A 461,373-nucleotide genomic window follows, 5' to 3' on the forward strand; every position below is an offset into this window, starting at 1 on the left:
AGTAGTTATGAAGGAAACTTAAACAGGAGAATTATATGGTAAAATTCGGATCAACAGAAAACAAGCAAAGAATAGTGCTCTTATTAAGTCTTGCCACTTCGATATTGCTTGTTGTACTTTTTCTTTTAGGGTCTCTTTTAACCAATATATCAAGAGGAGAAATAGCCTACACCCAGGTAGACATGGCTGCGGGCTCTATTTTTGTTTTTGTTATTTCCATGATAATTTCGCTGTCTCTATGGCCCAGAGTAGCGGATAGGCTTGAAGACAGGGAAGATAGCAATAAAGCCCCAGCATGATTTCTTCGGGCAGGACAGTTTTAGAGAGGGTATATATTCCTGAACCTATAAAATCCAGTAAAAAATAAATAGGGAGTTTCACTCCGGAAAGAGTGCTGTTAGGAAAACAACGCAGAAAATGACCTCTTCAGAGAATGACCTCTTACGAAGTCGTACCTTTCCTGCGGCAGAACTATTTGCCTGTCAGAGTGAATCGATGCAAATAAAGCACTTATTAAGCAATTATTCAAACGCAGTAAATTTGTCCTTAAGCGCTCCACATACTGGGCACACGTCCGGGGCTTCTCCCTCAAGAGTGTATCCGCATACTTCACAGATCTGGACAGGACCGAGCTCCATGTCCTTTCCAGAGTTCACCCGTTCAAGTGCTCTTTCGAAAAGCTGTTTATGCAATTTTTCACTGGCATATGACCATTCGAAACTTCGCTGTGCACCTTTCTCTCCCTGGAATTTTGCAACTTCTATATATACAGGATACATTTCTTCAATCTCAAATGTCTCACCAGCAATGGCCAGTTTAAGGTTTTTTACTGTATCCCCAGGACCAAAGGCTCCCATGCTGTTTGCGACAAATCCCCCATCGAGATGTCTTAGTTCCCTGTAATGGTCTCCTGCATGTACATATTCAGCATGGGCAATTGCGCGGAATAAACGGGCCACGTTACTGAATTTCTCTTTTTCCGCCTGATTTCCAAAATGTAAGTATCTCATATGTGCCTGGCTTTCTCCTCCGAATGCATTGATAAGATGCTGCTCTGTCATTTTTTTCATTTGAAAACCTCTTCTTTAAAAATCCAATTATACATATACTCAGGACTTAAGCAGTTGAGAAACAACGTTAAGATGAGAAAGTCTGTAACGGATATTCTTATTTAAGTGACAGATATCCTTGTTTAGACCTCTTTAAGTTTAATTCCCGGGATTCAATATTACTGATTTCCCGACTCAACTGCATCAGTCCCCAATTACCTTACTCAATTTTTACATCAATAGCGTTTTCAAAAGGCTGCTGGTAAGGTACTGTAACTTTAAGTACACCATTAGAATACCTAGCTGTAGCTTTGTCCGGGACAACAGGGCAGCAGATTGCATAGCTGTCCACATATTCGACTCCTTCCTTGGTAGCTCTCACATAAAAGCCGTCTTCTGTGAGCTTAAAAGAAATATCCTTCTTTTCCACCCCCGGAAGGATGACCTCAATTTCAAGATTCTCATACTTTTCGTCAGGATATGCGCATATGGATGGTGAAACTTTTGTCATATCTGCCATTAAATTACCCCCAAATAACATCATCAATTAATGTATTTATATATTTTCTTTCGGTTAAGTAATCTGTTAACGTTAAAATGACTGCAAATTGATTCATTTTAATCCTCTTAAATAATCTTTTTAAATTATAGGCTTATGGAAAAGTAGGGGAAGGCAAAAATTGATTTTTATAAGAAAGAAGTAAAAGCCGATGAGTCACACCAAAAATTAGTGAAATAAAATTAAAAGAAAACGAACTGCAGAATCAGAAGATAGGCGAGTTAAATAGGACTGGAAGATTAATGAGTTATATAAGATTAGAAAATAGATGAGTTATACAAAATTGGAAGATAAATATGTTTACATAGATCAGCAGATGTATTAGATAGAAACAAATTATGCCTTTATTCTTCAATGTGGGGGAACCTTAATACATCTTTAGAGATTATATCAATTAATTATTTTTACATAAAATATTTTTATGCAAGGTTTTTTAATATTCTTTTCAGATTGATATTAACAGCGAGTGTTTGTACATGAGAGAATCCGTAAGAAAACTGGGGCTTATAGGAGCCGGTCTCTGGGCAATAACCGAAGACAGGATAAATGAACTTGTAAAGGAACTTGTTGATAAAGGAGACATCAATAAAGAAGAAGGTAAAAAAGTTGTCCAGGATATGCTGGAAGAAAGAAAAAAACAGAAGCTCGATCTTGAGAAGAAAATCTCAGAGAAAGTTCAGGAGTCAATCTCGAAAATCGATGTATTTACTAAAAAAGATATGAGTGAGCTTGAATCCAGGATACAGACACTGGAAGAAGAAATTCAGAAAATTAAAAACAAAGAAAAGATGTTTTTTAAGTGAAAACGATTACTCCATGGTTTTCACTTCTTTCCTTTACATCTCACAATTCTTCAATTACTATCTCTTCTTCAGGGCTTGCATTCTCAAGCAAACCTTCAAGTTCTGCCATATCAGAATCAAGACTCTGGATTTCGGCTTGCGTAAGTCCTATTTCCAGATCCTCAGCTGGTATCCCGTTTCCTGCTTCAACGGCGTTTGGGTCTGCCTCTGACTTTTCCATTTCAGATGTACCGTTTCCTAGACAACCGGATCCTGCAAGCCAGATAATTAAAGCTGACAGTACGAGCAGGTGAGTGAATTTAACCATTTTCTGTCTCCTCTATCATGTAATTTTTCTTTCAGTAGGTTTTTCCAATCTCATCCCCTGAGCAAATTTTTTCTATCTACAGTTTTCAGGCTGTTCTCAAGTTAATTCAATGCCTTTTTCTAATTTAAATTCTTTATATTTTTAATTTGGGTTCTGTTAAGTTCCCGGGCTAAATTACGTTATGTTAACTTCAAATCCTTTGTCTCTCTCGATTTCATAATTCTTCAGTTCGCCGAACATTTTCCTGAGTATCTTATTCGCCTTGCTAATATCATTGAGGGATTGACGAAGGTAATTATTTGCCTTTTGCAGATCCTCCCGGGTGACATTCTCACTATTATAGATAGAATCCGCCGCTTCTTTCTTTTCCTGTGCGGATTTTATATATAATATATAGCTGGCAAGTTCAGTTTCAAGTTCAGCGGTGTTAACGCCCGTTTTTTTCATGTCCTCTACTTTTATACTAAGATTTTCAGAGAGGTTTTCGGACTTCTTAAGAAATTCTCCTATTTTCTCACTGACAGTCTTTCCTGCGCCTTCAAGGCTGGTTTTCTCAGCATTATTCCATACTCCGCGTACGGAACTGACCACGGAAACAAGTTCTTCCTGGCTTGATGCTTTTGCAATGTTTGTCTTCTCGATCTCAAGCAGTTTTATATCTTCATCTATGTCAATAACTTTTTCTTCCGTTCCGTTCCCGTTTGAATATGCCATGTTGCTCTTTACGTATGAGAGGTGAGCTACCATATATTCAATACTTGAGTTAAGATAGAGCTTTGTGGCATTTATAGCCTCTTCGGAATCAAGGTCAAGTTTTTCTCTCTGAATACTATTTCTGGTCTTGAGAAAATCTTCTTTTGCTTTACGGTACTCTTGCTTATGAAACTGGAGTTCTTCCTGTAATTGTTTTCTTTCCTGTTTGTGTTCGGAAATTTCATTTCTATTTTTTGAGCTGAGATTCTTCTGTTCCTGATTCGCATTAGATTCAGTACTGCTTGCCTCATCCATGCTGTCAGTCCCATTCATATATGAACCGCGGGAATCATCACGCATGTACTGATTTGGATTGTCGTTTCCATGTTCTGAGGAATCTCTGACAGCGAGGGAGCCTCCTGACAGCAAACTGAGTGATGTTAATACTATCGTAAAACAAGCCAGATAATGTATTATTCTTGATTTTTTCATCTGACTGCCTCCGTTTACAAGTTATTATGCTGTTATATAGATCAAGGTAAATATAAGCACTCTTTTTCAAATGGATCATATTAACAGGAAGATATGGGCTTTTAAGCTTGATAAGCTGCTTATTCCCTTGATAAAGCTTTAATATGCATTTGTTTTTTTTACACCCCCCTGTCAGGAAAAGTAAAAGATTTATGTTAAAAAACCGATTAACCTTGTGTGAATTTTAGAAAGCTCTGCAGGTTCGCACTTGTTTTCTTTCTGATTATAGCCCTTCAGGGAGATGCAACTGCGGCCAAGATTCATGGAACAGTTTACGAGTGGTACACTTTCAAGCCTCTTAACAACTCAGTTGTAGAAATTAATTCCACCCCAGAACAGAACTTTATTGCAACGGATTCACAATATTCTTTCAACCTTACTCCCGGCACCTATACAATAACTGCAAACTATCTTGAAGGAAACAGGATTGTTTATACAGCTACGGAAGAGGTTGTAATTACAGATGAAGGAGAGTATGTGCATGATCTTCTCCTGTTCCCACCCTCTAATGAGGAGCTTCTGAATCAAGATGAATTTGAAGCGCCTGTTCTGGATTATGAGGAGACGAGGACTGTATCCCGACCAGGCTCTCAGTATACCTTTTTAGTCTCAGCTCTCCTCGCTCTCATAGTCCTTATGCTGGCTGGCTACTTTTTAAAGAAGAGTCTTGATAAACCGGCAGATATTCATTTTCCAGAGGAAAACAGGCAGCCATACCTGCTGGAGCCTGAAAAACCCGTAAAGGATGCAATATTCTCTCAAGAAGCTAAGATCGATACAGCAGAAAACGTCATAAAAAATTTAAAAACTAACTCTGCTCAACCTAATCTGGAGTCCGAAGAGATACCTAAAACTGGTGGAGTTTTACAGCAGAGGAACGGGTCTGCAGAAGAGGCTCAGGACTCTTTTCTTAACGAAGAGGAGCCTGGTAAATCGAGTTCGAGATCCTCAAAACATTCAAAAATTAATCTTCCAGATGATCTGAAAGAACTTTTGGAGCTAGTTTACGCTAGCGGAAACCGGATCAGCCAGAGAGAACTGAGGAAAAAATCTCCCTATTCGGAGTCCAAAGTCAGCCTTATGCTCTCGGACCTTGAAGAGCGTGGACTAATTGAGAAATTCAAAAGAGGAAGGGGAAATATAATCCGCATTCCTGATGTTCACATCTCCAGACAAGCAGAACTTAGAAAAAAGAAGGAGTAAGCGAATATTGTACCCTTTGAAGTCTTTTTTGAAGGGACATAAACAGTAAACTATATAACTTAATTCATCTACTAAGCAGCAGAAAGGGTTAACAATGTTTGGAATACACGGTATGTTTGAATATCCTTTTTAATTTCTTATGCTCGGAAACTGCTTGCTTGATATAACTGCGTTAATAATAAATCAGAGTAACAGGGCCCTGCTTCGCGGGAACAGATCTGGAAACCAGGTTAACAGAATATCAGATTATAAAAATCAGGTTTAAGGGGCTAGATGGCTGGATCGGACCAGATACTCTGATATATCACTTCAACCCTGACAGTAAGCTGCTGATACAATATTTGACAGATTGATAGATTACTATTTAAATTGCACAAGGGATTATTAAAAAAATCTACGAGGGACAACATGCGAGTTTCCATGGACATTGAGTTAAAAGATGTACCCGGGCAGATGCTTTTAGCCCTCCAGCCTCTTTCGGAATGTAAGGCTAACCTGATAACAGTAGTACATCACCACCAGAGGAGAACCCCCAGAAAAACAGTGCCTGTAAAGCTTGTACTTGAAACAAGGCCCGAAAACGTTGAGACAATAAAGGCAAAGCTGGAAGAGAACGGAATTCGAGTGGTAAGAGTCGGAGAACACCGTTTCAGGGAGAGCATAAACGTAGTGCTCATCGGTCATGTGGTTCATACAGGGATCCAGGATACGATTGACGAGATTGACAAAACCGGCTTTGCTGAAGTTGTGGATCTTTCCCTTTCCATGCCCGGTATCAATATGCTTTCTTCAGCTCTAATGAAAATTAATGCTGTTAGTAAAGAGGATATGCAAAAGGCACTTTTCATCCTCAAAGAAGTCTCGGCAAAGAAAGATCTGCTTATGATTCTTCCAATAGATATTCAGGCCTGAAAAAAATTGTAGGAGATATGAAAACATGAAAACTGTGTACTGTTCCATTCTCGGGTTCGGAGCAATCGGACAGGGTGTGGCTGAAGTACTCCTTATGAAGAAAGAGTATCTTGAGAGTATTGGGCTGGAAGTAAAGGTTGTTGCTGTTGTGGACTCAAAGGGTGCAACCGTTAATCCTGAGGGCGTGGATCTTGCCGACTGCCTTGCCAGGAAGATGACAGATGGAACGGTAGCTCTTGAAAACATCTCCGGAGTTGAGGTCATCCGGTCCATACCGCATGAGCTGGTGATTGAGACTACTCCTACGAATATACGAACCGGTGGAGTAGGCCTGCAGAATATGCTTGCAGCCTTCCAGACCGGAAAAGACGTTATTACCTCTAATAAGGGACCCCTTACCCTCAAGTACAGGGAACTTATGGAAACCGCAAAGGCAGCAGGCTTGCATTTCAGGTTTGAAGCGACTGTCGGCGGTTCAATGCCCATTATCAACCTGGCAAATGAGGTGCTTGCAGGCAACAAAGTTAAAAGCATCAAAGGAATTCTGAATGGGACCTGTAATTATATCCTGACAAGAATGCTTGAGGAGAGGGCAAGCTATAATGACATTCTTGCCGAATCCATGCAACTTGGCATTGCCGAAACCGATCCCACGTATGATGTGGAAGGAATCGATACAGCCTGCAAACTTGTTATCCTTGCCAATTCGATTTTCGGGCTTGATGTAACTTATAGCGACGTTGAAGTTACAGGGATTACAAAAGTCACGCCTGAAGCCCTCGAAATGGCTTATGAAAGAGGGCATGTGATCAAACTCATAGGTGAAGTCAGCAGGGAAAGAATTCATGTAGCTCCAAGGCTTGTACCTATCAACCATCCCCTTGCAGTAGGAGGAACCCTGAACGTGGCATCGATAGATACCGAGCTTGCAGGAGAAATTACGGTTACGGGTAAGGGTGCAGGTCCGATCGAGACTGCAAGTGCAATTCTCAGCGACCTGGTCGCAATTTATGGAAATTGATAAAAAAAGTTCGGATCTATCTGTATTTAGATAAAATAAAAATAAAAATCTGCGTGGATCATGACAAGCTTCAGGGAGTTTTCAGAAACCTGCCAGGCGATTGAAAAAATCTCAAGTACTATTGATACTACAAATAGGGTTGCCGATTTTCTTAAAAAGGTCGATGTAGAAGAGCTGCCCATTGCAACTCATTTTATTATGAGTGAGGTTTTTCCTGCCTGGAGTGGAGAGCAATTGGGAATCGGGACAAGCCTGCTGTATGCCGCTCTTTCCAGAGCTTCGGGAATGTCTGTGAAAAGCATAGAATCTCTTCTACGGACTACCGGAGATATCGGGGACACAGCCCTGCTTATCCTTAAGGAAAAAAGGAAAAATCAGGTTACTTTCTCTTCTTTCTTCGAAGAACAACCCGAACTCTCAATAACAGAGGTCTATAACCGTTTCAAAATCGCCTCAGAAGCTTCGGGGAAAGGCTCACAGGATATCAAGATAAAAAATCTTCAGTTTCTCTTCAACTCCTCAACCCCCAGGGAAGCGAAATATATCTCCAGGCTTGCCCTTGAGGAACTCAGGATCGGCGTCGGTGAAGGCGTTGTAAGGGATGCGATTTCAAAAGCTTTCTCCGTGCCTGTGGATGTGGTCGAGCACGCCTTTATGGTCACAAACGACCTCGGGATAGTTGCTGCAACTGCAAAGGAAGGCGGAATAGAAGCCCTTAAACGCCTGGGAGTTGAAATCAATCGCCCGATTAAGATGATGCTTTCCCAGATCAGTCCTGATATAGTTGCCGACATCAGGGAAATGGGGGAGGCTGCAATTGAATGGAAGTTCGACGGGGCAAGAATCCAGATCCATAAGGCTGGAAATTCGGTTATGCTTTTTTCACGCAAACTCGAAAATGTTACGAATTCCCTTCCCGACCTTGTGGAAATAATCCGCAAGCACGTAAAAGCTGAGTCGGCAATCCTTGACGGGGAAGCCGTGGCCGTGGACGAAAACGGCAAGCCCAGGGCATTTCAAGAAATTCTCAAGCGTTTCAGGCGCAAGTACAATGTGGAGGAAAAAGCCCTCGGCATCCCCATTCAACTCAACCTTTTTGACATCATGTACTTAAACGGAAAAACCCTGATAGACCTGCCTCTCATTGAAAGGAGAAAAGCGCTTGAGTCCTGTGTTGAAAGCTCAACTGAGGACTCAAAATCAATCTGCGTGAGCAAACAGGTGATAACCGGAGACCTCAAACTTATAGAACAGATCTACAAGGAGGCTTTAAAAGCCGGACACGAAGGTCTTATGGTCAAAAACCCGCATTCGGTCTATTCGCCTGGCAAACGCGGCAAAAACTGGATTAAGAAAAAACCTCTTATGGAAACCCTCGACCTTGTGGTTGTGGGAGCAGAATGGGGCTTTGGCAGGCGTGCAAACCTTATAGGCTCTTATACTGTTGCCTGTTATGATCCAGAAACCGATCGTTTTCTCCAGGTTGGCAAAGTGGGCACGGGTCTGACTGACGATCAGCTAAAGGAGCTCACAGAGATGCTCTCTGACCTCATGGAAGGCGTTGAGGCAGGCGGAGTATTTGCAGTACGCCCAAAAATAGTCCTTGAAATCGCATTTGAGGAAATCCAGAAAAGCCCCAATTATAACTCAGGCTTTGCACTGCGTTTCCCGCGCTTTATCCGCATACGGGACGATAAAGACCCGGAAGAAGCCGATACAATACAGAGGATAGAAAAGGTATACAGCCAGCAGTTGAAAAGGCTGTAAAAAGGGGGAGTGGCTGCCGTTTTCTTTTTGCGGCAATCACATGACCTTTTGATTACTCTTTTTTGAAACAGTTTAAAGCCTTTGTCTTTTTCGGCTGGAAATAAATATTTTCTTAGTCAACGACAGGACATTTTTCGGAGATTAATTTTACATATAAACAGAAGTTTTGGAACGTAAGTAAGCCTTCCGTTAGTAGGATGGGCTCAATATCAAAATTCCATATGTATATCATCGATTAGTCAGCAGATTCATAATGCATGTCATAATACTCATTATTAACTTTTATATAATTAGTTCCATTATTGGATGAGATTTTCCCAAACTCCGATATATTTTCATGGTAGTTGGAAGGTACTATTATATTTTTTCCTGGATTCATCACCGCTTCTTTAACACAGGGATATTTCTCAAGATCTTCTAAACTGAACTCTATGTATCTCTCTGGTGGATCCTGAAATTTATCTGCCCTAATATACATACCTGCACCAGGCTGATAAATCATTAAAAAGAAGACTAGAAATATTGCTAAAACCGCAAGAAAAGCTGCGATTAAGGGTTTTGTTTTCGTTTCCATACTCTCTCTCCAAATACATAACAAAATAAGTGTAGGATTAAATCCTACGCAAAACAATTTAAAAATGATTTCTGTTGGTTTCGATGGTTTGGTCGCAGTCCACACACCAGTTATCTGTTATCATCATATGCGCGTAAGTCATTATGCAAACCGGACCAGTGTATCCATGATCTGGACAATCATAGTTATGTGATGCTTCATGCTGCGCTAGATGCCAATCCCAATCTGCACTTATCTGATGTTTCATTATCCATGCATCTCCTCCATTGTAATTCATCAATTCACTCCTACCTCTATTATCCATTCCTTGATCGGTGAAAATGGCCAACATATCCATACCCTGCTGATTGGAATTCCATCCAGTCTCACTTTGTGCCTCAGAGAGAAGAAAACTCAATAAGAAAGTAAGAAAAAATCTGTGAATGCGTCGACTGGAAATGAATAGCTTTTTAAGCTTAAAATTGAGTGTTGTAAAATTCATTTCTGAGCGAGTTTACATATAATCTAAGGATGAAAATTTCTCAAAAATTAAAAATACTTGAACAGGTCATCCCTTTTCATTTCGTGCAGCCTGTCCCGAAGCAAGCCCTTTAAGGCTTTCAGGTCTCCTTTTTTCGCGCTGATAGGGGCTATTATATGCTTCCAGTTCTGCCAGGGCGGCTCAAGCCCGAGCCGAACTGCAATCTTGTCAAGGAGGGAATCGTACTCGCTTTCTTTTACCTTATCCATCTTGTTTGCGGCGATAATGGTGTCAATCCCGACTTCCCTCAGGAAATCGAACATCTCGACGTCTATCGGAATCTGGTTCCTTGAATCCCAGCGATCCACAATCTGCGGGAGAGCAGGACCGTCTATTACAAGCACTCCGAGTTTTATTCTTTCGGCGTTGTCTTCGATATAATGCACAGTTTTATCTTTTATGATGTCCTGTTTTCGGTCTTTTACTCCGCTCATGAAGCCGAAGCCCGGCATATCCGTGATAAGCAGGTCCGAAATCTGGATATATGTAGGGCGAAGGGTAACCCCCGGGCGTTTTCCAACCCTTACCTTCGCCCCGAAGAGTTCCCTAAGCAGGGAGGATTTGCCCACGTTTGAGCGTCCCACAAATATTATCTCAAAGCTTATTTCGCTTTCAGCTGCGATTTTACTTATTTCCATTGTCTTCTGCTTCATTTGCCTCTCCGAGTTCCTTATCAAAAGCCCTGAGGAATATGTAAAGGGAATTTTCCGGAATTCGAGCGCCTGCCGCAAGAGGGTGACCTCCACCGCTTCCCCCGAACTTGGGAGCGACTGAGCGGAGAATACGGTTTACATCGACCTCTCCCCGCGAGCGGATGCTCAGGTCGTAAGCTTCCTTTTTCTCACGGTATTCAGCAGCAATCCCAACGTCACGCCTGCCGTAGGAGGCTGCGTAAATTGCTGCTTTTGAAATGGAGTTATTGCTATTTACAATATACGCGCAGTTTCTCAGGGTCCTCACGTTTTCCTTAACAAAAAGCCTTATCTTCTCCTCATTGATAGCAGCCTCCCTGGCGAGCTCAAGCAACTCAGGGACACTTGAGGGAATAATATCCTTTGAGAGGGGCTCGATCAGGCTTCTCTTGAATTCGTACTCTTTTCCTTTATAAAGGATAGCCTGGGTCAGAGTTCCGGCCTGGAAGTAAAGGTTTCTTTTATCCCAGTCTTTAATCCAGCTTTTTACATGCTTAGTGTTGTCGCAAAAGTCCCCTATAGCTCCATATATGGCTACTCTCCGCATATCCCTGTTCAGACGCTTTTCAAAAAGCCTGTAGGTTAGTTCTGAGGAACAGGCTTCAGGCTCATGGTAAAACCAGCTTTCTTTTATACAGCTTTCCGGGAGAGGGTGATGGTCAATATAGTAAAGGTTGCATTTTTTCGCAAACTTGCTAAGTATTGTTTGCAGCTCAGAACAGTTTCTCTCATCGATTGCGATATCGCAGATTATAAGATTTTTCACGCCCTCTATAAGCCTTAATTTGTTGAGAAGGCTAACTGGACTTGTGAAATATACGTACGCTTCCGGATATGCGGTTTTTGCAATGGCACCCGAGCAGATCCCATCCGAGTCCCCGTGGGTAAGCACTAGAGTTTTCGCTTTAAGCCAATTTTGAAGTTCTCTCATCCTTAATTCCTTTTTTTCACTTTTGGAAGATCATTAAGGTATTAGTTTTGTTCTACTAAAGGCTCTGTAGAAATCCTCTAAATTCTGTTTTTACCCAAAAATTATAAAAATAAAATTGTAAAAATGCTCCTTAATTTTTTTGTCCACACAAAAAACAAAGGAGCAATTGCTATTGTCATCAAATAAGTATATTAAATTTATTGATCTCAGTCTTAAAACGGTTCAGTCTTCCAGACTGAACCTTTACTCCTGCAAATATTCCAAACGTGTTTATACTCAACATCAGCTTCTTGTTCTTGTTTTATTGAAGGAGTATATAAGTACAGACTACCGTGACTTTGTAGAACTTGTTGACCTCATGAACAATATAAAGGAAAAACTTGACCTTGATAAGGTTCCTCATTACACTACTCTTCAAAAGTTTGTGTCCAGAATTCCCTCTTCATTGTTTAACCTAATTTTGTCAAAAACTCTAAAACTATTTTACTCACATGGAGAAAAAGTTCTCATTACGGCAATTGATGCAACAGGATTTACGAGTTCTTATGCAAGTCATTATTATTCTAAGAGAACAGGGAAGCTCCGAAGGAGCTTCCTTAAAACTTCAATATCAGTAGACACTATTAAAAAAGTAATATTAGGATGGAAAATTAGCCAAAAAACAGATCATGATGTCAAGCATGCAAAGACTCTGATAAGACAATCAAACAAGTCAAGAAAGTCTCAATGTTATGTGATGGATAAAGGATATGATTCCGAAGAAATTCATACTCTAATAAGAGAAGAGATAAAAGCAGATTCAATAGTACCTTTGAGAGAAAGAAAAAGAAAGAGAATAAACGGAAAATATAGAAAACAATTAAACAAAGACTTTGATAAGATCAAATACAATAGAAGGAATATAGTAGAGACAATAATATCTGTTGTAAAAAGAAAATTTGGAGAAACATTAAGAGCAAGAAAGGTTAGAAATCAAGTAAAAGAAGTAAAAGTTAAACTAATAGTCTATAATATAAACAAAAAAGTAATACAATTATTATGGATTAAATTAAGGATTTCTACAGAGCCCTACTAAATTTATTTTATATTTTACCCAGATGTATCCTAAGGTAAATAGAGGTTCGTTTTAATCTCCAATTTTCAGGAGTGATAGGAAAGACCAGAGCAGATTATAAAAAAAGGAATGAGATCAAAAAAGAGTAACCAAAAAAAGATTAAAACATAACATCACACGCTGATTGTAAATATTTACGCTGATTTTTTCAGGAACTTGCTCTATTACATTGCAGGGAAATACTCAACCAGGACTTTAATTATGGAATAAGGTAAACATAAAAAATATGAAAGAAATTGTACCTATGTATACCTTATTCTGTTATCTCCGGTTTAGATCTTTAATTTCCTTCACTATCGCTTTTTCCCAGTAAACCTGTAACAGCTAGAAGTCCTGCTGCAGCAAGGATAACACTGAATCCGGGAGCTTCTCCGTTATCCTGCTCTGTAAGGCTGCTTAAAGAGTCATCTTTTTCCTGGCTGGATCCTGTTACTCCTTCGGGCTGCGTGCTGCTTCCTTCAAGAGGAAGGGATACTCCTACATAAACAACAGGTGCATTTGAGACGACTTCACCCGAATAGTCATTAAGATCTAGAAAAGTTGCTTTGCATGCAGGAAGGTGGATTTCTCCTTCTTTATTCATTTGCAGGATGTACGTTATTTTTCTTGAATCCCCATCACTTTCAAGCACATGTTTGAATCTGGTTTCCCCGCTTATAAATTTAGCTTCAGGAGGTATTGTATCGGTTAACGTTACACTTGCATCAACATTCCCCGTATTTTTTGCAGTGACAGTAACAGTCAGCTCATCTCCCAGATTAAGCTGTTGCCTGTCTATGTTTTTCGTAACTGTTATTTCAGGCCCATAAATTTTTACTTTCTCCGAGTTATTAGAAGCAGCCTCTCTGTTCTGCCCATTGGGAAGAGTAAAAGTAGCTATAGCTTGCGGGAAAGTAAATTCTCCTGGCTTGTCAGGAATCAGGTTATACTCAAAAACTTTTTCACTTGTTTCTCCAGATTTAAGCGAAAAGGTCTTCTCAAGAGTTACAGGGTTCTGGAGGTGAGTTTCAGGAGCAATTGAATCCTTGAGCACTATATTATTCAGATCACAGAGCCCTTCATTTCGGACGTTGACTGAGACATGCACAGGCTTTCCCATATAATTCTTTTTCGTAACAATCTTTGAGATAACAAGACCCCACTTTTTCTCGACTTTTATAATTTTCGAACCCACATTTTCATACTTATCGCCCCTCACATCCACACATGTAGTTTTTGCGGTTATGTTAAGGTCAGTATCGACCCAGGGAGTTGGAGTTTTTAACGTAATATTTACAGGCTCAAGAGTCTCGCCTTTAAGAACTTCCCCAAATTTGTATGTTGTTTTTCCTTTAAGAACCTCCATTCCGGCCGTATCAATGGTTAGAACGGTATCCTTAGCTTTTGCTTTTCCGTCATTTTTAATCTTTATCGATACATAGATTGCGCTGTCTCCAGTAGATTTGGAATCATATGTATCCTTTTTAGTTTCAACGTCTATGTCAAAATTCGGCTCTCCTCTTATAAATATATCCAGTTTAGCATAAGGATTCCAGTTTCCTGTCCTGAACTCCTTTCCATCCCTCTTTATAATCTCATAATTTGGATTTACTTCCCGGGCATAAACTTTTATTTTGTCATCATATACTGCTTCCAGGCCTGCGGAAAGAGGAGCAATCTTTAATTTCTCCCCATCCTTTGAAATTGAGACGAATACTTGCTTGTTTTCATTAAAATCTTCTGCTTTTATAACATAGCCATCGACTGTCGCCGTTTCCCCCCAGTGTAGTGTAGCCCCATCACGTTTTCCTACCCACTCGATATCCTCTGCCGCCAGGGTGGTCATTGAGACAGCCAAAAAGAAGAAAACAGCAAATAATGCAATCAGTGCAAGCTTCTTAGCCATAGTTACCTTCCTTGAATTTCACACCATTATAACAATCTGCGCACTGGAAGCATGCATTCTGGATTTTTGCAACGGTTACGGCTACCTAAACATCTTTGCTTTCAGAATATAAACAAACATTAAATGTTTATTTACAGTAATACGGCCGTATTATAATCTAATGCATTGTTTTTTGCCCAGCACTCCCCTATGATTTATAATTTTTAAATCGCCTTTATTTTGTGATTCTAATTCTGTAGTTTTATTGAAGTCCAGGTTCATTTTATAGTTTGTAATTTACTGATAGTTTGTAACTTATTGATAGTTTGTAATTTGCTGATAGTTCGCAATTTACTGATCTATGTTGTTAGATTTACATTGTTAAATTCTAAAGCAGTTTTTTAACAGATTTTGTCTTAACTTTGTAAATTGTGACTCTATAAACTATCTTAATATCAGGTATTTTAATTTTTTGTAGAGTTTAGAATCTTAATAAACTTCTAATATAAGAGATGTTATCATTTCAAAGCTACATACCCTGGCAAGATAGAATTGGAAATTTTCAAATGCTATCAAGAGGTAACAGCTTCAGACTTATATCGGAGGTGTTTTATGAAACTTGTAAAAGTCGTGGAGATTCTCGAAAAAATTGCACCACCCGAACTTGCCGATGAATTTGATGAAGGCAGGATCGGGCTAATTCTCAATCTGGATAATGACATAAAAAGGGTTGCGGTCTCCCTTGATGCCACCTTTCATGTACTTGAGAAAGCTGCAGAAATGAAAGCAGATCTGCTGGTTACCCACCATACTCTTATCTTCCATCCTGTAAACAAAATTTCAAATCCTCTGGCGAAATGCCTGAAGCTTGCTCTTGAGAATGAAATATCCCTTTACAGCATGCACACAAATTACGATAGGGCTGAAGGAGGCATCAACGATGTGCTTGCCTCAAAGCTCGGACTCAGGAATATCAAAACTGTGGAGATAGGCAGGATAGGGGAGATCGAACCATGCTCCCAGGCCGAACTTGCATCCCGTGTCTCTGAAGTCCTTAAAACTCCTGTAATGTATGCCGGAGAAAAAGAAAAGATAAAACGGGTTATGGTCGTTGGAGGCAGCGGGTTCTCAACCGAATTCCTTGAAATTGCCAGGGTAAGTGGAGTTGATGCTTTCATATCTTCCGAACTTAAGCATAATATTCTCCGTACTTATGGAGATCTCTGCCTGATTGACGCCACTCACTATGCTACGGAGAATCCAGGCATGGAGGCCCTGTGTTCCCGGCTGAGTGAAGTTCCCGGTCTCGAGGTGAAATTTATTGAACAGCCGTCGGGACTCAAGGTTATTGATAAATCTTGAAGCACCTTCCGGGGATCCAATCCTGAGAAGACGCATCTGAGAAACTGGAATTAAAGCAAAACCCTAGTTAAAATAAACCCTATTAAAAATAAACTCTAATTAAAATTAGTTCTATTAAACTCTATTAAAATAAACTCTAATTAAAATAAGTTCCGTTTAGAATAGGCTTCCGTTTAAAACGAGTTTAGTTTGAGATCATCTAACAGTAAGTTATGTAAAAGTATATGTGAGATAAAACATGTTTTTACCCTGGGTCAACGCACGGGTGATTTGATATGACAGAGAAAAAAAATTGCAGCAGGCTGGAAACAGAAGAAGGGGATCAGAATGGACAGGAAATAGAGGAAATGGATAGAAGTAAACACAAAATTGAGGAAAAGGATCAAAACAAACTCGAAGAATATACAGAGGATTCCCTGGAATTAATGCTTGAAGAACAGTTAAGAAGCCAGGTTCGTTCGGATTATCGCCGCAGCCTGGGCAATGAAAATCGTAGAAGGTATATGGAATGATCTCCTGGTGGGTCTTATCCTGTCATTGAGGAAATCTGCAACTGCGTCTTCCGAAAATCAGTGCGTCAAGCATATCGAATTCAAGAACCGATTCCTTAATTTTTCTTCTTTCTCATAATCTTCACTTACAGGCTTCAGGATATCCAGCTTATCCGCATCCCGAATCTGTTTTGAATAAAAAAGAAGTTCTCTAGAATTTCTTCACATTCGGGAATTTTCATGAGGTTGTGACACTCCACAGTTTTCAGAATTAAAGTTTTCTCTCCAAGGGGAAGACGGGAAAGAACATCTGTATTTGGGAGAATTTTTACTCCAAGTAGAGCGTGGTTTTCAGATTCAGAGTCCTTAAACGTCCTGTATTTTTTAAATGCTCAATGCGGCCCAAATCATGAAACTGGGCTACTGCTTTGGCGAACCTGCAACCATCTTCTCCAGTTTTTTTAGCTCTAACCAGTAAAAGAATATTTTCGCAGATTCTACCAGCCATATGTTTAATTTTCAAATTTACATTTTCCTTTACAAAAGTCTCAGGGGAAGAAAATTGGTCTATATAATCCAAAAACCACTTTCTCAGGATTCCAGGTCTTCTTTCTATGTATGCTGCAATAGGAGTCTCAATGCATAAGATTTCCACATGTTTTCGAAGGTCTAGAGGCTATACTTATACTAATAATTTTATTTCCCTTATTGTACGTTTTTATTTTACTATTTATTATTTCTATAACAATAATATATTGTTGGGTTAAATATAGAAGAGGCCTGAAAATTCTTTTTAAACTGCAAAAATTTTATATGGAGGTACTCCTAAAACTAAGTAACATTACAAGGGAATGGTCATAAACTGGGTAAACTATCTGCGGGAGGGGCAAAAGGAATTTATTTAGTTACTATTATTCTTTGATTGTTCTCGCTTACGCAGTTATTGAACAGTACAGAATAGTAAATAAAATGATAGTGGAAGACTCTTTATGAAAAGTTTCCTTAAGAACTCATTAGAATAAATCGGGGTATTTAATGAGCTCAGTGAAAAAAAATAAATTAATTATTAATTTATTTATTCTCCTTGCTTTGACATTATATTGTTTTTCAGGTTTTTTACCTGTAGCAGGAGCTATTACAAACCAAGGACTGGTTGTAGAAGGGAATGAAAATAAAGGAGCTAAAATTACTCCTGACCTTGATGAGATAATCTCTCAGCGCCCAGCTTCCATAGAGGGCCTTATTGATAAGGGGCATGCATTACATTCTCTTCGAGAATATGATCTCTCTATAGACTGCTATAACGATGCGCTGGATATAGACCCCAATTCATCACTTGCCTGGTATGGAAAAGGGCGTTCTCTGGCTGAACTGGGAGAATATGAAGAAGCAATTAACTGTTATGAGAAGGCTCTTTCGACCTTTCCGGTTTCTTCAGGGAGCTGGTCTGACAAAGGGGATGAACTCTTTAAACTAAAAAAATATGTTGAGGCAATTAACTGTTATGATAAAAGCTTTGCCGCTGACACCTATGTTTCCACTGTCTGGTACCAAAAAGCCCTTGCTTCTGAGAAGATGGGGCTTGATGAGGAAACTCTGGCTTCTTATAATAAATCCATTGAATTGAATTCCAATTCTTCCAGGTCGCTGCAGATGCAGGGAACGGCTTACATCGGACTTGAGCAATATAAAGAAGCAATGGAAGCTTTTGATAGGGCTCTTAATATTACTCCTGACAATTCTGAACTGTGGTACCAGAAAGGAGCAATTCTTGACAAGTTCGGGGATTATGAAGCTGCAGTAGACTGTTATGACAAAGCAATTTCTTTTAATCCTGATATGGTAAACGCCTGGCACAAAAAAGGTATTAACCTTGAAAGGGTGGGAGCATACGAAGAGGCTCTTGCCTGCTATGATTTTGTTCTCCTTTCTGAGCCTGAAAACCTTGATGCCTTGCAGGGAAAGGGTTTATGCCTTGAGAATCTCGGGAGAATTGATGAGGCTTTGAAGTGCTATGATGAGATTTTGACCTATAATCCTGGCAATTCCGAGGCATGGTACAGTAAAGGTTCTTTGCTTAATAAAGCCGGCAAATACGATGCTGCAATAGCCTGTTTTGATAAGGCGCTTAATCCGGATACAGGGATTCAGGTTGAGGAAATCGGAGGTGAACTGCTCGAAAAGCTGAGCGTTTACGAAGCTTCCCTCTCATGTTATTCCGAAACTCCTGAGTTTGAGTCTCCTGTGGTCAAGATCTGGTACGAGAAAGCCCTTTCTCTTGATAAGCTTGGGAAATACGAAACTGCAATTGAATGCTATGATGAGGTCCTTGAGACCGAGCCAGGACATGCTGTCGTCTGGTACATGAAGGGCCTTGACCTTGACAAACTTGGCAGGTATAAAGAGGCCATTGAGTGCTATGACCGGGCCCTAAAACTGGATTCCAGGCATGCTAAAGTATGGTACAAAAAAGGTCTCGATTCTTCAAAGATAAAAGACTATGACAGCGCGGTAAAAAGCTACGATAAAGCTCTTAAAATCGACAAAAACTATACGCTTGCATGGTATGGTAAGGCTTTTGCTCTTGCAAAGCTTGGAGAATACGAAAGCTCGCTCAAGTGCTACAATAAAGTCCTTGATGCCGTTCCAGACAGTGCCGATGTCTGGTACAATAAAGGCCTTGTTCTCGATGAACTCGGAAAACATGCCGAAGCTTCAGATTGTTATAACCAGACACTCCAGATAGACCCCGATTATTCTGCTGCCCGTTTTAAACTGAGTGAAAATCTGGGACAGAGTTCAACAGAAGCTTCAGTGTCTGAATCTGTTAAATATATTAGTATGGATGCGAATCCTGTCCAGGCGCTTTCTGGAGGTTTCTGGTCTTATCTTCTGAATCATAAATATGCAAATTCAAATGATGAATCCGAACTCTCGGAAGATCTTAATTTCTTCAGCCCGGAGTTCGGTTATGACGCGCCATGGTCCGGGAAGGCCGCTATCTACAGTAAACTTGGAATGTATGAAGATGCCCTTACCTGCTACGATATGGTACTGGAAATCAGTCCCTCAAGTTCTGATGCCTGGTATCAAAAGGGTTTGATATTTGAAAGGCTTGATAGAAACGAGAAAGCTGTGGAATGCTACCAGAAAGCCCTGGACCTTGATCCTCAGTCAAGTACGGCCTGGTACGGAATAGCCTCTACTGTAAGTGATCTTGGAAGGCTAGAGGAAGCAATCAGTTACTATGACCAGGTGCTCGCTCTGAACTCCAGCAATTCCGAGGCTCTTCTTGGGAAAGGTATTGCCCTCGCTAACCTGGGCCGGTATGAGGAGGCAGTCTCCTGTTATACCACTCTCTTGGATTCTGAGCCTGAAAATCATGAGGCTCTCAGGAATCGTGCTGTAGCTCTGTCAAAATCTAATAAGTCCGAGGACGCACTGGCGGATTACGATAGAATAATTGAGCTTGAGCCTGATAATACCCAGATCCTGGCTGAGAAAGCTTCTTTATTTGAGGAACTTGGAAGGTATGAGGAAGCTGCTGCATGTTATGAGAGAATGCTTGAAATCTCGCCAGATAACACGGAAATAATTTACAGGCAGGGAAAAGCCCTGGAGAGGAACGGAGACTTTGAGGGAGCAATAGGCTGTTACGACAGGATTCTTGAGCTGAATCCGGGGGATGTGGATGCTTACAACAACAAAGGTTTTGCACTCTACAAATTGGAGAAGTACCAGCTGGCAATTGACTGCTACAACAAAGCACTCGAATACGATCCGGATAATGCTGCAACCCTGTATTTGCAGGGATGTGCTTATCTCACGATAAGCAGCAATAAGGCTGCACTGAATTGTTTTGACAGGGTAGTCCAGCTTAAACCTGACTGTATCACAGCATGGTATAACAAGGGGTTCATCAACAACATGATGGGAAACACTGAGGAGGCAATTTTATGTTACGACAGTGCTCTTGCAATTGACCCGAACTCGCCTTCGACCCTTTACAATAAAAGGTTCGCTCTTTACAACCTTAAGAAGCTAGATGAGGCTGAAGTGTGCAAGGCAAAACTTGATGAGATCGACCCCGGTTTTGTAGATGCCCTGCAAAATAAAGGAACTCGATTCTTCCTTCCTGAAGCTTACGATAGCACTTTGAATTACACGCTGCCCTCAAGATGGTACGGAGGAGAGGAAAACGTATCAGGAAACGTAAGTACGAATATGACCGCAACTCCCCTGTCAGGAGATATCCAGAAATCCTCTGACAATTTGGAAAACAACACCAGCAACTTTACCCAGGAACCTTATGACAATCTGGAAAATAATACCAATAACTATACTCCGGAGCTCAATGAAGATAAGGAAAACCAGAATTCAGGTTACTGGTATGTGCCAGAACCTGATGGGTGAAAAGCAAATACTGACGAAGAATGGCGTATTCCGGAAGCCGGTTGAAGCTTGAACTCCAGAATATTGAAATTCAGAAGCTCAGTGTGCATTACTGCACACTGGCATAATTTTTTCAAACTTTTTCTGCTGCTGTCTGTATTATCATTTCTTTGCTTCTAATTCACTTACTTTTTATTTCCTGCTCATTGACTTTTTTTGCTTCGGGCTCATTTATTTTTATTATTTCTACAAACAAAATTCTTTTTCCTGAAAACTTTAAACTTCATGCCATCCTTATCGTAGGTATCCATGACAGACAATTCCAGTAAATCAGAAGCAAAGACCGAGGCTGATATCTTTACCTCGAGAAAAAGAAAAATCAAGAATATTTCGGAAAGTTATACTGAAAAAATGAAAAAATATAGCCCCAACCCTTCTTCTTCTGGGCATGAAACTCAATCTGACGTAGTCATAATACGCTATGGGGAACTCGCCCTTAAAAGCGCCGGAGTCCGGAACTGGTATGAGAAAATCCTTATGAATAATATTGCGGCAATGCTTGACTCGAGAGGTATTCCATATTCTCAGATACGGCGGGAGTGGGGAAGGATATTTATCGAGACTAAGGACGCCCGCGCGGCTGAAGCTGCTGCTGATGTTTTTGGAGTTGTCTCAACTTCCCCTGCATTGTCAGTAGAGCCTACTCTTGAGAGTGCAGCCGCTGTATGTGCTGCCCTGGCAAAGGACCTGGTTTTAGAAGGGGAGTCTTTTGCCATCAGGGCAAGAAGAAGCGGAACACATTCCTTTTCTTCAACGGACATCGGCAGGACCTGCGGGGATGCTGTCTGGAGCATACTGGAAAAAGAAGGGAAACATCCAAGGGTTAACCTGAGTTCTCCTGATAAGGAAATCTTTGTTGAGATGCGGCAAAATCTGGCTTATGTTTACCTGAGAACGTTTAAAGGAGTCGGTGGGCTTCCTCTTGGCACGCAGGGCAGTATGGTAGTTTTGATGTCAGGTGGGCTTGACTCTCCGGTTGCAGCCTGGCTTATGATGAGGCGCGGAGTTGTGATTATACCTGTCTATTGCAATAATTCTCCTTATGCCGAGAATGCGGCAAGAGAACGTGCTTTTGATTGTATTCGCCAGCTCCAGAAATGGGCTCCCGGACATCAGTTTAAGACTTATGAGATCCCTCATGGTCCGAACCTCCAGGCCTTTATTGACCTCTGCAGCCGGAAAAATACCTGTCTTTTATGCAAACGCATGATGTATCGGGAAGCCTACGAGGTTATGAAAAGAGAGGGTGCAAGCGGAATTATTACCGGCTCTTCCCTTGGACAGGTAGCTTCCCAGACCGCTGCCAACATGTATGCCGAAATCTATCAGCTCGCTATTCCTATTTATCATCCTTTAATTGCCTTTGATAAGACCGAGATTATAGATATTGCCCGCAAAATCGGAACATATGATATCTCCAGTCGGCCCGCAGGCAGTTGCACTGCCGTGCCGGAGCGGCCTGAAATAGAGGCAAACTATGACCTTATTGTGCATGAAGAAAGAAAAATGGACATCGAGACTATGGTTTCCAATGCTATGAAAGCCGCAAAAATCATTAAGTTATAAAATAGGCTCAGATTCTTTTAATTTGATTCTTTTAATTTAATTTTATAATAATATTTAACTTTTTAATAAATGCTAATATCAAGGTATTTCAGGCTTTTTAATCACACTATCAGTTTAAGAGATTTCGAGCTTTGAGAATACCGACGCATGGCATGGAGCTCAAAAGCCTTCTCACTTTCTCTTCATTGACCGGCTTTTAAGAAGAGCAGTTTCTATAATCTCATAGAGATCCTCCTCTTTAAAAGGCTTCGAAATATAACCCTCTGGTTCTGTTGCCTCAGCTCGCTCAAGTGTCTCACAATCCGTGCAGGCAGTAAGGTAGATTACAGGTATTCCGAAGCGTGATTTAATAATCCGGGCAGCTTCAATCCCATCCATGTTTCCTTTTAGCATAATATCCATTAACACGAGGTCAACCTTCTTAAGTTCGGCTTCTTTTATAGCCTCTTCCCCTGAAACTGCAGTACATGGTACGTCATAACCCAGATTTTTCAACTTATTTTTAATATTAAGAGCCACAATAGTCTGGTCTTCAACAACCAGAATTTTTATTCGATCCATTCCTTCACCCGTTTTCATCATTGATCAATTCTTCCATTTTTTCATAAACATAGTCTCTCATAATCCCCTCTAAAATCACGTCTACATGGTTTGATTTTCCCCTCAGTGAATTAACTCAGGACACAAGTCCGGATAAAATCCACCAATAGTATTATAAATCCCCTCTTCTCAGGCTTATGAGTTTGACCACCAAAAATTACACAGTTATTATAGGTTCTTTTTTTATTAATTTTACTGTTGCCCGAATTCTTTCTCGGAAGAACGGTCCGAATTATGTTTTGGGACCAGGAGAATCTTTGATTTTTCTTTTAGTTACGATGTAATCGCAATTTTATGTATTTTTGCCCAGTCCAGTAATTTGTTTTTAACTGGTGCTGTGAAGTATCTTTGAGCCGACTGACATCATGTATCTCTGGATGCAACAGTAATAGCCAGCTGAGTTTAACACCTAAACGCTTCACATGAAATGGTTTCTGTCTCTGCGGTGTTGTGTGCATCAAATAATATTACAAAGGTTTTTTAAAAATGTTAAGGACTCAGGACTCTTTACCTGTCCGGTTTTGCGGCAATCATTGAAAAAAATTATAGAATAAAAACATTATTATGACGAAATAAATCAGTTTTTGTTAGTATTCATACAAATAAAAGTGACTCATCAAAGGACTTAAATAGGATAGCACTGTATTGATTGTTTGAAAGATTTACTAAAGGTCAGGTTGGGGAAAAAACTCAAAAGCTTAACTCTAACAGGCTTAACTCTAAAAAGGAGAAAAATTTGATTATTCATACAATTTACCTGAGTCAATAAGTTATGCTAAAATTTTATATGTATATCGAAGTTAATAAGCGATGCTTGATTTCGCAAGCATGTTTAAGCTGCATAAATAACGTTAAAAGTTATAAGTTATGCTAAACGTCGAATTAAAAAGAGTATTCAGTCAAAAGTTAAAGATTGGTAATTGATTGAGAGTCCCTGTTTGATGACCCCGGACTCTCAATCGATGAAGCCCCCCTTGGAGACTAATCCCATATTTTCCCCACAGTTGCAAGAGAAACAGTGCAGAAATCAATTATTTGAAATTGGTTGTGGTGATTGATTGAGAGCTCCTTCTAGATCCCTGAGCTCTCAATCGATGAAACCCCTGCAAAAAACTCCCCATATGCTATACACAAAAGTACACTATCACGCTTCTCTTACAACTACATCCTTCTAATGCTGAAATTGTATATATAATAAATTACGGCAAATATTCAATTGCCTGCCGTTTTTGAATTACTATGAAGTTTTGGATATAGGAATAATTTACGATATGTTTCGAAAATATAATTAATCCTTAAAATATGCTGGCATCTAATTTTTTAACGGCTTTAAATTTTAAAGCAAAAAAAAATCAATGAATTAAAATTTAGCAAAAAAGTAAACCGGCCTGAAAGGCCGATATGCTGCCTAATGGCTAATTATACTGGTTAGCTGACGTTTTTGATCAATTGTTGCCTTAGCCAGCTGCTTTTTAGTAAGTGGTGTTTTCACTCTGCTTTTTAAGAAGTTCTACAGCCAGCTCCCTGAGTTTGTATTTTTGAATCTTCCCGCTTGCAGTCAGGGGATATTCATCCACGATGAAGACATGCTTGGGAACCTTATAACGGGCGATCTTGCCTATAGCATAATCCCTTATGTCAGCTTCGGTAAGGTCTGCGTCCTTTTCGAGAATTACAAAAGCTCCTACAATTTCTCCGTATTTCTCGTCAGGAATTCCCACAACCTGGACGTCTTTTACTCCGGGTAAGGCGTGAAGGAATTCTTCAATTTCCCTGGGGTAAATGTTTTCACCTCCCCGGATGATCATGTCTTTAATCCTGCCTGTGATCCTGTAATAGCCGTTCTCGTCACAGGTCCCAAGATCCCCGCTGTGCAGCCAGCCATCCTCGTCAATCACTTTTCTCGTTTCTTCAGGCATTTTATAGTAGCCTTTCATTACATTATATCCGCGACAGCAAATTTCTCCAACTGTATTCGGAGGCACAGGTTCATTTGTACTTGGGTCTACTACCCTGACCTCAACTCCAGGGAAATGCTTCCCTACAGTCTCTACTCTGAGTTCGAGAGGATCATCAACTGCGGTCTGAGTGATACCAGGTGAAGCTTCAGTCAGCCCGTACACACTCGTAATCTGATAACAATGCATGTCGTTTACAACCTTTTTCATGGCTTCTATGGGGCAGGTAGAACCAGCCATAATCCCGGTTCTCAGGGAGGAAAGGTCAAACATATCGAACATCGGGTGCGTATACTCTGCAATAAACATTGTAGGCACGCCATTAATAGCGGTACATTTTTCCTTCTGGATTGCCGCAAGCACAAGCAGGGGATCAAAAACTTCGAGCATAACAAGCGTTGCCCTGTGTGTCAGAATCGCCATGACTCCAAGTACGATCCCGAAGCAGTGGAAAAGAGGTACAGGCAGACAGAGACGATCTTCATGAGTGAATTTCTGGCGGTCGCCTATGGAGAGCCCATTATTTAGAATGTTTTTACTGGTAAGCATAACTCCTTTCGGGAAACCCGTAGTTCCTGAGGTGTACTGCATATTTACGACATCATCCGCGGTTACACTTGCTAGGATTTCCCTGAGCTCATCGTCGGGATAGTGACTGCCAAGCAGCATGAGTTCATTGGTATTATACATGCCTCTATGCTTTTCCTGCCCTATGTAAATTACGCTCTTGAGATGCGGGAAATTTTTGCTTTTCAGTCGTCCTCTCTCAGAACTCTTTAGCTCGGGAACCAGTCCATTGATTATTTCAAGATAATCAACATCCCTGAAACCATCGATAAGAGCCAGGGCTTTCATATCGGACTGCTTTAATACGTACTCAACTTCATGGCTTTTGTAGGCAGTATTTACAGTAACAAGTACTGCCCCGATCTTAGCTGTTGCAAACATGAATGTAAGCCAGTCAGGAACGTTTTTTGCCCAGATTCCTACATGATCCCCTTTTTTTATTCCTATAGCTAGCAGCCCTTTTGCAAGGTTATTGACCCTTTCGTTGAACTGCCCATAAGTAAAACGGAGATTCCTATCAGGGTAAATAATAAATTCATGGTCAGGATCTACAGCCACCTGTTTTTCAAAGTACTGACCGAGGGAGTCTTCTATAAGATCCATAATTTCAGCCTCTAACTTGCATTATCTATTTTTTAGAAACCATTAGCTTACGAGCCGAGATATTAAACCTCAAAGCTCGTTTACTGGAGGCAAGTATATTCATATCGAGCAGGGAGAATCCGTATCCATTTCAGTGGTGTCCATTGCAGGGAGCATATGTGCTTTTAGGGTATCTCGGATCGAATCAGGAAGAGGGATTGCTTTCTGGAGCTTGAAGTCATAATAGACCAGCACTGCCTGACCTCTGACCTTAAGCTCTCCATCCTGCCAGGCCTCATGCCCGACAGTAAAGGAGCTGTTTCCGATCTTTGTAATAAAAGTTCTTATTTCCACATCAGACCTGAAATACATCTGGCGTAGAAAATCAAATTCTGTTCTGACAAGAATCAAATGCCACACATCAGGACTGAGATCAAGATCCGGGGAAAAAAGCCGGAATATCGGGTTTCTTCCAATTTCGAACCAGACAGGGAGGACAGTGTTATTTACATGCCCAAGCCCGTCTATGTCCCCAAATCGTGGACTAACAATTGTACTGAACATTTTGGATTACCTTGACTCTGAGATACTTGTACTTAGTTTTTAAATCTATTTTTTAAATCCAGAACTTCTCGCCAGTTAAGCTAAGTTCTTACTTTTTTTCTCTACCTGACTGTAACTTTACAGGGGAGCGTACACTACAGCCAGAATTTTTGCATCCTCTTCTCCTGCTGCGTGAACATCGTGCGGGACAATGGAGTCATAATAGATGCTGTCCCCTGCGTTCAGCCTCTGAACGTCCTTTCCGTAAAAAATCTCGATCTCTCCTGACAGGACATAGATGAATTCCTCTCCTTCGTGAGAAGAGAGCTGGTGGCTCTCGTCGGGGGAAGGGTGGATGTCAATAATAAAAGGTTCCATGTGGCGGTCTGCTTTATCCGAGGCAAGAGAGTAGAATTCAAGAGCACTCTTTTTGGGTTTCTCAGTTTTTCCCGAAAAACGGACTACGTTCTCGGATCGTCCTGCTCTGATAATTACAGGCCCGCTCTGGGGCATATCGTCCAGAAAAGTACCGAGGCGGACGCCTAAAGCCCGGGCAATCTTTAAAAGAGGCGTTAAGGACGGAACCAGGGCTCCATTTTCTAGCTGCTGGATTAATTCCTCGCTGCTCTGACTGGCTTCAGCCAGTTCTTCAACGGTCATTTCCTTGGCTTCTCTAAGCTGGCGTATCTTACTACCGACACGGTTCTCTTCTATCATTATTCGATTTCCTCACAAATTCTCTGGGATAACGGACCCGGCAGAAAAATAAATACCCGAATCCTGTAGATAGCCTTGAAGGCTTATCTCTTTTGCACTACTCTATTATAAAAAATGTACGTTAAAGTACGCTTTTAAATATCTCATGTAATACAAACAACCAGAATAAGAATTATAAAACAGGTAGAAAAGAGATAAATGACGGATAAAAAAGAGATGAAAACAGGTAGAAGAAAGATAATATAATATGAATGGTAAAGGAAGAAGGAATTCAGGAGTTTACTCAAATCGAGGGCTGAACTTAATCCTTTACTCAAAGTGGGATTCTAATGCCATCTTCTGGAATGCAGGAAACAAAATGCAATCCCTTACTCAAATTGAAAGTTGCAGCTTATGCCTTCTGGATCAAAACAAAGATTACAGGAAACGCATCTTGCTTTTTTAACCTGCCCTGATTTGAATTTCAGAACAATATCAGGTTCGCTTATAAACACCCTGCTCATTGAAACAAGGTCTGCAAACCCGTTTTCAAGAAGGTAATTAATAATCTGAAGCGACCTGATCCCACCTACAAGAATGATCGGGATATTCACAGCATCTTTTATTTTTTTAGAGCAGTCCCTGAAATACGCTTCTTTGGCAGGAGCATTGATTGCGGTTCTTATAGTTACCCCACCTGCCTCACCTATTCCTCCGCTGACCTCAATCGCACAGACTCCGGCTTTCTCAAGCAACTTTGCGATTTCTACCGCCTGCGTAATATCGAGTCCGATTTCAGCCTTCTTTGAGCAGCCAGGCTGGAAACCATCGGTTGCATTCAGTTTGACCAGAATGGGAAAAGAATTTCCTGTCTCTTCTTTTATGCGCCTGACAATTTTCGTGATTATCCTTGTCCGGTTTTCCACCGAGCCTCCCCAGCTGTCAGTCCGCCTGTTGGTGTAGGGGGAGATAAAGTTACTCAAGAGGAAGCCGTGGGCACAGTGGAGCTGCACTCCGTCAAAACCTGCCTTTTTTGCCCTGACAGCCGCTTTTGTAAAAGCTTCGATTATCTCCAGGATTTCCTCTTCGGTCATTTCTCTCGGTACAACCGCTGAGTGCCCGTCTTTTACTGCCGAAGGAGCGATAGGAACAGGATATTCGTCCGAAACATTTGCCTGCCGCCCTCCATGCACGATCTGGAGAACGATTTTGCTTCTGTACCTGTGAACCCTTTCTGTTATCTTCCTATAAGGTTCAATAAAACGGTCATCATAGATCCCTTGCTGTAAAATATCACTCTGCCCGCCAGGAAGAACATAGGAATAGCCGGTTATTATAAGCCCGACTTCGTTTTTGGCAAGCTCTTCATAAACATCTCCAAGCCTTGAGGTTGGCGTCCCGTCTTCCTCAGCCAGATATTCGTGTGTTGCAGACCTTACAAAACGGTTCTGGAGCTCCAGGTTACAGACAGTGATAGGGTCAAAAATCATGAGAAAAAATAGGATATGGGAAGGTAAATAATTATCCTGAACCCCTGGATACAGGAAATCTTACGTTAGATATAAGTTCTTTTTAATTGCGGCAAGAAATGAAAAAATTTACTCAGGCAACTGTAATTCCAAACGTAACAGGGTTTTCTGGATCGTCAGAAATGTAGATGTATAGTGCTTCTGAAGAACTAACATCTGTAGCGTAATATGCCTGTATTTTCTGTTCAAAAGAAAATTTGTTGTCCAGAATAATTTCATACCTGTATTGTCCCAACTCGGCATTTATTTTCGGTGAGGAAATCTCTTCTTCAGGGTCTATTGTGTAGCTTTCTTTGAACACAGACTTATTATTAAAATCAAAAATCTCAATAGACATTACATGCTTTTTGGAATTGCTGTTTATGAGGAAAAATTGTAAAGGATCGATTTCCATCTTTTCTAGCCTTTCCTCTTCTTTTTTCCAATCTTGCATAAATACAATGTAAACTGTTTTGCCATTATATCTTTCATTAGTGGGTCTAATGTTATATATCACATTCCTGGGTTTACCCAGCCCAACAGATCCATAAAAACTGTTTTCTTGTAAATATAAGTCAGCTCTACTCTCATTACTCCCTACAACGGGTCCTGATCGCTAGAAAAATCTTTTAAAGATTATTTTTTCAATTCGGATTATTAAAAGTCCTTTTTCTTTTTGGGAATCATTTCTTCAAGCTTCTGAGTACATCTTGCAGAAAACCCTTTTTCTCATAGTACTGCTGATGATATTCCTCAGCCATATAGAACTCCGAAACCGGTACAATCTCGGTCACTATGGGATTTTTGAAAGCCCCTGATTTTTCAAGCTTTTCTTTTGAAGCCAGAGCAGCAGCCTTTTGCTCCTCGTTATGGTAAAAGATGACTGAGCGATATTGTTTACCTACATCGAGACCCTGCCTATCCTTTGTAGTAGGGTCATGGATTTTCCAGAAGACGTCAAGCAGAGTCTCGTAAGACACCACTTTCGGGTCGAAAATGACCCGAACTGCTTCGGCGTGCCCGGTGTCAAAGGTACAAACCTGTTCATAGGTCGGGTGTTCAAAGTGCCCGCCGCTGAAACCAACCGCGGTTGCAACCACCCCTTTAACCTGCCGGAAAGCCATTTCAATGCCCCAGAAGCAGCCGGCAGCAAAGGTTGCTTTTTCCAGGCCGCCCCCGGGATTCTCGAGGAAATCCGGATTCGTTTCAGCGGTTCGATTTTCTTCCACTCTCTTCCCCCCTTAAGAAAGATCATTTTTTGCTGTATTTTCCGATTAATTCCCCTTCGGCAATAATATGTCCTATCATTTCATTCTCAAGGTCTTTTCTCCCTGCGCCTGCTTTAAGCTCGAGCTGCTTGTCCAGAGCATAAACCCGGAAGAAAAACCTGTGTGTGCCCGAGGGTGGACATGGCCCGCCATATCCTATTTTCTTGAAATCATTTATTCCTTCAACCCCGGGTATGCTGTCTTCCTCTATTTTTGCTATAGGTTCAATATTCCAGACAATCCAGTGCGTAAAAGTTTTCATGGGAGCGTCAGGGTCGTCTACTATAAGCACCAAACTTTCGGCTTCTTCAGGAATGCCTTCAAATTCCAGAGGCGGATTTACATTTATTCCGTCGCAAGTATACTTTCCTGGAATACTACCATTAGCTGCAAATGCGCTGCTAAAAACTTTTATACTTTTAATATTCATGTTTTCGTCCCCTTTGCCGGCTTCGGCAGACTCATTATTTACAGGTGTCTCTGCCTTTACAGGTGTCTCTGCCTTTACAGGTGTCTCTGCCTTCTCATTTTGAACACATCCCGATGTAAAGAGCATTCCCGCAAGCAAGAATACCAGAATAACTGTACCGGCTTTTCTGTTCATATATGGCATCAGCTCCTGACAGCAGGAAGACTGCTCAACAATGTAATATTAAAGCTAAAGAGATATAATCTTGAGGCTAGGTCACATAGCATGCACTAAGATTTAATCTCAAAAGATTGAGCCTTAAAGTCAATTTTGAGGTTTGATTTAAGGTTTAACTGAGGCATGCTTGTACCCCCAGCTGCAATCCAGCAGGCACCAGTCAAGCTCCCTCAGCTAACATGATGCCTGCTGGAAGGCAAATTTAAAAAACCCAACAGCTGTCTCAAGAAGCCGTAGCTGACTCCATGAAAACTGGAATCAGTCTTCTCTTTCAAGAGCCTGAATTATATCATTGACTGTAGCCTCTCCTCTAGCTACACGCTGGACAAGCGGATAGATATACGAACAATCATCTATTGCAGCCCAGCGGGCTTCTCCTACCCGTCTTACAACTTCGTTCATAACTTTACCACATTCTATGCAGTACTTATCCTCACTTTCTACTCCACAAGCTTCACATTTCATTGAAAATTCCCCAATAATCTATGGGGAAGTCGAAAATAAATAAATTATGGTGATATGTAAGCATATTTCCACAGTCTTGAAAAAAGAGAAGTAAAAGCAAAGAGATTCGAAAATTGAACATGATAAAGTTACTCTAAACCCCTGTAAAATTGTTAAGAAATTGCTAGGATCTGTTAACTTTATATACGAGGACTTTTATTCTGTAAACACTTACCTGAATATTCTTTTTTAAGAATTGTTAAAATTTCTGTTTCGAAAAGCAAAAATTTTAAATTGGAGAAAAAACGGAAGTCAGGCTTCTTGTGACCTGTTAATCCATAATCTCTTCCTTAAAAGCCTTCCAGAACGCGCTGTCAGGTAAGATTAGCAAGAATTTCTTCAATCTCCTCAACTCCTGAGCCTTTTACTGTTATTTCTTCCCTGCTGCGTATCCCCAGTCCAAGTTCTACTGCTCTTCTGATCTGGGGTTGAACCCATACCGAGTGTTCCTGAATTTTCGGAACAGTCCCAAGGGTTTTCAGCAGAGCAAGCCCCACAGCATCATTTGCAATTACATCAGAGCATGCCATTACAATGCCAGGCTCTTTAAGGGTTCCCAGGTCAGGGCCGCCAGTCACAAAACATTTTGTGGCGTCTGAGATGTAAAAGTTAGGTTTGTAAACAAGATTTGATTCGGCAATCATACTCCCGAAAAGCACGTCCTTGTGCTGACCATGAGGAAGCTGCCTCCTATCACGGTCTGCGGTTATGCTGATCTGGGATTTCAAGCCCATGGTAAATGTTGCAGTCCAGTGGGTCTTGATAACCGGAAGCGCAATCACGTAATCCACAGAAGCCAGAAACTCAGGAACGTAAAATCCCTCGGGCCAGGAAAAAGCGCCTTCAGGTTTCACATGTGAGCGTTTCATGTGGTCAAAGGTAAGGATCTCATCCGCTCTTTCGGCTTCAGCCGCCTGCCAGAGCCCAAGCTTCCTGAGTACCATCTCAGTATCCAGCGTGGTCATCGACTTTTCGGCAACAATAATTTTTCCCGGATTGCATCTCCTTGCTTCCCGTATAGCGCCCTTCAGTATTTCTGGGTTTGTAGAGCCAGGAGGCAGGTCTGCGGTGTTTGCGTTAGGACGGATCAGTACAGTGGATCCTTCTTCTATTCCAAGCCCTCCTGCGAGCTCAACTGCCGCTCTTACTGACTCCAGTGTGTCTTTGTTTCTTGAAAGACCAACAACTACCATACTCAAAACTCCCACATAGTAATATGCAATCAGTAGTATAAAAATCAAGAATATTGCAAGCTTTCAAAAAAGTTAGAGAATGGTTCGAAGCCTGCCTTTCTGGAGTACCTTCCAGAGACAAGCCCACAACAACCCGATGGAATGTGTTATTGTGAGATTACAGGAAGTTATAAGACAGCGCAGAAGCTATACCTTAGAATCATACCTCCTGTAAACAGTCCCTAATTAACATGTATGAGAGGGTTTGCTACGCGAATTTTGGGGGTTGGGGGTTGAAGCTACTGGTCCAGTTTGCATTCACACATTTCTATAAGTGCCCCTTCGCCAATTCTTGAGCCTCGTGCAATGAGCATATCTCCTGCCTGGATAACAGTATTCCCTTTTGGAGTATAGACCCAGCGGTCAGCTCTCTTGATTGCCATTACATGAAGTCCGGTTTCCGTCTCAAGCTTCAGCTCAAAGAAAGTCTTTCCGACTATGGGAGAACATTTCTCAACCTGGAGCCTGGTTATAACCTCTTCGGAATTCCTGACTGCGAGAGTAATAATTGGGTGGAGTTCAATATCCCTGAGTACGGTATCCGCAATTCCATAGGCAGCGTCGGAAATCGCTTCTGAAGCACTTGCAAGGTGCAGAATTCCCCTGAGCATGTTTACATCCTCAACATGCTTTGCGGTCTCAAGTACCCAGTGCTGAAGTTCGTATTTCATGGAATCCATTTCGGATTCCAGGGCGCTGACCTCATATGCTATGTCTTCATTGTCAAAGAGAATAGCTGAGTATGCAAGCCCTACAGACAGTTCGGACATATTCTTCATATCCACGATAATATCCACGGCATGCTCAAGATCTTTTAAAATTTTATTATGCTCGATTTCTTTCGGGATAAATTTCCTTGTCGTGGCCATTTCGAAGAAAAGAGGGACTCCTTCATCATGCCCTCTGGCAATCAGAACATCACCCTGGCGCAGGCGGGTTTCCTTGTCAGGATCATAAATCCAGTCTTCATTTCTCCGAATAGCAATAACCCACATGCCTGTCTCAAGATCAAGTTCGAGATCGCCAAGCGTACGTCCTGCCATTACAGATTCCGCAGCGATTGTTGCCCTGACTACGGTTTCTTCTGCTTCCCTGAGAGCAACTTTCAGCTCCATCGGAATGCCCATATTCATGAGCACAATTTTCGCAATATCCCCAGCGGCATTTGCGATATTCTCTGAACACGCAGCAACCTGTAAAACACCAAGGAGCCCTTCGGCTTCGTCAACCCTGCGTGTGCTTAACATCGCAGCCATTTTTATATGGTAGTCGAGGGTATCCATCTTGTCTTCAAGATTGAGTACTTCTTGTGCAATATCCTCGTCATCATAGATCATTGCAGTGTATGCAAGATCTACCATGAGTTCGGAAGTATCCTTCATCTCAGTCAAAAGATCTTTGATATTCTTTGGACTGTATCTGAATTCTTTAGGGAACATGGTCTCTATATCAACTCTACCTTATGTTGGTATCTATGAGTATATACTTCATAGTAATTATTAATTTTTGAATTATTCAGGCGCTCAAGAGCCTGGCTGGAATATAATAAAATTGAATAATGGTATAACGGATTTTTAATTAAAACATTGTTTATAAAATGTTTAACAGATGCAGGGCTGTTAAAATTCCTGCAACGCCGACTAAGTCTCCAAGGCTTGCTATGAAAGGTATAACTGTATCATCCGGATCGATCCCAAATCGGTGGGAGGCAAAGGCGATGGCTACCGTTGCGGAATACACAACTGTAAGCTCTATGGCAACAGCTATCAGGCTGATTTGCAGGAGGGTGAGAAGAGGCATTCCGAAGCCAAACAAGTTGCTTGCCAGAAAGACCAGTATGCTGACAGAAATCGATGAAATAAACCCTACAATTGAAGCAGCAATTACGCTGTTACGTACAACTGGGTTACTTCTAAGATTATCCCCAAGCCCCATATGGAGCGCCGATGAGAGCCTTGCCCCAAGCATGCTGCCGGTATCCCCCCCGATCTTGATAAGGGATGGAATAAGAATCAGTATCGCTGGCATGGATATAAGGTGTTCTTCTCTTGAGTTCAGAATCTGCCCTACGAGAATTGACATTATACATGTGACGACAAGTACAGGAAGCCCGCGCTGAATGATGCCTTCGATAGTATAATAGGGAGTCTGATGTTCTTCTTTCGTCAAAGCATCACCACCAGTTTTGCCGAGATGAAAAGCATGAGCATGGAGACAATATCTCCCAGGGTTGCAATCGAAGGCGTTACAACGTTGTCAGGATCAAAGCCGAACCTGAACATTCCTATAGCCAGCAGAGCCGCAACAATCGAGAGAATTATCCCGGATGTAAAGGCTGAAATCACACAGATAAGGGTAAGTTTAAGGACACCGGCACTTTCGAAGCCCAGGGCAAGGGTCACAAAGTGCCCCAGAACCCCGAGAACTACGGCAATAATAACACTCAGGATAAGGGAACCATAGATATTATTCATGAGTTCGGGATTACTCCTGTCAAGGTCTGTAATCAACCCAAGGTGAATTGCACTGCCAAGCCTTGAGCCAAGAGTAGATGAAATATTTCCTCGAAGCCCCAGCACACCAGGATAGATCACAAGCAGTCCAGGAATCATCTCAAGTTCGGCTGTCATCCCCGAGAAGATTATTCCTGCAATAACTCCCCCCACAGTAGCAATAAGTTCAAAGGGTAGCGCCTCACGTACTATTGACGAAACACTAGCGTACTCGCTGAGGTATTTATCAATATACTGGGACTCAAAAATATCTTCGTCCCTTTGAGACTCTGGGGGCATGCGCTTGTATTATACACTGATAATATTAAAATAATCCCCAACCTTAGAAAAAGGATTCTTTATAAAAATTATTGATTAGAAAAACTGTGGACTGTATTGATAAATTAAAGATCAAAGAAACTCAATCAGTTCGATCGGTTCTTCGGATTCCCGGAAAAAAGATAGATAACTTGCAGCTGTTACCTGATATAGGCATTATGGTAATAGGAGTCACAATGATAATTGTGAATATTTACAAGGAAGGTACAACCAAACAGATTTTGTTAAGCGATAATAGGTAATTAAAAGATAAAAATGTGGTATTGGTAATTAAATAGAGTTATATATGATATGGTGGTAAAGTACTCGTATCTTCTCTTAATGAAATATAGAAATAAAGAGTTAACTATATTTAGATAACAATACCAAAAATATAACTCACAAAATTGGTTTATAGGGACTGAGAGTCACTCTTCCAAGAAATATAAAGTTCTTACATGTATTGTTTTCCTTGCTTCTAGTGTTAATGTTGCCCTAACAACTGATGGCATCTAGATCAATTCAAAGACAATGTTTAAAAAGTAAAGCCTGTTCTAGTTTTTTAACCACAACAGACACAAAATATTTTTAATTGTTGTTTTTAATGTAATAGGACTTATGCGGTTGAATTGAAAAAACAACGGCGTTAAACCTTCAACTGTCTAAATCACAGCTTCAACAGCAATGTCTATTGCTCTTGATTTTGAGCCTCAAGTGCGTAAGCCCTAATGTAACTTACGGTTAAATTTACATCTGCATTTCCTGAGTTAAAAAATGTAGTTGCTTTTTCGAAATTTGTTGAAGCTGAAGCATCATCACCATCTAGATATGCGTTAGCCCCTATTACCGTGAACTGTCCAGCCATGTTATAATTCCGTAATGCAAATCCCCAATGTTCCTTTGCTTCTTCGAGTGCAGGAGAAACAGTATAATTATCATTTTCATCTATAGCCTTTTGTGTGTCATCTACAATAGTCTGACCTGACTTAGCTAGACCTTCTGCATCAAATGTATCTTGATTACTACTTATTCCTGCCAAATCTGTTTGAATCATATCCGATTGAGCCTGCATAACAGATATCCATTCAGCATCTTGATTAGTTGATGTGTCTGTAGTCGTTAAATTATTTTCATGAACCTGTGATGAATTTTCTATAGTTTGAGCAGAATTCCCTACACTCTGAGAATTAGTCTTCTCATTGCTAGATTCTGTACAACCAACTGCCATCACTACTGCAAGTAAAATAAGCAGAATTAAATGTTTATTTTTCAAGCAACCACCTCAAAATATCCAGTTAAACAATACAAATCAAAAGAAGTTATATTATAACCTTCTTATTTAGTATAATATGGAAACTGGAATTATGAAAGATGAATCGCCAGCATAGATCAAGAGGTTTAACTTTGAAACGTTCAGGTCTTGTTTTGTTCACAATTGGATTAATTCTTATCACATTCAGTAAATTTGATAAAAGAACAATTGAAAAGGGTACGCTAAACCTAAGTGATGACCTAGAAAAAAATGAGTTAATAACACCTGTTAGATCTGAATTGAGAATAAAGTTAAATGGAAAAAGGGAACAAAATGGTCGTCTTCTACTTTACAAAAACCTTATCGTTCAGACTGCATTCGGTCAAAGACTAAATGCTGTACCACCACAAGAGAGTTATAAAAAAGGGTAATGATAAGTTTGCATTTGACTTAGAAAGAGACACTCGTTATTATCTTGCTGTACGGATGGCTCTGTAGAAATCCTTAATTTAATCCATAATAATTGTATTACTTTTTTTATATTATAGACTATTAGTTTAACTTTTACTTCTTTTACTTGATTTCTAACCTTTCTTGCTCTTAATGTTTCTCCAAATTTTCTTTTTACAACAGATATTATTGTCTCTACTATATTCCTTCTATTGTATTTGATCTTATCAAAGTCTTTGTTTAATTGTTTTCTATATTTTCCGTTTATTCTCTTTCTTTTTCTTTCTCTCAAAGGTACTATTGAATCTGCTTTTATCTCTTCTCTTATTAGAGTATGAATTTCTTCGGAATCATATCCTTTATCCATCACATAACATTGAGACTTTCTTGACTTGTTTGATTGTCTTATCAGAGTCTTTGCATGCTTGACATCATGATCTGTTTTTTGGCTAATTTTCCATCCTAATATTACTTTTTTAATAGTGTCTACTGATATTGAAGTTTTAAGGAAGCTCCTTCGGAGCTTCCCTGTTCTCTTAGAATAATAATGACTTGCATAAGAACTCGTAAATCCTGTTGCATCAATTGCCGTAATGAGAACTTTTTCTCCATGTGAGTAAAATAGTTTTAGAGTTTTTGACAAAATTAGGTTAAACAATGAAGAGGGAATTCTGGACACAAACTTTTGAAGAGTAGTGTAATGAGGAACCTTATCAAGGTCAAGTTTTTCCTTTATACTGTTCATGAGGTCAACAAGTTCTACAAAGTCACGGTAGTCTGTACTTATATACTCCTTCAATAAAACAAGAACAAGAAGCTGATGTTGAGTATAAACACGTTTGGAATATTTGCAGGAGTAAAGGTTCAGTCTGGAAGACTGAACCGTTTTAAGACTGAGATCAATAAATTTAATATACTTATTTGATGACAATAGCAATTGCTCCTTTGTTTTTTGTGAGGACAAAAAATTAAGGAGCATTTTTACAATTTTATTTTTATAATTTTTGGGTAAAAACAGAATTTAGAGGATTTCTACAGAGCCGTACGGATTGAACCTTTTATACCTTTCACTATTGACTATAAGATTGTTGAATATAATTCTCATCAGGATCAGCTTTTTAACTTAGGGGTAGCTTTAACCGCTACAGGTTTAGGAATTGCTTTTTCATAATTAATAGGACTTACGCGGTTGAGATGAGAAATCAATTGCATTAAACTCCTAACTATATAAAACACTATATAAGTAACAACGCCGCATGTGCTTGATTTTTTACTTCAAGTGCGTAAGTCCTAATTAAAAATAGCTATTTAGACTATATAAAAAACCATCACAACAAATTTTATTCTCTTTCATATAATATTTGATGTTTAAGATATTCTTAAAATTTTATAGTCTTATTACTAACTTTCAATCCTTCGATATCAACATCTTCATAATTCTCTGAAATCCTTTTGTAAATTCTTCCAATTGATTTTTTGATCATCTGATAGTCTTTGTCATTGGGGAATATCCGGTGCATGAACTCATCAATCTTCTGAGCATCCACCTTGATTCCCTACATTCATAGATTGCCGCTATAGTTAGGTTTTCAACATCAATTTCAACAATTTATCATTCCTAAAAGAATTATACTCGCTCCTAACAATTCTTTCAATTTCTGTAATAATATTTGCAGGAAGCTCAAAACATTTTCAATCTATCGCAATAGAAATGTACGCCTTACTGTTTTAATTTTAGTTTTAGCTTTAGTTATAAGTTAATCTGAATTTTTATGCAGAAACGCACAATAAGCATTTATAGCATGCGAGTAATTTCTTCTTTTATTATCTAAGCTTCAATGCCTAAAAGCCAATTATCAATTAATGTCAAGAACGATCACTTCTGGTTATGTATACTTTCCATATTATTCTTATTTTTATTAAAATATAATAGGGGTGTGATGCCATTTACGGTATAACTATGATAAACGTGCTGCCAGGTTATGAAAAAGCGGCATACAGGGAACTGAAGAACATAGAAGGGATTAAGGACGTTTACCATGTCTTTGGTGAGTATGACTTTGTAGTAATTATAGATGTTGAAGATCTGTACACCCTTAACGATGTGGTAGATGTAATCAGGCAGAGTGAAATCGTAAAAGCCACCAAGACAATTATCGGGGCAGAACTTTAAACTTCCAGGATCGAAATCAACAGGATTCTATCACGAGACAAAATGAATGATTTATATTTTCTAGCAGGTGTGGACTACCCTGACTTTTTATGAAACATGGAAATCGTTAGAATTAGCTGCTTAAAGGTTTTAATTAAACCTGTTGAAATAAAAACGTAAATGAAAATTTTTCTGATTTTAAGCTCCTTTGTTGTATTATAAAGATATTTTTTTATATTGTGAAACTATTTTCCTGTGTTGTAATAATATTTTTCAGGCTGCGAACTATTTCTCATGTGTTGAAGGATGTTCTAAGAAAATAAGGCTAAAAATTGCTGCTGAAAGAAGCATAAATTCTTACTTTAATTCTTACTTCAGTTATTCGTAAAATAATATAAAGTTACATTAATTTCTCACCCAGAGGTAAAATTTCATGGAAGTCACCGTTGCAGAAGAACTTGCAAAGTATCAAAAGTCAATAAGTGTCGCAGAGTTTTTTGAGAAGAACAGGCAGATCCTGGGTTTTGACTCGGCGCCTCGAAGCCTTATAACGACCGTAAAAGAAGCTGTTGATAATGCCCTTGATGCCTGCGAAGAAGCAGGTATTTTGCCTGACATTCTTGTCCAGATCGAAAGAACCGGACAGGACTACGTAACTGTTATTGTAGAAGACAACGGACCCGGAATTGTAAAAGAACAAATTCCAAAAGTTTTCGCAAAGCTTCTCTACGGTTCCAGGTTCCATGCCCTCAAGCAGAGCCGGGGACAGCAGGGAATAGGGATTTCTGCAGCCGTACTTTATGCCCAGATGACTGCGGGCAGGCATACGAAAATCCTGTCCAAAACCGGCCCCAGTACCCCTGCCCATTATTACGAGCTTATGATCAATACCAGCACGAATGAGCCTGACATTCTGAAAGACGAGATCAGGGACTGGTTCCGCCCTCATGGGACCCAAATCGAGCTGGAAATGAAGGCCGCCTATGTAAAAGGAAGGAGGCAGTCAATTTACGAGTACCTCAAAGCTACTGCAATTGTGAATCCACATGCAAGAATTACCCTCATAGAGCCTGACGGTAACGAGGTGGTCTTTGAAAGAGCCACGGATAAGATGCCTGAGCCAGCCCAGGAAATCCTGCCCCATCCTGAAGGTATAGAGCTTGGCACTCTTATGAAAATGCTCCATTACACCGAGCGCCAGAAACTCGCCCCATTCCTCCGATACTCATTCTGTAAAATAGGCCTGTTGACTGCCGAAGAGATTTGCAAAGCTGCTGGGCTTGATCCCGAAGTCGACCCAAAAACCCTAGGACGCCATGAAGCAAGAAAGTTAATCGAAGCTTTTGAAAAGGTAAAGATCATGGCTCCTCCGACAGACTGCCTATCCCCGATCGGGGAAGATCTGATCTACAGAGGGCTTGAGAAAGAAACGAACGTGGATTTCATTGCCACAAGCACGCGGAAACCTGCAGTATATTCCGGAAACCCTTTTGTAGTTGAAGTCGGGCTTGCCTATGGGGGGAACCTTCCGAAAGAAGACAAGATCAGCATAATGCGTTTTGCTAACCGTGTGCCTCTGCTTTACCAGCAGGGAGGCTGCGTGATCACACATGCAGTAGAAGACATCAAATGGAAGCAGTACGGCTTAAACCAGCCGGGAGGGGGAATTCCTGTAGGTCCGGCTATCCTGCTTATTCATGTAGCATCTATTAACGTGCCTTTTACCTCAGAATCAAAGGATGCAATTGCCGATATCCCTGTAATTAAAGATGAGATTGACCTTGCAATCAAGGAGGTTGCACGAAAACTCAAGCATTATCTTAGTAAACAGAGCAACCTTAAGAAGCGCCGGGAGAAAGAGATTATCATTACAAAGGTACTCCCACAGATGGCTTCAAAGGTAGCAAATATCCTGGAAAAAGATGTCCCTGACATCAACCCTGTTGTTGCAAAGATTATGGGAAACCTGCTCGTACACAGAAAAGTTAAAATGAATGGGGATGGGTCCGCAGATGTCGTAATTAAGGTTAAGAATTTCGGAACTTCTTCATACGCGTTCAGAGTCCATGAGATGCTGCCATGGACAATCAGCAGGGCAAAGCCTGAGCCAAAGGTTGTGACCCTGGGCAACGATTATGATTACGTATGGGATATCTCGGCAGCAGCTGGATCTTCAAAGGTACTCAGCTACAGGATAGAAAGTACTACTGATAAAGAACTCGAAAAACTTCCCGACCTGATTGTGGAAGGGCTCGATGAAGAACTTGTAACCGGGGCAAAAGCCTTCAAGGGGGCATAAAATGGCTAGAGAAACAAATAACAAAATATCTCAGGGAGATGCCCTGGCGAGGAAAAAGCTGTTTGAGCTTGCAGAGAAGATTTACAACCAGTTTGAAAATGAGGTTGTCCCAAGCGTCAGCCTTCCAAGCCGGACAAAAACGAATATAGAATATTCCGATGAGAGTGATGTCTGGGTCTACGGGGACAGGGAAAGCGAAAGGAGCGCAAAAACCGTAAAAGGAGCATTCCAGCTCCTGAAAACCATTTACGCGACAGACTTCCTTATAAACGAACATCTCGCCCATAATCGCGGATCAACGCTTCGAGAACTCTACTATATTTCAGAGGGCTGGGGTGCTGCGAAGTTCAAAGAACAGGCTGAGAGCGACCGCCTGATCGAAGATCTTGAACTCCTTACCACTCTCCAGAGGGAATTTTTCCATATGCGCCCTGAGGAGGACGGGGCTACAATGTTCGGACCCATTGAAATTACCGAGCAGACAAAAAGGGGAGAACGGAATATTCACTGCCAGAAGGACGTGGGCGAAGGCGGATACCAGATTCCTTTCAATGTGGAAAACATTGAATTCAAAGACCACAATGCAAGCATGATTATTGCCATAGAAACCGGTGGTATGTACGCGCGTCTTATGGAAAACGGCTTTGATGAAGCTTACAATGCGATCCTTGTCCATTTAAAAGGGCAGCCTGCAAGGTCAACCCGCAGGATTATCAAACGTATGAACGAGGAGCTAGACCTCCCTGTAGCCGTTTTTACGGACGGCGACCCCTGGTCTTACAGGATCTATGCCTCGGTTGCCTACGGGGCTATAAAAAGTGCCCATCTCTCGGAATATATGGCAACCCCATCAGCCAAGTTCCTTGGTCTCCAGCCCTCGGATATAGTCGAATATGAACTCTCGACCGACAAGCTTACAGAACAGGACATAAGCGCACTGCGGAGTGAGCTCTCCGATCCCCGTTTCGAATCCGATTACTGGAAAGAACAGATTCAGCTCCAGCTCGATATAGGTAAAAAAGCTGAACAACAGGCTTTCGCAGGTAAAGGCCTCGATTTCGTAACCGAGGTTTATCTTCCGAACCGGTTAAAAGAACTGGGTATGCTTTAAAACCCGCACCCTACAAACCTTTTCACAAACACAAACTTTTTAAGAAAAGTTTGATCACAAGCCTTTTTAAAAAAGTCTTGAGCGAAAACCTTTTGAGAGAAGGTTCTATCGCAAACCTTTTCAGAAAAAGTTTGATCAAAAACCATGCTTTAACTAAAACAGCATGGTCGGCGTGGTCAAGCGGCTCAACGGTTTCAGCTCAACGGTCTCGAGTCAACGGCCCTGGTTAAATTTATATAGTTACATTCAAAATTATCGTCGGGGGTTTTGACTTAATGTAAACTGCGGGCGAATCCTTCTGGCTGACATAACTGAATATTAATAGCGCATCATGATGAACAGGATGTATTCCGAGCTGGTTTTTATTCGGGAATTACTTTTTAGGCTGTTAGAAAATATAGTGAAATCAAACGTGTAAAGCTTTGCTGAAGGATCGTATAAGTGCCGCGACTCCTGCCATGACTTGTTGTTAGAGAGATACTTTTGTGAGCGAAACAGAAAATATTTATTTAAACTAAAGACTTGCTAAAAAATTAGTATGAAAAGCACATATTCGGCTGCAAAATTATGCTAAAAATCACTTGTTTTAAAAGGATTGATACCAAGAAATCTTGTGCAATTTTCAGGGAATCTAAAGGCTTAAAATGTATGAGCGCATATTGAATCTGGTTCGTGGTAGAAAAGATAAGGATTAAATATAAAAATTGTTCAATAAAAATTGAAGACTTACAGACTTGGCACGATTCCTAAAGTCCTATTTTGATAAAAGTTTTCCCGCGAATTTTTAAAAAAATATTGAAATGATACATAGTTCAGATAACTTATCAGATTTTTATGGAGAATAAACCAAGATGAGTGATAAACAGGTTTACGATGCCTCGCGCATCCAGGTGCTGGAAGGCCTGGAAGCTGTCCGGAAACGGCCCAGCATGTACATAGGAAGCACGGATAGCCGCGGGCTCCACCACCTAGTCTATGAGGTAGTAGACAACAGTATTGATGAAGCTCTTGCAGGCTTCTGTACCAGGATAGATGTCACAATCAATCAGGACGGAAGTGTGACAGTCCTGGACGATGGGAGAGGTATCCCTATCGATCCCCATCCATTTTACAAGAAATCCGCACTTGAAGTCGTAATGACGATTCTGCATGCAGGAGGTAAATTCGACAAGAACACCTATAAAGTCTCAGGGGGACTGCATGGAGTAGGGGTTTCTGTTGTAAATGCACTTTCGGAATGGCTTGAAGTAGAGGTATCAAGAGAGGGCAAGAAGTATTTCCAGCGCTATTCCCGTGGAAAGCCCGAGACTGGCGTCCAGGAAATCGGAGCGTCCGAGACTACAGGCACAAAAACCACTTTTAAGCCGGATACAAAAATTTTCGAAACAACGGATTTCAATTACGATATACTCTCAAGCAGATTAAGGGAACTTGCTTTCCTGAATAGGGGCCTTACTATCAGCCTCACGGATTTAAGAACCCCCGATGGGCAGGCTGATACTTTCACTTATAACGGCGGAATAGTAGAATTCGTTGAGTACCTGAACAAGAAAAAACAGCCTCTCCATGACAAACCAATCTATTTCGAACGGCAGAGAGACGATATGGTAGTCGAAATTGCAATGCAGTACACAAACAGCTATGCTGAGAATGTGTACTCCTTTGCAAACAACATCAATACTCATGAAGGCGGAACCCACATTATTGGTTTCAAGACCGCCCTGACACGGGTTGCAAACGATTACGTCAAAGCCAACAAGCTCTCAAAAGAGGATATAAAACTTACAGGCGACGATGTGAGGGAAGGACTGACTGCAATCATCAGTGTCAAACTCCTGGAACCCCAGTTCGATGGGCAGACCAAGACAAAGCTAGGAAATAGCGATGTCAAAGGCATAGTAGACTCCCTTGTAACTGATGGGCTTGCCGAGTACTTTGAGGAGAATCCAAAGGTTGCAAATGTTATCCTTGAGAAAGCACTCCTTGCTCAGAAAGCCAGGGAAGCTGCAAAAAAAGCAAGAGAACTGACCCGAAGAAAGAGTGCTCTTGAAGTCAGTACCCTTCCGGGAAAACTTGCGGACTGTTCGGATAAAAATCCCGCAGTCTGTGAAATCTATATTGTGGAAGGAGATTCAGCAGGCGGCTCGGCAAAGCAGGGCAGAGACAGGAGTTTCCAGGCAATTCTTCCTCTGCGGGGAAAGATCCTGAATGTGGAAAAAGCCAGGCTTGCAAAGATCCTGAAAAACAACGAGGTTGTTTCCCTGATTACAGCCATAGGCACAGGCGTCAGTGAGGACTTTGATCTTGATAGTGCACGTTACCACAAGATAATCATCATGACCGATGCCGATGTTGACGGAGCGCATATAAGGACCCTTCTCTTGACACTGTTCTTCCGGTACATGCGGCCTTTAATCGATGCCGGATACGTGTACATAGCCCAGCCTCCTCTTTACCGCATAAAGAAGGGAAAGGCAGAATACTACGTGTACTCAGACCGGGAACTGGATGAAAAGAAGAAAGAACTTGGGGAAAAAGGACTTACTATCCAGCGCTACAAGGGTCTTGGAGAAATGAACCCTGAACAGCTCTGGGAAACCACAATGAATCCTGAAAGCCGAACCCTTTTACAGGTAACCCTGGATGATGCAATCCGGGCTGATGAGATCTTCCGGATCCTTATGGGAGATGAAGTGGAGCCACGTCGGAACTTCATAGAAACGCATGCAAAAGAAGTTGTGGATCTGGATATCTGAGGTGGCTAAAAATGGCAAATGACCAAAAAGAGAACAAATCGGAATCTAAATCGGAATCTGAAATGAAAAAGTTTTATCAATCTACGCTTATCCCTGATGAGCAGGACGAAGAGCCGGAAGCAGAAGAACAGGAAACTGCACCCTACTCCATACCAGAGGAGCTGGATGAGAACGCTGAAATAACTCTACCAGACCCTGTACCTGAGGAGCCGAAAAACGGAGAGCCTGAGGACGAGGAGCCTGAACCCGAAAGGGTGGGAGTTACTTCCATCCTTATTGATGACGAGATGAAGCGCTCTTATATTAATTATGCGATGAGTGTCATTGTCGGAAGAGCTCTTCCCGATGCCCGCGACGGTTTAAAACCTGTCCATCGCAGGATTCTTTTTGCCATGAAGGAAGCAGGAATCACATACGACAAGCCATATAAAAAATCTGCCCGTGTGGTGGGAGACGTGCTTGGTAAATACCACCCGCACGGAGATTCTGCGGTTTATGACAGCATCGTGCGTATGGTTCAGGATTTCTCCCTCCGCTATCCTTTAATTGATGGGCAGGGAAACTTCGGGTCAATAGATGGTGATTCCGCTGCTGCCATGCGTTACACCGAAATCCGTATGGACAAGATAGCAGAGGAAATGCTGGCTGACATCGACAAAAAGACCGTACCTTTCAGACCCAATTATGATGGGTCACTGGAAGAGCCCGAAGTCCTTCCTGCAAAGCTTCCGAATCTCCTTATTAATGGATCCACGGGTATCGCAGTCGGGATGGCGACGAATATGGCTCCCCACAATTTAGGAGAGGTAATTGACGGAGCCCTGATGCTTATCGAAAACCCAGCCGCCACTGTTCCTGAACTCATGACTGTGGTCAAAGGGCCGGATTTCCCAACAGGGGCTAATATTATCGGGACCGCAGGCATAAAATCGGCATATATGACAGGGCGTGGCACTGTAAAGGTTCGGGCAGTTGCCGATATTCAGGAGTTAAAGAAAGACAGGCAGCAGATTATCGTAACCGAAATTCCCTACCAGGTAAACAAAGCCAAGATGATTGAAAACATTGCCCAGTTAGTTCGGGAAAAAACAATCGTTGGAATTTCAGACCTTCGGGACGAGTCTGATAGGGAAGGAATCAGGGTTGTTATCGAACTTTCCCGGGGCACGAATCCTAAAGTCGTTTTAAACCAGCTCTATAAACACACACAAATGGAAACCACTTTTGGGATAATTAACCTGGCTCTTGTTGATGGAAAGCCAAAGGAGTTGAACCTGAAAGAACTTCTTGAAATCTACCTGGAATACAGGATGGAGATTATCCAGAAGCGGACGCTTTATGACCTCAGAAAGAGCGAGGAGCGAGCCCATATCCTTGAAGGGCTGAAAATTGCCCTGGATAACATAGACGCCGTTGTTGCTCTTATAAAGGGCTCGGCAAACGCGGATGAAGCAAAGCGAGGTTTGATGGAGAATTTCGCCCTTGATGAGATACAGTCAAAAGCTATCCTTGATATGCGGTTACAGCGCCTGACAGGGCTTGAGACTCAAAAGGTCATTGAGGAACTTGAGAGCCTTAAGAAGCTGATTGGTGAACTGGAGAAAATTATTGAAAGAGATGAACTCAAGTACGAGATAATCAGGAATGAACTCCTGGAGCTAAGGGAAAAATATAGCGACGCCCGCAGGACAAAAATCGTACCTGCAACTGCTGAGGTCAGGGAAGAGGATCTCATTCATGAAGAAGAAGTTGTGGTCACGATTACGAACGGAGGCTATATAAAACGCCTGCCTCTCAGCACTTATACGATGCAGCGCCGTGGAGGGCGGGGTATAATCGGCATGGAGATGAAGGAAGAAGATTTTGTGGAAAATCTTTTCATTGCTTCAACCCACGATTATATCCTGTTCTTTACAAACCTGGGAAGGATCTACTGGCAGAAAGTCTATGAGATCCCGGAAGGTTCCCGCCAGTCCAGAGGCAAAGCCATAGTAAACCTCCTTGAACTCCAGGAAGGCGAAATGATCAATGCCATGATCCCGGTTAAGGAGTTTGACGAAAACCATTTCCTGCTTATGGCAACACGGGCAGGCATTATTAAAAAGACGTCTCTCTCCGAGTTCAGGAACCCGAGAAAAGCAGGCATAATCGCAGTCACCCTTGATGAAGGCGATGAGCTTGTGAAGGTTCTGCTGACCGACGGGAAAAAGGAAGTGGTCATGGTATCCAGAAAAGGCAAAGCCATCCGCTTCTCGGAAGAAGATGTCCGCCCTATGGGCAGAACTGCAAGAGGTGTCCGCGGTATGACCCTTGACGGCCCTGACGACGAAGTTGTCAGCGTGGATCTTGTTGACGAGAACGCAACTCTCCTGACCGTTACTGAAAATGGCTTTGGCAAAAGAACTGAGTACTCCCAGTATCCTCTGCACCGCCGCGGCGGAAAAGGTGTGAAAACGATAGTCACCAGCGCGAGAAATGGCCCGGTTTCGAGAGTTCGGTCCGTAGCTCAGGATGACGAGCTTATCTTCACCAGCGCAGATGGCATAATAATCCGCATCCCGGTCAAAGATATCTCAATCCAGGGTAGAAACACTCAGGGTGTAAGGCTCATTAACCTCAAATCCGGCGACACAGTCGCAGGCGTGGCAAGAATCCAGAATGGAAAAGCCGAAGAGGAACTGAAACTCAAAGCCACCAGAGCCCGGCAAGCCGCAGAAGCAGCCTCAGCCGGCAATGAAACCGATCCTCAGGAAGACGAAGACGAAGAAGACTTTGAAGAGCCTGAAGAGTTTGAAGACCTCGAAGCCGCCGACGAAGAAGCCGAAGAAACCGAAAACGTTGATGAAGACGAGACCGAAGAAGTTGAAGAAGACTGAATAACGCAAGCGGGTGAAGAGAAATAACTTTTCACTCAAACTGCTGCCGGAATAAAGATTTTTTTGGGGATTGATTTCCGGCGGCGGTGTTTTTGTCCGGAGGGGAGCCGGGCGGAGATTTATTTCTCGAGGTGGGCTTTTTAAAATTGATTTTTCTGAGACTGAGTACCGGAAGGTTTAGTTTTTAGAATTTTAGATTTATGAGTCGGTTTTAAAGGAAATGTGACTTAGAAAACAGGGTTGGTACCGCCTGCGGAGCAGGCGGCGGAGACCGAAAAGAAACAAAAACAAAAGATTCCAAAACAAAAAAGGGATCAAACATTAAACAATCATCGTTTCTTATCGTTGCTAGCAACATTGTCACGACTAAAAGCTAAGAGAAAATCAATGATTCTAAAATTTAAGCTAATTTCTCAAGTATATTCTCCTTTCCATGCCGGAGCAAATATGCCTTAATTGTATTGGCTAACTTTGGCGGAATGTCAGAGAGTCTGTTGATTCTATTTCCTGCTATCTTTTCTAGATCTTCTTTTAGTTCTGAGTAGGAGATATCTTGTAAGGAAATTGTAATTATATGTTTTGCACCAGTACCTAAATATTCAGCTCCTACAGAAATTTCAACTTCTTCTTTTATTCCGGGTTTCAGAGAAATGGTCACATAATCTATTTTGTCCTTGATGTCCTCTAGATCGCTCTTGATTTCATCCACTTTGCTCTCGGTACGCGTTGAAATATCTTTTACCTGCTCTATGTCCTTACTGACAGCGCCCAGCATTTCGTGTACTTGGTCAAACCTATAAAATCCAAGGTTTGCTCTTTTACGGTCTGAGTATTCGCAGAGCAAACTGTAAAAGTTAGATGAGAACTCCCTGTTTCGAATTATCTCTTGCCATGCATCGGGATCTCTTTCTCTCACAACTGCGTTGTGGAAAATCTCACACATTTGTTGCCCCTGTTTATCTCCATATTCACGGAAGATTTTACAGCCTTCTTTAACATTCTCTGCTGCTTCCCTGTAGGAGTCCTTATTAAAGCAATCAATAAGAGCCTGCAAGAGATGGATGTAAGCCGAGACTCTATCTTTAATAATCTTAATTTGTGTTCTGTCTCTGATTTCTCTAAGCTTTTCTACTGCAAGTTTCAACTCATCTTCTTCATTAATTGTGCTTTTTAAGGCGTTTTCCAGATGACACTCAAAGACAGCATAGTCATAATAGTCAAGAAATATACCTTCTTTTTCTATTTCTTTCCAATCAGATACAAGCTTACAAAAAATTGAAGGTTTAACTATTCTTGCTTGACAGAAATCTTTCATAAATTTATAAAAAACATTGTGTGAGATTTCATAGGCTTTATAGTATTCAAGAGCTGCATTAGATACCCCAATATCTTCCTCGAACTCAAACAAGCTAGCACGTATTTCATAAATTCGTGCCAGTAAAAGTTCTTTATACCTGATATCTCGATCTTTTATTTTTTCTTCAATATCGCCGAGACTTTTCTCCCACTCTTCGAGATACTTCTTTTCTCCGGTCTTGTAGAAGTTCTCTTTCAGTAGATTATTAAAGTTCAATAGTGAAATAGAATATGCCCATCCGTCTCCTAACTCTTCAAGAATTGAGATACTTTGCAAATACAATTCCTTTGATTTTTCAAAATTATCCTTGCTATTTATCCCCATCTCTGAAAGTGTTTTTCTTGCATTACCCTCGTTCATCAACGCACGAGCGTAATCTGCGCTTGTTTTGGTAAAAATTTCTCTAGCATTGCCGTAAAGATTGACAGAAGTTTCAAGATTTTCCCTGTTATCAATACCCATATCTGCAAGTCTTTGTCTTGCAGCACCCTCGTTCATCAATGCAAGAGCGTAAGATGCGCTTGTTTTGGTAAAAATTTCTCTAGCATCACCGTAAAGACTGATAGCAGTTTCAAGATTTTCTTTACTGTCAATTCCCATTAAAGCAAGTGTTTGTCTTGCAGAACCCTCGTTAGTAAGTGCATGCGCATAATCTATGCTTATTGGGGAAAGAATATTCCTAGAATCACAGCAAAGAGTGATAACAGTCTCAAGATTTTCTTTGATATTAGTTCCCGTCAATGCGAGTGTTTGTCTTGCAGATCCCTCAGCCACCAACGAACGAGCGTAATCTATACTTGTCTTGGGAAATGTTTCCCTAGCTTCCTTGTAGAAACGGATAGAGGTTTCAAGATTTTTCCTGCTATCAATGCCCATTTCAGCAAGTATTTGCCTCGCATTGCCCTCATTCATCAACGCACCAGCATAGGATGCACTTGTTTTGGGAAATATCCTCCTAGCATCGCAAGAAAGACGGACAGAAGCTTCGAGATTCTCCCTACTATCAATACCCATATCTGCAAGTTTTAGTCTTGCATTGCCTTCGTTCGTCAAAGAGGAAGCATACTCTGAACTTGTTTTGGGAAAAATCTCCCGACTATCTATGTAAAAACGGATAGCAGTTTCAAGATTTTCCTTGCTATCAATACCCATATCTGCAAGTCTTTGTCTTGCAGAGCCCTCGCTCATCAACGAGTGAGCATACTCTGTGCTTGTTTTGGTAACTATTTTCCTCGCTTCCCCATATAAATGTACAGCAGTTTCAAGATTTTCTCTATTGTCAATGCCCATTTCAGCAAGTATTTGTCTCGCATTACCCTCGTTAATTAATGAAAAAGCATAATCAACACTTGTTTTTGGGAAGTATTCCCTAGCATCACCAAAGATACGGACAGCAGTTTCAAGATTTTCCTTGCTGTCAATACCATTTTCAGCAAGTGCGTGTCTTGCAGTACCCTCGTTAAACAATAAACGCACATATTCAGTGCTTGTTTTGGGGAATATTTCCCTACCTTCCATGTAAAGACGGATAGCAGTTTCAAGGTTATTTATACTGTCAATACCCATTTCGGCGAGTTTTATCCTCGTGTTACCCTCTTTCATCAGTGTATCCGCGTAATTTATGCTTTTTTCGGGGAAATTTTTTCTAGCATTGTCATAAAGATGAATAGATGTTTCAAGATTTTCCTTACTGTCAATGCCCATTTCGGCAAGTTTTATTCGTGCATCACCCTCTTTTATCAGGACATCCGCATAACTCGTGCTTTTTTTGGGGAAATTTCCCTTAACATTCATATAAAAACGGATAGTAGTTTCAAGATTTTCCCTGCTATCAATGCCCATCTTAGAAAGTATTTGTATTGCAGTATATCCATTAACCAACGCAGCAGTATAATATCCACTCGTTATGGGAAATATTTCCATTGCGTCTCCACAAAGACGGATAGCAGTTTCAAGGTTTTCCCTGCTATCAATACCCATTTCTGCAAGCATAAGACAGACACCAGCATTATTCCCTAATGCACTTTTTAATCTTTCTTTATTATTTCCACAGAGAGAAATAAATAAACTATAATAAAATTTACTTAGAAGACAACTATTTATCTTATCGATTTCGTTTGAAGCCCTTTTCAAGAAAAATTGCCCTTTGTTTCCAAGAGTATTAACTAATCTGTCCATTTTTTGTGAACTAAATTGATGCGATATGTAAACAATTCGCGAAAATTCTTCTTTAGTAAAGCCAACTATTACATCAGCAGGAAGATCATAAATGGTTTTAGCAAACAATCTTTTGTCATTATTTGCTAAAGATGACTCAAACTGATGCAGGAAGGCTTCTTTCTCCATGTAAAATGATATATACTGATTATTTTTAAGTTTTGTCAAATAATTTGACAGAAAAATCTGGAAAATGTTAATTTTTTAAAATAAAATTTAAACTATTTTAAATCTTTATCAAACCAGTTCTCTTCCAACCTTTCCTCCCTCTCCCCCTGCCTATCGCTCGCATAAGCCTCATACTCTCCGCTTTCCCTATCAAAAACGAACCTGTAAACCTTCTTGAAATAAGCCCAGTACTTAACATACGGATTTCTGGCATCGCTCAGCGTGACAGTTACCGAGCCGTTTTCTTCCGAAACGCTGTAGACAGGATAATCGATTTCCTGGGGAAGGGCTGTGCTGTAGAGTTTTCCGGCTCTTTCGGCATAGGCAACGGCATCGGGAACGTCGCCGGTCACGTTAATTTTTTCGATATAATCACTTCTTTCGATGCCTGACCAGTAGCTCACTTCCATGATTTTGTAATGAGTGGCGTTATAAGGGTATGCGGTAATGAACTTCCCAAAGGATGAGGGGTAGGTATTCTGATAACTGATTTTTGCGCCTTCCGCGCTAGAAATATAATTCACAAGAAATAGTTTTGCCGCAGGCAGGACTGCAACAAGCCAGATTACAAGCACGACTGCGAGGGTTGTATAGAATTTGCTACGGTTGTTCGTGACAAAGGCACAGAAATTCTCGAATTTCCCGTTCCATTTTCCCCGGTTTTTCAGGTAGCTCACGAGTACTATAAAAACGGGCAGCAGGGGAATGAGGTTTGCCAACGGGTCGAAAAAGTGAACGGCTCCGAGGGTGGATGTTTCAGTGCTGAACGGATAAAAGGGGCGCATTTTCCAGCTTGTCGCGTAATCGAGATAAACGTGGGAAAGGATGGCTGCAAGCCCGGCAACTGTGAACAGGTGGTCTTTTGTTTTGAGCCAGATCAGAAGCGTTACAAGCAGGATGAAAAGGATGGAGTGCATGAATTCTCTGTGCCCGAAAAGGTAGAAAAGCTGGTTTCTAGCCTCGTGGCTTATACTGCCGGCGATGAGGGCAAATACCGCATATGGTATAAAATCCAGGTCCGGAAGAATTGACATGAAAGCTACTTCATTTCGCTTTTTTCCTTTGAAGCCGAGGGCAAGAGCGATCAGGAAGCCAATTCCCAGGTGGGAGAGTGTGTTTACCATTTTCTTTATCCCTTAGTTAAAGAAGATAACTGTGAAAATATATATTTTTAATTGAAAGGTTTGTAGAGGCAGAAGAAACCAAAAAGAAAAAAGATAGCATGAGCAGAAGATAGAATAAACAGAAGATAAAATAGCTAGTGTTCTTATAATATCCAGAGAGTTAATACTAATCCAGATAGGTTTCTACAAGAATCTTTCATAGTTTGTATCTTTTACCTTTAAATAGATGAGGCGTATAACTATATTCTGCATTGGAATTGCCATCTGGCGATTTAATATGTATTTGATCAGGAATAGGGGATAACAACATGGCTAAAGGGTTATACAAGTTACCAGATTTGAAATATGGCTATTCAGACCTTGAACCTTACATTTCCGAAGAACAGCTGCGCATTCACCACGACAAGCATCATCAGGCTTATGTGACCAATGCAAACTCACTTATAGAGATGATGGACAAGGCAAGGAAAGAGGGAACGGATTTTGATTATAAAGCCGCCGCAAAAGCTCTGACTTTCAATCTCAGCGGGCATGTCCTTCATGACTTTTTCTGGTGGGAGATGACCCCTGAGAGCAACTCAAGCAAAGAGCCGGTCGGCGAACTGTCTGAGATGATCAAGGACAACTTCGGAAGCTTTGACAGGTTTAAAAAGGAGTTTTCCCAGGTCGCATCAAGTGTTGAAGGTTCCGGATGGGCAGCCTTGACCTACTGTAAGGACACAGAAAGGCTCATGATTATGCAGATAGAGAAGCACAATGTAAATCTGGTGCCTGATTATCCGATTATCATGGACCTTGATGTATGGGAACATGCTTACTATATTGATTACAAGAACGATAGGGGCAAGTTCATAGAAGGATTCTGGAATATAATCAACTGGGAAGAAATAGACAAATACTTCATGAAAATAAGAAAATAATCGGAAAATCTAATCGAAAAATCTAATCGAAAAATCGTCTTTAAAATGTCTGTTCTATTCTGATTAAATTTTTTCCAATTACCTTTTTATTTTAAGGGTAATCGGAAATAAGGACTTTTTCTATCAAAAGCACGTTTATATTTATTTGAGCACTCAAAGAGCAGTTTCACTCAAAGAGCAGTTCCACTCAAAGCAGCTTCACTCGAAGCAGTTTATATTTATTTATTTGAGTTATTCAAAGTAGTTTTTATCGAGCTTCTTTTCCGGTCTTCCATAATGGCTCTCATATACCTCGTATTCTCCGCTCTCCCTATCAAAAACGAACCTGTAGACTGTATCGAAGTAAGGCCATTTGTCAACATACGGATTTCTGGCATCGCTCAAAACCACGGTTACTAGTCCGTTTTCTTCGGAGACTGAATACACGGGATAATCAATTGCCTGGGGTACTGAGGCACTGTAAAGTTTTCCTGCCCTTTCGACATACGTCTGGGCGTCAGGGACGCTGCCTGTTACAGAGACTTTTTCGACATAAAAGCTCTTCTCAATTCCTGACCAGTAGCTGACTTTTATCAGCTTGTAATGGGTATCACTGTACGGGTAGGCTGCAAGGAATTTGCCGATGGATATCGGATAAGTGTTCCTGTAGCTTATCTCGGTCCCTTCAGTATCGGAAACATGCCTGATCAGGAAGATTTTTGCAACCGGAAAAACCGCAGTCCAGAGCAGGAGAACCAGGATTACGGAGGCATAGAATTTCCTCTCGTTCCTGTTCACAAGACCATGGAACCTGTTTAACCCATTAAGCTTCCTGCTCCAGGTATCCCTGTCTTTAGTACTCCAAATGTTCCTGTTTTTAGTGCTCAGTCTATCCCCGTTTTTAATAATCCAGTTATTGCTGCTTATAATGTTCAGCCCGCCCCAGTTTCTAATACCTTGCCTGTTTCTATTTTTAACAAATTCTGAAGCCACTATAAACAGAGGCAGCAGCGGGAGAAGGTTTAGAATTGGGTCGAAGGGATAAATGGCTCTGAGGGCTGATTCCTCGGCACTGAACGGATAGAAGGGGCGCATTTTTGCACTTGTTGTATAATCGAGCAAAATATGAAGGAAAACAGCCTGCAACCCTCCGAAAGTATAGCGTCTGTCCTTAGTACTGAACCAGATCAGAAGTGCGACAAGGAAAGCAAAAAAAATCGAGTGTGTAAACTCCCTGTGGCCAAGCAGGTAGAATAGCTGGTTACGAGCCTCATGGCTTACACTGCCGCTGATAAGCGTAAATATCGAATATGTAAAGTAGTCAAGGTCTGGAAGTAAAGAAAGAAACAGTAAAACCAGTCTCTTCCTTCCTTTAAGGCCCAGAGCATAGGAAAGTAGCAGACCAACTCCAAGATGGGAAAGTGTATTTACCATAAATTTACCGTCTGTGTAAAGTTTTTAACCGAATTTTGATGTTTTGGATAGTATCTATATAATTTTTAATAATTCTTAACAGATCTTTACAGCCCTCTAACTGCGTATCTAAATCATGGATTTTAATGTTGTACTCCAAGCACTCTTTCTGATTTAGTCTGAGTAGTCTCTTTTTGATAGTCTGCTGAGAAGGCATCTATAATATTCGACTGATATTATATAAAAGAATTGATAAATAGTAATTCGATCAGGTGTAAAGGGAATGATAATACTGAGAAGTTCATCCATACCAGTTCCTGCCCAGCCTCTCCTCCCGGCCCCCATGCATACCTGCGTAGACTTCATACTCTGTATTGTTCCTGTCAAAAACAAACCTGTAAAACGACTTAAAATAAGCCAGTTCTTCAAGATACGGATTTCTTGCATCACTGAGGGTAACCGTTACCGTATCATTATCTTCCGAAACGCTGTAGACAGGATAATCGATTTCCTCAGTTACACCTCCCCTGTAAAGATTCTCCGCTCTTTTTATATAATCCTCAGAATCCGAGATGTTCCCCTCTACGGAAACCTTTTCAACATAGAAGCTTTCCTCGACCCCTGAGAGATAACCTACTTTGAGGACTTTATAATGTGTAGAGTTATATGAGTACGCTGTCAGGAACCTGTCCACGGATTCAGGATAGGTACTCTGGTAGCTTATCTCGGCTTCTTCGGTCCAGGAAATATGGTTGATCAGGAGAGCTTTTGAAATCGGCATGAAGGTTAGCCAGAAGAGTAACAGAAGAATTAGAGAGGCATAGAGCTTATCATCGATATTTGATATTAACGTGCAGAGACCTTTTATTTTCCCGTTGATTTTTTTCCCGTGGCTCAAACTTCCCATAATCACAATGAAGGGAGGCAGGAGAGGGAGCAAATTTAACAGAGGGTCAAAGAAATAAACGGCTCCCATAATAGACGTATCCGTACTGAACGGATAGAGAGGACGCATTTTCCAGCTTGTAACGTAGTCCAGGTAGGAATGGAAGAAAAGGGACTGGAGTCCTCCGACCGTAAAAAGCCAGTCTTTTGTCTTAAACCAGATAAAAAGTGTAACAAGGACAATGAAGAGTACGGAATGCATGAATTCCCTGTGACCAATCAGGTAGAAAAGCTGGTTTCTGGTCTCAGGACTCAGACTGATTTCGGTAAAGACAAATGTAGAGTACAGGATGTAATCCAGGTCAGGAAGCACGGATAATAAGACTACGGCTCTCAACTTGTCTCCTTTCAGGCCTAAAGCCAGACCTATGAGTAGACCCACTCCCATATGGGAAATTACGTTCACCATGATCTTATTCCTGCACGGATTTTTATAATAATAATATGTAAAATTAAAGATATATTATTTCTTTTTGAAAAAACGTGTGCGAGAGTTGTAAAGTCGTCTTTACTTTTGAGAATAATGGGAAGCAAAAGTTAGGTGTTAAAAGCAATTCCTCAGGGTTGCAGGTAGAACGAGAATCTGTTTTTATAAAAAAGGAGATGTTTGCCTCTCATTAAAAATAGAATTTGGTAACGAGAGGATAGTCCCTCTCAAATTACCATGTCGAATTATTGGTGTTTTTACAGCGTTGAATTGTTTGACGTTCTTACGGGCTCGAATTATTCAATGTTCTGTCAAAGAAGGTTATCATCTCCTCATATGCGTCCTGTGCAACAAAGCTTTCGGAAAGTTCTCCATCTTCTGTAATCATAAAACCGTGAGGTTCGCCCTGGTAAACCTTCAGCTCAAAATACTTATCAACTGCGTCCAGTTCACTGGCGTACCTGTAAATATCAGTAACATTGCTATACTGGTCCCTGGTGCCGTGTATTATAAGCATAGGCGCATCAAGCTGGTCTATCAGATCTGCCGGTATGTCGGGCTGGGTCTCAGTTCCGCCCATGTAAGGGAAACCATACCAGGCTACCCCTGATTCGAACTCTTCAATCTGGGGCAGGAAAAGCATGGTATACCTGCCGCCAGCACAGAAGCCCGTAAGACCCAATCTCTCGGTATCTACATCATCCCTTGTCTCAATGTAAGCTGTGCTGTTCCTGATAAGGGCTTCCACCTCTGCATCCGAAGGAGCTTCGGAGTGTGTCTGCCAGAAAGGAGCAATCACAAAATATCCGTCTTCAGCCATTCTGTCCACCATAGTCTGATAGCCGGGCTCGAACCCTCTGAATGAGTGAATCAGCACTATAGCCGGGTAATTCCCTTCTTCAGCCGGAACTGCTGTATAAGCCGGATAAACCTTAGACAAGCTTGTAATATTTACAATTTCAGTCTCTATCAGGGATGAATTATTTCTGGTCTCATTACAGTTATCCTGCGGTGAAGCCAGGTGCTTGCTCTCGGTATCATTGCAGACCTTTCCGGAAAAATCCGAAACCTCAGAATTGCAATAAGAGGCAGCCGCACCACCTGAAGCGCTAAGCAGGCTCGTTATGAGCAAGAATAAAACTAATTTGTTCATGGAATTTATTACCCCCAAAATTATATACACTGGGAAATATCCTGCAATTTGGATGTCCTTTCCCGGAATACTAGAGATTCCGGGAGGCTCTGGAAATCTGGTTTATGTATGAGCCTGACATACCTCATATAACAGGATAATTCCCAGATATATTAATAGAAAATTATATGCTAAGGGATATAAACATACAGATTATTATTTCCTTAAAAGAAAAACCCTGATGTTTCTTTTGTGTATTTCTGACATTTTTTAACATAGAATTTTGATTTATACTTCCGGAGATCTCCAGCGTATATTTCTGACATAACTTTGACTTCTGTATATGTATTATGCAAATCTTTTGTTCTCTTAATGGAATCCCGGAGTCCAGGCAAAATTAGTATACATATGAAAATAAATAGTAAAGTGTGGATTTGAGAAATATAAGTTTTTCCTTTGTGCTAACTGTATTCTTTAAATATCCTGATAAAGCGCTATGAAGCACGCTTCCTATTACCCCGATATTTACATCTCTTTTTATGGTAGCATTCCACATCGCAGGTGTTGAAAACATTGCAAGATGGGCAAAGACAGTCCCGGAAAAAGCCCGCTATACAGTATTGTGCCTGCAATGTTGAAACGGATTATCCAGTGCGGAAATAAATCAGTAAAATTAAAATAATTAACTGCCCTGAATCGATAAGAAATTTTATAGATTCCCTGATATCCGGCTTTACCCTGTCTTTTTGAGGAAAGCTGATACCACAGGCAATTACCTATCAGGAGACAGAACCTTTGTTCCAGACCGAGCCTATAATTTATCTGCAATCCCTAGGAAATGTGTGGTTTACCTGCCTGATGATCCTGATAACTAAAATGGGGTCGTCAGCCTTCTTAGCTGCCGTAATAATTTGCATCACTTTCGGGATTAGTTTCAGGAAAGGTTTTCTTCTGTTTCAGCTCTTAATCTGGACAGGGCTGATTACCGAGATTATTAAGGCAATAGTCGCTTTTCCAAGGCCGGATTTTGTAGATAATAGAGTGCTTAACCTTGAATCAGGAGTAAAGAGTACCTCGCCTTTTAGTGGGGATGGACCTGATGGTGTGTTCGTACTTCCAGATAAGGAAGTTCTTGAAGCGTTCCGTCATGATGAAGCACTTACACACTCGTGTTTTGGTTTTCCTTCAGGGCATGCTTCACTTACAACTGCACTCTGGGGAGGAAGCTATGCAATTTTCTGCAGCAGAATAATTAAAATCATGACTCCAATAATGGTATTGCTTGTAGCGTTTTCGAGGATGTACCTGGGAAGGCATTTCCTGGGAGATGTGCTGGGAGGAACGACATTAGGCTTAATTTTACTGACCGCTTTTATCCTATTTCTTAAAAGCCCTCTGAAAGATGAGTTTTTCAGGAAAGAGAACTTCGAACTTGCATTCAGGTGGCAGAATATCATTTTTTACTTCGTTATTTTAGTTCTCCTTCCTGCGCTTGCAGCTCTATCTCTGGTAAGTGCTAAAGCAGCAGGATTTTTCCTTGGCACAAATGTAGCATACATTCTGATTATACGAAAAGGGCTCCCTGATGATACTGGAAGTGCGGAACAGAGAGTTTTGAGGGTATTTATTGCCCTTCTGCTGTTCGGAGTCTCCTGCTTTGTTCTTGCTGTCGGATTTGATGCCATCGAAGCTGCAAGCTTTCTCAGCTTTAAACTCATAGAATTCCTGGAAGCTTTCGTCCCTGCATCTACAATATGGATATCTACAGTCGCCTGCATAAAACTCAACCTCTATAGAAGGGAGATTGCAGGCGCCCAGGAGAGTGAGTTGGACAGAAAATCACTGGAAAAGTCCGGCTGAAGTCTATAGAATTGAATAGGAAATATTGAATTATTCAGGGGTTACCGAGAAATTCTTCGAATCCTGTTTGCCCTATGTCCTGAGAAAACTTTATATCTTAGAATCAGTAGGAGATCATATATAGTATATGAAGACTGAAATCGTGTTAATAACCTTAAACTATAAACAAAAAACAGATTAAAAGGTTGCAGTAAGGCTCTGTAATGCACTTGCTAAAGAGGGGGGAACGAACCGTACAGGATTAAGAGAATTTTACTCTCGTGGAAAAAAGGGAAAGGTCGTATATCATTATAATTTAATTTGTTCTGTAGTTATTCACAAGGAATAACTTAAATAATGCTTTTAACTATTGAGCGTATTCACAATTCACCTGAGAAATAACTAACCGAAAATCGCAACCTGTTGGTTGCAACAATGGAAAAAAACCCGAGAGTCATTTCACCGTGGAAAGGGTTTCCCACGGCATAAGACTTATAATTATACCAAAACAGAGAGGAAGACATTCATGGACTTTGAAAAATTAAGACACGGAACCGAGCTTATTAAGCGGGGCTTTGCAAGAATGCAGAAAGGGGGTGTGATTATGGATGTTACAACTCCAGAGCAGGCCAGGGTCGCAGAAGAAGCCGGAGCAGTTGCTGTTATGGCTCTCCAGTCTGTTCCTGCCGACATCAGGAAAGCAGGCGGAGTTGCGCGTATGGCCGATCCTGAAGTAATCCAGCAGATAATTGATACGGTTACAATCCCTGTAATGGCAAAAGCCAGGATAGGTCACTTCGTAGAAGCAGAAATCCTGGAAGCTCTTGGTGTTGACATGGTGGACGAATCCGAGGTTCTGACCCCAGCCGACCCTTATTACCACATAGACAAAACGCAGTTTACCGTGCCTTTTGTCTGCGGAGCTCGAAACCTCGGAGAAGCCCTCCGGAGGATTAACGAAGGGGCAGCCATGATCCGGACGAAAGGGGAAGCCGGAACCGGAGATGTCAGCCAGGCAGTTAAACACATGAAGCAGATTCAGGGCGAGATCCGTGCACTTGCCGGGAAGACTAAAGAAGAACTGATTATGGTTGCAAGGGATATCGAAGCTCCTATCGAACTTGTAATCGAAACCGCAAAAATGCAGCGTCTGCCAGTTGTAAACTTTGCAGCCGGTGGAATTGCAACCCCTGCGGATGCGGCCCTTATGATGCGGCTTGGAGTAGACGGGGTCTTTGTTGGCTCAGGAATTTTCAAAGCTGAAAACCCTGAGAAAATGGCAAAAGCCGTTGTTGAAGCTGTAAATTACTTTGATAACCCTGCAAAACTTGCAGAAATCTCAAAAGGCGTGGGCGCTGGCATGAAAGGCATCAGCGCAAGCATGATTCCTGTTGAAGAAGCTCTTCAGGAACGTGGTTGGTAACGCAAACTTTTCGCAAACCTTTCAAAAAAACGCTTGCCCACAAACTTTTTCAAAAAAAGTTTGATCACAAGCCTTTTCAGAAAAGGCTTGACCGAAAACGTCTCGGAGGCGTGGTCAGCCGGCGCAACGGTTGTGTTTGAAAGCCTTATCCCCAAACCCTATCGGCGTGATCAACCGGCGCAACGGTTGCGCTTATGCAGACAATTTTAGAAGAATTCGCGTTTAGCTTCTTTCAAGAGGCTAAAATTTTATTTTTATATAAATTTATTCTTACAAGTTTGTAAGAATAAAACCAATATTATTTTTTACATTTTTGATTCAATAAATAGGATTAATTCTGAAAATGGTGTTTTTAATGAAAATTGGTGTAATCGCTATTCAGGGAGCGGTTTCTGAACACATTGATGCTTTAAGGAGAGCCCTTACAGAAAGAGGGGTTGAGGCTGAGGTAGTCGCTATTAAGCAAAAAGGAGTTGTTCCAGAATGCGGCGGAATTGTTATTCCTGGCGGGGAAAGTACCACGCTTTGCAGGATGCTTGCCCGTGAGGGAATTGCAGAGGAGATTAAGGACGCGGTTACAAGAGAAGTTCCGATTCTTGGGACCTGTGCAGGCTTGATTGTGCTTGCAAAGGAAGGTGACGAACAGGTTGAGAAAACCAGCCAGGAACTGCTCGGGATTATGGATACGAAGGTCAACAGGAATGCTTTTGGGCGTCAGAGAGATTCCTTCGAGGCCGAGTTTGAGGTGGAGATTCTTGATTCTCCTTTTACCGGCGTGTTTATAAGGGCTCCGAGAATCGTGAGCTGTGGGCCAGAAGTTCGTGTGCTTTCAAGGCTTGATGATCTGATTATTGCCGCAGAGCAGGAAAATGTGTTAGCTCTTGCTTTCCATCCTGAATTGACAGAAGATTTGCGGATTCACCAATACTTTCTGGATAAAGTGTTCGATTGTTAAAATCAGAAGGATTTCGAATTTTATTTCCGGCTCATTTTTTGTTCATTTTTATCATACTTTTATCTCATACTTGTTATCTAAATCCTCTATTCATTTTCTGTCTTTCTGAGTGCCTTTTTTCTTCCAGCTTTTTTCTTCCATTTTGCATCTATTTTATCATCTGTCTGGCATTCTCTTTATCTTCCATCCATCATCTTCTTTTTTCTTTGGTCTATATTCTTGCTGTATTTTTCCTTATAAGAAAAAAAGATAGAACACAACTTCTTGACCGCTTTATATTTGTTTCCTTCAAAGTTATATACGGTTTGAAGCCATATCATTAAAAACTGATTCAATGAAGGGTGAATAAATGGTAAAGTTAACTGATGAAATGAAGCAAGATTTTGCAAAGATGAAAATCTTTCCGTTTGCAACCGCATCTAAGGGTGGAGAACCGAACGTAATACCTATAGGAATGTGCAAATTGCAGGAAGATGGAGAAACAATCTGGATTACAGACAATTATTTCTTAAAAACCCGCAAGAACCTTGACGAAAATCCTAGAGGAGCAATTTATGTCTGGGGCCCGGAAATAGAGGGCTGTTACCAGATAAAAGGGGACATTGAGATCAAGACCGAGGGTGAAGATTACGAGAAAATGTACAAAATGGTCAAAGGCATAGGAGAGAGATTTCCTGCAAAAGCCCTTGCCGTTATGAAAATTACTGAAGTTTATGAGTGCAAAGCCTTCACAGAGCCAGGAAAGAGGCTTCTCTAAAAGCTTTTACAAGTCACATAAAAACTCACAATTTTTTTCTGACGCAGGGATGGAAAACGTCCTTGTAACTTTTCCTTTTTAAAAAATATTCTCAGTAAAGGGCATATTTATGTCTTTTTTCAGGCAATTCTTTTAGTTTCGTAGCAATATTTCATAAATATGTACATTGATTGTTTGAGAGTTTGCACAGAAACTATATATGTCTGGGTTTCTAATTAATTTTTGGGTGATAGTATGAAAACCTGGAAAATGTTGATTTTATGCATTATTATAGGATTGATGGCTGTTCCTGCGGCTTCAGCAGAGGAAGCATATGCGGAAAACTCTGATACTAAAGTTACTTTAGATTCTGCTGGATACGATTATGTTGTTAGTCCCTCAACAGAAAATTCTTCTGATACAGAGAATTCTATTTCTCTTCTACGGTCAACCCAATATATAACTCAGGGACAGACCATAACTCACAATGTAAACGTAGGTTCAGGAGTGAATTACCTTGAAGTGGATTTAAACTGGGGAGACACAAGCGATTCACTTACTCTTACCATTTACACCCCCTCTGGAAGCAAACTCGGAACTTACCGTGATAGTTCTGACGGAAGTACAAATGGCAGGATACATCTCAACATAGATCCCTCTCAGGGATACGTGCAACAGGGAACCTGGAAGTTCAATGTCTACGGAGAATCGGTTAGTGGAACCGAAGACTACACATTTAATGTTTACCAACATTAAGCTTGAAAAAAAGGTTATCTTCTTTTTACTATTTTTTCTTTTAACAACAACAGCTGAGGCTACAGAATATGTTGTAAGCTCAGCTCCAGGTGACCAAGCCGGAGCTTCAATTAAAGGAGAAAAGGTAGTAAAACTTGAGGATACCTTAATACCCTACTGGCAGTTTTTGCTCTGGCTGACTGCAATGCAAATTTTATCAATAATAGACGTCGTTCTGTACTTTACAAAGCTCATTTTTGTAATACTGGGATTTAAAATTGTAAATAAAGAAAACGTACTAGATAATCCTGATCGGTCTAGTATTTATACATATATTAAAACTAAACCGGGAGCATGCATCGGTGAAATTGTAGAAAAAACAGGCTTCGGCAGAGGAAGAGTAAGGCATCATATAACTATTCTAGAAGTTCAGAACAAAATTGAAGTCCATAAAGACAGTGGAAAGATTAGGTATTTCAAAAATAATTCCACTTATCATGAAGAGAGAAAAATTATTTCTGCCCTTCAAAACGTAACAAGTCAAAGAATAATTTCAGAAATACAAAATGGGAATTGTAATACGAACTCAGCTCTTGCACATGAAATCGGAGTTTCCAGAGCTACAATTAGCTGGTATATGAGAACTCTTAAAGAAGTGGAGCTCATAAATGAAGAAAGAGAAGGAAAAAACATTATTTATAGAGTAAACCCTACTTATGAAAACTTGATTGAAAAATATGGATAAAATAACCTTGAATCCAGTTTTAAAATAACGGCTATCAAAAAATTTCTGAAAAGTCTGCTTCAATCTCGCTACATCTTTTTTCTCTAGTCTACTTATTCTTAAACCCTGAGTCTATATAGTCTCAAGAATAAAAGCTGACTTTACCCATCTTGAGGTAAAAAGACATCAATAACAAAATTATAAAAATCAGAAGATCTCGTAAAGTCCAATTTTGCCGCAAAGAGATGTTATATCCTAAAGGGTATATAGATTATTCTTTTTAGTGAAAACCTGGTTACTAGCTGTAGACTTTAAACAATTGGCGTTAAACTGTTCTATATAGAACTTCCGGCCAAGCTCTCTAACTGTTTTTTGTAGCTCATTTTAGATCTGTAAAGATTCTCTTATCTCTGATAGTTAGAGAAATTGGCCGGAAAACTTATAAAGGATTATTTAATAACTGAGTAAGTGGGAATGTTGCAGGATTCAGTAGAGTTTGAGGGCAATGCTGAACCCTGCATACCCGAAGGCATGAAGTATATAACTTTCTAACTATTTTAAAGTTTGCTTCTTGCCTGCATACCCGAAGGCATGAAGTATATAACTTTCTAACTATTTTAAAGTTTGCTTCTTGCCTCTTGAATTAAAGTAAAGAGGTGAAATAAATTGAGATTAAATGACGAAGTTAGAAAAATTAGCGGGCTTTTCATGATAATGCTCGTTGTAGGTATGATACTGGTTACGCCTGCATTGGCATGCCCTCCTAATGTACAGACTGAGCAAGACAGTTCTAACACATTAACAGATTGTCCAGCTTGTTCGTTAAGTTCTGAGTATGCTAATTATTCAGATGCTAAAGTGGAAACCATAGAACTATCCGAAAAAGAACAGAAAAAAGCCACAGCAGAAGCATTATCAGATGAAAGTGTCTCAAAGTTGAGAGATGAATTGATAAAATTAGGGTATGTTTCCTCTATTGAAGAAATCTATACAATGAAGTCAACTACAACAACAGAAAATGAAACAGTAACAACTACAATTGTAACGATGCCATTTAATGGTACAAATAATGATTCAGCTGTTATCGTATTTGCTTCCAATGAACTTGGAAATGCTGCAATGGCAGGTGTAGCAAATAACGGTGAGCTAACAGTATTGCAGTACGATTCTGTCACGGATCAAGTACAAATAACGGGACTATCTTGTGATTTCTGCATGTGGGCTGTCGGTGAAATATGTGATCTCATTTCAGCTTACGGATGCAAACAAGTATGTACCATAATAGCTACAAGAATTCCACATCCAGCTTGGATAGCTTTCACAGGGGTTACTTGTTGGGCGCTATGTAGCTTTATTGTAAGTTATAAGGCATGCAATTGGGCAACTAGCGAAGTATGTGAAGGAGCGGGGCTATGTTAATGTTAAACCCTCTTTTTACTTTTTTTATTTTTTATGTGGCCTCATTAGCTACTCGCGTAATAATAATGACTTATTACCCACAATATACTTATTTTGCGCATGTGCTTTCTTCGCTTTTGATTTCCATTGGCATGGCTTTTTCGATTCCATTTATGAAACCAATTATTTCGCGTCTTCCAAAACTCAGTCCAAAAATGAATCGGTGGTTTAAAATGGGATTTGTTATTCTGGTTTTTATAACAACTTTTTTGATATCTTATTATAAATATATGCCTCAAAGTCAATAACGAAGGCATATAACCGATTATAATCGTTTAAATACTCATTAAAACTTAGCGAATAAAATTGAGCAAGAGAGGCCCTAAGATGTTAAAAGAACTCATAATTATGATTTTTCTCCTCAATATAATGGCAGGTGGATGCTTGGAAGATACAAACGATAAACCAACCGTTGAAGAAATAATGTATCATACACAGGATAAATATGAGTCTATTGACGTATTCAAGGCGACAATGATTTCTACAACAAATTTTCAAGGAGAAGAAGTAGCTCAAGAAATGGATTTTTTGTTTGAGAAACCAAACAAATATAAATGTGTTAATAAAGTCGAAAATTTCACAACAATCTCTAACGGTGAAGTTGTCTGGATGTACCATTCGGACAAGGATGAAGTAACAGTAGAAGATCTAGAAGATTCTAAAAGAATGCCAAGTTTCGATTATGGCATGATTTTTAAAGACTTAACCATAATCAATGATATGAGCTTGATTGGGGATGAAAAATTATCTGGTAAGTCTTGTTATGTAATTGAGGCTATACCAAAAAATAAGACTGCCATAATATCCCAGAATATATGGATAGATAAGGAAAGCTGGATTCCAATTAGAATCGATAGAGATTTTGGAGGTTATAAATCGAGGGTAGAATACATAAACATATCTGTAAACACCGATGTCAGTGATAATGAGTTTGAATTTATTCTACCAGCAGATGCGAAAATTGTAAAGCCAAATACATCGCTCCCAAACCAAATTAGCATGGAAGAAGCTCAGGAAAGTGCAAATTTTACAATATTGAAACCTTCTTATTCTGCTGGTTATCAATTCAATGGTGCTACAATTGGCGAATATGCGGATAGCGTCTCTTTATCTTATGCTAAAGGAAGAAGTCTTTTAACTATTGTTCAAACTCGGTCCAAGTATCCTGTACCAAATGCCGAAAATGTTACAATTGGAGAATTAAAAGGAGAAATTACAGAGACTTTTGGTAATAAAATGTTAAGGTATAACGATGGCAATATTTACGTCATAATTGCAGGCACAGTAAGTGAAGAAGAACTTGTAAAAATAGCCGAGTCCATGACGTGACCACTCATGGCAATTATTTCTACCATTTGATTGGAATATAAAAATATCAATGTATTAAAGTTGTATTTTTTAGTTCGAAACGAAAAAATATACACTTGTTAGGAATCTTTATGAAAAGCAGTTCTCACACAATAACTGTGCTAACCATTATTCATTTATCTCTTATTTTTATACCAGTAGTTGGTGCAGATCCGGTTACAATCCAGTATTTCCATCAAAAAGGTTGTCATGATTGTGAAATAACTGATCCTATTGTCAATCGAATAGAAGCTCAATATGAGAACATGGTTATAACAAGAATTGAAACCAGTACTGTTGATGGTTTCAACCGATGGAATAAATATGGTTTTCTTGAAGTCCCGGCTATTGTGATAAACAATGAAACAAAACTTCCCAAAGAAGAAATTACTGAAGAAAAGCTAAAAACTTTAATCGATGAATATCTTGCGGCAGAGGAAAATATTACTGAATATACTACAGAAGAGGCAACGAGAAAAGAACAGGAAAACGAGTATATAAACACAAACCTGAATTTGCCATTTGCTTATTCACTAGGTCTTTTTGCAGGTTTTTCACCCTGCCTGATGGCCATACTGGGATTTCTTTTAAGTTTTACTGCAGGGACGAGCAATAGTGCGAAAAGCGGTATGATACGTGCAACGGTGTTTGGATTGGGACTGGTAGGTTCTTACTTAGTATTGGGCCTGTGTTTGCTCTCATTCCAAAAATCAATTCCCGATTTGGAAAGCTTTTCTTTTGTTACAGGCATTGTTGTAATTCTTATCGGGTTAAACCTTCTGGGGATCTTAAAATCACCTGTCGTTCTGGATAATTATTTTCGAAGTTCTGCCAGGAAATATGCAGGTACTCTGGGTGGAGTTTTCTTTCTTGGGATACTGTTTTCGTTTGTAAAAGTTCCCTGCACTGCTCCAATGCTCCTTGTACTTCTCAACAAGACTATTACAAACGGGACTGTTAATGATCTGGCTCTATTGCTTGCTTTCAGCGCCGGAGTATTGACACCTTTTATTGGAGTTGGCATGATAGGAGGCTATACTCTATCTAAACAAATTCGTTCATACAGAATATACCTGAAAAAAATCAGTGGATTTGTGCTTATATTACTTGGTTTATGGATAATGTTTTAAATTATCCAGCAAAACACAAAATCATAAAGTTCGATCTATATAACTGAGTGATAATATAAAATTTATATAAATTGCATGACTTCAATTAAATAAAATTTGCAATGGTGTAAGAGATATGGATAATCTGAACTTAAATACTCTATTATTTGACCCAAATTCATTTTTCAGAGAAAAACTAGGAAATGAAGTTAGTCTTAAGTATCCTCTATTGATAATACTTGTGATGGCTGTATTAACAGTAAGTTCAAGTATTGTGGTTATGAATAACCTTCAAGATTCGTTTTCTTCTGGCATGGATTCATCTATGTCTTCTTCAGTAATGTCAAGTATCATTGGAGGCGTTGCCATCGGGGGTTTTATTGGAACATTTTTATATTGGGTTATACTGGCTGGAATCTTATATTCAATATCTTATGTGTTTAAATCGAAGGGTTCTTTCAAGAGAACGTTAGAATTTACAGGTTATGGTTTTGTGCCACAAGTATTCAGCAGTTTAGTAGGTTTAATTGTAATGTATATCATGTTATCTTCAACCGATTTATCATCACAGGACTCAATATTTATGGGCCAGGGTGTAGAGCAGATGTTCTCAAATAATCCTCTGTTTTATACATCACAAATAATTGGAATTTTATGTCTCTTACTGTCTGGCTATATATGGATATTTGCAATCTTGCATGCACGAAATATGTCATACAAAAACGCCGCTATTACTGTTGGTATTCCCATAGGTCTGGCCATTGTTATCCAGATATATTCTTTCCTGTTTACTTCCGGGAGCTTGTAATTCTGTAAAAAAAAGATCAGGAATGTTATATCAAATCTGAGAGGGCATACATCTCGAGCTGATTGAAATGCACACATAGTGGCAGATTCCTTGTAAAACCCCTCTCTATTATAGTGATCACTAATATATAAATGAAAATCCAAAGAAAAACCGAAATTAAATCCCTCTTATATTTTTTTTCAGAGGTTATATAATATTTTCGATTTTATCCTGATGATGAGAATGAAAAACCTTTACAATCTTTTTTTGAAAAACTTATCTTTTTTCTCCAATCTACTTATTTTTAAAACCCGAATCTATATAGTCCCAAGAATAAAAACTGACTTTACCCACCTTGCGGTAAAAAGATATAATGACAAAATTATAAAAATCAAAAGATCTCGTAAAGTCCGACATTGCCATAGAAAACTACAAACTCTCAAAAAACATACTAAACATTCTTTTTTAGCAAAAAGCCTGGTTACTGATTGTAGACATTTAAATAATTGACATCGAACTGCTCTATATATAACTTCCGGCCAATTTCTCTAACTGTTTTTGTAGCTCATTTTAGAGCTGTAAAGATTCTCTGATCTCTGATAGTTAGAGAGCTTGGCCGGAAAACTTATAAAGAATTCTCTAAAACTGAATAAGTGGGAATGTTGTGCAAGGTCCAGCAGAGTTTGAGAGCAATTCTGAACCCTGCACGCCCGAAGGCGAGAAATAGATCACTTTAAAGCTATTTTAAAGTTTGTTTCTTGCCTCTTGAATGAAAGTAAAGAGGTGAAATAAATTGGAATTAAATAACAAAATTAGAAAAATCAGCGGGCTTTTCATGATGATGCTCGTTGTAAGTATGGTACTGGTTACGCCTACGTTGGCATGTCCAGCTGGAACAAATTGCGGGAGTGATTCGGTTCCCGCAAACCCGATACAGCTAACAGGAGCGGATAAAGACAAAATGCTGAGTACGGCTTTAAGCGATAGTAATGTCAAAAAATATCAAGAGCAATTGATAAATGAAGGATATACACAAAATGGCAGTACAGCACTTGTTATACCAGTGGAAAATAAAAACGATAGCTCAATAACTGAGATCAAATTTGCTGCAATAAGTTTCAAAAATGACAAGTCTCAAGAACCCAACAAAACTATACTATATAGCTACAATCCACAAACCAAAACAAGCACAACTGTAGTGATAAATAGTTTACTAAGCGATTGTGTTTTCAACTTATCGATTTGTTTGGGGAGTGCTGCTACTTGCGTAATAATTTGTGGTCCGCTTTTGGCACCAAATCCAGCCACGCCATTAGAGGTAAAACTTTGTTTGGCATGCATACCAATTGGTGTCGGAGCCTGCGGACTTGCTTATACAGCATGCCACAAATACTATTATGGAGAGTAACGACGGACCTGAGAAAAGTTACAGTTATGAGGAGCTGGCCAAATGAGAGTGATCATAAAAAGGAATTCAAAAAAATTCCTTTTTTTGCTTTTTTTATCAATTTTTGCCATCATAGGAGGTACTATAACAACATTAATGTCCCCAACAAAAATATCCTTAAATGGATTGTACCTTATATTGGCTGGGATTGGACTTTTTTTCCTTACGCTTTCAGCCTCTACAAAAGATCAAAAATCATTTGAACGATGGTCAATTTTTAGTGGTATTTTTTACGGTATTGCACTTCTTTGTGGTAGTTTAATTTCATTTAGATATGGCCAAACCGTAACTGCAAAGATAATTTTGCTATGTGGGGTAATTGTTATTTCATTGACGATATCTTCGATCGTTTCGGTCTTAAGGAGGGGAAAACAGCATGTATAACAATGCAAGAAAGAGGTTTGGGGTTATACTCATACTTATACTATTTGTGATCATGGCATTTGAACTTGGTTGTATTGGAAAAGCACAAACTGATTATAATCTAAAATATAATTTTCATGTAGGTGATAGACTTGTTTACAATTGCACATACCTCACAAGTGATACATATTATACAGGATATATCACAAATAATACAAATTATACAGGACCAATTCGTATTGAAATGTTAGTTACAGATTTTGATGGAAAGAATATAACCTCAAAAATGACATCAACGAAAACAACAAATGAAAACACTACTGAATCTTCATATGTCACAATTATGGACGTTTATGGAAACCTGATAAGATCAGATCCCAAAGATAAAATTATACCTGAGGTACAACCGGAACTGCCAAATCTGCTAAAGTATCCAGAAAAAGAAACTCAAGAAGGTAAACCATGGACAATTGTATTCAAAAATAACATAAATGAAAACCCTTTATTAAAAGATGAATTCGAAGGTACAGGAAACTACACTTTTTTAGGTACAAAAACAATATCGACAAAAGCCGGTAAATTTGAATGTATTGGTATCAAATCAGAAACAAATTTTGTTTCAAACGCAAAAAGAGACTATAGTAATACAACCATTCATTATACAACAGTAGGCAATATCTCTGGAGTAAATTGGATAGATTTAAATGGTGGATTCTCAGTTAAATCCAATTACATTATGGATAAAACTTTGACAATTGATTTATCTGGACTGGCCAATAATTCTGAATATCAGAAAGTCGGAATTGAAAATGTTAGTATCAATAGCCCGACAATTGAAACGCATATAATTAATGAACTTGAAAGCGTCCAGAAAGGATGATATAAGAACATCCAAATCAATGTGATTTTTACAAGGTTGTCCATACTTTTGTGTACGGACAATTTAATTGTTTTTTTATTGTTTGATTATAGTTCTTGACGTAACCTATTACACATATTAACTCTTATGATCTCTTATGGGTGGGGAAAGAACAAATTGTTATTGATCGGAAGTTGAGTCTTGATAAGGTAAACTCTCTAATTAAACATGAAAACAACTCTAGAGTTCTAAAAAGGCTTTATTTTATCAAATTTAGGTATTTAGGAGATTCTGTTGAAGAAGCTTCTATCAAGGTTGGAGTAACTAAGAAATGTGGTTATTATTGGCAGGATTATTGGAATAAAGGCGGCTATGCCGCCTTGATACCACAATTTGGTGGGGGAAGAAGGTCTAAGCTTACTGATGAACAAATGATAGAACTAAGGAATCTATTGAAAAAGAAGGATTACTGGACTACCAGAGAAGTTTTAGAATTAATAAAAGAAAAGTATGGCGTAGAATACTCGTTGAAAAGAATAGGAGTTATTCTGAAAAATTTTGGAATGCATCACTCAAAACCATATACTCTTGACTACAGAAGACCTAAAGATGCAGAAGAAATTTTAAAAAAAACTAAGTGAAGCAATTCCAAAGTATGTTTGTCCAGATTAGAAATATGTGATAGGCTTCCTTGATGAATCTTCGCCACAAACAAAAGCAAACACACAGCGTTTATGGGCATTTAAAAAGTCTTTAAGGCTCAAAAACACAGATTACATAAAGGCAAATGCATTTGCTTTTTACTCAATTAATGGAAGTAATCTCATTGATTTTAAAGAAAGTTCAAAAGCAGAAAGTATATATGAGTTTCTTGAAGAAATAGTGGAAGAAAACAGAGGAAAAATAATAGTCCTTATACTCGATAATTCAAAAGTACATAAGGCAGACAAAACAAAAACAAAAGCTAGAAAACTGGGAATTATACTGGTGTTTCTTCCGCCTTACTCACCAGATCTAAACCCTGTAGAATTTATATGGAAAACAATTAAAAGAGAAGTATCAGTCAGATTTGTTCAATCAAAAGAACATTTGAGAAATATAATCAAAAATGAATTCATCAGGGTAGAGGGGTCAATATCATTTGCAAAAAAGTGGATAGAAAAATTTCATCCACAAATAAAAAGTGTAATTAGTTGAGAGAGAAACTATAAATTGATTACGAAAAATAGATTTATTAAAGGTGGATATTTGGTTGTGTGATGTAATAATAGTTTCCAGACTAATAAATAACACTTCAGCCAAAAACAGCTACCTTTTAATATTTTTTAGCTTTGATCCTCCTTATGGAAAATGGATTAATTACCGAATCTGAAATTAAGATTCTACCGTAGGAGAATAGAATAAGTTTAGAAGTATAATTCCTGAATCAATCTACTTCAGATGTAGCTTGGACTAAAATAAGTAGTAAAAGGGTTGATTAATTATGGGAAAATTAGTTAAAACTGTTATAGGTCTTATAATTTTGTGTCTTATAATTTATGCATTTTTTTTGGTACTTAGCTATAGGTAGTGTTTTGGGATATTTGGCTCTGTAGAAATCCTCAAAATAATAAATCTTAACTAGTTTGAACTGAATAGCCGGATATGTTTTTACTTATTTAATTTTATCCTCTTGTAAATGATTTAGATAGGTTTTCTACAGAGCCGGATATTTTATAATCTAATTGCATCGATCAATTTATAGCCCTAATGTTAACCTGTTACACACATTAGCTCTTAATATCCATTTATGATGAGGAAAGAACAAATTACTCTTGACCAAAAGGTAACCCTTGATTAGCTTAATTCCTTGATCACACACGAAAATAATTCTAGAGCACTTAAAAGGCTTCATTTTATCAAATTTACATATTTAGGAGATTCTGTTAAAGAAGCTACTATTAAACTTGAAGTAACTGAGAAAACATTACATTATTGGCAGGACTATTGGAATAAAGGCGGAATAGACGCCTTAATGCTACAGTTTAGTAGGGGAAGAATATTTAAGCGGCTCTTCGCTATTTTGTATGGGTTGAAAATAATTACTTAGTTAGAAAGTAGCCAGATCAAATGGACAAATATCAAGCTTGAATGCGATTTACAACAACTACTATTTCTAAATTTTAGAGGCGCAGCTTTAACATTCAGAAGCTGAATGAAAGTTACCCACTCGAAACAGCGAAGAGCCAATAATTTCTGAAAAGTCTGCTTCAATCTCGCTACATCTTTTTTCTCTAGTCTACTTATTCTTAAACCCTGAGTCTATATAGTCTCAAGAATAAAAGCTGACTTTACCCATCTTGAGGTAAAGACATCAATAACAAAATTATAAAAATCAGAAGATCTCGTAAAGTCCAATTTTGCCGCAAAGAGATGTTATATCCTAAAGGGTATATAGATTATTCTTTTTAGTGAAAACCTGGTTACTAGCTGTAGACTTTAAACAATTGGCGTTAAACTGTTCTATATAGAACTTCCGGCCAAGCTCTCTGACTGTTTTTTGTAGCTCATTTTAGATCTGTAAAGATTCTCTTATCTCTGATAGTTAGAGAAATTGGCCGGAAAACTTATAAAGGATTATTTAAAACTGAGTAAGTGGGAATATTGCAGGATTCAGTAGAGTTTGAGGGCAATGCTGAACCCTGCATACCCGAAGGCATGAAGTATATAACTTTCTAACTATTTTAAAGTTTGCTTCTTGCCTGCATACCCGAAGGCATGAAGTATATAACTTTCTAACTATTTTAAAGTTTGCTTCTTGCCTCTTGAATTAAAGTAAAGAGGTGAAATAAATTGAGATTAAATGACGAAGTTAGAAAAATTAGCGGGCTTTTCATGATAATGCTCGTTGTAGGTATGATACTGGTTACGCCTGCGATGGCGTGTCCGGCTGGGAAAGATTGCCCTAATGTATCTCAAAACTGCCCAGCGTGCGGATATTTAAGTGCTCCAAAATCAGATGCTGAAGTGAACATGATAGAGATATCAAAAGAAAAAGAAAAAAAAATTATAGCAGAAGCATTATCTGATGAAAGAATCTCAAAGTTAAACAGTGAGCTTAAAAAACTAGGCTACACTCCTTCTACTAGTGAATTCAATGCATCGATGCTAACTACAACAACGACAAACGAAACAGTCACAAGTTCGATTGTAATAATGCCATTTGACAACGGGCGTAAAAATGAATCTGCTGTCGCAGTATTTACTTCCAATGAACATGGAAGTGCTGCCATAGCAGCTATGCGAAATAACAGTGAGGTCACATTACTAGAGTACGATTCTGTTAAGGGTACCTTCCAAGTAAGTTCGGTGGATTGTGACTTCTGTATGTGGGCTGTTGATAAAATATGTGGTTACCTCGCAGAGGGAGGATGCGCTTATGCATGTGCGCAACTAGCTACAAAGATTCCGCATCCAGCTTGGATGGCTGTTTCAGCGGCTTTTTGCTGGGTAATATGTGACTTCGTTCTAGAAAATTATGCATGCAGTTGGAGCGCAACTACAGTTTGTCAAGAAGTGGGGTTGTGCTAGTGAAGCCTATTATTACTTCTATTATTACTTTTTTTCTTTTTTTAATAATGTCATCAGTTATTCGTATCACAATAATGTCTTATTATCCACAATATACCTATTTTGCGCACGTACTTTCTTCGTTTTTGATTGCTATAGGTTTTGCATTTTCAATCCCTTTCATATTTATGAAATATCTCTCACTTCCCCCTAATTATAGCCCAAAGACGAAGAAAAGGATCCAAATTGGGTTTACTATTTTGGTTTTTGTATCATCATTTTTAGGATCCTATTTTGGAAATATGCCAAAAATATAATCAATTACGTAGGAGATTCTAAAATGTTAAAAAGAATCATAATTATTCTTTTCTTCTTTATAGTTGTAGGCGGATGTTTAGAAGAGACAAACAATTTATTAAACGCTGAAAAAATAATAAATAATTCTCAGGAAAGATACGGATCTATTGACGTATTTAAGTATACAGTAATTTCCACAACAGAGTTTCAAGGAGAAGAAGTAACTCAAAAAATAGATTTTTTGTTTAAGAAGCCAAACAAGTATAAGTGCATTTATCAATCAAAGAACTTAACTACAGTTTCTAATGGAACAGTTACCTGGATATACGATTTAACTAAAGGTGAAGTAACAGTAAAACATTTAGAAGGCTATAAAGGAACACCAGATTTTGATTATGGCACTCTTCTTAAAGACTTACTTAAAACTAATAATGTGAAATTAATTGGAGAAAAGGAACTATTTGGAAAATCATGTTATATAATTGAAGCTATACCAAAAAATAAAACTTCTATAATATCTCAAGACATGTGGGTAGATAAAGAAAGCTTGATTCCAGTTAGAATCGATACAAATTATGGAGATTATAAATCAAGGGTAGAATACACAAATATATTCGTAAGCACTGATGTTAACGACAATGAATTTGAGTTTACTCTACCAGAAGGCGCAAAAATTATAGAACCGAGCACAACACTTCCCAACCAAGTCAATATAGAAGAAGCTCAGAAGAGCGTAAATTTTACAATATTGAAACCTTCTTATTGTGCTGGGTACCAATTCGCAGGGGTGACAGTACTTGAATATGGAAATAGTGCTTATTTAACCTATTCTAAAGAAGGAAACGTGTTAACTATTTTTCAAACTCCATCCAAGAGTTCAGTATCAAATGTAGGAAATATTACAATCGAAAATTTAAAAGGGAAAACAATCGAAATATTTGACAATACAATTATCAAATATAACTATGGGAATACATATATTATAATTTCAGGTCCAGTAAGTGAACAAGAGCTTATAAAAATAGCAGAGTCTTTGGGATAATATCGCATTTCGAACAATAAAGTTCGAACTTACAAACATGAAGTCATTTCTAATAAATAAAATGAAACATATAGTCATCATATTCTATGGATTGATCCCAAAATCTGGATGCCGTTAAAGATCCAAAGTTATAACGGTGACAAACTTCTGATGACACTAGAATATGAGAATTATTCTATAAATTCAGGCATAAAAGATACTGAATTTGAATTTAAACCTCCAGAAGGTACTGAGGTGATTAATATATGAATATAGACCATATCGTTAAAGAAGAATTATTACGTTCACTTCCAGTACTATTTGTTAGTTTTTTAATAATCGGGCTACTGATTAGGGAAGGATATATTCCGTTAGAGATGTCAAGGGTATTTATTCTTGCCCTCTTTGTTACAGCTGTCCATTTCTTTTTTATGGTCTGGTATAGAAAAAAGGAACAGATTGATAAGAATTCTATCTTTTATATAATTGACCATATTTTGAGCTCAAGGTTTTATGAAGAAAAAACTGCAAAATCCCATGATAAAGAAATCAGCATCTTTTCCTCGCTTCGAAAAAATGTGGGTCTTCTAATTATTACGCTGTTCCTGTATATTGCTTACCTCTACGCATCTCTAACTTATCACATAGATCAGATCTTCTGGATCTTAGTTCTATTATTTGTTGGGGGCACGCTATCAAAAATCATATATGGTGAAAGGAAAGAAGATCAAAACAATCCTGTGAGATTGCTGTTTTTCTATGTAATCGCATGCGTTTTTATTTTTGTACGTTACCTTGTACTTGATTATCCTATTCTTCCTGTTTTAAAAGGAAGTATAATTCTTGGAATATTACTGATATTTTTGGTTTTAGGAATAAAATGGTCGCAGCGTAAACAAAACTCGATTTAATCACATTGAACAAAGTGCATTATTTTGTTAATTAAACATTTGAGGTGAGAGAGACGCTAACGAAGAAAATTGCATTTGCACTCTTTTTGATAAGTTGTGCCATTTTTACATCGGGCTGCGTGAATGAACTAGAGGCAGAAGATACTGAACTGATTGCAGAAAATACTGAACTAATTGCAGAAGAAATTGCAGCAAAGATGCAGGAAAAAGAAAACAATATCGAGGATTCTTCGTATACCCTTTGTATAACAACGTTTCTTGAAGGAGAGAAAGTTCAGGAAAGTGAGTTTGATATCGTCTGGAAAAAACCGAATATGAAGAAAACAATTACAAAAGGAACAGAGAATGAGACTGTAATGATTTACGATGGGAAAATTGAATGGTTTTACGATCCCGGGACAAATGCTGTCCAGAAAATAATAGTTCCTGAAGAATATCAAGAATCGGATCTCGACTACTTCAAGCTCTTTAACGATATTTTAGATGAATACGATGTTTCTGTGCTTGGAAATGATACTATTGACGGGAGAACTGCATATCTGCTTGAAGCAAAACCGAAAGAAGGAAGGGAAGAAAGCAATTTACTCGACGAGATAAAAATCTGGGTTGATAAGGAAACCTGGACACCCTTAAAGTATGAGATCTACAAGGGCACACAGAGAATGGAAATCGAAATTCAAGGTTTAAAATTCAATACTGGCATTTCGGATACTGAATTCGTATTTGATGTACCTAAAGGAGCAGAAGTAGTTACAATGAATTTTGAAGATTTAATTCACAAAAACATGTCCGAAGGAGGAATAAAGGTGCCTGCCCAAGGAGGGAAAGAAGCAACTATGGTTGCTGTTGTTTGAACAGATGTCGTATATGCAGTCGAAAATCTAATACAATCAGATAAAAGGGAACCTAAAGGTCAAGCACAAAGGGGAAGATTACGGGAAAAGGTATAAGGCGGTCAAGAACATGGGAGGCTGGTTCCCTGCAAAAGCCCTTGTAGTTATGAAAATTACTGAAATTTATGGGTGCAAGCCCGGGGACGGAACAGAGCCCGGAGAGAAACTGCTTTGATCCCGTTCAAAGCTTAATTCATAAGTTAGCTAATAAATAAGTTTAGTATAAATTTATAATTTTTTCTTCCCTGAAAATGAAAAATCTTTACGCTCTTTCTCGGACGAGAAGACTGCCAGGACACATGCTACTGGAAGAGAAATTGTATGACAGAATTGGTGGGCGGCTCTGTCATAAAAACTTTGATAAGTAAAAAAACTTTGAGAAACTAAAACATAGAGGAAGTTGCAGATGACCATGAAGGAAGAAAAGGAAAGAAAATCAATGTGTCGGATGGCTCCATGAAGATCACTGTGCTTACGAATAGTTCATATAGTGATCGGTAAAGTTCCCCTTATAGCCTGGGAGATTTGCAAAGATAAAGGGGCTGACCGTCTGATATGGTAGCGTGAGATTGAGAAATATCCCATAAAAAAGCGGTATGCCCTATGCCTATGTGGTCACTCAGAGAACAAAACCATTCTGTGACGGGACATATTAAAAGGTTCACTTTGATGGAACCGAATCAGGAGACTTTAAACCCTTTTGGGCAGTTCAAACGCTTATCCTTGGCGCTTTTTTGACTCTTATTGACAACAACACTATGTGTCCACGCAGGATTCTGCACACAGGCAGGGAGAATATGAAACCTTGTCGAACAATCCGAAAATCCGGAAGCTTGAGACATTGCTATTGAGGAAGCCTGCAACTGCCCTTAGGTAGGTTGATAATTATTGATAATGTTACAGGAAAGACAATTGAGCCTGAACTTGAAAAGTCGATTGTCATCGAGGAAGGCCTCATCGTGGCGAGCATGGTCCTCTCTGAGTACGCGGCGAGATCCCGATAAATCCGCAGATGGCAAACAGTATGAGATCAGGAATAGGGTCATTCTCTGCAGGCGTGGAGAATCCAAAAATAAACCATTCTGTGATGGAAGTCATGCAAAGACTGGGAAAGATTGAGAAAATTGATACAGTGTATGTGGGTGAATTCAATATAATGCTTAATTATGACAGCACAGCCCTATTCTTGAATCCACAAGCCTCTTTGTATACTCATCAGAAGGTGAAAGCATCACATCGTGGGAATTACCCATCTCTACAATTTTTCCGGAATTCATAACGGCTATTCTGTCAGCAATCTTCAGGGTCAGGGAGAGATCGTGTGAAATATATATCATTGCAAACCCTCTCCTGTTCTGAAGGCCCTTTAAAAGACGCAATACATTCGCGGAGGTTGAAACATCCAGAGCCGAAGTTATCTCATCGGCAATAAGGAGTTTTGGCTGCATAACCATTGCTCTGGCAAGTGCGACCCTCTGTCTCTGTCCGCCGCTGAGTTCCCCGCAATATTTTCTGAGGAAATTATCAGTACTGGGAAGATGAACAAGTTCAAGGGCATTTTTAACCATTTGCAGTCTATCCCCATTGGACCCGATTTTATTGATATAAAGAGGCTCTTTGACTGCGTCAAGCACGGTAAACCTGTTGCTGGTCGAACTGAACGGGTCCTGGAATACTATCTGAATGCCATTGAACCTGTTTCCATAGTTACCCCTGCTGACATTACCGTCCATAAACAATACCTCTCCGGATTCGGGTCTTATTACGTTTGCAAGGATGTGTGCAAGGGTTGACTTGCCCGAACCGGTCTGACCGACAATTGCAAGGACCTCTCCTTCAGTCACTTCCAGACTGACATTATCAACTGCCTGAATATATTCTCCATCTGGAAGACGATAGCTGAAATTCAGGTTCTTTGCTTCCAGAAGGTTTGCTATGCCCCCTCTATGGCATGCAATTTCCCGTCGGCCTCCTACAGGCATCAGGACCGGAGAAGCTTTACTGCAAATATCGATTTTTTGCGTACATCTCGGGCTGAAAGGACATCCCTTAAACTCATCCCCTGCCGGCACGTCCCCGGGAATCCCCCATAAATCTTTATAAACGAAAATATCCGGAGTCGAATGGACAAGCCCCCTCGTATAAGGGTGCCGGGGAGATACAAGAATCTCCCTTACAGGGCCGGATTCCACAACCCTTCCCGAATACATAACTGCAATCCTGGACGCCACAGAAGAAACAAAAGTGATATCATGAGAGATCATTAACATCGTATACCCGTTCTTCTTCTGAAGGTCAACCAGAAGGTCCCTGATCTCCTTTCGGGTAAATGCGTCAAGTGCAGAAGTAACTTCATCAAGAATCAGTAGTTTCGGATCGCATGAAAGAGCCATTGCCAGAAGAACTCTCTGCCTCATACCCCCTGAGAGCTGATGCGGATATGAATCCATCCATTTCGGATCAAGGCCGACAGTCCGGAATAGATCGGCACATTTACTCCGGGCCATTTCAGAGCTGATATCAAGATGTCTTATCATTGGTTCTGTTACCTGAACGCCTACTCTCATAACAGGATTCATAACCTCCAGGCTGTTCTGGAAAACTATTGCAATATCTTTCCATCTTAATTTATCCATTTCGGGTTCAGGCAAAGAAGAGAGAACCTCCTCCCTGTAAAGAATTTCACCAAAAATGGCTGTATTTTCCGGCAAAAGCCCCATGATTCCAAGTGCAACAGTAGTCTTGCCACTTCCGGATTCTCCAACAATGCCCAGTATTTCTCCTTCTTCGATTTCAAAAGAAATGCCGTCAACAGCCTTAACAGTATTACTGTCTGTTAGATAGTGGCATTTAAGATTATTGACTTTAAGCAGACTCATAATCAGAAACCTTTCTTTATCTTTAATTTTGGATCAAGTATCCTTTCCATATCCCTGCTTATGAACGCAAGACAGAGCAGGAGAAAAATAAGCATAAATAATGGAGGCAATAGCCACCATTGCCAGTAAGGCGTAAAATATATGGAACGGAAGCCGGTTGCATGATTAAGCATCATCCCCCAGCTTTTGGAAGTTGGGTCTCCAAGGCCCAGAAAAGCAAGTCCTGCTTCGGCTATGATTGCATGGGAGGATATGCCGATAACAAGCACAAGCAGAACAGGCATAACTTCAGGAAAGATATGCCTCCAGAGCAAGTAAAATGGTTTTGCACCGTAATTCCGGGCTGCAATAATATAGTCGTTCTTCTTCAAAAACAGCGTCTGGGAACGTGCAATACGTGCAGGTTTAGCCCAGCTGAATATTACAAGGATAAGAATTACGTTAAGAATACTTGGGCCAAGAAAAGCAGAGATTACGATCAGAAGAGGAAAACTTGGAAGAGCCATTGTTACATCAATTACTCTCATCAGGCCCTGGTCAATGTGTCCTCCCATGTATCCGGCCAGGATCCCAAGAGCTCCTCCCCCAAACCCTGCCGCAAAGGCTACTGCGAGCCCTATTGTAAGGCTCATTCTTGCACCATAACAGATCTGTGACCAGATATCCATACCAAGTTCATCGGTTCCAAGTATATGTTCGGAACCTGGAGGTTCAAGGGAATCCCCTGTGATCTTCTGAGGGGGATACATTGTTATCACAGGAGCAAAAACTGCCATTAAAATGATACAGATAATGCCAAGAATACCAAATTTTCCTTCAGTACTGAACTTAGAGAATGTCTTAGCTATAATCTTAGCTATAATACTAAACTTAGAGAATGTCTCAGCTATAGTACTTTTAGAAAATTTCCTAGCTATACTGCTGACAATTCCGTTAATATTTAATGCCTGAATAAAAGAGAGTATTCCGGCATTTCCAAAGGCAGCAATATCTTTTATCATATCCCAACTCTCGGATCAAGTTTTTCGTATATTTTGTCAACCAGCAGATTGCAGATAAGTATGGAGACTGCAATTACCAGGAGAATCCCCTGAATAAGAGGATAATCCCGGCCGACTACAGCACTTCTGAGAGTCATCCCTATGCCAGGATAGGAAAAAACACTCTCAACAAGTACAACACCCCCCATCATTGTACCGACCATAAAACCTGTTCTTGTCACTACCGGAAGCAGGGCATTTCGAAGTGCATGCCGGTTCCATACAGTTTTTTCACCCAGGCCTTTGGCCCGGGCAGTCCTGATATAATCCTTTGTGGTCACTGTAATCAGTGTATTTCTGGTGAGCAGGTACACCCCGGTCAGCTGTGAAAGTGACAGAGTCACAACAGGCAGAAAGGCATGGTACAATATATCCCATGCCTGTTCTACCGGACCATTATAGTTTGCAAAGGGAGTAACAGCTCCTGCAAGCGGGAAAAACCTGAGATATACACTAAAAAACAGGAGAAGGATCAGGCCAAGCAGAAATGAAGGAATTTCTGCAAAGGTGATCATACCCATCATTATAATTCTATCACTCCCATTTTTCCGGTTTTTTGCCGATATTGTTCCGAGCACCACACCTGAGATTGTACTGACTACTGTAGCACACACGACAATCAACATAGTCCAGGGAAGATGAAGTAGAATTACATCACTGACCGGCATTTTGTAATAAATACTCCTGCCCAGATTTCCAGTCATTAGATTTTTCATATAGACTAAAAACTGTTCATGCAATGGCCTGTCAAGTCCGTAATAGTTTATGTAATAAAGGCGCTGCTCCTCCGTCATTTCAATAATTTCTTCCCCGACCTCGTCTGCGGAAGTTGTGGAGAATGGATCTCCGGGCATCATCCTTGGAAGAAAAAAATTAATGGCAAGAATTACAAAAAGGGTCAATAACAACCTGAAAATGAACGAATTCCTGTCCTTTTCCATCCAATCATCTGCCGTTAAATTACTATCCGATCATCTGCCGTTAAATTACTATCCGATCATTTGCCGTTAACTTTCCAGGTCATCATACCGGTATATACATCCGACTCAGAACGGTACATTCCATCCACAGAGGCATTTTTATAATAATTCCTTATTTTTTCCTTTGTTTCTTCATCAAAATCACGGCCCCGTCCAATAAACTCAATTGCCTGGTCTGCCGCTTCTTTCCAGTCCGTTTCTTCATTCCATTCGGAATGGTTGATCCTGACCGAGGGCCTGTAGCCTGAGAGGTAAAGATACATGAATGGATAGATTATGCCGTTCATATTATTCGCAGAGTTTTCACCGAGTATTGAACTCCGGATATCACGATACGCCTTATCCTCACCTCTCCTCAGAAAGTTACTGTAATAACAAAGGTTTTTTGAGCAGGCTATCATCATATCAAAGTTTTCAACATCCCTTATTCCGGGAGTCATGGAGGCAATTACAAGGTCAAACTCGTTCCTGAAACCAAGCTCATCTATATCTGCCGTCCACCAGGAGCATTCAATGACATCTACCGGCAGGGACTCCTTTTTTACCGCATCTCTTAATCTGTTGAGCATTCCGGACGATATGTCAAGTGAAGTCACCTCTGCTCCAAGCCTTGCAAGCGGAAGGGACAGGGTTCCAGGTCCGCATCCGATATCCAGAACTCTGGAACCTTCCGGATTAAAACCGGCTTCTTCAAGAAATTCGAGAATATCATCGGTTTTCTTCTTTCGTTTACCTTTGTCAATATTATTGGCATAGTTCTCCGAGCGTTTGTTCCAGAATTCTGCCATCCTGCCCTCATCCAGGATACTCAGACCATTACCTGTAGCTTTTTTCCAGCATTCGACCAAGTTATTAATATCATCTTTTTTATCATCTTTTTTCTGCAATTCCATCCCTCTCAAGATACGAAAGAATACTGTGTGTTCTTGCATGGTGGTCATACATGTTCATCCAGCCGTCATATTTCGAAATCCGCCATGCATCATACGAGGTAGTATAATAGAGTGGTATTGCGGGTATATCCTCCGCAAGCACGGTTTGCATATCGTATACTATTTCCTTCCGTTTACCATCGTCAGGTTCCTGCAATTCCTGGGCGCCAAGCGTATTCAGGGTATCATTGTGGTAACCATATACTGCTGCGCCAGATGCTACACTTTCAGACTGTAAACCTGTATCACAGTATCTCGTACGCAGATAATCCGCATCTGCTCCCCAGCCGCCAAACCCACCGATCAGAAGTTCAAAGTTTCCTTTATTTAGATTGGCATCCCTGGATTTGCTCTCAAGGGCCTTTACCTGAACATCAATTCCAACTTCACTCAGTCTCTCTTTTATAAGTTCGCCAATACGGACTTCGCCGCTGCTAAGAGACAATACATATGACAATTTTTTCCCGTTTTTATCACGGATTCCGTCCCCATCGGTATCAATCCATCCAGCTTCATCAAGCAATGTTCTGGCCTTATCTGGATTGTAATCATATTCCGGCTGGTCAGGATTATACCAGATATGGTCTTCAGAGAGTATGCCCATTTTACCGGGTTTCCCTGCACTTCTTGCAATCTTTTCTACCAGTTCATCTCGATCAATGGCATAAGCAAAGGCCTGCCTTATTTTCCTGTCATTAAGCTCCGGGAATTTTTTCATATTGAAATAAAACTGGTAACCCCAGAAAGCCGGCTGCTGGACTATTCTTACATCAGGATCTGATTTGAACCGGGCAAGAGTATCAGGAGATACCCCTGTGAAATCTATTTTCCCCTGTTCAAAAGCTATTAATGAGTCGCTGACCGGAATGAATTCAACGGCTTTAACAGCAGTCTCCGGCCCCCAGAATTTCTCGTTTGTTACAAACCGGTATGATCCATGCTCTTTATTGTACTCTTCAAGGAGGAACGGACCAGTCCCGATGACTGTCTGTGGATCAAGGAAACTTACAGGGTCTGAGATATCTTTGTAAATATGCTCAGGTATGATCTTAAAACCCGTGAGCTTGTAAAGGAAGGTTGAAACCGGCTGGCTCAGTACAAATTTAACTGTACTGGTATCCACGACCTGGACATTATCTACAACTCCAGCCTCAATTCCCCCTGACACAGGTACATTTTCCTGCTCATAATCAAAAGTAAATTTAACATCGCTTGCTGTAAAAGGTGCTCCATCGCTCCATATTACACCTTCACGGAGATGAAATGTATATTCTGTTCCATCCAGACTGACATCCCAGCTTTCAGCCAGCCAGGGAATTATACCTATTTCATCTCTTTCTACCAGGCTGTCAAAAATCATTCTAACCTTTGATGATCCAGGACCTCTCGGATATATCGTAAACGGTTGTGGATATCCATAATCTCCGCCGCTCAGATAAACAACATCCGCGTGCTGAGATCCTTCAGCAGTATTCTCAGCCAATGCCTCCTCAGCCAATTGCTCGGTCTGAGTTCTGTCCGGACCAATGCAGCCTGATATCATCAGAATCAGGGCTGCCAGGAAAGCAGAAAATAGCATTAATAACTTTTTTCTCTCCATTACAGAACACCTTATTTTTGCAATTATTCTGTTAATCACTCGGTAATATGAATAAAAATATTAACGACATGTAAGTGTTATTATCTAAATCTATAAGAGTGTTACTAAATGCTTCAAAAACAAAGGAATTTTCTTAATAAAACTTCGAAAATCAAGACCCTAATTTGATAAGCATTTTCCAAGTAATATTTTCGAAGGATAAGCTCTTGTTAAAAACTAATATTTTTCACTAAATTCCATTGCAAAACTACAAGTTCATCTGTCTGACCAAAAACGCTTTCCTTTTAGGCTCTGTAGAAAACCTGTCTACATCAGATGAAAGAGGCTGAAAAAAGATAAGTATATTCAGATCTTGCTACTCATTTCAAATTTATGGAAATTCATTACTTCAGAGGATTTCTACAGAGCCTAAAATTCATTACATAATATAATTGAAAAAGAGAAATCAAAATTAATCCTTCATTTTGATTATTAGATACTATGTGGATAAATTTATAATCAATCAAATACAAGTAGTTTATAGGGTTTAAGGTAGTTTATAGACTTTAAGTTGCTTTCCCAAAACTCATTTAAACTATGTTCTGTTGAGAAATGAGAAAGCATTAACATTTAAAGTATCGGGGAGTTGCTTTGCTTTCCCAGTTAATTGATTAAGGAGTAGTTATGGTTCTAAATAGAAACTTTAGAACCAATTTAATAGTTGCGTTACTCTATCTTTCGGATTATTGGGCAGTTTGACCTGTCTTATAGAGGATGGAAGCTCAGGAAAAGTAATGCAAGGTTTGAATTTTTAGACTAAATTTGAACCCTGTGGTGCTCTGAAATTTTTGCAAACTTTAGGAAGACTAGGGAGATGAAGAGATTGCAAAGAAATATAATTTGAAATAAAAATTATAATTTTTTTAAAGCAATTTACTTTGATCTTATATTGAAAAATTGAGAGCTTATCTTCAAAATTAATAATAAAGTGATTTTACGATGTATAAATTGGAGATAAATACCATTGAAAAAATAGCGAAAACAGTTATTTTAATCCCGGCAATACTGGGGCTGATTTTCATTATATTTATCTACTATTCTGAATTAAGTGGAAAGAGCATATCTGTTGGAGGTAATTATCTTATTTTTGGCCTTTTAATTAATATCGGACTTTTAATATTAATTTATATGTCTGTACGTGGATTTATTAAGGCTTATAACGAAGCTGAAAGAAAATAAAAAATGTTGTAAATTAACAATAAAATGTTATAAAATAACAATAACGCACAGAAGTTCTGTAAACTAAAAGTAAAATTTTTGAATATTATGTTATATTATATTCGGTTTAATAACTTTTGAGGTTTAAGGTTTTATAGAATTTTCAATCTTTACCATTTGAATTAATTCAAAATCGAAATATCACATTTTATAAAAACAAAGTCATGAGTTGGTAAACATGGAAATATCTCTAGTGAAAGAGAACGATTTTTGTATTTCATTATCACATTTATTGTAGGCACATTATATGGATACTTGTCTCATGATTTAATGAATGGAATACGCACTGGGATATTCATTGGAATTGGGTTCGTTATAGGGAATATACTCGTAGGAAAAAGACTAAGAGAAGAAAACAAGAAGTAGAAAAACACTAAAATCAATAGCAAATGAAATAAGTCAAAGCAAAACGCAAGAAATTTTAATTTCTTTTTTCAATCAAATGCAATAGCAAATGAAATAAGTTAAAGCAAAACCAAATAAGTAAAAACAGTATCAAAATAAGTCAAATCAAAACGAATCAAAATTAAAAATAGAGTGAATATTATTTAAGCCCGCCCGTAGGCGGAACTTGAAAAATCACTCTGCTGGAGCTTCTGCTGCGGCTTCGAGGCCGAGAAGAGCTTTTATGGATTTGCTTCCATATTCAACGATTTTTGCATTGACCTGGACAATGTCGTGGGCAATTTCCTTGCCGCGCATCATCTTTCTCCTACGCTGCCCTGGCTGCTTGGGGACATAGCCTACACCTACTGCAAGTAGAATCCTCTGCCTTCTGGAGCCTGGGAGGTCGGGTTTCATAACAAAACCGCTGCCGTCACTACCGCCAGTTATCTGGACTTTGTATCCGGTCAGGCCAAAAATCGCACCATCAACAACATCGCCTATTGCTTTCCCGATTAATGCGTTTGCTTCAGCATCTTTTACATCGATCTGGTAAGCACGCCCTTCCTTTGGGTCAGAAACTACAACTTTGAAACTAGCCATGTGAAATCCTCCAATATCTGATTTATTTTTAATAATTCCTTTGCCTTTTCATCCGAAACTTTAACCGGATTTTCCTGAATTTTTACCTGAACCTTATGTGCAGCCTGATATAATTTCTGAACGTAATTTGCACTTATAAGCGTTATTTTGCCCAGAAAGGATTGTCTTTCCGTTTCAGGGAAAGGAAAATATCAAGAGTTTCCTTTTCATCGGTTGAAAGGGAATCATAAATCTCGTGCTCAAGAATCTTAGCGTGCCTCTCAGGCACATTGATGTAGAGCACATCCTCTTCTTTGATCTGCCTGCCTACGGTTGCGCCTTCAATTGCCATTGCAACCTCTTTGCCTGCCCCTGCCGATGGAATATTCTCGCCTTCGGACTGCAGTCCCTTAATCTTGCCTACAACATTTCCGTTTTCAAGCATAACATCGACATTTGTCCGCACGACCCCACCGAGCACCCTTACGCCGACAACTGCGGGCTTGCTCTGGCGGAATACACAGCCCGGAAGAATTTTGAATTTTCCGGGACGGATTATCGTTTCGAAAATCTTTTTTTCAGCCTGTTCCTGCTGCTCTTTCACATATTTCTGGTAATCTTCAACCAGGCGGTAGATCACATCACTTGTGAATACCTTCACATTGCTTTCCTGCAGAAAATCTCTGGCATCAGGATGAACCTTGACATTGAAACCGACAATCACAGAATAAATCGGGTCTTCGACAGTCGACACCTCAACCGCATCCCGGTGTGAGATGTCTCCTACTTCGGCTTTCCTGATAGGAACCTCATCTTTCTGAAACTCATGGACAAGAGCCTCAAGGGAGCCAAGAGTATCGGCTTTGATCATGATACCTACCGAATCAGTATCAATCCTTACCTCATCGATCTCGGATTTTACCTGGGCTACAATCTCATCAAGGGTTTCTTCGGTAGCAACCCTTATCGGAGAACCTGCAAGGGCACCCTCGAGCCCGGGAGCTGAAATCTTTACACCAGCAGCAGCAGTAACCTTTTTCACCTGCTTGAACTTGCTCTCGTAATGAATTTCAGAAAGTTCCCTGGGTTTTAAAAGCGCACGGACTTTTGTCTGGATGGGTTCTCCCAGACTTCCGATAACAACAGTATCGCCCTTTTTCAGAGTGCCATCATAAAGGATGACATCAAGGGTTGCACCCAGTCCTTTCTCTTCCTTGACCTCTAGCACAGTGCCGACTCCAGGGCCTGTAGCGCTGTACTGCAGGTTTGCTTCAAGGAATTTCTGAGCCAGGCCCAGAAGCACCATAAGGACATCAGGAATTCCTTCACCTGTAACAGCACTTACAGGCACAACACCCAGGGTTTTCTGGAAGTTTGTAACCCGGTCATATCGATCTGCTGCAAAACCCTGATTGTACAGTTCGCCTATTACCTCATAGAGTTTTGTCTCAAGCCGAGCCTGGACATCCTCGGACTGTTTTTTGAAAGTGGCTGCAAAAGGCAGGTTTTTTTGTGAGATCCAGCCGCCAATTTTGTCGATCTTATTGGCAACAACAACAAAAGGAGTTTTAAAACGCTTTAAGATCTGCAGACTCTCGTAGGTCTGGGGCTTGAAACCTTCGTTTATGTCTACAACTACAATTGCAAGATCGGCAAGAGCGCCTCCCCTGCTCCTTAAAGTTGTAAAGGCATGGTGCCCAGGGGTATCAATAAAGAGCAGTCCTGGCACTATGAACCTGTCTCGAAGCTTCGGATCTCCGAGCTTGTTGACAATCACGTCTATTGGGACTTCAGTTGCCCCTATATGCTGTGTGATGGCGCCGGCTTCTCCACTAACAATCGCAGTGCCCCTGATCTTGTCCAGCAGAGTTGTTTTCCCGTGGTCGACGTGCCCCATCACGCAGACTATAGGAGTCCTTAAATTTTTCTTGTCGGCCATATGCAAAACCTCTCTCATTCCCGCGTCTTATTTGCTGCAGGTCCAGAAGGGTCTGGGTTTTCCCCTACAGACCCATATTGCAGGTACCGGATAAACAAAAGCCTGGAGTCGTGTCCTGGAGTCTCAGGAGCACGGAAAAAGGCTTTGAGTACCTGCTTATTCGTACAGACAGACCTCGTCGATCCTGGAATATTTCCCTATCTCGGAGTCCTTAAAGTGGATTGCGATTTCCCTTGCTGCAGCTTCCGGGGAATCGGATGCGTGAACTACATTTCTGCCCACATCCAGAGCGAAGTCACCACGGATTGTTCCGGGAGCCGCATCCACAGGGTTTGTAGCCCCGTTTATAGCCCTCATGACCCGGATTGCATCTTTTCCTTCAACTACCATTGAAACTGAAGGGCCCGACGTGATGAATTCGACAAGACCGGAGAAGAAAGGTTTTGCTGCATGTTCAGCATAGTGTTCTTTTGCAGCGGCTTCACTGATAACGTTCATTCTGAGAGCGACGATTTTTAGGCCCCGCTTCTCGATTCTGGAAATTACCTCTCCGACCAGCCCGCGCTGGACTCCGTCAGGCTTTACCATAACGTATGTCTGTTCCATGTACACACCTTAATAGTTCGAATAAACTGCCAACTCTATTCTTATGCTTTCTTCAACTGGATTCTGCCTTTCTCGGTCCACTTGGTACGCCTTGGCAGCCTACCCAGGTTGAAGTTGCTCATGCACTTGGAAGAGTGCATATAGTAGGTAGAGCCGTCTTTCTTGACGTAGAGCTTACCAGTCCCGGGCTCCAGCATCTTTCCACAAAAATAGCATTTCCTCTGTTCCATCCATCTCACCGCTTTCTCATCTGGTGGTCAGTTTCTTCGCTTCTCTTGAAGTTTCAAGAAGCATCAGGATGTCGCCAATGCGGACAGGGCCTACGCAGTTTCTTGTAATAACACGACCCTTGTCCCTGCCTTCCAGAACCCTGCACTGGATCTGGCTGGCTTCGCCATGCATACCCGTATTCCCGATAATGTCAATAACCTCAGCAGCAAAGCCGCCGGTTGTGCTTTCGTCAGCCATAATCAGCACCTCTTATTATCAGGATTATTTAAGAGCTTCAAGCTTCTGGGTAATGTCCTGAACCATTTCAGCTGCTTTTCCTGCATCCACGATTGCGACAGTTGCACAGGACACACCAAGCCCGCTGGCTGCACCCAGTTCCTTCTGGTTTTTGACGAAGATGTAAGGCGCTTTCTTCTCTTCGGAAAGGGGAGCGATGTGGGCAACGATCTCGGCAGGCTCTATGTCTTCTGCAATGAGAACGAGCTTTGCATTGCCTCTCTCTATTGCTTTTGTGGCTTCATTGGTGCCTTTTTTAATCTTTCCAGTGTCTCTGGCAAGCTCCAGAGCTTCAAGTGCTTTGTTTGTAAGTTCTTCTGGAACATCGAATTTAGCTAATTGTGCCATTTAAATTTCTCCTTCGAAATTGCGGTACTCGCAATTTTTCATCAATCATAGGTTTTTAACACACATCTATCAACATTGAGATTCAGATTCTTAAATTAAAGCCTGAGATACTTCAATGTGGAAAGTAAATGAGTTGAAACAAGATACTGCTAGCTAAATGCCGCAGATCGAACCTTAGAAGTACATGATCACCTATAAACTTTCTGCTTGAAAACGTTAGTCATAAACGAAAAGCAGAAGTAGAGTAATAAGAAATTCTTATATATAAGGTTATTTTCAATTCCCGGATGAAAACCGAGTTAATACGTCATGGTTATAAGGAATGTAAGAAATTTTGGTCACATGGACACAATTTACTATGAAGCTCACAAAAATCTCTATCTTAACCTTACAAACCGCTGCAGTGCGGATTGTATCTTCTGCATCCGCAATTTTGCAGACGGGGTTTACGGATATAACCTGAGGCTCTCGAAAGAACCGGCAGCTGAAGAAGTCATCGAAGCCCTGAAAGGATTGGATCTTTCAAAATATCGGGAAATTGTATTCACAGGACTTGGAGAACCTACTCTCAGGTTTGACACAGTGCTTGCAATAACCCGCTGGCTAAAAAGTCGGAATGTCCGGGTCAGGCTTGATACCAACGGACAGGCAGCCCTGATAAATCCGGGAAGAGATGTGATCTCGGAATTGAAATCCGCAGGCATAGACTCCGTTTCCGTAAGTTTGAACGCTGAGTCCGAAGAAAAGTATAACAAACTCTGCAGGCCGATTCACAAAAACGCTTATGGTGCAGTGCTCGATTTTATAAGAGGAGCAAAACAGGCAGGAATCTATACAAGAGTTACAGTAGTTGAAGTGTCCGAAATAGACATAGAAGAGTGTAGAAAGCTTACCGAGGAGCTCGATTCGGATTTCCATATAAGGGCTTTATCCGAAGCTGCAAGCAAAGATATTTGAAAACCGCTAAAGGTCCATATATTTAAAAAATTAAGCTGTTTAAGACTCTATAGATGTAAATCAGCTTTATAATTAAAAGCTACATAGCTGAGAAATACATTCTTCCAGGTTATAAATAAGATCTCATAACTATTAATGACTATTATTTATGGGATGAGATTTACAGTACTGAGATTAATAGTATCGAAATTTGCAGCACTGAAATTTAAAGAATTAAGATTTACATAACTGAGATTTAAAGAATTAAGATTTACATAACTGAGATTTACGGGATTGAGATTTACGGGACTGAGATTTACAGGACTGAGATTTACAGGACTGAGATTTACAATATTGAGGTTTATAGAAAGGAAATTTCCAGAACTGGAGATTTATACCTTCAGTTCTGAAAATTTCAGATTTCCAGATTTTCTTCTTAATTTTCAGGAATGTGTTTTTCATCATCAAGGTTTTCAAAGTCGTCAGAGTCCTCCTCTTGGGCCCGTTTGAAGGTTTTGTTTTTCAGGAAGATGGCTACTATCATGACTGCCAGTAAAAGAGCTATAGGAAACTTAAAGAAATTAAGCAATCCGGAAAGCCCTGAGGAGTCCCCCAAAGAGCCGTAGTTCTCTGTACCCAAATTAGCTTTATTATTTATATCAGCCGAGTTTTCACCTGAAGAAGCCGATGCAATCTCAACTATGTTTTCAATACCTTCAGTCGTTGAAGTGCCCTCATTTAGTGGTATTCCGGTTTCCCTTTCCTTATCAATATCGGATTCCCTGATCTCTTTATTGGAGAGGAAACTATCTCCAAAGAGCCGTGCAAAAACCATGGGGTTTCGCTCAAAAAGATACGCTGATCCGTCGTCACTTGCCGCGGCAAGGGTTGAGCTATCAAGGGAAATAGACACGCAGTTAATATTTCCTCCACAACTGGCGTTCCAGAACTCTTTTCCCTCCATATCGAGGACGTAAAGCGTATCATCCCAGCTTCCGGCTGCAATAAATGATGTATCTGGGGAAATTGCAACGCTGTAAATATCATCCTTTGCCTGATAGTCCCAGAGTTTTGTGCCTGTATTGTTAAATAGGTAGACCCTATCATCAAAACTTCCTGCTGCCAGGTGTGAGCCGTTGCTTGTTAGTGAAACGCTGCTGATCCAGTAAGCAGGATTGTGCATCCAGGAAAACTCCCCTTTCTGGTTAAGAAGATACACATTGTAATTGGATCCACCGGCAGCCACATAGTAAGCTTGTGGAGTCATGCATACGCTATTGATTACACTGCCTGTCTTTCTTTCCCAGACTTTATTTCCTTTGCTGTCAAAAAGGTAAATATACTGATTGGAACTTCCGGCTGCAACATAGGAACCATCTCTTGAGATAGCTACACTCCGGATGGAATCCCTTGAATCGAAATTCCATAAAAGCCTGCCTTCTCTGTTAAAGAAGTAAAGCTTGCCGTCCTCACTGCCTGCTGCCACATAGGAACCGTCATAAGAGATCGCCACACTATTCAGACTGCCCCCAGTTTCATAATTCCAGAGCAGATTACCATTCCGTGTAAAACAGTATACCTTTTTATCGTTGCTACCTGCAGCTACACGGGTCCCATCCGAAGAAATCGATACTGTATAAACAACATCTCCTGTAGTATAGTTCCAGAGTTTTTTTCCCTCAGAATTGAAAAGAGAAACACTATGATCAAAACCCCCTGTTGCAAGAAAATTCCCCCCGGAAGAGAGAGAAACCGCATTGACTATGCGTCCGGTTTCACACTTGCAAAGCAGATTAAAAGCCCTGAATTCCGAAAGATTGACGTCCCCACTATCCGGGATAACAGGGTCCGCAGCTCCCAAATCTGCAAACAGGCCGAAGGACAAACCCAATGCTATAAACAACCATATTCCCACCAACTGTCTCATATTAATTGTAATGTAGGAGTTTAACCCAAATGAATTTTTTGCTAGTGTTTGCAGTGGAAAAAAGGAATTTAGTCCTGGCTAATCGAAAAACCAGAACAGATCAAGTTATATTCAATATCCTTTAAGAGACAGAACAAAGTGGCAGGTGATCAAATTCACTGTCATTAACCTCATAAGGGGAATCACAGATTCCGTCTTTATCCAGGTCCGTACATTTCTGGCTAAAACCGGTTTCGTTTGGGGTTGCCCAGAAATTTCCTCAACAGAAACCATATACAGGAAGACTTCGTTTAAGAAAATAAAAAATAAAAAACAAAAATAATTAAATCCGATCTCTCAGATCTGCTTGGCCAGGAAAATAAGAGACCCTTTTTCAGTGCCGTCCCCAGAGTAGTTCGCCGGAGCTCGGAGTATAATTTCAAAATCTTTACTTGTATTGCTTGGAATTACTTCAGAAAAGTCTGACCAGGGAGTGGAAGAGATATAGATTCCTTCTGAAAATAACGTACCTGAAAAATCTCTGACCTCAGCGGAAAGACTGACATTGCTTTTTCCTGTGTTGCTCACCTTCAAAACCTGAGGTTTGACTGACTGCTCTGCTGACTGCCCTGAGAGCAGGGTTCCGAAATCGATGGCACGCCGATCAAGCTCAATGGGAACTTCAGATGTATTATTTGTCTCAGGTATTCCGATTATGACCGTAAGATCCACCGCAGTCACGGGAGGAGGTCTTGCAAGTGGAAGATAGTCGAAATCACTTCCGTTAACGTTGTACGGAAGGTCGCAGATCCCGTCCGAGTTTGAATCGTTCGAGACCTGGGAAAAACCGGTTCCTTCCAGATTTGCCCAGAAATTTCCTCCCAGGTTTGGCCCCCCGATTATATTTGTCCCGTCAGATTGCGTAGTATTCCAGACATTTCCTTCAGCATTTTCTGCTTTCACATTTATGCTATTATTGAAACAATTATTGTAAATTCGGTTATCTGCACTGTAGTCCAGCAGGTAGATGCCCGATTCGTTATTCGCTGCTATTATGTTGTTAGACAGCTCGTTGTCGTGGCAGTCTTCTTTCAGAAGGATGCCTGTGTTGCCATTTGAAATCGTGTTGTTATAGATCCTGGAATCGAAGACGAAAGTCAAATAAATTCCTTCCCTGCAACCTGTAATCAGATTGTCACGAAGCACAGTTCTTGCCTGAACGTCATAAATATCGATGCCGGTACTGCAGTTTACGATTTCATTCCTTGAGACTAGATTGTTTCCACCGCAGCAGGCAATGCTTATCCCATTGCCATTCGAGACATGGTTCTGGAACATTATATTGTCCCAGCAATGGGCTCCAATAATGAGATTACTCCCCTCAATGATATTATTTATCAGCAAGTTCTTCCCACATCCTTCGTCGAGCCAGATACCGTTTTGGAAAAAAGTATTTTTCAGGAGTGTACAGTTCCTGGAGTTTTGGAGGTAAACTCCGTACTGATTTTCGAAAAATGTATTATTCTCGATTGTGCAGTTATTAACCTGCTCAAGGCAGATCCCTGCCGGAGGGCAGCCTATCTCGTCCCATAAATAGACAGGCGCATTCGATTCGGGATCAGGAGCCTGATCTGTAACCGGATTTTCTCCTGTATCGCCGGGATTACTAGAATTACTGCCCTGGTCAGAGGTATTTATGGAATTTGAAGCTTCAGGAGCGGCAGTAATTTCCCCTGTTCCGGTTATATTGAAACCGCTGATAGTTACGTTATCAGCTTTAACTCGGAATACGCTTGAATTTCCGTCCCTGGCTTTTAAAAGCACAGCTCCAGAGCTATCAGATTCCGAACTGATCTTTATGCCAGAAACATTGACAAAGATGTTCTCCTGATACTCCCCTGCTTTCACAATTACAATATCCCCGGATGTAGAATTATTTACTGCAGCCTGGATTGAGTTTCCGGGTTCTACATAAATAACCTCTGCACTTCCTACATATGATGAAAATAGAAATAAGACGACAAAAAATGCGGCACTAAACCTCTTCCGGTTACGGCAGTCTCCGATAAGCATAATTTTCAAAACTAACCCTCCAGAATTACATTAACCCCTCCGGTTCAAGACAAGATAAGTTTGAACCGATAGTCATTGTTATAACGACCGTAATTTGTTAATATACAGATTAAATTAATAATTTATATATTAACTGTCCCATTAATTTAATAACCTCTATTAATTATCTTTTACATTCTTTTACAATGTACAACACAAAACAAAACCGAAAATAGAGAACTAACCTACAACAAAGCGTCGCCTCAGTGGGACTATGGGCGGGTTTGTGAGATAGGCAAGGTAGGCATTTGTATGGATACATTTCTTTTGGCAGCACAGTTATATGCTCTTGCAAAAATAGCACAAGAAAGAGTAAGGTAACCATATCTCCTGATCATCTCTGAGTCTCTTGCAAAAATAGCACAAGCAAAGGTAGGGTAACCGTAAATGCGCCGAAATCTCCTGATCATCCCTGAGTTTAGAGAAGAGAGATTGAGCAAGAGAATGTGCCCGACTTTAACTATTCCTCCAGATCTTAATCAATATCTGGAGCTTATCCCATGCCTGTTATGAAATTTTCGGATTGTATATCCACAATGTAAGCTATAGAATAAGGTTTCTGGGATTTTTTGTTTTTTCAGAAATATTAACAGATGTAACCTATAATAAAAAGAATATTAAATAATTGAAATTCTTATTTTAGGCTTTTAACTCATAATTTAATTACATAGGAGTTTATCTGTAATATTTTACAATTTTGAATTTTTTTCATCTTTCATAAAGGGAAATAAAGTATTATCAAGCTTTAAAAGCTCTCAACCAGAGAGATTATTGGACTATTGAAAAAAGTATACTTATATTTTAATTTTACAATTTTAGATTTAGTCCCAACTTGCCTCCCGAGAAGTAAAGTCAAAAGTTGGGATGTAACAAATCAAGAGTTTAAAGATCTTTAGAATTGAAAGAATAAAGATCTTAAAAATAAGAAAGAAAATTCAAAAATGGATAAATACTTGAAAAACTGAAAAAAATGAACTTTAGGGAGTTCGAACGGAAAATGCGACCTCTGCTCTTTTGTAATATCGTCGCGCACTTTGATTCCTTCCGGAGCAATTGCAGCAGAGGTCGCTTATGAATCCCATACAGGCAACCTGTCCTGTAACTGATTTTCAGGAAGGGAGGTTGTGAGTGGCAGCAGAAATGGCCATATTTCTCTGTAGGGATTCAGACTTGCAGGCAGACCTGCAATTCTCGGCTTGTGGGATGAGAACCTAACTACATCGGTAACAAGACGGTGTCGGATACCGTATGCATTAGGATTAAATCCTTACACGAAGAGTCTTTCAGACAGTTCCTGAGAGGGCGGATCTCAGGGGCTGCCTGAAATATCTTTCTTATTTTTAGCCGTTGTCTCAGGAGATGAATATGTTCAAGAAAGAACTATGTGTCTGCTGGTAGACTCCATATTTGAGACTATTGTTTCAGGGTTATTCAGGTTTTTTCAGGCTATTCTGTCACTGAGGTTAAGCCCGATTATTCCTGCCACGACTATGAAAAGAGAAATTATTTTCACAGAATTGACAGGTTCCCTAAACCAGAAAATCCCGACAACAGTAATCAGAGCTGTACCTAATCCTGCCCATACTGCATATGCAATGCTGACATCCATACCCTTAAGGGCCAGGGTAAATAAGAAAAAGCTGACCGAGTAAAAAACAAAAATTAGTATAGAAGGAAGAAGTTTTGAGAAACCCTGGGAAAGTTTCATGCATGTAGTTCCGCAGACTTCAAATAGAATTGCCAGTAAGAGCAGATAATGAGAGTTCATTAATTTATTATTTTTCGTCTCTTTATTTTTATCTTCTCTTTCATTTATTTTTTATTTAATGTTTATTCTCACTTCTAAGTCTACCTTATTTGTTTTCTTCAATTAAAACCGCGATTGATAATCCGAAAAGCTTTCTTTTATTATCAGGTTTTTATTGTTGTAATCGAGGTATTTTGCAGATATATTTATATAGTATAAAAGCCACGGACATAATTGCAGTAAAAATAAAGAGTCATATAATCTGTTATTAAAAACTCATTTTTGTTTTTAATAAAAGAATGTATAGATCTTATTTTTATAGCAACTTAGACTGTATCCGCTATAAGCGGAGGTGAAACGAAAATGAGTTTTAATAACAGAGGGAGCTCTTTCAGGGGAAGAGACAGCAACCGGGGAAATAGAGATAGTAACCGCGGAGGTTTCAGAGGCGGCAACAGCGGTCCCAGGGAAATGTATCCCGCAGTTTGTTCTGACTGTGGTGTAGAGACCCAGGTCCCATTCAAGCCAGCTGAAGGAAGACCAGTTTACTGTAGAGATTGTCTGCCTAACCACAGGAAGTTCTAAATTAAAAGCTTTTAAATTAAGGTGAGTGCTGATTTTAAAATTATCAACACCTGCTTCCTTTTTGTTCTAAATTTTTACCTTATAGCTGGTTAGGGATCTTATAATCCCGAAATTTTATTAATGCTTTAATTTACTTACTCATGGATATAGAACCGTTTGCAGCATTTTTATAGCTTGGCGATATATATAAATGCTTAAAAGGGTTTTGAAGCAAACACTCAGGTTCTGGGCTGGGGAACAGTGAAGGGTCTTTAAGGATCTTTGATATGTAGAAATCCCTGAGGTTCAGGCGCCTTCAGAGATTCAGGTTTTTAGAGGTTCTTTAATTCCTATCCATTTATGAACCTTCACGTCAAAGTACCTGAAGCATCGATTAGTGTAGAATGTTCGATAACTTGACAAGAAAGTAACAAATCATAATAAAATAAACCAAACTGATAAACAAAGAGGAGTTAACCTGGCGAACTATAGAAGCAATATAAGAAAAAGAAAAGCAAGGGCCGGGGGCGCCACACCCGCCACGCAGGAAGTAACAAGGGTACGCACTCCGCGCAAAGAAAACCACGAAGTTCTGGCAACCGTAGGAAGCCTTTTAGGTTCAAAAAGAGTAACATTGCAGTGTATGGACGGTATAGTCCGGATGGGGCGGATTCCAGGATCCAAGAACAAGAAAATGTGGATCCGCGAGGGAGATGTAGTAATCGTCGCTCCCTGGGATATTCAGGATTCTAAAGCCGATGTTATCTGGAAATATACAAGGCCTCAGGTCGAATGGCTTGAAAGGAAAGGGTACCTCAAGTAAGCACCCGAAATAATGAGGTAAACTCGATAAGACTGTATTCTCCCTATTCACTCCGGTTTTAACCAGCTCTCGGTTAAACCCTTCTCTTCTTTCCCATGCTTCTTCCTCAAACACTTACCTGTAATTTCTGAGGTTATTCCATTAGCTTACTTTAATTTTCTGACGCAAAAAGCATTTTTCTGCATGAGTATGATTTTTATAGGTAAGATTTATATAATTTGATTGTATATTAAGAGTATTAAAAATAAAGAGATGTATAATCTGTTATTAAAAACTATTTCTGTTTTTAATCAAAGAGCAATATACAATCTTATTTTTAAACTAATGACTATCCGCTGTAAGCGGAGGTGAGAATAAAATGGTTTTTAATGACAGAAATTCCTTCAGGGGAAGGGACAGCAACCGCAGAGGCTTCGGAGGTCCCAGGGAAATGCACAACGCAATCTGTTCGGATTGTGGCGCTGAAACTCAGGTACCATTCAGACCTGACCCTGACAGACCAGTCTATTGTAGAGAATGTCTTCCTAACCACAGGAGATTCTAAAAACAATCAGCGTTGAGTATTAATTTTAAAGATTTAGCCAGCTTTAAGGCTTAGCCTGGATTAATGCTCAATTCATTTTCATTATTTATTTTGATTCGCTTTGCTTTTTACCTTTTGTTCAGGGGGTTTTGGGAACCAGGAAACAATCGTTCTATCAGGTCTCTCTGAGAAAGTTAATAGCATCAGACAGTGAAGACCTGTATAGATATTCGGAAAGAAGCAAAAACAGGCGAATTAAGGGTAAAAGCAAGAAAAACTATTCGAAATTAAAACTATTGAATAAGAAACAAAAATCGGAGGAATAATTTGGCTAATTATAGAAGCACTATGAGAAAGAAAAGAGTAGGATCAAATAAATCTGTAGGTGCAGGAGACGCTCCGGAAGTAACAAGGGTACGTACTCCCCGTAAGGACAGAAATGAAGTTCTTGCAACTGTATCAGGTTTACTTGGTTCAAAAAGGGTCACATTACAATGTATGGACGGAGTCGTCCGAATGGGCCGGATTCCCGGGTCCAAGAAAAAGAGAATGTGGATTCGCGAAGGCGATATAGTAATAGCGAACCCCTGGGAAATTCAGGATTCCAAAGCCGATGTTATCTGGAAATATACAAGGCCCCAGGTCGAATGGCTTGAAAGAAAAGGGTACCTTAAATGAGGATGCCTTAAAACCTTCATTCATTTTATACAGATTGCCTTAGTCTGCGCTTAATTAACCTGTGGTTAACCCATGTTTTTGAAAACTAATAAAAAATCAGGCACTGAACGGCTCTGTAGAAATCCTTAATTTAATCCATAATAATTGTATTACTTTTTTGTTTATATTATAGACTATTAGTTTAACTTTTACTTCTTTTACTTGATTTCTAACCTTTCTTGCTCTTAATGTTTCTCCAAATTTTCTTTTTACAACAGATATTATTGTCTCTACTATATTCCTTCTATTGTATTTGATCTTATCAAAGTCTTTGTTTAATTGTTTTCTATATTTTCCGTTTATTCTCTTTCTTTTTCTTTCTCTCAAAGGTACTATTGAATCTGCTTTTATCTCTTCTCTTATTAGAGTATGAATTTCTTCGGAATCATATCCTTTATCCATCACATAACATTGAGACTTTCTTGACTTGTTTGATTGTCTTATCAGAGTCTTTGCATGCTTGACATCATGATCTGTTTTTTGGCTAATTTTCCATCCTAATATTACTTTTTTAATAGTGTCTACTGATATTGAAGTTTTAAGGAAGCTCCTTCGGAGCTTCCCTGTTCTCTTAGAATAATAATGACTTGCATAAGAACTCGTAAATCCTGTTGCATCAATTGCCGTAATGAGAACTTTTTCTCCATGTGAGTAAAATAGTTTTAGAGTTTTTGACAAAATTAGGTTAAACAATGAAGAGGGAATTCTGGACACAAACTTTTGAAGAGTAGTGTAATGAGGAACCTTATCAAGGTCAAGTTTTTCCTTTATACTGTTCATGAGGTCAACAAGTTCTACAAAGTCACGGTAGTCTGTACTTATATACTCCTTCAATAAAACAAGAACAAGAAGCTGATGTTGAGTATAAACACGTTTGGAATATTTGCAGGAGTAAAGGTTCAGTCTGGAAGACTGAACCGTTTTAAGACTGAGATCAATAAATTTAATATACTTATTTGATGACAATAGCAATTGCTCCTTTGTTTTTTGTGTGGACAAAAAAATTAAGGAGCATTTTTACAATTTTATTTTTATAATTTTTGGGTAAAAACAGAATTTAGAGGATTTCTACAGAGCCCACTGAACCACAACTTAAGAATTGTTTAAATTCTCTAAATTTGAAAGCCTGAAACACAAATTGAAAAGTGCCGTCACGGTATAACTGAGATTTCTTTTAAGATCCCGCATCTAGCCCGTAGTTAATGTGGAAAAAATATCTCATATCAACTTTCGAATTATAACAGGTTTTCAATTTTAAGTAGTTCATCGGCTTCCTCTTTGCTCAAAAGCCCCCTCATTACCAGGACTTCCTTTACAGGTATTCTCTTATCCAGCACCTCTTTTGCAATCTCGGCAGCTTTAAGATACCCTAACTTTGGGGTAAGGAAGGTTACCAGGATAGGATTCAACTCAAGGTAGGCTCTGCACTTATCTTCATTCGCTTTTATCCCTTCCACGCAGCGATTCTGAAAAATCGGCAGATAGTTTGTGAGAAGGGAAATTGACATAAGAATATTGGAGGTTATAACAGGGGTCATAACATTGAGCTCGAGCTGCCCGGCCTGAGCTGCAAAAGCCACTGCAGTGTCATTGCCTACAACCTGGAACCCTATCATATCCAGGCATTCAGCCATTACAGGGTTATATTTTCCCGGCATCATGGACGAGCCAGGCTGCACAGCGGGAAGCTCGATTTCGGAAATTCCAGTAGTTGGACCGGCGTTAAGGAGCCTCAAATCATTGGCTATTCTTATAAGTTCAAGTGCTAATTCTCGAAGGGCTCCTGAAAAGGCAGCAAGCTGGGAACGGCTCTGCAGAGCTTCAAAACTATTGCTTGCCTTTCGAAAAGGTAATTTACAAAGTTCGGAGAGTTTCGAAATCACAAGCTCGCGATATTCCGGATCGGTGTTAGCCCCTGTCCCGGTTGCAGTCCCTCCTAAAGGAAGTTCAAGAAGATCATTTCTTCGCTCTTCTATCCTGCCTGAAGCCCTCAGCAGCGCAGCAGTATAAGCCCCGAATTCATCGCCAAGAGTCACAGGCAAGGCGTCCATAAGGTGTGTCCTGCCAGATTTAGGGATTCTAGAAAATTCCAGGGCTTTTGCCTGAAAAGCTTCCGAAAGAGAGGCAAGCACATCAATAAGCCTGTCAGCCGCAAAAATTACAGCTATACAGGAGGCGGTCGGAAAGGTATCATTGGTTGATTGAGACATATTTACATGGTCGTTAGGGCTCAAAAAGCTATAATCTCCCCGGCTCCGGCCCAGGATTTCCAGAGCCCGGTTCGCAAGTACCTCGTTAACGTTCATATTAAAAGAAGTACCTGCCCCTGCTTGGAAGATGTCAACAGGAAACTGGTCCGAATACTGTCCTGATAGCCCAGAAAGCACCTCATCGGCTGCAGATACAATGGCATTTCCTCTCACCCTGTCAAGCACTCCAAGCTCCTGATTGGTAAGTGCTGCTGCCTTTTTTACCAGAATATACGACCTGATAAACTCCGGTCTCGCCCTGTACCCGCTTACAGGGAAATTACAGATAGCACGCTGGGTCTGGATGCCATAATAAGCATCAGCTGGAACTTCCATTTCCCCAAGAGAATCTTTCTCAATCCGACTATTCAAAGTAATAGATTCACCCCAGAAGATCTCCTTTGAAAGTTTCAGAATTTTTGTTCAGGTTCCATTCCAGATTTTTTGATTTGCCTCCTGGCCTTTCCGATGCCCTCAATAGGTGGAACACCTTTCGGGCAGACAGCCCTGCAGTTGGCATGGAATTCACAGCCCCACCAGCCTGATTTGCTGTTGGCGAGCATAAGCCGTAATTCGTTATTGGCTTCGCGGGGATCTATATGGAATCTGTACAGTTTTGCGAGAGCTGCAGGACCCAGAAAATCTTTTTCCCTTCCCGAGACAGGGCAGGCACTCACGCAGGCTGCGCAGAGTATGCAGTTTGTGTATTTCTCAAGCTCTTTTACGGCATCAGGCTGCATGAGATATTCCCTCTCGGGTGGTTTTGAAGCCGGTTTAAAGGTCGGCTCGATTGCTCTGTAAAATTCGAAGAATTTATCCATATCTACTATAAGGTCCTTAATTTTCGGCAGGGAAGGAAGGGGCTCTACAAGTACCTCATTTTTGGGATCCCAGGAAATATTCTCTTCCATTCCAGGAAAGGGGCTCAATTTTACTCTTCTTTCCCCTTTAAGCAGGGATTCTATCCGAGTCTGGCAGGCAAGCGAGGGTATTTTATTAATCAGCATTGCACAGCTTCCGCAAACTGCGCCTCTGCAGGAGTAGCGGAAAGCAAGGGAATCATCAAACTCTTCCTGGATTTTGAATAAAGCGGAAAGGACTGTCATTCCTGCAGAGGGTTCGATTTCAAAAGTATCATAACGTAACCTCCCTTCTTTCCTGTCAAATCGAAATACTTTCAATTTCATCAATATACACGCTCCTTAACAGGAAACTTCCTAATCCTTACAGGCAGGGATTCAAGCACAGGTTTTCCTTCTTTTAGCCTGTACAGAGTGTGATGAAGGAAGTTATTGTCGTCCCTCTGCGGGTAATCAACCCTTGAATGGGAACCCCTGCTTTCCTTCCTGGCAATAGCTCCTCTTGCAACGGTTTCTCCAATATCAAACAATCCCTCAAGTTCGAGGGCATAGATAAGTGCATAATTGAATTCTTTGGACTTATTATTGATATAAACATCATGAAAGCGATTTTTAAGCTGGAAGAGTTTTTCCATACCTTTTTCCATCTTTTTCCCTTCCCGAAAAACCCCAAAATGTTCAAATATTGTTTTTCTCAGTTCATCCCTGAGGCTGTGCATTTTTATTCCGGATTTTCTGGCAAGTAAGGCTTTTATACGTGCATTTTCCCTATGCAGGTTTTCAAGGACAGCCTTTTCAGCCTCCTTTCTGTCATATCCAGAAGCCGGGAAAGCCTTTCCTATCTCCTGCCCTGCAAGCTTTCCGAAAACCACAGTTTCAAGCAGGGAATTGCCTCCTAGCCGATTTGCCCCATGCACGCTTATGCAGGCGCATTCTCCTGCAGCATACAGCCCAGGGAGTTCAGTTTCCAGGAAGTTGCCTACCGAAACTCCTCCCATTGAATAGTGCTGGCCTGGCTGTACTGGAATTGGAGATTTAACAGGATCAACGCCTGCAAAGTTCAGGCAGATGAGCCTTATCCCGGGCAGGCGTTCTGTAATTCTCTCCTCTTTCAGGTGCCTCAGGTCAAGGAGGACGTAACCACCCTCAAATCCCCTGCCTTCTTCAATCTCCTGCTGGATGGCTCTTGCAACAATATCTCTTGGGGCAAGCTCCATGGAGGCAGGAGCATATCTCTTCATAAAACGCTCGTTCCTGTTACTCAGGAGATACCCACCTTCTCCCCTTGCACCTTCTGTGATCAGGATGTTTGTGCCATAAAGGGTAGTCGGATGGAACTGCACGAATTCCATGTCCTCTAAAGGCACACCTGCCCGAAGCGCCAGGGATGCACCGTCCCCAGTATTAATCAGGGCGTTTGTGGAACGGTCAAAAAGTCGCCCAAAACCGCCGGTTGCAAGTAGCAGGGAATGGCAGGTAAAACCATGCAAGTTTCCATCAGCGATATTCAGAGCAGTACAGCCTGCACACCTTTCTTCTTTCTTCGAGCCTTTCTCAAACAGGGTTTCTCCTGACTTTACAAGGGAGGTTACAAAAAATTCTTCGTAAAAGCTAAGTTTGCCCGGCTCCCGGTTTTCACAGTTTTCACTTTCTTTTCTCTGCCTGCCAACAAGCTGTTCATAGAGTGAATGCAGAATATTATGCCCTGTCCGGTCTGCAGCGTAACAGGTTCTTGGGAACATACCTCCCCCAAAGGGTCTCTGAGCAATCCTGCCGTCAGGGAGCCTGGAAAAAACGGCTCCGAAATGTTCAAGCTCTATCACCGCTGCTGGTGCGTTTTTACACAGGATTTCCACGGCGTCCTGGTCAGCCAGATAATCCGACCCCCTTACTGTATCAAAGGCATGTGCTTCCCAGGAATCACTGGCTACGGCATTTCCTAAAGCTGCGTTTATCCCTCCCTGGGCCGCTACGGAGTGGGAGCGGAGAGGGTGCACCTTAGAAATGACGGCTGTATCAAGTCCCTGATCTACAGTTTCAATCGCCGCCCGAAGCCCTGTAAGTCCGGCACCGACTATAACTACATCATGTGAGTGTACAGGATATCCAGTTTCATTTTCTTTGCCTTCCAATTAGTCCCCCCTCTGGGCTTAATTTTAAAATCTGAGGCTTGCATGGATTTAATCCGCAAACCCGATTTGCAATCAAAATTTTTATTTTCGGGTCAGAACTTACATGCGAGCTTTCCCAGTTCTATCGAGAAAATCTCATAGTTTACGGAATAGTCAATAGGGCATTCAATAACTGCCACCTTATTCAGGGCAAAAGCTCGCTCGAGAACCTCTTCAAGGTCATCATCTTTCCTAACCCTGAAACCTTCAGCTCCAAAGCTCCTGGCAAAGCTAGAGAAATCAGGATTTCCATAGTCTAGCCCGTAATCCATAAAATTCAATTTTTTCTGTTTCCATTTAATGAAGCCGAGACCATTGTCATTGAGGATAAGGACGACAACAGGGATTCCATACCTGACTGCCGTTTCAAGTTCCTGGCAGTTCATCATAAACCCCCCATCCCCACAGATTGCAAGTACTCGGCGCTCTGGATTAAGAAGTTTTGCGGCAATTCCTGACGGAAGCCCTGCGCCCATAGTTGCAAGCGCATTGTCAAGGAGCACGGTATTTGGGGCATATGTCTTATAAAGGCGAGCAAACCAGAGTTTATAAATCCCGTTGTCAAGCGTGATTATGTCTTTTCTCCCGAGCACCTTCCTGACACTCTGGACTACCGCCTGTGGGAGAGGAGGGTAACTTTTCCCGGCGACAGTGTTTATCTTCTCTTCAATGAAACTTCTGGTGTGCTCAAAGACCGGAAACTCTCGTCTTCCCGGTATACATGAGGCAAGTTCTCTGATTGAAGAGGCGATATCCCCGATTATTTCTACTGTCGGATTAAAATATCTGTCAGGTACGGACTCCACAAAATCAATATTTATAATCTGCTTGTCCAGTGCCCTGTTCCACAGATAGGGAGGATATTCAACTATATCGTACCCAATGGTAATAATAAGGTCAGCTACGTCAATTCCGCAGTTAACATAGTCTCGGGTATGAATCCCTGTGGCAAAGAGGCTGTGAGTGCAGTCATCCGGAACGACACCTTTTCCCATCTGGGTATGCACAAGGTAGATGCCTGTCTGTCGGACAAAGTCCTCAAGCTCTTCAGTGACCGCTTTCCTGTTTGCGCCTGAAGAAACTATGATCAGCGGATTTTTAGCCTCACAGATCATGGCTGCGGCTTTTTTTACAGCTTCGGGATCAGGGTAAGGGATTTTAATCTCGCTTCGCTTCTGCACCACAGCTTCAGTTTCTTCTTCAGCCACGTCTTCAGGAAGCTCGATATGTACAGCTCCTGGTCTTTCAGCTTCCGCATGTTTGAAGGCATTGCGAATAACTGTGGGAATCATTCCCGGATCCGTAATGGACACAGCGTTTTTGCAGAGAGGTTCCATCATCCTGATAACATTTACAAGCTGGAAGCGGGCTTGCCAGTTATCGGCCAGAGCCTTCTGTCCGGATATGGAGATAAGAGGAGCTCCTATGAGCTGTGCCTGGGCAACACCTGTAACAAGATTGGTGGCTCCTGGCCCAAGTGTTGAAAAACAGACTCCTGTTTTCCCTGTCAGCCTCCCATATGTTGCAGCCATAAATGCTGCAGCCTGTTCATGCCTTGTTACGATAAGTTTGATTCCGGAAGTCCTAAGGGACTCAAGCAGGTCAAGATTTTCTTCGCCTGGCAGCCCGAAGATATATTCTACACCTTCCTCTTTGAGCTGGGCAACGAAAAGATCTGAAGCTTTCATGAAAAACCTCAAATAAGTTATCTGGCTTTTATCCGAACTGGGTATAACTAACTCATGTTTGCTTATTAAGTCCTGACTAAGTTATTTGTCAAGCTTAAATTAAGTTTGCCGTTCAGACCTGAGCAGGTTCTCAAGCTTAAACAGGCAAACTTCTAGGCTTAAACAGATTCTCTTACGAATTCCGGTTCTGGTTTTCCAGTACAAGTTTTGATCTGCCTCATGCCCGTAAATTTTACCTGTTGACAACAACTGTTTTTATATTCACAAATTCTTTAAGCCCATAATGGGAAAGTTCTCTCCCGACTCCAGACTTCTTTACCCCGCCAAAAGGCAGCCTCGGGTCGGATTTGACCATTCCATTAATTGCTACAAATCCGGAATTTATTCTTTTTGCCAGCCTCTGGGCTCTTTCAAGGTCTCTTGACCAGATCTCGGCTCCGAGCCCGAATTCCGTTGAGTTTGCAATTTTTACGGCTTCATCCTCGTCCTTTGCCGTGATCACAGGGGCAATGGGTCCGAAAACCTCGACATTGCAGACCTTCATATCTGTACTTGCTGCAGGGATAAGGGTAGGTCTAAAGAAGAAACCCTTATTATGCTCTTCTCCATAGGTGTGAGGCTCCGCACCTTTCTTTTTCGCATCTCTCAAAACTCTCTCAAGGCTATCGATAAATTCTTTCTTTGCAATCGGCCCTATATCGGTTTCTTCATCCATAGGGTCCCCGATCTTCAGTTCTTGCATTTCAAGTTCAAATGCCTCGATGAAGTCCACCACAACGTCTTCAGTAACAATAAAGCGCTTGGCAGCAATACAGCTCTGTCCGGTATTAAGAAATCGGGACTTTACAGCTACCTGCGCAGCCCTTTCGATGTCAGCATCCTCAAGCACTATAAAGGGGTCCGAACCTCCCAGTTCCAGCACTACAGGTTTGATCAACCCCCCGGCAAGTCCCCCTATCTCCGAGCCTGCGCCTATACTGCCGGTGAGCGAAACTCCATCTACCAGTTCTTCCTTAATAATCTGCATGGCAGTTTTAGAGTCAATTAACAGGGAACTAAAAACGTTTTCCGGAAACCCGGCTTCAATAAAAACTTTCTCAATCTCCAGTGCCGACTTCGGCACATTTGATGCATGCTTTATAACGCATACATTCCCTGCGCACATTGCGGGCACTGCAAACCTGAAGACCTGCCAGAACGGAAAATTCCAGGGCATGATCCCGAAAATTATCCCCAGTGGCTCAAAAGTTACATAGCTTTTCTCAGCTCCGGTATCCACAATCTCGTCTTTCAGAGATTCTGCTGCATTTTCCGCGTAATAATCGCAAAGCCAGGCGCATTTTTCAATCTCGCCCCTTGACTGCCTGATAGGTTTTCCCATTTCCTTGGTAATAATTTCGGCATAGATCTCAGTATTTTGCCGAAGTACTTCCCCGGCCCTTGAAAAATACTTTGTCCTTTCTTCAACAGGCAATGAACTCCATCCGGAAAAAGCAGCCCTGGATTTTCCAATTTTGGACTCGCACTCCGCGAAAGAAAACGAGTCATATACCCAGTTTACTTCTTCTGTATAAGGATTAATGGATTTGATTTTCATGACTTCCCCCCGAAAAGTCATTTAAAAGCATTACAATATTAGAATTCCAGGTATTATAATTTAGGGAAATCGGCGAGAAAATAAAGATTTCAGTTTAAATCTATTTGGAATGAGACTGCATAGAAGCTCCGATAGAGAGAAATATCCTTAAATGACCGGATTTTCTTGATTTGAGAAGAACTTATGTTCAGAATCTAGCAGTAATCATTATAATACCTCAATATCAATTATAGTGCATCTGTTATAAAGACACGAACTAAGTGGGGGAAAATATGAGAAAAGCACTTATCATGTTGATAGTATTGTTAGGCGTTTTCCTCGCAATAGGATGCGCCGGTGAGGAGGGAGATGCTCCGGAAGCAGGAACTCCAGCTGAAGAAGTGGAGGATGTAACTCCAGCTGAAGAAGGCACTCCAGCGCAGGTTGTAACTGAGGTTGAGGCTGTAACTGAAGTTGAGGTTGTAACTCCAGTTGAAGAAGTAGTAGCAGAAACTCCAGTTGTAGCAGAAACTCCAGTTGTAGCAGTAACTCCGGCTGAAGAAGGAGCTACGGTTGAAGAAGGCACTCCGGCAGTAGAAGCGGAAGATGTAACTCCAGCTGAAGAAGTGGAAGGTGTAACTCCAGAGGGAGGTGCACAGGAAGAAGAGCAAATAGCTGAGGAGGAAGAGACCGCCGCTGAAAATCAGACTGGAGGTAGAGTAATCAGAGTAACTCCCAGTACAGGTGAATAAATTTATCCATAACGATTAGTAAGCAGATGAGTCCGGTCCTACTGGTAAGTTTAAAATAAATAAAAATTCTGGATAAAGCTGATCTGTAAAAACAATCACCTGAAACTCAGACTTTTTACTGTACTTTGTATTTTGCTATAAATTTGCAATTAATAGTAGATCTCTGAGTTTAATCCAAAGAGCAGATGAGAGTCAGATAAAACAATGAAATTGCAGTTTACCGGGAAAGAAATACAGTTAGCCGGATAATCCTCTTTTCCGGTAAAATGTATTAGTTTAGAGTTGACATAATAATAAAATGATGATCAACTAAAGTGATGATCAGCTGCCAGGTATTTTTAATGGCCAGCATTTGAATATATTAGCTTTTTTTTTAATTCTTTTTCTTTCTAATGAACCAGGATTTTTCGGATTCTAATAGAGATCCAATTCTTTCTATAAACATATTTTTTGTAACCATTTAGGAATTAGCATAAACATGATTTAAAAAATAATGGATTGATTAATCGAACATAATTTCTCTATGAATCCTACGAGTCAAATTTAGAGTCTAATTAGAATCTTAAAAAGAATAATGTTCAGAATCTAGCAGTAATTATTATAAAACCTCAATATCAATTATAAAGCATCTATTATAAAACACATGAATTAAGTGGAGGGAAAGTATGAGAAAAGTACTCGTTATGTTGATAGTGCTGCTGGGCGTTTTCCTCGCAATAGGATGCGCCGGTGAGGAGGGGGAGGCTCCGGAAGCAGGAACTCCAGCTGAAGAAGTGGAGGATGTAACTCCAGCTGAAGAAGGCACTCCAGCGCAGGCTGTAACTGAGGTTGAGGCTGTAACTGAAGTTGAGGTTGTAACTCCAGTTGAAGAAGTAGTGGCAGAAACTCCAGTTGTAGCAGAAACTCCAGTTGTAGCAGTAACTCCGGCTGAAGAAGGCACTCCAGCTGTAACTGAAATGGAGACTGTAACTGAAGAAGAAGCTGCACAGGAAGAAGAGACTCCAGCCAGAAACGTTACAGGCACTGCAGACGAGAATGGTGGAGTGATCAGAGTAACTCCCAGCACAGGTGGTAGCTGAATAAACTTAAATTAATACCAATATGGGCAGGCAATCCAGTAACTGTTAGTAAGGCTGAATTATTATGATAATCAGCCGTGATCAGGGTTCTGCCCATAATGCAAAACTGTTATTAAGTACAGTTCTAACATAAACTTTAGATATAGCCAGCCTAGCTGCAGCACTTTACGCGCATCAGGAAGATAAGTTACTTGAGTCAAAGCACTTGGATTAAATATCCAGATCTGCTCCTTCTCTAGAAGGCATATCAGGATTGCCTGAAAATTTAGCTTAGAAGAAAGAACTTTTTAAATATTTTAACTTATTCAAAATATAATGCTCTTAACCCATTGAGTCACTTTTTACTGACGGCAGTACTTTTTGTGTTAAAGGCACTGTATATACCTTTAACCGTATGAAAGATACTGTGTATACCTTAAACCCATTTTAAAGTACCTTATTTTGTACATTTAAAACATTTTACTCTGAATAAGAGAAAAAGATGAATTAAAAATGAGGAATTCGAGGATCTATTTCAGTTTCCTTCCTTAAAGCACAATAATATCAGTTTAATTTATGGAAGAAACTATGTTTAGAATCTGGTAGGAACTATTATAAAATCAGGATATTAATTATAAAGCACCTTATTTTTGGGGGGAAAGAATGAGAAAAGAACTTGCAGTTTTTATAATTTTACTCAGCATATTCCTCGCAATAGGATGTGCTGATACTGGTGACGAAGGTGGGACCGAGGAAGGAGTAACTCCGGCTGAGGGAGGTGAAGGAGCACCGGAAGCAGGTGAAGGCGGAGCAAGCGAAGAACGGATAACACCAGCTGAAACACCTGCAGTTCCAGCAGAAGAAGAACCGGCGGCTCCGGTAGAGGGAGAAACGTCTGAGCTTCCGATAGGTGACGGCGAGACTGTAGAAGTAGCAATCGAAGATAACGCCTTTAACCCAGCTACAGTCAATATCTCCACAGGTGACACTGTTAGATGGACTAATCTTGACACAGCTTCTCATACCGTGACAGGTACAGGGACCAATTTTAGATCTGAGGTTCTGAACCAGGGAGATTCATACGAGTTCCTGTTTACTGAAGCAGGCAACTACGATTATTACTGCTCAATCCATCCAGAGATGAGAGGAACTGTGGTAGTTCAGGAAGAGGCGGAGTGAAGACTTTGCTTAGGGAGGAGGAATAAAAACAAAGATAAAGATTGTTGAAAATATGTATTTTTACAGAATTTTTTAAAAACAATTTTCTACTTTTTAAAGTTGCATTAAACTGAATATTTTACCAATTTGCTTAATTGTCTTATTTACTTCGTAAGTCCTTCTCCACTACCTGGTGGAAATACTTAAAAGAAGTCTCAAGATTTACAAAAAATCAGTACTTATCCTAAAAATTATCCAGTGTATAGAATTACACTTTCATCTGCCTATTTTTATTTTGAGCTTTTCTTTTTCCTGCCTCCACAAGACGGCATATGGAATACAATTTTTTCCTACGATAGGATTTTTTTATGCTAAATACTTTCCTTCAGACCGCTATATCCGAGAAAAAATAAAAGATATAGTACAGTAAATGAAAAAATAAAGACCTGGATAAGAACAGGCTCTTTGATTTAAAAGCTCGGTTACTGTATGTCTCCCCCTACCTCAGCATATCTGGGATCGATTTCTACAGCTTTTCTGTATGCTTCTTCAGCCTCTTCTTCCCGTCCGAGGAAACTCAGGCAGACAGCCTTCCCAAACCAGGAGTCTGCAGCCTCAGGATTAAGCTGGAGCGCCTTTTCGTATATCTCCAGAGCTTCCTCAAAACGCTTGAGTTGGGCGAGCACGAAACCCAGACTGGAATAAGCTTCGAAATACTCAGGGTCAAGCTCTATGGCTTTCCTGTATGTATCTACGGCTTCTTCAAATTTCTGCATCTGGCTCAGGGTAAAACCTTTGTTGTACCAGACATCGGCATTTTCGGCGTTAATTTCAATTGCTCTGTCAAAAGCTTTAATTGCCTCATCATATTTCTCGAGATTCTCGAGGTCTATTCCCATATTGTTCCAGGCATCATCGTTCTCAGGATCCAGTTCCACAGCTTTTTCATAGGCTTTCAGTGCCTGCCTGTAACTTCCAAGACTGTCCAGGTCCACACCTTTATAGTACCAGGCTTCAAGGAAATCAGGATCAAGTTCTAATGCCTTGTCGTAAGCGATAATTGCCTCATCATAGTTGCCCATTTGTCCGAGAGCTACTCCTTTTCCTACCCAGGCTTCTTTATAATCGGGATTTTCCTCAAGTACCTTTTCATAGGCTTCGATAGCCGCCTCGTATTCTCCAACCTGGCTCAGGTTCAGGGCCTTTCCGTACCATGCGTTGGGATAGTCAGGTCTTATCTCAAGAGCTTTTTCATAGGCTTTGATAGCCTCTTTGTGCTTTCCAGCCTGGGAAAAGGAAAAAGCTATATTGTTCCAGAGATCAGGATCCTCAGGATTGATTTTTATAGCTTTGTTATAGAGCTCAATGGCTTCTTCATATCTTCCAAGGGTCTCAAGGACTGCAGCCTTATTGTTTAAAAGGTATATGTTATTCGGGTCCTTGCTGATTGCCTTGTCAAAAGATACAATTGCCTCATTAAGCTTCCCAAGCCTGAGAAAGTCAAGTCCACATTCGTTAAGTTCGGCTGCAAGGATCTCGTCGGTGACTTCCTGCTTACCCACATTCCCCGTATCACTCAGAACATACATATCTTCGGAAACTGGTTTTTCTTCAGATTTTTCTTTCCCACCTTCTTTTGTGAAGGTTTTGTCATTTGGTTCATCGGAGTTCATATCAAAATATCCCGTTCTGCCTTTTATAGTAGATCCTACGGACTCTTAAGTGCCGCGTTAGGTATTTACTTAAATCTGTTGTCCTTATGATCTATACATCTGTCCTTTATGGCTTTTATAGCCTCTCCCCTAAAAACCCTGGAAAAAGTACAGGAAAGGTGAATAGGGAGAAATAAAAGCAATATACCCAAAATTCAGAAAAAGGCAGGCAGAAAATGGAAGAAGATGAGAAGAACTGGAGCAGAGTTCAGAAAAACACAGAAGAGGTTTATCGAGGGACTCTGAAAGCCATTCTTTTTGATATGGACAATACCCTTTTTGACTTCATAGCCGCAAAACTCGGAGCCTGCAGGGAGATACTCTCATATATTGGGAAGGAAAATGGAGACACTGCCGGGGAACCTTCGGAACTTTTCAGGTATTTTCTGAGGGGAATTTATGGTTTTGAAGACTACGAAAACATTCGTGACTACATGCAGGAAAGAAATCTTTTTACAGCTCAGGGTTACAGGGAGTGTTGTGAGATATATGAGAGGGAAAAACTGCAAAATCTTGAACTCTATCCAGCTGTAATGGACACTCTTGATAAGCTTAGGGAGCTAGGTTTAAAACTTGTAATCATAACGGATGCCGATAGACATCATGCCCTGGCAAGGCTTACAAAAGTTGGGCTCCTGAAATACTTCGATCTCCTCGTGACTGCAGATATGACTGGAACAAAAAAGCCAGATCCTGCGCATTTTCTTTTTGCACTTGAGGCTCTTGGGACAAAACCTGGTGAAGCTCTGGTAGTAGGAGACAGCATTAAAAGGGATATTGTACCTGCCCGTAAACTGGGATTAAGAACTGCATACGCCTCTTATGGAGATTGGAGGCCCGGAGAAGAAACGGATCAATTTTTTGATTTTAGGCTCAGTACCTTTTCGGACTTGCTCGAGATATCCGAGTCTGAACAAAAATAAAGCTAAATGTAAATTCACAAAAATATTTTTAATTGAATAAATCAACTACTTTTTATTTTGATAGTTTATAAACACTCCAGATATTAACGTTTGAGCTTTTTTATAGGATTAAAAAGTAGTTGATTTATTCAATCTGCATTACACATTTTAGTAATGGATTTTCCCAGGTTTTTGATTATTCTGCTCAATACAGCACTCAATCTCATTTTCAATCACAGGATTGAATTTTAAAATTAGGAATAGAAATGCTAATAAATAAAAAATTAGTTTGAAAACAAGGCTTCTTAAGCTTTATAAAGTATATTACCCTCTATAGATTATATATATTGGGATACATATTATTATCCAAATTAATCACCAGAATCTACCGGTTAAATACCTTATGGAATATTGGCAATTTCCGGGGCGCGAGAAAAAGTTAATAAATTATTGGAAAATTCAAAAAAGTCTAATTCTAAAGCATTAAAGGTATTTTATAAGTTAGATTTAGGGGGGGGGAATTTCATTGGCAGACGAAAAAGTAAGCGAGAAACCGAGTATAGAGACGATTAATCCAGGTAAGGAACAGCAGAAATCTATAGCTGATATGTTCAAAGTGGACCTATGTGGTCCTATAAAAGATCAAATTGGCAAAGAGATAGATATCTGCGGTCCCAATATAGAGATTACACCATGCAGCCCTTTAATGGAGTCAAAATGGTGCTTGCCTACTCTCATAGAAAATTGTATACCAGCACATTGTATACCAACAATTCCAACATATCGCTCTGCAGCTATGAGATTTACAATATGCGACCCAATATTCTGCAATCCTTTAGTAGGGCCGTGCCCGCCCACATGGTGCGAGCCCAAATGTGGACCAGCACTACCAAGACTTCAACGTGAAGCTACAATATGCTATCCTAGTTGCATTCCTGTGTTTTATGAGCCGTTAAGCGAATGTCGTCCAAAATTCACAATAGAGTGCATTCCCGATAGAATCTGTGATCCATTGAAGTGGTGGATTGAGTATCCATTTGCTGGTCCAGTCCCTGACCCGTGGATAGAAATTATCAAAAATATTAAATCGATTAAAGATGAGATTGAGAATCTTAAGAAGAGAATTGAGAATGTTTGATTCCTGAGAGTCCAGAATGAGGGGATTGCCATTCTTAATCAATATTTTTTCTTACTTCCAGAAAAGGAGTTGGTCAATGGAGCCAAATACTCACTAATATTAGATTTTTGTAACGGTGGGATCTATCGACTCAATAAATCTGCCACCCGCATTATAGAATCTGGAGGAAAAGGTCTCAGAATCTCAGAGGTTGCTGAAGAACTTAATCTTGAGCTCTCAGATATATCAGCGTTTGTCACAAGTTTATCACGTCAGGGGTTAATTCAATTATCTTCATTGCCGCCTAAACCTGAAACTCAGAAAACTGATGAGAAGGAGGCATCTCCCCAACTTGACTTCCTATGGGTCGAGATGACTTCTAGGTGTAACTTGCGCTGTTTACACTGCTATGCTGATGCTAAGCCGAAGCAAGATCCTGATCTTACAACGGACGAAATCAAAAGGGTTATCGGTCAGGCAGCTGATTTAGGCTGCAAGAAGATTCAGTTTACTGGAGGGGAATGCACACTCAGAGAGGATCTGAGGGATCTAATTGATCATGCAAGGTTAAAGGGATTCAGTTTCATAGAAGTATTTACTAATGGCACGCTATTGACTGAACCATTGATCAGATACTTCGCTTCTGTAGGGGTTAACGTGGCCATATCTATTTACTCTTACAGGCAAGAGACTCATGATACCATAACAGGTACTAAGGGCAGCTTTGAGAAGACACTGAATAGCCTTAAGCTTCTATTGGCTTATGGTGTTCCAACACGGTGTGCAACTATAGCGATGAAGCAGAACGAAGTTGATCTCGATGGGACAAGTTACTATCTTCAACAGCTTGGTGTCCAGAACAGACCTCCAGATCCTATCAGACCAAGTGGGAGAGGTTGTAATATGGAAAATTGGCCCCAGCAGTATGTGCTCAAAACTGTCAAAACCGAACCCAATTTCGTTGCTAACAGGGAAATTTATGACTATAATAGATCGCGGAACAGTTGCTGGTTCGGTAAAATAGCGATTACAAATGAAGGAGACATTCTTCCCTGTGTTTTCGCCAGAGATCAGGTTGCTGGCAACATCAAAGATCAAAGTCTGAAGGAGATAATTGAGAATAGAATGCTCAAGTTCTGGAATTTAACCATAGATCAAATTGATGTTTGTAAAGACTGTGAATATCGATACCTATGTCATGACTGCAGACCCTGGGCTTATGGATTTACTGGGAACCTCTATGCAAAGTCTCCACGATGTACCTATAATCCATACACCGGTGAATGGGGTAGTGCTGAGAGCGCATTTCTCGATATCCAACAAAAGAGTGCAGATTTAAGTATAATTTGGGCTGGCTTAATTAATGTGTGATTATTACCTGACAAAATAACAAATAAGGTTATTATTAAATAACAATTCTATTTTAGTATTTTATACCTAGACTTGAGCAGGTTGAAGTTAAACACGAGATCTGTAAGTCAGGTATGTCAGGGTATAGAATAATTTCAGAGAAAAGTAAACATTTAGCCGCCAGTCAGGAAATCCGAAAAGGATTTTCAGCTAACGGCTTTTTTTTAGCTCTGGGCTTTGACATTATGTAAAAACCTGAAGCCGGGCTACTCAAAGGAGATCGGAATAAATCGGGTTTATATCGACTGCCCTCTCATAGGCTTCCATTGCTTTCTGGTGTTTCTTAATCCTGTCGTATACAATACCTTTACCAATCCAGGCTTTTGTAAAACTTGGATTGATATCGATAGCCCTCTCAAAAGCCTGAAGTGCCTCTTCATACCTCTCCAGGTCCCTTAGGGCAATTCCCTTATTATACCAGAACCGGGCATTCTCAGGATTTATTTTTATCTTGCTATCAAAAACCTCCACAGCCTTTTCCGTATAAAGTCTTGCTTCTTCATGCTTTCCAAGCCAGCGGAGAGCTACACCTTTGTTATAAAGAGCCTTTCCGTTAGCAGGGTTTAATTCAAGTGCCTTGTCAAACGCGCTAACAGCTTCTTCAAAACTCTTTATCTTGCAGAGCCCCATGCCTTTCTTGCACCATTCGCTTGCACTCATGGAACTCATGTCGTATTTCTTTTCATAAAGACGGATAGCCTTCTCAAAATCATCCATAGCGTCTTCGTATGCCTTCATTTCCCTCAGAGCCATTCCTCGCCTGTACCAGACATCTGGGTCTTCAGGAGCGAGATATATAGCCCGGTAGTAAGCATCCAGAGCCTCTCTATACTGCATCAGATCCATAAGCAGTTCAGCTTTGGAGTACCAGGTTTTCGCATCCGCAGGATTGATCTCAAGGGACCTGTTAAGGGCATCGAGAGCCTCTTCATATCTGAAAAGACTTCTCAGAACTATCCCTTTGCAAAGCAGGATTTTTGCATTGTCAGGGCTTGCTTCCAGAGCTTTATTGTATGCATCCAGAGCTTCCTGTAATCGTCCAAGCTCATGGAGTGCAGCACCTTTATTGTACCACTCGTTCGAAGTCATCACTCAACCACACCTTTTTTCGATTACGTTTTTCCACATTTATCACATAAACTCCAGCAATAATAATATATGCCTTCAGAGCGTTAAATCAATTTTGTACTTTAGTTCCGTATCAAAAATAAGGAGATATTCACTCCTCACACCATGATTTACGCCCTGACGACATATTTACAGTTGCATATGATCCTATGTTCTGCTCTTTTTTAAGGATTTTGAAATATTCCAGAACTTTATTATTTTAAAAATATAGTTTTAAAGTTGCGGGTAAGAATTAGGTAAGGTTAAACAATTTTATACCGGGCTCTTTCAAATTATTACTAAAGTTAATAAAAATATATTAATCTTATTCTCAGGTTTTTCCGACTTTTTTCTATTTACTCCATATTTTTGCCCTGACATGAAAAAGGTAGACCTATAAAATAAAAACGGAAAAATGAGATAAGTTCAATTCTGATAAAAGTTGGGATTCCCTTCTTTCACGGCATGTTAACAGTTTGATTATTAGCTTTTCTATTGGGAATATGAGAATCTCTCTAAGTTCAGGAGACTGAACTTGATACCTGAGCTTCAAATTAGGGAGGGGAATCTTCCTTTCACAGCTTTTAATCTTCTGAAAGTGTATTCCAAAGATATTTACACAAATATTGGATATGATTATGCCGGGAATTACGGCAGATATCATAAATTAATCAATTAAGTTCAGGAAGCTATTATAGACGTGACATATATTTTTAACAGGATGTTTAATAAAAGCGTTTAGTACAGACAATTAATAAAAGCGCCTTAGAACGTTTTGGATATGCCTGAAAAGATACAAATTTTCAAGGGAGTGCCCTAAAAGATCTGTTTTTTCAGAACCATTTTTCCGCTTGCAATGCCCTTGCGAAAGAAAGAGTTCTTTCCTGCTATAAGCTGGCTTTCGAGTTAGACCTGAGCACGCCTTAATACCATTCCCACTCTGGCTCTAAGTTCCACAGGGTTGAAAGGCGTAGTAACATAGTCATCTACACCCGATTCAAAAGCTTTAACCCAATTTTTCACTCCGCCTCTCTCACTGAGCACCATTACCGGGACCCACCAGTACCTTGAACTGCTTCTAAGTTGCTTGCATATTTTAAAGCTATCAATGTCGGCAAGTCCGGTATCCAGCAATACAAGGTCAGGTCTCTCAGTTTTCACGGCTTCAAGTGCTGAAAAGCCACCAGAAAACTTGACAACGTTATAGTTTTCAGCTTCAAGCGCAGTCTTAATATTGGGAGTACTGCTCCCCTCACCCATAATCAGGATTTTCTGCCTTGTATCTTTAAAACTCTCAATGCGAGTTTTTACCAATTCTTCCGAGACTGAAAGAGAAGAGGCAATATCCCTTTCAGTTATTTCGGGCTGCGCTTCAATCAATTTTAAAATTTCATGATCAAGATTTTTATAATTCATCACCCTCCATCACCATACATTATACATTTTCTTAGGTATTAAACATTTCTCAAATTCTTTGGAATAGATATTAATACAAACTTAATACAGTTTAAAGGAAGCAGAGTTACCCAAATATTCAGAAGAATTTTTATGTATCGCCGGCTTAACCAATAAGCAGATAAGTTTATAACTGTAAATAGCAAGTTAATATTGGAAATAAGAATCGCTTACTGAGAACAGCCACCTCTGAGATGATAACAATGGACCCAATGGAAAAAATCTTCGGAAAAACCGCACAAATGACAGTTCTCAAAAACTTGATCGAGCACCAGAATGAATCAACTTACCTCTCGGGAATAGCTGAAGAAACTGGTCTGTCTCACTCCAGCGTATCAAGGGTTATTACTCCTTTGATTGAATCAGGCATTGTTATAGAAAAACCACTTGGGAAGCAAATCCGGACTTTTCAGCTCAATATGGACAGCGAAGCAACACGACTGATAATAGATTTCTATAATAAAATCAATCAGATACTGGAATAAGCCCGGAAAAAACAGTAGCGCGAAAAATGGAAAATAAGGGGCAGAACAGGTTTACTGTTCCGTCTTTTAAAATTTACTAAGAATAAACTTTAAGACAGTTCCGGTCGGAAGATCCTTATTCGGATAATTCTTTATGTAACCTCTTTTTTGAAGCTCTCTATGTACGCACTTGCAGCAGTGGCTGCGAGTGCCCCATCTCTAACAGCTGCCACAAGCTGCCAGATAGGTGTGTCTCGGCAGTCCCCCGCAGCATAAATTCCCTTCTGTGAAGTCTCAAGGGAACGGTCCGTCTTGATAAAGCCTTTCTCATCCTTATCCACATCAATGATATCAGTGTTAGGGTGAATGCCTACGTAAATAAAAACACCGTCTGTAGCCAGCTCACGCTGCTCTCCACTTTTGATATTCTTAATTATTATTTTTTCGACTCTTCGAATTTCTCCGCTGCTACCTATTATCTCAAGGATATGACTATTGAAAATGAACTCAATATTCGGAGTTGCAAAAGCCCTGTCCTGAAGGACTTTTGCAGCTCTCAACCGGTCTCTTCTGTGAATAAGATAAACTTTCAGGGCAATCTTTGAAAGGAAAAGGGCATCCGTAACTGCTGAATTGCCACCTCCGACTACTACAACCGTTTTATTCTTGAAAAAAGGCCCGTCACATATGGCGCAATAGGATACTCCTTTACTAATAAATTCTTTTTCCCCGGGCACATTCAGATGCTTGGGATTTGCGCCTGTGGCAATTATAACAGCCCTTGATTCGAGGTCTCCGCTGTCTGTGGAGACTATTTTCTTATCCCCCTCTGTGCGAACAGAAAGGACTTCAGTTATTTTTGTTTCTACCCCTGCTTCCTGAGCATGGTTTTTATATTTTTCCATCAGTTCAAGCCCTGAAATCGACGGAAAGCCAGGGTAATTTTCCACTATATCTGCAAGCGCGATCTGACCGCTGATCTCGCTTCTTTCAAGAATCACAGTGTTAAGTCCGGAACGTGTGGCATAAATGCCGGCTGTGAGCCCTGCAGGACCCCCTCCTACAATTATTAGGTCGTACATACTTCCTCCAAATTAAGAAGAATGTCTCAAAAAATGTGCATTTTAAGGATAAAATTCAGCTAATACGAGCAATCGCTTCGGCTTTTTTCGGAAGGCCCGTAAAAGCTACCTCCCCATCAATAATAGTCGTAGGAACCCCAATTATACCATATTTATCAATCAATGCCTGGCCCTTCGGAGTTTCCACATCTATTTCCTCGTATTCAAAGTTGTATTCGGATTCCAAATCTTTCCAGAATCTACGAGTTGCCGGGCAGGCAGTACACCAGCTAGCATGAATAAGTGTAACTTTAACCATGATAAAACCCCTTTAAAAACTGCAGTTATAAACCCATTGTAGTATTAATTTCCAAATATAAATAAGTTAACCGTACCCGTAAACATAGGAAATAAAGACTTTTTATCGCCGATCACTCCGAACAAAAAGCTTTAAACAAAGAGGACTCCTAAAGTGGGCTATGCTTACATTTATAGGTCTGGGCCTTTTTGACGAATATGACATTTCTTTAAAGGGACTTGAGGCTATCAGGGAAGCTGACCTCGTTTATGCAGAGTTTTACACATCCTGTCTTATGGGTACAAGCCTTGAAAGAATGGAGAAGCTCTATGGAAAAAAAGTTTTTCTGCTTTCAAGAGAGGATGTAGAACAGCATCCTGATTGGCTCAACGAGGCAAGAGACAGGAAGCTTTGTTTCCTGACAGGCGGAGATACAATGGTTTCTACAACCCATGTAGATTTACGCCTGAGAGCTGAAAAGCTGGGAATAGAAACCCGCCTGATTCACGGGGCTTCAATTGCCTCGGCTGTCTCAGGGCTCACGGGGTTGCAGAACTATCGCTTTGGGAAATCCGCAAGCATTCCTCATCCCTATGAGAGCAGGAGAGGCACAAGAGTAATCTCGGAAACTCCTTATGACATTATAAAGCAAAACTCAGAACTTGGCCTGCACACCTTAGTCTTTCTGGATATAGACCAGGAGAAAGGTTATATGACTGTAAACACCGCACTTGAGCTTCTCCTGGAGGTTGAGGAAAAAAGAGGAGAAGGGGTTATGCACAGAGCTGCAGCAGTAGGAATAGCCAGGGCGGGCTCGGAAAAACCTATCGTAAAAGCGGACTATGCGGAAAACTTAAAAGATTTCGATTTTGGAAAACCCCTTCACATTCTTGTAATTCCTGGAAAGCTGCACTTTCTTGAGGCTGAAGCACTTGTTAAACTTGCAGGAGGCCCTATTGGATTCATGAAAGAAGCGGAGTAAGGAGGACAACACTACGCAAATAATAATATTGCGTAAATTAATATTCTAGCAAATCTCGCGGTGATCAGAATGCCTGCCGATCTGGATGAAAAAGTCAAAAGGTACGAAGATATGTTAAAAAGGGCACTTCAGAAAGCAAAATATTCCCCAATACCGGCCTCCCATATGTATGCTGTTGCAAAGGATTATTATACGATGGCGGAAGCCTATTATAAAGATGGGGTGTATTTTCTGGAGAATAAAGACCCTGTAAACGCCCTCGCTTCTTTCAGTTATGGTCATGCCTGGCTTGATGCGGGAGCAAAACTCGGGGTTTTTGCAGTCGACGATGAAACACTCTTTACTATATAAATGGTTAAATGAGCATAAAAAGGAGAAAGAAGTCAAAAAATAACTGAACCCTGATACCAGGGAGAAAGTATAGTATATTATATTTGAAGCAGAAACAATTTATATACTTTATTCTATTTCCTTAAATTCTGTAAGAATCTTTAACTTATCTGGAAATCTTCCCGAAAAATTTGTATAAATAAGTATGGTGGACGAGAATGAAGAACTTTCATGTGGTACTTGAAGCAGCTTGGTTGGTTAGAGATGTAAAGACGGCTGATGATGCTATAGGGGTTGCGATTTCTGAGGCTGGAAAACGCCTGAACCCTAAACTGGATTTTGTAGAGGTTGACGTAGGAACTACATCCTGCCCGGTGTGCGGCGAGCCTTTCAGCAGTGTTTTCATAGCAGCGAACACAGCTCTTGTAGGTCTTATTTTTGAGATGAAGGTTTTTGATGCCGAGTCTGCCGAACATGCGGAAAGGATTGCAAAATCTGTTATAGGGAAATCCCTCAGGGACATTCCGTTGACAGTTGTTGAAGTGACTGAATTTGAAAGATCAACCGAGAAGGGTGAACAGCAGCAGAAGAGCAAAACAGGCAAATAAACAGTTTTTCCGGAACCTGTCAGGAGATGAGAAATATTATGCTGCGGTTAGTTATGCCCCTGGTTTTTCCATTACTGGCTTGAATAGATTTACGGTTGAGAAGAGACTTCTGGTAAGAAATGAGTACAAATGAGTACTTATCATTTAATTGAAGCCAGCAAAATTAAGTTTTATCATTCCGGCAGGCTTGATTTTTTAAATCATATCCAGCACAAAGACTCTGGGTATTTTCACAGCCCATAAGAAAAGAGGACACTACATGGACAGAGTAATTTCTATTGTAGGGCATACTGCCCTTGATTACATAGTAAATGTTGAAAAAATCGCAGGAAAAAATGAGTCGTCCCCTGTTACTGACTACGAAGAGTATCCTGGAGGAGGAGCTGCCAATATTGCAGTTGCCATTGCAAGGCTTGGGGGAAAAAGCCAGCTAATTTCTCCTGTAGGGATGGATTTTGAAAGCTCAGGATATGAAAAACTCCTTACAGAGGCTCGTGTTGACCTCTCCAGGCTTTACAGACTTGAGGATCAGAAAATCTCCAAGGCATTTATTTTCACGGACAGGGAAGACAACCAGGCAACCTATTTTTACTGGGGAGCCTCCTCAAAATTCAAAGATTTGGAGCCCGAACCTGTAGATTTTGTCCACCTTGCAACCGCAGACTCCGTCTACAATGCGAAAATCGCACAGATTGCCGGCTTCGTCTCCTTTGATCCTGGGCAGGATCTTGTTACTTATTCGAAAGAAAATCTTGAGCTTATACTTGCCCATACTGATATCCTTTTTGCTAACCGGCACGAAATCAAGCGGGTCTCAGAGATAACTGGAAAAAGTTTCTCTGAGCTTAAGTCCACTATTAATATTATCGTGGTGACATATGATGCCGAAGGCAGCAGGATCTATACAGGTGAAGAAGAACTTGTAATACCTGTGATTCCTGTCAGAGCTGTGGATCCCACAGGTGCGGGAGATGCCTACAGGGCCGGTTTCCTACTGGCTCTCACCAGGGGATACTCACTTTCCACATGTGGAAAAATTGGGTCGACTGTAGCCTCCTTTGCTGTACAGACCCGGGGCTGCCAGACAGGTCTCCCCACATGGGAAGAAATGGAGACCCGTTATGAAGCTAATTTCGGAAAACTTGAGAAAGAATGCTGAAATTGTGAGTATCAAAGACAGAATGATGAAAATTCAAAAAGTATATAAAATATTATAATTATCACGCATTATAACTTCCCGAAATAAGGAAAAAAAAGTAAAACAAAAAAGGGATGCAGATGAAACTCGCAGCACTGGTTTCCGGTGGCAAGGACTCAATTTTTGCCATATATAAAGCCCTCCAGGAAGGGCATGAAGTCACCCACCTGATAAATATAATTCCCGCAAGGGACGATTCCTACATGTACCACTCAATAAACCTCCATATGGTAGAATTAATCTCTGCCGCCTGTGGGATCCCACTGGTTCAGCAAGAGTCAAGTGGAATAAAGGAGCTCGAGCTTGATGACCTGACCCTTGCCCTCAAGAAAGTGGATGTAGATGGTGTATCCGTAGGCGCGATTGAATCCCAGTACCAGGCAGGCAGAGTGCAGAAAATCTGCGACTCCCTGGGACTTAAGGTCTATGCCCCTCTCTGGCACAGGGACCCTGAAGAATTGCTCACCGAAATGTCTAAAGTGCTTGATATTCGAATTGTCAGGGTTGCAGCTGACGGTCTTGATAAATCCTGGCTGGGTCGCCCTATAAACGTAAACTCTATTGAACATCTGAAAGCCCTGAACAAAAGGTACATGGTTCACATGGCCGGTGAAGGTGGAGAGTACGAGACTGTTGTACTTGATGCTCCCTTCTTTAAAAAACGCATTGAGATTGTGAAAAGTGAGGTTGAATGGCAAGGCGACACTGGTTCCTTAAAGATCCTGGAAGCAAAACTTGTTGACAAAAATTGAGTAAAATTTTCCCTCTTTTTATTCTTAATGTCTGATATTTGCATGTGCTTTTAAGTTTATTATTTGGGCTTGTAGAAATCCTCTAAATTCTGTTTTTACCCAAAAATTATAAAAATAAAATTGTAAAAATGCTCCTTAATTTTTTTGTCCACACAAAAAACAAAGGAGCAATTGCTATTGTCATCAAATAAGTATATTAAATTTATTGATCTCAGTCTTAAAACGGTTCAGTCTTCCAGACTGAACCTTTACTCCTGCAAATATTCCAAACGTGTTTATACTCAACATCAGCTTCTTGTTCTTGTTTTATTGAAGGAGTATATAAGTACAGACTACCGTGACTTTGTAGAACTTGTTGACCTCATGAACAGTATAAAGAAAAAACTTGACCTTGATAAGGTTCCTCATTACACTACTCTTCAAAAGTTTGTGTCCAGAATTCCCTCTTCATTGTTTAACCTAATTTTGTCAAAAACTCTAAAACTATTTTACTCACATGGAGAAAAAGTTCTCATTACGGCAATTGATGCAACAGGATTTACGAGTTCTTATGCAAGTCATTATTATTCTAAGAGAACAGGGAAGCTCCGAAGGAGCTTCCTTAAAACTTCAATATCAGTAGACACTATTAAAAAAGTAATATTAGGATGGAAAATTAGCCAAAAAACAGATCATGATGTCAAGCATGCAAAGACTCTGATAAGACAATCAAACAAGTCAAGAAAGTCTCAATGTTATGTGATGGATAAAGGATATGATTCCGAAGAAATTCATACTCTAATAAGAGAAGAGATAAAAGCAGATTCAATAGTACCTTTGAGAGAAAGAAAAAGAAAGAGAATAAACGGAAAATATAGAAAACAATTAAACAAAGACTTTGATAAGATCAAATACAATAGAAGGAATATAGTAGAGACAATAATATCTGTTGTAAAAAGAAAATTTGGAGAAACATTAAGAGCAAGAAAGGTTAGAAATCAAGTAAAAGAAGTAAAAGTTAAACTAATAGTCTATAATATAAACAAAAAAGTAATACAATTATTATGGATTAAATTAAGGATTTCTACAGAGCCATTATTTGTACTATTTTTAAAGCCTCTGCCCAATGGCTTCTCGAGACTTAATCTAAACTGTCAATATAAATTTCCGTTTAAAGGAATCTTTAAAAAATTGGGATACTGCAAAAAACTTGATATAAATAGCAGTATATCCCTATTTTTATATAATATAATACATATTTATATGTGAGGCATCTGAGAAAAATCTTATTCTGTTTTAAACCTCAGCCAATATTTTTTTCCCCCAACTCCCCACACTCCCAATACTCAGATGCCTATCCCCAATATAATTCACCAGTTTTTTGTTTTCTAATACTTGTTTTCTAATACTTGTTTTCTAATTATCCTTTTTTAATTCCTAATACGGAATTTAGACTACTGTTTTTTAATATGAGGTTTTGATTATGAACTATTGTTTTTCAGGATTTGTTTTTACTTTAAATTTATCAATGCCTTTCGCAAATAATAATACAGTTTAAAAAAGAGATTTTCGGGGCAAAATCCACATAGCAAGTAGACTATGTGTTTTTAAACTTGGAGTGAAGGCTTTTAACAGGATTCTTAGTTAACAGGATTCTTAGGGCTTTACGGTATCTATCAAGTCTAGAATTCTCAGGGCAAGATGTGCGCCGTTTGCCCCGTTATCGATTCCTACACTTCCGACAGGCACACCTGGAGGCATCTGGGCAATGGAAAGCAGGGCATCAAGCCCTCCAAGTTTCGCACTTACAGGAACTCCTACTACAGGTTTTTTCGTTTTGGAAGCCACGACTCCTGGAAGGGCTGCCGATAAACCTGCAATTGTAATAAAGACCTTTGCATCTGTGCTTGAGATGTAGCTGTCAAGTTCGTCAGGGTTCCTGTGAGCGGAAATAACCATTACTTCATATGTGTATTTGCTTTTTTCCAGTACGGCTACCGCACGATTGGCGACAGACCTGTCGGATTCGGAACCCATGATTATTGAGATATCAACCATTTTTCTTTCTCCTTGGCAGTCAGGGCAGGCTTCCCTTGCCACTCAACTCGTTCTGGCGTTCAATACTCATCCTGATAAGGATTTCAAAAATAGCCTTTATGGATCCCAGATCAAGATTGAGTTCGGTTGCGGTATTTAAAGCTCTGTTGATTACAACCTCATTTTGTCTGTGGTCATTTATCGAAGTCCCATTTATTCTTTTTGATTCAAGTACCTTCTCAGCCAGGTTTACTCTTCTATTAATAAGGGCAAGAATTTCCCTATCAATTTCTTCAATTTCTTTGCGGACAGCCTCAAGTTCGCTCAAGTGAACCCCTCGCTTTATAAAGACATTGCATCCCTGTTATTTATAGAGGTTTCTATAACCTTACCTTCTACCCCACAGCTTTCCCAGGCTGATCTCAGTTCTTTTACCTGTTCGGCTCGGACAAGTGCCGCATATGAGGGGCCTGTTCCGGATAGGCTTACTCCTTTTACCCCGAGCTCAAGCGCTCGAAGCATATGTTCCGTGCCAAAACCAAGAGCCCCGCAATAGAGGAAACCATTGAGCGTCATGGCTCGTTCATAGTCACCTTTTAGAGCAAGTTCGTAAGCAATTTCCACGCACGGGGCTATAAGTCTTGAGCGATTTACATCCGTATCCGCACTGAAAGCTTTCCTGGCAGGCGCAAATATCATGACTTTTGAATTAAACTCCTCACGCCTGAGAAGTTCCATTTTACGGTTATCGGTAACCACAATCCCTCCAAAAAAAGAAGCACACGCATCATCAAAGGCGCCTGTTATAGTAACCCCTACTTTTTTTGCAGCCTCCACCCCCAGTTTTACTATCTCAAGAGGCGGTAAAGTCTCCCCCACTGCACGAAGGGTTGCAAGGACTGAGGCATTTGCTGCGGCACTGCTGCTCTTGAGCCCGCCCGCCAGGGGAATCTCACTTCTTGTCTTTACTGTACCTCCCAGCTCAAGCCCAAACCGCTCCAGGGTCATTTCGACACACTGCTCAATAAGGCGGGTATCTCCTTCAGGCATCTCCTCGATAAAACCTGAGATTCCGCTCTCACCTTCTGAAAGTTCGACTTCTGCAAAGGTCATTAAGTCAATTCCGAATGCAGCGCCCTTCCAGGTTGCTATGGCATTTATTATGGTTCCTGCCCCTGATGCGCAGGCGTTCCCTTGAAGTGTCATCAAGCCCAGAATGCGTTGTTCTTTAATATTTTTTGCTGTATTTCTTCATAGAACCTGATATGCTGCCCAAACGCAGGATTCAACAGTGATTCATCGAGAAAGCGGGAATCCACAAATATAAATAATTAAGTTGAACGGCGTATATAGAAAAAGTGCTTCTAATTTTTACCTGGAAGTGCTATAAAATTATGAATAAATATTCCATTATGAATAAATATTCCTGATTTCTAATTTAGCAGATTTAACCAGAAAGGTCGCCGTAAGGGCGCTTAAAAATTATTGATTACTACCTTGCACTGATGAAAGCCAAATCTTGAACAGATGAGCAAAACCCTACCTGAGTAATCAGAAATGCTCCGCACCTGAAAGGTAAAGGTATTGCTGCTTTTTAAGTAAAATATGCCTGAAGTAATAAAAAAATTAGATATATAGCTAAGATCTTAAACTCGAGAAATAGGTTTACCTTTCAATGCCCTGAGATATACAAAAGATATACTGCAATTTATAAAAATAATCTTAATTTTTAAAAGATATCTTGAAATATCTAGAAGAAAACTGAGCTGTAAAAGCTGTATTCAATATTAAATCAGATGGATACCAGAATATATCCTGATAAAATGATTTATATTTTTAAGGTTGAATGAATAAAAATAGGAAAAAATATAAAGGAATGTGCAGAACATCAGTGCACATATAAAAATTTAATACAAATAAAAGAATTTCGGGAGAAATAATGTCTTCTGAATAAAAAGCTTTTTATCCAGAATAAAAAGCTTTTATCATCGTGGTGAGGGAATCAGGCAATAAAAGCAATTTATTTATATTCTGGTGTTATTTCCACGGAGGCACTTTCTATTTTACCGTAGAAAGGATCCGAAACTTCCTGTTTATACCCGGATGTGCCGGAAAGGGAAAGGAATATCTTCAATTCCTCTGATCCCCTCACTACAAACAAATGGAAATTACTTATATGCATGGATCAATAAATCAAAAATTTACTATAATTACCAACCCATACAGGAAAGCAATCCGAGAAATCCTTAGGTGCTGTGCTTTTCCCAAAGGAGGGAAGCTATGAATATGATAAAACGATTTAAGGTAAGCTTTTCAAAAATATTCAGTAAGCTCTTCAAGAAAAAAGGAGCATGTATAGGAATCTACGGTCCCCCCAATGCCGGCAAGACAACCCTTAGCAACCGGATCCTCAAGGACTGGGTAGGAGGCGAAGAAACAATGGGTTCTGTTTCTCATATCGCCCATGAGACCAGGCATGCCAAACGAAGAAATGGAGTAAGTATCGAGGCCAACGGGCATACCATCAACCTTGATATCGTAGATACGCCCGGGCTTGCTACAAAAATCGATTTCCACGACTTCATGGAGCAGGGAATGAGTGATTCCGAGTCCAAGAAGCGATCCAAAGAAGCAACAGAAGGGGTAATCGAAGCTGTCAAATGGCTGGATGACCTCGATGGTGTCATACTGGTCATGGATTCCACCGAAAATCCCTATACCCAGGTAAACGTAACGGTAATAGGAAATATGGAAGCCAGGAACCTTCCACTTCTTATTGTGGCAAACAAAGTAGACCTTCCTGAAGCCGACCCGGCCGTCATAAAGGAAGCCTTTCCCCAGCACCCCATGGTGCCAGTCTCAGCACTTGAAGGAATTGGAATGGATTCGTTTTATGAAGCTCTGGCAAAACAGTTCGGGTGATCTATATGCAGGGAATTCAGCTTGATTTAATATCCGAAGCCCGAATTTCTCAGATGGCTTCAATGGAAAAAGTTCGATATATAATCGATGAGGTAAGGAAAGGTAAAATACTGGTGCTTGAGAAGGGTCTGAACCCTATGGAGGAAGCAAAGCTTATAGAAGTGACAATGTCAGCAATCCAGCCTGATGTGTTTTCAGGTATTGAAATGCAAAGTTATCCTGCAAACTCTGAGGGTTCGCTGCTGGGAAAAATTTTCAAAAAACAGAGCAATAAACGACTTACAGTAATAGGACCTGCAAACCAGCTAAAGACCCTTAAGAAAGATCGGAACCTCATCAGTGCACTTGTCTCTGCAAGTAAATAAACGAAGTGGAAGCAATGTGTGCCCAGAAGACCCAAGACGTGGAAGCTATAATCTTCCCTCCCCAGTCCCTCGGCTCCTTTGAGATGGGCAGGAATGACGTCAATGTAACCTGTACTTATGGGAAAATCGCAGTATGGTTTGGACGGAAGGTTCCTGATTACATTATAGCGCAGATACTCATAGGAATCTCAAAAATCGATCAGTCTACGGTTCATGAGTTTGAGATAATCTGCAACTTTGATGAGATCACGGAATATGAGAGTAAAGGGTACACACTCGTGTCCTATGGAAAAACAGCCGGCGGTTATCGCGTAAACTATAGTATTCCTTTCTCCAATAAGAAAGCTCTTTTCCACTTATCAAAATTTATACTTGAAGAACTCCAGAAAGGAGATGCACGTAAGGACTTTTACTGGAATGGGAATGACTGCGATATACAGAGACTTTATCATGAATTTAAAAACAATATTGAAAATTGGGAGCTGAAAGCTATTAATTACAAGACCGAACCACAAACAAGCAGATAAAAACCTGCGCTGGTGCTGCGGCAGGGTAAAAGGAAAGTTTCCAAAAACCTGCCCTGAAATCTTCATCATAAACTTAAAGGGAGTGGAGCAGGCTTTTGAGAAAGCGTTACAGAATAAATGTAATTTTTGACGCAGGCTTTCAATTATTGATGCAGTCAGGTAGATAAAACTTTAATCAATTGATTATTATAGTGAATTAGGTATTTAACCCAATGTTTTTTGGAGAACTCATATGGAAAAAGTAACTCATATGGAAAAAGCTCAGGTAAACGACTGCGAAGATGTATTATTATCAATGAGAATGATTGCAGAAACCCTCAATGAGGTAATTAATGTACTTGATAGAGAAGCCATAAAGGCGATGATCCAGAAAATTCTAGAAGGCGAAAAAATCTTTTTGATGGGAGCCGGAAGGTCAGGGCTTGTTGCCAAGGCTTTTGCAATGAGGCTTATGCACCTTGGATTCAGCGTGTATGTAGTCGGTGAAACCACAACTCCTGCTGTTAAGCCACAGGATGTTGTAATTGCTATCTCAGGGTCAGGGGAGACCCGCTCTATAGCAGACCTCGGAAAAATAGTAAAAGATATTGGTTCGACCCTTATAACGGTAACTTCTAAAAAGGAATCTACACTTGGTAGAATCTCGGATATTGCTATGATCCTTCCGAGCAAAACCAAAAACGACCTTGATGCAGGCGGCTACCTTGAAAGAAATATACGTGGGGACTACAAAAACATGCCTCCTCTGGGCACATCTTTCGAGATTACCTCGCTAATTTTCCTTGATTCTATAATCGCGCAGCTGATAACGCTTACAGGTGCATCGGAAGCCGAACTTAAGTCAAGGCACACAAACATCGAATAAAGAAGGTCCATAAATTGCCGGAAGACAGTGGGTATATTCAGAACAGTTATTTGCAGGGATTCAGGAGGGCTCAATTTGAAGGAAATAAAATTTTCTGAAAACGTCACCAGGATTGACACGTCTGGGATTAGAAAGATTTTCGAAGCTGCAGGGTCGGATGCAATTAACCTTGGGCTTGGACAGCCGGATTTTGATACTCCGGGGCATATCAAAGCTGCCGCAATAAAAGCCATAAACGAGGGCTTTACGGGTTATACTGCAGGCACTGGAATCCCGGAGTTAAGAGAAGCCCTGAGTTCCAAGTTCAGGGAGGAAAACGGGTTTTCTGTTTCCCCGGAAGAAATTATTGTAACTTCGGGAGCATCCGAGGCGCTTACAATTGCCCTTGCAGCTCTTCTAAATCCCGGGGATGAGGTCCTCATTTCAAATCCCGGCTTTGTTTCTTATAATGCACTGACCGAGATCCTTAACGGCAAAGCTGTAAGTGTACCGCTTGCCGAAGACCTCACTATGAAGCCTGAGACTGTGCTTGAGAAAATTACCCCGAAAACGAGAGCCATTGTCCTGAATTCCCCTTCAAATCCTACAGGCGCAGTTGCAAGCAGGGCAGATATAAGAGCCCTTGCTGAAATTGCTAATGACCACAATATAACCATTATTTCTGACGAGGTTTATGAGTACTTTATTTATGAAGGAGAGCACGTAAGCCCTGCCAGCTACTCGGATAATGTGATTACGGTAAACGCTACCTCAAAGAGCTATGCCATGACTGGCTGGAGACTCGGGTATGTGGCAGCCAGAAAAGATTACATTGGCCAGATGCTGAAGGTGCACCAGTACATACAGGCCTGCGCTAACTCAATTTCTCAGAAAGCCGCTTACGCCGCCGTGACAGGGCCCAAAGATTCTGTCAATGCCATGCGTGAGGAGTTCAGAAAGCGCAGGGACGTGCTTGTAAAAGGCCTGAACGAGCTCGGGATGGAATGTGCCCTTCCAAGAGGTGCTTTCTATGCCTTCCCGAAAGTTTCGAATTCCACAGAGGTTGCTTCGAAAATGATATCAAACGGCATTATTATTGTGCCCGGTACAGCCTTCGGAAGCGAAGGAGATGGGTACATAAGAATTTCTTATGCGGCATCGATGAAAGATATCGAAAGGGCGCTGAGCATCATGGAAAAAGTACTCTGAGAAAATTATCTAAAGAATAACACTCTGAGAAAATATTCTGAGAAATATATTTCTCAGATTAGGATTTTTTGTCAAATATTCTTCTGCTATCTATTTTTTTTAAGCATCTGTTAGCACATTAATTTATTAATTTCTATGGAAACAAGGATTATCTCAGGGGATTCATAGCTCTTATGAGGAATGATTATGGGAAGAGATATATAAATAAGTAAAACGGTTATATAAATAAGTAAGACAGTTATCAGGAGAAATCCTATCACGATGAATTTTTTTGCTTGCGTTACTAATCACTTAAGCCATCTCTGCAAGCTTTCTTTGCCTATATCCCGACTACTGTTTTACCTAAATAGAATTACTTTATCCAGACTGTACTGTTTTTCATAGCGATACTTCAGTCAATTTAGCTTGAAGTTACTAGATTACTAAGTTTATTGGAAAAGTATAAATTTATGCTTATTCTCAACCAGCTCAGGTGGTTCTCTACAAAATTTATGAGACCTATATAAAACTTATATACAGATACATAACTGAAGCTAAATCCATTACATTAATTAACAAAATAGAAAGAGATAATTGTTATCAATACATAACTTTTTTTCATTATAAAAAACAGGAAAGTTAAAAATGGATAAATGATCCGAACACGAATTTTTTCTGCTCACAAGAAAGAACCTGTCAACAGGCAGAAATCGGGATCTCAGAAAAGATCATTTATCCGTTGATCTCGGAAATTTAGAATATCTTCATAGAATAATCCTGGAAAAACATATGAAAAAGAAACCCATGCGTCTGCTACCTTTAAATAAAGGAATTTTTGCTCTTACCTGTATTCTTTTATTGCTGAGCCCTGCTTCCGGCTCAGCCCTCATGTCTGAGAGCTGGCTAACGGGCTCCTTTTACGGAACATACCAAAGCCAGACAGGAGTTTTTCTGACCGAAGCCCAGGTATTTCCTTTACTTATTCCCCAGGACCTTATGCTTCTCCTTACAGGAAGTCGGGAAGGGAAAAGTAATAATATAGAGAGGATCAGCCCTTTCTTGCTCCTGACAGCAGGCGTTCTGGCAGGCTTTAACCCCTGTCTACTCGCGGTAATGGCTTTTCTTGCCTCAGTCACCCTTGCCCAGCATGGAAGAAGAAGAGAAATGCTCGAAATCACACTGGGGTTTTCGGTAGGGATCTTTACAATGTATATGCTCGCAGGATTGGGCATACTCAGTATTGTTAATTTCCTGCCTGAAATCCAGGGAAGTTTTATAGAAGCTTCAATTCTGCTCATTGCCCTGCTCGGCTTCTGGCATATTTTTGATGCCTACTGGCTGAAAAAGCATGCAAAATCTACTTTCAGGACTCCCGAACCACTGAAAAAGTTCATGGCAAAAATGGACAAAAACAATCTTCTGCTACTGTCCTTCCTCTCCGGAAGCATGTTTTCTTTGGTTAAAGCCCCCTGCGTAGGAGCTATTTTCCTCTCACTCCTGAGTATCCTGGCAACAAAAACCGACATTGTAAGGGGAACATTATACATGGGTATTTATAATCTGGGGCTTCTGCTTCCTGTAATTGCCCTGGGCCTCCTCCTTGCCTTCGGACTCAGCCCGAACAAAGTAACAGAATTCAGGGAAAGATGGAGAGTAGAAATCAGACTGACAACCGGTTTTATACTTATTTCCGTCGCCCTCCTCATGCAATTTGGAATAATTTAAGATGAAAAATCACGCAAAAAGTTTAAAAGATCCGACCGTCTCTCGAGATGGGACTCGGGCATCAGACTGCAGGCTCAGTATCAGGCTCTTTGGAAGGAGAGGATAGGCGCTTTTCTTCAATCATCTCCAGAAGTCTGTCCATGACTTCTCCGATCCCTTCCCCGGTAACCGTGGAAATATTAAATTCTACTTCATCAAGTTTCTGGAACTCAGGTCTGTCGGCCTTATTTGCAACCACAAGCATGGGAAGCTTGAAGTTCTTTCGAATTTCGGCAAGCAGGCGTTTCTGTTCCTCGATTTCGTATCCGCAGCTTTCACTGGGGTCAATCATGAACAGTACTACCGCATCAAGGTAATGAATTGCGGTAATTGCCTGCCTTTCAATATCGTTTCTTTCGGACATCGGGCGGTCAAGCAGACCCGGAGTATCCATAACCTGGTAACGCACTCCATCGCGCGTAAAGTGCCCAATTGTTACTCCTTTTGTTGTGAAAGGATAGGGAGCTACTTCTGGGCTTGCACCTGTAATTTTCGAAACGAAACTTGACTTCCCAACATTCGGATAGCCAGCAATTACGATTGTGGGTTCGTCCTGGACGTCAGGAAGCTTCCTCAAAATATTTCTGGCTTCGTTGAGGAAAAGAAGATCCTTGTTGATGGACTTGATAATTGAGGCAAGCCTTCCGAAAGCCTCTTTCCGGACAGGCTCAGGAACCTCCGAAGTCCGAATTTTCCCAACATAACTCCTTGCAACCTCATGGATCTTCCTGCTTGCCCAGTCCACAGATGCGAGAGACATCTTGAGCTTTTCCACACCTACCAGTATGTCCGTAAGCTCATAATAGAATCTGGGTAAGCGTTCAAAACTTGGGAACCTCCTGACTATATTCGCAAGGTTATCCGTGAGAATGTTTGCAGCGGTTAGCAGCATGGATTCATTTGCCCTGAACCGGCTCTCCCTGCTATCAATAGTTTTCCCGGACATAGCTCGTGCTGACCGCTTGAAGGCTTTATTAATTAACTCACCGGAAGTGGGAACTGTATGTATTTTCTCAAAGATCATCATGTTCTAACCCTCTGGGGGCTCTCCTAAGCATATAAACATTATTATGGATGAAAAGTTTTAACAAAATAAACGCGCAAGTAAAAGTCTCGCAGAGATTCCTGAAGGCGATCTCCTGAGAGGGGATTTATTTTCAGATTTTATATTTGTAATTACAAATCCTGGTGATAACTTCTATATAAAGCGTAGAACCAGGTGGATATTCAAAGCAGAACCGGACTCTTTTTATATTTGTAATAGTAATGTGTAATTGATTTATAATCATTAATTATGTAAATATCTGCGTTAACTTACATTATTGATGTATAGATTTTATACATCATCCTTATAAAAGTATATGAAATTAATGGTGGTAGTATGGAACTGACTCCGATTCAAAAAGATATTATTATATCATTAATCAACCTTCAGCGGCAAAAGGACCGGGCAATCAAAGGGGAAGAAATAGCCGAGGTCATCCAGCGTAATCCTGGAACTATCCGCAATCAGATGCAGTTATTAAAAGCTCTGGGGCTTGTGGAAGGAGTGCCCGGACCAAAGGGAGGATACAAACCCACAGGAGCAGCGTACGACGCATTACGGATACAGCAATTGAAAAACGAATCAATAGTTCCCATCTATAGAAACAATGTGTTAGTTAATGGGGCTACGGCTGCAGAGATTAGTTTTACGACTGTCAGGAACCCTGATGCATGCAATGGAGTCATCCGCGTAATAGGAAACACAAAAGACTTCGTTATGGACGATAAAATTCAGGTGGGTCCCACGCCTGTAAACCGTCTGATAATTCGTGGAGAAGTCATAGGAAGGGATGATACTAACAATTCTATTCTTTTCAATATTACTGAAATGGTCTCTCTCCCTAAAAAACATGTCAAACACTATATGAAATATCCTCCTTTGCTTGTGAACCTGAATGCAAGTATCCAGGAAGCAACCCGGCTTTTCATCAGGAACAACGTTCACGGCGCTCCTGTAGAAGACAAAGGAAAGATAGTGGGAATTGTTACTTATACTGACATTGCCCATGCTATTTCCCAGGGAAAACCGAACGCAAAAGTCAAAGATATTATGACAAAGGAACTCATCACAGTTGATGGAGATATGCAACTCTACGATGTGGTAAAACTCTTCCATAAGTATAATGTTGGAAGGCTTATCGTAACCATTAACGGCGTACCCAAAGGCACGCTGTCGAAAACCGATGTTCTGAACGAGCTGGCAGTGTATTGAGAAGCAGAATTTTTTGCGGCTTCCTGAAAGCTTTCATAAGAGCTCTCTGAAGCAGCCGAAAAACCTGGAATTCCTAAATTATTTTTAGGTTATGGATTATCCTGCTGCTCAAACAGGATTATCTGCATGCTCAAACCGGGAGGTAAAAACCTCCAAATCTTCAATCCCTTTTCATGCTTTCATGCCTGGCACTAAGTTCGGCTGCAATTTCATCTAGGGTAATGTTATTTGCAGCAAGCAGTATAAGAAGATGAAAGATCAGGTCCGAACTTTCTGAAACAATCTCGTCATGGTCTTCGTTCCTGACTGCAAGAATAGTTTCAATTGATTCTTCTCCTACTTTCTCAAGAATCTTATTCATTCCTTTACGGTGATTCAGGAGCTTGCAGACATATGAGCGCTCGTCATAATTCTGTTTTCGATCCAGGATGATTTCATATACTCTGTTCAAGATTGATAAATCGGTATCCGTCATTCTAACACCTGTTTAATTAAACATAGACAAATATTCAAAAAATCAGAAGCCAGAAAATATCAAAAAAGTAAAAACAGGAGATTTTTCAAACCTTCCTTGGATCAGTAATTTCTCCGGTAAGGGCTGACGCTCCTGCAGTTGCAGGGGAAGATAAATACACAAAAGATTCGGGACTTCCTTCTCTGCCTTTGAAGTTGCGATTCGAGGTTGCAAGACCAACTTCTCCAGCCCCAAGCAAGCCAAAAGAGCCACCCATACAGGGTCCGCAGCAGGGGGATTCTACGATTGCACCTGCATTCATAAGTTTTTCTATATACCCGGCTTTCAGGAGTTTTATATACTCGGTCCGTGATGCGGGGACAACAAGCAGGCGAACACCCTTTGCCACTGGCTCATCGCCCATAATATCAGCCATGATTTTGATATCCTCGAACCTGCCATTCGTGCAGGAACCTACAAAGATCTGGTCAAGTTTTGTACCTTCAACTTCGGTTACGGGTTTCACGTTATCCACATTGTGAGGGCAGGCAACCTGGGGCTCAAGGTCCGATATATCATAGTGTCTAACTCCTACATATTCTGCGCCCTCATCGGATTTCCAGTATGGGTCAAATTCATAGTACAGGATTCTCTCTTTGAGGTAGTCTGCAGTCACTTCATCTGCTTCGATAATTCCTGCCTTTCCTCCCATCTCGATTGCCATATTGGACATGGTCATGCGTTCAGGAATGGAAAGAGAACGAATTGTTGAGCCTCCAAACTCAGCAGCCATATACCTGACTCCTTCTACTCCTACATCACCTATTAGGTGAAGAATAAGGTCTTTTGAGTATACCCTTTCTGGCAGGCTGCCTTCAACTTCAAAGCGGAAAGTTTCAGGTACCTTAAACCAGAGCTTGCCAGTAGCAAAGACCGCTGCCATATCAGTAGATCCTATACCTGTAGAAAACGCCCCTAGTGCGCCATACGCACACGTATGCGAGTCCGAGCCAACTATTAGATCTCCTGGCAGCACATGCCCTTTCTCAGGAAGAACCTGATGGCAAACTCCTTCGTATACATCATAATTTAAAATGCCCTGTTCCTCAGCAAATTCCCGAAGCATAATATGGTTTGCTGTGGCGTTGATAGAATCCGCAGGAACCTGGTGGTCAAATACGATCACTATTCTCGTCGGGTCCCAGACTTTTTTCTCTTCTCTGTCCTTCATTATCTCGTAAAAGCCTTTGACTGCCAGCGGACCTGTAATGTCGTGCGTCATTGCCAGGTCTATATTTGCCAGCACGAAATCTCCGGCCTTTACGGGACTTCCGGAGGCCTTCGAAAAGATCTTTTCTGAAACGGTCATCGGACGATTTTCATTATCAGATATCCCGGCCATGGGGAATAACTGGCTCTTTCTAATAAATAAATTTAATTGATGGTGTACGCTAGTAAAAATCAAAAGTCTTTCAAGCTCATAAAAAGGCGAAGTTCTTTAAAAATAGATATGCTTAGCCTACGAATCCTGAGTTTCTATTAGTCCCAGTGTTAACAAATAATTTCAGTGCTTCCCAGGCTGTCGTGAACTATACAGGTACATGTGCGGTTCTCCAGGCTCGTTTTTGCAATCTCAAGCCCCTTTTTATCCCTCCTGAAATCCACAAACTTTTCATACATGGCAAGGGTGTCCCTAAGTTCCGAAATATACCTCATGAGGAGATCTTCTGCCAGTTTTCGGCTGTCCTCGATCGAGATCGGATACCCGAGCCCCTCACATTCGCAAGTATGCAATCTCAATCCTTCAATATAAAAGGGGTAAGTGCTGCAGAGCATGGGGCGCACCGGATATATCCGGCACCTGTGTGTATCTTTCTCGAGAAAAATACAATCCCCATTTTTCTTTCGCCTGAGTATCCATCCAAAAGCATGAATTCTGCCCTCAGAATCAATACACTCCTGAAGAGACTCGAGGGATTCAGGAGAGAGTTGCTCTTCATTTTCCTCTAACTGCCTGAAAGAAGGCTCGGGGTGGTTTTCTTCATCTTCCTGGTTTTCATTCCGGATAGGAGCTTCAGGCATAAATGGTCCCGCAACCTCCAATTTTGACAGACCTGTATACTCCCGAATTCTCTCGATCTCGGAAGGAATTACCGCTACCCTGTTATCCCCGAAAGCTCGTCGACAGCATTTTCCACAAAGCTGGCAATAGAAACCGATTCTCCTGATTTCAGCTGCAAGCTGCTCAGGGTCAAGTTTATGAGCCATTTCTATTTCTTTCTTGAGACCAGCAATAAGAAGGAGCTGATAGTCAGTTTTTCCGGACTCCTGCTTACTGCCTGCGCTGGATGCTTCCATATAGAGAGTCGTGTCCTGCTGGTACATCAAATTAACGCAAGCGGTAGTTAACGTCAAAATATTCGAATTATCACAAGCCTTTTTAAAAAAGGCTTGAGCGAAAACCCTTGAGAAAAGGTATTATCACAAACTTTTTGGAAAAAAGTTTGATCGAAAACCGGCGTGGCGGCGTGATAAACTGGCGCAACGGTTTCGGTCAAGCCTTTTCGTAAAAGGGTTGCGGCGCAATGCTTGCAGTACAGCGGTTTTGATAATTGAATGCAATAAGAAACTATATATCAGGGAACCAGGTTTAAACTTTGTCTGTATGTGGCAGACATTACTCAAAAAATTTGAAAAATATCCTGCGCAGGCAAAAGTGCTTAAATTGCTTTTTGAACGAGGATTTCAGGTAAACGAAGAAGGAAAGGTCACTTCCGGAAGCATTGAGATAGCACATACCCAGCTTGCAAAGGAGGCAGGTGTTGACCGGCGGGTGGTTGACGCAACTACAAAGACCATTATTTCAGACGAACTTCTAAGCACGATTTTTAAAAATGTACATTCCATCCCTTTCCTCAGAGACGTAGCCCCTTCTCTTGGTCTGGGAGTGATCATTATTATTCCCGAAGATGCATCTCACGTTGGTATCCTTGCAGAAGTTGCAGGTCTGATTTCAAGGAGCAATGTAAGCATCCGACAGGCGGTCTCGGATGATCCCTACCTAACTGATAACCCAAGACTTACAATAATTACCGACAAGAAAGTACCTGGAGAACTCGTGGACAAAATCCTTGAGTTACCCTCGGTCAAAGGCGTAAGCATTTATTGAAGTTTTCTCGTGCTTCAGATTAAAATTCCGGAGATAAGATGATATTTGATAGGGAAACCTGCTTAAAAGCTGTCTATTCAGTTGAAAAAAAGAGTTTTTGTAGTTATTGATTATTTTCTGTTTCTTCTAAAAACGGAGAGTACCAGAGCTATTCCCAGAAAACCCAAAAACAAATCACGCATGGAAATATCTCTTAACTCAATTTCGGGTACCGAATCCGCTGTCAGATCTTTAATGAGATCCGCGACTCTGAAGATTTCTTGCTCTACTAACAGCACAAGTTCCGCAGCCGATCGGGTTCCGGTAAAGGATAAGATAAAGTTACCTGCAGAATCAAGTTTTTCCCTGTTCAGAACTCCCTCAATCCCTTTACCTATGTTTCTGCGACCTGAGCCCTGATCTTCAATGCCCTCCGGGTCATTATCTTCAGTGATGGATTGGTTTATTGGCTCCAGGACCGTAATAACGACACCAGTTGAAGAACTGCCATTATCATTCCTTGCCGTAAGCCAGACTGTGTAATTTCCAGGGCAGCAAAAAGTATGTATGGGATCTGGGCAGCAGGAACTCTTCCCGTCTCCAAAGCTCCAGCATAGTGAGGCTGCGTTTTCGGAAGCATCAAAAAACTGTACCGTAAGAGGAACACACCCTTCTGTAACATTGGTAATAAATTTAGCCTCGGGGGTTATCGGAACCGAAGGATCCGGAGTTTTCAAAACATTTATGTTTATATAGGTTGAGTCGCTGCCGTTCCCGTTAGTAACGGTCAGGGTAACCGTATAATTGCCTTCATCGGTAAAAGTATGCAAAAAATCCGATGTGTTTGAGAAGCCCAGGTCTCCAAGACTCCACAAAAGTGAGCTGGCATTCTCAGAGAATTCCGTGAATTCGACTGTGAGAGGGGCATATCCAATTGTCACATTGGAAGTGAAGATTGCTTCCGGCAGTATAGGAGATTGTGGAACGAAAGCAATCAACGGCCTGTAATCCATGCTCTTTGTCCGACGGTTGATGGCATAAGCCATGTCGCCGATACCGTCTCCATCCTCGTCCTTGCCTGTATAATCACTCCAACAGTTGCCTGAGGTCCGGTTCCAGACATTGAGTTTATCATCCCTGGCATTATTCGTATTATTGAAGTAATTGCTGTATATCATATTGCCTGAGGAAATAAGCGACCTGATGCCGCAGTTAGTGTTTGAATATACGAGATTATTGCACAAAGTATTATTTTCAGATTTAAACAGGCAGATTCCAATCTTATTTCCCGAGATGTTGTTGTTATTTATGATACAGTTTTGAACACTACTCAGGTAAATCCCGCATTTGCTGTCAACTATTGAGAAGCCGCTGATTGTTACGTTGCTGGCAACTACCTTGAATACATTGCTGTCTGCGTTCTCTGCGGTTATAACCGTATCAGAGGGAACTTTTGAATCTGAGATTATTGTCAGATTATCCTGGTCGATTTGAATGCTTTCATTATATTTTCCGGGCTCTACGATAATAATATCGCCCTGGGAGGCGTTATCTACTGCAGCCTGGATTGACTCTCCCGGGGATACATAAACATTTTCCACTGCTCCGGTTTCTGAAATTGGGATCAGCACTAGAGATACTGCAAGCAAGAAGACCCATCTGAAAGTTAGATATTTTGACATTTTAACCAGCATATTAACCAAGAAATTTATAGAATTATTTTTTAAAAGGATGACATATAAAATTATTGATTTAAAAAGAATATTAGAAAACAGAATTTAGAATTGAAGTCTATTTAAAGACTTTGTTAGAAAAGAACATCTTTTTCAGGCTTATTTGCCTTCAAAAATACCTGAATATGGAAATTCGGAGCATAAATATAAAATAGTGTCTTATCATTAACCTCCTCCAAATCTCAATCATCGGATTAAATTGATATCCTGCAGCAAACTCTGAGAAATAAAGACTGACTTAGTTAAGTTTAAAAAATCTACTCTCAGAAATGTAATTAGATATCCGGGTTGTCTTCTAAGTCCGAGAAATTGTTTATTTTAAAGCGCAGACTTAGTTCTACTATGTTTGTTTCTAATAGCCTCCTACAATTCCCTGTTAATAGTAAGACCTGATAGAACATTAATGATAACGTATATTAATTATAATTATTATTGATTCTGAAAGGAAAATTAACAACGATTCTAAAAAAATAATTACAATAATTCTAAAAAAATAATTACAATAATTCTGAAAAAATAATTACAATAATTCTGAAAAAATAATTCACAATAATTCTGAAAGAAAAGTTTCCCTTTCAAGCATACATTCAAATCTGCAAAGCCAAAGGTTTTTAAGCAGATCTTAAGTTATTCTTGAAAAATCCAGCTGGAGAAGACATATCATGCAGGAAAAAATAAAAGAGATTGCAGATCGAGTACATGAACTGCGTGAACTATCGGATTTCACGGTCAGAGATATGGCAGAATATCTGCAGGTATCCGATGAGACTTATGAGAAATATGAAAACGGAAGCGAGGATATTCCGGCAAGCATACTTTTTGAAATTGCACAGAAGTTACGCGTGGATATGGCTACCCTCCTGACGGGAGAAGAGCCGCGCATGAATATCTTTACAGTTACACGGGATGGAAAAGGAGTTAGCGTTGAGAGAAGGAAGCAGTACAAGTACCAGAACTTGGCTGAAAAATTCATTCACAAGAAAGCTGAATTTTTTATAGTGTCAGTCGAGCCCAAACCATCCGGGGCAAAACCTGAAACCAATTCCCACCCTGGGCAGGAATTTAACTATGTACTGGAAGGAAGCCTGAAGGTCTATATTCACAATAATGAGATTATCCTGAATAAAGGAGATTCTATTTATTTTGATTCCTCTTATAAGCACGCCATGGAAGCTCTGAATGGAGAAACAGCCAGATTCCTGGCAGTTATAATGTAATTATACAATACAGTTCGGTTTGATATAATACGATTCAATGATAATTTGCTTGAGGATATTCGGTTTGATATATCTGATTTAACGCAGTCAACTTGACTTGCACTTAACCTGATCTGATTTATATTGTTTGGTCTCAAACTCGGCAGAAAAATCGAGAAGCAGGACAAAACCGGGATTAGAATCAGGCACTGAAGCCCTCAAAACATACAAGCTATAGAAAAAAGTAAATAAAACGGGTGTCCAGAATGACTTCCTTGCTCAAGAAATTTGTTTCCAAAACCGATTTTGATTCCTATGAGGATTTCGAGAAAAATTTTAAAATCCTCGTTCCTGAAAACTTCAACTTTGCCTATGACATAGTCGATGCCTATGCAAGAGATTCCCCTGAAAAACTTGCTATGGTCTGGTGTAATGATGACGGGGAGGAGAGGAGCTTTACTTTCAAAGATATGAAGTACTACAGCGACAAAGCCGCGAATTTCTTTGCAAAGCATGGAATAGGGAAAGGCGACTATGTAATGCTCACCTTAAAGAGCCGATATGAGTTCTGGTATTGTATCCTTGCACTGCATAAACTGGGAGCCATTGCCGTGCCTGCAACACATATGCTCAAGACGAGGGATATCGTATACCGGATCGAAAAAGCCGGACTGAAAATGATTGTTTGCATATCGGAAGATGGAGTCCCCGAGCAGGTGGATGAAGCACATTCCCAGTGTGGGAATATCCCACTCAAAAAAGCAGTAGTTGGAGGGAAAACTCGAGAAGGCTGGATTGATTTCAGGAAAGAACTTGAAGAGGCTTCTGCGGATTTTGAACGTCCCTCAGGCGAGGCTGCTACAAAAAACAGCGATATTTCTCTCGTTTATTTCTCCTCAGGGACTGCTGGTTTCCCGAAAATGGTAGAACATGACTTTACCTATCCTCTAGGACACATTCTCACTGCAAAATACTGGCAGAACGTGGAGGATAACGGGCTGCACTACACAGTTGCAGACAGCGGCTGGGGAAAATGCGTATGGGGAAAACTCTATGGACAATGGATCTCAGGTTGTGCGGTTTTTGTCTATGACTATAATCGTTTTGAGGCCAGAAACATGCTTGAAAAAGCCTCAAGATACGGGGTTACAACTTTCTGTGCCCCGCCTACAATCTATCGCTTCTTGATTAAGGAAGATCTCTCAAGATATAATTTCAGTACCCTGAAATACGCGGTTGTTGCAGGCGAACCTCTTAACCCTGAGGTATACAACAGATTTCTGGAATTCACCGGAATAAAGCTTATGGAAGGCTTCGGGCAAACTGAAACCGTTGTGACCATCGCAACTTATCCCTGGATGGAACCTAAGCCCGGATCAATAGGAAAGCCATCTCCTGGTTATAAAATCGAATTGATGGACAGGGACGGCAGAATCTGTGAAGTCGGGGAAGAGGGAGAAATCGTCATCAATACAATGGAAGAAAAGCCTGTAGGGCTCTTTGTTCACTACGGAAAAGATCCTGAAAAAACCGAGGAAACCTGGCACGATGGCTATTACCACACAGGAGATATGGCCTGGAAGGACGAAGACGGCTACCTGTGGTTTGTGGGAAGGGCTGACGATATTATAAAGACCTCAGGATACAAAGTCGGGCCCTTCGAAGTAGAAAGTGCCCTTATCCAGCATCCTGCGGTGCTTGAATGCGCAATTACAGGTGCTCCTGACCCTGTAAGAGGCCAGGTTATCAAGGCAACTGTTGTGCTCACAAAAGGATACACGCCTGGAGACGCGCTTAAAAAGGAACTTCAGGAGCACGTAAAAAGAGTCACTGCCCCTTACAAGTATCCGCGCATCATAGATTTTGTTGAGGAACTTCCAAAGACCATCAGCGGAAAAATCCGCAGGGTTGAGATCCGGCATAAAGACCAGGGTTTAGAATAAAAGCCAGAGATGATCCTGAAAATAGCCTGAAGAAGAGACTGGAAAATCCAGCTACGGCAGGATTGGGATCCAATTAGTATATAACAGGACTCGGTTTAATCCTGTCCAGTTTGACCCTGGAGTCAATAAGTCTCGGGTCAGATCAAAAAAAGGAAAAGAAAGGAAAGAAATAAGTATCTTAAACCTTGTGAAAAGTTTACTCTGAGAAATCTGGTTTCGGATTTATTATAATTATATTATTCCCGTTAATTTAAGAAATGTTAATTTACGGAATATTATGACTATTCATTCTAACATACGGGATTAGTAGACTATATAGTTTAGACTGTAAAAAATAAATTGATAATTCAAGGCTTTCATTCTGTCACAGAAACCGGATAAAAAAAGCACGGACTTAAAAAGTTCGGGAAGGAAAAATAAAAATTCCGGATGGTCCCAGATCCGAAAATGGGCCTGAAAGCTGAGAAGAGCCCAGAGGGCAACTGAAAAAGGAATAAATTGAGGATTCATATGCCAAAGGATGATAAAAAAGAAGCATACCCTGTTATTAATACCCTGGAGTGTAAGGCCTGTGGGCGCTGCCTTCTAGCCTGCCCGAAAGGTGTGCTTTTCATGAGTGAAAACCTGAACTCACGGGGCTACCATTATGTGGAATACAAAGGAGAGGGCTGCTCAGGCTGCGCGAATTGTTATTATACCTGTCCAGAACCGCTTGCAATCGAGATTCATATTCCCCTGAAAACTGAGGAAGCAGAATAAGGCAGAAAAGGAGGAAAAATATGGCAACACGACTAATAAAAGGTAACTCCGCAATAATCGTCGGGGCACTCTATGCAGGATGTGACTGTTTCTTCGGATATCCGATAACTCCGGCAAGTGAAATTCTGCATGATGCATCCAAATATTTCCCGAAAATAGGCAGGAAATTTGTCCAGGCCGAATCCGAAGAGTCGGCGATTAACATGGTCTACGGAGGGGCGTCAGCAGGGCACAGGGTTATGACATCTTCTTCAGGCCCTGGAATTAGCCTGATGCAGGAAGGGCTTTCCTACCTTGCCGGTGCCGAGCTTCCCTGCGTACTTGTAGATATTATGAGGGCAGGTCCAGGCCTAGGGAACATAGGACCGGAACAGGCGGACTATAATCAGGTGGTAAAAGGTGGAGGGCACGGAAACTACAAAAATATAGTGCTTGCCCCGAATTCAGTGCAGGAGATGTGCGACTTTACTATGAAAGCTTTTGAGCTTGCCTTCAAGTACAGGAACCCCGCTGTGGTACTTGCAGATGGTGTGCTCGGGCAGATGATTGAGTCCCTTGAGTTCCCAAAGCAGGCTATTGTTCCTGAAATCGATACCACCTGGGCTGTCAATGGTACAGCCGAAACAAGATCTAACCTTATAACCTCGATCTTCCTGGATTTTAATGAGCTTGGAAGGTTCAATGAAAAACTACAGGCAAAGTACGAGCTCATAAAGCAGAATGAAGTCGATTATGAGGAATACCTGACCGAAGATGCTTCTATTGTCCTTGTCTCTTATGGAATCAGCAGCAGGATCTGCAGATCAGCTGTGGATCTTGCAAGACAGGAGGGCATCAAAGTGGGGCTTTTCAGGCCAAAAACGCTTTTCCCATTCCCTGAAGCACCATTGAAAGCTCTGGCAGACAGAGGTTGCTCCTTTATTTCCGTGGAAATGAGCAACGGACAGATGAAAGACGACATCAGACTTGCAATTAGCTGCTCACAGCCTGTGGAACTCGTAAATCGTATGGGAGGAAACCTGATTACCCTTGACCAGATTATGGATAAAATCAGGAAAATTGCAGGGGAGGCATGAAAATGGCAGCAGAAATCATTAATGGAGAAAAAGTTATCGGAAGGCCAAAAGCCCTGTATGCGGACTACCCTCGCAAAGGAGGAACAGCTTCGACAGCCACTCACTACTGCCCTGGCTGTGGGCATGGGGTTTTGCACAAGCTTATTGCCGAGGCAATCGACGATCTCGGGATTCAGGATAGGACCGTTATGATCAGCCCTGTGGGCTGTGCGGTCTTTGCTTACTATTATTTCGATACAGGCAATATTCAGGTTGCCCATGGACGGGCGCCTGCGGTAGGAACAGGAGTTTCCAGGGCCGAAGAAAATGCTGTGGTTATTTCTTACCAGGGTGATGGAGACCTTGCTTCCATAGGCCTGAATGAGACTCTCCAGGCTGCAAACCGGGGTGAAAAGCTTGCAGTCTTTTTCGTAAATAATACCGTTTACGGAATGACAGGCGGGCAGATGGCACCTACAACTCTTGTGGGTGAAAAAACCACAACATGTCCTGAGGGCAGAGATCCCCGGTTTGCAGGCTATCCCCTCCATATGTGCGAGCTACTGGACAACCTTAAAGCTCCGGTTTTTATTGAGAGGGTTTCGGTCTCGGATATTTCCCGCATAAGGAAAGCCAGAAAAGCCATAAGGAAGGCGCTTGAGATCCAGCGTGATGGCAAAGGATATGCTTTTGTTGAGGTCCTTGCCGCCTGTCCGACTAACCTCAGAATGGATGCGGAACAGGCTATCAGTTTCATAAATGAGGAAATGGAAAAAGAATTCCCACTCAAGAACTTCAGGGACAAATCCGAAGAAGTCGAACCTCTCCACCGCGGAGTCAGTGACTTTACAACTGAAACCCTTGAGAGACTGTACGGCATTGAGGCGGCTGCTGAAGAGAAACCTGCCAGAATGGATTTCGCTCCTATCCAGACCAAGATTGCAGGTTTCGGAGGGCAGGGTGTCCTCAGCATGGGAATTATCCTTGCTCAGGCCGGAGTAAAGGCAAACCTCAATGCATCATGGTTCCCATCCTATGGCCCGGAGCAGAGAGGGGGTACATCAAACTGTTCGGTTGTTATTTCAGGACAGTCTATAGGCTCTCCTACGGTTTATACCCCTGACATCCTGGTAGCTATGAACCGTCCTTCCCTTGAAAGGTTCAAAGGGGCAGTCCGTGAAGGAGGGCTTATCCTCTATGATTCCTCTGTCGGCGAGGTCGAAACGCCTGCACATGCCAGAGCCGTTGCAGTCCCTGCAACCGAAAAAGCCAAGGAAGCCGGTTCAGAAAAGGCTGCCAACTCATTCATGCTTGGAGTCCTCGTCGGCCTTAATGCAACAGGTCTGGAAGAAGAAGTTTTCAAGGAAGCTCTTGCTGAAAACTTCGCAGGGAAGCCTAAAGTTATTGAGTTCAACCAGATGGTTCTTGAAGCCGGAGCGCAGTGGGCAAGAGAAAACGTTAAGATCTGAAGATTTTAAGGCCTGAGAAAAAGTTGAGTTTTGAAAAACTGTGTTGTGGAAAAGACAGGTGGAGAAGAGTCTTCTCTGCCTGTGGTGTTTTTCACCTCTCTCAAAAGATTCTCAAATAATTTTGTAGCGGCTTTCAGGTGGTTTTCAGTAATTTTTAAGCAGTCAGTAATTTTCGACTTCTCAGCGTTTTTCTGTTAATCAGGTTGCTCTTTAATCTCTTGAATGTCCTGCTAATTTTCAGACTGGTCTGCATAGATAATCGCTATAGAGAGGCATGATCTCGAGAATTTAATAGGCAGGTACTACAATTGATTGATAAAAGAGGTATATTTAAAAGGTGTGAATCTGGGGTCAATCATAAGCTTTATTAACGCCGAATACATTGTAAGAAAAAGAGAGGCTTTTACAAATTGCTTTTAAAAGTGCTTGCTAAAAGGCAGTATTATTTTAAAAGCAGTTTATTGATCTAGGAGTAGATGGTAGGGTTCGAGTCTCTATTCTCGTCCCTACCTGCGATCCAACCCGGAGATTAAGAGGAAACCCCATTACTCTTAATCTCATTCTAGAAGTAGATGGTAGGGTTCGAGTCCCTATTCTCGTCCCTACCTGCGATCCAACCCAGAGATTGAGAGAAAACCCTATAACTCTCAATCTACAAGTCTTTTATAAGGATATGGGGATATATATCATAACCGACCTAAAAAACAATTCATGACATAAGTTTTGTTTAAGGCATTTATTTTTGATATTGGCGAAATATTTAATGACGTTGAAAATTTCAAAAACATAAAATGAACCTGCTTTCCTCAGAAGTCCGTGAGCATTCTTTAGACTATTTTCGGAACAGTTTACTGAAAGGCTATTTTCGGAATACTCTACAGTCTCACGTTAAGCTTTACCGCACTGATTTTTAAACATAACAGGTTCAGCTTGAGCAGCTCATATAAAAATATTAGAGCATATAGAAACCATGTTGAACAGGTTCTATGCAAAAAGTACGCTGTGAATAAAAGCGATTTTTCAGATCAATTTAGAAGTAAATGAAAGGAATCTGAATTTCTATTCTCAGGTTTCTCTGATGCCTGATTTGAGCTGAAACCGAATATAATAAGAACAATATTGATAAGCGTAAGACCCTGGCGACAAACCAAGAATTTAAAGCAAAAGAAATAAAAATGTGCTTTTTATTTTCTAAGACCCATAAGATTAAATAGCTTTTGTCCTTATTTCCCTTGAAATCAGCGCTGGCAAGGCAAGTTAAAAACAAGCCAGTATTGAAAAGTGAATAAGAAACATCGCTAGGATATAAAATGTCTTTTAATTATTTGGTGCAAAACCATAATTGTTTACTTTCAAATTACATTTGACCCTACACTTGATCCCTCACTTTTAATCCACTATCGGACTCCTAAAAGCGGGATTTTCATCTAATTCCAAAATTTAAAATGAGGCTTATAAAGATGCAGTACCAGGCAACAGTTAGAATTGAACAGAAAGCAGGTATGCTCGATCCTGAAGGCACAACCACAAAAAGGGCTCTCGGACAACTTGGCTACCAGGTTGACAGCGTAAAAACCGCAAAGCTTTACGAAATCGTCCTTGAGGCTGAATCTGCAGAGCTTGCAGAGCAGAAAGTTGACGAGATGTGCCAGAAACTTATTGCAAACCCAATAGTCCACAATTATACAATCGAGCTCAAGGAACTTAAATAAACTATTGTGGAAAGACGATTGAGTCAGAAAAGCTAAAACTTTGAAACTTGAGGGGAAAAAATGAAAATTGCCATTCTTCAGTTCGGAGGCACAAACTGCGACCTGGACGTCCTGCATGTCCTTAAAGATGTCGTGGGTGTGGACGCCGAGACTGTCTGGTACAAACAGGAGGATCTTACAGGTTTTGATGGAGTAGTTGTGCCTGGTGGTTTCTCCTACGGAGATTATCTCAGGGCAGGAGCAATTGCAGCTCGCACTCCAATTATGAACTCAGTGAAAAAACTTGCAGCAGTCGGCAAGCCTATTCTGGGAATCTGCAACGGCTTCCAGATTCTCACCGAAGCCCGCCTACTGGAGGGAGCCCTGACAACTAACCAGTATCCTAAATTCAGGTGCCACTGGACAAACCTCAAGGTAGAGACTGTTGATACTCCTTTTACCTCGAAGTTCAGGAAAGGCGAGATTATCAGGATGCCCATAGCCCATATGGAAGGGCAGTTCTATGCCGAGGAGAAAAGTCTGGCAGAGCTTGATGAGAACGAGCAGGTTGTCTTCCGGTATGTTGATGAAAACGGAAAAGTAACGGAAGCATCTAACCCTAACGGGTCTCTTGAGAACATTGCAGGAATAGTAAACTCTTCAAGAAACATTTTAGGTCTCATGCCTCATCCGGAAAGAGCCTCCGAGGCAATTCTGGGCTCAGACGATGGTCTGCGGGTATTCGAGTCAATGGCGGATTATATCGCTCAAAATTTCTGATTAGCCCGCTTTTACTCTTTAATTTATGTTGTAACTTTAATTATTTTGCCACTTTAATTTATTTACTATTTTAATTTATCTGCTAAGTTATATAGTTACAAATTTTATTTATTATTTAATATTTTCTTTGTTTTGTCGTTTTTATTTTTGAGAATCATGTTATTACCATATCTGGTAATTTAATCTGGCAGTTTAATCTGGCAATTAGTGCCTGTTAATTATATTAAACGCTTTTATCTATCTCGGTATTCTTCCGACAAATTTCTCACTTTGCTGGTGATCTTTTACTGGACTATACAACTCAAGTTTCCTGCACTGACCGAGATTTTCGGCTGCAAGTAATTATTGAAAGCACTTATAAATATAAGTTCAGGTTTATTTTTCAGAATATATATTTCAAAATCTTTTTATTAACTCAGATAATTATTCTTATGAATTATTATAAAGACAGGAATTGTCTTTCTAACTATATAATTTAAAATTAAGGGGAGTATCAGCTTATGAAAGGAAAACCGATCCAGAGTATTTGCATAGCCCTTCTTCTTGTGCTCGGGGTAGCATCTACTCAGGCAGGTGCTGCTGTTTTCACCGTAGGCAGTAATGGGGAAGGAAACTATACTTCGATCCAGGAAGCTATCAATAATGCGCAGAACGGAGATACAATTCTCGTAAGCCCTGGTGTATACAGAGAAAATGTAAACGTAAATAAGGAACTTTCAATTATCTCGGGCACCGACCCCTCGGGTGGCATGATAAATCGTACCTACGTAATTGGTGCAATTCCGGTAAATGATGTATTCACCATAAGGTCAAATAACGTGACAATAAGTGGCTTCTATATTGCAGGAGGCCCTTCAGGAATAGATATGGACAGAGAGGTCGGGATTTCCCTTGAAGGCGTGCAGAACTGCTTAATAAGTAACAATACGCTGATATTGAATGATATTGGCATTGGTCTCAACAATTCCCATTTTAACCTCCTTGACAACAACATTATAGGTTTTGGAACCAGCGGAATTTACCTGACCCAATCTAACGAAAATGAGCTGTCAAATAATGTGGCTACAATTAACAGCCATGGAATTCACATAGACAATTCTACTAACAATACCCTTATGGGCAACACTGTAGAATCAAATGAAGTAGGATTCTTACTGTCCGCATCAAGAATGAACACACTTGAAAATAACTTCGTTTTAAGAAACGATAATGGAGTTGGTCTTGACAATATGGCTGGATCCAATACCCTGACTAATAACAGCTTGTACATGAATGGGATTGGGATGTATTTCAACGGATCATCCGGTAACACGATTTACCTGAATGACTTCTTCAACTTCTTTAATGCTGAAGATGAAGGAACGAACACATGGAACAGCAGTACAGCAGGCAATATGTGGAACGATTATAACGGAACAGATGCTGATGGAAACGGTATAGGAGACACGCCTTATGTTGTCAACCAGACAACCGGAAGTATAGATTACATGCCTCTTGTCGAGAATGTTTCCTCAGAAGAAACCCTGGAAAATATGGATGGCAATAGCATAGGTATGTCAATGTAATGATTAATTGCTAACGTAAAACCTACTAAAATTTCGAGTGAAAAGAGTTTTTTATATTTCTAAATTCTTTTCATTTTTTATGAACTTTCTCTTTTTTACAATTTTTCGATTTTTCATTCAAGTTCGCCCTTTCTCAGTTCTTCCCTGATATTTACTACAGTCTGCCAGGACTGCCTGACTATACTGGGAAACTCTCCGGAGTGCTCTTTTCCCCACTTCAGCAGGAATTCTTTTGTCTTGGGGTCTGAGGGGTAACCACTGCCAAAGTCGCCCCATTCCTGCTTGAGCTCCTCTATAAGCTCGTCCCTGCGCACCTTTGCAATAATTGAAGCTGCCGAAACAACGGGATAGACCGTGTCTGCCTGATGCTCGCAGATTATTTCGATTTTTTCTGCATGGGCAGGGCTGGTTTTTGCATATTGTCTGCGGAGGTTATATGCAAAACGCTCGGCTTTAACATCAGCTGCATCGACAAAAACCACATCTGGTTTCAGATGTTCGAGCACCTTCGAAAAACAGACAACCATAATCTCGTTCATGCTCATGATCTTCCTGAGTTCGTCAATCTGAGAAGGGCTGACCTCAAGAATAAAGAAGCCGTCCGCATATTTTTTTATCTGGGCTGCAAGCTGCTCCCGTTTCTTCGGCGTCAGTTTCTTGGAATCTGCAACCCCCAGCACCTTGAGAATATGGGCTCTCGACTCCTCTATTTTTACGCCTCCTATGCACATGGGTCCGATTACAGGACCTTTCCCGGCTTCATCAATTCCTGCGATCATCATTCTTCGGCTGCCTCCTTATTAAGGGAAGAGAGCTTTTTCATTATTTATAAAAGTAGGGTAAGGCATAGTTTATTAGCAAAGTCTTAAACAGGGTTCTACAGAAGCTTTAAGACACAGAATTCTTTAAGGTAACGAAACCGTTTACGAGGGTATCGATGACGTTCGGATGTCAAGTTTTAAATATGTTTAAGTTCGTGGTAGTTTTTCTAGGTTTCCTGATTGAACCCTATCTGAAGCTTCAACTCTTCACTGAAATCCTTCAAATCCATCCTCAAACAAAAACGTTAAATCTAAAGTAGAGTATTTAGGGAGTTAAGTTATAGTTACTCACACAAGAATTATACCTAAAAGAGAGGATCTCTTAGCATTTTATAAGACATTATCTTATTCTTTCTAGAAATTAGGTGTATATTTACGATCAAAACTATGTTTTCCACACCATGCACGAGATGAATTCCCAATGCCAGTAATTACCTTGCAATATGACGACCTCGAGAAACTCACAGGAACCGATAAGGAAACCATAATAAACAGGGTGCCCATGATAGGAGCCGACATCGAAAGGATTGAAGACGAGTCTATCGATATCGAGTTCTTCCCTGACAGGCCTGATCTGTATAGTGTGGAAGGGGCAGCCAGGGCAATGCGAGGTTTCTTGGACCTTGAGACCGGGCTGCCCGAGTATGAGGTAAATCCGTCAAACATTTCGATTTCGGTCAGCGAGGATATCCTGAGAATCAGGCCTTTTCTCGGGAGTGCAGTTGTAAGAGGCGTAAAGTTCACATCCTCTTCCATAAAATCCCTTATGGATCTTCAGGAAGATCTACACTGGGGGCTTGGAAGAAACAGGAAAAAAGTGTCAATAGGCGTGCACGACCTCTCAAACGTAAAGCCGCCTTTCAGGTATATGGCTGTTGACCCGAGTTTCGAGTTCGTGCCTCTGGATTACACTGAAAAAATGAGCATGACCGAAATTCTGGAAAAGCATCCCAAAGGTACAAGGTTTGCCCATCTTGTCAGGGACTTTGATAAATATCCTATCATCCTAGATGCTGACGACAATGTACTGTCCTTCCCGCCTATTATTAACGGGACACTTACAAGCGTGACCGAGAAAACTACCGACCTTTTCATCGATGTCACAGGGCTAGGAGAAGCCGTATACACTGCCCTGAATATTGTAGTTACCGCGCTTGCGGAAAGGGGCGGGCAGATAGAATATGTAAAGGTTATCAGGCCCGACTGTGCAGAATTAATCCTGCCTGACCTTGAGCCGAAGAACAGGCTCCTTACAAAGTCTGAGGTAAAAACCCTTCTCGGCATGGAACTTTCGCTGGAAGAAATCGTTAAACAGCTTGAAAGGATGCGTTTTGGAGCAGAAGCTCTTGACGAAGAAACCATTGAGGTAAAAATTCCGGCTTACAGGGCTGACATTCTTCATAACTACGACCTTATCGAGGATATCGGCAAAGGTTATGGGTATGAGAATATCAAAGTAAGGATTCCCGAGACCTATACTGCAGGAAAGTCCCACCCGATTTCCCTGCTTCGCTCTCCTATAAATGAAATAATGGTTGGTCTTGGCTACTATGAGGTCATGCCCTTTACGCTCACCAGCGAAAAAATCAATTTTGAGAATATGCGCAGGCAAAAGACGGATGATGTCACGTATGTCCTTCACCCAATTAGCGAAGACCAGACAATGCTCAGGACAACCCTGCTTCCTAACCTCCTTGAGATCCTTGCATTAAACCAGCACAGGGAACTTCCTCAAAGAATCTTCGAGTTCGGGGAGGTTGTACGCAACGAGATAGCAAGCCAGCATGTAGCTGCAGTTTCAATTCACCCGCAGGCAAATTTCACCGAGGTTTATGAGGTCGTGGATGCCTTCATGAGGGAAATGATGCTCTCCTATGAGGCAAAAGAATCCGAAGACCCTGCTTTTCTTGAAGGCAGGCGGGCTGATATTTATCTCAGAGACAAAAAAATCGGGGTTTTTGGAGAGTTCCACCCCGAGGTTATAAGCAATTTTACCCTGGGGTATGCAGTTGTCGGGTTTGAGCTTGACCTGACAGATCTGATTGATTGAAACTAAACTGATAGGCTAAAACTAAAATTAGAAGGTTAATTTTCTCCTGTTTTTCAATTAATCTTCTTTAACCTTTTTTAACTAACCTTTTTAGCCTCTTTTCAACTAACCTTTTTAACCTCTTTTCAACTAACCTTTTTAACCTCTTTTCAACTAACCTTTTTAGCCTCTTTTCAACTAACCTTTTTAACCTCTTTTCAACTAATCTTTTTAATTACTTTTTTCATAAGGTTGATAGATGAAGATTTTACTTCCTTTTAATGAAAATACAGCAAATATACTTTTATTCTCACCAGGTTGGTAACAAACAACTGACACTTTTATTATAGGAAAGTTTGGAAAAACGCTTAGAGCTTGTCTTAAAAACTAAATCCGAACCGGAATAGGGATAAAATTTGCACACCTGAAATAAGAAAATTTCAGTTGCTGAAAGGTTTTTAGTTTTAAGGGAATCTCTCAGGGCAGGAAAGTTTAGCGATTAAGTAAATAATAAGCCTAAACTCATAGTGAACCTATAATCAAAAAGACTGCGGAAACAATTTACATTGAGTTAAAAGTTTTAGAGAATTGGGCTCCGTAGAAATCCTCTGAAATAGCCAATCTTAACAAATTAAAACTAAATTGCCCGATTCATTTTGCTGAAGAACTTTAAGTCTATTGATAACGATTAAGTAGGTTTTCTACAGAGCCGAGAATTGACATATTTAAACAGCTCACTACATTACCCAGTTAGTTCATGAGGAATAGTATAAAAATTCTATAACTGCACAGGTTCTTCCGTTTTTCGATCATGATAGAACTCGTAGCTATGGATACAGCAGGTCAGAAATAACTTATAAATGCTGTTCTCTTTTTGATTACGGAAAAAAATTGTATTTGATTTATCTTCACTGTGTAAGAGCTCAATTCACATGAAGTATCTGGAACGGCAGGTTTCCCGCATTTTAACCTGAGCTCAACAGAACTGTGCCCAGTATCGGTATGCTTTGACGTAACCTCCCCATAGTACGAGATCATTCCACTCCTCAAGATCTATCTCGGCTGCTCTCAAATAAACCCTGTTTTGAAAAGCTTGGTAATCCATGCCGTATTTCTGATTCATTTCAGTTATTCTGTTGCTATAATATTCAATTTTCTGTTCAGCTTTACTGCGCACAAATCCGTGTAAAATTTCTTGTTCGTCTCTATATAGGTCAACTTTGACTATACCGCTTATAGGTTCAGAGTGTCTTCCAGAAATTGTTACGTATTGACTATACTCGAAGGGGTTTCCCACTATTACCACCCATTATTATTATAATTCTGTTCCTTCCATTTTAAAGGTATTTGCCTACTTAAAAAATTTTTAATAAGGATTGCCCAGAGCTTAACAAAAATAAGTTTAGAAATTTGAAAGCTCCCCTTATCTTCGTCCAACTTATTAATATTTTAAACAAAGTGATATATTAAACTTTTGACACAAAATTTTACACAGTTCTGGAAAAATCGCAGAGATCTACAAAGGGATGACAGAAACCTGGCAGCTTGCTAATATTGAAAAAAGGTAGCGTAGGGGCATGCCGAGGATATAACTTCGCTAAAGACTCTTATATGTTAAGTTACAAGTTAAGCTATAATCTTAAAAAAAGTGAAAAATATTTAATTTTATACAAATAACATTATAAAATTGAACAATAGTTTTATGGCTACGGACTTAGAAAATTGGCTTGTGCTGTAAAAAAATATTGTTGATTGAAGAATAAGCCAAGATTTTAATAAGTAGAAAAGCATACACAGAATAATCAAAAACCATAAAAACACTATTTTTCTTGTATTTATAAAGGGTTTGATAATATCCCAACAAGAAATTTAGTTTTAATATAGGACTAATCTCAGGCTTTTTCTAGCCAAATAAAGGAAAATTTTCCCCTATTCGAATGCAAGATCCACTAAAACAAGGATTGAAACATAGATTTACATTCGGTATTATCTGTTATGTTCATATTCGAATGCAAGATCCACTAAAACAAGGATTGAAACTACGTGGTTCAAATATTTCAGAAATGACGATCTCGTATTCGAATGCAAGATCCACTAAAACAAGGATTGAAACCACTTTCCATAGCGATACCAACAACTATACCGCCTTCATTCGAATGCAAGATCCACTAAAACAAGGATTGAAACCTGTGATGGCTGCCGATGGAATCGGGGAAAATGGATTCGAATGCAAGATCCACTAAAACAAGGATTGAAACTATACTGTATATCTGTATCCAACGTATATAAAGTATTCGAATGCAAGATCCACTAAAACAAGGATTGAAACCCGCCTAAATGACAGATAGCAGTACCTCGAATTTCCGATTCGAATGCAAGATCCACTAAAACAAGGATTGAAACAAAATTATAGCACCATCACCCACATTATTCGCAAACATTCGAATGCAAGATCCACTAAAACAAGGATTGAAACTTCAAAGAATATAAAGTTATTCTTAGAGTCTATATGATTCGAATGCAAGATCCACTAAAACAAGGATTGAAACGTTTTTGATCCTGTAAATCTCTTCGCCGCTCAATCTGATTCGAATGCAAGATCCACTAAAACAAGGATTGAAACAGTCTGGAAGTTATCCAGCTTCAAAAAACGATTTTACATTCGAATGCAAGATCCACTAAAACAAGGATTGAAACACATCTTTGATACTGGGCTCGACTTCCTGGACTGCTGATTCGAATGCAAGATCCACTAAAACAAGGATTGAAACTTCGATTGAATATACGGTGGGCACTTGGTTAGTAGATTCGAATGCAAGATCCACTAAAACAAGGATTGAAACATCCGGGGATCCTCTACTTTCGGACCAGGGCATCTGGATTCGAATGCAAGATCCACTAAAACAAGGATTGAAACATAAACCCAAAGTCTATCTCTCCAACGTCAATGCTCATTCGAATGCAAGATCCACTAAAACAAGGATTGAAACTTCAGATGAAGAAATTGAAATTAATACTAAGTACCAGATTCGAATGCAAGATCCACTAAAACAAGGATTGAAACATTCTGCAATGTATTTTGATACAGCCGGTCTTATGATTCGAATGCAAGATCCACTAAAACAAGGATTGAAACTTGACATGCAGAAAGCATGCCCTCTGATTTTCGTAAAATTCGAATGCAAGATCCACTAAAACAAGGATTGAAACAATATGTAAAATATTAAATAGTCCAATGTGCTAAATATTCGAATGCAAGATCCACTAAAACAAGGATTGAAACCTAATCGCCCTACAAACCTGCAATGTATAGTTAATATTCGAATGCAAGATCCACTAAAACAAGGATTGAAACTATCCCATCCGTTCCCAGCCATCAGCCTATAGAGCTATTCGAATGCAAGATCCACTAAAACAAGGATTGAAACTTCCAATAAGGGCTTTTACAGTTCGGACAAACTCTCATTCGAATGCAAGATCCACTAAAACAAGGATTGAAACTCTTTTCCAAATGGGGCACACGACGACCAGACCGACGTATTCGAATGCAAGATCCACTAAAACAAGGATTGAAACTATACGATTAGTACGTATATACTGTAAAGGAGATGTATTCGAATGCAAGATCCACTAAAACAAGGATTGAAACTAGAAGCTTGCGAACTGTGCGAAATCTGTATCTTCGGATTCGAATGCAAGATCCACTAAAACAAGGATTGAAACCCCATTTTGAGTGCTTCCGTGCTTGATACTAAAACATATTCGAATGCAAGATCCACTAAAACAAGGATTGTGGTAATTTTGCGCAGGAGTCTTTAGTCTGTACTTATCCACATTCGCAGTAAAACAGTTCCATGAATTGTACTATCAAACTTAACATACCTGCTGCTATTTTTATATAAACAGAATTATTTTAAATAGTAATTATCCGATTATTGTAAGAAAGGATCGCACAATTTTATTTTTATCATAACTTTTATATAATAATACTATGATTATGTGTTCCTAGAGGCTCACATAATAAAAACGGATAGGAAAAATGATAGAGACTATTTGGATAATCGTACCGAACTTAATAGCATCATACATGGTTATGGTCAATAAAGCGTTTTATGCCAATATGATTTATTGCTTCTGTTATCTTTTACTTATCTGGCATAACTATAATTCGGGTGACAGTTCGCAAATGATTTATTTCACAATTTTAGAGATAATGTCGATTGTCGGAGTCTTTTTGTATATATACCAAACTGGAAGAACTGTTGGAATTAATGTAAAGAAGAAAGAGCAACAGCAAGTGGCCAAGATTAGATAAGAGCACCACAGCAACACATCTTTACTATCCTGTAAACAAAAACATATCCTATAACAAAAACTCACTAAGGCAACAATAGAATTTCCGGCGCGAATTTCTGTTTGAGCAACCCGAGTAAAAATGAGATTTTAAAGAGACAAAACTTATATTATTATGATTTAATGCTGTTATAGATGCTGTTGAAAATCCTAAAAAAATGATAAATAAAAGCAATTATATATAATTATGTAAAACTGTATATGAAACCGAACAGCATCAAAAATAAAACCCTATAGATCAAACTGAAAAATAAATTCTATATCTTAACTTATTAAAACCAGTGTGATCCTATGCCCAGAAAATACACTAACAGAACAACCCACTTTATTCTCCACGATGATGGCACATTTGACGTCTACATAAATAAAAAGTTCAAAGAATGTGGACTCTATGAGGAAACCCCGGATACTATACGATTAAACTACTATAAGCACTCCTCACTATTCCAAAAGGAAGAAGGGTGTTTAATCTCTGAGAATTGTAGAATTTGGATAGAAGACAGAATCATTAATGTTCCTGGTGGCATCCTTAACAACGGGGTGTTCATAGCTAATTGTGAGGATGGAGGCACCATCCTGAAAGACTGAAGTTCAATTAACAGTAAAAATCAATGGAGATTAACTGGATTCGGGAGAATCCATTCTTTGGAATTTTTTAAGTGGATTAAAAGATGAAAATTCTATGATATAATAATACTTTTTATGTAAATATATAAAATCCATTAATAGAATTTTTATAATCAAAGCTAATTTAGAGCCTTTTACCTTATTACAAACAATTTTTTTTCTAATATAATTCTGCTTAGAGAGCAATATAAGTAAAACATAATTGGAACAAATGGAAAGACTTATTTTATCTGTAACTATCGTTATTCAGGATCAATACCCACTAAAGCCAGGACTGAGACAGAACTGAGACAGAATAAGGGCGGTGGTGGTAGGATAACTCATTAAATTCCAGCAGGACTGCTGTATAAACCACTGAATGAAATCCTCTTAGAGCAATAAGTATGACCGAGAAGATTAGCTATCTTGATGGGCTACGCGGTGTAGCTGCGATTAATGTTATGTTAATGCACTTCTTTATAGTATTACTCCCGGCAATGATCTATAGTGATCGGATGCCGTCGCATCTCGGAAATCTTGAAAAGATATTTACAAGTACACCACTGGGATTAATTGGCGCAGGGAACTTTTCGGTCTGTATCTTCTTCGTTCTTAGCGGCTACGTATTAACTCAAAAATATTTTAAAACAAAAGACCGGAGCATAATAATAAGCGGTGCAGTACGCCGATATATAAGATTATTTGTTCCAGTATTTGCAGCTACAATGTTATCATTCTTATTGGCATCAACCGGAATGTTCCATTACTTTATTGAAGCTGTGATGATTTCGGGAAATAATAATTATGCCAATTACTGGACTTTTACACCAGATCTTGCCGAAGCAATTAAACAGGCGGCTTGGGGGACTTTTTTCGCAGGTGATGATACCTATAACCCTGTTTTGTGGACCATGTCAGTAGAATTTTATGGATCGATGCTTGTTTTTGCAATGGCTCTATTTTTCGGGTCCCTGCGTGCCCGCTGGACATTTTACCTTGCCGCAGTCGTGCTCTTCCTCAACACTTACTATCTGGCTTTCATTATAGGAATGGGGCTCGCCGACGTATTCAACGGTAAGACATCAATATTTAAAACAAGCAATAAAGTAATATTGTCTATTGTACTGGCTTCGGGACTTTTTTTAGGTTCATACCCTGTAGGCACCGTGACAGCTGATTCGTTATACGCGTTTCTCGATAACGGTTTCTTCCAGACACCAAAGTATGCTTACCATATTCTTGGTGCAGGCATGTTAATGTATGTCTTACTTAACAGTCAACGGATGCAAAAAATATTTTCTTCTCCGGTACTGGTCTTTCTCGGAAAAATATCCTATTCTCTGTACCTGGTACATTTCCTGGTAATAAGCACTCTCACCTGTGCACTATTCCTCGTCCTGCATCCGGTATTACCCTATGGTGCAGCTGTCCTGATTTCCTGTGTCCTGTCTGTGTTAGTAATAATACCCCTGAGCTATCTGTTTTACAGGTATGTTGATATGAGGGGTATAAAATTATCCAAGGTTTTCTATAACCAATTAGCCAGCATCTTCAGACCTATCAGTGCAGGAAATATAACACAAAACTATCTATCAAATGTGATTTTTACAATATATAATAAATTATTCAAATGACTTATACTAAATTACTTAAACAAACTCGGCAAAATCACTGCACATATATCTGGAAGTATAACTCTTCCGATCTGTAGATTCTTTCTTGATAAACTCCTAACTGTGAATATGTCGGACTTTTAGCACTGTCTTAATTGGCAAGAGATATAAATTTGCTGTCAACATCAACCATATAAGCCCAACCTTCGTGAGGATTTATAGTTGTCTTCGCTGCGCTTGCTGTCGTACCCATTAAACTGAATGCAAAAGCCAGGGTTAATATTGTTCTGGATTCCATATAGTATAAGATCATTAAAAATAATTTAAAATCATATTCACTTATAATATTTTATCCATCCTTTAAAGTTTATTAAAGCCCTAACATGAGATTTTAATGCTTTTCAATGTCAAAAATATTTATAATTTCAAGCAAAATCTGTTTTTCTTTTAGAAGTAAAGTATTTATCCGTGAACACTCAATTAATTTTTTAATTTAGTTATGCCTATGTTCTATTTTGGGGAAGGGTTTGATGGCCAGGAAACCTGACAATTTTTCATTCTTCATTGAGGATACCTGTGCCTACATTCCCTATGCCGTAATCGGGATTTTCATCCTGCTTGTATCAACCTTCACCTCAGTTTACCTTCTAAAGATCGACAGTGAGGTCGCAGAAACCATTTACACCACCGAGAATGTTAACCCTGAGAAAAGTGCCATCAATCTTGCCTCATTCGACCTTGCCCGCTGCCTGAACTATGCAGGAATGGAAGCTCTAGAATGGCAGGGCGAACATCCTGTAATCCTGCCTGAAGGCAGTGCAGTTGACAGGTTTTCCGAAGACGGTTTTATGGTGATCCCGAAAAACCAGAACTTTGAGAAAGGAGACCCACTCCAGCTTTCCATAAACCTGCCTTCGGATATCTGGGGTAAAATAGAATCTCTCTGGAAAAATCGCGACATCAAACTGATTGTCAACGACTCTTCAGGCAACGAAATAAAGAACATAAACTACGGCCAGGCAACCGGTTTTTTCCAGAAAGTCTCATTCCAGGAAACCGTGGAAATTCCGGACACTGCAGCCTCAGGATATGACAGAAGAGAATCCTGACCTTATTCATGCGGTTACAGATAGTGTTTACACAGCATCAGTCCAAGGGCAGATCTTAAGAGATGGCTTCGATTCTCCTGATCCGATTGCTTCTCAAATCACTGCAAATTTTGATCGTGATTCGGTTTCGTTTACCGGTCAAACTATTACCTGGGACTCGAACTATCTAGCATCAGGAACACACAAAGGTTCTCTTGTAACCTCGTACTCCTGGATAGTAAAGAAGTAAGAGTATGGGTGATTACAGCAAGCTACTTTAACAGCCTCTCTGATGACCAACTAATCCAAAAATCTACTACAGATGATCTTGTTTTTGAACTCTCTACTATAGTAAAGTCAGAAATTCGAAATACAAACCTAGTGATTGGATCTGATGAACTTGAGGCTATTCTGAATAGAGTGGACACCGACATCAGAATTGGGGTTGCAAACGGAATCTGTGAAGTTACAATAAGCAGAGGTGAGATTATTGATGCTAGTTTCGAGAGAATCGATAGCGAGCTTAAAAGTTCGGCAAATGAAGCTGTTGACAAATACTCTGGAGATATAGGAAATAAAGTCTTAAAAAGATTAGACAGGATGATGGCAACTATTCCCTGTGGATTACCTGTGATGCCTCCACACTGGACTTTTACGGTGAATATGTGGACATATGAGGTTATTGGTAGATATGAAGAATTTACTGTTGTTGATAATGATAATGAGGTTATTCCTAAACCTTATTTTGGGCATAAAGGCCAGAAATATGTGAGGAATGAAGACCATATACGCCATCCGTGTAAAGTAGGTAACGATGGAAGTAGTATATGGTTAGGGAATAATAAACGAATTACATTTCATTTAATAGGATGTTCTGCTACTGTTGTTGGGTCGGGACCAAAAGGAGTTGGAGACAAAACGGGAGACCGGACTGAAAAATCGATAGGTTATGATGATCTTTTGATAGAGTTTAGAGGGTGACTATGAGAAGAACAGTATCAATAATGGGGACAATCCTGATTTTGCTCACAAATATATCATCTGCATACAATCCTTATGGAGATATTTACGAGTATGATCTGTATTTCAATGGCAAACTATTAAATACTACAGAGGTTCCAAAGCCAATTTTGAAGATTGGCGAGCCTTTTAATGTCAAAATTGATTTTGTAGTATATAGGAAATGTGAGATGTCCATAAAATTAAGTGAGATAGAAAATGGCTATTTCGTAATATTAAATGGTTCAACTCCAAAAATGGACGTATACAGAGCTGATGTAATGGAAAAAGACTCTACCAGAACTTATGAATGGACAGTCCAGCCTACTGAAAAATGGGCTGGAGGCTCTTTACCAATTGACTTGGTTTACCAGATAGACGATTTTGAGACAAAGAAATCACTTGTTCATGGATCATTTACTATAGCGTATCCTTACATCTCTAACGAATACTACAAAGGCGAAACTCCTATCTCTGAGCAGCCTGAATCCAAAACCCAACCAACCCAAGAACAACAAGCTTCAGAAAATTCGTCTGCTCCAACAGCATCCTCACCAGCTTTCAGTTTATTAACTGCTATCACGGCAATTGCACTTGTATTCTTCAAGTTATCTAGCCGTCAAGCACGATAAGAGGAGATTAGATTTAATTTTTCAGCTCTGACTTTAACCTGATTAACGTGCAGCCTCTAGAAAAAAGCGATATTGACACCCTGATAACCCAAAAATAATCAAAACTCAGGGAAAAGGAAAATTATTTCTTTTTCTCTTTTCCTTTCGCCGGGTTTTTTCTAGTTCCAACTGTTTTCTGCTCTTTTCTCGCCCATTCACTTTTTTTAACTCTTTCTCCTTTTTTCTCCCTTCCCTGTCCAGGATATTTCTTCATTATCTTACTTGTCGGTTTTCTCTTTGTCCAGATACTTTTCTTAACTTTCGGTTTCTCTTCTTCCGCTTTTTCCTCTTCGTCCAGGTCAATTCCGAGTTTTGAATTTACGGAAGCTCTGGCTCTCCTAGCATCGGCATAGTCAGGTTTGATCCGGAGAGCTCTCTCAAGGGCTCCTAAGGCTTCTTCATTTTTATCTAGAGCGGACAGAGCCATACCTTTGCAATACCAGGCATCGGCAAAATTAGGTTTTATTGAAATCGCATTGCTGCAAGCTTCAAGGGCTCTTTTAAATTTGCCGAGCTTGAGGTGGACGAAGCCTTTCCCGACCCAGGTTTTTGCATTATCAGGGTTTATTTTGAGGGCTGAATCGTACGCGATCATGGCCTCCACAGGCCGGTTCAGATTATAGAGAGCAAAGGCTTTACCTTCAAGGGCTCTTGCAAAATCAGGGTTAAGCTTAAGTGCAGCATCATAGGCTTTTATTGCAGCTTCGTATCTGCCCAGATCAGCTAGCACAGAACCTTTTGCGTGCCATGCGCCTGCAAGCTTCGGATTGCCGGCAAGGGCTTTCTCAGAGGCTTCGAGAGCTTTTTCATGCTGGTTGAGTCTGCAAAGCACTGAGGTTCTGAGGTTCCAGGCTTTATCACTGTCAGGTTTTATTTCCAGCAATTTGTCAAAAACCTTCAGCGCGTCTTCGTCCCTATTAAGCTGCAGGAGCACAAAACCTTTTTCATAAAGGTAGCCAGTGTTTTCAGGCTCGATTTTGAGAGCTTTCTCAATTGCCTTAAGGGAATCCCTGTGCATCCTGTGCCTTAGAAACACTGCCGCTTTACCTGCCCAAGCAGCAGCATCTTCCGGATTTTTCTCAAGGGCTCTCTCATGGACTGCAAGGGCTTTATTGAGACGGTCATATGCAGTGCCACGAGCTTTATTTACATCTTTTCCGGTTGTTCTGCCTTCCTTGCTTTCTTTTCCTGCTTTCTCTTGATGATCTGTATGTCCTGTCCTGCTCGTCTTTTTGTTAGGATTCTTTTTCATAGTATCGATCCAGTATTATTTTTCAGAGGCGAAGTTTTTTGAAATACTGAGTCCATCCCCCCTTCTGGCGGCAAATTCCAGGAGAAGTCTTGTTTCAGACTCTGTTCTCCTATTTTAAACTGATCGTGCTGACTTATTTTAAGCAACAGGATAATCACGGAATTTGGGAAGGCAGTCCTGACACAGTACCATAATAGGCAGGATTTCTTGGTATACTTAGAAGTTACCGGCATAGTCCGAAGCATCCAGTAAATTTAGAAACTCCAGTGCAGTTAGGGAAGTTTCCAGACTCAGGGTTATAGGCTTCAGACCATGGCTAACTGTTAGCTTTATTTTGATTCGGCTAAGATAGGATAAATATTCAATGCACCTATATTTTTCATGCTTCTTGCTCAGGCGCTTATTCCCAACGGGGAGAGAATGCAATACTTGAAGTACTGGATGCCGAACAAATAAATTATGCGGTATGGGATGGAACCGGGCATGGAAACTTCGAGGCTCTTGTACAGTTTCCACTGCCTCCGATTGGAGTAGAACCTTTACTCGACTAACTGCGCCAGGCAGGGATTGGCAAAGATACATATACAATTATCCTCCCACCAGAGACAGTAATTTCTGAAAATATCGAGACCCTGAATAAGCGGTATCCTGGCAAATGGATTTCAAGGGAGGAGCTTATTGCGTAAGCTAAACACGGGACCAGCAATTTCAGCAAGCTTTAGAACGGTCATATATGATAGGAAACTTGCCTAGCGGGATAACTCTTCAGGTTGGAGGCTCTTACTTGCAATAGCAGTTTCTTGGGTTGTAGGTGATCTGGTTGAGGATCTGTGCCTGCTGCCGCCAGGATCTGATATTCGCCAGGTACCTCAGATAGCTGAGCGTACCAGCCTAACTTTCTCTCGCTTTATTGATTACGACGCTTGTATGATATTACATAGGCTGGACTGCGATAGAGCATCGGATCGGCTGGCTCGATTCCTGCTGGTAATTGGGATGGCAGAAAGAGCAGATCACGCTCCACTGCAGCACTATCATGGACTGCTTCCATGATTTCAATGACACCGATCTCGATAGTTTTGCGTGTATCCGGCCATGCAATTGAAGGGTTATCTATTTTATCTTCTGGCTCCGGAAGCTGGACGCGGAAATTAAACCTTATGGGAGAGTCAGCTACTCGCTGACGGATTTCATCAGCAAGGTAATTGGGGGATGCTCTCGCAATTTCCTCCTCAGATAGAAACTGATTGCCTGTCTGAGGCACTATTTGGTAGCGCCCAATACTGGTCTCACCCTGTGCATTGGTGAATTTGAAACTATTGACACCGAAATAAGAGAGTGTTGCATAGCTTACTGGAGGTGGCTGTTGTGACTCAAGAAATGACTTCGCAATCGGATGTGCAACCAGATAAATATCAGCTGGTGTAGGCGTAGCAACACCGGGTCCACTTGAGCCAAGCGCGATCAAGAGTTGCCGGAACTCATCAATTGTTGCGGCGGGAAAGCCATTAAACGAATGCGTCACCAGATCCGTTTCCGTCCCGTCCGGCAGGTGGAATTTCAATGCAAGACCACGTGGGCTTGCAAGAGGATCGGTATCCGAGATCTTGAGTATGCCGGCAAAGTCGGAAAACCTGACGGTTATGGGAACTGCGACATTCTGAAAGTGTGGTGCCTTGCTCAAAGTTGATGCCAGCTAGCTGGGGAGAAACCTTCCCCTCATCACTATACCTTTCGCATGGACTGCGCGGCCATAGGTTTGCTTGCCGAAAACCAGATTGAGCGCATCGACCAGCTCAGCAGGTGTTGAATTTTGCTGAATGGGAAAGGATTCCAGATCTTCCTCTGAATAATTTTTCCCAATTTTGTCATCTGAAAATGCACGATACTTATTTTCCTGTGACATAAATATCTCCTTTCAATTTGTTGTCGGAAATGACCTTCTGCATGTCATCGTCCAATTCTGTACCATATAAGACCAGCCTTCGATATTATGACCTTCACACGCCTCTTTCTTTCTGTTTACTGCTGAAAATCACTTTTTAACCTGTTTGCTAACCTGAATGGGTTCCATAGGTCGGCAAGGTTGATTGTCAAAGCACACAGCTAACTTTGCGAAACATTCATTTTTATGGTCGTGTACTAAGAATAAGTACTGTTATACGGTTTACCATCTTTGGCTGTAGCCGTTCTGTCCCATAAGGCTATTATCATATAACCGTTGGCATAAATGCCCTACATCTAAGTACTGTTTTCACGCCCAATCGTTCATTGAGTGGCGCTATGACTTACATAAGAACTGCTTGCGGCTGATGCAGATTTTGGGAACTCAGTGAAAGATTGAACCAAGTTGCTATCGGTGGTTCTCCATTCCACATCGTCAGCCTGTAGATTGAAAAGATTACCAGTGTCATTCATTCGTTTGACATAAGCTATTTGTATCAGCTCTTTATTTGTGGCTTCATTGGATTGTGTTTGATCTGTTTTTGCATTGGTCAAAAACACTGTAATGAGATGATATGCATCATTAAATAATATAAAATCAACAGAATAACTTATTCTTAATATTAATAGTCTTTAAAAAAATGAATAAGTCCTGCACTAAAAATAAGTTTGCTCTTAAATACGAATTCACAATTTTAGTTTTCCTTGAGATTCATAAGGAATAAAAGATACTTTTAGAGTGTTTGCAGGAATCGACCATTGGCCCGTTTTAGCAGGTCAGTGTTAAATCTTCTTCATAAAAGTAGAGTATACTCTTAAATAAATATATGAGTATAAGGTGAGGTAATAAAAAAGGAGGGTGTTTAAAAAGGAGAGTGTTTACGCCTCTCCCATTTCTTTTCTAAATTCGATGTAATCTCTTTCGACTTCCTCAAGTTCGTATTCCATATTTTCCCCCCTCATCTTATGATTTTTTATGTAGATTTCTTATCCATAAATCATTATTGAATCGAGCCTTGCAGTACCGGTTTTTGTCCAGTAACTGCAAATATTACAATACTGGGTCTCACCATCTGAATGTAATTCCAGGTTACCCTGGCATTTTGGACATGTTTTTAGATATTTCATGAATAAAACTCCTTAAAATTCTAGGTAGTATTCTACGGGAAATTTTTTTGCTTTATCCCAACTCCAACACATAGGATATCATAAAAATATATTAAATAAATGATATCAAAAATTCTATCAAAGCAAAAAATTGTTTAACGCAAAATATTTCAGGTTCATTATAGAGCAGGACTTACTTGAACTTAAGATCTATTTTGCAGGACTACATAATATTAATAAAACAGCGCAATTGTAAGAGTTACATAAAAAATATTTTTTTAAAGGATACCCTTAGTCAAAAGATAATCTCTTAGTCAATAGATGATTAAGAATACAATTTATTATACTTTTACAAAAATATTGGCTTTGTAGAATACCTGAATATACTCAGATACTTTTGCAAATGACTATAATATTGCATAGCACAACAGATCTCGGTTTAATATCAGCCCGTTCGGGCGCTAAACTGATATACATTACATAGTAAATAAGATGAGAAAAGATCTTAATTAATGAGGAAAGATATGTATGAGTTCTAAAGATAATCTTAAAGCTGCATTTACCGGCGAATCAATGGCAAACAGAACATACCTTGCCTTTGCGAAAAAAGCCGATGAAGAAGGCTATCATCAGATAGCTAAACTCTTCAGAGCCGCTGCTTTTGCTGAAACAGTCCATGCTTTCAATCATTTTCAGCGGATGGGAGGGGTTGGAACCACAATGAACAATCTCAAAGATGCTATTAGCGGCGAAACATACGAATTTACGAAGATGTACCCAGAATTTATAGAGGATGCGAAGAAGGAAGGGGACAAAAGAGCCCTCTGGAGCTTTGAAGTGGCAAACAAAGTGGAAAGGATTCATGCCGCACTATTTGAGAAAGCCCTGAACGAAATCGGGCAGAATGAAGAGGTTGATTACCACGTCTGCAGCGTCTGTGGATATACTTTAGAAGGCGAACCTCAGGGGAACTGTCCAATTTGCGGAGCACCTCCATCCAAATTCGATAAAATCTACTGAAAAAATAGAATAGCTTTTCTGACATACGGCGTATCATATGAGAGCTAACAAATCTGAAAAGGCTCTCCGTTTACTTTTTTGCTATTAAGCTTCTCATTTAATATCTCTTTTTGTATTTCTTATCTCATTTCCTATTTCTTAAATAGGATGATAATCAGGAAATGTGTCTTTATTGTCAGGAATTGAATTTTCTGCGCATCACAAAGTCTTTGAGAGAAATCACTAATAAAAATAAATTCGATTTATCAAGTAAAGCTCTGGATCTTTAAATATTTTATATGAATATTGGTCTCAACATACCCAGGTTAGAACAGAAAACTAAAAGATAGAAAATAGATCTAAAAGAAGAAAACAGAGAAAAACAGTCATTAAGAAGTAGCCTGGAGGCACTTCGTTCTTTCACTGTATTCCCCCAATACAGTTTCTCCGAGATTATGTTCCCCTGCCGCTTTTTCGGAGAAGGATCAGTAACCTCCAGGCAATCTTTTTATATTGATGATATCCCCACTTTATTCCCTTAGTCCTCACTCCGGAATCTACTAAGTATTATATCTTATTTTAAATTTATTATGTAAAAAATAGTTTCATATAAAAAGATATTTTACGATTGAATTTTTTTATCGGATCAAAAATAATATATATAATTGTGTTATTATATATTTCCAGATTAAGAGTAATAGGGTTTCCTCTTAATCTTTGGGTTGGATTGCAGGTAGGGACGAGAATAGGGACTCGACCCTACCATCTACTTCTCAGCTAATTTTAAGGAACAACATAGCTCTATAATTACTAAAAATCTCATCTGATACATTGATTTTGAAAATCCAGATACACTTGGTCTGCATCTTGTATCCATTCTTGTGGATCAACTGGACGGCGAAATCGAGATAAAAAAGATAAAGAACAAAATTTATCATAAAACTCGGTGCGGCAGAAAAAATACTAAACAATATCTAGTTTTTTGCTTTTCTCTTTAAATACTGAGCAGTTTTTTGGTTATTTCTTTCTCGATAAATTTTAGAATTTATTTTCAGGAGTCATAAAGCAGTCATCCAGACAAGATGCGATACCTCCGAAAATAAATACTCAGGAAATACGCAGGACTTCATGTCTTATTTTTGAGAATGCAAGCTTCTAGAGCTCCTTAAACGTAAATAGAGCGTAATTTAACATAAATATGATAAACGCCATATAATAAGTCTAATCAAAATCAGTAGATTGATGAGAGATCTATGATAAAAGCAGGCAGTTTTTTTTTCTATAAGGGAAAACGCTGTGTTGTTGGCGCCGTTATTTTAATCAAAGGACTGCCTTATATGGTTACAGTTTCTTATATTTTTCGAGGGGAAGGAGACAATTTGATAGTGAACGGGATGGAAGTTGCTGTTACGAATATTCTGAAAGCTTATGATCTGGCCCTGATAGAGCTTCCTTATGGACATCCTGTTAAAATTACCGAGTTTGGCAGTGCAGCTGAACTGGAGGAAGCTTTTCTTGTCAATGATATTCATATTGTCCGGTGCAGGGTGGTCAATGTCGGAGCTTCACTGCTTTATCTAGGTTTTCGGTGCCTTGATATGCCGGAACCTGGAGATAGCGGCTCCCCTATCCTGCAGGCAGGGAAGGTAATAGGGCTTATATCCTCGGTGATGCTTGACAATTGCATGGGAATTGCGATTTCCTCTAAAATTCTCCGCAGCCTGGGAAACTTATGAAAACTTAGAATCAGATCGGCTCTAAATATTGCTCTCTTAAGGAAATAAAGATTTTCGAAAATTTTAATAAAAAATCCCTTAAAAAGTCTCTTTTTTAGAAACAAAAAACTTTTAGAATTCCCCTATAATTTGCAGCACAATTTTTCTTACCTTCTCAATCCTATCAAAATTAATATATACGATCTGCTGCCAGGTTCCGAGGGTCAGATTTTTTTCAATGAAAGGAACCGTAAGGTCTGGGCCTACAAGCAGGGCTCTTAAGTGAGATCCTCCATTATAATCTCCCCAGGTTTTGTGGTGATGGTAATCCTCATCCAGAGGGATTAGCTTATCAAGGATTTCAGAAACGTCTTTTGAGAGATTGGGCTCAAACTCCATTGTAGTTATTGCTCCTGTTGACCCGATGCAAAAGAGCGTAACTATCCCGCTGTTTATTTTTGATTTCCTGACCTCTTCTGAGACCATTTTGGTAATATCAACAATCCCGCAATCCTCTTTTCCAGTAACTGTAATTTCCCTTGTTTCTATAGGCATGGAAACAATATTAGTAAGTGAGATTAATAAATCCTTTCAGTCTTAGACAAACATCCCGGGCTATAGCTGTCTCAGTGGTTGCGAGTTTTTAAAGGGTATAAATTAAGCGAAATACGAGAAAAGGATATAGGCACTTCTTTTCTGAGTTATAATGTTATTAACCTTAATCATCGCTTAGGTATTTGATTTCACGGGGTTTGTTGGTTCTGCCGTTTCGGCTGGTCTCGTTGCCCTGAATGGTTTCATGATCGTTGTCAGTCTCGTGACTCAGACTGGTTTCATTATTCTGGTTGGTTTTTGAGTACTGGCTAACTTCGTATTTCTGAGCGGCTGCACGTTCCAGGTAGATTACCCGGTCTATTTGCCCTTCAGGATAGCCCTCATCATAGCCGTCTCGATAGCCATCGTTGTAGAAGCCGCGGCTTTCATTCAGGAGGCCATCTTTGACATTGTAATATTCACCTTCGAAAGCAGCCTGGTAGCTGTCCCGATAACCGTCTTTGTAGCCCTGCTGGTATCCTGGAGTTTTTACACCACAAAATCCTGCTATTACTACTGTAAGGCCTACTATGAAAAAGACAGCCAGTAAAATGATTAACACCTTTTTTAATCTGTCAAATGGTCGTCTATTCTCTAAGCTTTCAAACAATCTGAGTAAGTTTTTGTATGCTTGGCTTCCCAATTAACTTCCCTCGGCAGATTTTTAATGGTTAAATATTCACATTTATTTTCTTAAATAGCGTAAATATTCTAATTATCGTTACCATTTCAGTTATCGGTGTTGTTTTAATTCTGATATTTGCGGCTACTGTTTAATTTTTTCCATACCATCTGCAGATTATTTACGCATCATTTAAGGGGATTTCATCTGTCCTGTGTTAACTACTTAAAGCGTATATTTCTTTTGATTTAATCCTCTCAGCAGATGCAATGCCCGGTAAACATTCAATTTAAGGTACAGGTTCTAGTGCCAAAGTTTGACTGGATTTTTTACCGTAAGTGACCCTGTAGCCCAGATTGAGGCATTAAGGTCTCGGCTGTAGATAGGCTGATACCCGGAGAGAAGAGGATCCAGGAGATGGTATCCGCGTACAAAACCTGACTGAACGCACAGGGGTTCCCTATTAACATTACAAGAAGTGATCTTATAGCTACGATCCAGATGATGAAGGCTATGAGCCCAGCAATTGTGCAGTCATCCCTGCCGGGCTAGGAAAAAATGAAAGGTATCATGCCAAGCATAGATGCGGTCGGCTACTAGGCAAGAGACCGGGAAGATCCTCAAAAGAGAACTCGACTCAGGTGATAAATGACCTCGTAAGGTTGGTCAACCCAACAGGCAATCTCGGGATTATAGGGGTTTATGCGGCGGATGATCCCAGAGGAGTCGATGAACATGCAAAAAAAAGAGAATACCTCCTGCCATTTGGACAGTTGTGGGGAAAAGGCTTGATCGTTGGAAAAAGTCAGACTCCGGTCAAGAAAGTTATCTTGATGCTTAGGAACATAATAATTGCAGGAGCGACAAGTCCAGGCTTTATAGTTAGTCACAGGATCTCCATTGAAGATGTACCTGACGCCTATTAAGAATTTTCTCAACACGTTGATGGCTATACAAAGGTAATAATCAAGTTTGATCAGTGAATTTATCAAACTTACATTTCCCTTTTCCTCCAATTCTCATAAATAATAAATATGATAATATTGGTGTATTATATAGTTACTCGATCATGATTTTTTTGAATAACGATTGTCTTTGTGCTTAATAATCTGTGTGGAATATAGCATCTGAGATCAAGCGAGCAAAATAAATATATTATTGAAGTTACAACTTATTGATTATATTATGCCAGTTGAAAACTTAAATGAGGTTCTATGCCCAAATCCCGAATGTGAGTATTACCTAAGAGCGGAAGGGAAAGCTGTTATAAAGCGGGGAAAGTATAAGACCGGACACCAGAGATACTACTGTAAACATTGTGGAAGATTTTTTATGGATACCGTAGGTACCCCCGTTTACCGTAAACATCTGCCCGGAGATAAAATAAGGTTGATATATCGGCTTTTTCTGGAAAAAAATAGTATAAGAAGTATTGAACGGATAACAGGGCACCACAGGGATACGATAAGCCATTTGATAAAAGACACGGTAAGGAATGAGAAAACGGAAGAATATCTTATCAAGCAAATCGGGCTTACAGCAGGTGAATGTGAAAAATTATGGGCGCTTCTGGAGAAAAAGCGAGGGACTTCCCGGGAGTAACCCTGAAAAATGCAGGTTGAGGCTTATTTCCCTTAGTCTGAGCAAATCAATTCACAGCAGCCTGGAGTAATAACCTTACAAAAACATATGCCCGGTAAGATTATAATTCCTTACCAGAAGAAAGGAGTCAGACACATGAGCAAAATAACTGCATTGAAGGCAGTTACCCAGTTCTTCCCAGCTCCTTAATCTCAGGCATGCATTTTAAAGGCTTGCCTGTAACCATTGTGGTCATAGCGCTTGCAACCTTTGCAACGAGAGCCCTTCCATTCCTGTTTTTCAGCTCAAGAGAGCCACCAGAAATGCTCTCGGTCATTGAGGAAAACCTCCTCCTATTATTCTCCTGTTGCTTGTAATCTACTGCCTGAAAGATATGCAATGGCTCTCAGCTCCGTATGGGATTCCTGAATTGTTTACTATAGGTATTGTTGCCGGGCTGCACTTCTGGAGAAGAAATGCCATATTAAGTATCTTTACAGGGACTGGACTTTATATGGTACTCTTGCAGTTCAATGTTTTTTCTTTCCTCTGAATTTACCTCTTTTATTAGTGATCAAGTTATCTTGACTTACCCGATCCAAATAATTTGTTTTCCTGGATTAGATGTGCTTCCAAATTTCCCAGATTACGAAATCGGGTAAAAGCTGCAATCTATTAAAAAACAGATGACAAAATACTTATATATATCAAGAAGAGTTGCTTTTGTAATAAGTGATTTTATATGAGTGGAAAAAAGATAGACGTGTCCTTACTTAAAAGTAAGGGATTTCTACCTCAGAGGCAGGAAAATATGTTTTCAATGCGGCTGAAGGTAGTGAGTGGGAATCTGGACGCCAAAAAACTACGGGCAATTGCAGATGCAGCCGAAAAATATGGTTCTGGCTATATTCACATAACATCAAGACAACAGATTGAGGTTCCTTTTGTTAAACTCGAAGATACTGAAGCAGCAAGAAATGAACTTGAGAAACAGGGCATTTCAGCAGGCTCTGCCGGAAAAAAGGTAAGAGCAGTTGTCGCCTGTCAGGGGGATAAGGTCTGCAGAAACGGCTTGATCGACTGCGAAAACCTAGCATGCAAGATAGATGAAAAATACTTTGGAGAAGCTGTCCCTAAAAAGTTAAAGATCGCAGTAACAGGCTGCCCTTCAGCCTGTGTAAGGCCTCAGGAAAACGATTTTGGAATCATGGGCAATGTGAAGCCCGAAATTCTTGGAGAGAATTGTGTCGGTTGTAAGCTCTGCGAGAAAGCGTGTAAGGTTGGAGCAATAAAAGTCCTGGAAGATAAAGCCTTTATAAATACTAAAAAATGTATTCTCTGCGGAGCTTGTATTGCTGCCTGCCGGAAAGATGCCCTGAGGGCAGGAAAAATCGGATGCACGATTTTCGTTGGAGGAAAGGCAGGACGCCAGCCCATGCAAGGGATTAAACTTCTTGAGCTTGCAGATGAGGAGCAGCTTTTTTCAGTCCTTGAGAAAACCTTTGAGTATTACAGGAGAGAAGGGCTTGACGGTGAAAGGTTCGGAGATCTTCTTGAAAGGGTGGGAATGGAAAAGTACAGGGAGGAAGTCCTTTCCTGAAAATTCCTTCCCATTTTTAATTTTCTCCTGAATTCCAGTTTTCTTAATTTTCCAGATCTCCAATTTTTCGCCTACTTAGAAAGTCCGCCGGTTTAACCTTTTAGCGCATTTAACCTGTCGCCCTGGCGCGAATCGCAAGCCAGGCTATTATCGCCCCCAATCCGATAATGAGTGCAATAAAACCTATTAGCCATCCCACAATGGGAATTTCATATAAAATTGCAAATATGACTGCACCGACAAGATAATACGCTATTTCTCCAGTTTCCTTTTTTAAGATTTTATTATAGACGAGCTCACCTGCAAGCAATTTGACAGGTATTGTCGCAATGAGAACCGCAAGTGCCAGAAGCAGGATTATCAGAACCGAGAGGCTCCACCCGAATATGGTAATAAGCAGGATTACCGCAAGTACAGGAAGGAAAATCAAAGCCAGAAAGCCCAGTAGTGCAGTTTTCAAAGGTGAATCTTTTACAAGATCTGCAACCCCTCTTACAAAACCCGGGAAAAAGTATATAAGAACCAGACCCAGGACCAGGGCTGCAAGCAACCCTATAATAAACGATAAAACGCTGCTAAACCCTCCGGCGGCTCCTGCATATTGCTCTTCGGTTGCATTTACCTGAGTAATGTTGAGGTTTCCGCCTACTTTATCATCCAGATTGGAGGGATAATTCTGAGCTTGCAGTCTTAGATCTCCTCCAAGCTCGAAGTCATCCCCGGCTCTTAAAGTACCTGCTGAGATATCCCCGTTTCCGTTAACGGTTCCATCAAGCGTTATTTCCCCTCCGCCAAGCAGAAGATCCCCCTCGACAACGCTATCCCGGGAAAGAAAAATCTGACCACCTGCCGCTGCTACATCTCCTCCTACATTCCCGTTAATCCGGATCGAACCTCCGGCTGCGATAATATTTCCAGAAACGTTACCGTTAACAATTAGCTGCCCGCCCGCACCTATGAAATCGTCTCCGGTATTCCCGTTTATTTCAAGCCGGGAGCCTGCAAGCACCAGATCTCCCTGGATGTCCTCGTCAATCTGAAGGTTCTCTCCACCCCCGAAAGCGTTTCCTGAGCTCGTATATTTAAGAAGATCTTCATCGGCAGCTCCTGCTGAGTAAGGCAGTGCAGCAAAAAGAATTATAAATAAAATAAGACCTGGTACCAGTGCCTTTTTCATAGATCATCCCTCTTTACTAAAGTACTTCTTAATTTTCCATTTAATTGTCCTGTTTCATCAAAGAAGATTCCTAGAAATATAAGAGGTTTAACATAAAATTTCAACTTTGAAATATAAAAGTTAAGAAAGCTCCCATAAAAATTAACAAGGATATAGATTAAACAGCTTCTCAGTATTTTATATTCGTTCCAGTAATATAGATAACCTTTCCAACTTGAGGCTGGATGGGGCACTAATCTTCTCAGTCACTTCAATAAATCCCAGATAATTACCACGAATTAGTGTGGATTCTAGAAGTATCGTACCTCAGCCTGCCTGATTTCTTCTCTGCTGGATAACCCATTGCAATAATAGAAAACCTTGTCTCCGTGAAATCCCCCGACTGCTAATGCCTTTATAGCAACTTAACTTCCCGGTTAATAATTGTTGATTAAATGGATATATAATTTTCAATGCATATAATTTAGTCAGATTCGCCTTATAAATCTACAGGCTTACAGAAATTTTTTAAAATCAAAAGATAAACGCGCTCATCAACCGGGAAAATTGTACATTCTGAGAAAATTTGCGGTAAGAGATCGGATCGTTCGTAAAACACCGAACAATAACAAATAAAAATAGAACCTGTGGAAGACGAGCCTGACGCCTGGACATATACTACCGCAGTTCCGGTTGATCGCTGCCCGCAACTGTAGAGTTAATGATACATAACACAAATCAGAGTGGCGAGTTACATCCATGTTCCACGAAGCTGAGAACCGTATATGCAAATGATAATAAATTTAAATCTGCAAACTTATCCGGCTGCTTCCTAGCAGGGCGTTCAGCCACTATAAGATTGCAGAATAATGAATTGACCAGTGTTGATATTACGAACGATCCCGGCATTTATTCACTGAATCTGTATAATAATTCATTGAATCAAACCGCAGTAGATAATGTATTGCAGGCTCTGGAGTCATATGGTACAGGATAGTATTCCTCTATACTTTCACTTTTATTCTTATTAGGTATCACTTGATTAGTTTTTCCAAAAATTATGTTTGAACCTGACTTGTTAGTTTTATATGCCTTCGTTTAATTCTTCGATTTCTTTAAGTATGAACTCAATTTATCAAACAGAATTAAAATTAGAGTGAAAAAGATATAAAAGTGGAAATAGAAAAAGAAAAATTTACTGAACCTTACATAAACCGCTCAAATCTTTCCTTTCTGGCTTTACAAATCGGACAGACTCCAGGTGGTTCGTCCATGGCAGAGAGGTATCCGCAGACCTTGCATCTCCATACTGGCTTTGAAAGTTTTCCTGTGAATTCCATATTTTCCATCATCTCGGCTCTTTTCTTTTCTTCTTCTCTTTCAATATCTCTCTGCTCTTTGGGAGGGCGCCTTTCTGGAACCGGTTCCATGCTTCTTTCTCCCCGGATGACCTCGTCCGAAACATAGAGCGCACAGTAACAGGCTCCATAGTCGTTCAGATCGGGATCTCGATAGTAGCATGGACAGACAATATCCAAGTCTTCTTCCAGATTATTGGCAGAAAGCCGGCACGGGCAGGACCAGTAGCCGTATCGCCGCTCGTTGAGGAGCAGCCCCCATACAAGATCTTTTGTAAACTCGACATCAGGATTGAGGTGATATCCTGACGCCTCTACCTGGTTATTCAAACGCCTGTAGACTTTATCCACAAGTTCATCTGTTATACCTTCTTCGGCAGCTTCTTCCTTTTTCAGCCCAACATCCCCTTATAATTAGAATTTTTTGGAAAACAATAGATTTTAATGAAGTTTTTCTAAAAAAGTTTTACCAAAGACTTTTTTAGCTCTGTTTCAGCTTAACTTCCTCCTTAAAAGCCAAGGGCTTCGCGAATTTCCTTTTCTTTAAAACCCACGATAGCTTTCTTCCCGTTTATAACAGTTGTTGGGAAGGAAGCTGAAGGATTGAAGCGTTTTACTTCCTCGACAGCCTGGTCTTCCTGCTCTCCCTCAAGCTTATCCACGTATATAAAATCAAATTCCACACCAAGATCGGTAAGCAGTTTCTTTGTTCTCTTGCACCATACACAGGTACTGAGACCGTACATTACAACCTTACCCCTGTCGATTCCAGGAATGTGATCTCCTTGATCCTTACTTAGATTAGATACATCCATTAAATAACCCCCGGCACAATAAAGTTATGGCAGTACGCCTATGAGTACTTTGCCTCGAAGCGAATCTCTTCCTCCGCCTGCTAGCAGTTGGAGCCATAACAGACTGCAGGTTTTTGTAAATACTGCAGGTTTTGTAAATTGCTTATGAGAAAATACAGATTAAAGTATATAAAATTTGGACATACTATAAGAGTACAGGCAAATTGCCGGACAGAAAGTTAGCAATAGGACCTTATATTTTGAATTTCAAAAATAACAGGAAAGCAGGTAAATTTCCTACCTGCTTTCCAATTTAGAGCTGATTTAATACTAGCTTTCCGTGTTTCGCACTCAACTTAAACACCGATTTCCAGTAAGATTCAGGTATGAGGTACGCAGTCATCCTGCTGGTTCTTACTTAATCAAGCCCATTCGTACGTACCAGTCATAATCGTGGGCAAAACGTTCTTTGTCGGATTGGGCAAGCCGGCAGAAATATTCTACATTCTGACGATGCTGTTCATCCTGCTCCGGATATTTTATTTCTCCGCGGATTGATTTTACCAACTTCTTACCAAGCTCCTCAGCAGATCCCGCAGCCTGCTGGGGTGCAGCCGGGTCTCCTGCCATTACAACGCCAAGACCTCCGACAACAGTAACTCCAAGAGTCATGAGCACACTATTCATATATTCTACGACCACATCAGCAGTACCTCCTCCCGTGGATACGGAGCAACCGAACTTTCCGGATAGCATCTGACAGTGGATAACGTCCGAAAGTCGATCGAAGAAGGCTTTCATAGGCGCCGGAACCGAGTTAATATAATTCGGAGCTCCAAAAACAATTCCATCGGAATTCATGATTCTGTCATAAAGCTCCTCAAAATCATCGATCAGGGGGCACTCTCCTGTCGCATAACAGGCTCCGCACCCTGTGCAGTATTCTATCTTAAGTGTGTAGAGGTCTATCAGTTCGACTTCCGCACCTTCGGATTCGGCACCTTTGATCACAGACTTTACCAGTTGAAGGGTGTTGCTCTCATTCCCTCTCGGACTTGCACTAATTCCAAGGACTTTCATGATTATCACCTTAATTAAGTGAATTAGAAGGGATTACCTATTATCTTTTGCCCTTTTCAGGCATTCCTGCATGAGTTACATGCTTCCTCTTTCCTCTCACAAGGGATGTGAATATGCCAATAATGCAGAAAGCCGTAAACAGGATAAACGCATAGTGCAGGCTTAAAATGAACTGGGGGTAATATTCGGGCGTAATCTCTACAGGACCGATAACAATCGCAAAGATCATCATTGCAATACCCATTGAGAGCATCTGGCCAAGGAGCCGCATAGTTCCGTTCATCCCTGATGCGACGCCATAGTATCTTTTATCTACTGAGCTCATGATCGCATTCGTATTTGGGGACGAAAAGAGCCCGAAACCTACACCAAGGACAATCAGAATGACAATCAGGTACCAGATAGGAATCGTATCCGTAAGGAAAATTAGAAGGAAGAGGCCAATTGCAGTAAACGTCATTCCTGCCGATGCAACAATTCGAGGCTCAATCCTGTCCGAGAGCCGACCGGCAATTGGTGAAACCATAGCCATGACAACTGGCTGCACTATCAGGATAGTCCCGGCATGGGTAGGAGTAAAACCTTTAGTGTATTGCAGGTCGAGGCTCAGGAGAAAGGTTACTGCGAAGGTCGCACTATAATTGATGAGCGCAGATAGGTTCGAAAAGGCAAAGATTCGATTTTTTGTCAGGAGAGAAATATCAAGGACGGGATAAGGTATTCTCATCTCGTATAAGGCAAAAATTATAATTCCAAGAATTCCTGCGGCTATCAGGGCAGCTCCTTGAAAGTCAGGGAGAACAGAGAAACCGTACATGACTGCAACTATCGCTGCACCATATATGACTGATCCTATGAGGTCGAACTTTTCTCCTTTACACTCAGCCCATTCGCCTTTAATCTTCCAAAGGATCAGCAGAATTACTATAATGCCTATAGGGACATTTACGAAAAAGATGCTCCTCCAGCCAAGATACTGCGTCATCGCTCCTCCTAGTAAGGGACCTATAGAAAGCCCGACGTAAACTGCAGTAACATAGATACCAATAGCTTTTCCGCGCTCACCTGGCGGAAAGACCGAGGTAACTATAGCGACGCTCGTCCCGAAAATCATGGCACTTCCTATACCCTGGAAGACCCGCACTCCTATCAGCATTTCAGTTGAGGAGACCATGGTCATAATTAAAGATGAAAGGCTGAAAACCGCGATACCATAGAGAAAAATTTTTTTCCTTCCGTAAATGTCTGCGATTTTTCCGAATGGGACAAGAAACAGTGCTGAAGAAAGGAGATATGCTGTCGCAACCCAGGAGAGAGCAATAGCATCCATGTGAAATTCGGCTCCCAGTACAGGCAGGGCAATATTTACTGCCGAGCCGTCAAAAGGAGTGATAAATCCTGCAAGTATCGCAATAAGGAGTACAATTCGCTTTTCCGTGCCGACAACAGGAACATCAGGGGTGTGGCAGATCTCGGTGACTTCAGGAAGTGATCTGGCATTACTTGTTTCTTTTTCCATGTATATCACTGATCAGAAGAGTAATTATTGCAGCCTGCAGGGTCAGGAATATCACAATCTATTCTGTAAAGGATAAGGTTCTCAGGTTAATACTCCTTATAATACTTTTCCTCAGCATGATTGGCCGATCGACGATTTAGTATAACTTACTATTAAACGCTATACCACTTAGCAGTAAGCGCAGCCGCCGACCTGATACCGTTGATCTGCGGCCGTTGCGCCGCAACCCTTTTATGAAAAGGCTTGACCGCAAACTTTTTAGAAAAAAGTTTGATCAAAAGCCGGCATGATGGCGTGATATACCGGCGCAACGGTTTCACTCAAGCCTTTTTTTTCAAAAGGCTTGCTAGAGAACACAAATTAAACTATGATAATGCGATAATAATTAGATAGGAAATATCAGAGTCAGGTTAATATATTCAAAAGCTTTCTCGGCAGTCTGTCAAAATGCATCAAGTTTACAGGAATTTAATGGATCAGACCAGGTAAGAAAGTAAGACTAAACTTACAAAATGTAAAGTAATGCAAAACCGTAGATCAAAATTAGAAGATAACGGCGATCAGGTTAAATATATAAAATTAGGAATTAATCCGTTAAAACTGTATATAATGGAATGAATGGGGGACTGGTTATTAAATTATGTCCCTATTAAAGTTATTAATAGATTAAATAATTAACCACTGACAGATTAACCCATTGAATAATTCAATTAAATCGTTAAACAGCAACAGATTAATTTTCTGAATTACTTCTGTATGAAACTTATAGAGGTTATAGACTCACAATGAATGAAATATTTATCTGGATATTGATTTTAATCTTCCTTTCTCAATCCGCTATTTTCTCCGGTATGACAATTGGAGCTTTTGGACTTGGAAGACTCAGGCTTGAGATAGAGGCCGAAGCTGGCAATGAGGATGCTATCAAAATTCTGCAGATCCGAAGAGATTCAAATTTCCTGCTAACGACATTGCTTTGGGGCAACGTAGGTGTAAATGTAATGATTGCTCTGCTTACAGATTCCGTGCTGACAGGAGCTTCAGCTTTCCTCTTCTCTACTTTCGTAATTACCAGTTTCGGAGAGATTGCACCTCAGGCTTACTTTTCCCGAAATGCTCTATCATTGGGAGCAAAGTTGACCCCTCTAATCCGCTTCTACCAGATGCTGCTCTATCCGGTAGCCAAGCCTACAGCGCTTATTCTTGACTGGTGGTTGGGCAGGGAAAAGCTTGAACTCTTCAAGGAGCAAGCTATGCGGATTATGCTCGAGAAACATATCGAGTCAGGAAGGACAGATATAGGCAAATTTGAAGGAATAGGAGCCCTGAACTTCCTTTCCATAGACGACGTCAGCATTTCCGATGAGGGTTCAATAATAGATGAGAGAAGCATAATTTCTCTCCCGGTCGAAAACAACCGCCCGGTGTTCCCTGCTTTCAAAAGGGAACCGAATGACCCTTTCCTGCAAAAAATCGAAGCATCCGGGAAGAAATGGGTAATAATTACCAACCCGCAGGACGAGCCTGTCATGGTGCTTGATGCGGATGGTTTCCTGAGGGATGCGGTCTACAAGAAAGGTCCGTTCATCCCACTTTCTTATTGCCATTTCCCGGTTGTGGTAAAATCCCCGAAGACCAAACTTGAAAAAGTGATCCGCCAGTTTAAGGTATATCCGCAGCATCCTGAGGATGATATAATCGATCAGGATCTTATTCTTTACTGGGGCAAGGAAAAAAGGATTATAACTGGTTCGGATATTCTGGGTCGGCTGCTGCGCGGAATTGTAATAAAATGTGATTTGTCATCAAGATGTGAGATACCTGCTCTGCCTTCCCAGCCAGGGATTGTAAGAAGGAGAAGCTTGAGAAGAAAAAGCAAAGAAGGCAAAGAACAGAGAAAAGAATGACGAGGGTAGAGAGAGCTAAAAAAGTTAAAAAATCGTGAATAAAGTAAGGAAAAAGAGAATAAAAAACAGCGAAATCGGAATAAAAAGAACAGAAAGAGGAATAAAAAAGCAGAAAAGAGAAAAGAGTTACTCTTCATATGCTGGAAGGGTTATAACGCCGATTTCCTGAAGCGGATAACCTATGGCGAAGTGATAAAGGTCCTGATATTCAAGCCCTTTAAGCCCTATGGTTTCATGTAAAGGATCATCAAAGAAACACCCTATCCCGCAGCCCCTCAGACCATTTGCCTCGGCTTCGAGGTAAAGGAGCTGCCCCAGAACTCCGCATTCCCAGAAAAGGTATGAATATATCCAGGCACCAAACCTGTTCAGAGGCTTTTCGAATTCCGAAAGCATGCAGGCAGTGAAACAGGCATCTGCGGCTTTTCGCTGGGCGCAGGAAAGCTGGGCTGCAAAATGATGCAGGTTTTCTTCCATAAGCATATAGAGTTCAAGATCAGATGGGCAATCTTTCGGTTTTATCCATAAAAAATCCGGCATGATAGCAGCTTTAAGTCTCTCTTTTTCCTCAGGATTGCGAAGGAAAATGTAAAGTCCAGGAAGAAGATCTTTTACTCGGTTTACGAAAAGTAGAAGGTGAGTGAAAAAACCAAAGGCGAGGGGATTGAAAATCGGGTTATTCTGAGGAAGAGTTTTTTGCAGCATTGCATAAAATGTCTCTTTTTCCATGTATGCGCTGTTATCCATTTCGATAGCGCTTCTCCTTCCACGAATAATGCTGCGCAGGGGAACGGTCTCAAAATCAGAATGAGGCTCAAAATTGCTGGGTTTAAGGGATGAAACGATCTGTGTACTGGATTCCATTTCCCCTTTTTTCTCCAGGTAATCGGTTCCATTCTTTTGAGCTGCCAGAGCCGCTTTTTCAATACCCATCCATTCAACATGCTTCGGGCTTAAACTGTTAGGAACACCTTCCCAGGAAAGGTTTTTAAAAGCTGAAATAACCTCGGAAGAAAGCCTGCCTCTGGTGCAGGTTTCTCCTGCCGGATAGACCGCAAGCATACAGGCAGGTTCCTGCTTTTCGTGACCTTTGTCCCTGGATATACCGAGAAGTGCTGCTATCTCCTTCGAACCCATGTCTGCGAGAATGCTTGTTTTCCAGCCAAGGCCGGCAGCAGCAAATGTCAGGGCAGCAATCGCGTGCCCTATATCATGCTGTGCATATCTGAAGGCTCTGAGCCCATATTTCCAGGAAACCCGCCAGTAAATTGAAGTCAGACCCACGAAAATAGTATCTTCAGGAAAGCCTGACCTTAACATTTCCCAGGTTTCCTGGGAGAATTCGGCTCTGAGTTCAAGGGCATGAGGCAGAGGAGCATAATGGCAGACCGAAGGGTTTTTAAGAAACCCCTTTACAGGACCGGAAATCAGGTATATCTCGGTAGGATGTAGGTTTCCGCTTGAAGGATTGACGCGGAGAGGCCATTTCATGCTTCCTGCGGCCTTCCAGGCTGAAATAGCAAAGCTGTCAAAAAAAAGCTGGGAAATCGATTTTTTACTCAGTTCTGATGCCCTGAGTTTCTCGGGTGAGAAAGCCTGTTCATAAGCGGGAAAAATCTCAGTTTTTATCTGCTCGTCACTCCACAGATCCAGATTTAAAAGTCGAGTTCCATAATAGTTAAGGAAGGGATCTGGCTTGATCTGTATATCAAGGCGGAGAGGCCCAGGCGCATAAGCTTTGAAGTTATGTTTACTGGCCTGGTGATAAGCCAGTATAGCTTCAAGTTCCTCTGTCATAGCAAGCACACCCGCTAACTGTATAAATTAAATTCTCAAATTGCTTTTTCGATAAAGGAGATCTGTGCATAAATTTTTTAACTCAATATTGATTTGCCCTCGGGACCTCGGAAGAAAATCAGACTTTTCTCAGGGCTTCAAGTATGGCTTTACCAAATGCATCAGCACTTGCTGGATCTCGCCCTGTAACCACGCGCCCTGAAACCACTACATCACGGTCCTGATAGACAGCCCCATGTTCCTCAAGTTCGCGTACCGTATCCGGGCTTTTGAAAACCGTGCTCTCTTTACCCTTCAGGACACCTGTTCTTGCCAGCACAACAGGGGAGATGCAAATCGCAGAAATTACCTTTTTAAGGGCGTCTGCTTCTTTTACGAGGGTCTGCAGCGCTTTGTTGTCCCACAGGTATTTTCTTGAGCCGGACCCTCCTGAGATTACTATTGCATCATATTCGTCAATTCTGGCTTCCGAGATTTTTATATCGGGCTTGATTGTGCCTCCCAGCATCCCTTTAGCTGTTTCCATAGATTCGGCTGCAACAGTAACTTTTACCCCCGCTGCCTCAAAAAGCTGCTTCGGAACAAAACATTCCTCATCCCTGAACTGTTCCTGAGCGATTACAAGCAGGACTTTCTTGTCCTTATATTCTGTTTCAGTCATCTGGTTACCTCCCTGTACGCTTAAAAATAAAATTAGAATAAATGAGAAATGAAATACCTCATGACCCTTTCTTAAGGATATATGCCTGCAAATATAAATGAATACTTCATGCTATGAGATAGTACAGTGCTGCGGAAATTCCTGCCCCTGTAAATGTTGCTGCGAAGTTTACTCCGCTATTTGAGAGTACCCCTCTTTTCTGAAGAGTAGCTCCAAGGAGACTGTCAATATTTGTCCCGAAAAAGCCTCCTGCTGTTGTTACAAGAACCGTTAATATAAAATTGTCCGAGACTCCCAGTAAGTATGCAAGAATCCCTATAACTGCAGAACCCAGGATTGCAGCAAATTCACCGAGTAGTGACACTGCCCCATCAGCTCCGGGCTCAGAAGGCTTCAAGGTCGTTATCATTCTTGGTCTTCCTTTTGCAGTTGTGCCTATTTCACTTGCAAGGGTATCTCCGGTAGCCGTTGCAACCGTGCCCATATAAGCATAGGTAATAGGGAGGCTGTGCTCAGGAAAAACCCCATATGCTACCGCCAGGACAAGGGCTGCCGTACTGTTTGAAAATACGTTTTCGTAACTCCGTATTCCGTTTTTAGCCTGGGCAATCCCTATGGACTCTTTGTAAGCATATTTGTATCTCGTAAACCCACCTCCGAGAATAAAGAACGTGAGCAGGAGCAGGAACCAGGAAAGATCGCTAAAAACGATTATCAGGACTCCCAGAAGTGCGGCACTCAGAAGGGCAGAAACATCAGCAATTTTCGCCCTGTAAGCCAGCACGCCCAGGAAAAATGAGAAGGCAAGTGCTACAACCATTTCTTCAGGAGGCACCCAGTATCTGAACTCCTCAAAAATCCACATTGTCATTCCTGAGCCCAGGGGTACCGAAATATTCTTATCGATCTTAGAGGGGATTGACTCGAAAAGTGAACCTGTAACTGCCCCGATTACAGCTATGAAAAATACCAGGTTGTATGAGACTTGAAGCCCCTGCCAGTAGATGATCCAGCTTGCGGCAAGGAATGCGGCAGCAATCCGAAGTGCCAGGAAAGCCGAACTCCAGAGTGTTGAAAAGCTCCTCTTTTTTATCCTGCTCCGCCTTGTAGTAAAATCAGGCACATGATCGGTTTCGGAAAAATAAATCCCGTGGTTTCCTACAGCTGCAACCGCAAAAGCGGCAAGTACTATGTAGAAAGGATAGGTAAAAGAGGAGCCTCCCGAAATTACGGAAACAAAAAGCATTAGAACCAGGGAAAATATAAGGCTGATAACGCTTCTGCTACAAGAAAAGATACTTCCAGAAAGCCGGATTCCCACAAAAAGTGCGATAGACAGGAGAAAAAGGACATTCACCCCTGCAAAAGGAGCTATAAGGATAAGCAGGAGATAAAGAATATGCATTACAGGAATTCCCTGGAAGGAATCCCCGCTTTTAAAAGATGGGGCAGCTCTGTTCATTATAGTACATCTTCTGTTTTTTCTCTTTGTGGGAAGTTACATAGAATAGGCTTATCTTTATAAATAGATAGTTGTTTTTCTCCTTCAGAGATAATTTAAAAATACGGATTAAAATTTAAAAATATCTGTTTTAGATATTATGGTCGGAGAAATTTACGCAAATTCTCGGCAAATCTTTAAGCCTTTTAGAGATAATCCAATTGATAAAATAACTTTTGCCTCACATTTGTTTTTCAGAATCCTCAAAATAACACTGATTCATCTTCAGGCATATACACGAAATCTAATAAGAATTCTGATCCATAAGTATAACCAGAGATAAAATATAGTATAATCGACAAAGATGCAAGCCATATTCGGCTGTGAGGGGAGGAGTATGGAGAATTATGACCTTATCATTATAGGTACAGGCTCTGCAATGAATTATATAAATCAAATTATTGATTCGAACCCTGAAATGAAAATTGCCGTTATCGACAAAGACGAACCTGGCGGGATCTGTCTTACAAGAGGATGTATCCCTTCAAAAACCCTGCTCTATCCTGCCGAGCTTATCAGGGAAGTGGAAACAGCGACCCATTTCGGAATTAAGATAAAAATAGAGAATATCGATTTTCTTGGGATTATGGAAAGGATGCGCAGGAAAGTAGGAGAGGATATAGAGACAATAAGGAAGAGTCTGACCGGAAACACGTATTTTGACTACTATCATGAAAGCGCGGAGTTCATTTCTCCTTATACCCTTAAAGTCGGTGAAAAAACCCTGCACTCCGAAATGATCTTCCTTTGTACCGGTTCAAGACCTGCAATCCCGCCTGTTAAAGGCTTGGAAGAAATAGGATACCTCACAAGCGACACAGTGCTTGGACTCGTGGAATGCCCAAAAAAGCTTGCGATTCTCGGAGGAGGTTACATTGCAGCCGAGTACGGGCACTTTTTCTCAGCTATGGGAGCCGAAGTCACGGTTATAGGGAGAAACGCTCAATTTCTTCCGCAGGAAGAGCCCGAGATCTCCAGGCTTGCCTTGATAAAGATGTCAGAATATATGCAGATTATTACGAACCATGAAGCTGTAGAGGTCAGGAAAGAAGAAAACGGACAGAAAACTGTTATTGCGAAGGAGAGAAATTCAGGACAGGAAGTAAGAATCACTGTAGATGAGATCCTCGTGGCAACAGGAAGGGTACCGAATACCGATATCCTCCACCCCGAACGGTCCGGAATCAAAACTGATAAAAAGGGATGGATTCTGGTGAACGAGTATCTTGAGACCTCACAGCCGAATATCTGGGCGTTAGGAGACGCAAATGGAAAATATCTGCTAAAGCATGTGGGAAACTATGAATCCGGGATAGTTTATCTCAATGCCATCATGAAAGAAAAAGTAAAGGCAGACTACCACGCCGTGCCTCATGCTGTTTTTTCCTATCCCGAGATTGCCGGAGTAGGCATGGGAGAGCAGAAAGCCGTGGAAAGGTACGGAGAGGTAAGAATCGTCATAGGTCTCAAGTTTTTTGAAGATACCGCTAAAGGAGCGGCTATGGAAGCCAGGGACTATTTCGTAAAGGTGATTCTGGATGCGGAGGAAGATAAAATCCTGGGAGCCCATATAATAGGCCCACATGCCTCAGTCCTGATCCACCAGATAATTCCTCTTATGTATACTGAATTGAGAAGCCCTGCGCCGATCATGCGGGCTATGGATATTCACCCCTCCCTTAGCGAAGTTGTAACAGGGGCATTTTATTCGCGGCTGCCGCCTGAACACTATCACCATTTCCTGAAGCATATAGGGCTTGAGGACTGAAGATCTCTATCGCTGATGAATAAAAAATCTCTATACCTTTTTCACACCTATTTTTTAATAAGATCAAAAACCCACCTGCTGATGCTAGGAGCAACGTTTCCGGTGCGCCTGTAAAATTCTACCTCAAGACCCATTTCTTTATAATCTTCAATTAGTTCCGAAATCTGTGATTCGGCTTTAAAGGTGTAAAAATGGATGTATCCGCCTGTTCTTACAAACTTTAAGATCCTTTCAAGAAAGAGATCCATGCCGTAAGGGATCGGTACGATAGCCCTGTCAAAAGTGCAATTTTCGTTATTTTCGTCATTTTTACCAGTTTCTGGTTTTTCACTGGCTTTCGAAGGGTTAAAAATCTGAAAAACTTTCTCAGGCTGGAAAAGTTTCCTAAAATCCTCCTGAATAACGGTTACCTGTCCTTCTAGCCTGTTAATCCGAATATTTTCCTTGAGGCAGGCACAGGCATCTGGGTTTATCTCAACAGCATATACTTTCGCCCCTTTCCCTGCGGCAGGAAGCACAAAAGGCCCTACTCCTGCGAAAGGAATTATAATATGTTCTCCAGGCGTAATTTTCGAGGCTATCCTCCCTCTTTCCGAGTACAGGCGGGGATTAAAAAAGACTCTTTTGACATCCAGTTTATATATATAGCCATTTTCCCTGTGAATAGTTTCCGTTGATTCCCCGAATAGAAGCTCAAAGTCCGCTACCCTGTGCTCACCTTCGAGTTTGCTCACCTTATTAAGCACAGCCCGCGTATTGCCCCGCATGGAGAGCAGCTTTGAAGCAATAGTATCTTTATAAGCCTCAAGTTCCGGAGGGATCGAGATTATAGCCACATCACCTATATAATCAAAACTTTTTGGAACCATCTGAAGCAGGGGTTCTTCAATTATACCTCTCATTGCATCTCGCAAACTCACTCTATTTCGAAAACTCATCTTGTGTGCCTCTGCTGTCAGATATTGTCAGGATACAGATTTTTCATTCTTTCAGATTCATTCGCCTTTGAAGAACTATTTTAATATATGCTTTTTGGCTTGCAGGAAAGGCTAAAAGCATGGAAAAACATAGGCTGAGAAATTGAAATCACGTAATAAAGGCACGTAAGGCTAAAGAGTTAAAAAACGCACAATTGACAAATGGAAAACATGAGGCTAAGGAAACTCTTAAAAGTTACTCCCCGACTACAACAGGACTATTTCCCATGAAAATTATTATAGAGACTCCAAAATACAGTTTCTGGAAATATAATAAGACAGAAAAAGGCTATGAAAAGGTTTTCTTCTCCCCGCTGCCAACAATTTTCAACTACGGTTTTGTAGAAGGAACGAAAAGTGCTGACGGTATGGAGGAAGACGTGATAGTGATTGGACCTCGCCTGCCGAAAGGAAGCACACTTGAAAGAGAAACCTTTGATGGGGTAGTAAAATTCCTGGACAATTCTATGAGGGATGATAAGAGAATTATATATATCAGCGGGTTTCGTTCTTCTGTCCTGCTCGCTTATTATTTCAGGCTTTATGCCCTTTTCAAAGTTTTCCTGTATATTTTTCGCGAGGGAAAACTTACAAAATGCAGGTTTGAAGGAATTGAGTTTAAGGAATTCAATTAATATTACTTGATTTCAGAATGATACCTTTGAGGTAGCCTTCTTTGCTATTATATCTCTGGCTTATTTAGCCAGTTTTTACTTAGCTGGTTTTTTTAGTTGCTCTTTACCTTCTTTTCCTTCTGAGAACAACTTAGAAAAGTACTAATAATTTAAGGAAGCTTAAAAAAAGGGTGCTTAAAATATGCCTTTTCATGTCATGCTGATCCCTACCCTTGGTTGTCCTGCTAACTGCAGTTATTGCTGGAGTTCCGAAGAGAAATCCCCGATAATGAAAATTGAAACCATAAAAGAAGTGGTTGAGTGGCTTAAGGTTTTCAGGGGAGATTCAGTTACTTTTACTTTTCATGGCGGGGAACCGCTCCTGGCAGGCGCGGAATTCTACAGGGAAGCACTTCCGCTTCTAGCTGAGGGTTTAAGCACCAGGCATATAGCTTTTGCAATACAGACAAACCTCTGGAAAATGACCCATGAGATCGCCGAGATTTTTGCCGAATACAATGTTCCAATAGGTTCAAGCCTTGACGGCCCGAAGGAACTTAATGATTCGCAGAGGGGAAAAGGATACTTCGATAAAACCATGAAAGGTTATGAAATTGCAAGAGCTCATGGGCTTGAAGTTAGATTCATTACTACTTTTACTTCGCATTCTGTAAAGTCAAGGGAAGAAATTTTCAACTTTTATCTTGAGAATGGACTGACACTTAAATTCCATCCTTGCTTGCCTTCTTTAAAAGGCGATAACCCCAACCAGTGGACCCTTGAACCTGAAGAGTATGGAGAACTCCTTATTTATCTTCTTGACAAATACCTTGAAAATCTGGGCAGAATAGAAGTTATGAATATTGACCATCTGTGTAAAGGCGTATTTACAGGAAAAGGTGTTGTCTGTACTTATGTTGACTGTATGGGAGATACCTTTGCGGTTGGTCCTGAGGGAAGCATATACCCCTGCTATCGCTTTGTAGGCATGCCCGAATATGTAATGGGTAATGTTTATGACCGCCCGACAATGGCAGACCTTGCTCAATCCGAAGCCTGGAAGCAAATGTTTCAGTTTAAAGAATATGTGGACACGGCATGCGGCAAATGTTCTCATATAAAGTATTGCAGAGGCGGATGCCCATACAATGCGCTGGTGCCCACGGATGGGAAAATAGAAGGCGTTGATCCCCACTGCCCAGCCTACAAAATGATTTTCGACGAAATAAACGACCGCGTCAATGAGGAAATGTTCGGATCCTCTGAAATGATGGAAAATATGATGTTCCAGCCTCAGTCGACAAAGCCTTCCAGATCGGGCATAATGTCAATTATGCTTAAAAAACTCTGAAAACAGGAACGATGATAAATATAACATTATGTAAAATATATATTAGGTAAATATAATATTAGGTAAATATATCATTAGATAAAATGTAATATTAGGTAAATATAATATAGGTAAATATATCGTTAGATAAAATGTAACATTAAATAAAATGTAACATCAGATAAAATGTTACATCGAATAAAAATATGATGACAGATAAAAGAGAAGATCCCGGGGAAATTAATGAAGGAGTAAACAAAAAGGAATGGAATAGTAATCCGAAGAACGAATTTTCTCTTCCTCGGTGCTTTTATTATTTTTATCTCGATCTATTTTGCAGGCAACTATTATGTTGGCTTATGCTTTTTCCAATCAATTCAAAATTTTATTGAGCCTTACTCTTCTCTCTACTGGATAGGCTACTTGTTTCTTGCAATCTCGCTTTTTGCAGTCAAGTTAGGAAAGAGAATTTATCCCGGATCTGTCAATTACCTCGCCGCAATAACTGGAGATTACTGGCTGGCTGCTATCTATTATTCGCTTCTTATATGGGTAGATGCGGATATTTTTCGCTTCCTGATCAATTTCGCCTTCCCTGAGGATCAGATAACTAATTATCCGTCATTATACTGGGGATTTGCAGTTTTATCCATGGTATCTCTTCTCTTAATATATGGAACCTGGAACGCAAATCATCCACGTGTAATACATTACGACATTGCTATTAAAAAGACAGTGCCCGAATTACCAGAACTCCATGCTGTCATGGTATCCGATATTCACCTTGGACCGGTGATTGATAATAAACACCTTGAATCAATGGTTAAGAAAATCAATGAACTTGACCCGGATATTGTATTCCTTGTTGGAGACACCATTGATGAAGACGTGAGATTCTTTATCAGCAACAAAATGCCGGAAATATTGAAAAAATTACAGCCCAGGTGCGGAGTATATGCGGTCCTCGGGAACCATGAATATATTGGAGGCAGGAGTAAGCAGGCAATTGAGTACCTCAGACAGGCTGGAGTTAATGTCCTGGTTGATGAATGTGTGAAAGTAAACAACCAGTTTTACATAGTTGGTCGGGATGACCGCATGGCAGCCCATATGGCAGGAAAAACCCGCATCGAGCTTTCCGAGCTTTTAAAGGATATCGACCGTAACTTACCGATTATTCTTCTGGATCACCAGCCAGTAAGCCTTGGAGAAGGACAGCAAAATGGGGTTGATTTGCAGTTATCCGGACATACGCACGCTGGACAGTTTTTCCCCAACACTTTAATTTCCAAGCATGTGTTTGAAAATAGCTGGGGCTATTCAAAGAAAGGAGACTTCCAGATAATTGTCACCTCCGGTTTCGGTACATGGGGTCCTCCTATCCGGATTGGCAGCTATTCTGAAAATCGTGGATATAAATATCTCTTTCCAAAATAAAATCCGTTTCAATGAACCTTAGAGGGTACTTTAAAGTTCATTCTCTTATGAAGATCCTCATAAGTTAAAGTTCTCATCGAGTGAAGCTTCTGAGAATCAGATGTTTTAAAAAATCGATACCCTTAAGAATCTGTTTTATTTTGAGATAGTTTATATACATCCACTTCCTAAAACAAGCACATGGAAGAGGGTAAAATCAAGAATACAATCACAAGAAGCTTCGAGCTTCAGGATTACAGGATAGAAGGAACTGAATTTTCAGGTTTCTGGGCAGATCTGTTGAGTAAGGAAGAACTTGTAGTTGAGGTAAATTACATCCCTGAAAATAAAAAAGTCTTCAGTTCTGAAGAAATAGAAAAGCTTATCCTGAAAATCCGTAACAAATGCGAAAGCTTTGAAGCTCAACTCCCTGAAAATATTAGATGCGAGGTTACCTTCAAAAATCTAGGGGAAAAAATCTACAAAGCCGGTCAGCCTGATTTTGAACTGGAACCCAAGGAACTGGAAGAACTTCAGGTTGCTTACCGTTTCTACGTTGAGTATTACATTTAATTCTGGAGCTTAATACGGTTTAATCAAGTTCAAATTTACAGTTTAAAAGAATTATAGATAAAGAAACTGACGTGAGAGAAAATATACGGTCGGAGAAGGAGACCTTGTAGAAATAAAGTAAAAAGGAAAGATGGTAAAAAGGTAAAAAATGTAAAAAAAGCAAAAGAAGGTAAAAAGGTAAGAAAGAAAATGTAGACTTTCTAACCCTCTCAGGCTACTTTTATCTCTTTCTCCAGTTTCTTTATCATTTCCCTTAGCTGGATTGCCCGCTCGAAATCCAGCCTGTCGGCTGCTTCTTTCATTTCGGCTTCCAGTTCGATGATCATTTTGGCGATATCGGTTTTCGGGATGTGTTTTGTGTCGGTGATATCCACAACCTTCTCCCTTATGGGTTTCCTGATGGTTGTCGGGACTATGCCGTGTTCTTTATTGTAGGCAATCTGCATGGAGCGGCGGCGTTCTGTCTCGTTAACGGCTGTTTTGATGGAATCGGTCATATTGTCGGCATACAGGACAACCTTTGAATTGGCGTTCCGGGCTGCTCTACCGATTATCTGGATCAAACTTTTCGAGTTTCTTAGGAAACCTTCTTTATCAGCATCGAGAATGCCTATGAAACCCACTTCCGGAATATCGAGCCCTTCCCTTAGCAAATTGATTCCGACAAGAACATCGAATTTGCCAAGCCGGAGCTCGCGGATGATCTCAGTCCTTTCAATGGTTTTGATATCCGAGTGCAGATAGCGAGCTTTGATTTCGTTCCTTGCAAGATATTCGGTAAGTTCTTCAGCAAGCTTCTTTGTCAGTGTGGTCACAAGGGCACGATCTCCCCTTTCCACAACCTTCCTGACTTCCTGCATAACGTCCCTGACCTGTCCTTCGAGAGGGCGAATTTCCACTTCAGGATCAACAAGGCCTGTTGGGCGGATAATCTGTTCCACGATCCGGGCTGAGTGCTCTCTTTCGTAATCTGCAGGGGTTGCCGAGACAAAGATCACATTTCTCATGTACTTCTCGAATTCATCGAACTTCAGGGGTCTGTTATCGTAGGCACTGGGCAGCCTGAACCCGTAATCAACAAGGCTCTTCTTTCTTGAACGGTCCCCGTTATACATCCCATGAAGCTGCGGGATGGTCTGGTGGCTTTCATCAATGACCATCAGGAAGTCCTCAGGAAAATAGTCAAGCAGGCAGAAAGGTTTCTCTCCGGGCTTGCGGTGGTCAAAGTGCCTCGAATAATTTTCAATGCCTTTACAACTTCCGGTTTCCTGAATCATTTCTATATCATAAATCGTGCGCTGTTTCAGTCTGTGGGACTCAAGTAGCCCGAGTTCAGGAAGACGATCTTCAAGCTCTTCAAGAATGGACTGAATCGCACTTTTCTGCTCTTCTTCAGGGATGACATAGTGCCTGGCAGGATAGACAAAGAAATAATCCATGTCCTCTGTCCTCTGTCCGGTCTGCTTGTCCACCTCGGAAATCCGATCAATCTCGTTCCCGAAAAGCTCGATCCGGATAATGTTGTCAAAATAACCAGGAATAATGTCAATGGTATCCCCTTTTACCCTGAAGCGCCCGGGCATAAGCTCAAGGTCGTTTCGCTCGAACTGGATTTCAATGAGCTTTTGCAGGATTTCTTTTCTCTGAACCCTATCCCCGACCTTTAATTCAAATCCCATATTCTGGAAGTTCTCAGGATTGCCAAGCCCGTAGATACAGGATACGGACGCCACGACAATAACGTCCTGGCGCGACATCAGGGAAGCAGTTGCAGCAAGCCTCATCTGCTCAATTTTCGGGTTAATCATGGCGTCTTTTTCAATATACTGGTCTTTGGCAGGAAGATAGGACTCAGGCTGGTAATAATCATAATAGGAGACGAAATACTCCACCCGGTTTTCAGGGAAAAACTCTCTGAATTCGTTATAAAGCTGAGCGGCAAGAGTTTTATTATGGGCAATAACAAGGGTCGGTTTCCTTATCTGGTTTATTACATTTGCAATGGTATAGGTTTTCCCTGATCCGGTTACCCCTAGAAGGGTCTGGAAACGCTCTCCTTTTTTCAACCCCTCCACAAGACTTTCAATTGCCTGCGGCTGGGAACCCTTAGGCTCAAAATCGGAAACCAGCTTGAACTGCGGGCTGTCCTGATATTGGGCATTCTGTATTATCTCGGAAAATTTTCGAGATACTGTCTGGGATGTTTGATCTGAAGAATTCATAAAATCAAGACCCTATAACGAGATTCTAAATATATAAATTATATAATAATAACGCAGTTTTAAGAATCAGAAATTTTTAGGAATAAAGGACTTCTGCCTTAGCAAGCGGTTGTAGTTAATTGCAAACCTGTGGGCTTCATCCCGGATTTCCTGGATAAATAGCGAGGCTTTCTCGTCTTTTTTGATTGGAAGTGAAGACTTAAGTCCAGGCACATAGATTTCTTCTTCCCGCTTGGCTATGGAAATAACAGGAATCCGGAGCTTCAATTTCCGGAGCTCCTCAAAAGCTGAGGAAAGCTGACCTTTTCCTCCATCTATGATGATCAGGTCAGGCAGATCGTGTTTGTCCTCAAGCAGGCGGGAGTAACGCCTCCGAACAACCTCGGCAATGGAAGCGAAATCGTCAATTCCCTCAACACTCTCGATCCGGAAACGGCGGTAATTGTGTTTATCGGGTCTGCCTCCACGAAACTGCACCATGGAGCCAACCGTAGCCGTACCTGAGAGATGCGATATATCGAAACATTCTATAACATTCGGAAGTTTTGGAAGGGAGAGTTTACTTTGCAGGGCTTCGAGCTTTTTCCGGTCTCCGAAGAAACCGATCTCAACATTTTTCAGGGCAAGATCGAGAAGTTCCTTTTTCTCTCCCTGCTTTGGAACCGTAACTTTCACCTTAATTCCCTTTACGTGTGAAAGAAAATCTGCAAGCGAGTCATCAAGAGGTTCAGGCAGGATGAGTTCTTCAGGCGGTTCGTTCTCGGAGTAATACTGTACCAGGAATTCTTCCAGGAAATTCTCCCCGAAAGCAAAAACATAGTCCTGTTTGTCCTCAAGAGTGCCTTTGTAAACCTTGAAGAGCATAAGATAAACGGTGTCGTCCCTAACAATATAGCTCAGAATATCCTCGTTATGCTTTTTCTGCCTCTCAACATTCTGTTTTTCCTGGAGATATTCAAGAGCTGCAATTTCGTCCCTGAGAGCCATAGCCTGCTCGAACTGCTGCCTTGATGCCAGTTCTCTCATCTCCTTCTCCATCGACTCTATGAGTTCTCTGATATTGCCTTTCAGGACATAGCTGGCTTTTTTCACTTTTTCGGCATAGTCTTCAGGAGAAATTGCACCTATGCAGGGCCCGCTACATGCTGCCATGTGGTATCTCAGGCAGGCACGCTTTGGCATCTGCTTGCAGGTTCTGAGCTGGAAGGTCTTTCTTACAACCTCAAAAATGTAATCTCTTTCCTTTGCCGATATAAAGGGCCCGAAAGAGATCCCGCTTTCAGTTCTCTTCCTGGAAAGCCTGATCCTTGGAAACTTCTCTTCGGTTAAGTGAATGCAGGCATATCGCTTTGAGTCCTTGAGAGCAATATTGTACCGTGGCCAGTGTTTTTTGATCAGAGTGTTCTCCAGGAGTAAAGCCTCTACTTCCGTATTCGTGACAATGAAATCAAGGCCTCGAGCAGCTTGTACAAGGCTCTCGGTTTTCGGGTCATGGTCTCGTTTCTGGAAGTAGCTGCTCACCCGCTTTTTAAGGTCCTTTGCCTTGCCCACATACAGCACAGTCCCTTCTTCGTTTTTGAAGAGGTAACAGCCAGGCAGGTGAGGAAGAGCTTCCAGGTCAATCATTTTTAAACCTCATATCCAATTTTCTAGCCTTTACACAGAGTTTAAAGTTAATTTAAATTAGTTTTCTTTTAATTGGCTTTAAATCAGCTTTAAATCAGCTTTAAATCGGCCTAATGTCAACTTTAAATTAGCTGTTCTTCAAGCGCTTTTTCGGTTCTGTGTTTGCAGCGCCTGAAACCTCTGGAATTGTCTTCAAGGTCTTCTTCAGAATTTTCTTCAAATCCTTCGGACTCATCATTCAGATCATCTTCAAACTCTTCAAAATCAACCTCAAATGTTTCTCCTTCTTCGAAAATTGCCTCAACAGGCTCTGCTTCTGACATGCTCAGGTATGAGTCTGAGAGCCTGGGTGCAAGGAAGCGTGCAGTATGGCTTCCCTGAACCAGAGCCACTTCCTCTGGGGTTCCTTCGGCAATGATCTCTCCGCCTGCATTCCCGCCTTCGGGGCCAAGGTCGATGATATAGTCTGCGGATTTGATTACGTCTAGGTTGTGCTCGATTACAACCACGGTATTTCCTTTTGCTACAAGCCCATTAAGGACTGCAATTAGTTTCTTGACATCATGGAAGTGGAGCCCTGTTGTGGGTTCGTCAAGGAGGTAAATTGTCCTTCCGGTGCCCTTTTTAGAGAGCTCTCTTGTCAGTTTAATTCTTTGGGCCTCCCCGCCTGAAAGCGTTGTTGAGCTCTGCCCAAGTTTGATGTAACCAAGCCCTACCCTTTTCAGGGTATCGAGTTTGCCTTTGATTGCAGGTATATTCTCGAAATGTTCGGCAGCTTCTTCTACAGTCATATTTAGGACTTCAGCAATCGATTTGCTCTTGTATTTTACTTCGAGGGTTTCCCGGTTGTAGCGCGTACCCTTGCACTCCTCACATTCAATGTATACATCAGGCAGGAAGTTCATCTCTATTTTTATCATCCCGTCTCCCTGGCAGGCTTCGCAGCGCCCTCCTTTTACATTGAAAGAGAAGCGTCCGTTCTTATAGCCCCGGATTTTGGCTTCCTTTGTCTCGGCAAAAGCCTGCCTGATAGCATCAAAGACTTTGGTATAGGTTGCAGGGTTCGAACGGGGAGTCCTGCCTATAGGGCTCTGGTCAATAACGATTACCTTGTCGACCTCAGAATCAAAAATCAGCTCGTCATACTCCCCTGGAGTTACATTTGATTTGTTTATTTTCTTTGCCAGGGCTTTGTACAGTGTATCGTAAATAAGTGTGGATTTTCCAGATCCCGAAACCCCTGTAACCACGGTCAGGACTCCTATCGGGATATTCACATCTATGTCCTTAAGGTTGTTTGCCCTGCACCCTTTAAGCCTGATGAACGAATCACTTTGCCTTCGAAGAGCAGGCGGCTTTATCTGTTTTTCTCCCGAGAGGTACTGGCCTGTCAGGGATTCCTTGTTCAGTTCAATTTCTTCAGGCGTACCTTCGGCTACCACGTAACCTCCGTGAATGCCTGCCCCTGGTCCTATATCGAGTACATAATCCGCAGCCCGGATGGTATCTTCATCGTGTTCTACGACTATAAGGGTATTTCCAAGGTCCCGCAGGGTCTGGAGAGTTTGGATAAGCCTTTCATTGTCCCTCTGATGCAGCCCTATTGAGGGTTCGTCTAGCACATAGAGCACGCCCATGAGGTTTGAACCTATCTGGGTAGCCAGTCGGATTCGCTGTGCTTCTCCGCCTGAGAGAGTGCCTGAGCTACGGGAAAGCGTGAGATAGCCGAGTCCCACGTGCTCAAGGAAGCCAAGCCTGGATCGAATTTCCTTTAAAATCTGCTTTGCTATCTCCCTTTCCTTTTCCGAGAGATCAAGGTTTTCGAAAAATCGGATGCAGTCCAGAATTGAAAGATCGGTTACGTCCACAATGGATTTTCCACCCAGCTTTACTGCAAGCACTTTTTCCTTCAGGCGCCTGCCTTCACATTTCGGGCAGGGCTTGACCTGCATGAATTTCTCAAGTTCCTTGCGCCTGTATTCGGATTTTGTCTGGCTGTACAGCCTCTCAGACTGAGGAATCAGTCCTTCCCATGTTCCTTTATGAGACCAGTGGGCATCTCCGTTCTTCATGCTCATTTCGAACTGCATTCGTTCGTCCGAACCGTACATAAGCACATTGTACTGCTCATCTGTGAGAGCCTCAATTGGGGTAAAAATGTCGAACCCAAAGTGCTTTGCCACAGCTCCCAGATGCTGACTCCGGTAACTGTCCAGGTAATTCCTGTAAAGAGCAACAGCCCCATCCGCAAGACAAAGTTTTTTATTCGGAATAATAAGGTCCGGGTCAAATTCCATCTTGAAGCCGAGCCCGTTACAGGCTTCACAGGCTCCAAAAGGACCGTTGAAGGAGAACATCCTGGGCTGGAGTTCTTCGAAAGCCATTCCGCAGATCGGACATGCCATATTTGAGGAATAAAGGTGGTCTTTTCCTTCCGAATCAACCGCGATTAAAAGCCCGTCTGCCTTCTTGAGGGCGTTTTCACAGGCTTCTACTAGCCTTGAGCGGTCTTCAGAAGGATCTAGCCGATCAATCACAACTTCAATATCATGTTTTTTGTAACGGTCGAGGGTGATCTCATCGTCAGTCCTGTGGATCTCACCGTTTACCCTAATCCGGGAGAATCCTTCGCTATTCAGTTCCCTGAAGAGATGCTGGTAAGTCCCTTTCTTTTGCCGGACCACAGGCGCGAGAATAGTAATCATGCCCTCGCATTCCCTGCTCAGGCTGTCCGCAATCTTTTCGGGGGACTGGGACTCGATTTTTATATTGTGGGTCGGGCAGTAAGGCGTGCCTATCCTTGCGAAAAGCAACCTCAGATAGTCATAAATTTCCGTAACGGTCCCGACCGTACTTCGAGGGTTTTTTGATGTAGTTTTTTGTTCAATGGAAATCGCAGGAGATAATCCCTCTATGCTGTCTACATCCGGCTTGTTCATGAGCCCGAGGAACTGCCGCGCATAAGCCGAGAGTGACTCCACATAGCGCCGCTGCCCTTCGGCATAAATCGTATCAAAAGCAAGAGTAGATTTCCCTGAACCTGAAACTCCTGTAATAACAATGAATTTGTCCCGCGGGAGTTCAACAGTGATATCTTTCAGGTTGTGTTCCCGTGCCCCTTTAATAATAATATTTTTCATTTTTCTTCTCCCGGGTTTTATCCAGTAGAATTGGTTAGATGAGAATTTTAGTGTATGAGAATTTAATGTATGACAGTTTTAAGGTAAGAGTAAAGTCTGAATCAAGTCTGGATTTTACATTGAACTCTAAAAAACCCAGAAATAATATGAATTAATATGAACTTATGATTCTCAGGAACTTTTTGAAAATCTTAAAATTTACGTTTTCTTATCAAGTTATTCATTCAGACAGATAATTCTATGTGTTATTATAAATAATTAGTTATAATTGACTGACATTGATTTTATCCAGATTACACATGACAATTTTCTGATTCATATTCCCATTTTTTTCGATATACACAGCAGAATGAAGACTTGCTATTAATAGAGCAATATAGCAATGTGAATTTTAATAGAGCAATATAGCAATGTGAATATTAATAGAGTAATATAGCAAAGTGAAAGTATTAAGCAATTAACAATCGTTCTTTGAATATATGTTCAGCAAATCGGGATTACCGATAGTGAATTGTATGGTTTCTTATTCTCAATCTTATATCTGTTTGCGTTCAATACTTTCAGTTTTGAATAATGATTTTTTTCTACAAACCAACGTGAATAACCCTGTTAAGCCAGGAACTCATTCTCTAAAAATAACGAGGAAAAACATAGGAAAAAAGCAGGAAGAGCGGGATTCAAGCTTTTACATATAACGGATGGCTAGATTATATCTATTATATAAATAATTATCTGCATTAGAATATTTTAATAGATTTGAGTAAAATTAGTTAAGTGTCTTAATATCAGTATTTACTTATTTCATTAAAAGTATTCTCTTTGAGTACAAACGAGACCCACATGTAAATTGTGAAATAGATTTCTTAGAAAAATATACAAATCTATCCCTTTATCTTTTACGTGGGAAATAGCACTCCGATTGTAGACAAGATTTTTTAACAGAGGCTTTCAATGAAAAAAGTAGGCTTAATAAGTTTATTATTAATCATGCTGCTGATCAGCAGTGGATTTAGCGGCTGTATCGGACAGCAAAAATCAGCAGAAGATAATAATACATCAACCCCTTCTTACAGCGATACCCAGAGCGGTTGCCCCAGTTTATTGTCAATGATGTTCTGGTCGAGTCTCTGGCATAGACACGTAGTACCGAATATCCATGCTGCAAAATCTTACTTAAACCCCGATTCTTCAAAAAGAACAGATATATCTAACCTCAATAAAAATATTGACGCAAAAAATCCGACAGAAACAGCAGAAAAAATAGGTAAGAATTCATTAATTTATGATACCGGAAGCAAATCAAAACCAAAAGTAAAAACAACCACCCCACGGATCAGGCGAGGCGGAAGACGTTAACCATTATCTTAATCTTTTTGTGAGGTCCATAGCTTTTTACCTCAATTCTTTTACTTAAATCTTCTTTTCCCAGCGCTTCTCATTTATTATCAGCAGCCTGTGCACTTTGTTTTGACCAGTGTCCAGCCAGGAGAGCACCTGACAGGTTGTGCCAGATGCTAAAAATCGCGCCTGGAAGTGCGGCTGCTGCCGTGAAATGCTTTATAGCAAGTGCGACACTCAGGCCGGAGTTCTGCATCCCTACCTCGATTGCAATAGTCCGGGCTTCGATCTCACTTAATTTCAGGGCTTTTGAAATCCAGTAGCCACCAGCAAGGCCAAGCCCATTGTGCAGGATCACCGCGAGCAGGACCAAGGGGCCGCTCTGCTCTAGGTTTGCACTATTTGTCCCTATGATTATGGCGACAATGATTACTATAGCTGCGGCTGAAATTGCCGGAAAAACTTCCCTGACCATGCTTATTCGTTTCTCAAAGAAATAGTTGATTGCAAGCCCTAGCACTACAGGCACGATTACCATATTTACAACACTGACCAGCATGCCTGTGACATCGACCTCTACAGTCTGACCTATAAAAATCCAGGTAAGGAAAGGAGTTGCAAGAAAAGCAAGCAACGTGGAGACCGACGTAAGGACTATTGAAAGAGCCACATCAGCCTTTGCTAAATAAGAAATCAAATTCGAAGCCGTGCCGCCTGGGCAGCACCCAAGCACAATCACACCAATCGCCAGGTCGGGAGGCAACTTCAAAACCGTGCAGACTATCCAGGCTGCAAAAGGCATAACAGTGTACTGCATTAAAGTGCCCAGGAGAACTACTGACGGCTTCTTCAATACTGCAAGGAAACTGTTCACCGAGAGGGTAACTCCCATCCCTAGCATAATAAGGCTCAGAATAGGCACAATAAGCCCCTGGTGGGGAGCAAAGTATTCAGGATAAGCGTATGCAACAGCAGACAAAAGTACTGCCCATAGGGGGAACAATGAGGTAAATTTTTTAAGGATCTCTTGATACACTATCTCACCAGGTTTGCAGGATAAAACGGCTTGCCCGAAGTATCTGGCAGAAAGTAAATCAATAAATTTCAGTAAATGAATACACAAAGGTTTGCACATTATAAACATGACTTTATTCTTTTGAAATGCCAGAAGAACTCAGAATAAATACTAGAATAAAGAATTCAATATGAGTGTTATTATATAAATAATAAGATTATTCAAAAATATATTCTTTTTTCTACGATAAATAATAAAATTGTAATTAATTTTGAAATACAGTTTTTATATTTTTATAAAAATGGGATTTTTAGAGAAACTTTTAAATTTTTTGTGAACTGATATTTATTAAAATTTTTGTTTTCATTATTGATATTGAGAAAAGAAGAAGGTGAGACATTAAAAGCCAAGACAAGATGTTCGATATTCTTTGGTTTAGCAGCTCATTTTTTATTGCTGGTTTTGATTTTATCTACAACATCAGTTGCTTCAGCAAATAATTCTTCGACTATATGGCAGTGTGAGTATCAAAATTCTTCAATCATAGGACCGGATGCATATCAGAATTCCTCGGCTACAGGACCATATGCATATATTACTAATTCCGACACCGCTACTGTTCATATAATTGACACAGCAACAGATACTGTTATAGATACTGTGGATATAGAAACATCTCCCATCACATATGAACGGCATGTAGAAGAACCTTTTGGAGTTGCTATTACGCCTGATGGAACAAAGGTGTATGTGACACATTCAGGCAGTATGGCACATATGAATAGCAATGTTTCTGTAATTGACACGGCGACAAATAATCTTACAGCAATAGTTAGTGTAAGAGGCAATCCGAAGGGGTTGCAGTCAGTCCAGATGGAACAAAGGCATATGTAGCGAGCAGTTATGGAACTCGTGGATTTGTCTCTGTAATTGATACAGCCACAGATATCGTTAAAACCACGGTAAAAGTAGGTAAGGATCCTCAGGGAGTTACAGTTACTCCGGATGGAAAAGAGGTATACGTGGCGAATAGTGGAAGCGATACTGTCTCTGTAATTGACACCTCCAGAGATAAGCTTAAAAAACAGTATCTGTAAAAGAGAGATGCAAGTGTACATACGCTCCTAATGGAGTTACAGTCACCCCAGATGGATCGAAAGTGTATGTGACAAACTATCAGAGCAACACAGTGTCTGTAATCGATACAGCCAAAAAAACCGTTATAGCTACCGTACCTGTTGGGGCCGATCCTTTTGGAGTTACAGTTGCGAGAGCAAAGGTATATGTGGCAAACTCCCAGAGTGACACTATCTCTGTAATTGATATATCCTCAAATAAGGTTATAGCCACTGTGAATGTAGGATGTAGCCCTAAGGAAATTGCAGCTACCCCGGATGGATCGAAAGTGTATGTGACAAACTATCAGGGCAACACAGTGTCTGTAATTGATACAACCACAGACACTGTTATAGCCAATGTCAATGCGGGAAGTTACCCATGTTCCTTCGGGCAGTTTATAGGTCCTGTCCTAGTAGAGCAAGTGCTGCCTGTAGCAAACTTCAGCAGCAATGTCACAGAGGGTTATGCTCCTCTATCGGTACAGTTTATAGATCTGTCAGAAAATGCGACTTCTGTAAATTGGGACTTTGGAGATGGAGTTAATTCTACCGAGCAAAATCCAGTGCATACTTATTCTGCAGCAGGAAACTATACTGTTAATCTAACTGCAGTTAATGAGAACGGCACAGATTCAATGGTTGCAACCATAACAGTTCTGGAAAAACCTGTTAGCCATTGGGATTTTTCCCCTAAGAAGCCTGTTTCCGGGGATGTACTCAATATAAAAGGGAGTGCTTTTCCGGGAGAGAAGGTCGATGTATTTGTAAATTTCGAGACGACTGTTCCTGTCTCAAAAGGAAAATTTGAATATACTATTGATGAAATAAAAATCCCTGAGGGCCTTAACAACTTCTTTACGGTGGAAGCCGAAGGAGCCAAAAACCTCAATGTGAGGGTAAAAAAGGTTATCTGGGTAACAAAAAGCTCAGAGGCTTCAGGGGATACTGCAATAGTATCTCAGTCAAACGTTCCTCCTGGAACCTATAAAATAAAAATCGATGGAAATGCTGAGAAAAGGGTCCCAAAGGTTAATTTGAATATTACGGCTTCTCAGTAGGTAAAAGTTGATTCGAATGGGGACTTCAATTACTTCTATGATACAACAGCTGTCCCCCCTGGGAATTTTAAGATAGATGTGGGAGGCATCAAGAAAGAAATAACCATTAAACCTAAGAAAGTAATATAATCTGCACAGGAGTTTCCGGTGGCGAATTTTAGCAGCACCGTTGGGGATCTTGTTTCCCTGATGTTTAGTTTACAAGCAAGCATGGGCAGTTCCACCAACTGCCCATCTCCTTTTTTTACTAAACTCAATGTACACGCCCTGCTTTGTGACCTCGTTTATGACTGAACTCATGATGTCAGGTCTATTCCAGTTTTCAGGAAGGGCTATTTTTGAGAAATTCGAGCTTAAATTGGCTCAGCAGATGAACTATGATAAGATTCTGAAATTTAATATGCTTTTGAATCAACCAACAATAAGAAATGCTTTCTCTAGTTTGCTATACACCGACTTGCTATATATACAGGCTCTGCCGATACAATGCCCCATGAGACTGGATGCATACCTTGTGGATATGGGCCATTTCAAATCAAGGGGGAGAGCCAAAGCTGCTATCGTTGCCGGAAATGTTAAGGTTAACGGAACGGTGGTAACAAAGGTCTCCAGAGACGTTTCTACCGAGGATGTTATTGAGGTTGCCGAGGGGCTGGATCAGCCTCAGGGGTATTTCAAGCTCAAATTTATTCAGGAGGAAAGCGGGATTCTTAAACCCGGGGACAGGGTGCTTGATCTTGGGTCCAGTGCAGGTGGATTTCTCCTTTTTGCTTCGGAAATTGCAGGCAATGTGAAAGGCATTGAGTTCAGCAGGGATTTCAGGAGTGAGCTTGGGAAAATCGCACACGAGAGGGAAAATGTCGAGGTGACATTCGGAGATGTTTTCACTATACCGCTGAACTTACTCTCAGAAGAACCTGTAGATGTTATCCTCTCAGATATGACCCTTGAACCTGAAGATTCAGTCAAGGCTCTTTCGAGAGTGCTGCCTCTGCTGAGACCCGGAGGAAAGCTGCTCCAGGTTATCAAAATCCCAAGGCGAAAAAATCCAAAACCCATCCTCAGTAAAATAGAGAATCTCGGGCTTGAAATTCAGCAGGTCATCAATTCCGAAAAACAGGAGATCTATGTAGTCGCAAGAAAGCCTCTACTCGAAGAAGAAAAGCTGTCTGAAGAAAAAAAGCTGTCTGAAGAAGGAGAAAACAAGCTTTCCGAATAAAAGGAATACAGAGGTACTAGAACTAATGGCTGCTAATGGAATAGAGGGTTCAGAAGATCCCTTTCCTGCAAAGCGAGAATACACAAAAATGCCAAACTCGCACCCGGATGCCGGAATTAGAATTTACGGCAGCGGAAAGCCAGTCCGGCTCTTTGTCGCGGGTCTGCACGGGAACGAGTGGAAAGATACAACTGAACTCTTGGAGAATATAAAGCCTCCAAAGACCGGTACTCTTGCCTTAATTCCAGTTGTAAACTGTGGAAAGTACGTCTCAACCCTGACCTCGGGTTATTATACAGGACCCGGAAAGAAAATCCTCAAGGCTATTGAAGAACTGAAACCCGAGATCTATCTTGAACTTCACTCATATTCCAGCCAGAACCTTGAAAAGCTTGCTGGAAAAAACAGGCTTGAACTTATAGGGGTGCCTGCCTACAGCATTCTGAAAGACGGCGTGCTTCTTGGCTCGGTTTCTCCATGGATCAGGAGGAAGTACTTCCCAAAAGAAGCCCTCTGTCTCTCTCTTGAATTACAGAAAGGAAGTATTGAGTCGAAAAAATTTACAGCACGTATGCTTGAAATCCTGAAGGAAATTCAATCAAGAGATGAGTTTATAGAATTTATGAAAAAAGAATTTCCTGCACAGGCTAAAAAGGCAATTGAGGATTACAGGCAGTTTTACGGGGAAATTTGAGCTGGCTTTGAAAATACTTAAACAAAGGTGAATTAGCTCCTTAAAAAGATATACAAGCTATTATCAACTATTTATCAATCCATTTTATCTTTTTTTTACATTCAGTAATACTAATTAATTATTGTTACTTACTAGTTTTTTGAACTCTTCATCTGTCCATAATTCTTCAAAATCACTATCGTTTCTTGCGATTTCTTTGTACGATGAGTTAAGCTCAATTGCGTACTTTAAATCAGACATTGCTTGCTCCTTGTCATTGATAAGTGAAAAAACACATGCACTATCCTACGTTATTCCAAGCAAGTGAATAATTGCAATCAATTTCAATAGTTTTATAATAGTATACTAAGCTCTCATTTAGCAGACTTTCATTAATCAGGAATTTATTAGGTACGCTTCCATCAAATTTACTCATCTCAAAATAACAGCTCCCAATATAAAATAAAATAGTTTTTTCATTTTCATGATTTACAATGTGTTTAAACATTTTAATTGCAGATGCATATTGAGATTTTCTATAGTATTCGAATGCAAGAGCTGTATATACGGCAGAGGATACGTTTTCCTCTACTGATTCAAGCCGAATTGATTTGTCAGAATATAAGATTGGAATTGCTTTTTTACTACTATTAACATCCAGGAATAAAGGTGTTGTAGAAGATGTATTTGTGGATATTATATAAAATTCTGTAATGGTTTCACCTGTTACAACCCTATGATCCCCTCCATAAATAACAAGATGGGCTCCAGTTTTTTTCCCTTTCTGTACTGCGTCTTTATCATCAGTTATTGGAGGTGAATCCAGAATTATAGCGTTTATTGTGTTCCCCTCAACTTTTTCAATCTCGTCCTTAATTTTACCTGGAGTATACATATCTACTGAGTAACCTTGGGGACTAACTGCATAAAAAGGTGAGATTGCAACTATAAATCGGTCTTCTGGAGGCTCAGGAAAGAAAAAGCTTTCGTGTACAAAAAAAATGGCAGCTAAAAAGGCGGTCGATATTATAATTAAGATCAGACCAACAGTGATTTGTTTAAAATGTAAATCTAAAAAATTATTGACCTTATTTTTATTCTGCGTATAATAAAACTTGGCTAAAAAAATATATATCATTATAATAAAAATTGCAAGTAAGTTATATGGAAAGGGAAGTGAATTAACTAACTGTATAAAGAAGTCCTCAGGAGTCACACTAACTTCTCCATTAATAAGCTTATACCCCTCTGTTTTTCCTGAAGTCCAATGGATATATTAATTTAGCACTATATTTATTTATGCAAATATATAATAATCATTCAGAAAGTAAAAAGGGGTTTAAGGATAAGCTCGAACAAAGTAGAACAATAAGAGACATGTAAAAGAACAAAAGAGAATTAAAATAAGAAGGCTGCTGAATGGGATCTGCAGCTTTCCTTCTTGAAATTTTCTGAGTACTTCCAGTATTTATCTAACTTGTCTTTACCTGCGCATGTTAAGCTGCGGGGCTGCCATACCGTCGTAGGTACTTGCCCTGTGTTCGGGTTTGACTTCAGGCATGTCAGAGCGCTGGGCTCGGAGCATATCATCAACACGCAGTACCATTTCTGCGGCTTCTGAACCAGCTTTGACAGCGTTGACCTTAACCCTTAGAGGATCAATTATGCCTTTTTCGAGCATATCCTCGGCAACGCCTGTATTGACGTTCAGGCCTGCGTTTTTGTTTTCGGCGTGCTTTGCCCTGAGGTTTACTATTGTGTTGATAGTATCCAGGCCTGCGTTTCTGGCAATTGTCCTGGGGATTTCTTCAAGAGCGTCGGCAAAAGCCTTTATTGCCATCTGTTCCCGCCCACCAATGCTGGGGGCATATGCGCGAATCCCGAGTGCAACTTCGACCTCAGATGCACCGCCGCCTGCAACGACCTTGCCATCTTCTACCGCACATTTCACTACCCAGAGGGCGTCATCAATTGCGCGTTCAAGGTTATCAACTACATGCTCGGTAGCACCCCTGATGACAATCGATACAGATTTTGCACCCTTGCAGTCCCTGAGGTAGGTTTTACCCTGGTCGCCATCCCTGACCTGTTCAAGAAGCCCTGCGTGACCAAGTTCTTTTTCGGTCAGTTCCTTGATGTTGCGGACAGGTCTTCCGCCTGTAGCATCTACAAGGTGCTGCATATCCTCATTCTTAACCCTGCGGGTTGCATAAATCCCCCGGTTTTGTAGATAGGCTGCGATCTTGTCATCCATGCCCTTGGAACAGAAAACCGCATTTGCGCCTGCCCGAATAATGTAGTCTGCCATTTCGAATAGAGATGCTTCTTCCTGCTTTACGAAATTCTCAATATCGCTATACGCGCCGATCTGAAGTTTTGCTTTGTTTGCGGTCTTGGCAATTTCCATTGGTGCATCGATGAGGGCAATCCTTGGATTCTCTATTTTCAGAGGGAATTCCCTGTCCAGAGCAACCTTATCTATTACAATGCCTTCGACGAACTCGGTTTCTTCAATTTTGCCGCCGACATCTTTTGTAATAATGATGTCTTTAAGGTCGATTATTCCTCTCTCGCGAATAGCGAGTGCGGCATCCACACAGAGTTCCGCAATCATACTTTTATATTTTTCAGATGCTTTCCCCGTAATAGAGGTTCTGGCAACCTCTACAAGCAAGTCCTTTTCGTTCTCATCAACTGAGATCGCCAGGTTCTCAAAAAGCTCGATAGCTTTCTCGGCTGCAAGCCTGTACCCCTTGATAACAACTGTCGGGTGGACCCCACTCTCAATAAGGTTTTCTGCCTTTTCCAGCAGACTGCCTGTGAGCACGACAGCACTTGTAGTCCCATCACCGGCCGAGCTTTCAAGTGATTCGGCAACTTCCACCACCATTTTGGCTGCCGGATGCTCAATGGACATATCATGTAAAATAGTTGCACCATCGTTTGTAATTGTTATATCCCCGATGGGATTGATAAGCATCTTGTCCATTCCTCTCGGTCCGAGTGTACTCCTGACTATACTGGCCACTGCCTTTGCAGCCGCAATATTCGTGCTGAGCGCTTCTTTTCCCTTTGTTCGCTCTTTTCTAGGATCTACTATTATGATTGGCTGGCCACTTTTTTCCATCTGAACCAAAACCTCCTTAAAATGAATGAAATATAAGTGTCGAAGATATTTACCCAATATCTTGATATTGTCCTGGCTTACAGTCACTATTAGCCCAATATCAGTCTGAAAATGTAATTTAATCAGTTGCCTTATCTGAAGTAGTATTATTTGATCACAAAATTACTGATAATACTTCTATAAAAACATACCGGGTGTGTGTCAATTCTTGAGGGTAAAACTTTATTTTCGCATAAGATTCCGGAGATGAAGCCCTAAAGGCAGTCATCTGCTGTTCTTATTCTTCGAGGGATTTTTATTGAAGCTAAAGAAAGCTTACTCCTGGGCTATATTTAACTGAATCTTATCTTGCTCGTGACAATTTTGAACTACTTCCAGACTATTATTTCCTGAATCCCAGATCACTATTATCTCCTGACTATCTCCACTGATTCATCTTTTCTTCCGATATAGAGTTCATCCACATTGGAAAATATCCCATGCTCAACAACTCCAGGAATTGAAGATAGCTGGAGGGCAAGGTTTTCAGGATCGTTTATTACACCGAAATCAGCATCAAGTACAAAGTTTCCATTATCGGTTATCACGGGTCCGTCTTTTCTTAAAGCAGACCTCAGCTTGGGTTTTCCTCCCAGTTCCTTTATCTTCTTAACCACAAGGGTCTTTGCAAAAGGTAAAACCTCTATAGGTACGGCTTTATCAAGCTGCGTACTTATTTTTGACTCATCGGCTACGACCACGAAACGTTTTGAAGAAGATGATACTATTTTTTCCCGGGTGTGAGCAGCTCCCCCACCCTTGATTGCGTAAAGCCTGGAATCGATCTGATCTACCCCGTCAATAGCAATATCCAGTTCCGGATGCTGGGCAAGGGTTGCTAGAGGGATGCCAGCTTCTATAGCAAGCATTTCAGACTGATATGAGGTGACAACACCCAGAATTTCAAGCTCCTCTTCCCTGATCCTCCTGCCAAGTTCTTTTATAGTATACGCAACTGTCGAGCCTGTTCCAAGCCCCACTACCATTCCCGATTCTACCATCCAGGAAGCAGCAACACCGGCTGCACGTTTTTCCGGGGAATCGGTGGACATGTTTCTTTCTGTCATATATATTTCCTTCCGGCTCAAGTCTTGAAAAAAGATAATAAGATTATTAAACTGGAGATTAACTGGAGACTAAACTGAAATTGTTTAAACACCAAAAATAAGGGAATTTCAGGGAGAAAGTCTTCTTCTATCCCTGGGGAAGAGTACGGTATCCCTGATATTGTCTGTCCCGAGCATGGTCATGATAAACCTTTCACAGCCCATACCCCAGCCTGCATGTGGAGGCATTCCGTATTCGAAAGCCTTCAGGTAGAATTCGAAACCGTCAGGATTCAGGCCCTGTGATTCTATCCGGCTCTTAAGCAGGTCAGGGATATGGATACGCTGGGCTCCCGAAGACAGTTCCATTGTTCGGTGCATCATGTCAAAAGACTTGCTGTACTCCGACCTGTCTTCATAAGGCATGGCATAGAATGGTTTAATCTCAGTTGGCCAGTCAATAATGAAATAGTGTGATTCCTCTGTGGTTTCGTAGACATAATCACCCACAACATGCTCTCCGAGCGTGCTGAGATCATCTCCCCACTGCATTTTCTCTTCCGAGCGGGCATTTATAATCTCGATTACTTCATCATAGGTAAGCTTGAGGAAAGGAGTTTTCGGAACTTTCAGTTCAACCTCAAGTGTCTCAAGGGAGGACTTGCACTTCTCAATGACCTGAGTGTAAACATAAGTTACGAGGTTCTCGAGAATTTCCATTACATCGAAATGATCTGCGAAACTGACCTCGATATCGATAGAAGTAGCCTCGTTCAGGTGCCTGCGAGTATCATGTTCTTCTGCCCTGAAAATGGGGCCGATCTCAAAGACCCTATCAAGACCGCCGCTCATAAGAATTTGCTTGAAGAGCTGGGGACTTTGATTCAAAAAAGCTTCCCTGTCAAAGTAGGTAATAGGGAAAAGTGCTGTACCACCCTCAGTTGCAGTCGCTACGACCTTGGGAGTTGCGGTCTCTATAAATCCGTTTTCTACAAAGTATTTCCTGATTGCCTGGAGAGCCAGGTGCCTTATCTTGAAGATTGCAGCTGTTTCGGCCCTTCTTAGGTCGATAAATCTTGAATCCAGCCTGGTATCAAGTTCAGCCTCCACCTTGCCTGTAGTGTCCATCGGCAGGGGAGAATCTGCAACATTCAGGACAGTGATCTCATCAGGAAGCAGCTCATATCCATTTGGAGCCTTCTCTTCAAATTTAACGGAGCCAGTTACTGAAATCACTGATTCGCGGACAAGCCTTCTTGCAGCGGCAAACAGTTCTTTATCAACTTTCTTCTTTACAAGGGTGACCTGAGCCTTTCCTTCCCGGTCTCGAAGCACTACAAAACAGATCCCTCCGAGGTCTCTAACCTCGTGGACCCATCCTGCCAGGGTGATTTTTTGACCGTTATCAACCTTTTCAGGCTTGATATCGGCTGTATAATGTGTTCTGAGTTTTGCTAATGACATAAATTCACCTTAATTGGGGGTAAATTAAATGAAAAAGTAAGGATAACGCTGAAACGTAGGTGAATAGTCCTAACTCATTATTAATTTATTTGTTGCCCGAACCCCGTCTCGCCCGAGTCCCGTCTGGGGAGGACGGTCAAAGCTCTGCTCTAAAACTATACACTGGGCTGTCTGTTTCACTTGCTTCGCTCGTTCAAGCGAAAACCTTTTCAAAAAAGGTTTTATCGAAAACGAAGTAACAGGACAGACTCGCCGCGCGTCGGAAGGGAAAAAATAGGCTGAGGTTTGCTATATAAAGATTTGGCTTGCAATGCTATACAATTTATAAATATTCTCTACTAATAAATGTGAAGTACATATTTATAGCATCTTCACAAGTTTTGTAATATAAGTCTTCTTTTTTAACGAATTATAATTAGATATTTGTAAATATGTAAATTTGACAGATAACTATATATAATGCTACAGAATTCCAGTGCTCGAATGTAATTAATTTGATATATTTGAAATTAATAAAAAGAGGAAGTAAAAATTATACAGATTGTACACCTTTCGGATATTCACTATTCAGATGCGTATTTTGTCCCAGAAATTGCAGATTCTATGGTTGACAGTATAAACCGGCTGGGACCTGATTTCATTGTAATTACAGGCGACCTGACTGAAAATGGATTTTCTGCGGAATATAATGGAGTAAAGCAATTCATTGACAGGATTGAATGCGAAAATAAAATCCTTGTCCCTGGTAACCATGATTCGAAGAACGCAGGGTACCTTCACTTTGAGGATCTTTTTAAGGATCGGTTCTTTTCACGGAGCTTCAGAAACGTTACTGTCGTAGGAGCGGACTCTTCACAGCCTGACCTTGACGAAGGGCACATCGGTAGGGAAAACTACGGCTGGATCAAGGAGGCTTTTACAGGCAAAGACTTCAAGGTTTTTGCCCTGCACCATCATCTCGTGCCCATACCTCTTGCAGGCAGGGAAAATACCGTCCTTGTAGATGCAGGAGACATTCTCGAACTTCTGAATCGGTGCAAGGTTAATCTTGTCCTCTGCGGGCACTGCCACATACCCTGGGTCTGGAATCTCAATAACATGCTCGTGGTAAACGCAGGCACGTTCTGTTCTTCCAAAACAAGGGGAAAGACCACTCAGTGTTATAACCTGATCCAAGCTGACAGCGAGAGTTCAGACGAAGACTGGAAAGTCAGGGTATCCAGAGTTTTCTCAAAGGGAGATCTGGAACTGGTCACTGAAACGGTAATGTAACTGTACATCTGCCGCTTACAGGTATAATCAATCTCTTGAGACCCGCCATGCAGGGGGTTCTCCTCTAATTTTTTTGATTTCCCTCCTCTCGGTTAGATCATCCAGAATTTCAATGAGTTCTGTTTTTTTGATTTCCAGACTGTACCTGCGCCTAAACTCATTAATGATTTGAGAGAGGTCAAGGGCTCTGTCTTGGATGATTTTTTCTGCAAACCCTGCAAAGTCCTCATATCTTGCCCAGGGGTAAATGATCCAGCGCCATTTAATGATTTTTTTGAGCGTAAAAATCAGGTGTGAAAGCTGAGCAGGTTTTATGCTGGAGAACTGCAGTCATGACATTTGTAGGCTTCAGGCTCAGAGCGTAACTTACTGCAAGGTTGAGAGTCTCGCCAGTATCGGTTACATCATCGACAATCAAGATTTTTTTCCGGTTATATCCACAGGAATAGGGAATTTTATCCTTACCTCTTCCAGCATGTTTGCAGCTCGTGTGTAATGCTCGATCTTCATTGAGGTTAGATCATCAAAAAGCAAAAAATCGGAAATCAGCCTTCCGGGAACATAACCTCCTCTCCCTATGGCTACAATCAGGTCAGGCTTATAACCTGAAGCTTTGATTTTTCGCGCAAGAATTTTTGAGAGCCGCAGGACTTCATTAAAGCTTATAAGCTCACACCTGAATGAATCATTTTCTGCCTGGCATCGGGATTGCTGAGCCTGCATTTTCTTTTCCTGCATCGGATAAATCGCCTTCTGCTACCTGTCTCTTAGCCTGCAAGTATACCATATGGCGTATACTTGATAAAAGAAGATAACATCTTTTCCTAATGAATTTATCGGCTTAATCTAATAATTTATCAGTTTAATCTAGTAATTTATCAGTTTAATCTAATGAATTTATTAATTTTATCTAACGAATTATCGATTCAATGGCTTATTAATCCGTCTGAAAGCTTACGTTGTTACCTGAAAATATTTGAGTCAAGGGAGACATAAATTAAGAGTGCATGAAATAATTGTAAAAAAATAGATGGTGTGGGCATTGAAGAGGCTAAAGAATTTTGATGACTACATATTGTGCTTTTTTAGCAGTCTCATATAGTGAAAAGTAGCCCCCGAAAAGGAGTCCTATGCGATGTTCTCAAAAGATGAAGACAGGATGGTAAGTTTAGGGTTTAGTTCGGTTAATGAAGGGTTTGAAGAAGGTGTGAGCCAAGCTCTTAATGTTCTGACCGAAATCGGCACAGGTTATTTGAATGAAGGAAAGGAGCAGGAAGCTGAAAAAACGGTAGCTTCCATAAAGGAGATAGGAAAAGCTGCCGCCCTTAAGGGAATGGAAGAAGCTGCAATCAGCGCTATCCGCAGCCTCGAGAGGCTGCTACAATGCTCCATGGAGCAGAATATGCACGGCACAACGGTTCGGGTGCTGCTTTCATTTGGAGCTATAGGAAAAATAGCTGCCGAACAGCAGATGGAAATGGTAGCCAGGCTCGCAGCCTCAGTGCTGGGGAAGAGCGGGAATACAGCAGCTCTTCTTAACCGGGAACGAGAAACCATAGCAGTAGCGATAGGTCTTGGAGAAATCGGAAAAGCGGTTGCCAAGATAGAGTTTCCTGATATTTCTGAAAATACTGCAATATGCATCTCATGCCTTGGGGATATTGGAAAACTTACGGCTCAAAAGCGCCTTGAAGAAGCTGCTGTGGGAGTAGAGCTTATGCTTCAGGAAATGGCTGCTGCAGCCATGCAAGAAAATCTTCAGAATACAGTAAGAAGGATAGCAAGCTCTATTGAAGATATTGGAAAAAATGCTGAAGAGGAAAATATGGAAAGTGCGGTTCTCCAGGCAGCTTCAGCCCTCCAGACCATTGTGAGCAATACGGAAAGCAAGTATCTGAACGACACATCAATTGCAGCCAAGCTTGCCCTTGAATCTTTCAATGAGCTTAATATAATAAACGGTGAAGCAAACATAAAAAAGATAGAAGCAATAAGGGAAATGATGAGGACGCTCTGGATGGATTTGAAATAAAAAAATCCTTATACCTGTAAATAAATGCCTGTAATAAATGCCTGTAAATAAAAAATTTCGGATATGAAACCTGTTTAAAACGCCTGCAGGCTTGAAGAACCTGAGAGTGGGAAAGTAAAAACCTTCAATTAAAACCCCTGTTTTCACTGAAGCCCGAAATGCTTTATGTTCCAGTCTGCCATCGCCTGAATCTTCCTGATCTCCTCTTCTCCACCTTCCATGGTGAAGAGGTGCTTGAACCTTTTCTGGGTCTTGAGGTACTCCTCAACCGGTCTCGGATCCTTGATTTTTCTGACCTGTGTAATTTCCCCATTTTCCATCTCATAGAGGGGCCAGAGGCAGGTTTCGACTGCTAGTTTGGCGACCTGTAGGGTCTTTGAGGTGTCAAAGCCCCAGCCTGTTGTACAGGGGGCGTGCGCATGGATGTAGGTCGGGCCAACGATTTCGGTAGCTTTCTTGACCTTGCGCATCATGTCCCTAGGGAAGCCTATCGTGGTTGTGGCTACATACGGAGAACCGTGAGCTGCCATAATGGCAGGCATATTCTTTTTGGGGAATGGGTTTCCGAAGGAAATTTTCCCGGCTGGAGTGGTCGGTGTGCTGGCATCATAGGGAGTCCCACTGCTGCGCTGGGCTCCCGTGTTCATATAGGCTTCGTTGTCCATACAGATATAGGTGAAGTCGTGCCCTCGCTCAAATGCACCAGAGACTGCCCCGAAGCCTATATCCATTGTAGCACCGTCACCTGCAATGGCTATAATTTTAATATCTTTCTTTTTACCGAGAGCTTTTAAGCCAGCTTCGATACCTGAGGCCACTGCACCTGCATTCTCAAAAAGCGAATGGATCCAGGGAACCTGCCATGATGTCAATGGGAAAGGAGTAGTTGTAACCTCCAGGCAGCCTGTCGGGTTAACAATAATGGTGTTGGGACCTGCTCCCATGAGTGTGAATTTTGCAGCAAAAATGTCACAACAGCCCGGACAGGCACTGTGTCCCGAAGTAATATAACTTTTCGGTGCAGTTCTGCTCATTACTGTATCTCCATATGGTTAAAGAAACCGGCTTTCGATCGCGATCAGGAATATTCATCAAATGAAAACTAAAGACTTTATTAAGAAGAACAACGAGTCAGAATGAACAGCAGAAAGAAGTCCAGAGGCGCTGGATCCGTTAACTGCATCCCCCAATGCAGCCTCTTCGAAGATATCATGCTCCCCCAAACACATTTATTCGAAGAGATGGATCAGCGCCCTCAGGAGGTTCATTTGCCCAGTTCGTTTACTTGATGATACCCCACTTGTTCCCCTACTCTAGAATATACGAGTAACATAAAATTATTTTAAATTAATTATATAAAAAATTGTTTCCAGACAAATATTATTTTTAAACGCAAAATTTTAAGCCTAAATTGTTTTTGCAAATTTTTATATTGAAGAGCCCAGCAATTTCAGTAACTGAAGAACTCTTCCGGGAGCGAATTGACCCTTCTTCACAAAAAATTAATTGCCAGATTCGCGGACTTGATCTATATTCTTGAGGAAGTATCAGTGTCCTTGAATACCTTTCAGTCCATTGTTTCAGTTTGTAAGTGACTGGATTGGAGCCGGAATTCTTCCTCCCCGTTTTACGAAAACCTCAGAACTGAAAGTGCTTACCGGCATAATAGGAGCATTCCCAAGCAGGCCGCCGAACTCAACTGAATCGCCGACTCCTTTTCCGGGTGCAGGGATAATCCTGACTGCGGTGGTCTTTCTATTTATTACTCCTATTGCCATCTCATCGGCAATAATAGCCGATAGGGTGGAAGCAGGAGTGTCACCTGGGACTGCGATCATATCAAGACCGACTGAGCAGATACTGGTCATGGCTTCAAGCTTCTCCAGGCTGAGGGCTCCGACCCGGACGGCTTCAATCATACCTGCGTCTTCACTGACAGGAATAAAAGCCCCGCTCAGGCCACCTACCGAAGAAGAAGCCATTGCCCCGCCTTTTTTCACGGCATCGTTCAGGAGGGCAAGGGCTGCAGTCGTTCCGTGGGCTCCGCATCGCTCAAGCCCCATTGCCTCAAGAATTGCAGCAACACTGTCCCCTATTTCGGGTGTCGGGGCAAGGGAAAGGTCAAGAATCCCGAATTCGATTCCAAGCCTCCGTGAAACTTCCCTGCCTACCATTTCGCCCATACGGGTTATTTTAAAGGCTGTCTTTTTGATGGTCTCGGAAATCTCAGTAAGATTCGGGTTTTCAAGCTCGTTAATTGCAGCATTCACAACGCCAGGCCCACTGACCCCAACATTGATGACGCACTCGGGTTCACCTATTCCATGAAAAGCTCCTGCCATAAAGGGATTATCTTCCGGGGCATTTGCAAAAGTTACAAGTTTAGCACAGCCTATCCCATCTCTATCCACAGTCAGATCCGCAGTCTCTTTTATTATGCCGCCCATCAGGCCGACTGCATCCATATTAATGCCGGTGCGTGTAGTAGCAACGTTTACAGACGAGCAAACCTTTTCCGTGTCTGCAAGGGCTTCCGGAATGGAATTGATAAGCTTCAGGTCTCCAGCAGTTACGCCTTTATGGACAAGGGCACTGAAACCTCCTATAAAATCTACCTGTGCTTCTTTTGCAGCCTCATCCATAGTCTTTGCAATGGATACGAAATCGTTAGACCTGCAACTTTCGGCTGCTATGGCTATAGGGGTTACTGAGATTCGTTTATTGATTATCGGAATTCCATAGAGGCACTGGATCTCGTTTGTTGTGCGCACAAGATCTTTTGCACGCGTGGTTATTTTTTCGTAAATATTCTCATTGAAAACTTCAATATCAGGATGGCTGCAGTCCCTGAGGTTGATACCCATTGTTACGGTTCTTATGTCTAGATGTTCCATCCTGACCATCTGGATTGTCTCCAGAATTTCGTTGTTGGAAGGCGAATAAAACCCACTATGTTTAAATGACATGAATGTTATCTCCCTATTAAGAAAACGATGAGTTTATTACAAGATATTTAAGGAAATGTCGGGCTGAATTCATAGTCCGAAGTCACTATTTCTAACTATCATACTATTAAACACTTTGTTGAATGGTGTGACACGAATAATAAAAAATTGACATCTTTTCCGAAGACGATGTTTATGATTATCTGATTCCCTGGATAATTATACCTTTGTGCAAAAGGGAGTTGTTAAACAATATTCGGAAATCACCAGGAAGAGAAATAAAATACCGGTCAGGAAATTTCTAAAATAATATATTAGAACTTGATCTTTTGAGTGAACTTTATCTGGAAACTTCAGACTTGATTTTTTGAGTGTACCTTATCTGGAGAATTCAGTCCAGCCTATATCTTTATTCTTAAGCCGCTCAAGCAAACTGGATATTCTTTCTTTTGCAGTTTCTGTCTCCTTTACATGTCTGAAAGTGATAATATTTAGAATGTTTTCTTCTCTGCTCTCAGGAGGTAATAAAAAGAGAGGGATATTAATTTTAATTGTTTCTTTATCCCTCACAATCAAAACCGCAATTTTTATCCTCAATCCTGTCAAGAGTAACTTTAAAATTCGTTTTAAAACGAGTTTTAAACTCGTTATCGTCTACTTTTGCACAAGGACAGTCCAATAAGCCCGATTATTCCGTAAATTATTTTGAAGCCAGGGATACTTGCACTTTCTTTTTGTTTAGAAGTTTGCTCGACACTTACTGTTACATTTTCATTATCTCTGAGACTTTCAATATCAGACTCATGTTTTGTCTCAGCAACGTCTTCTTTCTCTATGGTTTTCCCTGTTACTGCAAAGTGGGTGAAGCCTGGCGTGTCTGCCGTGAAGTACAGATATTTGCTATCTTCTTTCAACAGCTTTACGGGCAGCTCGGACCATTTTTTGTCACTGTACCTGTTGAGAGTGATTGAATTCAGGTCAATGTTCTTATCCTCAAGCCAGGATTTTTCAACCTTGAAGCACACTACAGGGTTTTCAATATTCTTTTCCGTTACAAACCCTGCATTCCCGACCCAGAGGTTAAAGTACTTGTAGACCTCATCTGAGGACAGATTTGAAGTCAGGGTTGATTTTGCTTTGAGCTGCTCGGCAATAGTTGTGGTCTTGCCTGCGGTCTTCTTTGCATCAAAACTCACATACGCAACGCAGGTGGCATTCTTCGGGAAATCAAATTTCACGGGATTTCCGCTTACAACGCGTACCTGTGAAAGTTCTTTTACTTCAACATTTCTTGCAGGTTCAGGGGAACCGCCGCCTCCACCGCCGCCACGGCTGCTGCCTCCGCTCTTTTTGCTTCCTCCACTATTTCCATCACTGTTTGAGTTGCTATCACTGCTGGAACTGCCTTCCAGTACAGTTATTGTAGTACCCTTTGAGGAAACTCCGTTTGCATTGTATATTGTCAGGTTTACAAGGTACGTTCCCGGGGCTGTATACACATAAACGGGATTAGGATCACTGGAGTCAGGTATTCCATCGTTATTGAAGTCCCACACCCTTGAAACTGCATTCCGGGAGAGATCATAAAACTGCACTGTCAGGGGAGCATAACCCTTTGTGACATTGCTACTGAAATTTGCAATTGGAACGTTTAAATCAGTGAAATCAGTGACAACTATGTAATTAGGCTTTGTTGCTGTACTATTCCCGGCGGCGTTTTCTACAGTTAGGCTGACTGTATAATTTCCTGGTTTTGTAAACGTGTGGGTTGCATTCATGGCATGTTTTGAATAGATACCGTCTCCAAAATCCCATAGCCATGAAGTTGGAGATCCACCAGTGCTGGTGTCTGTGAATAACACAACTAAAGGTGCAACTCCAGAAGTTACATTGGCTGTGAAGTTGGAAGCAGGTGGTACTGAGTTATACTTAGCTGTGAGGGGTAGATAGTCAATATTATTTTCGTCAATAACATAGGCTGAGTCTGCAATTCCGTCTCCGTTTGCATCAACAGTGGTTTGGGAAAAACCAGTCCCATCAGGCTTTGCCCAATAGTTACCTCCTATATATGGTCCACCAATAATGTTTGTACCACTGGTGAGTGTAGTATTCCAGGCTGTTATATTACTGTACTCTCCAATTTTTACATTCACGGTGTTATTGAAGTAGTTATTATAGTTAATACCCAGATATCCAGTCGCTTCAACTCCACAATCGGTACAGTACGTTATTTTGTTTCCAATTAACGTAGCTCCACCAGTTTCTCCTGCAACTATACCTGTTCCACAATTTGTTATCTCGTTGTTTATGATATCATAAGTTACCCCTGAAACATGTATTCCTATGCTACAGTTACTTATTTTATTACCACTAATTGGTGGTACATATCTCTCGTCAAATACGTATATACCTGTTTTACTGTTCGAAATTTCATTATTCACTATTGTGTTATATGAACCACAACAAGAGACATCTATACCATTACCTGAAACTCGATTCCCAGATATGGTAACAGCAGTACTCTCTGATCCTACTCTAATACCGCCATTCTCGATAACGTTGTTTGTTATATAGGTAGGGTTATTAGTGTGATATTCAGAGCCTCTATCAGGAGCCCATAAACTTACAATCACATCTCCGTGTATATTAAGACCAGTTAATATTACACCTGCATCGCTTATAGTGACAGTTTCAATTGAATCATCCGCTGGTTGTATGACTACACCGCTTGTTTCTGGTTTAATAGTTAATCCTGTTTTTGAAACATTTACATTTTCAAAATAAACTCCAGGTTTTATTAATATTACATCTCCAGCTTCTGCATTGTCTACAGCTTCCTGTATTGTATAATCTGATCCACTTCCATTGCCCACTATAATATCTTTTGCCGATACTGTAGGCGTTACTCCTATCAGGAAAATCAAAGTGAAAACTGCAAATAGGATCTTACTCTTCAATTTACTCCCCCGCTGATTTTATCTTCAAAAATAGTATCCATTTAGAATAATTTTATTATTCAGGTAATAAAATGTTGAGAATTATTTTTATTAATTTGATTATGCTTATTATCATATTTTCATTATTAGAGTGGATTTAAAATTGATATATGGAAATGCCAATATTTAATTAAATAAGTAAGATAGTCTCTAATTTTTGATACATATTGGATTTATTAAGAATATAAAGATTGAACCTACATTTACTAAGATGCGCAAAAATGAGATCTGCTGATTCACCCAGTATTATTGAGTTCATTCCAAAACCTGATTTAGCCTTATTATTGCTGCTAGCATTACAACTTCCAAATATGATATCTTTGATTTCATACCTTGGAAATATCTTTTAAGTTTTAAAATCTATGTCTTTGAAAAAAGAGTATCACATAATTCAAGTAGTATTGCAGGTTCAGGGGCTCAAATCGTTGCCACAATCCTTTGGCAGAAATCTGTTATCCAGAATTACCATTGGATCTGGAGAATTTTCTTACCATTTCTGAAGAGAGTCTTCCCGAACAGGTCACAATTGTTCTGGAAAAATCCACATTATGTTTTAATCCATAACCTATTACCTTGTCAAGAGCATTGTGTCTGCCTATGTCCTCTATTATGCAGATTTTCCCATGAGGTCCAAAAAATCCTACAATATGGATTCCTCCTGTTCTAATGTGAAGATCTGAAACCAGAGTTTCCTTCATTATTTTGCTTATTGTAGAAGGCTCTATGAGCATATCAGACTGGACTTTTGGAAGCCTGTCAGGATCAAGGTATGATGTATCGCCGCCGCATCCAGAAAGAACAGTTTTACTTGAAACCATTATCGAAAAAGGATTTTTTTGTCAGAACACCTGCACTAGTGGCAGCAGTATCCTTTTTTCTATACGCAAGGAGTCGATATCTTCCAGTTTGCGGATTATCCTTTCTGTGTATAGAAAACCTGTTATAAATTCTTCAAGCATTACCGGGCTTATTATTGCAGTTAGAGCATGGCGGCCATTGACAAATACAGAAAGGGGTACTTCAATCACAACATCATGTGATGAAGAAATCATTGATCGATTATCACTACGCCTTTTTGACGTAATCTAAACCAGGGAAGCAGGTTAGAATGATGTTCGGCAACTGTTGTCACAACTTGGTCCCCAGGCTCCCAGTCCAATCCTGTTACAACAATATTAATGGCTTCTGTCGTATTTTTAGTAAATACATTTATCCCTTCTTTCCCACGAATGAAATCACTAACTGTATCATGTGCATCCTGGTACCGCTGGGTTGCAATCCTTGTAAGCCTATGCATCCCCCCTACCAACATTAGCACGATATTGTTGGTCATACTCATTCATCGAAGCTACAACTTATTGAGGAATAAGACTGGTTGTAACACTATCCATAGATAGACTCCTAAAGATCGCCCCTGAGTTCAGAGCATTTCTGCATACCAGGGCAACTTTCCGAAATAAGAATTTTATCTCAGACAGGTAGGTAGTATACTTCTCGGTCAGCTGCGGAAAAGAATTAATACTGCTTCACCTGCAGGAAGGCTAGAAAGTAATATTCTAGGAATAACAGGTAAAAATCTATATCAAAAATATGTAGCCATCAACTCAGGACAGGATGATTAATCAGAAGCAATCTCCCGCTTTGAGATGATGGCTGCTGTAGTTTCATCCATGTTCAATAGTTCCAGAGTTCAGTAGTAACTTTTAGCACCAACCACAGCGGCGCCATTTGCGCCAGAACCACCAGTTACGGCAGCCCCAGCCACAATGTCCAAACCACATTATATTTACCTCCACGATTTTGCAGTTTTATTTGTTATTTTATGCTTTTCAGATGCTTAGAGGTGGACTTTCGGATCAGAGAGTTACACTGGAAAATTACACTCTCTAACCAAAGTCCTCAATATCCCCACTTATACTTTCACGGCATCTTTTAGAAGTCATTAGAGTTACTTGCTTCCGTTGGAGAGGAATAATTCTGCCATGAAAGTACGATTAAACATATAATTATGAATTATATAAAAAATCTAGAATAACTGTTTCTTAATATTAATAGTCTTAAGAAAATTGGATAAACCCTCTGTCAGTAAAACAAGCTCACTTTTGCATTTATTCCTCAATATCTAATTCTATTAAAACTCTCAATAAATCAGGAGTAATGATCTGTAGACAATCTGTGATTACTATTCAATCAAAAAAAGTAATCTCAAGAATAGCCGGGGCTCTATTTCCTGGCTAATTTCAATTTGAAGCCTTAAGAGATTTGCATCTGGTTGGAAAGATTGCACGACTCTTTTTATTTTTAAACTTTATAACTTCAATCATTCCTGTTTTAAGTAAAATTTGTATATAAATGGCGGCTGTTCAATAAGATAAGTTTTTTGATTTAACTTATAGATGAAAATAGACGCAGTAGTAAGCTTATGACATATTATTATCTTTAAATGGACTACTTTCTTTTTAAAAATCTCCGATTCCTATTAATTTTTTTGCCCACTTTAACTTCTTTTTCTTAATTGTGTTAACTCTTGGATCTTCAAAATCAAACCCTGCAAGCTTAATATTTTTTGCTCCGAACTCCCTTGCTAAGAAAAAGCATCGGTCTCCGTCGCTAAACCCCCCAAAATTATACACCTTGTCAAAAGGTTTTGCCTGAGTAGTCGCAATAAATCTCTTAAAGCGAGGTACATATTTCTCGAGTTTATCAATATTGTCTCCGTGTGCATGGATAAGGACTATAGAACCCTTTTCACAGGCAAGAATCTCTTTCTCAATATCAGCTTCTGAGTTGCCGTCAAGGTCGGTGCAGATAACCTCAGGTACAATGCCCATGTCCATAAGAACTGCGGCTGCCCCATCGGCTGCAATTACTGTAAAATCCGAAAAATTGATTTCCGAAAGCTCTCTCCTGAGTTTGGGAGCATTTCCGCATACCAGGACAGGCTTTCCAGAGATCAGGGCTTTAAGCTCGGATAGGCTGACAGTGTTTTCCTCTGTCAGCTTGCGGGAAAGAAATTGAGCTGCTTCTTCATCACCGGCACGGTCGAATCCGAAATCCTCAAGTATTTGTTCGTAAATCGGCTCCCAGGCAGCAAAATTCATTTCAGTCAGTCCTTTCCCATTTTGTAGTTTGGCTTCTAACCTCTCTTTGATCTCCAAACCTCTTCAGGGTTTACTTTTTGCAATACCCATCTTCATGGCAATGCCCTCGACATCCCAGTCTTTCACAAGGGCTCCGGAAACATCGATATCGCTGCCAAGCTCAAGGATATCGGCTCTTACCTCTTCTGCAATCAGATCCTTGAGGGTTTCAACGAGCTTCAATACTCTTTCATCTCCAATCCGGACCGAGACGCGGATATTTTCATCCACGACAAGGTCAAGTTCTTTCCTCATATCCTGAAGCCTGCGAATTACTTCTCTTGCATATCCTTCAGCTTCCAGTTCGGGAGTCAGGTTCGCATCTACATAGACAAGGCCAGCATCGAATTCTGCACTTGCTGTACCTTCGGGCAGGGTCTCTTTGAAATTTGCCATGTTCGAAGTTACTGTAACCGTTGTTCCGTCTGCAAGGGAGAGTTCAAACTCGCCAGCCTCAGAGAAAGCTTTCTTCAGGGCAAAGCCGTCAACTTTCTGCAGGGCAGGAATGACTTTTCCTGCATCTTTCTTGAAAACAGGGCCTATTTTGCCCGGGTCTGGAATCACTTCAAGCCCGAGTTCATCCCAGCTCTTGCCTACAGGCGTCAGCACAATTGCCTTGGAATTAGTCTGATCCATAAGGACTGAGCGCAAGCTCTCGACAGCCTTTGCTGCATCCTCACTTTCAGGGGAAACAATTATTCGGGATACAGGCCATCTGAGCTTTCTTCCTGCTTTCTGGCGGGCATTTGAGGTGGCTTCCACAATAGAACGCACAGTGTCCATTGCTGACTCAAGTTCAGGATCGAGATAAGCTTCATTGACTGTCGGCCAATCGCACATATGAACCGATTCCAGTGCGCTCGAGTCTGCGTTTCGGATCAGGTTCTGGTACATCTCTTCAGCCAGGTAAGGCATGAAAGGCGAGATCAACTTCGTAAGGGTTACATAGACTTCATAAAGCACGCAATAAGCTGCAAGCTTATCGGGATCCTCAGCCTCGGTCCAGGTTCTTGGGCGGATAAGCTGGATATACCAGCGGGAGAGGTCTTCCAGAATAAACTCCATGATTTCGCGCACGGCTTTATGCAGCAGATACCCGCTCATCGCTTCGTCCACGGTTTTGACAACGGATTGGACTCTTGAGAGAATCCATCTGTCCTCCACCCTGAGCGCGTCTTTTACGGAATCCAGGCTAATTTTTAAAGGATTAAAATTGTCAAGCGCCATGTATGGCAGAGGGAACCTGAAAACATTCCAGAGAATATTAATTGAACGGTGGATAGTTTCCACTTCTTCAAGGTTGAATTTCAGGTCGTCCCAGGGCGCACTTGAAGAAAGCACATAGGCACGCAGGGTATCAGCCCCGAACCTGCCAACGATATCCATCGGTGAAATCACGTTTCCAAGGCTCTTGGACATTTTCTTTCCGCCCGCATCAAGCGTAAAACCGTGCATGAGCACACTCTTATATGGCGCCTGTCCGAAGCCTACCATGCTTGCTCCCAGTTGAGAATAGAACCAGCCACGGGTTTGGTCATGTCCCTCAGTGATAAAGTCAGCAGGCCACCATTCATCGAACTGCTCCCGTGTCTGCGGGAACTTCAGGGTAGCCCATGAAGCGACAGCCGAATCAAACCAGACATCAAAAACGTCTTCCACGCGCTTCTTCTCTCCGCCGCACTCACAGGGGATAGTGACTTTATCCACATAGGGTCGGTGAAGTTCGATGTCCCCGGCTGTTCCTGATTTTTCCAGCAGTTCGGCTTTGGTCCCTATTACCTCAAGCTTTCCGCACTTTTTACACTTCCAGACCGGTATGGGAATTCCCCAGTAACGCTGCCTGGAGATACACCAATCCCGGGCGCCTTCCACCCAGGTTCTGAAACGGGCTGAACCTGCCCAATCAGGGTACCAGTCTACAGCATCGATTTCCTCAAGCATCTTATCTTTTATCTCGGTAACTTTGAGGAACCACTGTTCGGTTGCCAGATAGATAATGGGCGTTTTGCAGCGCCAGCAGTGCCCGTACCTGTGCGTGATTGTCCCTTCCGCAAGCAACCTGTTGCGTTCCCTGAGATCTTCAACTATAATCGGGTTTGCTTCCCTTACATTCTTGCCTGCATATTCCCCGGCTTCCTCGGTATAGGAACCATTCGGGCCCACCGGGCAGAGAATCGGAAGGTTATACTTCACACCAAGGTTAAAGTCATCCAGACCGTGTCCAGGGGCGATATGTACACAGCCTGTGTTTTCTACAGCTACGAAATCGGCAAGATAAACTCCGTGCTTTATCTCATTCTGGATGGGCACAAGATCCCAGACAGGGCTTTCGTACTCAAGTTTTGTAAGCTTGTCACCGCGCATCGTTTCAAGTACTTCGTAGTCAACATACCTTCCCTGTTTAAGGACATTTTTGATAAGGTCTGTAGCCGTAATCAAAATTTCTTCGGAACCGTCCTGCCTGATAGCTCTGAATTTCGAGTATTCAAAGTCTGGATGTACGGCTACAGCTACGTTTGCAGGAATTGTCCAGGGGGTTGTTGTCCAGATGACTATGAAGGTGTTTTCCTCACCTTTGACCTTGAATTTCACATAAATGGAAGGGTCGGTTCTTTCGGAATATTCAACCTCTGAATCCGCAATTGCCGTCTCACAGCGTGGGCACCAGTTGACCGAGCGCTTGCCAACTTCAAGCAGGGCTTTTTCGTTTGCCTGCTTAAGGGTCCACCAGGCAGCCTCGATGTAGTTGTCTTTTAAGGTCATGTAGGGGTCTTCCCAGTTCATCCAGACCCCAAGCCTCTGGAATTGTTCGGTCATTGCCTGTTTCTGGGTGAGAGCGAATTCCTTGCATTTTTCAATGAAATTCTCTACCCCAAAGCTCTCTATGTCCTTTTTCGATTTGAAGCCTAGCACACCTTCGACTTTGACCTCGATTGGCAGGCCGTGCATATCCCAGCCCGGGCGCTCGAGGATATTATGGTTATTCATGGAATAATAGCGAAGAATGGAGTCTTTAATGATCTTGTTCCAGGCAGTCCCAAGGTGGATATGTCCGGTCGTATATGGGGGTCCATCAACAAAAAAAAGCTTTTTTCCGGTCTTGCGGTGCTCTCGGGTTTTTCGATAAGCTTCGCTATCTTCCCAGAGCTGCGTTACCTTCTTTTCGATTTGCTCTGCATTATATTTGGCAGTGATTTCTTTTATCATATAGGGGTCTCCCTGAAGAAAGATTAGGTAAAGTGAAAGTGCGGTCAGTGCAGTTCTTATTCTGCAGCCGCTCGATATGTATTACTAATAAATTTTAACCGGTGGACTGTTGGAAAACTTTACTACCGGTCGCTTATATATTATACTTCAAATAAGTATTTAACGAACACAATATCCGTTTTCGGGAAAGAAAACCTTTGCCTATCCTGAAAGAAACGGATCTTCCACACGCCAATCAATTTATTCAGTAATTGCTGAACTTGATTTAAGCTTTGTTATAACCAAGCCTTTTTTTAATAAAGCTTGATCGCAAGCCTTTTTAAAAAAGGCTTGAGCGCAAACTTTTTAGAAAAAAGTTTGATCAAAAACCTTTTGAGAAAAGGTTTTATCGAAAACGGCATGCCTTTTGGATTTGGTAACCTTATCCCCAAACCCTATCCGGTGTGATAAACCGGCGCAATGGTTTCAGTCAAGCCTTTTCTTAAAAGGGTTGCAGCGCAATGGTTTCAGAGCAGCGGTTTGTGGACTAAAACCAATAAGAAAGACTCAAGGGATAAAAGAAACGGGCAATTGTGAGAAAAAGGGGAGAAAATTCTCCCATATTAAAAATTTGTTTGAAAAAATAGTTATAAGAGAATTTTTATTTGCAAGTCTATTCTTCTTATCTTCTACCCCTGAGGGTTTTCCATATTACAGCAATTCTCTCTATATCAATATGAGTGTAGCCTTCTTCTTTTGTAGTCCATTTAAGGCTGAGAACCCCATCATTGACTTCAGCAGCAATTCCTCTGTATGTGGTATTCCCCCCAATGTCGATCTCAACTTCTTTGCCCAGATAATACTTCTCAATGAACTCCTGTTTCATTATCCTCAACTCTCGGAATTTAATTTCCGGATGACAGTCCGGTGATACAATTACTAGGATATAGTTAGTTTCATGCAGTATATTATATTTAAAAAAACAGGGATTCTGAACATAGCTTCTTTATCCGCGAGTTAAAGAACCCCTGATATCGAATTTGCCTTAAAGCTGACCTGAATACCTGAAAATAAATTTGTATAATGGTTCAGAATCCTAAGCTTTTCCCATACACGGTAGGGAAGATCAGGACCCTGAACTTTCCTAACCAAGATCAAAAACCTGGCTCAGGCTTATTAAACCCGTTTTCAGGTTCTACGACAGGAGCATCAAAGAAAGGAATTTCTGCATCTGCAAACCAGGCTTCGAGGAAGCTCAGCAGATGATATTTCATGAAAACCACAAAGGGAACACTAAGGAAAAACAGGGTCCCCAGGATTAAAAACAGTTCTATAATGATAAAGGGGGTCAGGAGTATCCAGATAAAAGATTCCGATACAAGCAGAGAAAATAAGAAGTACAGAACCCCGTCAAAAATAAGGAAACCAAGCACCAGAACCAGCATCATCAGCACGAAGAGAAAAATTACAATAATGCCCGTCCCTATCCCGAGTGCAAACCTGACAAGCCAGTAAACTACAACCTCCTTCCAGCTTTTTCTGAAATTTCCATAAATCATGCGGAAAGCTGGAAGGATGCCTTTATCCCGGTAAATGGAAACTGGGATTGCAAGACTGATAAAGGATTCTATTGCAATCGCAAGCAGAGCTAATAAGATAAATAATCCCACAAGCCAGAAAATCTCTCCAAGCAATTTAGGCCAGGCAAAATCAGAAGGACTTTCGAGGATAATGGGGAGAATGGGGAGAAAGGCTATTCCAAGGAGCACCAGAAATACAAGCCCTATGGCTAAGCGCACCAGCAGTAGATAGAATCCCTTTCCAAGGAACCTTCGTGAATAAGCCCAGAACTTTACTTCGTTTCTAACAAGGGATTCCACAAAAACAAACTCCATGACACTGGAAATATACGAAAGAATCAAAACTAGAATAAGAAAGAATAATACTGCTATTAAAATTGCGGGGATTGACAAAGTTGCTGGGAGTTCAATAATCGGAAAATTGTTTCCTAAGTCTTGCATCTCCGTACTGTAATTGGTCGAACTCCCATAACCCGATCCAGCCCCGCCTAACAGAATGATAATTGCGAGTTTTGCCCATTTCCAGAAGTCAAAAGGTTCAAAAAGAACTTTTCTTGTTCTTGAGATAGCTCTATATACTGCTTCTATTCCGTACCAGCTCATGATATAGAATTTTGTTCAGATGATAAATAATTATCTAGAAAGTCAGATTTGAGAATTCTCAAATAAATGTAAATGTATCCATACATTAAAATTTATTTCTGAGCAAATCATTTTCAGAATTCAGCGATCTTTTCAGAAATTCAGTAATCTTCTCAGAAATTCAGTGACCTTCTCAGGTCTAGATAGTGGACTTATTTATCAGCTTCTCGTTTTATCCAGAGTTTGTGCTCAGTCATATTGCCTTTGCGGTGATCAGAACTGCGAGACCTGGATAGCGCTTCGAAGCCTGAGACAACCTCAAACAGCTCCTCGTCGATGCCACTCTGCCGCACACGGTAAAATTCTCCATTAAGGTTCTCAAGCAATTCCTCAATATTTTTGTCGGCACGCTGCATTGCTGCCAGCCTGCTCGAATTTTCACTTGCCAGGGATTCGGCACAAGCCCGAAAAAGTGAGACGAAAAGGTATTCACTTATTATCGCTCGTGTGGTTTCTTCGCTGTCCCCTATGACTTCAGGCAGGTTCTTAGTTGGCCAGGAGAGTTTAGCCAGATCACTTTGCCAGGTCTCGTCCAGTGGCAGCAATCGCTGACTGACTGGCTCATAAGTAATCCTGGTTTTGTGGCGGTTATAAAAAAGATAGAGTTCAGTATTCTCGTCCTGGCTGCGAAGCTTTTCGCTCTCCAAAAGAATCTGTCCTATAAGCGGAGTAATAGCCTTGACAGAGTTTGGTACCGCAAACAGCCCGACAAGTGGCAAACCCGCTTCTGCCAAACGTGAATAAACACGTTCACCTACACCCCAAACCTGAACTTTGCCTGGCAAAGCTGCCAGCTTCTTGACGGCATAATCCTTTATAATATCATTAAACTGACCTACCAGCCCCTGATCTGAACCAAATACAACAGCACCCACCGTGCCAGTACTCATCTGCTTTTTTCGTTTTGAAGGAGTAACTGAGGTTCCGATTTCCCGGAAACATGTGCTCAATCCTAACTCAACTGTACGATAGTAGTCAGACAATGCACTGACTGATTTTTCATATTGTCCTACATTTGAGGCTGCCAGAGCTTTCATTGTTCGAACGACAGATTGAAGATCATTTGCTCTATCGATTTTTAGGCGCAGACTTGCCAGAGTTTCGCTCATTGTTTCTCTTCAGCCTCCGGTTCGGGTTTTCCTTCAGTTTGAACTTCCTGCCCTGTTTTATCGCCAGTCTGGGATTCAGGCACGGATTTTTCCCCAGCTTTAGCTTCTGACTCATTCTCTGTTTCGGCTCTGGGCTGAAAATGTTCCAGTGCTTTACGCGCGATCCCAAGGATTGTTTTTCGGTCATTGTCGGTCAATTCTGCATCAGCTTTGAGATGTTCGCGCACCTCTGCAGGGATATCAGCTACTGCCCTGCGTAGGGACGCTTCAGCCTCCTCCATCCGATCAAGTGGCACGCTGTCGAAAAGTTTAGCATTTAAAGCAAGCAGAAGAACAATTTGATCGGGTACGGGCAATGGAGAGGATTCCGGCTGCTTGAGAAGGGCACGGATACGCCTGCCATGCTCTATTATCCTGCGTGTGTTCTCATCCAGCCTGGCACCAAACCGGGTAAAAGCTTCGAGTTCTTCAAACTGCGAGTAGGCTAGCTTTAGATCTCCAGCCACTTCGCGGTAGGCAGCAAGCTGTGCTTTACCGCCTACGCGGGAAACAGATTTGCCGACATCAACTGCAGGCAGTACTCCCAGCTCAAACAATGAAGGTGAGAGGTAAATCTGCCCGTCAGTAATTGAAATCAAATTGGTTGGAATATAGGCTGAAATATTCTGTGCTTCGGTTTCAATAATGGGAAGAGCAGTAAGTGAGCCCCCACCTAGCTTTTCGAACAGGTGGGTAGCTCGCTCCAATAACCGTGAGTGGATATAAAAAATATCGCCAGGATACGCTTCACGCCCCGGAGGGCGGCGAAGCAAGAGGGAAAGTTCGCGATAAGCACGCGCATGATTGGTCAGGTCGTCATAAACAATTAGCACATCCCGGCCAGCTTCCATAAAATACTCTGCAATGCTAGTAGCAGCATAAGGAGCAATATAGGTTAGTCCTGATGGGTCGTTGCCCTCAGTCACCACAACGACAGTATAATCCATTGCACCTTTTTCGCGCAAGGTTGCTACTGCCCTGGCAACTGCTGAGGCACGCTGACCAATTGCACAATAAACACATAGGACATCATAATCGCGCTGATTGAGGATTGTATCAATTGCAATTGCAGTTTTTCCAGTCTGACGATCTCCTAAAATTAACTCTCTCTGGCCACGTCCTACTGGAATTAACGCATCAATAACTTTGATACCTGTTTGAAGGGGCACGCTGACAGGAGAACGGTTCATAATTGCTGCACTGGGGCGCTCAATAGGCAAGCGCTTACTGGAGATTACAGGTCCTTTGCCGTCCAATGGGCGGCCCAGAGGATCGATCACTCGCCCTAACAAACCCTCGCCTACAGCTACATCCATAACCCTACCAGTACGTTCAACCTGGTCCCCTGCATTCAGATGATAGTATTCGCCGAGCAGGACAACCCCGATTTCCTCTTCGTCCACGTTAAAAGCAATCCCATACACATCGCCGGGAAACTTTATCAGTTCCTCAAAACCCACACCAGGAAGGCTGAAGACATTGGCAATACCTGTAGAGACCGTCTTTATAGTGCCAACCTCCCTTAGAGTAAGCCTTGGAGTGGATGACTCACGTACCTCGCTGATCTCATTGAAAACCCTATCTAAAATATCCTTCAGGCTTGTAGCTTCCATGTCCATCGACTCTTTATGTGGATTTTGGCTAGGATTGACGCTTTGTTCAGTTAAAAATTAGGGTTCATTCTCAGACTCCTGCTCATTCCCGGATTCCTATTCAGGTTTAGATATATCAGATGTGGTTTCATGCCTGGTTACGCTCCAGATTCGGTTTTTGACCTTGATTCATCCGATTCAGGCTCAGGCTCTGGTTTGGCCTCACCTCTGGGCTGTTCTTTCAGAAGCTCGTCAATACTTGTTTCCAGAGATGTGAGATAATCTTTAATACTCCACGCCACTTTTTGTCCGTTTGTTGTTAACTCAATACCGTTGACCAGATCCGGAGTAGTTTCGAACTTTGGTTGAATTTCTACATTAAGTGCTTCCTTAATTGTCTTTTTTATCAGATCGCGCTGTGTTTGAGGAAGATCGAATGCGGTGCGTACATTCACGGAACCAGGTGACGCACTAATCTCTGAGGTCAGTTGCTCCTTCTCTTCACCTTTTAACTCGTGCAGTCTTCGAGCAAACACGTCAACAGCACTTTCTTCGAGGCTTGCTCCAGCCAGATCTCTCAGGACTTTTCTAGCTATGGCAAAAACTTCCTTTTGAGTCCGGCGGCTTATCTCCCGATTTAAGTTCTCTCTGTCAGTCCTTAATGCTTCCAGCTGTTTTGCCTTCAAATCCAAAGCTTCTCTCCGTGCTTCCTCTAGGAGCCGCTGGCGTTCTGCTCTTGCTTCATCCTGTGCCCTTTTGAGGAGTTCGGCGCGCTGTTGGTCAAATTCCTCGTTCTTACGCTTGAACTCTTCTTTCTCTCTTTGTGCTTCTGCCTCTTTTGCATCGGCATTCGCAAGTTCATCTGCCACCTTTTTCTCACGCGTATCAATAGCGTTGAGAATGGGTTTATAAAGAAAGCGCTTCAGCAACCACACAAGTATGAGGAAGTTGAATATCTGTGCAATGACAGTGAACCAATCGATCAGCATAAGCTATTTTCCTCTGCAACTCAGGTAATTGCTCTATTCCAGAACGGGTTGGCAAAGATCAGAATAATCGAGATAACGAAACAATAGATAGAAAGAGACTCGATCATAGCCAGTCCAACGAACAGGGTCCGGGTAATGGTTGCCGAAGCGTCGGGTTGCTGTGCCAGTGAACTCAGAGCTGTCGCAACAGCTCGCCCTTCACCGATTGCAGGTCCTAGAACCCCAATACCTATAGTGATACCGGAGGTGGCAATTGATGCCACCGCGATTATAGTTGTATAATTATCTAAAGCCATAATATCCCCTTCTGTTCTTAGTTGTTATTTCTATTCTTATTCTCCAGTTTCACGCCTGGATTTGCTGGTTCGGGTGGCGGCAGTAATATAAACTGTAGCCAGGATACTGAAAATATAGGCCTGCACCATTCCAATGAGCAGACCTAGAGCAATCATGAGCTCCGGGAAGATGAACGGCGCAATGGTCAGCAAAATGGCAACGATCATCGTGCCACTCATAATATTACCGAACAGACGAATTGCCAGAGACATGGTGCGGGATAGCTCACTGATTATATTAAACGGCAACATAATAATCGTAGGTTCTGTATACGACCTCAGGTAGTAACCAACTCCTTGCTCTTCGATCCCGAAAAGCGGCACAGCTACAAACACGCATAATGCAAGCGCAGCAGTGGTTGAAAGAGAGCCAGTAGGCGGTTCATAGCCTGGAATAATAATACAAAGGTTAGCTACGGCAATGAACAGAAAAAGAGTGCCCAGAAAACCCAGATACTTTCGTGGCTTATCCAGGCCGACGTCATCAATCTGCTTCAAAATACTCGTGACAATAATTTCCAGAATATTCTGCCAGCGAGAACGTTTTAGACCTGTGGAAAGTTTGTCTGTAACGATTTTTGAGCCGACTGCCATTACAAGCATTAGTCCCCAGGTGTACACAATGGTAGCGTTGAACTTGATAAATCCGTACTGCCAGAAAATCAGCTCATCAGGGCTAATTCGCATGACTGGCCTCCTTTGTTAACTGATTCGATTCTTCCTCCGGGAGTCTGGTGAATCTGAGCACAACACTGCGCATAACGAAAAACCCGAATAAGCATATTAACAGCCTCTCCTAGTGGCCTCCTGAAGCGAAGCAAAATCCAGCAACAGAGGTGCCAGTACGCAGCAGCAGGCTGCCGAGGAACCACAATGCGGGTCGCCTGGATGAAAGCCCCCTCTGAACCGTCCACCAGAGACCTCCGAAGAAAAAAGCTCCTAGCAAAAAACCAGCTGCCAGCGCCGAGGTGAGATTTAAAGCATCATTCATTGTTATCCTCCTCATTCTGTTGCATTTCCCTATGCTCCCTGCTTACCCAGTACCATGCATTCAGGCAGCCGATAAATAAGCCAATAATCAGCATTGTGAGTGTCCAGGAATAGCTCACTGGATAATGCTCATCCAGCCAGAGCCCAAGTGCAGCACCAAGCAGGGTTGGAACTGCCACTGACCAGCCTACAAGCCCCATCATGCCTAAACCAAGCCAGACAGTCCGGTTCACCTGGCGCTGTGCTCTGAGCTTGCGTTCAGCTTTTGCCCCAACCTGGCGGGCCAGGCGGGGTTCGTCTTTTGAAGGTTTTTCTGCCATTCTGTCAGCCACTTCGAAACTCTGCTAAGCGACGTATAAGCCCGATTTCCAGCTTTGCCATTACTGAGCGGACTTTTTGTTCGGTCTCATCTACAGCCAAAAACTCGTTCTCTACTGTTTCCTTCAACTGGCTCAGGTCCGTTCCGGCAATAGCATTGCGCACAGAAACCAGCACATTCGGACCGGTTTTTACCAGTACGCCTTCATCGACTGCAACATAAATCTCGCCCTCTGCCTCGGTTTCGTAGGTAAGGATCCCGGGTTCCAGAGCTGCAACAAAATCAAGTCGATGTGGCAGAAGTCCAAGTGAACCTGCGCGAGTTTCGGCAATTATGCGTGATACGCCTTTCTTATCTGCGAAGACCTTGAAAGGCAGGAGAATTTTAAGATCCATGAGTGCTGAGTTCATGATCTTTCCCTGCTTGATTTTTTGGCTACCGCTTCGTCAATTGTTCCAATCATGTAAAGATCGCCTTCAGCATATTCTTTGAATTCGTCGCGCAAAATACGCTCACAGCCATCGAGCGCATCTGAAAGGGCGACAAATTTGCCTTTATAGCCTGTGAATTGTTCTGTAGTGAAAAACGGTTGTGTAAGGAAGCGTTCCAGTCGGCGGGCACGGGCTACCACGTTGCGGTCTTCCTGCGACAGCTGCTCCAAGCCAAGCATAGATATAATATCTTTGAGTTCGGCGTATTGTGCAAGTGTCTGCCGAATTTCCTGAGCCAGACGATAATGCCTTTCACCTATAACGCCAGGTGTAGATATTTTGGAATTTGACTGCAAGGGATCAATAGCTGGATAAAGCCCCTCACTTGCTCTTTTACGTGAGAGAACTATAGAGGCAGACAGATGCGAGAATGTGTGCACAGCCGCAGGGTCCGTAAAGTCATCAGCCGGCACATACACGGCCTGGATTGACATAATGGCTCCGGCGTCTGTATTGGAAATGCGTTCTTCCAGTTCCGACAGCTCAGTGCCCAGTGTCGGCTGGTAACCAAGGCGCGAAGGCATCTGTCCCATCAGGCCGGATACCTCAGAACCAGCTTGGATAAACCGGAAAATGTTATCTATTAGCAGCAGCACATCGCGATGTTCATCGTCCCGGAAATATTCTGCCATTGTCAGAGCCGTATGACCTACCCGGAAACGAGCGCCTGGAGGTTCGTTCATCTGCCCGAAAACCATGACCATATTGGGGAGCACCCCCGCAGCTTTCATGTCACGATAAAGCTCTTCCCCTTCACGACTGCGTTCGCCTATGCCGCAAAATATACTTACTCCCTGATGATGCTTGACCATATTGTGAATCATTTCTGTTAGCAGAACAGTTTTGCCAACCCCTGCTCCCCCGAAGAGCCCAGTCTTGCTACCGCGTTCAAGAGGCACCAGCACATCGATAACCTTGATGCCAGTCTCGAAGACCTCAGAAATTGTAGACCGACGCAACAGTGGCGGTGGAGCCTGATGTATAGAACGCCATCGAATATCGGATGGCTGCTCCTTGCCGTCTATGGCATTTCCAAATACATCGAACATTCGTGAGAGGATTCCCCTACCAACAGGCGCCTTCAAAGGTCCACCTGTGTCTCTCACTTCCATGCCTCGAGCAAGACCTTCGGTAGGATTCAGAGCGATTCCGCGGAGATGGTGTGCATCAAGCTGGGTCAAAACCTCAATAGCAATCTGGTTTTCCTTTCCTGCACGCAGCAACGTGTATACAGACGGCAAATGCCTCTCGAAAAATACATCTACGATGCTGCCACGGACTGAAATAACCGTGCCGAGGTTCTGGGTACTATCTTTACTTTCCATATTTACCTTTAACAGCTCCTTCTTAGCTGCATCGTACCGTTTTTATTACTGAGCACTTTTTCCTGGGACGACTGGTAAGAATCAAGGGTAATAATGAAAGTTCAAACCAACCTGATACTATAAAGCTCTCAGTGACAAGAGACGTCAAAGAAAACATAGAAATGCATCAACTTTCAGGTAATGTCTTTCTCGTCAGGTTGTTATTCTTGTCAAGTTGTTATATTGACTTATAAGCCCCATTCTGCCAGCAAATTGTTTCCTCTTTATTCCCCTTTCCCATAAAGAAGTATATCAATTTAATATATTAAATTGATTTTTATATTTTTATGCCCTGTGGAATTTTCAGGTTTAATGCAGTTTTTATAAGAGATTCCATTGCTTAATTTTAAGAACTTCAGATTAGTGTGCCAGAGCCCTTTTTGTGATCATTTGGCCTGATATCTGCATAAGAGTGCCAATTACCTGTTTTTCAGCTCTAAAAGAAATAGTCCAGAAAAGAATAAGCTATTTTCACAACGTCAGGAAAGACGGAAAAAAATAAGTTAGCGGGCCCGCCGCGATTCGAACACGAGTCAATGGGTATCTTCGTAAAAATCTTACTTCGAAGCCCATTAGGATATCCTGGCTACCCCACGAGCCCGCAGTGCAGCACTATTGATAGAAGCTATCCATATTAAACTTTTCTCTCAAAATTAAGACGGCAGGAATATTGGGGCAAATAGAAATCTGACAGAAGAAAATTGGGGCTAAAAAAGAGCAGAAAAAGGACAAAAGGGTACAATAAAAGAGATAAAAGGATGAAGAAAAAATCCCAGAACTTGTAAGGCAAAATTCAGAATAATTAAGTTAAAAAAGCGCTAATTGGGAAAAGATCAGCCTGAAATCTTGGTATAAAATGCCCAACTGGATAAGGATAACCAGTGAGAGAATAAAAATATATAGTAAGTGTAACAAAATTAAGAGTACACAGTAAGAAAAAGAGTGGAACTGGTAATATCGATGCAAGCTAATGATTTAATATAATTTCATAGTGCAGGAAGCGATAAAGATAGGATACAGAAAGTACGAGGGTCTATAAAAATGGATAGGGTTTCAACAGGGATAGAGGAGCTTGACAGGAAGCTAAGTGGGGGTTATCCTGTAAACAAAGTAACCCTTATAACAGGCATAGCAGGGAGTGGGAAAACAATCTTCGGAATCCACTTTATTTATAAAAACTGTCTTGAAGGCAGAAAATGCATGGTAATTGCTACCGAAGAAACCCCTGAGGATGTTCTCTACCAGGCAAGTCTTTTAGGGCGCGACCTTACCCCGTACTATGAGAGCGGACAGCTTATTATAGAAAATATCTTCGAGAACCGTTCCGAAATGATAGGACAGACCAGGTATGGGTTCAAGCCTGAAAGTCTGGATATTGAAATTCCCAATCTTGTAGAATTAATACACGAAGGAACGGAATGTCTTGTTATAGACAATATAGGCACCTTTGCTCTCAGGGTGTCCATAAAAAGGCTCAGGGACCAGTTTGATGCGCTGAATTACCTGGTAAGGAAAAAAGGCTGTACTGCGCTTTTAATCATGGATGAGTCAGCACACAACATAACCCACCAGCTTGCTGAATATTCGGTTTACGGGTCTATTCGCCTGCTGGTAAGAGAAAATTGTTACCTTGGAAAAATGGAGCGCTACCTGAGTATACCCAAGATGCGCAGCACTCCTGTTTCTCCTGAGATGTCTGTTTTTGAAATCACATCCGAAGGGATAAAGATTCGTGAGTCCGGGGGAGGAAACCTTGTGGAATAAAAAAAGCAAACCGAAAATTCTTATTGTAGATGACATGCCTGAAAACCTAGAGCTTATTGAAGCTTATCTTTCAGTAGAACCCTATGATGTCATTACTGCCAGTAGCGGGAAAGAAGCTATTCAGAAATTAGAGGAAGAGGAACTTGATATGATTCTCCTGGACGTCATGATGCCCGAGATGAGCGGTTATGATGTCTGTAAAATCGTCAAAGGCTATCCTAAAACTCAATTTATCCCGGTTTTGATGCTTACTGCGCTTTCCCAGATTGAAGATAGGATCAAAGGAATTGAAGCCGGAGCTGATGATTTTCTTACAAAACCCATAAACAGGCTTGAGCTCAAAACCAGAGTAAAATCTCTACTCAGGGTAAAATACCTCCATGATACGCTGGTGGCTGAACGCGACATCCTTGAGATAAAAAACCGGGTACAGGGTATCCTGACCGCAGTCATTCCTACTCTGCTCCAGGTTGTCTCAAATGACGAAAAGAAGATCATAATTAACCAGATGACAGGCATGGTCGAGAATACCCTGCTTGAAATGTACCATCTTGAAAACAGGAAGATGGATTTCGCTTACGCAGGCGAGGTTTGCGCCGAGATTATGAACCAGCTGGGTGGAAACTTCTGTTCTGAAATGGGTGAAAAAGATAGCTTGTGCATAGTAAAGGGAACAAAATGCCCCTGGAAGGGGGAAGAAGCCCGAAGAAACCCTATTCTATGCACTTTGACCAGGAAAATATTCTCAATCATAACTTTGAAAGTAGACCCTGATTTCCATCTTGAAGCACTTAAGACTATAGGGAACAGGAATGATTGCTGTGAATTCCTTATAAGAGGAAGACAAAGCTCTGTTTTTAGTTAAGCCTGTAAAAGTTCATCTCATGCCTGTGATTATTTGTACTCCTTCAGAGGTAATATCAAATAGGGAATATTTGACAGGCACGGCTTTATCCCTCATCTTTTCAATGTAAAGATATTTTTTTGTTTTTCCAGATTTAAAATTCTCCTGTGAAGTTAACCGTATCAGCCCGAAGACCATATAGCCGGTAAGCCTGTGGGTAAGATCGTAAGAGTCCTCATCCATTATAAAAAGGGTCGTGCATCCATTTTTTAGAAGAATAATACTGATTGAACTGAACTCATCGGCAAACTCTCTTATATCTTGATTTATAGCCATTACCCCTATATTGTCAATAACCACGACATCAACTTCCGAAGATATGGAACTGAGGTACTCGATTATATCGGTGTCTACAGCACAGAGCCCTTTCCCGAATTTGGAAGCGCTCTTGATTTTATTCATTTTGTCCTCAAAGATATTCCTGATAGTAAGCCCCCCACTCTCCAGAAAAGGCTTGAGATCAAGGTTGAGGCTTCGGGACTGGTTGAGGATATCTTCTGTAAGTTCCCTTGTAAGGATCAATGTGCATTTCTTGCCTTCCTTGCAGTTCCTGTGAAGGAAGTGAATCCCAAGAATAGTCTTCCCCGAACCCGGAGGACCTGTAACCAGAATACTTTTTCCTTTAGGATAGCCTCCATCTATCAGTATATCCAGCCCCTCTATCCCTGTAGATAAACTTTCCATATAATCACATCTCAGTAGCAGATAATTTTCATAGTTATTATAACATGTCTTAAGTGATATAATCTTTACCAAGTAATTAATTAAGTCCTAAAATAGAATTATAATAAATGACCAAAACTTCTTGACCAATCTCAGGAAGGTTAACCACGGAAAGCATAGAAAACACGGAACAAAAGAAGTAAGAGGTACAGTTAATCTGTGCTTTCCGTATCTTTCGTGATTAAGTAAATGCAAATATTTACGTCATGAACTATAAATAAGCTCCAGTACTGAGAGCTAAACAACATTAAATAAAAGAGTAATATGAACTTTAAATCTCTGACTTTAAATAAAAGAGTGATATAATGGCTCTGTAGAAATCCTTAATTTAATCCATAATAATTGTATTACTTTTTTGTTTATATTATAGACTATTAGTTTAACTTTTACTTCTTTTACTTGATTTCTAACCTTTCTTGCTCTTAATGTTTCTCCAAATTTTCTTTTTACAACAGATATTATTGTCTCTACTATATTCCTTCTATTGTATTTGATCTTATCAAAGTCTTTGTTTAATTGTTTTCTATATTTTCCGTTTATTCTCTTTCTTTTTCTTTCTCTCAAAGGTACTATTGAATCTGCTTTTATCTCTTCTCTTATTAGAGTATGAATTTCTTCGGAATCATATCCTTTATCCATCACATAACATTGAGACTTTCTTGACTTGTTTGATTGTCTTATCAGAGTCTTTGCATGCTTGACATCATGATCTGTTTTTTGGCTAATTTTCCATCCTAATATTACTTTTTTAATAGTGTCTACTGATATTGAAGTTTTAAGGAAGCTCCTTCGGAGCTTCCCTGTTCTCTTAGAATAATAATGACTTGCATAAGAACTCGTAAATCCTGTTGCATCAATTGCCGTAATGAGAACTTTTTCTCCATGTGAGTAAAATAGTTTTAGAGTTTTTGACAAAATTAGGTTAAACAATGAAGAGGGAATTCTGGACACAAACTTTTGAAGAGTAGTGTAATGAGGAACCTTATCAAGGTCAAGTTTTTCCTTTATATTGTTCATGAGGTCAACAAGTTCTACAAAGTCACGGTAGTCTGTACTTATATACTCCTTCAATAAAACAAGAACAAGAAGCTGATGTTGAGTATAAACACGTTTGGAATATTTGCAGGAGTAAAGGTTCAGTCTGGAAGACTGAACCGTTTTAAGACTGAGATCAATAAATTTAATATACTTATTTGATGACAATAGCAATTGCTCCTTTGTTTTTTGTGTGGACAAAAAAATTAAGGAGCATTTTTACAATTTTATTTTTATAATTTTTGGGTAAAAACAGAATTTAGAGGATTTCTACAGAGCCGATATAATCTTTAAATTTCTGCTTTGAAGAATAAATTTTCTTAGGATTAAAACGGAGAATTAAAGATTTAAAAATGGAAAGGAAAGAAATTAAGGAGAATCGGCTTGAATAAAGCACAGATAAAGTAGTAAACCCGAAGACTTATGATTTTTTTAAAGGTAAGGGATCAATCTGAAATTTTGAGGCCAATCAGACCCATTGCCCGATGAAAGGTCCCAATATCATGAAGATAAACGAGAACAGGATCAACATCGAAAAGCTTGCTGTGATCGAGTTCGAGACCTTTTCCGAGACCGAATTGTTCCTTGTAAGCCGGTATACAAAAGAATAAATATAATCCTTAAACACATGGCCTCCGTCCAGAGGCACGGCAGGCAAACAGTTGAACAGCCCAACATAAAAGTTCAGCCAGCCAACCCAGAGCAGGGTATTTGCAATCCAGAAAATTCCTATTCCCAGAGGCTCTGCCCAGCCCACTGGCTGATAAAACTGCATTATTGTACCTGAGAAGCCACGGAATCCCTCACCTGCAAATCCATAAATAGGAAGTCCGAAGAGAATAATCCAGCCTGCAGGTACGGCTAGCAGGGATGGAATTTGCTTAAGGGCATCAAGATATACTTTTGCCTGCGGCATCCATACAGAAATCCCCAGCATAGGGAATGCAACAACTCCGCTATTTCCATAGATAATTCCAAGGAAACCGCGATCATTCTCAGAACTGGAAGACAGCTTCACATCGAAAACTACAGTGCCATTTTCTGTAAGGTTGCCTGTATAATCTTCAGGGGGAAGTAACTCTACTTCTACGGTCTGGTTTGCCCGTGTGGTTCCCATAAAGTTTACGAAAGTTGCAATGTTCTGCATTTCTGTATTGTTGATCCTGATCATTGTCATTCCGGTTTCAATCCCTGCTTCTGCTGCAGGACTTCCCGAAACTACCCCACCCACGAGCACTCCACCAACGTAGTCCGAAGGGACTGGAGCAATCTGTAAATCGTGTGTGGAAACAGTATCATTTTTCTCGGCATAGATGCGGACGGTGTCCCCAGGGCTCGTTGTCTCGAGATAGGTTTGCAGATCTATGGCTGTTGTGATATCTGTATCATTAATTTGTGTTATTATCATACCTTCCTCAAGCCCTGCAAGGTCAGCCGGCGAACTTTCGTTTACGGTTAGAACCATGGCATCACTTAAGGGAGCAATTGCTCCCAGTACAGGCCCGAAGAAAAGCAATAAAGCTATAAAGGCGACGCTGAAATTGGCCATAACGCCTGATGCAAGAATCCGGGCTCTCTGAGTCCTTGTGGCGCCTACTACAGGGCCGGAACCTGACTTTTCATGCTTCAATTCCTCAGGCCCTGATCCCTCAGTTTCTTGCCTTACTTTCCTTCCCTTTTCCCATTCCTCGATTTCTTCGATCGTGGCTGTGAGAGGAGGTTCCTCTTCTGTATTCTCCTTTGGCCCGAAAAGCTGTTCATCATCAGGCTCAGCAAAACCTCCTATAGGAACCAGAGCATACAGGATGCCCATTGATTTGACTCTGATGCCTTCAACCCTGCAGAGGATTGCATGCGAAAATTCGTGCACGACAAGCGTGACTATGAGTGCAATAACTCCCCAGGTAAAAGGGATAAACTCGTTTACGCCCGGAATAAGCAGGATATTTCTTGGAGCATTGTATTTTCCCGGTTCCGGTACATTTCCGTTAAGGAATGAAGTATACAGCGCAAGGTCCGAGAGAGCTATGACCAGGAACATTGCAATCATGCCTGCAAACATCAGCAGTATCCCGAGATTCGCAAAACTCCTCCAGTAAAGCTTCGGGCGGGCCAGTATATCCAGAAGTTTAAGCCCCCTGGTTGTCCTTATCATGAGGATGGGAAGCGGCCCGAATGTGCTTATGTTATATTTCTCCAGAATCCCCTTTCTATCGAGAACGGAAATGAGGAACCAGTACAATAAAAAAATACCTAGTACAATGCTTGTGCCACTCAAGGAAATTCTCCGGAACTATTAAGCTAACCGATTGTGAATTGAGCTTAATCAGTTATGAATTACGCTAGCCTGTTATAAATCAGACTGGCTTAAAGTGAATTTTTAATAAGGCTGTAAATATATAGCTGTTGAGAGCATATATACATAAAATTTAATACCGTTGATATATAACTCTGCGTATGGCATTCTATGCCAATTAGTTCATCATATTGAGAGTTTTAGTACTCAATATGATATAAAAATGTTATAGTATGCCCTACTATTTTAAATCAATATATACTGCCACCCTTTTTCAAGAAGACTCATATCCTGAAAAAGGTACATAATAATACACCATAATTATATAAAAACATATATGGAAATTATGTGACTACGTATGGAAGATATAATATCCAGATCATGTTTAGCATGTTAAATCCATAGCCACGGCATATCCTGGGATAATTAATTTCCATGGAGATGCGATAGATACTAGTCACATAGGAGTAATGTCCCTTGTATCAATTGTGACAATATCAGGTTTACGTGAGGTGTCTGCCCATGCTTGGAATTGTATATATTACTGCCGGAAATATGGAGAATGCGTCGCAGATTGCAAGAGAGCTTGTCTCAAGGAGGCTTGCAGCCTGCGTAAATATGTTTCCAGTATCTTCGGTTTACCGATGGAAGGAAAAGCTTGAAGAAGACAACGAGATTGCCATGTTCGTAAAAACCGATTCTTCACGTTTTGAAGAGATCACAAGGCTTGTAAGGTCGCTACACACATATGAGCTACCTGCAATTGAATTCTGGGGAATTGAAGGAGAACAGGAGTATCTTGATTGGGTCCATGTTAATAGCTCAGGAGAAGGAACCTGAGAAATAGGCAATACTAAACATCAAAAATATAAGGTTAGAAAAGCTGGGCTAGAAAAAGAGATTCAAATCAATAGTATCTCAATATTCTTAATTTTAAATTAATTTTAAGTTAATTTTAAGTTAATCCAAAATTAATTTAAAAATAGTTTTAAATTAATTTTAAGCTTTTCAAATAGTTTACTTACAGGATTAGCTTTATATGCTAGTTCTATCGTTACCTTATTGGATTCCTGAAAAAGCGGAGTAATATAGCGGTTAACGGAAGTAGACTTAAGATATAATCAGGAAAACCATATAAATATAGACCAAGAAACCATAATATAGAAAATAACTCAGCAACAAGCGGGAGTAACCAAGCGGTCAACGGTGAACGACTCAAGATCGTTTCGCGCAGGCGTTCAGGGGTTCGAATCCCTTCTCCCGCACTAAAATATAAATTTTTTTATAAACATCATCTCTATTTTGCAATTTGTTATTTATCTAGCCCGTTTCAAAACTATCTCCAATCCGTCTGAGTTAATGCTAAAGCACTAGGTTATTCTCTTAATGAAATATAGAAATAAAGAGTTAATTATATTTAGTTAACAGTTCCCAAAATTTTAACTTTATCCTTTAAGAATAATCCCTGTTTTTCATATTCACATAATAATTTTTGTAGTAATGCATTACTAGAATTAGCTGAAAGTTCATAATTGATATAGTTAAGTGAACATATCGTACTAAATATCGATAGAATATTTTAATTAATCGGGGAATAAAATGAATCGCAGAATCCTTGTTATTATCGGTATACTGGCTATATTGATTGTGGGCGCCGGTATATATGCATATAGTTCGCCTACACAACCGGACACAAAACGATTGATCGTTTCTACCACAACCAGTTTAGAGGACACCGGGCTTTTAAAAGAGATAGAAACGGCATTTGAAGATAAATATCCTGGAGTAGATGTATCCGTTATATCTGGAGGTACAGGTATAGCCTTACAGTATGGTGAGAGAGGAGACGCTGACGTTCTTCTTACTCATGATAAAAATCGAGAAGAGGAATTTATTGAAAGTGGATTTGGCACAAATCGTACAGAGATAGCATATAATTATTTTTGGATTGTGGGACCTGAAAATGACCCGGCAGGAATAAGAGGTCTTAATGCTACAGAAGCCTTTAGCAAAATAATGGAAGAAGGTCAAAACAATCCTGATAAGGTTAAATTTGCATCGCGTGGAGACGATTCAGGCACACATGCAAGAGAGAAACAAATCTGGGGAAGAACTGGAGTAAGCTATGAGGAAGTTAGTGGCTCGGGTGCATGGTACATTGAAAGTGGTAGAGGTATGGGGGAAACTCTTTTGCTTGCCAGTGAGCAGAATGCTTATACTTTGACTGATTCTGGAACATTTCTTGCATATACAAACGAGGGAAGAATCCGGATTGTACCATTAGTAACAACAGGAGATGAACTGCTTAATGTTTATGCAGCTATGCCTGTAAATCCAGAAAGACATCCGAATATTAATTATGAAGGAGCTCAAAACTTTGTGAACTTCCTTGTTTCTCCGGATGGACAGGAAATAATCCAAAATTTTGGTAGAGAAGAATATGGGCAGCCTCTTTTCATTCCAATATCTCAGGGTTTACCATCATGAAGATGGTTTAAACCACCTTTTTTAGCCAGTGTAACTTAAAAAACTGAGATACTCATATAAACTATAAAATTCCTAAATCTCAGGGCGTACCAGATTCAGGTGGTTTTTTGAATGAAATTATCAGCGCTATTCTACAGGCAGTAGAATTAATAATGGAACGTGATCCAGAATTAATCGGAATAACCAGATTAAGCCTTTATATCTCATTAACCGCAACATTCATAGCTTCTTTAATATCAATTCCTATCGGTGGAATAATTTACTTCTATGAATTTCGAGGAAAACGAACCCTGATAAATCTTATTCAAACCCTTTACAGCGTTCCCACAGTTTTAGTGGGGCTTTTTCTTTTCCTCCTGATATCTAAACAGGGCCCTTTCGGATTTTTAAATCTTCTTTTTACTCCCACTGGAATGATAATAGGGCAGACGCTACTCATACTGCCTATTCTCATCGGATTTACTATCACTGCTCTTGTTGGAGTCAGCATCCAAATAAGAGAATTAGCAATCTCTTTGGGAGCCAGTACTTATCAAACAATAATTACCATCATAAAGGAAGCTCGTTATGCTATAATGAGTGCTGTAATACTTGGGTTTGGAAGGGCTATATCAGAGGTAGGAGTCGCCATACTCATAGGGGGTAATATCAGAGGTTTTACAAGGAATTTTACCACTGCCATATCTCTTGAAACATCCAGAGGTAATCTGGTACTTTCAATAGCTTTGGGATTCATACTTCTCTCCCTGGCTCTACTAATCAATTTAGTATTGAATTATCTGCAGGGTAAAGATTAATTCAATAGAGCTGGTCAGGTGTAAGGATGAACATAGTAGAGTTGGAAGAGGTTTACAAAAACTATGGAGACCTCCAGGTTCTCAAGAATATTAACTTACGAATTAAAAGAGGGACCAGTACTGCGCTTGTTGGTCCAACTGGATCTGGAAAAACTGTTCTTCTCAGATTAATTGATTTACTGGAAAAACCGTCATCTGGAAATATATATTTTGAAGGTACGAACGCTAATGAATCGAATGATGTTCGGCTGGATATAAGAAGGAAAATTGGAATGGTTTTTCAAAAGCCGCTTGCTTTTAAGGCCAGCGTTTATGATAATATCGCTTATGGCTTGAGAGTCAGGGGTAGAAAAGAGAATATGGATAAGAAGATCAAAGAAATCCTTGAGTTGATTGGTCTTCCAGGTTACGAGAATAGAAATGCGCTTAAATTATCAGGTGGTGAGACTCAAAGGCTTGCACTTGCACGGGCGATGATTACAGATCCCAGGTTACTGTTACTTGATGAACCGACTGCAAATCTTGATCCTATATCTAAAAAGAAAATGGAAGAACTAATTCTGAAAATTAACCGTGAATCTGAAACAACCATTATAATGACTACTCATGACCTTTCACAGGGTCAAAAGCTTGCAGATAGAATGATTATACTCTGTAATGGTCAGATCCTGCAATCTGGAACACCCGATAGAATATTTAGAAAACCTAAAAATAGATTTGTGGCTGACTTTGTTGGTATTGAAAATGTAATGAGTGGTCAAATTGAGGATAGTTCAGATGGTCTTGTAAAAATCAAAACAGATTTCATAACAGTATTTGCTTTATCAGAAAAAAAAGGTAAAGTTCATTTTACTATACGACCTGATGAGATAACAGTATCCAGGGAAAAGGTGCAAACAAGTGCCAGAAATACAATTCAAGGTAAAGTTTATCAGATAATTGACACAGGATCACTTATAAAATTGCTAGTAGACACTGGAGAGTTGTTTACTGTGTTTATAACACGCGAATCTCTCAATGAGCTTAATATTTCTGTAGGAATCAATATCTGGTTGTATTTTAAGGCATCTGCTGTACATGTATTTTAATCAAGGATGAAACAGAAAATGGAGCCTTTTGAACTTTAGAATATTAAGCCTGCCAGCTGTATCGAATTCAGGGAATTTTGAAGCAATAAGGTTAATAAAACAGGATAGCAAGATATAAAATAAATTAAAAAGAAATTAATTAGAAACACTGTGAGCTACTGGAAAAGCGTAAAAGGAAGATGAAATGTTAGATCCACTGTATAATAAAAAAGCTTATGTATTATAAGTTCAACCATAACTTTATGGATAAGTTAGCCGAAGCAATCACTTATATCGTAGTTCTGGTTTTTGCATTCTGGTTCGTTAAAATATCTGTCACTTTAATTCCTGAAATGTTAAAGTTTCCATAAACCAGCGTGCAAGTTCAGAACTTTTATTATTCAAGGATGCCGTCTTTCAGGAACATTGCTTCTCAAGAATATTTTTTCAGAATATCGTACTTCTTTAATCTGTTTTCATACTTCACAGGCATTTTCTCTGAATTTTATCCTGAATTCGGTCCCTGCTCCTCTTATAAGCTCAATGCTGCCTTCGATCTGTTCCACGAGGATATTTACAAGTTGAAGCCCGAGAGAAGTGATATGCCTGAAATCGATTTCTTCCGAAAGCCCTATTCCGTTATCCGAGACAATCAGTAAATATTCAGAGGTTTCACGCCTGCCGGTGCCTCTATCTTCACCCTCGATTTTGTCGCTGCCTAACCTGTGCAATTTTATCTGGATTTCTCCTTTTCCTTTGGGAAAAGCATGTTTTAGTGAGTTGGATACAAGTTCGTTAATAATAATCCCGAGAGGAATTCCGGTGTCCATTCCGAGAAAAACACTTTCGAGGTCAAGTTTTAAGTGAATATCCTGATTGCCAACCACGTATGAACTGAAAAGCTCATTTGCAAGTTTCTGGAGGTATGTTTTAAAATCAAAGGTCTCAAAGTTTCCGGTTTCTCCTGTTTTATAGAGCTCTTCATGAATTAGAGACATCGACATAACCCGGTTCTGGCTGTCATGGAAGGACTCCCTTACCTCCCTGTCGCTGAAATGTTCAGCCTGGAGGCTTAATAAGGATGAGATCACCTGCAGGTTGTTCTTGATTCTATGGTGAATTTCTTTTTTCCGGATTTCTTCGGTTTTCAGAAGGGCTTGCTCGGCTTTTTTAAGTTCAGTAATATCAAGCATCACACCTACGATTCCGATTATGTCACCAGATACACTGCTGTAAGTAGCCTTATGGGCAAGAAAATTTCTTTCCTTTCCATTTACGGCGCACGGTATTTTCAGTTCATGAGGTATGCTTTTACCTTCCTCAAGAAGAATCCTGTCATAATAGGTAGAGACTTCGATGGTTTTATCCGAAAACTGCTTCCTGAACTCAAACATTGAATGCCCTATTACCTTTTCTTTTGGAAGGCCAAGCATTTCTCTGGCAAATCTTTCGTTGCATCCCTGGTAGATTCCCTCCAGATTCCTGTAAAAGACCGGGGAGGGGATGGCATCCAGGAAGGTTTCCAGAAAATACACATTATTCTGAAGGGCTTTCTCAACCTGCTTGCGTCCTGCAATCTCCTCGGTAAGCCTCTCGTTTATTCTTATAAGTTCTGAGGTTCTCTGTTTAACCAGTTCCTCAAGCTGTTCCTTGTACTGGCGGAGTTCTTCTTCAGCATGCCTGCGTTCGATTACTTCAGAGATTAGAAAAGCGACCGAGTTGAGGAAATACGTGTCATCCGCAGTAAATCTTTTTGGTCTCCTTGAGTGGGCACTCAATACTCCAAAAGGCTTCTCTATCTTTCCTATAGTGACACTTATCCCGCTGGCTATATCATGCTCTTTCAGAAAAGGTGAAGCGCTAAAACGTTTTTCCTTTTTAAAATCCCTTACAATTACCGCAACTTTCGAGTATATAGTGTACCCTGCCTGGTATTCTTTACTCCCACTGACGATAACCTTTCCTACAAATCCTGGCTTCCAGCCTTCACTTGCCCTGAGCAGAAAATTTCCATCAGGACAAAGTTCCATAATTTTACTGTACTCGACACCAAGAGTTCTTGCAACCAGTTTTACACTTTCGTCCATAAAAGCCTGCAGGCTTTCGCACCTGAGAGCCATCCTTCCTATGTTATGGAGTGCATCACTCTGCCGCTCTTTGATCCGAAGTTTTTCTTTCAGTTTTTTATGGTTGGTTACATCAAATCCGTAAACATTAACCTGATCCTCCCCTTCAAGCGGGTGAAATGAGACAAGATAAACCTTTTTTCTAAACTTCATTTCTGTTTTTTCAGGATTTACTCGGGAAATTACTCTTTTTACGGTATTTTCAATAGATGAGGGGACTTTCTCTCCTATTTTTATGCCCCATTCATGAAGGATGAGCTCTGCTGCCCGATTCGAATAGATAACCCTTCCATCCCTTCCTATCCTCAGTACAGGATAAGGGCTCTGAGAAACAAAATTTTCCACTTCCATTCCTCTATGTTTTCTCTTCAAACTGCTTCCTTTTAAAACCTGCACATTCCGCAGATAAGAATTAAAAATTAGAGCTGTAGGGTTTTAAAACCCTGAGTTCCAGAACCAGATATAATCTTATCACCAATGGAGTAAATTAAACCTGTAATTTTTTTTCTTTGCCCCCTTTCTTTACTCCAAAGACATGTCTCTTGTTTATACTAGCTTTTTATAATATATTATCTTGATTTTTTACTTTATATTGTTTTATTTTCATTTTTATTGGTTATTTTTATTTTTATTGGTTTTGATTCTATTCTTATTGGTTTTGTTTTCATCCATTTTTATTCTACCCTGATTTTACTTTTATCTTGATTTTTGTACCCCCTTAAATCCACACTCTTCAAATATACTCATAGAACATATTCTTATAATACACTCTTCAAATATTTAGTTTTGAGGGAATTAAGTTTAGGAACTGCAGCCAGCTAGCGTTAAGTATATTAATAGTTAAGCGCCCGAAAACTTTTAGACTATATAGGATATTAGGAAAATCTATATATGCCTGCACTACAAATATAGTATGTTGAGGAGAGAAATCGAACCTAAGATTACAAAGGTAAATACATTTAAAAAGAGGTGATAAAAATGGAGAAACTCAGAAATCTGATTATCAAGAACGTGGCAATATTCAATGAAGCGTTCCCGGACAGATTCTGCCACAGCCCCGATGTCATCTCCGCAATCTCGCATGACTATAAGTTCACTTACGGACAGGTTGAAAACGAGATCGAGAAGATGGTCCATGAAGGGATTCTTGATGCAGAACTCTCGGACTGGTACGAAATAAAGCTCGTATAGGAAGCCTGCTGCATTTCGAACCAAAATTTAAGAAGTGGAATCACAAATCAATGCAAGACGACATAAAAGGCTAACTGAAAAATAATTAATGGATTGAATATCCCGGGATTACCGGGTGCATAGCCGCTTGGTTAAGTATTTGCACGCCGATACAGGTGTTCAAATCGGATAAAGAAATATATGAAAATCACGGCGAAAACTCCGGCAGGCGATGAATTCGCTCGAAGTTTCGCAGATAACTAAATTCTTTTTCCCTAAACCTTTTAATTTTGAATAATTTCCAGTAATGGCATAATGACAAGCACTGTCTTCAACCTTTTTCTGAGAGGCATTTTCCACATTTTCTGCAACCTTTTTTCCTTTCCGTTTTCTGAAGCAACAATCATGTCTTAATAACTTTGATCCAGGGATAGTCTTGAACCGAATTTTGGTTCATAACTTTTAAGCGCTGTTACCCAGTTCTCTCCATCCCATTTTTTCCCGTAAATCATTATCATAGCGCGATTTAACAAAAGTTCTTCTCCCGAGTCAATGAAACCGTTTCCATTCTTGAGTCCGTGTTCAAAAGCATATCTAAGGCGCCAAGAATACCACTCTAAAAATCGCAGGTTTGCTTCGAATTTCGATATCTCTAAATTCTTCATAAAGAACTCGATACAGATTTCCTGAAGTTGATCCTGTCTCGGTAGCCAGATATAATTAATAGAATTATTTCCGGGATATAATAAAACCTCAACTTCTTCAAAAACAGGATTGTAAACAAAATCTCCGGATTGGAACATCCATTTCCTCTGAATTTCCTTCGCTAATGAGCACATTTTGATATATTTTTCTGATGTATCCATTTTAACCAACCTCAAAATAAATTATGAGTTATAGGTTAAAAGGAGCACCCGAGCTGTGTGAAAGTATTCACCTGAGATGGTTCTTATAGTGAGCCACGGTTTTGAACCCTTCTCAATAATTTCAATCGCGTTTCTATTCAGGGATGTGCTATAAGCGGGTCAGCGCTAATATCCCGAAACTTTATTGATTATCATTGTGCTGAATTCGGTACATTGGGACAAATTGTCTCATCGAAATATGCTGCAAATCCTGAAACCTGCTCCCAAATAATTTTTCGATATTTATTATATATTCAGATCGTTATTTTTTGCGGTATGTCAGAGAGTTACTCTGGTATCGACTGACGAGCCCTAAAGGGTTAAACTTCATAGTTCGCTCCGGTTTTTTTGTACAAAATCTCAAAAGGAGGCAAAAAACTGGAAATAGTATTTAAGGTAACGACCCAAGAGATAAAGGATCTCTTTTATCCCTTGATGTTCGGTTGCTCTGTCCTGATCAGCATGTTCGCCGTGCGGTAAGGCAGAGTACTATAAGGGGCTCTCGGCATACCACTTCTTGATTCCGCTTAGATACACTAAATTCTTTAAAAAAGCTCAAGAATGGATCATTTGATGTCATTCACTAAAATAAGTAATAAATTACTCATCAAAAGATATACATTTCAGCAAAATATCATTACCCCAATTGCCTTTTTTCTGATAATATCTTTTGGCATGCTAAACAAGCAGAGCATGATATTCCTGGTACACAGCCAGGTCTTGAGGCAAATTTTCTTCAAACAGGGCTTTGATTTCGTTATATTCTGCTTTTTCATCAACAAGACCAAGGTTTGTTACTATTCTTTTTGTGTAGGTATCAACGACAAAGGAAAGCTGTTTAAAGGCATACAGCAGGATAGAATCCGCAGTTTCGGGACCCACGCCTTTTAACGAAAGAAGCTCTTCCCGTGCAGGAACTCGGTCTCCAAGCTCCGAAAACCAGTCTGCAAGGGTTTTCAGGCGCATTGCTTTCTGGTTGTAGTAGCCTGCCGGTCTGATAGCTTCTTTCAGGGCTTCCGGATCAAGGGAAAGAATTGCTTCTGGGCAAAGAGCATTTATCTGTTTAAGGTTGGAGAGAGCTTTTTCAACCTGTATCCAGCTCGTATTCTGGGTTAGCAGGGCTCCGCAGATAATTTCAAACTGCTGGTTCCGGGTTTGAGGATAGGTATAGTCGGCAGGATGGTATCCCTGGACAGAACCGGTTTTTGAGGGGACTGCAAAGCCAGTTTTTTGAAGATCGGTCAAAGGCCACCAGCCCTGGGGGCCGTATAAGGCAAAAAGACAGTCATAGATCTTTCCGATAGCAGGTTCAGAACCTGTTGGTCCTGTTATTTTGCTTATCCTTATATCCGTTCTTCCGATGCCGGAATTTTGAACACGATTTTTCATTTCAGTACTTTTAGGGTAAGGAATTATTTAAAGTCGTCCTTTTCTTCACCTTTTTTTCACCCGTTCCTGTGTTTTTTCATTAACCTGATTCAATCCCTGGAAAAGCTGCTTTTATCGATTTATTCATATCTCAATGCATCCACAGGCTTCAATTCCGAGGCGTTCTTTGCAGGCACTAACCCTGCAATCAAACCCACGAGTATGGAAACAAAGGTTGCAACAAAGGCAGCTTTAAGGCTGAGGGCGAACTCGAAGGGAACATTCATTCTAATTGAGAGGAAGAGAAGGACTGCCTGCACTGCAGCTGTGCCGAGGAGAATGCCTATAATCCCGCCTACAAGGCTGATCATCGCGGAGTTGCAAAGAAAGATCAGCATTATATCCCTGTTTTTTGCCCCTATGGCTTTCATTATCCCGATCTCTTTAGTTTTTTCGAGTACAGATGTAAACATGGTATTGGCAATCCCTGTAGAACCTACAAGAAGAGAAATCCCTGCAATAAATGCCAGGAAAGCTGTAAGCCCGTTAATCAATTTTCTGACGCCTTCTATTGCTTCTCTGTTGGAATTAACATAGAAATCCTGGGTATCCTCATTAACTCTTCTTGAAATTCTTAGTTTATTCTCAATTTCCTGAATCGAGGAGCTATAGTCAGCTCCTTTGTAAAGTTTTAATTCTATTGAGCTGTAGGTTTCCCTCTCAGGAAGATCCTCATCACTGGCAAGAGAATATACATCCTGGTAAGGCATATAAACGCTGCTCCCGAAAAGCCCGGTAAAGCCTCCCAGGAGCCCGCCACTCTCTTCCAGAATTCCGATCACCCGGTATGACTTTCCATTTAACAGGATCATCTGGTTGAGCCTAATTTCCTTCCCAAAGCTCTCCTTTGCAAGCTCGTTTGAAAGAACCACGACGTTCCTATCCCCGGCTTTCAGCATCCTTCCCTGCTCCAGTTCTTTCTTTGAGATTCTGGGCCATACTCCAGGGTCCACACCTTTGACCCAGACCCAGGTACTCTCACCCCCAAATTTCAGTTCCGCATCCTTTTCAACATTAACATTAATATATTCAATAGCCGGAATACTGCGCAGAGCAAACACATCCATTTTTGTGAGCTCAGCTTCTTCTATGGAATCAGATTCGAGATAATCGGACATATCGGTCTCGGTTTCCTTTTTTCCCCTGTCGGTTTCTATATTTATTTCCGAACTTACTCCCGAATACTCTGAACTTTCTTCAGGATCTTCCAGGTTTTCTATTACGAATTCTTCATCGGTTATGTGGAAAGGAGTCGAAGCTACTATTGTGATAGTATCGCCCCCGAAACCCTCCAGAGTCTCAGTCACTTCTTTCTCGAAATACTCCCCTGTAGTGACGATTGCCATTACCGAGGCAATGCCTATTATCACTCCTATAATTGTCAGCCAGCTTCTCAGCTTATTGGCTTTAACCATACTCAGGGCAATTTTTAAAATTTTCCCGGTTTTCATGGAACACAGACTCCATTTTCCGCGTTCTTTCGATTTACCTGTCCGGGTCCTCGGATTTCATTTCATTGAACTCTTTTTCCTGCGCATTCCTCATTTCCATTTTTTTCTGGTGTTTTTTGTAACCCACAACGCATATTGCACAGGCAAGCATAGCGAATCCGGCCTTGTATTTAAATGAGCTTGAACCGCTCTCTTTTGGCACACCAGACTCAACTGACGGGGAAAAAGGTGCGGAGTAAAGGGTTAATTGCTTTTCCTCGACCTGCCTGATCCCATCATTTGAGGTATAGCTGATCTCAAATTTTATAGGCAGGTCTGCCCCTACCTCTTTTGGCTTAAGATTGAAATCGGCAATTGTCATGTCGCCTTTTGGCAGGTTCCCAAGCATTACGGAGTTACTTCCGTCCGTAACAGTCCAGTTTGCCTGCAGGGGAACAGAAATCTTAACTGAGTTTGCCCCGTTGTTCCCTATATTCGAAACCGAAAAAGTGTAAGACCCTGTTGGTCCTCTTTCCATGAACGCAATATCAAACTCAGTTGTGCCTCCGATATAGATTCCAGCCTTGCTTTTTATCTCTTTTCGCTTCTGGTTTTCTACAGTGCCCGCTTCCGTGATAGTCTTGAGTTCTTCAATATCGTCATATGTGAGCACCATATCCAGCTTATACATGCCTGGCTTCGTATTGACGTTCGTCAGGACCTCGAAACTGACATTTGCAGTATCTCCTATGTCAATAAGGTTAATGTGCTTGACATTGCTGGAACCCACAGGCAGGATCACATCACCTGTACATTCCCAGGAAAACATTGCATTTTTCAAAGGAGAGTTCCCCACATTCTTTATGCCGAAGACGAGATTGGTCTTCGTTCCGGGCACCATTTTTTCAACACTGATATATTCGATTTCAGCGTTTGATTCGCTATCAACTTCTATATTGAGTTCTTTAGTAAGAGCAAGCCGGTTTCCGTCTCCTTTCGTATAAGCGTACACTTTCAGGGGATACTTGCCTGCATTGACGCTGTTCTCAAGCCCGAGCTTGAATTTCACGACTTTTCTGCGGTTGTCTTCAGAGCGTTTTCCCAGAGTGCCGATGTTCTGTACAAGTTTCTCGCCGGCAAGAGCTTTGAAAGGATAACTGGGCTTGATTTCCAGCACACAGTCCTCTAGATCCTTATATCCCATGTTCTGGACTGAAAGCCTGACTTCAAGGATATCCCCGGGTTTTACGGGGTCAGGGACCTGGTTGAGCAGGTCGATAGTTAAGCCTTTGTCAAGGCCCACACTTACATAAGAAGTTCTTTTATCCTCAGAGTTGCTGTCATCTTCAAGGTTGCTCTTATCCTCAGATGTGTCTTCTGCCAAGACAGGTTGAGCGAGTGAGAAGAGCAGTAAAAGAAAGCAAACAAAACCTGTAAATTTAAAATCCATCTATATCCCTCAGTTTACCAATTTTATATATCTAAAGAAGTACCGGAAAGGTTTTATCGAGCGCATACTTCGAAATACATTCGAATATTTCTGAGATGATCTGAGTACTATCTGAATACAACATTATGAGTTTGAAAGTCCTGATAATTTTGAAAATTTCTAAATGATCCAGAAAATCTTCTAATAATTTCCCGAGTGTCATCTTAAAGCCTGGAAACGTTGATAGCCTTCCTCTCAGGCTTCAGTCTACTGCTCTTCGAAATGGGTTTCAGGATTAAGCTTTTCTTCGTTTATCCCATCTCTGATAATTTTTCCATCTTTTAGCTCGATGTGCCTGCTTGCGTACTTTGCAAGGTGCAGGTCATGAGTAACCATGACTATTGTTTTGCCTTCTTCTTTCCAGAGCCTGTAAAGCATTGCCAGCAATTCCCTTCCTGTTACACTGTCAAGGGCACCTGTTGGCTCATCTGCGAGGATGATTTCTGGATTGCAGGCAAGAGCCCTTGCGATCGAGACCCTTTGTTGCTGACCGCCTGAAAGTTGAGAAGGTTTATGCTGGATTTTATCTGAAAGCCCTACGAGTGAAAGCAGTTTCTTTGCCCTTTTTTCTGCTATCCGATCATCAATTTCCTGAATTTCAAGTGGCAGAAGTACGTTTTCAAGGGCAGTCATGCCAGGAATCAGGTTGTACTGCTGGAAAACAAATCCTATTGTCCTGCCTCTCAGGGCTGCAAGTTCCGATTCTTCAAGCCAGGCTATGTTCCGGCCTTTCAGAAAGATCTCGCCTTTTGTGGGAATATCCAGGCAGCCCACAAGATTCATCATTGTGGATTTTCCGCTTCCGGAGGGCCCGATTATTGCGGCGAACTCTCCTTTCCTGAATTTCACGCTTACAGCTCTCAGGGCATTGACCTGGACTTCCCCCATCTGATAGGTTTTCCAGACATTCCGAAAGGCAATCAGTGTATTGTCCATATTTCTCTCCTGAAGGCTTACTTATGTAAATATATCTAATTGTTTAAAAGTTTATTTTCTCTATTCTTTAAATCGGAAGAAATATCCGATTAATAAACACAAATATTAAGAAAATATATAATGTCGATAGTAAAAGATAAAAGTTGTTAAGGAAAAAGATAAAAAACATTAAAAAACGGCATATTTCTTTAAAAAAGTGAAGATTTATTAAGAACTAATTAAGATGCTGAGATGAAAAGTGCTTCAGGGAATTCATTCAAGGTCCGAATCTTCAAAGATAAATAATTCATCGATTGTGGTCCCCAGGCACTTTGAGATCTTGTACGCAAGCTTGAGCGAGGGGTTGTATTTTCCTTTTTCAAGGAAGACTATTGTTTCTCTCCGTACTCCTACCATTTTTGCAAGGGCTTCCTGAGTAAGGTCATACCTCGCCCGGAACTCCTTTATCCTTGTTTTCACGGCTTTCCCTCCAGCCTTATTCGATGTCACCCTTCCGCATGAAGTACCACCTGAAAACGTTCGCAGAAATAATCATAAAGAAAAGAAGTATGCCAAGCACGCCGTCTGCAGTCAGTTCAGCCAGCCCGAAGTACTGAACCCAGGAAAGCACCACAATGATAACAAGAGTCAGCAGCCAGGAATAAGTAATTCCATACGCTGCCAGCTTTTTTGTCCTTTCGTCCCTATCAGGAAGGTCTCCACGCCTGAAGAGTCTGAAAACCGTGACAACGAAAATAATCAGTCCAATATTGACTAGAATGATAGGGATCAGCATATCAATATCGAGAACTTCCAATAAGACTACAGATAAGATTCCGGCGGCTATTAGGATTATTCCGAGAATAAGCTTGTACAGGTCTGTCTTTTCCATACTTCCATATCACATTTAATTTCAAAAGTCTTTCTCAGGGGATTGTTGCTTATTTACAACAAATCGTTTGATATTTCAAACATTTAGTTAGATATAGATAACATCTATGAATATTTAAGGTTTCCTATCGAAAGAAATCTCCAGTTAAAAATGATTTTTGGAAATATTTACAATGTCTGTTCCCTGAAGCAAAAGGAGAATGGAAAATCCAGTTTACTTGATACAGTGCTTTACACCTATATACCTAATTTGAGGGATACAATACAGACCTTGAAGCGTGTTTAAATGGTTTAAAGGATGTTAAATAATTCCCAAACATCCTTATTTTAAGCTTTTCTGCAACCTCAATTTATATTTTCTATTCCTTTTTTATATATTGTGTCTATAAGTGTTTTCAAGAATAAGCTCTTTCAAATCCGTAAGATGGTTGTGATTTGTTTTATGAAAACCTGGATGGGTCATTTTATGAAAAACCTGGAGAAATTAATCACATGACCCTAGTTATCGCTTTTATCGGGAAAAACGGTGCAGTAATGACCGGAGACCTGCGGGAAATAACCTTCGAAGGAGATAAGCAGGATCGGGAAAAGCTCGAAAAGGAGCTTTACAGCGGGGCAATAGTCACGGACGACGAACTCGCAGAAAAAGCCAGAAAATTCGGGGTCGGCATAACGGTCACGGACTGCAAAAGCAAAATCTCTGAGAAAAACGGGGTTCTTGTAGGGGAAGTATCATCAATTGAAGGTGGAGTCATCAAAAAAAGGAAACTTTATGCCTCAGCTGGAAATTACGCGATTGCCGAGCTAAGGGACTCCGAATTAACCTTAACCTCACACGCAAAGGGAAGCACCTTAATAGTCCTCGGAAACGAATTCACAAAGCAGATAGCCAATAAATGCTTCAAGGACAACTGGACAAAGAAAAGCACTTTTCAAGATGCTGTAAAAATCCTCATGCTCTGTATGGAAACCGCAGCGAGGAAGACTGCATCTGTGAGCCAGCAGTTCTATTTAATTCAGACAACTTCGAATGTTGATGTTTTGAAAGCTGTGGAAATGGATAAAACACAGAAAGCTTGAAAGTTAGCCTGGCAGAATCGAAAATCTTAGCCCGTGTTTCAAAGTGTACACAAAACGTGCGCCGTCTCTTTTGTTTTCTCTTTTTATCATAATAAGTAATCTGGAGATTTTTCTCAATTTTATAATTAGATTTATATAAAATAAGATAATTATAAAGTAGTAATAACAACTAAAAATAAAATTAAAGAGATGATTATGGGACTATCAAAATCTCCATGGATTATACACGTAAATTGTAATAGTTGTAATGGCTGCGATATTGAAGTATTAGCCTGTCTTACCCCTCTATATGACGCTGAAAGGTTTGGTATTTTAAACATAGGCACCCCCAAGCAGGCGGACATAATGGTGGTTACAGGCGCGGTAAATTACAAAAATGTAAACGTACTTAAAAACATCTACAACCAGATCCCTGATCCAAAAGTTGTTCTGGCAGTCGGAGCCTGTGCATCCACTGGTGGGATTTTCCACGGGTGCTATAACGTAATAGGCGGAGTGGATCAGGTAATACCAGTAGATGTATATGTTCCAGGATGTACTCCAAGACCTGAAGCCATAATTGACGGAATAGTGGCATGCCTCCCAATACTTGAAGAAAAGAAGAAAAAGAATATCAAAGGACAAGAGGTAAAACTCAAAGGAAGCGAAGCGCTATCAACCGATAATTTGGCGAGCACGACAGCCTGAAGCAAACTTGAGTGAATTTAAATAGCTGTTTGGCGAGGCAGATAGCTAGCTAGTAAATGCTTTAAGGACAACTGGGTTAGGAAAACTAGCCTGTCAGAAGTACAGGAAAAAATGAAAAAAATAGAAAATTAGTTTTTCTAAATTTTCTCGCTTTTATTATTTCTACCAAATAATTTTGTTTTCTAATTATTAAGTTTTTGAGTCGGTTTTCTAATTATAAAAATTATTTTAAAATCCTTATTTATGAGTTGACTTTAAAACTCAAAATTAGATCCCTTGATTTCAAATTCTCAATAACCAATCGAGTCTCCGGTCATAAATTTATTCTAAAAATTCTTATTGATGTGAGATATATTTTTGGTTTTATGATGGGATCTATTAGATGAAGACTAATTTTTGGATGAGCTAGTATAGAGCTGAGAATTACTTATTTGTTTCAACATTTGAAAATATTCAAACATCAAAGAGCCAAGGATAATATACAAAATTATGACAAGACATACATAAAACAGTAAATATATCTGTAAAGATGTTATGATACTTTTAGATCTTGTTATTCTTTTATAAAGGAGTAGAAATATAATGGATTTCATAGACCAAATAAAAGTATTGTCCGCAAAGATTCCAAAGCTATCTGAAAGTATAAAAACTGAAGAAGCTACAAAAAATGCTCTTGTAATGCCTCTTTTAAATATATTGGGATACAATGTTTTTGATCCAACTGAAGTTGTTCCCGAATTTACGACCGATTATGGAACAAAAAAAGGAGAGAAGGTTGATTATGCTATTATTCAGGATGGTAAACCAATAATACTGATAGAATGCAAAAATATTGATGCTGACTTAGATAAAGAACATGCTTCTCAACTGTTCAGGTATTTTAGTGTAAGTGAAGCAAAAATTGGAATCCTAACAAATGGAGTCATATATCGTTTTTATACAGATATCGATGCTCCAAATAAAATGGATGATAAACCATTTTTGGAGATTAACTTATTAGACATTAAAGAACCTTTAATAAATGAATTGAAGCGGTTCAAAAAAGAATCCTTTAATATTGATGATTTGGCAAATGTTGCCTGTGAATTGAGATATACAAAGGAAATCAAACAGATACTTGCTAACGAAATTAATTCTCCATCTGAAGAGTTTGTTAAATATTTTACTAAGAAGGTAACCAGCTCTCCTTTTACTCAAAGTGTCCGTGAAAGATTTACTGTTCTTACTAAAAATGCTCTCAATCAGTTTATCAATGACAAGATAAATGAAAGATTAAAATTTGCTATGACTGAGGATTCGCTTTCTCCTAATTCAACAGAACATGTGCAAACCTCAATTTTTAATGAAGGCAAAGAGCAACCATCATCCGATATTTTAGATGCTAAACCAGAGAGAATTGAAACAACTGAAGAAGAGTTAGAAGGGTATTATATAATAAAGGCAATTCTTCGTGAAAGCTTAGATCCAAAAAGAATTGCTCTTAGAGATAAGAAATCTTACTGTGGTGTGTTACTAGATGACAATAACAGAAAACCTATTTGTCGCATGTATTTCAATACTAAGCAAAAATATCTAGGCTTATTCACTGAAAACAAAGATGAAGAAAAAGTTCCCATAGATGATTTGAACTGCATATATGACTATGCAGATACGTTGAAAAATACAGTTAGGAATTACGATAAATAAAAAAAGCAGCAATATAAGGAAAGAATAAACTAATTTTTCAAATAATCTCCTCTTTTAATGTGAATTCTGGAGCAAGAAAGATAAGTTAAAGGAAGCTTCCACTGATTCTAGAAGATACTTATTTCTGAGACAGGATATGCCTGAATGCTTGTATGATGAGAAACAGATATTGATACATGTACTGTCCCTAAATAGCCTTTAGTTATACTTTCATTTATCGAGAAAGTAGGAAACTTAATATAAAAATTAAAATTTTTGATTTCCCGATTAATAATTAATACAACTTATACAATTATTCCCTTTCATGTCCCCCAAAGCCGGATGGCAGTTCTGGATTGATCGTGGAGGCACGTTTACTGATATCGTTGCTCGCAGTCCTGATGGAAAAATAATCACTCACAAGCTTCTTTCAGACGATCCGTGCCACTATAAGGATGCAGCCATGAATGGGATTCGGCAGATTCTCGGGCTGCCAGGAGATGCACCGCTGCCCGCTGAAATTATAGAATCCGTTAAGATGGGAACAACGGTCGGCACAAATGCTCTGCTTGAACGGAAAGGGGAAAGGACTGTTCTTGTTATAAACCGGGGGTTCAGGGATGTCCTGAGAATCGGGTATCAAAACCGTCCGGATATTTTTGCTCAGAAGATCGAACTTCCTGACCAGCTTTATGAGAGAGTTATCGAGGTGTCCGGCAGGGTCGGAGCCGGCGGGGAGGAGCTTGCAGCCCTGGATCTTGAAAATGCAAGAAAAGAGCTTGAAGCGGCTTTTGAAGCCGGAATTCGCTCGGCTGCAATTGTACTCATGCATGCGTACAGGTTTCCTGAGCATGAGCTTAAACTCGGCAGGCTTGCCAGGGAAATCGGGTTTACGCAGGTGTCACTCTCCCATCAGACAAGCCCGTTAATTAAACTCGTAAGTAGGGGGGAAACGACCGTGGTGGATGCTTATCTCTCTCCTGTGCTCCGCAGGTATGTTGATATGGTTCAGAAATCCCTTGAAGACGGCAGGGAAGAGAAAAAAAGTGAAGGTGGAATAGAAAAAAGAAGAGGGGAGACAAGAGATAGTGAAAATGAAGAGAGGAATGGAAAAGAGAAGGAATCTGAAAAAACTCCCAGGTTAATGTTCATGCAGTCCAGCGGAGGGCTTACGGACGCCGACACTTTTCAGGGCAAGGACTGCATCCTATCTGGTCCGGCTGGGGGAATCGTTGGGGCTGTTGCTACCTCGGAAATGGCAGGGGCAAAGAAAATAATTACTTTCGATATGGGAGGCACTTCCACGGATGTAGCCCAGTACAGCGGGGAGTACGAGCGCAGTCTTGAAACTGAGATTGCAGGGGTGCGCCTGCATACTCCCATGATGCGCATCCATACGGTTGCAGCAGGCGGAGGCTCCATACTTCATTATGAGGGGGGCAGGTTCAGGGTAGGCCTGGATTCGGCAGGTTCGGACCCTGGGCCGGCGTGTTACAGAAAAGGTGGACCACTTACGGTTACTGACTGCAATGTCATGCTTGGAAAACTGCAGCCTGCATTTTTTCCGGCTATTTTTGGACTCAATGCCGATCAGCCGCTTGACTCTGAGCTTGTGCGCAGGAAGTTCACAGAGCTTGCTGAAAGGGTTTCAGGAGAAGGCAAAAGTGAAGGCAGAAGCGAAAGCGAAAATGACGGTAATATCTGGACACCTGAGCAGGTAGCCGAGGGTTTCCTTTCGGTTGCGGTTGAGAATATGGCAAACGCCATCAAAAAAATCTCGGTCCAGCGGGGCTACAATATAAAGGAATATACCCTCTGCTGTTTCGGAGGAGCTGCTGCCCAGCACGCCTGCAGGGTTGCAGATAGCCTCGGGATCAAGAGCATTTTCATTCATCCTTATGCAGGCGTGCTCTCGGCATACGGCATGGGACTTGCAGACCAGAGGCTGATAAAAGAGCACTATGTGGGCAGCGAACTCTCAGATACGCTGGTAGAAGATTTGGAAACGGTGTTTTTTGGGCTTGAAAATGAGGGCTGTCGGCTCATGCGCGAACAGGGAGTGCAGGAAGATAAAATTACGTCACTCTATAAAGCGCATATGCGTTATGCAGGCTCGGATACGCAGCTGGTTGTCGATTTTGGGGATAAGGATGCTCTAAGGAAAGGCTTCGAGGAAGCCCACAGGAAACACTTCGGATTTATAATGGAGGGAAAGCCCATAATTATTGAAGCTGTTTCCGTAGAAACTATCGGGATTAATGAGAGGGTTACTGACTCTGTGCTGGAAAAGGAAGAAAATCCGGTTATCTCTCCTGTTGCTAAAGTCAGGATGTATAGCAATGGAGAATTTCACGAGACACCAGTTCTCAATAGGGACGAGCTTAAACCCGGAACCTGCATAAGCGGGCCCGCGATGCTTATAGAGAAAAACACGACAATTATTCTCGAACCCGGTTGGGAAGGGAGGGTTACTGAACGCAACCATCTTCTCCTTAAAAGAAAAACTCCGCTTCCAGCTCAGATAGCTATAGGAACTGATGTCGATCCTGTAATGCTTGAGATATTTAATAACAGGTTCATGTCGGTTGCCGAGCAGATGGGGTTCACCCTGCAGAATACTGCCCACTCGGTAAACATAAAGGAAAGGCTGGATTTTTCCTGTGCCGTTTTCGATGGGCAGGGGAACCTCATAGCAAATGCTCCTCATATCCCTGTGCACCTGGGCTCAATGGGAGAATGCGTAAAGTCCCTTATCCGGAAGCAATTAAAGGGAATGCGACCAGGGGATGTGTATCTTATCAATTCCCCATACAACGGGGGAACCCATCTCCCTGATATCACGGTTGTTACCCCAATGTTTGGAGATTCCGGGAAAATCCTGTTTTACCTGGCTTCGAGAGGTCATCATGCCGATGTAGGAGGAATCAGTCCCGGTTCCGTGCCTCCTGGCAGCAGGACAATCTCGGAAGAAGGAGTTTTGAGCGAGGGCATGAAAATTATTAAACAGGGTCGTTTCTGTGAAGAAAGACTGAAAGCCTGGCTAGGCTCAGGAAAATATCCTGCAAGAAATCCTGCTCAGAATATTGCTGATATTCGCGCACAGATTGCTGCAAACGAAAAAGGACTTTCCGAACTGCGCAGGATGATTGAGGAGTTTTCCCTTGAGACGGTTGAAGCGTATATGGGTCATGTGCAGGATAACGCCGAGGAAGCGGTCAGAAGAGTTATTGACAGGCTTGCTGATGGGGAATTCACATATAAACTCGATGACGGAAATGCCATCCGGGTAAAAGTTACAATTGATCGCGAAAACCGGGGTGCAAGAATTGATTTTACAGGTACCTCCCCCCAGCTTCCGAATAACTTCAATGCTCCAGCTTCAGTTTGCATTGCTGCTATACTCTACGCTTTCAGGACGCTTGTAAAAAGTGACATTCCCCTTAATGCAGGCTGCCTGAGGCCGCTTGAGATTATTATCCCTGAAGGCTCACTGCTGAGACCTGAGCCGCCTGCTGCTGTTGTTGCAGGCAATGTTGAAACATCGCAGTATATTGTTGATGCCCTTTTTGGAGCCCTGGGCAAGCTTGCAGCTTCCCAGGGTACGATGAACAATTTTACCTTCGGAGATGCAGATTTCCAGTATTATGAGACCATTTGTGGAGGTGCAGGGGCAGGTCCGGGTTTTTCAGGAGCGGATGCCGTCCACACTCATATGACCAACTCAAGGATTACCGACCCTGAAATCCTTGAGACAAGGTTTCCGGTTTTACTTGAGGAGTTTTCCATACGGGAAGGAAGCGGTGGAGAAGGCAAGTTCAGGGGTGGAAACGGGGTTATCCGAAAGTTCAGGTTCCTGAAAGATATGAACGTCGCCATTCTCTCAAGCCACAGGAAATTCCCGCCTTTTGGGCTCAAAGGCGGAAGACCCGGAAAGTGCGGAAGGAACCTGCTTATCCGCACGGATGGCAGTGTTCTTGAAGTTGGAGGTCAGGCTGAGATTGCGCTGAAGACAGGCGAGCTTTTTGTAATTGAAACTCCGGGCGGTGGGGGTTATGGCGAACTGTCAGAACCTGAGAAAGTAAACAGGAAACAGAATAAAACAAAAGTCAAGCAGGAGTCAACCAGATAAAGCTCACAAAAAAGGAGGAGTAAATCAAAATAGAGGTGTTAAAAAGGATTATTTTGGAAGGTAGGGCCTTCTTAATTCATATTTCGATTCTATCTTATAATCCTGTAAGTGTATTCAAAGTCTCCACCAGGCTTTCCGTCTCCATCCCCATCAAGGGCAATACCACGCTCATCCATTATGAATCCAGACCCTGTTCCGCTTCCACGTAAAGTAACTGTTATTTCAGCGCCTGACTCATCCATAGGATATTCATCATAAGGACGGAACATTAGCATTCTGGAACCTATATCTAGCAGACCATCGACAGGCTTTTTTGATGCAGAACTTCTAATTATTACGGTTTCTTTCGTAATGGTTGCGTTATTCATAGGCATGTCGAATTCGATCCAGATAGGGGAATCATGCCTGAAAGCAAACGTCTGCCTGTCAGGATAGATGGACTTAACCCTCGGAGGAGACTGTCCAAGCTTGAAAGGATTGGAAAAAGATTTTAAAGCTTCTGGAAGGAACTTATCATAGCATATGCGTTTTTTAACGGTATATATGATGGCAGCTCCTGCAAATGCCCCCAGCAGGAGTTTACGCCATTTATTCACTTTGTACAGGTTATACCCTCTCCAGCTCATTCCATTTCGATCCTGTACCCGCTCTTTTTAGCAGCCTGTTTCTTAAGAGCGTATATGATTGCAGCACCAGCAAGCACACCAAGAGTTATTTTACCGATTCTCATTAAAGACTTCCTACCTTTCTCAATCTCAATTGGTCCACTTGGCATGATCTCTTCTTCAGGTTCTATTTCAATTTCTATTTCTTTTTCAGGTTTCTCTGATTTCAGTTTATTAAGAAGATATGCCCCCAGAGCCAGCTTAGCATACTTACGCAAGATACCCTTACTCCCTGGAGATCTCCCTGATTTCATTTTCTTCATTATATATGCACTCAGCGCTAGCTTACCGTACTTTCTCATGTTTAGCAATCATGCACCCCCTCAGTTTTTCCCTTGTCGGACAGTTCCATTATTTTATAGTTCTCGCCCGGAAAGGGAAGTAATGAATTTAGTACTCCTGTATCTATCCTATAGCTCACATATTATATAACGACAACCATATAAGATATTAAATAACTTTAGACTATCTTCAAGCCTCTTGTATAGTTATAGTGACGCAGCAGATGGGAAGTGCACCCACAGGGAAAATTGAAAAAAGAAATTGATTCGAAAATTAACACTGAGTTAGAGAGTAAATTTTAACGCAAACAGGAGACAGTTCTTCTGGTTTAAGAGGTCTGTTCCCGTTATCAGACCACCAAGTATATGCTTCTTTGTCAGTTTTATACCTACAACAAGTCAGTTTTATACCTCTACAACATATTAAAGACCCAGTCTTAATTTTACAGGCATTAGAAGCATAGTTATGACTGTATATCCTGTTGGAGGATTGATACTCGTTGAATATAAACACTAGCCAATCCTGAGCAGGAAAAGAAATTAAACGTTAGTTTTAATTTAACAGCACGTTTAACTCATCAAATTTTCTTTAAATTTATATTTCTTATTGTAATATGATGCATTTATGTGGTTTAAGGAACCCCTTAGAAGCAGATATGACTTTTTTGTGTACTTCTCTCTCGTGAATAAATCTGTCGTAAATAAACATCATAACAAGTCCACCAATCAGTCCCGCAGCAATCCCGGCGGCAGTTCCTGTTAACAGACCACCCAATACATGTATTTTCTTAATTTTTATTTCTCTTATTTCTATACCCCCTATATTCTGCTAACCCCTTACTTCAAATACAATTACAGCAACTTTAAGTTTTTATAACTGGTTTTTACGGCTCTCCGGGCTTCTCCTGGTTGAAGAACCAATGCTTGCCCGGATAATGGATATTCATTAATCCTGAACAGGAAAAGAAATCACCTGTTATTTTTAAATTAAAGGTGATGTTTTAACCGCGTACCTCTATTATATTAACCATAATATATATAATAGCCGCCAGATAAACCATCTAAACAAACAATTTATCACTTTGCCTGCTATCAGTTATATAAAGTATCTGAAGAATGCCTGGAATACCAGCAGACAGGATACGTATAGTCTCGGCTCGAAAAAACCTTTTTGTATTATCGAAAAGAAACTAAAAGCATGAAGCAATCAATAGGAGCAAAACCACTCGTGTTTCCGGCGCCGACCTGGGTAGTAGGCACTTACGATATGAACGGGATACCCAATGCCATGACTGTGGCCTGGGGAGGGATCTGCTGTTCTAACCCTCCATGTATCAGCGTATCCTTAAGAAAAGCAACTTACAGCTATGCCGGCATTATAGAAAATAAGGCATTTACTGTAAGTATCCCATCAGAAAAGTATGTAAAAGAAACCGATTACCTCGGCATTGCAAGCGGCCGGGATGAAAACAAGTTTGAGGGAGCCTGTCTCACCCCTGTTAGGAGTGAAGTTGTGCCTGCCCCATACGTCGAAGAATTTCCGGTTGTCCTTGAGTGTAAACTTCTGCATACCCTTGAAATCGGGCTTCACACCCTTTTTGTAGGAGAAATTATTGATATTAAAGCCGAAGAGTCCGTGCTTGACGAAAATAAGAACCCGGACATTGAGAAAATCCAGCCAATTATATACGGCACAGGAAACCGGAGCTACTACAGCATCGGATGTAATATTGGAAAGGCTTTTTCGATAGGGAGAGAATGCTGAACGAAAAGGCAATAAAAAGACAGGACAGTTACATTCAGGGTTAGTATATTAACAGGCTAAATAAAGGGCCAAAAGGAGCTGTGCTCCATAGTATAGCCCAGTTATTTTTTCCCTGCCGCATCTACACGTTTCCTGACACGTTTTACTCTTTCCCGAAAGACTTTTTCGCGATCAGTCTCCATCCCCTGTGGTCTTTTCCCTCAAATTTTTCTACCACAGCTTCAAGCAGGGAGGGAATGTCAAGATGCTGCGGGCATTTTTCAACACACTCCCCGCACTGTACACACTGGGAAGCATACCCGGGCACATCGCCTCTTATTATTCCGCCTGGCTTTGCCGCATACATCAACTTTGCTTCTTTCTCATTGCCTGAAAGGGAAAAATTATCATAAATCTCAAAACAGCCAGGAATGTCCACTCCAGAAGGGCAGGGTAAACAATACCTACAGCCTGTGCAGCCTATTTTCATAAGTTCACGGTATTTTTGCTCAACTCGCTTTACAAGCTGCAGTTCAGCTTCAGTCAGGGAGTTTGGATAAGCTTCGTCTGCAATCCTCAAGTTTTCTTCAATATGGGATTCCTCATTCATGCCTGAAAGCACAACCGTAACTTCGGGACGGTTCCACACCCAGCGAAGTCCCCATTCTGCAGGTGTACGTTTTATTTCAGCTTCGTTCCAGATCTCCTGTACCTCAGGAGGCACAGGTTTTGCCAGTTTGCCCCCACGCAGAGGCTCCATGACAATAATTCCCAGGCCCTTTGAGGCTGCATACTCAAGTCCTTCCGTTCCTGCCTGGCTCTTTTCATCCAGATAATTATACTGGATCTGGCAGAAAATCCATGGATAGGCATCCACAATCCGCTTAAAATCCTCAATTGATCCGTGGAAAGAAAATCCCGCATTTATTATTCTGCCATCAGCCTTAGCCCTATCAAGGAAGTCTAGGACCTCAAGCTTTTCCATTTTATCCCATAAAGTCCCCACGAGCCCATGAATAAGATAATAATCAATATGATCTGTCATGAGTCTTTCAAGCTGGGAGTTCAGGATCCTGTCCATATCATCGGTATTTTTTATTGCCCAGGATGGTAGTTTTGTAGCAAGCTTAATCTTTTCCCGATATCCGCCTGCAAGCGCCCTGCCCAGGAAAGGCTCGCTTTCCCCCATGTGATACGGCCAGGCAGTGTCGATATAGTTTATTCCGTGGTCAATTGCATACCGCACCTGCCGGGTAGTCCTTTCCTCATCTATCTTTCCATCCTCTTTCACAGGAAGGCGCATGCATCCGAACCCAAGTATAGAGAGTTCATCTCCGTTCACTGGCACTTTTCTGTACAGCATTTCAATTACCCTTGCTTTTTAAGTTGTCTCCTTGACTTTTAATTTTTTCCACAAGCCTTTTGAAAAAAGGCTTGAGCGAAACCGTTGCGCCGGTTTCACGCCATCATGCCGGTTTTTGATCAAACTTTTTCCTAAAAAGTTTGCGGCGCAGCGTTTGCTCTTGGGACGGCTAATATGGGAATAAGTAAAACCGCTTTTTAATTTACTCTCTGGGTAAGTTTATAGGTAATGCTGTAATTGTTTTCCTGCTGAAAAATGTTGGGTAAAAATAAAGGACTATTTTTTCGTGCTTTCATGATTATTAACTTTGAAATGGCTTTTTCCCGACTTTTTCCGGGGATTTTGATGTAATCAAAACAGAGTGGGATTTGTTTCCGTAGATTACAGATTTAAATGGCTTTTAGCTTCCTGTTCCTTACTGAACTTTTCTCTTGCAGCATCTTTCCAGGTTTCCAGGTCGGCGCCTTCGAATTTTTGTGCAATGGTCTTCAGTAAAGCAGGTATATCCAGATGTTGAGGGCATTTTTCAAGGCATTGTTCGCACTGTACACACTGGGAGGCATAGCCAAGGACACCGTCTCTTATTATTCCACCTGGTTTTGCTGCGTACATAAGCTTGCCTTCATCTTCATCGCCCGAGAGGTATACGTTGTCATATATCTCAAAACAGCCAGGAATGTCCACGCCTGAAGGACAGGGTAAACAGTACCTGCAACCTGTACAGCCTGTGTTCATAAGCTTGCGGTATTTTTGCTCAACTCGCTTTACAAGCTGCAGTTCAGCTTCAGTCAGGGAGTTCGGATAGGCTTCAGCTGCGATTCTCAGGTTTTCTTTAATATGGGATTCCTCATTCATGCCCGAAAGCACAACCGTAACTTCGGGATGGTTCCACACCCAGCGAAGTCCCCATTCTGCAGGTGTACGTTTTATTTCAGCTTCGTTCCAGATTTCTTTGATCTCAGGCGGTATAAACCTTGTAAGTTTACCTCCGCGCAGGGGCTCCATGACAATAACACCCAAGTTTTTTGAGGCGGCATACTTAAGCCCTTCAATCCCTGCCTGATTCTTTCGGTCAAGGAAATTATACTGGATCTGGCAAAAACCCCAGGGATATGCATCCACAATTCGCTTGAAATCCCCAACTGACCCATGAAAAGAAAAACCAGCATTTTTAATTCGACCGTCAGCTTTCGCCCTGTCAAGGAAATCGGTTACTCCGAGGCTTTCCAGCCTGTCCCATAAAGTTCCGATAAGTGAGTGAACAAGATAATAATCGATATGGTCCGTCCTGAGTCTATCAAGCTGGGCATTCAGTATCCTGTCCATATCCTTCCTGCTCTTTATTATCCATGAGGGGAGTTTTGTAGCAAGCTTGACCTTCTCCCGATATCCGCCAGCCAGGATCCTGCCCAGGAAGGGCTCATTCTCTCCAAGATGATATGTCCACGCTGTATCGATGTAGTTCACTCCATGATCGATTGCATAATGTACCTGGCGCTTTGCCTTATCCCTGTCAATCTTCCCATCTTTAACAGAAAACCGCATGCATCCGAAACCCAGTATTGAAATCTTGTCTCCAGTCTTTGGTATCCTTCGGTAAAGTATCCACTTCCCCCCTTGCTTCTCTTTCTCCCATTATTCTCTCTACCTTTAAGATGACGTCATTAACGTAATTATACGTTATCATATCTTTATTAATGGAATAAAGTATCCAGACCGTATGAAAATAGAAAAAACTGATCTAAAATCTTTATTGGTCCTGGGCAAAAAACATCTTGACTTTATGTAAAAAATAAATTTTTATCCGCGTGGATAAGGCTATTTCCGGACATATCAGCATTTTTTTCTCTGGGAATTTTCCTGCATTCATGATATCTGAAGAACAGGGAATAATGTGATGCGTAGCATACTAATGGCAAGGCTCGTGAGAGCTGCAAGACAGCCTCAATAGCTGAGTTTAAGCGTCCCATCGCCAAAGATAACATTCCGATAGTGCGGCAAATTCGCGGCGTTCTACGCTCTCATAAGCGCGAGTAACGCTTCACCGAATGGCTTATTTTGCTGCAGGCTCTGGAAAAGTACTGTGTAGTCCCCGGGCGGGTTGGTGACATTATGAGTGAGTACTGCCAGCCCTCTGGCATGCGCTAGATAAGCTGTGCCGAGCATGTGCGCACCATACTGTCGGTTAAGTGGTGTCGCGTGGGAGGTTTGCTCACCGTCTCGGCCTACAAGGTACTGTGGTCTGGAGAGGATCTTCCCTACATCACAGCCCCCAAGAAGATAAAAGCGCGGGAGTGCATTTAAAATTCAGGTCCGTATGTGCCTGGAGAGCGCCCAACCATTATTTTCCCCTGTGTTCCCTTTGTCTCTCTATCTCCATGTTCTTCTAATAGCGACAGCTATGGTTATTACTCGTCACGCAGCTCGTTGAACTCGAACTGCTGGTTGCCCAGGTCAAAAATATTGATGACCTTCTTGACCGTTGAGCCGTCCCGCATGCTGAATTCTACTATAAACTCACGCTGCGGGGGATTTGATTTCATCAGGTAATCTGTCAGTTGCACAGACTTTACGCCAGGCTGCGATCTAAGAAATGTTTCAATCTCCTCAAGAGACTCGGCGCTGTCAATAGCTGAAGCTACCTTTTTTTCGAAGGCCTTAAAATCAACAGTTGAGAAAGACATAGTGCACGCTTCTGCTCATTTATTATTATAGCCAGCTACTGAATTCCTCAGGCTTATAGATCGACACCGCATCAGTGTAACCCCCATAGGAAAAGAAATACAGCGTCGATCTGATTGAAGAATCAATAAAACGATAGGCTTTACCGTTTGCCTGACCTTAAGATACTCTTATTGACTTGCTATCAGAGTCGCTTTTTCAGCGAGGGATTGGCTGTTCCTGGAGGGACGACGGCTCAGGGACAAGGTGCTGAAACTCGGTAGTCCGGGTGCAATCCTCTCCTCTGCATCCTGAACTCGGGCAAATAAGAGAAACATTACAGGTACCCTGTCTGACAAAGTCGGTTTCACCCCGAACAAGAATACCTTCAACTTCATGAGTCTCACTGTTAAAGACTGGAGATCCCGAGTTACCCCCGTAAGTATCAAGATTTGCTGTAAAAAATGCATTCTTCTGATTATCACGAATTGACGCTCCACCCGCGAATTTTGTGGGCAAACCGGCAGGATGCCCTATAACATGTAGCGTTTGGGTGTCACTTACTTTACCATCTCTTCTGATCCGGGCAATACGATGGTTGGTTACCGGACGGTCAATCCGTACAAGTGCCCAATCCGGCCCATTTCCTACTTCTTCTCGCCCTAGAAGTTCTACGCCGCGGTAGATTTCCGTATTGTTAATGATAGTTTCTGCAGTGCTTGAATCACGCATACGGAATCCGAATACAAAGCAAACATTTGTTACATTGCCGGCATTGACACAGTGTCCAGCCGTGGCGATGATATCAGGCGCAACTAGAAAACCAGAACAGAAGGCTCCTGTCGGCTGGTCTCTGAAGCGTTCCTCAGGGCACAGGTTTTGAGATGCGCCGAAGTTATTGATTTGCAACGTAGAGGTACTATCTCCATTATCAATTACTTTTGAGGCTCTGAAAAGAGCGACTACGCTGTCCACATCATCCCTGTTTGGCCCACTGGGAAGATCACACACATCTATACGGTCGTCAGTTTCGTAAATTACTTTCTGTCTCTCTTTAAGAACCCTGACAATTGTTGCATCGTTGAACTCCCTGAGACTTTCACTTGGCTCTGCAGGTACCGCCATAGCAGTTTCCCCGGTTTTTGCTTCACGGGCTCTTAATTCCTGCAACAGTTCATTAACAGGCATTCCTCTAAGTTTTTGAATATCCTCCATATTAAACCCCCTCCCGGTTTCTAAGTGATCCATTCTAGCTTCAAATTCCTCGCCAAATAATTCAAAGTATATTTCGGCGATGATTACTGCACGACTGGCTTTTTGAATTCCTGAACATATTAATATCTTATTTCGGCAGGTACCATTCCTGTTCCTGGCAGACAATTTCCATTTTTAGTTTCTTTATTGAGTTTATCCCATCTATCTGCGAAATAAGATATTAATATAAATGAAATAATATTATAAATTAACAAAGAAAATGTGTTCAGAATTTACGATCACAATTGTATTGCTTGTCTAAGGCAGGTACTCAATATGGTAGGGTTAAAATGTCGAACCTGTTAAAGCTGCTGGTTTTTCTTAATTTATAAAATATCCTTAAGTGCCTCTGAAGCTGTATAAACGGCTCCAGCCCCGAAAATGTACTGGATTATCCTTACTGCCTGCATTATTTCTTTTTTTGTCGCTCCGGCCTGCATTGCCTGGAGTGCGAGGGATTTTACTCCACCTGCCGAGCCACCGGCTGCATCCAGAGCCATTGCGAGCAGGAACTTGTATTTGAGGGGAATCCCGCCTTCCGCAAATGCAAGTTCACGTGTATTTTCAAGCAGGTTAAATAATTCAGGGTCCTGATCCACAATAACCTGTAATGGGTTTTCTGTCAATGCATCATCTCCATTTCTCTTTACGTGATTTTGTTTTATTCCCTAACATGTTTCTTACATTAATATGCCTATTAACCAATTTTAAAGTCTCCCCTGTAAAATTAAAAGACTCAAAAAATCAAGAGAAAATAGGAGAAAACAAGAGAAAATAGGAGAAAACAAAAGAGAGGAGGAAGCAAAAAAGCGGATTCGTTTATAATATTTCCATTTCCAGCAAAGGCTCTACAGGTTCCTGGGAAAAAATAAGTTTTTAGAAGAAAAAGGGCATCCGTTTTTATTAAGGAGGAACAGGGATAAAGAGGGGGGTGTTTAAAAGGAGAGTTCACAGATGCCCAGTAGTATAATAATACCCATAAATATATAAAATTGATTTTATACTGCTATTTTATGGGAATTTTTCGAAGTACTCAAATTATTTTCTGTAAAAACTTTTTTTCCTGAAATTCCTCAGAAACCGAGTACAGAACCTGCGCTCCTTTTTAAAAACTCATAGGCTATTGTTCCTTCTTCCGGACCTTTTCCTTTTAAATGGAAGCCTTTCTTTTCCAGAACCCGAATTGAGGCTTTCAGATGGGATATGTATAAGCAATAATGCTGCCCCTTTTGAGGCTGGAAGATGCCCACTGTACCATTGATCGAACGGCCTCGGTTGCGTATCCTCTGCCGTGATAACTGGCAGGCAAGGAATACCCGATCTCAAGAGTTCTGTTCTTATGGGCAAGGAATTCTCTGTTTCCTATCAAAATCGATTGTTCGGGATCTTTCTGGCATAGAATTCATTAAAAGTTACAGATTTTTCGTTCCCTTGCCTGAATTCGCATGATAAAATCCTCAATTGTCCCATGTAATTCCAGAAAATACAGCTTCGTAGCGGCAGGAAAAAGGTATAAATGTTCGGTATTGGTGGAAAATAGAAGACATGTATTAGATTTGGGACTACTTTTAAATAATCTTTCTTATTAAATAATATTAAGATACCTTCAGGACTGTGAGTTATAAGGGAAATAAACGAGATGCAGTTGAAATTGGTGAGTCTCTAAGATATATAGGCTAAGATATATAGGCGACGAAAAGAAAACTAAAAACTATGAAAAAAGTTATAAAGATGGGAAGGCTAAAGAAATGAATATGTAAAAATTTCGAGAAATTGAAAATTAAAGGGAGAAGGCATCTGATATTGGGGATGTTTGGGAGTTTGGGGGGTAAAAATGATTTGGGTATAAGAAAAGCGTTTATCAGATGCCTTACACTATAATATGTGTCACTAATATATAAAATTATTGTTATAATTTTACCTTGTCGATTTTATGAGATTCAAGCAAAGAAAAATCAGGAATGTTATAATTTCCCGATTTTTCTCTTAAACCCTGGGCCAAACATCGAATTGCAGACTAAACCTTAAATTTACAAGCTTATGACAAATCCAAATGGCAGAAAAAATATATAAAGTTGAGTTCTTTCTGGATTTATTATGTTTTTATGTTTAGCTTTATAGATCTGGTTGTAACAGGAGATTTGAGGTTATCATGTTTTACAAAAATGAGGCAAATAGTTACAGGGAAATTCTTCCCGGAGTTAATATGAAAACAATGGTATATGGAGAAAAGACTTTGATGAGCGAATTTTTTCTGAAAGGTGGCAGTGTCCTTCCGACCCATGACCATATTCATGAACAGACCGGTTACCTGATTTCAGGTAAAATTATTCTGACCATCGGGGAAGAGACTTTTGATGTGGAGCCTGGGGATTCCTGGACAATTCCGGGCGGTGTAACTCATGCCGTTGAAACTCTGGAGGATTCCATAGCTATCGAGGTATTTTCACCCCGAAGAGACGAGTACATAAGATAACTTTGCTTAAGTCAGACGGTAAGGTCCTGTTTAGCTGAATTTTCCGATTGGGCAAAGGCATTCGGTTAAATTTAGATAGGTGCCTTATATGTAGCCATCTTTGAAACAGTCACTGGGCAAAAGCCTTATAGATACTTTTATAGAATCTCTATAATGGGGAGTTTGGCATGGATAGAGAAGACCTTTCACCTGGTTTTAAGGATGTTCTTGACTTCAAGTTTGTAGACGCACTTTTTGGCAGAAGGGCACGCCGTTTCTTTATGGGGGCTTCAATTCCAGATGGCTATTTCAAGTACAAATCAAAGCATAATCTTCTGCCTCTGACCGAAGAGGAGCAGATGCTGGTGCTTTCGGCAGTAGCAGGCAATACCGGCTGGCACAATCTGATTATGTGCGGGGAGAGATATGCACCTGACCTTTCCAACTATGCCTGCAGTGCAGGAGGACGTACTTTTCCATCGGCTGCCGGTTTCCACACAAGTGAACTTTTTTTCACAGACGATACCGGCGTTTATTTCTTCGAGACTCGTGATGCTCCCGAACTTGCCAGGCGCTCGGAAAACGGGACTTTCGAGACGGAAGAATTGCTCAGGGCACACAGAGCGAGAGTTAGAAAAATTGCAGACGGCAGGCTGAAGATTCCTCCTGAGACTCCATATGTCGAGGCCCACAATATCTGGGTCGTCAACCATCCGGGCACAACATTTATTATTCCAGTTGCCGACCTTGCCCAGCACGTGCTTGCTGGGCTCTGTTACTACACGCAGAACGGGGTGTGTTTTTTTGATGACGTGCATGGGCAAAGGATAGAAAGGCTTGAGGAATTTAGCAAGCTTGTTGACACCGAGAATCCCTTACCTTTAAGTTTTCTTGAGTTGTGGTCGTTCTCGGAAGCCACTGCAGAATTTTCAATTGCCTGTTACGCGGGAATGCTTATGCTGCAGGCAATGGGATTGGGCGGCTGGATGTTCAACGGCATGGACCCTTTTTCAGTTCTCGGAGCGAGTGGGAACCCCAACGTACCCGGACTTGGTTTCAGGCATGATACGGATGAGCGCTGGTCCCTTTCCAATCCTACCGGGCTTCCGGGTGTGTTTGAGGGTTATACGCCTCCTCACTACAAGAATATGAACCAGGTCGTAGATGCCCTGACTGCAAGAATATTCGGTTCCGGAGGCCCTTTCAATCCGGAAACCCCGGGTTATTACAAAGATACAAAGGCAGTCCGAAGCAGGGCAAAGCGACACGATGAAGAGTTCAAGGCATGTGTTGCTTTACAGGCCCAGTACATTTACAACCGTTTCGGGAAATTTCCTGGCACGGTTCCGAGCATTCTTGTCATGCCCTATCTTCAGGCACAGCACCTTGATCTCGAATTCTATGACCATTTTTATGAGAAAGGAGCCTATCTTGAAACCCATTCCAGGCACATGAAACGCTGGCACTAACTCGTGCCTTTGAGCTTTAGGACTGAACTATTTTTTCTAACAGTTTCTTAAGCAACTCTTTATATATTTACTCTATTTATAATTCTGAATAATGTTTCCTATTTTATTAAGAACTTAATTTACAATTTAGATATATCTGTTAATTTTATTGCCAATTGTTTCAGTTATCTATTTACAGGAGGATCAAATGGGGCTTTTAAGTGAATTTAAAGATTTTCTCTACGAATATAAGGTAATCCCACTTGCAGTTGCCTTTATCATGGGTATCGCATCTACAGCTCTTGTAAAATCCCTTGTGGATAATATAATCATGCCGCTAATCACGCCTTTTATTCCTGGAGGTGCCTGGAGGGAGGCTACTCTTGAACTGGGGTCTGTAGTAATAAGCTGGGGGGCTTTTCTGGCAGAGTTGATAAACTTTATTATTATTGCATTTGCAGTTTTTCTCATTGCAAAAAAGGTTCTCAAAGAGGAAAAAGTGGAGAAAAAGTGAAAAATGGAATACTTATAACCGGCAAAGTCTGAGCTTTAAGTTAAGAATTCAATTTTTACTTTTTTTATTTAGGTTTCGAATTCAGAAGGTTTCTGGTTTGAGACTTCAATCTGACATTTTTCACTTTCATGCCAGAATCTTGATTTGTGTAGACAGATTTTTCCTACAGAAGCAGGGATCTTTAGTATACTTTTAGATTTCAGAGTAAACTTTTGTAAATACTGCGCCGATCGTAATCATAATCGAAGAGTAATAGATCAAAAGAAATAACCATATAATCGACCCTATAGCTCCATATACACTTGCAGGATTGGCGTACAGAAAATAAAGTCCCATAACATATTTACCTATCGTTATCATAATTACCGTTATCAGGGATCCGACAAGAACAGATTTCAAATTAAAACTTTTATCCGGGAGAAGTTTATACACAAGGATAAAGAATAGTACAAGCATTAGGAAACTGGCTATGGAACCTGCATAATCTGCAATGGAAGGTGAGAAAGGTAAATAATTCTGGAAGAATCTTGAGATCGTATAAACGAACCCTTCAACAAGTATGCTCAGTACGAGCAGCCCTCCAAAGAGAATAACAATAGCAAAAGATACAACAGCATCCTTTACAAAGTCCTTGATATTATTGGGTTCAGAGGGTTTTATATTCCAAGCTCGTTCAAGGAAGTTCTTCAACTGCCTGAAAATATTGCTTGCACTCCAGAGTAGAATTGCAAACCCTATTAATGCGTTTATAGAGAGAGAATTAATGTCCGGAATACGCTCGAAAAGTAAGGTTATCATGCTGATTATGCTCTCATCAACTACCCCTTTTAGATAATCGAGTATGTTTTCCTGAATGCTTTTTGACATCAAAAAAATACTACCTATTGATACCGAAAATAATAGAAGTGCAGGAAGACTCAGTACAAAATAAAAAGCTAGTGCAGCACTGTATGTCATAGAATCATCTTCCATCCATTCTCTCATTGTTCTGGTAACAAGATTTTTTACATATCCTTGGCTCATGCTTCCCCCTGATAGTTATTAATGTACTAGACTCTATTAAATAGCTCTTATTAAATTTTTAGAAAACTTTATACTCTTCTGCGCAGATAGCAAATTTACTTATAATTGGGTGCCGTGATATAAAAAGCCCAGTCGAGAATAAAAGGAAAACTGTTACAAGTAAAATAGAAGGTTATGCTAGGAAGGAAAAGTAAACCAGAGCCGAACAGGCAGGAGTAAGAATTGAATCAAAAATGGATATAAAAAGCAGATATAAAAGATGGGTATAAAAAACAGATATAAAGTATGAATGTACATAAACATAAATTAACTTGTTTAGATGGAGTAACTGATTAAAAGAGTTAAATTGGTTAAGAGGGAATACCCATTGATCCGAGTTAAAAGAGTCTACGAGCAGCCGTCCGATCAAGATGGATTCAGGGTACTTGTGGATAGGCTCTGGCCAAGAGGTCTCAGGAAGAACGAAGCAAGATTTGATCTCTGGATAAAAGAAATAGCTCCTGAGAACAGGCTTAGAAAATGGTTTTCGCATGATCCCGAAAAATGGGAGGAATTCAGGAAATGCTACCTTAAAGAGCTTGAGCATAAGGAAGAGTATGTGCAGCAACTTCTCGTAAAAGCTAGAGAAACCGATCTGACCCTGCTCTATGCTGCAAAAGATGAGAACTTAAACAACGCTGTAGTTCTGAAGGAATACCTGGAATCTCGACTAGAGATAGAGAACCAGTGACTTACTCATATAGAGCCAAGAACAAAAATTCCAAACCAAAAATACTGGAAACCAGCATTATGACCAGGATCGAGAAGACCAGTTATATACAAAACTGCAGCATAACTGAAAACAAGAGAAGCAGTCACCCCGCACACATATAGTGCTGCTAAAATGTGTTTACCCGTTACTAGCCGATCTTTAAGGTCGTTGTCCTTAATAAATAACCGTTCTTTTGGCTCTGTAGAAATCCTTAATTTAATCCATAATAATTGTATTACTTTTTTGTTTATATTATAGACTATTAGTTTAACTTTTACTTCTTTTACTTGATTTCTAACCTTTCTTGCTCTTAATGTTTCTCCAAATTTTCTTTTTACAACAGATATTATTGTCTCTACTATATTCCTTCTATTGTATTTGATCTTATCAAAGTCTTTGTTTAATTGTTTTCTATATTTTCCGTTTATTCTCTTTCTTTTTCTTTCTCTCAAAGGTACTATTGAATCTGCTTTTATCTCTTCTCTTATTAGAGTATGAATTTCTTCGGAATCATATCCTTTATCCATCACATAACATTGAGACTTTCTTGACTTGTTTGATTGTCTTATCAGAGTCTTTGCATGCTTGACATCATGATCTGTTTTTTGGCTAATTTTCCATCCTAATATTACTTTTTTAATAGTGTCTACTGATATTGAAGTTTTAAGGAAGCTCCTTCGGAGCTTCCCTGTTCTCTTAGAATAATAATGACTTGCATAAGAACTCGTAAATCCTGTTGCATCAATTGCCGTAATGAGAACTTTTTCTCCATGTGAGTAAAATAGTTTTAGAGTTTTTGACAAAATTAGGTTAAACAATGAAGAGGGAATTCTGGACACAAACTTTTGAAGAGTAGTGTAATGAGGAACCTTATCAAGGTCAAGTTTTTTCTTTATACTGTTCATGAGGTCAACAAGTTCTACAAAGTCACGGTAGTCTGTACTTATATACTCCTTCAATAAAACAAGAACAAGAAGCTGATGTTGAGTATAAACACGTTTGGAATATTTGCAGGAGTAAAGGTTCAGTCTGGAAGACTGAACCGTTTTAAGACTGAGATCAATAAATTTAATATACTTATTTGATGACAATAGCAATTGCTCCTTTGTTTTTTGTGTGGACAAAAAAATTAAGGAGCATTTTTACAATTTTATTTTTATAATTTTTGGGTAAAAACAGAATTTAGAGGATTTCTACAGAGCCTAAATATATTTTATTTATATTGTTTGATTCTATTTTTTACGTTGTTTATTGTATTTTATATTGTATGCAGGGTTTAACCTATCTGGTTTTTTAAAAATGAGCAAATCAAAGACGAGGAATTACAGGCTGTTCTGAATGTCGGAATTTATGCACCAAGTCCGAATGACCAGGCCTGGCATTTTAAGGTAATACAGAACAGGGAACTGCTCGCCTGGCTGAACTGTGAAGCAAAGGAGATAGTGAAGCAATACAAGCCCCTCAAGGAGCTAGCAAATAACGAAGGCTTTAATATTTTCTATGAGGTTCCAACCGTGATTCTTGTTTCTGGTGAAGAAGCTATAGCAATTGAATCTGACTGTGCCGCTGCAACGCAGAACATGTTACTTGCTGCAGAACCCATAGGTCTCGGTTATGCTGGATTGGTTTTGTGCTGGTGGCTTTTAGTAGCTCGAGGGCTAAAGAATATTTAAAAGAATTAGGTATTCCGAAGGGTTATAAACCATATGCCTCTGTTGCCTTGGGCTATAAAAATATCAAATCGATTAAAGCATCCCCAAGAAAACCTAATGTCATAAATTATATAAAATTGAAATTTAAATCCACTCTTAATTAAATCCACTTTTAATTATATTTTTTATTTATCTAAAGCCTTGACCCGGTCAGTCTTCTGACCAAATGACTCAACAATATATAGATTGGTAGTTCAATGAATAACTCAGTTGATAATTCAATAAAAAATCCATCCACCGGCTTAACAATCAATTCCATAGGAATGGAGTTTGTCCTGATTTCTGCCGGAGAATTTTATATGGGTTCTCCAACACGCGAAAAACGTAGAAAACTCTGGGAAAGCCCTGTACATAGAGTAGCAATTAAAAAACCTTTCTACCTGAGCAGATATCCGGTGACGCAGGAGCAGTGGCAGGAGGTAATGGGAGACAATCCTTCGTATTTCAGGGGTGAAAAGCACCCGGTTGAAAATGTTTCCTGGAATGAGGTTCAGGTTTTTTTCAGTAAACTCAATGCTCTTGAAAATGCCCGGGAAAATAACCAGATTTTTCGCCTCCCAACAGAAGCCGAATGGGAATATGCAGTAAGGGCTGGAACTGAAACCGCTTATTTTTTCGGAAATGATGAATCAAAACTTAAGGAGTACGCCTGGTTTCTGAAAAACTCCGGGTTTGAAACCCATCCAGTGGGCTTGAAAAAGCCAAATCCCTGGGGGCTTTACGACATCTATGGGAATGTATGGGAATGGGTGCAGGACGAGTATCACATCAGCTATAAAGGCGCCCCTGCAGACGGAAGAGCCTGGGAAAATCTTTTCCCGAGCATATCCATACCAGTACGGGTAAGAAGAGGCGGAGGCTGGAACGGAAACGCAGGAAGCTGCCGGTCGGCTGAAAGGCTTTTTGCGGCTCAGGATAAAAGGTTAAACAGTCTTGGGTTCGGGGCGGTCTGGGAAATCTGAACCGCAAGCCTTTTGAAAAAACTGCTTGACCGCAAACTTTTTAGAAAAAAAGTTTGATCAAAAACCGGCGTGACGGCGTGGTCGGCGTGATAAACCGGCGCATGGTTTCAGGACAGCGATTGTGCTGCACCTTGACCCCTGTCTGTTTTTCTTTGCAGGTGCAGGCAGGGGCTATGAAATTTCAGGTGCTTATGACGATTTAGGAGGCGACTGACTTCTGTGCCTGTTTGGTAGAGACACTAAACTATATTCACTAATAATATTTAACAATTTTGTTAGCTTTTTTGTTACTTAATATTACATAATTTAGATATTATCTTACATAACCTGGAAAGTAATCATTAAAGAGTTTCATATAAAATCTGGGCTGTACTCTTAAGTACATCCTGTAAAATTAAGCTCATTAATGGAGTGTCGAGGACAACTAGTAGAAAATTTATAAAAGAGAAGTGCTGAGGTAAGGTCTGACTCATTCTAATGAAACAGGGTATAGCGACCCAGATATTAACAGAAAACTGGCAAATATGCATAAAGCAGGGTTGATTTTAATTTCGTAAGGCGGGAAAATCGCAGCATCAAGTAAACTTCGGCATCAAATCTTTTTTCTTCTTCCGTCGGTTATTCTTTTCATTCCTTTTTTAAAAGCACAATACTTCAGGTATTTAGAGAAGTTTTTATGGACATGATCCGGCATTTTTCTGAATAGTTCTTCTGATACTCTTTCCCATTCTTTTGCTCTCTCAAAACTTTTCATGGCAAGTGCTTCAGCCGATTCTGGGTTTGTCAGATGGGTTGACTTTGCCCCGGCTGCATTAACTACATCAATAATTGCTTGCGGATTATCTATCAACGGGCAGGGTCTTAATGGGTTTTTCGAAAAGGGCTGGGCATTTCTAAAAGTCGTGAAGAATTTGGACCTGAGAGCTTCAACAAGCGACACTTCATATATATTTGAATCGGAATAGTGGCAAAATGCACAGGGTTCAATGTCGCCCTTAGCATTGATATGGGTAAAGCCAACACCTGCACCAATGCACCCGAAAGACAGATGTCCATTGTTCCAGAAATCTATAACCACATAATCGTGTTTTATAGAGTAATCCCTGATTCTTTCATATACGTATGCTCTTTGCTCGGCAGTACATACTAAAGAAGTATCCGCACCGCTTCCTATCGGCATAAACTGAAATAACCAGCCGAACCAGGCACCTTTCAGGCGCATGAAATCAAGAAATTCATCGCTGGCTATGGTTTTATAGTTCTTTGAATGGTAGCATGATGAAAAGGCAAATGCAATGCCTCTGGACTTTAAGATATTCATAGCCCTGATCGCTTTATCGTAAGTACCCGTCCCTCTTCTGAAATCGGTTTCTTCTTTTGTCCCTTCAATGCTTATAAAGACATTCAGATTACCCAGTTTAGCCATTTCATCTGCAAATTCTTCATCGATCAAAGTGGCATTTGTAAATGCCCCGAATGTCATTTTGTTATGTTTCTTGCATAATTTCAGAATGTCATCTTTCCGGAGTAAAGGTTCGCCGCCGGACATCAGACAATCCATAATTCCCAGTTCTTCAGCCTGATTTAATATATCATCAAGCTTTTCATACGAAATATTGTGACCACTCTCATAATCCTGAGACCAGCATCCTTTACACTTCAAATTACAATTACTGGTCGGATCTACCAGAAGAGCCCTTGGAATGGAACATTTATTTTTAAATCCCCTGTACTGCTCTTTCAAAGTAATGAAGTTGCCCATTGTTAAACGAGTTGACATTCCTTTAGCAAAAAAGAATTGCTTAGTCCTGTAGATGAAAGCCTTATGATGCGGAAAAGGAGGGATCTCTTCTTTTTTTCCATTGATCATCAAATATTTCACTTGCAAAACCTCAGACCTTATTTTTCAGTTCCTGATACTATCTGGGGATTTATTCAATCAAACTCTGAATTTGATGTCAAAAATTATCTCATTCCCAGGACAACTGTAATTATATGTGAAAATTATTCTTTCATTACACTTACATTTTTCTTTTCGTATTTATCTGAAGGTGGGACGGATACAGGATTGAGTATTCCCAGATTTCCGTTAATTGATTATTTGTGATACTGACCTGTCCTCTGCCATTTCTTAAGATATTTTGTATTTCTTAAGATATTTTGTAAGATTTGTGCTTGATCATCTGGTATCTTCGTTTATTATCTTTACTCAGCCCTGATTTTTCGGAATGCTTTCTTTTAATGAATGATCTTAGATTCTTTTGTGTTCATATATTCTGAATTTAAAATTAATGATTAAATATTGAATTCGTGACTTGCAAATTAATGTTTTTAAGTGAATATAAGGGGAAGGGGATAGTGAAAATTAACAGAAAATTATTTTCTATTGGTTTAGCTTCAACAACCTTATTTTTTGTGTTTTCTATTTTAATTTCATCTATAGCATTAGGTGCTCAGGAGATCAGGCTCTCAGAGGATACTGGAGAGATCGGAGGACCTTCTATTTATGGTGATAAAGTGGTGTGGACATATTGGGGTGAAATTCATCTTTATGACTTACAAACCGGAAATGATACCATTATTACTATTCCTGAATATTATCATGCATCAAATCCTGTCATTTATGATAATAAAATTGTATGGTATCAATCTAATTATAATGATGTTGAACATAGCAGCAAACTTTGCGTGCACGATATACTAACTTCTACAAGTTCACTAATTACAGAGAATGTATCTTACGCCAGACCTGACATCTATGGTGATATAATTGTATGGGAAGAAACGGGTCATATTTATATGTACAATATTTCTACTCAGATTCAAACTCAGATTCCCACAAGCGGATTTGCATACAGTCCTGCCATTTATGATAACAAAATAGTGTGGGCAGGTTCTGGGAACGGAACTATTATAGATAAAAATAAAAATTTAATCGGTGAATCAAACATTTACATGTATGATCTCTCCACATCCAGAGAAACTCGGATTACAACCAGCGGACTTGCATCAAATCCAGCTATTTATGGCGACAGGATAGTGTGGCTGGATCAGCGCAATTTAGACATCCTTACTGGTGGAAGAGGTGATATCTACATGTACGATCTTTCCACTCAGAAGGAAAGCCGAATTTCATACAGTGAACAGTCTTCTCCATCACTGGCTATCTATGGTGATAGGATAGTATGGCAAGATGGTCGTAATTTAAAAGAAGATATCTATATGTACAATCTCTCAACTCAGAAAGAGACCCGAATTACCACCAGTGGAAGTGCAATGGGACCTGATATCTACGGAGACAGGATAGTGTATTCGGATAATCGTCAAAGATTGCCACCTGGGGATGGTTATTTTTGTGATGTCTATATGTATGATCTCACTGCTAAACCCATAGAACCACAAGCCGGGTTTACATCCAATGTGACTTCTGGAACAGCACCCCTTACAGTGTTATTTACTGATTCCAGTACTGGTGGAGTACCAACTTCCTGGCTATGGGATTTTGGAGACGGTATTTACTCAAAACATGCCATGAATGCAACCCATACGTTTACAAGCCCAGGGGTGTATAACGTTACTTTAACAGTTGCAAATGAAGCAGGCAATAATACGATAACAAAACCCAATTATATTATTGTAACTTCCCCAGAAACACTAGTTGCAGACTTCTCTGCTAGTGTAAATTTCGGACCTGCACCCTTAGATGTGGAATTCTATGATGTCGGTACTCGTGGAGTACCAACTTACTGGTATTGGGATTTTGGAGACGGTGCTTACTCGGAACGTGCCATGAATACAACCCATACATTTACAAATCCAGGATTGTATGATATTACTTTAACAGTTACAAATGAAGCAGGCAATAGTACGGTAACAAAAAGGGGTTATATTAATGTAACTTCCCCAATTAATGTAACTTCCCCACAAAAACCAGTTGCAGACTTTTTTGCTGATGTAATCTCTGGAGCAGCACCTCTTACAGTGTTATTCACTGATACCAGCACTGGTGGAGTACCAACTTACTGGTATTGGGATTTTGGAGACGGTACCAATTCAAAACGCGCCACGAATGCAACACACACGTTTACGAATCCAGGATTGTATGATATTACTTTAACAGTTGCAAATGAAGCAGGCAGTAGTACGATAACAAAAAAAGTTTACATTAAAGTAATTTCTCCAAAAATACCAGTTGCATACTTCTCTGCTAATGTAACTTCTGGAACAGCACCTTTTACGGTGTTATTCGCTGCTGCAAGTAAAGACGAAGCACCTGTTTCTTGGTACTGGGATTTTGGCGATGGTACCAGTTCAAAACATGCCATAAATGCGACCCACACGTTTACAAAACCAGGAAATTATACAGTCAGTCTGACTGTAGAAAATGCAGCGGGGAACAGTACAGCGACAAAAACAGGTTACATAGCTGTTGCCGATCCAAACAGTCCGGTTGCAGATTTCAATAGTAAGATTAAATAAGGTTAAATTCCGAACAGTACAGTTTTATGATAATTCCCGGAAAGCAACCTGTATAGAATATATCCCTGCTAGCCGTCAAGGTTTCTACAGTTATTCATCCAGATTAGGGAAGCACTATCGGAAAAAGTGTTGCTGCTTGAGCACGCTGGTTCCACATCAGTCCCTTGATTATGTGCACAACCAGTAATCGACATGGTGCTCGCAGTATCTGATTCTGCCGATGAGCCATCCTATATCCGCCGCTGGAAGAGAAAGGATTTGTGCTGAGTATTCGCTAACCGAAGTGGTTTGAGCATCGCATGTTGAAAACACCCAAATTTGAAGGTAATCTCCATGTCTTTTCAGTAGGATGCGAAGAAATCGACCGAATTATTGCGTTCCGGAACTGGCTATGATCTCATGAAGAAGACCATCGATTATATGAAGATACCAAGCGTAAATTGGCTGCTCACACATGGAAACATGTTCAAATTACGCTGATGCAAAATCAGAGGTAATAAGGGAAATTTTCGATCGTGCACAGTCTATCATCAATGATAACCTGCCGTAATGGTTATAAAATTTAAAACAATTGTTTCGGAAACCCTTACTGATTACTGTATAGCTTCCTTAGATCTGACCACACTTTTGCTTATTGGTCTTGCTATACGTATCAGCAGTTTTATCAGTCCATTGAAACTGATCACACTAAATGTGTGTACCAGTAAGTGTGCCAGTTTTAAGTTTGAGTGGTTGAGTCTTAAATACCACACTGCCAAACTGAATGATTAATATCTGTACTCCAAGCGTTACTATGATTATACACATCAATCTATTGTTATGATCTTGAAAAGTATGTACAGGTGATTATTGATGCGACATTTAAATCCAGCCTCTCAAAGACCAAGTTTATGATTTAAACTACTTATCTAAAACAAATAATCAAATATAATGAAATTAATATTAATTTTTATTATTTTAAACATAGATAGATATTATTTACTTAGCTTTGGGGATTGGGGAAAATAAATGAAAAGTAAGCTTTTTACTATCTCGTTAGCGTTTGCTTTTTTGATTCTGCTCACAACAATCGCATCAGCCGGACAGGAAATTCGAATTACACCAGATGGCGAGAGGGGGCTTAACCCTGTTATCCATGACAATAAAATTATATGGCTGGATGATCTCTTCAATGGGAGTCTCCACGTGCTGGATTTGTCTACAGGCAAAGAGATACAGATCACTGAAGATCCGTGGTATTCATATCTTGCAATATATAATGATAAAATAATCTGGATTTCTGGAGAGAAAAATATCTTCTTGTATAATATATCTACAGACAATAAAACTCTACTTCCAATTTCCAATCTAGAAAACCAAGAGCTAAAGGACTCTTTGAATATATATGGTGACAATATCGTATGGAGAAGTCGGAGTGGTGGATATCAGGATCTCTACATGTATGATCTCTCGACTTATAATAAAACTCGAATAACTGCTAATCAATTAACCAAAAACCCTGCTATCTATGGTGACAAAATAGTATGGCAGGACGAGCCTAGCCTTCCTAGCTTTGGCTTTGAAAGTTCATACTATGGCATCCACATGTATAATCTATCTACTTCCAACGAGACTCGGATTACAACCGATAGATCAGCATCAAATCCTAAAATCTACGATGATAGGATTGTATACATGGGAAATAACAATATCTACTTGTATAATATCTCAACTTCTGTAGAGACTCAGCTCACCTTCAATGGATCACGAAAGGATAGGCTTGCTATTTACGGCGACAAGATAGTTTGGCAGGATGACCGTAACGGGAACTGGGATATATACATGTACAACCTCTCTGAACAAGAAGAAACTCAAATTACCAATGATGAATCGGATCAAATCAACCCTGCTATTTATGGTGATAGAATAGTGTGGGAAGATTATCGAAATGATAAAGAAAACAAGTATTATTGCAGTATATACATGTACGATTTTTCAGCTAGACCTACAATGCCCTTTGCTTCTTTTTCTACCAATATAACATCTAAATCCGGGAACGTGCCGTTAACTGCATTATTTACTTATAATAGCACGGGAGGAACTCCCACATCCTGGTACTGGGATTTTGGAGATGGTATAAGCTCAAAACATGCTCAAACAGCCACACACACATTTACAAAACCTGGGACATATGATGTTAGCCTTACAATAACAAACTCGGTAGGTAGTAGTACGCTGAAGAGATCAAATTATATTATTGTCACTCCTCCACAAGCCCCTGTCGCAGATTTCTTTTCTCCAGAAGTATATCATGCTAACACTTATGGAGGGTCAGTTCCCACAAAAACCGTATCATTTGTCGACAATAGCACAGGTTCCCCTACTTCCTGGCTCTGGGACTTTGGGGACGGTAATACTTCAACAGAGCAAAATCCAACTCATGTGTATGATTTAGGAGGAGGATATACCGTTAATCTAACTGTTAAGAATGCTGTGGGCAGTAATACAACAAGTAAGTATGGATATGTACTTGTTGGGTTGGGTGATGGATCTGTTGCTCCAGCATTTTTTTCCTCAAATGCAACATCCGGAAATGCACCGTTTACAGTAACGTTCCATGGAGGAAATGGATATGCAAATAATTGGGATTTTGGAGACGGTTCTCAACTAGGTGTAGGTGAGAACCAAACAGTAGAGCATACATACCTTGAGCCTGGACAGTATACCGTGAGCTTAGATGAGTACAATGTCGGTGGCAGAGCTGCAATAACAAAATATCATTATATTACTGTAACCGGACTTACTAGACCATTTGCTTCTTTTACTTCAGAAAAGGTGTCTGTTCCAGAGTCATTGACAATATCATTCACGGACACAAGTATTGGAAAGCCTACATCATGGTGTTGGGATTTTGGAGATGGAGCTTCTTCAACTGAACAGAATCCAACTCACACATATTCTGCAGCAGGAAACTATACGGTTTTCCTTACAGCAAGTAATGAGAACAGTACTAATTCAACGTTTAGAGTAATCGATGTATTCAAAACTACGGGACCATTTGCATATGTTATCAGTGGCAACAATATCTCTGTAATTGATACAGCAACAGACAAAGTGGTAGACACAATGGAGATAGAAAGTGGTTTGGGGGTTGCAGTCAGCCCGGATGGAACAAAGGTATACGTGACAAACAATCGCGATAACACTGTTTCCGTAATTGATACAAGTATTAGCAAGGTTATAGCCACCATTAATGGATTAAGTTCACCTTATGCAATTGCGTTTACTCCTGATGGGAAAAAGATATATATTACGAATAACGACGGCGCTGTCTTTAGAAATGTCACTGTCTCTGTTATTGACACAGGCACTAATACTGTTATGGATACAATTAAGGTAGGCAGCGTCCCTCATAGAGTTGCAGTCACACCTGATGGATCAAAGGTATATGTGGCTAATTATTACAATATTTCTGTAATTGATGCAACAACAAATAAGGTTACATCTACTATCAATGTAGGACTGTATCCTGATGGAATTGCATTTAGTCCTGATGGAAAAAAAGTATATGTGACTAGTGGTGGCAGCGACAACGTCTCTATAATCGATACAAAAACAAATAATGTTATAGCTACGGTACCTGTAGGAGATGATCCTGTTGGAGTTGCGATCACTCCAGATGGAACAAAGTTATATGTGACGAATTATGAGGGAAACACCATATCTGTAATTAATACAACAACAAATACCGTAACAGCCACGGTACCAGGGGATGGTCCTTATGGAGTTTCAATCACCCCAGATGGGAAAAAAGTGTATGTCACAAACCTGGGTAGCGATCTCTCCGGCGAAACTGTTTCTGTAATTGACACAGCAACAAATGCTGTTACAGCTACAGTTAAAATAGGAAGCTATCCTAGAGAAATTGCAATTGCCTCAAATTGGAAAAATGCACTATCTGCCTCATAAAGCTGAAGTTCTAACTTAACCAGTTACAATTCTTCTCTTTTAGAAATGAAAAAGTTAAGTTGTGAAGATTGAAAATTTACATGTTTCCATATAATAGAAGCAAAGAACAGTAGGTTTTAGATGAAAAAATTGAATCTAGTGCGAGGGGTGGGATTCGAACCCACGAAATCCTTCGATACCAGATCTTAAGTCTGGCGCCTTTGACCTGGCTGGGCAACCCTCGCGCTTTGAGAAAAAAGCAGGGTTTTTAACCACAAAAATCCGTTATGCGGACATGCTCTAAATAAAGTTAAATTATTTAAAGTTTATTCTTTAACCCATGGAAATTACATTTCTTGGCACTGGAGTTGCGATCCCTCAAAGGAATCGGGTACAGTCAGGAGTGCTTTTGAGGCTTGAGGAAAAGCCGCTGCTGATCGACTGCGGAAGCGGCGTATTGAGCAGGTTCCCTGAGGCTGGGGTTTCCCATACCGAGGTAGATACGGTATTGCTTTCGCACCTTCATCTTGACCACGTGGCTGACCTGCATCCTCTTATCAAGGCAAACTGGCTCCGCGGAAGCACCAGTATGAAGGTTTACGGACCTGAAGGAACCGAAGAATGGTTTTCGAAAGTGCTCGACGCTTATGAGTATCTTCAGGAAGAAGTGGATGTGGATGTTATCGAGCTCTTCCCGGGAAAAGAGTTCACTCCTGACGGTTTCGACTGTGAGATCAGCTGCACGGCAGCCTCGCACAGCGTTCCGACTCTGGCTTACCGCGTGACAGGAGAGGATGGAGAGTTTGTCTATTCCGGAGACACCGGGCCCTCAAGGGAGATAATAGAGCTCTCAGCCGATGCTGATCTCCTGATCCACGAATGCTCGTTTCCCCAGGGAATGAAAGTCACAAACCACACCACTCCTAGCACACTTGCTGACCTTCTGGAAGAATCCGATCTAGAAATCGGAACTATTTGCCTCACACACTTCTACCCCGACATGCAGGGGCATGAGAAGGAAACTATAAACCGCCTGAAAGGGTACTTTGAAGGAGATGTGATTCTTGCTGAAGACCTTATGAAACTTGAATTATAATGCACAAGCCAGGCCGCATCCTTCAGGTAGTGAAGCCTTATCGTTAAATAGCAGAAAAGCAGAATTATTTTCATACAGGATAAGCCTAAGACCTACTTTCTGTATGCGTTTAATCCATGTATTTAATCTGTACTTAATCTGTACTTAATCTGTACTTAATCTGTACTTAATCTGGATATGTTTATCTGTGTACCTTAACTTGCATACATTTATTATTTCTGAAATACAGTGCCTATAACTACTATCTTGAAAGATTTAGAAAGTACAAGCTCTATACCTTTATCACTGGTGATTAACATGGCAAGAATACTCTCAGAAACAGATATCGGTATTCTGAAAACCGTTGCCCCGGAATGTGAAGGGTATCTCTGTTCGGGCTCGGGAATGGCTTATCGTTCCATACTCCCTCCCTTGGCAAATCACTATGCGAAAGATGCCCAGGACTTCTTGAGGAGAATAAAGCTACTATCCAGATATGACCTGGAATACCTTGTCAGGCTCATCCTATCAGGAGAAGAAAGCCTTGGCTGCGTACCATTCGAGTATATCGAACTTTTCATCCAGAATGTCTCTGAAAGGCTGGGTGAGGAAATAGCAGCACAGGTCAGAAGCTCCTACAATAATTCAGAATGCCCTGATTAAATAATTAAAGGATAATTTAAAAATTTAAAAATGCAGTAAAGAAAAGATTAGAGAGCAATAAAGAAGCAGTATGGGAAAGATAAAGCAGTAAAAGAAGCAGCAAAGAAAAGATTAGATAAAGAGCGATAAAAAAGCAGTAAAGGGAAAGATAAAGAGAAGAGTCCGTACACGATTTTGTACGCAGATTTTGAATCCATGAAACCTGTTCACGTCCTCCCATATTTATCTTCTAGCCTTTCAATATCGTCCTCACCAAGGTAGTCTCCACGTGAGATCTCAATGAAAATAAGGTTTTGACCACCGATGTTTGTAACTCGATGAATCTCATTCACCGGAATATCGACCGAATCTCCGGGAAGAACCCTTACTCTACTCTCGTTTTTAGTTACAAGCCCCTCTCCGCTGACTATGTACCAGTGCTCGTTCCTATGAGCATGACGCTGGAGTGAAATTTCACCCTGAGGAAAAACAGTAAGGCTTTTGACTTTATATCCGGGCTTCTCCATAAGCACTTCATAAAAGCCCCAGGGTCTCTTCTCTTCCCGTTTGCGCTTCTCTAGGATGGTTTCATATACTTTTATGTAATCATCCACCATCCTGTCAACAGAAAAGTGCTTTTCTACACTTTCCCTGCAGGCTTTGCGGGATATCGAATCAAGATTTTGCACAGCCTCTGCAGCTTCGTCAACGCTGCTGACCAGGAAACCGGTTTCTCCATTTCGGATGAGCTCAGGCATTGAGCCCCTGTTCATTGCAATCACCGGCGTCCCGCTTGCCATAGCCTCAACAACGCCAATCCCGAAAGCTTCATCATAATTTATCATGTGCAGCAAAGCATATGCATTCGACAGAAGTTCCTTTTTATATTCAGGGTCAACATGCCCTTCAAAAATGATCTGTTCATTGTCTATGTAGGGCTGAACCTCTTTCTCAAAATAAGCCTGATCAGCAATGAAACCGGCTATTCTGAGTTTTCTACCGGTCTTTTTTGCAACTTCTATTGCTTCCCTTACGCCCTTGTCCCTATGCAGGCGTGATAAAAAAAGAAGATAATCCTGCGGTTTTTCGTTGAAATGGAAGCTCTCTATATCGATCCCATGCCGAACCGTTGCTATATAGTCCAGATCACGACACCTGTAGGCATCACTTATTGACACATAGAAAGTACTGTTATTGTACTTTTTATAGACAGGCAGAATTTTCCGTGAAGAAATGCCGTGGATGGTTGTTACGACAGGTGTATCAACAAGTGCACTGTAGGTCAATGGAAGATAATCAAAATGGTTGTGGATTATATCGAATTCTTTTGCTCTTTCGAAAACTTCTGATATGTGCAGGCATTCATACACTTTCACGAGCATATCCTTATCTTCTTCATAGGGTCTCGGAGCTACAGCATGAAGTTTTGCTTTGGTGTGAGAATCTGCTGTTGCAAATAATGTAACATCAATCCCCCGTTTTACCAGGCCTTCAGTTAATAAAGATACTATATACTCCCAGGGGCCATACTTTTTTGGTGGCGTGCTCCAGGCAATCGGAGATAACATCGCAATTCTTATACTAACACCCCCCAAATTCACTGATATCCCAGACTTAATTTTTATCTTTTGAATTTCAACTTTTGATTTTTATTTACCTTTTTAGTCTTCAACTTTATTTCAATTTCAAGTATCCTCTTTTCGGATCGGTAGAGACCTCTACATCCTCTTCAAACCACCTGCAATACTCGTCAGGACACTGTTTCTCAGGGCACTGATGTATATATCTCAGGACATCGTTGATATTTGCAGTAGCTAGGGATACGGATGTATCGGCACTTCCGTAATAAATGCGGAGCTCATCATCTACAAGAACCCATCCACAGGGAAAAACAACGTCGTTGACATCCCCGCTGCGTTCATACATTTCACGCGGTCCGAAAATCCAGCCGTCTGATCTGTGGAGCACTTTTCTGGGATCATCGGGATCAAGGAGGGCGAGTCCAAGCCGGTAACTTGCTTTAGCCGTTGTCTGGCGCACTCCATGATACATAATTAGCCATCCGTCAGATACACGGATAGGTTGCGGAGATAATCCTATCTTATTGGCGTCCCACCATCCGCCTTCTCGAGCATATAGCAGAACTTCGTGTTCTCCCCAGTATTTCATATCTGGAGAAAAGGATATCCAGATATTTGCCTTTGCACCGCTTATTAAAGATACGGGCCTGTGCAGCATTGCCCACTTGCCATTAATTCTTGTAGGAAAAAGAGCAGAATCCTTATTTTCAGGCGGCAGGGTAGCTCCTATTCGTTCAAAATTACGGAAGTCCTCGGTAAGGGCAAGCGAAGTTAATGGACCGGAATCAGAAAAAGCCGTATATGCCACAGCCCACTTTCCCAGCTCATCAATGTAAGTTATGCGCGGGTCTTCGATACCGTATATTTCTTCAGGATAGTTTACAGGGTCCGGAAAAAAAGTTGGTTCTGGGTCAATTTCCCAGTCATCAATCCCGTTCTCACTTCTTGCGATTGTAAAGTGAGAAAATCCCCTGTGGTCCTCAACACGCACCAGTAACAGGGTTATACCATCAACTATCGCAGCTGCAGGGTTGAATACTGAGTGCGCCCTGTAAGGCCAATCATCAACAGTCAATATAGGATTTCTGTTGTATCTTACAAATAGCTCCCCATGGTCTTTCCAGATCATATTCCTTCTCACTCCGCCTGATTTGCTGACAAAAGGCTCTTTCTTTTCTGCAGAGCTCCATCATCCAATTCGCCACTTGCTCTGGATTGCAGTAATGTTGTACTGAAAGCTTTTTTCATGCGTTTGTTTAAAGAACTTAAAGCCATAAGGAAGCAAATTACGGATTCTGCGCCCTGGTTACAGTTCATACCATCGCGGTTGAGCCCGTCACAGACCGCGCCTGTGGAATAATCATACATGACAGCTCGCAAACGATTTCTTCCGAGGAAATATTCAAAAGAGTATTTTGCAAGCTCAAGATATTTCCTTTCACGCACAATTTCATAAGCCGAAACATAAGCCTGAGTTAGATAACCTGCTTCGATGGGCTGCTGGTCAAAGATCGGTTTTTCTCCGTTATAGTAGTACCAGCCATCGTTTCCAACCATATCAAAAAAATCGCCTTTCCACTGGATCTCAGTAAGAAAATCCAGGGTAGCGAGCCCAACCTTCCTGTAAGTCCTGTCTTTTGTGTAATTATAAGCCAGTAAAAGGGCTTCACTTAATTTTGCATTGCTATAAGTTACTATAGGTTCAAACCAGTTCCAATCTTCTTTATGGTTAGCCTCGTACAACTCGACGAGAGAATCAGCGTGGCTGATAAAAATTGATTCAAAGGCATCTTTACTTACAAGGGAGTCTATGGGCTTCACGGCATCCCTGAGCGAATTAAATACCGGTTCGAATTCATCGGCATCTACACCTGTTCTGAGCATTTCATATAAACCGCATATAGTATACGCTTTTGCTCTGGGATAGTTAAGTTTCTCCATCTCAGGCATGGCCCTGCTTATAAGGGTATGAGCAAGGGTGCGCATATTTCTCGAGAGGTAAGGACAGCTTATCACATGCCCAAGCCCATAAATGGCACGTCCGAGAGTATCTTCGCTGCCCTTTTCATCCAGAAATTCCCTTTTATAACTCATGAAATTATGGAAATGACCTGTATCTGTCTGGGCATGTTCAAGGAAGCTCATGTATGTGGTAATCAACTTCCATAGTTCCTCGGCTTTCTTTTGATTGTCTATCAATTGTGTCAGTGCAACAAGAGCCCGGCCTACGTCATCAGTACTGTACCCGTGATGGCGAGCCGGTACACCAAGATTGGAATGCTGTATAATGCCCACGTCATCAGTCAACAGCTTAAGGTAATCAAGTTTTACTTCAGGCAACTGGTTTGGAAGGAAATTAAATCTGTTTGAGGTGCTGGAATAGGCACTGTAGCTCTTTAAGGCTTTGGTGAAAACTGTATTATATTGCTTACCTACGTTTTTCCATGTCATCTTTCTGCCAAAATCATATGCTTTTTTGCGCATACTATCACACTCTTCTGGGCTTTCTATCAAGTGCAAAAGAGAATCTCTAAAGCCATTCGTATCCCCAAAATCTACAAGCAAACCTCGATTATCGGAAAGCATTTCCTGGGCATACCAGTAAGGAGTGGAAATGATTGCTTTTCCCATGCCAATTGCGTAGGTCAGAGCTCCGCTTACTATTTGTTCTCTGGAGAGGTAAGGAGATACGTAAATATCACTGGCAAGGATATATTTACAGAGTTCTTCTTTTTCGACAAATTTGTCATGGAACACTACATTCTTCTCAAGCCCGAGTTCTGAGACCTTGTTCTTGAGGTATTGCCTGTATGCTTCTCCAAAGTTCTTTTTAATCATCGGATGCGTGGCACCCAGTATTAGGTAAACAAGGTCAGGATACTGGCTTACGACTTCGGGAAGAGAGTCAAGCATACTCTCGATGCCTTTATTCTGGCTTAGCAGGCCGAAAGTAAGGACAAGCGGAGCTCCTTTCAGGTTCAACATTTTTTTATATTTATCGCAGTTGTTGAACGGATAGTCAGGCACTCCATGGAAGATCAATTCGATCTTGTCAGCAGGAGCCTTGTAAACGTCTTTTAACATATCGACTGCAGTCTGGCTCATTACAATTAGTTTTTCGGAATACCTTATGAGCTTTTCAGTGGATACCCTATACTCAGGTTCAGGTTCCCGGATTACAGTATGCATCGTGCTTATTACAGGTTTGTTGATTCCTGAAAGCAGAGCAAAAATGTAGTCTCCCGCGTCTCCCCAGAAAAGCCCGAATTCGTGCTGAAGACATACAATATCAATATCGGACTGATTTATGTAATCTGCAGCCCGGTAATAATCCTCGATTCTGTCCCTCTGGATTTGAAAAACGACTTCTTCAGGATAATTATAGGTTTCAGAGGGATCGTTCAAAGCGATTACCTCACAATGAACATCATTGTATCCCATGGATACTGAATTTAAAAGATCGGCTGTGAATGTGGCAATCCCACATTCTTTTGGAACATAGGTTCCTATAAATAATACTTTCAGTTGTTTATTCAATTAATACCCCCAAAATCAAAGTAACTAAGTCTAATTAATTCTGTATTTTATTTCCAGTGTATATTTCCTGTATATTTCCACAATTACATGCTATTATTCCCCATAACAATATATTAGTGAAATACTTATAGAATATATAGATAAATTTTATCAGGGCTTTAAATTAAAGCTATATATATTTACCCAAAAAAGCGGGTATTGTGGAAAGTATATAGCTAAGAATTTGTAAAATATGGTTTACTGGTCAGCTCCTGCTAATTACTGACAATCAGCTGATTACTAAATAGCTATAAGTTTATGTTACTCACCCAATTATTCACTTTGCTAAGCTTCAACAAAGTGTGTAATAAAATACTGATTAGATCTAATGTATTCAATGCTATTTAAAATTATTTATAAATATAATTGTATGAGTTATCGAAAAAAACTGGGAAAAAATTAAGGAAAGTTGGTGCCAAAAAGCTATTGTAGGGTTTCAATCGTTGCCAGTTTGTTTCCGAATCATGTACCAGCATCAACCTTTAATTGTACCCTTTATTTACCCAGATCGGGATATATTTTACTATTAATAGTAAAATATAAATAAAAAGCTATGGTACAGGCTCAATTTTCAATAAGAAAAATTAAGATTCTTAGGTTGTAAGCTCTGATAGCTAAGTTGCTAAGACCTTCCAGTCACTTAACCTGTGTGCATAACAAGCTCAAAAATGTTTTTGTAATAAATAAAATACTTAATTCATTCGTAAAAATATACTAAGAAGATTAAAATGTTTTTAAAGCTCGGAATTATAAGATTTATAAGATATATTTCAGTGTAGCGTAATATAAGGAACAAAGAGTACAAATAGCCCAAAAAATAATTTGTGGATAGAGTAAGTGTTTGAAAGCTGTAAAAAACTTGCTCTAGCAGATAGAAGGGATTCTACGATTGATACAACGGGGATTGTTATTCTTTGCTATATATGTCGGCCGTATTATTGCAAAAATTCTTGATTTTTATGCCTTTCCTGAGATTATGGACCGCTTATGGCAAATTGTCAAGCTTAATACCCGGAACCTAACAGCAATAGAGGAGCAGGAAGCTCGAAGCATATTTGGAAACAAAATCGATTACCAGAGGGTGCGTATTGACGAAGCTTCATTCATTGCGTGGATGAGAGCGAAGTTAAAAAGATGTTCGGGTATGGGGGTCTCAACCTTCCACACAATTAACTTCTCTAGAAAGCTTAATACTGCTCCAGGCAACGCAGATATGAAATGGCTTATACATGAATTAACCCATGTCGCACAGATGGAACATACAGGTTCGCAATACCTTGTTGAAGCATTTCTTGCTCAGATAGGCGAGGGGTACACATACAGGCTTGGTGCAAAAAAACATTTCCGTGAGTATAACCGCGAGCAGCAAGCCAGTATTGTTGCAGACTATTACATTGCACGCTTTTCAGGCGGCTCAACTGCAGTATATGATCAATATATCGCAGAATTGAGAGGTGGAGAATTATAAGCCATAGAGAGGATGCCAATTCTTGAAGAAAACCCCCTCTCCTGAAGAAAAGACCTCACAGCTCTTAAAGAAAAGCAATTATTGTATTAATTTTACTGATCGAATTCTCTCAAACTAATACGTAATTATATATGCAATCGTCAATGAGAATAGTTTAAACAAAATAAAAGATTAATTATTATCAAGTCTTAACTTTATACTAATTACTAGAATATACGAATTACCGTAATATCAGATATCATTCCCAACAGCTCGACAGTTCCAGAATTAAAACTGAAAAAACTGTAGATTTAATTGTACGATTATACCCGGATGAAATTCAGGTTAGATTCGGGTTAAACTCAATAAATCTGGGCTATATTCTGGTTTGAATCATACTCGGGTTAAATTTGAATAATGCTTTGGTAAACTTAAAATTTAAATTTAGGGGATAATAGTGGCTAAAATCTCATACCAGACGATATTTGGGGCTATCGTACTGATTATCGGGGTTCTACTTCTGTTCAGAACTACCGGGATATATGATACAGTCCAACTGCTCAAATACATTCCTTCTTTATTTATCTTACTCGGGCTATATGCACTCTGGAAAAGCAAACTTTCCAGTTTATCTGGCCCTATCATTCTAATAGTAGTCTTCACGACCCTTCAGCTACTTGTGCTTAACTTGATTTCTTGGAATATCATTGCCAGTTGGTGGCCGTTATCGATTATCTTTATGGGAATCGGGATTCTTGCCGATAGGAGGGGGCGCTCGTTCGTTTCCAGAAAGAGTACCGAAACTATAGATTTATTTGTAGTCTTTGGAGGTGTGGAAAGTACTAATGTTTCCAAAAATTTCCAGGGCGGGGATATAACTGCGATTTTCGGAGGAGTAGATCTTGACCTTCGGGACTCCATTATTGAGAGTCCACCTGCAAGAATGAATGTGATCTCCATGTTTGGCGGCGTCGATATAAAGATCCCTGAAAAATGGCTGGTCGAAATGGATTTGCTGCCTATACTGGGCGGTGCCGAGGATGAAAGACCAAGGAGTTCAGCACGCAGGGAAAGCAACACTGAGAAACCTGACCTTATAGTCACTGGATTCGTTGCTTTTGGCGGTTTTTCCATTAAAGATTAACAGAAATATCTATGCATTAGCTCGTCCCAACCCGTTGAAAGCAATCCAGCTCAAAGTTTTGATGAACCTGATAATGTTTGCATGGAGTAATTGAGATAAGAGGTAGGCAGGGGGAATTTTGTCTACTTATTTTTACTTTATAGTACGCTCTCGTACTGTCCTGAGTTGATACCTGAGCTCAAGAATAAACTGTTTACACTTAGGAGGCGTATTTTGGAAGAGAATTCGGGGATATTAGATAGGGGGGAAATTACAGATAACCCAACAAAAGATCAATCACCTAAACCAGTTACACGGCGAAATTCCTGGCTAAATGTTTTAACATCCGCAACAGTTTTTTACATTCTCTTACTGGTGGCGTTGTTGCTGACAGGCAACCCCAACCTGTTCCCCAGCCTGGTGATGGTCGGCAGCTTTACAGTCCCGGTTGCCTATGTCGCATTTTTATACGAACGCAGGCAATTTAGCCGCCTTAAGATGCCGACCGTCTCCCTGGCTTTCCTGTACGGTGGGCTGGTGGCTATTATCGCCACTTCTTTTTTAGGTCCATTATTTATTATCCGGTATAATCCTGGAGAGACTCTGGCAGTAGGGCTCGTTGAGGAATTTGCTAAAATCCTTGGGGTAGTGATGATTGCACGCCACAAGCGACATGACCAAGAAATGGATGGGTTGATCCTGGGGGCGGCAGTAGGGATGGGGTTTGCAGCCCTTGAAAGTACAGGTTATGCCTTTACGAGCTTCCTGATGAGTTCGGGGAGCATTTCGGCAACAGTGGAAGTGACTTTATTCCGCGGTCTGCTTTCCCCACTGGGACACGGGACATGGACAGCAATTTTAGCCAGTGTACTCTTCCGTGAGAGCAAAGACTGTTGCTTCCGGGTTAACCTGCAGGTGATTGGGGCATACCTGTTTGTCTCCGTTCTGCACGCAATGTGGAATGGGTTGTCCCTGGTTCTCACTCCAGTTATGGGTCTTGGGCTAGGTGCGATCACCACCTGGGTTGTAGTAGGCTTTATTGGATTGTATGTGCTAGGGGCGCGCTGGCGAGAAGCGATCAGGTCACAAATAACTGCTTTACCAACAGAAACCGAGGCCAGATAAGTCTGAAAGAGGGAATTTAATTACCCGGACAGACCTCGTTTGGCAAGCGTTATATTACTGGTCCGTGCTGTGCAGAAACGATGGCAGGTAATGAGACATTAGAGAAAAATGCTTGATATAAAAGTAAAGTATAAAAATAGGAGAAAGATTTTTCTACCTTAGAATAGAAAAAAGTTTACTTAGATAATGTGTATAGCCCGGCACGGATTCGAACCGAGGTTGCAGGATCCAGAGTCCCGCATGATTGACCACTACACTACCGGGCTTCGATTATTTTTCGCTGTGGAGCGCATTTCTTTTGCCCTCAAGCGTATCTTCTAAAGGAAGATTTCGTATATATATCTTTCGGCTGAAGGGGCTAAACTTTTAAAATTTAATAATAAGAGGGGAATCCCTTCTTACAGGTTTTCTTCGGGCTGATTTAGAACTGCAGTCCACCACCAGCGAGCCATATCTATAAGATCTTTTGAAAATTGACCTGAGAGCCTGTACTCCTTATTCTTTATAGAGATAAGCCCGGCTCCAAGCAGTTTATTGCGCATCGCATAAAATGAGGCACGCCCTATCTGGAGTTCTTCCAGAAGGAGCTTCCATTCGTCAGTCCGGACGGCTTTTCCTGCAGCCTGACGTTCTTCAATTATTGTTAGAAACTTTTGACCTCTGATAGCCGTAGCATCTTCTTGAAAAATACGCCGCATAAGGGTATAATAAGGGTCTCTTGAATTACTTATGCGGGTGTTGGCATCCGATCTTACCACAATAGTCGTCGCTGTTCTGGGTGCGTTTTTAACGATTGACATTGTCCATCAAGCAGTTGGGGGTAAAATAGTAAACTTCTCAAGCCGTAGATTCGGCTGACGTCTTAGATGAGGTTACAATCTTCATGAGCAGATCTATATACTCCTCTCTCAGAAGGTAAACCATTGGGGTTTTATAGGATTCTTTATGCGCCCTTAGAATTCCAAGTTTCGAATGGATATACCCTACCATGGATGCGACCGTATTCCTTGTTACATTATACTTACTCGTAAGCATTTCATGCAGCTCGTCAATAGTCGCTTTTTTTACCTTGATGAAGATGCACAGGATTGCCCTTCGATATCCATTGGAATCAACTTCAAGAAATTTCTCTAACCTGGATTTAATTTTAGCTCGGATGGATACCATTGATTGCCACCTCTACTGATGTAGTAAACTATGTAAGTTATAGCTCTATATATAGATTTGTAAATTTATTCGTCCTGACGGAGATGGATATAAAAAATTGATATCCAATGAACAATTTTACTTTACTTCAAACCCAGTTTTTGTATATCTATATATTCTTTCTCTAATATATCGTTTTTTATGTCCCTTCTGCATAGGATTTAATCCCAAATCTTTTTAAGAGCTATTCATTATTAAGTACTGCACTTTTATATTTTTGTTTTTAACTTTATTTATTAATAAAAATTTTATATCTATAATAAAGAAGAAGCTTCTAGTTTCCGGGAAGGAAATTTAAAAACTTGCGTGATATATTTACCTAAACACACTATTCACACTATTATTTTTACTATGAAAATAGATTAAGTTTGCGTTTAACCTGTTAAAACCGTCCGTTTTTTACTTATTATAATGTAAAAACTACAGATTCTCTGATTTTCTGGGATTTGGAAAGTTAAAATATTAGCTTGAACATAAAACTCTTTAATAGATTTATTCTGCCTGAGATTTCTTCTCATTCTTAAATTTTTCAGTTAAGTGTTTGTGCAATCTTGCTCTTAAAGTCATACTCCTCATGATCCTGCGACATTTTTTGCACATCCTGAATTTTAATGATGGAATAATAAAATTTCATGATCAGGAAGGCAAAACAGGGGCGTCTCAGATCAAAATGGAAAAGTGAAAGGAAGATAAAAGGGATATAAACTAAGGTATCCTTAAAGCCAGGTGCTTTCTATAAAAAGGGGATTAGTATTAATAGGGTATAGATACTCTTCGTTTTTGGGGGGTTTTATAAGATTCAATTGAATAAAAACATACTTTTCTTTTACTTCGTAATATTCTATCGTTTTTAACACAAATTTTCAAACGAGTAATACTAAAATAATGAAAACCACAATCTGGAAATAGGTAATCAAAAAGAGTTACATAAGTTTTTAAGGTAACTAGCTTTTTAATCAATCTAAATTCTACCTTTTTATTAGATTGTTTGGTTGTTTGGTGATATTCAAATAAATATCTTTTTAATACTAGTATCTTTTCTAAAATAGTTAGGCATTACCTAACTATTATAATTAATCCACTTTTTGTCAACTTGCGCTTAAATTATTTTCAAGTTAACAAATTTAAGTATGTAGGCATATGTAGTTTTCGCAAATTTTCTTAATAATTTATAATATATTCTCACATCAAAAAATCTGAATTTATATGAAATGTTTAAAATTTGCATTAATGATTAGAAATCTAACTAATAATCGAATACTTTCACCCCGCTTCTAAGAGCTTTATATTCTCTGCGGGAATAGTAGGAGTAATGAAAGAAAGTATAGGAGATTGATAGAATGGTATTAAAAATATGTTTTACAGTGAAACCAAAAAGCTGTAAATTTTGTGGATCAAGCGATCTTGTGAAGAGAGGGTATGATATTACAATACATGGGAAGAAACAAAAGTTTGCATGTAAGGAATGTGGAAAAATTTTCTATGGTTTAAACCCTCAGGGAGTGGAATAAAATGGATAAAGTTCTTATCAGAGTATTTGTAGCATGGATTCTTTTTGTTGTGTTATTTTTTGTGACAAATATAATTTGAAAAAAGTAGTCTGACTTAATTTTTCGTTGATTGAAAAATTGGCTAGCGGAAGCTTTGGTTAAATTTCAGAAAGGAGGAAAAGAAAATGGAAGAAACAAAAGTTAAAATCAGATATTATAAACAAATATCCCCAGTTATCGGTAGGGGCTGTTAATAATGCCCAGACCAATTTTTTCAGCCCAATTTAGAACATATGGGGAATGGCTAAAAGCAGGCGATAGGACTTCAAAGTATGCTCAGGAAATTATCAGAAAACACAAAGTTTTTCCAGATAGGAATTTAAAATTTTTAAATTCCTTAAAAATTTCTGATATTGATTTAAGTCTTAAACCAGTTTCAGCACTAACAGAAAAGGAATTTACAGAAAGAGGTGAAAGCCTTAAGGTGTTAAAAATAATGAGAAACGAGGGCTTAACCCTTTCAAAAAGTATTGAAAAGGCTAAAGAGTATGGCTATAACCCCTCGGAAAAGAGTGTAAGAAAAAGTTTAGGAAATGTTCTCTATAAAACCGGAAAAGGATGGAAAGCCAGAAAAACAGATCGAATTGAGGTTAGAATGAACATTTATTCTAACGGTACAGAAGAAACAATAACATTAACAAACAGTAAAGATAGGACTTTAATTGGAAAATATTTTAATGACGTTAAGAAACTTTTGCATGGTCAACTAGACGAAAAAGCGTTTAAAAAACTCTATAGAAGGAAAGTAATCGTTGACGCAAAAGGAAATAAATGGAGTCTGGAAACAAGTAGAAAAGACATAGAGATAATTGAAACAGCTAATCCAAACGATGTCTACAGGGTTATATATGGCACAAGATAAAAAATGTGAACTCTGCGGAGAAACCGATAGCAGAATAATAGAATTGTATCGTATCTTTAGTAAAAACTCTCCACCTGCAATAAGGTTACTCTGCAAAAATTGTCTTTATATAACTAATCATGGACAGGACAACATTCCACGTAAAACAATAGTTGAAATCTCTGCCCCTAACAGCTTGGAAAAACTCATATTATTTATGATGGGTGGGTTTTCTCAGGTCATTGGAGAAATTGCAGAGGCATTTGGTAACATATTGCTTGAAATGACTAAGCAACAGGAGCTAAACATAGTTCCCGAAGGGATAAACCTTGCTAAGGAACCTTATAATGTATCTCAATATACTGAAGAAGATAAAAAATGCGTCCTCTGCGGAGTAAATGACAATAGATTATTAGAAAAGCATCACACTGATGGTAAAAATTTTTCACCTAATACAGTATTACTTTGCAAAAACTGTCACTATAAAATTACTTATGAACAAAACAAAATTACACCTAAAAGAAGATCGAAAAATGCAACGATTAACGATTTAGTAAATTTTATGTTAATAAGTGAAGGAGTTCTATTTAACGAGATGGGAAGAGTACTAAAGGATACTGGAGAAGAATTTAACAAAATTAGTAAACAAGGGGAATGATGAGGCATGGAAGACAAAACAGCTTACTGTAGGGGATATATAGAAACTAAAAGAAAAAATGAGGGTAATAAAGGAAAACCATTTATCCCAAATAAGAAAACTAAACCCCGTCATTCCAGAGTTTTAACTTTTGATACTGAAACAACTAGCGACACTTTCCAGAATTTAAAAGTAGGATATTTCGAAATTCACGAAAAAGGCATTTTGCAGGAAAGCGGATTCTTTTATAATCCTATGCCTGAGAACAATTTGGATGTAAATACCCGCTTTACCATTCCGCAAAATACCCTTTCACAAAATCCATTATCTTATGAAGAAGTTCAGATACTTAAAGAGTATGCAAAAAAGGAAAATATTCCCTTATACACCACAAAACAGTTTATAGAAAATATATTCTTTTATGAAGTATATGAAAAAGAAACCCTATGCAATGGGTTTAATCTTCCTTTTGACGTTTCCCGAATAGCCAGAAAAGCGGGAAATACTGTAAAGGGAAACCCCACAAAAGGAGATATTTTATTATTATTCCCCCATATCCCAAACTCTCTAAATATAAAAATTGGTAGAATGGGTTTAGCGGAGACTATTTCCTTTGTAAATCCTGAAACCGAAAAAGGAGAAGAAGCCCCTAGACTGAAAACTAAAGGTTACTTTTTAGACTCATCTCATTTATATAGCGTGCTCTTTGGGTCTGGCACTCAGCACTTTTCACTAAAGCAGGTATGTAAGAACCTAAAAACAGAACATCAAAAAGAAGAAGTCGAAGAACATGGAACGATAACTAATGAATATCTCCATTATCTTCAGTGGGATGTAAAAGCAACATATGATGTTTATTGCATACTGGAAGAAACATTCAATAAATATGGTTTAACTAAAAAGGAAATTACTAAAATTTATAGTGCAGCTTCAATAGGAAAAGCAGCTTTAAAACACTTAGGAATAAAGCCCTTTTTAGATTTAAATCCTGAATACCCTTCCATTAACTTAGGTAGAATAATGGAAACTTATTTCGGTGGAAGGGTAGAATGTAAACTAAGGCATGAAATTAAACCAGTGGAAGTCTTAGATTTTACATCTATGTATCCCTCTACTATCGTTTTACTTGGATTATGGGAATACATGATATCAGAAGGATATAAAGAAATAAAAGCAACAGAAGAAATTAAAAAATTTGTAGATTCAATAACTTTAGAAGATATGGTTAATCCTGAGACATGGAAGCAATTAGTAGGTATTGTTAAGGTAAGACCAGATAAGGATATTTTACCCCTTAGAGCGGGTTATAATGAAAATGGGGAAAAAACAGTAGGTCTTCAATACTTGACCTCAAACCATGAAATGTGGTTTGCATTGCCTGATATTGTTTCTAGTAAACTCCTTACTGGCAAAACTCCCGAAATAATAGAGGCTTATAAATACGAAGCAGGAAGACCACAAAAAACCCTGAAATCTCAGAAAATTCTAGGGTATCAGATAAACCCGAAAAAAGATAACCTGATTAAATTCTTCGTTGAGGAAAGACAGAAAATTAAAAACGAAATGGAGAAGCTGGAAAACGAAGGAAAGCAGACTTCTCCAGAGTATTCAGAAAAAGATGGTCTACAGTTAGCGTTAAAAATCTTATCTAATGCTCTCGGTTATGGAATATTCATAGAATTAATAACTCAAAAGACAGAAAAAACTTTAGTAGTATGTAGGGGGGATAAAAAATTTTCTTCTATTGGCAGATCAGAGGAAGAAGGAGTATATTTTAACCCCCTGATAGGAAGCACAATAACAGCAGCTTCAAGACTTATGCTAGCAATAGCGGAGACCAAAGTGAAAGAATTGGGGAATTCTCACTATTACATGGATACGGATAGCATTTTTGTCCCGCCGGAAATAGTGGAAGAGGTTTCAGATTTCTTTAATCCATTAAATCCTTATGAGAACGTTTCTCAACTTCTAAAAGTTGAGGATAAATTCAAAAGGGTAAAAGATGAAAAAACCGGAGAGAAAACACCTGTTCAGTATTTCTTTGGTATTTCATCTAAAAGGTATGTAGTGTTTGCACTTGATGAAAAAAACATCCCTGATATATCAAGAATGGAAGGGAAACTTCACGGAATGGGACATATAACAAACATATTCAAAGAAGAGATTACGGAAGAGGATAAGCATTGGCATCCCCTGTTATGGAAAGATCTTATTCTTTATCATATGGGGAAACTTGACCATGAGGATATTGTCTTAAAATATGGTAACAAATTTGAAATTGCTAAAGTAGCCATCAGAACACCTACTACACATAACAGATTTAAAACATTTAATGAAGGAAAAGAATGGGAAAAACAAATAAAGCCGTTTAATTTCTTCAATCAAGGAAACAGGAAGGATAAAGATGTTTTTCCTATTGCACCAATGAGGAAAAACCCTCAAGAGATGGTAAAGTATCCGTTTATTGATTACATAAGCGGAGAAATAAAAGAAGGTAAAGAATACTTTAAACCAATGGATAAAACCTTCTTTGATTATTACAGGCACCCTGAAATAAAATTCGAAGGAAAAAGAGGGTTGCTTAAGCGTAGAGATATCTTTATAACAGATATTAAAACGATAGGAAAAGAGATACCTTCAGTAGATGAGACAGGAATAGAAGCAGAGGAAGAAGAAGATATACAGGTATTTGAAGAGAAAGAGAATCTGTTATATATTATAGAAAAAGAGTGCGAGAAAGCAGATAGAGAGGGAAAAACAAGAAAAGGGGATATTGCAAGGATTAAGAACCAAATAGAGATTTATAAAGAATATAATCCCAACGAGGAAGAATTGGCGGAATATACAGTAAGATGCTTAAGAACTTTGAAAAGGACAGGCAAAGACGTAAAAAGAAAACCTATCTTACTAACTGACGAAAAGAGAGAAAAAGTATTGAATATGCCGGAAAAAGAGGGAAAAGAAAAAGGAATTCCTGAAAAAACTTTGCAGAAAATAAAAGCAAAAATCAGAGAAGGAAAAGCCCTTAATGGTAATCTAGAAAGTACAAAGAAAATAATGGAATACATAGACAGCCAGAAAGGGGAGATAAAAATATGTTGAACATGAATAAAAAGCCTGAACAGGAAGAAATAATCTTAATTCCCTTCTTTTTATTTCAAAGATGGTTTTATGAATTAACTTCTGAAGATTTAAAAAGATTTGATGTTAGTTTAGTTGAATATTTAAAAGTAAGAAAACTAATTTCTACTGGGAGAATTACAAGAGTAAACGACAAAACAGTTTTCAAGTTTTTAAAAATATGTGAAAACGATCTTAAAGAAAGGGAAATTCTTAAAATATAAATCTCTGTTTCCTTTTATTTTTCCTGATACCTTTTTTATTTCTATACTTCCTTTTATTATGTATGGGGAATCCGCTTATTTTGAATGGTTACGGCATTAAAATTACTGTTGATAATGGAAGACTTGTTATTAAAAATGGAAACAGAAGTTCAGAAGAGAAACCAGAAAGTTATTATTTACAGCCCAATCAGAAGAAGATAACATCTATCTTAATTTATGGTCAAACTGGTTATATTTCCCTTGAAGCTTTTAAATGGATAAGTTTACAGAATATCCAGCTTAATATTTTTAATTGGGATGGAAGTTTATTATCTTCAGTCAATCAGGAAAAAGAGAATAATGGAAAAAGGAAAATTGCACAATACGAAACCTATCTTGATGAAGATAAAAGATTAGGTATTGCAAAAAATTTGATTAAAGCAAAAATAACTAATTCTATTAAGATTTTAGATTCTTTACCGTTTCCAGTTATTGAAACTCATCTTATCGTTCCATATCTTAACGAAGTAGATAACGCAAAAGATATACCGGAATTGATGGGGTATGAAGCTACCGCCGCAAAAATCTATTGGAAGGAATTTATGAAAGCTATTCCTGAAAAATGGGGGTTTGTAGAAAGATCAGGAAGAGAATCTTCTGATTATACAAATACGATGTTAAATTATGGGTATGCCTTACTGGAAGCTGAATGTTTAAGAATCATTAATACTGTAGGGCTTGATCCATGTATCGGCTTTTTGCATGAAATGAGAAACGAAAAGCGGAGCTTAGCATATGACCTACAGGAGATTTTTAGAGGAGAAATAGACGTAGTAGTCTATAAACTACTTTCGAAGGGCTATAGAGTTCCTAAAACAGACTTTTTGAGAATGAATAATTATTCCCTTAGATTAAGAGAGGGAGGGACAGATAAGCTAAGTAAGGCTTATGAAACCCGAATGAGTGAGAGAATAGAGTATGAAGGGAAACTCATTCCGAGAAGGAAAGTAATAGAAAGGAAAGGGTTTGAGTTAGCGGAATATGTAGAGGGAAGAAGAGAGAATATTAATTTTTTGTATTAAAAAAGTGTAAAATATGTATGTTTTTACATTTAAATTGTAAATTTAGTAAATTTACAGTAAATTGTGTAAACCGTTATTGGACGAACGTGTAAATATTTACAATAAAAAAGTAAAACAGTATCGGTTGAATTTTACAGGTAATGACACAAGGGAAAATGTAAAAAGTATTTAAGAATATTATTCCATGTTTTTATCTCTTTATATGTCTGTATTTGAAGAGAGCTTAAGCTTAGGAAAAATTGGCTTTGAGAATTTAAGTTTACTAGGCATTTATTGATTCAATTAGAAATGAATTAATATTCCCTAGTGAATTACTATTTAAATGAGTTCAAAGAGACACATTAGTAAGTTCTTAGAATTTAATAGGATATTTTTACCAAAAAATTACGAATCAATTACTAAGAACACACTTAATATACTATTATATATTTTTTTCATTATATGTTTTACGATTTTAGCTCAAATATATAAAATAGGACTTCTTATAAATGAAGAATTCTATATTTTGTCCATTATAATAAAGATATCTGTTTATATATTTGAATTTATAATATTCATAAAAATTTTATCTTTAAGAACTAATTGGGATGCATATTTTTTAAAATGCTTACAGGTTTTATCTTGGAAACAAACGTTAGAACAACGCTGGTATTTTGCGATATCAGTCACTTATTATAGCATCTTCGGTGTAAATACAATAATTTCTGATATTTTACAAATATTCAGTAGCCGCTATGATGTCCAGCTTTTGTTTACTCCTCAATATGGATACTTCATATCGGCTTATATAATGTTTATGCTTCTATTCTTTTTTGAAATGTTTTTTTTGTTTATAATTTTGTTTGAGGGAACTATTTCTTTATTATTTAAAAGAATAAAAAGAGCTAACAGTAGTCTTGAGAAATCAACGAAGAGTCAATTGAAATCTACAAATCTAATCTCATTTGATTACACAGATTCAAAATTATTCTTATTCGAATTTTTAATTATTTCTATTGTCTTTGCAATGATTGTGTCAGATCAAGTGAATTATTATTTTTTAGACCCATCTTTGTTTAACTATAAGCTTTTTTTAATAAGTTATTCGATTGTTTTACTCTTGTTTAGTTACATTACAATTTCTATAAACAAAATCGTATTTAATCGTTTGAATGTAAAATATTGCATGGATTTTAAAAACAATAAACAAGATATCCTTTGTTTATTTATTGGTAATTTTATTTTTGTTAATGCAATTTATTTTGCAAAGTATCTTAAAATAGCCTTAGTATATTATCCAATAGATACCAATAATTTCAATATAATCAATATGATGTCGGAATTAATGATGCAAGCTGGAGGAATTCCATATCAAGATCCAATTAATTTGAAATTGTTAGCTCTTATAGATTATTTCATAATTTCTATTATTTCTGCGATAGTATCATATCTTTTATATATATACCTAAATTCAACGCCCTGCTTTTTAGAACTTAAGCAAGCTGTACTAAACCGCTTTAAAAAAAGATATAGTTCTAAAGTTTCTGAAAACCCCCAATCGAAAATAATTAAAAAATCATTCTTAAAGCAGCTAAGACATCAGTTTAGAAATCCGAAAAAAGTAAAGAGCTTCAACTATTTCTTTTATATTTGTGCGTTTGGAGTTCCTTCTGTTGTCTCTGTGATCGATCTGTACTTATTAATAAATGACTCTACTTTTGGTACTAATTTTTATAGTGACCATGTGTTTAGATATCAATATGTCTTTGCTGCTTATACTGCTTTTGTCCTTTTCTTGGGTTATATTTTTACAGAAATTCGAAAAATATATAATAGTTCTTTAAGTTCTGCTTTAGACAAGAGCATGCTCAATGAATATCTAAAATTTTTTTCGATAACATTCTCTATAGCTATTTCATGTAGAATTACAATTTTTTTAAGTTGGGTTTACAGTTTATCTGAAAAATATGATGGCATTGTTGCCCCTGAAAAAATTCAAACATTTCAACTTCTTTTTTTATTTTTGGGAACAGAATATGTCTTATCAGATATATGGCCAAAGGTTGAAGATATGTTAAACAAAGTAATAGAACGAGAGAAAACATAATATTCCAGCTGTGTGAGGAATCATTCTCTATAAAGTTAACGAAAGTTATTATAAATTTCTGAGATGAGTAATAACGCAACAAAATCAAAAAGAATATTTACATTATTTTCTTAATTAACCGCGTGAGAAAAATTGGAAATTGTCACTAAAGAACCATTACAGATTCTATCGCAGCTTTTGATTCCTATTATTGTTGTTATTGTAACAGGTTTTATACAAGTAATTTTCAAAACTTATTTAAGTCTACGTGAAAAAAACAAGTACATCAAATTATTGAAAGTTAATTTTCCTTCTGTAGAAAAATATCTAGACACAGTAAAAATTTACAAAATTATTACTGTATATTGCTCATCATACGTGTACTTTATTGTTGGCATTTTAGCAGGCTTTTTGATTGAGCTAATTTTAGTACAAGTAATTGCAAAAATATTTGACTATATTCTTGATATAAACTATATTGGAAATTTGTTAGATTTAAGTTCAGACGTGGTCATATTAAATGTTGTTGCGTTTTTTCACTCATGTTCTAACATGGGAATACTTATCGTTTTATTAATTTTTATTTCGTGGTGTAGATATCTTGGATCAAAGAAACTTTTTATTCCTAAAATTGGTGAAGATGGCGAAGTAAAATCGTCTTTTGTATATGTATCGTTTTGGGTCTTTATTGGTGTTGTTCTTGGATTGTATATAGCTATGTTTCTTTATTTTACCGCGACTCTCTATAATCTCTCAATAATTGACAATAATCTTTCATTTAATAGAGAACGATTTGATCTTGTATATAAGCATTTAATGTATTTAGGAGTTCACGTAATTGCATATATAATGGGGTTTTCTATAAGCCTTGCTTTAATAGTCGTATCATATTTTTTTGCTAAATGGTTTAATGAGAGCGTCATTAGGTCAATAACAAATTTTTATAAGCATGACCTCCCTTATGTTAAAATAAAAACCGAAACTGGAGAAATTAAAGGTCAATTTAGAGGCATTTTAGATAAATATTTAGTCACTTTAAGTGAAAATAATATATTAAAAATAGTACAATGGGATAAAATAGAAACGATGGAAATCAGCCCTAAAAATAAAAAAGAAAATTATATTTTTAATGAGGGTTTTAAAAAATAATAGATTTTATTTATTATTTTTAAGAAAGCATTATAATTGTATAAATCTAAATTAAGAAATATAAAAGTATTGAAGATATTGCTCGAGAATATCTTCATCGAAACAATCTAATAAAAAGACAGGATTTAGATTGATTAAAAAGCTAGTTACTTTAAAAAACTTATGTAACTCTTTTTGATTACATAGCTCTAGATTGTGGTTTTCGCTATTTTGGTGTTATCCACTTGAAAATTTGTGTTAGGGCAGGTAAAGTGTTACTAATAAAATAAAAAGTATGTTTTTATTTATTTTAATCTTATATTACCCCTCAAAAATGAAGAGTATCTATACCCGATTAGTATTAATAGGTTTATAACCCTTATAAAGAAAGAGAGTAAAAATAAGAAAAAAGCCTGAAAACTGATAGCTTCAATCCTCTTAATCTCATCCAGGAGCGCATAAAATGGAGTACAGCTATGACCTTACAGGAAACTATCTATGCATTGGAGAAAACCGAATACCTGCTTACAGCCTGGAAGAAAATGAGATCGGTAATTGCACCAGTTGCGATTCCATACTTATGAGCCTCAGCTACCACGCAGCAGGTGAAAAAACCGTAATTGTAACAAAATGCACTTCTTGTGGGACTTTTTATGCAAATGTCTATGATTCCGCATGGAACTGGATAGATGAGGTGCAAGTATCCCTGCTTCCAATCCCTATTCCTATAAGTAACCAGATCGTTGACGACTGGGAAGGGCTTGAGGCAATTTCTATGAAAAAGCTTGAAGCCGTCTTTTCCAGAGGAGAAATCGAAGCCCTTTTTGCCAGGGCAAATGAAGAAACCCCTGTCCGTCAATACCTGTACAGAGCCCGCAAAAAATATAAACTTTTCGAAGAAATCTTTGATATTGAACTCGCATTTTAATTTAGTTACAACTTTTTCCATATTTTAAAATTTTTACGATCCCTTAGATATTTTAATTCAGGATTTATTATTGTGTAATATTATAATATTACATGTGAATAAAATATTATTTGTAAAAATAAATAATATCTATTTAATATAATTAAAATATTTATAATTGAATTTATTAGTAATCATTAATAAATTTAGTTTTATTAAATAATAATTATTTAAAAAGTATATTTATTATTTTACAATAATATATAATTCATAATATACAATATATTTATTAGTCAACCTTATGCATTCTTCTTACATTTTCCGGAATATGAATATAAATTGTCCTTAGTAATAATATGAATTAACCATTTAACTTTTAACTCCTTACCAGATTAAATTTCTTAAGCTTCAGAACTATGTGTTTATGGTGGTTTCAAAGTTAGTTTGTCTATACTATTCAGACTAAAAAATATTATATAAATATATTAGCATAAAATCCGGAGTTAAATAATTTTTCAAGTTTATTATATAATTTAAGTGAATAAGACTGAGATATTCAAGAAAAAAGTAGGGAAAATAGAAAAGAAAGCGGAAAAATAGATCCCCCTCTAATCAAATTTTGATGAGAATGTTTTTTCTAACAGGTTGCTGTCTATTAGATTTTCTATTTTTAAAAAAAATCTACTCAAAACTTTGATTTGAGTGAGCAAAACTCCTGAATTGTAATAATTAATATTATATTATATAACCCTAATGCATATTAAAGATAACTTATCCTCTCACTTTTTTAGACCTCCTTTTTAGACCTTCTTTTTTCATTTATCAAAATCAGTTCACAACTAAAAAGTGCATTAAACGCTATCATTCCTATATAATATATGTATCGATTATATGATACCTACAAAATGATATTTAGACCCCAATTTTGTGAAGTCGTTCATTCCATAGACTATAGGAATTTACATGTTTCTGCCGATAACTGGGGGCCTTAATGCAAAAAGAAATAAAAGAAAAGTAACCGAGAAAGTAAGCGTAGCTATTCATATATACTTTAAGAATAGATTTAATTGTTTATTTCTGATGCATAGATCTAGTAATCTTCAGATATGTTCTAGTAAGTATATTAATCTTAATAATTTACTATTTATCTTATTAGTTGTCTAAATTCTACCTATACGTTTTTATCAAACTTTGAGCTAAGTAGTCTATCCGATTCACTTGAAAAAGAATATTATAAATATAGACATATTTTAATAGACTGTATAAGAAAATTAGATAAATATATAAAAAATTTAATTATTAATTTTACAGATTGAACTAAATCATCTTATCAGTATACATAACTCAATCCAAAAACATAAAAATAATATACTATGCAAAATATGCATTAGTTTTATTGCAAATAAAAAAGACAGTGAGAGTGATAATAAAATATAATAATTAGATAATACACAATAAAGGAGGAATTTATAAAGCAAAACTTCTATTTAATACATATATTAATTAGTAATAATATATGTATTATAATATATGTTAGAAAATCTGAGTTTAGAAATGCTTAACAAATAGATAGTTAATTACATTAATTTATATATATTTAATTGAGTGATTAGCAAATTATTCCTTTGAACATATATCATGATATATATATATATATATATATATATATTGTGATATATCATTACAATAATAACTATTTTTATAGCGGTTTATAAGAATAATTGTGCAATTATTTTCAACACATCAAATAAAAGTATATATTAAATAATATATCTTAACTATTAAGATACTGTAACCATAATAAATTAATTATGAAATTTTAAATTAGTTTTTCTGAGATATTTTTAATCAATTAGATATTTGTAGAGTAAATAAGCTGGTAAGAGGTATTTATTCAAGCTTAATTTATTCAGCTTAAAATAATTTATTACATTTATTACACATCCTATATAAAAATGTATAATATACATACTGTATAATATATGTACTTAAAAATATAGTATTGATTAAAACCCTATATAATTATAGTTGGGGCATAAATATCAGTGTATATTTATAAAATATTCTTTCTGCTGTGTTGTATAGGCTCTCTGGAACAAAAATTCCTTGAAACGATTACTTGATTTAAAAAGTGAGAATATGTTATTTTTTCATGCGTTTTTCTAAATAGAGCCGCATTGTATGAAAACAAAATAATAAATTATATATTAATTAGTAAAAATGAGTCTTCGTTTAATTGAAATAAAAACAAATAGTAAAGTTTAAAAGTAAAGTTTAAAAGTAAAGATTCTCAATCGAGGCTTTTGAACTTAATATTGCATGCACTTAACAGTTGCCAAGGCACAAAATCAAAAAAACTAAAGTAGCTTATCAGACGCATATACAGTATATCATTATTTTTAAGATAAAATTATACCAGCCATACACTTCAAATTAATGTTCTATTAATAATGGGATAGTCTCTGTTTTAAAATTCAAGGGGGGCTCCATATGCTTGAGAAAATCGATCTTTCAAAGGCAATAACAAATGCTGAGTACAAAAAAAGCAAAAAATTGCTTAAACCCAAGCTCGGAGAACTGCAGCGGAAAGCCTGGGACTTAAAAATACCGGTTATTCTCGTTTTCGAAGGCTGGCATGTTCCCGGTATGGGAGAGGATGTCAACCGTTTTATTCTTTCACTGGATCCCAGAGGGTACAGCTTCAATACCATGACCAGGCCCTGCTATGAAGAGCTTCTCAAACCCTTCATTGTACGTTTCTGGTCCAGGATTCCTGCAAAAGGAAAAATTGCAATTTTTGACAGAAGTTGGTACAGCAGGGCAGTGATAGAATGCCTGGGAAAAGAAAAAACCGGACAGGAAATGAAAAAATACTTGGAAAAAATAAATTATTTTGAGCGGCAGCTTGCCGATGATGGGTATCTTATCATAAAACTTTTCCTTCATATAAGTGAAAAAGAGCATAAAGAGCGTTTTAAAGAACTTAAAAAAGTTAATATTCCACTCATATTTGAGGAATATGAAAAAGAACTTAGCCAGGATCTTGATCTTATCCATAATTATAATGAGTACCTCCCTTTTGTAGAGAATATGCTGGAGAAGACCGATATGCCTTATGCTCCGTGGACAGTCGTGGAAGCTAATGATAGGAACTTCGCAACTCTTAAAATTATGATGACTGTTATTCATGCGATGGAAGCTTCCATTAAACAGGCAACCCGAACTCCAGCCGTACAGACCCTTAAATACCTGGATCTGGAGACCAGGAGAGTTCCTCAACTTAACGATTTAATACTTGAGAAAGTTGACCTTTCCAGAAGAATGGATGCAGATGAGTACAGGACATCAAAAAAGTTTTACCAGCAAAAGCTTGCAACTCTCCAGTACGAACTATTCAGGAAAAAGCGTCCAGTGGTTGTGGTCTTTGAAGGTTGGGATGCAGCAGGCAAAGGAGGAGATATCCACCGCCTTGTAGAAAATCTCAATCCCAGGCTTTACAGAGTAGTCCCAGTGGGCTCGCCCAATGACATCGAAAAAGCTCATCATTACCTATGGCGTTTCTGTGAAGCTATCCCTAGAGCTGGACATATAACAATTTTCGACCGGAGCTGGTACGGCCGCGTCCTGGTAGAAAGAGTCGAAGGCTTCTGCAGAGAGGAAGAATGGAAAAGAGCTTACAGAGAGATTAACGAATTTGAGGAAATTCTGACACAGGCTGGAACGATTGTGCTCAAGTTCTGGCTTCACATTGATAAGGAAACCCAGCTTGAACGTTTCAACAGCCGGCAGGTTGATCCAAAAAAAAAGTGGAAAATCACAGCCGAGGATTGGCGAAACCGGGGCAGATGGGACGATTATAAGATTGCAGCCAACGAGATGCTCCAGAAAACAAGCACAACAAATTCCCGGTGGATTATTGTAGAATCAAACGATAAACGATATTCCAGAATCAAAGTTCTGAAAACCGCTGTTGAAATCATAGAAAAAGAGCTGAAAAGGTAACACCGAATTCTTAAAGTTTACTTTGGCCCTTTATAGCTGGAAAGGAAACTTGAGGGAGTACTGAGCTCTCCTGAATCTTCCAGAAACTTCTCCGGACTTCTTTTAACATTCTTCTTCTCCAGTCTATACTGCATAAGAACAGAATCAATACCATTTTTCAGATCCTTTTCGTCAAATGGCTTCATAATATACCCGGATCCGGTATTCCAGATTTTTTCGAGAATTTTACGGTCGGAACAGGCTGTAAGGTAAACGACCGGAATGCCAGAGCGTTTTTTTATTTCCTTCGAAGCTTCTATACCGTCAAGGTCACCTTTAAGCATAATATCCATAAGCACAAGGTCAGGTCTGGTGCTTTCAGCTTTACTAATGGCTTCCTCTCCTGAAGAAGCCACACCTGTAACCGTATATCCCAGGTTTCTCAGCATTGCCCTTAGTCCCATTGCAACAATGTGTTCATCCTCAACAACCAGAATTTTTCCTTCTACCATTACTCTTACACCTTATCTCAACTTCCGAGAGCCGGTTTTATCAGGTTTCCTGACCATCTCAGGCTTAAACCATGTTACTGTCAATCTTTTTCTATACCTGCAGACGCCCCTATATAAATCAAGGTATATAACCCGCACCATATGGCATATACCGAAGGAAAGGAAATCTATGCTGCCTCTATCCCAGACAAAAGTGAAGGGGTTTTTCAAGGGCTAAAAGATATTTTTATCCATTTAAAAATTTTAATCGCACTGTCGGGAAAAAATGAATTCAATAAATGGCTCAAAATATTCTGAAAACCCGGATTAAATCAATAGTTATGAGTGCTCTTCATTTTTGAGGGGTTTTCTACAGTTATAAGAATAAAATATACTTTCTTTATGACTCATGCTACCTAGTTGATTTTAATATAAATATCTAAACGGTAACGTAGAAGATAGGAAATCACAATCAGATAGATGTAATAAAAATATATTATAACTTTTCAGTGTAATCGGCTTTTTAATCCGTCTAAAATCTTTTCATTAATGTTTAACGAAGATATTCAGACCAACACTTTTGATATGGCATTTTTAGCATTAAGCATACTTCTTTTACAATTTGAAATACTATTTATGAATATATAATATTATTTAACTATATAAGTTTCGGAATAATAAATATTTTTTAACAAAAAGATTATCTTATTCTGAGATGTATTTAGATTAATTTGAGAAAAAGAGTTAATAATTGGGAACTGGCATGATACTTTGGAAAAAGATTTCACATATATAAAATTTCCAGAAGGCACAAACAAAGTATATCTTGATGATTTTTGTTATGAACTGGATAGAAATACTGATAGTTTGACAATAAGTTTTGAAGGTTATTTTTCCAGCTTTCCTGAAAGACTAGCTCCTTGTACGATCTACATATTTGGCTTAGGAGGGGTTAGCATTTTAAAAATGGTAGCAATGCTTAAATCCATTTTACTGCTCTTCCTATTAATTTTAGAAATTATATTAGGAAGAAATAGCTCGCTTTCGTCAACCCTACTATTCTTTATGAGCTTGGCATTCGGTATCATCTCTTCATACATCTCTGAAATCAAGAATTACTACAACATTTCAAAGTGTGATAAGTGTGGCAGAGATTTTGCTTTCAAAGAAATTAAAGAGCCTCTTATCAAAATGGTAAGTACTTATGATAAATTCGAAAAAACAATAACAAGATACATGAAGTGTATATATTGCAATAATGAAGAAATCAAGACAGAAATCGAATACGAGCTTTCCAAATCCAAATCAAAAAAGATTAGCAAAAATAGAAGAAATTGTAAAGAATGTGGAAAAAAGCTTGCTTTAGCAGAATACAGGCACCCTGATGTGAATATGGAATATAGGACTGTTAGAACTATCAAACACTATAAATGTATAAGTTGTGGATACATGGAAATTAGCATAAAGTACAATTACATCCCTAATTCAGCTGATTAAAAATCAGTGCATAAATTATTTAGTACGCATACTAGAATAATATTCCTCGATTTTCATTTCTTTCTCACACAAAGAAGCCCCTAAACGAAGTCTGAAAAAAGATCAAAAGAGAAATTTATAAAAAGGCACAGGAATAAAAGGCGCCGGAATAACAGAAAAAGTTCCCGCGCCTCTAAAGAAGAAGTAGACCTGGCTACGGAGAATATCAGGATTTCTTAAAAATCTCACAGGAATAAATATTCTATCGAATCTCTCCCTGGATTATTCTATTTTTCCTCCTGCTTAGATATTCCAAGCTTTCTTCTTGCTGGTTTATTCTGATTTTCTTTTTATCTGAATTGTTCGGGTTATTTTTCCCTGATTCATTCAGATTTTTCTTTTTCTTTCCTGTACCTGTGCAGAGCTACTTCGAGGCTGCTGTGCAGGTCTTTCTCGTCAAAGGGTTTTATGATATAACCAAAAGGCTCGGTTTTCTTAGCCCGCTCAAGAATATTATTATCGGAATAAGCAGTCAGGTAGACAACAGGAACATTAAACCTTTCCCTGATTTCCTTTGCAGCATCCACGCCGTCCATGTCGCCTTTTAACATGATATCCATAAGTACGACATCAGGGAAAGTGCTCTCTGCCTTGCTTATGGCATCCTTTCCAGACGAAGCTACGCCTGTAACCGTATATCCCAGGCTCTTTAACATTTTCTTTATACCCATTGCGACGATATGCTCGTCCTCAACAACGAGAATTCTACCTTCTGCCATTTTTCTTCCTTCTGCCATTTTCATTTATTTCAGGGCTTCATCTTCTGGAAAAACTAATTTTGAACCCGGTTCCCATGCTTCTGTCAAGTTCGATTTCCCCATCAATCTGATCCACGAGTGTTGTTACCAGTTGAAGTCCCAGGGAAGTCGTGTCCCTAAAGTCAAGTTCCTCAGGAAAGCCCCTACCATTATCTCTTACTATAAGAGTTAACCTTTCTTCTTTGCTCCCTTTTGTACCTTTAAGATCATTAATCTCGTTATTAGGGCAACTGGATTCTCTATCTCCTGAGTTCCCAGGGTCTTCTTTCTGCCAGGAGAGACATTCTTCTTTACTTTTGCGTAGCTCAATATAAATCTCTCCTTCTTTTTTCCCAGCAAAAGCATGTTTGAGGGAGTTTGAGACCAGCTCATTGACAATTATCCCGAGAGGAACCGCCGTATCCATGCCCAGAAAAACCTTTTCAATATCCAGTTTCAAGCTTACTTTCCCGCTGTCAAGGGAATAGGACTGGAAAAGATAATCTGCAAGATTCTTAATATAATCTGCAAGGTCTACGCTTACCATATCTTCGGATTGGTAAAGTTTTTCGTGAACAAGCGCCATTGACTTGACCCTGTGCTGGCTGTCTCTGAAGGCTTCAATTACATCTTTATCCGTAAAGTTTCCGGATTCAAGGTACAGGAGCGTTGAGATAACCTGTAAATTATTCTTGATGCGGTGATGGATTTCTTTTTTACGGATCTCCTCCATCTTGAGAAGGGCATCCTCAGCTTTCTTATGCTCGGTTATATCAAGGATAACACCCTGAAGATGGATTTCTCCGTCCTCGCTGCGCTGGACAAACGTCCTTTCGTCAACCCAGCGGACCTCACCTGATTTTGTGAGAACCCGGTATTCCGAGGTGTAGTCCGTACAGCCGGTCTCAACACGCATTTTAACCTCGGCACTCATTTTCTCAATATCCTCGGGATGCACAATATCACCATAACGAAGCCTTTTCGAGGTGAAGTCCTCCACGTCATAACCCAGCCTGGTAATGTTTTCCGAGACAAATTCCGCAGGCCACATGGGTTCATACTTCCACAGAAACACAATTACAGGACTTGTATTTATTACTTTTTCCATTTCTTCCTTAAGCTGGTTAGAACGCTCAAGTTCTTTTGCATAATCCAGAAGAGCTTTTTCTGCCTCTATACGCTGAGTAGTAGCCAGATCAAGAGCCTGACGCGTCTTTTCGATTCCATCCGTAAGTAGCTTGAAATCGCCCTGCCCATGCACAAGAATCTGCCGCTTAAAATCATTCTGCTGAAAGGCTGTAAAGACTGCATTTGAGTCGTCAATTATCTGGTTCAAGGTTTCGGAGAATTTATCAAGTGTGTTTCCGAGTTCTCTGAACTCTCCCTGTACATCGGCGTTTACCCTCTCTTTTAACTCTCCTCTTGCGAGCGCATTGGTCACCCGTATAGTCTCCCTGACAGGAACAATTACAGCCTTAAGGATCTCGTTAAGGCCTGTAGGGATTTCCCTAAAATCAATTTCCACATCTGTATCCGCCCTGACATCAAGCCTTCCTTTAACGGCATCCTGGGCAATACTCTTGAAATCCTGAACGATTTTATCTATCGGCCTTGTGATGGAGAGGGCGATCATATATGCAAGGCCTGCCATAAACAAGATAGAGATTGCAGAAATGACAAGTAGCCTGTTCCGAAGATCAACAATGCCTGCAAGCATTTCCTCTTTCGGAATTACAAGCACGAAGGCGAGATTCCCGGTTTTCACAGGTTCATAAAACATTACAACATTTTTACCTGTGGTAGGGTCTATAATCTCGATATATCCCCCTGTTCCGTTTTTTATTTCACCTGCGGCTCTGTCTATTTCTTCTAAATTAAAATCGTAGAGACTCTTTTTCCCAATCCAATCCTTGCGTACAGGATGGGAGAGCAAAACGCCGGTATTACTTACCATGAAGGCATATCCCGTGTCAAAAGCTCGGACCTCGCTCACTTCCTCATCTACATATTCCAGAGGGACATCTATTCCTCCTATCCCGACAAATTTTCCATCCTTGAAAATCGGGGATACATGGCTTACCATAAAAACTCCTTCATAAAAGTACGGCTCGGTCAGGATATATTCTCCTTTTGCTTTGGGCAGCTGGTAGTAATCCGATGAACTGTAATGCACAAGTGGCTCGACAATGACGCTGCCTTCTATATTATTGCAGTAAGGAACAAACATACCTGTTGCGTCATGCCCTGGGGCATTAACGTATTCCTCATCCTTGCCGTCAAAAGCGTTTGGCTCATATCCCACATAAACACCAGTGAGATTCGGGTTTTTTTCAAGGATGTTCTCAAGAATGCTGATTACCTCACTCCTGTTAGAAGCTTCGTAATTCTCCATAGTAAGGGCAAGCGTCTTTACAACTGCGCTGTTAGCTTTCATATCTGCATCAAACTGGTTTGCATAATTGCTTGCCATTTCAATTGATTTCTGGTAAGCCAGCTTTTCTTCTTGGGAAGTGACCGTACTTATAATTACAGCCGTAGAGACCGCAAGCACAAGAAAAACCCCTACAACGATATAAATAACCAGCTTTGATTTCAGGGGGAAGTTTTTAAATTTCATAGCTTAAACTCCAGCCAGATATAAATGGAAGCGGGAGAATTGTCTCTGTTTTGCCTGCAGAAACCAGGCAACCTTCAGATTTCGATCACTTCTCGAGACAATTGTTTATAATGCGTGAAAAGTTCCTTACCCCAGCGAAGGGCGCTGGCATCGAAACTCATTACTTTCCTGTGATCGTATTTCCCCTGCCTGTTGAAAAGGCAGAGATACATAAACCTTTCAGTAACAGCAATCGTCGGAAGCTGCAGACTTTCCTCGTAGACCATAAAAACTGTATTTTCGGAGTTGAGCAGGGCTTCAAGTTCATCCGCGCAATCATTTTTGAGCCTCTCGAATACAGGTCTTGTAAGCACGACTTCCATTTCAGCCCCATTTTTTGCGAGCCTGGAATAAAGTGAAGGATAGAGAGGATGATAGTAGGAGAGCGAGCTCATGATGCATCTTGATTTTATGAGATTTTCGGTAAACTCCCTGGGAAGGTCGAACAGATGGTTCAGGTCGGGTTCTATCACCATGCATTCTCCAAGCTCTCCAAGCCGCATAAACTGTTCATTGGGTATGACACTCGTATCCCGGCTTGCCCAGTAATCTTTATTCTCCTCGATGACCTCAAGTGTGTTCAGAAGAGGAAGCATGTTTCCCACAATAAGTTTCCCGATCTCCGAGAGCATATAAGTATCCTCTTTCTGGAAGATCAGACCCTGTTTTTTAAGGATTTTAATCTGAGGCATCATTGCCTTTGAGGTTACATTGAGAGAAGTTTTTATTTGCTCAATGTCCCTTGGTCCTTCCATCAGCAGAAGGAGGAGATTTTTCCTTTTTTCAGAAAGCCAGATAGTATCGCATAAAGATGAACTCATTGCTATTCTATATTTATTGGAAGCACTTTTATTAAAAGATTATGTTAGACAAGAAAATATATTTAGAGAATGTTTGAAATCCTGATTTTGAGAAGAGCTCCAGATTTGATTTTGTCCCCATTGGAAATTTTAATAGCATTAAAAAATCTCTTTGCTTTAGAACCTGCATATGCCTCTTTCCTTTTCCTGAAACTTTTGCAACAACTAGGTAGATCGGGCTATATATTATCAAAGCTATATACAAATCACTTGCCACCTGACAGAAACAAGTCCAACATAAGAAAATTGCCTAAAGAGATAATTAACACTCCAGAAAGGGCAAACAAAGCTTAAAAAAAATGGCACTAAAAAACGACTAAAAAATGGCAAAAAATTAAGTTGGTCACTGAAAACTGGTTAAAATGGCAATAAAAACGAGTTAAAGTGACCACTTAAACAACTAAAAACGGTAGCAAAAAAATAAATAATTGCATAAAAAACGAGATAAAATGGCGCACTAAAAACAGTTAAAAACCAAAAATTTTAAAGACACAAAAGACTCTGCATCATTTAAAAAATTGCAGAATACTTGCGAGTTATGGGCTGTATACTGGAGTTCGGCTTTAACTCGAAAGATCTCTGAAAAGCTAAAGAAGAAAATTTCAGGCTTAATAAGCGGGAATTTTCTCTGCTCAGAACCCCTGCAAATGCATTAAAAATGTACCTGAAAGCCGTGGCAAGTGGGAATGTCATAGCTTTCAGGTGCCTCCGAAACCGGATGTATTTTACAAGACAAAAAACATTTTTAATCTTATGGACTTTTATTCCTTTTTTCCTTTTTTGTTTTGAATTTTCTGGTCATTGTATTACACAAAATCTTGCTTCTCACTGCGCTCCGAGACTTTTGTGCTGTTTTTTAGAGAAGATTCAGGCTTTCTTCAGAAGCCTCAGGTTTTTCGGATTGGATACAGAAGTACTTTCCCTCGAGCCGGAATTTCCTGAAAAGTTCGCAGGTTTCACAGAGACAGCCCAGTTTTTTATCCTGTCCTGGGCATTTGCCTCTCGAGCAAAACATTCCTGCGCCGCCAGAATAGGAAGGACAGCTTTTGCAGATGCAGGCTTTAAGGTGATGGTACGAGCCGCAGATCCCGAAATATCTCCCGTATTCTTCCCTGGCCTGCTGTATAATGTCGAGTGTTCCCTTTCCTGATTTTCCACTTTTTCCGACATTCTCTTTATTTTCTGCTGTAAGCTTGGAATCCATGATATTTCTCCCGTGAACAAAAAGCTATAATTTATAAGATGTCAAAATATATTATATATTACTTGAGGATTTGAGAAGTGCATTTTGCCTGAGACGGTTAAAGGATTTTGGATCCGAAGGGTTTGTGGAGGTAATAGCTATGGGATTCAATCAACTAGCTGAAAGCGACGAACTGATTCTTGATGAAGCACTTGAAAGGCAGCGAATTCTGGAAACTGTAATTAATAACAGTCCTATTATGGCCTTTCTCTGGACCCCGGACGAGGACTGGCCTGCAAAATATGTTTCCGAAAACGTAACCCAGCTTGGGTACAGCGCAGAAGATTTCCTGACTGGCAGGATAATGTATGCAGATATTGTCCATTCCGAGGATATAGACCGGGTTAGAAAGGAACTTACACGATGTTGCGAAACTGGGCAGGAGAGTTTTGTACAGCGGTACAGGGTTCTTACAGGGAAGGGAAAAGTCCGGTGGGTAGAAGAAAAAACCTTTATTCATCGTGATGAAAACGGGAATGTAAAAAGTTTCCAGGGAATAGTCAGAGATATTACTCAGGAAATAAAAAATGAGAAAGCGCTGAGGGACGCGCTTGAAAGCCAGAAAGCCCTGATGGAAAAGCAAAAGGTCCTGCTTGAACGGCAAAAAGCCCTTGAAACCGTAATTAACAACAGTCCTACGGTAGTATTTCTCTGGAAAGCTGAAAAATACTGGCCTACCGTATATGTATCCGAAAATGTCAGGCAATTTGGGTATGCCCCCGAGGACTTCATTTCCGGAAGAGTCCTTTATGGGAAAATTATTCATCCCGAAGACCTGCTTCTTGTGGAACTCGAACTTGAGGAGAACTGCGAAGAAGGGGGAAAGGAATTCAATCGCCAGTACCGGATCCTTACGCAGAGCTCTGAAGTCCGCTGGGTTGACGAAAAAACTTTTATTCAGCGCAATGAGGAAGGGGAAATTACTCATTTCCAGGGCATTATAGAGGACATAACCCAACAGGTTAAAAGATCTGATGCCCGCGGGTAGGGTTAAACAAGCTCAATTGTTTCCTGAATATACTTTATTCATCCGTCAAGGTTGAGAATATTAAAGTACTATGCTTCAACCTTTATACCTTCTGCTAGCTTTATTACTTCCTTAACAAATAATTATTTATGTTTGAGAGGATTTAGAAGTACTTGCAAATTTTATTATAACTGTTGGATCTGCAATTCTATGAAATGCCTTGAGTGTGAAGTCGGAAGCAAAGAATGCTGGGTAATAAGAAAAGATATGTAAATGGTATGAAAAATTATATAAAAGAATGAATTGTTCCCCACAAAACTGAAAAGGATTACATCCCGAAAAAGGTTCGCTTATAAGGAGTTTGAAAGAACAGGCGGACCTTTTTTGGGAAAAATGTTATTTAACAGGCGTTAAGAAGCGGACTTATGCACACTGAACCAAAAAAAAGTAAAAATTCAGGTTCTTGAGAACAGAAAGCATTGCAACCTTCAGTAAAATTATTATTTTTATCAGATTGCTGGCATACTCTTTTTATTGCTCATTTTCATGAGAGTAATCTGGAAAAAACTGTATATTTATGATATAAACCTGTAATACCAGTAGAGTTCTTTATAAAAATATCACAGAAAGCAGTCCATGTAAATTAGTTAAATATTAAGGTATTGGCAGGTAGATAATCCATTAAACGAAATATGCATTTTGAAATTGAATTTCTAAATTGAATTTTCTGGGAAAAAAGGTGCTTAAAAAGAAAAAAAATTCACAAAAATGCACAATGTTCACGAAATGGAGAGAAAAATATATTAACTATTAATTTTCAAGTTTTTATAAATACAAGGGTCATACTCAGTTTCTGGTATGAATCTTCCTTTATTGCTAAGCTTTCCTAGATTTCTAGAAGTTCTAGATTTCTAGAACTTCTAGATTTCTAGAACTCCTATATATTACAAGCCTGCAGGCAGCAGGTCAAGGTGCATAATATGGAGAATACTCTACTCGACCTGATCCTTCTATCTGAGAAAAGAAAGAATGTGTTGCTTCTTCTGCTTGAGGGACCAAAGGATATTGAAACAATAAAAAAAGCCCTCAGTGCCAGTGCAACCGCAGTCCAGCCGCAGGTAAAAAAGCTCAAAGAACAGCACCTGGTAGTTCAGGAAAAAAACCTCTACAGGTTAAGCGAGATAGGCAGAGTTGTAGCTGAAAAGATGAAGCCGCTTGTAGATACGCTTGCCGTTCTCGAAGAAAATGTAGATTACTGGGCAGACCGGGAAATGAACGAGATTCCAGACTTTCTCCTTCGAAGAATTTACGAGCTTGGGCACTGCACCATAATTGAACCTCAGATAGACCACATGTTTGAGATGATCCCGGAATATGTCAAAAATGTTCGGCTGGCAAAAAAGCTTGATGCTGTACTTCCTTACTTCCATCCTCTTTTTCCTTCTTTTTACATGGAAATTGCCGAGAAAGGAATACCAATATCACTTGTTTTACCCAAATCCGTCCTGAAAAGGTGGGTTGAGGATTATAGGGAACAGACCGAGCAATATCTTAAAAAAGAAAATGCAAAACTTTTTACCTGTACAGATTGTGAGAGGATTCCTGCGATCACAGCAACTGATAGCTTTATGGCAATGGCACTTTTCCCGAAAAGTACGGTATTTGACAGGAAGTATGTGATTTGCTTTGAGCCAGGATCTCTGGTGTGGGGAAAAGAACTCTACAACTATTACGAACAGCGCTCTGAACAGATTAATAACATAGACAATTACACTGAGACCCCCTAACAGAACAGGATGCCAGAAACCTGACTGTCAGAGATATTCCTCAAAACCTGCCTTACCACAGGCATAGGCTTCATGCCAGCCTGAGAGTACAGGCTTTTTTTCATAAAGGGCTTTTCTCTGGGCTTCAAGAAGCTCAGGGGCTTTTCCCATAAACTCTGCAGCGCATAGGACTTGGTTTTCAACTTTTCCATCAAGCTCTTTTAGCCAGCTATACCCTTCAAAAGATCTGAGCAGATGATGGTCCAGAATCAGGGTATCTACGTGCTTTGCCAGAAGGAGAGCATTTTCAGAGGCTTCTTTTCCGGCTTCAGGCACGCGATGTGAAAGATAAATAGGAGGGCCTGAGGCAAAAACAATTGTGGGTTCCCAGGCGAGTACTTTAAGTACCGCTTCCCTATGCAGAAGCTGGATATCGGAACTATGGACAAAAACCTCATCTCCCTCGCAGATCCGGGTCATCATTACAGTTCCAAAGCCCTTTTCCCTTGCCCCGTGTGGAGCAGGAGGAGAGAACTCCATACTGCCAGACTTTTTGCCTTCCGAAGCAGGAAGAGGAAAACCCAGAAAATCCGAAAGTTCACGTCTCCGCTTTGAAGAGAGAGCTGAGATTTTTGTCGGGCCTTTACACCAGAAATGTATCCCGTCAAGGGAAGGGAGGGCTTCCATTGGCAGCTGATACGGGTCTTCAGCCCTCATTGGCATATGGTCCCCGTGAAAGTGGCTGATAACAACGTCCGTAGCCTCTCCAAATGCAGAGAGAATCTTTTCCCTTATCCTGAAAGCCGCAGCAACCTCTACCGGGTGGGGAACAGTCCTGAACGCAGGCGTGCGAGCGCAACTCCAGGATCGATCAGAACCGTTCTCTCACCCGTTTTTACAAGACAGGCAAGTGACCTTGCTCCAAAAGATTCACATCCCAGTATGTCAATCTGCATATGTTTCTCTATGCTTGAAGGAATAAAAGTTCTTCTTATAGGAGCATTTACTGAAGAAAGGAGCTTTGTTGATCTTTTTCTCCGGCACATCAACCTGCACATTTTTACCCTTTTCAGGAAAGATACTCTCTGGAAAACATCTGTACGGTCAGAATAAAGTAGGAGAGCAGGAGGGGACCTATAACGATTCCTATCAGCCCGAAGAGTGACACCCCTATTACAATTCCGAGCAGGGACAGAAGAGGATGGATTTTTCCAACAGTCTTCTGGACGATGGGTCTCAGGAAGTTATCAAGTACACTTATAAAGAGTCCTGCTGCAAGTATACCGATCGCCGCCGTATAGTCGGCCTGGAATAGCTGGACAATAACTGCAGGAATCCAGACAAAAGCTGCTCCGACAAGAGGTAGAAAGGACAGAATAGCTGCAATCGCGCCCCAGAGAAAAGCTCCCTGGATATTGAAGATGAGAAATGCGATTGTCAGCACTCCACCCTGGGCAAGGGCAACTGCCCCGCTAGCTGTAAGAGTTGTCCGGACCATTCTCCTGAACTCGTTCAGCAGAGTGGCTGTGTTTTCTTCATTGAAAGGGACTGCAACTGTGACTTGGCGCATAAAGTCCGAATCTTCCCCGGTAAAAAGATAGTAAAGTAGAAAGTACATTATCAATAACCCAATGGACTGGTGGCTCAGGCTCTGGATTGAGCCCAGAATAAACAGGCTCGTGTAATTGACAGCCTGTGAGGCAAGCTCCATTGCTTTTTCTTCTATTTTGGTCTGGAATATATCAAAAGGAATATTCAGCCCTGATAGAAAATTAGTTGCAAAGACAGCTCCAGATTCAATAGACGCAATAATGGATTCCTGATTAAGTATAAGCTGCTGGATTTCGCTGACAATCATACTCAGAAGGAAGTAAAAAGGAATCAGTACAACAAAGATGGAAACTATTATCACCAGTACGGCTGCAATTTGCTTCCGAATCCTGGCTTTTTTTACGAGAAACTGATAAAGAGGTCGGAATATTGTGAAAAGGATGAGGGCTCCGAAAATATAGTTTAGATACGGGAATGTAGCGTAAATAATGATCACAGTCAGAACAACAATTATGAGAAGAGCCAGAGCCATCTTTAGATTCTCTTTCATTGGATCTAGATTGGATCTTCTATTATAAAATGTATATGCCGATCCATAACCTGCGCAATGCCTGACCAAAATCGTTGTGCTGCGACCGTTGCGCCAGTCGATCACGCCGCCATACCGGTTTTCGATAAAACCTTTTGAGAAAAGGTTTTCGCTCAAGCCTTTTTTGAAAAGGCTTGCGCTCAAGCAGTTTTTTGAATAAGCTTGTGAGAAGGCTTGCCTTTAGAAATCTGTAATCAGGGTTTGCTTTTCGTCTCTTTCGCGGAGCTTTGCAACGCCTATGCCTACAAGCCTGAGTTTTCGGTTTCCTATGAATTCTGAGAGAAGCTGCATGGCGATTCTTTTCATCACAAAAAGGTCTGAGGTCCAGATTGGGATGGTTTTTGAGCGGGTGTAGGTGGAGAAGTCTTCAAAGCGTACGGTAAGGGTTACGGTTCTGAAAAGGAAACGGTGTTTCAGGAGGGATCTGTGCACGCTTTCTATAAGGAGGTCCAGAGACCCGGTGATTTTTACAGGGTCATTTGTATCCTCGGCAAAGGTTCCGTGCCTGCTTATGGATTTTATACTTTTGTTTTCCCGGACCTCCTCAAAATCTAGTCCGTTTGCAAGTTGCTTCATGCGAAGTCCCATTTTCCCGAATTTCTCCAATAGGAACTGCACGTCACAGCTTGCAAGTTCTTCTACTCTGGTAATTCCCATTATTTTCAAGGTCTCAGCGGTTTTTTTCCCTATTCCGGGAATTTTTGAGACAGGCAGTGGGAAAAGAAATTCCCTTACATCTCCGGACCTGACAACGGTAAGCCCGTCAGGCTTCTGGAAACCGGACGCAATTTTAGCTATAAGCTTGTTCGGCCCGATCCCTACTGAGCAGGTAATTCCTTCTTGCTTCTGGACTTCATCCTTTATCCTTAGGGCATACATAGCAGCTTCTTCAAAATTCCTGATCTCGGGGCCCGGCACAAGATAGGCTTCATCCACACTGACCTGCTGGAGCCTGTCTGCAAACCCCTTTAAAAGCTCCATCACCTTTGCAGAAACACCTGCGTACAGTTTCATGTTCACAGGCAAAAAGACCGCATCCGGACAGAGCCTGTAAGCCTGTGAGATCGGCATTGCAGAATGAATCCCGTATTTTCGCGCCTCATACGAGCATGTGCTTACAACACCTCTTCCAGAACCCCCTTTCGGGTCAGAGCCCACAACTACAGGCAGCCCTTTGAGTTCCGGCCTTTCCCTGACCTCTACTGATGCAAAAAAGCTATCCATATCCACGTGGAAGGTTATTCGCCTTTCCGGAACATTTATTTTCGAACTGGAGGCAGGCATTACCCTGAGATAAGATAAAACATATAAAAAAGGATTAAGAAAGTTGGGTGAAAGTATTAACGTGATATAAAATATGGTTAAAAAAACATTTCTAGAAAGGCGATAATATATAATTTGGATAATCTTTTCAATCCGTATTTCTCTGGTTTCAGATGGGGGAGTTTTATTAAAGCAGAGCAGGAGAATTTAAAGCAGCTCACTTTCAAAGAGACAGAGTATTCAGAGAAAAAGGGCTATTAGCTAACTTGAAAGAGATGCTGAGAAAACCGAAAAAATATCACAGGGCAACTTTTCCTGAGATCACAACAAAATTAACTGGGTAACGTTGTGAGACAGTAGAGACTTTTGTACAATAGCTCGTACAATAGTTAATTTCAAGATGGTGGGGGAAATGAAAGGATCAAAGATAATATTTGGGGTTTTTGCTGCGATTGTACTTATTTTCGCAGCTTACGCCGCCCTCAGAACCGTACCTATTGGGGAATGTCGTGAGAACGGAGAATGGCTGAAATGCATAGAGCTTCCGCCTGGTTTTTCTATTGATTATTACGCACAGGATGTAGAGAATGCAAGACAAATGGCTGTGAGCCCGAACGGTACGCTTTTTGTCGGAAGTCGGGATGCGGGAAAAGTTTACGCAATCCCTGACCGGAACAATGATAGCAAAGCCGATAATGTAATTGTGCTTGCTGAGGGTCTGGATTCGCCAAATGGAGTGGCATTCAGGAACGGCTCGTTATATGTCGCTGAGATATCCCGGATAACCAGGTATGATAATATCGAAGCAAGGCTTGAAAATCCGCCCGAACCCGTTGTAGTTAATGATAGTTTTCCGTCCGACCGCCGTCACGGCGTGAGATATATCGAATTTGGACCTGATGGAAAGTTATATGTGCCTGTAGGAGTGCCATGCAACATTTGTAATAAGGAAAGGGAAGACGAGCGGTACGGAACAATCACAAGAATGGAACCCGATGGAAGCCAGTTTGAGATCTTTGCAAAAGGTATAAGGAATACCGTCGGTTATGACTGGAACCCCGATACTGAAGAATTATGGTTCACTGATAATGGAAGGGACGGTCTTGGGGATAACATACCTCCGGATGAACTCAACCTGGCACCTGAGAAGGGAATGAATTTTGGTTACCCCTATTGTCACGGGGGAGATATTCCTGATCCGGAATTTGGGAAACTCAGGAACTGTTCGGAGTTCACACCACCCGAGATTAAACTGGGCCCACATGTGGCTGCGCTTGGTATGACCTTTTACACAGGTACAATGTTTCCTGAAGAGTACAGGAACCAGATATTTATTGCCGAACATGGTTCATGGGATAGAACAGTTCCAATAGGATATAGGGTTACTCTTGTCAGGTTGGAGAATAGTACGCCTGTCAGTTACGAGCCCTTTGCTGATGGATGGCTCCAGGGGCTTGCAGCCTGGGGAAGACCTGTGGACGTCCTTGTAATGCCTGATGGAGCCTTGCTTGTCTCGGATGATAAGAATAACGCAATTTACAGGATCAGCTATGGCTGATCCGGAAACTTTGCAATATCTGATTTGGATACTTGTGTGAGTATACTGCAACACCTGATCCGGATACCTTTAAAATGTCCCGCGGGAGCCAGTTGGGCTGAGAAAGTAATTATCCAAGCTGAAACAGTGAAAAAGCTGGATCAGGTAAAAACATTTATTTTATATCCTCATATACGTAAGCAGGGGGAATGAGTTGTTATCCAAAATACCTGTCGATATTAAAAGCATATCTGAAGGAGATATCGATAAAGAGATCATCAGAGCCGCGATTGTCGCCGAAATTGATGCTATAAACCTTTATGAACAGATGGCAAACTTAACAAAAAATACGTATGTAAAAGCTGTCCTCATGGATGTAGCAAAAGAGGAAAAAACACACATCGGAGAGTTTCAGGCCCTTTTACTCCAGTTTGATCCTCAACACAAGAAGGAAGTTGAAGCCGGAGCCAGAGATGCTGAAGAAGTACTGTCTAAATAATTTCTCTAGCTCAAGCCTTTTTATGGATATCGGTTAATTTCTTTCTCTCAGAAGTTTCCGGCAATGAACTCTTCAGTCATGCGACATGCTTCAGTATCGGGATACTGTTCAGGCGGATGTTTCATAAAGTACGCCGAAGGCGGATAGAGGACTCCTCCTATTCCGCGGTTAAGAGCAAGCTTGCAGCATCGAATGGCGTCTATCACCACGCCTGCCGAGTTAGGGGAGTCCTCAACCGAAAGCCTGAGCTCAAGGTTCATGGGCACATCACCGAAGAGTTTTCCTTCCATTCTCAGGAAACATACCTTATTGTCTTTCTGCCACGAAATGTAATCGCTGGGGCCTACGTGGATATTTCCGTTCTCAAGCCTGGTTTCGAGTACGGACTGGACGGCTTCAGTCTTCGATTCTCTCTTGGAGGCAAGCCTATCCCTGTTAAGCATGTTAAGAAAATCGGTATTTCCTCCGGTATTAAGCTGGTAAGTTCTCTCCAGTTTTACTCCCCGTTTCTTGAAGAGGTCAGCAAGTGTCCTGTGAACAATGGTCGCTCCCAACTGGGATTTAATATCATCCCCTATGATAGGAAGCTTCCTCTCTTCGAAACGTCTTGCCCACTCAGGATCACTTGCAATAAACACAGGCATGTTGTTGATAAAAGCGCAGCCTGCCTCAAGCGCACATTCGGCATAGAATCGGGCGGCCTGTTCAGAACCTACAGGCATATAATTCAGGAGAATCTCAGCTCCCGCGTCTTTCAGGGCAGATACGATTTCCTCTTTTGTCGCACCTTCGCCCTCTACCGGCAAAAATCTGCATTCTTCAGGATAATCTGCAAGGTGTTCGGAACAGCCATCCAGAACCCTTCCGGCTTTCACCTTCGTCCCTGCCTGCGGAATATTCGGACAGAAAACTTTTGTGCAGTTAGGAAGCGAAAATATAGCTTCTGATACATCTTTTCCGACCTTTCTCCGGTCGATATCAAAAGCTGCTGCCACCTCGATCTCATACGGCAAGTAGCCACCAAGATTCCAATGCATCAGGCCTAAAGAACCCTTGTCCTTTTTTTTCCGGTAGTATTCGATACCCTGCAGAAGTGAACTTGCACAGTTCCCCACTCCCGCAATGGCAATTCTTATCCTGTCTTTACCTGCCGCTGGTACTCCCCCAATAAGCTCAAAATAGAATAATATAGATCTTGCTTTAAAATACACCTTCGAAATATAGTTTGAACATTACTATGAAATACTGGTTTCGAATATTGATCTCAAACTTGGTTTCAAATCTCAGTTTCCAGTCTTGATTTCCCATTTCCCCTGATATATTGCAGGTCTCAAAACCAGTTTCCAGAATGTGGTTTCATAAAGGATAACGAATGGAAACTGTTATGCCTGTTATTGTATGCAAAAAATACTATAAAAAATGTTTTATAAAAAATAAAGATAAGTTAGCCTGTTCACGCTTTTTGAGGCTTATTATTTCGCTTTATCAGGGATATTCAATCTCTTTCCCATATTCGTTTTATGGCGAGTTGAGCCTGAAATCAAATTATAGAGGTTTAGTAGAGTGAAGGAAAATTCCCGCCTTCTCAAAGGTGGGGCGGACCGTCATCTATCTCATAACACATCCTCTGATTATGTTTTTAGGCTTATAAACCTGTAATCTATTGTCTGATCTTTGCTTTGGAAATCAGTTTTACATATTTTTAACTTCCGGCTTGCTTATACCTGTACGCTTCTCAGGATACGCTATCTTGCTCCGCTTGCAGATAAAGGACTCTTCCAGGTCGGCTCCCATCTGCTGTGCCAGCCCCGAAGGAATGCCCATTATCATCAATTCCGGAGGCAGCCAGGAATTCCCGGTTGGGTCGACAGGCCCGACAAAAACTGAGTCTTTCGGCGCATTTTCAGCCATGCCAGCCGGGAAAGTAATCATGGTAGCACAGGTTGGCCCACCTGGGATTATGGTTTTAAAGAAGGGATCAGAACTGCTGAATTGAGCCAGCCCGCAAAGGTTCCTTATCTGCTCTGCGCCTGCAAAGACAATATATGATCTGACAATGTCAGGTTCGATCTCGCCAGTACACGGAGCAATGACCGTGTATTTGCCGTGCGGAAGAATTTTTCCTGCTCGCTCCATCAGTTCATCGAACAGCTCAGGAGTTGCCTTTAAATGTTCAGCAACGCCTCCATGGAAATCTGGCGTGCCCACAGTCACGAAGTACTTAAGTTTTGGATGCGGTTCTGCGAGTCCAGTCCATACCAGTCCACCAGCGCAGCACTGCTCGTGACCTGCCTCAATATAGAGGGGAGGCGTCTCTTTAAAGAAAGCGGAAATATAAACCGCCTTTGCTACACATCGGTCTACAGTGTATGATGGGACAGCTCCTTCGGGGATCTCATCCGTCCCGTAAACACATAATGGGCGTAATTTCAACCTGCCGGCTTCTGTAAGCTTTTTTCCCAGTTCTTCAGGCCTTAACATAATTAACCACCGGTAAACCAATTGATAACTTCCACGCGAAATTTTATTCTTTTAACCAGCCTTTCTCCATCCAGTAGTCACAATTATGTGTCCAGTCCTCTTTGTTGGCAAGAATGACGTATTTGAACCGCTCCCTCCAGGCTTGCTGTCTTGCTTCCTGTTCAGGATATTGCCACTTTTCCTTTATCGCTTTAACAAGATCTTTACCCATTTCACGCGATTTTATAATAGCTTCCTCCATTTCCGAAGGACCTTCTGACATTGCACAGCCCACTCCCCCTATGGCTTTGCCTCCGCACTGCACTATATAATTATCCATTATACCAAGCACAAAATCGATTTCACCGCTGCCTGCGGTTGTTAAGGAAAGGCCGTATTTTCCGTCAAAGAGTTGTTCGTGGACAACAAGCGGGCTTCTATCAAACAGGGTCTTTAGCTGGGCTGTCACATTCGTTATGTAATTGGGGCTGCTCAAAACTATGCCGTCGGCAGCCAGTAACTTTTCCAGTACAGGCTCGAAGTCGTCTTTTATTGTGCATACTCCAGTCTTATGGCAGGAATTGCATGCAGTGCAGTAATTAATCTCCATTTTCGCAATATCAATTGATTCGACCTCTGCTCCTGCTTCTGCGGCTCCATCAAGAGCGGCGTTTACAAGTTTCAAAGTGTTGCTCTGCTCGCCTCTTGGGCTTGACTGTATCCCAACTATCTTCATAAACTTCCTCCCAGTTTATTTTACAAAAGTTACAGTACTATATTTAACTGAAGCTTTATTACCCCTTTTATAACTTTTAAAAAGCGCTGGATGGTATGGATAACTGTAGTATTGAAGTTTCACCATTGTATAATATTCTCTCAGTAATCTGGAATGTCTTAGTAATTCGAGATGTTTTTAGAGTTATACAAAATATCAAGTTTCCAGCTAAATTTTTAGCAGGAAAACTTGAATATATGTAGATCGTATTGACTATGTAAGAAATGGGGGTATGTAACCATGGCAAGAATGAAAAAGTTTATAAAATATTTAATTTTAGGTGGTTTTGTTGGAATATTACTGGTTTACCTCAAGTTTAAAAGAGTAAACATAAAGGAATAAACGTTAAATAATTCTAAAAAAGCTCTGAAAAACGTTATTTCCAAATCTTTTATATATAAAGTATTTTTTTAATTTACATCCAGTTAAGGGAGTTTTTCCGGTCTAATATCAAAAAGGGATTCTAAAAAATAATCCTTCAAGAAATAAGGAATCACGGTTTAGGATTACTCTGGAATACCTTTAGAATTCTAGAATACCATGAAAATAGGTGACAATTTCTCAAGCTTTTATGATATCATGTTAAAATACCTTTAATTTATAGAGAATGATACAAATAAAATAATATATATGCCACATTTTCAATATTCTTTATCATTAACGACTGTTAATTATAAATACTATTTTTTTCTCTATTGTACTCTACAATAATAAGCCTGCGAAAGAGTCTAAAACTAATAAATGATAAGCAATGTAATACTATTCCAAGAAATCCCGGATTTGGAGTGATTTTTTATAGTCTCACATATTTTAATTAACCATTCCACTAATGTGAGGCTCTGTTGTGAGTTGAGAAAAATGGAGTGCATAACTGCATTAAATTATAACTTAATTCACTGGAAAAAGTTGAGGTAGTTAGCGGCATGAAAAAATACGATGTAATTATTGTCGGGGCGGGGATAAGCGGGCTTCTGGCGGCGCTGACGCTTTCAAAGCATGGGAAAAAGGTCCTTGTTCTTGAAAAAAGACAGCATCTGGGTGGAAACTGCAACAGCTACATGGTAGACGGCTATCAGGTGGACACTGGAGCACACGCGATAACTCATCTGACTGAAGGACCTCTTAAAAGGCTGATGGATAACTACTTTGATTTTTTGCCTGTATTCGAGGACTACGGAAATTACTATGTCAGGACTGAAAACGCACTTGTTAAGGTTCCTTCTAACCTTAAAGATTTCGTAACTTTTGATGTGCTTCCGAGAAAGGATAGAGTCCTGCTTTCACAAACCCTGACAAAAGCTCTTACCCTTTCTTCATTCGGGATAGACCTTTCTGACAAGTCAGTGTATGATTTCCTGCCTAAAGGCCTTTCAAAGGAAACTTATGATTTCGTGGATACGATATCGGCTTTCCTATCAGGCCGGTCAATGAAAGAAACCTCTGCCCAGCGAGTTCTGTCAGGAAGCAGCTTTGTCAGGGACAGCATTACCCAGGAACAATTTGATGCGATGATCGGCAGACTGGAACCAAAAAAACGGCAATCAACGGAGTCCATCCTTGCCTCGATCCTTCCATCTCATCTTCACGCTTCCCTGCAGGCCAGAATGACCAAGGTTACCCAGCCTTTTACTTCCCTGGAGAGACTTGCAACGAATGAGGTGAACTACTCTCAGGGCTACCCAAGAAAAGGCTTAAAAGCCTTGCTCAACGCCATTCTTTATTCTCTGCCCGAGACCGTAGAGATCAAAAAAGAATGTGAGGTCAAATCCATCCTTATACAGGACGAAAAAGTTTCAGGCGTGGAAGCCGACGAAATTTATGTATCTGACCTTGTTATTTATACAGGCTTTGCAACCGAGCTTCCCAGACTTATAAAAGATCTCCCCCGAGAGTATATTGAAAATCTGGAAGGTATAGTCCACAGCAAAAGCCTGACCATCTGGTTGGGACTGGAAAGAGAGCTTCCCGAGTTCAATTACACAGGTTCAGAAATCTGGTTCAAAGATTTTGCTTACTGGGCAATGCCTATCAGTAACTATGACCCTTCGCTTGCCCCCAAGGATAAACAGCTTATAGGCTTTTCTTTCGTTATCGATGAGAATAAAAGCGAGGAGAAGGAGCTTAAGAAGGCTTACGAAATGATTTTCCGTGCCCATCCTGATCTGGAGAAGCATATAGAGATGCAGCACGAACAGATAATGATCCCGGAGAAAGCCGCAGTCACAATTAATGGGAAATTCGCAGATATTCGGACTCCGGTTAAAAATCTCTATATTGCAGGCACAGATACTGATAAGCGCAGCATGGGGATTACCCGGGCCTCGTACTCGATCATCGAGCTTTTAAAGATCCTTAATGAGGACGGAAACCTTCATTAAACTCCTTGCTCCATGTTAGAGCGGGAAAGGGATATGTTTTCGGGTTAAATTGAAGGGTAAATGGCAATTTCTCACATTTCAAGCAGGAGGGAATAAAATTAGCAGCTTTTCAGGGTCCAAAGGAATCCTAAGCCTTATTTCAGGGATAATAAGTGTACTTATTTCCCTTTCTTTCTGGATCAGCGCAGGGAGCTTATTTTTAACCTCTTTCTCAATACCTTTTTCTATTCTTGGGATCCTGCTGGCCAGATCCCGGCTTAAAGAATTCGAAGACGCAATTGCAAAAGCAGGACTTACAGCAAGCGTTTTTGGTTTTCTGCTCAATATTGCGTCCTTTATCTTCTTCCTGGTTTTTTTTAGGTGAGAGAGGCTTCAACCAAATTTTTTTCTTTTTTAATATTGTGCACTTTTATAATATTTCTTTATATTTTTAATTTATGATTCGCATGGATAATATAAATTTCAAAAACTTATTATTTTGATAATCTCTATAGACCTTTTTAATGTCAGATATTTTCAGTCTAATACTTTTCAGGATTTTATTATTATTTCAAGGATTAAAAATCCTTAAACAGTGCTTTTTTCTCATGATAAAGCTAATATCCTCACATATCTATACTTACTTGAGAGAGAACCTGGGGGCATGAAGTGATTCTACCGCTCGATGAAAATGAGGCTCTGGAACTGGGACTTAATCTGGTTGATGAGAAGAATGAAGCCGAGATTAATGAAGTCCTTGACTATCTCTTCGAGCTTGTGTTGAAGTATGTAAAAGAAGGACAGGAAGATGACACAAAACGACTGATCGAATATATTAAAAAGATAGGACAAGCGGCAGCTATTGCCGGGCTTGAGTCGATCGTTGTTAATACACTTCTACTTTTTCCTCAAGTTGCCAGAAAAGCATGCAAGCAGCATATGGAAAATGCACTTGTGAACATAGTACTCGCGTTTGGAGAAATTGGAAAGATCGCAGCGGGGAAAAAAATGGAAACTCCCGCAAAGATTGCAGCCTCCTGCCTTGGTGAGATGGGAAACACCGCGGCTTCCAGAAGAGCCAGAAAGGAAACAGTTGCAGTTATTTTTGCTCTTGGGGAAATTGGAAAAAGCGTTACATGGCAGAGATTGGGGGATGTCGCAAGCAGTACAGTAGCCCTTCTCGGGGAAACCGGAAAAGTTGCGGCAAGCCAGAAATTTGAGGATGCAGCATTGAATGCTGAGCTGTTGCTTCAGGAAATTGGAACAGGGGCTATTGAAAAAAACCTGAAAGAAACTGCGGATATAAGTGTTCGTTCTATCCGTGACATAGGAAAAACTGCAGACAGGCAGGGACTTAATAGGGCTTTACTCCAGGCAGCTTATTCACTTGAAACAATTAAATTTAATGCCGAGGATCGCTATCTGATGAGCGCATCTATAATTGCCGAAGTGGCTCTCCTGCACTTTGAAAGATTGGAAATTCAAAGACTGGAAGACAAGCTGAATAAAATTTCCAGAGGGAGAAGGAAATATCCAGGTATGGGATTATGAACTTTTACGTTCAGGTTAATGAGTACTCTTATCAAGTCAAATTAAAGCAATCAGCTCAGTGTCAGTTAATCCAGGTGTAGAATAGCAATATCTGCCTTCCTCCAGGGAAAGAAGTGAAGGAAAAATTATTTGGCTTTAAGATGCCTTTTCCCGAAATAAGAATTTAAGTGGGGTGTTCTGAACGTCTATTTTAAACGAAGCTGGGGCAACAGACCTCGGGCTAACTTCAGTTAAGGATAATGATGAGCTTGGTGTGCTACGATCCATAGATTTCCTTACGGAACGGGGGACCGAGTACATAAATAAGAAACTTGAGCCCGATGCAAAAAAGGCCATTATCAGTATAAGATATATAGGCAGCGCGGCTGTTTTCCAGAAAATGGAAACAGGGGTGTTTTTATCGCTTTTTTCACTTGGAAAGATGGCCAAAATTGCAAGAGAACAGGAGATGACCGATACCGGTTTAAGCATCCTTTATTCTCTATGCGCGATCGGGAAAGCGGCAGTTGGACAGAATATGGAGTCTGCTGTCAGGATTGCAGTCGCATACCTTGGGGAAATTGCAAATTCCGCATCGCTTCAGAAAACCGAGAGAGAGGCTCTGGTTGCGGCTCTGGCTATAGGGTCTATAGGAAAAGAAACTTTTGGACACCAGAGTATCAGAGTTCCGGGCAATGGAGGATTTTTCCCTCCAAAATCATGTGTTATCTTATCCCAACCTCAAGGAAAAGATGTAATTGTCTTCTCAGGAGAATTTCCGGGCATTTTCAGCCTGTTTATTCAACAGGGAGCAGATACCGATATCCCTCTCAACACTCTTGCCCTCTCAGAAGATGAAATTTCTTACACGGACCTCAACGACTTCGAAAATATAATCATGAGAACTACCAATTCTCTGGATACGATGATTTTTGAGGTTAAAGAAAGGTTTTTAATAAGTCACATGCTTACGGCAAAACTTGCTCTGGACACTCTCAATGGTTCTGAATATATACATGAGGCTGAATCTCTGGATTAAAAGTCTCGATAAAGCTTAATTGCAAGTTGCGCCAATAGCCTTGTCTGAGTTTCAGTCCAGGAACTCCCTGGATTTCTGGTAAACTGTTAAACTCAACACAGCTGAAAAGGGTTTGAGTTACTGACCGGTTTTAAAAGCCAGGGTATCATCTTTTTTATAGACTATATCGCCGAATAAAGAAAAAGCTATATACTAGCTATCTAGGATTACTTCACCGGCGGTTCTGCATGTCTCAATTATGATTTAACAATGAAATGCGAGTGCAAGCCATAACTTACAGAGTTGGAAAATGATTGAATAATGAATTTTCTACGCTTTTGAATTCTCAACTGATTACATTAAGTATTTACATTCGCAGACTACTGGAAGTAATGCTAGTTCTGATTATTCTTTAAAAATACTAAGAATTTTAGAATTTAAGGCTCATTTTTCAGAATATATATTTCCAAATGATTTTATTATTCCAATTTATTATTCTTACATGTTGTAATAAGATCGGGATTTATTTTTTACCGGGGTAACTTTACCAATCAGGGGGTTATTGGTTCATGAAAGGCGAGTTAGTTCAGATTATTCTCATAATTTTTCTTATTATGCTTGGGACAGCCGTAACCCAGGGTGATGCTTCTGTTATTATAGTAAATAACAGTGGGGAAGGAAACTATACTTCGATCCAGGAAGCTGTCAGGAATGCACAGCACGGAGATACAATTCTTGTAAGCCCTGGAGTATACAGGGAAAATATAAAAGTAGATAAGGAGCTCACAATTCTCTCATATTCTACTCTTTCAGGCAGCCAGACTAACCGTACCTATGTTATAGGCGCAATGCCTGGCAATGCTGTCTTCAATATCAGCACAGACAACGTGACAATAGAAGGTTTTCATATTGCAGGAGATCCTTCTGGTACGGATAAGTACGGAAATGCAGGGTTTTACCTTGAAAGTGTGCGGAACTGTTCATTACGCAATAACACGCTGATGCTTAATGATCTGGGCATTGTTCTCAAGAATTCTCAGGGCAACTATCTTGAAGGAAACCTTGTAAGTCTTGGAAGTAAGGGAATTACACTTGACAATTCTGAGGATAATGTACTGTCAGATAATCTGGTATTGAGAAACGACCAGGGAGTTTCGTTGAACAATTCCTTTAACAATACTCTTATTAACAATACTGCAGATTCAAACGAAATAGGTATCTTCCTGAAAATGTCACAGGGGAATGAACTTGCTTACAATCTCGTTTTGAAAAATAAATACGGAATTCGGGGTCATTCGGCAGGGACAAATATTCTGACCAGTAATAATCTGTACCTCAACGACGTTGGAGTACATCTTAGCGATTCATCTAACAATTCACTCTATGGGAATGAATTTATTAATGTGGCCAATGCCATAGATGAAGGAAGGAATATCTGGAACAGCAGTTCGGCAGGTAATTTCTGGGATAATCATGAGAGGACAGAAGCTGATGAAAACGGCATAATAGGCACTCCCTATGTTATTAACAGGACTAGAGGGACTGCAGACTATATGCCTCTGGTAAACAGGCTTTCATCAGATGACAGCTCACAGAATCGGAACATCAAAGATAATACATTATCTATCCTGTTTAATAAGAAATACCCTCCGATTTTCCCGCGTACCCGGGAAAAAGGAATTGTTATCGAGACGATTGAACTTGAGCAGATAAACAAATCCCTTGATGAAGGACCGGTTTTTTTGAGACTCGGAGCTGAATGGTGCAGCGCCTGCCAGTCCATGAGACCTATCCTTGATGAGCTGGCAGCCGAGTACGGAGAAAATGCAACGATTATGTCTATAAACATAAACCAGAACATCCAGCTTGCGACCTATTTTGATGTCGGCTATATCCCTGACTCTACCGTAATTATGGGCATTGAGAATGGAAAGTACATTTATATGCAGCCAGATGGGAATATAACCACAGACAGAGTCAGCGCAAGAATTGTAGGATTACAGAATAAGGATGAATATGAAAAAGTTCTGAAACACGCCCTTGCCTATGAAGAAAAAAGAAAAACCGTATAAATGGAATCTCTGGCAAAGTAGACTTAATCTAAACTCGACTTCAAAACCTGAGATTCCATAAAAACGGAAAATACTCTTTTAAATGAACTGCCTCGATTACAAAATAGTAACACTAATAATCTCGTAACTTCATAGAGTAAGCCGGTCTTTATTACCTGTACGGGCTATAGGCTCTACGCAAAATTTACAACCGATAGGATGCGAAGAATGCGAAGCAGCAATTGAAAAATTACAGGGAAAGACCTAGACTTAAAGTGTTATGACTTAAAGTGTTATATCATAAATAAAGAGGGGCAAAAAGGATGATTACATTAAATGAGGCAGAGGCAGTTGAAGTAAGTTTATCTGCAGTTGACGAAGGAGATGAGACCAGAGCTTTCCAGGCTCTGGACTCCCTTACAGGGATTGCGGCAGATTTCCTTTCTGAAAATGAAGAGGCAGATGCCGAGAGAGTTATTCTATCAATTGAGAATGCTGCACAGGCAGCTGCAGAAAGAGATATGGAACTTGTTACCATTAATTCTATTCTGTCCCTCGGGAAACTGGCAAGGGCAGCAGCAGATAAAGGATTAGAGTCCGCCCTGGGCAGAGCCTTTATAGCAATAGGAAAATTGGGAGAAGCTGCTGCTGCACATTCGCTTGAAGCAGGCTCTAAGGTCGCTGCTTCAACCCTTCTGGAGATCTGGAAGTTTTCCTCCGAATCGTGGGATCAGGAAAAAGTAATTACCTTCTCTTTGCTTTTTAAAGAGATAGGAGCCTCTGCTGCCAGAAGTGGTGTGGAGGAAGTCGTGCTCAGTGCAGTTACAGGTCTAGGTGAACTCGGAAAAAAGACTGCAGCAGATAGCCTTGAACTTGAGACTGTCAGTACTCTGCTTTTGCTTGAGGAAATAGGCAAGCTTGCCGCAGAGAGTTACTTTGACGAAGCCCTTAGTTCAACAGCGCTTTCCATAGAAGAAATTGGAAAAATATGTAAAAAGAAGGGGCTCAGTGACGCGGTCTTGCAGTGCCAGTGGGCACTTGAGACATTGCGCATTCAGGCTGAGGAAAAACTGCTAAATAACTCTTCAGTAGTGGCGGAAATGGCTCTGGATAATTTCACAGACATAGGCTATAATGAATCTGAGGAAAAGTTGGAGAAGTTTCAGGAAATAAAAGCCCTTCAGAAAAAAATTCAATCTAACCTGTAAATACAGGGCAGAATGGCTATGTGATCAGGTTATTACAGTAACTTTTTACATAGCCAAATCTCTACATAACCAAAATCTTAATATAACAGAGTTTTGGTTCTAATTAACAGTCTGATTTACCCCAGCTTTACACTTTCTTATAACTTTCTATTTTAGATATAACTGCCTTGTTCTCGATTTTTCTTTCAGTTTTCGAATCATATCCGGGAACTTGAAAGATGCTCTAAAGAAGCACGGCTTGTCAAAGCTGAGAGAAGTGCCCGACAACTATTTGAAGATTTCTTACTTACTTGAAACCATAAGATTTAAATAAATTATTGAAGTATTTCTCTAAAACAAAATATCGCTTTGTTGATAAATGTTTGAGATTTCGAAGTGTAGTAACCGTATTCATCTTCCATATCTTGCTGTGCACTCAGTACTCAACACAGTTGGTCAGGTAGGAGGAAGGTAAGGAGTTGAACCCTTCCTCCTACCATGGAGGTTGGTCTTACTCATGCAGGAGAATATGCCAGAAAACCTGCATGAGTTTTCTGTTCATATGATATATATTATGTATGAAATGCATATAACTTTTTCTATTTTATCAATATGTAAATTACACGGATAGTTCATCCATACCATTTTTGAAAAGAATATAAGATAATCTTAAAGAGATAATATATAGTAACTATTTACTATTGATAAGCGATTTATCTAACCGGCTTATCTGTTTCATCAACTTTTAAAATCTCTATTTTTCAAACTTTTACATGTTCTAATCAGTTTTTACAGGTAATTTGCTAATTAAGCAGAACCCTAAAAGTTTTCTATTCATTTTCCGGCTTTTTAAAAGACTTTTTTAAAATAATTCCTCTGAAATTTCCAATATACTTTTAAAATTATAGGAAGCCTAATATCCAAGTAAACCTATATAAATAATTAAACTCTTAAAATGCGAAAACTTTTTAAAGGATTTTACTGGAAAGGGGTTTTAATATGTTCTCAATGAACGAACAAAAGGCTATTGAACTTGGAGAATCTGGAGAGCGAGCGATAAGAGAACAGAATGAATATGATGCGCTCCAATTTGTTGACTATCTCCGGGAATTCGGGGAAGAGCTACTTGAGGCAGATCTAGAGAAGGATTTAAAAAGAGTCATTATCTCAATCCGGAACATTGGCAATAAAGCTATCCAGAAAAAGATCGATAACGTTGCGTCCACCGCTCTTAGTGACCTTAAATCTCTTTCTGAAACTGCACTTGACAAGAACTTCTCAAACGCAATGTGGTCTTTTTCAAAAGCTATACAGGAGATTGGAAAAGGAGCAGTACAGTTTCAGATGCTTGAACCTGCCCAAATTGCTCTCGATGCGCTTAAGATGATAGGTCTGGGCGCAGTTGAAAAGAAAATGGAGGTCGTAACCTTGTGGACGACCCTGGCTCTTGAGGAAATGGCTTACCTTGCAAACCGGCAACAGCTTGAAGATTTCAACAAGGCAGCAATAGACGCCAGAGAAGAGATTATAGAAGCCTCAGAATTATCTAATTTCAAGACAAGAGAGGAAATAGAAAAATATCCCCAGCTCATTGCCCAGACTGTAAGTCAATATTCAGAACTCCAGAACCTCCAGCCTGCAGGCTATGCAGCCAGGCCCAATGAAGAGTTCACAGAAGAGGAGTTCTTTGAGGACGAAGGAGATACTGGGGAGTAGGAACCCGAAACGGAGGCTGCCAAAAAGGAAAAGTGAGCCCCTGATAATCAGGGAAATGAACCTGAGCTCATAAAAAATTTCTGACTGTTTAGACAGCCATCTGTCTTTTTTTATAATTTCTGGAAATTTCCAGAAAACTCTCGATTATTTTCAGCCCATTGGGAGTAAGTACGGATTCGGGATGGAACTGCAGGCCATAGATCGGATACTGTACATGCTCCACCGCCATTATGCTCCCATCCTCTGCCCTGGCAGTTATTTTTATCCCCGGCGCAGGCTTGCCAATCTCAAGGGAATGATAGCGGCCTGCCTCGAACGGACCTTCAAAGGCTGAGAAAAGTGCAGATTCCTCATGCATGATGATCCTTGAACTTTTTCCATGCACTGGCCCGGCTTTGCTTCTTCTAACCAATCCACCGAAAGCCACATTGATCGCCTGGTGCCCAAGACAGACTCCAAGAAGAGGGATTTCCCTGCCCAGCTCTCTGATTATTTCCAGGCAGTTTCCTATATCCCTGGGATCCAAAGGGCTCCCCGGGCCCGGTGAAATAACAAGGGCATCAGGCTTTATTCTCCTTAGTTCTTCCAGAGAAATAGTATTAGGAAGTACGAGAGTATCTTTTTCGAAATAAGAAATGTAGTCTACAAGATTCCACACAAAGGAATCTTTATTGTTTATAAAAACAACCTTCACCTTAAAATTCCCCCGAGTTTACAGCTTCTGATATCTTTTCTCTTCGCTTTTCCTTTCAGGATCTTTTGTACTGAAAAGCCTGTAATCTGGCTTTTTTTGTTGTAATAAGCCCTTTAATAAGCTTTTTCTCATGTGTTTCGTCACGGAATTGCTATATAAAGTTCTCTCCACCTATCGCTGCAAGCATTGCTGCCATTTTACGCTCGGTCTCCCGAAATTCATATCCCGGATCGGAGTCCGCCACAATTCCTGCCCCAGCCTGCACTGAGGCTCTTTTACCTTGCACAAGCACGGTACGGATCACGATTGCAAAATCGGCATCCCCGTTCCAGCTGTAATAGCCTACTCCGCCGCCGTAAATTCCTCTGGGGGAAGCTTCAAGCTCGGAGATAATTTCCATTGCCCGGATTTTTGGGGCTCCTGAGAGCGTCCCTGCCGGGAATATAGCCCTAAAAGCATCGAATTGATCGCATTCCGGCCTCAGTTTTCCTGAAACCGTACTTTCTATGTGCTGGACATGGGAATATTTCAGAACCTTCATAAATTCGGAAACCTTTACTGAACCGCTTTCCGCAACCATCCGAACATCGTTTCTCCCAAGGTCGACAAGCATTACATGTTCAGCCCTTTCTTTCTCATCATTCAACATGCGTAAAGCAAAAGCTTCATCCTCGGCTTCGGTTTTTCCACTTGGGCAGGTACCTGCAATCGGGTTTATAATCACGGTCCTTTTATGGACAGTTAACAGAGTCTCTGGGCTTGCCCCCACAATTGCCAGATCCCTAAACTCAAAAATATACATGTAAGGGCTCGGATTGATTGATCGAAGTTGCATATAAATTTCGAAAGGAGTCTGTTCAAGCCTGAACTCAAGTTTTCTGGAAAGGACTGCCTGAAAGATGTCTCCTGCAAAAATATGCTCTTTTACCTGGAGTACGGATTTCTTAAACTCCTGTTTCCCTGTATTGCACTCAAAAGCAGATAAACCTGAAGATTTTGGTGCATCCAATACTGTAGATTTGCCTGACATTTCTGTTTTTATCGAATCTCGATAAAGGCTAGTTTCCTTGAGTATAGAATAGAGCTTCTCGGCATCCTGCAGGGCTTTTTCATAGACTTCTCCAGCATCAGAATCCGGGTTTACAAAGGGAGTAAGCACAATAAATGCCTCTTCAGCTACATGGTCAAATATAAAAGTTTTTGAAACGAGCAGGTATTGAAGTTCGGGAATCTCGGATTCGAAGCCTTTTTCAACTCCAAGCCAGCTGTCATAGATAGCGTCATAAGCCGTATAGCCTATGGCGCCGCCCAGAAACGTCTGCCTGTCAAAACGCTGTGCATTCAGGATCTCCAACCCGTTTGCAGGAGGAAAACCCAGGCGTAGGGCATCGAAAGCATCCTTTCCATGAGGTATTGGAGCTGTTAATTTTATATTTTTCAGTCCGGAGTTATCTTTCTCCTGTTTCTCCTCCTTCATGGCTTCAGGTCCGCAGGCTTCCTTGATTTTTGACCTGACTTCTTCAAAAAAAGGCAAAGCATCCGAGTTCAGAAGCTCAAGGGAAATTCTCCTATCACTTATTTCAATTACAGCATCAGGGTCACTTCCAACAAAGGAGTACCTTGCCCGGCTTGCCTGTTTTTCCACGGATTCCAGCAAGTAGGAATAGTCAGATGTTCCTGAGGCCCGCAGGGTGTGGTAAAGTTCAAGGGGAGAACAGGTGATTGTATCTATTCTTGCAAGAAGCTGGATAAAGACTGGCTGGCTTATGCCTGAAGCAAGCGCTTTGAATTCTTCTTCTCCAAGGTCAAAGGAAAGCATCGGCGCACCTCACTTTTTCAATAAAGCTTTTGATTTTAATAGCATCTTTTTTTCCTCTGGTCTCAACCCCGGATGCTGTATCAACTGCATAAGGGGAAACAGCCCTGATCGCTTCCTGCACATTTTCGGGCTTGAGCCCGCCTGCAAGGATAAGAGGAAGCCTTGTTTGCTCTGAGATTCGCCTGCTCAGAGCCCAATCGTGCACACAGCCTGTGCCTCCGGGCTTTCCGGATTTCGCCGTATCGAGCAGAATGGAGTCTACAACTTCGGTTTCCTCCAGAAGGTTGACCTTCTCAAGCAAGCTTGAAACCGAATTCATGTTAAGGGCTTTTCCACCTGAATCTTCCCCATGTAAGGGTATGAATAGAGTTTTTATAATAGGGATGTTCGTTTTTTCTTTTATTATCTCAAGTTCTGAAAGGGGCAACCTGGAATGGATCTGTACGATATCGGGATTTACTTTTTCAATCAGCTTTACAGCTGTATCCGAATTCTCAGGCATAATAACCAGTACAGTACTCAGTGTTTGAGGAACACTGGAAACCAGGTAAGCAGCAGTATCGGAATCAAGCTTCCTTGGGCTCTCGACAGGGACCTCTGTGATAAATCCCACTGCATCGGCTCCATATAGAGCTGCGAGTTCTATTTCTTCAGGGGTGCGGATTCCGCAGATTTTCGTTCTTGTTTTTAATTTCAAGCCCTCTCCCCCGAAGCCGGGCTTAATATGGAAGTTCTGGAACAAACTTTGATGTCTCTTCCCGAAAGACTTACCTTACTGCTCTGCCTGTAAAACCCTGAGGTAAAAGTCCTGAACTGGTTGAATTTAACCATAACTTTTCCACTATCAATAGCATCCTCAGCGATAGGAATAGCCTGCCGTATAGAGCTCACAATCCCGCTAACGTAGAGGGCTGCGGCAGCATTTATAATTACCAGGTCCCTTTTCGGGCCTTTCTGGCCCTTGAAAATCTGCAGCAAATCCCTGGCATTTTCCTTCGGAGAGCCGCCTACAACATCATCCAGGCTTGCCCTCAGCATACCCAGGGATTCAGGGGTCAGGGTATAGGTCGAAACCTTTCCCTGTTTTAGCTCTGCAACATAGGTCTCACCTGTATTTGAAATTTCATCCATCCCATCTCCATGCACTACAAGGGCATGTTCGGTTCCAAGTTCAGCAAGGGCAAAAGCTATTGGCTCGCAGAGTTTCTTATCAAAAACCCCTATAACCTGTCCTTTCGCGCCTGCCGGATTTGTCAGAGGTCCTAAAATATTGAAAATCGTGCGGACTCCGAGCTTCTTCCTGACCCCCGCAACCCTCTTCATAGCAGGGTGGAAAACCGGAGCAAACATGAACCCTATTCCTATTTCTTCAATTGTCTGCCTGACGGGTTCAGGTGCCAGGTCAATTTTAATTCCCAGGGCTTCGAGCACATCCGAACTTCCTGACATTGAAGTAGCAGCCCGGTTTCCGTGCTTGGCTACAGGTACGCCTGCAGCTGCTGTTACTATTGCTGCTGCTGTCGAGACATTAATTGTATTAAGCCCATCCCCTCCTGTTCCGCAGGTATCTACAAGCCTGAAAGGCGTCCTGGGTTTGATCGTGTTTGCGGCTTTCTTCATTCCTCTTACAAAACCTGCAATTTCACCGGGTTTCTCCCCTTTTGCCCTTAGGGCAAGCAGAAACATCTCGATCTCCTTATCATGTGCAGTGCTGAGGATTTTGTCTATTGCTGCTTCGGCTTCGTCTGGGCTCAGATCACAGCCTTCTTCCAGCTTTTTAATATACCTCTGCATATCTCCTGCCTCCTTTTAATTCCTGATTTTTCCCTTTCCAATCTGTTCTAGAATCTTCTCAACTTTTCACGCCGTTGATTTTCCTGGTTTTTTCCGGAATCTCTTTTAACTGGCTCTCCTCATTCCGGATTTGAGTTCTTTTGCAAGAGCTTCCAGCCTTTCATTTACGTCTTTTCCTTCTTCTATAATCCTGACAAAAGCCGAGCCGACTATGACCGCATCCGCTCCTGCTGCTCTAACTTCCTCTGCCTGTTTTCCCGTAGAGATCCCGAATCCTACAGCCTTCGGGAGCGTTGTTTCTATTCTGGAAAGCAACTCTCTTGTTGAGGACGAGACATCTTTCCTGGCACCGGTGACCCCTAGCCTTGAGACAAGGTAAAGGAAACCTGAACCCCTTTCCAGGATCTTTCTAACTCTTGCTTCGGTTGTTGTGGGAGCAACCAGAAAGATAAGATCAAGCCCATGCTTCTCACAGCTATATTTCAGGTCAGCCACCTCCTCAACAGGAATATCGGGCACTATCAATCCGCCTATTCCGGCGTCGGCAGCCTGCTCTACAAATTTTTCCACTCCGTACCTGAACACAGGATTGTAGTAGGTCATGCAAACAAGCGGAATCCGGACCTCTAGAGCTTTAACAAGCTCAAAATAACGCCCTGTATCCATGCCGGCTGCAAGTGCCCGCTGGCCTGCTACCTGGATGGTTGGGCCGTCCGCTACAGGATCTGAAAAGGGGAAACCCAGTTCTATAATGTCCGCTCCTCCGTTTACAAGAGCCTTAACGATCTCCCCAGTTTGCTCTGCGGTTGGATCTCCTGCCATTATGTAGCATATAAGGGCTCCTTCACCCTTCTTTCTGAGTTCGGAGAATTTATCGGAGATTTTTTGCCTTCTCATCTCAGACTCCCCCCCTCAGGCTCAGGACAGTTTCCAGATCCTTATCTCCTCTTCCGGAAAGGTTTACGACCACTACCTCTCCCAGTTCCCCGGCTTCTGACGCTTTTTTCAGGTAAGCAAGGGCGTGAGAGGATTCAAGGGCAGGAATTATTCCTTCAAGCCTGCTCAGTTCATGAAAAGCTTCAAGGGCTTCACTGTCGGTTGCATACCGGGCTGTAACCCTGCCGTTTTCGGACAAGTAAGCCAGCTCAGGCCCGACTCCTGAGTAATCAAGACCTGCTGAAACGGATTCGGATTCAAGGATCTGCCCGTTTTTATCCTGCAGCACCTTCGTTCTTGCTCCGTGCAGGATCCCTTCTTCACCTGCACAAAGGGAGGCTGAGTGGAAGGCTGCTTTTTCCGTGCACTTCAGGGCTTTTCCACCGGCTTCGGCAGCAATCAGCTTGACTTCAGTATTCTCTACAAAGGGATGGAAAATCCCCATTGCATTGCTTCCACCGCCTGCACACGCAATTATAGAATCGGGCATGCGCCCCTCTTTTTGCAAAATCTGTACTTTTACCTCGCGTCCTATAACGCTCTGGAAATCCCTTACAATTAAAGGATAAGGATGGGGCCCTACAACCGAGCCTATGAGATAGTGCGTGTTTTCTATGTTCGTGACCCAGTCCCTGAAAGCCTCGTTAATGGCATCCTTAAGGGTTTTTGAGCCAGTTTCCACTGGCTTTACTTCCGTACCCATGAGTTCCATGCGATAGACATTCATCTGCTGGCGTTTGACATCCTTGGCACCCATGTACACAACGGTTTCAAATCCGAGATTCGCCCCTGCCATAGTTGTTGCAGTTCCGTGCTGTCCTGCCCCGGTTTCGGCAATTAGCCTAGTTTTTCCCATATATTTTGCAAGCAGTGCCTGTCCAATGGCATTATTTAACTTGTGGGCTCCTCCGTGCACAAGGTCTTCCCTTTTGAGATAGATTTTTGATCCGTATTTTTTGCTCAGATTCCGGGCAAAATAAAGCGGGGTCTTCCTGCCTGCAAATTCCCGCAGGTAATAGTCAAGCTCGGCAAGGAATTTAAGGTCGTTTTTATACCGCTCGTAACCTTCTTCCAGCTCTTCTAAGGCTGGCATGAGGATTTCAGGTACATACTGTCCCCCATACTTCCCGTATTTTCCTTTTACCTGGGCGGTCTCACCAGTTCTGGAATATTCCTTCGAACCTGCAAGCTCATTTAAACATGAATCTTCTGTCGGAAATTTTGAAATTTTAACTCCTGTCAACTCAATTACTCCCTTATTTATTTGTGTAATTCTGTAACATGGCTTTTGATATCGCATCTGGCAGCATGGTTTTTGGTATAATGATTAAAGCAAAACCCAAGCAAAGTTCAGTTTGAATCTATCCTGAAAGAGTCCTGAACAAATCTCAATGAACCTTGAGCGGGTTTTGAGCGGATTTTTCAGCCCTGTCCAGCAGGCTGAAAGCTCCGAAAAGCCTGAAAAACAGTTATTAACGCCAGCAAATGCCCTGGACAAATTCTTTCGTTTTATCAAAAACAGAATCACTTTCCATAAGTGCAGATCCTATGAGCACGGCATCCGTGCCTGCCTGGACTGCCCTCCTAACATCCTCTACACTGTTCATCCCGCTTTCGCTTATTATAAGATGCCTGGTTCCATGGTCAAGGTCGTATTCCCGGATAAGAGGAGCCAGTTCTTCCGTGGTAGCGATGTTAGTTTTAAGTGTCTCAAAGTCCCGGTTGTTTATTCCTATAATTCTTGTATCAGTTTTCAGGGCGGATTCAAGTTCTTTTCTGTTATGGACCTCAACCAACGGGTCAAATCCATTTTCGAGGGCAAGCTCAACAAAAAACTCAAGTTCTTCCCCAACAATGCCTGCGATAAGAAGTACAAGATCACTTTCGGCTTCTTCAAGCTGTACTCTGTCAATAATAAAGTCTTTTCTCAGAACAGGCAAGCATACGGCTTTTCGGACTGCATCCAGGTTTTCAAGCGAACCCCGGAATACTCCGGGTTCGGTCAGGACAGATACTGCAACAGCACCTGCTTCTTCCATCTCCCAGGCAAGCTTTGCCGCCATTGCAGGCGAGATATCCCTGAAAGTTCTCCCTGGCGATGCGGGCTTGATCTCTGCAATTACAGGCACCCGCCCGTCATTCTTTGCATCTGCCACAGCAGAGAAAAAATCCCTTTTCTCAAAGCCCGTACTCAGGTCTTCACGGCAGGCTTGTGACCCGAAAGCCTGTACGCGGGTCTTTGTTGTGTTGAGGATATGGAGAATTGAAGCGTGCATTATTTATCACCAATGTACATTTATGATCTTCAATGTCTAATGATGGGCTTAGTATAAATAGATTTTGGGTAAGGTTGTGTAGTTTATGGAGTTAAAATATGTCTACTCTCATTACGAAAAATCAGGAGCTAAAATTGATGCATATCAATAAATAGGTCCCATTATTGCTTTGAATTGCAGCAATCTGATAATACTATATTTCCACATTGCTTTCCACAGAAACAGATACCTCTCCGTGTACTCGTGATAAGAAGAGGTTGTAAGCTGGCTGCTTGTTAGAAAGAGAAGCCCAAGAATATAGTTTCTAATTATACCTTCTCAGGTAATTTTATACTATTATTCCAATTAAAGTAAGTATCTTATATTATGCCAATTGACAAAACGCAATTATTAGAAATCATTGAAAATCAGGTGATAGATATGGCAGTTTCTGGGCAGTGGAATCTTCATTATAGTTGGGGTTGCAGTGGAAGCTACGTTCAGGTTGGGATAACTTTCAACAGTAATGGAACTTTCAGTATTCCGTCACAAAACCTTTCTGGAAGATGGATTCAAAGCGATGGAATGATACTCTGGCAGTTTAATACCAGCAAGACAAGTTACGGAGGAAATCTTGCTGGAAACGCAATGGTTGGTATAATGTCTACCTTTACCGGATCAAATGGTTGCTGGTATGCAATAAGGGCAGGAAGTACAATAATGCTGGCCGAAGAGAGAAAAGCAAAATTTGACGCAGCCGGCGAAGAGGTGAAATAATAAAAACAAGTGGAAAACCAGTAAATCAGGAATGCAAGGGGAGTCATTCCCCTTGCAAATTCCCGAGGAAATAGAAAACCGACTGGGGGAATATAATTCACCCCCGAAATAGTACACATCAGCTTCCTGCGGACAGCCAATGAAAGGAATCTTAAAAAGAATCTAAAAATCGTCTGCCGATAATAAGATCGGCTTAAAATAACTAAAGTATTATTTGAAAAATCGTCAAACTGAGTATTTACCAGACATTTGCTCACAAAGCCTGTACATCCAATAGCATCCTTCTTGATTTCAATATTAACATTAACTCTCTCGATTTACTATCAACCTCAGCCCAGCACCTCTTCTATTTTTTCCAGGCATTTGAACATATTTGCAGTTGTGGATATGCTGCTATCAGGCTCTCCGAGGATCGAACTGGCAACTTCCATCATATCTCCCATGTATTCGATGCTTGTGTTGAGCTGTACCAGATTTTCATTCAAGGAAATAAACGCAGTTTCCATCTTGCTCAGGTTTTCAAGATAGTGTTCGATCTGTTCCGTTTCATTGTATGTTGATGCAGAATTCGTTTCCCCGATTTTACCCTCCAGAATATTCTCCACTTTGTAATTTAATGCTACTGAAACTGGAAGCACCAGTAGCATAACCAGGAGAATTGCTGCTATCCGCAGGTAAAATACCCGGCGTCTATCCAATAAGAATTTCCCCCACTGTCACTTATCTAGATTTAATAAAATTTTTCTCCTTGATAAGAAATAATCTGGGTAGTCTATAAAAAATTAGGTATTCGTATAAAATTATAAAATATGACGGTGCCGTCAATAAACTGATACTTTTCCCCTAAATTAGCCCTCTTGAGCGAAGCGATAAGGGCACCGTCCTCCCGAGATGGAACTCGGGCAGTGAAAAGGGTACCGTCTTCCCGAGACGGAACTCGGGGAGCGAAGCATTTACATGTAAGGTGAACATAAAATGCACAAAAAGCCGACAGAAAGATTGCACAAATAAAGATTAAACCAAAAAACTGGCAGAGGAGAAGCAATGGCTGTTTGGAAGGGAAAGAAAGTGGTCCTGCATACCACTATGGGCGATATAACAATCGAACTGTTTGAAGACATGCCAATTACGGCAGGAAATTTCGCAAAACTTGTTGAGAAAGGTTTCTATGATGGAGTTATTTTCCATAGGGTCATTGACAAATTCATGATTCAGGGCGGAGACCCGACAGGCACAGGCATGGGTGGGCCTGGTTATGAGATTCCGGATGAGTTCACAAACCACAACCGAAACGACAGGGGTACCATAGCAATGGCAAATGCAGGCCCGAATACAGGTGGCAGCCAGTTCTTTATAAACCTCGTGAATAACAATTATCTCGATAGAATGCACCCTGTCTTTGGGAAGGTAGTTGATGGCATGGATACTGTGGATTCTATCGGTAAGGTGAAAACCGACCGCCAGGATCGCCCGAAAACCGAGGTAAAAATTATAAAGGCTGAACTGATCTAAATTTCTTTCATTCAAGGGTAATCCTTGCTCTTATTTTTTAATCTTTTTTACTCTTTTTGCCCTTTTTTAATTTTTTACCCATTTTTAATCTTTTTTGATTTTTTTTACTCTTCTTTTCTCTTTTTCTACTCTTTTTTTACTCTCTGTTTTCTTAACTTTTCCTTCTAATCAAAAGTACTGACCGCATTTTCGGATACAATGATAAAAAGCCCATCCAATATGAATACAATTTCTTTTAGCGGAGATTGAAGCCTGCTGAATATTCACAGGAGAAGAGATTTGTGTGGGAAACAGAAGAAGGATTGGATTTTCTGGCTAGTGAAACCCTTAAAGCCAGATATCTGCTTGAGGGGGAAAAGGATTGGAATGATATTTGTGAGAGAGTTGCAAAGGCAATAGCAATAACTGAGGAAGAGTATCTGGAGTTTAAAGACCTAATCATCAAAAAGATCTTTCTTCCGAGCTCTCCCACGCTCATGAATGCGGGCACAGAATTCGGACAGCTTGCAGCCTGTTTTGTAATTCCCGTTGAGGACAGCGTTGAGGTGATCTTTGATTCGATCAAAACCGCAGCCCTGATCCAAAAAACTGGAGGAGGCACAGGTTTTGATTTTTCAAAAATACGCTCTGGCTGTTCTTCCGGCTCCTGTGCGGATAAAGAAGAGAGCGGCCCTGTAGCCGTCATGAAACTTTTCAATGAGGCAACTGAAATCGTAAAGCGATTTGGAAAACGCCGGGGAGCCAATATGGGCATCCTTGATATTTCCCACAATGACATTCTTTCTTTTATCAGGGCAAAACGTGTAGAGGGAGAATTAAGCAATTTCAATATCTCGGTCATGATTCCTGACGCTTTCATGGAACTCGTTGAGGCTGATAGGGTCGATGAAGTCTGGAACAGACAGACAGGTCTGACGGTTGGGCAGATCTTTTCTGAAATTGTTGAGGGAATCTGGAGAAACGGCGAACCTGGAGTTCTTTTTTATGACCGCATAAATAGAGACAATTTCACGCCCTCACTTGGCGACATCTCGGCTACCAATCCTTGCGGGGAAGAACCGCTTCTGCCATTTGAATCCTGCAACCTTGGTAGCATTAATCTTTCCCTTTTCGTTGTTGACGGAAAAGTAAACTGGGATTTTCTAAGGGAAGTAGCCGGAAAAGCTCTTCGTTTCCTGGATAATGAGATTGACAAGAATGCATATCCTGTACCAGAGATCGAGGCTGCAACAAAAAAGACCCGGAAAGTAGGGCTTGGGGTAATGGGTTTCCATGATATGCTTTTGAAGCTTGGGTTGCCTTATGACTCCCAGGAAGCTCTTGAGCTTGCGGAAAAAATTACGGAACAGATTACCTGGGCTGCAATTCGGGAATCCAGAAAACTCGCTGCGGAAAAAGGACCTTTTCCGGAATTTGAGGACTCCACATGGGAACTTCCGATGAGAAATGCAGCATTAACTGCGATCGCCCCAACAGGCACAATTAGCATTCTTGCCAGTTGCTCTTCAGGAATTGAACCAGTTTTCAGCTGGGTATACAGGCGAGCTCAGCTCTCAGGCAGGAAATTTAGACTTGTTCATCCTTTGTTTAAAGCACACTTTAAATCAAAACTGACCGAGACTGATTATAACTGGCTTCTTGAGCACGTCTATAAGTACGGTACCCTGCAGAACGTGGAAAAACCTGAACTCGTAAGTGAAGAAGAAAAGCGGCTCTTCAGGTCAGCCCTTGACATTGATTGGAAGGCTCATATTGATGTGCAGGCGGCATTTCAAAAGCACTGTCACGGCGGTATTTCGAAAACTATCAATATGCCTCATTATGCAGGAAAAGAGGATATTAAGCAGGCTCTGATTTATGCCTGGAGACATGGACTCAAAGGACTTACCATCTACAGGACAGGAAGCAGGCAGTATGTGGTTCTCAGCCTGCAAAAATCTTAAGACTAAAACATAACTTTTAAATAATGCTTTGTGCCCTTAAAGCTTATCAATAGTGCACAAAACAAGATCGGGAGAAAACTTAATAATTATTATTAAAGGGTATTATCTTACCAAAAATATATATACATTCCTTTCCTTCTAAATAATCTATGACTGCTGTTTTTAATCATCACCTGGAACTCTTAATCGCTTGCATAATTTACGGTACTGTCGGAATCTACATGCAATTCCTGGAAGAAATGTCCATAGGTTCGATTATTTTTTATAGAGTGCTATTCGGACTTTCAGCCATTCTGCTTTATCTGGCAGTTACCGGAAATTTAAATCAACTCGCACTGAAAAGAAAGAAAAATTACCTGCTCCTCCTCGGGATCCTATATGTTTTGCAAATGTTTTCATATTACTCATCAATTCGTTATTTAGGAGCTTCTTCAGCCGTTCTGCTTCTTTATACAGATCCTATTTATCTAACAATCCTTGCTCCCCTCCTGCTTGGAGAAAAAAACACAGGAAAAACCATCTTTGCACTTTTCCTGGGCTTGATAGGAGTTTTCTATGTAACAAGACCAGAAGGAGGTTTTGAACAGCTTGAATTTGGGAGTGATTATCTTAAGGGAGTGCTTTTCGGGCTTGCAGGAGGCCTTTTCAGCAGCGGTGTAATAATCTCAGTTCGTTACCTCAGAGATGAATATAATGGGCTCACCCAGCTCTTCTGGCAAAGTGTAATCAGCCTGTTCTTCCTTTCACCGTTTGCAGTTTCCGTTCCACGGAATGTGCTTGCTGAGAACCTTCCAGTCCTTGTACTCTTTGGGGTATTAATAACAGGCGTCGGGGCAGTGTTTTATATAAGGGGTGTAACAGGCGTGAACGCAATTACAGCCAGCATCCTTACTCTGCTTGAGCCGGTCTCCTGTATATTTTTTGATTACACTGTACTTGGAAACCCGATTCACAGCGGGATGCTTACTGGCTGCATTTTCATCCTTGCGGCAGCAATTGTTATAAGCCTGGACGACTCAGTATCTCTGAGAAAACTGTTTATGTGGGACATAATAACCTTCAACAAGGGGGATTTTGTCAGAAGAAAACCGGTTTTAAGAGCACAGAATAAGTAAAAGTTTCTATTAATCTTTCTTTTACTTTATTTTTTATCTTTTATTAAAATTTTTAATCTTTTCTTGCCCATAAAGGTATATATCAGCAAGCTTTTAACTCTCGTCCATGCCTGTGCAGGAAAGTTCATTAAAACCGCATTTTGAAGTTATAACTGGCAGCATAATTTACGGTACTATAGGGGTTTTTCTGAATATGACTGAAGATATGTCAGCAGGATCCCTCCTTTTCTCCAGGCTCTTTTTTGGCTTCTTTATCATTCTCTTTTACCTGTTGCTCAACAGAGAGATCGAACAGCTCAGACCTAGAAAGAGAAGAAAGTACCTATTGCTCCTTGGCTTTTCGAATGCAGTAACAGGCATATGTTATTTTTCATCTATCCAATATAGTGGAGTCTCGGTAGCTGTCCTTCTGCTTTATACGGCTCCAATATACGTTAATATACTAGCTCCACCCATTCTCGGGGAGCGTAGAAGCAGCAACAGCTTTCTATCCCTCCTGCTTGCAATCACGGGAATTTTATTGATCGCCCGACCGGGAGAGATTCTGATTGATACAGGTTCTGACTTCCAGAAAGGGCTTATATTCGGACTGCTATCAGGGCTATCATTTGGTGTGACTATAATAACAATCCGGTATCTCAGGAACGACTACACAGGAATAGCTCAGACTTTCTGGCTGACAGGAATAAGCCTTCTCTTTACACTGCCAGCCGCACTCGCCACCCCACCTGACGTTTTCGTTAAAAATCTAGGAGTCCTGTTTATCTTCGGCTTAACAATTACCCTTGCGGCTGTAATCTACCTTAAAGGGATCTCAGGAGTCAAGGCACAGACAGGAAGTATTCTTGCCCTAATGGAGCCTGTTTCCGGAATTTTCTTTGATGTGACGGTCCTTAAAACCCCTCTCCATATCTCGACTTTTCTGGGCTGCGGTCTGATCCTTGCAGCAGCGTATATTGTAAGTAGAAAAGATAGATAGAAGAGTGGAACGAAAGTCTAAACCGTAAGAACGAGATCTACAGCTCCATAAGAACGAGATCTACAGCTCCATAAATAAGAAAGAAGATAGAGTGAAGCCTGATTCATATTAGAGATTTTCCGCAGGATTCTGAGCTCTGCCCAAAAGCTATTTACTAAGAGAGCCTCTATTTTTATCACAATGGTTTTGAAAACGCAGGAAAAGCATGACTGAAGAAAGCCCAATTATCGAGCTTAAAAACCTAACAAAAATATATAAAAACGGAATGGAATTTCGCGCGCTCGACAATGCAAATCTGAAAATTAAGAAAGGAGAATTTGTAGCAATTGTCGGGCCATCGGGTTCAGGCAAAAGCACTCTTATGCACCTGATAGGCCTGCTCGACACTCCAAGTTTAGGGACACTCCTGATAGACGGCAGAGATGTAACGAAAATGTCGGATAAGGAGCGCTCCGAGATGCGGAACAGAATGCTCGGTTTTGTCTTCCAGTACCATCACCTGCTCCCGGATTTCACGGCAATGGAAAATGTAGCGATGCCACTCTTAATTGCGGGAAAAAGCAGGAAAGAAGCAAAAGAAATTGCCGGAAAACTTCTTAAGGAGGTTGGGCTTGAAGACCGGATGGATCATAAACCCGGTGAGCTTTCAGGAGGGCAGAACCAGAGGGTTGCAGTAGCAAGAGCACTGAGCTGCTCTCCTGCAATCGTGCTCGGGGACGAGCCTACAGGCAACCTTGATACAAAAACGGGTAACCTGATTTATGATCTGCTCAGACGGCTGAACAGGCAGTATAATCAGACCTTTATCATTGTTACTCATAACGAAGACCTGGCATCAAAAGCTGATAGGATTATCAGACTTGTGGATGGGAAAATTACAGATCAGTGAGGAGATAAGATGGAATACGCAAAAGGAAGAATAGGCAGGGTGTTTACTGTCAGGATAGATCATGGGGATGACCTGATTCTGGAGCTGATTAAACTTGCTGAACTGGAGAACATAGAATCTGCTGTCTTTATGCTACTGGGAGCATTAAAAGAAGCAAATCTTGTTACGGGCCCGAAAGAAAATAAAACCCCTCCGGAACCTGTATGGTTCAGTTTTGATGACGCCCACGAGATCCTGGGAATAGGAGACATTTTTTTAAAGGATGGAAAACCGAAGATCCACCTGCATGCAGGTGCAGGTAGAGGAGATAACACAAAACTTGGGTGCTTGAGAGGTGAGAGTGAAGTTTTTATGGTAATTGAGGCTTTCGTTTTCGAGCTGGAGGGCATTTCTGCCAGAAGAATTGCAGATGAAGAGCAGGGTTTTGCTCCTGTGGATTTTGAGCGGGTCTCAGACCTGGAATAACACTCAGATAAAACAGGCGTTATTATCAGTGCCCGAAAATCTGGTTACATAAAAAGAATTAAAAAATAGACCTGCAAAAGATCCGGCATTTTTTCTCAAGCTCAGTTTTGCATTACTATCTCCAGTTCACGAAGCCTTTTGAGTGCAGTTAATTTTTCTTTGTTATCTTTTAAAAATTCTTCCTCAAGGACTTTTATGATTTCAGGGAAGGGTAATGTTAACTGATAGTACTTTACAGGTCTGCCTTTCCCTTTATTCTTTTTTTCAGACCTTTCGTTCACCCAGCCTCTGTCTCGCAGGGGACGCATAGCTACACTTACTTCCGGTTGTCTCAGTCCTGAGACAAGTTCAATGTGAAGGGATCTTAACTCCTTACAGTCTTTCAGACATACGATCGCGGTGGCCTCCGTCCTCGGAAGTCCCAGGCTCTGGAGCATATCAATGATTGAATAATCTTTTTCGGTTAAATTAACTGGAGAATCGTCAGTCATCAAAAGTGAATAATACTTTCATGTTTATATATTTTATGTAGATAAAATTATTTTTTTAAATAAATTGAGCATTGTTAAGGAGTAAAATAATAATCAAACCCGGCTAAAAACCTCCTTTGATAAATTTCAATATAAAAACCCATATTGATAAATCATCGGGAAAAAAATAGGTTTTGTAATCCTGACCAAAGCCTTTAAAGCTAGTGTTTACAGGAAATGAACATTTTTAAAATCCGGAATGCCTGAATTAAGGGTTACCAAATAAGAGGATCTTCTGCAAACACTTGAGTACAACGCTCCTAAATAAATTTACGAATATCACTTAAGTACGGTATCGGATGCCTGAGGTAGCAATATCTCTGGACCTGGGAATTCAATATAATCTTTATGTGTTAATCAGGGTATCTTATGAGAAAATAACGTAAGACTTAATTAAAATTATTTGTGTTAACCGGATAAAGAATTAAATACAATTCAGACATGTAACGTTTAAGTTAAGGTTAAGCTTCAAATTAGGGTTAAGCTTCAAATAACAGAATATATGTATAGATAGATCAGAAATTAAAAAGGGTGAAATGATGTCATATATCGGTCTACAGCAGGATTCTGGAGAATATAAGATCCAAAAGATACATGCTCGGGAGATCCTGGATTCAAGGGGAAATCCCACAATTGAAGTTGATGTGTTTACACCGAAGGGATTTGGCAGAGCCAGTGTTCCTTCAGGGGCTTCTACTGGTACGAATGAAGCCCTTGAACTGCGGGATGAAGACCCTAACAGGTACGGAGGAAAAGGGGTTCTCACTGCAGTAAAGAATGTGAATACCATCATCCAGAAGGAACTGCTGGGGCTTGATGTCCGAAATCAGCGGGAAATCGATGAGCTGATGATCGAGCTCGACGAGACCGATAATAAATCAAACCTTGGGGCAAATGCAATCCTTGGAGTATCCATGGCTGTTGCAAAAGCCGCTGCCGATTCTCTCAATATTCCTCTCTACCGTTATTTCGGAGGCTCAAACGCCTTCACTCTGCCAGTGCCGACAATGAATGTCCTTAACGGCGGCAAGCACGCAGGCAATGAGCTTGCAATTCAGGAATTCATGATTCAGCCCAAAGGTGCTGAAACCTTTTATGAAGCTATCCAGATGGGGGCAGAAATCTATCATGTGCTCGGAAAACTGCTGGAAAAGAAATATGGCAGATCTTCCACCAATGTAGGCTATGAAGGAGGATATGCTCCCAAAATGAGTGAGTCAATCGAAGCCCTTGATGCTCTTATCCAGGCTATTGAGGAAGCAGGCTACACCGATACCGAGGTTACTATAGGGCTTGATGCTGCAGCTTCCGAATTTTATGAAGATGAGCTCTACACTATTGACGGAAAAAAGCTCACTGCTCCAGAACTGATGGACTACTATATTGAACTTGTGAATACCTATCCAATCCTCTCAATTGAAGACCCTTTCTATGAGGAAGCCTTTGAGGATTTCGAAGCTCTAACCAATGAGCTCTGGGACACAATTATTGTTGGTGACGACCTTTTTGTTACAAACATTGAAAGGCTTTCAAAAGGCGTTGATATGGGAGCAGGAAATGCCCTTCTTTTAAAGATCAACCAGATCGGAACACTTTCCGAGGCTTTTGATGCCGCAAGCATGGCTTCCAGGAACGGCTATACCGTAATAGTAAGCCACCGTTCCGCTGAGACCGAAGACACCACAATCTCAGACCTTTCAGTTGCTATCGGCGCAGAAATGATCAAGACCGGTGCCCCAGCCCGTGGAGAGAGGACTGCAAAGTATAACCAGCTTCTCAGAATCGAGGAAGACCTGGGCGAAGTTGCACATTATGTGCAACTCTAATTTTTTTAACTTTCTATTTTAATTTTCTATTTTAAATCTTGTTTTAACTTTATTTTTCTGAACTTTCTCTTTTTATGCTTTTTAGATTTGTTACAATACTATACATTCTCTCATAATAGTCTTTTGAGTTAATTTCCTCAAAGTACTGGAAACTAATTTATAATCAGCTTCACAAGAATAATTACAGGAATAATATCAGAAACCTGAAATCTTTGGAAAATCTCAAGCAAGAGCCGAATCCAAATAAGAGCGGATCTAAATAAGAGCGGATCTAAGTAGGAGCCAGGAAATTAAAACATATATTTTCTAATATTTTTGAAATTATGAAGGATTCATCTTTCTGGAAATTGTAAATAGTCGCTCACTGAAATTGGCTTGAGAACTTCTTGCACATACAGAATCATTCATACGGGATTTATCAAATAGAGTCCATCCAGATAAGAACTCATACTGATGATCTATCAGATAGGGGTTCATACTGTGATGAATCTACCAGATAGGAGTTTATGACATGTACGAACTGAAAATCGCTTTAAGGCAGGTTTTGTCCAGAAGAAGGCAAACTTTCTTTGCCATACTGGCAGTTGCCCTTGCAGTAGCCGTCATTACGGTAATGATGGCTATGCTTTCTGGCTTTCAGGCGGAGCTTGTACAGTCAAGCATTGAGAATAATCCGCATATTGTCATAACTCCTCAAGATGAGGAAGAAGAGTATATTCATCTTTACAGGTATAATTCAGCCCGGTTTGTGGAAAAAGAAGGAGTTATAGCGGTATCTCCTAAGTACCTTGGTCAGGCAGCCCTAGAATACAGGGGCAATGCTGAAGGAATTTCGCTTCAGGGAATTGACCCTGAGGCTGAAGATATGGTTATGCGAGTAAGCGAGGATGTAATAGAAGGAAGTTTCCTGTCGCTTGCCCATACAAGACATGGGATTGTGCTTGGAGACAAACTTGCAGAAAATCTTGAAGTCCAGCCCGGAGATCGTGTGGATGCGATTTTTCCAGGTGCGGAAACTACTTCCTTTAAAGTGCTGGGTCTTATTCATACCGGAACTGGTGCAGATGAGGTAACAGCCTATGCAAGGCTCGATTCGGTGCAGCATTTTTTTGATGAACCGGGCGTTGTGAGCACTATAGGCATCAGGGTTGCAGACCCATACCAGGCTGAGGCTATTGCAGCTTCAATTGAAAGGGAATCCGGGTTTGATGCTGTCAGCTGGCTTGAAGCAAATGCTGAAATCCTGAATCTTCTGAATACCCAGAAGATATTTGTAAACATATTCTATTTATTGATTTATGGAATAGCGGGTTTTGGGATAGCAAATACCCTGATTACAATTGTTGCCCAGAGAACCCCGGAAATCGGGATCCTGAAAGCTATGGGAGCTTCTCAGAAGAGCATAATGACAGTCTTTCTTTTCCAGTCCTTGATTCTCGGAGCAATAGGGCTTTTGCTCGGCATTGTTCTTGGCTACGTTACAACTGTAGCACTCCAGAACTACGAAATCGAGGTTCCGCAGGAAATGTATTTCGGGCTCCAAACCCTGCCTCTTGAAGTCGAGCCCCTTAACTTTTTATATGCGGCTATCTTCGCTTTCATAATCAATATAATTTCAGGCATCTACCCTGCTCGGAAAGCTGCAAAACTCGATCCTGTAGAAGCTATTGAGAGCGCTTGATGTAATACCGTTATCAAAAAATGCTGCCTCAGGAATCTTAAACCAAAATTCTTATCCGATATATTACCCCAAAAATGTTATCCCAAAATCTTTCAAGGAATCTTTTTCCGGCGCTTAAATCTCAAATAATTCCTATCATTTTCAGCCCTACGTAGATCATGAGAAACACAAAGAAATGCTTCAAGTGTTCCGGGTTTACCACATGGGCAATATCCGCCCCCTTTCTTGCTCCAAGAAATCCTGGGACTACAAGCAAAAACCAGTCAATGAGATTGATATATCCAAGAGAATACGGAGGAAGCCCAGGCTGACCTATACCATTGACTATATATCCTATCGACCCTCCAAAAGAGGTAAACATTATTACTGCAGACGAAGTTCCTACGGCTTTTCGCATATCAAAATGCAGAAAAATAAGCATGATCGGAATTGCAATTACTCCTCCACCGATCCCAAGAAGCCCTGAGAAAAAGCCTATGGAAACTCCGGCAAGAATATAAAACGTTTGATTAGAGCTTATTTCACCATTTTTTCGAACTGCAGGCGTCACATAGGTTTTGAGCGCTCCTATTATGACCACGATTCCAAAAATTGTGCTCAGGGTTAAAGCTGATAGCCTGGAAGCTACAGCCGCTCCCCCAAAACTGAAAATCGAGCCTATGATTCCCATAAGTGTTGCCTGTTTCCACTGGACTGCGTGCTTTTCATGATATTTTAAAGCAACGCTTATGGAGTTCAACAGGATTACAAAAAGGCTTGTGCCGAGAGCTATCCGTATAGCTATATCAGGCTCCAGCCCGGTTTCCTGCAAAAGCCAGTACTGGACAGGAGTCATAATAAAGCCCCCTCCCACACCAAGCAGGCCCGAGATAACGCCTGTAAACGCACCTGTGAGAATTAAAATTACAAGATAGAGAGGATCTGCAGGAGTCATTTCAATCCAGTGTTTTTCCATTCCAGTTTCCGAATTCAGGAACAGCCAGATTTAAGAAGAGGTTTCTGGCTGCTTTCTAAAAGGAGTTGCAAGTTTATTTAAGTTAACAGGCTCGTATAGATGAAAAAAGTACTGTTGCTCATGTTCAAATAAAAATAGCCAGAATTGGCGGAGAGGTTGTACCTGAAAAAATAAATCATAGGTTAAGAGGGTAACTGTTTTTCTTAAATAATTTCCCTTCCGGAAACGATTTTACTTTATTAAATTCCTGTCTCAATTTCCCAGCTGTTTAAAATCAGATAGTTTATTTAAAACGGTTTTACTGTTAAAATAAACTATTTTAGTTAAACCATTCCGTTTATCTGGATAACATTATTTACAAATACGGATTGCTCTATTTACAATAGATAAGTTTATAAATTGCTCACCACGTCAGTTTATGAATTATTTGTAACAAACAAATTTATAAATTGATTATCGTAATGGGTCTAAGAGGCGTTTTTATGATTAAAATGAAATTACACGGTACATACAATATCTATTATGCTATTCTCGGCATGCGGAACCCCATGAACTCCTGGCACCTTATGGACAGCAGCGAGCCTGATGAGGCAGGGAACTGCAAACTCGGAGAAAAGGACCTGAACCTGGCTCAGCGCCTGACCCTTGCAGGGACCGAACACAGTAAGTTTTTAAGGTTCATCACGGTCTGCTTTGATATCACAGCCCCACTCTACTGGTGGAAAGAGTTTGATACCTACAAGTTCGCAGAAAAGAACTCCACTTCAACAATGCACAAGCTGACCAGCAAGGAACTTGCTCCCCACGATTTTTCCTATGAGACGCTGACCGATTACAGGAACGACCAGATCCGGCACCTGAATGACCTTATTAAAGCCTACAAATCCCGCGAAGGCGACAGCGAAGATGATAACGCGTACCGGAAAGCAGTTTTCCGGGAACTTGTCCAAGACCTGCCGAGTGCATACAACCAGAAAAGGACAGTTGTAACCAATTATGCCGAACTCCGCAATATCTACTTCCAGCGCCGCTACCACAAGCTTGACGAGTGGAGGGATTTCTGCAACTGGATGAAAGAGACGCTGCCGTATGCAGAAGAGCTCATCTGCCTGGAAAAGAAAAAATAAAATAGAAATATCTTTTCAGTAGCCCCGGCTGGAAAGAATTGATTTTAGAACCCTTGCTGGGAATAAATTGACCTTAGAACTCAGGCTCTCACCGGTCATGCGGGCATGACCGGCTTTTTCCCAAAATTTAAGAAGTTGAAATTTACCCTATTAGCTTTATATTGCAGGTTGTTCTCCAGTTAAATTAGGCTTGATTTCCGTATTTTAGCAAGTCTTTTTTTATAAGGTTTTACTGTTAATGCGCCTAAAAACTTATATATTTAAGATGCCTGCTACTGTCCTGTATATAATTGTAAATCAGAAGTTTACCTTCATGTTTTTCCCGTGTATACTCCTTATTTAGTTATTCTCTTTTACTGAGGGAGGGGTAGAACGTGCCCAATGAAGCAGTAATAGTCCGAAAGTCTCTTTGCGAATAAATAAATATATCAAACATTTTACAAATAATTTAAGAGATGAAAATGATAGAACTTGAAAAAACAATTTCCTTCAGTCGGGGTATGGGGCTTGCAGTCTGCATGCTTATAGGGACAGGCATTCTGGCATTGCCAGGACTGGCGCTTGATGCAGGCACGGTACATGAAGCGATCCTGGGCTGGTTCCTTATAGCCATTGCAGCAGTCCCTCTTATTGCAATTTGTTCCCGCCTTGGCTTGAGATTTCCTTCGACAGCCGGGCTTGCAGGATATTCTGAAGAGGCTGTGGGACCCTGGGGAGGATATGCAGTTTCCTATCTTGTAGGGGGCTCATTCTTTTTCGGGCTTCCTGCGGTTGCCCTTATAGGCAGCGAGTATATGGGGCAGCTTTTCCAGCTATCCGGGGTAGAAACTGCGCTTTTTGCGGTCCTGCTTGTAACCCTGATGTTTCTTTCCAACCTGGCGGGAATGAAGGTTATTTCCATGATCAATTATGCAGCTCTGGCTGTGCTTCTCCTGCTTATCAGCCTGCTAATAGCCTTTAATCTTAATTTTCTGGGCTCAGGGCTCGAGATTGCCAGCGAGGCTGTTAACGGCGGAGGGAAACTAGACCTGAATAACATCTGGAGAGTTGCAGCCCTGCTTTTCTGGGCTTTTCTGGGCTGGGAAAATCTCTCATTCTCTCTGGGAGAGATAAAAGATCCTGAAAAAAACGTTCCACGCCTGTACTGGCTGAGTTTTGTTCTTGTGACCTCTATTTACCTTGTGCTTGCCCTTATCAGCGCGGGAGCCAGTGCCTCAGGCACAACCCTTGAGGGTGCAGCCGGGCTTTCCAGCCTTGTATTTTTTGCGCCTGGAGGAGATCTGCTTATCTGGCTCATGGTAATAGTTATTGCAGCCAATGCCTGTTCCTGGAATTTTACTGCAAGCCGCCTGCTCTATGCAGGAGGCAGGACAGGCATCTTCCCTGAAATCTTTGGAAAACTTTCAGCAGGGAATATTCCTGTATACAGCCTGGTTGGACTGTATATTCTTTCAATCATCCTGATTTGCGGAAGCGATCTCCTCAAAATTCCCGTATCAGCCATGATGCTGCTCGTAAACCAGAACTTCGTTTTCCTCTACGCCTTCATTATAATCGCTTACTGGAAAACCGAAACAGGCTGGCAGAAATGGATCTTTTCAGTTTTTTCATTACTATCCTTGAGTTTTTTAATCTCAGGGTTTACCTGGAAGGTTACATATCCAATCTTTCTGATTGGCTTAGGTTATTTCAGGTATCTCAGAAGCATAAACAAGGTTCCTGTATCCAGAACCCCTGTACCGAGAGTCCCTGCATCAGGAAGTTCTGAATCCAGAAATCCTGTATCAGGAAAATAAAATGCTCTGTAGTTTTTGAAGAAGAGGTATTACATCTCCAGACCGCCTTCTCAAGTTTTCAACACTTTTTTTCTTTTCAGTCTACTTGAATTTATATTCGGCGGACACGAAGACTATATTTTCTTCAACAGCCTTGTAATAAGAGATTGGGCTGCGGAATTCTATTCCGTGTCAATTTGATCCTGAGTACTTATGAAAATTCATATACGAAAGGAATTAAAAATGGATGACGTACTCCTCACGATTTTCCGGGTAAGCTTGTTCGAAACTTTCTATGTTACAGGCTCTCTTATTCTTGCAGGCATAATACTCGGCCTTCTTGAGAATCGTGCCAACCTCTACGTCCAGAGAACCTTTGGCAGGAAAGGAATTCTGGCCACAGCCTGGATAGGCACTCCCATCCATGAGCTCGGGCACCTGCTGATGTGCTACATTTTCAGGCACAAAATTAACAGGTTCAAACTCTTCGACCGTAAAGCAAAAGACGGAGTCCTTGGATACGTTAACCATAGCTGGAATTCAAAAAGCCTTTACCAGAATATAGGAAACTTTTTCATAGGCATGGGCCCGGTCTTCAGCGGGACCGCAGCCCTTATTTTCGGAATGCACCTTCTCCTGCCAGACTCCTTTGCCAAGGTTACCGACTACCTTACCCTCGAACCTGCCCGGCCTGACCAGTATATGTTGACAAAAATCTTCGCCCTTACTGCTGACCTTTTTGGAAGCATTTTCTCGGCAGAAAACCTTATTTCTCTCAATTTCTGGATCTACTTCGCCCTGGCAATCTGCATCTCTTCCCATATAGCCCTGAGCTGGGAGGACCTTAAAGAGGCAGGCAGGGGTCTGATTACGATCTTCACCTTTATTTTGCTGGTAAATCTGGTTGCCCTTTTCCTCAATGCTGATTTTTCCGGGATTTTTGCGGATATTCTTGCCCTGAATGTATATCTCGTAGCTTTCTCAATGATTTCAATTGTTTTCTCATTGATCAGGCTGGTTTTGAGTGCTTTTGCGTATTATCTGAATCACAGGCTTTTCTGATCTGGAATAGTTATAATTTCTCTAATGCGGTCAGGTAAACAGCTATCTTTCCGACTGCATAAAAAATGCAAATTCGGTGGGAAGAAAATTAAAACCTATGCTGCTTCCCTATCATTTCTTCAATTTCTATCTTAATCATGCACAGCCTGTTAACTTCCATTCCTCAAACTCAAAAGGTCTTTTTCTGCCGTAGTATTCAGAAAGGACAGTAAACCTCTTTATTTTCTCACTATAATCTTTAAAGAATCTTGCCTGTCCGTTTCCAACAACGCTCCTGCAGGCGGATAGTTAAACTAAACATCCAGTACTGCATTATAAGAGGTAATGGGGGACCATGATTATGGGAGCCAATGAGAAAAAAATTATGATTAAGATAATCAAAGATGGACCGTATCGGGTTACAGGTGGAGTACCGCTTCTCGAGCAGGCAATTGTCACAGACGACACTGGCCACACCAGAGAATTAATTGATATAAAGGAATACCCCCGGCAGAATGCCTATATCTTATGCCGCTGTGGTTCATCCAATAACAAGCCCTACTGTGATGGGGCCCATCGCAAGACCGGTTTTGATGGTAGCGAAACTGCCAGCAGAAGGCCTTACCTGGAAAGAGCGGAAACATTCGAGGGCCCTGATCTAAAACTCACTGATGTCTACGAGCTTTGCGATCATTCCCGTTTCTGCCAGCGGTCTGGCGGAATAAGGAGTCTTATACAAAAATCAGACGATCCGGAAGCCCGACAAACCGCCATAGAGGAAGCAATGATCTGCCCGTCTGGACGGCTGGTTCTGTGGGACAAGAAAACAGGCAGACCCTTTGAAAAAGAATTTGAACCATCTATTGTACTGGTTTACGATAAACAAAAAGGTTGTGAAGGCCCTCTTTGGGTTCGAGGCTATATCCCCATTAAATCTGCAGATGGTGGCATGTACGAATCCCGGAATAGAATAACCCTCTGTCGCTGCGGGAAGTCAGAAAACAAGCCCTACTGTGACGGCAGCCACTGGATGGACAACCAGCAAAAGCTGGAGTTCAGGAAGAAGTGGGGTCTGGAATGAGTGAATTCATTAATTCATAGCGGTTGTTAACTTGCGGAAGTAGTAGTCTCACATAACGATCAGGCAAACCAAAAGCCAGAGTAAAAGCAATCAATTAACCCTGCGATGAATGCGGTTCATAAATAATTGAAGGAGCATATTTAGTGTATGAAACACACTACCGACGCAACTGAATCAATCGAAGACTTCTTTGCCCGCTACACCAGATATCTGACAGAAGGAGATATTGAAGGTCTCGCGAATATTTACAACTACCCTGCACTTGCCGTAACGGCTAGCGGATGTCTCTCAATCACCGAGCCGCAGCAATCCCGTGATTTTTTCAGCCAGGGTCAGGAATTTTACCGTTCTCGAGGGATCCATGGTGTTCGCGCTCGCGATATTGTCACATGCATTGAGGTTCCTGGCATCTGGATAGGGCATCTCATTTTAGAAAACCTAGATAAGTCTGGTTCTCCGGTTGGAGAGGAGCGTAACGCGTATCAGGTGGTGACGCTGCAAGATGGAACTCGCCTTATTGCTGTCTCTACTCCACTGGACACCTACAATCCTGACCAGAATAGCGGCGTTAAGTAGAGGATACAATATATTGCAAGCAGTATCAAAAGATGTACAAAAATTGCATATGAAAGCCTCGCGCTGGATCGGCAAGTATGCTCGGACCAAAGAAGATCATCAGGATTGCGCTTGACCAGCCGCCATTCTCCGTGTGCGAAAAAGAAAAGCAAGTCTTCACCAAACTCCGGCATTACATAGAAGCCTTTCTGAAAGTCGGTGACGTTGAATTGGGTCACATCGTAAAGCGGAATGTGTATGTAGTTCAAGACAAACCCCTGAACCGATCTTCGAGATATTCCAGCAGGTATGGGGTCACCGACCAAATCCACTGGCAATCATGATTACAGGGAATATCACAAATGAAAACGTTTTATCGGCTTTTAGGAGTAGCTTTTATTGCTATTACCACTACTAATTTTGTGCTGTTTGCCCTGACTTTCTGGGCATATCTTACGACTAAATCCGTAATCTCAACCTCTGTGATGGCTGGCGTTTATCTAGTGGCAACAGCGCTTTCCGCCAATTGGTTTGGCTCAATAGTAGACCGCTATAAGAAAAAGCACGCCATGATAGGATCAAGCCTTGCCACACTGCTTCTTTTTACCTCGGGTTTAGTGCTCTTCTACCTGAGTACCGAGGCCGATTTCGCTACAGTGACAAGCCTTCGTTTCTGGATCTTCGTTCTTATTCTCCTTCCTGGGGTGATAGCCGGAAGCATATACAGCATCGCCATCCCCACCCTGGTAGCTTTCCTTGTTCCTGAGGATAGGCGCGATCGAGCTAATGGGCTTTTTGGCACGGTCATGGGAATCTCTTTTACCATCACATCATTAGCCAGCGGTCTTGCTCTCGCTTTCGCCGGCATGTCTTTTGTGCTGCTTACTGCCATCATTTTCACACTTTTTTCTACCCTGATGCTCTGGCTCATACCGGTTCCAGAAAACACCACCTTTAATCCAATAGAAAGTAATCTGAGAAAAATGGATATTAAAGGTACGATTGAAGCGATTAAAGCCATACCAGGTCTTTTCGCCCTCATTTTCTTCACTACCTTCAACAATTTCCTGGGTGGAGTGTTTGTAGCTCTTATGGATGCCTATGGCCTGAGCCTGGTGACGGTTCAGGTCTGGGGTTTGCTGTATGGTTTTCTAAGTCTTGGCTTTATCCTTGGCGGCTTCTATATCACAAAAAAGGGGTTGGGAGGAAATCCCGTACGCAATTTATTTCGCATTAATATCATTCTCTGGACAGTATGTATTTTTTTTGCTATCCAGCCTTCGATAGTGCTTCTGGCTGTAGGAGTTCTCATATATATGTTTTTTGTTCCCTTTGTCGAAGCCATCGAACAAACTATTTTTCAGAAAGTCGTGCCAAAGGAGCGCCTGGGTCGGGTGTTTGGGTTTGCTTACAGCATTGAACTGGCAGCCTCACCTCTCACGGCATTTTTCATCGGTCCAATCGCTCAGTTTGTATTTATCCCGTTCATGACCACTGGTCGAGGTGTAGAGTTAATTGGCAGCTGGTTTGGCGTGGGAGCAGGAAGAGGTATTGCACTAGTGTTCATACTCACAGGATGCATTGGACTTATTGTTACCCTTACAGTTATGCGCTTGCGGCCCTACAAGCTCCTTGCTGCCAGATATAATGAACCTACAAATCTCGAGAATGAAAGAAATGAGAAATGAACCTTTAAATAAACATTATTTTTCAGATAAAAATAGTTCATTCTCTCGATCATAATCTGCAATTTTTTAAAGCTATATCACATTCTACAGAGAGAAAACGGTGTAGTGAGAGTAAACTGCTCTTTGCAATAAGGTGTTTCATCCTATTTTTTGGTCAAAGCCCACAAATAAGTTTATGATCAATTTTTAGTTTCTTAAGTAACTAATATATGCATCGAATATCTATAAAAACTAAATTTAAATTATCCAGGCTTTACGCCTATAAGTCTATAAACTTTTTCTATTTTTAACTACCATCTCAATATAAGGTTGTTTTAATCTGCAAGTAAATTGTGAGAATTGATAATATTCTAAGAATCTCTATAGAATGCGATATTAACGACAAATTCTGTATAAAAAACAAATTCTCTGTAAAATTAAATCCGTTGTCTTATGCTTCTATTTTAATATAATAAAACAGCTTATCCAAATTTTAATTATAGTTTCATTCATAACTTTTATATACTCACAAATCTATCAGGGATCAGATTAGTTTCAAGTGTAACAATTTCATAAGTTTTCTTTTTCTCAAAATAAGCTTATCTAGTTCATAAATAGTTGTAAAGGATAAAATTATGGAAATTTCAGGAGAGACAGACCCAAGGGAAATATTAGGTCCGATTGCCCACATTTATAGGAGCTATCTGGCGTACATGGCAAAGGAACTTGAGACTTATGGGGTTGGGAGTGGACAATTTGAATTCTTACTGGTTTTATATCACAAAGATGGTGTCTCCCAGGAAACCCTTGCGAAAATTCTGAAAGTGAGCAAAGCAAAAAGTACCAGAGCTATCCAGGGCCTGGAAAAAGAGGGTTATGTATACAGGCAAAGGGACGAAAGTGATCTTCGAGCTAACAGAGTTTACCTCACTGATAAAGGGAAGGAAATGAGAAACTTCATTTTTGAGAAATTGGTTTCTTTCATGGATATTCTCTTTTCGGACTTTACCCTGGAAGAGAGAGAAATTTTCAGGCTGCTTCTTCATAAAGCCGCAATTAGATTTTTTGATCCCGGGTTTGAGCCTCCGACTGACACGCCTAATGAACTGAAGTAAAAATGAACGACATAAAGTAAAAGACTGCAGAGAAGAAAAGATGGATAAAAAAAGTGAATTTCTGGGTAAAGAAAGTATCAGAAAGCTTCTTTTTAAGCTTTCAGCTCCTATTGTCGTTGGAATGCTGGTACAGGCTCTCTATAATGCTGTAGATACCTTTTTCGTGGGAATGGTATATGGAGCAGAGAGCGTCCAGGCCATAGGCGGGCTCTCGATAGCTTTTCCGATTCAGATGATGATCATGGCTTTCGGAATCGTACTCGGGACAGGGGGCTCTTCTATAATCTCGCGCGCCCTTGGTGCACGCGAGTATGAAAAAGCCGAAAGGGTACTTGGAAATGTTTTTTCCCTGAGCTTGATATTAAGCGTGCTTATAGCCATTCCCTGTCTTTATTATCTTGATCCGATTTTGAAGGTTTTTGGAGCAACTGCTGGAGTCCTGCCCTATGCCAGAGATTATCTTCAAATTATAATTGCAGGAGGTACTTTCTTTGTCATTGGAGTGGCTGTTCAGCATGTCGTCCGCTCTGAAGGAAATGCCCGCCTTGCAATGAATGCTATGCTGGTAGGAGGCGGCCTCAATATTTTCCTTGATCCACTTTTCATGTTTGGCTTTGGAATGGGTGTGAAGGGTGCTGCAATTGCAACTGTACTGTCCCAGGCTGTAGCGTCTGTCTGGCTCCTGCTTTACTACCTTAAAGGAAAAGGAGCTGTACATTTCAGGTCAGAAACCCTGAAGCCTGATCTGAAGGTTATTAAGGAAATCGGGGCTATCGGTATAGGGTCTTTTGTAATGCAGTGCTCGAATAGTATCATGATGATTTTCGTTTACAATGCACTTGCAACTCATGGGGGAGACGTTGCTATTGCCATTTTTGGTGTAATAATGAGGATAAACTCGTTCATTTTCATGTCCCTTCTGGGCATGGCCTTCGGTCTACAACCGATTGTAGGATTTAACTACGGGGCTAAGAAATATGGAAGGATAGCTGAAGCCGTAAAATTATCTCTTGCAGTGACAACAACTATTGGGTTTCTTGGCCTGCTTTTCATTTTCCTCTTCAGAGCACAACTTCTACAGTTATTCAGTTCAGATCTGCAATATCTGGAGCTTGGGAAGAATGCAATAGTGATCATGCTTCTGGGTATGCCTCTTGTAGGCCTGAACGTAATAACATCAACCCTGTTCCAGGCTCTGGGAAAAGCCAGACCCGCGTTCCTTCTTTCTATTAGCCGGCAGCTCCTCTTCCTGATTCCTGCTATTATTGTCCTTCCCGACCTCTACGGACTTAATGGAGTCTGGGCGGCTTTCCCGGTTGCGGATCTATTGGCATTTATGCTTTCCGGATTTCTGCTTTTCAGAATATACAGGTTCTTCAAAGAATACAAAGATTCCTTAAAAGCTGGTACTGGATCAGAGGTCGCAGATAAAATATCTCCTATCTGACAGTTCATAAAGATGTTCAGATTACGATATGCAGCCCCTTAGGAATAGATATGGAAATAACAAATGATAAAAGACATTCAAATCAGGACAAGCACCTCTAAGGGAATAGATCTGGAAACAGATGGAATAGGAAGGAGTTCAATCCTTTCTTAATTTCTTGCTTCACCGGGACATGTAGCTTTCTGTTCCATATATTCTATAAGCCTTACAAAACTTCCGCTGCCTTCGGAATCAAGTTCCATTTCCACAAAATAAGTATAATCCGAGATTACCGAAAGCCCTCCTGCCCCTCTGCTGCCCACAATCAGCGAGTAAACCTTTGCGTTATACTTCTTTTTTGCTTCTTCCCAGCGAGCCAGTACGAGTTCATCAGAAACTTCGGATTTGCCATCGGTTATAAAGAGCAGGTCTGCTCCCTGAAAGTCTTTTTCTCTCAGGGATTTCAGGCCCGAGGCAAGGGCGGTATTGAAGTCCGTTCCTCCGCCAAAGGTATAGAGCAGAAAATTCAGGAATTTCTCGGACATTTTTTTCTTGCTGCTGAGTTCAATCTCAAGGTGCTGGCTTGTAGAAGCAAAAAGAATAACCTTCATATCCCGTTGCTGGGAGAGCATCAGCTTTGCCATAGCCAGCACAGCAGCCTTGGCAAGGGTCTGTGGGACTCCGTGCATGGAGCCTGAGGTATCCACAAGCACTATCATAGGGCCTCTGGGTTTTATACGAGGAGGGCCTGTGTAATGTTTCCCGAGTAGCTGGTAGCTCAGGAGCTTTCCTTCAAGCATATCGGCATAGAATTTCTTTTTCAGGGAAGGATTGAGGAGTTTTGCAGCTTCCATTGGCAGCAAGTTATTGATGGAATCAGAAAAACGCACGGTCTGGATCCGGTTTTTTCCAAAAGGTGAGAGTCGTATGCGGTCCGAGGGTGGGTCGAATTCACGCCTGCCTATAAAGTCCACGATTTTCCTCAGGTCAGGGCTTTTTTCAAAAAAGGTTGAATAATTCTTAAGCATTTTAAGTTGCACGTAGAAAGGTTCTTTCTTAAGCTCTTTTACGGAATAGCTCCAGTTGCGCTGAGGAAAAAGCAAAGCAAGCGTGTCGAATAGCTCCAGGTTTTCTTCCATCTCTGATACGAATTCATTCATTCTCCGATATAATCCTTCCATTACTCTTTCCAGAAGCTCCTGGTAGCCATCCGTCTGCATGAATGCCAGGACAGCCTCGGTCAGGGCAAATTCTCCAAAATTTCTCTTTTCCTGACCATTCCTGCCTGAAAACTCCACAAATAGGTTATTTCGCCATATCAGGAAGGTTTCTTTCAAGATTTCTTCGAATTGTCTCAGGATCTTATACATTCCAGCATCGAGCTCCTTAAGATACTCTGTACCCGAAGTGCTGGTTGAAGAATCTGAAAAGCGTTCCAGTATCTCATAAACCAGAGGCAGGAGAATTTTCAGGCCTGCAATACCGGCTCTCCGGCTTTTTTTTGCAATTTTCCGGAGTTTGGGCCAGGGTTTTGAGTTTCTCAAAGTTAGAAGAATGGGATAAAAAGCTCCGAAAGTTCCTATGAACCTCGCAGGATCCTTTATCTCATAAGGCTGCCCAAAAAGGATTTCAAGAGTAAGGACTTCAGCTATCTTTTCCCGCAAAGGGCGAGGGATAGTCCGGGGAAAGGCTATCGTACTTCTGAGATCTCTTTCCAGCACGGCAACAGTTTGATTCTGGAGAATAAGCAAATCCCGCAGGTTTTTGTTTCCTGAGACTTTATTTTTTGAGAAAGAGGAATAAGCTTCAGACGAGGCTGTCTTCAGAATATTCGGAAAGCCTCCATAGTCTTGCATTTCGAAACCTCGTTTAAATTTCCGCTTTGAGATCATCCAGTTTGAGAATAACTGATTTGAAGCTACCTGATTTAAGATTATTCGGTTTGGAAATACCTGGCTTGAAACCAAGCACTATAGGTTCTTTATAAGTTTATCTGAGCTTAAATCGGGAGCTAATTCCCTTCATAAAACTATTGACAGTACTGCTCGAATCGGGTATGGGAATTTTTTCCATTCCTTTTTTCTCTATTTCTTTTTTCCCCGTTTCCTGTCTTCCTGCTTCTTTTACAGGCGCGGATTCAGGATGCATCTTCCTGTTCTGCAGTCCGAGCATTGACCGGCTTTTTGAAATAAGGTCATTGAGCCCGGATAACTCGGTACTTCGAGTGTCATGCAGGAGGAGAGCTTCATTTCTATCAAGAGTAGAAAGCCAGATATTCGCCTCCATCAGGCTTTTAAGGAGTTCCCTTTCTTCTTCAAGCCTGTGCTTTACGCGTTCCACCCTATCGGCAAGGGCTCTCAGTTCTTTTTCAAAAACTTCTTTCTGAGCCTGGATCAGTGTACTCGCTTTCCCAGTCGCTTCCTGAAGCGAATCGATTTCCCTGACAAGGTTGTCATAGGGGTAGATCCTTGAGGAACCTTCCTTTTTCAGAGTGTAGCTATGATTCGGATGGGAAGTATGGTGAGTTTCAATTTCCTGTCTCAGCCGAAATTCTTCTCCGCAGCTATCGCAGACAACCTTTACAGGAAGTTCATTTTTCAGGGCTATGCTTACCGCTGCCTGGAGGTCTTCGGCTTCCTGGCGCAGTTTTTCCGTACTGATGCCGCCTGAGATTGCGAACTCGAAAACTGTTCTGCGAATGGTTTCCCGCTCTTCAGGCAGGTTCCAGAGCATGTGCTGAAGCAGAAGCACCATTGTCCTGTCCACGGCCGGGCATCCGCTGCTGCAGGCTGCAACCCTGAGCACCTGAACGACTTTTCTCCAGCGCCGGTCCGAGATTTCGATTTCCTGAAGCTGAAGGCTTTTTCGAAGTTCGGTTACGATTATCTCAACATCAGGGTCAACAGGAAGTGTCTTTGAGCGCTCCCGAACCGCATATATCTCGGAAATCCTGAGCCTTGCAGCAGGCACGAAATCTTCAGGACTCCTGAAAAGCAGGTTCCGGAAATTCTCCTCATCCTGGATATAGGCAAGTCTGTACCTGAATAAAAAGCGGTCATAAAGGGCTTCAAGACTCTCGTCCTCATCAGGAAGCTCATTGGATGCCCCGAAAACCGAAAGTAGAGGCACATCTACAAGTTCCCTCCCATTATGGTATTTGTGCTCGTTGAGAATGGTCAGCAAGCTGTTCAGGATGGCACTGCTGGCTTTAAAAATCTCGTCCAGTAAAGCAATATGGGCAGTTGGAAGGCAGCCATCGATTTTCCGACGGAACTCATCTTCTTCCAGGGCTTTTAAGGAAAGCGGACCAAAAATCTCTTCAGGGGTGGAAAAGCTTGTCAGGAGATAGTTGAAGAAATTACCACCTTCGATCAACTGGCAGATATTCTTCGCAAGCTGTGTTTTTGCCGTTCCCGGGGGCCCCAGGAAGAGGAGGTTTTCCCCGGACAGCACGGCAAGGAGAGAGCCGTTGATCTCGGCTTCCCGCTCTTTAAAATATTCCATAAACGCGGATTTGATCTCAAGAAGCTTTTCTTTCAGGGGCAGACCTCCGGTAGCATGAGTGGAAAATATAGTTTTTTTCGGATTTTCTCTTAAGTATTTAGCCTGATTCTATTTTGATCCTATTTTAAGTCTTCCAATTGAGTCAACTATTGAAAGATAAAAAAATAACCCCCAGGTGATTTACTGAAGAGGTCAAAATCCAGAGAAATCAGAAGAAGCCTGCAAAACCTGAAGAAATCTGAAGATTGTACTTTTCCTTAGCTTAGCCCAATACCATTTACTTATAATGAATTAATTTAAGGAGTTGACTTAAGGAGTTAATTTAAATATTTTTAAAGATTTAACTTAACTCATAGAAATATAATTTGAATGACACAGACAAACGATTTAATCTAATAAAACATAATAAATATATTTATTGATTAAGAAATTTACTAACATATTATGGAAAGTCTTAATTCAGGATTCCATGCTGGATGTTAAAAATATAGATGACCCTGGCTGCATAAATTCCAGATTTTTGCAGGAGCTCTGAACATGATTGAGGTAAAGAATCTTTCTAAGTTTTACGGAAGTACAAAAGCGGTGGATAATGTTTCTCTTTCTGTAGGGAGGGGGTGAGCTCTTTGGCCTCCTGGGGCCAAACGGCTCAGGAAAAACCACGATGATTAAGATGCTTACAGGCCAGATAAAACCAACGTCTGGTTCCCTCAGGGTTCATGGAGTGTATGTTCTTGAAGACCCAATCAGGGTCCGGGAACTTGTGGGTGTTATTCCTGAGCAGGAGACTCCTCCAAGTTTTCTGACGGCCGAAGAGTATCTCCACTTTGTTGCAAAGGTCAGGAAAATGAAAGATTACGAGGCAATTTGCGAGAAATGGTTTGAATTCCTCGATTTCGAGGATCAGAAAAACTCCCTTTGTAAAGACCTATCAAGAGGGACAAGGCAGAAATTGATGTTTGCGCAGGCTTTCCTGCATGAACCTGAACTTGCCATTATTGATGAACCCCTTATCAACCTCGACCCTGTAATGCAGCGCAAGGTAAAGGATTTTCTTTCAGGCTACGTGAGAAATGGAGGAACGATCTTTATTTCGACGCATATCCTCGAGATTGCAAAACAGATCTGCACCATCATTGGAATAATTTACAGAGGAAAACTGGTCTATACAGGCCGCCTTGATGATCCTGTTCTCGAAGGCAGGAATTTTGAAGAATTCTTCCTCAACCTGGTAAGCCGGCCAGTGAACTCTGATGAATGTGCGAGTATACCTGCACAGTATGCGTGATAATAAAAGCAAGAACAAAACTGGCAGGGGTTTTATGTTTGACATATTCAAAAGTATGCTTAAAGAAGAATGGCGGATGCACTCGAATTTTTTCGGGAATATGGGTTTCTCCCTCTTTCCGGTCTTTATCTTTCTGTTCACCTTTCTCGTAAGCCTGATTCTGCCCATTTTCAGGGAAATTTTTACGTATACCCAGATAGCCCTGGGGATGCACTACCTCTTTTTGCTTCTTGGTGGCATGGTAGGAGCCTTCGGGCTTATAGGCAGGGAGTTTATGAATCGGCGTTTCGGGCAGGCAAGCCTTATCGCATATTCTTCAAGGACACTTCCGGTTTCCGAGAGACTTATCTTTGCAAATTTCCTCGTAAAAGACATAGTGTATTACTTTGTCTTCTACATACTTCCTTTCATTGTGGGTTTTGCGCTTGCTGCGGCTTTTGTCCCGGTTGGAGGTTTCCATTCCTCTGTTACCCTTCTCATCCTCCTCCTTACACTTTCACTTTCTTTTATGATCGGACTCTCGCTGGTATTTTTCCTATCTACGATTTATGCATATTCCGGAAAGCTATTGATTTCGGGCTTACTGGCTAGTTTCATTTTCTTGCTCTTTATTTCAGGGAATCTGGATTCCAACAGTTTTTACAGTCTACCAAGCCTTTCTTTTTTCCTGCTTCCTTCAAAAAACCAGTTTCTGCTTTCTTCCGTGCTTATAATTGTGCCTTCGGTTTTATCCCTGCTTTTCCTGAAGGTAGACTTTCCCCAGGCTAAAAAGAGCTTTCCAAACTCATTTTCTAAACTTTGCAGGGAGTTTGGTTCTTACAGGTATGCAGCTTTTGTTGCAAAGGATCTCCTTGACCTGAAAAGGAGTGAAGGAGGGTTCGGAAAGTTAATATTTTCCTTCCTGCTTCCTGCGATTCTTATCTGGATGCTCCTTTCAGCCCTGGGAACAGTTCTCCCGGCTTTGAATACTTTAATCCTGTTTTCCCTTGTCCTGGGAGTACTTTCTTCCTCAATGTATAACTGGCTTACAGAATACGATATCTTTGCCTCGTATGCTTTCTTTCCCCTGAAGGTTTCGGACATGATAAGGAGCAAACTTAACAGCTACCTTTTCCTGAATCTGGTTCCGCTTCTACTGCTTGTCCCTCTAACCTTCACAAAAGACCCTGAAGTTTTGCTGCCAGCCCTGCTGCTTTTCATCTCTATTTCCCTTTATATGGTTTCAATACTTATTTACCTGACAGGTCTTTCCCCTTCCATAAACCTCTACAACGGCAGGACTTTTGCACTTTATACGCTGTCTGTAATGCCACTCTTGATGGTGAATATTATCCTGTCGATGTTCGGATTCTTTTATGTGTTTGTAAACCTCCTGCTTCTGCCTCTTGCCTTCTACCTGCTCGGGAAAAGCTTCAGGAAATGGGATGGGATTGAAAGCCCGCGTTTTTGACGATGCCTGCTGGTTGAATAGAGATCAATTATTTGCATAGCGCAGGGGCAAAGGATAGAACTTGCCGCGGATAAAAGCCTATTGAAAAAATGGCTCTGTAGAAATCCTCTAAATTCTGTTTTTACCCAAAAATTATAAAAATAAAATTGTAAAAATGCTCCTTAATTTTTTTGTCCACACAAAAAACAAAGGAGCAATTGCTATTGTCATCAAATAAGTATATTAAATTTATTGATCTCAGTCTTAAAACGGTTCAGTCTTCCAGACTGAACCTTTACTCCTGCAAATATTCCAAACGTGTTTATACTCAACATCAGCTTCTTGTTCTTGTTTTATTGAAGGAGTATATAAGTACAGACTACCGTGACTTTGTAGAACTTGTTGACCTCATGAACAATATAAAGGAAAAACTTGACCTTGATAAGGTTCCTCATTACACTACTCTTCAAAAGTTTGTGTCCAGAATTCCCTCTTCATTGTTTAACCTAATTTTGTCAAAAACTCTAAAACTATTTTACTCACATGGAGAAAAAGTTCTCATTACGGCAATTGATGCAACAGGATTTACGAGTTCTTATGCAAGTCATTATTATTCTAAGAGAACAGGGAAGCTCCGAAGGAGCTTCCTTAAAACTTCAATATCAGTAGACACTATTAAAAAAGTAATATTAGGATGGAAAATTAGCCAAAAAACAGATCATGATGTCAAGCATGCAAAGACTCTGATAAGACAATCAAACAAGTCAAGAAAGTCTCAATGTTATGTGATGGATAAAGGATATGATTCCGAAGAAATTCATACTCTAATAAGAGAAGAGATAAAAGCAGATTCAATAGTACCTTTGAGAGAAAGAAAAAGAAAGAGAATAAACGGAAAATATAGAAAACAATTAAACAAAGACTTTGATAAGATCAAATACAATAGAAGGAATATAGTAGAGACAATAATATCTGTTGTAAAAAGAAAATTTGGAGAAACATTAAGAGCAAGAAAGGTTAGAAATCAAGTAAAAGAAGTAAAAGTTAAACTAATAGTCTATAATATAAACAAAAAAGTAATACAATTATTATGGATTAAATTAAGGATTTCTACAGAGCCGAAAAAATTATAATCGATTTGTAACCTTTATGAATCTGATTTTTTGACATAAAATATTCTGAGACTCTTTTGACACCTGTTTTCGCAATAGTTTTCTCTTACATTATTTTAGTAGATTGGTGATAATTATTGTTAATAGTAATCATTAATATCATTTTTAATAACATTAATAATAATTTAATAGTAAAGTTATTAATTATTATTTAATAGTAAAATTATTAATTGTTATTAACAGTTCTTTTAACAACTGTTTTTAATATTGGCTTTGATATTCGCTTTTTAGGAGCTTTTTTGAGATTAAGTTGCGTAGACTTGAAGTGCCAAGGCTGGAAATTGACAGGTCAAATTAGAGATTAACAAGTTGTTGAAAAATACAGAGTGAGTTAAGAATTAATGCATCTATTCTTTTATAGGAATATCAGACAATCAAATTTTTGGACAGGAAACTTATTTATAACTTCGTGACAGTATAATCAGATACTTATAGAAAATATCGGTACAGAGATGTTTCTATATAGCAAAATGTTCTACAACAGCTGACGGTTCAAAGGCTGGGGCTGCCAGTGGAAAGCCGCAGGCAAAGACCCAAGCTGAGAAGCCGGCAAAGAAGAATGCCAAACCATCAAAAAAAGGAAAAAAAGGAAAGTGATTAATGTAAGTCAATTCCTCAAGCAGTAGCTTATCATCAACCGATATCCGGAAAATACATGGAGCATACCCGGAAAATACATGGAGCACACCAAAAGATATGGAGCAATAAATTTTAACGCCTCTTATGTAGTACAAAATTTAAAAAATACTATGTGAAAGGTAATAAAATAGATAAGCTACTGCCTGATATACTTCCCTTAAACCCGAATTTTAAGTTATTTATAACAGGTTTTTGGGCTGTTTATGTGCGGGCAACATAGGCAGCCTCATAGTATTGATAAGGATCTGGCTTTGAATATCTTTTGCCCTTTCAATCACGAGTTCTTTTCCTTTCTGCGTGAGAGCAAAAAGCGGGATTGCAGCCGCAACCTGCACAAGAGGTTTTGCAAGTTCCCGGATATATCTTGAAGCACAGCTGATTACAATATCCGAATTTTCCAGAATACCCTCAGCTTCTTCTTTGCTGACTCCTGTAACATGTACAGCAATTATTATAAGGTCAAGCCCGAGTTCGGTTTCAAGCTTTCGCAACTCTTTTGCGGTTTCCGCAAAAGCCACGGTTACTGCAATCTTTCGGTACCCAAGTTCGGCAGCTTTCCTTGCTCCTCTAACAGGGTCAATAGCAGCAGTTGAAGGATCGAGTACGGTTCCGCCAAGTTTCTGGATTCCATCAATTATGCCACCGATTGGCTCAGTTTCTATAAGGCCGGACATCCTGCCCCCTATACCCTGGACAAGTGCAGGGTTGCTGGCAATGACAGTGCCTGCCCCGTCACAGGCAGTTACGGTCGTATCAAGAAAACCACACCTGAGACCGGACATCACGATTTCCGACGCCCCGAAAGCCACATAGGTATCAAGCTCAAAGAGTTTGCGCCCTGGGGTGAACATTCCTACATCACGAATCCGGGACTCAATATTCTTTTTAACCTCTTCCCTGGTGATATTCTGGACTCCTCTCAGCTTGGCAAAAAGAGGGCACCAATCGATTTCCGGTTCCCCAACTTCTACAACCCTGCCGTCTTTTACGACGACTCTTGCTTTTCCCAGCAGTTCCATTACATGAGGCATATAAATACACTTCACTCTCGTATTATTTTAGAAAAAATTGTTTTATTAGATGAAAATATATCCTATTAAAAGGAAAATAAGATTAAAGAAATTGAATTCTAATAATTAGATTAAAAGAAAAACTAAAAAGAAAATGGTGACAATTTTGAGAGCCGTTCTTATTTCAACTCTCTTGGCTGTTTGTTTTCAGGCAGCACCGGCAGAGGCATGGTGTTTATCAGAAGCGGGCTTTTGATATCCTTTGCCCTTTCTACTACAAGTTCCTTTCCTTTCTGGGTAAGGGCAAAAAGCGGGACTGCTGTTCCAACCTGGGCAAGTGGCTTTACGATATCCCGCACGTATTTTGAGGCGCAGCTAGTTGTGATGTCGGCGTTCTCAACAAGAACCCTGGCTTCTTCTTCGTTAAAACCTGTGGTATGCACACCAATTATTATAAGGTCAAGCTCGAGTTCGGATTCAAGCTCTCGTAACTCTTTTGCGGTTTCTGCGAAAGCCACGGTTACTGCGATTTTTTTGTATCCCAGTTCGGCTGCTTTCTTCACGCCTGCAACCGGGTCCATTTTTGCAGTCGAGGGGTCAAGCACAATCCCGCCGCGTTCTGAAATCCCGTTGATTATTCCGTCAATCGGCTCGGTTTCGACAAGCCCTGACATCCTGCCTCCCATGCCCTGAACAAGGATGGGGTTATTGGAGATAACTGTTCCTGCCCCTTCGCAGGCGGTCACGGTTGTATCAAGCAAACCCCTGATCAACCCTGTCATCATAACTTCCGACGCCCCGAACCCTACAAAGTCTTCAAGTTCCAGCCTGCGTTTATCCGTGAACATCCCGAAATCGGCTATCCTGAACTCCATATTTTTCCTGACTTCTTCCGGGGTTATCTTCTGGATTCCGCGTATCTTGGCAAAAAGGGGGCACCAATCGATTTCAGGTTCCCCTACTTCAATAACCTTCCCATCTTCTACGACTACTCTTGTTTTCCCAAGCAATTCTATTATATGAGGCATGGCTACTCCTTCATATTAGCAAAATAACATTATTAAGGAACTGAGATCCGATAAAAATAGCATTTAAGGTTTGTGTCTATATATATAATAGCTTTTGGATTTAGGGTTTTGATTTGAGCCATGTCTGTTTAATATTTTAATTGATTCAACCTTATTTCTACTTTTTAGGTTTCCACCTGCTAAAGATAGTCTGAAAGCTTTTTGAAACTGGAGGGCAGCCTGGAGCTTGAGAATTGCTAGAGGTTGGATAATAGCTTTAGTTTTCATTGTCATCAGTTCCATCAAGCTCTTTCAATTTCTTCTCGCAAATACTAATTATCCTTGGATCTTCAATTGCTTTTCCAATAGATAGAGATTGCTTCAAAAATTCAATTGCTTTTCTGGGCTCCCCCAGATCACTGTATGCTAACCCCAGATTTCCAAGGTGATTTCCTTCTCCTCTCCTGTCTCCTGTTTCTCTGGAAATCTTTAAAGCCTGTTCGTAATACTCAATCGCCTTTCTGGGCTCTCCCAGATCACTGTATGCTAACCCCAGATTTCCAAGGTGATTTCCTTCCCCTCTCCTGTCTCCTATTTCTCTGGAAATCTTTAAAGCCTGTTCATAATATTCAATTGCTTTTCTGGGCTCGCCCAGATTACTGTATGCAGTCCCCAGATTTCCAAGAACAGCTCCATGAGTCTGTTTGTCTTTGAGAACTGGTTTGTCTTTGAAATGGTCATCAGGAAGTAATTTTTTGTAAATATCAATTAGTGTTCTTGGATTCTCCCAGAGATTCAGAAGAGATGGGAGATTGTATCTCCATATGATATCGGCTGCAAAATCATACTCTCCAGCTTCGCAAGCGTGGTAATGGGCCTCGATTACTGGTTGAAGGTCTTCTTTCTTGGTGGGATTTTTTGGTAGTGGAAGAGAAAGGTAGTATTTTACTGCAAGCATATGTGCTTCTTTTTTGTCTTTGAGATCCCCATAGGAAAATTCCTGAATTAAGGGGTGTAGCCAGTAACTTCCATTATGGTCGGTTTCGAGAAGGGACTTATCGACGAGTTTCTTAACAATGTCTATTGAGGTATTTTCTGTAAACATATCTTTGAGACCTTTCATACTCACAAGCTCACGATAGACTGAAATGCGCTCAAGAAACTCTTTTTCATCTCCTGCTAATTTATCGAATAATCTTCTCGCCTTTTTGATAGTATCCTCTTTTTCTTTTTGATACATATTTAAATCGGCAAGTATGTCTTTTGCCCCAAATCTTTTTACAAGCTCCACAAGCAATTTCAAGGCAAGAAGATGACCGTCCACACCTGTAGCCAGTTCTTCCAGCTTTTGAGGTTCTACTTCACCAAGCCCATTTCTAGCAAGGTAATCAACTGCAAAATCCGTTCTCAAACCATTGAGATGCTGTTTTTCTTCATCTTCCACCACATCTATCAGACTTTCCCCGTTTTCGAATATGGGCAGAACTCGACTTGTTATAATGACTTTTGCGTTGTGGGTATTGTGTCGCAAGGAAAAAAAGAGGAGTTCAATTTCTTTGTCAGTATAATTTTGGTCTGCAAGAATGGTGCTCAAATCATCGAAAATTAGCCAGATTTCGCTCCTTCTATGAAGTTCGCCGGTGAGTTTGTCAATATCAATTTTTCCGGGTTCTCTTCTCTCCGCTTTAAAAGATACAATTTCAGGAGCATTCATGTAAGCAGCCAGTTTCTCAAGAATATCACTCAGTTTTGCATCCTGATTATCATGGAAGCTGAACCAGAAAGGCTCAGGGACGTTTACAGGTCTGAGGTCTACAAGAGCTCTTGCTAGAGTGGACTTGCCGACACCACCAACTCCGCTGATTAGTAAAATTTGGTGACTTTCAAGGTATGTAAGGGCTTTTATTAATTCTTCTGAACGGTTTTCGCTAACGAACTCCTTCAATCGTCTTGGATACGGCGGTAGTGTTGAAGGATTATAGCGACTCAGGATTTCCTGATTTACCGTTTCTTGTCGCTTTTGGTCAAGGTACTCGATGATCTTGACAAATTCGTCACCTGAAGGCGTGTTGAAGTTGAAAAAAGTATTGTAGTTTCCCACCGCGAGTTGATCAACATTCTATATATTGAAATTTATGATTAGTCGAATTTCCTTAACAAGGTCTGGATTCTCTCTTAGCAGTTTCAGGATCTCCTGCTTAAGCTCTTCTTTTGCTTTAGGATCATCGGGGCTTTCAGAGACTTTTTTAAGCGCTTTTTCAAGGGATTCACCCATTTTAGGACTTATTTTGTCCAGCAAAGTCTTTGCTCTCTTCCAACTTTCGGAACCGAGTTTTTCAATGCCTTTTTCTAAAAGCATATCTTTGCTTTTATCTACTACAGCTTTGCCTCCCGCATAGATAAATGGCAGGGCTGGAGCGAGAATATTTGTTGCTTGCTGGGCTAAGAAAGCTAGATCCATAAACTCCTCCGAATTCTTTTTGACATTGGAGGCATTACAAAATAAATCTTGCTGTTTTGAGCGGATGAAAAGAAGAAATTTTAGATCTTTGACTTTTCCAGATCACGATTAGATAAATTTACAAATTTCAACTTTTTTGCAAAATTTTCGTGAAGGCCGCTCTCCTTCGTCGAAAGTGGACGTATTCTGGTTCTGAAAGATGAATCCCTTGGTTCTGCCTTCTTGAATAAGGAAATAAATTAATTTAAAAGTGCTGCTGGAAAAAGAAGGTAGTAAGAATCCAATAAGGAAAAATATATAGACTGATAAAAATTAACTGCCCAAATTTAGTTAACTTACTCCAAAGGTTTCTAATATAAATAAGGATAATTATAACATTAGTAGCAAGGGTTTACACTTAATTTTTAGAAAAAAACAAAAGAATACTGTCTTGAAGATATTAAAGAGACTCTATCCTTTTAAATTTAATTCTTCTTTTTTAAATGTAATCCTTTGCGGAAATAAGTATCTTTGCGGAAATAAGTATATATCTGGGGGATATGGTACATGAAAAATCATATACTGATTATACTACTTGGCGTTTTGTTCACATTGTCAATGGGAACTGCCCTTGCACAGGATATGGAAGCAAATGACACAGAGGCTTTTCAACAGGCTTTAGAACAGGATGGATTCACAGTACAGGAAGGTGAACTGGCTTACTTTGATTTACTCAGGTTATTGGAGGAAGGAGTATTGCCTTCTGCATACGGAAATAATCCTACCACAAAATATGTGATATATTTTGTTCCACCGGCTCCAGGTTATGAAGTAGAGGAACAGATGTCTGAAATAGCCAGTACGCTTGGGGTGAGCGGGAACACAACTCCATTCTGGAACCTCCGTCCTGATGAAGCCGTTGTTTTCGTAGGAAGAACACCACCGGAATGCAGATACTTCAGTTATGATAATATGTTAATGCACAGAACAATTGGGAATGAGAGAAGATGGATCTTTTCCAACTTAGTAGATACGATAAACAACCTTGTTATCAAAACCGAAGGAACGCCAGATGGAGCTTCCGGAGATCCTTTCAACCAGACTACAATAATAATCATTACTGCTGATAGAGGCATTGACCAGCGCATCCGGGATGCTGCCGAGTCTGCAGGATACTCAAACAATACAATTAACACCCAGGTGCTGCCCTCGGTCATGCTGAACATGGGTTTGGATAATGATTCCGATACATTTGCATCATTTCTCCGCCCAGCCTTATTCAATGATACCCAGGCTGGTGACGATTACATTAATAACACACCTGCAACTATTTTCCGTATTACTCCCAACAATACAACAGAACTGGATCCATATGATTATCCGGAGTTAAGAATCCGCGGAACCGGACAAACAGAGTTTGAGCTTATGGATGATCTCGAAGAGCTAAGGGTTGCAATTCTCGAAAAATACAACAAGTCAAATGCAACAGAGCTCCCGACCAGTCAGGGAGCCCCTGTAGGGAGTGATGCTATTCAGAGAGGAATCAATGGAGTAGGTCCTACCAACGATGCATGCTATCTATGGTCAGCAAACCAGACTATCTTTTCGCCGACACCTCCTTTCTTTGACACTTCGGAATACTATCCTTTCCTGCGAGACCCGGCAATTACTTTAGGTAATGATACCGATGAATTCATAATTGTATATGGGGTCAACCATGTAGCTGCAGGAAAGGCGACGTACTCTAATTTTGCAATATACGGAGCTGATGTGTTTAACGGCGTTATAGCAATCACAAATGAGGATTTCAATGGATCTGCTGAGGAATACCTCCCTGATAATCCCAATGCGAAATATCTTTATGTCTACAAGCTATCCAGAAACTGCAGTGAGGATGATCAATACTGCTACGAAGTTCCTTATGGTCAGGGAGTTCACGGTATAGAGCTGGATCAGCCGCTTTTCATTGGCTGGAGAGCCTACCTGGAAAACGCTACAAAAATCGGGCCAGCTTACTCAGAGATCGTGTACGATAGGGCTATAAAGTTTGATCCAGAAAGTTAAGGTAAAATAAGGAAATGGAACTGAATATAGGAACGTTAAGGCGAGTTTAAGCTCTGGTTGAGGCGTATTACCTCCAAAAAAATTTTTTCATTTTTTTATGTTTTACTATTTTTAGATTTCCACTTTATAGTCAGGGATTTTTAGTTTCATCAAATACTTTGTGGTTGTCTGGGTTCTAGAAATCAGTGATTCAAAACTGTTGTTGTTTAAAAAAAGAAACTATACATTGCTCAACGGAAGAAAAAAAAGTTGAAGGAATCAGAGAATAGAAATCCTCTAACCATTTAAGTTAGTAAACAATGACTCTAAACTGTGCAGAGTTCAGAGCTGCGGGCGCCTGTCGATGATTCTCTTTGCCTTGCCTGCAGTTCTCTCGATGCTGCCTTTCTCAAGGAGTTCGACGTTTGTGCGGATGTTTAGGACAGACTTGAGTTCACGCTGGACGTAGTCCTGGACGGCTTTGAGGTCTTTGAGTTCGCCGGTAAAGGCATTGTCTTCTAGCTCGACTTCGATTGTGAGTTCGTCGAGCATGTGTTTGTTGCGGTCAAGAATTAGCTGGAAGTGATCGCCCACCTGCGGAATCCGGGAGATGACGTCCTGGATCTGGGAGGGGAAAACATTGATTCCTCTCACGATCAGCATGTCGTCGGCCCTGCCCATGAGGCGGGAAATTTTTGTGGTGGTTCTGCCGCAGTCGCATTCGGATTCAAGAAGTTTTGTCATGTCGCCTGTGCGGTACCTGATGTTGCAGAAGCCTTCCTTGTTGATGGAGGTGAGGACAAGTTCTCCTTTTTCGCCTTCTGAGACCTGCTCTCCGTTTTCATCAAGGACTTCAACAAGAAAATTATCGCTCCAGATGTGCAGCCCGTCCTGCTCCTGGCACTCAAAACCTATTCCAGGCCCGAACATCTCGGATAGTCCGTAGCAGTCATAGGCTTTGAGGTTGAGCCGCTTTTCAAGCTGTTTGCGCGTATTTTCCGACCAGGACTCACCACCGAAGATAGCGGCTTTCAATGAGAGTTTGTCTACAAGGTCGAGTTCTTCAGCCGTTTCGGCAAGGTAAAAGGCATACGAGGGCGTACAGTGCACAGCTGTTACCCCGAAGTCGACCATCATCTCTAGCTGCCGGGCGGTATTTCCGGTTGCAGCCGGCACGATCATTGCGCCCATCCTTTCAACGCCGTAGTGGAAACCCAGGCCTCCTGTAAAGAGCCCATAATTCATGGAGTTCTGGATTATATCGCCTGCAGAAAGCCCTATCATTGTGAGATCTCTGGCAATCAAATCCGACCAGGTCTCGATATCCTTTGCCGTATACCCTACGACTGTGGGCTTCCCGCTTGTGCCGGACGAGGCGTGGATACGCACTATATCTTCTTTTCTGGCAGCAAAAAGCCCAAAAGGATAGTTTTCCCGAAGGTAGGCTTTTCGGGTAAAAGGCACTTTACGGATATCATCGAGAGTTTTAATATCCTCGGGAGTGACTCCAGCTTCCTTGAATTTCTGCCTGTAAAAAGGAACATTTTCATAGACCAGCTTTAAGCTCCGTTGAAGGCGTTTAAGCTGTAATTTCTTCATTTCTTCGGGATTCATTGTTTCGTATTTCGGCTGCCAGTACTTCATTAACAGAACCTTCTTTTTTATTTGTGAAACCGTTCTCAGGTCATAAATTTTAATGTATAAGTGCCATGCCTCTACATGGCATGATATATTAAATAATCTAATCAGTAATATAAAATGTTTGGAAAAATCCTTCTGTACTGTAATCGTTACTAGATATAAACGTTGTTAAGGTGAAGAGGTTTTAAATTATGGAGTTAGCAGATTTAAAAAAACCGAATTTTATTGGTTGCGTAGGATTCGGCAGTTTAGATCCCAGAAAAAAGCAACACTATTTTCTGAGAGTAATACACATCCTCTTTCTCAAAAGTAGTCTTAACTAATAAACTAATTATACAATGTTTTGTAAAATCATAATATGAAAAAAACAAATAAAAAAGAAATTTAAGGTATTTTAATTAATACTTGAGCGGACTAGAACCATATCTTGTGCCAGTTCTTCTTTCGCCTTCTTCTCTTGCTTCAAATTCATGTACTTTTGCCTTAGATTCGTATACTTTTGATTTAAATCCTTCCACTTTTGCTTTAAGCCCCTCTGCTTTTGTTTTAAAGCCCTCTGCCTTTGTTTTAAAAACTTCTACTCTTGTTCTAGATCCTTCTGTATTTCTTTTAAATGAACTGCATAAACAGCAGCCTTCTTTACAGTGTGAGATGTGTATATGTTTTATAACACTGACAAGCCCTATTGCGGCTAAGATATAAACTACTACTTTCTTAAGTGTATTCATGGTAATCCCCCAAAATTATTATTGCATCTTTTGTTTATTAAGTTTATTCATAAAATGATAAAGTTCTTATGAGCCAGAGAAGGCTACTAACCATATATCAAGTCTTGATGTGTATACGTTTTACAACATAAACAAGCCCTATTGCGGCTAAGATACCAATTGCTATTTTCTTAAGTGTATCCATGTTAATCCCCCAAAACTATTATTGTATCTCATTGTTTATGAAGTTTATTCATAAAATGATAAAGTTCTTATGGGACAAAGAAAACTGCCAACTATACATCAAGATTTACTGACTATTACCAGGTTGACATAAAAGCTAAAAATTAAAAAAGCAGTTATGACAGGACTCCGAAACAATTCAAAATCAGTCCTGTCACCTGCTCATAATTATCTTACATCAATTATTTCTCTGGCTCCCTGAAACTTACTGAGTAAGTAAAACTATTGACATTTTTCGGGAGAATTGAAAGTTCCCAGGTTCCGATTGCTCCGGGTACTTCATAGGTTCCAGTGTATTGTTTGACGCTGTCATAGATTAGATCATCTTCCATTGCCCAGACTGGGTAATAGGACGTCTGAGCAGATACGCTGCCACCCTGAGTTTTTTCTACAAGGGTCAGATTAACAGGATTTGAATTGCATTTCAGGTTAATTTCAAAAGATGGTTCTTCCTTTTCCGGGGAGATGCGCACCATTGAGCTAGGGTCATCAATATCAGCCGAAACTTTAATCGTTATTGGGTCTACGGTTTTAGTGTTAAAGGTTTTTACGAAAGGAACGGAAGGAGGTTCATTACACCAGCTTTTATGACTGAAGGCGCAGAAATCTCTATCAGGTCGCTACTGAAAGCGGGTTCAGGAACATGTTCGATGTCCAGTATTTTCGGATCTATAGTTACATCTTTGCTTGCTAAATTTTTAATTTTTATCTTGTATACATATTCCTTTCCTGGATCAACATTATCGAAAATGAAGGCTTTCTGAAACTCAAGCTTAGGCACTGTGATCTCGAGATCCAGTACATTAACATACTGGGATGTGCCGTATTCTTGAGGATACGTGTCATTTGTAAAGATTATCTTAGCATAATATACTCCGCTGTTTGCATCCTCAGGCACATTTACTTCAACCGCAAAGTTCTGTTTTATGCCCGGATCTGCAGTCACTTTTGTCGGGGATATTGTAATCCAGCTTTTGTTGAGGGAGTAGATACTGCCAGGCACAGTCATAACTTTCGGAGCTACATTGAGCTTTTTGTTACCTTCGTTCGTGAAACTGACATTGAAGGTCTCACTGCTTCCCGGCGTGAGATACACAGAATAATAGGTCGAGTTTATTGTGTGTAGGGTGTAACCTTCGTTGTCTGCTACCGGTTTAGAGATATTAGAATCTTCGCAAGTTCCGTTCTCGCAGGTTACATTTCCGGTAAGCTTATCAGGCTGAGCAAACGAAACCGGTATTAACACCAGGCAAAGTAGTAAACATAAGAATTGAAATGCTAATTTTAATGCAATATTTTTACCCATACTTCTGACTCCTTTCATTTATTTATGAATAATATTCACCAGTAATGTTCATGAGCAAGCCTGGAACTCGAAATGACCTCTCCAAGTCCCATTCCCATTTTGTAAGTAATTGATCGAGTCTCCAGATTCCGGGTTTCAATCGCGTATTCCAAACCGATTGAATCACGAACTTTATAACTTCTATACATATAATTTTTATGAAAAATGTTTCTGGCAGTTAACACATAAATCAACTTTATAAAAAGTCAGAATTGAGATTAAGCAGTGCGCTAGAAATATTATTGGAGCAGAAATGAGTATAAACGTGGTAGTACACTATTGAATGAAACTTTACTTGTTGCTCCCTGCGGGATGAATTACTGCATTTGCATGGTTTACTTAAGGAAGAAAAATGAGTGGTCCGGCTGTAGATTGACGTTAACAAAAACCGGTTCATAGGATAATTCCGGATAAAAGGGAAGTTTTAAAGAATTAAGTTAGAACCGAAGCATTACTTTTGGAGAGTCAATCGAAAATTCGAAGCTATTTCCAAAAACAAAAAGGTAATTTTATTAGTGAACCCATTCCAAAACCAAAAATATTTCTCAAATCAATAAGAATTCCCAGAACAAATTTCGTGACATAAACTCGGTTGGTTATTGGGGATTTGATATCATGGGACTCAATTTTGAGTTTTAGGATCAACTCATAAATAAAAAATAGATAAAAAAATAGAAGTTATTAGTAGATTTTTAACTTTTTAAATCTACTTAATAACAATATTCTTATGGACCCACAGCTTACCAACACAACCTTCACACTTAATAGTCATACAACTGATGTAAAAACCAGTCTTTTTATACTTATGTACCGGGTTTTTCAATGCTGGGGTTATTTTTGTTCCTTCGAGATGAGTCCCGTCACCAAAGTCCCATCTAATATACGTCACTTTACCTTTTGAGAGGTCCTTAAACTGCACTACTCGTGGATCACTACTTGAAGCGGCTACTGCTGTATAATCAATACGATTATTCCCACTGGATATACGGGCTGTTGCTGGAGGAGTCCCTGCGCCTAGGGGAGTGGGGGTTACGATACATTTTGCATAGACTCCTTCAGACAATAGAGTCAACATCAACAGCGTGGTGAGAACAATCGCTGTCATTCTCCATAAAGACTTTCTATTATTTTTCATATTTTCCTCCTATGTTTTTTAGTTTAACCAAGAGATTGGTAAGTAGAAACAACAGGAGAAATTATCATATAAACATACTTATTTTCAGAAAATAAAATAAAAGTCCTGATACAAATTTAAAGCTTTATAATGCTTTATTATCCTTTTTAAAAGATTAGAAAAAAGAAAAATTCTTTGATACTGTTCTCAATCGTTACAGACTCAAAATTAGAGATTATGGGAAGGTCATGTAATAAAAAATCTTAAGAAAACTCTTTACTTTAAGTAATAATCTATAAAACTTTCAAAATTTATTAGAGCAGCATCTATTTCTCAGGAATCTGGCTATAACTCGTTACGCAATATCGAGAGTCTTGCTCCTAGGCAGACCTTAACGTAGTATTTTAATAAGCCCTGGAAATCCAATAAATCAGGTCAGAACAAAATCTGCAGGTTGATAAAAGCTTATGATAAAAGCAGGCAGTTCCTTTTTTCATAATGGAAAACATGGTACTATCGGTGCGGTTATCTCGCTCAAAGGAGTGTTTTATGCGGTTACAGTTTCACATATCTTCGAGGGAAAAAGAGACCGCCTGACCGTTGATGGAAAAACACTCGCTGTTACTAGAATTTTAGAAGACCATCACCTAGCCCTGATAGAGCTTCCTCCCGGTAGCGAGATTGAAATCACGGAATTTGGCAGCCCGGCTGAACTTGAACTGGCTAAGCTCATTAATGATACCCGTACTATCCATTACTGCAGGGTAGCTAATTCTGGGGCTTCATTGCTTTTCCTGGGTTTCCAGTGCCATGACATGCCGGCTCCGGAAGACAGCGGCTCTCCTATCGTACAGGAAGGGAAAGTAATAGGTATAATGACTTCGGCAACCCTGGACACCTGCATGGGGTTTGCGATCTCGTCTAAAATTCTCAGAAACCTGAAAATATAACGGTGCTGCAGAATTGAGTCTCTGGAACCCCCAGTCCTGTATAAAGGGCAGCTATCGTGCTTTCTACAATGCCTATTCTTCCGGGCAGGAAAAAGATTTTCCCAGAAGAAGAGGAAGCCAATACCCAACGACCAGGATTTCTGGCCCGACAGGATATCTGCAGCTATGAAGAAAGAAAAGGGTCAGCAGTTATACAGGGTTTTCTCAGACCAATATAATTGAGCAAAATATCACAGCCTTTAATTATTATTAAGGAGAATTCTCTCTCATGACAGAAGTTATATATCTACTTTTTCCTATTTCTTATGCCGTTCTTAATGCAGCCTCTTTTACACTGTATGGAATGGATAAATTCAAAGCGAAAAACGCAGGGTGGAGAATCTCTGAGCAGAACTTGCTGATTGCTTCTCTCTTCGGTCCGATAGGTGCACTGCTCGGGATGCAGCACTTCAGGCATAAGACCCAGAAGCCCATATTCAAAATTCTTGTACCTGCCTTTGCTGGAGTTCACCTCCTGCTTGTGCTCTGGATCAATCTGTGACAGTTCTTATAATTAAATAGCGAAGTCAAGTGGCGTCTATAACATTCGTAGCTTCCAGAACAAATCTTGACAACAGTATAGTTTATAAGTTAAAAAACATAATCAGAGGATGTATTATGAGAGAGGTGACGGATTCGTCCCACCTCGGAGAAGGCGCGAGCTCTCCTTCGCCCTATTAAAAATACAGAATTCGCCTGCAAGGCGATGGGAGATTTGAATCTGTTCTCTCATATCTGTTATATTAGATCTGTTTTGGTGATCTCTTGCCCTCAAAAATCAGCCGTGAAACCTTTATCCAGTCTATTGCAGACCTTTTGCGAAAAGCGGAAATCGAACTTCCTGAAGATGTGGTGGATGCACTCAGAAAAGCCGAAACCGCCGAAGAAAACTCTGTTGCAAAATCCCAGCTCCAGGCAATCCTGAAGAATATTGAGATTGCAAAAAAGCATGGAGTTCCCATGTGCCAGGATACGGGTATAATGATCTTTTTTGCAGAGATTGGAAACGAATTTCAGCCAAGTTTTGACATCGAAGCTGCGATTCAGGAGGCTGTAATCCTTGCGACAGCTAAAATTCCACTCCGCCCGAATGCTGTAGATCCATTGTCCCGGAAAAACAGCGGGAACAATACAGGGACTGGAATTCCGGATATTCACTGGAAGCTCGTTCCCGGAAATCATTTAAAAATTACTGTTGCTCCCAAAGGCGCAGGCTCGGAAAACATGAGCTCTTTGCGGATGTTTAACCCGACAGATACCGGGAATATCAAAAACTTTGTACTCGAGACCATAGTGAATGCCGGAGGGATGCCCTGCCCTCCTTTGACCATAGGAGTCGGAATTGGGGGTTCTTTTGATGCAGCAGCCAGGCTTGCAAAAGAAGCTCTGCTTGAGCCCCTTGACACCCAGATGGAAGGATTGGAAAGAGAAATCCTTGAGGCTGTAAACGCGCTCGGGATAGGCTGTATGGGTTTGGGAGGTAGCATAACCGCCCTTGCAGTGCACGTGAAAACTGCTCATTGCCACACCGCATCCCTTCCGGTTGCAGTAAATATCCAGTGCTGGGCAAACCGGCATGCTTCGATTGTTTTTGGAGGGGAAGAATAATGGAATATCACCTGAAAACCCCGCTGGAGATCGAAGATATAAAGAAACTCAACGCCGGAGACATCGTCTATATCTCGGGAGAAATCCTGACAGCCAGGGATGAAGCCCATGCAAGGATCCTTGAAATGGACGAAAAGCAAGAGAAACTTCCTTTCTCCCTTGAAGGGGCAGTAATCTATCATTGTGGCCCACTTATGCAGCAAACCGAGAACGGCTGGAAAGTAATTTCGGCAGGCCCTACAACCAGCGGCAGAATGTCAAAAATGACGCCACCTCTCCTGAGATCTCACGGAATTCGGGCAATTATTGGAAAAGGCGGTATGAAAGGCGTAACTGATGCCCTGAAGGGCAAATGTGTTTATCTGGCTTATACAGGCGGATGTGCAGCCCTTGCCGCAGAATTAATCAAGGAGGTAAAAGCAGTCCACTGGCTTGATCTTGGAATGCCTGAAGCTGCATGGGTGCTCAGTGTAGAAGAGTTCGGGCCGCTTATAGTAGGGATTGATGCAAAAGGAAAGGATATTTTCTCAGAGGTAAGGGAAAAAGCTCAAGAAAAGTTTGAAAAGCAGAAATAAACTCAAAAATGCCTTTTCACATCTCAGCAGTCTGCCGGATTCGTGATATCAGGAAAAAGGGTTCTGTAAAGCTCTCAGACAAGAGATATCATACATCTAATGGGCTTAATAATAATCATTCTCAAGCTGCCTGAAGGCGATTACAAGGGATTCCATTTTCTGAACAATAATTCTGCCGAGTAGGGAAAGTTCGTATACCTTATCTTCATGAATTACAAGCCCATTTTCTTTTAGCTTTTTTAGCTGGGGCAGGATTGCAACGGAGTTCGTACCAAGCTCACTATTGATTTCCTCAATTGTCCGGGGTTTCTCTTTGAGAAGGAGAAGCAAATCGGTCCTTTTTTCGGAAGAGAGAAGAACTGTGATCAGAGAAGATCTCATCACTTCTACTGTAAAAAAGATAGATATATAATTTTTCATTCTCATATAAAAATCTTTTAATAAATTAGCTTAAAATCTTTAACTGGCAGACAGACTCAGTTCTTTTAAATAAAACTGACACAAGAAAGGATAAATAAATTCTACCCTCAACAAGAGAAGTGAAAAAGATAAAAAGCGTTTTTCCCTGAGATAGAGTTTAGGGAAATTGATCCAGACCTAAACCTCAGAATTTTCCGACCTATTGACTTTTTTACTGTTCTGTTTGCGGAGACATCAGAATCTCAGGCGGCAGGAAGATTGAGATGATTATGCCCAATACCGCGACAATTACAAGCCCCCAGAGGGAGGCTTTTATCCCCACAATGCGGGCGATTTCATTGATCCTCAAGACATCCTGTGAAAGCTCAGGAGGAGCATCTTTCAGGATAGCCATCAGTTCTTCATCACTCAAAAAGATGGCATTTTCCTTTACTGCAGATATCGCAGAGGGCTTAATATCCTCCGGAATAACAGCGTTGTCATCTATGAGGGCAGTGGCTCCTACTATCAGACCTCCAATGACGATGGAACCCATCAGGGCAGTTCCTATAGACATGCCTAGGTTCTGGGAAGCGCTCATAAGGGCAGCTGTCTCGCTCGTTCTTTCAGGAGCTACCTGCGAAAGTACTAAGTTCATTACCTGGGGCGCTATAAGCCCCCCACCTATACCTATTAAGGCAAACCCGGTCAACAGGCCAAGACCTTTGACCTCCACATTGATGGTTGCTATAGCCAGAAAAAGCCCTGCAATAAGTATGAACAGCCCAGCCTGGATGATGCGCTTTGGGGCTATAAGGGCAGATAATCGGGATGCTGCAAGCGAAGCAATTAAAAGCGGTATGGAAAGGGGAAGGTAGAGAAAGCCAGTCTGCATCGCGTTAAGGCCCAGAGCGATCTGAAAGAAGAGAGCCATGCTGAACAGGAAACCTCCAAAAAGAAGGGTTTGGATCATCTGAGTAAAAACGCCTGAAGTAACCCCACGGTCCCTGAGCACATCGACCCTTATGAGCGGCATCTTTCCTTGATTAATGACGTGACGTTCCCAGAGAGCAAAGCACAGCAGGATAATAACCCCTGCTAAAATAAATACCGGGGTCGGGGAAAGGTCGAAAGGGGAAATTTCAACCCCTCCTATGTAAAAGGGCTGACGTGCCTTCCACCAGCCATAGGTTCCTGCCAGTAACACGCCAAAAACAACAAGTCCTACCCCAAGTGCAGAAAGTATTGTGCCAACTATATCCAGCTTTGGTCTCTTTTCAGTCTCAAGGGGCGCATCCAGAATGTACCGGCTTAACAACAGGACAAGAACCACAATCACAACCTCTCCGGCAAAAGCATACCTCCAGGTGTACGCAGTTGTCAGCCAGCCTCCTATAATGGGTCCAAGGGCAATTGCGCCTGCAACAATTCCTCCTATTATGCCATAAGCAAGGGCACGATCCTTTCCGCTATAGTTTGAAGTCACGAGCGTCTGGATAGCAGGCATGACAAAGGTTGCCCCAAAACCTTCGAGGATTGACCAGCCTAAAAACAGTACAGCCATTGTCGGGCTGATTGAAGTCAGGAGAGAACCAGTACCGTAGATAATTAGTCCCATCCTGAATGCCTTTCTTCTGCCAATAATATCTCCGATCTTTCCCCTGGTGATCATAAATGATGCCATTACAAGGGCATAGAGGGTAATGGCAGCCTGGACAGTAGCAACATTTGTATTAAACTCCTCTATAAGTGCCGAAATTGAAACGTTCATAATTGTTGTGTCAATAACGAGTATGAACATCGCAAGCACGAGTGCAGCGAGTACGGTCTTTCTCTCTATGTCACCGCCTCCTGTAAGTGAATATAAGGCACATAACCTGTGGCAAGAAGCTCAACTCTCCCGTTTACACCAGGCACTTCGGGGATAAGAACAGGAGGCGCGAACCTTTTTATGAATCTTAAAAATCGCAATCCATGCCACCTGTGTCTCCACCCCTTAATCTGTCCTGAATGCCTTTCTTACCCCCGGCAGCATGATGTAGATGAGGACAAGAGTGTTCACGATAACTGTAAAGTTTACATCATACCATGAACCGCCTGTGACCAGCACCACAAAACTTAGGCAGAGATTGAATATCGTAATAATTGCTAGGAATATCCAGGCCTGTCTGTCCACCTGCCAGAGCATATAAGCAACCCAGGTCCATACGTAGGCGAGCAGACCATACAATAGGGCATACCAGAGATTGAAAACACGGATTCCAACAGTCGTACCCAGATAAGGTAGAAAACCGAGAAACCGAAGCATTGTAATGGCATTTATAAATGCCAGCAGTACAGCCATAAACATTATAATAGTAACACCAATAGGTCTGTCTATTTCCCTATCTCCTTATATTTGTCCTGGAAAACTACTTTTCAGGTTGTCACTTTTAGCTTCACGATGACAGCTCTAAATCAGCCGATAATAAGGAAAAAACCAAGTGCCCACGGAAAAATGAAGACTCCTACTAGAGAGCTGGTTAGCAGGAGCAGGCAGAGGGTTATGGGACATCAGGGATTCCCAGCCTCCCTGATACAAACATGTTTTAGTCTGTCCCGAATGCCTCTCTAACTCCAGGCAGCATCATATAGATGAGGATAAGGGCGTTAATAATTATCGAGAAATTAACGTCAAGCCACGAACCGCCTGTGACCAGAATCACGAAATCCAGGCAAAGGTTAAATATCGCAATAACAGCCATAAACATCCAGCCCTGTGGATTTACCTCCCAGAGCATCTTAGCCACCCATGCCCATATGTAGGTCATCAGACCGTATAGCAGAACGTACCAGAGATTAAAAATACGTATATCCAGAGGCCCTATAAAGGGAAAAAAGCCAAGAAAACGAAGCGTTGCAATAGCGTTTAAAACTGCCAGCAATACAGCCAGGGCAGCTAGAATGGTAACACCAATAGGTCTATCCATATTCCTGTCTCCTTATTTTCTCTTTGTCTCCTATATTTAACTTGAAAAATCCTCCATCAGGCTCACGTTCTAAATCCTTCAATAAGTGTCCCGATCCCTCCGAGAATAAGGAAGAGCCCAAATACCCACGGTAGAACAAGAACTCCTGCCGCAAAGTTGACTAGGAGAAGCAGGCCTAAAATTATGGTTAGGATGCCGATGATTCCTATACCCCTTCCTCCTCCTTTAAAGGAAAGGACAATTTTCACAACTCCGGTGATAACAGCCCATATCCCTATGAAAATAACGAATAAAGTAAGAACTACAGCGGAACTGTAGATAGGGTACATCAGTATAACTGCTCCTGCAATAATGCTCAGGATGCCCGACAGCAGTTTCCATACTCTGTTCCCAGAGTATATCAGCCCTCCTATAACAGAAAGAATTCCTTCTGCCAGCCAGAAAATACCTAAAATCTGTATGAGAAAGATAGTGGTTTGACCAGGCCTGAATAAGAGAAATAAGCCTATAAGAATAGCAATAATACCTTCAAGCAAGACAATCCACCTGGGTAATTCAAGTGGTGCATAACCCATCTCGTCATCAGGACCGAACGATGTTTCCGCAACATCAACTGGTTGTTCCATATAGCTCATCTCCCCAAGTTATTTGTTCCATGTAGTTCATCTCCCCAGGTTATTTGTTCCATGTAGTTCATCTCCCCAGGTTATTTGTTCCATGTAGTTCATCTTCCAGGTTACTAGCTCTTCATACCTTCTGCAGCCAGAATAAGGATTTGAGCACAACTAAGCATACATTCTATCCGTACACAGAATTTCATGTTAGGGATGACTTATTTCCATTCAGGAATGACCAGAGTCAAATAGAGTATAGCCTTCCCCCTCCACAAAGTAGGCAATCTCTCATCCCTGTTTAATTCATCAATGAGGTTTACTGTAATTTATATAATCTACCCTACCTTGAATAAACCACACCGAGATTTGCCGTTACAATTTTAAGATATTAGTTTCCATGTTAATCTCTTTGCACACCTGACTAAAGACGAAGCAGTGGCATAGATAGATATATATGGACAATTATATATAAATTAACTTATGATTAATTCTAAAAAACGTTCAGTTAAGGATAAATCTCTGATACATATATGCAAAGAAGCAGATACAAGAAAAATTGTAAATAAGGAAACCATTTAAGTAGAATTCCATATCTCAGAAGATCAAGCATGAAACCGACAAATCAACGGGATATTCCCCTTTATATCTACCATGCCAGGCAGTGTGACCCTAAAAAATGCACAGGAAGGAAACTGGCTCGCTTTGACCTTGCCCGCCTTTACGACAGGATACCAAGGCTGCCCAGGTCGGCGATCCTTCTGGATCCGACTGCTGAAAAAGCCCTTTCCCCAGCCGATGACCCAAGAAAAGGAATTATCGTGCTTGATTGTTCCTGGGAAGAGGTAGAGAGGATTTTTCCCGAGCTTGGGAAGCTGAACCTTGAGCATAGAGCCCTTCCCTACCTGCTCGCAGGCAATCCTGTGAATTTCGGAAGGCCCTTGAAACTTAATTCAGCTGAAGCCTTTGCAGCAGCTCTCTACATCCTGGGGTACAAAGAACAGGCTGAAAGAGTTCTCTCCAAGTTTAACTGGGGACATAGCTTTCTCGAGCTTAATAAGGAGCCGCTCGAAGAGTATGCAACCGCGAAGAATAGTGCTGAGATAGTGGAAATCCAGAGTCATTATATTTGATTACTTCTGAAGGACATCTGCCTGGTAGAGCAACGGTGAAAATAGTGACCAGAAAACAGATTGGAGTTATAGGTGCAGGAGCTTGCTGCAGCGAAACAAGGCTTCTTGCAGAAATGGTAGGGAGAGAAGTAGCAAAACGAGGGGCAGTTTTACTCTGTGGAGGCCTGGGAGGAGTTATGGAGGCTGCAGCATACGGAGCAAAGCAGGAAGGAGGGATAACTCTTGGAATTCTGCCCGGAACCCGGAGAGAAGAAGCAAATCCTTGGATAGATCTTGCGGTCGTCAGTGGAATGGGACATGCCAGAAACGCGCTCATAGCTCAATCTTCGGATGCTTTGATCGCGGTCAGTGGGGAATATGGAACCCTTTCCGAGATAGCTTTCGGCCTGAAAATGGGAAAGCCTGTGGTCGTGCTTGAGCCAAACTGGGAAATCAAAGGTGTTCACAGGGCGAAAAGTCCTGAAGAGGCTGTAGAACTCGTTTTCAGGCTGATTGAAGGTAATGTAAAAGTTAAGAAGATTGCCTGAGAGAAATCTATGAGAGCTTAAGATATTAAAAGGGAATATCTGGAAAAGGGCCCGAGAGAGGCTATAGTGGAGAAATGATTTTCGCTCAAGCTTTTTTTAAAAGGCTTGTAATAAAGAGAAGAGAGGCTATAGTGGAGAAATGATTTTCGCTCAAGCCTTTTTTTAAAAGGCTTGTGATAAAGAGTTATGTGCCTAATTCTAATTATGGATGACAGTATATCTTGAGAGCCGATCCAAAAATTTATATTACAAAAGGAAACTTCATGAATTAGGAGGCAGGCTTTGTCTCAGACTGGCAGGAGTTTTGGGGTAAGCCAATTATTACTTAGAATACATAAAGTTATACCGGAGTTTTAGATGCACCTTATCGTAACGGAAAAAAACATAGCAGCAAGGAGGATAGCTGCGATTCTGGCTCCAAAGAACCCGAAGAAGGATAGAGTCAGCGGAGTGGACGTATACCGGTACGAGGCCGTGTCCTCCGATGGGAAGAAGCAGGAGACTGCAGTAGTAGGATTGTCGGGCCATATTGTAGGGATAGATTTTCCCAAGGAGTACAATAACTGGCAGAAGGTGGATGCTAAAGCCCTTATTGATGCCGAGATCGTAACAACTCCTATTAACCGGAAGATTGTAACTGCCCTGAGAAGCCTGGGAAAAGAGGCAAGCAGGGTTACGATTGCCACTGACTACGACCGGGAAGGAGAACTGATAGGAGTCGAAGCACTCAATATTATAAAAAAGGTAAATCCAGATGTTCCTTTTGACCGGGTCCGCTACAGCGCAATAACCCCAAAAGCAATAGAAGCTGCTTTTTCAAACCCAACAGATGTAGATTTCAATCTCGCGGATGCAGGCCATTCAAGGCAGGTCATCGACCTTGTATGGGGTGCAGCCCTCACCCGTTACATTTCTCTTGCCGCAGGCAGGCTTGGGAAAATGTTCCTCTCGGTAGGCAGGGTACAGTCGCCTACGCTTTCTCTTATTGTTGACAGGGAAAAAGAAAGAAATATTTTTGTCCCGACTCCTTACTGGGAGATTCATGTCGAACTTCAAAATGCTGAAGGAGAGACTTTTTCAGCTCAGCACTCAACCCGCCGCTTTCTGGATAAAAAGGAGGCAGAAAAAGTCTTCAAGAAGCTAGGAAAACAGGCGAAATTAAAAGAAATTGAGAAAGGAAAAAAGACGGACCAGCCGCCGATTCCGTTCAATACAACAGGTTTCATAAGCGCAGCTAATTCAATAGGGCTCAGTCCCGCAAATGCAATGCGCATAGCCGAATCCCTTTACACTAACGGTTATATCTCATACCCGAGAACTGACAATACGGTTTATCCTGATACCCTTGATCTGAAAGCCCAGATTGAGATTTTCAGGAAGGGGCCTTTTAAAGAGTACGCAAACGCCTTGCTTAAAAAAGCCGAACTTATCCCCACGCGAGGCAAGAAAGAGACTACTGACCATCCACCGATTTTTCCGGTTTCCCTTGCAAAAGAAGCCGACTTAAAAGAGGAAGAATGGAAGGTTTATGAGCTTGTAGTCAGGCGGTTTTTTGCAACTTTCGCCGGACCGAGCGAATGGGAAACCATGCGTTTGAAACTTGATATTCAGGGGGAGGAATTCAGAGCAAACGGGGCAAGGCTTGTAGAGCCGGGCTGGAGATGGTACTATCCTTACAATGCGCCTGAAGACAGGCTCTTCCCCAAACTCCACAAAGGCGATTCCCTGAAAGTTATAAAGAAAGAGATGCTGGACAAAGAAACCCAGCCGCCGGGCCGCTACGGGCAGGGAAAACTTATTAATATTATGGAAGATCTGGGGCTTGGGACAAAAGCCACCAGGCACGAGATAATCAGCAAGCTTTATTCCAGGGCTTACATCCACGGAAATCCGGTACAGCCCACGAATACATCTTTTGCAGTAGTGGACACCCTTGAGAAATATTCCCCTACCATCACAAAGCCGGACATGACAAGGCTGCTTGAAGAAAACATGGACCGGATTGCCGAGGGCGAGATCAAAGAGGCTGAGGTGCTTGAGGAATCACGGGAGATGTTAAAGCAGGTCTTCTCGGAACTTGACAAAAACCGGGACAAAATCGTGGAATCCCTCCAGGCAGGTCTCAGGGAAGACAAGATTATAGGCATCTGCTCAGGCTGCGGAAACGAACTTATGATCCGGCGTTCGAAAAGAGGAGGCCGTTTTATAGGCTGCAGCAACTATCCAAACTGTACCTTTTCCCTTCCCCTGCCAAAAAGCGGACAGATCGTGGTTATTGACAAGATGTGTGAAACCCATGGCTTGCATCACATCCGCATAATCAATTCAGGTAAACGTCCCTGGGATCTCGGCTGCCCGCAGTGCAATTTCATAGAATGGCAAAAAACCCAGGAGGAAGAGCAGGCTCAGCAGCCGAAAAAAGAGCGCCCGAAATCAATCAAGGATCTCGAAGGCGTGGGAAAAGCCACAGCCGGGAAACTGGAAGAAGCCGGAATTACAAGCGTGGAAGCCCTGGCAGAAGCCGATCCTGTAGAACTTGCAAAAACAATAAAGATCAGCGTAAAGAAGGTTAAAAACTGGCAGGTCTCGTGCAACAGTACAGTTGAACGCAACGGTACAGTTGAGGACAACGGCGCAGTTGAGGACGCATGAAAATTGTCTTAACTGACGTCAGTTTTTTTATTTTTGGCTGTTTTTATAGCCGGTTATAAATTTGAACCTTAATTCTTGATCCGTGCGACCTTATTCACCTTATCTGGTCGCTTTTGCCACGCTCGACGAAGGAGAGCGGCTTTTACCAGAAAAGATAGAAAACACAATAGAAAGGTTCCTTAGCTGGATAGATCATGTAAATGAGCGTTTCCAGATATGAAATCAGAGAAGTATCGTACCCAGGAGTTGTAATGTTAGCAGCAGGAAATTAAATCAAATTTTAAATCAATTTTTTGATTAACTCCTGAATTACTTATATCCTCTTTTTCTAAATATTAAAGCTATAGTTGTAATTGCAATAATTGCTAGCACAAAACCTCTAAACGGCAATTCTTGAGCTGGACTGTTTGCTGAACCGTTTATTGTATTATTCTCTGGATCAACAACATGTATATTTTCTTTACCATTTGAATTTGCAATGTTACCAGTTAATATATTGTTCCTGCTTGAGTTATTAATGTTTATGCCATATCCCATATTATTTGATGCATTATTGTGATCCAACCTATTATCACTCGATTCGACTAAATATATCCCGTTATTATTGTTAAAACTTGCAGTATTATTGTATAGTGTGTTTTCTGCACTATACTCAAGATCTATACCACTCCAGTCATTTAATTTTACAACGTTGTTAATCAGAGAACTGCAGTTTGATTCGATAAGTAAAATTCCTGAAAAAGTGTTTGATATGGTATTATTTACGATTGTGTTGTTTTCACAATAAACCAAATCAATTCCAGATCTGGAATAATTGACAGTATTATTGCTTATTTCATTATTATTACTGAATGTGTATATAAATATACCTTGATGTTTGATCGCATTTATGAGGTTATTATCCACCTTATTTTTGCTGGAGTTCCAAAGGAAAATCCCACCAATGGTACTCATGTACGCACTATTATCGGTAAGTGTATTGTTGTATGAGTCAAGTAAAGAAATGCCATAACCGTTTGAAGAGAAATTATTATTTTTTATGACACTGTTGTTTACACCCTCAAAATAAATTCCGGCTTTATCATCTCCATACTGGTCTGTTCCAGCACCGCTTATTCCAAAGCCGCTAATGGTCACGTTATCTGCTATAATATTGAATACGTTATCTTCAGAGTTAGCGGCATGAATAATAGTATCAACCGGATTTTCAGAGAGAGAAGTAATTGTTAATTCTTTATTTACATATACATTTTCCGTATAATTGCCTGGATAAACGAGAACTGTATCACCATTAGTTGCATTGTCAACAGCATCCTGTATGCTTTTATAATTTGCTCCCTCAATATCGTCATCTACTGTGATTGTAACCGCTTCAGCGCATGAAATCGTTGCCACTATAAAAAATGTCATTAAAAAAGAAAGTATATTCCTCATTTATATCTCCTATCCAGTATGTGCATGTAATATATGCAGTCTACTAATAATGTAATTAAAACTTCGATGGGGTTTTAATTGGCTAAATAAAAATTAAGAGATAATTGTCATTATTGTGAGGCAATTATCTCGTCAAAATTTATTGGAATCCAGCCACAGTAGTTTTAGTAGACTGAACATGTTGGATATTATTGCAAGTACTATTTCCGTGGACACCATCGTTAGAAGAGAACCTACATCTCATTACACTGTCAGTCACCCATCCACCAGTCATTGTGGAATAGACCTGTGTGCTGCCTTCCATCCATTTGAATGCTTCATTATGATTTGCAGCGAAATTATGTCCGAGCTCGTGTGCTATAAGAGCGGATTTTCCATTAGGAGTTGCATCGTAAGTCCCTGGTCCATCTACCATCTGAGCTATAGAATATGCTTTAGTTGAATCTCCAGTGTAGGTAGTAGACCTTCCGATAACATTGTCGGTTAAATCTTTTCCATAAAACAGTATTGCTAAGTCACTTCACTATTTGTTATATCACGATATGAAGGAATGTCAGATTTGAAAAAGTTTAGGATTTGTTATCCAGTTCCGGATGAAAGGTAACCATATTTTTTATAATTTGTAATACGGAAAACTACGCTAGCAGGTGAATATGCATTTCCTGCGTCATTGATCCTGCTTAAAATCTCAGCTTGGGCAGTGGAATCACTCCCGTATATATTTTTAAAATCTTGATCATAAGCTGGAAGAATATCTATGTATGTTGTACTCAGTATTGTGTAAGAATCAGATTCTTTAATGTTAGATAAATCTTCCAGAGATGATTGTTCTTCAACCTCACAATAATTGATTATTTTGTCTTCACGTTTTTTTATATTGTCAGAACTGAAAACAACAAGAATTACTTTTCCACCTACTGTTTTATTTGTTGCCTCAATAGCATAATAGGTACTTCCTACTTCAATATGTCCGATAAGAGCCTCATCCGACACAGCAAATCCTACATCACTGTTTTCTTCTCCAACAACTTTTCCTCTGTATGTATTGATTTTTGCTGCTGGTATAGCATAACTCCCAGTTTCGTTATCTATGAGAACTTTCGCATCATCATTTAGAATGTGAGTATTCTCAAGTTCCAAATCAAACTCTTTTCCGAGCAATTTCATCTTTACTCTACCATCTGTAACATCTTCCAAGAAGATATCTGGATTCGCAGTAACTGTTTCAAAGTTATCTAGTACTTCGGCAAAACGAAGGGAGGTTTTATCATAATTTACTTTTTCCAAAATATCCGAACTAGAATCAGTTGCTAGTGCTATTCCTGGCAAAATTAAGATACTCGCTAGTAGTGCTACAGCAAGCAAAGCGTATGTTCTAAACTTTATTCCTATTATCATTTATTTTTCCTCGTTCCTTTGCTCAAGAAGAAGAATTAGGCAAGCCTGAATACTTCAGAACTGAAATTATGCCTCCTGGCAAGTGGGGTTTTAATTTACTTTGCAACTTTTTTAATTAATACATTGTATCTGTCCACAATCATTATAAATTTTATTACTATGTTCTGTTAATTACAGATTAAAAATAATTACATATTTGAGGAGAACTGAAATGGGTATTTAAATATCAGTTAGACATTTTGGACAAAAATAATTTATAGAAGAGTCAGTGTAACTTATTCAAGCCTGTACATTCTTTATATCCTTGCGAAGCCCTTCCTAGAGACTGAATGGAGATAGAAAAGTTACTGGACAATGATTTGGCTATTTCCTGTGCGAGCCTAGAAGAATAGAGCCGAGCAATTCATGGGACCCACGAAAACCTCCGGAAATCCCAAAGATTTGTATCCGGAGGCTCTAATATAGGCTCTGTAAGCTATGTAAACGACTTATAACTCATGTTTTCTGATTCTAGGACAAAAGAAGAAACTCCTGAATGCCTGCGCTCACAGAAGTATTTAACAATATTACAGCAAATATTATAGCAGATATAGTAAAATCTTAATAAATTTTCAAGGTTTTATTCTGGAGCTTACCTTTAAAGGCGGATACAGGGAAGTCGGACGTTAGGTACAGTTTCTCACATATTCGCGGTTTTACCTTTTCCGGCTTTACCGCCATAAGAAAAGGCTTTTTAGAGTATCAGGCTCGTAAGTGAACCAGTTTTGCTCTTCCTTTCTCATCCGTGTAGTCCATGAATTGTTGAATTGATGTGCTCAATGAAGGATCCCGTGGGATATTCTTAAATATCAGAAACTGATCGACAACTCTAATTCGGTTATCCCATTTTGTTATTTCGTTTGCATCATTTAACGCCCATTTACAGGTAATGACAAGAGATTTTCCAAACGTCATACCTGGCTGTTTTTGTCATGCAGAATAATTTATGTGTAAATGATTGGAGACAAAAAATATGCTTCAATCGGATATATCAGAACAGATATTGCACATCCTCCTGTCTTTAGAGTGACACTCCTTCATGTGGTCTTTTGCATACCCCAGGTCAACAAATACTGCTTCACAAAACATACACGGATAAAAAGCTTCCATGTAAAAAATTACGTTTTGATACTATATAAAAATATTGTTTAAGATATGAATTAGCAATATTGTAATGTTTAGACACCAAAAATTCCTGATTCCTGTGCTCACAGAAGAATTTAACAAATATTATAGCAAATATTATATCAGATATTATAGTAAAATTTTAATAAACTTTAAGAAGGTCTTATTCTGGAGCTTACTTTTAAAGGCGGATGCAGGGAAGTCGGACGTTCGGGTTTTCTTGTGAATGGGGAGGTTCTGCTCGATTACGGGATAAAGGCAGGAGATATCCCGGAATATCCTCTCAACGGCATGGAACCGAAGGTTGTGCTTGTGTCACACGGGCACCTTGACCACTGTGGGGCTGTGCCCAACCTGATGTACCAGAATCCCGATGTTTTCATGACCCCGCCGACGGCAGAATTTACTTTTCTTCTCGGCAGGGATACCCTGAAGCTTGCAGAGAACACGCTGTCAGGAGTATCCCCTTTTGATCCGGATGACCTCCAGAAGCTTGGCAGGCGGACACAAAAAGTAGACTATAACAAGCCTTTCAAAAGCCACGGATACAGGATTTGCTTTTACAATGCAGGACACATCCCTGGGGCATCCGGCATCTTCCTGGAATCCGAAGCTGGAGAGAGCCTGTTTTATACCGGGGATTTCAACCTTCAGGAAACAAGGCTAGTGCCCGGGGCGGCTGAGTTTCCCGAAGCTGATACGCTTATTCTTGAGAGCACGTATTACGGGGAGGAACATGTCCCGAGAAAGGAGACCGAAGCAAGATTTATAGAATCGGTACTGGATACTGTGGACAGGGGAGGTACTGCTCTTATTCCTGCTTTTGCAATAGGCAGGACACAGGAAATACTTATGCTGCTTGATGCCCACGGAATTCATGCGTATGTGGATGGCATGGGCAGGGATGTGTACAAGATCCTTAAAAAGTACCCCGAATATCTGAAAGATCCGGGGCGGCTTGACAGGGCATTCAGACGTGCTACTCCCGTAAATGACCAGCATCGGGACTCGATCCTTAAAGAACCCTCAGTCATTGTTACCACGGCTGGGATGCTGAATGGCGGCCCGGTACTGTATTACCTGAGCCGGCTTTACAAAGATCCCAGATCAAAAGTCTTGCTTACAGGCTACCAGGTTGAGGGCACAAACGGCAGGCTGGCTCTTGAGCACGGGTTTATCGAGACCACATCAGATATTCTTACTCTGAAGCCCAGGGTAGAAAAGTATGACTTTTCCGCCCACAGCGGAGACAGCGAGCTCAAAAAGGTTGTGAAGGATTTTTGCAAAAAAGGCACTGAGAGAGTCTTTGTAATGCATGGGGATAGAACCGAAATTTTTGCAGAATGGATTCTGGAAGAAATCGGTGTGGATGCGTATGCACCTGCAAACGGACATACTTTTAGCTTTTAAGAAAAGCTAGTCTTCTCCTGAGAAGTTTCATCCCCTAAAAGTTTCAATAGCCTTTTTAGAAGCTTAAGGAGCTTTCTTTGTTTTTTATCCTCTTATCTTTTTATCCATATTGAAGATTTAATAGCCGCTTTTTGAGGCTTTCAGTAGTCGTTTTAACCTTTTAAAGCTCTGCTGGTTGTTAAAAACCTGCGAAATATTTAAACCCGGACAGTTCCAATACCTGAGCATGATTCTCAATCCTGAATCCGAAGTGCTTGAAGAACTTGCAAAGAGCATCCTCCTGGCTGCACGGACTGCCCCCAAAGCCAAAGGAATAGACGATATTGTAACTGCCCTGGTTGAGAAAGAAGACATTGAAGGGCTTGCCTCGGAAATGGAAAGGCTGGCAGATGAAAAAGGGTCAAGCTTTACTTTTCTGAAAAGAGATGCTGCAAATCTTCGAGATGCTAGGGCTGCAATTCTCATAGGGGTTAAAACCAGTGGTGCTGCAGGCCTGGATTGCGGAGCCTGTGGGTTTAAAACCTGTGCCGAGATGCTGGACCGGCAGAAAGTAGAAGTGGAGTTCAGGGGCCCTAACTGCATGCTCAAATATGTGGACCTTGGAATTGCAATCGGCGCAGCAGCTGCAAAAGCTAAAGACCTCTGTATCGACAACAGGGTTATGTATTCGATTGGCGCAGCTGCAAGGACAGCGTGCTTGATGGATGCAGATGTCGTTTTTGGAATTCCGCTCAGTATAACCGGGAAAAATATATTTTTTGATAGAAAATGAGAGTTTTAGAGGCTTCTAAGATCTTATAAAGATGATTAAAGCCTTTTAGAAGATGTTTCAGAATTTAAGAAAAAGAGGGTACACTTTATAAAAAAGAAATTTTCTGGCCATGTATCCCATTTGTCTGGCCAGAGTTATTTCTCTAAATCTTTTAAGCTCAGCAGTTAGAACTGCAGCGTTTTCATCCTTTCGACAGCTTCTTTAATCCTCTCGACTGGTTTTGTAAGGGCAAACCTGATGTAGCCTTCGCCGGTGTCTCCAAACCCGACTCCAGGGGTTGCAACGATTCCGGCTTCTTCGAGAAGGAGTTTAGCAAAGCTCATTGAGGTAAAGCCCTTCGGGACAGGTGCCCATATGTAGAAAGTGGCTTTTGGCGGCTTTACTTCAAGCCCCATAGCTGTGAGCCCTTCGATAAGAGCATCACGCCTTTCCTGATAGATTTTGTTTGATTCTTCAACACAGGCCTGGGAGGAGCACAGAGCTGCAATGCCTGCTATCTGAATGGCATCAAAGACGCCTGAATCCACATTAGATTTGACCTTATCGAGCCCCTTTATAAGATCCTTATTTCCAACCGCAAACCCGAGCCTCCAGCCTGTCATATTATAGGTTTTGGAATGCGAATAGAGTTCCATACCAATATCTATTGCCCCGTCGGCAGCAAGGAAAGAGGGGGCTTCGTACCCATCATAAGTCATCTGGCAGTAAGCATTGTCGTGCACGGCAATAATGTCGTGCTTTTTACAGAACGCAACGACCTTTTCAAAGAACTGCATGTCCGCAGTTGCAGCCGTCGGGTTGTTTGGATAATTAAAGAAGAACAGCTTTGCCTTTTTAAGGACGTCCTCCGGGATCGAGTCCAAGTCAGGCAGGAAATCATTCTCGGCAGTCAGCGGCAATGGATACGGTTCTCCGCCGGCAAAAAGCGCCCCTATTTTGTAAACCGGATACCCCGGATCGGTATAAAGTACAACATCCCCCGGATTGACAAAAGCGAGCGGAATATGTGCAACCGCTTCCTTTGATCCAATCAGGGAAAGCACTTCTGTGGCAGGGTCGAGCTCAATTCCTTTATATTTCTTACACCAGTCCGCTGCCGCTTTCCTGAAATTCTCCATCCCGGCATAAGAAGGATACTGGTGCGTTTTCGGATCACAAACAGCCTCCCGCATAGCCTCTACAATATGCGGATGCGTCGGCATGTCAGGGTCTCCCACGCCAAGGTCGATCACGTCAACTCCCCTGGCAATTAATTCGTCCCTAGCCTCGTCTATAGCCGCAAAAAGGTATGGGGGTAATGCATTGATTCGGTCAGAGTACATTGATAAAGTCACCTAAAGATGATTGGCATGAATAGTTTTCATAGTTACGGTAGTGGGAATATTAAAAGGTATGGGATAAAGGAATTATAAGCAGTCGAGTGATTTTTTATCTATGAGGATCAAATTAATTCAAAATATTTAACTTCTAGTATTTTAATCTGTTTCTAGAAAAATTAGCTGTAAGATAAGTGAACTGGATGGCCCGTATATTTGTGTCCTCTACATTTAAGGATCTGGAAGAGTGCCGTAGAATAGTTGGAATTTCTTGAGATAAAATTTGGGCTCTTTTCTTCCTCAGATGCTTCTAGCTTGACTAATTATATTTTATATCTCCAAACCCAATACTTCTATCATGTCTTCCTCATTACTTACTCCCCTCGCAATGCCCGTAATCGAAGGCATCCGAGTCCCCCTAAAATTCTACGTAGTGCTCAAAGAACCTGTACCTCTGGCTGGCATGTCTTATCCAGCCGTGAACACACCCTGGGAGAAAATAGGTGATGCAGGTTTCTCAGGCGTTGTCTGTCTCTGTGATTCTGAGGTATCTTATGACCCCTATCCTCTCAAAGTACTTTTTTCTGCGGAACTGGAAGACCTGCACTATGGTAATGCTCCGAATGATCCTGATACGCTGGAATGGCTTGTCAGGAAAGCAGCTAGTGTTGTAAAAAGAGAAATGGAAGCAGGAAAAGGCATTGTCGTCCACTGCGTGGGCGGGATAGGCAGAACTGGCACGGTGATTGGGTGTGTGCTCAGGGATCTTGGTTTTTCCGCGGATGAAGTAATAGATTACCTGGACAGGATAAACAAATCAAGGGGTTTCAGAGGATGGCCGGAAACGGAATGGCAGGCTGAGATGGTACGAAGATATTGATCTTATTCTAATAATATTCTATTCAGATGTCACTCAACCTTTTTTACTCAGGCATTGTAGGCATCATAAAGCTGCCAGACCCATATAATCAGCCATATTAAATATCCAATCCCGAAAATATGCAAAGCGCTGGTAACGATAAAGGCTATCCAGATACCCAACGCCTTGAGCAGATTTCCCTTTACAAGCTGACCAAGCCCAGGGACGAAAAAAGAAAATAAAGCTGGAATTCCGTGTGTTTTCTTGCAGTAATAGTTCATAAAGCTTACCTTTTTAAACGCTTAATAATAGTGAAATATAAGTAATTTGATAAGTAATTTGAGCAATTTAAGTAATTCAATAGTTTAAGTAATTTAAGTAACTTGAGTAATTAACTTAGAAAAATCACTCTCCTTTAAAAAGATCCTGTAAAACGATTTTCTTGACCTGTTAACTTGTTTCCTCATGCATTACCTGTTTTTCATGCATTATAGGCATCGTATACTTGTGCAATCCACACAACGAGGCCCATTAGTAATCCAATTCCTACAATGCTCATAAATGCACAGACTATCAGGGCTCCCCAGATGCCAACAGCCTTGGCTACATCGCCCTTTACTAGCTGTCCCAGACCCGGGACGAAAAAAGAAAATAGGGCGGGAACACCGTGTTTTTGCTTGCAGTGATTATTCATGTAATCACCTATATTTTCGCCTCTATTATAATAATTAAAATAATACTTATTAAACAGAGCATATAAATAGCTTGACCTGCAGGCTTTTGCTTTCTAACTTTTTGAAAAATATATCCCGAAATTAATATATATTATACTATTAAACTACGGGATATATTTTAACTGCAATCCAAAAAAGGAACCAATGTTTAAATTAGCTTTTCAGGCGAACTTTCCTGGAAAATATTGTTTTCCAACCTGCCAGCGGTATGGTTGTTGTTCTAATTTACAGGTTATATGGAGTATGGTTATGGATAAAGAGGACAGTAAAAAATCAATGTGGGATCATGTAAAATCCATGTGGTCCTCATTGCCAGAAGCTATAAGATTAATTGCTACAATTCTGAGCATAGCCATTGCTCTTAAGGCGCTTTTCCCCGTAGCTGCGCTAGAAATCAGCGGTTTTAACGCAGACCCAGAAATTATTGAGCCTGGTGGATCTTCAGTTTTGAGCTGGGAAGTATCAGGAGCGGACAATATCACAATAGAGCCTGGTATAGGTCCTGTAAGTTCGAATGGGTCACTTTCTGTATCTCCTTCCGAAACTACAGCTTATAAATTGACAGCTACCGATAAGGGAAAGGAAAAAGTGGCTATGTGTACGGTCACGGTTAGTAATGGCTCGGAAGAGCCCTTAATCATTAGCTCATTTGATTCAAATCCCAATTCCATCAAACAGGGCGAAAGTGCATTCCTGAACTGGCACGTTACCGGGGTTTCAAAAGTTACCATAGAGCCTGATATCGGAGTTACTGAACCTACAGGAACACTGAACGTAACCCCGGCCATTACCACTACATACAAGCTTACAGCCTCTAACGGTGATAAAGAAGATGTTGCTTACTGTACCATTGCTGTTGAAGGAAACGCTTTATCCTCCGAGAATGTCCCTTCGTCAGAGCTTCCATCTTCAGAGGAAAGCCTGACCCCTCAGAAAGATACAGCGCCTCAGGAAAATTCGGCATCTGAGGAAAGTCCAGCGCCTGGAGAGAACCCGTCACCAGAGAATCCAGCTCCAGGAGAGAACTCTGTTCCTCAGAAAAATGCAGGATCTCAGGAAAATCGGGAATTTCAAGAAAATCTGCCATCCATAGACTCTTTTAATGCGGTTCCAGATGCTATTAGGCAGGGAGAAAATTCAGTTCTAACATGGAGTGTATCCGGGGCTTCGAAAGTCTCGATATATCCCGAAATAGGAACCGTAGGTCTCACTGGAAGCCAGCGTATCTCCCCTGGTGAAACCACGACTTATACCCTGACAGCCACAAATGAGTTAGGGAGTGTGGATGCAACCAGAGTCGTATCTGTACAGGAGGCTTTTGCACCTGCTTCTGAGGAACAGGTTTCTACGCCCTCTCCTGAGTTCATTTCAAAACCAGAGCAACTTTCGCCTGCTGATGGTACCATATTTGATGATTCCACATCTAGGATTACATTGAAATGGAGACCTGTTCCAGGTGCGGCAAGTTATACGGTAGAAATCGATGAATATGATCCGGGTTCCGGTTTATGGCTTTCGGAATCAACCGGCTCTAGGATAGAATCCGGCATGACAGGAACGAGCTATTCATTTGAGCCTCAGGTTAAGGCACGAGGGCGCTGGCGTGTATGGACTGTCGGTTCTGATGGTCAGGAAAGTGAGAAGAGCAGCTGGTGGAATTTCAACTACAAATGAACCCCCGATGTAGAGCAATATTAAAAGATTTTACCCAGTTTGGTTATATAACCTATGCTAAATATATAACCTGCGAGATGCCGGAAATTTAGATACATAATTCCAGTAAGAAAAAAACATAAGTAAGTAGAAGACCTACCAGGATATGATTTGCAGAAAACAACCCTTAAATTCTCCAGAATGGGACCCCCCTGCCCCTTCAACAGTCTATATCAAAATAAAAAATATTCCATACGAAACATTCAAAACGCGGCTGAATGAGGGGCTGGTTACCACTGAGCTTGACCAGATCAGGTACCGGCTGGAAAGGCGGATTTACTGCTGTGGGATCTGTTCCAAGCATGTTAACGGATACTGTGTTATTACAAACAGGAAAGTTAAGCCCGAATGGATTTGCAAGGCTTTTATGCCGAAAGAGGAATTTATATACCTTGATGCTAGACCTGACTCTGAAGAATCCCCGGATTTCAGGTATCTCTCGGAAATCAGGCTTTGGAAAAATCACCCTGAAGATGAAATTCCGGGAGAAAACTGCCAGGAACGCGCAGAGAGTCTCTATGAGGAAGGAGTGGTTCTTTACAGGCAGGGCAGGCTCAGGCTCGCACTTGAGGCTTTCGATACGACTCTTTCCGAAAATCCCAGGCATTTTCCAGCCCTTTTTCATAAAGGAAATACCCTATTGAAACTCAAACGCTATGAAGAGGCTCTTGAAACATTTGAGAGAGCTTCACTGATAAATCAGAATCATCCGGGTCTCTGGACCAATAAAGGATTTGTATCCTTGAAGCTCGAACGTTTCAGGCAGGCATTTGAAGCTTTCGAGAAATCTATCTTCCTGAACCCGGTACAGAAAAACGCCTGGAAAGGAAAAGACGCCGTGCTTGCCCGGATGCGCCAGTGCGAAGAAGAGTTGAGGGAATTTGAAAAAGCTCTGGAAAAGAATCCTGAGGATGCAGGCATCTGGTTCGAGAAAGGCAAACTGCATTTAAAGCTCGGAGAGCTTGAGAAATCCGGGGAGGCTTTTTAGAAAGCCCTTGAGGAGAAACCCGGGAATGCAGAGGCCTGGCATCTCAGGGGAAAAGTATTTTTCGAAACCGGTTCGGAAAAAGCAGCCCTGCACGCATTTGAAAAAGCAACCCGACAAAAACCGGATTTTCCAGATGCCTGGTATGAAAAAGGAAGGGTTTTTCTTAAGCTTGACAATCCGAAGGGTGCGGAAAACGCTTTTAAGATCGCAGCTGCTCTGTGGGAGAGCAAGGGAGCCAAAGCAAAGGCTGAAACAGCCCTCGTGAAGGCTAAAAGCCTGGCTTTGGGGAAAGGTGAATTTTCCAGGAATTGAAAAGTAAAAAGAATACTCATCTCATAGATTTTGTTTCTGCCTCTTTTAGATAAAGGATTTCAAATAAACAAAATTAAAGGAAGAAATTACCCCCTTAATTCACAAAGACAAAAATAACGCATTAAATTAACAAAATATTATTACCCATTAACTGATTTTTTATTCACTGATTCTCCGTCAACTAGAAGCGTTTTGTTTGACTGTAATCTATAAGTTCTTATCCCAAGTCCGATTAACAAATAAAGAATTGTAGTGACAATTCCAATGATTGGGGAAATAAGAATCTCTTTTCCTGCTACAACATTAATAAAACCTGATATAATTAAAGGATTTATTAGCGAATCCTCTACCATATGTAACACAACGCCCGACCAGATCGATTTTGTTACCCTGTAAAGCTCAATAAACATCACTGCCCAGCATACCATTGTTATAATCATGAAAACGGTAATTGTAGCTCGGCTGCCCGGTAATACTGTCTGGAGATCGGTTTCAGGTAAAAAGACAAGATAGTATGGAAGATGCCAGATTCCCCAAGTACCGCCAACAATGAGATATATTTTCCAATCATTAAGATTTAATTTTAATAGTTGAGAAGTTAGATAACTATGTAAAGGGGCACCGTCAAAAATATTTTTAATAAAATTAAATAATAGGGTACTGGAAAAAACTATGGTTAGAGTCCTGAGGTCGAAGGTTGATAAGTCAATCCACTTTGCTGTAACTCCGATTATCAGAACAAATGCTGTTACAACAGGAAAAATCAAAGCAGCAATCAAGTACCATTTTATGTTTCCTTTGATATTAGGCTTGAAACCGAAATCTTTCCAGCTGTCTTAGAGAATATAGTGATTACAACTGCAATCAACATAGGCGATACCAACCATATCCCCATGCCAGGAGAATCACCATCTGGTTGCTCGGGAAGAGTAGAGTCTACAAGAACACCTATCCAACCACTGAGAAGAACAAGAATAATAAATATGACGGTATTACGAAAAACTTTTCTATCCAAATAAATCTCCCCATTAAGCAAGTTTAAAATTTTTATTGCGAAACATTTCCCAATTAAAACTTAATTGCACTAATATCCGCGTTCTCTCATTCTACCAAGCTCACTAAACGGATTTTTCGTGTTTTTCATATTAGCAGCAGTTACAATAACATTAGCCAGCTTAATGCAAGTGCTTTTACCCGAGGGAATATAATTTTTTCTATTGTATATCCAATAAAATTATGTTGATTTTTAGTACGACAATTTTTTTAGAACGTTATAGGCATAGTTAACTTAGCTACAAATATTATTAAGTTCTAATACCTCTGATTAATAATATTTATATTGTTTATCAATCGGGCAAAACTTTCGAAATGCTCGTACAGAGAACAGTATAAGAATAAAAATGAAGTTATAACCAGTTAAAAAGAGGAAATTCTTGCTTAATGATTGAACAAGGAGGCTTTGCACCACAATGAAAAAAAGAGGCTTTAGACCTGATAAAAAGGAAAAAATTAGTATTGTCTTCGTTAAAGAGGTCTGACAAATGGGATACCACAGTTTTAAAACATATGTAAAAACATGTGTAAAATATGTATTATTTTTTATATTTTTAATAAATCTGGTTAGCACTGCACATGCAGATACAGGCCGACTTGTACATTATAACTGGACTGAAGATAATGGAAATACCATAATTGACAATTCGGGGCACGGAAATGATGGTATAAACAACGGCACTACAACCTTTATTCTATCAACAGGGGGGACAGCCAGACATTTCAACGGACAAAGCAGAATAACAATACCCAACAATGATCAACTGGCATTTACTGATCCGCATATTACATTTGGGGTATTCTTCCGTTATAATTCCAGCAACCCGGCTCGCAATACATATCTGGTTTCCAAAGGAAATACTGCGTTCAGGATCAGCATTGACCATACAAATTCCATGCTGACATACAGTGTTTATGCCGATGGTCATCCTATTCACGCCTCAAGTGGGACCCGTATACAGCCCAACAAAGATTATGAAGCTATTGTCACATATAATGGGTCTCATGCTCAATTATACATCAATGGACTTGCTAACGGGCGAGGGGTAGATTATGCAGCAGAGGCTTTAGGTCCGAGCTATATAACCGAGAACTGGACAATAGGATCCTCCTCCGACAATACATACGGGCTAAACGGGACAGTATATGCTTTTCATTTATATAACCGAACACTAAATTCGTCCGAGATATTAGATTTATACGCAAATGACCTCCGCAGTATACAGCATTTAAGACCAGGAGGCATTGCTCTATCCTGGGACGATTCAGGGCATATTCAATCCTGTTATCGATATTTAGATATTTTCCAGAAGTATAATGCCACGTGCACGATTAATGTAAATGCAGTAAGTACCCGGGCTGAGGCTGCCCGTGAGTTAGAAGAACTGGAAGCACTGTATTCAGCAGGATGGGAAGTAGCTCTGCACGGGTACAATCATAAAGACTCAGTTAGGTTTTTAAGTAATAATACTCCTGCAACATGGCTAGATCAGGAGATATTCCCTAATATTGTAGAAATTACCCGTTATGGCTATCCGATTTATACCTTCGCATATCCTTATTCAAGCAGAAATGCAGTTACTGATGCAACAATAGCTCCTTATTTCCGGACGTTAAGGACGAGAACCCCTACATTAGTAAACGGCAATATAAATGAAACAACAGGCGCTTACTATAATTGGGACGATACCCAGCTTCTGTATGGCGTCGAGATTGACGACCAGGCTGTTGGTGCCAACCTGCAGTCTATAGAAAACGGAATCGACTATGCAATAAAAACCGGAAGCGTGCTGGTACTGTTTGGACATGCGATTACTCCTAATGTCACCGGACCATACCAGATCTCAACAGCAAGGCTGGAATCAATCCTGAACTATACCAGTCAAAATGGCGGAGTATTTTATCATATGGGAGATCTTGGGAACTCATCCTGGAAACAGGTGCCCAGGTTTTCGAATGTGACTGCAAATTTCACTGTTTCTGCAAATAGTATATTTGCCGGGGAAAATGTGACGTTTACAGATTACAGTATAAACCATACAACCGGACTTCTTGATTTTGGGGATGATTCGCCTGCAAGCAGTGTTACAAATATTACTCACACATATATATCACCCGGTATTTACACGGCTAATCTAATGGTATCAAATGATGTTTCCACGGATTTCATGCTCAAGAAAATCACGGTTGTACAGGCTGCTGCTCCGGTTCCGGATTTCACCAGTGATTGCACAACCGGACCCAGACCTTTGACTGTGACTTTCAATGATGCATCAACCGGACTTCCAGCAACCTGGTCATGGGATTTCGGGGACGGGAATAAGTCAGCATCCCAGAACCCAACTCATGAGTATTCGAAAGCCGGAAACTACTCAGTTACATTGACCGCAGCAAACAGCATAGGATCAAACTCTATAAAGAAAGTAGATTACATAACAGTATTGCCACAGCCCCCTTCATCTGATTTCTGCTCAAATGTAACGAACGGAGTTATTCCGTTAACGGTTCAGTTTAATGACACCAGTACAGGATCTCCGGCTGCATGGAAATGGGACTTTGGAGACGGAAATGTTTCATCCGAGCAAAATCCAGTACATACGTATTTTTCAGCAGGAACCTATAACGTTAACCTGACAGTGAACAATATCGATAGAAGCTCTTCAAAAACAGCTACAATAACCGCGTTTGGAAGTGATAGTTCAGGCGGAGGAAGAAGCAGTAGCGGCGGAGGTGGGGGTGGTTCCCCTGAACCTGCAAAGAATATAAAAGTAAAGGAACTTTCCCAGGCTTACGTTGCAGGCGGAAAGCCTGTAAGGTTTGAGTTCCCAAAGAACGTTACTGCTATTGTTTATTTAAGCTTTGATGCAAAGAAGACGGCTGGCAGGACAACTGCTATTGTTGAGATGTTGAGAGATAAATCCACACTTACACCCTACATACCCGAAGGCGAAGTCTGTGATTACCTTAATATCTGGGTAGGAAATGGTGGATATGGAAGTGATGAAGAAAATCTAGAAAATGCAGTCATATGTTTCAAAGTTGACAAATCCTGGATTCAGGAGAAAGGCGTTGACAAAACTTCAATTACCCTTAACAGGTACGATGACAAAAAATGGAGTGAACTTCCAGCTACCTTGCTCAGAGAAGATAACAGATACCTGTATTTCACAACCGAGACCCCTGGATTTTCACCTTTTGCAATAACAGGCAAGCTCACAGCAAAAGAGAATTTGTTTGAAATTCTGCCTGAGCCTGAAACGGAAAATCCAGAATATCACACACCGAATATAGCAGCAGATGTTGGACACGCTCCTGGGAAGAAGGAAAAAATCACAGGCATTCCTGGATTTGAATGGACTTACTGTATTATTGGGCTGCTTGCAGGATTTGGTGTATGAGAAAGCAAATAAAATGAAACAGTTTGAATTAGATTGCAAGGATAATTAATCCTGCTGTCTAATTTTACTATTTAACTAATCATTTTTAAGTTATTTAAGCTTGTCAGAGTCCTGTTTTCAAAATCTGCTTAAGAAATTTATCATTTCTGGTTTTATTACTGTATCAGACAAAGAGATGTTTTCTCGGAAGAAAATCTCACTTCTGAGGTTAGTTCAGCGGCAATAGATAGTGTTGCTTAGTTCAGTATTGTTTAATTCTTTATTTATTGAGCTTGCCTGCAAAATGAAGTGAAGCCAACACACAAAAAAATGACTTATTGGCTTGAGCCCTTTCAACTCATGGCAAGATTGTGCTTCATATCTAATCCGAGGCGACAACCATCAAGCAACCGTATCAGAGCATTATGTCCGCAGCAGAGTGAATCCTCCGGATATTGCTCATCTGACTTCTCAGACCCTTTCCGGCTGCTGCCCGTGCCATAGGATCGGCATCCGCAGGCAAATCGAATGATATGCCAGTAAGTGACTCAACCAGCGCTATCGGCGCTTGCCATGTCTTGAACTCATCGTCGAAGAACTCCATGCTCTCCAGATAATTCTTCTGCGTGCGCAGGTAGGCAGTGGCGCTGAGCTTTCCATTTTTATTGACGAATGCCACCACTTTCCAGAAGTCGGCAGGCAGGAGGTACTCATTGCGGTAAATCATATCATCTTCACGGAAGACGGGACCGGTGAATACTGATATCTTCGCATCGGCATTATCTGCGGTCTTCAGTATGTAATCTTCTACTTCGAGCCAATCACGCTGGTTGAGGCGCCCATGCTGAGGCGCGCAGTTCGTAAAATGGAACGTATCCTCTCCAGCTTCCTTGGCATTTGGTCCCCAGCAGGGATCCAGCCTGCGAACCAGATGTCCACGGTCAAGTGGATTGCCTTCATACAATTTGGGTCCAGCCTGATACTTCAGGTCAAGACGAGGATCAAAATACCATTTGTCGCGACCGCGTTTGATATTCTCCAGTTTCTTGCCGTCAATATTTACCGCGGTGTAGAATGCCAGCCTTCGATCAACATTCATCACAATTGAGAAGTGCAGGTAGGTAAGAATCTCGCTCCCGTCCTTGAGTTTTGCGACTTTGGACCGGAGATTATCAGCCAACCTTGGAAGGGGCAGATGGTGCAAAGAACCAAGGAAATCGGGGTCGTAACCATCTGCCAGGCGGTAATGTTCCACGGGCAGTTCTCCCAGCTCCGTTGCTATGCTGGGAATGGGTTCTGGGGCGGTTATGATCGCAGGTCCAACTGGACCAGTGCCATGGCTGCGAAGCCTGCGCAAAGCTTCAGCCACCATTGGCTCGTTCTCGCTGCGTGATTCCAGTGCCTGGAAAATGCGGCTGATGCGCACGCCCTCATTGGCCACCCAGGCTATGGTGCTGGGATCATCAATGCCTTCTCGATAGAGGTGACCATCTATCTTGAGGATGTTTCCCTGGGCATCTCTCATCGGCACTCCTGAGTGGTGCAGGCCCACAACCAGCCACTGATCATTGAATATGGGAGAGCCTGAGGCTCCGGGTTGAGTGTCAGTTACATAGTGCAGCCAGCTATCGAAGATATCTACAACCTCGTTCTCCCGCAGGCAGCATTGCTTGAGACCACCCTCAGGATGCTGAATGATGGAGACATATTCGCCGATTTGGACCTTGCCTGTGGCCTCCACGAGGCGCAGTAACCCATAATCGGTAAGCTCTGTCCCTTCTGTGGAAACTGGAGCCACGGATACAAGTGTGAAGTCCATTTCCGGATCGGTGACGAAAATTTCGTCGGGTCGCAGGTCGAAGGATTTGGATACCTTTCGTCGACCGTTTATATCCTGTTCAAATTCGAACTCGGCAAAACTCTTCCTTGCCAGCTCTGCTGTATAGAGTACATGGTTATTCGTCAGAAGCAGATTTGGGCCGACAAGAAAGCCAGTGCCATAACCCTCTGGTCTGCCTAAGGGATTCACGACCTGAATCCTGCAAACTGGTCTGGCAGCGAGCAATCCAAGTTCTAGATAGGAGATGCCGACAAGATCGCTCTTTCCCATTATCCTCTCCAGGGCAAGTCCATCATCTGGTTTAAGAAAGATCAGGCGCTTCTCTATGGGTTGTGCCTCTTTCAAGGGCCTGATGATTTCACGTCTGAATCTCTTGCGCGGTCCCTCCGCTTCAGCAGCTTTCTGCCGGCTATAATACCTTTCAGAGGCTTTTCTCTGTTGGTCTTCTTTTCGGGCATTTTTAAACATATTTTCCCCCAATCATATCCCACAATTTAAAATAATTATAATTTTAAGGAGCCGATTTTGAATCTAAGATGATCTGTTAATATAATCTGAGTATTAAATTACTTATTACATGATATATTATCTAAATTATATTACCATTGCCATATTTAAATAAAATATTATAAACCATGAATATAATTATTTCGAGATATAGATAAGTATAAAAGATTTGTTTCTTTTAGGCTATTGTCTAGATATGTGTTCCCAGAATGGGAACTGCACTACCTTTCATATACCCAGAAACCTCTATATGCCCCAGATCAGGAATGCAGAAAAAAAATAGTTGAATAGTTATAAAGGAAGTATGAGGTAGAGTAATCATTTTACTATTTTAATTATTATGATAGGTCTTTAGGAATACATTTGGTCATCTGGCTATGAATTATTGCCTGGTTTCAGCACGAGTTTCTAAAAAATTGTAATATCAATAAGTTTGAAAAGTGCTTATTGAAGCCATCTTTGTCGTAAAAAACAGTCACTGAACTCGCCTGATCTTTAGAGAAACCCTCGCAAATTCAAACCGAACAATCCTTAGGAGGAGTACTTTTACCTTCCCCTTCTTACGGGCTGTCTGGCTTCCGTTCGGCGGCTGAAATAAAAGTTTGATTTAATTAATCCCTCGAAAACTGTCAGATCCCTACCTTTTGAAATTATGTGGTACCTACCTTTGAAACTATACGGTACTTACCTTTTGAAACTATAGGGTACGTTTACAAATATGCATGTGTCACATAACGCCGCATCATCCTGTGGCTATTGAAGTAATAAGCTATCATGGCTATGGAATTATTTATCAGTCTAACCCAATCATCCCTGCGTTCGTAATACATGGGAACTATGATGTAATACAGCTTATTGTAAAGGTCGCTAAGTTCGGCTGCTCTTGCTTCTTCTTCGGAAAGCTTTTCATCGGGCTGTGGGCCCATTGCCCAGCCTGTCACACCTTCTATCCAGCCTTCTATCCACCAGCCGTCAAGTACACTGAAATTTACAACACCATTATGGGCAGCCTTCATACCACTTGTGCCGGAAGCTTCGTAGGGGCGGGTTGGGGTGTTCAGCCAGAGATCGACTCCGGAAACCATTTTTGCGGCAAGATCCATATTGTAGTTTTCTAGAAAGGCAATTTTTATGTCTTCTCTCAGGATTTCCATGCTTTTGAAGATCTCGCGGATAATCTGCTTCCCTGCCTCGTCACGAGGATGGGCCTTGCCTGCAAAAATAAGCTGAATTTTGCCTCGTTGGTTTATTTTCCTGAGCATATCAAGATCGGATAGGACAAGGGTCGCACGCTTATATGCAGTCATGCGCCGTGCAAAGCCGATCGTCAGAGCCTTATAGTCCATACCCACGCCTGTCCTCCGGTTAACCTCATCAATAAGGGCTTTTTTTGCGTTCCAGTGAGCTTCCCATATCTCACTGTCTGGGATTCCGTCTACCCTCACCAGAAGTTCAGGCTCATTTGCCCAGCCGGGCAGATAGCGGTCATATAATTTCCTGAAATAAGGAGAAGTCCAGGTATATGAGTGGATGCCGTTTGTGATCGCCTGGATCTGGTAGCCAGGGAAGAGTTCTTTTGAGACACGGCTGTGCCTTTTCGTAACTCCATTGATATAGTTCGACAGGTTAAGAGCAAAAAGACTTGTGTTGAAACGATCTGCTCCTCCAAATCTTCTGAGGATATCCACATCATTTTTATCTTGAATAAGTTCTTCTACAAGCCCGTAATCAAATTTGTCGTGCCCGGCTTCTACAGGAGTATGCGTGGTAAAAATGCATAGTTCCTTAACCTTCACAGGGTCCGTGCCATTGCGCTTCAGGAGTTCCAGGGCAAGCAAGCTAGAATGTCCTTCATTCATATGGTACTTCCGGACTGTGAAACCCAGGGTCTCAAGCATCCGTACTCCCCCTATACCGAGTACTATTTCTTGCTTTAGCCTGTAGCGCTGGTCTCCCCCATAAAGAAAGTCCGTAATTCTACGGTCTTCCCATTCGTTTCCCTCGACATCAGTATCAAGGAATATTATGGGTACGCAGCCTCCTGTAAGGCTTTTGCAATTATACAGCCAGGCTTTAATTTTAACGTCCCGGTTCTGGATTTTAACGCTAACCTCTTCTGCCAGAAGCGTCATGAAACGGGCAGGGTTCCACTCTTCGGTATGTTCTATCTGATTTCCAAACGGATCAAGAATCTGCCTGAAATAACCTTTATTGCTAACCAGCGTTACTGCTACCAGCGGAATGTTCAGGTCTGCGGCCGAGCGAATAGTATCTCCTGCAAGTACACCTAATCCTCCCGCATAAGTCGGAATTTCACTGCTAAGCCCTATTTCCATAGAAAAATAAGCAATCTTCTGTCCTTTCAACACTCCTTGAAGATCGTCCATATATTCAAACTCCGCTCTTAATTTTTATAAGTTTATCTAAAAATATCATCGGTTACATTAAGATAATCCCAAATGTACTACTATAAAAAGTTTTAAGTTTTGCCAATTAAACCGAAAGCTTCTTAAAATATTCATAACATACCATAGTAACTTATAATATATGAAAACTGTGATAAATATTACAATGAATGAAGCTTATTACAATATTTGATAAAAAGAAATATAAAAATTATCTACGGTTATTTATGTTACTCTTATTTTTTGTTTAATGCGTATGCCCCTGATAAACCTGTACTTTCTTACCTTCGAGACTCTGGCTTTAGTTTTCTTTCTGGTCTGTCTGCAAAATGCATGTCAACGAGGTTTCTGGGTAGCCTGGCAACTTCTTGCCGGGTGTTCTTCGGCTTGCTTCTGGAATGGGCTACAATCCAGCAGCTCAATGCTTACGAATACGGAAGCTTTCTGGTAATGCTCGGGTCTGTCCCTGTAGTCATTGGGGTGGCATGGGGAACTATTATTTATAGCGTTCGCTCCTTTTCCGATAAAACCAACCTTCCAGAATGGGCACAACCTGTGCTCGATGGTCTGACGGCCCTGAACATCGACCTATCCGTGGACGCAATAGCCATCCGCCTGGGCATGTGGGATTGGGGAGGAGGTCTTGATTATCAGTACTTCGGCGTTCCTTACAATAACTTCTGGGCATGGTTCTGGGTTGTGTTCTCATTTTCAGCAAGCCTTCGATTGCTATCAAAGCTCCCTAGCTTCTGGGGACGCTGGTTCTTCCCTGCAGGAGCTATTTTCTGCGGCACCACGGGTGTGCTTATTACCAACGAGCTAATTACCAACATTCCCAATGAATTGATACATTATGCTACTATCATTGCAGTTTTAGGAAGCGCTCTGCTATTGATTTTAGTATTACGCCCAGAAGTCTCGACTCAGCCCCAGGCTACATTTGTCTTTCTTGTGCCTCTCGGATTTCATGCTTATTTCCTGATAGCAGGATTAGTCTCAAGCGCTATCCTAGACCCACCTTTTCTGCTAGTGGTAAGTATAGTTATGTGCATAATAGCGCTTTGACTTCATCGAAATGCCCTAAATAACTGGTATCGGTCGAATGCTATGGTTCCTGAAGATACAGGCAGTAGCAGGAAAGGAATATAATACTTTTAAAAAGACCTGATAATTATATTTTTACTTTTTAAAAACCAGTAAATTCCAATTTTATTTATATATTTTTCTTTAATTGTCTATTTTTGTCACAGATTCCTTCTCATATCTTCTCTTGCTAGATTTTAGCTTCCAAGCCTCTGCATTCTGATCCTTTTAAAAACTCAAATCACAAACTTTTTAATTTATTGCGTACTTCTATGTTTGAGAAGCAAAAAATGTAAATATGCGAAACTTTCTCAGGGCTTCCTTTGAAAAGTTTTTTAAAATACGGAGAATAAAATGTCTAAAGCGTTTTCGAACTCGGCCAGGAATGGGAATGGCAGGCAAAAAGCCTGTAAATACCTTAACGAGGTAGCTTTAAGCAATGCTCTGGAAATGGCAAAGGAGCTGATATCAGTAATCAATAAGGTTCCTGTGACAGTTTTCCTCTGGAGACCGGAGAAGTACTGGCCTGCCGAGTTTGTATCAGAAAATATAAAGCAATTTGGATACGCTGTAGAAGAATTTACATCCGGAAAACTCCTTTATGGCAATATTGTACATCCTGATGATCTGGGAAGGGTTGAAAGAGAACTCTTAAGAAGGATTGATGAGGATTATGTGGATTTTTCCCAGGAGTACCGCATCCTGACAAAATCAGGAGAAGTACGCTGGGTTGATGAAAGAACGTTTATTGAAGCTGATGAGAATGGGGTTGTAAAGTACCTTAAGGGAATAATTCTGGATATTACTGAGCGAAAGAGAAAAGAAAAACTGCTCTACATTCAGAGAGACCTTGGCATTGCCCTCAGTACTTCCAGCTCCCTGAACGAGACCCTTGAGAAACTGCTGGACTCCTGCCTTCAAATAGATGAAATCAATGCCGGAGGCGTTTATCTAATAGACGAAAAAACTGGAGATATGGCGCTTGCTGTTCACCGCGGGCTTTCACCTAATTTTGTTGAGTATGGCTCCCATTATAGTGCGAATTCGCCGAACACCAGACTTGTTATGATAGGGCAGCCTGTTTACAAACAGCATATAGACCTTCTTCTTACCTCGAGAGATGATGCACTAAGGCATGAAAACCTCAGGGCTGCCGCAATTATCCCGATAAGATCAGGAGAAAAAATTATCGCAGCTTTTTATCTTGCCTCAAGCCTCGAATACGAGTTTCCGGATAGCGTGCGCACTGTTATCGAAACCATTGCGATCCAATTTGGAGCCTTTATCTCCCGTATCCGCCTTGAAGAGAAACTGAAAGAATGTATAAAGGAGAAAAAGTTTTAAAGAAGAACACTATTTAACCGTTCAGCTTTTTCGAAAGACATTAGCCTTATTTGATAAATCTTAATCTTTTTAATAACAGCTATCCTTTTTAATTGACATTTAATTCTCTTTTAATTATCCTTGATTCTTTTTTGAAGCATGCCCCAAAAGGAATAATGGTCTACTTAATTGAATAAAACAAAGAAACTTAAAAATATAACTGATATAAGCATAGAGATTATCAGGTAATTTCCTTCAGTCGGAGTTCACTATTTTCCTGTTTTATCCACTAGAGAATTACGAAGTTATAATTATTGATATTCCTGCTGACTGAAGATATAAGTAAAATTTATAAATTTTGTCCCTATAAATTGTATGGGGGGAAAGACAGAATAGTATAATTTTCCCTTTTATAGTACAGGACTAAAGAACCAGGACAACTGGAAAAATTGCTTCATGGATTGGTAAATATATCACGGGTCAGGTAGTATTGCTCGGAATTGTAGCAGCCTGGCAAACCCGGTGTAAAGAACCCAATCAAACGGGGTTTCATTGAAAGTTATAAAATTTTGGTGGGGATTATGGCAGAAGATCTTAAAGATAAGATTTATGAATACCTTTCAAACCATTACTACCTGAACCTTGCAACAGTAAGCCCGCAGGGCAGGCCAATGGCTCATACAATGGCATACATATCCGAAGGCGCGGTTGTATATGTGACAACCAACAAAAACACCCGAAAAGTCCAGAATATTATGCAGAATCCTTATGTGGCATATACCGTAGATGAGGATGACCCCGATTGGTTTGATATACAGGCTCTTCAGGTTGAAGGCAAGGCATCAATAATTACGAATGAAGAAGAATTGCGAGAAATCGGGGAAATCTTGGCAGCCAAATTTCCGGTTGCTGCAGACATGCCACCAGACCCGGATAGTATCATGATAAAAATCGAGCCAGAAGTCATATATTACCTGGATTACAGCGTTGAGTTCGGGCACAGAGAGCAGGTTAATCTCTGAGACCCATGTTTAATTTCGCAAAAAAACTGTTCAAAATAATCGTTAATACCCTAATAAGATCATTTTACGTTCTTGCAGGAGGCACTAAAATACCTCCTGCGCAACTGTCTTAGTATTTGTGAATAGCAGAGAGGAATAAGAAGCTGACCGGTAAACAGAATAGAAGCTGGTCGGCAGGGTGAAAATTTGAAAATGGAGTAAAAAAAGATGAAAGGAGCAAAAATGTATGTCGTTTTGTTTCCAATCCCGGCTTCTTATTTTCAGATTCCTTCAGGAATCATTACCTGATCAATTCCGTGGATAACTCCATTTTCTGCAGTGATGTCAAGCTCTACAATGGTTGCACTTTCTATCATTATTCCGTCAGCAGTGGCATTCACAGCGATCTCTCCGGTCCCCAGGGAAGTAAGAGAATTCATGTTTTCAAGAGCATGAGCCCTGTATTCCCCACTGACTGCATGATAGGTCAGTAAACGGTTTAATTTCTCCCTGTCATTACGAAGGTCATCAAGCATGCCTTCTGGAAGGCTATCAAAAGCTATGTCAGTAGGAGCGAAAACCGTGTAGTAACCTCCTTTATTAAGTGTATCCTCAAGCCCTGCATCCCTCACAAGTGAAGCAAATGTAGTATATCCCACTCCTTCTGCAGCCTGAATAATTGTTTGATTATTTCCCTGAGCCCGGTCTTCAGCAAAGGTTTCATTGTCCTGTTCGGGCTCCCCTTCGCCCGGAATTGTGACTTCTCCCCCTCCAGTAAGGAAGTCTTCTTCGTGACTGGATATTAACCCTTCTCCCTTAGCTTCAACTTCTGGTTCCGTGACTTCTTCCATTGCAGCAGGGGTTGCACCTTCTGCCGGAGCTACGCCTTCCTCCACGAGACCGGTCTCATTGTCCTGAGCATCTTCTGAACAGCCGGAAATAAATAGCATTCCTGCTAAAAGTAAAACTGCAAGAATTCCAGATTTCCTAATATCTCTTCCCCCCAAATATATATTTAAAAGATATACTTATGATGAAATTTTTATATTTCATTATATTTTCTTTTTATATAATCTTATCTGTTTTTGCAGGAAAGCATCTGTAAAAGTGAAGATAGTAGAGCCACCGAAGATTAATTTTCATGCAGCCCGATAAGGCTAACATTCTGTCATTGAGATATTAAAAGCCTTAAATACGTTCAGAAAACCCTGCTTATCGGGTCACAGTTCGGAGCGGCTAATCTGAAGGAAATTTATAAATTGAAATGCCGATTTACCTGTACCTTTTACAAAAAGTAGCATTTGTTATTCATTGATTGGTTACAAAATTTTTTAAAAGATTATGATTACATGCGGCGTTTTCTCAGAATCTCAAAAAAGTTCATCTGGATCCCTTATATTACGCAAAACCTCAAAGTTTTCCCTGCTTTACTTAAAGAATTGTAATTGCCTGTTTCCTGAGAGTTACTAAAATACACAAATCCGACCTTCAATACACAATTCTGACGCTTAAATATATAAATCTGTACTGCACAAATTAATTATAGCCTGCAGATAATATCTTAATGAGCACGCGTAAGTATCTGGACACGAGAAGAATATTGCCGGAAGTGTCGAAATGGTGGAAAATAAGGAAAAGCCTCCTGTTTTTTGTGAAAAGTACTGTATAGTCTGCAAGGGTGCAAGAGAGGGAAATAAACTTTGCAAAGCTATCCAGAATATCGAATTGAAAATCTTCGGGAAAAACGGCTGCATCTGGGGAGCAGCAAGGACAAGGTATTACGGAGTCACTCCTGATAAAAAACTCCCTGGAAATTCAAGAAAAAACAAACAAAAGCAGACCGGCAAAAAGAAATAAGGAATCAGAAATAAATGCAATACTGTAATGAACTACAAATATAATTCCATAATATACAATAGGTTATAGCAGCAATTTTCAGAATATCCTGAATATGCCTGTACTGAGTATAGTTGCCTGCGGAATGCTCGAAGATGAGCTTGTACATGTATTATCAAAAGATCGAGAGTTAAAGCAGTTAATTGTCGTGGAAAACCGGAATAGCTCAGGTTTTCTTCGTAAGCTCAGAGCAAGGAACTGCACTCCAAGGCAGGTTTTCCTTGACCGTGTCCCAATGATCCTTCAGGGTCAATTCAGCCCTGGTTTTGGAATTTCTGCAAAGCTTTTTTCATGTTTTCCGTTTTTAGAAAAGCTTTGCAGGAAAAGGAAACTCGGGGAAGAAATAAGCGTTGTTGTGAATCTGCTAAGCCTGGACCTTCATACTGACCTTGAGGTTTTGAAGACAGAGGTGCACAGGAATATTCGTGAGATGGCTCCTTTCTCGGATAGGATCCTGGTTTTTTACGGCACCTGTGGGCATGCACTTGGAGAACTGGAAGAAGACCTGGCAGATCTCCAATGTCCTCTTTTTTTCCTCAAAGACAAAAATGGGGAAACCGTAGAAGACTGCATCAGTTTGGCACTCGGAGGAAATGAGGCTTATGCCAGAACAATGGCAGAATTCAGGGAAATGGGAACAATTTACCTGACTCCTATGTGGGCCTCAAGCTGGAAGCGGCTGGAGAAGGAGACCAGGAACCGGGATTTTAACAAACATTACCTGAAGAATCCACTCTATTGCCTGGCTGCAAAAATTGACAGTGGGATTTTGAATGATCCGGAATTTGATATAAATGTTAAAGAATTTGCCTGCACTTTTGACATGAGAGTTGTAAATCTCAAAGGAAATGTAGAGATTACCGAACAGTCTTATCTGAACGCCCGGAATGGTATAGCTGGAAAATAGTAACGAAGCTGATTTATATTGAAAACCTGTTTAAATTCAAATTAGCTCTTTTGAAGGAGTAGCAGGGTAAAAATAAGAGGAACAGGCTTTAATTGGTCTCAAGTTGCCTGAAGTGACTGCTAAAATTTATATACTTATTCATCTTTTTAATATACTAATATATTACTTTCGAACTCTTTCTAGTATCTAGACTCTTTGGGGTGTCCAGAATAGATATCAGTAAAAAGGTTCTTTTAGTAACCCTTTTAATTTTTGCTGTTCTTACAGCTGCCTTTACTCTCACCTATAGCATGCAGCGTTCTAACTTTCTGGAACTTGAACAGGTGGACACACTGGAGAATGTAGAGAGAATACAGAATGCGATTTCAACTGAACAGAGATACATTGATCGTACGGCACATGATTGGGCATGCTGGGATGATACATATAAATTTATCAAAGACAGGAATCTGGAATATATATATAAAAACCTACAAGACCAGACCCTTGCAGGAATCAAGCTTCATGTGACACTTTTTGTAAACGAATCCGGAGATGTGGTTTACGCAAAATCAATAGATGCTAATACCTCAAAAAGAACCAAGTTTCCGGAGGAGCTTCTTAGCCTGGTAGAAGACGGAACTCTTCTCACAAGGACAGAAAATGAAACCATAAGCGGTTTTGTATTACTCGAAGAAAGCCCTATGTTTATTGCCTGTCATCCAATCCTTACGTCAAATTCAAAGGGACCTGTGAGAGGCACTTTGATTTTCGGAAAATATTTTGATGAGGCACTTCTGGCTTCTTTCGAAGATGCTACCTGTTATTCCCTTACAATGTACAGAACTTATGAAGAATTGCCTGCTGACGTCAGATCACAGATTAAAAGCTTTTCGGATTTTCCAGATAGACCCATCATTATACCTGAAAACGATGAGAGAATAGCAGGTTTCTTCGAATTAGAAGATATTTCAGGCAAGCCTGCCCTTATTATTAAAGCAGATTTCCCCAGAAGGCTCTATTCAAATGGCGAGAGAATCCTGGATAATATGTATTTTTTCCTTTTACTAACCGGACTTATGACAGGCATAGGAGTTAAATTTGCACTTGACAGGCTGTTCGTCTCAAGAATAATACAAATTGACGATTTCGTTACTCGGATCAGGTCGGATAAGGATTTTTCCAGAAACCTGCATCTTAAAGACAATGATGAGCTCTATCGCCTTTCAAAAGAGATTAACGGGATGTTAAATGAAATTAATCTTGCAGAACAGGAATTAAAAGCGCAGGAACGGGAAAAAAAAGTCCTTCTTGACTCCCTAAATGAACTGGTTATTTTCATAAATCCTCAACATAAGATCATCTGGGCAAATAAAGCTGCCCTTGAATATATGAACACGGAACTTCAAAAGGCAGTTGGAATGTCCCTTAAGGATATTTCCGGTACAAGTAGCCCGTTGTCCGACTCCCTGGAGCTTGAGCAAATTTTCGTAGAAGGCAAAAAAAAATCAGTAGAATTTACTTCTATGGACAGCAGGGTCTGGTTGGTTCAGGCGACCCCTGTAACCGAAGATAACGGAAAAATAATAGGAGTCCTCGAAACCTGTAGAGATATTACGGAAAATAAAGCTGCAGAGACACTCCTTAAGGAAAAGCAAATCGCAGAAGCTGCAAACCGTACCAAGAGTGAGTTCCTAGCAAATATGAGCCACGAACTGAGAACTCCGCTTAATTCGATAATAGGATTCGCTGACCTGCTGTATGAACAGGTATACGGTGAATTGAATGAAAGGCAACTAAAATCTGTAGGGAATATCTCTAAGAGCGGAAAACATCTTCTTAGTCTGATAAATAGCATCCTGGATCTTTCAAAAGTAGAAGCAGGAAAGATGGAGCTGAATTATAAACAGTTTGAGCTCGCAAGCAAGATTAACACAATAAAAAGCCTTGTGTCTCCCATAGCCGATAAAAAAAATATTCAAATTGAAATCGATATAGATAGCGACCTTGCCACCATCTGTGCAGATGAAGCCAGATTCGCTCAGGTAATGTATAACCTCGTGGATAACGCTATAAAATTCTCCTATGAAAACGGGCATATAAAAATAGGAGCGAGAAGAAAAGGGGAAATGGTGGAAATAACAGTCTGCGACACAGGAATTGGCGTTAAACCAGAAGATCAGAGCAAACTTTTCAAGCCCTTCAGCCAGGTTGATTCCTTTTTGTCTAAAAAATACGAGGGGACCGGACTGGGACTTTCGCTGGTTAAGCAGATTGTCAAGTTACATGGCGGGTATGTATGGTTCAGGAGCAATCCTGGAGAGGGAAGCACCTTTGCTTTCGCAATTCCTATAGAAGGCAAGAGAGACTGTAGTGGAAAAATACGGATTAATAAAAACAGGATCGAATGACTGAACGTATAAGCGGACTAGAATAAAAGGCAGGAAAGATGCAGGTTAAAATAGAAGGTAACTGGAAAAACTGAAACTGTTTATCTTTTTGCCAGCAGGTGAGTTATGTCCTGCAGGTGCTTGAACTCAATTTTTCCAGCATAAAGTTAAAAAACAGGCTCTTCAACTTTCTGACCAAAATCAATACACAGGCTGGATGTCTCTATCTCGGATTTCTGCAAACTCAGCAGTTCTTCCAGCGAAAAAATTGCATATTTATTTTTCCCTCGCCTGCATTTTTCCAGTTGATCGTAATCAAAACTGAGATTATCATAGCTAGTTACATGCCTTAACCATTCTATCGGAATTTCAAGATCTAATAAAAGCGGTATAGCAGTTTCAAAATAAAGCCTACATGCCTTTTTTTTCGATAATTTACACCAGTTATCTATCATAAAATTTATATTGTCGTCTTTAATCGTAAAAACTACAGGATAGATCTTACACAATATCGGCTTAAAATCCCGGCACTCGCATACATCGTCTTCATTTAAGAACGGGCATAGCTTTCCTAATTTTAATACCTGTATTTGAGTTCCATCATCCATTTTAAGCATATCCAGGTAGCGAATTCTGAAATCCGCTATGCTTATACCCATTTTCTTTGCCATATACTCTTCCTCACCGGGCAGCAATGTACCGATTTTATTATGTTCGCAGGCTCCCCCGCATTCCCTGCAGATATTAAAAGTTATTTGGTTGCTACCGCTAAACGTTTTATGGAAGTTCTCATAAATTTGCATGGGTATATTCTTGAAAATCAACCTGAAAACCTCTATCGTTCAAGCTAGGTACATAAAATAATTTTTCGCAAGTGATATTTACATTTATGCCCAGTTTATGCTTCATTTGCCAGGACTAAAAAGTAAGAACTATTCAGGCTTTGGAGTAAAGGCACATTTGATTCCCACCTTCGAAAGATGTATATACTATTAAATTTTTTAGACGTTTATCTTGCTTTTCAAAATTTGAGCTATATAAAAAACTGATTTATCCTGGCTGAACATCGTTTACATTTTTAGTGGATAACCAGGGAACAAAGTTATCGCAAACTTAAACACTTTTTATGATGTCTTTCAAAAAACTCAGGATTGGAATAAGGTTTGCTGACATTTCTACATGACTCAAGAGGACAGGCTTGCAGAATAATACGGAAAAAGATAGCAATATATTTGAGAGTGATAAATATCCAGAATTTCTGCAAACAGGAACTGATTCCCACAGATCCTTATAGCCTCATATCAGATCCTTATAGCCTCCTCATACCAGATCCTTATGCTTCTATCAGGTGTAGCCAAATTCAGGAACTGACGCGGTTAAAAAATAAATCCTGAGGAAACAACTCAGATTCTCAATCCCCAGGCTCGAGCTTTTTCTCTAATATTAAGCTAATAGGTTATCAGTTAAAGGTTATTCATACCTCAGGGCATCTACAGGTTTCAGCCTGGAAGCCCTGTAAGCCGGAACAGCTCCGGAGACAATGCCTATAACAATGGCAAGGACAAGGCCGAAGAGCATAAGGTGAAGTGAGAGCGAGATGCCTGAGTCCCCTCCGGATCTCATCATGGTCATGCCAAGTATAGGAAATAGAGTTGAGATAAAAGCTCCAAGCATAACTCCAAAAATCCCTCCGACAAAACCGACCATTGCAGAGTTAAAGACAAAGATCATAAGGATGTCGCGGTTTTTCGCCCCTATCGCTTTCATAGTACCGATCTCTTTTGTTTTCTCGAGGACGGAGGTAAACATCGTATTTGCAATTCCCACAGCTCCCACAATCAGTGATACCGCAGCAATAGCTCCCAGGAAAAGTGTCATGGAGGACGTCATTTCGGTAACGGACTCAGCCATGGATTTTGACGCAGTTACGGAAAAGTCCATTTCATCTTCCCGCATAACATGCCTCGAAACCATGAGCTTATCTGTAATATCTTCCATTACAGTATCCACAAGGTCTTCACTCTGTGCTTTTACCATGATTGTATCAAAAACGCCTTTTTCTGCATCCTCGATAAGGTTTACTGCTCCATCGATAGGCATGTAAATATTGCTGTCCCCAAAACCGCCTTCCTCGGTCAGAATACCGATAACACGTACGGACTTACCATTTACTGTTATTACCTGATTGACCCCTATGTCCCTGCCATAAACTCCGCTGGCAACATCGTTCCCTATAACTGCCACATACCTGTCAGTCGGCTCAAGCAATCTTCCTGACTGCGTTTCCAGAGTAGTCATGTATTTCCAGATCTGAGGATCCACACCCGTAATCGAGAGTGTAGCATTCTCTCCTGCATAATCCACTTCTTCACTGCCTGAAATCTCCCCCGCTATATACTGTATCCCCTCTATACCCTGAAGTGCATCAAGATCATCTTCTGTCAATTCGGAATCCATAGCTGAATCGCCTCCTCCAGGATGCCCGGGCATATTTGACATCGCTCTGGTGTATCCCGGACTTATAGCTATTTTTGTCAGATCCATCTCGGAAAGCCTGCTCTGAACCTGTTCCTCCATAGCATCCCCCAGGGAAAGAATGCCTACAACAGCCCCGACCCCTATAACAATCCCTACAATGGTCAGCCAGCTTCGCAGTTTACTGTGCAGAAGCATATTCAGAGCCATCTTCACGTAAGTAGAGTTTCGCATACGGAATCCTTCCTTTCTCTATCAGATAGCTGCATTTAGTCTCTCGTTGTCCCGGAGTCGTATTTCTGGTCCCCAATTCCTTTATTTCTGGATTTTTTCTCACCCTTTGCCTGTTTTTTCTCGCGGTATATAAATAGCCCAGTTACTGCAACCAATATTAACACGAAATAGGGTGTGTATGAACCGAGGCTACTACTGCGTGCTCGCGGGCCAGTTTCAGTGGCAGTACCCTCAGGTGCAGACATCTGGACTGCGACAGCCTTATCAACCGTTATTCTTTCCCCTTTTGCATCGGTATACTCAATCTGGACTTTTAGCGGAGGCGAAGCGGTTGAAGCCGAACTTTCATTGTCTTCTACTGCATCCCCACGTGCTTTTGCAATGCCCGGCGATTCTCCCTCATCTGTAGCCTGTGCGCTCGCAACATTAAAAGATGCAATTGTATAATCTCCCTTCTCAAGGTTTCCAACAATCGATGAAGAGCTCCCTGTTACCCTGAAGCCTTCCTGTTCTGGAACGGATACTTTCACGGAATATGCCATATTATTGCCCACGTTTGCTACTGAGAGGGAAATCTCTCCCTGATCGCTTTCCGAGAAAGAAACATCGAAATCGGTTTCCCCGCCTACAAAGAGCCCTGCAGTTGTCTGGATACTTTTTGCATTCGACTCATAATCTTCAAAGCTGAGATTCACATCTAGGGTATAAAGTCCAGGATTAGCGTTTACGTCTGCCATGACTGAGTAAGCAACCGTTACGGAATCCTCAGGCTCTAGGTATTTGACGTACTTCGTGTTATCCGAATACACCGGCAGGATAACGCCTTTGGGATCTTTCCAGGAGATTACCATATTTTTCAGGGGTGAACTTCCGGTGTTCGTTATTATGAATTCCAGAGGTTCTTCCTTTGCTAGATCAATATTTGCCGTGTTTATGGTAACGATCTGTGCATACTCTTTGCCCCTTACCTCGAGCTGGATGGTCTTTGTGGTTTTAACTGATTTTGACGAGGATCCGTCCTCTCTGGCAGTTGTGACGATATTGAGGTCATATGTGCCTTCGGAAGCATTGGAATCGGTCATGAGCTTGAATTTAAGAACGGCTGCATCATTATCTTCCTGCCGTGCATTCAGGTAGGAGACCTCCTTTTCAAGTGGTTCCCCGGAAACTTTACTGAAAGGGTATTGAGGCTCGATTGCAACATTAATATTCTTCAGGTCATTACTTCCTATGTTCTGTAAGCTGATAGTAAGTTCGACCGGTTCCCCTGGGCGTGCTGCATCGGGATTCTGATTAGTTACATTTGCCTGAACGGATGAAGAATCTATCAGTCCGCTTGCAGCAAAAGTTGTTCCCGCTCCCAGCACCAGCACTGAAGAATATATAATCAGGAGCGTTAACAAAGAAAAATTTTTCATATTATTTCCTCCCTTCATCTAGTATGCATTCCTCGACTTTTTCTATCCGGCCATCCCTGATGTACACAATTCTTGTAGCGTATTTTATAAGTTCCAGGTCATGGGTCACAATGATAACCGTCTTGCCTTCTTTCTTGTTCAAACTGTTCAGAAATTCCAGGATGTAATTCCCAGTCTTGCTGTCAAGGTTTCCTGTAGGTTCATCAGCCAGGATTACAGGCGGGTTCACAGCCAACGAGCGAGCTATTGCAACCCTCTGCCTCTGCCCGCCTGAAAGCTGGGAAGGCAGGTTATGTTTTTTATCTGAGAGCCCTACAATCTCAAGCAGGTACGCAGCTTTTTTTTGGGCTGTATGTGGGTCTTCTTCCTGGAATTCCAGAGGCAGCAGCACGTTTTCCAGAGTGTTCAGAGTGGGAATAAGGTTGAAACTCTGGAAAATGAAACCTATCATCTGCCCTCTGATTCTGGCAAGTTCGGATTCCTCAAGTTCCGAGATATCACCTGAGTTCAGGAAAACTGTGCCTCTCGATGGCAAATCCAGGCAGCCTATCAGATTCATAAGTGTGCTTTTTCCACTTCCGCTCGGACCAAGGACTACGAGGAACTCCCCCTCATAAATCTCAAGATTTATTCCCCTGAGGGCTGCAAAATCGGACTCTCCCATCTGGTAGATTTTCCATACATCATTCAGTTTGATAAGTGGAACTTTCCTGTTCCCAGAGACATTCTCTGCATCCAGACTTTTGACAGAAGCGTTATTGACAAAAGCATTATTGACAAAAGCATTATTGACAAAAGCACTGTCTGAACTGCTGTAAGGATTGTTTTTTAGAGTCTCCCCCGAGTCGTCCATCTCAGAATCAATATCAGATTCACCGTAGAAATCTGCAGCTTTCTCAAGCGAATTCAGAAGATTTGAGGCATTTAATTTCGTTTTAAATGCCCCTATGATTTCTGTAAGTGTCATTATACTCCTCTAAATCATGTCCCGTCTCATCAGGGCAGCTTTAATAATTCGGTCTTCTGTTCATACTTTGCCTGAATCTCCAGTTTAAAAGCCCCTTACGATTTTAGCCTGAAACGCTTTTACTGTAATATTCCGCGTTTTTGAGGCACCTGCAAATGCAGATGCCCCTTGTTGTGGTGTGTAGGTTTTTTGGCTGCTTCTTTTATTCATGCCAGTTTTTCAGGAGAAGGCAGTCAACCCTTTCATTGACATTTAATAATAAAAGGATACTTAACCGCAAAAAGAGAGATTAAGAGATATATTTGTCAATGAAGCTTTTTCAGGAGTTTTAACTCCGTTTCATTCTTTAAATGCTCTCTAAAATATTATTAAATCCCTTCTAAAGGGTTGTATCATGTTAAATCGTAAATCCGCCTTTCCAAGATCGTAAAGTCGGTTTGTTCCTTGTGCCAGTTTTTCAGTTAAGCAACTATGAGGCAGTTTGATCTTAACCTGGTTCACATTTTAATCCGGCCAAAAGCAGGAATATTAACGAAAATAGATATATTAAAAAAAACTGTCAGGGCTGGAAAAAAGTAGATACGGCAATACAGGAAAGTAAACACACTAATAGAGAAAAGAAGTCGGTTATTTGAAAATTCGTGGGCTTCTAAAAGGCTGAAAAAAGTATCTTACCTGAGTTTTAACGCTCCTCATCTCTCAGGATTATAACGTTTCCTCGTCCCCGCTTGAATTTCTCAATCAGTTCTCTTCTTTCCAGGTCTGCAAGCATGAGGCTGACCTTTCCTTCGGAGTATTTCAACCTGCTGCGCAGGTCTTTCTGGGTAATCCTGCCACCTTGACCTCGGATTATGTCCATGACCTCCTGAAGGTCTGTGGGAAGCGGAAGCTTCTTTCTGGAAGCAGAAATTTCATTTTCAGAGATTACTGAAGGCTTATCCCCAGTTTCCTCAAAGGACATCGCCTGTTTTTCTCCCTGAGGTTCAGATCTTACAGGTTCGGTTTCATTTACCCTAGACCCCACTTTAACTTCTGCTTGTTCTGCCGTCGCCTTCTTTTCCGGTATTTCGGGTAATAATTCTTTTACTGGTGACTTTACCGGTTCTCTTATTGGTTCTTTTTCCAGTTCTTTTTCCAGTTCTTTTTCCAGTTCTTTTAATGGCTCCTTCGGAGATTGCATTACCGGATCACTCACAGGCTCTTCTACAGGATCTGCTACCGATTCTGTTGCAGATATTTTTTCTGAGAGTTTTACCTTAGGTTCCTGTGCTTGGCAATCCTGTCTTATTCCTGACTCCAGGTCTTCAGGAGTAGCTTCTATTCTTCTATCTACACTTTTATGTGAAAGCTCTGTTCTTTTAGCGGGAGCTTTTGCCGTGAGTTCGACCTTAGCGGGCTTGGAGAGATTTTTGGTCGCATGTCTTTTTCCGGTTATATATTCCCTTTCCTCAGGCTTATTTTCCTCTATCTTCTTATCCTTTCTAGCAAATTTGTAACCTGCTATAAGCAGGAAAAAAAGTAAAAGAGCTGTCAGCAGATAATTCATACTCAAAGAGCCGGCTCCTCTGGCTGGATCAGTATTGCTTGAATTACCTTTACCAGAACCTGTTACGTGACCTGTGGCTATTTCGGTTACAGGGCTTATATTATTCGAGGACGAGTTTACCGCGCCATTGTTCAGGCTCCTTGAAAATCCGTCTACTCCGGAACTGTCCATGAGTTCATCAGAATAGATCGGAAGAAGCAGGAGGTCAAATACATACGTTCCATCATCTTTAACTTTAACTGTCTCTTCTGCCGAATAAAGAAGGGTGCTGTTTTGATAATACCTGGCTTTAATAGTGTAATCCCCTGGCACCAGATCAAAAGAATACATGCCATACCTTGCCACCATAGACTGCGAGGGAGTGGAATTTACCTCAACCACGGCATTCTCAAGAGGCTCGAAGGTATCCCAGCCGTATACTGCACCGTGGATTGTAGCCGTGCTGTCCGCTAAGGCAGGTCCAACTAAAGCAAGTACAGCAGCGATACAAACAATAAAGAGCCTCAGATTCATTTCAGGCAAACCCAGACTTGCATTTTTAATTTTCTATCTTTCCAGGCCTTTTTAATATTCTTTTTCGAGGTTTATGGGCTCTCCGGAAGAAAGCATCTCCTGTTTTCTATTTCCAAATAAGTTCTGTTGGTGTCCGTAATATTACCTCTTTACCTGTGCCCGATTATTGTGTCATTATCTCCCTATCTGGTCCGCGTCCAGTATCGTTATCTTTCCTATCGGCCCCATATCCTTTAATATCGTCCTCTCCCTCTCTACCGCGTTCTCCGTGATCCGTTTCTTCTTCAAAGAGAGGTCTCGCCCAGATCTCTTCCCTTACCGCCCCCTCTTCCTCCTGAATGCTATATGTGCCGTTACCCTGGAAAGCTGCATAACCCTCGCCATCTGCAGTGAGGGTAATGTTTTCATTGCTTAACATTACAGTCTTATGAGAGCCGGAGACCTTTACATCGGCAGAATTGATATTATACAGGAGCACCTTATCATGCATATCGGTTTTCTCCTCAAATGTGTAATCCCCTTCGATATCAATTTCTGAGTCTCTGGAAAGATCCCCTATTGCCATGTTTCCTTTTTCCAGATGCATGTTAAGGGTGAAACTGCCCATGAGGATAGCTTTTCCTTCTCCTGCTGCACTGAGCTTGGATGTGCTGTTGAGTTCCTCACTCCCAGGCATCAGCAATTGTATCTCATCGAAAATATTTTTGAGAACATAATTAGCCTTAATCATGCTTTCCTGCGACCTTATCAAATACCCCCTTTCCATGTCTTCGGATGAACCATTGCATCCATCAGAACTCTTGACTGAGCTATTATTTTCATCACTTGCGGCTGCGTCTGCGAGGGCTTGATATTGCTTTGCTTCTTCTACAAGAAGGTTGTATTCTTCAAGCAATGCTTCAAGTCTGGTAACATCTTCCCCCTCGGCTTTATATCGTTCAATTACGTTTTTGAGCCGCACTGAGATGATTTCTGCCTTCTGGATATTGCTATCAAGAAGGGATGCCGCATCTCTCAGCTTATGGACGGACTCATAGCCTGGGTGAGGTCCGCCTGGAGGGATATCATGTGGATGTAAACCCAGCATTCCAGGTTCCTCACGGTCCAGAAGCCCTGTATAAGGGCAAAATATAGCCCTGTAAAGCTCTTCTGAAGCTCTGGAAGCAGGATACTGGTCCTCTGCATCAACACAGCCTGAGATCACGATAATCCCTGCAAGCATAAGGAGCAGGGACAGAAATTTGGTTTTCATACTGAGCACGTCCCGTGGAGAGAAATGATTGCTGGACTGTACTTTTTATTCAGGTCCTTATATTTAATGTTGGTTATTTTCAAAGTTTTCTCGGAGTCAATGGAATCTTCCTGTAGACTTTGAATCCGTAATTATTTTGAAAAAGCTTTCAGAGATATCAACTTGGTGTTGAATATTGTACGCATAATTTCTTCAATACTTTACCTGGTTTACTGTGCAGTAGAGTAATCTATTCTGGAACATGTTATCAATGGATGATACTGCTCGATATGTTGCTAACTGGAGATGCTATATTTGGATTTAAAAATAAAAGAATACTTATTCTCTCAGTAAGATTAGTGGATTGAGTTTATCATTCAGAGTTAAAGAGAGATTGTTTTTGAATTTAACCCTTTATAGCCTGTAATTTTCGGTTTTTAAATATTTACTCCCATCTTAACAGTCCCCAATGGATAACTTTATCTTATTTTTGAACAATCTTCTCAATTTAAACAAGTCTGTTCTTAATTCTAAGTTATAGAGGATAGAAGAATATTTTAGAAAACAGGAGAAGGGCTCAAAAGAGAGGGCACAAAAATAAAGAGATATTTACACAGGAGGAAATTGCCAGAAAACAGGGAAAACCCTGCAAAACAGAGAAGTCTGTAAAGCAGGAAAATTCTAAAATTTTGGGTCTGTCAACCATCTCAAGTCTGTCAACCTACGAACAGCCGATGAGACAGGAGAATAAACTTGTCTGGGAATTTGATGAAGAAAATTTCACTGAGGTTCAACATCCTTTCTTAACTCAATCAGTAAAAAATTCCTGAACTACAGACGCTTTAAAGACAACCGCAAACTGTAGATTTTTTGATCTTTTCCTTCTTGCGATTTAACCTGCGTTTTCAGGAGCGTCTAATGCTAACTTCCGTCGATTTATTAGCGGGATACAGCTGTTAGTCTTTATAACTCAGCGAAAATGGCACTTTTCAACACTTAAATTTCAACTTCATCCCACAAAATGGACAGAAATTAGGAGCAATGGGTAGATTCAAATTTCCTGAACAGTAAGGGCAGGTCAGCCTGGTACCTTTTCTCTTTCCAGGAACTGCGTTTTGATGGGCTCTGGACTCTTCGCTCCCTTCAACAGAAATTGAGAGTTCAAGCTCCTTAAGAGAACTCGTTTTATGAATATTACCTGAAAGCTTTGAAGTTTCAATCCGAGTTTCAGAATTACAGCCTTTCAGGCAGCCCTTCAGGGCAGGCTCCTCCTCAGGGATTTCGGCCTTTTCCGTAGCATTTGCCAGTAACGGACTGGATTTATTAATTCTTTCTAGAGCTTTTAATGCAGCCCTTCTTACGCAGGCATCTGAACTTTCACTGGCTCTGACAAGTCCTGAAACTGCATCAAGGGTACCGATTTTCTCAAGTGATCCAATCGCGGTTTTTTGTATTAGACTTTCAGGATTTTCAATAATCATTATCAGCTCTGGAACAGCCTGCTGCGCTTTGAGATCCCCAAGTGCTGAAGCCGCAGCTTCTCTAACCGCGATTTTGGGATCCTTAAGGGCTCTCAAAAGCCCTAATATAGCCTCATCAGTGCCTGCTTTTCCAAGACCCACAACTGCCGATTCCCTTACTGAACTGTCGGAGTCGTTAAGAGCTTTCAATAACCCATCTACGGCTTCAGGGGTCCCGTTTTTTCCAAGGGCACAGGTAATCGCCTTCCTTACAGAGTTCTCATAGATATCGAAAGCTTTAATCAACCCACGGGCTGCTTCAGGAGAACCAATATCCCCAAGGGCTTCAGCAGCCCTGCTTCTCAGATACCAGTCCGGGTCATCCAGGGCTTTTAAAAGCCCCGAGACAGCCTCAGGCGTTCCTATCTTCCAGAGGGCCTCAATAGAAGTTTTCCTCACATCCCTGCTCGAAGCTTCGAGAGCCTTGATAAGCTCAGGTACTGATGTTGACACATTTAAGATCTTACAAAGAGTCTCAGATGCTGCTTCCTGCACAGGCTGCCTCGGATCCTTAAGGGTTTCCATAAGCTCGTCAAGCACATCTGATTTTCCTCTTTTTCCAAGAGTTTCGGATGCATGCTTCCTTACTTTAGTATCTGAGCTTTCAATTGCTTTTACCAGGCAGAGAGCAGCTTCATAAGTATCGATTTTTCCGAGAGCTGTTATTGAAATTCTTCTCAGCGAATCATCCGGATAAGCCAGAGCTTTCTCAAGACCGTAAATCGCTTCTATGGAGCCTATCCTCATCAGAGCTTTCACTGCCTCTTTCTGAACAAATCTGTCCCTATCCCCGAATCCTTTAACGATACCTGAAATAGCCTCAGGTGTGCCTATTTTCTCAAGGGAGGCAATAGCCGTTTTTTTAACAGGACTTTGAGGGTCATCAAGTGCCTTTACAAGACTAGGAACAACCTCAGGGTTATTGAATTTTCCCAGGGCTTCCGCGGCGGCTGCTCTTACCTTTGGGTTTGAGTCATCCAGCGCTTCAATCAGCGCGGGTAAAGCATTAATGTCTCCTAACTTTCCAAGTTCTTCGGCAGCAGCCGCTCGATTTCCTGCAAAAACCGAGCGTTCCAATTTCTTAATCAGATCTTTTATCTTCTCATCCATTTTCCTTTTATCCCCCATCAGTGTAAAGCTTCATCCTGATTTGTGTAAAGTAAAATATTTAATAAAATACAGCCCGATGGACTTAAAATAAATAGAACGTTGTTAGGTCTGCTAATCTAAAACCGACACTCTTGCCGAATTTTTTTGACATGCTGATCGCACAATTCGGAGACAGCTTAACCCAGCTTTTGAACTCGGGCATGAAAAATTGCATATACCCCCTCTTTACGCTATAAACTCAACCTTTAACATTCTACATTCTTAAAATATATTATGTCCTAACATATAAAAACTTTTAGCCCGTTAATATAAATAATATGTAACTGTAGATTACTATAAGGCTGCAGTGCTAGTCTAAAAAACGGAAGCTTTAAAGGTAGTATAAAAGGAAAACTTGATATTAAAGCAAATCACAAAATTAAAAAGTAAGGCAAATTAAAAAGAAGAAGATAAGTAAAGAATTTTTATCGTAAACCTCAATAAAGAGAGACAGTAAACGAAGGGAAGTAATGTTGAGCTGCAAGCAGGATTAACAGACCCGATGCCGGAACTGTGAAATTATCGTCTATGTTCTCTATCCTTTCCACAAATGAACAGACAATTCCTGCAAAAATACCGGCAAAACCCATTTTTGCGCCGATAATTACGCACAGCACGAGCATGCCTGCAGTACCTTCCCAGGCTTTTGTCCTCTTGTTATATTTAAGGTTCCTTATTATACCTGTGATCCCGTCTCCATATGCCATGAAAAGCACCGGGATCACTCCAAGCCAGAAGCTCCTGTCAATGTACCAGGTGAAAAACACTATCAATCCCCAGCTCAATGTAAAATTCACATCATAAAAGTTTTCAGGGTCTTGAAACCAGTACATCCTCCTGTTGAGTTTATGAGGCAGATAAGTCATAAGAGCAAGCCCAAAAGCAGTGGCTGCTGGCAATATAGGCTCATGGGCGATAAAAGGAAGCAGCATTGCTGTCAATCCGCCAGCCAGGAAGTGAATAACTTTTCTTGAGAAGTACATTGAAGAATTAATTGATCTGCCCTTTTTTAAAGCAAATTCATATACCTTTTTTGAGAGAACCAGAAGCACAAACAGGTTCCAAACTGAGAGGACCGCAAATATGGGCAGGTCTGCCTGTATAGTTTCCCATGAGATTTGAAACAGAGGTATCATAACATATTAAATATCTTTTAAATATATATTTTTTTTGAGTATTCTGAGTGTTTTCCAGCAAAATTTATCAGACGTGATTTTTGGATTATAGAGTTTAAGTACAGGATATTATTCTTGACTTTGATATTTCCTTTTTTTACATTTTTATATTTTCTCAAATAAAAATAGAAATGTCTATATATTTCATAATCTTCATACTGTCATGGAGGAACTCTATGAGGTTTAATAAGCAGATCTTTACAATTCTTATTCTTTCTCTTTCACTGTCCCTCGCAGGGAGCGGGTGCATCTCAGAAGGTGAAGGAGCAGAGGACAATGTCGCACAGGAAATAACCGTGAATGAGTTTTCGAATATCAGGGAAAATCCGGTAACACCATGGAGCCCCGAACCTTCAGCACCTGTGATTGACCCCACCGCCTGTATTGACCCCCAGGCTTCAGTCATAGGAAAGGTGACAATAAGTGCCAACGTTATGGTTTCCCCCATGGCGTCTATTAGGAGTGACGAAGGAATGCCAATTTTCGTAGGAAACAGAAGCAATGTCCAGGACGGAGTTGTGCTTCATGCCCTTGAAACAATAAATGAAGAAGGCGAACCTATAGAAGACAACATTGTTGAAGTTGATGGCGAGAAATACGCGGTTTATATAGGAGATAATGTTTCACTTGCCCATCAAGCTCAGGTTCATGGTCCAGCATCGGTAGGCGATGATACCTTTATCGGTATGCAGGCTTTCGTATTCAAATCAAAGGTAGGGAACAACTGTGTACTTGAGCCGAAATCAGCAGCAATTGGCGTAACCATTCCTGATGGTAGGTATATCCCGGCAGGTACGGTTATCACTTCGCAGGCCGAAGCAGATAAGCTGCCAGAGGTTACCGATGATTACGCATACAGCCATACTAACGAAGCTGTAGTATATGTAAATGTCCACCTTGCCGAGGGTTATAACGAAATTTCATAATTACGATGACCTTGAAGCATAGAAGATCCAGATAAAAAATAAACCAATTAAAACGAAGAAAGCAAATTAGTTCAAATAAGGAAAATCAACTGGTAAAAATCAGGAATTTAATTAACCCGATGTTTACCCGGAATTCAGGTATCCTTCCTTTCCGGGTAAATTTCCCTTTTGCTTTCGGATTTCTTCTCCTGACTGACAAAAATAGAATCCGTCGGCTAATTCTCTTAGAATTAGATGTTTAATATATAAACTTAATTCTAAGTTAGGTTCAAGATGTATAATATGAACTAGGATTTCTATATATTATTTAACCAGATATTTATATTTGTAAAAGTAATTTTTTTAAGTTAACGGTGATAATTAATGAAAATAATGTGCAGATATCTATCTTCGTTTTTAACTCTTGTACTTCTTACCCTACCTGCAGGTGCAGAACCTATTGACGTATCCGGATACGGAAATTTTACTGGGGAACCGGGATGGAACATAACGCAGAATACTTCACATAACTATTTCTATTCTGATTCGGGTTTAGTTTGCGTTGCTACCGGAGAGGCAGAAGGCATTGGAGAAGAGGTTTATGCGGATAGCTTTGTAGAAAATATTACTTTTCTTACTGACAGCCCGGAATCGGAATTATTCCCTTCATGGACTGCCGATGGGAATAATATCATGTATATAGTTCACAGGGATGAAACCGGAAATAATGAATCGTATGTAATGAAATCAAATGGAAGCGAGATTGAGCGAACAGGAATAGGGGAAGGGAACCTTATTGGCTTTAACGATATAAATCCCAGTGGGACAGAACTGGTTATAACAAAATCAATTAATTCCCAGCAAGGGCTCTACCTAGTAAGTCTGGAAAACGGGACAGTAAGCCCTCTTGCAGATGATCCTGATAAATCTGAAGGCTGGGGGGCATGGTGTCGTCTGGGGCAGAAGATAGTATACACACAGAAATCGGGCAATTCCTCTTCCGAGCTATGGATAGTTGACCGGGATGGGAGCAATAGACACAGGCTTGGGACTTCTGAAAACGTTGGAACGGGAAAAGACTGGTGCCCTCTCGGGCTTAAGGTTCTGTACAGTGCTAGAAATTCAAAAGAAAAGCCTGATCTCTGGGTAATAGATTGGTATGGCACAAACCAGACTCAGCTTACAGACACCCCATATGGGGAGTGGAATCCTTCCTTCAGCCCTGATGGTAAAAAAATCATATATATCTCTGATGAAGGAGGTAAGCCTGAAATCTGGCTCCGGGATATTGAGGGAAACTACAGGACAAGACTTACAAATGATATTGGAATAGTTGATTCCATCCCCAGATGGAGCCCCGACGGCTCAAAAATCGTTTTTACAGTACATACTCTGCAAAATACTACGGGCAATTCCATAACAGGCGGTTCAGACTCCAATCTGGAGAATGCTTCAGATAATTTGATAACAAACAGCACGGAAATTGCTGTTATAAAGCTTGAAAACGCACCTGCAGTCTCTCCTTTGCCGGAAGTTACGAGTATCAAAATCGACTCTGTGAGTACAATCCTGGAAAGTGGGGCTATCAACATTTTCCATAACCATAAAAAATAAAGGGGGGGACTCAAGTGAAGGTTATATCTGGGTATCTTTTCCTGACTGCGGAGAGATTGATAAGGTGGAAGGAACAGGCAGCAGCGTAAAAAATTATCCCAAAGGAAGCCTGATCAAAAAGGATGTTGTGAAAAATCTAGGTTATATGCCTATTTCTTTAATTTTCCTTTTCTATACGTTTTGCTTTTATTCCATGCCTATTTTCCGTTTTCTGCCTTTCTTTCCTTTTTAATTTATCTTCATTTTAACTTTTGATACTTAACGTATAATTATTCGTCAAGCCCTTTTCTTCCGAAAATGTAATTCGCAACCCGAATGGCGTCTCTCTCTCCTGTTTCCTTTTCAGGGGAATCGCTCAGTTTTACAACAGGAATGCCGTCAATGCTGTGCAACTTTATCACCATGTTAAGAGGAGGGCTCTCCCGGAAGAAATCAGAGTTATTGGTAAGGCTTGTGCCAATCCCGAAACTGCAGTTAATTCTGCCTTCACAATATTTTTTAAGCAGGATTGCCATATCCGTATTAAGGGCATCACTGAAAACGATTGACTTTTTCATTGGGTCAATACCCATTTTCCGATAGTGTTCTATCACAGCATCCACAAAGTCATAAGGGTCTCCACTGTCGTGCCTGAAACCATCGTAAATTTTTGATAACCTCAGGTCCATGTCTTTAAAGAAAGCTTTTGAGCCAAATGTATCAGTTAATGCAATTCCCAGGTCACCGTTATAGACATCTATCCAGTTATCAAAAGCGAAACGGTTAGCATATCTTAACCCTACAAGCGCCGAAGTGCCCATAATCCACTCATGCCCGACTGTACCAATGGGTTTAAGGTTATATTTTTTTGCAAAATAGACATTGCTTGTTCCCATAAGGGTTTTTATGCCAGAGAGAGTTTTCATCACAAGGTCATGAAGTTCGGAACTTCTTCGCCTGCGGGTTCCAAATTCTGAAAAGAAGCAGTTGTTTTCTTCAAGGACTTTTCCCATCTCAAGGATCTTGCTCTCATAAGCAGCTAGAACGGATTCGGAAGTGCAGCCATTTTCGGAATCCCCTTTCCATGCTTTTTCAATGGTCGCGAAATAGAGTTCTGAAACCACAGCCATAAGTACGATCTCCCAGAGAATTGTGCTGTGCCAGGGGCCTTTTATGCGGATATCGAGATCTTTTTCTTCGGTAAGGCAGACTTTTACCTCATATGGCTTGAAGCGGAAATTTTTAAGATATTCAAGGTACATGGGTTTCAGGTAAGGGCAGTGCTCGGAAAGCCAGTTGTATTCTTCTTCCGTTAGCGCTAACTTCGGGAGCTCTTCGTTTATGACCCTCTTCAGTTCTTCTACGAATTCCGTAGAAAAGCGCTGGGTACCCCGGTTTGTAAACCGGTACTCGGCTTCTGCTTTAGGAAAAAGTTCAAGCACTGCAAGCTGCATGGTGAATTTATAAAGGTCGTTATCGAGTATGGATTGTATCACTGAAGGTCTTCCTGTAGCGTTTTAGATTATTTCTAAAGCAAACTTGTCTTTTTATTCACTTTTATTAAATTGAATTTTCAGCTGCAAATATATAACCACTTTATTTTTAAAATTTCTGACGCCCGGGTAGTGCCTTGAAATGAAGTAAAACTTTCTTTATTAAGCATGGGAAAGTGCGGATACTTCTTACCGCCAAATAAATAATTACCGGAAAAGCAGATACTTATTCCGGAGGTTAATTTTAAGACATAATTGCAGACTTCAAATAGGCTCTTGAAGCAATCTAAACCTGCCAGACAGGGCCGCTTTACCTGTTTTATTTTCAAAACCAGACAAGGTATATGTGTTGCAAGAAAAATCTTTCATCCGCAAGTTAAATATAAAAATTCGATCTGAAAACTAAATCTATAATATAAAACGCAAGATTTAAGCTGTAACACTAAACCCGGGGGAAATTCATATGAAAGCACTTGTATTCGGAGCCGATGGTTTTGAAGATCTTGAACTTTTCTACCCTTATCACCGCCTGAAAGAAGAAGGAATTACAACGCACGTAGCCTCAATGAAGAAGGGCCCGATAAAAGGAAAGCAGGGGTATGAGATCAACGCTGATGCCGCCTTTAAGGACATAAACCCTGCAGATTACGATATTCTCGTAATTTCCGGAGGAAAAGGCCCCGAAAAAATGAGGCTTGACGAGAGCGCTCTTGAGATTGCAAGGCATTTTTTCAAAGAAAACAAACCTGTTGCTGCAATCTGCCACGGCCCTCAGGTTCTTATCTCCGCAGGCGTCATAAAAGGCAGGAAAGCAACCTGCTGGATAGGCATAAGGGATGATATTATAGCTGCAGGAGCACTCTATGAGGACAAAGAGGTTGTCATAGACGGTAATTTTGTATCCTCAAGAAGCCCTGCTGACCTTCACGCCTTTGGAAGAGAAATGATTAAACTGCTGAAGTAAATGTCAAAGTGTTAAGATAAATGGAAAAGAGGTTTTGAGAGTCAAAGCTTTAATTCCAGAATTTTGTTTTAAATTTTACATTTTTGCTATCCTTCTATACCAAACCGTTGATCTGCAACCCTTTTACGAAAAGGCTTGACCGAAACTGTTGAACCGGTTTATCACCAACCGTTGCGCCGCTTGGCCACGCCGTTGCTCGGGGTTTTCGCTCAAGCCTTTTTTCAAAAGGCTTGTGATCAAACTTTTTCTTAAAAAACTCGGGAGGGGCAGTTATTATTTAAATACCGTGGGTTATATTGTACTATCAGGATGATAGACGAAGCGCTGAGGGTTTTTAAGGAGCTTGACTCAAAGGATTTCAGAATCCTTATTGGCATTGAAACCGGAATGAAGCATTTTGAATGGGTGCCAATTGAAGAGCTGAATAAGTACACCAGGCTGCCTTTTGAAAAGCTGGAGTACAGAATAAAGAAACTTGTCCGGAATAAGCTTGTGGTAAGGACTACCCAGCCATATGAAGGTTATCAGATATACTTCGAAGGGTACGATGCTCTTGCTCTCAATGCTTTTGTCAAAAGGAAAAGTATCAGTGCGATAGGGGATGAAATTGGAGTAGGAAAGGAATCAGTCATTTATGAAGCGATCCTGCCGCCCGAGCTTGCAATTGGAGAGCCTGTCCCGGTTGTGATCAAATTTCACAGAGAAGGCAGGACCAGTTTCAAACAGATAAAGAGGGTGCGTGAACATCTGGGAGACAGAGAGCATTTTTCCTGGATCTATGCAGCCCGGCTTGCCGCTCAGCGGGAGTACGACATCATGGTTATGCTGTATCCCAAAGTTTCAATCCCGAAGCCATTTGACCATAACAGGCATGCTGTAGTCATGGAACTTGCAAAGGGCAGCCTGCTCTCAAAAACGAAACTCCTTGACCCCGAATGGTACCTAGATGAAATCCTCAAGCAGGTGAAAATTACCTATTCCCTGGGAGTCATCCACGCCGATTTAAGTGAATATAATATCTTTGCTTCCGAAGATGGTGTCCAGCTTATCGACTGGCCACAGTATATCACTCTTGAACACCCTCACGCTGACGAAATCCTCGAAAGGGACGTTTCAAATATACTGACTCACTTCTCCCGGAAGTACGAAATTAAAAGAGAGCTTGATGAAACAATCCGGGAGATTAAGAACCAGGCAGCCAGGAGCGCAGAGGGCGAAGAAGGCGAAGAAATTAGGGGTCTTAGTACTGTGGAGAAGCTTGATCTTGAAGAAGCCCAGGAAGAAGAAGCCTTTGAAGAGGATATTTTTCAGGATGAGGATTTTGAAGTCGAAAATTTCGAAGCAGAAGAATTTGAAGCTGAGGAATTCGAGGCTGAGGAAACTGAAGCCGAGGAAACTGAAACAAAAGATTTAAAATAACAGGACTACGAGAAAGCTGCCTCAAAAACAACTGAGTTGACGCTTATATCCCCTGAGCTAATGACTCAGGGTTTTACGCCTCGCAATAAACCGATTTTGTTTTCATTAAAATTCAGATAAAAAAATAGATCTGAAGGCAGAGAATTCCAGAATGGGCAAATAGTAGAGAGTATAAGATTCCGACTATTTTTGTCTTCTGAGGAAGCGTGAAAATAACTTTAGGAATCAGATAAATAAATAGATTTATATAATAAAAACAAGTACAGTTAAATATATATTCTACAAAAAATAAAATATAGACGCTCATGCAAAAAAGGATTATCTATGGGATTGATATTGCCCGGGGCTCTTCCAGGGCAAGGGAACTTCCCAGATATGCACTTGCTATCCTAAAAGATGGTGAAGTTTCCCATCAAAGTATGCTCCGTCGCCAGAAGATCTTTAACATGATCCAGAAAGAAAGGCCGGAGATAATAGCTGTTGATAATATTTTCGAGCTTGCAGCCGATAGGAATGAGCTTCTTTCTCTTATGGAACGACTGCCTGAGGGAGTTAAACTTGTTCAGGTCACAGGTGGGCTGCATCCTGAACCGCTTGTCAGGCTTGCACGAAAACATGGTTTTTCTTTTGATCCCGAAAACCCGAATGAAGAAGCTGAAGCATGTGCCCGCCTTGCGGACATGGGAGTTGGGCATGAGGTTTCCCTTTTTGAAGACATCACAAAGATTAAAGTCAGCAGAGCCCGTTCCCTGGGAAGGGGAGGCTGGAGCCAGAATCGGTACCGTAGGAAGGTACACGGAGCTGTGCTGCAAAGGAGTAGAGAAATTGAAAATACCCTGAGAGATCTATCCAGGGAAAAAGGCATCAGGTTCGAAGCCGTAAATGTAAAAGGCTTCGGAGGCTATGTCAGGTCTGAATTCACTGTTTATGCAAAACGCGGAGAGATACCGATACACCCAATGGCAAGCAATGATGCTCAGGTAAGCGTAAGAAGCGTTGAACGCGATAAAATCCGGTATGTTCCTCTTAAACCGAAGAACTCGAGGCGTAAATTTACAATCGTGGGAATTGACCCCGGAACAACCGTAGGAATAGCCATCCTCTCACTTGACGGAGACCTTCTCTACTTGAAAAGCTTCAGAGGAATAGCACCTGATGAGGTGGTCAAACTTATTGCAGAATATGGAAAACCTGCAGTCATTGCCAGTGATGTAACTCCTATGCCGAGCTCGGTTGAGAAAATTAGAAGGAGTTTCAATGCTGTGCCTGCAAGTCCTGGGATCGAAGTTTCTGCCGAAGAAAAAATTGCACTTGGGAAGACCTTTGGCTACTCCAATGACCATGAAAGAGATGCACTGACTGCGGCTCTCCTTACTTACAGGAGTTACAAGAATATCTTTACCCGAATTGAAAAGAAAGCTCCGCAGAATGCCGATATCGAGCTGATAAAATTCCACGTAATCCATGGAATTCCAATAGAGGCTGCAATTGAAAAAGTCCAGGCTTCAGGTGAGCCTGAGAAATCAAAGCCAAAAGAGCGTGCTGAAAAGCCAGAGGACAGGGCAATTGATGAAACCCTCCTGAAAATGAGGGAAACTATCCAGCGGCAGAGCGAGCAGATTCAGAACCTGCAGGAATACCTTGAGGAATTAAAAGAAGAACTGATCGCAAAAGACAGGAAAATCTCAAAACTTGAATCAAGGTTGAATAGCTTCAAAAAGGAAGCCTACAGCGAAATCCGGAAATCAAAAGAAATCCAGAACCGGGATGAGATCATTGAAAGCTTGAAAAAAGAAGTAAGCAAAAAAAGCAAAACTATAAAAGAGCTGCGGCGCAGAAGTAACAAACTGCGTAAAATCCAGAAGATGGAAGTACGTGGAGAAGGTACGGCTGTCAAAGTTATTGCCGCTTTTACTAAGGAATCAATTGCCGAAACAAAGGAAAAATATGGGCTTAAGGCAGGCGACGTCGTTTTCCTGGAAACCCCAAGCGGAGGCGGGGCTGCAACAGCCCAGATTCTTGTAGAAGCCGGAGTCCGTGCCGTACTTATCCCTGAGGACATTTCGCACGCAGCCAACGAGACCTTCTTCAAAGGGGACGTGCCGGTTTTAAAAGACATTCCGTTAGAAAG

At 40.8% G+C, this 461,373-nt stretch carries 389 protein-coding genes, 4 tRNA genes, 6 pseudogenes and 1 CRISPR repeat array (1 of these 400 cut by a window edge); of the genes and pseudogenes, 199 read left to right on the top strand and 200 right to left on the bottom strand.

Annotated elements, in window-relative coordinates:
• The first annotated feature begins 35 nt into the window (after positions 1-35).
• Positions 36-299, top strand: coding sequence for a hypothetical protein (locus tag AOB57_RS11620; RefSeq protein WP_054299262.1), 264 nt, complete (start codon positions 36-38; stop codon positions 297-299).
• 222 nt (positions 300-521) lie between these two features.
• On the opposite strand, the gene AOB57_RS11625 is transcribed toward AOB57_RS11620, so the two are convergent.
• Positions 522-1,070: a rubrerythrin family protein gene (locus AOB57_RS11625; protein WP_054299261.1), complete on the bottom strand. Its 549-nt coding sequence runs from the start codon at positions 1,068-1,070 to the stop codon at positions 522-524.
• 199 nt (positions 1,071-1,269) lie between these two features.
• Positions 1,270-1,569 (bottom strand): Hsp20/alpha crystallin family protein, encoded by a 300-nt coding sequence (locus AOB57_RS11630; RefSeq protein ID WP_054299260.1) that lies wholly within the window; start codon positions 1,567-1,569, stop codon positions 1,270-1,272.
• 515 nt (positions 1,570-2,084) lie between these two features.
• Here AOB57_RS11630 and AOB57_RS11635 point away from each other — a divergent pair.
• Positions 2,085-2,411 carry a phasin family protein gene (locus AOB57_RS11635; protein ID WP_054299259.1) on the top strand — a complete coding sequence of 109 codons (327 nt, stop codon included), beginning with the start codon at positions 2,085-2,087 and terminating at the stop codon, positions 2,409-2,411.
• A gap of 40 nt (positions 2,412-2,451) precedes the next feature.
• On the opposite strand, the gene AOB57_RS11640 is transcribed toward AOB57_RS11635, so the two are convergent.
• On the bottom strand, positions 2,452-2,718 hold the full coding sequence (locus tag AOB57_RS11640) for a hypothetical protein (protein WP_054299258.1): 267 nt from the start codon (positions 2,716-2,718) through the stop codon (positions 2,452-2,454).
• Between the two features lie 174 nt (positions 2,719-2,892).
• A complete protein-coding gene (locus AOB57_RS11645) occupies positions 2,893-3,903 on the bottom strand; it encodes a hypothetical protein (RefSeq protein ID WP_054299257.1) in 1,011 nt (336 codons plus the stop codon).
• Between the two features lie 216 nt (positions 3,904-4,119).
• On the opposite strand from AOB57_RS11645, the gene AOB57_RS11650 reads away from it, so the two are divergent.
• The 4 genes from AOB57_RS11650 to AOB57_RS11665 all read left to right on the top strand — a co-directional run bounded on the left by AOB57_RS11650 (position 4,120) and on the right by AOB57_RS11665 (position 8,845).
• Positions 4,120-5,145 carry a helix-turn-helix transcriptional regulator gene (locus AOB57_RS11650; RefSeq protein WP_054299256.1) on the top strand — a complete coding sequence of 342 codons (1,026 nt, stop codon included), beginning with the start codon at positions 4,120-4,122 and terminating at the stop codon, positions 5,143-5,145.
• Positions 5,146-5,553: 408 nt separating this feature from the next.
• The gene (locus AOB57_RS11655) at positions 5,554-6,057 is read left to right on the top strand and encodes a hypothetical protein (protein ID WP_054299255.1); all 504 of its coding nucleotides are present in this window, start codon (positions 5,554-5,556) and stop codon (positions 6,055-6,057) included.
• 25 nt (positions 6,058-6,082) lie between these two features.
• On the top strand, positions 6,083-7,078 hold the full coding sequence (locus AOB57_RS11660; RefSeq protein WP_054299254.1) for a homoserine dehydrogenase: 996 nt from the start codon (positions 6,083-6,085) through the stop codon (positions 7,076-7,078).
• Between the two features lie 60 nt (positions 7,079-7,138).
• A complete protein-coding gene (locus AOB57_RS11665) occupies positions 7,139-8,845 on the top strand; it encodes an ATP-dependent DNA ligase (RefSeq protein ID WP_054299253.1) in 1,707 nt (568 codons plus the stop codon).
• Between the two features lie 235 nt (positions 8,846-9,080).
• Here the strand turns inward: AOB57_RS11665 and AOB57_RS11670 are convergent, their stop codons facing one another.
• Genes AOB57_RS11670 through AOB57_RS11685 form a run of 4 tightly spaced genes read right to left on the bottom strand, consistent with a single transcriptional unit; the run spans position 9,081 to position 11,562 of the window.
• Positions 9,081-9,419 carry a hypothetical protein gene (locus AOB57_RS11670; RefSeq protein ID WP_048166835.1) on the bottom strand — a complete coding sequence of 113 codons (339 nt, stop codon included), beginning with the start codon at positions 9,417-9,419 and terminating at the stop codon, positions 9,081-9,083.
• 58 nt (positions 9,420-9,477) lie between these two features.
• On the bottom strand, positions 9,478-9,900 hold the full coding sequence (locus AOB57_RS15075; RefSeq protein ID WP_082384260.1) for a M12 family metallo-peptidase: 423 nt from the start codon (positions 9,898-9,900) through the stop codon (positions 9,478-9,480).
• A 47-nt stretch (positions 9,901-9,947) separates the two neighbouring features.
• The gene (gene engB, locus AOB57_RS11680) at positions 9,948-10,577 is read right to left on the bottom strand and encodes a GTP-binding protein EngB (RefSeq protein WP_054299498.1); all 630 of its coding nucleotides are present in this window, start codon (positions 10,575-10,577) and stop codon (positions 9,948-9,950) included.
• Positions 10,564-11,562, bottom strand: coding sequence for a DHHA1 domain-containing protein (locus AOB57_RS11685; protein ID WP_054299252.1), 999 nt, complete (start codon positions 11,560-11,562; stop codon positions 10,564-10,566). The genes engB and AOB57_RS11685 overlap by 14 nt, the downstream gene beginning before the upstream one ends.
• Positions 11,563-11,734: 172 nt before the next feature.
• On the opposite strand from AOB57_RS11685, the gene AOB57_RS11690 reads away from it, so the two are divergent.
• Positions 11,735-12,637 carry an IS5 family transposase gene (locus AOB57_RS11690; RefSeq protein WP_167829611.1) on the top strand — a complete coding sequence of 301 codons (903 nt, stop codon included), beginning with the start codon at positions 11,735-11,737 and terminating at the stop codon, positions 12,635-12,637.
• Between the two features lie 319 nt (positions 12,638-12,956).
• Here AOB57_RS11690 and AOB57_RS11695 read toward each other — a convergent pair whose 3' ends face one another.
• On the bottom strand, positions 12,957-14,561 hold the full coding sequence (locus AOB57_RS11695; RefSeq protein ID WP_054298777.1) for a DUF11 domain-containing protein: 1,605 nt from the start codon (positions 14,559-14,561) through the stop codon (positions 12,957-12,959).
• A gap of 591 nt (positions 14,562-15,152) precedes the next feature.
• Here AOB57_RS11695 and AOB57_RS11700 point away from each other — a divergent pair.
• On the top strand, positions 15,153-15,902 hold the full coding sequence (locus AOB57_RS11700) for a Nif3-like dinuclear metal center hexameric protein (protein ID WP_054298778.1): 750 nt from the start codon (positions 15,153-15,155) through the stop codon (positions 15,900-15,902).
• A gap of 275 nt (positions 15,903-16,177) precedes the next feature.
• The gene (locus AOB57_RS11705; protein WP_054298779.1) at positions 16,178-16,414 is read left to right on the top strand and encodes a hypothetical protein; all 237 of its coding nucleotides are present in this window, start codon (positions 16,178-16,180) and stop codon (positions 16,412-16,414) included.
• Between the two features lie 307 nt (positions 16,415-16,721).
• Here the strand turns inward: AOB57_RS11705 and AOB57_RS11710 are convergent, their stop codons facing one another.
• Positions 16,722-17,048 carry a hypothetical protein gene (locus AOB57_RS11710; RefSeq protein ID WP_054298780.1) on the bottom strand — a complete coding sequence of 109 codons (327 nt, stop codon included), beginning with the start codon at positions 17,046-17,048 and terminating at the stop codon, positions 16,722-16,724.
• A gap of 434 nt (positions 17,049-17,482) precedes the next feature.
• On the opposite strand from AOB57_RS11710, the gene AOB57_RS11715 reads away from it, so the two are divergent.
• Positions 17,483-20,806 (top strand): tetratricopeptide repeat protein, encoded by a 3,324-nt coding sequence (locus tag AOB57_RS11715; protein ID WP_226999487.1) that lies wholly within the window; start codon positions 17,483-17,485, stop codon positions 20,804-20,806.
• A 390-nt stretch (positions 20,807-21,196) separates the two neighbouring features.
• A complete protein-coding gene (thiI, locus tag AOB57_RS11720; protein ID WP_054298796.1) occupies positions 21,197-22,411 on the top strand; it encodes a tRNA uracil 4-sulfurtransferase ThiI in 1,215 nt (404 codons plus the stop codon).
• A 171-nt stretch (positions 22,412-22,582) separates the two neighbouring features.
• Here the strand turns inward: thiI and AOB57_RS11725 are convergent, their stop codons facing one another.
• The 14 genes from AOB57_RS11725 to AOB57_RS11790 all read right to left on the bottom strand — a co-directional run bounded on the left by AOB57_RS11725 (position 22,583) and on the right by AOB57_RS11790 (position 36,598).
• Positions 22,583-22,972, bottom strand: coding sequence for a response regulator (locus AOB57_RS11725; protein ID WP_054298797.1), 390 nt, complete (start codon positions 22,970-22,972; stop codon positions 22,583-22,585).
• A 1,511-nt stretch (positions 22,973-24,483) separates the two neighbouring features.
• Entirely contained in the window at positions 24,484-26,139 is a 1,656-nt protein-coding gene (locus AOB57_RS11730; RefSeq protein ID WP_054298782.1) for an AMP-binding protein, read from the bottom strand.
• A 99-nt stretch (positions 26,140-26,238) separates the two neighbouring features.
• A complete protein-coding gene (locus tag AOB57_RS11735) occupies positions 26,239-26,682 on the bottom strand; it encodes an acyl-CoA thioesterase (protein ID WP_054298783.1) in 444 nt (147 codons plus the stop codon).
• Positions 26,683-26,799: 117 nt separating this feature from the next.
• A complete protein-coding gene (locus tag AOB57_RS11740) occupies positions 26,800-27,378 on the bottom strand; it encodes a helix-turn-helix domain-containing protein (RefSeq protein WP_054298784.1) in 579 nt (192 codons plus the stop codon).
• Between the two features lie 368 nt (positions 27,379-27,746).
• Positions 27,747-28,847 (bottom strand): NADH:flavin oxidoreductase, encoded by a 1,101-nt coding sequence (locus tag AOB57_RS11745; RefSeq protein ID WP_054298785.1) that lies wholly within the window; start codon positions 28,845-28,847, stop codon positions 27,747-27,749.
• Between the two features lie 112 nt (positions 28,848-28,959).
• Positions 28,960-29,319: a hypothetical protein gene (locus tag AOB57_RS11750; RefSeq protein ID WP_167829612.1), complete on the bottom strand. Its 360-nt coding sequence runs from the start codon at positions 29,317-29,319 to the stop codon at positions 28,960-28,962.
• 229 nt (positions 29,320-29,548) lie between these two features.
• Positions 29,549-30,094 carry a peptide-methionine (S)-S-oxide reductase MsrA gene (msrA, locus tag AOB57_RS11755; RefSeq protein ID WP_226999488.1) on the bottom strand — a complete coding sequence of 182 codons (546 nt, stop codon included), beginning with the start codon at positions 30,092-30,094 and terminating at the stop codon, positions 29,549-29,551.
• Between the two features lie 22 nt (positions 30,095-30,116).
• Positions 30,117-30,737, bottom strand: a complete 621-nt coding sequence (locus AOB57_RS11760) for a YbhB/YbcL family Raf kinase inhibitor-like protein (RefSeq protein ID WP_054298787.1) — start codon at positions 30,735-30,737, stop codon at positions 30,117-30,119.
• 300 nt (positions 30,738-31,037) lie between these two features.
• Positions 31,038-31,244 (bottom strand): hypothetical protein, encoded by a 207-nt coding sequence (locus AOB57_RS11765; RefSeq protein ID WP_054298788.1) that lies wholly within the window; start codon positions 31,242-31,244, stop codon positions 31,038-31,040.
• 353 nt (positions 31,245-31,597) lie between these two features.
• Positions 31,598-32,476 carry a DUF362 domain-containing protein gene (locus AOB57_RS11770; RefSeq protein ID WP_054298789.1) on the bottom strand — a complete coding sequence of 293 codons (879 nt, stop codon included), beginning with the start codon at positions 32,474-32,476 and terminating at the stop codon, positions 31,598-31,600.
• Between the two features lie 278 nt (positions 32,477-32,754).
• Positions 32,755-33,954, bottom strand: coding sequence for a potassium channel family protein (locus AOB57_RS11775; protein WP_054298790.1), 1,200 nt, complete (start codon positions 33,952-33,954; stop codon positions 32,755-32,757).
• Between the two features lie 151 nt (positions 33,955-34,105).
• Positions 34,106-34,597, bottom strand: coding sequence for a magnesium transporter (locus AOB57_RS11780; protein WP_054298799.1), 492 nt, complete (start codon positions 34,595-34,597; stop codon positions 34,106-34,108).
• Positions 34,598-34,680: 83 nt separating this feature from the next.
• On the bottom strand, positions 34,681-35,307 hold the full coding sequence (locus tag AOB57_RS11785; protein WP_054298791.1) for a magnesium transporter: 627 nt from the start codon (positions 35,305-35,307) through the stop codon (positions 34,681-34,683).
• Between the two features lie 706 nt (positions 35,308-36,013).
• Positions 36,014-36,598, bottom strand: coding sequence for a hypothetical protein (locus AOB57_RS11790; RefSeq protein WP_054298793.1), 585 nt, complete (start codon positions 36,596-36,598; stop codon positions 36,014-36,016).
• Between the two features lie 131 nt (positions 36,599-36,729).
• On the opposite strand from AOB57_RS11790, the gene AOB57_RS11795 reads away from it, so the two are divergent.
• On the top strand, positions 36,730-37,008 hold the full coding sequence (locus AOB57_RS11795; RefSeq protein ID WP_167829613.1) for a hypothetical protein: 279 nt from the start codon (positions 36,730-36,732) through the stop codon (positions 37,006-37,008).
• Here the strand turns inward: AOB57_RS11795 and AOB57_RS11800 are convergent.
• Positions 36,993-38,006 (bottom strand): IS5 family transposase, encoded by a 1,014-nt coding sequence (locus AOB57_RS11800; RefSeq protein ID WP_167829614.1) that lies wholly within the window; start codon positions 38,004-38,006, stop codon positions 36,993-36,995. The two genes, AOB57_RS11795 and AOB57_RS11800, sit on opposite strands and share 16 nt — an antisense overlap.
• A gap of 400 nt (positions 38,007-38,406) precedes the next feature.
• A complete protein-coding gene (locus AOB57_RS11805; RefSeq protein WP_167829615.1) occupies positions 38,407-38,574 on the bottom strand; it encodes a hypothetical protein in 168 nt (55 codons plus the stop codon).
• 413 nt (positions 38,575-38,987) lie between these two features.
• On the opposite strand from AOB57_RS11805, the gene AOB57_RS11810 reads away from it, so the two are divergent.
• The 5 genes from AOB57_RS11810 (at position 38,988) to gyrA (ending at position 48,221) form a co-directional block, all read left to right on the top strand.
• Positions 38,988-39,200 (top strand): Lrp/AsnC ligand binding domain-containing protein, encoded by a 213-nt coding sequence (locus tag AOB57_RS11810; RefSeq protein WP_054297645.1) that lies wholly within the window; start codon positions 38,988-38,990, stop codon positions 39,198-39,200.
• 412 nt (positions 39,201-39,612) lie between these two features.
• Positions 39,613-41,478: a DNA topoisomerase VI subunit B gene (locus AOB57_RS11815; RefSeq protein WP_054297646.1), complete on the top strand. Its 1,866-nt coding sequence runs from the start codon at positions 39,613-39,615 to the stop codon at positions 41,476-41,478.
• 1 nt (position 41,479) lies between these two features.
• A complete protein-coding gene (locus AOB57_RS11820; RefSeq protein ID WP_054297647.1) occupies positions 41,480-42,589 on the top strand; it encodes a DNA topoisomerase IV subunit A in 1,110 nt (369 codons plus the stop codon).
• 851 nt (positions 42,590-43,440) lie between these two features.
• Complete coding sequence (gene gyrB, locus AOB57_RS11825; RefSeq protein ID WP_054297648.1) at positions 43,441-45,345, top strand: DNA topoisomerase (ATP-hydrolyzing) subunit B; 1,905 nt, start codon at positions 43,441-43,443, stop codon at positions 45,343-45,345.
• Positions 45,346-45,356: 11 nt separating this feature from the next.
• On the top strand, positions 45,357-48,221 hold the full coding sequence (gene gyrA / locus AOB57_RS11830) for a DNA gyrase subunit A (RefSeq protein WP_226999490.1): 2,865 nt from the start codon (positions 45,357-45,359) through the stop codon (positions 48,219-48,221).
• Between the two features lie 400 nt (positions 48,222-48,621).
• Here the strand turns inward: gyrA and AOB57_RS11835 are convergent, their stop codons facing one another.
• A complete protein-coding gene (locus AOB57_RS11835; protein WP_167829616.1) occupies positions 48,622-51,924 on the bottom strand; it encodes a Clp protease N-terminal domain-containing protein in 3,303 nt (1,100 codons plus the stop codon).
• A 92-nt stretch (positions 51,925-52,016) separates the two neighbouring features.
• Positions 52,017-53,087: a metal-dependent hydrolase gene (locus AOB57_RS11840; protein ID WP_054297650.1), complete on the bottom strand. Its 1,071-nt coding sequence runs from the start codon at positions 53,085-53,087 to the stop codon at positions 52,017-52,019.
• 308 nt (positions 53,088-53,395) lie between these two features.
• Between AOB57_RS11840 and AOB57_RS11845 the strand changes: the two genes are divergently transcribed.
• Complete coding sequence (locus AOB57_RS11845; protein WP_054297651.1) at positions 53,396-54,007, top strand: superoxide dismutase; 612 nt, start codon at positions 53,396-53,398, stop codon at positions 54,005-54,007.
• Positions 54,008-54,238: 231 nt separating this feature from the next.
• Here AOB57_RS11845 and AOB57_RS11850 read toward each other — a convergent pair whose 3' ends face one another.
• From AOB57_RS11850 to AOB57_RS11860, 3 genes are all read right to left on the bottom strand, one after another.
• A complete protein-coding gene (locus AOB57_RS11850; protein ID WP_054297652.1) occupies positions 54,239-55,420 on the bottom strand; it encodes a metal-dependent hydrolase in 1,182 nt (393 codons plus the stop codon).
• 280 nt (positions 55,421-55,700) lie between these two features.
• Positions 55,701-56,753: a metal-dependent hydrolase gene (locus tag AOB57_RS11855; protein WP_054297653.1), complete on the bottom strand. Its 1,053-nt coding sequence runs from the start codon at positions 56,751-56,753 to the stop codon at positions 55,701-55,703.
• A 301-nt stretch (positions 56,754-57,054) separates the two neighbouring features.
• The gene (locus tag AOB57_RS11860; protein ID WP_082384030.1) at positions 57,055-57,924 is read right to left on the bottom strand and encodes a dienelactone hydrolase family protein; all 870 of its coding nucleotides are present in this window, start codon (positions 57,922-57,924) and stop codon (positions 57,055-57,057) included.
• Between the two features lie 774 nt (positions 57,925-58,698).
• Between AOB57_RS11860 and AOB57_RS11870 the strand changes: the two genes are divergently transcribed.
• The 20 genes and pseudogenes from AOB57_RS11870 to AOB57_RS15080 all read left to right on the top strand — a co-directional run bounded on the left by AOB57_RS11870 (position 58,699) and on the right by AOB57_RS15080 (position 79,475).
• Positions 58,699-59,763, top strand: a complete 1,065-nt coding sequence (locus AOB57_RS11870; protein ID WP_054297654.1) for a phosphatase PAP2 family protein — start codon at positions 58,699-58,701, stop codon at positions 59,761-59,763.
• 505 nt (positions 59,764-60,268) lie between these two features.
• Positions 60,269-61,165 (top strand): pyridoxal 5'-phosphate synthase lyase subunit PdxS, encoded by an 897-nt coding sequence (pdxS, locus tag AOB57_RS11875; protein WP_054297655.1) that lies wholly within the window; start codon positions 60,269-60,271, stop codon positions 61,163-61,165.
• A gap of 355 nt (positions 61,166-61,520) precedes the next feature.
• Positions 61,521-62,120, top strand: a complete 600-nt coding sequence (pdxT, locus tag AOB57_RS11880; RefSeq protein ID WP_054297656.1) for a pyridoxal 5'-phosphate synthase glutaminase subunit PdxT — start codon at positions 61,521-61,523, stop codon at positions 62,118-62,120.
• A gap of 349 nt (positions 62,121-62,469) precedes the next feature.
• Positions 62,470-62,877: a pyridoxamine 5'-phosphate oxidase family protein gene (locus tag AOB57_RS11885; RefSeq protein ID WP_054297657.1), complete on the top strand. Its 408-nt coding sequence runs from the start codon at positions 62,470-62,472 to the stop codon at positions 62,875-62,877.
• Between the two features lie 222 nt (positions 62,878-63,099).
• Positions 63,100-63,612 (top strand): pre-peptidase C-terminal domain-containing protein, encoded by a 513-nt coding sequence (locus tag AOB57_RS11890; protein WP_226999491.1) that lies wholly within the window; start codon positions 63,100-63,102, stop codon positions 63,610-63,612.
• Positions 63,572-64,336: a winged helix-turn-helix transcriptional regulator gene (locus AOB57_RS11895; RefSeq protein ID WP_054297659.1), complete on the top strand. Its 765-nt coding sequence runs from the start codon at positions 63,572-63,574 to the stop codon at positions 64,334-64,336. Before AOB57_RS11890 ends, AOB57_RS11895 begins: the two co-directional genes overlap by 41 nt.
• A gap of 645 nt (positions 64,337-64,981) precedes the next feature.
• Positions 64,982-65,734 (top strand): hypothetical protein, encoded by a 753-nt coding sequence (locus AOB57_RS11900; protein ID WP_054297660.1) that lies wholly within the window; start codon positions 64,982-64,984, stop codon positions 65,732-65,734.
• Positions 65,735-66,100: 366 nt separating this feature from the next.
• Entirely contained in the window at positions 66,101-67,102 is a 1,002-nt protein-coding gene (locus AOB57_RS11905) for an outer membrane lipoprotein-sorting protein (protein ID WP_054297662.1), read from the top strand.
• A 110-nt stretch (positions 67,103-67,212) separates the two neighbouring features.
• Positions 67,213-68,250, top strand: a complete 1,038-nt coding sequence (locus AOB57_RS11910; protein ID WP_054297663.1) for a cytochrome c biogenesis protein — start codon at positions 67,213-67,215, stop codon at positions 68,248-68,250.
• 115 nt (positions 68,251-68,365) lie between these two features.
• On the top strand, positions 68,366-69,037 hold the full coding sequence (locus AOB57_RS11915) for a YIP1 family protein (protein ID WP_054297664.1): 672 nt from the start codon (positions 68,366-68,368) through the stop codon (positions 69,035-69,037).
• Positions 69,038-69,809: 772 nt separating this feature from the next.
• Positions 69,810-70,424 carry a hypothetical protein gene (locus tag AOB57_RS11920; RefSeq protein WP_226999492.1) on the top strand — a complete coding sequence of 205 codons (615 nt, stop codon included), beginning with the start codon at positions 69,810-69,812 and terminating at the stop codon, positions 70,422-70,424.
• A 42-nt stretch (positions 70,425-70,466) separates the two neighbouring features.
• Positions 70,467-70,847 (top strand): hypothetical protein, encoded by a 381-nt coding sequence (locus tag AOB57_RS11925; RefSeq protein WP_054297665.1) that lies wholly within the window; start codon positions 70,467-70,469, stop codon positions 70,845-70,847.
• The gene (locus tag AOB57_RS11930) at positions 70,840-71,706 is read left to right on the top strand and encodes a hypothetical protein (RefSeq protein ID WP_226999493.1); all 867 of its coding nucleotides are present in this window, start codon (positions 70,840-70,842) and stop codon (positions 71,704-71,706) included. Before AOB57_RS11925 ends, AOB57_RS11930 begins: the two co-directional genes overlap by 8 nt.
• Positions 71,707-71,846: 140 nt before the next feature.
• A pseudogene (locus AOB57_RS11935) lies at positions 71,847-72,882 on the top strand (IS630 family transposase).
• Positions 72,883-73,534: 652 nt separating this feature from the next.
• A pseudogene (locus AOB57_RS11940) lies at positions 73,535-73,723 on the top strand (helix-turn-helix domain-containing protein); the annotation flags it as partial.
• Positions 73,724-74,517: 794 nt separating this feature from the next.
• The gene (locus AOB57_RS11945; RefSeq protein WP_054297668.1) at positions 74,518-75,255 is read left to right on the top strand and encodes a hypothetical protein; all 738 of its coding nucleotides are present in this window, start codon (positions 74,518-74,520) and stop codon (positions 75,253-75,255) included.
• A gap of 319 nt (positions 75,256-75,574) precedes the next feature.
• The gene (locus AOB57_RS11950; RefSeq protein ID WP_054297669.1) at positions 75,575-76,573 is read left to right on the top strand and encodes an outer membrane lipoprotein-sorting protein; all 999 of its coding nucleotides are present in this window, start codon (positions 75,575-75,577) and stop codon (positions 76,571-76,573) included.
• 245 nt (positions 76,574-76,818) lie between these two features.
• Positions 76,819-77,463, top strand: coding sequence for a hypothetical protein (locus AOB57_RS11955; RefSeq protein ID WP_054297670.1), 645 nt, complete (start codon positions 76,819-76,821; stop codon positions 77,461-77,463).
• Positions 77,464-77,582: 119 nt separating this feature from the next.
• On the top strand, positions 77,583-78,317 hold the full coding sequence (locus tag AOB57_RS11960; RefSeq protein WP_054297671.1) for a LolA family protein: 735 nt from the start codon (positions 77,583-77,585) through the stop codon (positions 78,315-78,317).
• A gap of 933 nt (positions 78,318-79,250) precedes the next feature.
• Positions 79,251-79,475, top strand: a complete 225-nt coding sequence (locus AOB57_RS15080; RefSeq protein WP_226999704.1) for a CDGSH iron-sulfur domain-containing protein — start codon at positions 79,251-79,253, stop codon at positions 79,473-79,475.
• A 41-nt stretch (positions 79,476-79,516) separates the two neighbouring features.
• Here AOB57_RS15080 and AOB57_RS11970 read toward each other — a convergent pair whose 3' ends face one another.
• From AOB57_RS11970 to AOB57_RS11990, 5 genes are all read right to left on the bottom strand, one after another.
• Positions 79,517-81,235, bottom strand: coding sequence for a dipeptide ABC transporter ATP-binding protein (locus AOB57_RS11970; RefSeq protein ID WP_054297672.1), 1,719 nt, complete (start codon positions 81,233-81,235; stop codon positions 79,517-79,519).
• Between the two features lie 2 nt (positions 81,236-81,237).
• Positions 81,238-82,011 (bottom strand): ABC transporter permease, encoded by a 774-nt coding sequence (locus tag AOB57_RS11975; RefSeq protein WP_226999494.1) that lies wholly within the window; start codon positions 82,009-82,011, stop codon positions 81,238-81,240.
• 221 nt (positions 82,012-82,232) lie between these two features.
• Positions 82,233-83,216 (bottom strand): ABC transporter permease, encoded by a 984-nt coding sequence (locus tag AOB57_RS11980; protein WP_054297674.1) that lies wholly within the window; start codon positions 83,214-83,216, stop codon positions 82,233-82,235.
• 56 nt (positions 83,217-83,272) lie between these two features.
• Positions 83,273-84,148 (bottom strand): class I SAM-dependent methyltransferase, encoded by an 876-nt coding sequence (locus tag AOB57_RS11985; RefSeq protein ID WP_054297675.1) that lies wholly within the window; start codon positions 84,146-84,148, stop codon positions 83,273-83,275.
• Complete coding sequence (locus tag AOB57_RS11990; protein WP_054297676.1) at positions 84,126-85,787, bottom strand: ABC transporter substrate-binding protein; 1,662 nt, start codon at positions 85,785-85,787, stop codon at positions 84,126-84,128. Before AOB57_RS11990 ends, AOB57_RS11985 begins: the two co-directional genes overlap by 23 nt.
• Before the next feature lie 978 nt (positions 85,788-86,765).
• Between AOB57_RS11990 and AOB57_RS11995 the strand changes: the two genes are divergently transcribed.
• Complete coding sequence (locus AOB57_RS11995) at positions 86,766-87,005, top strand: hypothetical protein (RefSeq protein WP_167829617.1); 240 nt, start codon at positions 86,766-86,768, stop codon at positions 87,003-87,005.
• A gap of 618 nt (positions 87,006-87,623) precedes the next feature.
• On the opposite strand, the gene AOB57_RS12000 is transcribed toward AOB57_RS11995, so the two are convergent.
• From AOB57_RS12000 to rpl7ae, 6 genes are all read right to left on the bottom strand, one after another.
• A complete protein-coding gene (locus AOB57_RS12000; protein ID WP_054297678.1) occupies positions 87,624-88,031 on the bottom strand; it encodes a 30S ribosomal protein S6e in 408 nt (135 codons plus the stop codon).
• A 142-nt stretch (positions 88,032-88,173) separates the two neighbouring features.
• Entirely contained in the window at positions 88,174-89,949 is a 1,776-nt protein-coding gene (gene infB / locus AOB57_RS12005) for a translation initiation factor IF-2 (RefSeq protein ID WP_054297679.1), read from the bottom strand.
• A gap of 156 nt (positions 89,950-90,105) precedes the next feature.
• Positions 90,106-90,555 (bottom strand): nucleoside-diphosphate kinase, encoded by a 450-nt coding sequence (gene ndk, locus AOB57_RS12010; RefSeq protein WP_054297680.1) that lies wholly within the window; start codon positions 90,553-90,555, stop codon positions 90,106-90,108.
• A 41-nt stretch (positions 90,556-90,596) separates the two neighbouring features.
• Positions 90,597-90,785 (bottom strand): 50S ribosomal protein L24e, encoded by a 189-nt coding sequence (locus AOB57_RS12015; RefSeq protein ID WP_054297681.1) that lies wholly within the window; start codon positions 90,783-90,785, stop codon positions 90,597-90,599.
• A gap of 16 nt (positions 90,786-90,801) precedes the next feature.
• Positions 90,802-91,023: a 30S ribosomal protein S28e gene (locus tag AOB57_RS12020; RefSeq protein WP_054297682.1), complete on the bottom strand. Its 222-nt coding sequence runs from the start codon at positions 91,021-91,023 to the stop codon at positions 90,802-90,804.
• 24 nt (positions 91,024-91,047) lie between these two features.
• Entirely contained in the window at positions 91,048-91,410 is a 363-nt protein-coding gene (rpl7ae, locus tag AOB57_RS12025) for a 50S ribosomal protein L7Ae (RefSeq protein ID WP_054297683.1), read from the bottom strand.
• 309 nt (positions 91,411-91,719) lie between these two features.
• Between rpl7ae and AOB57_RS12030 the strand changes: the two genes are divergently transcribed.
• Positions 91,720-92,367 carry a TatD family nuclease-associated radical SAM protein gene (locus tag AOB57_RS12030; protein WP_054297684.1) on the top strand — a complete coding sequence of 216 codons (648 nt, stop codon included), beginning with the start codon at positions 91,720-91,722 and terminating at the stop codon, positions 92,365-92,367.
• 415 nt (positions 92,368-92,782) lie between these two features.
• On the opposite strand, the gene AOB57_RS12040 is transcribed toward AOB57_RS12030, so the two are convergent.
• The 3 genes from AOB57_RS12040 to AOB57_RS12055 all read right to left on the bottom strand — a co-directional run bounded on the left by AOB57_RS12040 (position 92,783) and on the right by AOB57_RS12055 (position 98,132).
• Positions 92,783-94,249 (bottom strand): WD40 repeat domain-containing protein, encoded by a 1,467-nt coding sequence (locus AOB57_RS12040; protein WP_226999495.1) that lies wholly within the window; start codon positions 94,247-94,249, stop codon positions 92,783-92,785.
• Between the two features lie 360 nt (positions 94,250-94,609).
• The gene (locus AOB57_RS12050) at positions 94,610-96,325 is read right to left on the bottom strand and encodes a right-handed parallel beta-helix repeat-containing protein (RefSeq protein ID WP_054297696.1); all 1,716 of its coding nucleotides are present in this window, start codon (positions 96,323-96,325) and stop codon (positions 94,610-94,612) included.
• Between the two features lie 1,480 nt (positions 96,326-97,805).
• The gene (locus AOB57_RS12055) at positions 97,806-98,132 is read right to left on the bottom strand and encodes a DMT family transporter (RefSeq protein WP_054297686.1); all 327 of its coding nucleotides are present in this window, start codon (positions 98,130-98,132) and stop codon (positions 97,806-97,808) included.
• A gap of 342 nt (positions 98,133-98,474) precedes the next feature.
• Between AOB57_RS12055 and AOB57_RS12060 the strand changes: the two genes are divergently transcribed.
• The 4 genes from AOB57_RS12060 to eif1A (AOB57_RS12075) all read left to right on the top strand — a co-directional run bounded on the left by AOB57_RS12060 (position 98,475) and on the right by eif1A (AOB57_RS12075) (position 100,699).
• Positions 98,475-98,696: a CxxC-x17-CxxC domain-containing protein gene (locus tag AOB57_RS12060; protein WP_054297687.1), complete on the top strand. Its 222-nt coding sequence runs from the start codon at positions 98,475-98,477 to the stop codon at positions 98,694-98,696.
• Positions 98,697-99,174: 478 nt separating this feature from the next.
• Positions 99,175-99,498, top strand: coding sequence for a translation initiation factor eIF-1A (eif1A, locus tag AOB57_RS12065; protein ID WP_054297688.1), 324 nt, complete (start codon positions 99,175-99,177; stop codon positions 99,496-99,498).
• Positions 99,499-99,856: 358 nt separating this feature from the next.
• On the top strand, positions 99,857-100,042 hold the full coding sequence (locus tag AOB57_RS12070; RefSeq protein WP_082384031.1) for a CxxC-x17-CxxC domain-containing protein: 186 nt from the start codon (positions 99,857-99,859) through the stop codon (positions 100,040-100,042).
• 327 nt (positions 100,043-100,369) lie between these two features.
• Positions 100,370-100,699, top strand: coding sequence for a translation initiation factor eIF-1A (gene eif1A, locus AOB57_RS12075; RefSeq protein ID WP_054297690.1), 330 nt, complete (start codon positions 100,370-100,372; stop codon positions 100,697-100,699).
• A gap of 96 nt (positions 100,700-100,795) precedes the next feature.
• Here the strand turns inward: eif1A (AOB57_RS12075) and AOB57_RS12080 are convergent, their stop codons facing one another.
• The 6 genes from AOB57_RS12080 to AOB57_RS12105 all read right to left on the bottom strand — a co-directional run bounded on the left by AOB57_RS12080 (position 100,796) and on the right by AOB57_RS12105 (position 109,303).
• Positions 100,796-101,704, bottom strand: coding sequence for an IS5 family transposase (locus AOB57_RS12080; RefSeq protein ID WP_167829618.1), 909 nt, complete (start codon positions 101,702-101,704; stop codon positions 100,796-100,798).
• Positions 101,705-101,973: 269 nt separating this feature from the next.
• On the bottom strand, positions 101,974-103,359 hold the full coding sequence (locus AOB57_RS12085; RefSeq protein WP_226999496.1) for an aspartate ammonia-lyase: 1,386 nt from the start codon (positions 103,357-103,359) through the stop codon (positions 101,974-101,976).
• Between the two features lie 38 nt (positions 103,360-103,397).
• Positions 103,398-104,174 carry a succinate dehydrogenase/fumarate reductase iron-sulfur subunit gene (locus tag AOB57_RS12090; RefSeq protein WP_054298142.1) on the bottom strand — a complete coding sequence of 259 codons (777 nt, stop codon included), beginning with the start codon at positions 104,172-104,174 and terminating at the stop codon, positions 103,398-103,400.
• Entirely contained in the window at positions 104,174-105,979 is a 1,806-nt protein-coding gene (locus AOB57_RS12095) for an FAD-binding protein (RefSeq protein WP_054298141.1), read from the bottom strand. The genes AOB57_RS12090 and AOB57_RS12095 overlap by 1 nt, the downstream gene beginning before the upstream one ends.
• Positions 105,980-106,071: 92 nt before the next feature.
• Positions 106,072-107,706, bottom strand: coding sequence for an acetolactate synthase large subunit (locus AOB57_RS12100; RefSeq protein ID WP_054298140.1), 1,635 nt, complete (start codon positions 107,704-107,706; stop codon positions 106,072-106,074).
• A 232-nt stretch (positions 107,707-107,938) separates the two neighbouring features.
• The gene (locus tag AOB57_RS12105) at positions 107,939-109,303 is read right to left on the bottom strand and encodes an NAD-dependent succinate-semialdehyde dehydrogenase (RefSeq protein ID WP_054298139.1); all 1,365 of its coding nucleotides are present in this window, start codon (positions 109,301-109,303) and stop codon (positions 107,939-107,941) included.
• Positions 109,304-109,575: 272 nt separating this feature from the next.
• On the opposite strand from AOB57_RS12105, the gene AOB57_RS12110 reads away from it, so the two are divergent.
• The 3 genes from AOB57_RS12110 (at position 109,576) to AOB57_RS12120 (ending at position 112,271) form a co-directional block, all read left to right on the top strand.
• Positions 109,576-110,034, top strand: coding sequence for a hypothetical protein (locus AOB57_RS12110; protein ID WP_054298138.1), 459 nt, complete (start codon positions 109,576-109,578; stop codon positions 110,032-110,034).
• Positions 110,035-110,699: 665 nt separating this feature from the next.
• Positions 110,700-111,113 (top strand): hypothetical protein, encoded by a 414-nt coding sequence (locus tag AOB57_RS12115; RefSeq protein ID WP_054298137.1) that lies wholly within the window; start codon positions 110,700-110,702, stop codon positions 111,111-111,113.
• Positions 111,114-111,755: 642 nt separating this feature from the next.
• A complete protein-coding gene (locus tag AOB57_RS12120) occupies positions 111,756-112,271 on the top strand; it encodes a cupredoxin domain-containing protein (protein ID WP_054298136.1) in 516 nt (171 codons plus the stop codon).
• Between the two features lie 461 nt (positions 112,272-112,732).
• Here AOB57_RS12120 and AOB57_RS12125 read toward each other — a convergent pair whose 3' ends face one another.
• Positions 112,733-113,923, bottom strand: a complete 1,191-nt coding sequence (locus AOB57_RS12125; RefSeq protein ID WP_054298135.1) for a tetratricopeptide repeat protein — start codon at positions 113,921-113,923, stop codon at positions 112,733-112,735.
• Positions 113,924-114,138: 215 nt separating this feature from the next.
• Here AOB57_RS12125 and AOB57_RS12130 point away from each other — a divergent pair, with 215 nt between their 5' ends.
• The 3 genes from AOB57_RS12130 to AOB57_RS12140 all read left to right on the top strand — a co-directional run bounded on the left by AOB57_RS12130 (position 114,139) and on the right by AOB57_RS12140 (position 117,352).
• Positions 114,139-114,885: an HAD family hydrolase gene (locus AOB57_RS12130; protein WP_054298134.1), complete on the top strand. Its 747-nt coding sequence runs from the start codon at positions 114,139-114,141 to the stop codon at positions 114,883-114,885.
• A gap of 505 nt (positions 114,886-115,390) precedes the next feature.
• The gene (locus tag AOB57_RS12135) at positions 115,391-116,002 is read left to right on the top strand and encodes a hypothetical protein (RefSeq protein WP_054298133.1); all 612 of its coding nucleotides are present in this window, start codon (positions 115,391-115,393) and stop codon (positions 116,000-116,002) included.
• 69 nt (positions 116,003-116,071) lie between these two features.
• Positions 116,072-117,352 carry a radical SAM/SPASM domain-containing protein gene (locus AOB57_RS12140; protein WP_054298132.1) on the top strand — a complete coding sequence of 427 codons (1,281 nt, stop codon included), beginning with the start codon at positions 116,072-116,074 and terminating at the stop codon, positions 117,350-117,352.
• 249 nt (positions 117,353-117,601) lie between these two features.
• Here AOB57_RS12140 and AOB57_RS12145 read toward each other — a convergent pair whose 3' ends face one another.
• Both AOB57_RS12145 and AOB57_RS12150 read right to left on the bottom strand, forming a co-directional pair.
• Positions 117,602-118,480, bottom strand: a complete 879-nt coding sequence (locus tag AOB57_RS12145; RefSeq protein WP_054298131.1) for a tetratricopeptide repeat protein — start codon at positions 118,478-118,480, stop codon at positions 117,602-117,604.
• Positions 118,481-119,404: 924 nt separating this feature from the next.
• Positions 119,405-119,914 carry a response regulator gene (locus AOB57_RS12150; RefSeq protein ID WP_054298130.1) on the bottom strand — a complete coding sequence of 170 codons (510 nt, stop codon included), beginning with the start codon at positions 119,912-119,914 and terminating at the stop codon, positions 119,405-119,407.
• Positions 119,915-120,156: 242 nt separating this feature from the next.
• Between AOB57_RS12150 and AOB57_RS12155 the strand changes: the two genes are divergently transcribed.
• Complete coding sequence (locus tag AOB57_RS12155) at positions 120,157-120,438, top strand: MarR family transcriptional regulator (protein WP_054298129.1); 282 nt, start codon at positions 120,157-120,159, stop codon at positions 120,436-120,438.
• Positions 120,439-120,569: 131 nt separating this feature from the next.
• On the opposite strand, the gene trxB is transcribed toward AOB57_RS12155, so the two are convergent.
• Together trxB and AOB57_RS12165 are read right to left on the bottom strand one after the other, a co-directional pair.
• Complete coding sequence (gene trxB, locus AOB57_RS12160) at positions 120,570-121,499, bottom strand: thioredoxin-disulfide reductase (protein WP_054298128.1); 930 nt, start codon at positions 121,497-121,499, stop codon at positions 120,570-120,572.
• Positions 121,500-121,554: 55 nt separating this feature from the next.
• The gene (locus tag AOB57_RS12165) at positions 121,555-121,797 is read right to left on the bottom strand and encodes a glutaredoxin family protein (protein WP_054298127.1); all 243 of its coding nucleotides are present in this window, start codon (positions 121,795-121,797) and stop codon (positions 121,555-121,557) included.
• 160 nt (positions 121,798-121,957) lie between these two features.
• Here AOB57_RS12165 and dph5 point away from each other — a divergent pair, with 160 nt between their 5' ends.
• From dph5 to AOB57_RS12195, 6 genes and pseudogenes are all read left to right on the top strand, one after another.
• Positions 121,958-122,758: a diphthine synthase gene (dph5, locus tag AOB57_RS12170; protein ID WP_054298126.1), complete on the top strand. Its 801-nt coding sequence runs from the start codon at positions 121,958-121,960 to the stop codon at positions 122,756-122,758.
• A gap of 69 nt (positions 122,759-122,827) precedes the next feature.
• Positions 122,828-123,109, top strand: a complete 282-nt coding sequence (locus tag AOB57_RS12175; protein WP_054298125.1) for a DUF357 domain-containing protein — start codon at positions 122,828-122,830, stop codon at positions 123,107-123,109.
• 197 nt (positions 123,110-123,306) lie between these two features.
• The gene (locus AOB57_RS12180) at positions 123,307-123,696 is read left to right on the top strand and encodes a DUF555 domain-containing protein (RefSeq protein ID WP_054298124.1); all 390 of its coding nucleotides are present in this window, start codon (positions 123,307-123,309) and stop codon (positions 123,694-123,696) included.
• A 259-nt stretch (positions 123,697-123,955) separates the two neighbouring features.
• Positions 123,956-124,855 (top strand): carbohydrate kinase family protein, encoded by a 900-nt coding sequence (locus AOB57_RS12185; RefSeq protein ID WP_054298123.1) that lies wholly within the window; start codon positions 123,956-123,958, stop codon positions 124,853-124,855.
• A gap of 119 nt (positions 124,856-124,974) precedes the next feature.
• Positions 124,975-125,646 carry a diphthine--ammonia ligase gene (locus tag AOB57_RS12190; RefSeq protein WP_054298122.1) on the top strand — a complete coding sequence of 224 codons (672 nt, stop codon included), beginning with the start codon at positions 124,975-124,977 and terminating at the stop codon, positions 125,644-125,646.
• Positions 125,647-125,823: 177 nt separating this feature from the next.
• A pseudogene (locus AOB57_RS12195) lies at positions 125,824-126,717 on the top strand (IS5 family transposase); the annotation flags it as partial.
• Positions 126,718-127,281: 564 nt separating this feature from the next.
• Here AOB57_RS12195 and AOB57_RS12200 read toward each other — a convergent pair.
• From AOB57_RS12200 to AOB57_RS12210, 3 genes are read right to left on the bottom strand one after another with little or no spacing between them, the layout of a single operon-like run.
• The gene (locus tag AOB57_RS12200; RefSeq protein ID WP_054298022.1) at positions 127,282-127,683 is read right to left on the bottom strand and encodes a 5-(carboxyamino)imidazole ribonucleotide mutase; all 402 of its coding nucleotides are present in this window, start codon (positions 127,681-127,683) and stop codon (positions 127,282-127,284) included.
• 19 nt (positions 127,684-127,702) lie between these two features.
• Complete coding sequence (locus AOB57_RS12205; RefSeq protein ID WP_054298021.1) at positions 127,703-127,990, bottom strand: chorismate mutase; 288 nt, start codon at positions 127,988-127,990, stop codon at positions 127,703-127,705.
• 14 nt (positions 127,991-128,004) lie between these two features.
• Positions 128,005-128,868 carry a shikimate kinase gene (locus AOB57_RS12210; RefSeq protein ID WP_054298020.1) on the bottom strand — a complete coding sequence of 288 codons (864 nt, stop codon included), beginning with the start codon at positions 128,866-128,868 and terminating at the stop codon, positions 128,005-128,007.
• 1,074 nt (positions 128,869-129,942) lie between these two features.
• Here AOB57_RS12210 and AOB57_RS12215 point away from each other — a divergent pair.
• The 6 genes from AOB57_RS12215 (at position 129,943) to AOB57_RS12240 (ending at position 135,233) form a co-directional block, all read left to right on the top strand.
• Positions 129,943-130,584: an Era-like GTP-binding protein gene (locus tag AOB57_RS12215; RefSeq protein WP_054298019.1), complete on the top strand. Its 642-nt coding sequence runs from the start codon at positions 129,943-129,945 to the stop codon at positions 130,582-130,584.
• A gap of 5 nt (positions 130,585-130,589) precedes the next feature.
• On the top strand, positions 130,590-130,949 hold the full coding sequence (locus tag AOB57_RS12220; RefSeq protein WP_054298018.1) for a DUF2073 domain-containing protein: 360 nt from the start codon (positions 130,590-130,592) through the stop codon (positions 130,947-130,949).
• Between the two features lie 14 nt (positions 130,950-130,963).
• Positions 130,964-131,476 carry a hypothetical protein gene (locus AOB57_RS12225; protein WP_054298017.1) on the top strand — a complete coding sequence of 171 codons (513 nt, stop codon included), beginning with the start codon at positions 130,964-130,966 and terminating at the stop codon, positions 131,474-131,476.
• Positions 131,477-131,708: 232 nt separating this feature from the next.
• Entirely contained in the window at positions 131,709-132,341 is a 633-nt protein-coding gene (gene hxlB / locus AOB57_RS12230; RefSeq protein ID WP_394339694.1) for a 6-phospho-3-hexuloisomerase, read from the top strand.
• 75 nt (positions 132,342-132,416) lie between these two features.
• Entirely contained in the window at positions 132,417-133,529 is a 1,113-nt protein-coding gene (locus tag AOB57_RS12235; RefSeq protein WP_054298016.1) for a pyridoxal phosphate-dependent aminotransferase, read from the top strand.
• Between the two features lie 768 nt (positions 133,530-134,297).
• Entirely contained in the window at positions 134,298-135,233 is a 936-nt protein-coding gene (locus tag AOB57_RS12240) for a cytochrome c biogenesis CcdA family protein (protein WP_226999497.1), read from the top strand.
• 61 nt (positions 135,234-135,294) lie between these two features.
• Here AOB57_RS12240 and AOB57_RS12245 read toward each other — a convergent pair whose 3' ends face one another.
• Entirely contained in the window at positions 135,295-136,299 is a 1,005-nt protein-coding gene (locus AOB57_RS12245) for an NOG1 family protein (RefSeq protein WP_054298015.1), read from the bottom strand.
• A gap of 354 nt (positions 136,300-136,653) precedes the next feature.
• Here AOB57_RS12245 and AOB57_RS12250 point away from each other — a divergent pair, with 354 nt between their 5' ends.
• The gene (locus tag AOB57_RS12250) at positions 136,654-137,529 is read left to right on the top strand and encodes a CBS domain-containing protein (RefSeq protein WP_054298014.1); all 876 of its coding nucleotides are present in this window, start codon (positions 136,654-136,656) and stop codon (positions 137,527-137,529) included.
• Between the two features lie 160 nt (positions 137,530-137,689).
• Here the strand turns inward: AOB57_RS12250 and hisE are convergent, their stop codons facing one another.
• The 3 genes from hisE to AOB57_RS12265 form a co-directional block, all read right to left on the bottom strand.
• Complete coding sequence (gene hisE, locus AOB57_RS12255) at positions 137,690-138,004, bottom strand: phosphoribosyl-ATP diphosphatase (RefSeq protein ID WP_054298013.1); 315 nt, start codon at positions 138,002-138,004, stop codon at positions 137,690-137,692.
• An 85-nt stretch (positions 138,005-138,089) separates the two neighbouring features.
• A complete protein-coding gene (locus AOB57_RS12260; protein ID WP_054298012.1) occupies positions 138,090-139,352 on the bottom strand; it encodes a 3-isopropylmalate dehydratase large subunit in 1,263 nt (420 codons plus the stop codon).
• Between the two features lie 182 nt (positions 139,353-139,534).
• Positions 139,535-140,368 carry a YkgJ family cysteine cluster protein gene (locus AOB57_RS12265; protein WP_226999499.1) on the bottom strand — a complete coding sequence of 278 codons (834 nt, stop codon included), beginning with the start codon at positions 140,366-140,368 and terminating at the stop codon, positions 139,535-139,537.
• A gap of 280 nt (positions 140,369-140,648) precedes the next feature.
• Here AOB57_RS12265 and AOB57_RS12270 point away from each other — a divergent pair, with 280 nt between their 5' ends.
• Complete coding sequence (locus AOB57_RS12270) at positions 140,649-141,152, top strand: amino acid-binding protein (RefSeq protein WP_054298010.1); 504 nt, start codon at positions 140,649-140,651, stop codon at positions 141,150-141,152.
• 110 nt (positions 141,153-141,262) lie between these two features.
• Here AOB57_RS12270 and AOB57_RS12275 read toward each other — a convergent pair whose 3' ends face one another.
• Positions 141,263-142,813 (bottom strand): PKD domain-containing protein, encoded by a 1,551-nt coding sequence (locus AOB57_RS12275; RefSeq protein WP_167829619.1) that lies wholly within the window; start codon positions 142,811-142,813, stop codon positions 141,263-141,265.
• A 713-nt stretch (positions 142,814-143,526) separates the two neighbouring features.
• Between AOB57_RS12275 and AOB57_RS12280 the strand changes: the two genes are divergently transcribed.
• The 8 genes from AOB57_RS12280 to AOB57_RS12315 all read left to right on the top strand — a co-directional run bounded on the left by AOB57_RS12280 (position 143,527) and on the right by AOB57_RS12315 (position 153,322).
• On the top strand, positions 143,527-144,081 hold the full coding sequence (locus AOB57_RS12280; RefSeq protein ID WP_054298008.1) for a helix-turn-helix domain-containing protein: 555 nt from the start codon (positions 143,527-143,529) through the stop codon (positions 144,079-144,081).
• Positions 144,082-144,326: 245 nt separating this feature from the next.
• Positions 144,327-146,003, top strand: coding sequence for an AMP-binding protein (locus AOB57_RS12285; RefSeq protein ID WP_054298007.1), 1,677 nt, complete (start codon positions 144,327-144,329; stop codon positions 146,001-146,003).
• A 510-nt stretch (positions 146,004-146,513) separates the two neighbouring features.
• The gene (locus AOB57_RS12290) at positions 146,514-146,762 is read left to right on the top strand and encodes a 4Fe-4S dicluster domain-containing protein (protein ID WP_054298005.1); all 249 of its coding nucleotides are present in this window, start codon (positions 146,514-146,516) and stop codon (positions 146,760-146,762) included.
• A gap of 20 nt (positions 146,763-146,782) precedes the next feature.
• Positions 146,783-147,838 (top strand): 3-methyl-2-oxobutanoate dehydrogenase subunit VorB, encoded by a 1,056-nt coding sequence (locus tag AOB57_RS12295; protein WP_054298004.1) that lies wholly within the window; start codon positions 146,783-146,785, stop codon positions 147,836-147,838.
• Between the two features lie 2 nt (positions 147,839-147,840).
• Positions 147,841-149,286: a 2-oxoacid:acceptor oxidoreductase family protein gene (locus AOB57_RS12300; protein ID WP_054298030.1), complete on the top strand. Its 1,446-nt coding sequence runs from the start codon at positions 147,841-147,843 to the stop codon at positions 149,284-149,286.
• A 1,460-nt stretch (positions 149,287-150,746) separates the two neighbouring features.
• Complete coding sequence (gene purS / locus AOB57_RS12305) at positions 150,747-150,998, top strand: phosphoribosylformylglycinamidine synthase subunit PurS (RefSeq protein WP_054298029.1); 252 nt, start codon at positions 150,747-150,749, stop codon at positions 150,996-150,998.
• Between the two features lie 60 nt (positions 150,999-151,058).
• The gene (gene purQ, locus AOB57_RS12310; protein WP_054298003.1) at positions 151,059-151,757 is read left to right on the top strand and encodes a phosphoribosylformylglycinamidine synthase subunit PurQ; all 699 of its coding nucleotides are present in this window, start codon (positions 151,059-151,061) and stop codon (positions 151,755-151,757) included.
• Positions 151,758-152,257: 500 nt separating this feature from the next.
• A complete protein-coding gene (locus AOB57_RS12315; RefSeq protein WP_054298002.1) occupies positions 152,258-153,322 on the top strand; it encodes a right-handed parallel beta-helix repeat-containing protein in 1,065 nt (354 codons plus the stop codon).
• 113 nt (positions 153,323-153,435) lie between these two features.
• On the opposite strand, the gene rnhB is transcribed toward AOB57_RS12315, so the two are convergent.
• The gene (gene rnhB, locus AOB57_RS12320; protein ID WP_054298001.1) at positions 153,436-154,104 is read right to left on the bottom strand and encodes a ribonuclease HII; all 669 of its coding nucleotides are present in this window, start codon (positions 154,102-154,104) and stop codon (positions 153,436-153,438) included.
• Between the two features lie 460 nt (positions 154,105-154,564).
• On the opposite strand from rnhB, the gene pheT reads away from it, so the two are divergent.
• Positions 154,565-156,193: a phenylalanine--tRNA ligase subunit beta gene (pheT, locus tag AOB57_RS12325; RefSeq protein ID WP_054298000.1), complete on the top strand. Its 1,629-nt coding sequence runs from the start codon at positions 154,565-154,567 to the stop codon at positions 156,191-156,193.
• A 955-nt stretch (positions 156,194-157,148) separates the two neighbouring features.
• Here pheT and AOB57_RS12330 read toward each other — a convergent pair.
• Positions 157,149-157,469 (bottom strand): hypothetical protein, encoded by a 321-nt coding sequence (locus AOB57_RS12330; protein WP_054297999.1) that lies wholly within the window; start codon positions 157,467-157,469, stop codon positions 157,149-157,151.
• A 634-nt stretch (positions 157,470-158,103) separates the two neighbouring features.
• Positions 158,104-159,969: direct repeats of the CRISPR family, unit length 37 nt; unit sequence ATTCGAATGCAAGATCCACTAAAACAAGGATTGAAAC.
• A gap of 847 nt (positions 159,970-160,816) precedes the next feature.
• Between AOB57_RS12330 and AOB57_RS12335 the strand changes: the two genes are divergently transcribed.
• On the top strand, positions 160,817-161,113 hold the full coding sequence (locus tag AOB57_RS12335; protein ID WP_054297997.1) for a hypothetical protein: 297 nt from the start codon (positions 160,817-160,819) through the stop codon (positions 161,111-161,113).
• 422 nt (positions 161,114-161,535) lie between these two features.
• Complete coding sequence (locus tag AOB57_RS12340; RefSeq protein WP_054297996.1) at positions 161,536-162,765, top strand: acyltransferase family protein; 1,230 nt, start codon at positions 161,536-161,538, stop codon at positions 162,763-162,765.
• A gap of 130 nt (positions 162,766-162,895) precedes the next feature.
• Here the strand turns inward: AOB57_RS12340 and AOB57_RS12345 are convergent, their stop codons facing one another.
• The gene (locus tag AOB57_RS12345; RefSeq protein WP_167829620.1) at positions 162,896-163,042 is read right to left on the bottom strand and encodes a hypothetical protein; all 147 of its coding nucleotides are present in this window, start codon (positions 163,040-163,042) and stop codon (positions 162,896-162,898) included.
• Positions 163,043-163,274: 232 nt separating this feature from the next.
• Here AOB57_RS12345 and AOB57_RS14650 point away from each other — a divergent pair, with 232 nt between their 5' ends.
• From AOB57_RS14650 to AOB57_RS12355, 4 genes are read left to right on the top strand one after another with little or no spacing between them, the layout of a single operon-like run.
• Positions 163,275-163,853 carry a hypothetical protein gene (locus tag AOB57_RS14650; RefSeq protein WP_054297995.1) on the top strand — a complete coding sequence of 193 codons (579 nt, stop codon included), beginning with the start codon at positions 163,275-163,277 and terminating at the stop codon, positions 163,851-163,853.
• Positions 163,834-164,082: a hypothetical protein gene (locus AOB57_RS14655; RefSeq protein WP_054297994.1), complete on the top strand. Its 249-nt coding sequence runs from the start codon at positions 163,834-163,836 to the stop codon at positions 164,080-164,082. The genes AOB57_RS14650 and AOB57_RS14655 overlap by 20 nt, the downstream gene beginning before the upstream one ends.
• A gap of 8 nt (positions 164,083-164,090) precedes the next feature.
• Positions 164,091-164,813: a DUF7286 family protein gene (locus AOB57_RS14660; RefSeq protein ID WP_054297993.1), complete on the top strand. Its 723-nt coding sequence runs from the start codon at positions 164,091-164,093 to the stop codon at positions 164,811-164,813.
• Positions 164,814-164,815: 2 nt separating this feature from the next.
• Positions 164,816-165,463 carry a sarcinarray family MAST domain-containing protein gene (locus AOB57_RS12355; protein WP_054297992.1) on the top strand — a complete coding sequence of 216 codons (648 nt, stop codon included), beginning with the start codon at positions 164,816-164,818 and terminating at the stop codon, positions 165,461-165,463.
• 121 nt (positions 165,464-165,584) lie between these two features.
• On the opposite strand, the gene AOB57_RS12360 is transcribed toward AOB57_RS12355, so the two are convergent.
• The 3 genes from AOB57_RS12360 to AOB57_RS12370 form a co-directional block, all read right to left on the bottom strand.
• On the bottom strand, positions 165,585-166,754 hold the full coding sequence (locus AOB57_RS12360) for a tetratricopeptide repeat protein (protein WP_054297991.1): 1,170 nt from the start codon (positions 166,752-166,754) through the stop codon (positions 165,585-165,587).
• 907 nt (positions 166,755-167,661) lie between these two features.
• A complete protein-coding gene (locus AOB57_RS12365; RefSeq protein WP_054297988.1) occupies positions 167,662-168,438 on the bottom strand; it encodes a catalase family peroxidase in 777 nt (258 codons plus the stop codon).
• 12 nt (positions 168,439-168,450) lie between these two features.
• Positions 168,451-168,660: a hypothetical protein gene (locus tag AOB57_RS12370; protein ID WP_054297987.1), complete on the bottom strand. Its 210-nt coding sequence runs from the start codon at positions 168,658-168,660 to the stop codon at positions 168,451-168,453.
• 1,673 nt (positions 168,661-170,333) lie between these two features.
• Between AOB57_RS12370 and AOB57_RS12375 the strand changes: the two genes are divergently transcribed.
• Both AOB57_RS12375 and AOB57_RS12380 read left to right on the top strand, forming a co-directional pair.
• Positions 170,334-170,825, top strand: a complete 492-nt coding sequence (locus AOB57_RS12375) for a rubrerythrin family protein (RefSeq protein WP_054297985.1) — start codon at positions 170,334-170,336, stop codon at positions 170,823-170,825.
• 1,364 nt (positions 170,826-172,189) lie between these two features.
• Positions 172,190-172,540 (top strand): trypsin-like serine peptidase, encoded by a 351-nt coding sequence (locus AOB57_RS12380; protein ID WP_226999500.1) that lies wholly within the window; start codon positions 172,190-172,192, stop codon positions 172,538-172,540.
• Positions 172,541-172,651: 111 nt separating this feature from the next.
• Here AOB57_RS12380 and AOB57_RS12385 read toward each other — a convergent pair whose 3' ends face one another.
• Positions 172,652-173,074: a secondary thiamine-phosphate synthase enzyme YjbQ gene (locus AOB57_RS12385; protein WP_054297983.1), complete on the bottom strand. Its 423-nt coding sequence runs from the start codon at positions 173,072-173,074 to the stop codon at positions 172,652-172,654.
• Positions 173,075-173,237: 163 nt separating this feature from the next.
• The gene (locus AOB57_RS12390; protein ID WP_054297982.1) at positions 173,238-173,675 is read right to left on the bottom strand and encodes a hypothetical protein; all 438 of its coding nucleotides are present in this window, start codon (positions 173,673-173,675) and stop codon (positions 173,238-173,240) included.
• Positions 173,676-174,376: 701 nt separating this feature from the next.
• Here AOB57_RS12390 and AOB57_RS12395 point away from each other — a divergent pair.
• The 5 genes from AOB57_RS12395 (at position 174,377) to AOB57_RS12410 (ending at position 176,916) form a co-directional block, all read left to right on the top strand.
• Positions 174,377-174,661 (top strand): MDR/zinc-dependent alcohol dehydrogenase-like family protein, encoded by a 285-nt coding sequence (locus tag AOB57_RS12395; RefSeq protein WP_167829621.1) that lies wholly within the window; start codon positions 174,377-174,379, stop codon positions 174,659-174,661.
• A 259-nt stretch (positions 174,662-174,920) separates the two neighbouring features.
• Entirely contained in the window at positions 174,921-175,337 is a 417-nt protein-coding gene (locus AOB57_RS12400; RefSeq protein WP_054297980.1) for an IS1/IS1595 family N-terminal zinc-binding domain-containing protein, read from the top strand.
• 197 nt (positions 175,338-175,534) lie between these two features.
• Positions 175,535-175,693: an AzlD domain-containing protein gene (locus AOB57_RS14895; RefSeq protein WP_264371698.1), complete on the top strand. Its 159-nt coding sequence runs from the start codon at positions 175,535-175,537 to the stop codon at positions 175,691-175,693.
• A 17-nt stretch (positions 175,694-175,710) separates the two neighbouring features.
• Positions 175,711-175,869: an AzlD domain-containing protein gene (locus tag AOB57_RS14900; RefSeq protein ID WP_264371748.1), complete on the top strand. Its 159-nt coding sequence runs from the start codon at positions 175,711-175,713 to the stop codon at positions 175,867-175,869.
• 189 nt (positions 175,870-176,058) lie between these two features.
• On the top strand, positions 176,059-176,916 hold the full coding sequence (locus AOB57_RS12410) for a 4Fe-4S binding protein (RefSeq protein WP_054297979.1): 858 nt from the start codon (positions 176,059-176,061) through the stop codon (positions 176,914-176,916).
• Between the two features lie 109 nt (positions 176,917-177,025).
• On the opposite strand, the gene AOB57_RS12415 is transcribed toward AOB57_RS12410, so the two are convergent.
• The 5 genes from AOB57_RS12415 to AOB57_RS12435 form a co-directional block, all read right to left on the bottom strand.
• A complete protein-coding gene (locus AOB57_RS12415; protein ID WP_054297978.1) occupies positions 177,026-178,093 on the bottom strand; it encodes a bactofilin family protein in 1,068 nt (355 codons plus the stop codon).
• A 1,184-nt stretch (positions 178,094-179,277) separates the two neighbouring features.
• Positions 179,278-179,781, bottom strand: coding sequence for a ferredoxin-thioredoxin reductase catalytic domain-containing protein (locus tag AOB57_RS12420; RefSeq protein WP_193726266.1), 504 nt, complete (start codon positions 179,779-179,781; stop codon positions 179,278-179,280).
• Positions 179,782-179,939: 158 nt separating this feature from the next.
• Complete coding sequence (locus AOB57_RS12425) at positions 179,940-180,245, bottom strand: glutaredoxin family protein (RefSeq protein WP_054297975.1); 306 nt, start codon at positions 180,243-180,245, stop codon at positions 179,940-179,942.
• Between the two features lie 393 nt (positions 180,246-180,638).
• Positions 180,639-181,304, bottom strand: a complete 666-nt coding sequence (locus tag AOB57_RS12430) for a flavodoxin family protein (RefSeq protein WP_054297974.1) — start codon at positions 181,302-181,304, stop codon at positions 180,639-180,641.
• A 40-nt stretch (positions 181,305-181,344) separates the two neighbouring features.
• On the bottom strand, positions 181,345-182,823 hold the full coding sequence (locus AOB57_RS12435) for an MFS transporter (RefSeq protein ID WP_054297973.1): 1,479 nt from the start codon (positions 182,821-182,823) through the stop codon (positions 181,345-181,347).
• A 785-nt stretch (positions 182,824-183,608) separates the two neighbouring features.
• Here AOB57_RS12435 and AOB57_RS12440 point away from each other — a divergent pair.
• Positions 183,609-184,730, top strand: coding sequence for a DUF21 domain-containing protein (locus AOB57_RS12440; RefSeq protein WP_054297972.1), 1,122 nt, complete (start codon positions 183,609-183,611; stop codon positions 184,728-184,730).
• A gap of 126 nt (positions 184,731-184,856) precedes the next feature.
• Here AOB57_RS12440 and AOB57_RS12445 read toward each other — a convergent pair whose 3' ends face one another.
• The 3 genes from AOB57_RS12445 to AOB57_RS12455 form a co-directional block, all read right to left on the bottom strand.
• A complete protein-coding gene (locus AOB57_RS12445; RefSeq protein WP_054297971.1) occupies positions 184,857-186,527 on the bottom strand; it encodes a SagB/ThcOx family dehydrogenase in 1,671 nt (556 codons plus the stop codon).
• A 118-nt stretch (positions 186,528-186,645) separates the two neighbouring features.
• The gene (locus tag AOB57_RS12450) at positions 186,646-187,188 is read right to left on the bottom strand and encodes a DJ-1/PfpI family protein (RefSeq protein WP_054297970.1); all 543 of its coding nucleotides are present in this window, start codon (positions 187,186-187,188) and stop codon (positions 186,646-186,648) included.
• Between the two features lie 106 nt (positions 187,189-187,294).
• A complete protein-coding gene (locus AOB57_RS12455; protein ID WP_054297969.1) occupies positions 187,295-188,650 on the bottom strand; it encodes a TIGR00297 family protein in 1,356 nt (451 codons plus the stop codon).
• 376 nt (positions 188,651-189,026) lie between these two features.
• Between AOB57_RS12455 and AOB57_RS12460 the strand changes: the two genes are divergently transcribed.
• The gene (locus tag AOB57_RS12460) at positions 189,027-190,457 is read left to right on the top strand and encodes a dihydrolipoyl dehydrogenase (RefSeq protein ID WP_054297968.1); all 1,431 of its coding nucleotides are present in this window, start codon (positions 189,027-189,029) and stop codon (positions 190,455-190,457) included.
• A gap of 47 nt (positions 190,458-190,504) precedes the next feature.
• Here the strand turns inward: AOB57_RS12460 and AOB57_RS12465 are convergent, their stop codons facing one another.
• Positions 190,505-191,395: a class I SAM-dependent methyltransferase gene (locus AOB57_RS12465; RefSeq protein WP_054297967.1), complete on the bottom strand. Its 891-nt coding sequence runs from the start codon at positions 191,393-191,395 to the stop codon at positions 190,505-190,507.
• Between the two features lie 194 nt (positions 191,396-191,589).
• On the opposite strand from AOB57_RS12465, the gene AOB57_RS12470 reads away from it, so the two are divergent.
• The 4 genes from AOB57_RS12470 (at position 191,590) to AOB57_RS12485 (ending at position 195,367) form a co-directional block, all read left to right on the top strand.
• On the top strand, positions 191,590-192,069 hold the full coding sequence (locus AOB57_RS12470; RefSeq protein ID WP_226999501.1) for an inorganic diphosphatase: 480 nt from the start codon (positions 191,590-191,592) through the stop codon (positions 192,067-192,069).
• 181 nt (positions 192,070-192,250) lie between these two features.
• Entirely contained in the window at positions 192,251-193,399 is a 1,149-nt protein-coding gene (locus tag AOB57_RS12475; protein WP_054297965.1) for a TIGR04083 family peptide-modifying radical SAM enzyme, read from the top strand.
• Between the two features lie 402 nt (positions 193,400-193,801).
• Complete coding sequence (locus AOB57_RS12480; protein WP_226999502.1) at positions 193,802-194,815, top strand: metallophosphoesterase; 1,014 nt, start codon at positions 193,802-193,804, stop codon at positions 194,813-194,815.
• 180 nt (positions 194,816-194,995) lie between these two features.
• Positions 194,996-195,367, top strand: a complete 372-nt coding sequence (locus tag AOB57_RS12485) for a hypothetical protein (protein ID WP_054297964.1) — start codon at positions 194,996-194,998, stop codon at positions 195,365-195,367.
• A gap of 209 nt (positions 195,368-195,576) precedes the next feature.
• Here the strand turns inward: AOB57_RS12485 and uvrB are convergent, their stop codons facing one another.
• The 3 genes from uvrB to uvrA form a co-directional block, all read right to left on the bottom strand.
• Entirely contained in the window at positions 195,577-197,589 is a 2,013-nt protein-coding gene (uvrB, locus tag AOB57_RS12490; RefSeq protein ID WP_054297963.1) for an excinuclease ABC subunit UvrB, read from the bottom strand.
• A 66-nt stretch (positions 197,590-197,655) separates the two neighbouring features.
• Positions 197,656-199,215, bottom strand: a complete 1,560-nt coding sequence (gene uvrC, locus AOB57_RS12495) for an excinuclease ABC subunit UvrC (RefSeq protein WP_054297962.1) — start codon at positions 199,213-199,215, stop codon at positions 197,656-197,658.
• 122 nt (positions 199,216-199,337) lie between these two features.
• A complete protein-coding gene (gene uvrA / locus AOB57_RS12500; RefSeq protein ID WP_054297961.1) occupies positions 199,338-202,355 on the bottom strand; it encodes an excinuclease ABC subunit UvrA in 3,018 nt (1,005 codons plus the stop codon).
• 951 nt (positions 202,356-203,306) lie between these two features.
• On the opposite strand from uvrA, the gene AOB57_RS12505 reads away from it, so the two are divergent.
• Entirely contained in the window at positions 203,307-203,711 is a 405-nt protein-coding gene (locus tag AOB57_RS12505) for a hypothetical protein (protein WP_054297960.1), read from the top strand.
• A gap of 79 nt (positions 203,712-203,790) precedes the next feature.
• On the opposite strand, the gene AOB57_RS12510 is transcribed toward AOB57_RS12505, so the two are convergent.
• Complete coding sequence (locus AOB57_RS12510; RefSeq protein WP_226999503.1) at positions 203,791-204,729, bottom strand: bile acid:sodium symporter family protein; 939 nt, start codon at positions 204,727-204,729, stop codon at positions 203,791-203,793.
• Positions 204,730-205,170: 441 nt separating this feature from the next.
• On the opposite strand from AOB57_RS12510, the gene AOB57_RS12515 reads away from it, so the two are divergent.
• From AOB57_RS12515 to AOB57_RS12535, 5 genes are all read left to right on the top strand, one after another.
• Positions 205,171-205,602, top strand: a complete 432-nt coding sequence (locus AOB57_RS12515) for a YncE family protein (protein WP_167829622.1) — start codon at positions 205,171-205,173, stop codon at positions 205,600-205,602.
• Positions 205,603-205,637: 35 nt separating this feature from the next.
• A complete protein-coding gene (locus AOB57_RS15090; RefSeq protein ID WP_226999706.1) occupies positions 205,638-205,805 on the top strand; it encodes a hypothetical protein in 168 nt (55 codons plus the stop codon).
• A 68-nt stretch (positions 205,806-205,873) separates the two neighbouring features.
• On the top strand, positions 205,874-206,884 hold the full coding sequence (locus AOB57_RS15095) for a PKD domain-containing protein (RefSeq protein ID WP_449405488.1): 1,011 nt from the start codon (positions 205,874-205,876) through the stop codon (positions 206,882-206,884).
• Between the two features lie 493 nt (positions 206,885-207,377).
• Positions 207,378-208,103 carry a S4 domain-containing protein gene (locus AOB57_RS12530; RefSeq protein ID WP_054297956.1) on the top strand — a complete coding sequence of 242 codons (726 nt, stop codon included), beginning with the start codon at positions 207,378-207,380 and terminating at the stop codon, positions 208,101-208,103.
• 25 nt (positions 208,104-208,128) lie between these two features.
• A complete protein-coding gene (locus AOB57_RS12535; protein ID WP_082384081.1) occupies positions 208,129-208,797 on the top strand; it encodes a DUF2119 domain-containing protein in 669 nt (222 codons plus the stop codon).
• Between the two features lie 114 nt (positions 208,798-208,911).
• Here AOB57_RS12535 and AOB57_RS15100 read toward each other — a convergent pair.
• From AOB57_RS15100 to aspS, 5 genes and pseudogenes are all read right to left on the bottom strand, one after another.
• A pseudogene (locus tag AOB57_RS15100) lies at positions 208,912-209,064 on the bottom strand (TPR end-of-group domain-containing protein); the annotation flags it as partial.
• Between the two features lie 13 nt (positions 209,065-209,077).
• Positions 209,078-209,992, bottom strand: coding sequence for a hypothetical protein (locus AOB57_RS12540; RefSeq protein WP_054297955.1), 915 nt, complete (start codon positions 209,990-209,992; stop codon positions 209,078-209,080).
• 267 nt (positions 209,993-210,259) lie between these two features.
• Positions 210,260-211,903 carry a thermosome subunit alpha gene (gene thsA / locus AOB57_RS12545; RefSeq protein WP_054297954.1) on the bottom strand — a complete coding sequence of 548 codons (1,644 nt, stop codon included), beginning with the start codon at positions 211,901-211,903 and terminating at the stop codon, positions 210,260-210,262.
• Between the two features lie 407 nt (positions 211,904-212,310).
• A complete protein-coding gene (gene rpiA, locus AOB57_RS12550; protein WP_054297953.1) occupies positions 212,311-213,009 on the bottom strand; it encodes a ribose 5-phosphate isomerase A in 699 nt (232 codons plus the stop codon).
• Positions 213,010-213,117: 108 nt separating this feature from the next.
• Positions 213,118-214,452, bottom strand: a complete 1,335-nt coding sequence (gene aspS, locus AOB57_RS12555) for an aspartate--tRNA(Asn) ligase (RefSeq protein ID WP_054297952.1) — start codon at positions 214,450-214,452, stop codon at positions 213,118-213,120.
• Between the two features lie 534 nt (positions 214,453-214,986).
• On the opposite strand from aspS, the gene AOB57_RS12560 reads away from it, so the two are divergent.
• Positions 214,987-215,724 (top strand): metallophosphoesterase family protein, encoded by a 738-nt coding sequence (locus AOB57_RS12560; protein ID WP_082384080.1) that lies wholly within the window; start codon positions 214,987-214,989, stop codon positions 215,722-215,724.
• Between the two features lie 262 nt (positions 215,725-215,986).
• On the opposite strand, the gene AOB57_RS14665 is transcribed toward AOB57_RS12560, so the two are convergent.
• Both AOB57_RS14665 and AOB57_RS14670 read right to left on the bottom strand, forming a co-directional pair.
• A complete protein-coding gene (locus tag AOB57_RS14665) occupies positions 215,987-216,142 on the bottom strand; it encodes a phosphoribosyltransferase (RefSeq protein WP_226999504.1) in 156 nt (51 codons plus the stop codon).
• Complete coding sequence (locus AOB57_RS14670) at positions 216,139-216,462, bottom strand: phosphoribosyltransferase (protein ID WP_226999505.1); 324 nt, start codon at positions 216,460-216,462, stop codon at positions 216,139-216,141. Before AOB57_RS14670 ends, AOB57_RS14665 begins: the two co-directional genes overlap by 4 nt.
• Positions 216,463-216,859: 397 nt before the next feature.
• Here AOB57_RS14670 and AOB57_RS12570 point away from each other — a divergent pair, with 397 nt between their 5' ends.
• A complete protein-coding gene (locus tag AOB57_RS12570) occupies positions 216,860-217,756 on the top strand; it encodes a hypothetical protein (protein WP_054297950.1) in 897 nt (298 codons plus the stop codon).
• A gap of 143 nt (positions 217,757-217,899) precedes the next feature.
• Here AOB57_RS12570 and AOB57_RS12575 read toward each other — a convergent pair whose 3' ends face one another.
• The 20 genes and pseudogenes from AOB57_RS12575 to AOB57_RS12675 form a co-directional block, all read right to left on the bottom strand.
• Positions 217,900-218,790, bottom strand: a complete 891-nt coding sequence (locus AOB57_RS12575; protein ID WP_054297949.1) for a thiamine pyrophosphate-dependent enzyme — start codon at positions 218,788-218,790, stop codon at positions 217,900-217,902.
• 546 nt (positions 218,791-219,336) lie between these two features.
• Positions 219,337-220,722 carry a PFL family protein gene (locus AOB57_RS12580; protein WP_054297948.1) on the bottom strand — a complete coding sequence of 462 codons (1,386 nt, stop codon included), beginning with the start codon at positions 220,720-220,722 and terminating at the stop codon, positions 219,337-219,339.
• Positions 220,723-221,079: 357 nt separating this feature from the next.
• On the bottom strand, positions 221,080-221,298 hold the full coding sequence (locus AOB57_RS12585; protein WP_226999506.1) for a DUF3006 domain-containing protein: 219 nt from the start codon (positions 221,296-221,298) through the stop codon (positions 221,080-221,082).
• 50 nt (positions 221,299-221,348) lie between these two features.
• On the bottom strand, positions 221,349-223,658 hold the full coding sequence (locus tag AOB57_RS12590) for a PGF-pre-PGF domain-containing protein (protein WP_054297947.1): 2,310 nt from the start codon (positions 223,656-223,658) through the stop codon (positions 221,349-221,351).
• Positions 223,659-224,149: 491 nt separating this feature from the next.
• Positions 224,150-224,749 (bottom strand): annotated as a pseudogene (locus AOB57_RS14675) (formate dehydrogenase accessory sulfurtransferase FdhD).
• Positions 224,746-224,994, bottom strand: a complete 249-nt coding sequence (locus AOB57_RS12605; RefSeq protein ID WP_167829623.1) for an aminotransferase class V-fold PLP-dependent enzyme — start codon at positions 224,992-224,994, stop codon at positions 224,746-224,748. Before AOB57_RS12605 ends, AOB57_RS14675 begins: the two are co-directional and overlap by 4 nt.
• A gap of 1,162 nt (positions 224,995-226,156) precedes the next feature.
• Positions 226,157-226,798 (bottom strand): 6-hydroxymethylpterin diphosphokinase MptE-like protein, encoded by a 642-nt coding sequence (locus AOB57_RS12610; RefSeq protein ID WP_054298026.1) that lies wholly within the window; start codon positions 226,796-226,798, stop codon positions 226,157-226,159.
• 63 nt (positions 226,799-226,861) lie between these two features.
• Entirely contained in the window at positions 226,862-230,044 is a 3,183-nt protein-coding gene (ileS, locus tag AOB57_RS12615; RefSeq protein WP_054297943.1) for an isoleucine--tRNA ligase, read from the bottom strand.
• Positions 230,045-230,705: 661 nt separating this feature from the next.
• A complete protein-coding gene (locus AOB57_RS12620) occupies positions 230,706-230,909 on the bottom strand; it encodes an MM0924 family protein (protein WP_054297942.1) in 204 nt (67 codons plus the stop codon).
• 268 nt (positions 230,910-231,177) lie between these two features.
• Positions 231,178-232,206, bottom strand: a complete 1,029-nt coding sequence (locus AOB57_RS12625) for a DUF7544 domain-containing protein (RefSeq protein WP_054297941.1) — start codon at positions 232,204-232,206, stop codon at positions 231,178-231,180.
• A 191-nt stretch (positions 232,207-232,397) separates the two neighbouring features.
• On the bottom strand, positions 232,398-233,354 hold the full coding sequence (locus tag AOB57_RS12630; RefSeq protein WP_054297940.1) for a F0F1 ATP synthase subunit gamma: 957 nt from the start codon (positions 233,352-233,354) through the stop codon (positions 232,398-232,400).
• Positions 233,351-235,012 (bottom strand): alternate F1F0 ATPase, F1 subunit alpha, encoded by a 1,662-nt coding sequence (locus AOB57_RS12635; protein ID WP_273076789.1) that lies wholly within the window; start codon positions 235,010-235,012, stop codon positions 233,351-233,353. The genes AOB57_RS12630 and AOB57_RS12635 overlap by 4 nt, the downstream gene beginning before the upstream one ends.
• A gap of 131 nt (positions 235,013-235,143) precedes the next feature.
• The gene (locus AOB57_RS12640; RefSeq protein ID WP_054297938.1) at positions 235,144-235,974 is read right to left on the bottom strand and encodes a F0F1 ATP synthase subunit B family protein; all 831 of its coding nucleotides are present in this window, start codon (positions 235,972-235,974) and stop codon (positions 235,144-235,146) included.
• A 20-nt stretch (positions 235,975-235,994) separates the two neighbouring features.
• Complete coding sequence (locus AOB57_RS12645) at positions 235,995-236,270, bottom strand: F0F1 ATP synthase subunit C (RefSeq protein WP_054297937.1); 276 nt, start codon at positions 236,268-236,270, stop codon at positions 235,995-235,997.
• Between the two features lie 36 nt (positions 236,271-236,306).
• Positions 236,307-236,996: a F0F1 ATP synthase subunit A gene (locus tag AOB57_RS12650; protein ID WP_054297936.1), complete on the bottom strand. Its 690-nt coding sequence runs from the start codon at positions 236,994-236,996 to the stop codon at positions 236,307-236,309.
• A gap of 109 nt (positions 236,997-237,105) precedes the next feature.
• On the bottom strand, positions 237,106-237,315 hold the full coding sequence (locus tag AOB57_RS14680; protein WP_319592645.1) for an N-ATPase subunit AtpR: 210 nt from the start codon (positions 237,313-237,315) through the stop codon (positions 237,106-237,108).
• A complete protein-coding gene (locus AOB57_RS12660; protein WP_054298025.1) occupies positions 237,293-237,619 on the bottom strand; it encodes an AtpZ/AtpI family protein in 327 nt (108 codons plus the stop codon). Before AOB57_RS12660 ends, AOB57_RS14680 begins: the two co-directional genes overlap by 23 nt.
• Before the next feature lie 4 nt (positions 237,620-237,623).
• A complete protein-coding gene (locus tag AOB57_RS12665; protein ID WP_082384071.1) occupies positions 237,624-238,028 on the bottom strand; it encodes a F0F1 ATP synthase subunit epsilon in 405 nt (134 codons plus the stop codon).
• Positions 238,025-239,434: a F0F1 ATP synthase subunit beta gene (gene atpD / locus AOB57_RS12670; RefSeq protein WP_054297935.1), complete on the bottom strand. Its 1,410-nt coding sequence runs from the start codon at positions 239,432-239,434 to the stop codon at positions 238,025-238,027. Before atpD ends, AOB57_RS12665 begins: the two co-directional genes overlap by 4 nt.
• 546 nt (positions 239,435-239,980) lie before the next feature.
• A tRNA-Arg gene (locus AOB57_RS12675) sits at positions 239,981-240,074 on the bottom strand.
• A gap of 440 nt (positions 240,075-240,514) precedes the next feature.
• On the opposite strand from AOB57_RS12675, the gene AOB57_RS12680 reads away from it, so the two are divergent.
• Together AOB57_RS12680 and AOB57_RS12685 are read left to right on the top strand one after the other, a co-directional pair.
• A complete protein-coding gene (locus tag AOB57_RS12680) occupies positions 240,515-241,237 on the top strand; it encodes an ATPase domain-containing protein (protein WP_054297934.1) in 723 nt (240 codons plus the stop codon).
• Positions 241,227-242,102 (top strand): response regulator, encoded by an 876-nt coding sequence (locus AOB57_RS12685; protein ID WP_054297933.1) that lies wholly within the window; start codon positions 241,227-241,229, stop codon positions 242,100-242,102. Before AOB57_RS12680 ends, AOB57_RS12685 begins: the two co-directional genes overlap by 11 nt.
• Positions 242,103-242,114: 12 nt before the next feature.
• On the opposite strand, the gene AOB57_RS12690 is transcribed toward AOB57_RS12685, so the two are convergent.
• The 3 genes from AOB57_RS12690 to AOB57_RS12700 all read right to left on the bottom strand — a co-directional run bounded on the left by AOB57_RS12690 (position 242,115) and on the right by AOB57_RS12700 (position 246,177).
• Positions 242,115-242,825 (bottom strand): RAD55 family ATPase, encoded by a 711-nt coding sequence (locus AOB57_RS12690; protein ID WP_054297932.1) that lies wholly within the window; start codon positions 242,823-242,825, stop codon positions 242,115-242,117.
• A 324-nt stretch (positions 242,826-243,149) separates the two neighbouring features.
• Positions 243,150-244,067, bottom strand: coding sequence for an IS5 family transposase (locus tag AOB57_RS12695; RefSeq protein ID WP_167829624.1), 918 nt, complete (start codon positions 244,065-244,067; stop codon positions 243,150-243,152).
• A 301-nt stretch (positions 244,068-244,368) separates the two neighbouring features.
• Positions 244,369-246,177 carry a site-2 protease family protein gene (locus AOB57_RS12700; protein WP_054300030.1) on the bottom strand — a complete coding sequence of 603 codons (1,809 nt, stop codon included), beginning with the start codon at positions 246,175-246,177 and terminating at the stop codon, positions 244,369-244,371.
• Between the two features lie 540 nt (positions 246,178-246,717).
• Here AOB57_RS12700 and cutA point away from each other — a divergent pair.
• The 5 genes from cutA (at position 246,718) to AOB57_RS12725 (ending at position 250,567) form a co-directional block, all read left to right on the top strand.
• Entirely contained in the window at positions 246,718-247,035 is a 318-nt protein-coding gene (cutA, locus tag AOB57_RS12705; RefSeq protein ID WP_054300031.1) for a divalent-cation tolerance protein CutA, read from the top strand.
• Between the two features lie 342 nt (positions 247,036-247,377).
• Positions 247,378-247,460 (top strand) — tRNA-Leu (locus tag AOB57_RS12710).
• A 334-nt stretch (positions 247,461-247,794) separates the two neighbouring features.
• Positions 247,795-248,682, top strand: coding sequence for a substrate-binding domain-containing protein (locus AOB57_RS12715; RefSeq protein WP_054300032.1), 888 nt, complete (start codon positions 247,795-247,797; stop codon positions 248,680-248,682).
• 107 nt (positions 248,683-248,789) lie between these two features.
• On the top strand, positions 248,790-249,479 hold the full coding sequence (locus AOB57_RS12720; protein WP_054300033.1) for an ABC transporter permease: 690 nt from the start codon (positions 248,790-248,792) through the stop codon (positions 249,477-249,479).
• A gap of 26 nt (positions 249,480-249,505) precedes the next feature.
• The gene (locus tag AOB57_RS12725; RefSeq protein ID WP_054300034.1) at positions 249,506-250,567 is read left to right on the top strand and encodes an ABC transporter ATP-binding protein; all 1,062 of its coding nucleotides are present in this window, start codon (positions 249,506-249,508) and stop codon (positions 250,565-250,567) included.
• A 455-nt stretch (positions 250,568-251,022) separates the two neighbouring features.
• On the opposite strand, the gene AOB57_RS12730 is transcribed toward AOB57_RS12725, so the two are convergent.
• Positions 251,023-253,023 (bottom strand): histidine kinase dimerization/phosphoacceptor domain -containing protein, encoded by a 2,001-nt coding sequence (locus AOB57_RS12730; RefSeq protein WP_054300057.1) that lies wholly within the window; start codon positions 253,021-253,023, stop codon positions 251,023-251,025.
• Between the two features lie 627 nt (positions 253,024-253,650).
• On the opposite strand from AOB57_RS12730, the gene AOB57_RS12735 reads away from it, so the two are divergent.
• A complete protein-coding gene (locus tag AOB57_RS12735) occupies positions 253,651-253,863 on the top strand; it encodes a hypothetical protein (protein ID WP_054300035.1) in 213 nt (70 codons plus the stop codon).
• A gap of 389 nt (positions 253,864-254,252) precedes the next feature.
• Here AOB57_RS12735 and AOB57_RS12740 read toward each other — a convergent pair whose 3' ends face one another.
• The 7 genes from AOB57_RS12740 to AOB57_RS12770 form a co-directional block, all read right to left on the bottom strand.
• The gene (locus AOB57_RS12740) at positions 254,253-254,708 is read right to left on the bottom strand and encodes a hypothetical protein (protein WP_054300036.1); all 456 of its coding nucleotides are present in this window, start codon (positions 254,706-254,708) and stop codon (positions 254,253-254,255) included.
• Positions 254,709-255,425: 717 nt separating this feature from the next.
• Positions 255,426-256,136, bottom strand: coding sequence for an endonuclease III domain-containing protein (locus tag AOB57_RS12745; protein WP_167829625.1), 711 nt, complete (start codon positions 256,134-256,136; stop codon positions 255,426-255,428).
• A 119-nt stretch (positions 256,137-256,255) separates the two neighbouring features.
• Positions 256,256-257,626, bottom strand: a complete 1,371-nt coding sequence (locus AOB57_RS12750; RefSeq protein ID WP_054300037.1) for an ABC transporter permease — start codon at positions 257,624-257,626, stop codon at positions 256,256-256,258.
• A 34-nt stretch (positions 257,627-257,660) separates the two neighbouring features.
• The gene (locus AOB57_RS12755) at positions 257,661-259,055 is read right to left on the bottom strand and encodes a COG1361 S-layer family protein (protein WP_054300038.1); all 1,395 of its coding nucleotides are present in this window, start codon (positions 259,053-259,055) and stop codon (positions 257,661-257,663) included.
• 246 nt (positions 259,056-259,301) lie between these two features.
• Entirely contained in the window at positions 259,302-260,030 is a 729-nt protein-coding gene (locus AOB57_RS12760) for an ABC transporter ATP-binding protein (RefSeq protein ID WP_054300039.1), read from the bottom strand.
• A gap of 252 nt (positions 260,031-260,282) precedes the next feature.
• Complete coding sequence (locus tag AOB57_RS12765; protein WP_048168366.1) at positions 260,283-260,489, bottom strand: helix-turn-helix transcriptional regulator; 207 nt, start codon at positions 260,487-260,489, stop codon at positions 260,283-260,285.
• Positions 260,490-260,505: 16 nt separating this feature from the next.
• Positions 260,506-260,901 carry a hypothetical protein gene (locus AOB57_RS12770; RefSeq protein ID WP_054300040.1) on the bottom strand — a complete coding sequence of 132 codons (396 nt, stop codon included), beginning with the start codon at positions 260,899-260,901 and terminating at the stop codon, positions 260,506-260,508.
• 434 nt (positions 260,902-261,335) lie between these two features.
• Between AOB57_RS12770 and AOB57_RS12775 the strand changes: the two genes are divergently transcribed.
• The 4 genes from AOB57_RS12775 (at position 261,336) to AOB57_RS12790 (ending at position 268,461) form a co-directional block, all read left to right on the top strand.
• Complete coding sequence (locus AOB57_RS12775; RefSeq protein ID WP_226999508.1) at positions 261,336-261,980, top strand: MJ0548 connectase family domain-containing protein; 645 nt, start codon at positions 261,336-261,338, stop codon at positions 261,978-261,980.
• A 162-nt stretch (positions 261,981-262,142) separates the two neighbouring features.
• The gene (locus AOB57_RS12780; protein WP_226999708.1) at positions 262,143-262,667 is read left to right on the top strand and encodes an NADH-quinone oxidoreductase subunit B family protein; all 525 of its coding nucleotides are present in this window, start codon (positions 262,143-262,145) and stop codon (positions 262,665-262,667) included.
• Positions 262,668-263,249: 582 nt separating this feature from the next.
• A complete protein-coding gene (locus tag AOB57_RS12785) occupies positions 263,250-264,353 on the top strand; it encodes a type I restriction endonuclease (protein WP_054300042.1) in 1,104 nt (367 codons plus the stop codon).
• Positions 264,354-264,657: 304 nt separating this feature from the next.
• Complete coding sequence (locus tag AOB57_RS12790; RefSeq protein ID WP_054300043.1) at positions 264,658-268,461, top strand: hydantoinase B/oxoprolinase family protein; 3,804 nt, start codon at positions 264,658-264,660, stop codon at positions 268,459-268,461.
• An 89-nt stretch (positions 268,462-268,550) separates the two neighbouring features.
• On the opposite strand, the gene AOB57_RS12795 is transcribed toward AOB57_RS12790, so the two are convergent.
• Both AOB57_RS12795 and AOB57_RS12800 read right to left on the bottom strand, forming a co-directional pair.
• A complete protein-coding gene (locus tag AOB57_RS12795) occupies positions 268,551-269,087 on the bottom strand; it encodes an Ig-like domain-containing protein (protein ID WP_054300044.1) in 537 nt (178 codons plus the stop codon).
• A complete protein-coding gene (locus AOB57_RS12800) occupies positions 269,084-269,428 on the bottom strand; it encodes a hypothetical protein (protein WP_054300045.1) in 345 nt (114 codons plus the stop codon). The genes AOB57_RS12795 and AOB57_RS12800 overlap by 4 nt, the downstream gene beginning before the upstream one ends.
• Before the next feature lie 1,177 nt (positions 269,429-270,605).
• Here AOB57_RS12800 and AOB57_RS12805 point away from each other — a divergent pair.
• Positions 270,606-271,172: a flavin reductase family protein gene (locus AOB57_RS12805; RefSeq protein WP_054300046.1), complete on the top strand. Its 567-nt coding sequence runs from the start codon at positions 270,606-270,608 to the stop codon at positions 271,170-271,172.
• A gap of 142 nt (positions 271,173-271,314) precedes the next feature.
• On the opposite strand, the gene AOB57_RS12810 is transcribed toward AOB57_RS12805, so the two are convergent.
• The 6 genes from AOB57_RS12810 to AOB57_RS14685 form a co-directional block, all read right to left on the bottom strand.
• Positions 271,315-272,514: an aldo/keto reductase gene (locus tag AOB57_RS12810; RefSeq protein WP_054300047.1), complete on the bottom strand. Its 1,200-nt coding sequence runs from the start codon at positions 272,512-272,514 to the stop codon at positions 271,315-271,317.
• Positions 272,515-272,895: 381 nt separating this feature from the next.
• Positions 272,896-274,119, bottom strand: coding sequence for an aldo/keto reductase (locus AOB57_RS12815; protein WP_054300048.1), 1,224 nt, complete (start codon positions 274,117-274,119; stop codon positions 272,896-272,898).
• Between the two features lie 803 nt (positions 274,120-274,922).
• Positions 274,923-275,198, bottom strand: coding sequence for a hypothetical protein (locus AOB57_RS12820; RefSeq protein ID WP_054300049.1), 276 nt, complete (start codon positions 275,196-275,198; stop codon positions 274,923-274,925).
• A gap of 196 nt (positions 275,199-275,394) precedes the next feature.
• On the bottom strand, positions 275,395-276,390 hold the full coding sequence (locus AOB57_RS12825; protein ID WP_054300059.1) for a trypsin-like serine peptidase: 996 nt from the start codon (positions 276,388-276,390) through the stop codon (positions 275,395-275,397).
• A 365-nt stretch (positions 276,391-276,755) separates the two neighbouring features.
• Complete coding sequence (locus tag AOB57_RS12830) at positions 276,756-277,055, bottom strand: carboxymuconolactone decarboxylase family protein (RefSeq protein ID WP_082384332.1); 300 nt, start codon at positions 277,053-277,055, stop codon at positions 276,756-276,758.
• A 566-nt stretch (positions 277,056-277,621) separates the two neighbouring features.
• Positions 277,622-277,798: a GNAT family N-acetyltransferase gene (locus AOB57_RS14685; RefSeq protein ID WP_226999509.1), complete on the bottom strand. Its 177-nt coding sequence runs from the start codon at positions 277,796-277,798 to the stop codon at positions 277,622-277,624.
• 783 nt (positions 277,799-278,581) lie between these two features.
• Between AOB57_RS14685 and AOB57_RS12840 the strand changes: the two genes are divergently transcribed.
• From AOB57_RS12840 to AOB57_RS12850, 3 genes are all read left to right on the top strand, one after another.
• Positions 278,582-278,905, top strand: a complete 324-nt coding sequence (locus tag AOB57_RS12840) for a cupin domain-containing protein (protein ID WP_054300052.1) — start codon at positions 278,582-278,584, stop codon at positions 278,903-278,905.
• Positions 278,906-279,072: 167 nt separating this feature from the next.
• Positions 279,073-280,353, top strand: coding sequence for a hypothetical protein (locus AOB57_RS12845; RefSeq protein WP_054300053.1), 1,281 nt, complete (start codon positions 279,073-279,075; stop codon positions 280,351-280,353).
• Between the two features lie 187 nt (positions 280,354-280,540).
• Entirely contained in the window at positions 280,541-280,846 is a 306-nt protein-coding gene (locus AOB57_RS12850; protein WP_054300054.1) for a large conductance mechanosensitive channel protein MscL, read from the top strand.
• 192 nt (positions 280,847-281,038) lie between these two features.
• On the opposite strand, the gene AOB57_RS12855 is transcribed toward AOB57_RS12850, so the two are convergent.
• A complete protein-coding gene (locus AOB57_RS12855) occupies positions 281,039-281,869 on the bottom strand; it encodes a YihY/virulence factor BrkB family protein (RefSeq protein ID WP_054300055.1) in 831 nt (276 codons plus the stop codon).
• Between the two features lie 367 nt (positions 281,870-282,236).
• On the opposite strand from AOB57_RS12855, the gene AOB57_RS12860 reads away from it, so the two are divergent.
• Positions 282,237-282,599, top strand: coding sequence for a DUF488 domain-containing protein (locus AOB57_RS12860; RefSeq protein WP_054300056.1), 363 nt, complete (start codon positions 282,237-282,239; stop codon positions 282,597-282,599).
• Positions 282,600-282,817: 218 nt separating this feature from the next.
• On the opposite strand, the pseudogene AOB57_RS12865 reads toward AOB57_RS12860, so the two are convergent.
• Positions 282,818-283,711 (bottom strand): annotated as a pseudogene (locus AOB57_RS12865) (IS5 family transposase); the annotation flags it as partial.
• Between the two features lie 192 nt (positions 283,712-283,903).
• On the opposite strand from AOB57_RS12865, the gene AOB57_RS12870 reads away from it, so the two are divergent.
• Positions 283,904-284,293: a nitroreductase family protein gene (locus AOB57_RS12870; protein WP_264371750.1), complete on the top strand. Its 390-nt coding sequence runs from the start codon at positions 283,904-283,906 to the stop codon at positions 284,291-284,293.
• Between the two features lie 236 nt (positions 284,294-284,529).
• Positions 284,530-285,294 carry a formylglycine-generating enzyme family protein gene (locus AOB57_RS12875; RefSeq protein ID WP_054299065.1) on the top strand — a complete coding sequence of 255 codons (765 nt, stop codon included), beginning with the start codon at positions 284,530-284,532 and terminating at the stop codon, positions 285,292-285,294.
• Positions 285,295-285,886: 592 nt separating this feature from the next.
• Here the strand turns inward: AOB57_RS12875 and AOB57_RS12880 are convergent.
• On the bottom strand, positions 285,887-287,176 hold the full coding sequence (locus AOB57_RS12880) for a radical SAM protein (RefSeq protein ID WP_226999510.1): 1,290 nt from the start codon (positions 287,174-287,176) through the stop codon (positions 285,887-285,889).
• 476 nt (positions 287,177-287,652) lie between these two features.
• Between AOB57_RS12880 and AOB57_RS12885 the strand changes: the two genes are divergently transcribed.
• The gene (locus AOB57_RS12885; RefSeq protein WP_054299063.1) at positions 287,653-289,773 is read left to right on the top strand and encodes a PKD domain-containing protein; all 2,121 of its coding nucleotides are present in this window, start codon (positions 287,653-287,655) and stop codon (positions 289,771-289,773) included.
• Positions 289,774-290,781: 1,008 nt separating this feature from the next.
• Positions 290,782-293,721 carry a PKD domain-containing protein gene (locus AOB57_RS14970; protein ID WP_054299062.1) on the top strand — a complete coding sequence of 980 codons (2,940 nt, stop codon included), beginning with the start codon at positions 290,782-290,784 and terminating at the stop codon, positions 293,719-293,721.
• Positions 293,722-293,860: 139 nt separating this feature from the next.
• Here the strand turns inward: AOB57_RS14970 and AOB57_RS12895 are convergent.
• Positions 293,861-293,945 (bottom strand) — tRNA-Leu (locus AOB57_RS12895).
• Between the two features lie 95 nt (positions 293,946-294,040).
• Between AOB57_RS12895 and AOB57_RS12900 the strand changes: the two genes are divergently transcribed.
• Positions 294,041-294,796 carry an MBL fold metallo-hydrolase gene (locus AOB57_RS12900; protein ID WP_054299061.1) on the top strand — a complete coding sequence of 252 codons (756 nt, stop codon included), beginning with the start codon at positions 294,041-294,043 and terminating at the stop codon, positions 294,794-294,796.
• A gap of 297 nt (positions 294,797-295,093) precedes the next feature.
• Entirely contained in the window at positions 295,094-295,438 is a 345-nt protein-coding gene (locus AOB57_RS12905; protein WP_054299060.1) for a hypothetical protein, read from the top strand.
• Between the two features lie 206 nt (positions 295,439-295,644).
• On the opposite strand, the gene AOB57_RS12910 is transcribed toward AOB57_RS12905, so the two are convergent.
• From AOB57_RS12910 to AOB57_RS12920, 3 genes are all read right to left on the bottom strand, one after another.
• Positions 295,645-297,018, bottom strand: coding sequence for a glycosyltransferase (locus tag AOB57_RS12910; protein WP_394339695.1), 1,374 nt, complete (start codon positions 297,016-297,018; stop codon positions 295,645-295,647).
• 73 nt (positions 297,019-297,091) lie between these two features.
• A complete protein-coding gene (locus AOB57_RS12915) occupies positions 297,092-298,126 on the bottom strand; it encodes a glycoside hydrolase family 130 protein (RefSeq protein WP_054299059.1) in 1,035 nt (344 codons plus the stop codon).
• Positions 298,127-298,134: 8 nt separating this feature from the next.
• Complete coding sequence (locus AOB57_RS12920; protein ID WP_054299058.1) at positions 298,135-300,534, bottom strand: glycosyltransferase family 4 protein; 2,400 nt, start codon at positions 300,532-300,534, stop codon at positions 298,135-298,137.
• Positions 300,535-301,462: 928 nt separating this feature from the next.
• Here AOB57_RS12920 and AOB57_RS12925 point away from each other — a divergent pair.
• From AOB57_RS12925 to AOB57_RS12935, 3 genes are all read left to right on the top strand, one after another.
• Positions 301,463-302,041, top strand: a complete 579-nt coding sequence (locus AOB57_RS12925) for a hypothetical protein (RefSeq protein WP_054299057.1) — start codon at positions 301,463-301,465, stop codon at positions 302,039-302,041.
• Positions 302,042-302,477: 436 nt separating this feature from the next.
• Complete coding sequence (locus AOB57_RS12930; protein WP_054299056.1) at positions 302,478-303,164, top strand: LiaF transmembrane domain-containing protein; 687 nt, start codon at positions 302,478-302,480, stop codon at positions 303,162-303,164.
• Between the two features lie 402 nt (positions 303,165-303,566).
• On the top strand, positions 303,567-304,268 hold the full coding sequence (locus AOB57_RS12935) for a PrsW family intramembrane metalloprotease (RefSeq protein ID WP_226999512.1): 702 nt from the start codon (positions 303,567-303,569) through the stop codon (positions 304,266-304,268).
• 193 nt (positions 304,269-304,461) lie between these two features.
• Here the strand turns inward: AOB57_RS12935 and AOB57_RS12940 are convergent.
• From AOB57_RS12940 to AOB57_RS12950, 3 genes are all read right to left on the bottom strand, one after another.
• Positions 304,462-304,534 (bottom strand) — tRNA-Gln (locus AOB57_RS12940).
• 132 nt (positions 304,535-304,666) lie between these two features.
• Positions 304,667-305,068, bottom strand: a complete 402-nt coding sequence (locus tag AOB57_RS12945; protein WP_054299055.1) for a hypothetical protein — start codon at positions 305,066-305,068, stop codon at positions 304,667-304,669.
• A 37-nt stretch (positions 305,069-305,105) separates the two neighbouring features.
• Positions 305,106-305,435, bottom strand: a complete 330-nt coding sequence (locus tag AOB57_RS12950; protein ID WP_054299054.1) for a DUF2551 domain-containing protein — start codon at positions 305,433-305,435, stop codon at positions 305,106-305,108.
• A gap of 1,379 nt (positions 305,436-306,814) precedes the next feature.
• Between AOB57_RS12950 and AOB57_RS12955 the strand changes: the two genes are divergently transcribed.
• The 10 genes from AOB57_RS12955 to pap all read left to right on the top strand — a co-directional run bounded on the left by AOB57_RS12955 (position 306,815) and on the right by pap (position 321,009).
• Positions 306,815-306,985: an IS1/IS1595 family N-terminal zinc-binding domain-containing protein gene (locus tag AOB57_RS12955; RefSeq protein ID WP_167829627.1), complete on the top strand. Its 171-nt coding sequence runs from the start codon at positions 306,815-306,817 to the stop codon at positions 306,983-306,985.
• A 235-nt stretch (positions 306,986-307,220) separates the two neighbouring features.
• The gene (locus AOB57_RS12960) at positions 307,221-307,886 is read left to right on the top strand and encodes a hypothetical protein (RefSeq protein WP_054299053.1); all 666 of its coding nucleotides are present in this window, start codon (positions 307,221-307,223) and stop codon (positions 307,884-307,886) included.
• A complete protein-coding gene (locus AOB57_RS12965) occupies positions 307,873-308,523 on the top strand; it encodes an HNH endonuclease (protein ID WP_054299052.1) in 651 nt (216 codons plus the stop codon). Before AOB57_RS12960 ends, AOB57_RS12965 begins: the two co-directional genes overlap by 14 nt.
• 6 nt (positions 308,524-308,529) lie before the next feature.
• Positions 308,530-311,604 (top strand): DNA polymerase type-B family protein, encoded by a 3,075-nt coding sequence (locus AOB57_RS12970; RefSeq protein ID WP_054299051.1) that lies wholly within the window; start codon positions 308,530-308,532, stop codon positions 311,602-311,604.
• Positions 311,598-311,846 (top strand): hypothetical protein, encoded by a 249-nt coding sequence (locus AOB57_RS12975; protein ID WP_054299050.1) that lies wholly within the window; start codon positions 311,598-311,600, stop codon positions 311,844-311,846. Before AOB57_RS12970 ends, AOB57_RS12975 begins: the two co-directional genes overlap by 7 nt.
• 62 nt (positions 311,847-311,908) lie before the next feature.
• A complete protein-coding gene (gene cas1 / locus AOB57_RS12980; protein WP_082384241.1) occupies positions 311,909-312,907 on the top strand; it encodes a CRISPR-associated endonuclease Cas1 in 999 nt (332 codons plus the stop codon).
• A 322-nt stretch (positions 312,908-313,229) separates the two neighbouring features.
• A complete protein-coding gene (locus tag AOB57_RS12985; RefSeq protein WP_054299048.1) occupies positions 313,230-314,993 on the top strand; it encodes a hypothetical protein in 1,764 nt (587 codons plus the stop codon).
• A gap of 132 nt (positions 314,994-315,125) precedes the next feature.
• On the top strand, positions 315,126-316,121 hold the full coding sequence (locus AOB57_RS12990) for a hypothetical protein (protein WP_054299047.1): 996 nt from the start codon (positions 315,126-315,128) through the stop codon (positions 316,119-316,121).
• Positions 316,122-316,563: 442 nt separating this feature from the next.
• On the top strand, positions 316,564-317,028 hold the full coding sequence (locus AOB57_RS12995) for a hypothetical protein (RefSeq protein ID WP_054299046.1): 465 nt from the start codon (positions 316,564-316,566) through the stop codon (positions 317,026-317,028).
• Between the two features lie 2,469 nt (positions 317,029-319,497).
• On the top strand, positions 319,498-321,009 hold the full coding sequence (gene pap / locus AOB57_RS13000; protein WP_054297707.1) for a polyphosphate:AMP phosphotransferase: 1,512 nt from the start codon (positions 319,498-319,500) through the stop codon (positions 321,007-321,009).
• Between the two features lie 17 nt (positions 321,010-321,026).
• Here pap and AOB57_RS13005 read toward each other — a convergent pair whose 3' ends face one another.
• Complete coding sequence (locus AOB57_RS13005) at positions 321,027-321,500, bottom strand: response regulator (RefSeq protein ID WP_054297708.1); 474 nt, start codon at positions 321,498-321,500, stop codon at positions 321,027-321,029.
• A 141-nt stretch (positions 321,501-321,641) separates the two neighbouring features.
• Here AOB57_RS13005 and AOB57_RS13010 point away from each other — a divergent pair, with 141 nt between their 5' ends.
• Entirely contained in the window at positions 321,642-321,797 is a 156-nt protein-coding gene (locus AOB57_RS13010; RefSeq protein ID WP_167829628.1) for a hypothetical protein, read from the top strand.
• 453 nt (positions 321,798-322,250) lie between these two features.
• Positions 322,251-322,976 carry a hypothetical protein gene (locus tag AOB57_RS13015; RefSeq protein ID WP_054297709.1) on the top strand — a complete coding sequence of 242 codons (726 nt, stop codon included), beginning with the start codon at positions 322,251-322,253 and terminating at the stop codon, positions 322,974-322,976.
• Positions 322,977-323,338: 362 nt separating this feature from the next.
• Here AOB57_RS13015 and AOB57_RS13020 read toward each other — a convergent pair whose 3' ends face one another.
• The 3 genes from AOB57_RS13020 to AOB57_RS13030 form a co-directional block, all read right to left on the bottom strand.
• Positions 323,339-323,758 (bottom strand): response regulator, encoded by a 420-nt coding sequence (locus AOB57_RS13020; RefSeq protein ID WP_394339696.1) that lies wholly within the window; start codon positions 323,756-323,758, stop codon positions 323,339-323,341.
• Positions 323,759-323,771: 13 nt separating this feature from the next.
• The gene (locus AOB57_RS13025) at positions 323,772-326,369 is read right to left on the bottom strand and encodes a histidine kinase dimerization/phosphoacceptor domain -containing protein (protein WP_054297710.1); all 2,598 of its coding nucleotides are present in this window, start codon (positions 326,367-326,369) and stop codon (positions 323,772-323,774) included.
• Positions 326,370-326,443: 74 nt separating this feature from the next.
• On the bottom strand, positions 326,444-327,229 hold the full coding sequence (locus AOB57_RS13030) for a helix-turn-helix transcriptional regulator (protein WP_054297711.1): 786 nt from the start codon (positions 327,227-327,229) through the stop codon (positions 326,444-326,446).
• Between the two features lie 69 nt (positions 327,230-327,298).
• Between AOB57_RS13030 and AOB57_RS13035 the strand changes: the two genes are divergently transcribed.
• Entirely contained in the window at positions 327,299-327,562 is a 264-nt protein-coding gene (locus tag AOB57_RS13035; protein ID WP_167829629.1) for a hypothetical protein, read from the top strand.
• Between the two features lie 562 nt (positions 327,563-328,124).
• Here AOB57_RS13035 and AOB57_RS13040 read toward each other — a convergent pair.
• A complete protein-coding gene (locus tag AOB57_RS13040) occupies positions 328,125-328,472 on the bottom strand; it encodes a DUF2769 domain-containing protein (RefSeq protein WP_082384039.1) in 348 nt (115 codons plus the stop codon).
• A gap of 139 nt (positions 328,473-328,611) precedes the next feature.
• On the opposite strand from AOB57_RS13040, the gene AOB57_RS13045 reads away from it, so the two are divergent.
• Positions 328,612-329,499, top strand: coding sequence for a PAS domain-containing protein (locus AOB57_RS13045; RefSeq protein ID WP_054297713.1), 888 nt, complete (start codon positions 328,612-328,614; stop codon positions 329,497-329,499).
• Between the two features lie 959 nt (positions 329,500-330,458).
• Positions 330,459-331,265: a helix-turn-helix transcriptional regulator gene (locus AOB57_RS13050; RefSeq protein WP_054297714.1), complete on the top strand. Its 807-nt coding sequence runs from the start codon at positions 330,459-330,461 to the stop codon at positions 331,263-331,265.
• A gap of 27 nt (positions 331,266-331,292) precedes the next feature.
• On the opposite strand, the gene AOB57_RS13055 is transcribed toward AOB57_RS13050, so the two are convergent.
• A complete protein-coding gene (locus AOB57_RS13055) occupies positions 331,293-332,039 on the bottom strand; it encodes an MBL fold metallo-hydrolase (protein ID WP_226999711.1) in 747 nt (248 codons plus the stop codon).
• Between AOB57_RS13055 and AOB57_RS14705 the strand changes: the two genes are divergently transcribed.
• A complete protein-coding gene (locus tag AOB57_RS14705; RefSeq protein ID WP_226999513.1) occupies positions 331,968-332,357 on the top strand; it encodes a hypothetical protein in 390 nt (129 codons plus the stop codon). The two genes, AOB57_RS13055 and AOB57_RS14705, sit on opposite strands and share 72 nt — an antisense overlap.
• Here the strand turns inward: AOB57_RS14705 and AOB57_RS13060 are convergent.
• Together AOB57_RS13060 and dinB are read right to left on the bottom strand one after the other, a co-directional pair.
• A complete protein-coding gene (locus tag AOB57_RS13060; protein ID WP_226999514.1) occupies positions 332,314-333,501 on the bottom strand; it encodes an AI-2E family transporter in 1,188 nt (395 codons plus the stop codon). The genes AOB57_RS14705 and AOB57_RS13060 overlap by 44 nt on opposite strands.
• Positions 333,502-333,564: 63 nt before the next feature.
• Positions 333,565-334,668 (bottom strand): DNA polymerase IV, encoded by a 1,104-nt coding sequence (dinB, locus tag AOB57_RS13065; RefSeq protein ID WP_054297715.1) that lies wholly within the window; start codon positions 334,666-334,668, stop codon positions 333,565-333,567.
• A gap of 391 nt (positions 334,669-335,059) precedes the next feature.
• On the opposite strand from dinB, the gene AOB57_RS13070 reads away from it, so the two are divergent.
• Together AOB57_RS13070 and AOB57_RS13075 are read left to right on the top strand one after the other, a co-directional pair.
• Positions 335,060-336,205: a PQQ-dependent sugar dehydrogenase gene (locus AOB57_RS13070; RefSeq protein ID WP_054297716.1), complete on the top strand. Its 1,146-nt coding sequence runs from the start codon at positions 335,060-335,062 to the stop codon at positions 336,203-336,205.
• Positions 336,206-336,398: 193 nt separating this feature from the next.
• Positions 336,399-336,683 (top strand): ferritin family protein, encoded by a 285-nt coding sequence (locus tag AOB57_RS13075; RefSeq protein WP_054297717.1) that lies wholly within the window; start codon positions 336,399-336,401, stop codon positions 336,681-336,683.
• A 47-nt stretch (positions 336,684-336,730) separates the two neighbouring features.
• On the opposite strand, the gene AOB57_RS13080 is transcribed toward AOB57_RS13075, so the two are convergent.
• The 3 genes from AOB57_RS13080 to AOB57_RS13090 all read right to left on the bottom strand — a co-directional run bounded on the left by AOB57_RS13080 (position 336,731) and on the right by AOB57_RS13090 (position 339,879).
• On the bottom strand, positions 336,731-337,894 hold the full coding sequence (locus tag AOB57_RS13080) for an inositol-3-phosphate synthase (RefSeq protein WP_226999515.1): 1,164 nt from the start codon (positions 337,892-337,894) through the stop codon (positions 336,731-336,733).
• A 481-nt stretch (positions 337,895-338,375) separates the two neighbouring features.
• The gene (locus tag AOB57_RS13085; RefSeq protein WP_054297718.1) at positions 338,376-339,164 is read right to left on the bottom strand and encodes a DUF169 domain-containing protein; all 789 of its coding nucleotides are present in this window, start codon (positions 339,162-339,164) and stop codon (positions 338,376-338,378) included.
• A gap of 43 nt (positions 339,165-339,207) precedes the next feature.
• A complete protein-coding gene (locus AOB57_RS13090; RefSeq protein ID WP_054297719.1) occupies positions 339,208-339,879 on the bottom strand; it encodes a flavodoxin family protein in 672 nt (223 codons plus the stop codon).
• A 962-nt stretch (positions 339,880-340,841) separates the two neighbouring features.
• On the opposite strand from AOB57_RS13090, the gene AOB57_RS13095 reads away from it, so the two are divergent.
• On the top strand, positions 340,842-342,296 hold the full coding sequence (locus tag AOB57_RS13095) for a protoporphyrinogen/coproporphyrinogen oxidase (RefSeq protein ID WP_054297720.1): 1,455 nt from the start codon (positions 340,842-340,844) through the stop codon (positions 342,294-342,296).
• Positions 342,297-342,374: 78 nt separating this feature from the next.
• On the opposite strand, the gene AOB57_RS13100 is transcribed toward AOB57_RS13095, so the two are convergent.
• Complete coding sequence (locus AOB57_RS13100) at positions 342,375-342,620, bottom strand: hypothetical protein (protein WP_054297721.1); 246 nt, start codon at positions 342,618-342,620, stop codon at positions 342,375-342,377.
• 324 nt (positions 342,621-342,944) lie between these two features.
• Between AOB57_RS13100 and AOB57_RS13105 the strand changes: the two genes are divergently transcribed.
• From AOB57_RS13105 to AOB57_RS13125, 5 genes are all read left to right on the top strand, one after another.
• Entirely contained in the window at positions 342,945-343,826 is an 882-nt protein-coding gene (locus tag AOB57_RS13105; protein ID WP_226999516.1) for a hypothetical protein, read from the top strand.
• A 253-nt stretch (positions 343,827-344,079) separates the two neighbouring features.
• Positions 344,080-344,844: a hypothetical protein gene (locus AOB57_RS13110; RefSeq protein WP_226999517.1), complete on the top strand. Its 765-nt coding sequence runs from the start codon at positions 344,080-344,082 to the stop codon at positions 344,842-344,844.
• A 548-nt stretch (positions 344,845-345,392) separates the two neighbouring features.
• On the top strand, positions 345,393-346,895 hold the full coding sequence (locus AOB57_RS13115) for a NosD domain-containing protein (protein WP_054297723.1): 1,503 nt from the start codon (positions 345,393-345,395) through the stop codon (positions 346,893-346,895).
• A 302-nt stretch (positions 346,896-347,197) separates the two neighbouring features.
• Entirely contained in the window at positions 347,198-348,082 is an 885-nt protein-coding gene (locus AOB57_RS13120) for a hypothetical protein (protein ID WP_054297724.1), read from the top strand.
• Between the two features lie 978 nt (positions 348,083-349,060).
• Positions 349,061-349,777 carry a hypothetical protein gene (locus AOB57_RS13125; protein WP_054297725.1) on the top strand — a complete coding sequence of 239 codons (717 nt, stop codon included), beginning with the start codon at positions 349,061-349,063 and terminating at the stop codon, positions 349,775-349,777.
• 88 nt (positions 349,778-349,865) lie between these two features.
• Here the strand turns inward: AOB57_RS13125 and AOB57_RS13130 are convergent, their stop codons facing one another.
• The 7 genes from AOB57_RS13130 to AOB57_RS13160 all read right to left on the bottom strand — a co-directional run bounded on the left by AOB57_RS13130 (position 349,866) and on the right by AOB57_RS13160 (position 357,296).
• On the bottom strand, positions 349,866-350,471 hold the full coding sequence (locus AOB57_RS13130) for an aminodeoxychorismate/anthranilate synthase component II (protein ID WP_054297726.1): 606 nt from the start codon (positions 350,469-350,471) through the stop codon (positions 349,866-349,868).
• A gap of 151 nt (positions 350,472-350,622) precedes the next feature.
• Positions 350,623-352,290 carry an anthranilate synthase component I gene (gene trpE / locus AOB57_RS13135; protein WP_054297727.1) on the bottom strand — a complete coding sequence of 556 codons (1,668 nt, stop codon included), beginning with the start codon at positions 352,288-352,290 and terminating at the stop codon, positions 350,623-350,625.
• Complete coding sequence (locus AOB57_RS13140) at positions 352,277-352,987, bottom strand: phosphoribosylanthranilate isomerase (RefSeq protein ID WP_054297728.1); 711 nt, start codon at positions 352,985-352,987, stop codon at positions 352,277-352,279. Before AOB57_RS13140 ends, trpE begins: the two co-directional genes overlap by 14 nt.
• Positions 352,984-354,084, bottom strand: coding sequence for an anthranilate phosphoribosyltransferase (trpD, locus tag AOB57_RS13145; protein ID WP_054297729.1), 1,101 nt, complete (start codon positions 354,082-354,084; stop codon positions 352,984-352,986). The genes AOB57_RS13140 and trpD overlap by 4 nt, the downstream gene beginning before the upstream one ends.
• A gap of 105 nt (positions 354,085-354,189) precedes the next feature.
• Positions 354,190-354,981: a tryptophan synthase subunit alpha gene (gene trpA / locus AOB57_RS13150; RefSeq protein WP_054297730.1), complete on the bottom strand. Its 792-nt coding sequence runs from the start codon at positions 354,979-354,981 to the stop codon at positions 354,190-354,192.
• A 1-nt stretch (position 354,982) separates the two neighbouring features.
• On the bottom strand, positions 354,983-356,263 hold the full coding sequence (trpB, locus tag AOB57_RS13155) for a tryptophan synthase subunit beta (RefSeq protein ID WP_082384040.1): 1,281 nt from the start codon (positions 356,261-356,263) through the stop codon (positions 354,983-354,985).
• Positions 356,264-356,492: 229 nt separating this feature from the next.
• Positions 356,493-357,296 carry an indole-3-glycerol-phosphate synthase gene (locus tag AOB57_RS13160; protein WP_054297731.1) on the bottom strand — a complete coding sequence of 268 codons (804 nt, stop codon included), beginning with the start codon at positions 357,294-357,296 and terminating at the stop codon, positions 356,493-356,495.
• Positions 357,297-357,662: 366 nt separating this feature from the next.
• On the opposite strand from AOB57_RS13160, the gene AOB57_RS13165 reads away from it, so the two are divergent.
• Positions 357,663-358,052, top strand: coding sequence for a hypothetical protein (locus AOB57_RS13165; RefSeq protein WP_167829630.1), 390 nt, complete (start codon positions 357,663-357,665; stop codon positions 358,050-358,052).
• 329 nt (positions 358,053-358,381) lie between these two features.
• Here AOB57_RS13165 and AOB57_RS13170 read toward each other — a convergent pair whose 3' ends face one another.
• Positions 358,382-358,750, bottom strand: coding sequence for a hypothetical protein (locus tag AOB57_RS13170; protein ID WP_054297733.1), 369 nt, complete (start codon positions 358,748-358,750; stop codon positions 358,382-358,384).
• Between the two features lie 346 nt (positions 358,751-359,096).
• On the opposite strand from AOB57_RS13170, the gene AOB57_RS13175 reads away from it, so the two are divergent.
• From AOB57_RS13175 to AOB57_RS13200, 6 genes are all read left to right on the top strand, one after another.
• Complete coding sequence (locus AOB57_RS13175) at positions 359,097-359,564, top strand: peptidylprolyl isomerase (protein ID WP_054297734.1); 468 nt, start codon at positions 359,097-359,099, stop codon at positions 359,562-359,564.
• 281 nt (positions 359,565-359,845) lie between these two features.
• Positions 359,846-361,507 carry an adenosylcobalamin-dependent ribonucleoside-diphosphate reductase gene (locus AOB57_RS13180; RefSeq protein WP_054297735.1) on the top strand — a complete coding sequence of 554 codons (1,662 nt, stop codon included), beginning with the start codon at positions 359,846-359,848 and terminating at the stop codon, positions 361,505-361,507.
• A 149-nt stretch (positions 361,508-361,656) separates the two neighbouring features.
• Positions 361,657-362,622: a DMT family transporter gene (locus AOB57_RS13185; RefSeq protein WP_054297736.1), complete on the top strand. Its 966-nt coding sequence runs from the start codon at positions 361,657-361,659 to the stop codon at positions 362,620-362,622.
• A gap of 106 nt (positions 362,623-362,728) precedes the next feature.
• Complete coding sequence (locus tag AOB57_RS13190) at positions 362,729-363,601, top strand: DMT family transporter (protein WP_054297737.1); 873 nt, start codon at positions 362,729-362,731, stop codon at positions 363,599-363,601.
• A gap of 205 nt (positions 363,602-363,806) precedes the next feature.
• Complete coding sequence (locus tag AOB57_RS13195; RefSeq protein WP_054297738.1) at positions 363,807-364,490, top strand: ABC transporter ATP-binding protein; 684 nt, start codon at positions 363,807-363,809, stop codon at positions 364,488-364,490.
• Between the two features lie 9 nt (positions 364,491-364,499).
• The gene (locus AOB57_RS13200) at positions 364,500-364,955 is read left to right on the top strand and encodes a PPC domain-containing DNA-binding protein (protein ID WP_054297739.1); all 456 of its coding nucleotides are present in this window, start codon (positions 364,500-364,502) and stop codon (positions 364,953-364,955) included.
• 101 nt (positions 364,956-365,056) lie between these two features.
• On the opposite strand, the gene AOB57_RS13205 is transcribed toward AOB57_RS13200, so the two are convergent.
• On the bottom strand, positions 365,057-365,446 hold the full coding sequence (locus tag AOB57_RS13205) for a hypothetical protein (protein WP_054297740.1): 390 nt from the start codon (positions 365,444-365,446) through the stop codon (positions 365,057-365,059).
• 578 nt (positions 365,447-366,024) lie between these two features.
• Here AOB57_RS13205 and eno point away from each other — a divergent pair.
• Both eno and AOB57_RS13215 read left to right on the top strand, forming a co-directional pair.
• Positions 366,025-367,311 (top strand): phosphopyruvate hydratase, encoded by a 1,287-nt coding sequence (gene eno / locus AOB57_RS13210; RefSeq protein WP_054297741.1) that lies wholly within the window; start codon positions 366,025-366,027, stop codon positions 367,309-367,311.
• 511 nt (positions 367,312-367,822) lie between these two features.
• Positions 367,823-368,992 carry an ABC transporter permease gene (locus tag AOB57_RS13215; RefSeq protein WP_054297742.1) on the top strand — a complete coding sequence of 390 codons (1,170 nt, stop codon included), beginning with the start codon at positions 367,823-367,825 and terminating at the stop codon, positions 368,990-368,992.
• A gap of 121 nt (positions 368,993-369,113) precedes the next feature.
• Here the strand turns inward: AOB57_RS13215 and AOB57_RS13220 are convergent, their stop codons facing one another.
• Positions 369,114-369,947, bottom strand: coding sequence for a sulfite exporter TauE/SafE family protein (locus AOB57_RS13220; RefSeq protein WP_226999518.1), 834 nt, complete (start codon positions 369,945-369,947; stop codon positions 369,114-369,116).
• A 482-nt stretch (positions 369,948-370,429) separates the two neighbouring features.
• On the opposite strand from AOB57_RS13220, the gene AOB57_RS13225 reads away from it, so the two are divergent.
• From AOB57_RS13225 to AOB57_RS13260, 8 genes are all read left to right on the top strand, one after another.
• The gene (locus AOB57_RS13225) at positions 370,430-371,074 is read left to right on the top strand and encodes a hypothetical protein (protein WP_054297743.1); all 645 of its coding nucleotides are present in this window, start codon (positions 370,430-370,432) and stop codon (positions 371,072-371,074) included.
• A gap of 455 nt (positions 371,075-371,529) precedes the next feature.
• Entirely contained in the window at positions 371,530-372,870 is a 1,341-nt protein-coding gene (locus AOB57_RS13230) for an APC family permease (RefSeq protein WP_226999519.1), read from the top strand.
• Positions 372,871-373,092: 222 nt separating this feature from the next.
• A complete protein-coding gene (locus AOB57_RS13235; RefSeq protein ID WP_054297745.1) occupies positions 373,093-373,911 on the top strand; it encodes a hypothetical protein in 819 nt (272 codons plus the stop codon).
• Positions 373,912-374,251: 340 nt separating this feature from the next.
• Complete coding sequence (locus AOB57_RS13240) at positions 374,252-374,971, top strand: CDGSH iron-sulfur domain-containing protein (RefSeq protein WP_226999520.1); 720 nt, start codon at positions 374,252-374,254, stop codon at positions 374,969-374,971.
• A gap of 147 nt (positions 374,972-375,118) precedes the next feature.
• The gene (locus AOB57_RS13245; protein ID WP_054297747.1) at positions 375,119-375,547 is read left to right on the top strand and encodes a hypothetical protein; all 429 of its coding nucleotides are present in this window, start codon (positions 375,119-375,121) and stop codon (positions 375,545-375,547) included.
• A 341-nt stretch (positions 375,548-375,888) separates the two neighbouring features.
• The gene (locus AOB57_RS13250; RefSeq protein ID WP_054297749.1) at positions 375,889-377,214 is read left to right on the top strand and encodes an MFS transporter; all 1,326 of its coding nucleotides are present in this window, start codon (positions 375,889-375,891) and stop codon (positions 377,212-377,214) included.
• Positions 377,215-377,828: 614 nt separating this feature from the next.
• On the top strand, positions 377,829-378,308 hold the full coding sequence (locus AOB57_RS13255; protein WP_054297750.1) for a MarR family winged helix-turn-helix transcriptional regulator: 480 nt from the start codon (positions 377,829-377,831) through the stop codon (positions 378,306-378,308).
• Positions 378,309-378,348: 40 nt separating this feature from the next.
• A complete protein-coding gene (locus AOB57_RS13260) occupies positions 378,349-379,755 on the top strand; it encodes an MATE family efflux transporter (protein WP_054297751.1) in 1,407 nt (468 codons plus the stop codon).
• A gap of 149 nt (positions 379,756-379,904) precedes the next feature.
• Here AOB57_RS13260 and AOB57_RS13265 read toward each other — a convergent pair whose 3' ends face one another.
• Complete coding sequence (locus AOB57_RS13265) at positions 379,905-381,590, bottom strand: vWA domain-containing protein (RefSeq protein ID WP_054297761.1); 1,686 nt, start codon at positions 381,588-381,590, stop codon at positions 379,905-379,907.
• Between the two features lie 133 nt (positions 381,591-381,723).
• Entirely contained in the window at positions 381,724-383,238 is a 1,515-nt protein-coding gene (locus AOB57_RS13270) for an AAA family ATPase (RefSeq protein WP_082384042.1), read from the bottom strand.
• 664 nt (positions 383,239-383,902) lie between these two features.
• Here AOB57_RS13270 and AOB57_RS13275 point away from each other — a divergent pair.
• The 3 genes from AOB57_RS13275 to AOB57_RS13285 all read left to right on the top strand — a co-directional run bounded on the left by AOB57_RS13275 (position 383,903) and on the right by AOB57_RS13285 (position 387,088).
• A complete protein-coding gene (locus AOB57_RS13275) occupies positions 383,903-384,526 on the top strand; it encodes an ABC transporter ATP-binding protein (RefSeq protein ID WP_264371701.1) in 624 nt (207 codons plus the stop codon).
• A 34-nt stretch (positions 384,527-384,560) separates the two neighbouring features.
• Positions 384,561-385,976 (top strand): hypothetical protein, encoded by a 1,416-nt coding sequence (locus tag AOB57_RS13280; RefSeq protein WP_054297753.1) that lies wholly within the window; start codon positions 384,561-384,563, stop codon positions 385,974-385,976.
• Between the two features lie 203 nt (positions 385,977-386,179).
• On the top strand, positions 386,180-387,088 hold the full coding sequence (locus AOB57_RS13285; RefSeq protein WP_167829631.1) for an IS5 family transposase: 909 nt from the start codon (positions 386,180-386,182) through the stop codon (positions 387,086-387,088).
• Positions 387,089-387,945: 857 nt separating this feature from the next.
• Here AOB57_RS13285 and AOB57_RS13290 read toward each other — a convergent pair.
• The 5 genes from AOB57_RS13290 to AOB57_RS13310 all read right to left on the bottom strand — a co-directional run bounded on the left by AOB57_RS13290 (position 387,946) and on the right by AOB57_RS13310 (position 392,244).
• Positions 387,946-388,797: a methanogenesis marker 8 protein gene (locus AOB57_RS13290; RefSeq protein ID WP_054299523.1), complete on the bottom strand. Its 852-nt coding sequence runs from the start codon at positions 388,795-388,797 to the stop codon at positions 387,946-387,948.
• Positions 388,798-388,955: 158 nt separating this feature from the next.
• On the bottom strand, positions 388,956-389,804 hold the full coding sequence (locus AOB57_RS13295; RefSeq protein ID WP_054299524.1) for a methanogenesis marker 8 protein: 849 nt from the start codon (positions 389,802-389,804) through the stop codon (positions 388,956-388,958).
• Positions 389,805-389,867: 63 nt separating this feature from the next.
• Positions 389,868-390,071 (bottom strand): hypothetical protein, encoded by a 204-nt coding sequence (locus AOB57_RS13300; protein ID WP_054299525.1) that lies wholly within the window; start codon positions 390,069-390,071, stop codon positions 389,868-389,870.
• On the bottom strand, positions 390,061-391,884 hold the full coding sequence (locus tag AOB57_RS13305) for a tetratricopeptide repeat protein (RefSeq protein WP_167829632.1): 1,824 nt from the start codon (positions 391,882-391,884) through the stop codon (positions 390,061-390,063). Before AOB57_RS13305 ends, AOB57_RS13300 begins: the two co-directional genes overlap by 11 nt.
• Before the next feature lie 18 nt (positions 391,885-391,902).
• A complete protein-coding gene (locus tag AOB57_RS13310; protein ID WP_054299527.1) occupies positions 391,903-392,244 on the bottom strand; it encodes a hypothetical protein in 342 nt (113 codons plus the stop codon).
• A gap of 546 nt (positions 392,245-392,790) precedes the next feature.
• Here AOB57_RS13310 and AOB57_RS13315 point away from each other — a divergent pair.
• Positions 392,791-394,287: a hypothetical protein gene (locus AOB57_RS13315; RefSeq protein WP_054299528.1), complete on the top strand. Its 1,497-nt coding sequence runs from the start codon at positions 392,791-392,793 to the stop codon at positions 394,285-394,287.
• Positions 394,288-394,608: 321 nt separating this feature from the next.
• On the opposite strand, the gene AOB57_RS13320 is transcribed toward AOB57_RS13315, so the two are convergent.
• From AOB57_RS13320 to AOB57_RS13345, 6 genes are all read right to left on the bottom strand, one after another.
• Positions 394,609-395,910, bottom strand: a complete 1,302-nt coding sequence (locus AOB57_RS13320; RefSeq protein ID WP_054299529.1) for a phenylacetate--CoA ligase family protein — start codon at positions 395,908-395,910, stop codon at positions 394,609-394,611.
• A 395-nt stretch (positions 395,911-396,305) separates the two neighbouring features.
• Positions 396,306-396,635: a hypothetical protein gene (locus tag AOB57_RS13325; protein WP_054299530.1), complete on the bottom strand. Its 330-nt coding sequence runs from the start codon at positions 396,633-396,635 to the stop codon at positions 396,306-396,308.
• 404 nt (positions 396,636-397,039) lie between these two features.
• Entirely contained in the window at positions 397,040-397,333 is a 294-nt protein-coding gene (locus tag AOB57_RS13330) for a hypothetical protein (protein ID WP_054299531.1), read from the bottom strand.
• Between the two features lie 71 nt (positions 397,334-397,404).
• Entirely contained in the window at positions 397,405-398,103 is a 699-nt protein-coding gene (locus AOB57_RS13335) for a COG1470 family protein (RefSeq protein ID WP_167829633.1), read from the bottom strand.
• A 95-nt stretch (positions 398,104-398,198) separates the two neighbouring features.
• Positions 398,199-398,351, bottom strand: coding sequence for a hypothetical protein (locus tag AOB57_RS13340; RefSeq protein ID WP_167829634.1), 153 nt, complete (start codon positions 398,349-398,351; stop codon positions 398,199-398,201).
• A 557-nt stretch (positions 398,352-398,908) separates the two neighbouring features.
• Positions 398,909-399,337, bottom strand: a complete 429-nt coding sequence (locus AOB57_RS13345; RefSeq protein ID WP_054299533.1) for a PKD domain-containing protein — start codon at positions 399,335-399,337, stop codon at positions 398,909-398,911.
• 446 nt (positions 399,338-399,783) lie between these two features.
• On the opposite strand from AOB57_RS13345, the gene AOB57_RS13350 reads away from it, so the two are divergent.
• From AOB57_RS13350 to AOB57_RS13370, 5 genes are all read left to right on the top strand, one after another.
• Positions 399,784-400,266, top strand: a complete 483-nt coding sequence (locus AOB57_RS13350; RefSeq protein WP_054299534.1) for a hypothetical protein — start codon at positions 399,784-399,786, stop codon at positions 400,264-400,266.
• A gap of 56 nt (positions 400,267-400,322) precedes the next feature.
• On the top strand, positions 400,323-400,484 hold the full coding sequence (locus AOB57_RS13355; protein ID WP_167829635.1) for a hypothetical protein: 162 nt from the start codon (positions 400,323-400,325) through the stop codon (positions 400,482-400,484).
• 50 nt (positions 400,485-400,534) lie between these two features.
• On the top strand, positions 400,535-400,807 hold the full coding sequence (locus tag AOB57_RS13360) for a DUF1294 domain-containing protein (RefSeq protein WP_054299535.1): 273 nt from the start codon (positions 400,535-400,537) through the stop codon (positions 400,805-400,807).
• A 263-nt stretch (positions 400,808-401,070) separates the two neighbouring features.
• Complete coding sequence (locus AOB57_RS13365) at positions 401,071-401,913, top strand: fumarate hydratase (protein WP_054299536.1); 843 nt, start codon at positions 401,071-401,073, stop codon at positions 401,911-401,913.
• Complete coding sequence (locus AOB57_RS13370) at positions 401,913-402,488, top strand: FumA C-terminus/TtdB family hydratase beta subunit (RefSeq protein WP_054299537.1); 576 nt, start codon at positions 401,913-401,915, stop codon at positions 402,486-402,488. The genes AOB57_RS13365 and AOB57_RS13370 overlap by 1 nt, the downstream gene beginning before the upstream one ends.
• 105 nt (positions 402,489-402,593) lie before the next feature.
• Here the strand turns inward: AOB57_RS13370 and AOB57_RS13375 are convergent, their stop codons facing one another.
• The 5 genes from AOB57_RS13375 to AOB57_RS13395 form a co-directional block, all read right to left on the bottom strand.
• A complete protein-coding gene (locus tag AOB57_RS13375; RefSeq protein WP_082384297.1) occupies positions 402,594-402,908 on the bottom strand; it encodes an ArsR family transcriptional regulator in 315 nt (104 codons plus the stop codon).
• Between the two features lie 211 nt (positions 402,909-403,119).
• Positions 403,120-404,688, bottom strand: a complete 1,569-nt coding sequence (locus tag AOB57_RS13380) for an MFS transporter (RefSeq protein WP_226999714.1) — start codon at positions 404,686-404,688, stop codon at positions 403,120-403,122.
• A 195-nt stretch (positions 404,689-404,883) separates the two neighbouring features.
• Entirely contained in the window at positions 404,884-405,237 is a 354-nt protein-coding gene (locus AOB57_RS13385; RefSeq protein WP_226999521.1) for a hypothetical protein, read from the bottom strand.
• A gap of 238 nt (positions 405,238-405,475) precedes the next feature.
• Positions 405,476-405,856: a hypothetical protein gene (locus tag AOB57_RS13390; protein ID WP_054299540.1), complete on the bottom strand. Its 381-nt coding sequence runs from the start codon at positions 405,854-405,856 to the stop codon at positions 405,476-405,478.
• 62 nt (positions 405,857-405,918) lie between these two features.
• Positions 405,919-406,482 carry an HdeD family acid-resistance protein gene (locus AOB57_RS13395; protein ID WP_054299562.1) on the bottom strand — a complete coding sequence of 188 codons (564 nt, stop codon included), beginning with the start codon at positions 406,480-406,482 and terminating at the stop codon, positions 405,919-405,921.
• A gap of 596 nt (positions 406,483-407,078) precedes the next feature.
• On the opposite strand from AOB57_RS13395, the gene AOB57_RS13400 reads away from it, so the two are divergent.
• From AOB57_RS13400 to AOB57_RS13415, 4 genes are all read left to right on the top strand, one after another.
• Positions 407,079-407,600, top strand: coding sequence for a DUF367 family protein (locus AOB57_RS13400; RefSeq protein ID WP_054299541.1), 522 nt, complete (start codon positions 407,079-407,081; stop codon positions 407,598-407,600).
• Positions 407,601-407,635: 35 nt separating this feature from the next.
• Complete coding sequence (locus AOB57_RS13405; protein ID WP_054299563.1) at positions 407,636-408,127, top strand: TIGR00725 family protein; 492 nt, start codon at positions 407,636-407,638, stop codon at positions 408,125-408,127.
• A gap of 357 nt (positions 408,128-408,484) precedes the next feature.
• Positions 408,485-410,779, top strand: coding sequence for a DNA topoisomerase I (locus AOB57_RS13410; protein WP_054299542.1), 2,295 nt, complete (start codon positions 408,485-408,487; stop codon positions 410,777-410,779).
• Between the two features lie 82 nt (positions 410,780-410,861).
• The gene (locus AOB57_RS13415; RefSeq protein ID WP_167829636.1) at positions 410,862-410,999 is read left to right on the top strand and encodes a hypothetical protein; all 138 of its coding nucleotides are present in this window, start codon (positions 410,862-410,864) and stop codon (positions 410,997-410,999) included.
• An 89-nt stretch (positions 411,000-411,088) separates the two neighbouring features.
• On the opposite strand, the gene AOB57_RS13420 is transcribed toward AOB57_RS13415, so the two are convergent.
• Positions 411,089-412,213, bottom strand: a complete 1,125-nt coding sequence (locus AOB57_RS13420; RefSeq protein WP_054299543.1) for a right-handed parallel beta-helix repeat-containing protein — start codon at positions 412,211-412,213, stop codon at positions 411,089-411,091.
• A gap of 579 nt (positions 412,214-412,792) precedes the next feature.
• Entirely contained in the window at positions 412,793-413,611 is an 819-nt protein-coding gene (locus tag AOB57_RS13430) for a hypothetical protein (RefSeq protein ID WP_167829637.1), read from the bottom strand.
• Between the two features lie 1,332 nt (positions 413,612-414,943).
• On the opposite strand from AOB57_RS13430, the gene AOB57_RS13435 reads away from it, so the two are divergent.
• Together AOB57_RS13435 and AOB57_RS13440 are read left to right on the top strand one after the other, a co-directional pair.
• Positions 414,944-416,185 (top strand): MBL fold metallo-hydrolase, encoded by a 1,242-nt coding sequence (locus AOB57_RS13435; protein WP_054299546.1) that lies wholly within the window; start codon positions 414,944-414,946, stop codon positions 416,183-416,185.
• Positions 416,186-416,411: 226 nt separating this feature from the next.
• Positions 416,412-416,957 (top strand): ferredoxin domain-containing protein, encoded by a 546-nt coding sequence (locus tag AOB57_RS13440; RefSeq protein WP_054299547.1) that lies wholly within the window; start codon positions 416,412-416,414, stop codon positions 416,955-416,957.
• A gap of 164 nt (positions 416,958-417,121) precedes the next feature.
• Here AOB57_RS13440 and AOB57_RS13445 read toward each other — a convergent pair whose 3' ends face one another.
• Complete coding sequence (locus AOB57_RS13445; RefSeq protein WP_054299548.1) at positions 417,122-418,279, bottom strand: LL-diaminopimelate aminotransferase; 1,158 nt, start codon at positions 418,277-418,279, stop codon at positions 417,122-417,124.
• 352 nt (positions 418,280-418,631) lie between these two features.
• On the opposite strand from AOB57_RS13445, the gene AOB57_RS13450 reads away from it, so the two are divergent.
• The gene (locus tag AOB57_RS13450) at positions 418,632-419,153 is read left to right on the top strand and encodes a protein-tyrosine phosphatase family protein (protein ID WP_054299549.1); all 522 of its coding nucleotides are present in this window, start codon (positions 418,632-418,634) and stop codon (positions 419,151-419,153) included.
• Between the two features lie 47 nt (positions 419,154-419,200).
• Here AOB57_RS13450 and AOB57_RS13455 read toward each other — a convergent pair whose 3' ends face one another.
• Complete coding sequence (locus AOB57_RS13455; protein WP_054299550.1) at positions 419,201-419,413, bottom strand: hypothetical protein; 213 nt, start codon at positions 419,411-419,413, stop codon at positions 419,201-419,203.
• A gap of 200 nt (positions 419,414-419,613) precedes the next feature.
• The gene (locus AOB57_RS13460; RefSeq protein ID WP_054299551.1) at positions 419,614-419,826 is read right to left on the bottom strand and encodes a hypothetical protein; all 213 of its coding nucleotides are present in this window, start codon (positions 419,824-419,826) and stop codon (positions 419,614-419,616) included.
• Between the two features lie 289 nt (positions 419,827-420,115).
• On the opposite strand from AOB57_RS13460, the gene AOB57_RS13465 reads away from it, so the two are divergent.
• From AOB57_RS13465 to AOB57_RS14710, 3 genes are all read left to right on the top strand, one after another.
• Positions 420,116-421,540 carry a hypothetical protein gene (locus AOB57_RS13465; protein ID WP_054299552.1) on the top strand — a complete coding sequence of 475 codons (1,425 nt, stop codon included), beginning with the start codon at positions 420,116-420,118 and terminating at the stop codon, positions 421,538-421,540.
• A gap of 145 nt (positions 421,541-421,685) precedes the next feature.
• Positions 421,686-422,567 (top strand): tetratricopeptide repeat protein, encoded by an 882-nt coding sequence (locus AOB57_RS13470; RefSeq protein ID WP_226999522.1) that lies wholly within the window; start codon positions 421,686-421,688, stop codon positions 422,565-422,567.
• Positions 422,568-422,654: 87 nt separating this feature from the next.
• On the top strand, positions 422,655-422,879 hold the full coding sequence (locus AOB57_RS14710; RefSeq protein WP_264371752.1) for a tetratricopeptide repeat protein: 225 nt from the start codon (positions 422,655-422,657) through the stop codon (positions 422,877-422,879).
• Between the two features lie 140 nt (positions 422,880-423,019).
• Here the strand turns inward: AOB57_RS14710 and AOB57_RS13475 are convergent, their stop codons facing one another.
• Positions 423,020-423,658 carry a CPBP family glutamic-type intramembrane protease gene (locus AOB57_RS13475; RefSeq protein ID WP_226999523.1) on the bottom strand — a complete coding sequence of 213 codons (639 nt, stop codon included), beginning with the start codon at positions 423,656-423,658 and terminating at the stop codon, positions 423,020-423,022.
• Between the two features lie 8 nt (positions 423,659-423,666).
• A complete protein-coding gene (locus AOB57_RS14715) occupies positions 423,667-423,894 on the bottom strand; it encodes a hypothetical protein (RefSeq protein ID WP_226999524.1) in 228 nt (75 codons plus the stop codon).
• 526 nt (positions 423,895-424,420) lie between these two features.
• Between AOB57_RS14715 and AOB57_RS13480 the strand changes: the two genes are divergently transcribed.
• Positions 424,421-427,330, top strand: a complete 2,910-nt coding sequence (locus tag AOB57_RS13480) for a PGF-pre-PGF domain-containing protein (RefSeq protein WP_054299553.1) — start codon at positions 424,421-424,423, stop codon at positions 427,328-427,330.
• 394 nt (positions 427,331-427,724) lie between these two features.
• Here the strand turns inward: AOB57_RS13480 and AOB57_RS13485 are convergent, their stop codons facing one another.
• A complete protein-coding gene (locus AOB57_RS13485) occupies positions 427,725-429,629 on the bottom strand; it encodes a DNA/RNA non-specific endonuclease (RefSeq protein ID WP_226999525.1) in 1,905 nt (634 codons plus the stop codon).
• A gap of 737 nt (positions 429,630-430,366) precedes the next feature.
• The gene (glgP, locus tag AOB57_RS13490; protein WP_054299555.1) at positions 430,367-432,043 is read right to left on the bottom strand and encodes an alpha-glucan family phosphorylase; all 1,677 of its coding nucleotides are present in this window, start codon (positions 432,041-432,043) and stop codon (positions 430,367-430,369) included.
• 351 nt (positions 432,044-432,394) lie between these two features.
• Between glgP and AOB57_RS13495 the strand changes: the two genes are divergently transcribed.
• The 3 genes from AOB57_RS13495 to AOB57_RS13505 all read left to right on the top strand — a co-directional run bounded on the left by AOB57_RS13495 (position 432,395) and on the right by AOB57_RS13505 (position 435,489).
• Positions 432,395-433,126 (top strand): carotenoid biosynthesis protein, encoded by a 732-nt coding sequence (locus AOB57_RS13495; RefSeq protein WP_226999526.1) that lies wholly within the window; start codon positions 432,395-432,397, stop codon positions 433,124-433,126.
• Positions 433,127-433,498: 372 nt separating this feature from the next.
• Complete coding sequence (locus tag AOB57_RS13500; RefSeq protein WP_054299557.1) at positions 433,499-434,488, top strand: GAF domain-containing protein; 990 nt, start codon at positions 433,499-433,501, stop codon at positions 434,486-434,488.
• Positions 434,489-435,048: 560 nt separating this feature from the next.
• On the top strand, positions 435,049-435,489 hold the full coding sequence (locus AOB57_RS13505; protein ID WP_054299558.1) for a pyridoxamine 5'-phosphate oxidase family protein: 441 nt from the start codon (positions 435,049-435,051) through the stop codon (positions 435,487-435,489).
• A 260-nt stretch (positions 435,490-435,749) separates the two neighbouring features.
• Here AOB57_RS13505 and AOB57_RS13510 read toward each other — a convergent pair whose 3' ends face one another.
• Positions 435,750-436,475 carry a fasciclin domain-containing protein gene (locus tag AOB57_RS13510; RefSeq protein ID WP_226999527.1) on the bottom strand — a complete coding sequence of 242 codons (726 nt, stop codon included), beginning with the start codon at positions 436,473-436,475 and terminating at the stop codon, positions 435,750-435,752.
• A 610-nt stretch (positions 436,476-437,085) separates the two neighbouring features.
• Here AOB57_RS13510 and AOB57_RS13515 point away from each other — a divergent pair.
• From AOB57_RS13515 to AOB57_RS13525, 3 genes are all read left to right on the top strand, one after another.
• Positions 437,086-437,325, top strand: coding sequence for a hypothetical protein (locus tag AOB57_RS13515; RefSeq protein WP_054299560.1), 240 nt, complete (start codon positions 437,086-437,088; stop codon positions 437,323-437,325).
• A 94-nt stretch (positions 437,326-437,419) separates the two neighbouring features.
• Positions 437,420-438,271, top strand: coding sequence for a DUF1638 domain-containing protein (locus tag AOB57_RS13520; RefSeq protein WP_054299561.1), 852 nt, complete (start codon positions 437,420-437,422; stop codon positions 438,269-438,271).
• Positions 438,272-438,561: 290 nt separating this feature from the next.
• On the top strand, positions 438,562-440,661 hold the full coding sequence (locus AOB57_RS13525) for a sensor histidine kinase (RefSeq protein WP_226999528.1): 2,100 nt from the start codon (positions 438,562-438,564) through the stop codon (positions 440,659-440,661).
• Positions 440,662-440,807: 146 nt separating this feature from the next.
• Here AOB57_RS13525 and AOB57_RS13530 read toward each other — a convergent pair whose 3' ends face one another.
• The 8 genes from AOB57_RS13530 to AOB57_RS13565 all read right to left on the bottom strand — a co-directional run bounded on the left by AOB57_RS13530 (position 440,808) and on the right by AOB57_RS13565 (position 452,829).
• A complete protein-coding gene (locus tag AOB57_RS13530; protein WP_226999529.1) occupies positions 440,808-441,311 on the bottom strand; it encodes a YkgJ family cysteine cluster protein in 504 nt (167 codons plus the stop codon).
• 799 nt (positions 441,312-442,110) lie between these two features.
• Entirely contained in the window at positions 442,111-443,349 is a 1,239-nt protein-coding gene (locus tag AOB57_RS13535; protein WP_054298145.1) for an ABC transporter permease, read from the bottom strand.
• Positions 443,350-443,384: 35 nt separating this feature from the next.
• Positions 443,385-444,767 (bottom strand): COG1361 S-layer family protein, encoded by a 1,383-nt coding sequence (locus tag AOB57_RS13540; protein WP_054298237.1) that lies wholly within the window; start codon positions 444,765-444,767, stop codon positions 443,385-443,387.
• A 1-nt stretch (position 444,768) separates the two neighbouring features.
• The gene (locus AOB57_RS13545) at positions 444,769-445,734 is read right to left on the bottom strand and encodes an ABC transporter ATP-binding protein (RefSeq protein ID WP_054298146.1); all 966 of its coding nucleotides are present in this window, start codon (positions 445,732-445,734) and stop codon (positions 444,769-444,771) included.
• A gap of 682 nt (positions 445,735-446,416) precedes the next feature.
• Positions 446,417-447,793: a helix-turn-helix transcriptional regulator gene (locus AOB57_RS13550; RefSeq protein WP_054298147.1), complete on the bottom strand. Its 1,377-nt coding sequence runs from the start codon at positions 447,791-447,793 to the stop codon at positions 446,417-446,419.
• Positions 447,794-447,956: 163 nt separating this feature from the next.
• A complete protein-coding gene (locus AOB57_RS13555) occupies positions 447,957-449,045 on the bottom strand; it encodes a hypothetical protein (protein WP_054298148.1) in 1,089 nt (362 codons plus the stop codon).
• Between the two features lie 968 nt (positions 449,046-450,013).
• Entirely contained in the window at positions 450,014-451,654 is a 1,641-nt protein-coding gene (locus AOB57_RS13560; protein WP_054298238.1) for a HEAT repeat domain-containing protein, read from the bottom strand.
• 476 nt (positions 451,655-452,130) lie between these two features.
• The gene (locus AOB57_RS13565; protein ID WP_054298149.1) at positions 452,131-452,829 is read right to left on the bottom strand and encodes a hypothetical protein; all 699 of its coding nucleotides are present in this window, start codon (positions 452,827-452,829) and stop codon (positions 452,131-452,133) included.
• Positions 452,830-453,044: 215 nt separating this feature from the next.
• Between AOB57_RS13565 and AOB57_RS13570 the strand changes: the two genes are divergently transcribed.
• The gene (locus tag AOB57_RS13570) at positions 453,045-453,794 is read left to right on the top strand and encodes a carbonic anhydrase (RefSeq protein WP_054298150.1); all 750 of its coding nucleotides are present in this window, start codon (positions 453,045-453,047) and stop codon (positions 453,792-453,794) included.
• A gap of 363 nt (positions 453,795-454,157) precedes the next feature.
• Positions 454,158-455,387, top strand: coding sequence for a TolB family protein (locus AOB57_RS13575; RefSeq protein WP_054298151.1), 1,230 nt, complete (start codon positions 454,158-454,160; stop codon positions 455,385-455,387).
• A gap of 269 nt (positions 455,388-455,656) precedes the next feature.
• On the opposite strand, the gene pncB is transcribed toward AOB57_RS13575, so the two are convergent.
• Positions 455,657-456,862 (bottom strand): nicotinate phosphoribosyltransferase, encoded by a 1,206-nt coding sequence (pncB, locus tag AOB57_RS13580; protein WP_054298153.1) that lies wholly within the window; start codon positions 456,860-456,862, stop codon positions 455,657-455,659.
• Positions 456,863-457,322: 460 nt separating this feature from the next.
• Here pncB and AOB57_RS13585 point away from each other — a divergent pair, with 460 nt between their 5' ends.
• From AOB57_RS13585 to AOB57_RS13595, 3 genes are all read left to right on the top strand, one after another.
• Positions 457,323-457,823 carry a type 1 glutamine amidotransferase domain-containing protein gene (locus AOB57_RS13585; protein ID WP_054298154.1) on the top strand — a complete coding sequence of 167 codons (501 nt, stop codon included), beginning with the start codon at positions 457,323-457,325 and terminating at the stop codon, positions 457,821-457,823.
• A gap of 309 nt (positions 457,824-458,132) precedes the next feature.
• Complete coding sequence (locus AOB57_RS13590; protein ID WP_054298155.1) at positions 458,133-459,242, top strand: serine/threonine-protein kinase RIO2; 1,110 nt, start codon at positions 458,133-458,135, stop codon at positions 459,240-459,242.
• A 305-nt stretch (positions 459,243-459,547) separates the two neighbouring features.
• Positions 459,548-461,373: the 5' portion of a DUF460 domain-containing protein gene (locus AOB57_RS13595; protein ID WP_054298156.1), read on the top strand. It continues 157 nt past the right edge of the window; only the first 1,826 of its 1,983 coding nucleotides appear in the window; its start codon is at positions 459,548-459,550; its stop codon lies beyond the right edge, outside the window.

The organism is Methanosarcina flavescens (assembly GCF_001304615.2).
In the GTDB taxonomy this organism is placed as follows: Archaea; Halobacteriota; Methanosarcinia; order Methanosarcinales; family Methanosarcinaceae; genus Methanosarcina; species Methanosarcina flavescens.

Excerpts from the sequence above, each read along its gene's own strand:
- AOB57_RS13260 (WP_054297751.1), top strand. The coding sequence starts at position 378,349 with ATGGATAAAAAAAGTGAATTTCTGGGTAAAGAAAGTATCAGAAAGCTT.
- purQ (WP_054298003.1), top strand. The coding sequence starts at position 151,059 with ATGAAAATTGCCATTCTTCAGTTCGGAGGCACAAACTGCGACCTGGAC.
- AOB57_RS12375 (WP_054297985.1), top strand. The coding sequence starts at position 170,334 with ATGAGTTCTAAAGATAATCTTAAAGCTGCATTTACCGGCGAATCAATG.
- AOB57_RS12645 (WP_054297937.1), bottom strand. The coding sequence starts at position 236,270 with ATGGCTTTAGATAATTATACAACTATAATCGCGGTGGCATCAATTGCC.
- AOB57_RS13040 (WP_082384039.1), bottom strand. The coding sequence starts at position 328,472 with ATGGATTCCAAGCTTACAGCAGAAAATAAAGAGAATGTCGGAAAAAGT.
- AOB57_RS12440 (WP_054297972.1), top strand. The coding sequence starts at position 183,609 with ATGAATGAAATATTTATCTGGATATTGATTTTAATCTTCCTTTCTCAA.
- AOB57_RS11760 (WP_054298787.1), bottom strand. The coding sequence starts at position 30,737 with ATGAACAGAAAAGCCGGTACAGTTATTCTGGTATTCTTGCTTGCGGGA.
- AOB57_RS12575 (WP_054297949.1), bottom strand. The coding sequence starts at position 218,790 with ATGAGCAGAACTGCACCGAAAAGTTATATTACTTCGGGACACAGTGCC.
- AOB57_RS11955 (WP_054297670.1), top strand. The coding sequence starts at position 76,819 with ATGAATATAGACCATATCGTTAAAGAAGAATTATTACGTTCACTTCCA.
- AOB57_RS12845 (WP_054300053.1), top strand. The coding sequence starts at position 279,073 with ATGGATAGAGAAGACCTTTCACCTGGTTTTAAGGATGTTCTTGACTTC.
- AOB57_RS13370 (WP_054299537.1), top strand. The coding sequence starts at position 401,913 with ATGGAATATCACCTGAAAACCCCGCTGGAGATCGAAGATATAAAGAAA.
- AOB57_RS12690 (WP_054297932.1), bottom strand. The coding sequence starts at position 242,825 with ATGGAAAGTTTATCTACAGGGATAGAGGGGCTGGATATACTGATAGAT.
- cas1 (WP_082384241.1), top strand. The coding sequence starts at position 311,909 with ATGGGGAATCCGCTTATTTTGAATGGTTACGGCATTAAAATTACTGTT.
- AOB57_RS13250 (WP_054297749.1), top strand. The coding sequence starts at position 375,889 with ATGAAAACGTTTTATCGGCTTTTAGGAGTAGCTTTTATTGCTATTACC.
- AOB57_RS13530 (WP_226999529.1), bottom strand. The coding sequence starts at position 441,311 with ATGGCAAAGAAAATGGGTATAAGCATAGCGGATTTCAGAATTCGCTAC.
- AOB57_RS12295 (WP_054298004.1), top strand. The coding sequence starts at position 146,783 with ATGGCAACACGACTAATAAAAGGTAACTCCGCAATAATCGTCGGGGCA.
- gyrA (WP_226999490.1), top strand. The coding sequence starts at position 45,357 with ATGGCAAATGACCAAAAAGAGAACAAATCGGAATCTAAATCGGAATCT.
- AOB57_RS12810 (WP_054300047.1), bottom strand. The coding sequence starts at position 272,514 with ATGCTGTACAGAAAAGTGCCAGTGAACGGAGATGAACTCTCTATACTT.
- aspS (WP_054297952.1), bottom strand. The coding sequence starts at position 214,452 with ATGTCATTAGCAAAACTCAGAACACATTATACAGCCGATATCAAGCCT.
- AOB57_RS13190 (WP_054297737.1), top strand. The coding sequence starts at position 362,729 with ATGCCTGTGCAGGAAAGTTCATTAAAACCGCATTTTGAAGTTATAACT.
- AOB57_RS12725 (WP_054300034.1), top strand. The coding sequence starts at position 249,506 with ATGAACATAGTAGAGTTGGAAGAGGTTTACAAAAACTATGGAGACCTC.
- AOB57_RS11905 (WP_054297662.1), top strand. The coding sequence starts at position 66,101 with ATGTTAAAAGAACTCATAATTATGATTTTTCTCCTCAATATAATGGCA.
- AOB57_RS12430 (WP_054297974.1), bottom strand. The coding sequence starts at position 181,304 with ATGAAAGTCCTTGGAATTAGTGCAAGTCCGAGAGGGAATGAGAGCAAC.
- trxB (WP_054298128.1), bottom strand. The coding sequence starts at position 121,499 with ATGTACGACCTAATAATTGTAGGAGGGGGTCCTGCAGGGCTCACAGCC.
- AOB57_RS11990 (WP_054297676.1), bottom strand. The coding sequence starts at position 85,787 with ATGGAGAGAAAAAAGTTATTAATGCTATTTTCTGCTTTCCTGGCAGCC.
- AOB57_RS12915 (WP_054299059.1), bottom strand. The coding sequence starts at position 298,126 with ATGATCTGGAAAGACCATGGGGAGCTATTTGTAAGATACAACAGAAAT.
- AOB57_RS12805 (WP_054300046.1), top strand. The coding sequence starts at position 270,606 with ATGAAGCAATCAATAGGAGCAAAACCACTCGTGTTTCCGGCGCCGACC.
- AOB57_RS14680 (WP_319592645.1), bottom strand. The coding sequence starts at position 237,315 with ATGAGGAGGATAACAATGAATGATGCTTTAAATCTCACCTCGGCGCTG.
- AOB57_RS11850 (WP_054297652.1), bottom strand. The coding sequence starts at position 55,420 with ATGGTAAATACACTTTCCCATCTTGGAGTTGGTCTGCTACTTTCCTAT.
- AOB57_RS12200 (WP_054298022.1), bottom strand. The coding sequence starts at position 127,683 with ATGGTTGATATCTCAATAATCATGGGTTCCGAATCCGACAGGTCTGTC.
- AOB57_RS13360 (WP_054299535.1), top strand. The coding sequence starts at position 400,535 with ATGACAGAAGTTATATATCTACTTTTTCCTATTTCTTATGCCGTTCTT.
- AOB57_RS12755 (WP_054300038.1), bottom strand. The coding sequence starts at position 259,055 with ATGGATTTTAAATTTACAGGTTTTGTTTGCTTTCTTTTACTGCTCTTC.
- gyrB (WP_054297648.1), top strand. The coding sequence starts at position 43,441 with ATGAGTGATAAACAGGTTTACGATGCCTCGCGCATCCAGGTGCTGGAA.
- AOB57_RS13310 (WP_054299527.1), bottom strand. The coding sequence starts at position 392,244 with ATGGATCTAGCTTTCTTAGCCCAGCAAGCAACAAATATTCTCGCTCCA.
- AOB57_RS13315 (WP_054299528.1), top strand. The coding sequence starts at position 392,791 with ATGAAAAATCATATACTGATTATACTACTTGGCGTTTTGTTCACATTG.
- AOB57_RS13325 (WP_054299530.1), bottom strand. The coding sequence starts at position 396,635 with ATGAATACACTTAAGAAAGTAGTAGTTTATATCTTAGCCGCAATAGGG.
- AOB57_RS13495 (WP_226999526.1), top strand. The coding sequence starts at position 432,395 with ATGTCAACGAGGTTTCTGGGTAGCCTGGCAACTTCTTGCCGGGTGTTC.
- AOB57_RS12610 (WP_054298026.1), bottom strand. The coding sequence starts at position 226,798 with ATGAATTTTGCTGCCTGGGAGCCGATTTACGAACAAATACTTGAGGAT.
- AOB57_RS12730 (WP_054300057.1), bottom strand. The coding sequence starts at position 253,023 with ATGGAAGTGGAAAATTTTGTTTCTCAGAGCCCTTATCCTGTACTGAGG.
- AOB57_RS12945 (WP_054299055.1), bottom strand. The coding sequence starts at position 305,068 with ATGTCAATCGTTAAAAACGCACCCAGAACAGCGACGACTATTGTGGTA.
- AOB57_RS13440 (WP_054299547.1), top strand. The coding sequence starts at position 416,412 with ATGATTCTCAATCCTGAATCCGAAGTGCTTGAAGAACTTGCAAAGAGC.
- AOB57_RS11840 (WP_054297650.1), bottom strand. The coding sequence starts at position 53,087 with ATGGTAAACACACTCTCCCACCTGGGAATTGGCTTCCTGATCGCTCTT.
- AOB57_RS13035 (WP_167829629.1), top strand. The coding sequence starts at position 327,299 with ATGTTTGAAATCCTGATTTTGAGAAGAGCTCCAGATTTGATTTTGTCC.
- AOB57_RS11620 (WP_054299262.1), top strand. The coding sequence starts at position 36 with ATGGTAAAATTCGGATCAACAGAAAACAAGCAAAGAATAGTGCTCTTA.
- AOB57_RS13400 (WP_054299541.1), top strand. The coding sequence starts at position 407,079 with ATGAAACCGACAAATCAACGGGATATTCCCCTTTATATCTACCATGCC.
- AOB57_RS12840 (WP_054300052.1), top strand. The coding sequence starts at position 278,582 with ATGTTTTACAAAAATGAGGCAAATAGTTACAGGGAAATTCTTCCCGGA.
- AOB57_RS12740 (WP_054300036.1), bottom strand. The coding sequence starts at position 254,708 with ATGGATACATCAGAAAAATATATCAAAATGTGCTCATTAGCGAAGGAA.
- AOB57_RS12630 (WP_054297940.1), bottom strand. The coding sequence starts at position 233,354 with ATGAGCGAAACTCTGGCAAGTCTGCGCCTAAAAATCGATAGAGCAAAT.
- AOB57_RS12400 (WP_054297980.1), top strand. The coding sequence starts at position 174,921 with ATGCCAGTTGAAAACTTAAATGAGGTTCTATGCCCAAATCCCGAATGT.
- AOB57_RS12950 (WP_054299054.1), bottom strand. The coding sequence starts at position 305,435 with ATGGTATCCATCCGAGCTAAAATTAAATCCAGGTTAGAGAAATTTCTT.
- AOB57_RS11750 (WP_167829612.1), bottom strand. The coding sequence starts at position 29,319 with ATGCAAGATTGGAAAAAAGAAGAGGAAAGGCTAGAAAAGATGGAAATC.
- AOB57_RS11735 (WP_054298783.1), bottom strand. The coding sequence starts at position 26,682 with ATGTTCAGTACAATTGTTAGTCCACGATTTGGGGACATAGACGGGCTT.
- AOB57_RS13320 (WP_054299529.1), bottom strand. The coding sequence starts at position 395,910 with ATGAAGTACTGGCAGCCGAAATACGAAACAATGAATCCCGAAGAAATG.
- AOB57_RS13590 (WP_054298155.1), top strand. The coding sequence starts at position 458,133 with ATGATAGACGAAGCGCTGAGGGTTTTTAAGGAGCTTGACTCAAAGGAT.
- AOB57_RS11625 (WP_054299261.1), bottom strand. The coding sequence starts at position 1,070 with ATGAAAAAAATGACAGAGCAGCATCTTATCAATGCATTCGGAGGAGAA.
- AOB57_RS13480 (WP_054299553.1), top strand. The coding sequence starts at position 424,421 with ATGGGATACCACAGTTTTAAAACATATGTAAAAACATGTGTAAAATAT.
- AOB57_RS11765 (WP_054298788.1), bottom strand. The coding sequence starts at position 31,244 with ATGAAATGTGAAGCTTGTGGAGTAGAAAGTGAGGATAAGTACTGCATA.
- AOB57_RS12110 (WP_054298138.1), top strand. The coding sequence starts at position 109,576 with ATGAGAAAAGCACTTATCATGTTGATAGTATTGTTAGGCGTTTTCCTC.
- cutA (WP_054300031.1), top strand. The coding sequence starts at position 246,718 with ATGCTTGGAATTGTATATATTACTGCCGGAAATATGGAGAATGCGTCG.
- AOB57_RS11770 (WP_054298789.1), bottom strand. The coding sequence starts at position 32,476 with ATGGTAGTTGTTGGTCTTTCAAGAAACAAAGACACACTGGAGTCAGTA.
- AOB57_RS13450 (WP_054299549.1), top strand. The coding sequence starts at position 418,632 with ATGTCTTCCTCATTACTTACTCCCCTCGCAATGCCCGTAATCGAAGGC.
- uvrC (WP_054297962.1), bottom strand. The coding sequence starts at position 199,215 with ATGATTGACCTGGAAGCTCTTCCTCACCTGCCTGGCTGTTACCTCTTC.
- AOB57_RS11640 (WP_054299258.1), bottom strand. The coding sequence starts at position 2,718 with ATGGTTAAATTCACTCACCTGCTCGTACTGTCAGCTTTAATTATCTGG.
- AOB57_RS13300 (WP_054299525.1), bottom strand. The coding sequence starts at position 390,071 with ATGAAAACTAAAGCTATTATCCAACCTCTAGCAATTCTCAAGCTCCAG.
- thsA (WP_054297954.1), bottom strand. The coding sequence starts at position 211,903 with ATGGAAAAAAGTGGCCAGCCAATCATAATAGTAGATCCTAGAAAAGAG.
- AOB57_RS13515 (WP_054299560.1), top strand. The coding sequence starts at position 437,086 with ATGGTGGAAAATAAGGAAAAGCCTCCTGTTTTTTGTGAAAAGTACTGT.
- AOB57_RS12335 (WP_054297997.1), top strand. The coding sequence starts at position 160,817 with ATGCCCAGAAAATACACTAACAGAACAACCCACTTTATTCTCCACGAT.
- AOB57_RS13350 (WP_054299534.1), top strand. The coding sequence starts at position 399,784 with ATGATAAAAGCAGGCAGTTCCTTTTTTCATAATGGAAAACATGGTACT.
- AOB57_RS13010 (WP_167829628.1), top strand. The coding sequence starts at position 321,642 with ATGGCATATACCGAAGGAAAGGAAATCTATGCTGCCTCTATCCCAGAC.
- AOB57_RS13240 (WP_226999520.1), top strand. The coding sequence starts at position 374,252 with ATGGGAGCCAATGAGAAAAAAATTATGATTAAGATAATCAAAGATGGA.
- AOB57_RS11670 (WP_048166835.1), bottom strand. The coding sequence starts at position 9,419 with ATGGAAACGAAAACAAAACCCTTAATCGCAGCTTTTCTTGCGGTTTTA.
- AOB57_RS11925 (WP_054297665.1), top strand. The coding sequence starts at position 70,467 with ATGAGAGTGATCATAAAAAGGAATTCAAAAAAATTCCTTTTTTTGCTT.
- AOB57_RS11915 (WP_054297664.1), top strand. The coding sequence starts at position 68,366 with ATGGATAATCTGAACTTAAATACTCTATTATTTGACCCAAATTCATTT.
- AOB57_RS12355 (WP_054297992.1), top strand. The coding sequence starts at position 164,816 with ATGAGAAGAACAGTATCAATAATGGGGACAATCCTGATTTTGCTCACA.
- AOB57_RS14895 (WP_264371698.1), top strand. The coding sequence starts at position 175,535 with ATGCATTTTAAAGGCTTGCCTGTAACCATTGTGGTCATAGCGCTTGCA.
- AOB57_RS12875 (WP_054299065.1), top strand. The coding sequence starts at position 284,530 with ATGAATAACTCAGTTGATAATTCAATAAAAAATCCATCCACCGGCTTA.
- ndk (WP_054297680.1), bottom strand. The coding sequence starts at position 90,555 with ATGGAACAGACATACGTTATGGTAAAGCCTGACGGAGTCCAGCGCGGG.
- AOB57_RS12970 (WP_054299051.1), top strand. The coding sequence starts at position 308,530 with ATGGAAGACAAAACAGCTTACTGTAGGGGATATATAGAAACTAAAAGA.
- AOB57_RS14705 (WP_226999513.1), top strand. The coding sequence starts at position 331,968 with ATGGTCCCCGTGAAAGTGGCTGATAACAACGTCCGTAGCCTCTCCAAA.
- AOB57_RS12745 (WP_167829625.1), bottom strand. The coding sequence starts at position 256,136 with ATGAAAAATCGTGTTCAAAATTCCGGCATCGGAAGAACGGATATAAGG.
- AOB57_RS13545 (WP_054298146.1), bottom strand. The coding sequence starts at position 445,734 with ATGACACTTACAGAAATCATAGGGGCATTTAAAACGAAATTAAATGCC.
- eno (WP_054297741.1), top strand. The coding sequence starts at position 366,025 with ATGTCATATATCGGTCTACAGCAGGATTCTGGAGAATATAAGATCCAA.
- AOB57_RS14655 (WP_054297994.1), top strand. The coding sequence starts at position 163,834 with ATGACAGAAGAGAATCCTGACCTTATTCATGCGGTTACAGATAGTGTT.
- AOB57_RS12060 (WP_054297687.1), top strand. The coding sequence starts at position 98,475 with ATGAGTTTTAATAACAGAGGGAGCTCTTTCAGGGGAAGAGACAGCAAC.
- AOB57_RS12905 (WP_054299060.1), top strand. The coding sequence starts at position 295,094 with ATGGCAAGAATACTCTCAGAAACAGATATCGGTATTCTGAAAACCGTT.
- AOB57_RS13290 (WP_054299523.1), bottom strand. The coding sequence starts at position 388,797 with ATGCCTCATGTAATGGAACTGCTGGGAAAAGCAAGAGTCGTCGTAAAA.
- AOB57_RS13195 (WP_054297738.1), top strand. The coding sequence starts at position 363,807 with ATGACTGAAGAAAGCCCAATTATCGAGCTTAAAAACCTAACAAAAATA.
- AOB57_RS13505 (WP_054299558.1), top strand. The coding sequence starts at position 435,049 with ATGGCAGAAGATCTTAAAGATAAGATTTATGAATACCTTTCAAACCAT.
- AOB57_RS11885 (WP_054297657.1), top strand. The coding sequence starts at position 62,470 with ATGGTAAAGTTAACTGATGAAATGAAGCAAGATTTTGCAAAGATGAAA.
- AOB57_RS12650 (WP_054297936.1), bottom strand. The coding sequence starts at position 236,996 with ATGCGAATTAGCCCTGATGAGCTGATTTTCTGGCAGTACGGATTTATC.
- AOB57_RS12020 (WP_054297682.1), bottom strand. The coding sequence starts at position 91,023 with ATGGCTGACGAAAGCACAACCGGCGGCTTTGCTGCTGAGGTTATTGAC.
- AOB57_RS12800 (WP_054300045.1), bottom strand. The coding sequence starts at position 269,428 with ATGAGAAAGTACGGTAAGCTAGCGCTGAGTGCATATATAATGAAGAAA.
- AOB57_RS12580 (WP_054297948.1), bottom strand. The coding sequence starts at position 220,722 with ATGTCATTTAAACATAGTGGGTTTTATTCGCCTTCCAACAACGAAATT.
- AOB57_RS13185 (WP_054297736.1), top strand. The coding sequence starts at position 361,657 with ATGACTGCTGTTTTTAATCATCACCTGGAACTCTTAATCGCTTGCATA.
- ileS (WP_054297943.1), bottom strand. The coding sequence starts at position 230,044 with ATGATAAAAGAAATCACTGCCAAATATAATGCAGAGCAAATCGAAAAG.
- AOB57_RS13295 (WP_054299524.1), bottom strand. The coding sequence starts at position 389,804 with ATGCCTCATATAATAGAATTGCTTGGGAAAACAAGAGTAGTCGTAGAA.
- eif1A (WP_054297690.1), top strand. The coding sequence starts at position 100,370 with ATGAGAAAGAAAAGAGTAGGATCAAATAAATCTGTAGGTGCAGGAGAC.
- AOB57_RS13160 (WP_054297731.1), bottom strand. The coding sequence starts at position 357,296 with ATGCACGCTTCAATTCTCCATATCCTCAACACAACAAAGACCCGCGTA.
- dph5 (WP_054298126.1), top strand. The coding sequence starts at position 121,958 with ATGCTTACATTTATAGGTCTGGGCCTTTTTGACGAATATGACATTTCT.
- AOB57_RS13045 (WP_054297713.1), top strand. The coding sequence starts at position 328,612 with ATGGGATTCAATCAACTAGCTGAAAGCGACGAACTGATTCTTGATGAA.
- hisE (WP_054298013.1), bottom strand. The coding sequence starts at position 138,004 with ATGACGGATACCGATTTATCAATCTTGAACAGAGTATATGAAATCATC.
- AOB57_RS11810 (WP_054297645.1), top strand. The coding sequence starts at position 38,988 with ATGATAAACGTGCTGCCAGGTTATGAAAAAGCGGCATACAGGGAACTG.
- AOB57_RS13460 (WP_054299551.1), bottom strand. The coding sequence starts at position 419,826 with ATGAATAATCACTGCAAGCAAAAACACGGTGTTCCCGCCCTATTTTCT.
- AOB57_RS12935 (WP_226999512.1), top strand. The coding sequence starts at position 303,567 with ATGGTCGGCAGCTTTACAGTCCCGGTTGCCTATGTCGCATTTTTATAC.
- AOB57_RS12760 (WP_054300039.1), bottom strand. The coding sequence starts at position 260,030 with ATGGACAATACACTGATTGCCTTTCGGAATGTCTGGAAAACCTATCAG.
- AOB57_RS13270 (WP_082384042.1), bottom strand. The coding sequence starts at position 383,238 with ATGGAATATTTTAAAGAGCGGGAAGCCGAGATCAACGGCTCTCTCCTT.
- AOB57_RS13385 (WP_226999521.1), bottom strand. The coding sequence starts at position 405,237 with ATGTTTATGGCTGTACTGCTGGCATTTATAAATGCCATTACAATGCTT.
- AOB57_RS12900 (WP_054299061.1), top strand. The coding sequence starts at position 294,041 with ATGGAAATTACATTTCTTGGCACTGGAGTTGCGATCCCTCAAAGGAAT.
- AOB57_RS11970 (WP_054297672.1), bottom strand. The coding sequence starts at position 81,235 with ATGAGTCTGCTTAAAGTCAATAATCTTAAATGCCACTATCTAACAGAC.
- AOB57_RS13375 (WP_082384297.1), bottom strand. The coding sequence starts at position 402,908 with ATGAAAAATTATATATCTATCTTTTTTACAGTAGAAGTGATGAGATCT.
- AOB57_RS12105 (WP_054298139.1), bottom strand. The coding sequence starts at position 109,303 with ATGAAAATCAAATCCATTAATCCTTATACAGAAGAAGTAAACTGGGTA.
- hxlB (WP_394339694.1), top strand. The coding sequence starts at position 131,709 with ATGGAAAAAGTAACTCATATGGAAAAAGCTCAGGTAAACGACTGCGAA.
- AOB57_RS13390 (WP_054299540.1), bottom strand. The coding sequence starts at position 405,856 with ATGGATAGACCTATTGGTGTTACCATTCTAGCTGCCCTGGCTGTATTG.
- AOB57_RS12450 (WP_054297970.1), bottom strand. The coding sequence starts at position 187,188 with ATGACTGAAACAGAATATAAGGACAAGAAAGTCCTGCTTGTAATCGCT.
- AOB57_RS13445 (WP_054299548.1), bottom strand. The coding sequence starts at position 418,279 with ATGTACTCTGACCGAATCAATGCATTACCCCCATACCTTTTTGCGGCT.
- AOB57_RS13220 (WP_226999518.1), bottom strand. The coding sequence starts at position 369,947 with ATGGAAAAACACTGGATTGAAATGACTCCTGCAGATCCTCTCTATCTT.
- AOB57_RS15075 (WP_082384260.1), bottom strand. The coding sequence starts at position 9,900 with ATGAATTTTACAACACTCAATTTTAAGCTTAAAAAGCTATTCATTTCC.
- uvrB (WP_054297963.1), bottom strand. The coding sequence starts at position 197,589 with ATGAATTCTTCAGATCAAACATCCCAGACAGTATCTCGAAAATTTTCC.
- AOB57_RS12680 (WP_054297934.1), top strand. The coding sequence starts at position 240,515 with ATGGATAGGGTTTCAACAGGGATAGAGGAGCTTGACAGGAAGCTAAGT.
- AOB57_RS12790 (WP_054300043.1), top strand. The coding sequence starts at position 264,658 with ATGTCCCCCAAAGCCGGATGGCAGTTCTGGATTGATCGTGGAGGCACG.
- AOB57_RS12820 (WP_054300049.1), bottom strand. The coding sequence starts at position 275,198 with ATGTCTTTCTCAACTGTTGATTTTAAGGCCTTCGAAAAAAAGGTAGCT.
- AOB57_RS12030 (WP_054297684.1), top strand. The coding sequence starts at position 91,720 with ATGGTTATAAGGAATGTAAGAAATTTTGGTCACATGGACACAATTTAC.
- AOB57_RS11815 (WP_054297646.1), top strand. The coding sequence starts at position 39,613 with ATGGAAGTCACCGTTGCAGAAGAACTTGCAAAGTATCAAAAGTCAATA.
- AOB57_RS12360 (WP_054297991.1), bottom strand. The coding sequence starts at position 166,754 with ATGAAAAAGAATCCTAACAAAAAGACGAGCAGGACAGGACATACAGAT.
- AOB57_RS13025 (WP_054297710.1), bottom strand. The coding sequence starts at position 326,369 with ATGAAATTTAAAAACTTCCCCCTGAAATCAAAGCTGGTTATTTATATC.
- AOB57_RS13200 (WP_054297739.1), top strand. The coding sequence starts at position 364,500 with ATGGAATACGCAAAAGGAAGAATAGGCAGGGTGTTTACTGTCAGGATA.
- AOB57_RS11635 (WP_054299259.1), top strand. The coding sequence starts at position 2,085 with ATGAGAGAATCCGTAAGAAAACTGGGGCTTATAGGAGCCGGTCTCTGG.
- AOB57_RS12795 (WP_054300044.1), bottom strand. The coding sequence starts at position 269,087 with ATGAGCTGGAGAGGGTATAACCTGTACAAAGTGAATAAATGGCGTAAA.
- AOB57_RS13520 (WP_054299561.1), top strand. The coding sequence starts at position 437,420 with ATGCCTGTACTGAGTATAGTTGCCTGCGGAATGCTCGAAGATGAGCTT.
- AOB57_RS11910 (WP_054297663.1), top strand. The coding sequence starts at position 67,213 with ATGAAAAGCAGTTCTCACACAATAACTGTGCTAACCATTATTCATTTA.
- AOB57_RS12535 (WP_082384081.1), top strand. The coding sequence starts at position 208,129 with ATGGCTGCTAATGGAATAGAGGGTTCAGAAGATCCCTTTCCTGCAAAG.
- AOB57_RS13175 (WP_054297734.1), top strand. The coding sequence starts at position 359,097 with ATGGCTGTTTGGAAGGGAAAGAAAGTGGTCCTGCATACCACTATGGGC.
- AOB57_RS12260 (WP_054298012.1), bottom strand. The coding sequence starts at position 139,352 with ATGACCGTTTCAGAAAAGATCTTTTCGAAGGCCTCCGGAAGTCCCGTA.
- AOB57_RS13585 (WP_054298154.1), top strand. The coding sequence starts at position 457,323 with ATGAAAGCACTTGTATTCGGAGCCGATGGTTTTGAAGATCTTGAACTT.
- AOB57_RS13340 (WP_167829634.1), bottom strand. The coding sequence starts at position 398,351 with ATGTATAGAAGTTATAAAGTTCGTGATTCAATCGGTTTGGAATACGCG.
- AOB57_RS13020 (WP_394339696.1), bottom strand. The coding sequence starts at position 323,758 with ATGAAAATGGCAGAAGGAAGAAAAATGGCAGAAGGTAGAATTCTCGTT.
- AOB57_RS11785 (WP_054298791.1), bottom strand. The coding sequence starts at position 35,307 with ATGCCCCCAGAGTCTCAAAGGGACGAAGATATTTTTGAGTCCCAGTAT.
- AOB57_RS13465 (WP_054299552.1), top strand. The coding sequence starts at position 420,116 with ATGGATAAAGAGGACAGTAAAAAATCAATGTGGGATCATGTAAAATCC.
- dinB (WP_054297715.1), bottom strand. The coding sequence starts at position 334,668 with ATGCCTGCCTCCAGTTCGAAAATAAATGTTCCGGAAAGGCGAATAACC.
- AOB57_RS12965 (WP_054299052.1), top strand. The coding sequence starts at position 307,873 with ATGGCACAAGATAAAAAATGTGAACTCTGCGGAGAAACCGATAGCAGA.
- AOB57_RS13455 (WP_054299550.1), bottom strand. The coding sequence starts at position 419,413 with ATGAACTATTACTGCAAGAAAACACACGGAATTCCAGCTTTATTTTCT.
- AOB57_RS13470 (WP_226999522.1), top strand. The coding sequence starts at position 421,686 with ATGATTTGCAGAAAACAACCCTTAAATTCTCCAGAATGGGACCCCCCT.
- thiI (WP_054298796.1), top strand. The coding sequence starts at position 21,197 with ATGAAAAAATATAGCCCCAACCCTTCTTCTTCTGGGCATGAAACTCAA.
- AOB57_RS12220 (WP_054298018.1), top strand. The coding sequence starts at position 130,590 with ATGCAGGGAATTCAGCTTGATTTAATATCCGAAGCCCGAATTTCTCAG.
- AOB57_RS12735 (WP_054300035.1), top strand. The coding sequence starts at position 253,651 with ATGGAGAAACTCAGAAATCTGATTATCAAGAACGTGGCAATATTCAAT.
- glgP (WP_054299555.1), bottom strand. The coding sequence starts at position 432,043 with ATGGACGATCTTCAAGGAGTGTTGAAAGGACAGAAGATTGCTTATTTT.
- AOB57_RS12985 (WP_054299048.1), top strand. The coding sequence starts at position 313,230 with ATGAGTTCAAAGAGACACATTAGTAAGTTCTTAGAATTTAATAGGATA.
- AOB57_RS13090 (WP_054297719.1), bottom strand. The coding sequence starts at position 339,879 with ATGAAGATAGTTGGGATACAGTCAAGCCCAAGAGGCGAGCAGAGCAAC.
- AOB57_RS14900 (WP_264371748.1), top strand. The coding sequence starts at position 175,711 with ATGCAATGGCTCTCAGCTCCGTATGGGATTCCTGAATTGTTTACTATA.
- AOB57_RS13265 (WP_054297761.1), bottom strand. The coding sequence starts at position 381,590 with ATGCAAGACTATGGAGGCTTTCCGAATATTCTGAAGACAGCCTCGTCT.
- AOB57_RS12210 (WP_054298020.1), bottom strand. The coding sequence starts at position 128,868 with ATGACACTTCAAGGGAACGCCTGCGCATCAGGGGCAGGAACCATAATA.
- AOB57_RS12625 (WP_054297941.1), bottom strand. The coding sequence starts at position 232,206 with ATGAGCTGGTACGGAATAGAAGCAGTATATAGAGCTATCTCAAGAACA.
- AOB57_RS12415 (WP_054297978.1), bottom strand. The coding sequence starts at position 178,093 with ATGAAAAAGGCACTGGTACCAGGTCTTATTTTATTTATAATTCTTTTT.
- AOB57_RS12185 (WP_054298123.1), top strand. The coding sequence starts at position 123,956 with ATGGACAGAGTAATTTCTATTGTAGGGCATACTGCCCTTGATTACATA.
- AOB57_RS12000 (WP_054297678.1), bottom strand. The coding sequence starts at position 88,031 with ATGGCTAGTTTCAAAGTTGTAGTTTCTGACCCAAAGGAAGGGCGTGCT.
- AOB57_RS12825 (WP_054300059.1), bottom strand. The coding sequence starts at position 276,390 with ATGGAGGATATTCAAAAACTTAGAGGAATGCCTGTTAATGAACTGTTG.
- AOB57_RS13245 (WP_054297747.1), top strand. The coding sequence starts at position 375,119 with ATGAAACACACTACCGACGCAACTGAATCAATCGAAGACTTCTTTGCC.
- AOB57_RS13345 (WP_054299533.1), bottom strand. The coding sequence starts at position 399,337 with ATGAAAAATAATAGAAAGTCTTTATGGAGAATGACAGCGATTGTTCTC.
- AOB57_RS12180 (WP_054298124.1), top strand. The coding sequence starts at position 123,307 with ATGAAGAACTTTCATGTGGTACTTGAAGCAGCTTGGTTGGTTAGAGAT.
- AOB57_RS11705 (WP_054298779.1), top strand. The coding sequence starts at position 16,178 with ATGACAGAGAAAAAAAATTGCAGCAGGCTGGAAACAGAAGAAGGGGAT.
- AOB57_RS11845 (WP_054297651.1), top strand. The coding sequence starts at position 53,396 with ATGGCTAAAGGGTTATACAAGTTACCAGATTTGAAATATGGCTATTCA.
- AOB57_RS11950 (WP_054297669.1), top strand. The coding sequence starts at position 75,575 with ATGTTAAAAAGAATCATAATTATTCTTTTCTTCTTTATAGTTGTAGGC.
- AOB57_RS12530 (WP_054297956.1), top strand. The coding sequence starts at position 207,378 with ATGAGACTGGATGCATACCTTGTGGATATGGGCCATTTCAAATCAAGG.
- AOB57_RS13085 (WP_054297718.1), bottom strand. The coding sequence starts at position 339,164 with ATGTTAAGGCCTGAAGAACTGGGAAAAAAGCTTACAGAAGCCGGCAGG.
- AOB57_RS11930 (WP_226999493.1), top strand. The coding sequence starts at position 70,840 with ATGTATAACAATGCAAGAAAGAGGTTTGGGGTTATACTCATACTTATA.
- AOB57_RS11730 (WP_054298782.1), bottom strand. The coding sequence starts at position 26,139 with ATGGATCTTATAGAAGACTCCCTCGGTCAGTACTTTGAAAAACAGGTG.
- infB (WP_054297679.1), bottom strand. The coding sequence starts at position 89,949 with ATGGCCGACAAGAAAAATTTAAGGACTCCTATAGTCTGCGTGATGGGG.
- AOB57_RS11995 (WP_167829617.1), top strand. The coding sequence starts at position 86,766 with ATGTATAAATTGGAGATAAATACCATTGAAAAAATAGCGAAAACAGTT.
- AOB57_RS12475 (WP_054297965.1), top strand. The coding sequence starts at position 192,251 with ATGCCTTTTCATGTCATGCTGATCCCTACCCTTGGTTGTCCTGCTAAC.
- AOB57_RS13410 (WP_054299542.1), top strand. The coding sequence starts at position 408,485 with ATGCACCTTATCGTAACGGAAAAAAACATAGCAGCAAGGAGGATAGCT.
- AOB57_RS13280 (WP_054297753.1), top strand. The coding sequence starts at position 384,561 with ATGTTTGACATATTCAAAAGTATGCTTAAAGAAGAATGGCGGATGCAC.
- AOB57_RS12300 (WP_054298030.1), top strand. The coding sequence starts at position 147,841 with ATGGCAGCAGAAATCATTAATGGAGAAAAAGTTATCGGAAGGCCAAAA.
- AOB57_RS13165 (WP_167829630.1), top strand. The coding sequence starts at position 357,663 with ATGCCAATTGACAAAACGCAATTATTAGAAATCATTGAAAATCAGGTG.
- AOB57_RS12425 (WP_054297975.1), bottom strand. The coding sequence starts at position 180,245 with ATGGATGTATCTAATCTAAGTAAGGATCAAGGAGATCACATTCCTGGA.
- AOB57_RS11775 (WP_054298790.1), bottom strand. The coding sequence starts at position 33,954 with ATGTTCCCTAAAGAATTCAGATACAGTCCAAAGAATATCAAAGATCTT.
- AOB57_RS12130 (WP_054298134.1), top strand. The coding sequence starts at position 114,139 with ATGGAAGAAGATGAGAAGAACTGGAGCAGAGTTCAGAAAAACACAGAA.
- AOB57_RS12460 (WP_054297968.1), top strand. The coding sequence starts at position 189,027 with ATGGAGAATTATGACCTTATCATTATAGGTACAGGCTCTGCAATGAAT.
- AOB57_RS12070 (WP_082384031.1), top strand. The coding sequence starts at position 99,857 with ATGGTTTTTAATGACAGAAATTCCTTCAGGGGAAGGGACAGCAACCGC.
- AOB57_RS11855 (WP_054297653.1), bottom strand. The coding sequence starts at position 56,753 with ATGGTGAACGTAATTTCCCATATGGGAGTGGGTCTACTCATAGGTCTG.
- rpiA (WP_054297953.1), bottom strand. The coding sequence starts at position 213,009 with ATGACAGAAAGAAACATGTCCACCGATTCCCCGGAAAAACGTGCAGCC.
- AOB57_RS11835 (WP_167829616.1), bottom strand. The coding sequence starts at position 51,924 with ATGGAGAAAGAAGCCTTCCTGCATCAGTTTGAGTCATCTTTAGCAAAT.
- AOB57_RS13095 (WP_054297720.1), top strand. The coding sequence starts at position 340,842 with ATGAAAAAATACGATGTAATTATTGTCGGGGCGGGGATAAGCGGGCTT.
- AOB57_RS13125 (WP_054297725.1), top strand. The coding sequence starts at position 349,061 with ATGTTCTCAATGAACGAACAAAAGGCTATTGAACTTGGAGAATCTGGA.
- AOB57_RS12090 (WP_054298142.1), bottom strand. The coding sequence starts at position 104,174 with ATGAAATTGAAAGTATTTCGATTTGACAGGAAAGAAGGGAGGTTACGT.
- AOB57_RS13205 (WP_054297740.1), bottom strand. The coding sequence starts at position 365,446 with ATGACTGACGATTCTCCAGTTAATTTAACCGAAAAAGATTATTCAATC.
- AOB57_RS13235 (WP_054297745.1), top strand. The coding sequence starts at position 373,093 with ATGGATGACGTACTCCTCACGATTTTCCGGGTAAGCTTGTTCGAAACT.
- AOB57_RS13500 (WP_054299557.1), top strand. The coding sequence starts at position 433,499 with ATGTCTAAAGCGTTTTCGAACTCGGCCAGGAATGGGAATGGCAGGCAA.
- AOB57_RS13550 (WP_054298147.1), bottom strand. The coding sequence starts at position 447,793 with ATGAATCTGAGGCTCTTTATTGTTTGTATCGCTGCTGTACTTGCTTTA.
- AOB57_RS12190 (WP_054298122.1), top strand. The coding sequence starts at position 124,975 with ATGAAACTCGCAGCACTGGTTTCCGGTGGCAAGGACTCAATTTTTGCC.
- pheT (WP_054298000.1), top strand. The coding sequence starts at position 154,565 with ATGCCAGTAATTACCTTGCAATATGACGACCTCGAGAAACTCACAGGA.
- pdxT (WP_054297656.1), top strand. The coding sequence starts at position 61,521 with ATGAAAATTGGTGTAATCGCTATTCAGGGAGCGGTTTCTGAACACATT.
- AOB57_RS11700 (WP_054298778.1), top strand. The coding sequence starts at position 15,153 with ATGAAACTTGTAAAAGTCGTGGAGATTCTCGAAAAAATTGCACCACCC.
- AOB57_RS13395 (WP_054299562.1), bottom strand. The coding sequence starts at position 406,482 with ATGGAACAACCAGTTGATGTTGCGGAAACATCGTTCGGTCCTGATGAC.
- AOB57_RS12455 (WP_054297969.1), bottom strand. The coding sequence starts at position 188,650 with ATGAACAGAGCTGCCCCATCTTTTAAAAGCGGGGATTCCTTCCAGGGA.
- AOB57_RS13225 (WP_054297743.1), top strand. The coding sequence starts at position 370,430 with ATGATTAAAATGAAATTACACGGTACATACAATATCTATTATGCTATT.
- AOB57_RS12855 (WP_054300055.1), bottom strand. The coding sequence starts at position 281,869 with ATGAGCCAAGGATATGTAAAAAATCTTGTTACCAGAACAATGAGAGAA.
- trpD (WP_054297729.1), bottom strand. The coding sequence starts at position 354,084 with ATGCAGAGGTATATTAAAAAGCTGGAAGAAGGCTGTGATCTGAGCCCA.
- AOB57_RS11985 (WP_054297675.1), bottom strand. The coding sequence starts at position 84,148 with ATGGAATTGCAGAAAAAAGATGATAAAAAAGATGATATTAATAACTTG.
- trpE (WP_054297727.1), bottom strand. The coding sequence starts at position 352,290 with ATGCTTTCCTTTGACCTTGGAGAAGAAGAATTCAAAGCGCTTGCTTCA.
- AOB57_RS12315 (WP_054298002.1), top strand. The coding sequence starts at position 152,258 with ATGAAAGGAAAACCGATCCAGAGTATTTGCATAGCCCTTCTTCTTGTG.
- AOB57_RS11695 (WP_054298777.1), bottom strand. The coding sequence starts at position 14,561 with ATGGCTAAGAAGCTTGCACTGATTGCATTATTTGCTGTTTTCTTCTTT.
- AOB57_RS11630 (WP_054299260.1), bottom strand. The coding sequence starts at position 1,569 with ATGGCAGATATGACAAAAGTTTCACCATCCATATGCGCATATCCTGAC.
- AOB57_RS13535 (WP_054298145.1), bottom strand. The coding sequence starts at position 443,349 with ATGCGAAACTCTACTTACGTGAAGATGGCTCTGAATATGCTTCTGCAC.
- AOB57_RS11975 (WP_226999494.1), bottom strand. The coding sequence starts at position 82,011 with ATGGCAGTTTTTGCTCCTGTGATAACAATGTATCCCCCTCAGAAGATC.
- AOB57_RS12340 (WP_054297996.1), top strand. The coding sequence starts at position 161,536 with ATGACCGAGAAGATTAGCTATCTTGATGGGCTACGCGGTGTAGCTGCG.
- AOB57_RS12715 (WP_054300032.1), top strand. The coding sequence starts at position 247,795 with ATGAATCGCAGAATCCTTGTTATTATCGGTATACTGGCTATATTGATT.
- trpA (WP_054297730.1), bottom strand. The coding sequence starts at position 354,981 with ATGAGAAGGCAAAAAATCTCCGATAAATTCTCCGAACTCAGAAAGAAG.
- pap (WP_054297707.1), top strand. The coding sequence starts at position 319,498 with ATGCTTGAGAAAATCGATCTTTCAAAGGCAATAACAAATGCTGAGTAC.
- AOB57_RS12290 (WP_054298005.1), top strand. The coding sequence starts at position 146,514 with ATGCCAAAGGATGATAAAAAAGAAGCATACCCTGTTATTAATACCCTG.
- AOB57_RS11725 (WP_054298797.1), bottom strand. The coding sequence starts at position 22,972 with ATGGATCGAATAAAAATTCTGGTTGTTGAAGACCAGACTATTGTGGCT.
- AOB57_RS12225 (WP_054298017.1), top strand. The coding sequence starts at position 130,964 with ATGTGTGCCCAGAAGACCCAAGACGTGGAAGCTATAATCTTCCCTCCC.
- AOB57_RS13215 (WP_054297742.1), top strand. The coding sequence starts at position 367,823 with ATGTACGAACTGAAAATCGCTTTAAGGCAGGTTTTGTCCAGAAGAAGG.
- AOB57_RS12285 (WP_054298007.1), top strand. The coding sequence starts at position 144,327 with ATGACTTCCTTGCTCAAGAAATTTGTTTCCAAAACCGATTTTGATTCC.
- AOB57_RS11980 (WP_054297674.1), bottom strand. The coding sequence starts at position 83,216 with ATGGAAAAGGACAGGAATTCGTTCATTTTCAGGTTGTTATTGACCCTT.
- AOB57_RS13525 (WP_226999528.1), top strand. The coding sequence starts at position 438,562 with ATGCAGCGTTCTAACTTTCTGGAACTTGAACAGGTGGACACACTGGAG.
- AOB57_RS13540 (WP_054298237.1), bottom strand. The coding sequence starts at position 444,767 with ATGAAAAATTTTTCTTTGTTAACGCTCCTGATTATATATTCTTCAGTG.
- AOB57_RS13030 (WP_054297711.1), bottom strand. The coding sequence starts at position 327,229 with ATGAGTTCATCTTTATGCGATACTATCTGGCTTTCTGAAAAAAGGAAA.
- AOB57_RS12120 (WP_054298136.1), top strand. The coding sequence starts at position 111,756 with ATGAGAAAAGAACTTGCAGTTTTTATAATTTTACTCAGCATATTCCTC.
- AOB57_RS12975 (WP_054299050.1), top strand. The coding sequence starts at position 311,598 with ATGTTGAACATGAATAAAAAGCCTGAACAGGAAGAAATAATCTTAATT.
- AOB57_RS12785 (WP_054300042.1), top strand. The coding sequence starts at position 263,250 with ATGGATTTCATAGACCAAATAAAAGTATTGTCCGCAAAGATTCCAAAG.
- AOB57_RS13575 (WP_054298151.1), top strand. The coding sequence starts at position 454,158 with ATGAAAATAATGTGCAGATATCTATCTTCGTTTTTAACTCTTGTACTT.
- AOB57_RS14650 (WP_054297995.1), top strand. The coding sequence starts at position 163,275 with ATGGCCAGGAAACCTGACAATTTTTCATTCTTCATTGAGGATACCTGT.
- AOB57_RS12115 (WP_054298137.1), top strand. The coding sequence starts at position 110,700 with ATGAGAAAAGTACTCGTTATGTTGATAGTGCTGCTGGGCGTTTTCCTC.
- AOB57_RS12055 (WP_054297686.1), bottom strand. The coding sequence starts at position 98,132 with ATGAACTCTCATTATCTGCTCTTACTGGCAATTCTATTTGAAGTCTGC.
- AOB57_RS13255 (WP_054297750.1), top strand. The coding sequence starts at position 377,829 with ATGGAAATTTCAGGAGAGACAGACCCAAGGGAAATATTAGGTCCGATT.
- AOB57_RS12750 (WP_054300037.1), bottom strand. The coding sequence starts at position 257,626 with ATGAAAACCGGGAAAATTTTAAAAATTGCCCTGAGTATGGTTAAAGCC.
- AOB57_RS12770 (WP_054300040.1), bottom strand. The coding sequence starts at position 260,901 with ATGGAAAAGACAGACCTGTACAAGCTTATTCTCGGAATAATCCTAATA.
- uvrA (WP_054297961.1), bottom strand. The coding sequence starts at position 202,355 with ATGAAAAATATTATTATTAAAGGGGCACGGGAACACAACCTGAAAGAT.
- AOB57_RS13330 (WP_054299531.1), bottom strand. The coding sequence starts at position 397,333 with ATGGTGCGCATCTCCCCGGAAAAGGAAGAACCATCTTTTGAAATTAAC.
- AOB57_RS12240 (WP_226999497.1), top strand. The coding sequence starts at position 134,298 with ATGAAAAAGAAACCCATGCGTCTGCTACCTTTAAATAAAGGAATTTTT.
- atpD (WP_054297935.1), bottom strand. The coding sequence starts at position 239,434 with ATGGAAAGTAAAGATAGTACCCAGAACCTCGGCACGGTTATTTCAGTC.
- AOB57_RS12345 (WP_167829620.1), bottom strand. The coding sequence starts at position 163,042 with ATGGAATCCAGAACAATATTAACCCTGGCTTTTGCATTCAGTTTAATG.
- AOB57_RS12505 (WP_054297960.1), top strand. The coding sequence starts at position 203,307 with ATGAAAAAAGTAGGCTTAATAAGTTTATTATTAATCATGCTGCTGATC.
- AOB57_RS15080 (WP_226999704.1), top strand. The coding sequence starts at position 79,251 with ATGTTACAGGAAAGACAATTGAGCCTGAACTTGAAAAGTCGATTGTCA.
- AOB57_RS12215 (WP_054298019.1), top strand. The coding sequence starts at position 129,943 with ATGAATATGATAAAACGATTTAAGGTAAGCTTTTCAAAAATATTCAGT.
- AOB57_RS12280 (WP_054298008.1), top strand. The coding sequence starts at position 143,527 with ATGCAGGAAAAAATAAAAGAGATTGCAGATCGAGTACATGAACTGCGT.
- engB (WP_054299498.1), bottom strand. The coding sequence starts at position 10,577 with ATGGAAATAAGTAAAATCGCAGCTGAAAGCGAAATAAGCTTTGAGATA.
- AOB57_RS12245 (WP_054298015.1), bottom strand. The coding sequence starts at position 136,299 with ATGATGATCTTTGAGAAAATACATACAGTTCCCACTTCCGGTGAGTTA.
- AOB57_RS13115 (WP_054297723.1), top strand. The coding sequence starts at position 345,393 with ATGAAAGGCGAGTTAGTTCAGATTATTCTCATAATTTTTCTTATTATG.
- AOB57_RS12410 (WP_054297979.1), top strand. The coding sequence starts at position 176,059 with ATGAGTGGAAAAAAGATAGACGTGTCCTTACTTAAAAGTAAGGGATTT.
- AOB57_RS12995 (WP_054299046.1), top strand. The coding sequence starts at position 316,564 with ATGGAGTACAGCTATGACCTTACAGGAAACTATCTATGCATTGGAGAA.
- AOB57_RS13230 (WP_226999519.1), top strand. The coding sequence starts at position 371,530 with ATGAAAATGATAGAACTTGAAAAAACAATTTCCTTCAGTCGGGGTATG.
- AOB57_RS13555 (WP_054298148.1), bottom strand. The coding sequence starts at position 449,045 with ATGAAAACCAAATTTCTGTCCCTGCTCCTTATGCTTGCAGGGATTATC.
- AOB57_RS12265 (WP_226999499.1), bottom strand. The coding sequence starts at position 140,368 with ATGTACCAGCAGGACACGACTCTCTATATGGAAGCATCCAGCGCAGGC.
- AOB57_RS11745 (WP_054298785.1), bottom strand. The coding sequence starts at position 28,847 with ATGATTTTTGACCCTATCACTGTCTGTAACCTGGAGCTCCAGAACCGT.
- AOB57_RS11820 (WP_054297647.1), top strand. The coding sequence starts at position 41,480 with ATGGCTAGAGAAACAAATAACAAAATATCTCAGGGAGATGCCCTGGCG.
- AOB57_RS12125 (WP_054298135.1), bottom strand. The coding sequence starts at position 113,923 with ATGAACTCCGATGAACCAAATGACAAAACCTTCACAAAAGAAGGTGGG.
- AOB57_RS11645 (WP_054299257.1), bottom strand. The coding sequence starts at position 3,903 with ATGAAAAAATCAAGAATAATACATTATCTGGCTTGTTTTACGATAGTA.
- AOB57_RS12150 (WP_054298130.1), bottom strand. The coding sequence starts at position 119,914 with ATGAATTATAAAAATCTTGATCATGAAATTTTAAAATTGATTGAAGCG.
- AOB57_RS12955 (WP_167829627.1), top strand. The coding sequence starts at position 306,815 with ATGGTATTAAAAATATGTTTTACAGTGAAACCAAAAAGCTGTAAATTT.
- AOB57_RS11655 (WP_054299255.1), top strand. The coding sequence starts at position 5,554 with ATGCGAGTTTCCATGGACATTGAGTTAAAAGATGTACCCGGGCAGATG.
- AOB57_RS13380 (WP_226999714.1), bottom strand. The coding sequence starts at position 404,688 with ATGTTCATACTCGTTATTGACACAACAATTATGAACGTTTCAATTTCG.
- AOB57_RS11660 (WP_054299254.1), top strand. The coding sequence starts at position 6,083 with ATGAAAACTGTGTACTGTTCCATTCTCGGGTTCGGAGCAATCGGACAG.
- AOB57_RS14970 (WP_054299062.1), top strand. The coding sequence starts at position 290,782 with ATGAAAAGTAAGCTTTTTACTATCTCGTTAGCGTTTGCTTTTTTGATT.
- AOB57_RS12270 (WP_054298010.1), top strand. The coding sequence starts at position 140,649 with ATGTGGCAGACATTACTCAAAAAATTTGAAAAATATCCTGCGCAGGCA.
- AOB57_RS12640 (WP_054297938.1), bottom strand. The coding sequence starts at position 235,974 with ATGCTGATCGATTGGTTCACTGTCATTGCACAGATATTCAACTTCCTC.
- AOB57_RS12570 (WP_054297950.1), top strand. The coding sequence starts at position 216,860 with ATGTTCTCAAAAGATGAAGACAGGATGGTAAGTTTAGGGTTTAGTTCG.
- AOB57_RS11685 (WP_054299252.1), bottom strand. The coding sequence starts at position 11,562 with ATGAGAGAACTTCAAAATTGGCTTAAAGCGAAAACTCTAGTGCTTACC.
- AOB57_RS12165 (WP_054298127.1), bottom strand. The coding sequence starts at position 121,797 with ATGGTTAAAGTTACACTTATTCATGCTAGCTGGTGTACTGCCTGCCCG.
- rnhB (WP_054298001.1), bottom strand. The coding sequence starts at position 154,104 with ATGATGATCGCAGGAATTGATGAAGCCGGGAAAGGTCCTGTAATCGGA.
- AOB57_RS13560 (WP_054298238.1), bottom strand. The coding sequence starts at position 451,654 with ATGGATGAGAAGATAAAAGATCTGATTAAGAAATTGGAACGCTCGGTT.
- AOB57_RS12385 (WP_054297983.1), bottom strand. The coding sequence starts at position 173,074 with ATGCCTATAGAAACAAGGGAAATTACAGTTACTGGAAAAGAGGATTGC.
- AOB57_RS13050 (WP_054297714.1), top strand. The coding sequence starts at position 330,459 with ATGGAGAATACTCTACTCGACCTGATCCTTCTATCTGAGAAAAGAAAG.
- AOB57_RS12660 (WP_054298025.1), bottom strand. The coding sequence starts at position 237,619 with ATGGCAGAAAAACCTTCAAAAGACGAACCCCGCCTGGCCCGCCAGGTT.
- AOB57_RS12665 (WP_082384071.1), bottom strand. The coding sequence starts at position 238,028 with ATGAACTCAGCACTCATGGATCTTAAAATTCTCCTGCCTTTCAAGGTC.
- AOB57_RS12175 (WP_054298125.1), top strand. The coding sequence starts at position 122,828 with ATGCCTGCCGATCTGGATGAAAAAGTCAAAAGGTACGAAGATATGTTA.
- AOB57_RS12155 (WP_054298129.1), top strand. The coding sequence starts at position 120,157 with ATGGACCCAATGGAAAAAATCTTCGGAAAAACCGCACAAATGACAGTT.
- AOB57_RS12370 (WP_054297987.1), bottom strand. The coding sequence starts at position 168,660 with ATGTCACAGGAAAATAAGTATCGTGCATTTTCAGATGACAAAATTGGG.
- AOB57_RS12485 (WP_054297964.1), top strand. The coding sequence starts at position 194,996 with ATGGAAGAGGGTAAAATCAAGAATACAATCACAAGAAGCTTCGAGCTT.
- AOB57_RS11740 (WP_054298784.1), bottom strand. The coding sequence starts at position 27,378 with ATGATAGAAGAGAACCGTGTCGGTAGTAAGATACGCCAGCTTAGAGAA.
- AOB57_RS13430 (WP_167829637.1), bottom strand. The coding sequence starts at position 413,611 with ATGATAATAGGAATAAAGTTTAGAACATACGCTTTGCTTGCTGTAGCA.
- AOB57_RS12465 (WP_054297967.1), bottom strand. The coding sequence starts at position 191,395 with ATGAGTTTTCGAAATAGAGTGAGTTTGCGAGATGCAATGAGAGGTATA.
- AOB57_RS13070 (WP_054297716.1), top strand. The coding sequence starts at position 335,060 with ATGAAAGGATCAAAGATAATATTTGGGGTTTTTGCTGCGATTGTACTT.
- AOB57_RS12250 (WP_054298014.1), top strand. The coding sequence starts at position 136,654 with ATGGAACTGACTCCGATTCAAAAAGATATTATTATATCATTAATCAAC.
- AOB57_RS13005 (WP_054297708.1), bottom strand. The coding sequence starts at position 321,500 with ATGGTAGAAGGAAAAATTCTGGTTGTTGAGGATGAACACATTGTTGCA.
- AOB57_RS13120 (WP_054297724.1), top strand. The coding sequence starts at position 347,198 with ATGATTACATTAAATGAGGCAGAGGCAGTTGAAGTAAGTTTATCTGCA.
- AOB57_RS13570 (WP_054298150.1), top strand. The coding sequence starts at position 453,045 with ATGAGGTTTAATAAGCAGATCTTTACAATTCTTATTCTTTCTCTTTCA.
- AOB57_RS12435 (WP_054297973.1), bottom strand. The coding sequence starts at position 182,823 with ATGGAAAAAGAAACAAGTAATGCCAGATCACTTCCTGAAGTCACCGAG.
- AOB57_RS14670 (WP_226999505.1), bottom strand. The coding sequence starts at position 216,462 with ATGCAGGAAAAGAAAATGCAGGCTCAGCAATCCCGATGCCAGGCAGAA.
- AOB57_RS11860 (WP_082384030.1), bottom strand. The coding sequence starts at position 57,924 with ATGAACAAATTAGTTTTATTCTTGCTCATAACGAGCCTGCTTAGCGCT.
- AOB57_RS12015 (WP_054297681.1), bottom strand. The coding sequence starts at position 90,785 with ATGGAACAGAGGAAATGCTATTTTTGTGGAAAGATGCTGGAGCCCGGG.
- purS (WP_054298029.1), top strand. The coding sequence starts at position 150,747 with ATGCAGTACCAGGCAACAGTTAGAATTGAACAGAAAGCAGGTATGCTC.
- AOB57_RS11800 (WP_167829614.1), bottom strand. The coding sequence starts at position 38,006 with ATGCTCCTTAATTTTTTGTCCTCACAAAAAACAAAGGAGCAATTGCTA.
- AOB57_RS11780 (WP_054298799.1), bottom strand. The coding sequence starts at position 34,597 with ATGTCAATTCTCGTAGGGCAGATTCTGAACTCAAGAGAAGAACACCTT.
- rpl7ae (WP_054297683.1), bottom strand. The coding sequence starts at position 91,410 with ATGGCACAATTAGCTAAATTCGATGTTCCAGAAGAACTTACAAACAAA.
- AOB57_RS12620 (WP_054297942.1), bottom strand. The coding sequence starts at position 230,909 with ATGAAACAGGAGTTCATTGAGAAGTATTATCTGGGCAAAGAAGTTGAG.
- pdxS (WP_054297655.1), top strand. The coding sequence starts at position 60,269 with ATGGACTTTGAAAAATTAAGACACGGAACCGAGCTTATTAAGCGGGGC.
- AOB57_RS12145 (WP_054298131.1), bottom strand. The coding sequence starts at position 118,480 with ATGACTTCGAACGAGTGGTACAATAAAGGTGCTGCACTCCATGAGCTT.
- AOB57_RS12635 (WP_273076789.1), bottom strand. The coding sequence starts at position 235,012 with ATGGACATGGAAGCTACAAGCCTGAAGGATATTTTAGATAGGGTTTTC.
- AOB57_RS12050 (WP_054297696.1), bottom strand. The coding sequence starts at position 96,325 with ATGCTTATCGGAGACTGCCGTAACCGGAAGAGGTTTAGTGCCGCATTT.
- AOB57_RS12850 (WP_054300054.1), top strand. The coding sequence starts at position 280,541 with ATGGGGCTTTTAAGTGAATTTAAAGATTTTCTCTACGAATATAAGGTA.
- AOB57_RS12605 (WP_167829623.1), bottom strand. The coding sequence starts at position 224,994 with ATGCATAGGCTTACAAGGATTGCAACCCAGCGGTACCAGGATGCACAT.
- AOB57_RS12960 (WP_054299053.1), top strand. The coding sequence starts at position 307,221 with ATGCCCAGACCAATTTTTTCAGCCCAATTTAGAACATATGGGGAATGG.
- AOB57_RS12100 (WP_054298140.1), bottom strand. The coding sequence starts at position 107,706 with ATGAAAGCTTCAGATCTTTTCGTTGCCCAGCTCAAAGAGGAAGGTGTA.
- AOB57_RS13275 (WP_264371701.1), top strand. The coding sequence starts at position 383,903 with ATGATTAAGATGCTTACAGGCCAGATAAAACCAACGTCTGGTTCCCTC.
- AOB57_RS13565 (WP_054298149.1), bottom strand. The coding sequence starts at position 452,829 with ATGATACCTCTGTTTCAAATCTCATGGGAAACTATACAGGCAGACCTG.
- AOB57_RS12275 (WP_167829619.1), bottom strand. The coding sequence starts at position 142,813 with ATGTCAAAATATCTAACTTTCAGATGGGTCTTCTTGCTTGCAGTATCT.
- AOB57_RS12445 (WP_054297971.1), bottom strand. The coding sequence starts at position 186,527 with ATGACAGAGGAACTTGAAGCTATACTGGCTTATCACCAGGCCAGTAAA.
- AOB57_RS13420 (WP_054299543.1), bottom strand. The coding sequence starts at position 412,213 with ATGAGGAATATACTTTCTTTTTTAATGACATTTTTTATAGTGGCAACG.
- AOB57_RS11665 (WP_054299253.1), top strand. The coding sequence starts at position 7,139 with ATGACAAGCTTCAGGGAGTTTTCAGAAACCTGCCAGGCGATTGAAAAA.